The organism is Citrobacter sp. RHBSTW-01013 (genome assembly GCF_013781985.1).
Lineage (GTDB): Bacteria > Pseudomonadota > Gammaproteobacteria > Enterobacterales > Enterobacteriaceae > Citrobacter > Citrobacter braakii.
The window spans coordinates 748,456-1,209,828 of sequence record NZ_CP056185.1 but is presented as its reverse complement, the minus strand read 5'-3'; the positions used below and the strand labels follow the sequence as shown (position 1 = coordinate 1,209,828).

The window sequence follows — 461,373 nt, the reverse complement described above, 5'->3', positions numbered from 1 at the left end:
CGACAGGATTCCTCTGCCGGGGTTAACGCCGCCTGGCAAGGTGACAAGATGAATGTTCAGGGGGGCTACAGCGCAGGACGCAACTACCAGAATATGAATATGGGCATCAGCGGCGGGGCAATGCTGCACGCAGGCGGCGTGACGCTCATGCACTCTCCTGGCGATACCATGGTGTTGGTCGAGGCCAAAAATGCCGACGGTGTCCATATCCAGCAACAAAATGGCGTGGCAATTGACGGTAACGGCTATGCGGTCCTTACCGCCGCAGACGCATGGCATTACAACGTGGTGAGTCTGAATACCGCTGATATTGGTGCCGGGCTGGATATTCCGCAGGCACAGAAAAAAATTGTTCCAACAGAGAAAGCCATCGGCAAAGTGGTGTTTGAAACCTTCAGCGGCCGCAACTATCTGGTCAATGCCGTCATGCCCGGCAATATTGCCCCCCCGGTCGGCGCGAACGTACGAGATACCAAAGGTCGTAGCCACGGTCTGGTCGGTATGCATGGCGCACTGTATGCCAGCGGCGTGGAGGACAATTCTCGCCTGGAAGTGCGCTGGGGCTCCCATGCAAATGAACACTGCTTTATTCAAATGCCGGATAACCATAACCAGCCGGTGAAGAAAATCGGATATACACAAATTACCGCCCAGTGCGTCGGCTCGTAAGGTGCAATCAATGAATCCGTTAAAAATAGTTAAACTTGTGGTGCTGCTTTGTTTGCCGATATTCAGTAGTGCAAGCTATGCAGTTACCTGTAAAGCAAACAACCTCTCCGTACAGGTTGATCCCATTAAAATCAGCCACAGTACCACCGCCGGGGACACCGTTTGGGTGTCCAATCCACAAACCGTTAGCGTCACCTGCAGCGACACAGACTATATGCCCCACGGCGAAGCCGCCAAAATCTACATCGACCCTGATCATGAGTTTGCGCATTTTCTGCAGGGAACCAATATGAAACTGGTGGTGAGCATTGATGGTCGCCCCTACGATCAAAGTGCCCAGGCCGTCGCCACCCAATATCAGGCAACGTTGCCCCGAACACGTTCAGACAACTACTGCAGCAGTAATAGCCACAGCCATGCCAGTGACTGCCAGGCGCGCCCACAAACATTTTCTTTCACCTTTAACCTCAGTCTGGTCGCTACCGGAAAACTCCCGGATCCTTTGCCTGCGCTGGCCGGTCGCACCATCAACAAAGTTTTCGTCGTCGACGGTATTGGCAGCATTAACGCCTGCGGTTCGCATTGCTCCACCAGCAATCCGGCCAAAAACTTTGGCCCCGCGCTTAATGGCCTGAATAACATCAGTTATATCAACTGCGAACCGATCGTCTCTATCAGCTCTGACAAAGGAACGGATACCGTCGAGTTTGGCAGGATCAGCATTACCGAAGCAAAAGTGGGAAAAGATAACAGCCACAGTAAACAGTTTGCCGTTATTGCCGCAGAAGCCGCCGGGAAGCATGAATGTCGCGGCATCAACTACGCGGTAACGTTTACCGGCACCACGAGCAACAACGGCGCAGTTTTTACCGGTCAGGGTACGCCAGATATCGGCGTTACGCTCCAGGATGCTGCACAGCCCGGCTCCGGGGACATTATCAGCGGCAACCGTATCGATTTTGCCAGTAACGCGTTTACCAACCAGAGCGACAGCCGACGCAAAGAGTTCATGGCAACCCTGTTCTGGCTGAAGAATCCTCCCCAACCCGGCACATTTAGTATCCCTGTCAATGCGACGGTGACCTTTAAATAACAGACGCAGGACGATGCTGATCGTCCTGCGCGTCTCGCACCAGGCATAAAAACCGCAGTCGTACGCTTAACCCGCCTAATGCTTCACTCCGTGATAGCTGAGGGTGCGTGCGGTGCAGACGAGCAATGTCGTTGACCAGCGCCAGGCCTATCCCGGCGCCAGGGACATTACCGACGTTATCAAGGCGATGAAACGGTAGCAGCGCCTGGTGCACCATCTGCTCATCGATACCCGGCCCGCTATCTTCAACCACCAGCACCACCGCCTCTCCTTTTCGCAGCAGACGGGCGGTTACCACACCATGCGGCGGCGTGTATTTTAGTGCGTTATCCAGCAGATTCCCGCACAGTTCGCCAAGCAGGACTTCATCGCCCTCAATCCACACCGCATCCTGTTCCCCTTCATAGCCCAGATCGATCCCTTTACTGCGCGCCTGCGCCAGTCGCGTGAAACAACTGCTTTGCACCACCTCATACAAATTAACCGGCGAGAAGTGCCTTTCTCCTTGCTCTTTGCGCTTCACAGCCGACAACTGTAACAGCCTTTCCGTCAGTTGAATGGTGTTGTCCAGCGTGGAGCTCATGGCTTGCAGACTCTCATACCATTGCTGCGGCTGCTGGCTGGCGAGGGCCACCGCCGCCTGAGTTTTTAGCACCGCCAGCGGCGTTTTAAGCTGATGAGAAGCATCCGCGCTGAAGCGCTCCTGGCGAGAGATCAGGCCGCGAAGTCGGTCCAGATAACGGTTGAATGCCACAATCAACAGACGGGTTTCCGACCACGGCAGCAGCTCCGGCAGCGGCGTCAGCAGCCCAGGCTCGCGACGCACCATCAGCGATGACAGTTGGCGCATCGGGCGTAACACCCGACGCAGCAGCCAGCCGACCAGCACCAGCGTGAGCAGCACCAGCAGCCCTTGCGAAACCCACGAGGAAAACAGCAGCTGTCGCGCCAGGTAACGTCGCGATTGCAGCGTTTCGGCGACATAAATCTCGGCCATGCCGATAATACCGCCCTCGTTGACGGGCTGCAGCAGACGCGCCACGCGAATTGCCTCCCCGCGATATTCAGTGTGATAAAACCACGCCAGCGCCGGATAAAGCCGCGTACGCGATGTCGCAGGCGGCATCGCAGGTAAATCGTCATAACCTGAGATAACCTTCCCCGCCGGGTCGACCACCTTGTAATACAACCTGTCGTTCATATTCAGCTCAAAGCTGTCCAGCACCACCCACGGCACATTCACTTCCAGCTGTTTGTTGTGCACCACCAGTCGCTCGGAGACGGTTCTGGCAGACGAGAGCAGCGTCCGGTCATACGCCTGCGTCGCCGCCTGTAGCGCGCTGACATAGCTGTTAAATGCCGACAACCCCCACAACAACATGAGCGGCAAACCCAGAAACATCAGCAGTTGCAGGTACAACGATTGGGGTTTAACCCACTTCATCGCTACGCTCCAGCACATAGCCCAGCCCGCGTAGCGTGGCGATGCGCACATCGCTTCCCTGTAGCTTTTTACGCAGACGATGGATGTACAATTCAATGCTTTCGGGGCTGACCTCATCGTTTAGACTGAAGACCTGTTCAAACAACTGCTGACGCGAAACCGGTCGCAATCGACGGTACATCAGCACCGTCAGCAATGCCTGTTCGCGCGGCGTGAGCGCCAGCGGCTGCCCCTGCAACAGAAAATAGCCCTCATCGTGAAACGCCAGTTCTCCCAGTTGCTGTATGCCCTGCACCTGCCCCGCGCTGCGGCGTAGCAAAGCCCTCAGCCGGGCATCCAGCTCCTCGATTTCAAACGGTTTTGCCAGATAATCATCGGCCCCGACGTTCAATCCTTTCACCCGATCGGCCACCGCGCTGCGCGCCGTCAGCAGCAGCACAGGAAGCGTCTGCCCGCGTTTGCGCAGGCGCTGAACGACGTCAAGACCATCCAGTCCCGGCATATTGATGTCCAGCACCGCCAGCGCGTACGTTTCGCTATGTAAAAGATGGTCGGCCGCCAGGCCATCAAAAACGCAGTCGACGGCAAAACCGTTTTGCACCAGCGCTTTCTCCAGCCAGTGAGCTAACTCACGGTTATCTTCCGCTAATAAGAGACGCATATCACATCCTGTAAAGTTTCTGCCGCATTGAAAGGGAATTGAAAGGTTAATGTTTTAACAATCATGCAACCGAACTGCTACACATCGGCTCACATAATCACAAAAATCTTCTTCCGTACCCGAAAATCCGGTTTTCCGGCGTGAGGATAAACAATGAAAAAACAGTTACTTCGTACCCTTACTGCAAGCATTTTACTGATGAGTACCTCTGTTCTGGCGGAACAAGCGCCATCGCGCACAGAATGTATCGCCCCTGCTAAACCTGGCGGTGGTTTCGATCTCACCTGTAAGTTGATTCAAGTGAGCATGATGGAAACCGGTGCTATCGAAAAACCGATGCGCGTTACCTACATGCCCGGCGGCGTTGGCGCCGTGGCCTATAACGCGATCGTCGCGCAACGTCCGGCTGAAGCGGGTACCGTAGTGGCATTCTCCGGCGGCTCGCTGCTGAACCTGTCACAAGGGAAGTTTGGTCGCTACGGCGTTGATGATGTCCGCTGGCTGGCAAGCGTCGGCACTGACTACGGCATGATTGCCGTACGCCAGGACTCACCATGGAAAACGCTGAAAGATCTGCTGACGGCTATGGAGAAAGATCCTAACAGCGTGGTCATTGGCGCAGGCGCCTCTATCGGTAGTCAGGACTGGATGAAGTCGGCGCTGCTGGCGCAAAAAGCCAACGTCGATCCACACAAGATGCGCTATGTGGCCTTTGAGGGCGGCGGCGAACCGGTCACCGCGCTGATGGGGAATCACGTACAGGTGGTTTCCGGCGATCTCAGCGAGATGGTGCCTTATCTTAGCGGCGACAAAATCCGCGTGCTCGCCGTGTTCTCTGATCAACGTCTGCCAGGCCAGTTAGCTAACGTACCAACCGCCAAAGAGCAGGGTTACGACCTCGTGTGGCCCATCATTCGTGGCTTCTACGTTGGACCAAAAGTCAGCGACGCCGAGTATCAGTGGTGGGTTGATGCCTTTAACAAACTCCAGCAGACCGATGAGTTTAAAAAGCAGCGCGATCTGCGCGGCCTGTTTGAATTCAACATGAGCGGTAAGCAGCTCGACGAATACGTGAAAAAGCAGGTCACGGATTACCGTGAGCAGGCGAAAGCCTTCGGTCTGGCGAAATAAGCGCAGAGGCAAAGATGATGAGCGATCGTATTTTTGCAGGTATCTGGCTGTTGCTCTGCATAGCCGGGCTGTTCGTGGCCTGGCAAATCACCAGCGAATACAGCTATGAGCCGGTTGGGCCGCGTCCCTTTCCGCTTGGCATTATCAGCCTGATGCTGGTATGCGCCGTGGCGCTGCTGTTGCGCCATCCCGACACCATCAGTTGGCCCCGCCGTCACGTGCTGCAAAAGCTGCTGACGATGGTGATTGTTCTGTTGATGTACGCCTGGGGTTTCGAATGGCTCGGTTTTCCCATCTCCACCGCCATTCTCACCGTGGTGATTGGCATGCTGTTCGGCGCAACGATTCCGGCTGCGGGTATTTCCGGCGCGGTACTCGGCATTCTGCTGTGGTATGCCTTTGACCGACTGCTTGACGTCACCTTACCACTCGGCGCCTGGCTGGGTTAACGGAGAAACGATGGATACCTGGATTTATCTTTCTCAGGGTTTCGCGGTGGCCATGACGCCGGAAAACCTGGTCATCGCCCTGATTGGCTGTTTTGTCGGTACCATTGTCGGGCTGTTGCCTGGTCTTGGACCCATTAACGGCGTGGCGATCCTGCTGCCTCTGGCCTTCGCTTTGCATCTGCCTGCAGAATCTGCGCTGATCCTGCTGGCTACGGTCTACATAGGTTGCGAATACGGCGGACGTATCTCCTCCATCTTGCTGAATGTTCCCGGCGATGCGGCGGCGATTATGACCGCGCTGGATGGCTACCCGATGGCGCAGCAAGGCCGCGGCGGCGTTGCGCTCTCTATCTCGGCGGTCAGCTCTTTCATTGGTTCGCTTATCGCTATCGGCGGCATCATTCTGTTTGCCCCGGCGTTAGCCCAATGGTCGCTGGCCTTCGGTCCGGCGGAATACTTTGCCTTAATGGTTTTCGCCATTGCCTGCCTTGGCAGCATGATGGCGCAAAACCCGCTGAAATCATTTCTGGCAGCGCTTATCGGTCTCGGCCTTGCGACCGTCGGCGTAGACGCCAATACCGGGGTTTATCGCTTTACCTTTGACAGCGTTCATCTCTCCGACGGTGTGCAGTTTATCGTGGTAGTGATTGGGCTGTTCTCAGTCTCTGAAATACTGTTAATGCTGGAACATACCAGCAGTGGCCAGACGCTGGTGCGTAAAACGGGCCGCATGTTATTTAACGCCAAAGAAGGTGCGCAGTGCGTTGGCGCAACCCTGCGTTCATCGGTGATTGGCTTTTTCGTCGGCGTCCTGCCTGGCGCGGGCGCAACCATTGCCAGCGCTATCACCTACATGACCGAGAAAAAGCTCAGCGGCAATAGCGACAGCTTCGGCAAAGGGGATATACGCGGCGTGGCGGCCCCCGAAGCCGCCAACAACGCCTCGGCCTGTGGCTCCTTTATCCCGATGCTGACGCTCGGCGTACCGGGCTCCGGCACCACAGCGGTGATGATGGGCGCGCTGACGCTGTACAATATCACCCCGGGTCCGGCCATGTTCACCGAACAGCCGGATATCGTCTGGGGGCTGATTGCGGCGCTGCTGATTGCTAACGTGATGCTGCTGGTGATGAACATCCCGTTGATCGGCCTGTTTACCCGTATGCTGACCATCCCCTTGTGGTTTTTGGTACCGGCTATCGCGGCAGTCTCCGCGGTGGGCGTGTATGCCGTCCACAGCACCACTTTCGATCTGGTGCTGATGGTTGCCCTCGGCGTGCTGGGCTACATATTGCGCAAAATGCACTTCCCGATGTCGCCGTTGATTTTAGGCTTCGTTCTCGGGGAAATGCTGGAGCAGAACCTGCGTCGGGCGCTGTCTATCAGTAACGGTAATATGGATATTCTGTGGGCCAGCGGCGTGGCGAAAGTGCTGCTGGTGATGGCGGTACTGGTTATCGTCGTCCCACCAGTGCTACGCCTGATTCGTAAACGTAACAGCAAACCGCAGGTGGATATCAGTTAATAATATGCCGGATAGCGGCGCTGACGCGCCTTATCCGGCATTTTCATCTTAATTCCTGAACGGCACTGAGTACGTGCTCAACAAACCGCGTCAGCTTGGGCAGCGGACGCAAATCTTGTCGCCACAGTAGATGAATCGGCCGCGGCTGCGGCGTAAACTTTTCCAGTATCCGAATCAGTTTCCCGGTAGCCAATTCTTGCGCCAGCAGCACCTCCGGTTGTAATAACAGTCCGGCCCCCGCTACCGCCGCCATACGCAGGCCATGACCATCGTTACAGCGCAGGATCGCATCGCGCTTCCATCTGACTTCACCCGTCACGCCAGGCAGTATCCATTCGTTGCGAGCCGTCCACACGGTATGGGACAGGCACAGATGATCCACCAGATCCGCAGGCGTAAGGGGCGTGCCATGACGGGCAAGATAATCCTTTGATGCACAGATCGCCATACGGTAAGGACACAGGTATTTCGCCACCACATCAGTCTGATGGATATCGCCAATACGGATCGCCAGGTCGACGCCTTCATTCACCAGATCAACCATCCGGTTGGTCAGATCCAGCTCAATGCGCACCTCTGGCCAGGCCTGTAAAAACGCAGCGGCCAGCGGCGAGATAACGCAAGCGCCAAAAGAAGTAGGCGCGCTAATGCGCAGCGTCCCCGCAGGGGCCAGCCGCAGACGCTCTACCGAACGCTCAGCTATCGACACCTGCTCCAGCACGCGGCGGGCTTCTTCAAAATAGACACGCCCGGCATCGGTCAGGCTCTGGCGGCGAGTATTGCGCTCCAGCAGACGCGTGCCAAGCTGTGCTTCCAGTTGGGTGATATATTTTCCCACCATCACCGCAGACATCTCGAGTCTTGTTGCCGCGGAGGTAAAGCTTCCGCTCTCCACCACGGCGATAAACGTTTCCATGCCGCGCAGCTTATCCATATTACAAACCCCTGGTTAGTAATCATCTAACTTATAGCCAGTTTATCCGATTTCATTTTCATTAAAGAATAGCGGCTCACACTATTCTGGAGGTGGTTATGAAAATCGTCATTATTGGTGCCAGCGGTACAGTGGGGCGCGCAGTCACAGAAACGTTAAGCCGTAAACATGAGGTGATCCGCGTAGGTCGCACGCAGGGAGATTACCAGGTCGATATCACCTCGCAGGAGAGTGTCGAGGCATTGTTTGAAAAAGTCGGTCGGGTAGATGCGATCGTTTCCGCCACCGGCAACCTGTTCTTTGGCCCGCTGTCGACAATGACCGACGAGGACTTTAATCAGGGATTACAGGATAAGCTGTTAGGCCAAATACGTCTGGCATTAACCGGGCAACATTTCCTCAATGATGGCGGCTCGATTACGCTGATTAGCGGCATTATCGCCCATGAACCCATCGCACAAGGGGCGAATGCGGCAACGATCAATGCCGGGCTGGAAGGATTTGTGCGCGCTGCTGCCTGTGAGCTAGGTCGTGGCCAGCGCATTAACCTGATAAGCCCAACCGTACTCAGTGAATCCGCCGAAGCATACGATGGTTTCTTCCCAGGCTTTGAAAGCGTCCCCGCCGCTACCGTTGCCAATGCCTATCGCCGCAGCGTGGAAGGCATCCAAACCGGGCGCATTTATAAAGTCGGTTACTGACTTTGCTGCTGCCGTTGAGTTACCCTCAGCGGCAGAATAATTAACTCTTTGTTTTAAAATAACATTACCTATCCTCCCTTCTCATCCCCGCACTTAACCTCATTTTTTATAATGTTAAATAATTGTTGTTTTTGATCACAAATAATAAACAAAAAAGCCCATTCTGTGCGCGTTTTTCAAAAATGTAGATATTTTTAATTTATGGCTACGAAACGAGCTGCGCCATATCTCCCTGACAATCTACTGAGAGGAACGATTTGATGAACGCACTGACTGCCGTAAAACCGAACGCTGATGATCCAGCCCAGCACTACAGCGGTTTCACGTTGAAACCATCAGCCCAGTCCCCACGCCTGCTGGAGCTGACTTTTTCCGCTGAGACCACTGAGCAATTTCTGAAAGCCGTAGCGCAGTGGCCGGTGCAGGCACTGGAATACAAATCCTTCCTGCGCTTCAAAGTGGGCAAGATCCTCGACGACCTGTGCGGCAATCAGTTGCAGCCTTTGCTGCTGAAAACGTTGCTCGATCGTGCCGAAGGCGCACTGCTGATCAACGCTGTTGGCGTAGATGATGTGGCACAGGCTGAAGAGATGGTCAAGCTGGCGACGGCGGTAGCGCATCTTATCGGGCGCTCCAATTTTGATGCGATGAGCGGTCAATACTATGCCCGTTTTGTGGTGAAAAACGTTGATAACTCAGACAGCTATCTGCGCCAGCCGCACCGTGTAATGGAGCTGCATAACGACGGAACCTACCTCGAAGAAATCACCGACTATGTGCTGATGATGAAGATTGACGAGCAGAACATGACCGGCGGTAACTCGCTGCTGCTGCACCTCGACGACTGGGAACATCTGGATCAGTACTTTACCCACCCGCTGGCGCGTCGCGCCATGCGCTTTGCCGCACCGCCAAGCAAAAACGTCAGCCAGGAAGTGTTCCATCCGGTGTTTGACGTTGACCAGCAGGGCCGCCCGGTGATGCGCTACATCGACCAGTTCGTCCAGCCAAAAGATTATGAAGAAGGCGTCTGGCTGAGCGATTTGTCCGATGCGTTGGAAACCAGCAAGGCCATTATTTCCGTTCCGGTTTCAGTCGGTAAATTCCTGCTAATCAACAACCTGTTCTGGTTGCACGGTCGCGATCGCTTCACCTCGCATCCTGACCTGCGCCGCGAACTGATGCGCCAGCGTGGTTATTTCGCTTACGCGACAAACCACTACCAGACCCATCAGTAAGCGCGAAGGAAAAAAGCGGATGTATGATTTTGTGATTATTGGCGGCGGCATTATCGGCATGTCGACCGCCATGCAGCTAATTGATGTCTATCCGGACGCCAGAATCGCGCTGCTGGAAAAAGAGTCCGGCCCGGCCTGTCATCAGACGGGTCACAACAGCGGCGTAATTCATGCCGGGGTCTATTACACCCCCGGCAGCCTGAAGGCGCAGTTTTGCCTGGCCGGAAATCGCGCCACAAAAGCCTTTTGCGATCAAAACGGCATCCGCTACGACGTCTGCGGAAAAATGCTGGTTGCCACCTCCGAACTGGAAATGGAGCGCATGCGCGCGCTGTGGGATCGCACCGCCGCTAACGGCCTTGAGCGCGAATGGCTGAATGCGCAGGAGCTTCGCGAGCGTGAACCCAACATCACCGGGCTGGGCGGTATTTTTGTTCCGTCGAGCGGGATCGTCAGCTACCGCGAAGTCACCGCCGCGATGGCGAAGATATTTCAGGCCAAAGGCGGTGAGATTATCTACAACGCTGAGGTCAGCGCGCTAAAAGAGCACGCTGCGGGCGTTGTCGTACATACCCGTCAGGGTCAGGAATTTGAGGGAGCGACGCTGATTAGCTGCTCTGGCCTGATGGCGGACCGACTAGTGAAAATGCTCGGCGTTGAACCCGGCTTTATCATCTGTCCGTTCCGTGGCGAATATTTCCGTCTGGCGTCAGAACATAACCAGATAGTCAACCATCTGATCTACCCCATCCCCGACCCGGCGATGCCGTTTCTCGGCGTTCATCTGACCCGGATGATTGACGGCAGCGTCACCGTGGGCCCCAACGCGGTACTGGCATTTAAACGTGAAGGCTACCGTAAACGCGACTTCTCGCTCAGCGATACGCTGGAGATCCTCAGCTCTTCCGGCATTCGTCGCGTGCTGCAAAACAACCTGCGCTCAGGACTTGGCGAAATGAAGAATTCGCTGTGCAAAAGCGGTTATCTGCGGCTGGTACAAAAGTACTGCCCGAGTCTGACGCTCAAGGATCTGCAGCCCTGGCCTGCAGGCGTGCGGGCACAGGCTGTATCACCGGACGGCAAGCTAATCGACGATTTCCTGTTTGTCACCACGCCACGCTCAATTCACACCTGTAACGCGCCTTCTCCGGCAGCAACGTCGGCGCTCCCTATCGGCGCGCATATTGTCAGCAAAGTTCATGCGCTGCTGGAGAACCAGAGTAATCCCGGACGCACGCTGCGTGCGGCACGTAGCGTGGAAACATTACACGCCGCATTCACCCGTTAAAACGATTTAGACAGGACGCAATTATGCAACTTAACGATCCAACCTTATTTCGCCAGCAGGCACTGATCGACGGCAACTGGCGTGACGCCAACAGCGGCGAGACCATCGCGGTGACCAACCCCGCCAACGGTCAGCAATTAGGTAGCGTACCGAAAATGGGGGCGGATGAAACCCGCGAAGCGATTAACGCCGCTAACCGCGCTCTGCCCGCCTGGCGTGCGCTGACCGCCAAAGAGCGGGCCAACATCCTGCGCCGCTGGTTCAACCTGATGATTGAGCATCAGGACGATCTCGCCCGTCTGATGACCCTGGAACAGGGTAAACCGCTGGCAGAAGCCAAAGGTGAAATCACCTATGCTGCTTCCTTTATTGAGTGGTTTGCCGAAGAGGGCAAACGTATCTATGGCGATACGATCCCCGGCCACCAGGCCGACAAACGCCTAATCGTCATCAAACAGCCGATCGGCGTTACCGCCGCGATTACGCCGTGGAACTTCCCCGCGGCGATGATTACCCGCAAAGCCGGTCCGGCGCTGGCGGCTGGTTGCACAATGGTGCTTAAACCGGCCAGCCAGACCCCCTACTCCGCACTGGCGCTGGCAGAGCTTGCCAATCGCGCCGGGATCCCGGCAGGCGTTTTCAGTGTGGTGACCGGTTCAGCGAGCGCGGTCGGCAACGAGCTGACTGGCAACCCGCTGGTACGCAAGCTGTCATTTACCGGCTCAACCGAAATTGGCCGTCAGTTAATGCAGCAGTGCGCCAAAGACATCAAAAAAGTGTCGCTGGAGCTGGGCGGCAATGCGCCGTTTATCGTCTTTGACGATGCCGATCTTGATAAAGCCGTGGAAGGCGCACTGGCATCGAAGTTCCGTAACGCTGGCCAAACCTGTGTCTGCGCCAACCGCCTGTACGTGCAGGACGGCGTGTATGACCGTTTTGCCGAAAAACTCCAGCAGGCAGTGAGCAAACTGCACCTCGGCGATGGTCTGCAACCTGACGTCACCACCGGGCCGCTGATCGACGAGAAAGCGGTAGCCAAAGTGCAGGAACACATCGCCGATGCTCTGGATAAAGGCGCGCGCATTATCGCGGGTGGCAAACCTCACGCACTCGGCGGCAACTTCTTCCAGCCCACCATTTTGGTGGATGTGCCTGACAACGCGAAGGTCGCCAAAGAAGAGACGTTCGGCCCGCTGGCTCCGCTGTTCCGGTTTAAGGACGAGGCTGACGTCATCGCTCAGGCTAATGACACTGAGTTTGGTCTGGCCGCCTATTTCTACGCCCGTGATTTGAGCCGCGTCTTTCGCGTTGGCGAAGCGCTGGAATACGGCATTGTCGGGATTAACACCGGCATTATCTCCAACGAAGTCGCCCCGTTTGGGGGAATCAAAGCCTCCGGTCTTGGCCGTGAAGGATCGAAATACGGCATCGAAGACTACTTAGAAATCAAATATATGTGCATCGGCCTTTAATAAAATAAATACTGGAGAACACCTGATGAGCACCAACAAAGAACTTATGCAACGTCGCAGCAACGCCGTTCCCCGTGGCGTAGGACAAATCCACCCTATTTTTGCCGAGCGTGCAGAAAACTGTCGAGTCTGGGACGTTGAAGGCCGTGAATTCCTCGATTTTGCTGGCGGTATTGCGGTGCTGAACACCGGCCACCTGCACCCGCAGATCGTCTCTGCGGTAGAAGCACAGTTGAAAAAGCTGTCCCATACCTGTTTCCAGGTGCTGGCCTATGAGCCGTACCTGGAGCTGTGCGAAATCATGAATAAGAAAGTGCCGGGCGATTTCGCCAAAAAAACCCTGCTGGTGACAACCGGCTCGGAAGCGGTGGAAAACGCGGTGAAAATCGCCCGCGCCGCCACCAAACGAACCGGCACTATCGCCTTCAGCGGCGCTTACCACGGTCGTACCCACTACACCCTGTCGCTGACCGGGAAAGTAAACCCGTACTCTGCAGGAATGGGGTTGATGCCGGGCCACGTGTACCGTGCGCTTTATCCTTGCCCGCTGCACGGCATCAGTGAAGACGATGCTATCGCCAGCATTCACCGTATCTTCAAAAATGATGCCGCTCCGGAAGACGTTGCCGCCATCGTGATTGAGCCCGTCCAGGGCGAAGGTGGTTTTTACGCCGCCTCTCCTGCTTTTATGCAACGTCTGCGCGCCATTTGTGACGAGCACGGCATCATGCTGATTGCCGATGAAGTACAGAGCGGCGCGGGCCGTACCGGTACGCTGTTCGCTATGGAGCAGATGGGCGTTGCGCCCGATCTCACCACCTTCGCCAAATCTATCGCCGGTGGCTTCCCGCTGGCGGGAGTGACCGGGCGCGCCGAAGTCATGGACGCAATCCCACCGGGCGGTCTGGGCGGTACCTATGCCGGTAACCCGATTGCCTGTGCCGCCGCACTGGCGGTACTGAATATTTTCGAACAGGAAAATCTGCTGCAAAAAGCCAACGACCTGGGGCAAACCCTGCGCGAAGGCCTGCTGGCTATCGCGGAAACCCACCGCGAGATTGGCGATGTACGCGGGCTGGGAGCGATGATCGCAATCGAACTGTTTGAAGACGGCGATCACACGAAACCAGACGCCAAACTGACCGCGGAAATCGTCGCGCGTGCGCGCGATAAAGGGCTGATCCTGCTCTCCTGCGGACCTTACTACAACGTACTGCGCATTCTTGTCCCACTGACCATTGAAGATGCCCAAATCCGCCAGGGGCTGGACATTATCGCTCAGTGTTTTGCCGAAGCGAAGCAGGGTTAACAGCGCATTCGACCAATAAAAAACGCAATCCACAGGCCGGATAAAGCGGAGCCGCCATCCGGCAGACAGGGTCAATAACAATAAATACGCGTGCCCCGGCGCGGGAATGCCGGGGTGCTCTCCCAAGTGAAATACTTTCGAGAGGTTTAAAAGATGGGGCAAGTGTCACAATCACATGATTTAGGGGGCGGGCTGAAATCACGCCACGTCACCATGCTGTCTATTGCCGGGGTTATCGGCGCAAGTTTGTTTGTGGGTTCAAGCGTGGCGATTGCAGAAGCCGGTCCCGCAGTATTACTGGCCTATCTGTTCGCCGGATTGCTGGTGGTGATGATTATGCGCATGCTGGCCGAAATGGCCGTTGCCACCCCGGATACCGGTTCCTTTTCCACCTACGCCGATAAGGCCATCGGCCCGTGGGCGGGTTATACCATCGGCTGGCTGTACTGGTGGTTCTGGGTGTTGGTTATCCCGCTGGAAGCGAATATCGCCGCCATCATTCTGCACTCCTGGGTTCCAGGCATTCCTATCTGGCTGTTTTCTCTGGTTATCACGTTGGCATTAACCGGCAGTAATTTGCTGAGCGTCAAAAATTACGGTGAGTTCGAGTTCTGGCTGGCGCTGTGCAAAGTGATTGCCATTCTGGCGTTTATCACTCTCGGCGCGGTGGCGATTAGCGGTTTCTATCCCTATGCCGAGGTCAGCGGAGTTTCGCGCCTGTGGGATCAGGGCGGCTTCATGCCCAACGGCTTTGGCGCGGTGATCAGCGCGATGCTAATCACCATGTTCTCCTTTATGGGCGCAGAGATTGTTACCATCGCCGCCGCCGAGTCCGACACCCCGGATAAGCACATCGTCCGCGCCACCAACTCGGTTATCTGGCGTATCTCCATCTTCTATCTGTGCTCTATTTTCGTGGTCGTCGCGCTGATTCCGTGGAACATGCCGGGACTGAAAGAGGTGGGCTCTTACCGCTCGGTGCTGGAGTTACTGCATATCCCACACGCGAAGCTGATCATGGACTGTGTCATATTGCTGTCAGTAACCAGTTGTCTGAACTCCGCGCTGTATACGTCGTCGCGTATGCTTTACTCCCTGAGCCGTCGTGGCGATGCTCCCGCCTTTATGGGTAAAACGAACCGGAGTAAAACGCCTTATGTGGCGGTGTTGCTGTCTACGGGTGCCGCGTTCCTCACCGTGGTGGTCAACTATTACGCCCCGGCCAAGGTGTTCAAATTCCTGATCGACAGCTCCGGCGCCATCGCCCTGCTGGTTTATCTGGTGATTGCAATTTCCCAACTGCGGATGCGCAAAATCCTGCTGGCGCGAGGCGGTGAAATTAAACTGAAAATGTGGCTCTATCCGTGGCTTACCTGGCTGGTAATCGCCTTTATTATCTTTGTGCTGGTGGTGATGCTCTTTCGCCCGGCTCAACAACTGGAAGTTATCTCTACCGGGTTGTTAGCCATAGGAATTATTTGCACCGTGCCTATTATGTCACGCTGGAAAAAACTGCTATCGTGGCAAAAAGCACCGTTGCAAAATACGCATTAAACCTTTTCCCGGCGCAGGCCGGGAAAACCGTTCAGGAGTAAGACCATGACCGCCATTCCCCAACCGACGGCCATTGATGGATACCGCTGGCTGAAAAACGACATCATCCGCGGTGTGTATCAGCCTGATGAAAAACTGCGTATGAGCCTGCTGACCTCACGCTATGAGCTTGGCGTGGGACCGTTACGCGAAGCGCTTTCGCAGTTGGTTGCCGAGCGGCTGGTCACGGTGGTCAATCAGAAAGGGTATCGTGTCGCCCCAATGTCCGAACAGGAGTTGCTCGATATTTTCGATGCCCGCGCCAATATGGAAGCCATGCTGGTCGCGCTGGCCATTGAACGCGGCGGCGACGCCTGGGAAGCTGAAATTCTGGCGCGGGCGCATATGCTCGGCAAGCTTGAAGCCGTTGACGCCAGTGAACAGATGCTCGACGAGTGGGATCAGCGCCATCAGGCTTTTCACTCGGCAATTGTCGCTGGCTGCGGTTCACAGTATCTGCTGCAAATGCGCGAACGGCTATTCGATTTGGCGGCGCGCTACCGGTTTATCTGGCTGCGAAAAACGGTGCTGTCGGTGGAGATGTTGGAAGATAAACACGATCAGCACCAAACCCTGACCGAAGCAATTCTGGCACGCGATGCCGCAGGTGCCAGCGAATTAATGCGCCAGCACCTGCTGACGCCCATTCCGATTATTCAACAAGCGATGTCCGGCAAATTGCTGACGCAATAAGCCTGAACATTCTTATTGTTCTGGAATACGCAAAACCTGCCCTGGATAAATTTTATCCGGGCTTTTCAGCATCGGTTTATTCGCTTCAAATATCTGGTTATACAGGTTGGCGTTACCGTATACCTGTTTGGCAATAGCGCTCAGGGTATCTCCTGATTTTACGGTATAAAACTGGCTTTCACTCGCCGGTGCAGAAGTTTTTACCTGATCGTCGACGCTGGCAATACCAGAGATATTTCCAATCGCAATCAGGATTTTTTCTTTCGCTTCCTGACTTAATCCATCGCCAGAAACGGTGGCTTTACCTTCGTTAATTTGGACGTTCACTTTATCCGCATCCGGGATGCCCGTTTTGTTCAGGTGTTCCTGTACCTTTTTTGCCAGATCGGCAGTGTCATGGTTGCCAGTAACCGCATCCCACAGTTTTTCACCCGCATCTTTTACAAAATTAAAGAGTCCCATATCCACCTCGGTAGTTAACAATCAACACCAGGAAGTGTAGCAGAGGAGAAAGGAGCGCAAAGAAAACGGCGCCAGAGCGCCGTAGTAGAAAGGTAATTAGTTACGCGTTTGTATCCAGAAGGCGTGGATCAGACCCGGGATGTAGCCCAGCAGCGTCAGAACAATATTGAGGATAAATGCCCAGCCGAACCCCTTCCCCAGCAGCACGCCAAGCGGGGGCAGAATAATAGTAAAAACGATTCTCCAGAAACCCATACACACTCCATACAAGCAAAAAGTTACTCATTGTTTAAAAAGAGATTTTATCTCTAAGCATAGTCAGTGTACCTAACTCTGCCAGCCTTCCCCTGCTGTTTTACCCTCCTTTACGCTCTTTACGCTGGCGTACGTTGACCGCTTATTTTAGAATAAGCTTAATTTAGAACATACTTAAATACATATGACTGAACTTGAACAACTCCAGGCCAGCGCTGAGCAGGCTGCCGCCCTGCTAAAAGCGATGAGTAACCCGAAAAGGTTGCTGATTTTGTGCATGCTCTGCGGCTCACCCGGTACCAGCGCGGGCGAATTAGCCCGTGTTACCGGCCTGAGTCCTTCCGCCACTTCGCAGCATCTGGCGCGTATGCGTGAAGAGGGCCTGATAGACAGCCAACGCGATGCCCAGCGCATCCTGTACTCCATCAAAAATGCGGCCGTGAATTCACTGATCGCCACATTAAAAACACTGTATTGCCCATAAGGAGCCATCATGACCATTGGGACGATTTCCCCACGCGAGGCGCAGACGCTGGTCGCACAAGGCGCAAAACTGATTGATATCCGCGATGCTGACGAGTATCTGTACGAGCATATTCCGGAGGCGCATCTGGCGCCATTACCTACGCTAGAGCAGGGATCGCTGCCTGCGAATTTACGCGCCGGGCAGGTGATTTTTCACTGCCAGTCAGGCAAACGTACACAAAACGCGGCGACAAAACTGAACGCTATTGCCGCGCCTGCGCAGGTCTGGTTGTTGGAAGGTGGCATTGACGGCTGGAAAGCCGCAGGTTTTCCGGTGGCAAAAGATCGTTCACAACCGTTACCGCTGATGCGCCAGGTGCAGATAGCCGCAGGCAGCCTTGCCTTACTCGGCGTCATTCTGGGCTACACCGTTAGCAGCGCCTTCTTCCTGCTGAGCGGTTTCGTGGGTGCCGGGCTAATACTCGCTGGCGTGACCGGCTTTTGCGGCATGGCGCGATTGCTGGATATCATGCCCTGGAACCGACGTACTCATTAAGCGGTAATCATTGAAACTGCGCTGTACCCGCTGATTGACGTGATCTATGGTGAGTTCTGCGATAAATAAAGGAGAGCAATATGTTTAAACCTGGCGATCTGGTTCAACCACGCATGGGTGGACCTAAACTGAAAGTTGTCGAAGTCAATGGCGATCACATTGTGGCGGTACACGCCAGTAATGAAAGCGGCGAAAAATTCACGCTGAAAGCAGCTGACGTGACGCGATATACCGAAGAGGGTGATTTTGGCGTTTGCTGAAAATAAGCGGTGAGGTCGCCCTCACCGCATTAATAATCAGATCAAAAAGTCATCAAGAGATTTACCGGCAGCCAGTGCCTGGGCAATTGGCTTCGGTGTGCGACCCTGTCCGGTCCATGTTTTTGTTTCACCATTGAGATCGGTAAAACGATATTTCGCCGGGCGCGGCTGACGTTTTTTAACTGAACCTGCCATCGCAGGCGTCATGCTCAGCAGCTCTTGCGGATTGATCCCGTCTGCCTGCATCAGCGCCAGCAAAGTATTAATTTTTTCCTGCTGTTCTGCACGTTGGCGCTGTAGTTGTTCTTCTTCATCGCGGCGTTCTTTGGTCACTACCCTGAATTTTTCCAGCATATCTTCCAGCACATCAACGGAAAATTCACGAGCCATTGCACGCAGCGAGCGGATATTATTTAAGTTTTTTAACATTGAACTCATATTAACAAAACCTCTTTAACGTAAAACATAAAAACGGTATTACCCTAAATATTGTATGCAACTGCTTATTATATTTCCAGTCTAATTTATTCGCATATTACTAATCAAAAAAGCTAATTCGTGTATTTATTGCATCCATTTTGATATCGCCTATGCGATATATTCTATTCCTCTGCTAGTCGCTATAAATATACCTGCAAGGAGTCTCAGGGTATCACCCGAGAAACAGGCCACAACATCGCGCGGAGCCGGTGCGTATACATATTGCACATTAGTCAACATTGAGAAAAGGAGCGCAAAAAATTCAGAAAAACAAATTTCCATAACCCATTGATCTAAAATGCCTTTAATTAAATCAGCAACGAAAATACCAAAACGAACAAAAAACAAACCATTGCAGAGCATTTTATCGACAAAAAGGTAATAAATAAAAATTTTAAGCTAGTTGCTAGTTATTATCCAGGCAGATATCCTATTCAAACGCGAAAGCAGCAAGACAAATCACTAGAAAGAAGATATTCAAAACCTTTTTTTCCCTTTTTACAAGGAGCATTAACATGTTCTCTCCGCAGTCACGCTTGCGTCATGCAGTAGCAGACACGTTCGCGATGGTTGTTTATTGTTCTGTCGTGAACATGTTGATCGAAATATTCCTTTCTGGAATGAGCTTCGAACAGTCTCTGTACTCCAGACTGGTGGCTATCCCCGTCAACATACTGATCGCGTGGCCATACGGCATGTATCGCGATTTGTTTATGCGCGCGGCGCGTAAAGCCACGCAGGCAGGATGGGGGAAAAATCTGGCGGATGTGCTGGCTTATGTCACCTTCCAGTCACCAGTGTATGTGATTATTCTTTTGACGGTTGGCGCCGACTGGCACCAGATTACGGCTGCAGTAAGTTCGAACATCGTGGTATCAATGCTGATGGGCGCGGTCTATGGCTACTTTCTTGATTATTGCCGCCGCCTGTTTAAGGTCAGCAGCTATCACCAGGCTAAAGCCTGACAGATCTCTTCGCGACTGGCCCTGCCAGTCGCATTATTAGTTTGAACTAACGTCGCCAAACAACCCACTCAGATAACGCTCAAGCGCAATTCGCGAACTGAAGCCGTGCGGAATACCATAATGTTCGTGAGTCTCTCCGGCTAAATATAGCGGGAATTGCTGGTAGTGATCGCAGGTTTTAATATCCGTCGCAGGTTCCGCCAGCGAAGAGCTGCGCTCTTTTAGCGTGGGATGGATAACTAATGCGGTACGTCCCATACGTGCTTCACGGTTAACGTACACATAATTTTCGCCACGACGATAGCCATACGTTTTTTGCGTCACTACATCGACGGTAAAGCCCACTTTTTCAAGTACGCGCGCCACCTCATCAGGTCGTAAATACATATATTTTCCTCGTTATCTTTTTTACTGCGGGCTTACCTTACCTGATTCAGCATTAGCAACGCTTTCAGAAAAGTCCATAAACGAGTGGCGATGGTGGGACGAATATCTTAAGAACCGCGCAGAATTATGTCAGCGACATCCGCAGTTGATACGCCGCCTGCTGCGCCATTTCCACCGAGCTGATGTTAGTAAACGACAACAATATTCCCCCCTTTCCTGCTGAAGTTATTCGCCAGCGGCTTAACGCCTGAACCGCCAGCCCGGCCTGATTCGCTTTGCGCACTAGCGCAACATCATCTCCGTCGACAGTTATCACCAGCTGAATCCCTCCTTCCTGAGGAATGACGTTAAATCCTTGTTCGCTCAGCGCGTTTTCCATCCATTGACGTCGCAGGGCATAATTCTGGCGCATACGTTTTAAGTGCCGCCAGAAGTGGCCATCTTGCATAAAATCCGCCAGCGTTTGCTGCCATAAAACCGGAACGCTACAGGCCGTTAGCGCCGCCTGCTGACGAAAATGTTCGACCTGAGTCAGGGGTACCACCAGCCATGCCGTGCGCAAAGCCGGAAACATCGATTTGCTGAACGTTCCGGCATAAATCACCCGCTGGGGCGCATCCAGACTTTTTAGCGGCGGCAACGGTTTACCGTGGTAGCGAAATTCACTGTCGTAATCATCTTCAATGATCCACGCCTGCGCCCGAGTCGCCCATTCAAGCAGTTGGTGGCGACGGTCTAATGACAGGGCGACGCCCAGCGGACTTTGGTGTGCGGGTGTGAGCAGCACAAAACGCGCCTGCGGGTAGTCACGGATCCCAGCACAGACATCCAGACCATCGGCATCAACCGACACCGGCATCAGCTCAATGCGCTCCTGAGCCACCACGGGGTGAATCAACGGAAAGCCAGGATCTTCGACCCACATCCCCTCACCGGGTTGAGACAGAGCGCGCAGGATTAACGTCATTGATGCCGCGTAACCTGAAGTAATAAAAATCTGCTCCGGCTGGCACTCAATACTGCGTGAGACGCGCAGGTAATCGACAATCGCCTGACGTAAAACCCGTTCGCCGCAAACATCGCCCACGGCCAGGTCAAAACGCGTTTGGGTGCGTAAACGCCGCCCCATCACCCGCGCCCAGACGTCCCGCGGGAAGAGATCGAGTGCGGGTAATCCCATCTGAAAAGGCTGCGGCCTGGGGTTTTCTCCGGCGAAGATGGCGGGAGACACAGGTGCGTTTTCCGGTCGCAGTTGCTCACTGACAAATGTTCCTGCCTGCCCGCGTCGCGCGAGCCAGCCCTGCGCCACCAGATCTGCATAGGCATTTTCCACCGTCGAACGTGATACCCCCAGCTCCTGGGCCCAGGTCCGACTGGAGGGTAATCTTGTGCCTGGCTTTAGTTCACCTTTCTCAATGGCGTTTTTTAACTGACGGGCGATTTGCTGATAGCGTGGCATTTATGGTCTGCTTTTTTGGCAACAATATGGCTCTCTATAGCAGTCCATTATAGTGCTACATTGCGGGTCATCCAAACGAGGAGAAATACCATGACAATGTTACGCCAGCCCTATTATGAACTCAGTCCTGAAATCTATAACGCTTTGGTTCAGGCCAGCAAAGCGCTGGAAAACTGCGCGCTGGAACCTACGCTGACGGAACTGATTTACCTGCGAGTCTCGCAAATCAACGGCTGCGCCTTTTGCCTGGAAATGCACAGTAAGGCGCTGCGCAAATCCGGTGTTGCGCAGGCCAAACTGGACGCGCTGGCAGGCTGGCGGGTGAGTCATCACTTCAGCGAGCAGGAGCGTGCGGCACTGGCGTGGGCCGAATCCGTGACCCATATAGCCAACACCCATGCCGAAGATGACGTTTATCTGCCGCTACTCGACCATTTTAGCGCGAAAGAGATTAGCGATCTGACGTTTGCTATTAGCCTGATGAACTGCTTTAACCGTCTGGCGGTAGGGATGCGCATGTGATTCTGCGCTGCCGGATGGCGACATAAACGCCATCCGGCAACCTGCCATAGTTTCTATCACTTCCTCCGTCACGCTCATCACCCATGCCCTCATCAATCTAAAATTACCATATCTTGTATGGTTGAATCTTTTTAAAACTACATCTAGTATCTCCTCTATCAAGACACACGCAACCTGACGCCCTCTATCGCGTCATTCTTTTACTTTTAGATGGAAATACGAATCATGCGCATTGTTATTTACACTCGTAACAACTGTGTTCAGTGCCACGCCACTAAGCGGGCGATGGAAAGCCGCGGGTTTGACTTTGAGATGGTAAACGTCGATTTACACCCCGATATGGCTGATCGCCTGCGCGATCAAGGCTTTCGTCAGTTACCGGTCGTGGTCGCAGGGGAAACCAGTTGGTCAGGATTTCGCCCGGACATGATCAACCGTCTGCGCCCGGCTCCTCAAGTGGTCAGCGCATGAGTCAGCTCGTCTACTTTTCCAGCAGCTCCGAAAATACGCACCGCTTCATGCAGCGTCTGGGGCTGCCTGCCATCCGCATTCCGCTTAACGAACGCGAGCGGATCCGGGTAGACGAACCTTACATTTTAATCGTGCCCTCCTACGGTGGCGGCGGTACAGCTGGCGCGGTCCCGAGACAGGTGATCCGCTTTTTAAACGATACGCACAACCGGGCGTTAATCCGTGGAGTGATCGCCTCCGGCAATCGCAATTTCGGGGACGCCTACGGTCGCGCGGGTGATGTCATCTCACAAAAATGCGGCGTGCCGTGGCTCTATCGCTTTGAGCTGATGGGCACCCAAAGCGATATCGACAACGTGCAAAAAGGAGTGAGCGAATTTTGGCAACGACAACCGCAGAACGTGTAATACAGCAGACGCTGGATTATCACGCCCTGAACGCCATGCTGAATCTGTACGATAAGGCCGGGCGCATTCAGTTCGACAAAGACCATCAGGCGGTGGAGGCGTTCTTTACCGCCCACGTCCGCCCCAACTCGGTGGCGTTTGCCAGCCAGCAGGCGCGTCTGGACACGTTGGTGGATGAAGGCTATTACGATGCCAGCGTGTTAGCCCGCTACGATCGCGCGTTTGTGCTGAAGCTATTCGCCCACGCCCACGCCAGCGGATTCCGTTTCCAGACGTTCCTCGGCGCATGGAAGTTCTACACCAGCTATACGCTGAAAACGTTCGACGGGAAGCGCTATCTCGAAGACTTTGAGGATCGCGTAACGATGGTGGCGCTCACGCTGGCGCAGGGCGATGAAGCGCTCGCTCTGCAACTGACCGATGAAATGCTCTCCGGGCGTTTTCAACCCGCCACGCCAACCTTTTTAAACTGCGGTAAACAGCAACGCGGCGAGCTGGTTTCCTGCTTCCTGTTACGCATTGAAGACAACATGGAGTCAATTGGACGGGCGGTCAACTCGGCGCTGCAACTCTCCAAACGCGGCGGCGGCGTGGCATTTTTGCTCTCTAACCTGCGTGAGGCAGGTGCCCCCATTAAGCGCATTGAGAACCAGTCCTCTGGGGTGATCCCGGTAATGAAAATGCTGGAGGATGCGTTTTCTTATGCGAATCAATTAGGGGCGCGTCAGGGTGCAGGCGCGGTGTATCTGCACGCGCATCATCCGGATATTTTGCGTTTTCTCGATACCAAACGTGAAAACGCCGACGAGAAAATCCGTATCAAAACGCTCTCGCTTGGTGTGGTGATCCCGGATGTCACCTTCCAGTTAGCCAAAGAAAATGCCCAAATGGCGCTGTTTTCACCGTATGACGTGGAACGCATTTACGGCAAACCATTCGGTGATATCGCCGTAACTGAACGGTATGACGAACTGGTTGCCGACAAACAAGTGCGCAAAAAATACATTAACGCCCGCGATTTCTTCCAGCGGCTGGCCGAGATCCAGTTCGAGTCCGGCTACCCTTACATCATGTTTGAAGACACGGTGAATCGCGCTAATCCAATTGCCGGTCGTATCAATATGAGCAACCTGTGCTCAGAGATTTTGCAGGTTAACAGCGCTTCCACCTACGATGAAAACCTCAATTACGCGCAAACAGGGCACGATATCTCCTGCAACCTCGGCTCGTTGAATATTGCTCATACCATGGATTCGCCAGACTTTGGGCGCACCGTGGAAACGGCGGTTCGCGGTTTAACGGCCGTTTCGGACATGAGCCATATCCGCAGCGTACCCTCAATTGAGGCCGGGAACAGCGCATCGCACGCTATCGGTCTTGGGCAGATGAACCTGCACGGGTATCTGGCACGGGAAGGTATCGCCTACGGCTCACCTGAAGGGCTGGATTTCACCAATCTCTATTTCTACACCATCACCTGGCATGCGCTGAATACGTCGATGAAGCTCGCCCGCGAGCGCGGCAAAACTTTTGCCGGATTCAGACAGTCCCGCTACGCCAGCGGTGAGTATTTTAACCAGTATCTACAGGGCGACTGGCAGCCAAAAACCGACAAGGTTCGCACACTGTTTGCCGCCAGCGGCATTACGCTGCCAACGCGCGAAATGTGGTCGCAGCTGCGTGAAGATGTCATGCGCTACGGCATTTATAACCAGAATTTACAAGCGGTTCCGCCAACGGGTTCTATCTCCTACATCAACCATGCGACATCAAGCATTCACCCGATCGTGTCAAAAGTGGAGATTCGCAAAGAGGGCAAAACCGGGCGCGTTTACTACCCTGCCCCGTTTATGACCAATGAGAATCTGGCCTTGTATCAGGATGCCTACGAGATTGGTCCACAAAAAATCATTGATACCTACGCTGAAGCAACGCGGCATGTCGATCAGGGGCTTTCACTGACGCTCTTTTTCCCCGATACCGCCACCACTCGCGATATCAACAAAGCGCAAATTTACGCCTGGCGTAAAGGCATCAAATCGCTGTATTACATCCGACTACGCCAGTTGGCGCTGGAAGGAACCGAAATCGAAGGTTGCGTGTCATGCGCGCTGTAAGGAGGACAACATGACATTATCCCGCGTGAGTGCCATCAACTGGAACAAGATTGAGGATGATAAAGATCTCGAGGTTTGGAATCGCCTGACCAGTAACTTCTGGCTACCGGAAAAGGTCCCGCTCTCCAACGATATCCCGGCCTGGCAAACGTTGAACGCCGACGAACAGCAGCTGACTATCCGCGTTTTTACCGGGCTGACGCTGCTCGACACCATTCAGAACATAGCCGGTGCGCCAGCATTGATGGCCGATTCGTTAACGCCGCATGAAGAGGCGGTGCTATCGAATATCAGCTTTATGGAAGCGGTGCACGCCCGTTCGTACAGCTCAATTTTCTCCACTCTTTGCCAGACCAAAGACGTGGATGCGGCTTACGCGTGGAGTGAAGAAAATACCCCACTCCAGCGCAAGGCGCAGATCATTTTGACACATTACGCCAGCGACGAACCGTTGAAGAAAAAAATTGCCAGCGTGTTTCTGGAATCCTTCCTGTTCTATTCCGGCTTCTGGTTGCCAATGTATTTCTCCAGCCGCGGAAAACTGACCAATACCGCCGATCTCATTCGTCTGATCATTCGTGATGAAGCCGTTCACGGGTATTACATTGGTTATAAATATCAAAAAGGTCTGGAGCACATTTCTGAATCCGCACGCGAGGAGTTAAAGAATTTTGCCCTCGACCTGCTGATGGAATTGTATGATAACGAAGCGCGTTATACGGAAGAATTGTATGCAGAAACCGGCTGGGTGGATGACGTCAAAGCCTTCCTTTGCTACAACGCCAATAAGGCATTAATGAATTTGGGGTATGAGGCATTATTCCCGCCAGAAATGGCGGAGGTTAACCCAGCAATCCTTGCTGCGCTGTCGCCCAACGCTGACGAAAACCACGATTTCTTCTCGGGTTCCGGCTCATCATATGTGATGGGAAAAGCTGTCGAAACCGAAGACGACGACTGGAATTTCTAGCACTCATTTCCGCGGAAAATACCGTACATTTTTCGCGGAAATATTCTAACAGGATCACACTTTTGTCGTGCAAATATAATTGTGTGATCTACACTCAATATCAGTCGCATTATTCGCCTGCATTTCAGCAATTCAGGCGACTTTTCATTGCCATTTACAAAAAATATTACCCCATTCACATTCGCGCTCAGCCCTTATATCACGGGAAGTCCCGCCACATGGCCTTCGGCAATATTCGTGCCACAAACAAATTCAGGGTTGTCTCAGATTCTCAGTATGTTAGGGTAGAAAAAGGTCACTATTTCCATCAGGTAATATATCGATATAAACAAATAACAGGAATCATTCTATTGCATGGCAATTAAATTAGAAGTTAAAAATCTCTATAAGATATTTGGAGAGCATCCGCAGAGAGCTTTCAAATATATTGAAAAAGGACTTTCAAAAGAGCAGATTCTGGATAAAACAGGGCTATCGCTTGGCGTTAAGAACGCCAGTCTGGCCATTGAAGAAGGCGAGATATTTGTCATCATGGGATTATCCGGTTCGGGTAAATCCACAATGGTACGCCTTCTCAATCGCCTGATTGAACCCACCCGCGGGCAAGTATTGATTGACGGCGTAGACATCGCCCGGATATCCGATGCTGAGCTTCGCGAGGTGCGCAGAAAAAAGATTGCGATGGTTTTCCAGTCCTTTGCCCTGATGCCGCACATGACGGTCCTGGACAATACGGCATTCGGCATGGAATTAGCCGGTGTTGGCGCGGATGAACGTCGTGAAAAAGCGTTAGATGCGCTGCGTCAGGTTGGTCTGGAGAATTATGCTCACGGATACCCGGATGAACTTTCCGGAGGGATGCGCCAGCGTGTGGGCCTCGCCCGTGCATTAGCCATTAACCCTGACATCTTATTAATGGATGAGGCCTTTTCTGCCCTCGATCCGTTAATTCGTACCGAGATGCAGGATGAACTGGTAAAACTACAGGCGAAACATCAACGTACCGTGGTCTTTATTTCCCACGATCTCGACGAAGCTATGCGTATTGGCGACAGAATTGCCATTATGCAAAACGGTGAAGTGGTCCAGGTCGGCACGCCAGATGAAATCCTGAATAATCCGGCCAATGATTATGTACGCACCTTCTTCCGCGGCGTTGATATTAGCCAGGTCTTTAGTGCCAAGGATATTTCACGTCGTAGCCCTGAAGGTTTAATTCGTAAAACGCCCGGGGTCGGTCCACGTTCAGCGCTGCAATTATTGCAGGACAAAGATCGCGAATATGGTTACGTGATCGAGCGCGGCAATAAATTCGTCGGCGTTGTCTCTATCGACTCTTTAAAAACAGCATTAAGTCAGGCGCAAGGTATTGAAGCGGCATTGATCGATGAGCCGCTAGCCGTGGATGCACAAACTCCTCTCAGCGAGTTGCTTTCTCATGTCGGCCAGGCCCCGTGCGCGGTGCCGGTTGTTGATGAGGAACAGCAGTATGTGGGCATCATTTCAAAACGCATGCTGTTACAGGCTTTAGATCGTGAGGGGGCAAACAATGGCTGATCAAACCAATCCGTGGGATACCACACCAGCGACCGACAGTGCCGCACAAACCGCCGATGCCTGGAGTACGCCATCAGGCGCGCCAGCTGACGGCGGTAGCGCAGACTGGCTGACCAGCGCACCCGCGCCGGCGCCAGAGCATTTCAATATTATGGATCCGTTCCATAAAACGCTGATCCCGCTGGATAGCTGGGTCACAGAAGGGATCGACTGGGTCGTTACCCATTTCCGTCCGGTCTTCCAGGGCATTCGAGTCCCGGTGGATTATATTCTCAACGGCTTCCAGCAGCTTCTGTTGGGTATGCCTGCCCCGGTGGCGATTATCCTGTTCGCTCTGATTGCCTGGCAGATTTCCGGCGTTGGAATGGGCGTTGCTACGCTGATTTCATTGATTGCAATCGGGGCCATCGGCGCGTGGTCGCAGGCCATGATCACCCTGGCGCTGGTACTAACCGCGCTGCTGTTCTGCGTGGTGATCGGTCTACCGATGGGGATCTGGTTGGCGCGCAGTCCACGGGCGGCAAAAATTGTTCGTCCGCTGCTGGACGCCATGCAAACCACACCGGCGTTCGTCTATCTGGTGCCGATCGTCATGCTGTTTGGTATCGGCAACGTCCCGGGCGTGGTGGTAACGATTATCTTCGCCCTGCCGCCAATCGTGCGTCTGACCATTCTGGGGATTAACCAGGTGCCAGCCGACTTGATTGAAGCCTCGCGCTCATTTGGCGCCAGCCCGCGTCAGATGCTGTTTAAAGTCCAGCTCCCGCTGGCGATGCCTACCATTATGGCCGGGGTCAACCAGACGCTGATGCTGGCGCTCTCAATGGTCGTCATCGCGTCGATGATCGCCGTCGGCGGACTGGGTCAGATGGTTCTGCGCGGAATCGGTCGTCTGGATATGGGGCTTGCCACCGTCGGCGGGGTTGGGATCGTGATCCTCGCCATCATTCTCGACCGCCTGACGCAGGCTGTCGGTCGCGACGCCCGTAGCCGTGGCAACCGTCGCTGGTACACCACCGGCCCCGTTGGGCTTATCACTCGCCCATTCACGAAGTAATTCACCCGTTGCCCGGTGGCGTATTGCTTACCGGGCCTATACGTCCCTCCAATATTTAAGGAACAACGATGCGACAGAACGTCATTATTGCCACAGCGTTTGCCACCCTTGTCTCCACCAGCACTTTCGCTGCCGATCTGCCAGGCAAAGGCATCACTGTACAGCCAATCCAGAGCACTATCTCTGAAGAATCCTTCCAGACGCAACTGGTCGCCCGTGCGCTGGAGAAACTGGGTTATACCGTTAACAAAACAAGTGAAGTTGACTACAACGTCGGCTATACCTCCATTGCCTCTGGCGATGCAACTTTTACCGCTGTGAACTGGCAGCCGCTGCATGATGATATGTATGCCGCAGCGGGCGGAGACAAAAAGTTCTATCGCGAGGGGGTATTCGTTACGGGTGCCGCGCAAGGTTATCTGATCGATAAAAAAACCGCTGAGCAGTATAAAATCACCAACATTGCCCAGTTAAAAGATCCGAAGATCGCCAAAATCTTTGACACCAACGGCGACGGAAAAGCAGACATGATGGGCTGCTCGCCGGGCTGGGGCTGCGAAGCGGTGATCAACCACCAGAACAAAGCCTTCGATCTGGAAAAAACCGTCGAGGTCAGCCACGGTAACTATGCGGCGATGATGGCTGACACTATTACCCGCTTTAAAGAAGGCAAACCCATTCTTTACTACACCTGGACACCGTACTGGGTGAGCGACGTAATGAAACCGGGTAAAGATGTGGTCTGGCTGCAAGTACCGTTCTCTTCCCTGCCAGGCGAGCAGAAAGACATTGATACCAAGCTGCCAAACGGCGCCAACTACGGCTTCCCGGTGAACACTATGCATATCGTCGCCAACAAAGCCTGGGCGGAGAAAAACCCGGCTGCGGCGAAACTGTTTGCCGTCATGAAGCTGCCGCTGGCGGATATCAACGCGCAGAACGCGATGATGCACGACGGGAAAGCATCTGAAGCCGACGTGCAGGGTCACGTTGACGGCTGGATCAAAGCCCACCAGCAACAGTTTGATGGCTGGGTGAAAGAAGCGCTGGCTGCGCAGAAATAACCCCCCTCGTAGGTCTGATAAGCGTAGCGCCATCACACCAATGCCGGATGGTGGCGCGCTGCGCCTTATCCGGCCTACACGCCCTCCTCCCAACCGCACAATCCATCACCCAACAAATCAGCAACATTTAATCACTTACGTTATGATTGTTTTCTGCAACCCATTTTTCAGTTGAAAACCATGACGAAAACCACTCAGGGACTTAGCCCTTCGCTGATCCTGTTAATGTCTATCGCCACCGGCCTCGCCGTCGCCAGTAACTATTACGCGCAGCCGCTGCTCGACACCATCGCACGTAACTTTTCGCTATCGGCCAGTACCGCTGGCTTTATCGTCACCGCGGCCCAACTCGGCTATGCCGCCGGCCTGCTGTTTTTAGTACCGCTTGGCGATATGTTTGAACGCCGGATGCTGATCGTCTCCATGACGCTGTTAGCGGCAGGCGGCATGCTTATTACCGCCAGTAGCCAGTCGCTGGGCATGCTGATCCTCGGCACCGCCCTGACCGGGTTGTTCTCGGTAGTGGCACAGATTCTGGTTCCGCTGGCGGCGACGCTTGCCACGCCGGATAAGCGCGGTAAAGTTGTCGGCACCATTATGAGCGGCCTGCTGCTGGGTATCCTGCTGGCGCGCACCGTGGCGGGATTACTGGCCAATCTTGGCGGCTGGCGCACCGTATTTTGGGTCGCATCGATATTAATGGCGCTGATGGCGATTGCGCTGTGGCGCGGTCTGCCGAAGATGAAATCAGATACTCATCTCAACTATCCGCAACTGTTAGGCTCCGTATTCAGCCTGTTTATCCATGATAAATTGCTGCGTACCCGCGCGATGCTGGGCTGCCTGACCTTTGCCAATTTCAGTATTCTCTGGACCTCTATGGCGTTTTTGCTCGCCTCGCCGCCGTTTAACTACTCCGAAGGAACGATCGGGCTGTTTGGCCTGGCAGGGGCCGCAGGGGCGTTAGGCGCGCGTCCGGCAGGTGGTTTTGCCGATAAGGGAAAATCACATCTCACCACGACCACAGGTCTGTTATTACTGCTGCTCTCCTGGTGGGCTATCTGGTTAGGGCATAGTTCCGTACCAATGCTGATTATCGGTATCCTGGTCCTGGACCTCACCGTTCAGGGTGTGCATATCACCAACCAGACGGTTATCTATCGCATTCATCCGGACGCGCGTAATCGCCTGACCGCCGGATACATGACCAGCTATTTTATTGGCGGGGCGGCAGGTTCGCTGATTTCGGCCTCCGCCTGGCAGCATGCCGGTTGGGCTGGCGTTTGTCTGGCCGGTACGACCGTTGCCCTACTCAACCTGTTGGTCTGGTGGCGAGGATATCACCGTCAGGAAGCCGTAAATTAAGCATATAGCGTATGTTTACCGCTGATTGGGCTCCGCAGGGTGTTAAGGAGCCCATCAGTCTGCTAAGGTTATAACTCATTGAACCAATTTATATTAATTTCGGTAATGAAACCTATAACCCTATGGAAAGCCCGATATCCCAGTCTGAACCCAGTTCTGCGACGCTAACTGAAGGATTCAAAGACAGCCTGCCAATAGTCATCAGCTATATTCCGGTCGCTTTTGCATTTGGTCTCAATGCCACTCGCCTTGGCTTTACTCCGGTTGAAAGCGTGTTTTTCTCCTGCATTATCTATGCGGGAGCCAGCCAGTTTGTCATCACCACAATGCTCGCCGCAGGCAGTTCTTTGTGGGTCGCCGCACTGACCGTCATGGCCATGGATGTACGCCATGTTTTGTACGGACCTTCCCTGCGTAGCCGAATCGCCCAGCGACTGAGTAAACCCAAAAGCGCGCTGTGGGCCTTTGGCCTCACCGATGAAGTCTTTGCCGCCGCCACCGCGAAGCTGGTACGGGATAACCGGCGCTGGAGTGAAAACTGGATGATCGGCATTGCGCTATGCTCCTGGGCCTCCTGGGTGTTTGGCACGGTGATCGGCGCGTTTTCCGGCAGTGGTTTACTCAAGGATTACCCGGCAGTTGAAGCGGCGTTGGGCTTCATGCTCCCGGCGCTGTTCATGAGCTTCCTGCTCGCCTCTTTCCAGCGTCAACAAGCACTCTGCGTGACTGCAGCACTGACCGGCGCGCTGGCTGGCGTCATGCTGTTTTCCATTCCTGCCGCTATCCTTGCAGGCATTGTCTGCGGATGCCTGACGGCTCTTATCCAGTCATTTTGGCAGGGAGGTCCCGATGAGCTATGAGGTCCTGCTGCTTGGCCTGTTGGTCGGCTGCGTTAACTACTGTTTTCGTTATTTGCCGCTCCGTCTTGGAGTGGGGAATGTTCGCCCGACGAAGCGCGGCGCGACGGGCATATTACTCGACACCATTGGCATTGCATCAATTTGCGCCCTGTTGGTGGTGTCTACCGCGCCAGAAGTGATGCACGATTCTCGTCGGTTCGTGCCTACGCTGGTGGGGTTTGTCATACTGGGCGCAAGCTTCTATAAGACCCGCAGCATCATCATTCCAACCTTACTGAGTGCTCTGGGCTATGGATTAGCCTGGAAAATGCTGATTGTCTTATAGATAAAAACAATCATTTTAAATAAATAATACATTTACTTTATTTGTCACTGTCGTTACTATATCGGCTGAAATTAATGAGGTTATACCCAAATGGATAGTTCGTTTACGCCCATTGAACAAATGCTAAAATTTCGCGCCAGCCGCTACGAAGAGTTCCCTTATCAGGAAGTGCTTCTGACTCGTCTATGCATGCACATGCAGGGCAAGCTGCTGGAAAACCGCAATAAGATGCTGAAAGCTCAAGGGATTAACGAGACATTGTTTATGGCGTTGATTACGCTGGAGTCTCAGGAAAACCACAGTATTCAGCCTTCTGAACTGAGTTGCGCGCTTGGCTCGTCACGCACTAACGCAACCCGTATTGCGGATGAGTTAGAAAAACGTGGCTGGATCGAACGTCGCGAAAGCGATAACGATCGCCGCTGTCTGCATCTGCAATTGACCGAGAAAGGCCACGCATTTTTGCAAGAGGTGTTACCGCCTCAGCATAACTGCCTGCATCAGCTTTGGTCATCTCTCAGCACCACCGAAAAAGATCAGCTTGAGCAAATTACCCGTAAACTTCTGACCCGTCTTGACCAGATGGAACAGGATGGCGCGGTATTAGAAGCGTTGCGCTAACGCGCCGACTCGCTCAGAAATCCAGATTTATAAATGAAAAAACCGACAGGCCAGCACGCATACTGCTGGCCTGTCTGATAAACAGGTCGGCTCAGCCGATGTGAAAAAAAAAGAAGATCGTGGAGAACAACATGAGCGTAAATGCGGAGACTCAAACCCCGCAGCAACCGGTCAAGAAGAATGGCAAACGTAAAAGTATGCTGCTCCTTCTGACCTTGCTCTTTATTATCATTGCCGTGGCATATGGGATTTATTGGTTTTTAGTACTGCGTCATGTCGAAGAGACAGACGATGCGTACGTGGCAGGGAACCAGGTTCAAATCATGGCGCAGGTATCAGGCAGCGTGACGAAAGTCTGGGCTGATAACACTGACTTTGTAAAACAAGGCGATGTGCTGGTCACCCTCGACCAGACAGACGCAAAGCAGGCATTTGAAAAAGCCAAAACTGCGCTGGCTTCCAGCGTGCGTCAGACGCACCAGTTGATGATCAATAGCAAGCAGTTACAGGCAAGCATTGAAGTGCAGAGAACCGCGCTGGCGCAGGCACAAAGCGACTTTAATCGCCGTGTCCCGCTGGGCAACGCCAACCTGATTGGCCGCGAAGAGCTGCAACATGCGCGTGATGCCGTCGCCAGCGCTCAGGCTCAGCTTGATGTGGCTATCCAACAATATAATGCCAACCAGGCGATGATTCTCGGCAGTAAGCTGGAAGACCAGCCCGCCGTGCAACAGGCTGCCACTGAAGTGCGCAATGCCTGGCTGGCGCTGGAACGAACCAGAATCGTCAGCCCAATGACTGGCTATGTTTCCCGTCGTTCCGTGCAGCCGGGGGCGCAAATTAGCCCGACCACGCCGCTGATGGCGGTCGTTCCAGCCACTAACCTGTGGGTGGATGCCAACTTCAAAGAAACACAGCTCGCGCACATGCGTATCGGTCAACCTGCGACCGTTATCAGCGATATTTACGGCGATGACGTGAAATATACCGGTAAGGTTGTCGGGCTGGATATGGGTACGGGCAGCGCCTTTTCCCTGCTGCCAGCACAAAACGCAACGGGTAACTGGATCAAAGTCGTCCAGCGTCTGCCGGTGCGTATTGAACTAGATGCACAGCAGCTGGCGCAGCATCCGCTGCGTATCGGTTTATCTACGCTGGTTACGGTAGATACCTCAAATCGTGACGGACAAATTCTGGCAAGCCAGGTTCGCACCACGCCGGTATCAGAAAGTAATGCACGGGAAATCAACCTTGCTCCGGTCAATAAGATGATCGAAGAGATCGTGCAGGCCAACGCGGGCTAATTCAAAGGTGCGTGTGATGCAACAGCAAAAACCGCTGGAAGGCGCGCAGCTCGTCATTATGACGATCGCGCTGTCCCTGGCGACATTCATGCAGGTGCTGGACTCCACCATTGCTAACGTGGCGATCCCCACTATCGCCGGGAACCTCGGCTCTTCACTGAGCCAGGGAACCTGGGTGATCACCTCATTCGGGGTGGCGAACGCTATCTCGATTCCGATCACCGGCTGGCTGGCAAAGCGCTTTGGCGAAGTAAGGCTATTCATGTGGTCAACTATCGCCTTCGTCATTGCGTCATGGGCATGCGGGATGTCCACCAGCCTGAACATGCTGATTTTCTTCCGCGTAATCCAGGGGATTGTCGCCGGACCATTAATTCCGCTGTCACAAAGCTTGTTGCTGAATAACTATCCTCCCGCCAAACGTTCTATCGCTCTGGCGCTATGGTCGATGACGGTGATTGTTGCCCCGATATGCGGCCCTATTCTTGGGGGCTATATCAGCGACAACTATCACTGGGGCTGGATATTTTTCATCAACGTGCCAATCGGTGCTGCGGTGGTATTGATGACTCTGCAAACCCTGCGCGGTCGGGAAACCAAAACCGAGCAGCGGCGCATCGATGCCATTGGTCTGGCCCTGCTGGTCATTGGTATCGGCAGCTTGCAGATTATGCTCGACCGCGGCAAAGAGCTGGACTGGTTCGCCTCTCAGGAGATTATCATCCTGACGGTGGTCGCCGTGGTCGCCATCAGCTTCCTGATCGTCTGGGAGCTTACCGACGAGCACCCCATTGTCGACCTCTCGCTGTTTAAGTCGCGCAACTTTACCATCGGCTGTCTGTGTATCAGTCTGGCCTATATGCTCTACTTCGGCGCAATCGTCCTGCTGCCGCAGCTGTTGCAGGAGGTATACGGCTATACGGCAACCTGGGCCGGTCTGGCGTCAGCGCCGGTTGGGGTGATTCCGGTGATCTTATCGCCAATTATCGGCCGCTTCGCGCACAAGCTTGATATGCGTCGGTTAGTTACGTTCAGTTTTATTATGTACGCCGTCTGTTTCTACTGGCGTGCGTGGACGTTCGAACCGGGTATGGACTTTGGCGCATCGGCCTGGCCACAGTTTATTCAGGGTTTCGCGGTAGCCTGCTTCTTTATGCCGCTGACGACTATCACGCTGTCCGGCTTACCGCCTGAGCGTCTGGCCGCGGCATCAAGTTTGTCGAACTTTACGCGAACGCTGGCCGGCTCTATTGGCACATCAATTACGACGACGATGTGGACTAACCGCGAGTCACTTCACCATGCGCAGTTAACGGAATCCGTTAATCCTTACAATCCAAATGCGCAGGCAATGTACGATAAGCTGCAGGATTTAGGGATGACGCATCAGCAAGCGTCAGGCTGGATAGCCCAGCAGATCACCAATCAGGGGCTGATTATTTCCGCCAACGAAATCTTCTGGATGTCGGCGGGGATCTTCCTGGTCTTGCTTGGCCTGGTGTGGTTTGCCAAGCCACCCTTCGGTGCGGGCGGCGGCGGCGGTGGCGCGCACTAAATATCTGATAAAAGGGATCTGCGGATCCCTTTTTTATTGCCCCGTAAACCACCTCCCAGGGATATGGTTGAGGGGAGGCAATAAAAAACCCCGGTTATAAGCCGGGGTTAATTTAAATACTGGAACAACTAATCAGTATGACTAAATATGCAGTTCCTGCAGTTTCTCTTTCGGCAGCGCCAGCTCTTCATTGCTGTTAACGCGTACATCATGCTCCAGAATATGACGTGCGATATCCTGTGCTTCGCTAAGAGAGTGCATCTGATACGTGCCACACTGGTAAACGTTCAGCTCCGGGATCTGGTTTTGATCCTGCACTTTCAGCACGTCCGCCATCGCCGCTTTCCACGCGTCGGCAACACGCTGCTCGTCTGGCGTACCAATCAGGCTCATGTAAAAGCCAGTGCGGCATCCCATCGGAGAGATATCGATAATCTCCACGCCGTTGCCGTTGAGATGGTTACGCATAAAACCTGCAAACAGATGTTCCAGCGTGTGGATACCTTTCTCAGGCATCACTTCTTTGTTCGGAATGCAGAAACGCAGATCAAACACGGTGATTGCGTCGCCATGCGGGGTGTTCATCGTTTTTGCAACCCGGACCGCGGGAGCTTCCATCCGGGTGTGATCGACAGTAAAACTATCTAACAACGGCATTTAGCCACCTCCGATAAATTTTTTGAAAATAATCTGAACTCTTTGTTCCGGGGCGAGTCTGAGTATATGAAAGACGCGCATTTGTTATCATCATCCCTGTTTTCAGAGATGAAATTTTGGCCACTCCCGAGTGGCCTTTTTCTTTTGTATCAAGCGTGCTTTTCCAGCCACACGCTAAACGGCTCAGTATCAGCCGCTTCGATCTCCTGCTGACGACGCTTTGAAGCCTCGGTTTCAGCAATAAATTCCGCTTCCTGCAATATTTCTAACGGCTCTTCACGCAGCAGATTTCGGTAAGCCTCACCCAGCGCTTTACCCGTGCCGCCAATGCCTTCATCAATCATAGACCGTAGGATGCGGGCAGAGAAAGTCAGTTCTGGGTTGTCAAAACAGGCAACCAGTTCATCACAGACCTTTTGATACTCCTCTCCGCCATCGATGCTGTCCAGCGTTTGTGCCACGCGTTTCAGATCACGGAACAGATCTTTCCCTACCTTAGGCAGCGGGAACTGGGCTGTTTCACAGCCAATACCTAACGTCAGCCCAGGCTTACGACCTTCGAGAATCACCCGATTCCAGTTTTTACGCGTACACAGCAATTCATCGCTGCTCATTTCCGGGGCATCGGCCAGCGCACACCAGACCATAAACAGATCGAGGAAGCGCACCTGCTGCTCGTCCACGCCGATCGGTGAGAACGGGTTGATATCCAGTGAGCGAACTTCAATGTACTCAATACCGCCACGCAAAAGCGCGTCAGAAGGCGTTTCGCCACGACGAGTGACGCGTTTCGGGCGAATAGGCGCATACAGCTCATTTTCAATCTGCAGAACGTTGCTGTTGATTTGCAGACGCTTACCGTCCTTCTCCAGACCGATCGCCGCGTACTCCTCGGAAGGGGTTTTAATCGCGCGCTTTAATCCTGCCACATACTCATGCAAATCGTTAAACGTAATTCCGAGATTGCTTTGCGACTTATTGGTATAGCCCAAATCACTCAGACGCAGCGACGTCGCATACGGCAGGTAATACATCCCACAGTCGGTTTTTTCAAACGGCAGGGTTGTCGGTTTTCCTTGCAGGAAAGAGGAACAAATGGCCGGAGAGGCGCCAAACAGATACGGGATCACCCAACCAAAACGGTAGTAGTTGCGGATCAGACGGAAGTAACCCGCGGAGATCTTCTCTTTAGCATCTTCGCCGTCCGTTACGCCACATTTCGCCTGCCAGAAAGCCATCGGCAATGAGAAATTGTAGTGTACGCCGGAGATAGTCTGCATCAGCGCGCCGTAACGGTTTTTGAGGCCTTCACGGTACAGCGTTTTCAGACGACCAGTATTCGACGTACCGTACTGCGCCAGTTCGATATCCTGGCCTTCGGCAATATAGCAAGGCATGCTCAACGGCCACATACGCTCGTCGCCCAGATTTCTGGCGGTATACCGATGCAGGTCGCGCATGAACGTGAGCATTTTCTCAATGTCGTCGCCTGGAGGCGTAATAAACTCCAGCAGTGCTTCGGCAAAGTCAGTGGTTATCCATTTATGCGTTAGCGCTGAGCCTAACACCTCAGGATGGCCTGTCGTTGCTAATGACCCATCTGCATTAACGCGCAGCGTTTCGCGCTCCAGCCCACGTTGAATCCCCTTTAACGCCTGAGGATGGTTTTCCAGCCAGGCCAGCGCCTGTGATACGTCCGGGATCAAATTGACCTCCCGCCTGTCAAAATCGTTTTAATTAGCATAATGGTATTGGTTACCCTGAAGGCTATCTCACAACACAATTAGTGCCACCACATAATGCCTTGCGTCGTAACCGCTGCGACAACTACATAGCGCAGCGCCTTGCCAAGGCATAAGAAAAAAAGTACTGGACCCCACGAGATGCGCATCCATCCAGCTAACAGGCACAGTAAATCACCCACAACCGGCATCCAGCTTAATAATAGTGTGACAGCGCCATAGCGCCGCAGCCAGCCAGTGGCTTTTTCTTGCCAGCGCGATGTTTTACGCAATGGAAAGAAACGCCCAAGGATAACGTTAGTTAACCCTCCAAGGCTATTACCCATTGTTGCTGTTAAGACTAAGACCCAGGGATGACTTACCCCAGAGACCAGCAAAGCAACTAAAACAACTTCAGAATTGCCGGGTAATAGCGTAGCGCTGAGAAAACTGCTGGCAAACAGTGACAGGAGCGATAGTCCATCACTCACAATAACCGGACATCCACCGCGTCCATTCCTGCGGCACGCGCCGCCTGCAGTCCAAAATCGGCATCTTCAAACACGACACAGCGTGCCGGAGCAACACCCATACGTTCGGCACAGAGCAAAAACGTATCAGGAGCAGGTTTATGGTGTTGTACGTGATCGGCTGCGACTACAGCATCAAAATAGCGACGCAGTCCAAGGTGTGCGAGAAGAGCTTCCGCAATCGCGCTTTCACTCCCCGTACCTACCGACATAGGACGACGACCATGCCAGGCTTTCACGACGTCAACCAATGGCAAAGGCTGGACGCTATCCAGCAGCATACTTCTCACCTTGTCGGTTTTTTCACGCGCCAATGCATGAGGGTCAAGATCGGCATGATTCAATTCAATTACCGACTGGGCAATACGCCACGTTGGGGAGCCATTGAGGGCGACCATGGCTTGTTCATCAAAATGTAATCCATAATGCCCCAATACCTCATGCCACGCCTTACGGTGCGTTGGCTCGGTATCCAGGATGGTGCCATCCATATCAAAAATCAAACCCGCATAACGTTCGTACATCGTCTTCTCACAAGCCGAATGACCAGACGTTATTTTATCGTAATTGATTGATTTTGTCGCTGACAGCGAATTAAGGGGTGTTCCGGGAGTATGTGGAAATGATTCAAAGGAGAGAAGATGGTGCATCCGGGAGGATTACTCGGCTGCGCCTCGCCCTGCGGGTCGTTGCTGAAGCAACGTTATCCTCCCTGGTGCTCGCGATTATCTCGCAGACCATGAAACAACAGTATTGCTGTTATCTCGGAGAAGATGGTGCATCCGGGAGGATTCGAACCTCCGACCGCTCGGTTCGTAGCCGAGTACTCTATCCAGCTGAGCTACGGATGCATCAGGGAAACTTGCTTTACTGCAGACTTGATATCGCTGCTAAAGCGCTATCAAGTAAGATGGTGCATCCGGGAGGATTACTCGGCTGCGCCTCGCCCTGCGGGCCGTTGCTGAAGCAACGTTATCCTCCCTGGTGCTCGCGATTATCTCGCAGACCATGAAACAACAGTTTTACTGTTATCTCGGAGAAGATGGTGCATCCGGGAGGATTCGAACCTCCGACCGCTCGGTTCGTAGCCGAGTACTCTATCCAGCTGAGCTACGGATGCATCGGGAAACTTGCTTTGCTGCCGATATTGATATCGTAATGAGCGATATCAAGTAAGAGATGGTGCATCCGGGAGGATTACTCGGCTGCGCCTCGCCCTGTGGGCCGTTGCTGAAGCAACGTTATCCTCCCTGGTGCTCGCGATTATCTCGCAGACCATGAAACAACAGTTTTGCTGTTATCTCGGAGAAGATGGTGCATCCGGGAGGATTCGAACCTCCGACCGCTCGGTTCGTAGCCGAGTACTCTATCCAGCTGAGCTACGGATGCATCAGGGAAACTTACTTACTGCAGATTTGATATCGCTGCTAAAGTGATATCGATTTTCTGTAACAACGCTAATGCGCTATTGCAGAGAAGATGGTGCATCCGGGAGGATTCGAACCTCCGACCGCTCGGTTCGTAGCCGAGTACTCTATCCAGCTGAGCTACGGATGCAAATGGCGGTGAGGCGGGGATTCGAACCCCGGATGCAGCTTTTGACCGCATACTCCCTTAGCAGGGGAGCGCCTTCAGCCTCTCGGCCACCTCACCAACACGCCTCTTGCGAGTGCTTCGAAGAACTTGTTTCTGCTCATCGTCGCTGCGTGGCGCACATATTACTTTCTGGGACTTATAAGTCAAACAATTTTTCCAGCGCTTTTATCGTTTGCACATTTCACGCGCAATTAGTCTGCAAAAACGGCAAAAAGAGTGTTTTATCAACAGATAAATTGGCAATTTCCTGAGGCAATGAACAAACGGAAAAATCGCAGGGAAAGGCAATACGCAGATGAGAATCGAAAAAATGAGGAAGACGAAGAAGAAAAGAGAAGAAAAGGGATAATTCAATCAGGTTGCGCCTCACCAGAAAGGTGAGACGCGAAAACCTTAGTAACTGGACTGCTGGGATTTTTCAGCCTGGATACGCTGGTAGATCTCTTCACGATGGACAGAAACTTCTTTCGGGGCGTTTACGCCAATGCGCACCTGGTTGCCCTTCACCCCTAAAACTGTCACGGTGACCTCATCACCTATCATGAGGGTCTCACCAACTCGACGAGTCAGAATCAGCATTCTTTGCTCCTTGAAAGATTAAAAGAGTCGGGTCTCTCTGTATCCCGGCATTATCCATCATATAACGCCAAAAAGTAAGCGATGACAAACACCTAAGTGTAAGCAGTCACGGCATCACATTCTGTTAAACCTAAGTTTAGCCGATATACACAACTTCAACCTGACTTTATCGTTGTCGATAGCGTTGATACAAACGCTGCGGATTGAAGTCCGCAGCGTCGACTTACGCTTATAATTATTACAGTTTTGCGCTGACCCAGCCTTTCACACTGGCTAACGCTGCTGGCAGAGCCGCAGCATCCGTACCACCGGCTTGCGCCATGTCCGGACGACCACCACCCTTACCGCCTACCTGCTGAGCGACCATTCCAACCAGTTCCCCTGCTTTCACGCGATCTGTCACGTCCTTAGACACACCCGCAATCAGAGAAACCTTACCTTCCACTACCGTTGCCAGAACGATAACGGTAGACCCCAGTTGATTTTTCAGATCATCAACCATGGTACGCAACATTTTCGGCTCAACGTCCGCGAGTTCGCTGACCAGCAGCTTCACGCCATTGATATCAACCGCTTTGCTGGAGAGATTTGCACTCTCCTGCGCCGCAGCCTGTTCCTTCAATTGCTGCAATTCTTTTTCGAGTTGACGCGTACGCTCCAGCACGGAACGAACTTTGTCACCAATATTCTGGCTATCGCCTTTCAGCAGCTGCGCAATATCGCTTAAGCGATCGCTCTCAGCATGCACGGTTTGGATAGCGCCTTCACCGGTCACAGCTTCAATACGACGAACGCCCGCCGCAGTGCCTGACTCAGACACAATACGGAACAGACCAATATCCCCCGTACGGCTGGCATGAGTACCACCACACAGTTCGGTAGAGAAATCACCCATGCTCAGAACACGCACGTGGTCGTCATATTTCTCGCCAAACAGCGCCATTGCGCCTTTGGCTTTCGCCGCTTCGAGATCCATGATGTTCGTTTCAATCGGCAGATTGCGACGAATTTGCGCATTCACCAGATCTTCAACGGCACGGATTTCAGCAGGCTTCATAGCTTCAGTATGAGAGAAGTCGAAGCGCAGCACTTTATCGTTAACCAACGAGCCTTTCTGTGCCACATGCGTGCCCAGTACCTGGCGCAGCGCCGCGTGCATCAGGTGCGTTGCGGAGTGGTTCAAGCGAATGCGCGCACGACGAGCTTCATCAACATCAGCCTGTACTGCATCACCAATTTTCAGAGAACCCGCAGACAGCTTACCGATGTGACCAATGGCCTGGCCATATTTCTGCGTGTCGCTCACGGCAAACGCGAAGCCTGCGCCTTTCAGTTCCCCCTTGTCGCCAACCTGACCACCAGATTCCGCATAGAACGGAGTCTGATCCAGTACGACAACTGCGTCCTGACCTGCGTTAATTGCGTCTACCGCTTTACCATCAACAAACAGCGCGGTCACTTTGCCGTTCAGTTCCAGGTGTTCGTAGCCTTTAAATTCAGAGGCGCCATCAACACGAATCATCGCATTGTAGTCTGCGCCGAAGCCGCTGGCTTCACGCGCGCGACGGCGCTGTTCTTCCATTGCGGCTTCAAAGCCCGCTTCGTCAACCTTAATGTTGCGCTCGCGGCAAACGTCCGCCGTCAGGTCAACCGGGAAACCGTAGGTGTCATACAGACGGAATGCGGTTTCGCCATCCAGTGTATCACCGGACAGTTTTGCCAGTTCTTCATCCAGCAGCGCCAGACCACGCTCCAGTGTACGCGCAAACTGCTCTTCTTCGGTTTTCAGAACCTGCTCAACCATAGCCTGCTGACGCTTCAGTTCTTCACCTGCGGAGCCCATGACGTCCACCAGCGGACCAACCAGCTTGTAGAAGAAGGTATCCTTCGCGCCCAGCATGTTGCCATGACGTACCGCGCGACGAATGATACGACGCAGCACATAACCACGGTTTTCATTCGACGGGACAACGCCATCGGCAATCAGGAATGCACAGGAGCGGATATGGTCAGCGATAACGCGCAGCGACTTGTTGCTCAGATCGGTCGCGCCAGTGACTTTCGCCACGGACTCAATCAGTGAACGGAACAGGTCGATTTCATAGTTGGAATTAACGTGTTGCAGCACGGCCGCAATACGCTCAAGGCCCATACCGGTATCCACGGACGGCTTCGGCAGCGGTTCCATAGTACCGTCAGCCTGACGGTTGAACTGCATGAAGACGATGTTCCAGATCTCAATGTAGCGATCGCCATCTTCTTCTGCGCTTCCCGGAGGGCCACCCCAAATATGGTCGCCGTGGTCGTAGAAAATTTCGGTGCACGGACCGCAAGGGCCGGTATCACCCATCTGCCAGAAGTTGTCGGAAGCATAAGCCGCGCCTTTGTTATCACCGATACGGATGATACGTTCGCGCGGAATGCCGACTTCTTTTTCCCAGATTTCATAGGCTTCATCGTCAGTTTCATAGACGGTGACCCACAGACGCTCTTTTGGCAGGGCAAACCAGTTTTCACCGGTCAGCAGTTCCCATGCGTATTGAATAGCATCATGTTTGAAATAATCGCCGAAGCTGAAGTTGCCCAGCATTTCGAAGAAAGTATGGTGACGTGCAGTGTAACCGACGTTTTCCAGGTCGTTGTGCTTACCGCCCGCACGCACGCAACGCTGCGAGGTGGTTGCGCGGGAATAATTACGCTTGTCGAGGCCAAGGAACACATCCTTGAACTGGTTCATCCCGGCGTTGGTAAACAACAAAGTAGGGTCATTGTTCGGTACCAGGGAGCTGCTGGCAACTACCTGATGTCCTTTACTATGGAAAAAATCGAGAAACGCCTGACGGATCTCAGCGGTGCTCTTGCTCATAATTATCCTGAAGAAATCAAGCTAACGAAATGTCATTACCAGCATCGGCACGTAAACTGCGCCTCTGGCAATCGAAAAGTGGGAATAAGATAAGTTTTCTTTACTGGGAAGTAAAATCCCGTATGCGCTCAATCGTCAAAATTTCGCCATATTGCCTGAATATCTTCCATCAGATAGCCACGGTAGAGCAAAAAGCGCTGGACCTTTACCTTATCTGAAAAATCTACAGGTAAAGGTTCTCCGTATTTACGAATGGCCTGTGCGCGCGCAAGCCCTGCCCAGTCAATTTCGCACTCGCGCATGGCTCGTTCAACGGCTTCACGCGAAATCCCTTTTTGGTTTAATTCCTGACGCACACGCGCGGGTCCATAACCTTTACGGCTACGGCTGGAGATAAACTGCTGAACGAAGCGGTCATCATCCAGATAACGACTTTCAATACACCAGGCAATGACCTTGTCGTAATCCTCCGGCGTTGCATCAATGTCTTCCGGTCCATTTTTTCCCATCACCGGAGCGGCCAGCTTACGCCGCAGTTCCTGCTCGCTGTGATCGCGCATCGCCAGTATACGTACAGCGCGGTCAAGAAGTCGGGAATAAGCGGAGCGGCGGGAAGTTGCTTCTGTCATAGTGAGCCTTCAGAAATGGAAAAGGGCTGCATGGTATGCAGCCCTTCTATGTGCGATAACGTCAGATTATCAGAAATCTTCGTTCGTTTCTTTTACATCTTCACCGCTGTCATCAACAGAGAAGTCTGGTTTTGAATCCGGATTATTGAGCAGTAACTCGCGTACTTTCTTCTCAATTTCCTTCGCAGTTGCCGGGTTTTCCTTCAGCCAGTTAGTGGCATTCGCTTTACCCTGACCAATTTTCTCACCGTTGTAGCTGTACCATGCACCGGCTTTTTCAATCAGCTTCTCTTTCACGCCCAAATCGACCAGTTCGCCGTAGAAGTTGATACCTTCACCGTAAAGAATCTGGAATTCAGCCTGTTTGAACGGCGCTGCAATTTTGTTTTTCACGACCTTAACACGGGTTTCGCTACCAACCACGTTGTCGCCTTCTTTCACCGCGCCAATACGACGGATATCCAGGCGAACAGAAGCATAGAATTTCAGGGCGTTACCACCGGTGGTGGTTTCCGGGTTACCGAACATAACACCAATCTTCATACGGATCTGGTTGATGAAAATCAGTAGCGTGTTGGACTGCTTCAGGTTACCGGCCAGCTTACGCATGGCCTGGCTCATCATACGTGCCGCAAGGCCCATGTGAGAGTCACCAATCTCGCCTTCGATTTCTGCCTTCGGCGTCAATGCGGCAACGGAGTCGACAACGATAACGTCAACCGCACCGGAGCGCGCCAGCGCATCACAGATTTCCAGCGCTTGTTCACCGGTATCAGGCTGAGAGCACAGCAGGTTGTCGATATCAACGCCAAGCTTGCGCGCATAGACGGGATCCAGTGCGTGTTCCGCATCGATGAACGCACAGGTTTTACCTTCGCGCTGTGCGGCAGCAATAACCTGCAGGGTCAGCGTCGTTTTACCGGAAGATTCAGGCCCGTAGATTTCAACGATACGGCCCATTGGCAAACCGCCCGCGCCCAATGCGATATCCAGAGAAAGCGAACCAGTGGAGATGGTTTCCACATCCATGGAACGGTCTTCACCCAGGCGCATGATGGAGCCTTTACCGAATTGCTTTTCGATCTGACCCAGCGCTGCCGCCAACGCTTTCTGTTTGTTTTCGTCGATAGCCATTAATTACTCCTGTCATGCCGCTTTCGGGTTAAACCGCGAAACGTGATAGATAATGTTCTGTTGGGGCAATTATACTGTATGCTCATACAGTATCAAGTATTTTGTAGAAATTGTTGCCACAGGGTTTGTAACGCGTAGGCGGTCGCCTGTCGACGTACCGCATCGCGATCGCCGCTGAAGCATTCCCGGCGGGTAATCCCCTCGCCGCTCGCGCTGGCAAAAGCGAACCATACCGTCCCCACGGGCTTTTCTTCACTGCCGCCATCTGGCCCCGCAATACCGCTAATCGAAACAGCGAAATGCGCGTGGGCCGCTTTTAGCGCGCCAATCGCCATCTCCACCACCACAGGTTCGCTCACCGCCCCATGCTGGACCAGCGTCTCTTCGCGCACGCCAATCATCTGCGCTTTGGCTTCATTGCTGTAGGTCACAAACCCGCGCTCAAACCAGGCGGAGCTGCCGGCAATATCCGTAATTGCTTTGGCTACCCAGCCGCCAGTGCAGGATTCTGCCGTCGTCACGGTTGCCCCGCGCGCTTTCAACGCCAGGCCAACCTGCTCGCTTAACTGCATCAGTTCACTGTCGGTCATTTCAGCCTCTGTCAGTTAAAAAAATATGCCGGACAAGATAGCACTTTCCTAACCAAGATGGGGATGAGGAGACAATTTTACGAGGGGCATTCAGAAAATAGATAAACCGCATTCAAAAGAGTACCGGATAACGCACCAGGATAGCCTATTCGGTCTACAAGGGATTGCCCCTGTAGACCGATAACAAATGATTACTGCACGCGCGCCAGCGCGACCGCCTGACCCAATTGCCACACGGCCATGGCATAGTGGGTACTGTGGTTATAGCGGGTGATGGTGTAGAAGTTCGGCAGTCCATACCAATACTGATAACCGGTACCGATATCCAGTCGCAGCAGGCTGGCCTGCTGATGATTACCCAGAGACTGCTGCGGCGTCAGGCCCGCGGCGGCAAGTTGAGAAATGCTGTACTGGGTTTTAAAGCCGTTCGCCAGCCCAGGCGCCTGGCCATTCGCCGGAACCGCGACCGTATCGCCTTTCACCCAACCGTGGCCTTTGAAATAGTTCGCCACGCTACCGATAGCATCAACCGGATCCCACAGGTTAATGTGACCATCGCCATTGAAATCAACGGCATATTGCTTATAGGAAGATGGCATAAATTGGCCGTAGCCCATCGCCCCTGCGAAAGAACCTTTCAAATCGAGCGGATCGTCGCTTTCATCTCGCGCCATTAGCAGGAAGGTTTCCAGTTCACCAGAGAAATATTCCGCACGACGAGGATAGTTAAACGACAACGTCGCCAGCGCATCCAGAATCCGCGTTTTACCCATCACCCGGCCCCAGCGAGTCTCTACGCCAATAATGCCAACGATAATTTCCGGCGGTACGCCGTAGACCTGCCATGCACGGTTCAGCGCATCTTCATATTGGTTCCAGAAGGCCACACCGTTTTGTACATTATCCGGAGTGATGAACTGTTTACGATACCGCAGCCATGCACCGTTAGGTCCGGCTGGCGGTTGAGTCGTCGGCGCCTGACGGTCCATCAAACGCAATACTGAGTCCAGACGCTTGGCCTGCGACAGGATCTCCTGCAGCTGCTGGCGGTCAAAGCCGTGCTTGTTCACCATTTTCTCGATGAACTGCTGCGCGTTTGGATTATTGGCAAAATCGCCGCCCGTTTGCATGACATTGTGCTGTGGCTCAAGCAGGAAGCCGCCGGATGGCGTACCCGTAGTCGTTTGAGTCTCTGAAGGTTTAGGTTTGCTGCTACAAGCAGCAAGCAATACAAAAAGGGGCAGTAACGCTACATAACGACGCTTGAACATGAGACATCCATTAAACAAATTCAGCCTGGGAGAAGTATGGTAAAGCATCCTCCGCCACACAAGGAAGCAGTAGTCGCTCTCCTTCACAGAATTTCTCCCCTCTTGCACTCCTGACCGGCACATTTGCGCGTTCTCACGCACAATCTTTCAAATTAAAATATTTATCTTTCATTTTGCGATCAAAATAACACTTTTAAATCTTTCGATCTGATTAAAATTAGTTACCGTTTGGCAAGATAACTAAAACCCCTACAGGAGAGAATAATGATCGACACCATCACACTCGGTGCTGAGTGGTTTATCGGATTGTTCCAGAAAGGCGGAGAGGTGTTTACCGGCATGGTGACCGGTATTCTGCCTCTGCTGATCAGTCTGCTGGTCATCATGAATGCGCTGATTAACTTTATCGGTCAGCAACGTATTGAACGTTTTGCCCAGCGCTGCGCCGGAAACCCGCTGTCCCGCTATCTACTGCTGCCGTGTATCGGCACATTTGTGTTTTGTAATCCTATGACACTGAGCCTGGGCCGCTTTATGCCGGAAAAGTTCAAGCCCAGCTACTACGCAGCCGCCTCTTACAGCTGCCATTCAATGAACGGCTTATTTCCCCACATCAACCCCGGTGAGCTGTTCGTCTATCTGGGGATCGCCAGCGGACTGACCACGCTGGGTCTTCCGCTCGGCCCGCTGGCGGTGAGCTATTTGCTGGTCGGCCTGGTGACCAACTTCTTCCGCGGCTGGGTGACCGATTTCACCACCACCATCTTTGAGAAAAAAATGGGCATTCAACTTGAGCAGAAAGTACATCTGGCGGGAGCAGCATCATGACGCGTATTCGTATTGAAAAAGGCACCGGCGGCTGGGGCGGCCCGCTTGAACTGGATGCCGAGCCAGGCAAGAAAATTGTCTATATCACCGCCGGGACTCGCCCCGCAATTGTCGACAGGATAGCCAGCCTGACAGGTTGGCAGGCCGTTGATGGCTTCAAAGAAGGCGAGCCGCCAGAGAACGAAATTGGCGTGGCGATCATCGACTGCGGCGGCACGCTGCGCTGCGGGATCTATCCAAAACGCCGTATACCAACAGTGAATATTCACGCGACGGGTAAATCAGGTCCGCTGGCCCAATATATTATCGAAGATATCTATGTCTCTGGCGTGAAAGAAGAAAACATTACCGTCGTCGGTGAAGCATCCGCTGCGCCAACGCCTGCAAACAGCACGATGGGTCGCGAGTACGACACCAGCAAGAAAATTACCGAACAAAGCGACGGTCTGCTGGCAAAAGTCGGCATGGGAATGGGTTCAGCCGTTGCGGTTCTGTTTCAGGCTGGGCGAGACACTATCGATACCGTCCTGAAAACCATTCTGCCGTTTATGGCGTTCGTCTCGGCGCTGATCGGCATCATTATGGCGTCTGGCCTGGGGGACTGGATTGCCCATGGACTCGCACCGCTGGCCAGCCATCCGCTGGGGCTGGTAACCCTGGCGCTGATCTGCTCTTTCCCGCTGCTGTCCCCTTTCCTCGGCCCTGGTGCGGTCATCGCCCAGGTTATCGGCGTCCTGATCGGCGTACAGATTGGTTTGGGGAACATTCCTCCGCATCTGGCGCTACCTGCCTTGTTCGCCATTAACGCTCAGGCGGCATGCGACTTTATTCCAGTCGGATTGTCGCTAGCCGAAGCGCGCCAGGACACGGTCCGCGTCGGTGTGCCATCCGTGCTGGTGAGTCGTTTTCTGACCGGCGCACCGACCGTTCTCATCGCCTGGTTTGTTTCCGGCTTTATTTACCAATAAGAGGCTCTCAAAAATGACCGTGATTTATGAAACCACCATCACCCGCATCGGCCAGAGCGCCCCGGATGCACTCTGCGACCAGATGCTAATTACCTTTCGTGAAGGCGCGCCTGCGGATATCGAAGAATTTTGCTTCATCCATTGCCATGGGGAGCTGAACGGCTCTTTGCAGGCTGGGATCCAATTTGAGCTAGGCCAGCATCACTACCCGGTCACAGCCGTTGGCAGCGTGGCGGAACAAAATTTACGTGAACTGGGGCATATCACTCTGCGTTTTGACGGACTGAGTGAAGCGGAATTTCCCGGCACCGTACACGTTGCGGGCCCCGTACCAGACGGTATCGCACCGGGCTGTATTTTGAAGTTTATTGCTTAAGATTGAAGGAGATAAAGATGAATCAGGTTGCCGTTGTCATTGGTGGAGGCCAGACCCTGGGGGCATTCCTTTGCCGTGGGCTTGCGACAGAAGGGTACCGCGTCGCGGTGGTGGATATCCAAAGCGATAAAGCCGCCAAAGTCGCGCAGGAAATTAACGCCGAGTTTGGCGAAGGCACCGCCTACGGTTTTGGCGCTGATGCCACCAGCGAACAAAGTGTGCTGGCGCTGTCGCGCGGAGTGGATGAAATATTCGGCCGCGTCGATCTGCTGGTTTACAGCGCGGGTATCGCAAAAGCCGCGTTTATCAGCGACTTTCAGCTTGGGGATTTCGATCGCTCGTTGCAGGTGAATCTGGTCGGCTACTTTCTCTGCGCACGGGAATTTTCACGCCTGATGATCCGTGATGGCGTCCAGGGACGCATTATCCAGATCAACTCCAAATCAGGGAAAGTGGGCAGTAAACACAACTCAGGCTATAGCGCGGCAAAATTTGGCGGCGTAGGTTTAACCCAGTCGCTGGCGCTGGATCTGGCAGAGTACGGGATCACCGTGCATTCACTGATGCTCGGCAATCTGCTGAAATCACCGATGTTTCAGTCATTATTACCGCAATATGCGACCAAGCTTGGCCTTAAGCCAGACGAAGTCGAGCAGTACTACATTGATAAGGTTCCGCTTAAGCGCGGCTGCGATTATCAGGACGTGCTGAACATGCTGCTGTTTTACGCCAGCCCGAAAGCCTCTTACTGCACCGGTCAGTCCATTAACGTGACCGGTGGTCAGGTGATGTTCTAAGAAACATGATTGCCCGGTGGCGCTGCGCTTACCGGGCCTACACACACCGGGTCGGATAAGGCACAGCCGCCATCCGGCAAAATCAAAGGAGCACATTATGGTTTCCGCACTGATTACCGTCGCCGCTATCGCCTGGTGCCTGCAACTGGCGCTCGGTGGCTGGCAAATATCCCGCTTTAACCGGGCGTTTGATCAACTCTGCCAGCGGGGTCGGGTTGGCGTAGGTCGTTCCGGTGGACGGTTTAAACCCCGCGTGGTGGTCGCCATCGCGCTGGATGAGCAGCAGCGGGTTACCGATTCGTTATTTATGAAAGGTCTTACTGTATTCGCCAGGCCCGGTAAAATTGCCACGATAATGGGCAAACATCTTGATGATTTACAGCCTGATGTGATCTTTCCCCATGATCCGTTAGCGCAGAATGCACTATCATTGGCGCTTAAACTGAAACATGGGTAATTTCGTTGTGAATGCTAATAGCTTGCGAAATTATCATTTTGCAACCTATCAAGTCAGGGTAATCACGCCTATGAAACCTCGTCAGCGACAGGCAGCCATACTGGAGCACCTGCAAAAGCAGGGGAAATGCTCGGTTGAAGAACTGGCCCACTACTTTGACACAACCGGCACGACCATTCGCAAAGACCTGGTCATTCTGGAGAATGCCGGAACCGTCATTCGTACCTATGGCGGCGTGGTATTAAATAAAGACGAATCCGACCCGCCAATCGATCACAAAACGCTAATCAATACGCATAAAAAAGAGCAGATTGCCGAAGCCGCTGTCCGTTTTATTCACGATGGCGACTCGATTATTCTGGATGCGGGCAGCACCGTATTGCAGATGGTGCCGATGCTCACCCGCTTTAGCAACATCACCGTCATGACCAACAGTCTGCACATTGTTAACGCCCTTTCAGAGCTGGACAACGAGCAAACTATCCTGATGCCCGGCGGGACCTTTCGCAAAAAATCTGCGTCATTTCACGGTCAGCTGGCAGAAAACGCCTTTGAGCAGTTCAGCTTTGATAAACTCTTCATGGGCACCGACGGCATTGACCTCAATGCCGGCGTGACCACCTTTAATGAGGTGTTTAGCGTCAGTAAAGCGATGTGCAATGCCGCTCGCGAAGTGATTCTGATGGCTGACTCGTCAAAATTTGGGCGTAAAAGCCCCAATGTTGTGTGCAGTCTGGAAAGCGTCGACAAGCTGATTACCGATGCGGGTATCGACCCTGCGTTTCGTCAGGCGCTGGAAGCAAAAGGGATTGAAGTGATCATAACCGGAGAAACCAATGAGTGATGCACTACTGAACGCGGGCCGTCAGACGTTAATGCTGGAGCTACAGGAAGCCAGCCGACTGCCTGAACGACTGGGCGATGATTTTGTCCGCGCCGCCAATACTATCATCCACTGCGAAGGCAAAGTGATTGTCTCCGGGATTGGCAAATCAGGCCATATTGGCAAAAAAATAGCCGCGACCCTCGCCAGTACCGGCACGCCCGCCTTTTTTGTGCATCCGGCTGAAGCGCTGCACGGCGACTTAGGGATGATTGAAAGCCGTGATGTCATGCTGTTTATTTCCTACTCCGGCGGCGCAAAAGAACTGGATCTCATCATTCCGCGCCTGGAAGACAAGTCCGTCGCTCTGCTGGCAATGACCGGAAAACCGACCTCACCGCTGGGTCTGGCAGCCAAAGCCGTGCTGGATATTTCCGTTGAGCGCGAAGCCTGTCCGATGCGCCTGGCACCGACTTCCAGTACCGTGAACACTCTGATGATGGGCGACGCGTTGGCAATCGCCGTGATGCAGGCGCGCGGCTTTAACGAAGAAGATTTTGCCCGCTCGCATCCGGCGGGTGCGCTGGGCGCTCGTCTGCTAAATAAAGTGCATCATCTGATGCGCCGTGACGATGCCATTCCGCAGGTGACGCTCACCACCAGCGTCATGGACGCGATGCTGGAACTAAGCCGTACGGGTCTTGGCCTGGTAGCAGTCTGCGACGACGAGTCGCTGGTGAAAGGCGTCTTTACCGACGGCGACCTGCGCCGCTGGCTGGTTGGCGGCGGAGCGCTCACCACTCAGGTTAGCGAAGCAATGACCCATAATGGCATTACGCTGCAGGCCCAGAGCCGCGCCATTGACGCCAAAGAGATCCTGATGAAGCGCAAAATCACTGCCGCACCGGTGGTAGATGAAAACGGTAAACTCACCGGTGCTATCAACCTGCAGGATTTCTATCAGGCAGGTATTATCTAATCCTTCAGCCCCAGACGTTTCGCCAGCCGGTGCAGGTTGGCGACATCTGTTTCCAGCGCCCGCGCACTTGCCGCCCAACTGTGATTATTTTGCGCCAACGCCCGGCGGATCATCTCCCGCTGGAATGACTCCGTTGCCTCACGCAGGTTGCGATGCTGCGGGATCTCCGCAACAACCTCCGCCTGCAGAGCCGGGGTTTCATCCTGCAGGGCAAAATGCTGCGCTTCAAGCACCACTTCATCCCCTGCCCTGGTGGCCCTTGCCAGAACAACCGCCCGGTGAATGGCATGTTCCAGCTCACGCACGTTCCCGGGCCAGCCATAATTCAACAGATGGCTACGCGCGCCGGGACTTAACACCACGCGGGAAAGTCCCAGCCGCAGCCGACATTGTTCGCAAAAATAACCGGCCAGCAGTACCACATCTTCGCCGCGTTCACGAAGGGGCGGTACGGAAAGGGGAAAGACGCTCAGACGGTGGAACAAATCCGCACGGAAATTCCCGGCCAGCACCTCTTCCCGTAAATCACGGTTCGTTGCCGCCAGCACCCGAACATCCACACGCAGGCTGCGATCGTCACCCACACGCTGAATATCGCCGTACTGCAACACACGTAGCAACTTAGCCTGTAACGCCAGCGAGAGCTCTCCAATCTCATCGAGAAACAGCGTCCCATTGTCAGCCATTTCAAACTTACCGCTACGATTGCTGATAGCCCCGGTAAAGGCGCCTTTTACGTGACCAAACAGCTCACTTTCCGCTACGGTTTCCGGCAACGCCGCGCAGTTCAGATACACCAGCGGATTCACCGCGCGCGGCGAACCTTCATGGATAGCCTTAGCTACCAGCTCCTTCCCGGTCCCCGTTTCGCCGCTTATCAGTACGTTGAGATCGGATCCCGCCACAATCTCAATCTCTTTTTTCAACTGCAGCATATTGGGCGACAGGCCAATCATTTGGGTTTCAGTCACCTGCTCGAAGGCTGTCGACGAGCCCGGCAACATATTCTGGCTTTCCAGTTGTTCAATCAGCAGCGCATTGCTCAGCGCTCCCGCCGCCAGCGCTGCAATCAGCCTAAGCTCTTCATCGCTGAAAACATCGAATTGATCGGGCTCCATGCCATCCAGCGTTAACGCGCCAATCAGATTTTGACCGGCGAACAGCGGTAAGCCAATGCAGGCGTGTACCTTCAGGCTCTCCTGGCCCGGAATCAGCCCATCGTAAGGGTCTGGCAAATCGCTGTCGGCAGGGAAACGAACCACGTCCCCGGCGCGGGCAATCGCCTCCAGACGAGGATGCCCTTCCAGGGTAAAGCGCCTGCCGAGAACGTCCTGCGCCAGCCCATCGATCGCCAGCGGAATAAACTGTCGCGACTCATAGCGCAGCAAAGCCGACGCGTCGCACTCCAACACCTGACGCAAGGTGGTTATCAGGCGTTGAAAACGGTCCTGATGTCCAATACCGCTTTGTAATTCAATGGCGATACCCGCCAGCACGTCTACGGAAAAACTCATGACGACCTCATTGTCATTTTGACAATTCATATTGTCATATTGACAATAAAATGAATAGTCATTTTGACTACCACCTTATAGGCATTAAAAAACAAACCCTTTAAAATCAACAAATAAAAAGTTGGCACGCAACCTGCAATAAACAAAACATCTTTTTTAGAAAAACGCTGAATTAATTACTGAGGTTGCTATGTCTATTCTGGTTAAAAATAACATTCATTGGGTTGGCCAACGTGACTGGGAAGTTCGTGATTTCCACGGGACTGAATATAAAACGCTGCGCGGTAGCAGCTACAACAGTTATCTCATCCGTGAAGAAAAAAATGTCCTGATCGATACAGTAGACCACAAGTTTAGCCGTGAATTCGTGCAGAACCTGCGCAGTGAAATTGACCTGGCAGATATCGACTACATCATCATTAACCACGCGGAAGAGGACCATGCCGGTGCGCTGACTGAGCTGATGTCCTGCATCCCTGACACGCCAATTTACTGCACAGCCAACGCTATTGACTCTATCAACGGGCACCACCACCACCCGGAGTGGAACTTCAACGTGGTGAAAACCGGCGACTCGCTGGACATTGGCAACGGTAAGCAGCTGATCTTCGTTGAAACACCGATGCTGCACTGGCCTGACAGCATGATGACCTACATGACCGGCGATGCGGTGCTGTTCAGTAACGACGCCTTCGGCCAGCACTACTGTGATGAACGTCTGTTTAACGACGAAGTTGACCAGACCGAACTGTTCGAACAGTGCCAGCGTTACTACGCCAACATCCTGACGCCGTTCAGCCGTCTGGTTACACCGAAAATCACTGAGATTCTCGGCTTCAACCTGCCGGTGGATATGATTGCCACTTCCCACGGCGTGGTATGGCGCGACAACCCGACACAAATCGTTGAAATGTATCTGAAATGGGCGGCTGACTATCAGGAAGACCGTATCACCATTTTCTACGACACCATGTCCAACAACACCCGCATGATGGCGGACGCCATTGCCCAGGGCATCAACGAAGTTGACCCGAACGTGGCGGTGAAAATCTTTAACGTCGCCCGTAGCGACAAAAACGAAGTCCTGACTAACGTCTTCCGCTCTAAAGGCGTGCTGGTTGGTACTTCAACGATGAACAACGTAATGATGCCAAAAATCGCCGGTCTGGTAGAAGAGATGACCGGCCTGCGTTTTCGTAACAAACGCGCCAGCGCCTTTGGTTCACACGGCTGGAGCGGCGGCGCGGTAGACCGTTTGTCCACACGCTTGCAGGATGCCGGTTTCGAGATGTCGCTGAGTCTGAAAGCGAAATGGCGTCCGGATCTGGACGCGCTGGAACTGTGTCGCCAGCATGGCCGTGAAATCGCACGTCAGTGGGCGCTTGCTCCGCTGCCGGAAACAATCGTCAAAACGGCAACCAAAGAGGAAGAGTGCGCCTGTGCCGCGGCGGCTGCCGCTGATCTTGGTCCAAGCATGCAGTGCAGCGTATGCCAGTGGATTTACGACCCGGCAAAAGGTGAACCGCTGCAGGATGTCGCGCCGGGAACACCGTGGAGCGACGTGCCGGATAACTTCCTGTGCCCGGAATGTTCATTAGGTAAAGACGTCTTCGACGTACTGGCAACGGAGGTAAAATGAGCCGCGGAATTGTCATTATTGGTTCGGGCTTCGCCGCCCGCCAGTTAGTCAAAAATATCCGTAAGCAGGATGCAAATGTCCCGCTGACCCTGATTGCTGCGGACAGTATGGATGAGTACAACAAGCCCGATCTCAGCCATGTTATCAGTCAGTCGCAACGTGCAGACGACCTCACCCGCCAGTCGGCGGGGGAGTTTGCCGAACAGTTTAATTTGCGCCTCTTTCCGCACACCTGGGTAACCGACATCGATGCCGATGCTCACGTAGTGAAAAGCCAGGAGCAACAGTGGCCATACGACAAACTGGTGCTGGCGACGGGAGCGTCGGCGTTCGTACCGCCGATTACCGGACGTGAGTTAATGCTCACATTGAACAGCCAACAAGAGTATCGCGCCTGTGAAACACAACTGCGTGACGCCCAACGGGTGCTGATTGTTGGCGGCGGCTTGATTGGCAGCGAACTGGCGATGGATTTTTGTCGTGCTGGTAAAGCGGTGACGCTTATCGACAACGCCGCCAGCATTCTGGCTTCGCTGATGCCGCCAGAAGTAAGCAGTCGCTTACAGCATCGTCTGACCGATATGGGCGTACACCTGCTGCTGAAATCGCAGCTTCAGGGGCTGGAGAAAACGGAGTCGGCGATTCGCGCCACGCTCGATCGTAGCCGCAGCGTAGAAGTCGATGCGGTGATCGCCGCAACGGGCCTGCGCCCTGAAACCGCGCTGGCGCGTCGCGCCGGATTGAACATCAATCGCGGCGTCTGCGTCGACAGCTACCTGCAAACCAGCCACCCGGACATTTATGCTCTCGGCGACTGTGCAGAAATTAACGGTCAGGTACTCCCGTTCCTGCAACCGATTCAGCTGAGCGCCATGTATCTGGCGAAAAACCTGCTCGGCGGCAATGCGCCATTGAAGTTGCCTGCCATGCTGGTAAAAGTCAAAACGCCGGAATTACCCTTGCATCTGGCTGGGGAAACCCAGCGCCGCGATCTGAACTGGCATATTGCCGCCGAAGCGCAAGGGATGGTGGCCAGAGGGATGAACGATGCAGGCCAGCTATGTGCCTTTGTCGTCAGCGAAGACCGCATGAAAGAGGCCTTTGCGCTGCTGAAAACGCTGCCCGTGTAAGTACAGAATACCGTTGCTTGATTTATTAACCTCACGCACATGGATGTGCGTTGCCACTTGTCGGTATGCCCCGACCTGTAGTTCTTGCCCCGCCAGTCCCGGGGCTTTTTTTATTTTTGCGCCAACGCCCGCGCCGCGGCAATCACGCCCTGCCCCAACGACAACCCGCCGTCGCCCGCCGGTAAACGCTGCGGGAACAGTAAGGTAAAATCATGCAGATAAAACGCCAGCCGGGCTGACAATAAGCGGTTATGCATCACACCTCCGCTGAATACCAGCGTCTTAATCCCCCGCTCTTCGGCCTGCAAACGCATCAGGGTAGCAAACCCACGCGCCAGCGCGTCGTGAAACGCCCACGCTCTTTCGGCAGGCTTGGCCTGCCAGGTCAGCCATTGCTGCCAAAAAACCGCTAAGTCCAGCTGATTGCCATCAAGCGGCACCGTGACAGGGTGCTCAACGCCAGCACATTGCGATGCCATCGCCTCCAGCGCGCAGGCCGCCTCACCTTCGTAACTCAGCGATTCCGGCGCACATTGAAGCGCGGCGGCAACGGCATCAAACAGCCGTCCGCACGATGACGCCAGCGGTGTGTTAATCCCCCGCTCAATGGCGCGCGCCAGCACGTTCCAGTTTTGATGTTGCAGCACCGATGTTTCCGGGTAGCGCTGCCAGTCAGGAACAAAGCGCAGGCACTGCGCGAGCAAATTGCGCCACGGCTGTTTTGCCGCCAGATCGCCCCCCGCCAGCGCTACCGCCGGTAAGCCGCCAAGGTGCTCGCATTCACGATAGTTGACCCGCAAACACTCTCCCCCCCACAGCGCGCCGTTTTCCCCCATGCCGATACCGTCTAACGTCAGAGCAATCACGTCACCACCATCGAGCGACCAGCCGTGCTCGGCCAGACACGCAGCGGCATGCGCATGGTGATGCAGCACCGTTTCGGTTGGCAGATTCATTTCGCTGGCCCACTGGCTGGAAACATAACCAGGGTGTGCATCATGCACGATACGCTGCGGCGTAAAGTCATAAATGTTCTGGATAAGGTGCAGCGCATCACGCCACTGCTGCTGAATGCCGTCATCGCTGAGATCGCCCAAATGCTGGCTGATAACCGCCTGTTCACCACGCACCAGGCAGAAGGTATTTTTCAGATCTGCGCCCAGGCAAAGCATCGGCGGCACGTCGTGAAATCCTGGCGGCAGCGCCACCGCATCCGGCACGTAACCCCGTGAACGACGCAGCATCTCCCCACTGTCGCGCACCACAGAGTCATCCATTCGCTGCACAATTTCGCGGTTATGCAGCAGGAAACCATCGGCAATTTCGTGTAAATCTTCCAGCGCCTGCGCGTTGGTAATAGCGGGCGGTCTGCCGCTGAGATTGCCGGAGGTCATTACCAACGGACAATTCATCTCTTGTAAGAGCAAATGCTGCAACGGATTCGCTGGCAGCATGACGCCCACTTCCGTTAACCCTGGCGCAATGCCCTCGCTCAATGCTGCGACATAGCGTTTCTGCACCAACACGATCGGCGCGGCAGGGGTTGTCAGCAAACGACGAGCGGGTTCAGGCAGTCCGTCATTACCGGGCAGCATCACTGCCAGAGGTTTTGCCGGACGGTGTTTGCGCAGCCTGAGCAGCGCTACGGCGTCATCATTTCGTGCATCGCACACCAGATGAAACCCACCAATCCCTTTAACGGCCACAATACCGCCCGCTTTTAGGCGCGATACTGCCGCCTGCAACGCCTCTTCTTTCTCCGCCCGCTCACCCGCGCTAAACCATTCGAGGTGGGGACCGCATGCCGGACAGGCAACGGGCTGGGCATGGAAGCGACGGTCGTACGGATCACGATACTCTTTATCGCATTGCGCACAGAGTGGGAATGACGCCATCACGGTAAACGGGCGATCGTAGGGCATGGCGCGGATAATCGTAAACCGCGGGCCACAGTGGGTGCAGTTGATAAAGGGATAACGATAGCGGCGTTCACCGGGGGTGTTCATTTCAACCAGACATTCTGGACAGGTCGCGGCATCCGGAACGATTTGCGTATTCATCGTTCCGCCAGCACTTTGCCGAATCGAGAAATCGGCAGGCGGCTGCGTCCAGGCGAACGGTTCGCTCTCAACGCTGTCAATGCGCGCCAGCGGCGGGCAGTGTTGATGCAATTGCGCAATAAACTCTGCCGGATCTTCCTGTATACGCACAACCACACCGTCACCGTCGTTACACACATCGCCATGTAGCTGTAACCGCTGCGCCAGTTGCCAGACGTAGGGGCGAAATCCGACGCCCTGTACCTTACCGCGAATACGCAGCTGTACGCCGGAGTGGTTGTTTATTGTCATGATGAATTCCCGCGGTATTGTATCCCTGAAATGTCCGTTTGCCGGATGGCGGCTTCGCCTTATCCGGCACGTATTTTACGCGGATTTTCAGATATCAGAACAGCAAAGATGCCGTGGAATCCAGCGCCGCGCGACGGCGTTTTTCAGCGCTCAGTTGCTCAAGCTTATTGCGATCCACATAAATCAGCGCGTGAGTCGGGCAGACTTCCATACAGGCAGGGCCGGCCTCACGATGGTGGCACAGGTCGCACTTATTGGCTTCGGCTTTTTCTGCCCGGACGTTCAGACCTGCCCCGCTGTTACGAACAACCGGACGCACGACCACTTCCATTGCGCCATAAGGGCAAGCCACAACGCAGGTTTTACACCCAATGCAGCGCTCCTGCATCACGTGGACAAAGCCTTTATCACGGCTGATTGCACCGTTCGGGCAGACGTTAGCGCACGGCGCGTCTTCACACTGGCGGCACAGCGTCGCCGTGGAGACATTAACGCCTTTGATGACGTGAATGCGGGGTAAAAAGGTTTCAGGGGTCAGCGATGCGCAGTCCTGGTTATCCTGATGGGATACCACGCAGGCCACTTCACAGGTACGGCAACCAATGCATTTATTGGCGTCTGCAATGATGAAACGGTTCATCAATTTCTCCAGCAATGACAGATTATCTGCCGAAGCATTCATAAATCGTGCCAGAATTTAATTAACTGTTATTAAAGGTTTTTTATTTTGATGAATGCAGAGAAGCCGTGTCATCGTCACTAGTGACGATGACAAATGACAGCCGTCAGCGCAAAACGAGCGGCGCAACAGAGTCGCGTTGAATGAGTTCACCGGTGAAGGTTTTTGGCGGCGTAAACGCCCCGTCATCCAGCATAAAGATCAGGCGGCCTATCGTTTCCTGGATCATTTCCGTTACCGGGATTTTGACGCTGGAAAGCGCCGGAATAGTGTATGGCGCGATGGCGATATCGTCGAAGCCAATCACCGACACCTGAGCAGGGACGCTCATGCCATGCGCGTGCAACTGCTTCATCGCACCGATCGCCATATCATCATTGCTGGCCACCAGCGCGGTAAAATTGACCTGACGCGAAAGCAAAGTATCGACTCCCGCTGCGCCGCAGGCTGGCGTCCATTTCCCTTTAACAATCAAATCATTATTAAGCGGAATGCCATGATGTGCCAGCGCGTCTTTATAGCCTGAAAGTCGCTCCACGCCGGTAGGCGAATCCATTGAGCCGGTAATAAAACCAATCTCTTTGTGGCCGGCGGCAATGAGCTGAGTAACGGCGTTAAAGCTGGTTTGCTTTTGATCGCACCACACGCAGTGGCTGGTATTTTTCCGCAGCCGCCGATTAAGCACCATAATCGGCTGGGCGTGGGCGTCGATGATATCGTCTATCTCATCCACGCTAAGAAAACGCGGATAGATCATAATCGCGTCACAGCGCAGGTCGAGCAGGTACTGGATCGCCTGACGCTCTTCCTCTGCGCTGTGCTTACCGTCAGCCAGCAACAACTGGCGTCCCTTATCTTCCGCCATCCGCGCGGTATGAAACAGCAGTTCGCTGAAATAGACGCCGTGATAAAGGGTGTTAGTTACCACCAGACCCAGCGTCTGCGTAGTTTTCGCTGCCAGACTGCGTGCCAGCAAGTTAGGGCGGTAACCACTCTCTTCAATGGCCTGAAACACGCGGTCTTTGGTTTCCTGGCTGACATAACCATTCCCGGAAAGCACCCGGGAAACCGTCGCTTTTGACACCCCGGCACGCTTCGCCACCTCCAGCATCGTGGTCATATTACTCATCCCTTTTCTCTCAATGTGACGCAGTGTACTGCACCGTTTCGCCGCTGTCCTTGCTGCTCAATTGCAAACGCTGACATCTGGTGATCGGAGTCACAATTATAAAAAACGATCAAAATTAAACCTTGCCCATTACGTGTAATTTAAACATGATTTTGTGGAACCGGTTTCCTATCTGCGTTTCATCAACCCAGAAAAGCGACCAACGTGAACGGATAGAACATAACGTACTCTACTGATAAAACAGGATTAAATCCGATGTCCAAAAATTATGCAGCGCTGGCGCGCTCGGTTGTGACGGCTCTGGGAGGCGTGGACAACATCACAGCAGTGACCCACTGTATGACCCGTTTGCGTTTCGTTATCAAAGATGACTCGCAGGTCGACAGCACGACGCTGAAGGCGCTCCCTGGCGTGCTCGGCGTGGTGCGCAGCGATAACCAGTGCCAGGTGATCATCGGCAACACCGTTTCGCAGGCGTATCGCGAGGTAGTCAGCCTGTTGCCTGCCAATATGCAACCTGCAGAGCCGCAAACCAAACCTCGGCTGACGCTGAAGCGGATTGGCGCTGGGATCCTCGACGCGCTGATCGGCACAATGTCCCCGTTGATCCCGGCTATTATCGGCGGATCAATGCTCAAGCTGCTGGCAATGATCCTCGAAATGACCGGCGTGCTGGTGAAAGGATCGTCCACGCTCACTATTCTGACCGTAATCGGCGACGGTGCCTTCTTCTTCCTGCCACTGATGGTCGCCGCCTCAGCAGCCATAAAATTCAAAACCAACATGTCGCTGGCAATCGCCATCGCTGGCGTACTGGTGCATCCCAGCTTCATCGAACTGATGGCGAAGGCCGCGCAGGGTGAGCACGTTGAGTTTGCCCTGATCCCGGTGACGGCGGTGAAATACACCTACACGGTGATCCCGGCGCTGGTCATGACCTGGTGTCTGTCCTACATCGAACGCTGGGTCGATCGCATCACTCCGGCGGTAACCAAAAACTTCCTTAAACCGATGCTAATCGTGCTGATCGCCGCCCCACTCGCCATCGTCATCATTGGCCCGATCGGTATCTGGATCGGTAGTGCAATTTCAGCGCTGGTTTATACCATTCACGGCTATCTCGGCTGGCTGTCGGTGGCCATTATGGGCGCATTGTGGCCGCTGCTGGTGATGACCGGTATGCACCGCGTCTTCACGCCAACCATTATTCAGACCATTGCCGAAACCGGAAAAGAAGGCATGGTGATGCCGTCAGAAATTGGCGCCAATTTGTCGCTGGGCGGTTCATCGCTGGCAGTGGCATGGAAAACCAAAAACCCGGAACTGCGTCAGACGGCGTTAGCGGCAGCCGCCTCGGCCATCATGGCAGGCATTTCCGAACCCGCGCTGTATGGCGTGGCGATCCGCCTGAAACGCCCACTGATTGCGAGTCTTATCAGCGGCTTTATCTGCGGTGCCGTTGCCGGAATGGCCGGACTGGCGAGCCACTCCATGGCGGCTCCAGGCTTGTTCACCAGCGTACAGTTTTTCGATCCAGCCAATCCGATGACCATCGTTTGGGTGTTTGGCGTGATGGCGCTGGCGGTCGTGCTTTCCTTTGTATTAACACTGCTCCTCGGCTTTGAAGACATTCCTGTCGAAGATGCAGCCGCGCAGGCCAGAAAAAACCAGGCCGCGCAACCAGGCAATATCAATAGAGCCAGCATTTGACTGGTATGAACTGAGGTTAACTATGTCTGTTTTTCCGCAAGGATTTTTATGGGGCGGCGCACTGGCCGCCAACCAGTCAGAAGGGGCATACCGGGAAGGCGGCAAAGGGCTGACCACCGTCGATATGATCCCCCACGGCACAAACCGCATGGCCGTCAAACTGGGTCAGGAAAAACGCTTTACGCTGCGGGATGACGAATTTTATCCCAGCCATCAGGCAATCGACTTTTATCATCGCTATAAAGAAGATATCGCGCTGATGGCGGAAATGGGGTTTACGGTTTTTCGTACTTCCATTGCCTGGAGCCGTCTCTACCCCAACGGCGACGAGCTGACGCCTAATGAAGAGGGTATCGCGTTTTACCGGGCCGTGTTTGCCGAGTGTAAAAAATACGGTATTGAGCCGTTAGTTACGCTGTGTCACTTCGATGTGCCGATGCATCTGGTCAGCGAGTATGGCTCCTGGCGTAACCGCAAAATGGTAGAGTTCTTTACCCGCTATGCCCGTACCTGCTTCGAGGCCTTTGACGGTCTGGTGAAGTACTGGCTAACGTTCAACGAAATCAACATTATGCTGCACAGCCCTTTTTCTGGCGCCGGACTGGTGTTTGAAGAAGGTGAAAATCAGGATCAGGTGAAATATCAGTCCGCCCACCACGAACTGATTGCCAGCGCCCTGGCAACTAAAATTGCCCATGAAATTAATCCGCAAAACCAGGTCGGCTGTATGCTGGCGGGCGGTAATTTTTATCCTTATTCCTGTAAACCGGAAGATGTGTGGACCGCGCTGGAAAAAGACCGCGAAAACCTGTTCTTTATTGATGTGCAGGCGCGCGGGGCTTACCCCGCTTACTCTGCCCGTGTGTTTCGCGAAAAAGGCGTGGTGATAGAAAAAGCGGCGGGAGATGACGATATCCTGAAAAACACCGTCGATTTCGTCTCGTTTAGCTATTACGCATCGCGCTGCGCCTCCGCTGAAATGAATACTGGCAATACCAGCGCCGCTAACGTGGTGAAGTCGCTGCGTAATCCGTACATTGCCGCCAGCGAATGGGGCTGGGGTATCGATCCGCTCGGCCTGCGCATCACCATGAATATGATGTATGACCGCTACCAGAAGCCGTTGTTTCTGGTGGAAAACGGGCTGGGGGCGAAAGATGAGATCGATGCTAACGGCGAAATCAATGACGACTATCGCATTAGCTATTTACGCGAGCACATTCGCGCTATGGCAGATGCTATTGAGGATGGCGTGCCGCTGTTGGGCTACACCACCTGGGGCTGTATCGATCTGGTTTCAGCCTCAACCGGTGAGATGAGCAAACGCTACGGTTTTGTGTATGTGGACCGCGATGACGCGGGCAACGGCACGTTAGCGCGTAAACGCAAAAAATCGTTCTGGTGGTATAAGAAAGTGATTGCGAGCAACGGGACCGATCTGGAATAACAATGTTGCCGGATGACGGATGACGCCGCCATCCGGCAACACGTATTATTCAGAATATATATACCCGCTGTCTGTTATCATTTTTATTGCACAACTTTAGGATTTTGCAGCAGCGGCAAAGGCGCTTCGCCCAACGCGTGGACCTGACCAATAATTGTCGCGCTCCGGCCAATCTGTAATGACTCAACATTCGTACTATTATGGGAGCCAAACTGGAACTGAATCACGTTGTTCGTTTTATTATTTTCGTCTTTCAGGCTGACAAGATAAGAATAAGCATTGGAAATACCATTAACCTTACGAATATCAATGACCACGCCCCGCAGCTTCACCCATTCACCAAGATAGTCCTTATTGGCTTTAACAGGATTTAAGGTATAGGGCGCGACAAAATCAGCGACGGACAAGGTTGGCATTGACGCAGTTGATGACTCCCCCGGTTGAAATAATCGGTCTCCCGCAGAGAAGAACGCGTCAGCCGCCGTCTCGCACCCGCTAAGAAGAGAGGAAATAATAATTAAATTTACCAAACGTATACCTGAACGCATAAATAACTCCTGTATATTAATTTCCCATATATTCAAATTCTAAATAATTCGAGTATATAACCTCCCTGAACAACGCCGAAATATAATATAACTCCCGTATTAGTAAAAGAAGAGAATATTCCCCCCCAGCTATTATCAACTTCTCATCCTTTCATTATTTGCATTCTATTTTCTGGATCTGCCTTCCAGTTTCGGGTTTGCCCTCCCGCCTTTTTACTGGCATTTTATTCAGTAGTTTTCCATCTCTTTATTTGTAACAAGGGAGTGTTTATGTCTGGTAAAAATGGTAATGCCGAAGCGGTTATCAACAAGCCATTACGTCATTTTAAAGTCAGCTATGTCAGAGTACGGCATGAAGATCGCAAGACTGGTTTTACACGACGTATAAGCCGCCATGCTTCACTCACGATGAACGGAGACTGGCTGGAACAGGCGGGGTTCCCAACGGGCACGTCGGTAAAAGTATCGGTTACGCAGGGGAAATTAATTATTGAACAAGCAGGTGAATAGTCTGTTTCGAGGGTGTCGACGTTATTCGGATGGTGGTAATGCGACACACCATCCGGTATTCAGTGCCCTCTGGCTCAGGCTTCCGGTGCCTCTAATTCAGCGAACCCACCGTGTCCTTCCCACCCGGCTAATCGCTGATAAACGGTATCTACCGCATCTTTAATCGGCTGTGTCATCGGGTAGTAAAAACCGACAATATCCGGCTGAATGCCAAGGAAAATCACCTCGCCAACGTCGTCTTTCAGCTGATCGACCAGGTAGTTCAGCGGCATGTTGTGGGTGGTCATCATGAACATCTCGGCAATATCATCAGGATCGATAATGCGGATTTCACCAGGATTTAGCCCCATATCGGTGGCATCCACAATCAACAGACGCTGCGGGCGCAACTCGCGGATGGCGACGATGTCGTTTTCCGGCGCGCTTCCGCCGTCGATGACAACCCATTGACCTTGAGGATTTGCAGCACACATTTCGGCCAACAGCGGCCCCGCGCCGTCATCGCCCATCATGCTGTTACCCACACATAATAAAACGTCAGTCACGATGTCTCCTCACCATCAGATAGATGGCGCTTTCCTGGTGGATATCGTGAAGCATGCTAAGCATCAGCTTGCTCCACTCCTGCTGCTGCGGGGTCTGCACGGCACGCGCATCATCGAACGCGCGCGCCAGCATCTGCACATGGTTGAAATCGATGACGATCTCGCCGTACTTCGGCACGCCTTCCATTTTCCGGCGGGCTTCACTGCCTTCGGCAAGCGTGGCAATCCACGCCAGATATTCATCCCACGGACAGGTTAACGCCGCTTCCAGGCAATCGATGATCCCAAGGTGGTGACCAATCGCCAGGCTGTAATAGACAACCTGCTGCGCCTCAGCGGGCGTTGCATCGTTCTCATCAATAAACTTACGGCTCAGTTGACTGAACACCACCGTTTCACTCATCGGATACGCGCCTCTTCGACAACATGATTAAGATGCGTGACGATCTCGGTCAGACGCGGATCGTTTTCCGCTTCCAGCCAGCGCGCCACCTGATGCTCGCCCTGCCCTAACTGCGTCATATAGTCATCAGCAATCTGGCGACCGTAACGGTAGCCCGCCAGACGGCGTGCTTCACGATCCACCTTCACGCGCAGCGGTTGAACCATGTCCGGATGCAGAATTTCAGCCGGTTGTTCGTCCAGTTCACCTGGCGCACGCGCGTGAATTTTTTGTTCCAGCAGACCCAGCGCCATTGCAAAACCGTACAGCGTAGCCGCAGGCGTTGGCGGACAGCCAGGAATATACACATCCACCGGTACGATTTTATCCGTGCCGCCCCATACGCAGTATAAGTCGTGGAAGATACCGCCGCTGTTACCGCAGGCACCGTAAGAGATACAAATTTTCGGATCTGGCGCAGACTGCCAGGCGCGCAGCGCCGGAGAGCGCATGGCACGCGTTACCGCGCCGGTAAACAGCAGGATATCCGCATGGCGCGGTGATGGTACAACTTTGATACCAAAACGTTCGGCATCAAACAGCGGAGAAAGCGTAGCGAAGATTTCGATTTCACAGCCGTTGCAGCCGCCGCAGTCCACACGGTAAACGTACGCTGAACGCTTGATGCTTTTAAGCAGCGACGCTTTCATGCTGGCAATGGATTCATCCACCGTCATCGGTACCGGAATACCGTTGGCGTCACGTGGGCCTAATAAATTGCTCATCAGCTGGCCTCTTTCATATGGCGAGTCAGTTCAATACGGTCAGACGGCACCAGGCATTTCTGGCGCTTACAATCCGGGCAGGTCTCAAAGCTTTCACGGTGGTTTTCCGCACGGCTGTCACCGTTGTGCTTAAGCAGCGCAATGGCGTAATCGATCTCTTTTTGTACCGCAAACGGGCGGTTACATACGCGACAATTACACAGCGCAAAGCGGGACTGCTGCAGGAAATCCTCTTTCTTCCACACCGCCAGTTCATACTCCTGCGACAGCTTAATTGCCGCAGTCGGGCAGACTTCTTCGCAGCGGGCGCAGAAGATGCAACGGCCGAGGTTGAACTGCCACGCCAGCTCATGGGTGACCAGATCGGTTTCTACCGTCAGCGCGTTCGACGGGCACGCATTCACACAGGCCGCACAGCCAATGCACTGCTGCGGATTGTGTTCCGGTTTGCCACGGAAGTTTTTATCGACCGCAATCGGCTCCAGCGGATACGACGACGTCGGCGCCCCGGTTTTGATGACTTTTTTGATAAAGGTAAACATGGCGATTCCTTATTTCAGCGGCGAGTTTTTACGCTCGATGCTGTAGCGCTCAAGTTCTTTGTACGGCACGACTTTGCTCTTCTTCTTACGCACATCGACCACGGTCATACGGTCGGTACAGGAGTAGCAAGGATCGAGGCTACCGATAATCAGCGGGGCATCGGAAACGGTGTTGCCACGCAGCATGTAGCGCAGCGTCGGCCAGTTGGCGTAAGTCGCCGCGCGACAGCGCCAGCGATACAGTTTCTGGTTGTCGCCAGTCATGCTCCAGTGGATGTCATCCCCGCGCGGCGCTTCAGCAAAGCCCAGCGCAAAGCGGTGTGGAATATAGGTAAAGCCTTCCACAGCCAGCGGGCCGCCTGGCAGGTTGTCCAGACCAAAGTCGATCATATTCAGTGCGGTGTAGACTTCATTGATACGGACTTTCAGACGAGAAATAACGTCGCAACCCTGCTCACTGTGAACTTCCATCGGCAGCAGACCATAGCCCACAAACGGGTGATCGGCGCGGGTGTCACGCGCATGGCCGCTGGCGCGTACCATCGGGCCGACGTTACTGAAGTCACGGGCAATCTCCGGATCCAGACGGCCAATACCTACGGTACGCTGTTCCATGTTCGGCGTGCTGAGCAGCATATCGACCAGTTCCTGCACGTCACGACGCATCTGCTGCGCCAGTTGACGGGTCTGGATCATATCCTCTTTCAGCAGATCACGACGAATACCGCCGATCAGGTTCAGACCGTAAGTTTTACGTGCCCCGGTGAGGATCTCCGCCATCTTCATGGAGGTTTCACGCACGCGGAAGAACTGCATAAAGCCGGAGTCAAAACCGGTAAAGTGACAGGCCAGGCCGAGGTTCAGCAGGTGCGAGTGCAGGCGTTCAACTTCCAGCAGAATGGCGCGGATCATCTGCGCACGTTCCGGCACGACGATGCCCATCGCGTTCTCGACGGAGGTGGTATAGGCGGTGCTGTGCGCAAAGCCGCAAATGCCGCACACGCGGTCGGACAAGAAGGTCACTTCGTTGTAACCCATGCGGGTTTCCGCCAGCTTCTCCATGCCGCGGTGGACATAGAACAGACGGTAGTCGGCGTCGATGATGTTCTCGCCGTCAACAAACAGACGGAAGTGACCGGGTTCATCAGAGGTGACGTGCAGTGGGCCAATCGGCACTACATTATTTTTCTTGTCTCCCAGTTCGTTGATGAACTCGTAGGTTTCAGCATCGGTAGTCGGCGCGGGGCGCTGGCGATAATCCATGCTGTCTTTACGCAGCGGGTAGAGTTCGTCCGGCCAGTCATCCGGCAGTACCAGACGACGCTCATCGGGCAAACCAACCGGGATCAAACCGTACATATCGCGCACTTCGCGCTCGCCCCAGACCGCAGCAGGCACGCGCGGCGTGACGGACGGGAACTCCAGCTTATTGGCATCGACTTCAACGCGCACGGTAATCCAGCACTTGGTTCCCTGCTCCATCGACAGCACGTAGTAAACGGCATAATGACCGCACAGCTGACGTTCGTCGTTACCAAACAGCACGGACAACCAGCCGCCCTGTTTGTAGTACAGGAACTCCACCACTTCCGGCAGGTAGTTCACCTTGACGGTGATCGTCAGCTGATCTTTGGTCTGCCAGGCTTCATCCAGCACGACGCCCGGGAAGGCCTGGTGCAGCGCCGCGAGATATTGTTGACCTAATTTTTCTTCAGACATGCTCAAACTCTCTTAAATCACGCCACCAGCAAGGAGACGAACGCTAAAAACGCAAACCCAAAACCGGCCCAGGTCACGCGTGAAGTGGCGCAAAAACGCAGACGCGCCATGCTGTTTTCGAACAGGGCGATGACCAGCACGCCGAGAACCAGTTTGACGACGGCAATCACCAGCGCCAGCAGCAGCCCACCCAAGGTGAAGGTTTCCATCTGTCCCCACGGCAGGAACACGCCAACGAACATTTGCAGAACGACCAGTTGCTTAAGGCTAATGCCCCATTTCAGCACCGCAAAACCGCTGCCGCTGTATTCGGTCAATGGACCTTCCTGCAGCTCCTGCTCTGCCTCTGCCAGATCGAACGGCAGTTTGCCCATTTCGATAAAGGTGGCGAAAGCACAGGCGCACAGCGCCAGAATCAACGGAATGCTGCGTGCAGCTGGCCAGTGATAAATGGTATCGGCGATATTGCTGATATGCGTTGAGCCAGCAACCTGCGCCGCAACCCACAGACCCAGCAGCAGGATAGGTTCAACCAGCACGCCGAGCATCGCTTCGCGGCTGGCGCCAATAGCGGTAAACGGGCTACCGGTATCCAGGCCCGCGATAGAGAAGAAGAAGCGGGCGATGGCGAACAGGTAAATTAAGGTGATCAGATCGCCCAGTTGCGGCAGCGGTGAGCCAACGGTCACTACCGGCAACGCGGTGGCGATAGTCAGCATCACCCCCACCATCACAAACGGCGTCAGGCGGAAAACCCAACTGGAGTCCGCAGGCGCAATGCTCTGACGGCCCAGCAGTTTGATAATGTCGCGGTATTCCTGCAAAACGCCCGGACCGCGGCGATTGTGCAAACGCGCACGTGCCACGCGGGTAATACCGGACAGCAGCGGCGCAACGGCAAACAGCACCAGCGCCTGAATTAACGGATATAAAACACTCATTCTCAGGCTCCTCGTGAAACCACAATCACCACCAGTACCGCCAGCTCAATCAGCGCCAGGCGACGGAACAGCACCGGTGCAGCCGCATTCTGCCAGCCCGGAACCAGTGATACCGGATTCAGCCATTTGCGCAGTTTGAGTACCGGCGCAAAGGCTTCTTTCACCGGCATGGCAAAACCGTGTGCGGTAATGACCATTGACTGCTCGTGATCGTAACCACACACCCATGCCGCACCGCGTGAACGCGACGGCAGACGGTTGCCTTTGAAAATCGCCATGATGATGAACGGCAGCAGCGGACATGCGATCAGCAGCAGCGTGATCATTGGCTGAGAAACGGTGGTGTTCGCGGTTTCCAGCGGCAGCGGAACGGCAGCGGAGATCATCGGCAGCAGCCACGGCGCAGCAACGCCCCCAATCACGCAGCAGATAGCCAACGCGACTACGCTAACGCCCATCAGGATTGGCGCGCAGCAGGCATTTTCAGCTTCCTTCGTGCGCGGTGCGCCAAGGAACGTAACGCCATAGACTTTCGCCATACACATCACCGCCAGCGCGCCGGTAATCGCCAGTCCCACCGCCAGCAACGGTCCTAAAAGACGACCGACAAACGCGCCGCTGTTGCCAAGCTTAAAGAAGGACTGGTAGATAACCCACTCACCGGCAAAACCGTTCAGCGGCGGCAGTGCGGCCATCGCCATCAGGCCAACCAGCATCGCCAGAGAGATAACCGGCATACGTTTACCGATACCGCCCAGTTTTTCGATATCACGATGACCGGTACGGAACCAGATGCTGCCTGCGCCCAGGAACAGAACGCTTTTGAACAGGCTGTGGTTTACCAGGTGGTACAGACCGCCGGTCAAACCCAGCGCAATCAGTGCAGGTTGATTCAGGGAAATTCCGGTTACGCCAGCGCCCAGACCCAGCAGAATAATGCCGGTGTTTTCCAGCGTGTGATATGCCAGCAGACGCTGAATGTTGTGTTCCATCAGCGCATACAGACCGCCGACAAACGCGGTGATCATTCCCAGCACCAGCAGCGTGATGCCCCACCACAGCGGCGCATTACCGCCCAGCAGCGACAGGGAGAGAATACCCAGCAGACCCACTTTCATGACGACGGTAGAGAACAGCGCCGCAGCCGGTGCGCTGGCGTTGGCGTGTGCCTGTGGTACCCATCCGTGCAGCGGAATAATCCCGGCCAGCAGGCCAAAACCCGCCACGCCCAGCAGCCAGATATCAGACCCGAGCGGCAGCTCCTGTGCGCGCAGGTCAAGCAGGCGCAGCTCCAGGGTGCCGTAGCGTTGCCACACCAGGTAGCAGGCAATAGCCAGCAGCAGCGTGCCGACACGGCCCAGCGCAAACCACAGTTTGCCCTCTTTGCTGCAGCCGGTGAGGAACACGGCACACAGCGCCATGATTTCCGCCATCACCACCAGCGTTCCGAGGTTGCTGGCAACCACCGCACATACCGCCGCGGCCATCAGCAGATTCACCAGCAGCCCGTTGGCTTTTACCTGCGGATGACGATGCCAGTCAATGTTGTACAGGCTGACAAACAGGCCGCACAGGCCCAGCGTAATCAGCCAGATAGCGTTCAACGGGGTAATTTGCACACTGTGACCAATAAACGGCATCACACCGCTTAAAGCCAGCGCATTAGTCAGTACGGTGAAACCCGCAGCCGCCGTACACAGGCTGCCAACCGCACCGCCAACCCCGGCAATCCAGCCGCTCAGCGGTTTGTGAAATGAAAACAGAAATGCCAGAACCGCAGCCGCCGTAAACCAGGCTACGCCGCTGTTAATCAGTGAAATTGCGCTCATTTTGCATCCCCACTCTGAGCCTGCTGAAACAAGGTGAGATCGCCGAAGTCGGTATTGAAAGTCAGCTCACGCTTACGTTTGCTGGCGCGGGCAATATCCACGTTACTCACCAGGTGCAGGGCTTTGGTCGGGCACATGCGTACGCAGGCCGGACCAAGCTCGTCAAAACTGCACAGATCGCATTTCACCGCGATGGCACGAATACCCGGAACCCAGTCCAGCAACGTGCTCACGCGGGCAGGCGCTGGCGGAGCCGGAGGCGCTTTTGGCGTATTGGCGTTTGCCGGGATATGCAGCGGACGGCTACCGGAAAACTCAATCGCGCCAAACGGACAGGCGATCCCGCACAGTTTGCAGCTTACACACAGGCTTTCATTCAGCTGCACGGCACCATCAACGCGATTAATCGCATTAACCGGACAAACGGTGGCGCAAGGCGCATCTTCGCAATGGTGGCAAAGCTGCGGGGCGGATTCTTTTTCATTTAACATCACTTTCAGGCGCGGCATTGACTGCAGGCCATGCTGGCGATGTGTCTCTGAGCAGGCGGCTTCACAGGTGTGGCAGCCGATGCAAAGAGTGGAGTCAGCAATTACAAAACGATTCACCAGGCATTCCTCAGGTGATAGTCATTTTTGACGAAAACATGTCTGGAAAATGTCATTTCGACATTTTTCGACATGCCCATTCCCTAAACGTCGTGACGCAGTATGAAAGCGCATCATGACAAAAGTGGGCACACCCAAGGCTTAAGCCGGGCTATGTCCCTCAATCAGCTGGCTTAAATTCACCGGCATATTGTTTTCAACCGCGGTATAGAGGCTGTCGTAGACGGTGGCGATTTTTTCGAGATAGTGCTCCAGCACCTGCTCGCGATCGCGGTTGCTGATACGCTCATCAACCTTACCGTCGATGGTCAACTCAGCCTGTGCAATCAGTTGCTTATCATCACCGTCTTTCGTTTCAACGTAGTACTCGATGGTGTGGCTGTTAAAGCCGTCCGCCAGCGTGACGTAGATAGTGAAGTGTTCAAAAAGGACGAAGCAGAGATCCTTGTCCGGTGCGCAGCTCATTGCATGATGCAAACGCGCTTTTGACAGGGTGATCCCCTGAACCAGCGAGTTGCAGTAAATACGCCACTGGTCCTGTAGGCGACGATGCCGTTCAGCGATGTAATCGGCTTTTTCGCTTATTTCCCAAATAGTCATGTCAGGTTACCCGTTTAGCAGAGATGAACAGCTTTAAGCACATTTCATGCCAAAATTAAAAGCTTTAATTTTCATATAGATAAAAAATCAAAGAGCGGTGACGACATGTCATTTCGTCATCGTCGTCATTGTCACGATCGAAAAAATTCAAGCTGGCATGTTTATTGCTTTTAATACGGCAACTTCATAGGAGGCGGTATGCACGAAATAACCCTATGCCAACGGGCACTGGAATTGATTGAACAACAGGCCACGCAATACGGTGCACAGCGAGTAACTGGGGTCTGGCTCAAAATTGGCGCATTTTCTTGCGTAGAAACCAGCGCTCTCGCCTTTTGTTTTGATCTGGTATGCCGCGGGACCCTTGCAGAAGGTTGTAAACTCCACCTCGAAGAACAAGAAGCCGAATGTTGGTGCGAATCTTGTCAGCAATACGTCACCTTACTGACGCAACGCGTGCGCAGATGTCCGCAATGCAACAGCGATATGCTGAGAATTGTGGCCGATGACGGCTTACAGATTCGACGTATTGAAATAGATGAAACTCCAGCGTCGGATGCCGACGCCTAAGCGTCATCATCCGGCAACTGAAGTATCGCAAGTAATAAATCAGGAGTGAGCGATGTGTACGACATGTGGTTGCGCTGAAGGCAACCTTTATATAGAGGGTGATGAGCATAATCCCCACTCGGCGTTTCGCAGCGCGCCATTTGCCCCAGCGGCTCGTCCGGCGCTGAATATTACCGGGGTGAAGACCTCCAGTTTCACACCGAGCCAGACTGAAGAAGGCGATTTGCATTACGGTCACGGTGAAGCAGGCACCCACGCACCAGGCATGAGTCAGCGCCGGATGCTGGAAGTGGAAATTGACGTGCTGGATAAAAACAACCGTCTGGCCGAGCGCAACCGCGCACGCTTTGCTGCCCGTCAACATCTGGTATTAAACCTTGTCTCAAGCCCAGGCTCCGGTAAAACCACGCTGCTGACCGAAACGCTGATGAAGCTCAAAGACAGCGTGCCTTGCGCCGTCATTGAAGGCGACCAGCAGACGGTTAACGATGCCGCCCGTATTCGCGCCACAGGTACGCCCGCCATCCAGGTCAACACCGGTAAAGGTTGCCACCTTGACGCACAAATGATTGCTGACGCCGCGCCACGTTTGCCGCTTGAAGACAACGGCATCCTGTTCATTGAAAACGTCGGGAACCTGGTTTGCCCGGCTAGCTTCGATCTCGGCGAACGCCATAAAGTGGCGGTGCTTTCCGTCACCGAAGGCGAAGACAAGCCGCTGAAATACCCGCATATGTTTGCCGCCGCGTCGCTGATGCTGCTCAACAAAGTAGACCTACTGCCGTACCTCAATTTTGACGTAGAAAAGTGCATCGCCAGCGCCCGGGAAGTGAACCCGGAAATTGAGATTATCCTGATTTCCGCCACCAGTGGCGAAGGCATGGACCAATGGCTCTCCTGGCTGGAGACGCAGCGATGTGCATAGGTGTTCCGGGTCAAATCCGCACCATTGATGGCAACCAGGCCAAAGTCGACGTTTGCGGTATTCAGCGCGACGTCGACCTGACGCTGGTCGGAAGCTGCGATGAACACGGTCAACCCCGTCTGGGCCAGTGGGTACTGGTCCACGTCGGCTTTGCCATGAGCATCATTAATGAAGCTGAAGCGCGCGACACGCTCGACGCGCTGCAAAACATGTTTGACGTTGAGCCGGATGTCGGCGCGTTGTTGTATGGCGAGGAAAAATAATGCGTTTTGTTGACGAATACCGCGCACCAGAACAGGTGATGCAGTTGATAGAGCACCTGTGTGAACGTGCCGCACACCTCCCCTACACTGCTGAACGTCCGCTGCGCATCATGGAAGTGTGTGGTGGTCATACCCACGCTATCTTCAAGTTCGGTCTCGACCAATTGTTGCCTGACAACGTCGAGTTTATTCATGGCCCGGGCTGCCCGGTTTGCGTTCTGCCGATGGGCAGAATCGACAGCTGTGTGGAAATCGCCAGCCATCCGGAAGTGATTTTTTGCACCTTTGGCGATGCGATGCGCGTTCCGGGTAAACAAGGTTCTTTGCTACAAGCCAAAGCGCGCGGCGCGGATATCCGCATCGTCTATTCACCGATGGATGCGCTGAAGCTGGCGCAGGAAAACCCAACGCGTAAGGTTGTGTTCTTTGGCCTGGGTTTTGAAACCACAATGCCAACCACCGCCATCACCCTTCAGCAGGCAAAACAGCGTGACGTGCAGAACTTTTACTTTTTCTGCCAGCACATCACGCTTATCCCTACGCTGCGCAGCCTGCTGGAACAGCCGGACAACGGCATCGACGCCTTCTTAGCGCCGGGCCATGTCAGCATGGTGATTGGCACCGATGCCTATAATTTCATTGCTTCAGATTTCCATCGTCCGTTGGTGGTCGCCGGTTTCGAACCGCTCGATCTGCTGCAGGGCGTGGTGATGTTGATTGAACAGAAGATTGCCGCGCATAGCCAGGTCGAAAACCAGTATCGCCGCGTGGTGCCGGACGTCGGTAACCTGTTAGCGCAACAGGCCATCGCCGAAGTGTTCTGCGTCAATGGCGATAGCGAATGGCGCGGTCTGGGCGTCATTGAATCCTCTGGCGTTCACCTGACGCCAGACTATCAGCGCTTTGATGCCGAAGCGCATTTCCAGCCAGCGCCGCAGCAGGTGTATGACGATCCGCGCGCGCGTTGCGGCGAGGTATTGACCGGCAGATGCAAACCGCATCAGTGCCCGCTATTTGGCAAAACCTGTAACCCGGAGACCGCGTTTGGTGCCCTGATGGTCTCCTCAGAAGGCGCATGTGCCGCCTGGTATCAGTATCGTCAGCAGGAGTGTGAAGCATGAACAGCGTACAACTCGCCCACGGTAGCGGCGGTCAGGCTATGCAGCAGTTGATCAACAGTCTGTTTATGGAGGCTTTTGCTAATCCGTGGCTGGCGGAACAAGAAGATCAGGCCCGTCTGGACCTGGCGCAACTGGTTGCAGAAGGCGATCGTCTGGCGTTTTCAACCGACAGCTATGTTATCGATCCGTTGTTCTTCCCGGGTGGCAATATCGGCAAGCTGGCCATCTGCGGTACGGCTAACGACGTGGCGGTCAGCGGCGCGATCCCTCGCTACCTCTCCTGCGGTTTTATCCTCGAAGAGGGTTTGCCGATGGAGACGTTGAAAACCGTCGTCAACAGTATGGCGGCGACCGCGCGTGAAGCAGGCATCGCCATCGTGACCGGCGATACCAAAGTCGTGCAGCGCGGCGCTGCAGACAAGCTGTTCATCAACACGGCCGGAATGGGGGCGATCCCCGCCAACATTCACTGGGGCGCACAGACCCTCGGCCCAGGCGATGTGCTGCTGGTCAGCGGTACGCTTGGCGATCACGGCGCAACTATCCTTAACCTGCGCGAACAGCTGGGTCTTGATGGCGAACTGGTCAGCGACTGCGCGGTATTGACACCTCTTATCCAGACGCTGCGTGATATTCCCGGCGTGAAGGCGCTGCGTGACGCGACCCGTGGCGGCGTAAATGCGGTAACGCATGAATTTGCCGCCTCATGCGGGTTTGGTATTGAGCTGTCTGAAGCGGCCCTGCCCGTGAAGCCCGCGGTGCGTGGCGTTTGCGAACTGCTGGGTCTGGATGCGCTTAACTTTGCTAACGAAGGCAAGCTGGTGATTGCCGTTGAGCGTCAGGCTGCTGAAACGGTGCTTGCCGCGCTGCACGCACATCCGTTAGGACGCGATGCCGCAATGATTGGTGAAGTGGTAGAACGAAAAGGTGTGCGTCTTGCCGGACTCTACGGCGTGAAACGCACTCTCGATTTACCACACGCCGAACCATTACCTCGTATATGCTAACAGCCGGTTGGCAGCAAGCTGTAGGCCGGGTAAGACGCATTTGCGTCGACATCCGGCCTTAACGCTGCATTATCACCTGATGGCGTTTTGCCGATCGGGTCTACGGTTCGTGTAGCTGGACCAGTCCGGCAATAATTTACGACTTATACCTATAATTCATTTACCGTTTTCGCACCGTTCTGCGGTGCTTTTCCTGGAAAAGCAATATGTCGTATACACCGATGAGTGACCTCGGACAGCAAGGCCTGTTCGATATTACTCGTACATTATTACAGCAGCCCGACCTGCCGTCTCTCAGCGAGGCGCTTTCGCAACTGGTCAAGCGTTCAGCGCTGGCCGACTGCGCGGCTATTGTCTTATGGCAGGCACAAACGCAGCGTGCGCGTTATTTTGCGACGCGTGAAAATGGTAACCCCATCGATTATGAAGACGAAACGGTGCTGGCGCATGGCCCGGTACGCCGTATTTTGTCTCGCCCCGATGCGCTGCACTGCAACTATCACGAGTTTAGCGAAACCTGGCCACAGCTGGCCTCTGGCGGGCTGTATTCTAAATTTGGTCACTACTGCCTGCTACCGCTGGCAGCAGATGGGCGAATCTTTGGCGGTTGCGAATTTATCCGTAACGAAGACCAACCGTGGAGTGAAAAAGAGTACAACCGGCTGCAGACCTTCACTCAAATAGTCGGCGTCGTTGCTGAACAAATTCAAAGCCGGGTCAGCAACAATGTCGATTACGATCTCCTGTGCCGTGAGCGTGATAACTTTCGCATCCTGGTCGCCATCACCAATGCTGTGCTCTCCCGCCTGGATATTGATGAGCTGGTCAGCGAAGTCGCCAAAGAGATCCATCACTACTTCGACATTGATGCCATCAGCATCGTGTTACGCAGCGATCGCAAAAACAAGCTCAGCATTTATTCCACTCACTATCTGGATGAACATCATCCGGCACACGAACAAAGTGAAGTGGACGAAGCCGGTACGCTCTCTGAACGGGTCTTCAAAAGTAAAGAGATGCTGCTGATTAACCTGAGCGAACGCGATACCCTGGCCCCTTACGAAAGAATGTTGTTCGAAACCTGGGGCAACCAGCTACAGACTCTGTGCCTGCTGCCGCTGATGTCCGGCAATAATATGCTCGGCGTACTTAAGCTGGCGCAATGTGAAGAGAAAGTATTCACCACCGCCAATCTCAAACTGCTGCGCCAAATCGCAGAACGCGTGGCGATCGCCGTGGATAACGCCCTCGCCTACCAGGAGATCCACCGCCTGAAGGAGCGGCTGGTCGATGAAAACCTGGCGCTGACTGAACAACTCAACAACGTGGAAAGTGAGTTCGGAGAAATCATTGGCCGCAGCGAAGCGATGTACAGCGTACTCAAACAGGTCGAAATGGTGGCGCAAAGCGACAGCACTGTCCTGATTCTTGGTGAAACCGGGACGGGTAAGGAGCTGATTGCACGAGCAATTCACAACCTGAGCGGACGTAACGCCCGTCGGATGGTGAAAATGAACTGCGCGGCAATGCCTGCCGGATTGCTGGAAAGCGATCTGTTTGGCCATGAGCGTGGCGCATTTACCGGGGCCAGCACGCAGCGGATTGGACGCTTTGAACTGGCGGACAAAAGTTCGTTATTTCTCGATGAAGTTGGCGACATGCCGCTGGAGCTTCAGCCCAAGTTGCTGCGCGTTCTGCAGGAGCAGGAGTTTGAACGTCTGGGCAGCAATAAACTGATCCAGACCGACGTTCGCTTGATCGCTGCCACTAACCGCGATCTGAAACAGATGGTCGCCGATCGCGAGTTTCGTAACGATCTCTACTATCGACTGAACGTCTTCCCGATCCATCTGCCACCGCTGCGCGAGCGCCCGGAAGATATTCCGCTGCTGGTGAAAGCCTTCACCTTCAAAATTGCCCGCCGGATGGGGCGCAATATCGACAGCATTCCCGCCGAAGCACTGCGTACGCTGAGCAGCATGGAATGGCCGGGTAACGTGCGCGAACTGGAAAACGTCGTAGAACGCGCGGTTCTGCTCACCCGGGGCAACGTGCTGCAACTGTCCCTGCCGGATGTAATCGCTATGGCGCCGTCTACGCCGCCGGTGGCCACCGAAGTTGCGCAGGATGGCGAAGATGAATACCAGTTGATAATGCGCGTTCTGAAAGAAACCAATGGCGTTGTCGCCGGTCCTAAAGGCGCGGCACAAAGACTGGGGTTGAAACGCACAACGTTACTCTCGCGCATGAAGCGCCTGGGCATTGATAAGGACGCACTGGTTTAACGGATTATTGCCCGATAGCGCTACGCTTATCGGGCCTACGCCACTGGTGCGTTTGTCTTTGTCGGCCGGATAAAGCGCAGCCGCCATCCGGCATCGAATTGCTAAATCACTTCTTCCGCTGGTATTTCTCGGGTAATTCCGGCACCGGACGTTTGTCATCAATCAGATGACGCACGGTCAGGATCGGATGACGCCAGAGCATTCTGGGTCCAGCCCAACGCATAATTTGCTTCATCTCTTCGCGTTTAGCGGGCTGGTAACAGTGCACCGGACACTGTTTGCAGGCCGGTTTTTCCTCACCAAATACGCACTTATCCAGGCGCTTTTGCGCATAGGCAAACAACGCATCGTAATGCCCCGGTTCATCTGAAGCCTGCGGACACTGGCTCTCATACAGCGAGATCATTCTCTGGATCGTCATTTTCTCACGTGCAATACGTTTGCCGGACATGATGCCTCCACAATTAAGTTGCATAAATAATACACCTTAACTAAGCGCAGGACTATTCCCTGCCGGTGATACATTCCTTAGCACCCTACGCAAATAAGAATTATTTTCATTTGTTTATGCCATGTGCTATATAACATAGCAAAGGCTATATTCGATGATAAATTAACCACTTTGTTGTGAGGGATACTATGCCGCATCTGCCCCATCTGAAGTCATTTCTCCTTGCCAGCGTGTTAACGGCGCTTACGCTGTCACCTGCCTGGGCGAAAGAAAAGTTCAAAGTGATAACCACCTTTACGGTGATTGCCGATATGGCAAGCAATGTGGCAGGTGACGCGGCGGACGTCAGTTCCATCACCAAACCCGGGGCAGAAATTCACGAATATCAACCCACACCGGGAGATATTAAACGGGCGCAAGGCGCACAGCTTATTCTCTCCAACGGCCTTAATCTCGAACTATGGTTTGCCCGCTTCTACCAAAATTTGTCCGGCGTACCGGAGGTCATGGTCTCAAATGGCGTGCAGCCAATGGGTATCAGCGAAGGGCCATACAACGGCAAACCGAATCCGCATGCCTGGATGTCAGCGGAGAACGCGCTTATCTACGTGGATAATATTCGCGATGCGCTGATGAAATACGATCCCGACCATGCCGCAACCTACCAGAAAAATGCGGAGAATTATAAAGCGAAAATCCAGCAGACTCTGGCGCCACTGCATGCAGAACTGGCGAAGCTCCCTGCTGATAAACGCTGGCTGGTCACCAGCGAAGGCGCATTCTCTTACCTCGCGCGTGATAACGGCCTGAAAGAGCTGTATCTATGGCCGATCAATGCCGATCAGCAAGGCACGCCCAAGCAGGTACGCAAAGTGATCGATGCGATCAGAAAACATCAAATCCCTACCGTATTTAGCGAAAGCACCGTGTCCGACAAACCTGCGCGTCAGGTCGCCCGCGAGTCTGGCGCGTATTACGGCGGCGTGCTGTATGTCGATTCGCTCAGCGCTGCCGATGGTCCGGTACCGACCTATCTGGATTTACTGCGCGTGACGACAGAAACCATCGTCAGCGGCATCAACGACGGGTTAAGGAGCCAAAAATGAGTCAATCTGCGATTACCGTGAATCAGGTTACGGTGACGTATCGCAACGGCCACACCGCGCTGCGGGATGCCACTTTTCAGGTTCCGGGCGGCTCAATTGCCGCTCTGGTCGGCGTAAACGGTTCGGGAAAATCAACGCTTTTTAAAGCGCTGATGGGTTTTGTCCGGTTGGCGAAAGGGGAAATATCTATTCTGCAACAACCGGTTAATAAGGCGCTCAAACAGAATCTTATCGCCTATGTCCCCCAGTCAGAAGAGGTGGACTGGTCGTTTCCGGTACTGGTGGAAGATGTAGTGATGATGGGCCGCTTTGGCCATATGGGTTGGCTGCGTCGACCAAAACAGATCGACCACGACTGCGTGGATGCGGCGCTGGCGCGGGTAGATATGCTGGACTATCGCCATCGCCAGATAGGTGAACTGTCCGGCGGGCAGAAAAAACGCGTTTTTCTGGCAAGAGCCATCGCACAGGACGGGCAGGTTATTTTACTGGATGAACCCTTCACCGGCGTGGATGTGAAAACCGAGGCCCGGATCATCGATCTGCTGCGTGAACTGCGTGATGAAGGCCGGACCATGCTGGTCTCTACCCATAATCTGGGATCCGTCACCGAATTTTGCGATTACACGGTGATGATTAAGGGCACGGTGCTGGCAAGTGGGCCAACCGAAACCACCTTTACCCACGAGAATCTCGAGCTGGCATTCAGCGGCGTTCTGCGTCACGTCGCGCTGAGCGGCGGTGAACAACACGTGATTACCGATGATGAACGTCCGTTTATTTCGCGACGCGCGGCAAGCGAGGGGGAGCAATCATGAACTGGCTGACGGAGCCGTTTGGCTACCAGTACATGCTCAACGCCATGTGGGTTTCGGCGATGGTCGGCGGCCTGTGCGCATTTCTCTCCTGCTATCTGATGCTCAAAGGCTGGTCGCTGATTGGCGATGCGCTGTCGCACTCGATCGTTCCAGGCGTGGCCGGAGCCTATATGTTAGGGCTTCCCTTTGCGCTGGGCGCATTTCTTTCCGGTGGACTGGCGGCGGGCAGCATGCTGTTTCTCAATCAGCGTTCACGCCTGAAGGAAGATGCCATTATCGGGCTGATTTTTTCGTCCTTTTTCGGTATCGGGCTGTTTATGGTGTCGCTTAATCCGATGTCGGTGAACATCCAGACCATTATTCTGGGTAACATCCTGGCGATTGCGCCGGAAGATATTCTGCAACTGGCGATCATCGGCGTGGTTTCGCTGACCATTTTGTTTTTGAAGTGGAAAGATCTGATGGTGGTCTTTTTTGATGAAAATCACGCGCGGTCTATCGGTCTTAATCCGGGTCGGCTGAAACTATTGTTTTTTACGTTGCTCTCCGTTTCCACGATCGCCGCACTGCAAACCGTCGGCGCCTTTCTGGTGATTTGCCTGGTGGTTACGCCCGGTGCGACGGCCTGGCTGCTGACCGATCGTTTTCCTCGCCTACTCACCATCGCCGTGGCGCTCGGCAGCCTGACCAGCTTTTTCGGCGCCTGGCTAAGCTACTGGCTGGACGGTGCAACCGGCGGAATTATCGTCGTTCTGCAAACGCTGCTGTTCCTGCTGGCATTTGTCTTCGCACCAAAACACGGTCTGCTGGCAAATCGCCGCCGCGCCCGTCTGGTGAACAAGGAGCAAGTATGATCTTAACAACGCTGCTGGAACCTTTTCAGTTTAGCTTTATGGTTAATGCGCTGGTCATCTCTACCATCGTCGCCGTGCCCTGCGCGCTGCTGTCGGTATTTTTAGTACTCAAAGGCTGGGCGCTTATGGGCGATGCCATGAGTCATGCGGTTTTCCCAGGGATTGTCCTGGCGTGGATTGCGGGCATCCCGCTGGCAATTGGCGCGTTTATCGCCGGTCTGTTCTGCGCGGTGGCGACCGGATACCTCGACGATAACAGCCGCATTAAGCGCGACACCATCATGGGTATTGTTTTCTCCGGGATGTTTGGTGCGGGTCTGGTGCTGTACGTCTCTATCCAGTCGGAAGTCCATCTCGATCATATTCTGTTCGGCGACATGCTGGGCGTATCGTTAAGCGATATCATGCAAACCGCGGTTATTACTCTGGGGATCGCGCTTGTCATCGGACTTAAATGGAAAGATTTGCTGCTGCATGCGTTCGACCCACATCAGGCAAAGGCCAGTGGGCTTAACACCGCACTGCTGCATTACGGCCTGTTGTGCATGATCGCCCTGACGATTGTCGCCACGCTAAAATCGGTAGGGATTATTTTGTCAATTTCATTACTGATTGCACCTGGCGCCATCGCGATTTTAATGACGCGGAAATTTTCCCACGCCTTATGGCTGGCGGTGGCGATGTCGGTCATTACCTCATTTATGGGCGTGTACCTGTCATTTTTCATCGACAGCGCGCCGGCTCCCACCATCGTCGTACTATTTTCCCTGCTGTTTGTGATTACCTTTATTTATGCAACCCTGCGCGATCGGCGTTTAGAGAATCAGCTTCAGCTACAGGATCCGTAAATTATTGGTCAGCTAATGTTCTTGATATTAATATAGCCTCCGCCAGGAGGTTATATTATCGGCAGATTACAGCATCGTGATAATACGTTTAAATAAACGGATTATAGATTACTCTAACGTGAACAACGGTTGTGGCTTGCCAATGTGGTATCCCTGTAACCACCCGACATTCATGTGTTCCAGGTGCATCTGGATTTCGGCACTTTCAACAAACTCGGCGACAACCTGCATACCTTTCATTGCCGCAACCCGGCAGAAAGATTCGATGATATAGCGACTAACCTCACATTTTATAATCCCACGAACGAAAGACCCATCAATCTTCAAAATATCTGCTTCAATGTTCATCAGGCGTTCATAGCTTGCAAACCCGGCACCGAAGTCATCAATCGCGATCCGACATCCCAATTGACGTAGTAAGCGTAGTGTATCTGCCGTGTGTTCTTTATCTGACAGGGTATCAGCCTCGGTTATCTCAAAAATAATCCGTTGCGGTATCACCACATATTCCTGCAACAACGCAGTTATCTTTGCAACGATACCTGAACGACATAGCGTCACTGGCGCCAGGTTAATGGAAAAACAACTCAGCGGATGGTAGCGCATGTACTTCAGGGTGTTCTCAATAACCCAAAGATCGATATCGGGTGCTAACCCTGTGTCGCGTGCAACCGACAGAAAATGGTCAGGGGAAAGAAATTCCCCGTGCTCATTGAGCATGCGGATCAGTATCTCATGATAGGATTCATCACCACGAGTACTGACGATAGGCTGGGCCAGCAGGACAAAGGTATTGTGATCCAACGCGTTTTGCAGTGCAGCGCGAACATCCGTTGTATCGGTAGTAGGGTTGCCAAACAGTCGGCTATGCTGTGCCTCAAGGTTTTCCGGCCTGCCGTTGGTCATTGGCGATATGACTTTTGTTATTATTGGAGGGAACATCATATTCATATCAAATTAATAAATAAATACTAATTTATAGATAAAAATGGACATTCCGCGTAGCTGGCATCAGCGGTGAAGAAAAAGACAAAAACCAACATACTGATAATCAACAAAAATCACAAACCCAGTTTTTGCATTATCATTCCAGCTGAGTGCAAAAAAACACGTCAGATGCTTTTAATGTTAACTTTAACATACAAAAAAAGAGAGTTTCCCTCGCTTCATAATTATTTTTCCGTCACTCACTAACTCCTGCAATACTTTGTGGATAGCACTGCGTGAGATATGATTTCGAGCGAGAATGAATGTATACACAGATGTGTTTTCACGCATCTCAGGCTCCATCGACCAAATATACTTCAGGTGTTCAATAATCAATTCACGGATAGTGCGATGCGATTGCAATTTTTCTCGCTGAAAATAGCGTTGCAGATGTAGCGTTAAAATATCAAATGCATGTTTCCAAAGATTCTTTGCAGTGAACAAAAGTTCGGCATTGGTTGCACTCATCGCCCACATTTCACAATCGGTATCACAACGTAAATAGTGTCCGGCAACTTCCGTACGCATTTGCGGCAAGCCGAGGATGGCCGGTGCAGATATACTTACCATCACTAAATCATTTTCCACACGATGAACAGAGACGGCCCCTTTCTCCAGAAACAAGATATTTCCATCACTCTTCAGATCAATACGCTGGCGTTTTTTGCGTAAGGACAGCCAGGCATTATCTGACTTTTTCATTTCATCACCAACAAGCACTACAGCATTTTCAATATCTTTCTGGAACATGGGACTCTCTACCGCAAATTATGGCTTTGTCAAAACGAGGGTGGAATTTTACTCAACACGAAAAATAAATGTCAGCTCACCAACAAGCTGACATTTATTCCCATCTACATCTACCACCGGCATTCCCTGGTGCCGTTGACGCGTTCAGACTCATTCTGTTTTCGCGTGGTGGCGCCAGGCAGTATATGACGCTGTCCATAAAGAATTAATGGCAATCATCTTTGTCGTTGTTATTTCATCTTTCTGTTCTTTGCAATGTAGCCAAAAAGATACAATGCATTGATTTATATATAGTTTATTTTCATTAAAAAGTTATCATTGTTGTTATATTATGATACTAAATTGAAACACTTCGCGGTTCTCGCTGCAGGGTCGGGTCCATACTGGTGGTCTTTATGGGCTAAGTGGTATCATGACTCGCCAACCGCCTGGCGCACCAGCAAGAGTAGAAACATCATGTCTGAGACTGGCAATGTCAGTTATCTGATTGAAAAAATAATAATATTTACGCCAGCTACACAATCTCTGGCGCGGATAGATCAACCCAATCAGCGGATAAAACTCAAACACTCGGCGTCATTATGTCTTTTATTACTTATTCAACATCGCGGGCAAGTGGTTTCCCAAAACGAACTACTGGAATTCGGCTGGGGTAAAAATCACCGCCAGGTGAGCTTCAACGCCTTTTATCAAAGCATTCTCTCTTTGCGCAAAAGTTTGCTGCAGCTGGAACTGGAGCAACCGCTTATCACCACGATCCCCCGCAAAGGGCTGATCATCCAGGAAGAGTTCAATATTCAGGTGATTGAAACTCCGGAGGAGAGCGTATCTTTTACAGCAGAACCCTTAGTGCCGGATGCCGCCATAGAAGAACTGTCAGATGACACAGCGCGCCAACCTTTGATAACCACTGCTGAAATGGTAATACTTGCTATTACCCTGATAATTTGTGTGCTTATAATGTATCCGTGGCAAACCAGTGATAACTATTTCTCCGGCTATATCACCGCAGACAAAGCCCCCACTGACTGTCAGTATTATTTTAATAATGATGCCAGTAATTTCTCCCGACATACGGCATTTATCAACAAAAATCCTGGGTTGTGTCAGAGCCATAAATTTATCTATATCACCACCTACCCTGAATCCAAAAAATTATCCGTGCTTGTATGTCGCTCACCGATGAAAAACAGGCAGGAAAACGCCTGTCAGTCAGTTTATTACCCACGGTATGATAGCTAATGAATTTTTATTCCCGAACGCCCCGCATCCAGACTGGTATTATCCTGCTGCTTTGTTTTGCTGCGCTAATTGTTACCGCCGTCTACCGGTACAGTAAAAACAATGGTCAGTTACATAATCTGACCTGTCGGTCTGCCATCGAGATTGTACGCAATACAAGCTCATTCCGAGGGATCATTGATATCAAAACCGGCGGCAGCAAAGGTATTGTGAATATTGATGGCATTATCAAAGATGCCGAAAATAATGAGCAGACCGTGCAACGCATGGTACTTTTTACACAATCCAGCTACGGCTCAAGCCCGGTTTGGATTTCGCAGAAAATCCAAATCTCCAATCGCGAAACAGCACCCGCCAGTCTCATTCAGGAACTCCTCCCCGACTTCTTCCTGAGCAACACCAGCGTATCCAACGTCGATTTTTTTGCGCTGAATAGAGAGACGTATTTGATTACCAAAGAGGGGATCCCCTATCTGTACTGCCAGAACTATGCGTTGCCGGAAAATGAATAATCAATAAGCGAAGATTAAAAAAAAGCAAAAACGATTTGAAAGAGTCACTTGATACGGACTTCATGAACCACACGGCAATGATGTCTTGGTGTGTTAATGCTGATTAATAAAGATTATTTTCTCTCATAATATAAAAAACCTATTCTAACCTACACTACCATAACTCACTGATTATGCGAACATTGTTACCCTGCTCGTCCAGCGTTATAACTTTCTGGTTTTCCAATAATCTCTTCCCCCCATCAATGCAGGATGTCAGCGACGAAGGACGGGCTGACCTGTGAAAAAAACGTATATGCTCGACACCTGTATCTGAGCGTTCATCCTGCACGGGCAGCTGTAATTCGTACTGAAGCGCCTGGAGCAGGCGGTGTTGGCCAGCGATCGGACGTGGTCTCGGCTATCAACTGGGCCGAACGACACGGCGATTGCCGGCATGCTATCGCCGCCGGCGTGTGCTGGTGACCATTAATGTGAGGGAGTTTGAGCGGGTGCCGGGGCTCACGCTGGAAGACTGGGCAAAATAAGCCGTAGTCTCCTGGAGTATCCTCTGAGCATACCCGGTATGGTTTTTGAGCATGTCGGGTATGCTGTCTTTATCGCTACCTGTCCTTATTCACGCAAAGCGCAAACGGCGACTGCAGATTTTCAATCAACCAGCCATTTAACAACGGATTGATCCTGATCTGACGGACTGTACCTTCCGGAACATAAAAGAAGCTGTGTTTGAATATTTCATCACTGGCGGTGTCCTGTGATTTTTTGGCATAGTGCATATTGCTCACTGAAATTTCGCCTGGCCTGTTCACCTCGTAACCGAAATGAATCGTCCTGGAAACCGTTTCGGGGTCACCTTCAGAATTGATATATCCGGACAACACAACCTGACCAGAGAATTGTTTATCAAGACGAAAGATGAGGTTCAGTGTGGCAGTAAAATCAGGGTTAAGATGGTTATAACGAATGATCGTGCTGCAGTCGATGTCCATGCCATTCTGTCGCTTAAGCATGTACATATAAAACCCGATGGACGATGCCATGACCAGTAGCAGACTGACAGCTGCACAGAGGCGACTTATCTTAATTGCTTTCATAGCCATTCCAGTAGTTATTAAGGCAGGATATATACTGCTTGTCTTTCGTTGTACATCTGCTGATAAATACCCGGCCTTTACTGCCATAAATATAAGCGTCTGACGCCTGATAAAGAAATACAGCCCCGTCCAGGCAGTCAATATTATTCTGCCGGGCCAGGGTGACAAATACGTCCTTCTTTTTCTCAAGGAATGAAATGGAGTTTTTCTGAATGGTGTACACCGGGCAATTCTGATAGTTAAACAGAAAATGGGTCTGAATATCTTTCAGGGCCGATGTGGTTGTTGCCGGGATCTGACTGCCCGCAATAAAAATGGCGGCACTGGCGGCAAATATAGCTAACAACAGAATGTTAAAGATTATTCTGTGTTTTGCCGAAAATGCAGAATACCGCCGTTTTATTCCGGCTCCGGTACAGTCCGTCGTTGTAACCGACTCATGCACCGGGAATGTATCTGTCATCACCACGACCTCTATATCCTGATTAAACATAAATCCGATTCGTGGCACAGTGGTAATACATTCTGCCTGAATCCCGGTGCTGACAAAGTGCTTCCTGATTTCGGAAATATATTTATTAAGGGTGTGGTTTGACGAACGCAGGCCGTGTAAATCCCAGACATTATCCAGCAGCTCATCCCGGTTAATCACCTGCCCCTGTCTTTCCAGCAGATAGGCTAAAAGTCTGTTCATGGTTGCTGTCAGAATAATGACAGAATCTTCATCCGAGACCGGCCAGATTGTGCCATCATCTGAACGATACCTGGCCAGAGAACTGATTAAATAATCCACATGAACACTCCAATATCCTGAACGTAAGGCGATAAAAAACGCCTGTTCCACCTCATTATCACTACGTCTGACTTTTGCAAAGCATACCATACGCAGCCAGGATATCTTAATTACCAGGTTAATTGATTGTAAATCACTTATATTTTAGCATTTTAATCCGCAAAATAACTTAACGCCGATACATGAACTTATTTGCCACTCTTCTCAGTTAAGATTGTTCGCAGAATGAGCAGGTTCTTATCATCTAATAGTCATCAGCATTACTGCCATTCACCATCCGGGATATGAAGAGTTCCCAGGTTAACGGATCCACCATGGTTCAGGAGCAACTCCATGATAAGCACCAACATGCTCAGGAAGGCAGAACGTTTCTTCAGTAAGGCCGGAACACGGATAAGAGAGTCGATCCTGTCAGCAGAACTGGCTGGAGCTGAGTTTGTGCCTTATGTGCAACCGGTTTACAGGGCTTACAAGGTTGCAGGCGGAGAAGTGTTATTGAGGATCCGAAAAGATGGAGTCCTTCACTCTCCGGAGAAATACATCTCTGCAATGGAGTCATGCGAGGTGATTAATGATGTGACATGCTCTTTGCTGTCTGATGTTAAAACTTTTTTCAACGGCTATGAAGGAGCCCTTCCCGATGACTTCTATCTTTCCTTCAATATCTGTGCGAGACAACTGAATTCCCCGGACGTTATTGAAGCAGTGACCGATTTTAATAAAACATTTGAAGGACGCATTGCTGTATTACTTGAAATTGTCGAACGTGGCACGATGCATCTCGATGACTTTGCGCTTGACGCAATGCAACAACTTACCGATGCAGGTGTGCGATTTGCGATTGATGACTTCGGAAACGGAAGTTCGTGTCTTAAATATATTGAGCATTCGGGTTTTTCAACCATCAAGATTGATAAATGCCTTACAGTGGCCAGCAACGGTTCATTAATTTATTCCGCGGTAATTGATTCAATCGTAACCCTCTCTGAACGATTGCAAATCCAGCTTGTGGCAGAGGGAGTGGAAAATAAAGAACAATTATCTCTTTTGAAAGATAAAGGTGTGAATGTTTTTCAGGGTTATCTTTTTTCAAAACCCGTCAGCATGCACGAGTTCTGCAAACATATTTAACACCCTTACCCCTGTAAACAGACCGGACATGACTGACTGAGTGGAAAATAAAAATCACGCCCTCAGCTGCAGGGTAATTTAAATACATTTACAGTCGCAAAACATTTAATCCGGAACTGCTTATGGGCCTGAGTTAAAAACGGCTCACAGCCCGTCACGGAAAATATTACAGATATAAACCAGTGCAATTGACTGACCCCTTATCGACTGCACATGAACACTAGGGATATATAAGATATGTCAGCTAACTTTGCAACACCTCCTGAATTTCCGACCTGTGCCGGACCGGAAGGTATTCTGTTTGACTTTAATTACGGCGCGCGTGTTTACCTTCCGGAAGGGAAATGGCATGTCATTTTAATGGATGATGATTCCGGCAATATCCTTTTCAGCTGTGATTCTGACGGCGGGTGGGTCGCCAGTACCAAAAAATATTACATCCGTTTCCGCATTCAGGTATTCCACCAGGGAGAAGCGCATCCGGTCCTGGATGAAACACTGGACATGAAGGACAAGCCGATCGTCATCTTTTTCCCGACCGGAACCCTGGGCGATATACTTGGCTGGTTCCCTTACGCCGAGCGATTTCGTCAACTGCACCGGTGCCAGCTTGAATGCGTCATGGGGCAGGAAATCATTGACCTGCTCAGCGCACAATATCCGGAGATAACCTTCTCCACAAAAGAATCCCACCGGACAATCAATCCCTACGCGTCCTGGTACGTCGGTCTTTTCTTCAAGGATGACACCCTTCATCAGCCCATTGATTTCAGGAAAGTCGGCTTTCACCGCAATGCCGGTTACATCCTCGGGGTTGACCCGCGGGAGTGCCCGCCTCGCCTGAAGCTTGATGCAGAGCGAAAAATTGCGGAGCCCTACGTCTGCATCGCCGCGCAGTCAACCAACCAGGCTAAATACTGGAACAACGGTCACGGCTGGGCAGAGGTGGTAGCCCACCTTAAATCACTGGGATACCGGGTGCTGTGCATTGACCGCCAGGCCCATCACGGTCAGGGCTTCGTCTGGAACCACATCCCCTATGGTGCCGAAGACTTCACGGGCGACATTCCGCTTCAGGAGCGGGTGGACCTGTTAAGGCATGCGAGCTTCTTTATCGGTCTGAGCAGCGGGCTGTCATGGCTTGCCTGGGCGGCCGGCATTCCGGTGGTGTTAATCAGCGGATTCAGTCTACCCAACAGCGAATTTCACACTCCCTGGCGGGTGTTCAGCAGTCATGGCTGTAACGGCTGCTGGGATGACACATCGGTTGATTTTGACCACCAGGATTTTTTGTGGTGCCCGCATCACAGGGATACCCCAAGACAGTATGAGTGCACGCGACTGATAACCGGACGACAGGTTACAGGGATGGTGGACCGTCTGCATGCAGGATTAGTTGATAATTAAGGAGCGTTACTATGAACAAGATATATACCACCGTCTGGTGCGAGTCGCGCCAGCAGTGGGTGGTCACCTCTGAGCTTGCGACCGGGTCCAGTCGCCCGAAGCTGGCGCCGAAGAAAAGCGCGCTGGCGCTACTGCTGGGGGCAATGCTGCTGCTATCAGCGCCGGTTATGGCTGTGGATTATGTGGGCACGACGGTAGACGGGAATTCGGGTAATCAGAATCTTTATTCAGGAGATACGGCCACCGATACCACCATCAACAGTGGTGGAATACAGTTCGTCTCCAGCGGAGGCACAGCCAGCGAAACCATCATCAACAGTAGCGGTCGGCAGAACGTCTCCAGTGACGGTACGGCTACTGGCACTACCATTAATAGCTTTGGCGTACAATATGTCTACAACGGAGGCACAGCCACTAATACCATCATCAACAACGATGGCTGGCAGTATGTCTCCAGTGGCGGCACTGCAACTTACACCCACATCAACATCGGGGGTGAACAGTACATCGACGATGGCACAGCTACCGATACCACGGTAAAAGGTGGCGTACAGTACGTCTCCAGCGGCGGCACTGCCACAGCCACCACTATTAGCAGCGCTGGCTGGCAGTACGTTTTCAATGGGGGCTCGGCCACCGATACCACCATCAACAGCGGCACCCAGACCGTCTACAATGGCGGCACAGCCAATGGCACCACCATCAATAACGGTGGCCTCCAGCACATCTCCAGCGGGGGAACAGCCACTGACACCAGCATCAACAACGGTGGTAAGCAGCACGTCTCCAGTGGTGGTACAGCCACCGACACCACCATTAACAGAGGCAGCCAGTACGTCTCCGGCGGTACAGCCACCGACACCACCATTAACGGTGGCTTCCAGTACATCAGCGTCGGTGGTACAGCCACTAACACCACCATTGACGGTGGCGGCCAGTACATCAGCGTCGGTGGTACAGCCACTAACACCACCCTCATCGGTGGCAGGCAATTCGTTGATGGTGGCAGAGCCACTGAGACTACCATCAACAAACTTGGCAGGCAGTATGTATCAAGCGGTGGTTCGGCCACTGGGACTACCATTAACGACGGTGGCCAACAGGTCGTCTCCAATGGCGGCACAGCAACTGACACCACTATTAATTTCTTTGGCGAGCAGATCGTCTACAGGGATGGTACAGCCACAGCCACCACCATCAAAAACGGTGGCGGGCAGTACATCTACAGTGGGGGCACAGCCGCTTACACCAGTATCAGCGGTGGCGGGCAGCACATCTACAGTGGGGGCACAGCCGCTTACACCAGTATCAGCGGTGGCGGGCAGCACATCTCCAGTGGGGGCACAGCCGCTTACACCAGTATCAGCGGTGGCGGGCAGCACATCTACAGTGGGGGCACTGTCACTGACACCACCATCAACAGTGGTGGCCGGCAAAACGTCTCCAGTGGCGGCACAGCCGCTTACACCAGTATCAGCGGTGGCGAGCAGCACATCTACAGCGGAGGCACTGCCACAAACACCACTATCAACAATGGCTCACAGGTAGTCTACAGTGGCGGTACAGCCACTGACACCACCATCAATAGCGGTCAGTCGTGGCTACAGACGGGGGCACTGGCTGACGGCGAAACCAAAGTGAACGCCGGTGGTGAGCTGCTGATGGACGCTGGCTCTGTCGCAACGGACGTGCGCATCACGGGGGGCACCCTCTCTGTCGCCGACCTTACCAATACCACCGCCAGTTATACCCCGGCTCAGGTCGATAAGCTCACCATGAACGGCGGTAACGTCAACTTCCTGCGCAACAGCAAAGGTGAATTCGCGAAACTGACTATTACGGAACTGAACGGAACCGGAAACTTCCTTTTCAATACCTCGCTGGCCGACCGCAAAGCCAACTTTGTCACCATCGAGCAGGGTTCAGGCCAGTTTGGCATTGCCGTTAATGACTCCGGTAAGGAGATATCAGACCACACTGACCTCACAGTGAACCTCATCCATGAGAAGGGGGGTGACATTGATTTTGAGATGGTCACGGCTAACGGGCGAAGCACCAACATGGTTGACGGGGGGACCTACATGTACACCCTGTTCAGCGAGCAGAATAAGGACGGTCTCAACGGCGGTAACGTCTGGTACCTGGGCGCGATGACGGAAGAGCCTGGCGGTGGTGAAAACCCTGGCGGTGAGAACCCGGGCGGCGGTGAGAATCCTGGCGGTGGTGAGAACCCGGGCGGCGGCGAGAACCCTGGCGGTGGTGAGAACCCTGGCGGTGGTGAGAACCCTGGCGGTGGTGAAAACCCTGGCGGCGGTGAGAACCCTGGCGGTGGCGAAAATCCTGGCGGTGGTGAGAACCCTGGCGGTGGCGAAAATCCTGGCGGTGGTGAGAACCCTGGCGGTGGTGAGAACCCTGGCGGTGGTGAAAACCCTGGCGGCGGTGAGAACCCTGGCGGTGGCGAAAATCCTGGCGGTGGTGAGAACCCTGGCGGTGGCGAAAATCCTGGCGGTGGTGAGAACCCTGGCGGTGGTGAAAACCCTGGCGGCGGTGAGAACCCGGACGGCGGTGACAACGGCAACACCGGCGGTAGCGGAAGCGGCGGCAAGAAGCCGATGACCACCCCGGCAACGGACGCCATCCTGGCCATGTCGAATGCCGGCCTGAATGTCATCCACTCCGAGCTGGAAGGCCTGCGCATGTACCGGGCGAATCTGGATAAAACCGGACCGGAAAGTAACGTCTGGGGTCACTACCTTGGCAGCAAAAACCATACGGATACCAGCAACGGCGCGGCGTATCAGCTTAATCAGAACGGCATTGAAATCGGTGCCGACACGCGGACGGATTTTGCGCGCGGCAGCCTCGTTACGGGGGCATTCATGTCTTACAGCGACAACGCTGTTAAACACGCCCGCGGCGGTAAAAGCAAAATCGACAGCTACGGTATCGGCCTGTATGCAACATGGTTTGATGCCAGCGGCTTCTACGCTGACGGTGTGGTGAAGGGCAATCGCCTGAATAACAAACTCAGCGCGGTAATGACCAATGGTGGCAAAACCAGCGGTGACTGGAATCAATATGCCTTTAGCACAGCCGTTGAAGGTGGTTACCAGTTCGATCTCAAAGATGACGTAAGCATTACGCCTTTTGCTCGCCTGGCATTAGTTCAGATGACAAGTGAGGACGTGAAGCTGAGCAACGGCATGAAGGGCAATACTGGAACTCCACGTTCTGTTACGGGTGAAGCCGGTGCGAAGATTGCCGGTAAATTCAGTATTGGTTCGAATGAATTCAAGCCTTACCTGTCCGCTGCGGTAGTTCAGGAGTTTGCTGACTCAAACGAAGTCACCATCAATGCGCGCAACCGCTTTGACAACAACGTCAAAGGCACGTCGGGCAAGTACGGTCTGGGCGCATCGGTCAGTGTCGGCAAGGACGTAACGCTGTACGGCGAGGCGAATTATCGTCAGGGCAGCCATACGGAGACGCCGGTTCAGGGTGTGGCCGGTATCCGTATTGGATTCTGATGTTATCTCAGGGGTCTTAGGGCCCCTTTTCATTCTTATCCTTCATGTACTGGTAATGTCTATGCCTCACATAATTTTGACAAAAGATGTTTATTTAAAGAAAGCGTTGTCTGTCATCCTTGAACAGGTGTCTCCCGCCAGGAAGCTCTGCATTGTTGATATTGAATCTTACAGAAGCTTGGGCGCGATTTTCAGACTACTGAAAAGAAAGAAACTGACTGATAAGCACGGGTTAATCTTCATCGGTGGCAAAGATGTCAGTTCAAGGGTTCTTGAGCCGCTTGTGACGATATACAGAAAATCGTGCTTTAAGGACTTTCGAAAACAACTCAATGACGGCAGGACGCATTCACCTCAATATGCGTTAAATCATATTGCATGCTGCAGGGATCTCAGCTTGCTTTCAGGTCAGGAAAAAAAGACACTTTTTGCCCTGCGTGATACTGACGACACCTTGGCGATTGCCAGGAAAATTCATCTGTCGCCAAAAACTGTTTATACCTATACCAGCAAGATCAGGCAAAAGTTTAACCTCAGTTCGATACTGCAGGTCAGACAATTTATTTTCTCAGAGTTTGGGTAATGACTCCAACTTATTGATAGTGTTTTATGTTCAGATAATGCCCGATGACTTTGTCATGCAGCTCCACCGATTTTGAGAACGACAGTGACTTCCTGCCCAGCCTTGCCAGATGCTGCCTCAGATTCAGGTTATGCCGCTCAATGCGCTGCGTATATCGCTTGCTGATAACGTGCAGTTCTCCCTTCAGGCGTGATTCATAAAGCGGCCAGCCATCCGTCATCCATACCACGACCTCAAAGGCCGACAGCAGGCCAAGAAGACGCTCCAGCGTGGCCAACGTGCGTTCACCGAATACGTGCGCCACAACCGTCCTCCGTATCCTGTCATACGCGTAAAACAACCAGCGCTGGCGGGATTTAGCGCCGACGTAACCCCACTGTTCGTCCATTTCCGCGCAAACAATGACGTCACTGCCCGGTTGTATACGTGAGTTTACCGACTGCGGCCTGAGTTTTTTAAGTGTCGTAAAATCGTGTTGAGGCCAATGCCCATAATTCGTGCACTGGCGCGGCATCCGACGCCATTCATGGCCATATCAATGATTTTCTGGTGTGTACCGGGCTGAGAGGCGGTGTAAGTGAACTGTAGCTGCCATGTTTTACGGCAGTGAGAGCAGAGATAGCGCTGATGTCCGGCAGTACTTTTACCGTTACGCACTACGCCTTCAGTAGCTGAGCAGGAGGGACAACTGATAGAAACAGAAGCCACTGGAGCACCTCAAAAACACCATCATACACTAAATCAGTAAGTTGGCAGCATCACCAGAGTTTGTCCTTGATGCTGAAACCGGAGAAGGGCTTTTCCCCTGAACCTCCGAGATTTTTAATATCAACAGACCATTAAAGAATGCAGGCAGAAAGTGATGGCCTCAAGGGGTATTTGATAATAGACAGGATGAAATGACAACCACCAACTGGTCTTTTCGAACGTTGTTACTTATAGCAGGTGGAAGCACAGGAACGGGCACATTTAACCGCATTGTTGATGCCACGATCACTTGCCCGTGATCAGTATTTGAGGGTGGTCTGTTTTAGCTGACATTAGCTAAAATCCCGACCGGAAAGACGGAGAGATAATAATCAACAGGAGTGTACAGGATAAACTGGCACGTTCTCTTGCCGCTGAAACAACTGATGCTATCCCATTTATTCCGTACATGTTGCAGGATCTCTGGGCACCTGGTATCAATCCTGAAATTGTCCTGGCACTACTTTTAAGGAATTTCAAGAACGATAGCTTCAGATAACACAGAATCTTGAAACAGTAAAAATCATCGGCGAGCGCTACTCACCGTAGCATCTGGCTCGTGTAGACCGGTAAAACTCAGGCGGGTCCGCAGCGAATTGCAGACCCGATATACGGCATCCCTTCCCTCTCTGACCGCCGGTAATAAATGTCACCGACAGTTGTATATTGATGCAACGATGATTTTATAGCTCGGGCGACTTTTCAGGCGCAGAGTTAGCGGTGAAATTTGACGGTGTGCCAAGCTGATATTCTGCAATGCGGCACAATCATCCGGTCAGACAGGTATTGATCATGTTCATAATCCGATTGATTGCCCTGCCCGGGAGTCCACTTTAGCCCAAGGTCGACACAGTAATTGTATCTAACACGTTTATTTTATTAAGTTTTTGATAACAATTAGTTAATTAATTTATTCATTCGCCTATTCCGCTGTTCTGCAAAAACGTCATTTGCAGCTTTTGTCCATCATCTAACCAGTAATTACTTTCTTAACGCTAGCCTCTTCATCCCCTCGCTCATGATATAAATTTATAAAAAACATTAAAAATAGCGTTTTAATCTTAAAAAAATAATTTAATCGATATTTACATTTACCAAATATGCAAACAATGGTCTTATATTCCAACCTTACAGCGTGACGCGAAATGTTGTTCTGCAACCGAATGCGCCACTCCAGAGAAGGTGAAATGAATCATCAACATCTGTTCAGATGCCAGGGATGATGTAGCGCGAACCAGGGAGCAGGGAAAAAGTTTCACGCTACTGACAAAAGTAAATTTGATTATGAAAATGGGATATACACAAATGTTTAACAAAACATTCATCGTAGCGGCATTGATGGTTTCCAGCTCTGCATTTGCAGCTGAATCAACCGGCGTAGCGGGTGGCACTATTACCTTTAACGGTTCAGTGTCCGATACCACCTGTAACGTGGTGACCAATAACGGTTCAGACTTCACGGTAAACCTTTCCCCTATTGCTGTGGGTGATATGGGCACCACCGCCGGTGTTGTTAAAACCAACGCCAAAGACTTCACCATGAATCTGAAAAACTGCTCTGCGGCATCGGACGAAGCTAAAACGCTTAAAATCACTTTCAGCAGCAGCAACCTGTCGGATGACGCTAAATACCTGAAAAACTACAGCGACAATGGCGCCGAGGGTGTGGGTATTGCGCTAACCAAAGACGGTAACACTGCCGTACCGTTTGATACCGCTTTCGATACTGGTCTGAGTTCCGCTGACGCTGCCACCGAAGATGGCGTCACACTGACCATGTATGCCAACTACTACAACTACGGTGGCGCGGCCGTAACAACCGGTAAAGTAGTTACTGACGCAACTTATTCCTTCAGCTACGACTAACTCATTCAGCCGGGGTCTCCCCGGCTCTCCTCTACGACATTATGAAAACTCTGATATTTTTTCTTGCGGCTACGTTCATTTCCATGAATGCCAGCGCAAGCGTTGTGATCAACGAAACGCGTGTTATTTATCCGGCCAGCGCCAAATTTGTGTCGGTGCAACTGGTAAACGACAGCGAACAAACCCATCTGGTGCAGTCCTGGATTGACGAGGGCGATGCTTCCGCCGCGCCGGAGAAAGTCAAAGTGCCGTTTTCTCTGCTGCCTCCGGTCGTAAAAATGAGCGGACACGCCGGACAGGCTCTGAAAATCTCGGCAATGAACACCCATTCGCTGCCAAAAGACCGCGAAAGTGTGTTCTGGCTTAACGTTCTGGACGTCCCTCCCGTCCCTGAAGGGAGTGGAGATAGCTACCTACAAGTGGCCATTCGCAATCGTATAAAACTGTTCTATCGTCCGGATCAACTGAGCGATCTCGACAGCAGCGTGGCGGAGAAAATTACCGTTTCGACTTCTGGCGGTCACACTTGCCTGAAGAATAATTCGCCATATTACATGACCATCCCTCAGGTCGTGACCTGGCAGGGGGGCGAGCTAAAGCAAAGCCGAAAAGATAATTTACTGGCTGAGACTGCGTTTATACCGCCGTTTGGCTGCGCGCTGGTATCCAGCAAAATTCAGTCCGGTGGGCAATATCGCCTTACCTGGCTTGATGATTATGGCGCAAAGAGATTCAGCACTATCCACTGATATCCCAGATAAATGACTCCAGGTTCAATTCTGATGAAAAACAGTTCTCTGTTTCGTATAAGTTTGCTAGTTCACTCTGTCAGCCTCGCGATATTTTCATACGGCGCGTTGGCGGAGGATTTTAATAGCAGCCTGCTGGTAGGTAATTCAGCAGATATGGACTGGAGTAATTCTCGGCTGGTTATGACGCCGGGGGCTTATGATTTGGATGTTTATGTGAATAACGTCTGGCGCGGGAAATTTAATATTTCCGTCGCTAATGACGATAAAGGTACTCTGCTTATTAATAAAGACGACGCATCTCTACTGGATATTCAGGGGCTGGATGATATTGTAAATAAAAGCACCGCTGAAAAGCTCGACGTTAATACCCTGCTACACGGAGGGAAAAGCGCCCTGATACCCGGCACACTGCGTCTGGATTTAGAAGTACCTCAGGCTTTCGTAAAAGAATATAGCCGTAACTGGGTGTCACCGCAAAAATGGGATCAGGGAATTAATGGCCTGTATACCAATTACAATTTCAACTATTACAATTTTCACGGCCTGCAGAATGGCTATAGTGACAGCGATAATCTGTATTTATCGCTGAACAGCGGACTAAACATGTATGGCTGGCATTTTCTCGATAGCTCATCGTGGATGCGCTACAGCGCAATGAACAAAGGTAGCTGGATAAATACCACGCGTTTTGTTGAAAAACCAATTGCGGCAATCGATTCGGTACTGCGCATTGGTCGAAGCTATACGACGTCTGATTATTTTGACACGGTCCGTTTTCGTGGGGTGACACTGAATAAAAGTCGTCAGATGTTACCGGACAGCGAAAACGTTTATATGCCAGTGATCGAAGGTGTTGCAACCAGTTCAGCGGTGGTCAGTATCTCCCAGGATGGTCATATCATTCACCAGATCAATGTCCCACCAGGCCCCTTTGCCATCCGCGATCTGATGCCTACCGGCTCACGCAGCGATTTATCCGTCGAGGTAAAAAACACCGGCGGCAACATTGAGCGCTTCATTGTGCCATTCTCCTCGATCCCGGATATGCAGCGCCCCGGCAGCAGCGACTATCAGATTAACGTCGGGGCGGTGGACATGCGCAACGTCGACGATAGCAGCCATTTTACCCAGGTGAGCTATTCACGTGGGGTGAATAACTACCTCACCGCGTCAGCGGGCGGGATCTGGAGCCAGAATTATCAGTCTCTGCTTCTGGGAGGAGCGGTTTCCATCCCCTACGCTGGGTCACTCTCGGCTTCCGTGGAGGAGTCGCAGTATCGTCTGCCTGGCGATAGCCGTCGCCACGGAGAAAAATACGCGCTGTCCTGGAGTAAATACTTCCCGACCCGCACCAATATTTCGCTGGCTTCGTATTATTACCGTACTCAGGATTACGCTTCTTTTAGCGATTATATCCTGACCAAATCCAATATTAAGGATTATGGCGGAACGGGCACCTCAACGATCAACAGCAAACAAGCCTTTAGCGCCAATATTAATCAGCCGCTGGGGGAACAATTTGGAAGACTGTCGCTTTCAGCCTACTGGCGCGATTACTGGCGCGGTCAGAAAAGTAGCCGTCAGTACAACCTGACCTGGAGCAATGCCAGTCACGGCGTCAACTACTCGGTTTCGCTGCGCCGCTCGGAGGTTACGCAGTCCTATTACGACTATGAAACCAATTATGAAGGCGACCTGGTGAGCGCGTTGCGTTCACGCGGTAAGACGGAAAACAACCTCTATTTTTCTGTCACGATACCGATGTCGATATTCGGCAGCGGCGGCAGCCTGTCTTCTCATGCCAGCGTGCAGAACGGCAAATATTCCTCTTCTGACGTCAGCATGAGCGGGAATATGCATGATGTTGACTACAGCCTGATGCTGAGCCACGACAGTGACAACGATTCGCGGGCAGCCGATCTCTACACCAGCTGGAAAAATGACTATACCAGCATGAACAGCGGCGCGACGCTGGCCCGTGAATATCGCCAGCTAAGCCTGGGTGCCAGCGGCAATCTGCTGGCATGGAAGGGTGGGCTGCTGGCGTCTCCTCATAACGGACGTAATTTTGTCATTATTGAAGCGCCAGGAGTGGTGAACGCGGTCGTTAACGGCGATACCTCCGCACACACCAACAGCAAAGGTATCGCCCTCATCACCAGCGCGACACCGTACCGACAGAATAATTTCCATCTGGAGCAGGATGGAACCCAAAAAAGCGACGTCGACCTTGAAGGTAATTTACTCAATGTGGCGCCGTACGAAGGCAGTATCAGCTGGCTGAAGTACAAAACTGACACGCGCAGACTCTTCACTTTTGATGTGCAAACCGCTGAAGGGGGTCAGTTGCCGTTTGGCGCGGTTGTCAGCGGTGCCGGGAATGAAGAAGTCGGCTATGTCGCACAGGGGAGTCAGATTTTTATTAAGTCAGAGACGCTTCCCGCCAGCCTGAAAGTGAATATCAGCAAAGGCAAGACTAAAAAATTCTGCACTATTTCCCAGCCTGCAGAGCATGCTGAAAATATTTGTCGCTAACTCAGTTTACTCAGCTAACAGAATCAATCATGAAAAAATTATTTTATTTTATGGTTACGGCCATAATACTGACCGCAATCCCAATATTATCTGCACAAGCACAGTCGCAGGCTCAGTCTCGCGGTGTAACAGGCGATACCTGCCGTAATTCCGGCATACTTTTTACCAGCGTCGCAGAATCGGATAAGTCGCTAAATCTTTCATCGGCTTTCGTGAATTCAAACGTCGTTGAATATTCCTATACTACCAGTTGGTCGGGTAGTATGACCTGTACTTACGGGAATATTGGGATCGGTGGTCTGGCGCAAGACCATTTATATTATTTTACCGGTTTCAACGGTTCCCCTGTTTATTTGAATTTCAACAGTGCGGATGGTGAAAGTAGCTACTGGATAAAATTAACGTCCACCATTAGTGGCGATACCAAAGTGACTGTCAGCGGTATCGTGGGCATTCACTCTCTGTCATATCAGACACAATATACGCTGCGGGCGGAGTTAATGTCGGCTCCGCCTGTGGGCATGGAAAGCTATACCAAAACCACAACCAGCGGCGCACTGTCGGTCATACCTGCGGTGATGAGCGGTACCGGAAGCGGCTCCAGCTCCCCATTCCTTTCCAGCAAAACATATGCTTATCGCGCCTGGTCCAATATGATGTCTGAAACCGCACGCAAAAGCTGGAATACCGATTATTTTATTGCTTATGAGAAGCTGACGATTCAGTTTGAGCCAAAAGAAACAACCTGCAATATGACGCGGGACATGAGCGTGAAATTACCCCCTGCTCCGTTTAGCGTCCTGAAAAAAAATGGAAAGGCAGCTGGTGCCGATTTCACGATCCCGCTGAAGTGCGGCAACCTGGCCGGAATTAAAACGTCTACCCGCAATGTTAAGGCCTGGTTATCCAGCAATGATTTAGTCAGTTCTGATACCAGCTACCAGATAATGGTCAACGATGAAACCACGGCGGGAGGGGTAGGTATTGCCATTCGTAGCCGGATGTTTATGGGTGACTATGATGAGGTGCAAATATCCAGTAGCAATAATATGGAACATGCCTCACAAATATTAGATATCGCTAAAGATGATGATATAAGCAATACGCAATACATTTATCTTCATGCTTATTACAAAGTTTATAACGCATCAGCATTATCAACCGGTAGCGTGGTGGCGACTGCGCAGATAATGTTTGGCTACGATTAACCCCCTATTTTACTGTGACCCAGACGGGCTACAGTAAGTTTTTAATTTAATTCTCTTAAAGGATTTTATGAAAATATCTGTTCAAACCGTGCTTGATCTTCTGCACAGCATTATGCACCCGCTTTCTCCTGAACTGGTGCATCATTTGCAACGCACGGGTCTCATTTGCTGGTATCTCGGGAATCGAGCCGGTTTTGACAGTGCAGCCATCAATAACGCCTGGCTTGCGGGTATGTTGCACAATATCGGGGCGCTGAGCAAAGTGCATCCCTTCAGTGGCGCCCATGGTAAAGCCTTTATTGAAGAGCATGGACGACTTGGCGCCTCAATGATGTCCGGCGTACGTTTTTTACAACCAGTGACCGCAATTCTTGAAACGCGCCACGCGGATGCCTTGGGTTACACGCAGAATACAATGCTAAATACCTGGCATCTGGTGCATCTGGCCGATGAGTTTGAGCTGTGGCTGCGCGGGATTGAAGGTGACTATGTGGCCCAACGGCATAATATTGTTTCCGGTTTTCTGGCCAGTAGCCCACTATGGCCATCGTGCCTGGTCGAGGCGCTACAGGATGCCAGCCATGAGGATGGTTTCTGGTTTCGCCTGAGTTCGCCCTCATTACAACCCGTGCTGCGCGTTATCAGCCCGCTCAATGATGTGGTGCTGGATCACCATGATTTTCTGGAGGTCTGCCTGCTGATTTCGAATATCGTCGATAAATACAGCAGCTTTACGCAGACTCACAGTACCAGCGTGGCTCACGTGGCGGCGAAGCTTGCGGAGCTGTACGGCTGCGATCGCTACACCCAGGATAAAATCCGCATCGCGGGGTACCTGCACGATATTGGCAAGCTGGGTATTCCACTGGAAATCCTCGAGAAGCAGGGAAAGCTGGAGCCGGACGAGTACGCGCAAATGAAGCGCCACAGCTATAAGACGCTGGAGATGCTACATCCCATTGAAGAGCTGGGTGAAATCGTACACTGGGCGGCAAGACATCATGAACGCCTCGACGGCAGCGGCTATCCTTTTCGTCTGGGTGCGGCTGCGCTGGATATCCCTTCGCGTATTATTGCTGTGGCTGATGTTTTCACCGCGATGACCGAGAACCGCCCCTATCGTCAGGGGATGTCCAGCGAAAAAGCATTGATTATTCTGGAGGAAGAGGCGTCAAATTTTCGTCTGGATCGGGACATTGTCGATCTGCTAAGCCATAATATTGCAGTGCTCAGACCTTTGGTTGCGATGTACTAAGCCAGGCATAACCCGAAATCGCAGCCGCGCAGAATGCATATTGTATAAATTTACCGAAAGAAAACGCGAATGAAATATTTGATAGCCAATAGAGTCATTTACGATAGCGAGAGCGGGGAACTTGTGGTCAAGGAACCCGGAAACGAGCAAAGTAAAAGGCTAACAAATACCGCTAACCGTATTCTTTCGTTACTGATTGCGTCGCCAGGCCGGGTACTTGAACGCGATTATCTTCTGGATAAAGTCTGGGAGGAAGCGGGCCATCCGGGTTCCAGTTCATCGCTGAGCCAGTACATTAGTATCCTCAGAAAAACATTAACATCCTTAATATTCATTGAGGAAATTATTGTAGCCGTACCCAAGGTGGGCTTTTACTTCTCACCGGAAATCGCCGTTGAACTGCAGAATGATGAAGAAATGGTGAGTACCACACCTCTTCCGGTATCCCTGCGTAAGGCGGCAACGAAGGATAAAAAAAACCTCTGGCTGATTGCGGCTATCGCGTTTTTGCTGCTGGCCAACCTTTGGATACTCAGCCAGAAACAGGGTTCACCGCGTTTTGCAGCCGAATACCGTATTGGTGAAATCGGGAACTGCAAATTTACTGCCTATGAAGATTTATCGGAGGAAGTTGACCCTCAGGTCATGAATATTATCCGTCAGCTACAGCCTGAACTTGAGCTAAAGTGCGCCCGGAAACCCGCGCAGATTATGGTTTATTTTCAACCCAGTGTTCTTTACGGTAGTCATGGTCGGTTTTTCTACTCTTATTGTCCAACAGATAAGGCAACAGCAAAAATTGTCTATTGTGAGAACTATTATGCTTTTAACTGGAAATTAAAATGAAGCTGATGACAACCTTAGTGCTGGCAGTGGTCGCGTTGATTTGTCTGTTAACATGGCAACTAAGCCTGCGATCGGGTGTTTATTTTGACAAACGCTGCTTTGCGAATATCACCTATGTTGACGCTTCGGATCACGCTCTCTTATTCAAAGGAAATATCACGTTTGAATTTAACAAGAACGAAACGGGCGTATTTAATCTTTCCGGCAACATTGACTATCAGGGGCGTCAATATCGATTGTCGCGTTATATAACATTTACCTATCATAACGTCAGTGGCAACCAGTATCGTATGAATACGACGACAAAAGATATCATGGCTCACGATAATGTGCCGGAAGACATTACCCTGCTGACAACAAAAATATTTGGGATGGAAGGGGAATACGTTATTTCCTTAGACAAAAAAGACAATAACTATATTACGATTGCAAATACCTTATCACCCTTAATGAACTGTGTGATTCAATAACAGGGATAGTGTTATACATTCACTATGAAAAGAAATAATTGTGTCAATTGTGAAGAGTGCGGTTTTGCAGAACTGTGCTCTGCCTATCTGTTCAGGCAGAAAGATCCATTGTTTATCCGCAATCTGGAGACAAAAAAGAAGATTGCCAGAGGTGAATATATTTATCGTCGGGGAGAGAAAATAGACGCGCTATATGCCCTACGTAGCGGGGCCGCTAAGGTTTACGATACGCGCGGGCAGCTGATGGGGATCGTTTTGCCAGGACAGGTGATGGGCGTGGAGGAGCTGCACATCGGGTACAGTCAGCAGGATATTCAAGCCGCAACGGAAATAGAAGTTTGCGTACTGAGAAGCGATCATTTCTACGAAATGAGCCAGCTGATGCCAGGGTTTACAGATTTTATTGTCAGGATCCTGTCACGTTCGGCGCAGGAAAAACAGCAATTTATTTCAGTATTGACCAAAAGTGATACCTTGCAGAAGGTTCAATATTTCCTGCAACTGTTGTCTCGCACTTATAAAGAGTATGGCTTTGAGCATCTCAACCTTGAGTTACCGATCAGTAAGAAAGAACTGGCCCAGGTTCTGGGCATTTCGATATCCACCTTGTCGCGTGCCCTGGATAGCCTGAAGGATCAGGGGATTATTTCCATGCTAAATAAAAAAGAGATAACGCTAATGGTGTCAGACAAAAAATAGCGTCTGAATGATGATCTTCTTGTAATTTCTTAGTTTCATCTCAAAAAATCAGTAAATCATTTATTGTCCAGTGTATCCCTTTGAGGAAAGCACCGGACTCATTTTTCTTAAAAACAAAGAGTTAAGGTTTTTCCCAATGTCGTTTGTCGTATTCTCTGATGATATTTTTTTTACCCGGTCTGCGGGAGGGCTGATGCCAATAGATAGCCTGCGCGAAGAGAACTTATGTATTATTGATATTGAATCTTTCTTCAGCTTGCATGATATTAAACATCGTGTTTGCAATGAACTGACCGACGGCTATTCTATCATTTTTGTAAAAGGCCGTGGAATGTTATCAAAGGTGCTTTCATCACTGGAGGGTATCTCCAGAACCGCCTCTGTAACGGAGTTTATCCGGTATATTAATGAAGGCCGAAGATATACTGTCTATCATATACTCACCATAATTGATTCTTTGCGGGAGCTACGTAACCTTACCCATACCGAGATTTCCGTAGCCTGTGCCTTACGCCGACAAATAAATATTACTGCCACATCCCAACTTCTGCACTGCTCAACGAAAGCAGTGTATCAGCGGGTATCAGCCTTGGCTCAGAAAATGAACCTCAGATACGGTACCCATATCCAGTATTTCTTGTACCGCGAATATACCATTGAGGAACTCCAGCAGATAAATTGCATGAAACATCGTCCTGATACCGGTGTATTCCAGAATAATGGATCGACCCCACATCTGTAAGCAGATTCGATCCTCACGACGAGGCCTGTCTAATGGCCTCCGGACTGAGGTATCGCCCCGGTTGTCGTACAGGTTGAATCACTACGGATTTAACAGACACCTCAGAGTCATTTATGGACTTATCTTTGTCGCCTGGCTTCATCATTTCTACCGCTTTAAACGAAAGTAGCTTTCCCTCTTGTTTTCCTGCCATAAAGACTCCGTTATCATGCACCTTATGCAATCATGAACATCAAGGTAGGTTACTCTGTATATGCCCATATTTTACCCAGGTATAGGTTGGCAAGGCACACTTTAACCCACCTTTAAATGTAGGATTTCATGATATTCGATGAGACAACGTGAAACTTAATGATAACCAAAAAATCACTAACTCATTAAAAATTAAGAAAATGGACATCATAAACCAATGAGTACAATAGAAAACTTAGACTCCCACACCCCCATGATGCAGCAGTATCTCAAGCTGAAGGCTCAGCACCCAGAAATACTGCTGTTTTACCGCATGGGCGACTTTTACGAACTGTTTTATGACGATGCGAAACGCGCGTCTCAGCTGCTTGATATCTCCCTGACCAAACGCGGCGCATCTGCGGGCGAGCCAATACCGATGGCAGGCATTCCTCATCATGCGGTAGAAAACTACCTCGCCAAGCTGGTCAATCAGGGTGAGTCCGTTGCTATTTGTGAACAGATTGGCGATCCGGCGACCAGCAAAGGCCCGGTTGAGCGCAAAGTGGTACGTATTGTCACGCCAGGCACCATCAGTGATGAAGCGTTGTTGCAGGAACGCCAGGACAACCTGCTGGCCGCCATCTGGCAAGACAGTAAAGGGTACGGCTACGCTACGCTGGATATCAGCTCCGGGCGTTTTCGTGTCAGTGAACCCGCTGACCGCGAAACCATGGCCGCGGAATTGCAGCGCACCAACCCCGCTGAATTGCTGTATGCCGAGGATTTTGCCGAAACCTCGCTGATAGAGGGGCGTCGCGGCCTGCGTCGTCGTCCGCTGTGGGAATTTGAAATTGATACCGCCCGTCAGCAGTTAAATCTGCAGTTCGGCACGCGGGATCTGATTGGCTTTGGCGTGGAAAACGCCCCACGCGGATTATGCGCTGCCGGCTGTCTGCTGCAATACGTAAAAGATACCCAACGCACCTCGCTGCCGCATATTCGTTCCATCACCATGGAGCGTCAGCAGGACAGCATCATCATGGACGCCGCCACACGCCGCAATCTGGAAATCACCCAGAACCTGGCGGGCGGGGTGGAAAACACGCTGGCTTCAGTACTCGACTGCACCGTGACACCGATGGGTAGCCGTATGCTCAAGCGCTGGCTGCATATGCCGGTCCGCGACACCAACATCCTCACCGAGCGCCAACAGACTATCGGCGCGCTGCAGGATACCACCAGCGAATTACAACCCGTGCTGCGCCAGGTAGGCGATCTGGAACGTATTCTGGCGCGTCTGGCCCTGCGTACTGCGCGCCCGCGCGATCTGGCCCGTATGCGTCATGCCTTCCAGCAATTACCCGAACTGCGCGCGCAACTGGAAAACGTAGATAGCGCCCCCGTGCAGATGCTGCGCGAGAAAATGGGTGAGTTTACTGAGCTGCGTGAACTGTTGGAGCGTGCCGTCGTGGAAGCTCCGCCGGTGCTCGTCCGTGACGGCGGCGTCATTGCCCCTGGCTACAATGAAGAGCTTGATGAGTGGCGAGCGCTGGCTGATGGCGCCACGGACTACCTCGACAGACTGGAAATCCGCGAACGCGAACGCACCGGTCTGGACACGCTGAAAGTAGGATTTAACGCCGTGCACGGCTACTACATTCAGATCAGCCGTGGGCAAAGTCATCTGGCGCCAATTAACTACGTACGCCGCCAGACATTGAAAAACGCCGAACGCTACATTATTCCGGAACTGAAAGAGTACGAAGACAAAGTTCTGACCTCAAAAGGCAAAGCGCTGGCGCTGGAAAAACAGCTGTATGACGAGCTGTTCGACATGCTGCTGCCACACCTGGCTGATTTGCAACAGAGCGCCAGCGCGCTGGCGGAGTTGGACGTGCTGGTCAACCTCGCGGAGCGTGCTTATACCCTGAATTACACCTGTCCGATCTTCACCGATAAACCCGGCATTCGTATTACCGAGGGACGTCATCCGGTGGTTGAACAGGTGCTGACCGAGCCGTTTATCGCCAACCCGCTTAACCTCTCGCCTCAGCGACGGATGTTGATCATCACCGGCCCAAACATGGGGGGTAAAAGTACCTATATGCGCCAGACTGCGTTGATTGCGCTACTGGCCTATATCGGCAGCTACGTTCCGGCACAGAAAGTCGAGATCGGGCCTATCGATCGTATCTTTACCCGCGTGGGCGCGGCGGATGATCTGGCATCGGGTCGTTCCACCTTCATGGTAGAAATGACCGAAACCGCCAACATTCTGCATAACGCCACCGAGAACAGTCTGGTGCTGATGGATGAGATTGGACGCGGTACCTCCACCTACGACGGCCTGTCGCTGGCATGGGCATGCGCAGAAAATCTGGCGAATAAAATCAAAGCATTAACTTTATTTGCGACCCACTACTTCGAACTGACGCAGTTACCGGAGAAGATGGAGGGCGTCGCTAATGTGCATCTGGATGCGTTAGAGCACGGCGATACCATCGCCTTCATGCACAGCGTGCAGGATGGCGCGGCGAGCAAGAGCTATGGTCTGGCAGTCGCTGCCCTGGCTGGCGTACCGAAAGAGGTGATCAAACGCGCGCGGCAAAAACTGCGCGAACTGGAAAGCATCGCGCCAAATGTTGCCGCAACCCAGGTCGACGGCACGCAGATGTCGCTGCTGTCAGTACCGGAAGAAACGTCACCCGCCGTTGATGCGCTGGAAAATCTCGACCCGGATTCGCTAACGCCTCGCCAGGCGCTGGAGTGGATCTACCGGTTGAAAAGTCTGGTGTAGTAAAAAGAACCCGATAGCGGTAGCCCTAAAGAATAAATATCCTCCGGCATAGCCGGAGGTTTTTCGGATGCGCCTATAAGGCTCTGTTACCAGCCGCGCCCTAACAGGCGCATACGATCTGACATTTGCATCAGACTTCGTTACTTACGGCCCGTAAACGGGCTACCCGGATAAGCGATCGATAACTGCTCACCCATTTTATCTTCTGCAAGCTGGTGCTTTATGTATTCCTGTATCTTCACCGTGTTCTTACCCACCGTATCTACGTAGTATCCCCGGCACCAGAACTCTCTATTCCTGTACTTGAATTTCATATCCCCAAACTGTTCATACAGCATCAGACTGCTTTTCCCTTTCAGATACCCCATAAAGCCGGATACGCTCATTTTGGGTGGGATTTCCACAAGCATATGGATATGATCCGCACAGCATTCCGCTTCCAGGATCCGCACGTTTTTCCACTCACACAGCTTTCTTAAGATGCTGCCTATCGCCCTGCGTTTCTCACCGTAGAATGCTTGTCTTCGGTATTTGGGCGCAAAAACTATGTGATATTTACAGTTCCATCGGGTGTGCGCTAAGCTCTTTTCGTCCCCCATTGGGACCCCCTTTTGATTTCTTGTTAAACATTTGCAGTTGCCAGACCGCAATGTGTTTTAACAAATCAAAAGGGGTTTTAATAACTGGCCCAAAGCTGAAAGCTTTCCGGAACCCCCAGCCTAGCTGGGGGTTTTCTGTGCACAAAAAGGCCAGTCCCAATGAGACTGGCCTTTCTTGATAGAACTTGTGCTTACTCGCGGAAAAGCGCTTCGATATTCAGTCCCTGAGTCTGCAGAATTTCACGCAGACGACGCAGACCTTCAACCTGAATCTGGCGAACACGTTCACGAGTGAGACCAATTTCACGGCCCACATCTTCCAGTGTCGCAGCTTCGTACCCCAGCAGACCAAAACGACGTGCCAGCACTTCACGCTGCTTGGCGTTCAGTTCGAACAGCCATTTGACGATGCTCTGTTTCATATCATCGTCTTGCGTGGTGTCTTCCGGACCGTTTTCCTTTTCATCGGCCAGAATATCCAGCAACGCTTTTTCGGAATCGCCACCCAGCGGGGTGTCTACCGAGGTAATACGCTCGTTGAGTCGGAGCATACGGCTGACGTCATCAACCGGTTTATCCAGTTGTTCAGCAATCTCTTCTGCACTCGGTTCGTGGTCCAGTTTATGCGACAACTCACGCGCGGTACGCAGATAGACGTTCAGCTCTTTTACAATGTGAATCGGCAGTCGGATCGTACGGGTTTGGTTCATAATCGCCCGTTCGATCGTCTGGCGGATCCACCAGGTTGCGTATGTTGAGAAGCGGAACCCACGTTCCGGGTCAAACTTCTCGACGGCACGGATAAGCCCTAAATTGCCCTCTTCAATCAGGTCCAGCAAAGCCAGACCACGATTGCCATAACGACGAGCAATTTTCACCACCAGACGCAGGTTACTTTCAATCATGCGACGGCGAGATGCGACATCTCCACGCAGTGCGCGACGCGCAAAATAAACTTCTTCTTCGGCTGTTAACAGTGGTGAATAACCAATCTCACCAAGGTAAAGCTGAGTCGCGTCCAACACACGCTGTGTGGCCCCCTGCGATAACAGCTCTTCTTCAGCCAGGTCGTTATCACTGGGTTCCTCTTCACTCAAGGCTTTTTCATCAAAAGCCTCTACTCCGTTCTCATCAAATTCCGCATCTTCATTTAAATCATGAACTTTCAGCGTATTCTGACTCATAAAGGTGGCTCCTACCCGTGATCCCTAACGGAACTAGCACGTGAAAGCCTGGTTCCGCCTAATTATCGCTGCGGTAAATAGCGCAGCGGGTTTACGGATTTCCCCTTGTAACGAATTTCAAAATGCAAGCGTGTTGAACTGGTTCCGGTGCTACCCATGGTAGCTATTTTCTGCCCCGCCTTGATTTCTTGTTGTTCCCGGACCAGCATTGTATCGTTATGGGCGTAGGCGCTCAGGTAATCATCGTTATGTTTGATGATAATAAGATTACCGTAACCACGCAGCGCATTACCGGCATAGACGACGCGTCCATCTGCGGTCGCGACAATAGCCTGTCCTTTGCTGCCTGCAATGTCGATCCCTTTATTGCCACCTTCGGTAGCCGCAAAGTTTTCGATCACTTTGCCGTCAGTCGGCCAGCGCCAGGTAGAGATTGGCGAGCTAGTCGACGTTGAGCTTGCAGTTGATTCGGTTGTGCTAACTGCTGGAGCCGTTACAGGCGCTGTGACCACAGTCCCAGCAGGCTTGTTGTTCGGCAACATTTTGTTAGCACTTTGTTCACCTGAATCCTCAGAATACGTAATTGTTGGTTTCGAAGCAACAGCAACGGTGGAATTTTGTGCAGGGTTGGTCACAACTCCTTGCTGTGCTGCATCCGCCTGGGTGATGGCATTGCCACCGGTAATCGGTGCGCCAGACGCGTTGCCCACTTGCAGAGTTTGACCGACATTCAGGCCATACGGGGCCGGAACGTTATTGCGTTGTGCGAGGTCACGGAAATCGTTCCCGGTGATCCAGGCAATATAGAAAAGGGTATCGCCTTTCTTAACAGTATAGGTACTGCCGCCCGTGTAGCTACCTTTCGGAATATTCCCATACTTACGATTGTATACAATACGACCGTTTTCCATCTGCACAGGCTGTTGAACAACAGGCTGGATTTGCGTTGGCTGTGTAGTTGGTTGCTGCACCGACTGGATCTGTGGCGTCTGCTGTACTGTCGACGTCGAGCCCATTTTGGGTGGAGGCGTAATCAGCATGCCAGAACTGGTGTTCGTTGATGCACTACCGTTAACCGAGCTGACCGGCGCTGGTGGATTCGAGGTGTTTGAACAACCTGCCAACCATAGTGAAACCAGTGACAATGCCGCAATGCGGCGAACGGTAAATTTGTGGCTTCCCGCGCTCATTTATCCCCCAGGAAAATTGGTTAAAACCAGTGACGTAATCACCGTGCAAGGCACCGTCACAATACGCTTACTCTTTCGAGAATAACCAGGAAAACTCCAGGTATTCAGCAGCGCTATCTACGCAAGCTCCCCTTTCACTAAGGGAACGAAACGTACGGCCTCCACGGTATCGATAATAAATTCGCCTCCCCGACGACGCACCCGCTTCAGAAACTGGTGCTCATCGCCCACGGGTAAGACGAGAATGCCGCCCTCATCCAGTTGCATCATCAATGCGGTTGGGATCTCGGGCGGCGCTGCCGTTACAATGATAGCGTCAAACGGAGCTCGCGCCTGCCAGCCTTGCCATCCATCACCATGACGGGTCGAAACATTATGTAAATCAAGCTGCTTCAGGCGGCGACGCGCCTGCCATTGCAAACCTTTAATGCGCTCAACGGAGCACACATGATGCACCAGGTGCGCCAGAATCGCCGTCTGGTAGCCAGAGCCAGTGCCAATTTCCAGCACCCGAGACTGCGGCGTTAGCTCAAGCAGTTCGGTCATTCGCGCAACCATATAAGGCTGCGAAATCGTCTGCCCCTGACCAATCGGCAGGGCAATATTGTCCCAGGCCTTATGTTCAAACGCCTCATCAATGAATTTTTCACGCGGCACGGCGGCGAGCGCATCGAGGACAAGCTCATCTCTGATGCCCTGCGCACGTAATTGTTCAAGAAGAGTGTGTACGCGTCTGCTTACCATTGCGTGTCGACTCCCACGCTGTCTAACCAGTCAGAAACCACTTCATGCGCGCCGTATGCGGTTAAATCGACGTGCAGCGGCGTGATAGAAACATAGCCTTCATCGACGGCGGCAAAATCCGTATCCGGCCCGGCGTCGCACTTTTCACCCGGTGGCCCGATCCAGTACAGCGTATTACCGCGTGGGTCCTGCTGTGGAATAACCTGATCCGCCGGATGGCGACTGCCGCAGCGCGTGACGCGAATACCTTTAATCTGATCCAGCGGTAAATCCGGCACGTTGATATTCAAAATGCGACCGGTGCGCAGCGGTTCACGACTCAGCGCCCGTAAGATACGACAGGTTACTGCGGCAGCAGTATCGTAGTGTTTATGGCCATCAAGTGAAACAGCCAGCGCCGGGAACCCCAGATGACGACCTTCCATTGCCGCCGCAACGGTACCGGAATAGATAACATCATCACCCAGATTAGGACCCGCATTAATACCAGAAACGACAATGTCCGGACGCGGACGCATTAATGCGTTCACGCCCAGATAAACGCAGTCGGTGGGCGTACCCATTTGTACGGCGATATCGCCGTTATCATAGGTAAAGGTGCGAAGTGAGGATTCCAGCGTCAGCGAGTTAGACGCGCCACTGCGGTTACGATCCGGGGCAACCACCTGTACGTCAGCAAACTCACGCAGCGCTTTCGCCAGCGTTTGTATACCGGGTGCGTGGACCCCATCATCGTTACTCAGCAATATACGCATAATCACCCATTGTGTTAATAAGTTCCCTTACAACACTGGTGGCGAAGCTACCTGCCGGTAGCCAGAAGCGTAACTCGACGGTTACGTCATCCCACCAGTTCCAGCTTAATTGTTGTGGATACAGCAACATAGCGCGACGCGACGCGTCGACTTTCTCGCGCAATAACAGAGACTGCAGCGCGGTTTCATCAGCAACAGCGGCTTTTTCAAACGCCAGTGCGTCGCGCTGAGTTCCCCACTCACCGCTGCCCGGTAATGCCGCTGTGATCATCAATTCTTTCTCATCGACGCGACGCTGTAATTCAGTGTGTTCTTCCTGTGTGGCGACAAACCAGCTTCCGCGTCCGGATAATTGTAGCGCATCGCCGTCAACAACTTGATTAAAGTCTGTTTTTTTCAAGCGTTCACTGACTATCTGATTAAACAACGCGCTACGGGCCGCCGACAACCAAAAACTGCGTTTATTGCGATCGCGCACCGGCGCATCGCTTTGCGCCCAGCGCAGCGCCCCTTGCAGGTTGCTACCGCCGATACCAAAACGCTGAGCGCCAAAATAGTTCGGTACGCCGCGTTCGCTAATCGCCTGCAAACGCGCTTCAACGTCATTTCGCTCGCTCACTTCACGCAACACCAGCGTAAATTCGTTGCCTTTCAGCGCCCCTAAACGCAGCTTACGCTTGTGGCGCGCGTACTCCAGAACTTTACAGCCTTCGAGCTCAAATTTGCTTAGATCAGGCATTGCATTGCCCGGTACACGCGCGCACAGCCACTGTTCCGTGACCGCATGCTTATCTTTCTGCCCGGCAAAGCTCACTTCACGCGCGTGAATTTTCAGGAATTTCGCCAGCGCGTCAGCCACAAAACGGGTGTTACAACCGTTTTTCAGGATGCGCACCAAAACATGCTCGCCTTCGCCATCCGGTTCGAAGCCTAAATCTTCGACGACAACAAAGTCTTCCGGATTCGCTTTCAGGACGCCATGGCCCAGTGGTTTGCCATGGAGATACGTCAGATCGTCAAACACAGTCATTTCGGTGCCTTAATGAGTAACGCCACCGCTTCACAGGCAATCCCTTCCCCACGCCCGGTAAAACCGAGTTTTTCCGTGGTGGTCGCTTTCACGTTAACATCATCCATATGGCAGCCGAGATCTTCGGCAATAAACACGCGCATTTGCGGAATGTGCGGCAGCATCTTTGGCGCCTGAGCAATAATGGTCACATCCACATTACCAAGCGTATAGCCTTTGGCCTGAATACGCCGCCAGGCTTCTCGCAATAATTCACGACTATCGGCACCTTTAAAGGTCGGGTCGGTGTCAGGGAAGAGTTTACCGATATCCCCCAGCGCAGCCGCGCCCAGCAGAGCATCAGTTAGCGCGTGTAACGCCACATCGCCATCAGAATGCGCCAGCAATCCTTTTTCATACGGGATGCGCACACCACCAATGATAATTGGGCCTTCTCCGCCAAAAGCGTGTACGTCGAAACCGTGTCCAATTCGCATTATGTCTTCTCCTGGTGGGTAGTCCGGGTCAGATAAAATTCGGCCAACGCCAAATCCTCTGGACGCGTTACTTTAATATTATCAGCCCGTCCTTCAACGAGCTGAGGATGTAAGCCGCAATATTCCAGCGCCGAGGCCTCATCCGTAATGGTTGCGCCTTCGAGGAGCGCACGGGTCAGGCAGTCGTGCAACAGCTCGCGAGGGAAAAACTGCGGCGTCAACGCGTGCCATAAATCGGTGCGATCGACCGTATGGGCAATGTCTGTTCGGCCCGGCTCCGCGCGCTTCATCGTGTCGCGTACTGGTGCCGCCAGGATCCCGCCGGTGCGGCTGGTCTCACTGATTGCCAGCAAACGGGCTAAATCATCCTGGTGCAGACACGGACGCGCGGCGTCATGCACCAGTACCCAACTGGCCTCACCTGCGGCTTGCAAACCAGCAAGGACAGAATCGGCACGCTCGTTGCCGCCATCCACTACGGTAATTTGCGGATGCGCGGCGAGTGGAAGTTGGGCAAAGCGGCTGTCGCCTTGGCTGATAGCGATAACGACTCGCGTCACCCGGGGATGAGCCAGCAGCGCATCAACCGAGTGTTCAAGAATGGTTTTATTGCCAATAGAGAGGTACTGCTTAGGACACTCTGTTTGCATTCGGCGGCCAAACCCGGCAGCCGGCACCACGGCGCAAACGTCCAATAAAGTGGCTGCCATGTTAAATCCCTGGACGGTTTATCGATTATTTTGCCCTGCAGTCTGAGCGCGTTTAGACGCGTCAGGCACCAGACGATAAAAGGTTTCGCCCGGCTTAGTCATGCTGAGCTCGTTGCGCGCGCGCTCCTCAATAGCCTCTTGTCCGCCATTGAGATCGTCAATTTCGGCAAAGAGCTGATCGTTACGTGCTTTAAGTTTCGCGTTCGTAGCTTGCTGCGCAGCAACATCATCGTTGACGCGACTATAGTCATGTATGCCGTTCTTACCGAACCACAGCGAATACTGCAGCCAGACCAATAAAGCCAGCAACAGCAGCGTTAGTTTACCCATCCTGCCCCCTGAAAAACGGCATTAACATCCCATAACTTCCGCAGACAACTTTACATCAACGGTCGGGAATGCCGCGACAACGCGGGCAAATGTACCACATTTGCCCGTTGTTACGTATACCCCGTGTAAGGAGAACATAATCTCATTGTTGGTTACGGTTTGAATTATGACCAGAGAGTGAACTACATCAGCGATTGTTTAAAAAAGGCGTTTGCCTAACCCAACAACCACAGAAATAGCGCGCCAAACATCGCCCCAACCACCAGTAGGGTGCAGGTAATGCTCAGCAGCAACAGCCCCTTCAATAGGGAGTGCAGCGCAATACCCGCGACAATCGCCACGGGCAGCAATGCGAGGAAAAAGGGCCAGGTATAAATGAAGAAAAAGAGTGTGTTAGGGCCATAAATCAGAAACGGAATCCCCAGCGCCAACAGCCACGCGATAAAACCGACCACAGCACCCGGTAGTGACCAGGTGGTTTCATCGTCGGCGGCGAAGGTATCTGACTCTGTAATAGTAATGTTATGGCTGTTACGCATATCTAATCCTGTGACCGTGACTGACCGGGCATACAAGCTCGGGTGTCTCAGGATCTGATAATATCTTCCTGCCTCAGCAGGTCTAATAATTGGGGTACCAAATTTGTTACCAATTGTTCACCATCAAGGTGAATCTCTGGCGATTCAGGCGCTTCGTATACCGAATCAATTCCGGTGAAATTGCGCAACTCACCCGCCCGCGCTTTTTTATACAGCCCTTTTGGATCGCGTAATTCGCACGTTGCCAGCGGCGTGTCGACAAAAACCTCAATAAAACGCCCTTCACCAACGCGTGCACGGACCATTTTGCGTTCGGCGCGATGTGGAGAGATAAAGGCGGTCAACACCACAAGACCCGCATCCACCATCAGGTTAGCCACCTCGCCAACCCGACGAATATTCTCCTTACGATCGGCATCGCTAAACCCAAGATCGCTGCACAGGCCGTGGCGCACGTTATCGCCATCCAACAAATAGGTACTCACTCCCAGCTTGTGCAACGCCTCTTCCAGCGCCCCCGCTACCGTGGATTTACCGGAACCAGACAGCCCGGTAAACCACAGCACAACACCACGATGACCGTGGCGTTGTTCCCGCTGTTGCGGTGTAACAGGATGGGCATGCCAGACGACGTTTTCGTCATGCAGCGCCATTATTTTCCTCCCAGCAGATCGCGCGCGCCCCAGTGCGGGAAATGGCGACGCACTAACGCATTAAGCTCCAGCTCAAACGCGCTGAACTGAGAAGCCGCGGCGTGATCCTGGACGATTGGCTCACGTACCAGCCCCGCGCCAACGGTAACGTTGGTCAGGCGGTCAATGATAATCAGCCCGCCCGTAACCGGATTCTGCTGATAGGTATCCAGCACCAGCGGCTCATCAAAGGTCAGATTAACCAGACCTATGCCATTTAGCGGCAACGCTTCAACATCACGTTGGGTCAGGTTATTAATATCAATCTGGTACTGCACGTTATCAACGCGTGCGCGGGTCTTCTTACCGGCGACTTTGATGTCGTAGCTCTGCCCAGGCGACAACGGTTGTTCCGCCATCCACACCACATCAACGGCAGCGCTTTGTACCGCAGGTAACGCTTCACCGGCATCAAGTAGCAGGTCGCCCCGGCTGATATCGATCTCGTCTTTCAATACCAGGGTGATCGCTTCACCCGCATGCGCTTGCTGTAAATCGCCATCAAAGGTTACGATTCGCGCCACGCTCGACTCAACGCCGGATGGCAGCACTTTGACACGTTGCCCTACCTTCACACTACCGGAGGCCAGCGTCCCGGCATAACCACGAAAATCCAGATTCGGTCGGTTCACATATTGCACCGGGAAGCGCATCGGCTGAGTATCAACTATGCGTTGAATCTCAACGGTTTCCAGCACTTCCAGTAGCGTCGGACCGCTGTACCACGACATGCTGGCGCTTTGTGAAGCCACGTTGTCGCCTTCCAGCGCAGAGAGCGGCACAAACCGGATATCCAGGTTGCCCGGCAACTGTTCAGCAAAAGTAAGATAGTCTTCGCGAATGCGGTTAAATGTCTCTTCGCTAAAGTTCACCAGATCCATTTTGTTGATCGCCACCACCAGGTGTTTGATCCCAAGTAGTGTGGAGATAAAGCTGTGACGACGGGTCTGATCCAGCACGCCTTTACGCGCATCGATCAGCAGGATCGCCAGGTCGCAGGTCGACGCACCGGTCGCCATGTTGCGAGTGTACTGCTCATGGCCGGGAGTATCCGCAATAATAAATTTACGCTTCTCGGTAGAGAAATAACGGTAAGCCACGTCGATGGTGATGCCCTGCTCGCGCTCGGCTTGCAAGCCGTCAACCAATAACGCCAAATCGAGCTTTTCGCCCTGAGTACCGTGACGTTTACTGTCGTTGTGCAGCGATGAAAGCTGGTCTTCATAAATCTGACGCGTGTCGTGCAGCAGGCGACCAATCAGGGTGCTTTTCCCGTCATCCACGCTACCGCAGGTTAAAAAACGCAGCAGGCTTTTGTGTTGCTGGGCGACCATCCAGGCTTCAACGCCGCCTTCATTAGCAATTTGTTGTGCAAGTGTCGTGTTCATGGCGGCTCCTTAGAAATACCCCTGACGTTTCTTCAGCTCCATGGAGCCCGCCTGGTCGCGGTCAATCACGCGGCCCTGACGTTCACTGGTGGTTGAGACCAGCATCTCTTCGATGATTTCCGGCAGCGTCTGCGCATTCGACTCCACCGCGCCTGTCAACGGCCAGCAGCCGAGCGTACGGAAACGCACCATGCGTTTTTTAATCACTTCACCCGGTTGCAGATCGATTCTGTCGTCATCAATCATCATCAGCATGCCGTCGCGTTCCAGCACCGGACGCTCCGCCGCCAGGTACAGCGGCACGATGTCGATATTTTCCAGCCAGATGTACTGCCAGATATCCTGTTCAGTCCAGTTGGAGAGCGGGAATACGCGAATGCTTTCGCCTTTGTTAATCTGTCCGTTGTAGTTATGCCACAGTTCCGGACGCTGATTTTTAGGGTCCCAGCGATGAAAACGATCGCGGAAAGAATAAATGCGCTCCTTGGCACGCGATTTCTCTTCGTCACGACGAGCGCCACCGAACGCGGCGTCGAAACCGTATTTGTTCAACGCCTGCTTCAACCCTTCGGTTTTCATAATATCGGTATGCTTGGCGCTACCGTGAACAAACGGGTTGATGCCCATCGCCACCCCTTCCGGGTTTTTATGCACCAGCAGTTCACAACCGTAGGCTTTCGCCGTGCGGTCACGAAACTCGTACATCTCGCTGAATTTCCAGCCGGTATCAACGTGCAGCAGAGGGAACGGCAACGTGCCAGGATAAAACGCTTTGCGCGCCAGATGCAGCATTACGCTGGAATCTTTGCCGATGGAATACATCATCACCGGATTCGAAAACTCGGCGGCCACCTCACGAATAATATGGATGCTTTCCGCTTCCAGTTGCCGCAGGTGGGTAAGTCGTTTTTGATCCATAACCGTTCCTATGTAATGCCGTTATTTTGCTAACGATGCTCAGATAACCTGACTATAGGGAGGGCAAGAGGGCGAATGAAATTACGAATTGGAATGAGTAGTTCCTCAAAGGAATAACGATCCGGAAAAGCAAATATCAAAAAGTGCTTAAGCTACCGAATTTAGGGCATTTAGGAGCAAATGAAATTGTTTTACCTCGATCACGGTTTCATACTAGCGGCTAAAAATTTCTGCTTGGTATTTAAGGACTCATTATGTTTTCCGCAACGCGCCCCCTTCTTGCAATCCTGGCGCTCGGCGCGTGCTTTATCCTTCCCGCACAGGCAACATCTTCCAAACCTGGAGATATCGCAAATACCCAGGCTCGATATATCGCAACGTTTTTCCCAGGCCGCGTAACGGGCTCTCCGGCAGAAATGTTGTCTGCTGATTATATTCGCCAGCAATTTCAGCAGATGGGCTACAGCAGTGATATTCGAACGTTTAATAGCCGTTATGTTTATACCGCCAAAAATAACCGTAAAAACTGGCATAACGTCACGGGAAGTACCGTTATTGCTGCACATGAGGGTAAAGCGCCACAGCAGATTATTATCATGGCGCACCTCGACACCTACGCCGCACAGAGCGACGCTGATTCCGATGCCAATCTGGGTGGATTGACCCTGCAAGGTATTGATGACAACGCCGCAGGACTTGGTGTGATGCTGGAACTGGCGGAAAAACTCAAAGACGTGCCGACGCAGTACGGCATTCGATTCATCGCCACCAGCGGCGAGGAAGAAGGCAAACTGGGCGCGGAGAACATCCTGAAGCGAATGAGCGCCGCCGAGAAGAAAAATACGCTGCTGGTTATCAACCTCGATAACCTGATCGTCGGCGATAAGCTCTATTTCAATAGCGGTAAGAAAACCCCGGAAGCTGTGCGAAAATTGACGCGCGACCGGGCGCTGGCCATCGCGCACAGCCGCGGTATCGTAGCCAGCACCAATCCGGGACTGAACAAAAACTATCCGAAAGGTACTGGATGTTGTAACGATGCAGAGGTCTTCGACGATGCGGGCATTGCCGTGCTCTCCGTTGAAGCAACCAACTGGAGTCTGGGCAAGAAAGATGGCTATCAACAGCGCGCCAAAAGCGCCTCGTTCCCGGCAGGCAACAGCTGGCACGATGTGCGACTGGATAACCAGCAGCATATCGATAAAGCCTTACCGGGCAGGATAGAGCACCGTAGCCGCGACGTGGTACGCATTATGCTCCCGCTGGTGAAAGAACTGGCAAAGGCGGGAAAATCCTCGTAACCCATCCAGCCCCATAATATTTCTGCTTTCAAAGTAGATTATCCCCGCTGACGCGGGGAACACGGTTCGTTTTTGATGTGTACTTCAGGATGTTCCGGTTTATCTCCGCTGGCGCGGGGAAAACGACATGGTTTCGGACACCATCAGAACCTCCGGCGGTTTATCCCCGCTGTCGCGGGGAACACAAAACATCCATCACATCACGCGGGACTTCCAGCGGTTTATCCCCGCTGGCGCGGGGAACACTATTCAGTCCACCGCATCGACATAGAGACCGCCGGTTTATCCCCGCTGGCGCGGGGAACACTTTACTATCGAGTTTTGAACAGTCGAGGTGATCGGTTTATCCCCGCTGGCGCGGGGAACACCATTTCGGCCGCAACGATTTGCCGCATCAACTCGGTTTATCCCCGCTGGCGCGGGGAACACAAATTCAGCGGCATCAAGGGTGTGTTTGCGTTCGGTTTATCCCCGCTGGCGCGGGGAACACTACTATCAACAGCAACATACTGACAATGAATTCGGTTTATCCCCGCTGGCGCGGGGAACACGCGCTGGCTGAATTTAAAATTATTGGCCATTCCGGTTTATCCCCGCTGGCGCGGGGAACACTGACGGCGTTCGGTGGGCTAAGATAAGTACCGCGGTTTATCCCCGCTGGCGCGGGGAACACAATCCGGCCCAGCCAGTACCCGCCGCCGTTCTCGGTTTATCCCCGCTGGCGCGGGGAACACCTGCATATAACCACCTGCGGCCATATCTACATCGGTTTATCCCCGCTGGCGCGGGGAACACCAGCCCGGCATGCTCCAGAATTGCACGCTCAACGGTTTATCCCCGCTGGCGCGGGGAACACGAGACTAATCCGCTAAACGCGTTTATTAAGAGCGGTTTATCCCCGCTGGCGCGGGGAACACACTAACGGTCCCGGAAGTTTGCTTTATCGCCCCGGTTTATCCCCGCTGGCGCGGGGAACACCTGCTGCTGATATTTTTTGCCCGAGCCGTTTACGGTTTATCCCCGCTGGCGCGGGGAACACACAAGGCCCAACTCGATTGGAGAACCCTCACCCGGTTTATCCCCGCTGGCGCGGGGAACACCCGAGAAGTGCGCGCGCGCCGCGCCCTCTGCACGGTTTATCCCCGCTGGCACGGGGAACACCACGGGCATGTACCAGTTGTAAAGGCTGATGACGGTTTATCCCCGCTGGCGCGGGGAACACCATAAGGGGCGATAACAGAATGGCAAAAGCAACGGTTTATCCCCGCTGGCGCGGGGAACACTCACGAGATCGTGCCACCAGCACACGTTGGTACGGTTTATCCCCGCTGGCGCGGGGAACACGCGTACTGGAAGATTTAAACCCGGCGCCAGGTCGGTTTATCCCCGCTGGCGCGGGGAACACGCCACCGACAGTGCGGAGAATTATCGGGCCAGCGGTTTATCCCCGCTGGCGCGGGGAACACTCCGCCTGCGCCGCCTGTTCCGGTTGCGGCCACGGTTTATCCCCGCTGGCGCGGGGAACACTTGTGAATCTGACGGAGTTCAGAGCGCAACAGCGGTTTATCCCCGCTGGCGCGGGGAACACGCGGCCCCGCTGTTACCGAAAATGATCGCCAACGGTTTATCCCCGCTGGCGCGGGGAACACGTTCTCCAGCGTTTCGGCATAGTCATTCAGTACGGTTTATCCCCGCTGGCGCGGGGAACACCCGCGTGATGGTCATATCTATGTGGTTGATACCGGTTTATCCCCGCTGGCGCGGGGAACACCTGAACTGGTGTTGTACGCCAGTGGGTTCCCGCGGTTTATCCCCGCTGGCGCGGGGAACACAAGAATTGCTCGTTGAGGTTTATCTTGGCGGGCGGTTTATCCCCGCTGGCGCGGGGAACACGATTTGCCGTAGCGGGTGAATTCCCCCAGCGCCGGTTTATCCCCGCTGGCGCGGGGAACACGTTTGATGTGTCAATCAGCGGCTTATCAAATCCGGTTTATCCCCGCTGGCGCGGGGAACACTGGGTATCAGCCAAATTGCCGAAGACGTGCCTCGGTTTATCCCCGCTGGCGCGGGGAACACTTACTGCCGGGGAAATGCTGGAGATAAACACGCGGTTTATCCCCGCTGGCGCGGGGAACACATGATGGTATGACGCACAAACTGAATAGATTGCGGTTTATCCCCGCTGGCGCGGGGAACACTCGCCGGTACTCATCGCGGATCCGGATGAAGTCGGTTTATCCCCGCTGGCGCGGGGAACACGACATCTCCATGCTCATTAACCTGGTAGATTCCGGTTTATCCCCGCTGGCGCGGGGAACACCTTGAGCGTGGTATTCAAGGGTATAGTGATCAGCGGTTTATCCCCGCTGGCGCGGGGAACACCGGATCCAGTCCTGTAAATAGTTAAACGTCTTCGGTTTATCCCCGCTGGCGCGGGGAACACACGTTTCGTAGCGCTGACGTAACGCAGGGCTACGGTTTATCCCCGCTGGCGCGGGGAACACCTGATTCACTGTCTCCCGCACCGGTGTCCCCGCGGTTTATCCCCGCTGGCGCGGGGAACACTCGATATCTACGGCGCTTATCACTCTCTCCACCGGTTTATCCCCGCTGGCGCGGGGAACACGCACCGCCTGAGCACGGAAGAAGGCGGCATTGCGGTTTATCCCCGCTGGCGCGGGGAACACCCACCCGTCGCCGGGTGAAACTCAAATTTAGACGGTTTATCCCCGCTGGCGCGGGGAACACGTGATCAACATCTGTTGCTGGTACTGCACGACCGGTTTATCCCCGCTGGCGCGGGGAACACAAGAAGCGGCCGAACGTAGGGCCGCTGGTGGCCGGTTTATCCCCGCTGGCGCGGGGAACACTCTATGTAGCTCGCTAATCGTAATGCGATCTACGGTTTATCCCCGCTGGCGCGGGGAACACTGGGTGAGCGTATAGATCGTGAGTTAGCCGCGCGGTTTATCCCCGCTGGCGCGGGGAACACTGTAATCATGAGAAATGGCAGCGGAGAAAGCCCGGTTTATCCCCGCTGGCGCGGGGAACACGGTTGCGCCTCATTCTCCCCGGTGATTTTGGCCGGTTTATCCCCGCTGGCGCGGGGAACACTCACGGCGTTTTGCGTGGGGTTAAAATTGTGGCGGTTTATCCCCGCTGGCGCGGGGAACACCCAATAACGGAAATATCAATGGTCGAGATCTCCGGTTTATCCCCGCTGGCGCGGGGAACACACGCGCCAACGGAACGGGAAGCCCGCAAGATGCGGTTTATCCCCGCTGGCGCGGGGAACACCGGCGTGTTCGCAAGATCAGCGATGCTAAAGGCGGTTTATCCCCGCTGGCGCGGGGAACACGTGTTGCAAGCGAAGCCGGCGAACGGCAAAAACGGTTTATCCCCGCTGGCGCGGGGAACACGCGCGCCGAAAATCGGCGACCCGGTAACGGTGCGGTTTATCCCCGCTGGCGCGGGGAACACTTTGCATATGGTTATCAGGCTAAATTTCCGCTCGGTTTATCCCCGCTGGCGCGGGGAACACAGGCGCTGATGACCTGGGCAGTAACCAGCATGCGGTTTATCCCCGCTGGCGCGGGGAACACGAAACCATCACCACCCGAGGTGTAATAGCGAGCGGTTTATCCCCGCTGGCGCGGGGAACACGCTATGCCTACATCGACACCACGCTGGCTGACCGGTTTATCCCCGCTGGCGCGGGGAACACTTGATCTGGCAGTTAGGTTGATACTCAAAGCCCGGTTTATCCCCGCTGGCGCGGGGAACACCGGAATTGGCGAGTTTTCAGCATTTCAATCAACGGTTTATCCCCGCTGGCGCGGGGAACACTCTTTACCTGTGGTACGGTAGATATACTCCCGCGGTTTATCCCCGCTGGCGCGGGGAACACACGCCGATAACGACATCCTGCTGGTGACGACCCGGTTTATCCCCGCTGGCGCGGGGAACACCAGCCGATGTGGCACAGCAATTCCTATGTGCGCGGTTTATCCCCGCTGGCGCGGGGAACACGAGAATTCCATCATTTTGTCGTTGCGCGAGAACGGTTTATCCCCGCTGGCGCGGGGAACACTGCAATTTTATCGGCGGGTGTGCCTATAAAATCGGTTTATCCCCGCTGGCGCGGGGAACACAATTGCGACCATACCAGCTCTCAAGGATTCGTCGGTTTATCCCCGCTGGCGCGGGGAACACTCTAAAACTATATCACTGATCTAAAAGGGATTATAGCCGTAGAAAAATTTCACCAAATTTTCCACATTATTAAAGAAATATAACCCATTGATTTTACGAAGGATGGAATGACACTAACCTTAATCCATCCAGTTCCACCGCCATGCGCCTGTTTTCACCCCATGTTTGAAAATCAAAACCAGACTCATTATTCACCGCCCAAGCCATAACAACATTCCCTTCGTCTGCCAGGGTAGTGACCTGATGCCAGATCATTTCTCGCACCTTACGTGAGGTATCGCCAACGTAAACACCTGCGCGAACTTCTAATAACCAGACAGCCAGACGACCGCGCAAACGAGCAGGAACATTTTCGGTGACAACAACAAGCATACTCATGCGCTACCCCCTGTGCCCTGCATCGCCCAATGAAACAGGCTCAGGGATCGCCGGAGGTTGGGCATCTGCAAAAGGTTTAGGGATTTCAATTTCCCCGGCAGCCAGTACTTCTTCAATCAATGGGATGATCCGCGCCAGCGTTTTCTGGCTGCGGAATATATCCCGACAGGCCAGACGAACCTCTTTATCTGGACTGACTGGCGCACGGGCGGCAATCTCGAAAGCAACCGGAACAACACCATCAAATTTGACGATATCAGCAATGTCATACACAAAAGAGAGCGGCTTACCGGAATGAACAAAACCAATAGCAGGTGCATAACCCGCGGCTAATACAGCGGCTTCGGTAATACCATAAAGGCAGGATGTGGCAGCACTAATACACTGATTAACCGTGTCGCCCTTTTTCCAGTCTTTAGGATCGTAACGTCGACCATGCCACTTCACACCGTAGCGCTCTGCCAGCAGAGCATAGCTCTGGCGTACCCGCGCGCCTTCGATGCCGCGGAGTTGTTCAACGGAGCGACGGCTGGGAGCAGGCTCACCAAAACGCAATTCGAACATTTTACGCACCACTTTCAGCCGGAGTTCTTCATCCAGCGCCAGCTTTGCCTGATACAACAGTCTGTCTGAACGCGCGCCTCCCGGCTGTCCGCAGGCGTACAATCGTACACCTGCTTCACCAACCCATACCAGTAAGGTGCCCGTGGTTGCCGCCAGTCGCACCGCGGCATGAGAAACGCGCGTGCCTGGCTCCAGCATAATGCAGGCTATCGATCCCACCGGAATATGCGTTCGTATTCCCGTTTTGTCGATCAGCACGAACGCTCCGTCGATCACATCAATCTGCCCGTATTGCAGAAAGATCATTGAGGTACGATCTTTCATTGGGATGGGGCTCAGCGGTAGCCAATTCATTGTTCCCCTCGCCGAATCAACATCAGACCGCAGCCCAGCGCTTTGCTTTTACCAAACCCATTCCTGAGAGCGTGAGAGAAACGCGTCACATCGTCTACCCGTAACAGTCCCGCAAAATCAACGCTGCCAAAACTGATAGGACGTTCCCCGGTTAGTCGACTGAAACGTTGTTGCTGGTAACTCACCACGTAATCCTGCTTATCAGGAAGCATGAAACCATGCTGTTCCCCCTGACGGCGTAGCCAGTTATTCGCCGCGATGATTTGCAGTGGCCAGTGTTGTTCAGCAGGTATCCCTTTCTGCTTTGCCTGGTATTTGGCATCCATCATCACGTCGCTACGCTTACCGGATCGGGTGATAACGGGATTCGCGCGTAGCGAAAAATACAGAAACATGCCTTTTGTCAGATGTGGCTGAAACGGTTTGCTCTCTACGGCAAAAATATTATGCCCATCCAGAGGTGGAACATCCGACTGCACATAAAAACGCTCGCCCCGTACTGCAGACTCATGGCGAAACAGAAAACGGCGTTCATCCTGATGAGAAAAAAGCTGCCAGAGCCATTGATGACTGGCATAGGGGCTGGCGCTCTGCCACTTCTGCATCATTTCAAGCGTTAGCTTGCCGAGGTCCAGCGTTACGCGTGACAGAAACATTATTTTTCCTCCCTGAGCTGGCCTGCAAACTGAGTACGCGTAGTAAACTGCCAGCGTACTTTACTGAGTGGCTGATCGCTTCTCTGAACGGAAATAGCAGGCACAACGCCCTGCGGCTCGCCTTCCCAATAGCAAAGATCGGACGCGGTAGTGATTGCCGCCAGTTCCGGGCAAATCAACGCCTGCTCTGCCTGGTAAAAAACGTGGGCCAACGTTCCGTCCAGTATCAGCGGCGCCAGCGGCAGGGCTGGAGGACAAGATTTTCGCCCCAGATACAGAGGAAATACAGGCTCCTCCAGTGCAACTGCCAGTTTTTCCAGAACTATCGGTGCCCCTTCAGTTTCCTGAACAGCAATATGGAACAGCGCATCGCACCTATATTCGCGGGTGGTGATCATCGTGTTGAGATCTTCCGGCGCCAGAACCAGCTCATCACGCCGGGTGAAATAAATGCGCTTTCTGTTCTCTTTTGGTACTTCGACAGTGTGATAGTCACGCAGCCATTGCTCGCGGGAAGAAAACGGTCGTATGGCAAAATGGTAGTGTCGGTTAAACTCATCCAGATGAGCAGCCTCACGCCGGATACCGCAGGCGGCAGCAAGCAATCCCAATAATGCTGAACGACTGGGCACAGCGTTGCTGTACCTCACCTCGCCCACGGCGGCTTCGCCCCAGGACATCAACGGCGCGTAAAGTTGAAAAACAAGATAGCGGGACATCGCAACTCCTTACTGGCTGACAAACTCCAGCAGTTCCTGAAGCGAACCTTCGCCCGATTCCACATTCATCTCGTAGTGGCGCTCCCCCTCACGTGACCCGTAAGCGCGTTCAAACTTCTGCCGCTGCTCTTTCAGGCGTTGAATGGCCTGTGTCTGCTGATCTTCTCCACGAACAGGATTAAAGAAAGCGACTGAAAGCGCACGAGGCTGCTGGCGTCCCATTTCCACCAGTGCGTAAGATGCGTAAGCACGCGAGGCAAAGCTGTTCTGATTTCCGGTTGGCGAGACAGTGAGCGCCGTTTCGGCCAGCGCCTTAAGGGTTCGCGCGACCAGGGCTTCATCACCATTGAGGTTTTCCAGTAACAGGTCGCGACTGATGCAAATATAAGAATAGAATAACGCAGAGGCGAAGCCCTTCTCACCCATATGCGCCGACCCGGCGTCATCCTCTTTACGGTTCAGATCGTCCACTGCCGTAAAGAAATCCTCTTCAACCGTAACGGCGCTGACGCCAAGAGCATGAGCCACCTGGCAAGCGGCTTCAACGTTAAACGCCGGGCTGGATGCCAGCATGCGACCAAACAGCGCGATATCAACGCCGCTGGCAGTTTCACGTAACAGCTTCAGCTCGCTCTCTTCCGGTTCACGTTTATCCGCAATCAGCGTTTCAACCAGTTTGTTTATATGCCGGTATTCATCCGGACTGATATGCACCAGTTGTTCGATATTCAGGTTCTCTTCCGCCTTCGCATTTTTATCGGCTTTTAATTTGCCGAACTGGCTGGCTATTTTTCCAGCGGCGGAAAGCGCCATCTTTTCTGCAACTCCACCAGCCAGCAGATGTTTATAAATCTCACTGCCCAGACGGCGAGTACGGGTGCCAATATGTCCACTGAGCGCGCTTTCAAAAACTTCCGAGGTACGCCATGCGCGCTTGAGACTTTGTGAGGAGACCCGAAGGCGTTCTACTCCGCCCATAATGGCGGTTTTCGGACGTCCGGTATCATCACGGTTCAGGTTAGCGGGGGCGTAAGCCGTCAGAATATGCAATTGAATAAATGTCGTCATGAGTGAAATCCTTTTTATTTGTTCCTGGGTGATTTTTCGCCAGCCTGCAGATATTCACTGGCCCAGCGTACGGAGAGGCGCTTAAAAGGGTTACTTTCAGCCGCCAGATGTGCTTCTTTCGCCTGCCATTCACGCATCCATAAGAAAACCCCGTCAGCCAGCGACACAAGGTTAACGCCCTGGTCACCGCGCAGTTTTACCGCACGAATCAGTTGACTGGAGAGTTCCGCCGGGGTTCTGACCGCCAACAGACGATCGAAACGCTGACGTGAAAGGCAGGGGCCGCTTTTAATCTCTTCACCAAGCTGACGGGCGAAAGAGCCGGTGGCGTTGTCGTGATGGGCATGGGCCGCAATACCTGTAAAAATGGCTAGTGCCAGTCTGTCGCTGGCCTGCTTTTCAACTCCCGTCAGCGCACGGTTCAGATGATGAAAAGCCTGGCTGGTGAGCGCCCCATACGGTAAAACCGCATGACGCAGCTCTGCTCGCCAGGCTCGACCATTGCCTGTAAAAGCAGCATCGACGCTATTGCGTTCCTGCAAACTCCGAAACCAACGGCGAATAATGCCGGGCGCACCGTCGATGATAATCAGCTCTTTTCCTGTGTTAGTTTCAAACATTCGCCTGCTCCTTATGTTCCATAGCGAGCTCCTTCAGTGTTTTCAGGCTGTTGAGTTTATTGATATTCTTGATGAGGCTGAGCCGGGCAGACAAAATTCGTTGCAAATCAGCCGTATTATCGGGGTTAGTAAAAGCGCTCTGGTCGAATATTTGTAACAACCCGCGTTGCAGGCTCTCTCCCCACGCCCGCAGCGCGGCGCGCGCCTGAGGCTGAAGAGAAGAAGGATGTTGGCTTAACGTCTGCCATAGCTGACGAAATCCTGGCTCGGTCTGCTGCCAGAAGGCGATATCCACTATACTGAAATCCCCCTTCGCCTCTTTAGGACTCCCGAACCAGGCCTGTTTAAGCGCCTGAACGAGGAGAGGTCGAACGGAGATCGCCAGTTCGAGTGCAATTGAAAGCAGGTCTTTAAAGCTTTCCGCTTCATCGGCAGATAGCGCGATCAGAGGTAAACGATGCTCATACCAACAACGCGCCTTGGCGTTATCCATATCAAAACCGAAACACCATAATCCGGTAGCTCCCGGCTCTGGATTCCCGAGCACAACGCGTGCAGGGATCGTGCAATTCAATTTATCTTCCGTCGTCATCGCCAGCCCCAGCCAGTCTTTATTGACCAGACCACCGGGTTGTCCCTTGAGCGCCAGCATCGGTGACACCGCGTCTTTCAGCGCTTTTCGATACGGAGAAAGCGGGTGAATCCAGCCGTCATACTGCACGCCGTAGTTTTTGCTGCGGATCTGGCTGAGCAACACAGGATGATGCTCACCGCACAAATCACACTCGCCGCTTTGCGTATGGCTGAAATCAATCTCCAGCCGTCGCGGCATGCCCCAATAGGCCTGGAGCGGATGTGCATTTTCGGGCGTCACCCTATTTTTTGCTGTTTCACTACTGCGGGTTTCGGCCAGCCACGGGAAAATCAGAGGCAGTTGTTCATCCCGCCATTGCTGCTGCCCTGGCATAACATTCAGCCAAAGTTTGCGCCACAGCGGCTCATTTGGCTGAACTGGCATTAACAGTGTCGTCAGCGGTCCGCCGCCACGCATGCTGGTACGAAACCCGGCGCCGCCCGCTGGGGAGTTGGTCTGAACGGTATAAAGCGCCATCACCGCACAGTGCGGGCAAAAATGCCGATAAATGCGACGTTTTACGAAGTGATCTTTATTTAACTTAACGGCGTTGCCGCCGGGAGCATCAATAAGCAGCCCGGCGATTGCGCTGTTTTCAACATCCAGCCCGGAAAAATCCTGCAAAAAAGCGGGTTTCTGCGGGCCAAACTGCATGGCAACCGCCACGCGTTCCAGCGCTTTTTGCCAGCGGTCCGGATCGATACCATCTTCCCAGATATCCTCCCACTGTTCTTCATCCTCCGGCGCGAATACCGTTTGTAGCAGGCCAATCAATAACTGATATGCCGCCCCCTGAAAATCTGCGCGCGGCCACGCCAGTTCGATAATGTCATTATCAGCCAGCTCGCCTGGCGAAATTTTTCGCCGCTGCCCCTGCCTGTCGATAACCGGTAGCCAGGGCTCCGTGATAAGTGAAAACATGATTCCTCCTGAAATAAATTACTGCAAATGCTGGCTCGATAACCCCCACGCCTTGCTATAAACTGCCGACGCATCCCCCTCTGTAAGCAACAGCACCTGTGCCTTCGGGTTGTGAATTTCGTGGCGAAAATGTTCGAGTTCTTCCCCCTGCAAACACGGCGCGTTAGCAGCAATTTTCTGCCAGAGCGTTTCCCGCAACGAGAGGCGACTTTGTTGCCAGGAAAACGGTTCCAGCCGGGCATAGGGTTGCAGCGATCCTCCCTCTGCCCGCCAGGCAAGAAACAAATCGACGGTGGGCTCGCTTAATCGGGTGGAAAGTTCCACGTCGTCACTCCATCCCGCCATGCTTGCGGTACGGTGATAGCCTGTTTCCCAATCCAGAATGTTTTGCTTTGCGGCAGCCTTCACACTGAGATCTTTGCCGTAAACGTTATCCTCCTGAGCTTGCAGGCCAACGGGCGCGGCTATCCATGCTTCGTATACGCTTTCCACCAGTTCGCGCGCATCTTCCGGCATGCGAATCTCCCCTTTGTCGCGCAATATTGCCTGTGTCCGCCACAGGCAAGCGTGGTCTTCGTAGACATAGCCTGTACCTTTGAGATGTTCACCCAGCCAGCCACTTTCCGCTTCCGGTTGCCACTCCGGCGCCAGAATGTGCAACGCTGGAGACAGACGACCATCTGGCATCTGCCCGGTTAGCGCCCCGTGTCGATCGCGAATATGGCGCTGTAAACGTCCTGCGCGCTGAATCAATAAATCGACCGGGGCCAGGTCGCTAATCATGACGTCGATATCCAGATCCAAACTCTGTTCCACCACCTGTGTTGCGATCAGCACTTTGCCGCGCCGCAACGTTGGTGTGCTTGATTTTCCGAACCATTCCAGCGCCCGATTTTCTATTGCCATACGATCGATAAATGCAAAACGACTGTGGAACAACAGCAGGTTTTCTGGTGGTACAAGCCCGCTATCCAGCAACTGGCGATAGACGGTAATCGCGTCGTCCACCGTGTTACGGATCCAGCAGATGCATTGCCCGCTTTCAACGGTGCGGAGGATCAGTTCGCGGGCGCTGCCCGGATCGTTGAGCCACTGCACCGCAACGTGACGAGCCACTTCAGGACGCGTGGGAATATAGCGTTCAGATACCCCCTGCGAACTGAGATGCGAAAGCCAGGGATAGCCTGCATTTTGATCGGCAATAACGGGAGCACCGTTAATACCGCGCTGGAAAGCATTCAGTAACGTATGACGTAAAGACGAGGGCAGCGTGGCGCTCAGGATGATGACGCTACCGCCCTGAGCCGCATGAAAGGTCAGTAGCCCTTCCAGCAGACGCACCATATAGCTGTCATAAGCATGCACTTCGTCCAAAAGCAGGATCTTGCGATACAGCCCGAGCAAACGTAGAGACTGATGACGAAATGGCATGGCGGCCATTAATGCCTGATCGAGAGTTCCGACCCCCACCTCAGCCAGCAGCGATTTCTTGCGTGAATCAGCAAACCAGATATTGCAGGCACTGCTGGCAGCCTGTTCATCCTGTATATAGGCAGATTGTCCGGCATTCCGCGATGACCACAGGGAATGCGTGAAGGCCTCCGACATGTCGCTTGAGCCATGCGCCAGCACCAGCGACGGGCGTTGCTCTGCTACAAATAACGCGCGATAAGCCGTTGCCAGCCGTTGAAACATGGCGTTTGAGGTTGCCATAGTCGGCAGTCCAACGTACAGGCTGTCACCTTTCCCCTGAGCCATTAACCGCTGGGTGAGGATCAGCGCCGCTTCCGTTTTGCCTGCACCGGTCACATCCTCCAGTACAAAAAGTTGTGGGCCTTCGGCTGAAATCGCTATGTCCATAGCGCTTTGCTGAAGCGGCGTTAAGTGCTGAATAAACGGGAACAGATCGGCCGGATTACGGTGGGTATCTACCGAAGAAAGCTGAGGAAGTTGCGCCAGCGCGTGCGTGGCCTGTGCTAAGGCCCTCTGCCAGTACGCGCTATCTGGCATAACGGTACTGACCAGTGGAAAATCATGTTGGTTCGATCCCATCCAGTCCGCAAGCGTTGTCAGTCCAGCCAGCAGCCAGCTTTGTTGACAGAGTTTTTTACGCCAGATTTTGTCGCAAAACCGGTCGGGGAAATCAGTGACATTGAGGAGAGAAGAGAGCGCCGCCATCCATTCTTCGGCAGCCACTTTGTCTTCGGGGGTAAAAGCAACGCTTCCTTTGACATCCTTTAATGGCGGAAGACCATGATGACCGGTGACGACGTTGAGCCAGATATCCAGCGTTCTTTCACTTTCGCGTGTTAACGCAGGTAACGCATTGGGCCATGCTTTTCTCAACCCCTGCCAGAACCAGTATCCCAGCGAGTCGTGTCGTTCAGGATAGCCAATCCCGCTGATACCGGGCACCAAATCCGGGTAAGACGTCTTATTGAGCTGCTGAAAACCCCGCGCGAATTTCCCTATATCGTGGAGCCCCAGTATCCAGGCAAACCAGCGCGCAGCCTCTTCCCGGGAGAAACCTAATTCGGCAAAGATATCTGCCGCATGAAAGCGATTGCGCATCACCATTTGCCAACCGCAGGCCGCCACATCCAGACAGTGATAGGGCAGCAGATGGTATGCATCCCCCTGGTCGTGAATATTTTCCTTTTTACTGGTTTTTCCCCAGTAAGCAAAATAAGGTGCGTAATTAGCCATTTATTAATAACAAGTCCGAATCCAAATATATTAAGAGAATTACAGACTAAGAAATAATATCGGTGATCAGAATCACACCTTAACGCGCAAAATAAAGTATTTATGCAAGATAATAATAAATATGAATAAGATGAATTATATAAATAAGCACCAGAAATATTTCCCTCTATTTTCCGGTGCTGATGAGACGATCACCCTTCGTGCAATCCGCACTCGCGCTTCAATCCGAAGAACCGCGTCTCTTCTTCCGCCATACCCGGCTCCCATTTGCGGGTGGTATGGGTATCACCAACTGACAGATAGCCCTGATCCCACAGTGGATGGTATTTCAGGCCGTGCTTTTGCAGGTACTGGTAAACGGTACGGTTGTCCCAGTCGATGATCGGCAGCACTTTAAACACGCCGCGCTGGATAGCCAGCACCGGCAAATGCGCCCGGCTGCCCGACTGCTCGCGGCGCAGACCGGCAAACCAGGTTTGCGCATTGAGTTCTTTAAGCGCGCGGTTCATCGGCTCGACTTTGTTGATCTCATTGTATTTCTCAATGCCTTCAACGCCCTGCTCCCACAGTTTGCCGTAGCGCGCTTCCTGCCAGGCCGCGCTCTCCTTCGCCCGGTAGACTTGCAGATTAAGCTTGAGCTTGTCTGTTAACTCATCAATAAACTGGTAGGTTTCCGGGAACAAATAGCCCGTATCGGTGAGGATCACCGGGATATCCGGGTGAATCTGATTCACCAGGTGCAGGCTTACTGCCGCCTGGATACCAAAGCTTGATGACAGTACATATTCACCAGGCAGGTTTTCCAGCGCCCACGCCACGCGCCCTTCGGCGTCCAGCTTTTCGAGCTGTGCGTTGGTTTCCGCCAGCGCCAGAATGCGGTCGACTTTTGGCAGGTCATTAAGGGCGTTTAGATCGAGTACGGTCATAATTACCTCTCGTGGTTATTCCCAGAAATCCCGGGCGGGATCGAGCACCGGGCGAATGATGCCCGCACGCACCGTAAAATCACCGAAGCCTTCACCCGCTTCGCGCTCTTTCGCCCAGCGCCCAACCAGTTCGTCAACGGAGTCGAGAATTTCCGATTCCGTAATATTTTCGCGATACATACGCGGAATGCGCGTGCCCATGCGGTTACCGCCAAGGTGTACGTTGTAGCGCCCCGGGGCTTTACCCACCAGGCCCAGTTCCGCCAGCATCGCGCGGCCGCAGCCGTTCGGGCAGCCTGTAACGCGCATCACGATATGCTCGTCAGGAATGCCGTGTTTTTCGAGAATAGCTTCCACTTTATCAGTGAACGATGGCAGGAAACGTTCGGCCTCCGCCATCGCCAGCGGACAGGTCGGGAACGACACGCAGGCCATCGAGTTTTCACGCTGCGGCTTCACCGCATTCATCAATCCGTGATCGCGCGCCAGCTTCTCGATCTTCGCTTTTTGGCTTTCCGGCACACCAGCAATGATCAGGTTCTGGTTGGCGGTGATGCGGAAATCCCCTTTGTGGATCTTCGCGATCTCCAGCAGGCCGGTTTTCAGCGGACGGCCCGGATAATCCAGGATACGGCCGTTTTCAATAAACAGCGTCAGGTGCCAGTTATTGTCGATCCCTTTCACCCAACCAATACGATCGCCGCGACCGGTGAACTCGTACGGGCGGATCGGCTCAAATTTAATACCCGCACGACGCTCCACTTCCTTTTTGAACGTGTCGATACCAACGCGTTCAAGCGTGTATTTAGTTTTGGCGTTTTTACGATCGGTACGATTACCCCAGTCGCGCTGCGTTGTCACCACAGCTTCTGCTACCGCCAGGGTGTGCTCCAGCGGCAGATAGCCGAACTCGCTCGCGGTGCGGGCGTAGGTTTTCTTATTGCCGTGCTCAATCGACAAACCACCGCCGACCAACAGGTTAAAGCCCACCAGCTTGCCGTTTTCGGCAATCGCCACGAAGTTCATATCGTTGGCGTGCAGATCGATGTCGTTCTGCGGTGGGATTACGACCGTGGTTTTAAACTTACGCGGCAGATAGGTTTGACCGAGGATCGGCTCTTCGTCGGTGGTCGCTACCTTCTCCTGATCCAGCCAAATTTCTGCATAGGCGCGAGTACGCGGCAGCAGATGTTCGGAGATCTTCTTCGCCCATTCATAGGCTTGGGCGTGCAGCTCAGACTCGTACGGGTTAGAAGTACACAGAACGTTACGGTTCATGTCGTTGGCGGTCGCCAGCGCGTCCAGCCCGACCGAATGCAGCATCTGGTGTACCGGCTTAACGTTCTTCTTCAGAATGCCGTGAAACTGGAAGGTCTGACGGTTGGTCAGACGAATGCTGCCGTAAATCGTGTTGTCATGGGCGAACGTGTCGATCGCCTGCCACTGTTTGGTGGTGATCACCCCACCCGGCAGACGGCAGCGCAGCAGCATCGCATGACGCGGCTCCAGCTTTTGCTCGGCTCGTTCGGCGCGGATATCGCGGTCATCCTGTTGGTACATTCCGTGAAAACGGATCAGCAGGAAGTTGTCGCCTTTGAAGCCGCCGGTCAGGCCGTCGTTTAAATCTTCGGCAATCGTACCGCGCAGATAGTTGCTTTCCAGCTTCATACGCTCAGCGTCGGACAGCTTGCCTTCGACCACCAATGGTCCTGGGTATTTTTCGCTCATTAGTAGACATCTCGCTGATAACGGCGCTCAATGCGCAGCTCACTTAAAAATTCATCCGCCGCTTCGATATCCATAGAACCGAATTCGGCAATCACTTCCAACAAAGCCTGCTCAACGTCTTTCGCCATGCGATTGGCGTCGCCGCAGACATAAATGTGGGCACCGTCGTTTATCCAGCGCCACAGTTCCGCACCTTGTTGGCGCAGTTTATCTTGTACGTAGACTTTTTCTTTTTGATCGCGCGACCAGGCGAGATCGATGCGGCTCAGTACGCCCTCTTTGACGTAACGCTGCCATTCCACCTGGTACAGGAAATCTTCGGTAAAGTGTGGGTTGCCAAAAAACAGCCAGTTTTTGCCTTCGGCTCCGTCAGCCGCACGCTGCTGCATGAATGCACGGAACGGCGCAATCCCCGTGCCCGGTCCAATCATAATCACCGGTGTCTGCGGGTTAGCCGGCAGGCGGAAGTTATCGTTGTGTTCGATGAACACGCGCACTTCGCCCTCTTCTTCCACGCGATCGGCGAGGAAACTGGACGCACCACCAGCACGGGCCCGACCTTCAATGTCATAACGCACCACGCCCACGGTGACGTGCACTTCGCTTTCCACTTCCGCCTGGGAAGAGGCAATAGAATACAAACGCGGCGTCAGCGGGCGCAGAAGATCAACCAACGTTTGGGCGTCCAGTTGCGCCGGAGAGAAGCGCACCATATCGACGATTGGCGTGGTTGCGGCGTAATGCTGCAATTGCGCTTTGTCGCCCACCAGCGGCAGCAGAGAGTCGCTACGGGTTAAAGTGGCATAGCTCTCGACGATATTGCCGGTGTTAACCGTCAGCTCGAAATGCCACTGCAGCGCTTCGATGAGCGACAGGGTTTTGCCGTCAACCGTGACCGGCTCATCTCCTTTCAGCCACAGCAATTCAACCAGCTCTTTGACCAGCTCAGGATCGTTCTGATACCAGACTCCTAAGGCATCGCCCGGCTGGTAGCGCAGGCCGGAATCGCCGAGATCGATTTCAATATGGCGCACATCTTTTTCCGAGTCGCGACCAGTGATTTTCTGATTCACCGCAAGCGACGCCGTCAGCGGCGCTTCTTTGGTGTACGGGCTGGTGTGTACTTCGTTTACCGCACCGCTCGCAGCAACTTGCACAGACGATGCCGCAGGCGCACGCGCTTTCAGGACATCAACCAGACGGACACGCCATTCGGCTGCTGCGCCCTGGTATTCGACGTCGGCATCTACGCGGTCAAGCAAACGTTCTCCGCCCAGCTCGGCCAGTTTTGCATCGAAGTCTTTTCCTGACTGACAGAAAAACTCGTAAGAAGTGTCACCAAGACCAAACACGGCAAAAGCGGTGTTATCGAGCTTCGGCGCTTTTTTCGAGAACAGGAATTTATGCAACGCTACGGCTTCTTCCGCCGGTTCACCTTCCCCTTGCGTCGACGCCACTACGATCAGCAATTTCTCATTGGCGATTTGTTTGAATTTATAGTCGCCAGCATTGATGAGAGTGACGTTGAGCTTTGCAGCGATCAGATCATCGCGCAGAGCTTCCGCCACACGACGCGCATTACCGGTTTGCGAGGCGGAGATAAGCGTAATGCCAGGCATTTCAGCAGCAGGCGCAGGAGTCGTCGCATTGCTGCCTGGCTGCTGATTCAGCACGCCCCAAAAATAGCCAGAAACCCACGCAAGCTGTGCGGGAGTGAAATCGGTCGTGGCCGCCTGAAGGCGTGCCAGTTGCTCCGGTTTTAGCGGTAGCAGAGCGGAAGGTGGGGCCTGTGTCGTCATGCGTTGTCATGTTCCAGTAAGCAAAGCGGATTTCAGCAATAAAACCCAAACTGAAGATAAGGTTAACGGCGGGGATAGTAACAATTAAAGAAGGGATAGAAATAACAAATAACCAAATGAACTAACCTGTTTTAGTTATAGTTATTAACAGCAAAACAGATTGGATAACCATATGATATATCAATAATTATTAAATATTACCATCATGAATAGGTCGTTCTGATACTCAGCGCCCTTTTAACTAATGATAAAATTCGCTCTTTACGGTACCCTACGGCGGTTTTTCGCATTCTTGAGAGTAAAAAATGTCCACCACCTTGTTTAAAGATTTCACCTTCGAAGCCGCTCACCGCCTGCCGCATGTACCGGAAGGGCATAAGTGTGGCCGCCTGCATGGTCACTCATTTATGGTGCGTCTTGAAATTACCGGTGAAGTCGATCCGCATACCGGTTGGATCATGGATTTTTCTGAGTTAAAAGCCGCGTTTAAGCCAACTTACAACAGACTCGATCACTACTATCTGAACGATATTCCTGGCTTAGAAAACCCAACCAGTGAAGTACTGGCCAAATGGATTTGGGATCAGGTTAAACCGGTTGTCCCTCTGCTGAGTGCCGTAATGGTGAAAGAGACCTGCACAGCAGGCTGCGTGTATCGCGGGGAATGATTGTATCGTCTGTGGCGACGGTCAATTTTCCTTAACTAACACTCTGTTAGGGTTATGTGCTCTGGATATCTGGAGCACAACATGTCTGACGATTTCGATATTATTATTATCGGTGCAGGGATAGCGGGCACCGCTTGTGCTTTACGCTGCGTGCCCGCTATGTGGTACTGGCGGAAGGGGCAACAACCTGCTGGCCGAGCGTTATGGATTCCTGCCTCGTCCCTCGACAACCGCAATGGCATTAAAGAGACTTTGGCGCTGGATAAAGGGATTTTCCGCGATTTAACCCAGCACACCGATGTGATCCTGAAAAAGTCGTATGAAGTACTGCACGGCGGCCTGAATAACGTCAATTCGATTCAGAGCTGGTCTAACGCATAAGGTTATCCGGCCTGCATGTAGCACTCAATGCAGGCCGATAAACCCATTATCATCAGGCAATATTCAGATATTTATGGGTCTGCATCGACAGACGCCAGTTACGCGCAATACAGGTATCAATACACAAACGCGTGGCATCTTCTTTCTGGCTGATTGGCTGTAAGGCGATGATACGCGGTTTGTCGTCGCTCAACGTAGCCAGCAGTTCATCCAGCGCTTCAATATCGCGAACGCGACCAACCGGATGTTTGATTTCATTCGCACGCTCCAGCGCCTGCGACAGCACATCATAACCGCCGCGCATATTCACCTTCGGCGATACGGTCACCCAGGTATTCGGCGTACAGCGCACTTCGTGGGTACCGCTAGTTTCAATCTGGCAGCTAAAGCCGTTCTTTTCCAGCAGGTCTGTTAGCGGCATCAGGTCGTGAATGCAGGGCTCGCCACCGGTTATCACCACGTGACGGGCGGTATAGCCCTGACGCACAATGACCGCCAGCAGATCCTCGCTGCTCGCCGCGCCCCATTTATCGCTCTCTTTGGTCTTAGCCAGGATGCTGTACAGGGAAACTTCCCGATCCTCAAGCTTATCCCAGGTGTGTTTGGTATCGCACCAGGCACAGCCAACCGGGCATCCCTGTAAACGAATAAAAATGGCGGGGACGCCGGTAAAGTAACCCTCACCTTGCAGGGTCTGGAACATCTCGTTAATCGGGTACTGCATAGCGCTCTCAATATGGGGATAAACGATAATTATCGCAGATCCCCGCCAAAGTATCATGCCCCATCGATGCTTTACGCGGCGATCGCCGCGGCAAAGCGTGCCGTAATCTGCTGCGGACGCGTGATAGCCCCTCCAACCACCACGGTATGGGCACCTAATGCCAGGCAACGTGCAGCACGTTCCGGGGTATCGACGTTTCCTTCCGCCACGACCGGTATGCTGACCGCAGCCAACACCTCACGTAAAAAACTGCAGTCGTTTTCCGCCAGCACATGCCCGACAGTGTCAGCGGTATAGCCGTAGAGCGTAGTGCCCACGCAGTCAAACCCCAGACGCTCGGCGGTCACCGCCTCGTCTACAGTGGCGATATCCGCCATCAGCAGTACGGACGGGTAGCGAGCGTGGACCTGTGCGACCAGTTCTTCCAGCGTTTGCCCACCAGGGCGCGGGCGCGCTGTCGCGTCCAGAGCAATAATTTCCGGCTCAACGGTCATCAACTCATCCACTTCCTGCAAGGTGGCCGTGATAAACACATCACTACCCGGATAATCGCGCTTGATAATCCCAATCACCGGCAGTGAGACGATCTCTTTGATAGCGCGAATATCCACCACGCTGTTCGCACGGATACCTACCGCACCGCCCTGTGCTGCCGCCAACGCCATACGCGACATAATAAATGGACTGTGCAGAGGCTCATTTTCCAGCGCCTGACAGGAGACGATTAATTTACCTTTCAGGCAATCCAGTACAGTTTTCATTACGATAAGATCTCTTCGACTTCGTTTTTAATGATGGTGACATGCGGGCCATAAATCACCTGAACACCTTTACCGCGAATAATAACGCCACGTGCTCCGGTCGCTTTCAGCGCCGCTTCATCTACCTTGCTGCTCTCTTTCACCGTCACGCGTAAGCGTGTGGCGCAACAGTCCACCTCTTCCAGATTCTCTTTGCCTCCCAGCCCAGAGATGACTGCCGCTGCGCGTTCACTTTGAGGCAGACCGGATTCAATTGGGGTTACGTTTTCACGCCCAGGTGTCAGCCAGCCAAAGCGGTTAATCAAATAGCGGAAGGTAAAGTAGTAAAGGAAGAACCACGGTATCCCCACCATGGGAACGTACATCCAGTTGGTTTTAGCTTCCCCTTGTAAGACGCCGAAGAGGAGGAAATCGATAAGCCCACCCGAAAAAGTTTGCCCAATAGTGATATGTAAAATATGAGACATCATAAACGCCAGGCCATCGAAGAAGGCGTGAATGACATATAACACGGGAGCCACAAAGAGGAAGGAGAACTCGATAGGCTCAGTGATCCCCGTCAGGAAAGAGGTCAGGGCTGCCGACAACAGCAGGCCGGCGACAAGCTTTCTGTTCTCCGGCTTGGCAGTGTGGTACATCGCCAGGCATGCGCCAAGCAGGCCAAACATCATGGTAATGAATCGCCCGGACATAAAGCGCGAGGTGCCCGCATAGAACTGCTGCGTATTCGGATCGGCAAGTTGGGCAAAGAAAATCCGCTGCGTACCTTCAACCAACTGGCCGTTGACGATTTCGCTACCGCCAAGCGCCGTCGTCCAGAACGGCAAATAAAAGATATGGTGTAAACCCAGTGGGCCAAGCATACGCAGGATGAAGCCGTACAACAGTGTCCCCAGATAACCCGTCGCATCCACCAGACCACCCAGCCCAAAAATGAGTTTCTGGAAATGCGGCCAAACCACTGTCATGACAGCCCCCACAACAATCGCGGCAAGGGAGCTAATAATCGGTACAAAGCGCGAACCGCTGAAGAAACCAAGGAACTGAGGTAGTGAGACTTTATTGAAACGGCTATGCAGCGCGCAGGTGACAAGACCAATAACCACCCCACCAAACACGCCCGTTTCCAGCGTCTGAATACCCAGCGTCATCCCCTGGCCAACGGCACCCGGGTTCTCGTGCGCCAGTGTCCCGTTGAGGGTCAATAAGGCATTGATAGTGGCATTCATCACCAAAAATGCCAGCAATGCCGCCAGCCCGGCGGTACCTTTATCCGTTTTCGCCAGTCCTACAGCGACACCCACTGCGAACAACACCGAAAGATTGGCAAACACAATAGAACCGGCGCTGGTCATGATTGTGAAGATTGCCTGCAACCAGTCGACATCCAAAAACGGATAAGCCGTCAATGTGTTTGGATTCGACAGTGCGCCGCCAATCCCTAACAACAGTCCCGCGGCGGGCAATACCGCAATCGGCAGCATGAAGGATTTGCCGAAGCGCTGCGCTTTTTCAAACCATGCACCCGATGAGGCGCCGCTAAACATTTGCATCATTTTTTCATCTCCCCGACTAGTGATGAAAATTTTTACCATAATTATTTTTATAAATGAAAATTATCATCAAAAACCAGGAAGCCGATCATACTTTTTTAAAATGACTGGCATCTCTCCCCTGCTTTCCGCCACACTATCAGCAGAGAAACGCATTAAGGATTTTGCATGTCAGAAAATGAAAACCTGCTGCTGAGATTGCGCCAGAGCGTTGACGGATATAGCCGAACACAACAGAAGCTGGGAGAGTTTGTGCTAAGCGATCCGGCAAAAGTTGTCTACCTGACGATTACCGAACTGGCGCGTGAAAGCGACACCAGCGAAGCTAGCGTCACACGGCTGTGCCGTACGCTGGGGTGTAAGGGCTATAACGAGTTCAAAATGGCGCTGGCACTCGATCTCCAGCAAGAACAGCCGGTAGAGCACAGCGGGGATGAAATTGACAATGTGGTCAATGAATCCGTGCAAGCACTGCAGGACACCGCAAAATTACTCGACAGAGCATTACTTGAAGCAGCCGCTCTTGCGCTGCATCAGGCGCAGTCGGTACAGATTTATGGCGTAGCGGCCAGCGCCATTCTGGGGGAGTATTTACATTACAAACTCCTGCGCTTGGGCAAACCCGCACAATTGTTCAGCGATATGCATCGCGCAGCCATGAACGCCACAACGCTAAGCAAAGACACGATCGTGGTGGCGATTTCCAGCTCAGGCTCCACGCGCGATCTGCTGCATGTCGTTAAACTGGCGCGTAAGCAAGGCGCGCGCGTACTGGCGTTAAGTAATACGCCGCGCAGTCCGTTGGCTTCGCTGAGTGATATTCAACTGGTCGCAGCCAAACCAGAAGGTCCGTTGAGTGCTGGTGCGCTAAACGCCAAGGTGGGAGTGATGCTGTTGGTAGAACTGCTCACCACGTCACTGATTGCGCTGGATGAAAAGTACAGTGATGTGAGCCAGAAAACCGCCAGTGCGACCTTACCGCTACTGCTTTAGCGGCATAAAAAAACCCGCCGCAGCGGGTTTTTACGTTAAGAGTTAAAGAACAGGATTACGCCTGACCTTTGATCTCTTTACGACCGTTGTACGGCGCTTGTTCACCCAGAGCTTCTTCGATACGAATCAGCTGGTTGTACTTAGCAACGCGGTCAGAACGGCTCATAGAACCGGTTTTGATCTGGCCTGCAGCGGTACCAACAGCCAGGTCAGCGATGGTAGCGTCTTCAGTTTCGCCAGAACGGTGAGAGATGACAGCGGTGTAGCCAGCGTCTTTCGCCATTTTGATCGCAGCCAGAGTTTCGGTCAGAGAACCGATCTGGTTGAATTTGATCAGGATGGAGTTAACGATGCCTTTTTCGATGCCTTCTTTCAGGATCTTGGTGTTGGTTACGAACAGATCGTCACCAACCAGCTGGATTTTGTCGCCCAGAACTTTAGTCTGGTATGCGAAACCGTCCCAGTCAGACTCGTCCAGACCATCTTCGATGGACACGATCGGGTACTGTTTGGTCAGTTCTTCCAGGAAGTGAGTGAATTCTTCGGAGGTGAATGCTTTGTTGCCTTCGCCAGCCAGAACGTATTTACCGTCTTTGTAGAATTCAGAAGCTGCACAGTCCATCGCCAGGGTGATGTCTTTGCCCAGCTCGTAGCCAGCTGCTTTAACCGCTTCAGCGATTACAGCCAGAGCTTCAGCGTTGGAACCCAGGTTCGGCGCGTAGCCGCCTTCGTCACCCACTGCAGTGTTCATACCTTTAGCTTTCAGAACTTTAGCCAGGTTATGGAACACTTCAGAACCCATACGTACGGCTTCTTTCAGGGTTTTAGCGCCAACCGGCTGAATCATGAACTCCTGGATGTCAACGTTGTTGTCAGCGTGCTCACCACCGTTGATGATGTTCATCATCGGAACCGGCATGGAGTATTTGCCCGGAGTACCGTTCAGTTCAGCGATGTGTGCATACAGCGGCAGGCCTTTAGCAGCAGCTGCTGCTTTGGCGTTCGCCAGGGACACAGCCAGGATGGCGTTTGCACCGAAGTTGGATTTGTTTTCAGTACCGTCCAGATCGATCATGATCTTGTCGATGCCAGCCTGATCTTTAGCATCTTTACCCAGCAGAGCCTGAGCAATTGGGCCGTTAACAGCTGCAACAGCTTTCAGTACGCCTTTACCCATGAAACGGGATTTGTCGCCGTCGCGCAGTTCCAGTGCTTCGCGGGAACCAGTAGAAGCACCTGACGGAGCTGCTGCCATACCAACGAAACCACCTTCCAGGTGTACTTCGGCTTCAACAGTCGGGTTACCACGGGAGTCGATGATTTCACGACCGATGATTTTAACGATTTTGGACATTAGATTTTCCTCAGTACAAGTTAAACTAAAACTCCAGACAAACAATGCACCCGGATGGGTGCATTGCCGTTCTAACTTTTTTACTTCTTACTTCGCCTGACGCTTCTGATGTTCACTGGCGGCTTTCACAAAGCCGGCAAACAGCGGGTGCCCATCACGTGGCGTGGAAGTAAATTCCGGGTGGAACTGACAGGCCACGAACCACGGATGATTCGGTACCTCAATGATCTCGACCAACTGATCATCACCGGAACGGCCTGCAATACGCAGACCCGCAGCTTCAATCTGTTTCAACAGCATATTGTTGACTTCGTAACGGTGGCGATGGCGTTCAACAATTGTCGGCGCGCCGTACAGCTGACGAACCAGGCTATCGTCGCTCAACTGACACTGCTGGGCGCCAAGGCGCATTGTGCCGCCCAGATCGCTCTTCTCGGTACGGACTTCAACGTTGCCGTCTTCATCGCGCCATTCGGTAATCAGGGCCACCACCGGGTACTTACAGTCTGGCACAAATTCCGTGGAGTTGGCGTTATCCATACCCACTACGTTACGTGCAAACTCAATCAACGCAACCTGCATACCCAGGCAAATACCCAGATAAGGAACATTGTTTTCACGCGCAAAGCGCGCTGTCGCGATCTTACCTTCAACACCACGGTAGCCGAAGCCGCCAGGGATCAGGATTGCATCAAGACCTTTCAGGATCTCAACGCCGCGCGTTTCGACATCTTGCGAATCAATCAGCTTAATGTTGACGGTGACACGATTCTTCAGACCACCGTGCTTCAATGCTTCGATAACTGACTTATAGGCATCCGGCAGTTCAATATACTTGCCAACCATACCGATAGTCACTTCGCCTGCCGGATTCGCTTCTTCGTAGATAACCTGTTCCCATTCTGACAGATTAGCTTCCGGACAGTTCAAGCTGAATCGTTTACAAATATAATCGTCAAGGCCCTGGGATTTCAACAGGCCTGGAATTTTATAGATGGAATCGACATCTTTCATTGAAATAACGGCTTTTTCTGGCACGTTACAGAACAATGCAATTTTTGCACGTTCGTTGGCCGGAACCGCGCGATCGGAACGACAGATCAGAATGTCAGGCTGGATACCGATAGACAGCAACTCTTTTACCGAGTGCTGAGTCGGTTTAGTTTTGACTTCACCGGCAGCGGCCAGGTAAGGAACCAGAGTCAGGTGCATAAACAGCGCGTGTTCACGACCGATATCTACCGCTAATTGGCGAATCGCTTCCAGGAATGGCAGGGATTCGATATCACCGACCGTACCGCCGATTTCAACCAGAACGACGTCATGACCTTCGCCACCGGCAAGGACACGCTCTTTAATCGCGTTGGTGATGTGCGGGATAACCTGTACGGTTGCACCCAGATAGTCGCCACGGCGCTCTTTGCGCAGGACATCGGAGTAAATTCGACCGGTAGTGAAGTTATTGCGGCGAGTCATTTTGGTACGAATGAAACGCTCATAGTGACCCAGGTCCAGGTCGGTTTCAGCGCCGTCTTCAGTAACGAACACTTCCCCGTGTTGGATTGGACTCATAGTACCTGGATCGACGTTGATATACGGATCCAGTTTCATCATGGTCACGTTGAGGCCACGAGCCTCAAGAATGGCTGCCAGGGAGGCTGCGGCAATGCCTTTACCCAGAGAGGATACGACCCCGCCGGTCACAAAAATATAGTTCGTTGTCATGCTGGACCTGAGAAGTTAGGGTGAAACGATGGAATTACCAAGACGGGAAAGTAGTATACCCGAACATGACGAGCGCCACAAACTTTCATTATTCCTCCTCTTCACCAGGCTCACATAAACATCGGGAGTGAGAAAATAGCCCCTTTGGGGTAAATGTTTTTGACGTAAATCAAGCGCTTGTTATTTAAAAAATCACACAAATCGCCCTTGACCGACGAAATCCCTTAGAGATCAATTTCCTGCCGTTTTACCTGTTGCCAGACTTCTTCCATAGTTTCCAGATCAACACCAGTCATTTCCAGACCCCGGGCCGCTACAATTCGCTCAACCTCACGAAAACGGCGCTCAAATTTCTCGTTCGCTTTTTGCAATGCGGTCTCTGCTTTAGTGCCCAAATGCCGAGCCATATTGACCGTCGCAAACAGCAGGTCGCCCATTTCCTCCTCCAGTTTAGCCTGGTCGACAACAGCCTGCTTCGCCTCAAACATGACTTCATCGATCTCTTCGTAAACCTTGTCGACAACCGGTCCCAATGTTTTCCAGTCGAAGCCAACATTAGAGCAGCGTTTCTGGATTTTTTGGGCGCGCATTAACGCCGGTAAACTACGGGGAATATCGTCGAGTGCGGAATGCTGCGCCTTCTGGGCGCGTTCTTCGCTTTTGATTTGCTCCCAGCGGGTCAACACCTCTGTGCTGTTACTGGCAGAAACATCTGCAAAAACATGTGGGTGGCGACGCTCAAGCTTATCGCTGATGGCGGCGCAAATATCATTGAAATCGAAACGTCCTTCTTCCTGCGCCATCTGGGCGTAAAACACCACCTGGAACAGCAAGTCACCCAGCTCTCCACGCAGGTCGTCGAAGTCTTCCCGCGCAATTGCGTCCAGCACTTCATAGGTTTCTTCGAGGGTGTAAGGGGCAATAGTGGCGAATGTCTGCTCTTTATCCCAGGGACAACCGTTTTCCGGGTCGCGCAGGCGCTGCATAATACCGAGCAGTCGGTCGATTTGGTTCATTGGAATATCCTGAAATTTCAATACGCGAGGCCAGATAAGACGACAGCCGATATCCGGCAACATGGCAATGCCTGATGGCAACGCTAACGCGCCTCACCAGGCATGCAAACTTATCTGGCCTATTAAATAATTAATTACCGTGCAGACGACGTGCGTCGATCACATCCGGCACCTGGTTCAGCTTGCCAAGCACGCGCCCGAGCACCTGCAGGTTATAGATTTCGATGGTCATATCGATGGTAGCCAGCTGCTGTTTGGTATCACTCCGGCTGGCAACCCCCAGCACGTTCACCTTCTCGTTGGCAAGAATCGTGGTGATATCACGTAATAAGCCGCTGCGATCGTTAGCCTGGACGCGAACCACCAGCGAATATCCTGCCGAGTAGCTTTCGCCCCAAACCGCATCAACAATACGTTCCGGCGCATGGGAGCGCAGCTCGGTCAGCTGTTCGCAATCCGCCCGGTGCACGGAAATACCGCGGCCCTGAGTGATAAACCCGACAATTTCATCGCCTGGAATCGGCTGGCAACAGCGCGCGATGTGGTGCATCAGGTTACCCACCCCTTCCACCACCACGCGACCATCGTCTTTACGGCGACTCTGCGGCGCCTGCGTTTTCTGCTGAAGCTGTTTCAGCGCGGCGGCATCCTGTTCGGCTGCGCTTGGCTTATTAAACTGCGCCTGCAGGAAGTTCACCATCTGGTTGAGGCGAATGTCCCCCCCACCAATCGCCGCCAGCAGCTCATCCAGCTCATTGAAGCTGTAGCGCGGCAGCAGGTGCTTTTCCGCTTCTTTCAGGCTAATGCCTAAATGCGCCAGCTCATCGTCGAGGATCTGGCGGCCAGCAAGGATGTTTTTGTCGCGGTCCTGTTTACGGAACCAGGCGTGGATCTTCGAACGCCCCCGACTGGTGGTGACATAGCCGAGGTTAGGGTTCAACCAGTCGCGGCTTGGGTTGGGCTGTTTCTGGGTGATAATTTCAATTTGATCGCCCATCTGCAGCTGGTAGGTAAACGGTACGATGCGCCCGCCAATTTTCGCGCCAATGCAACGGTGCCCCACATCACTGTGAATATGATAAGCAAAATCGAGCGGTGTGGAGCCCGCAGGTAAGTCCACAACGTCGCCTTTTGGCGTAAAGACGTACACTCGGTCATCAAAGACCTGGCTACGGACTTCATCCAGCATTTCGCCAGAGTCCGCCATCTCTTCCTGCCAGGCGATCAGCTTACGCAGCCATGCAATACGATCTTCATGACCAGAACGCGCTACGCCTGAAGCGGTGCCCTCTTTGTACTTCCAGTGTGCCGCAACGCCCAGTTCGGCATCTTCGTGCATCTGTTTCGTACGGATCTGAATTTCAATGGTTTTCCCGCCCGGTCCCAGCACAACCGTATGAATTGACTGATAGCCGTTGGGTTTCGGGTTAGCGACATAGTCATCGAACTCATCCGGCAGATGGCGATAGTGAGTATGCACTATCCCGAGCGCGGCATAGCAGTCCTGTAAACGCTCCGCCACGATACGCACCGCGCGCACGTCGAAAAGTTCATCGAAGGCCAGCTGCTTTTTCTGCATTTTGCGCCAGATGCTGTAGATATGTTTCGGACGTCCGTACACTTCGGCTTTGACGCCTTCCGTTTTCATCTCTGAGCGCAAATGACCGACGAACTCATCAATGTAATGCTCGCGATCGATGCGACGTTCGTGCAGCAACTTGGCAATACGTTTGTATTCAGCCGGGTGCAGGTAACGGAAGCAGTAATCTTCCAGTTCCCATTTTAATTGCCCGATACCCAAACGGTTGGCCAGCGGCGCATAGATATTGGTGCACTCTTTTGCCGCCAGAACGCGTTCATCTTCCGGTGCGTCCTTCACTTCACGCAGATGTGCAATCCGCTCCGCCAGCTTGATGACCACACAGCGGAAATCATCCACCATAGCCAGCAGCATGCGGCGAACGTTATCGACCTGTTCGGATGAGACTGAATCGGTATGAGTGGCCTTAAGCTGGCGTATTGCCGCCATATCCCGCACGCCGTGGATAAGATGAACAATGGATTTGCCCACGCTCTCGCGCAGGATGTCTTCACTGACCACGTTGGCATCTGCCAGAGGGAACAGCATTGCTGCGCGCAGCGTGTCGATATCCATGCTCAACATGGAGAGTATTTCTACCATCTCTACGCCACGCCACAGCAGCAGATCCGCATCCGGATGCCCCTGTGTCTGCTGCTGGCAGTACGCCCAGGTTTCGGCTAAGCGTTCACACGACTGCTGGCTGGAGATCCCCAGACTCGCGATCCATTTCTTTGGATCAAACTCACCAGCTTTATTTATATGTGCACTTCTTACCGCAACCATTGTCCTCTCCTTAAGGGGCCTGGCCTGTCGAAGTCGACAAGCCATACCCATTGTCTTTCACGCTGCATTACCACCCGAAATCCAATGGGTACAAAATTTATTACATACGCTCAAACAGGACCATTGATTCCAGGTGTCCAGTGTGCGGGAACATATCGAGCATCGCCAGTCGCCGTATGGCATATCCCGCGTTGAGCAAAGCGTCGCTGTCACGAGCCAGCGTTGCCGGGTTACAGGATACATAAACAACGCGTATAGGTTCTAATTTTATAATATGTTGCATCACACCTGCAGCCCCCGCACGCGCAGGATCGAGCAATACTTTGTCGAATCCGTTTTTCGCCCACGGCTGCCGGGTAACATCTTCCTCAAGGTTTTCATGAAAGAATGTCACATTGTGTAATCCGTTATTCAGCGCGTTTTCCCGGCCTTTTTCCACCAGCGCCGGTACCCCTTCCACCCCCACCACGTTTGCAGCCCGGGTTGCCAACGGCAGGGTAAAATTACCCATTCCACAGAACAGATCGAGAACGCGATCTTCAGGTTGCACATCCAGCCATTCGAGCGCACGGGCCACCATTTGTTGGTTTACCCCTTCATTGACCTGAATAAAATCACGCGGGCTGAAGGTTAACCGTAGTCCATTTGAGTCATACCAGGGCGACTCTTCTGATATTGATTCCAGTATCTCGCTTTGCGGGGCCAGAAACAAAGACAGCCCCTGAGAATGCGAAAAGCATTCCAGTTTTTCTTTATCCTGAACACTTAATGGCGCCGTGTGGCGCAAAATCATCAGGGTTCCGCTCCCCGCCTGCACCAGCTCGACATGGCCAAGATGGCGTAACCCTTGCAGACTTTCCAGACACGCCCGGATGTGGGGCAAGAGCGCTTCAAGCTGGGGCACCAAAATAGGGCATTGTTTGACATCGATAATGTCGCTGGATGCGGATTTGCGAAACCCCATCTGCAATTTTTGTTCTTTTGGCCGATAGTTCAGGCTCAACCTGGCGCGACGACGATAGCCCCACGGGGTATCAGCTATAACATCCGACACTTCACATTTCATTAAACGCGACAACGCCGCGCTTTTGCTACGCTGCTGCAACGAGATGCTGGCATGCTGCTGCTGGCAGCCGCCGCACACGCCAAAATGCGGGCAACGTGGCACTTCACGCTGCGGACTGTCGTTTAAACGTCGTTTTACTTGCGCACGGGCGAACTGTTTTTTATCTTCGGTAATCACCACCTCGGCGCTTTCCTGAGGTAGCAATTCCGGTATAAACAACGCCTTTCCGTTATGGCGAGCAACGCCCTGGCCGAAAGGATCAAGGTCATTGACGGTAACGGTTATGATCTGACGCGTCGTCACGCGTCGTTTTGCAGAGTAGAATTGCGCCATCGACGAGATATTTCTCTATTTAACAGTGTGACCCTAATTGTCCCATAACGGAACTCCATGACCAACTACAGCCTGCGCGCACGCATGATGATTCTGATCCTGGCCCCGACCGTCCTGATTGGTTTGCTGCTCAGTATCTTTTTTGTTGTGCATCGCTATAACGACTTGCAGCGTCAACTGGAAGATGCTGGCGCCAGCATCATTGAGCCACTCGCGGTCTCCAGCGAATATGGCATGAATCTGCAAAACAGAGAATCCATCGGCCAACTTATCAGCGTGCTGCATCGTCGCCATTCCGATATCGTGCGGGCAATTTCTGTCTATGACGAGAATAACCGGCTGTTTGTCACATCCAATTTTCATCTCGATCCGTCTGAAATGCAGCTGGCAACCGGTTCACCATTTCCCCGAAAGCTGAGCGTCACCCGGCTCGGGGATATTATGATCCTGCGAACGCCAATTATATCGGAAAGCTATTCGCCGGATGAATCTGCCGTCAGCGACGCCAAAAATACGGAAAATATGCTGGGGTATGTGGCGCTTGAGCTGGACCTCAAGTCAGTACGATTGCAGCAGTATAAAGAGATCTTTATCTCCAGCGTAATGATGCTGTTTTGTATCGGTATTGCGTTAATTTTTGGCTGGCGTCTGATGCGCGACGTGACTGGCCCGATTCGCAATATGGTAAATACCGTTGACCGAATACGTAGAGGACAGCTCGACAGCCGCGTCGAAGGTTTCATGTTGGGCGAGCTGGATATGCTCAAAAATGGCATCAACTCGATGGCGATGTCACTTGCGGCCTACCATGAAGAGATGCAGCACAACATCGACCAGGCCACCTCTGACCTGCGCGAAACGTTGGAGCAGATGGAAATCCAGAACGTCGAACTGGATCTGGCGAAGAAACGCGCCCAGGAAGCGGCGCGTATTAAGTCTGAGTTTCTGGCTAACATGTCGCATGAGCTGCGTACGCCGCTGAATGGCGTGATTGGCTTCACCCGCCTGACGCTTAAAACCGAGCTCAACACGACGCAGCGCGATCACCTGAATACGATTGAACGCTCGGCCAACAATCTGTTGGCCATCATCAATGATGTGCTCGACTTCTCCAAACTTGAGGCGGGCAAACTGATTCTGGAAAGCATCCCATTCCCGCTGCGTAGCACGCTGGATGACGTCGTCACGCTGTTAGCGCACTCATCCCATGATAAAGGGCTTGAGCTGACGCTAAATATTAAGAATGACGTGCCGGACAACGTCATCGGGGACCCGCTGCGCTTACAGCAGGTAATCACTAATCTGGTTGGCAATGCCATCAAATTTACCGAAGGCGGCAATATCGACATTCTGGTCGAGAAACGCGCCCTCAGTAACACGAAAGTGCAAATTGAAGTGCAAATCCGCGATACCGGAATTGGCATCCCTGAGCGCGATCAGTCACGCCTGTTCCAGGCCTTCCGCCAGGCCGATGCCAGTATTTCCCGCCGCCACGGCGGGACCGGACTGGGCCTGGTCATTACGCAAAAGCTGGTCAATGAAATGGGCGGGGATATCTCCTTCCACAGCCAGCCGAACCGGGGCTCCACGTTCTGGTTCCATATCAGCCTCGATCTCAACCCTAACGTTCTCGTGGATCGCTCAACCACGCACTGTCTGGCCGGAAAGCGGCTGGCCTACGTTGAACCTAACGCCACAGCCGCGCAATGCACGTTAGATATCTTGAGTGAAACGCCGCTGGAGGTGATTTACAGCCCTTCATTCTCTGGGCTGCCGAAGGATCACTACGATATTCTGCTGCTTGGCATACCGGTCACTTTACGCGAACCGCTCACCATGCAGCATGAGCGGCTGGCAAGCGCAGCGGCGATGACCGACTTTTTGTTACTGGCTCTGCCTTGCCATGCGCAGATCAACGCTGAGAAATTAAAGCAGGGCGGCGCGGCGGCGTGCCTGTTGAAACCTCTAACCTCAACCCGCTTACTGCCAGCGTTGACAGAGTATTGTCAACTGAACCACAGCGCGGCTCCGCTGCTGTTAGACGAGAGCAAAATTGCGATGACCGTCATGGCGGTGGACGACAACCCGGCGAACCTCAAGCTGATTGGCGCACTGCTGGAAGATAAAGTGCAGCACGTCGTGCTCTGCGACAGCGGACATCAGGCAGTGGATCGCGCCAAACAGATGCAGTTTGATCTCATCCTGATGGATATTCAGATGCCAGACATGGACGGTATTCGCGCCTGCGAACTGATCCACCAGCTTCCTCATCAACAACAGACGCCGGTCATTGCGGTCACCGCGCATGCCATGGCCGGGCAAAAAGAGAAGCTGCTCAGCGCCGGGATGAACGATTACCTGGCGAAGCCTATCGAAGAAGATAAGCTGCATAATCTGCTGTTACGCTACAAACCCGGCGCGAGCTCATCGCTGAGGGCGCTCGCTGTTGAACCGGTCGTCAATCCGAATACCACACTCGACTGGCAACTGGCGTTAAGGCAAGCCGCCGGTAAAAACGATCTGGCGCGGGATATGCTGCAAATGCTGCTCGATTTTCTGCCCGAAGTGCGTAACAAAATTGAAGAACAGCTGGTAGGTGAAAACCCTGAAGGACTGGTGGATATGATCCATAAACTGCATGGCAGTTGCGGTTATAGCGGCGTTCCCCGCATGAAAAACCTGTGTCAGCTGATTGAGCAGCAATTACGTAGCGGGAGCAAAGAAGAAGAGCTGGAGCCTGAGTTTTTAGAGCTTCTGGATGAAATGGATAACGTTGCGCGCGAAGCGAAGAAGTTGTTAGGGTAAAGATCTGATTGCCGGATGACGACGCTCACGCGTCTTATCCGGCTTTCATGCCACATCATTCAACGTAATTGCTGACCCGCTTTCAGGGTCGCGGCCACGTTTCGCGCCGTCATTCGCACGTTCTCACTCGCGTTCTTCAGCGCCTCATCCAGTGTGCAAACGGTATAGATAACGCTAAAAACCGCATCCAGCCCATGCTCATGTACAACACCGACATCAGCCGTCAGGCTGCCAGCAATGCCGATAACCGGTTTGTTGTAACGCTTTGCCACCTTCGCCACGCCAACCGGAACCTTACCGTGAATGGTCTGGCTGTCGATACGTCCTTCACCCGTGACCACTAAATCCGCATCCGCAACGCAGTCGTCGAGGTGTAACGCATCCGTCACGACCTCAATACCGCAGCGTAACTGCGCACCGCAAAACGCATACAGTGCCGCCCCCATACCACCAGCCGCGCCCCCCCCCGCCAGTTCCAGTACGTTGACGTCCAGATCGCGGGCAATGAGTTGCGCATAATGCGTGAGCGCCCGATCAAGACGAAGAATCATCTCCGGCGTCGCCCCCTTTTGCGGACCGAAGACCGCAGAGGCCCCCTCTTCACCGGTCAACGGATTAGTCACATCGCAGGCCACTTCAATACGGCACGCGGCAAGACGCGGGTCTAGCTGAGAAATATCAATCCGGGCGAGTGATTCAAGGCCAGTCCCGCCATGAGCAATATCGTTATTTTGCGCATCCAGTAATTTTGCTCCCAGCGCTTGCACCATCCCGGCACCGCCATCATTGGTGGCGCTGCCGCCAATGCCGATAATAATATGTTCAACGCCAGCGTCCAGCGCATGACGGATTAGCTCCCCGGTTCCCCAGGAGGTCGTTTTCAGCGGATCGCGTAAACCTGCGGGAACCTGCTCCAGTCCGCTGGCGGCCGCCATTTCGATAAACGCCGAACGCTCATCCCCGGATAAACCATAAAATGCCTGAATCGTTTTACCCAGAGGGCCGGTAACATCAACATGCACAAGGTGGCCTTGCGTTGCGGCAACCATCGCTTCGACCGTTCCCTCACCGCCATCCGCGACCGGGATCTTCACGTAATTCGCCTCAGGCCAGATCTCACGAAATCCCAGCTCAATAGCCGTTGCCACTTCAAGCGCACTCAAACTTTCCTTATAGGAATCCGGTGCGATTACTATTTTCATAAAGCATCCTTACGCATGTTGACTGTGTTAAGCATACACCAGGAGAAAAACCGCCCCTTTATGGGAGCGGTCCCAGTTCGCTTAGCGTACCATGCACGGACGCTTATTATCAAACGTCCAGTTCGGGATCAGATACTGCATTCCCATGGCATCATCGCGCGCTCCCAGTCCATGTTGCTGATACAGCTCATGAGCTTTCATAACCTGATCCATATCCAGCTCCACGCCCAGACCCGGCTTCACCGGTACCTGCACCATGCCGCCTTTGATTTCAAACGGCTCTTTGGTCAGGCGTTGATTGCCTTCCTGCCAGATCCAGTGGGTATCGATAGCGGTAATTTTGCCCGGCGCCGCCGCCGCTACATGAGTAAACATCGCCAGCGAAATATCAAAGTGGTTGTTAGAGTGCGAGCCCCAGGTCAGCCCAAACTCATGACACATCTGCGCAACGCGGACAGAACCCTGCATAGTCCAGAAGTGCGGATCCGCCAGCGGGATATCCACGGACTGCAACGACAGCGTATGTCCCATCTGACGCCAGTCGGTGGCAATCATGTTGGTGGCGGTCGGCAGGCCGGTAGCACGACGGAATTCCGCCATGACTTCACGGCCTGAGAACCCCTGCTCGGCGCCGCACGGATCTTCCGCATAAGCCAGCGATCCTTTCAGGTACTTACCAATTTTAATCGCTTCATTCAGCGACCACGCACCATTGGGATCGAGCGTGACGCGTGCCTGTGGAAAGCGTTTCGCCAGCGCCACAATAGATTCCGCTTCTTCTTCCCCGGCCAACACCCCGCCTTTCAGTTTGAAATCGTTGAAACCATATTTCTCATATGCGGCTTCCGCCAGGCGCACCACTGCATCCGGGGTCATCGCCTCTTCATGACGCAGGCGATACCAGTCGCATTTCTCATCCGGCTGGCTCTGATACGGCAGCGGCGTCGCGTTACGGTCACCGACGAAGAACAGATAACCCAGCATTTCAACTTCGCTACGCTGTTGACCGTCGCCCAGCAGAGATGCGACGTTAACGCCCAGATGCTGACCCAGCAGATCCAACATGGCCGCTTCGATCCCGGTAACCACATGAATAGTGGTACGTAAATCGAAGGTCTGCAAACCACGGCCACCGGCATCACGATCGGCAAAGGTATTGCGGACCGCATTCAGTACGTTTTTGTATTCACCTAACGTTTTGCCCACCACCAGCGGAATGGCATCTTCCAGGGTCTGACGAATTTTTTCGCCGCCGGGAATCTCACCCACGCCGGTATGACCGGAGTTATCTTTGATAATCACAATATTACGCGTGAAGAACGGAGCATGTGCGCCGCTCAGATTCATCAGCATGCTGTCATGGCCCGCAACCGGGATCACCTGCATCGCGGTTACGACTGGGGTAGTAAATTGCGCGCTCATAATTAAGTCCTTATTCAAAATTAGTGGCGGCCGAAAACGGGACGTTTACGGTCAAAAGTCCATCCAGGGATCAGATACTGCATCGGGCCTGCGTCATTACGCGCGCCGCCGGGCAGCGCCTTATAGGCTTCATGCGCTTTCTGTACCTGATCCCAGTCCAGTTCCACGCCCAGGCCGGGCGCGTCGGGTACCGCAATTTTTCCGTGTTTAATCTCCAGCGGATTTTTGGTCAGGCGGCAATCGCCCTCCTGCCAGATCCAGTGGGTGTCGATCGCCGTTGGGTTGCCCGGTGCAGCGGCACCGACGTGGGTGAACATCGCCAGGGAAATATCAAAATGATTGTTAGAGTGGCAGCCCCAGGTCAGTCCCCAGTCATCGCATAGCTGTGCCACGCGTACCGCGCCGGAAAGGGTCCAGAAGTGAGGATCGGCCAGTGGAATATCTACCGAGTTGAGCATCACCGCATGGCCCATCTCACGCCAGTTGGTGGCTATCATATTCGTTGCTACCGGTAGACCGGTTGCACGGCGGAACTCGGCCATCACTTCGCGGCCAGAAAAACCCTGTTCTGCGCCGCACGGATCTTCGGCGTAAGTCAGAACATCGTTCAGCCCTTTACACAAGGAGATAGCTTCATCCAGTAGCCAGGCACCGTTAGGATCGACCGTAATACGCGCATCCGGGAAACATTGTTTCAACGCGCGAGCGGTGTCGATTTCCTGCTCGCCAGGCAGCACACCGCCTTTGAGTTTGAAATCTTTAAAGCCGTAGCGATCCTGCGAAGCCTGAGCCAGACGTACCACCGCCTCACTGTTCATCGCCTGCTGGTGACGCAGGTGATACCACTCATGGTTACCCGGCGTGCTGTCCAGATACGGCAGATCGGTTTTGCTGCGATCTCCCACGTAGAACAGATAGCCGAGCACGGTGACTGCATCGCGCTGCTTGCCTGGCCCTAACAGTTCGCAGACCGGCACGTTCAGCGCCTTGCCCAGCAGGTCGAGCAGTGCGGCTTCCAGCGCGGCCACCGCATTAACCCGCAGTTCAAAGGTCCAGGCACCTTTACCAAAGGTGTCAAAATCAGCGGCCTGGTTGCCTTTATGCACCTGCTGAACCACTTTATTCAGGCGCGCGACTTCCTGGCCCAACACTTGTGGAATTGCGTCCACCAGCGTCTGATAAATCACTTCGCCGCCCGGTGCTTCACCGACGCCGGTATTTCCGGCGTTATCGGTGAGCACGACGATATTGCGGGTAAAGTATGCGTTATGCGCCCCGCCAATATTGAGCAGCATGCTGTCATGACCGGCCACCGGGATGACCTTCATATCGGTAATAATGGGACTCGATTGTGTTGTCATCATCATTGCCCTGCGACAGGTTTCAGTTCGATACGTTTAATATCACCCACCAGCACCAGATAGCTCACTACAGCAATCAGCGCATGCACCCCGACGTAAATCAACGCACCGTTAAACGAGCCAGTGGTACCTACGATGTAGCCGATAGCAATTGGCGTAACGATACCGGAGATGTTGCCAAACATATTGAACAGACCGCCGCTCAAACCGCTGATCTCTTTTGGCGCAGTATCGGCCATCACCGCCCATCCCAACGCACCGATACCTTTGCCGAAGAAGGCCAGCGCCATAAAGCCGATGATCATCCACTCCACGTTGACGTAGTTACAGAACACCATCACCATCGACAACAGCATACCCAGTACGATTGGCGTTTTACGGGCGATATTCAGCGAACCGGTACGGCGCATCAGCCAGTCGGAAATAATGCCGCCGAGCACACCGCCTGCGAATCCGCAAATGGCCGGGACCGAGGCAACAAAACCGGCTTTCAAAATCGACATACCGCGTGCCTGTACCAGATAAACCGGGAACCAGGTGATAAAGAAGTAGGTCAGCGCGTTTATGCAGTATTGGCCGATATAAATACCGATCATCATCCGTGAGCCCAGCAGTTGCTTGATCTGCCCCCACTTCACGCTGAACGGCACTTTGGCTTTGGCTGCCGCCTGATCCATATTGATCAGCGCTCCGCCTTCGGCAATGTAGTCCAGCTCTTTTTGGTTTACGCCCGGATGCTGGTTCGGTTCATGAATCACCTTCAGCCAGATAAAGCTGATAACAATCCCGAGACCTCCCATAAAGAAGAACACATGCGACCAGCCCACTTCGTGGGTCAACCAGCCCATGATTGGCGCGAAGATCACGGTGGCAAAGTACTGCGCCGAGTTAAAAATAGCGACCGCCGTGCCCCTTTCCTGCGCCGGGAACCACGCCGCCACAATACGACTGTTGCCAGGGAAGGATGGCGCTTCGGCTAACCCCACGAGGAAGCGCAGGGTAAACAGCGCAACGATAATGCCGAAGCCGCTGAAGATATCGACGAAGCCCTGCAGCAGGGTAAACATGGACCAGATAAAAATGGACCAGAAGTAAACACGTTTTGAACCGAAGCGGTCGAGCAGCCAGCCGCCGGGGATCTGACCGATAACATAGGCCCATGAAAAAGCGGAGAATACATACCCCATCCCTACCGCATCCAGACCAATATCTTTGGCCATCTCCGAGCCGGCGATGGATAAGGTGGCGCGATCGCCGTAGTTGAAGGATGTGACGATAAACAGCATCACCACTATCCAGTAGCGAGCGTTAGTGCGTTTTTCCGCGCTGCTCGCCGCCTGACTTAATGAACTCATTATTGCACTCCTGAATCTTGGCTTTCGCCAGTTCACTCTGTACAGCACCTGTAGGGTGATCAGAATGAGAGGTTAGTGTGTGGCAGTTTTGGTACAGCTCAGGGCCGTTTTATTCTGACTCGCTGCCTTTTCGGGAACTGACGGGAAAAGTATATGAAGGAGTGCCTCTTACCCTCACCGTGCAAAAACACAACATTGCGGGAGGTGAATGAGGTTGTTTATGGCATAAGCCTAAGGGAATGGAAGATGCTTCACGAAATTGGCGTTTGGTGGGCGTTTTGTTGCCGTGTGGCGGCAACATCTAACCAGCGGTGCCCGTCTGGGTTTAAGGCGCTACTACTTATGACGACTAACAGTTTAGGAAGCTGATCTCTTAGATTGCGCACCAACTCCTAACGTGACTCAATTGTTTTTTAGTGGGGTTATTACCTGCCGCTAATTATGGTGAGATTGTTGATCAGGAATATGGGACATTGAAATAAAAATAAAAATAAAAATAAAAATAAAAAAGGGACTCTAGTTTATTGGAGTCCCTATTAACATTCGATTTTTCAGAAAAAATAATAAAGGATCACCAAAAAAGCCAGAACAATAAACTCAACAAACCAGAACGCCGCTTCAACTTTAAACCCGGTGGTTAATTCTTTGGGTAAGGAACGAATAAAATGATATGCTTCAATACTCATATCATTATTAAAAACCCTGTTATAGGGAAAAATCAGACTAGACATAATGAAATCTATTTTTGCAAAGTAGATACCGGGAGTACCAATTAAGCTTGCTGTTCTCGCCAAACTTGCAGTGATAGGAAGACGACCAAACTCCTCCTCGTATAATATTACTATTTTTTTATACTTCTCATCATTTATCACATAAGAAATAAGTATTAAAATCAAAGTTATAATAACCAGCATTATGCCAAGGCTCATATTAATGACATCTAGATTATCTGTTAAAAATCTTTTCATATATTAGAATGCCTGCTGCTTCATTAAATGAATCTGGGTCATACAGTTTAAGTTCTGGATTATCAATATCGTCATTCACTAATCCACCAAACCTATCACCTAGTTTCTCACCCATTTTTTCCAAAAATTTACCTCCTGCAATACTTGAAGCAATGCCACTTACCAAACATACACTTGCGCCAATACCTCCTGCTTCTGATGTAATCAATCCCAGAACCCATGTACACGCGGCTCTCCCCATAATTCCCCCGGCAGCTCCGCCAGCAAAACTTGCAGTTTGTTTGAAGCCGAATTTGCTGTACTCCGTTATCGCTGCTTTTCTACATTCGCTTTCACGTCCTTTTGCGCAAGCTTCATAAACGTTAGTTGTATAACTCGCAAAATCAAGACCAACACCTACATAGCCTGTTGTTCTCATTATTTTTATCAGTTTGGCTGACTTTTCTATGTAGCTTGCATATCCCTCAATATCCTTTACTCCTGTTTGATCCCACTTATGCATAATCGATTTGGTTGATAAACCTAATGCCTGCTTTATATCTTCATATTGTTTTAAATTTAGCCGTTCTTTTGAGAATTTATTCAAAATACCGTCTAATTTTTTAAATAGTCGTTCTCGTTGACCAAAAAACTCCTCTCCAGAAATACGACCAGAATTACTACTATATGTTTTCTTATAAAGCGCCTGTATTTCATTGAGTGTTTTATTTATTTCTTCATAATACCCCCCACCGGTATCTTTTATGTAACCTAAGATATCCCCGCTTTGTCCTAAAGCATCGCTGTATAATTGTGAAGAAAAAATATCTACGGAAGCTCTGTTTTCGTGTAACACACGGGCTTCTGGCAGTGTTAATGGCGCAAGCGCGTTATCAATTCGATCACGCGCTTTTTGCAATGTTTCAATCTGTTGCTGATCTTGCTTTTCAGGATCAACGACAAGCAGAATTGAACCCGGTTGTTTTTTTATATCTGGATTGAGCTTGTGATATAACTCACGTGTACCATCCGGAGGATTAATAAAAAACCTGGATTCGAAAGATGACGGTGTGGCATCATAGGGCAGTACACAAAATCCTGCATCTACAGGTTCGCGAGACGGTTTATCCTCTTCAACCGGACATGAATGCCTTGGTACTACGGTAAGAGGTTTTAGTGTGGGTTCAAGATAACCTGGTGCACCATACTCAATCTTTTGAGTGGGTCTGGGTTTTCTTTCCAGTCCCCTGTCGAGGGTTTCCTGATAAGCTCTCCTTACTCTCTCTGCGAAGATACTGTCGAATACATCAGGCATAAATGGTTCATAAACTAACTCCCCGTCCTGATCAAAATAAAAAGGATTTCTGTCCCAGGACCAATGCTCATCATAATCTATCGCTATTATCCAGCCCACGCTTAATTTGTGTTGTATCTCATCATAAATGCGATTACATCTACCAATAGGGGGCCTTTCATACGCACCAGAAGAATATCGGTTTACATTCCATTTTCTCTGTGGCAGGCCAAATATAGTTGAGCGCTGATTTTTATCATCATCAAGTTCATAATATATCCTTGCTAACCTAATACCTTCTTTAGGTGAAATTATTTTTTCAAAGTCTTCTAATCTGGCGCTTTGGCTAAAACCCCGTGAATTATACAAAGTAAACAAATTGCATCTCCTTAGCTTAATAATTTCCAATTATTATCATTCCATCTCATTTATTCACCTCATTAATTCATTCACAAAATCCAGATTTTGGGCCTGTTTTTATTAAAGCATGATAACCGGGTTATTTGTTTGTGCTTTTGATCTCATAAATAATAAAAAACCCGAATTTAATTTTTATAAATTCGGGTTACAAATAAAATTATGCGATTGTATTTATAATACAGATAAATTAAAGCAAATCTCCCTTAGTGATAATCAGATTGTTCTCTCCATGTCCATCATTTGTCACAGGCCCGTGCAAACAAAGTGCTGCCGGGCGAAAGGTTATTTAAGCAAGGTTCCCCAGTTTTCTACCCACGGATTGGATTCGCTTTCCGGTTCAGGATGCTCGCTGGCGTCAATCAGCAGCATTTCCCCAACACGGTGGGCGCTTTGTTCCTGCAACAGTGCATCGAACTGCTTGCCGCCATTGCAGAAATTAACATAGCTACTGTCACCCAGCGCAATTACCCCGTAATGCAGATTTGGCTGGAAACCGAGATTATCTTTGATCCCCTGAAACAGCGGCACGATGCTATCCGGCAGATCGCCCTGCCCGGTCGTTGAGGTCACCACCAGCACATATTTTTCCTGATATGCCTGCCAGTCGCTGAGCTCGGGATCTTCGAACACCGTGGCTTTATGACCCTGCGCCGTCAAAATAGCTTCGGCCTCTTCGGCAACCAGCAACGCGTTTCCGTACATCGTGCCGACAAAAATTCCAATTTCCGCCATAACCGTAATCTCCTGGGACTTAAGAATCTATCTGCTCATCCTGACCTGACAGCCCGCTGAACTCAACCCTTTCATTCTCAGGGAGAAGTCCACGCCAGCCAAACTGTGATAGCGCCTGCATCCAGACATCATCCAGCCCGGCGCGAATAACCAGCGGTTCGCCGGTAAAAGGATGAGTCAGCGCAAGCTGGCTGGCATGAAGCATCAAACGCTGACAGCCAAAGTGCTCAGCGGCGCTGCGGTTTTGCCGCAAATCACCGTGCTTACTGTCGCCGATAATTGGATGGCGTAAGTGCGCCAGATGGCGTCTGAGCTGGTGTTTTCGACCGGTTTTAGGATCCAGTTCCACCAATCCGTAACGGGTCGTCGGATAACGCCCGGTCGCTACCGGCATCTCAACCGTCGCCAAACCGCGATAATGGGTGACGGCAGGCTGCGGGCCTTTATCATCACGGGCAAATTTATCGGCGATCTTATCCAGTTCTTCGACCAGCGGGTAATCCAGCACGGCATCATCCATCAGCCAGCCACGCACAATCGCATGATAGCGTTTCTGAATTTGATGATGTTCAAATTGCTGGGACAGCAACCGCCCGGCTTCGCTGGACAGTCCCATCAGCAGTACTCCGGAAGTCGGTCTGTCGAGTCGGTGGGCGGTAAAAACGTGCTGACCAATCTGGTCGCGTACCGTTTGCATCACCACCACTTTCTCATCCCGGTCGAGCCAACTGCGGTGAACCAACCAGCCCGAAGGTTTGTTAACTGCGACCAGCCATTCGTCCTGATACAGAATCTCCAGCATCAGGCGTTATCACTTGTAAACAGAGCATCCAATTCCTGCAATGCCGTCAGCAGAATTTCGCGTTGCGGGTGATCGGCTGCCAACGCCATTTCGTAATACGGTGCGACGGCAAAAGCCTGCGGAAGCGGCTGAGCGTTATCAATCAGCGTATGCATGCGGGGAATCAATACCCATTGCAGCCACTCAACCGGCTCCATGGTATCCATACAAAAAGGCTGCGTGCTGGTAAACAGATGCTCTGCAGGCTCATCCAACCGCCAGTGATTATGTTCACGCAGTAGCGCTTCAAGCGCGTGTAACTGCTGGCGCACACGGTCATGAGTCGTCATGAAATTAACCTCAATGATGAAAAATCTGGCGCGAAGAATAGCACTAGTGAAGGGAAATAAAAAAAGGGAGCACTGTAAAAACAGTGCTCCCGGTTCGTTTCGCAGCGTTCCAGCTACTTTTAGTGCTCCCTGCTCATCCGTGACAACTTTTCCTGTGGTCTTGCGACCTTGTTCATCCTGAACTTGTGCATCCTGCTCACATCACCCCGATGTGAAAACTTCATCCTGAAGTGTCCTGGCCATCCTGACCCGCCGAACATCCTGACCGGCTCTCATTCTCCATCCTGGAGGTGTCCCTTAACGCATCCAGCGCTTTCCGCTTTGCTTCATCCTGAAGCCTGTCCTTGTAACACCGTCCTGGTGTGTCCTGCCGAAGAGCCATCATCCTGATGTTCTCTTCGTTGTGCGACTCCTTGTCGACAGATATAGAATCGCCTGTTTCGCCTTGTCTTACAAGATGCTTACAGACACTCCCTTAAGATTATTTTCGTATGAAAGTTGACAATAAAACATTAACTTTATGAATAATAAGGAATAATTATTTTATCCGTTCATTAAGTCTTTACTTATTACCTGGCAATGTCCTACAGGGTTTGTAAGAGATCTCTCACAAGGTTCAGGGCAATCTGGATTACAGAACTGGCTTAAGCTGAGTGAGAAATTCCGCAAGTGAGTCCGCCAGCACCGTTCGTTTACGGGTTCCCAGCGTTTCTTTGCACACTTCACCGGAGAGATTGCACACCGAAATGACGTCAAGCTCATTGTCCTGGGTGGCAATAAAAAGCGTAGGCGACAGCTTGAGGCGCTTTTGCGTAACCAGGTGACCAATCAGGTTTTCCTGAACGCGCCTGAAGTCGTCTTCGCTCCAGGTTTGCAGCAGCGTTAGCTTTTCATCCGCAAACTGCGCGTGCATGTCCCCGGCAAACTGGGTGGTGTAAAAAGCGTGAACGGCTGGTTGTATCACGATATCAAAGGCGCGTTCAACCGCATTGAGGTTTTTTTCGCCGACAAAAGGCTGAGGTTGCCAGAATACCGCATCGTCTGTGGAAGAAATGATGCACGGAGAAGGTACGCCATACAGCTCTTCGCTGAGGGGCCAGCTGTTGTTTTTTTCGTACCATGCGTCGCAATAACGTGTCGTAAAGGCTGTCAACGCCTGCGCTGTCAATTCGTCCACTGATTTCTCTCTTCACAAAAGCCAGGATACACTTGTCGCATAGTGTATCTGGTTTATGACGGTGAAACATGTCCTCTTATGAAAATCATCAGGCGCTTGACGGCCTGACTCTCGGTAAATCAACAGATTACCGTGACAATTACGATGCCAGCCTGCTGCAGGGCGTTCCACGCAGCCTGAACCGCGACCCGCTGGATTTACAGGCCGATAATCTGCCTTTTCACGGTGCCGATATCTGGACGCTATATGAACTGTCTTGGCTGAATGCCAACGGTTTACCGCAGGTAGCGGTCGGTCATGTAGAACTGGATTACACCAGCGTAAATCTGATCGAATCGAAAAGCTTTAAGCTTTACCTGAACAGTTTTAACCAGACGCGTTTTGATTCCTGGGATGCGGTACGCCAGACGCTGGAAAACGATCTGCGCGCTTGTGCTCAGGGTGATGTCAGCGTAGCGCTGTACCGTCTTGACGAACTGGAAGGACAACCGATAGCCCACTTTAACGGCACCTGTATCGACAATCAGGATATCGTCATCGATAACTACCAGTTCAGCACAGAGTATCTGGAAAATGCCGTTGGCGGTGAAAAAGCGGTGGAAGAGACGCTGGTCAGCCATCTGCTGAAGTCTAACTGCTTGATCACCCACCAGCCGGACTGGGGCTCCATACAGATTCAGTATCGCGGACGAAAAATCGATCGCGAGAAGCTGCTGCGTTATCTGGTCTCCTTCCGTCACCATAATGAGTTTCACGAGCAGTGCGTGGAGCGCATTTTCAATGACATTCTGCGCTTCTGCCAACCGGAGAAACTGAGCGTTTACGCGCGCTACACGCGACGTGGCGGCCTGGACATTAACCCATGGCGCACCAACACCGATTTCACCCCAGCAACGGGGCGTCTGGTACGTCAGTAATCTTTTTTCTCAATTTTGCGTGCCGGATTCCGCGCGCAAGGTTGTGAAAGGTCATAAGCCAGGGCTATTGTAATCAACAGGGAATGACGTGTTGCGTCCCATAAGGAGTTTACTTGATTACACATATTAGCCCGCTTGGCTCAATGGACATGTTGTCGCAGCTGGAAGTCGATATGCTTAAACGCACGGCCAGCAGCGACCTGTATCAACTGTTTCGTAACTGTTCGCTTGCCGTTCTGAACTCCGGCAGTTTGACCGACAACAGCAAAGAGCTGCTGTCACGCTTTGAAAGTTTCGACATTAACGTGCTGCGCCGCGAACGGGGCGTGAAGCTGGAACTGATCAACCCGCCTGAAGATGCGTTTGTTGATGGACGCATTATTCGCGCACTGCAGGCCAACCTGTTTGCCGTGCTGCGCGACATTCTGTTCGTCAATGGCCAGATCCATAACGCCGGTCGCTTTCAGCATCTGGATCTTGAAAGCTCGGTGCATATTACCAACCTGGTATTCTCGATCCTGCGCAATGCCCGGGCGCTTCACGTGGGTGAAGCGCCGAACATGGTCGTCTGCTGGGGGGGTCACTCAATCAACGAAAACGAGTACCTGTACGCCCGTCGCGTTGGTACCCAGTTGGGCCTGCGCGAACTGAACATCTGTACCGGCTGTGGTCCGGGGGCGATGGAAGCGCCAATGAAAGGCGCTGCGGTCGGTCACGCCCAGCAACGATACAAAGACAGCCGCTTTATCGGTATGACCGAACCGTCAATCATTGCCGCTGAGCCGCCTAACCCGCTGGTTAACGAACTGATCATCATGCCGGACATTGAAAAACGTCTGGAAGCGTTCGTGCGTATCGCCCACGGTATAATCATCTTCCCAGGCGGCGTAGGGACAGCAGAAGAGCTGCTGTATCTGCTGGGGATCCTGATGAACCCGGCCAACAAAGATCAAGTTTTACCGCTGATCCTGACTGGACCAAAAGAGAGCGCCGATTACTTCCGCGTGCTGGACGAATTTATCGTGCACACGCTGGGGGAAGATGCGCGTCGCCACTATCGCATTATCATAGACGATGCAGCAGAAGTGGCTCGTCTGATGAAAAAAGCGATGCCGCTGGTGAAAGAGAACCGCCGTGACACCGGTGATGCCTACAGCTTTAACTGGTCGATTCGTATCGCGCCTGATTTGCAGATGCCGTTCGAGCCGTCCCATGAAAACATGGCTAACCTGAAGCTGTACCCGGATCAACCCGTGGAAGTACTGGCGGCAGACCTGCGCCGTGCGTTCTCGGGGATTGTAGCCGGTAACGTGAAGGAAGTCGGGATCCGCGCCATCGAAGAGTTTGGCCCGTACAAAATCCACGGTGACCGCGAAATGATGCGCCGCATGGACGATCTCCTGCAGGGCTTTGTTGCACAGCATCGTATGAAGTTACCAGGCTCCGCGTATATCCCTTGCTACGAGATTTGCGCCTAACCTCCAACAGCCGCCAGCAGACGCTATCGCGGTGACAGTTTTGTCCATATCAAAGCCGGGTTTGGCGCATCAGCCTCCCGGCTTTTTTTAGTGATACCAGTCACATAGCTCAGACGATCATATAAATACCGATGATGTTTCATTAAAAATAGCGCGCTACGCAAACGATTACCTTTAAAACCCAACCGTGATTTATCTTAGGAAATTATTATTAGTCGCCAAAATCCTCTAAAAACAACAGTTTTTACAGCGTAACGCTCGTATCTTCGCGCCTTCGCTTTCATGATATATGTCGTTAATGTTAGCCTTCGCGCCCGTAAATTCGCTTTGACTATTTTTTAACAGATTAATGGTCCAAATTTATCCACATAAAAGGTGGATTATTGCATTTGGGATCGCGATCACTGATACATTCATTACTAAAATGTATCTTTCCGCCCGCAAATTATTACGGCGAAAAATTATATAAAAAATCGCTCAACGAATTTCGATTTACAGTCGGGTATTTTCTCATTGGATTGATCCCAAACCCGACTTTTTAAGCTTCCTCCAGGAGAAATAGATGGAAAACACTCAAACCAGCACTATCGTTACGGGCCAGACCCGCAGCGCATGGCGCAAGACAGATACCATGTGGATGCTGGGCCTTTACGGCACGGCGATTGGCGCGGGTGTATTGTTCCTGCCGATTAACGCAGGCGTAGGCGGTATGATTCCGCTGATCATCATGGCGATCCTTGCTTTCCCAATGACCTTCTTTGCACACCGCGGCCTGACTCGCTTCGTGCTGTCCGGTAAAAATCCGGGTGAAGACATTACTGAAGTTGTAGAAGAACACTTTGGTGTAGGCGCAGGAAAACTGATTACCCTGCTCTACTTCTTCGCTATCTACCCAATTCTGTTGGTCTACAGCGTAGCAATCACCAACACCGTCGAAAGCTTCCTGACCCACCAGTTGGCAATTACGCCGCCGCCGCGCGCAATCCTGTCTCTGATCCTGATTGTCGGCATGATGACCATCGTGCGTTTCGGTGAGCAGATGATCGTGAAGGCAATGAGCATCCTGGTATTCCCGTTTGTTGCCGCCCTGATGCTGCTGGCGCTGTACCTGATCCCTCAGTGGAGCGGTGCCGTTCTGGAAACCCTGTCCTTTGACTCTGCAGCAACCACCGGCAACGGACTGCTGTTGACCCTGTGGCTGGCAATTCCGGTAATGGTGTTCTCCTTCAACCACTCACCAATCATCTCCTCCTTCGCCGTGGCGAAGCGTGAAGAATACGGTGATGAAGCTGAGAAGAAATGCTCTAAGATTCTGGCATTCGCTCACATCATGATGGTGCTGACCGTTATGTTCTTCGTCTTCAGCTGCGTATTTAGCCTGACCCCAGCGGATCTGGCTGCAGCGAAAGAGCAGAACATCTCTATCCTGTCTTACCTGGCAAACCACTTTAACGCGCCGATCATTGCCTGGATGGCACCGATCATCGCGATTATCGCTATCACCAAATCCTTCCTCGGCCACTACCTGGGCGCACGTGAAGGTTTCAACGGTATGGTGATTAAGTCTCTGCGCGGCAAAGGCAAAACCATCGAAATCAACAAACTGAACAAAATCACTGCGCTGTTCATGCTGGTAACCACCTGGATTGTGGCGACGCTGAACCCAAGTATCCTCGGTATGATTGAAACCCTGGGTGGCCCAATCATCGCGATGATTCTGTTCCTGATGCCGATGTATGCAATTCAGAAAGTACCGGCAATGCGTAAATACAGCGGCCATATCAGCAACGTCTTCGTTGTGATTATGGGCCTGATCGCTATCTCCGCTATTTTCTACTCTCTGTTCAGTTAATTCCCCTGCGCCGCTCCTCGGGGCGGCGCACCTCGATACACAATGGACGCCTCATGATTAGCGTATTCGATATTTTCAAAATCGGCATTGGCCCTTCCAGCTCCCACACTGTTGGCCCGATGAAAGCAGGCAAACAATTCACGGATGACCTGATTGCACGCGGAATTCTCACTGACGTAACCCGCGTAGTGGTTGATGTCTATGGCTCTTTGTCTCTGACGGGGAAAGGTCACCATACCGACATCGCGATTATTATGGGCCTGGCGGGTAATCTGCCGGATACCGTAGACATTGATGCCATCCCGGCCTTTATCCAGGATGTGAATACTCATGGACGTTTGCTGCTGGCGGACGGTCAACATGAGGTCGAGTTCCCGGTCGACAAGTGCATGAATTTCCATGCGGACAATCTGTCCCTGCACGAAAACGGGATGCGTATTACCGCACTGGCGGGCGAAAAAGCCATTTACAGCCAGACTTACTATTCCATTGGCGGTGGGTTCATCGTTGATGAAGAACATTTTGGTTTACCGAACAACTCTCCGGTAAACGTGCCGTATCCGTATAAATCTGCGGCTGATTTGCAACGTCATTGCCAGGAAACCGGCCTGTCACTTTCCGGTCTGATGATGCAAAACGAACTGGCGCTGCACAGCAAAGAAGAGCTGGAACAACACTTCGCCAACGTCTGGGACGTCATGCGCAGCGGGATTGAGCGCGGCATCACCACCGAAGGTGTATTGCCGGGCAAACTGCGCGTTCCACGTCGCGCGGCGGCGCTGCGTCGTATGCTGGTCAGCAGCGACAAAACCACCACTGATCCGATGGCGGTTGTTGACTGGATCAACATGTTCGCGCTGGCCGTGAACGAAGAAAACGCTGCCGGTGGACGCGTGGTTACGGCGCCAACTAATGGCGCATGCGGGATTGTTCCTGCCGTGCTGGCGTACTACGACAAGTTTATCCGCGAAGTGAATGCTAACTCGCTGGCACGCTACATGCTGGTCGCGAGCGCCATTGGTTCACTGTACAAGATGAACGCCTCTATCTCTGGCGCCGAAGTGGGCTGTCAGGGTGAAGTCGGCGTTGCCTGCTCCATGGCTGCGGCCGGTCTGGCTGAACTGCTGGGCGGTAGCCCAATGCAGGTGTGCATCGCGGCGGAAATCGGTATGGAACATAACCTGGGTCTGACCTGCGATCCGGTTGCCGGCCAGGTGCAGGTACCGTGCATTGAGCGTAACGCTATTGCTTCGGTTAAAGCAGTGAACGCCGCACGTATGGCGCTGCGCCGTACCAGCGAACCGCGCGTGTGCCTTGATAAAGTCATCGAGACCATGTACGAAACCGGTAAAGACATGAACGCCAAATACCGTGAAACATCCCGCGGCGGTCTGGCGATGAAGATTGTCACCTGCGATTAAGTCCCACCACGTTTCAGGATCTGTAGGCCGGATGAGGCGCTCGCCGCCATCCGGCCTACAGATAACGCTATTTCGCAACACTCGCCTCCCCTCGCCGTGAATGTTACCCTACAAACTTATTTGTTAGGGAGAACACCGTGGCCGTCCACCTGCTCATTGTCGATGCACTGAACCTTATCCGCCGCATTCACGCCGTACAGGGCTCACCCTGCGTAGAGACGTGCCAGCACGCGCTCGATCAGTTGATTGTGCACAGTCAGCCTACGCACGCCGTGGCGGTATTCGATGATGAAGCGCGCAACAGCGGCTGGCGTCACCAACGGTTGCCTGACTACAAAGCCGGTCGCCCACCGATGCCTGATGAATTGCACCAGGAAATGCCCGCCTTACGCGCCGCTTTTGAACAGCGCGGCGTCTGCTGTTGGGTCTCCAGCGGGAATGAAGCCGATGATTTAGCCGCAACCCTGGCGGTTAAAGTGAGCCAGGCGGGACATCAGGCTACCATCGTCTCAACCGATAAAGGCTATTGTCAGTTGCTCTCCCCGACGCTGCGTATTCGTGACTACTTCCAGAAGCGCTGGCTGGATGCACCGTTTATTGAGAAAGAGTTTGGCGTGCTGCCGCAGCAGTTGCCTGATTACTGGGGACTGGCCGGGATCAGCAGCTCGAAAGTACCGGGGGTTGCAGGTATTGGTCCCAAAAGCGCCACGCAGCTGCTCGTACAGTTTCAACATCTGGAAGGCATTTACGCGCATCTTGATGAAGTACCGGACAAGTGGCGCAAGAAACTAGAGATGCACCAGGAGATGGCGTTTCTGTGTCGCGATATCGCACGGCTGCAAACGGACTTACATATCGACGGAAACCTGCAGCAATTACGGTTGGTGCGATAGGTCTGTTGCCGAATGGCGCTGTGCTTATCTGGCCTACACGTCGAACACCCCGGTAGGCCGGATAAGGCTTTCACGCCGTCACGCTGAAAAATTACCAGGCGGTGTGGTACAGCTCAACGATATCCCCAAGATTCGCTTCACGGGGATTTCCCCCGGTACAAACATCGTCAAATGCCGCCTGCGCCAGCGCAGGAATATCCTCTTTGCGTACGCCAACATCGCGTAAATGCAGCGGGATCCCTACATCGCGGTTAAGGGCGAAGACGGCATCTACTGCCGCTTTACGTGCCTCAGCCAGCGTCAGTCCTTCAACCTTAACCCCCATCACCCGGGCGATATCGCGGAATTTTTCCCCGGTGAATTCGGCGTTATAGCGCATCACGTGCGGCAGCAAAATGGCATTTGCTACGCCGTGCGGCGTGTTATAAAACGCGCCTAACGGGTGTGCCATTCCATGCACTAATCCCAGACCAACGTTGGAAAAACCCATCCCGGCCACGTACTGGCCCAGCGCCATCGCTTCCCCGGCCTGGGTATCGCCCGCAACGGAACCACGTAATGCCCCGGCTATCATTTCAATGGCTTTAATGTGCAGCGCATCGGTAAGCGCCCACGCCGCCCGCGTGATGTACCCCTCAATAGCATGGGTCAGGGCATCCACTCCGGTGGCGGCTTTTAGCGCCGCTGGCATGCCGTCCATCATGTCAGCATCGATGAACGCTACCTGTGGGATGTCATGGGGGTCGACACAAACAAACTTACGCCGATTTTCTTCGTCAGTGATTACGTAGTTAATGGTCACTTCCGCTGCCGTTCCCGCGGTGGTTGGGATAGCCATAACCGGCACGCTCGGGCTGTGCGTTGGCGATACCCCTTCAAGGCTGCGTACATCCGCAAACTCAGGGTTATTATTGATAATGCCAATCGCTTTACAGGTATCCTGAGGGGAGCCTCCGCCGATGGCGATCAGATAGTCTGCGCCGCTTTGCTGAAAGACACCCAATCCTTCCTGCACCACCGCAATGGTTGGGTTAGGAATAACGCCTGAATAGATTTCCCATGCCAGACCTGCAGCATCCATTCGGGAAGTCACCTTATCGACAACGCCGCACTGCACCAGATTTTTATCAGTCACAATCAACGCTTTGCGATAACCACGACGGATGACTTCATCGGTTAATGCACCAACAGCTCCCCGGCCAAACCATGCCGTTTCGTTCAGAATCATTCTGTTCGCCATCATATTTCTCCTTTTCGCTATGCGAAATTACTCTTCAATGCGTAATCCGTAAGATTTGAATTTCTCCAGCACAATGGCGATCTCCTCGTCATCCAGCACCGGCACCGGGTCAACAATCGCCACCGTTCTCAGATAAAGGCGGGCCAGAACTTCCACTTCATGCGCCAACCACAGTGCTTTTTCCAAATTCGCTTCACAAGCAATCAACCCATGGTGCTGTAAAAGCGTTGCCTTACGGTTTTTCAGGGCGACGCTCACATGCTCTGACAGCTCTCGTGTACCAAACGTCGCATAAGGCGCACACGGAATAGAGTTCCCCCCTGCCGCCGCAATCATGTAGTGAATTGCCGGGATAGGGCGATTAAGAATAGAAACGGCCGTGCAATGTACGGCATGGTTATGGACAACCGCATTGGCATCCGGACGCGTCTGATATGCCGCCAGGTGAAAACGCCATTCACTGGAGGGTAATTGTCCTTTATCATATTTCCCGTCGTTATCTACATACACGATCATATTTTCAGTAAGTCTTTCGTAAGGAATACCGCTGGGCGTGATCAGCATCCCATTTTCATAACGCGCACTCACATTTCCCGCCGTCCCCTGATTCAATCCAAGGCTGGTCATTTCAAGGCAGGTTTCAATGATTTCTCGCGACAAACGCATTCTTTCCATAATGATTCTCCGGGTACAGTTTCCCCTCGTCTTTATTGCGAAAAATGCAGCCGCAGAGTAAGACGGGTCAGGTTTCAGATACAGGCAGCCACTGAACGTATATATTCAGGTTCAGTAGGCCGATTTATTTATAGCGGCGTATTAAGGTTGTCTTACGCGCTTAATAAGTTTCATCTCAACTTTTACAGTTTCTTTAATTGGCTGGTCATCAATAGCACTCATCATCATATCGAACGCTTTTTCCGCCCAAACATTTTCATCCTGCTGCATTGACCAGACATTATTGGCGAGGAATCCCAGCATTGGGTGTTCATCGAATGTCCCAATGTTAATTTCAGGTGGAATTGTGCCAAAACGATTACGAATAGCATTAATGGCCCCCTCCAGTACGGGTAATGATGAGGCGATAAATGCCTGTGGACAGCCCTGTTCGCCGATCAACTCATCCATCAGTCGATAACCCCCCTCGGGCGTGTTGTCCGGCCCTTCGCGCACCCAATCGCTATGCAAAATACCATTATTGTTCAATGCATTAAGATAACCTTGCAAACGGTCGCCGATGCTGGGTAATCCGGTATCTCCCACCAAAAACCAGATCGGCGACTTTCCAGCGTCAAACAAACTTTGCGTCAATTTTTCGCCGCCCAAAATGTTATGGCTTTCTACCAGAGCGTTATCGGTATACTTAAAATCACGGTCAAGTAACACCATCGGTTTTCTGACCTGACGTAAATGGTGCTGCTGATTCTCTAATGTTGAGGGAACAATAAAAAGGCCATCGACATTGCGAGCTATTAACGCTTTGGTCAGTTTATTTTCGTAATCAACATCGTCATAGGTACAGCTAATCGTTAGCTGATAACCGGAACGACGACAGCGTTGCTCAAGTTTTTCTGCGAGTGTGGCAAAAAACACGTTGGAAATATTGGGCACAATCAATCCCAACGTATCCGTTTTATTCAATTTCAGGCTGCGTGCTGAATGGTTAATGACGTAACCATAGCGCTCGACATATTCATTAATACGCGTTTGGGTTTTGACACTGATTCGATATTGCTCTGCTTTCCCGTTCAGCACCAGTCGTACGGTCGTAACCGATAAATTCAGATCGCTGGCTATCTGTTCTACTGTTTTAGCCATTTATATGCCCCAGTTCACATCCAAAAACGTCAATCTACAATCATAAAAGTATTTTAAACTTTTGTCTTACTGCATAAGTTGGTTAATCGCCTGCTGCTGATCCCACATCATCAGATAAGCCTGATATTTGCGGTCATAGAAGTTCCGCCGTGCCGGGTTAGCCTTAATCACCTCGCCTGATCGAACCATCGCCTGGCATGCAGATGGAATATTTTCCCACGCGCCGCAGGCAACCGCGCCGGTGATGGCCGCACCTAACGTCACTGCATCCTCTTCCTGCATCAGATGAATATCGCATCCGGTGGCATCGGCATATTCTCGCAACCACAGTGGGTTATGCGTTGCGCCGCCGCACAGCGTCAGTCGGGAAATGGTGTGACCGTTTTCGCGCATCACTTCCATAATATGCCGCGTACCGCAGGCGATCGCCTGTAATGTCGCCAGGTACAGACGAGCAACCTGCATATCGCCTCGCTCAAGAGTCAAACCGCAAACACCCCCCCGGGCATCGGGTCGCGCGCGCGGTGAACGATTGCCGTGATGATCGGCCAACACATGCAAATAACGACCAGGCTCTGACTCCTGCGCCTCAAGTTCGGCAACCCATTCATTAACTAAAACGATGGGATGGCAACCCCGCGCCTCAGCCTTGTGAAATAGCGCCGCGCTGGCTCCTGACTCCTGAAGCGTCCAGTCGACTAACGCCCCAGCGGCACTTTGCCCCCCTTCTGTCAGCCAGTAGCCTGGAAGCATGGCTGACCAGTACGGCCCCCATACACCAGGTGTATGAATTTCCTGCTCGCTGCACAGCATATGGCAATTTGACGTTCCGCTGATCAACGCCAACGTCCCCTCAGGCTCAACACCGGCAAGCGCTACTCCGCCCGCATGGGCATCAATCATTCCGCTGGCGACGACCACTGCAGTCGTCAGCCCCAGCGCCTGGGCCGCATCGGCGCTAAGCGTTCCAACGGCAGCGCCTGGCGGCAGGATCCGCGACGGGATTTTGCCCAACAAATCCGTTAACTCAACAGCGTCAAGCAGGGAGTGGCTAAAGCGTTGTTCATGTGCCAGATAGTTCCATTTACAGGTCAGCGTGCACAGACCAGCAACATCACAGGCGGTAGCTTTAGAGACCAGAAAGTCCGCCAGATCGTAGAAGCGATACGCACTCTGCCAGGTGGCTGGAAAATGGTTTTTCAACCACAGTACTTTAGGAAGCTCCATTTCGACGCTGACTTCACCGCCAACGTAGCGCAGAGCCGGATCCTGCGTGGCGTTTATACGTTGCGTCTCCTGCGCCGCACGATGATCCATCCACATGATGATGTTATGGTCTGATGGTTCGCCTGGTGAAACTGCCAGGCCCCGCCCCTGCTCATCCAGTGCCACCAATGAACAGGTGGCATCAAATCCCAATGCGCGAATCTCCTCAATGCGAACCCCGGATGACGACACCGCCTCCTTCACTGCATGGCAAACCTGCTGCCAGATTTCTGCAGATGACTGCTCAACCCGCTCAGGACCGGGTCGAAACTGCGAGATGGCATATGTCGCAAAAGCCAGCCGTTTTCCACTGGCATCAAAGACACCAGCCCTGACGCTGGCGGAACCGACATCCACACCGAGGAAATATCCACTGCCCATAGTAACTCCCTGACGCTGGCGAATGATGGGGCGAACACATCGCCCCAACGGTGTTATTTTTTACCGAATGGGTGTAACAGCTTGTCAATTTCCGGGGTGTCAATGTTCTTCGCATTAACGAATTTAACCGGAATATCAATTTCTTTCGGTACAGACTGACCCGATACCGCTGCATTTAGTGTCTTGATACCCTGGTAGCCAATCTGATAAGCGTCCTGCACGACAAAGCCCTGAATGACCCCAGACTTCAGGAAAGCAATGATTGCCTCGGTGCTATCAAAACCAATCACTTTCACTTTACCTTTCAGGTTTTGACTATCAATGGCGTTTGCTACGCCCAGCGTTGAGCCTTCATTGGTGCCATAAATCCCTGCGATATCAGGGTTGGCCTGGATCATATCGATGGTTTTATCCATCGCTTTTTGCGGGTCGCCATCGCTGTACTGGACCGGTAGCACCTGGATTTCCGGGTATTTCTCCTTCATGCGGGCAATAAACCCTTCCGAACGCTCAATCGCTGAGGAGGTCCCCGCTACGTGCGCAATAATGCCCACTTTACCTTTGCTGCCCACTTCCGTTGCCAGTGCATCCGCCGCTTCAGCACCGGCTTTACGGTTATTCGTGGCGACAAAGCTCACTGGGATATCGGAATTCACGCCGGAGTCAAACGTCACAACTTTAATGCCGCGTGAATTTGCGGTCTCAACTAATGGCGCCAGCGCATTGGCATCTAACGCTGCCAGCAATAGCCCATTGGGTTTTTGCGCCATCGCGTTTTCAACTAGCTGAATCTGCTCGGCAATCTGAGTTTCATCCGCCGGGCCGACATAGCTGGTTTTATCACCCGACTCTTTTGCTGCCGCTTCCGTCCCCATTTTTACGGTTTGCCAGAATTCATGCTGGAAACCTTTACTGACCACCGGAAGGTTCATATCTTTAGCCAATACGCTGGATGTCATACAGGCCAGCAGGGATAACGCATAGACAAAATTCCTGGTTCTCATTGTTTTACTCCGTTCTGAGTGAGTCACCCTAAACGTCAGGGTTATGATGCCCCGTGACTTCCGGGAGCGTAAATCAACGAATTTTTTTGCGTAATGTATCGAGATAAACCGCAGCAATGACCACCACGCCCATGGCCACCATTTGCCAGAACTGGGAAACCCCCATCAGGTTCAGACCGTTTTTCAACACGCTCATAATGAATGCGCCGATGATAGTCCCGCCGATGGTGCCAATTCCCCCCATCAGGCTCGTACCGCCAATAACAACCGCCGCGATGGCTTCCAGTTCATAACCCACACCAACCGTTGGCTGACCAGAGTTCAGACGTGAGGCCAGAATAACGCCGGCGATCCCGGTCAGCAGACCACAAAAGGCGTAGACGAAAATTTTGACGCGTTGAACTTTAATACCGGAAAGATGTGCGGCCACCTCATTGCTACCCACAGCGTAAACATAGCGACCAATCACCGTTTTCTTCAGGATGTAGGCGGCGATTAGCGCCACCACCACCAGGTAAAAAACGGGATAAGGCAACACATCGAACAAACGTCCCTGGGCCAGCATTTTGAAGGTGGGGTAATCAGCGAAATAAATCGCACGACCATCTGTCATCACCATATTGATGCCTCTGACGGACATCATCAGGCCCAGCGTGGCGATAAAAGGTGGGATAGTCATTTTGGTGACCAGCAGACCATTGATATAGCCGCATAATCCACCGGCCAGCACCCCGGCCAGAATACATACGGGCAGAGGCAATCCCAGCGTGGCGCTGATGCCTACCGCAACACCCGAAAAGGCCACCACCGAGCCAAGAGAAAGGTCGATTCCTGACGTGATAATGACGAAGGTAACGCCAATCGCCATAATGCCAATCACTGAAGTTTGCAGAGCGATTGTCATGATGTTTTCAGTGTTAAAGAAAAATGGCGAACCAAAGCTAAAAAATATTACTAAAATAATCAGACTCAAAAGCGGCGCAAGGCGCATTAAAAGTTCTTTGTTAATTTTTATTTTCTTATTATTGCTGTCTGAAGAGGTTACAGAGATAGTCATAAATTAGTCCTCTAACGTCGCATATTGCATGATTTTTTCTTGTGTGGCGTCATCAGAAGCTAACTCCCCGGTAATACGTCCATTACGCATCACTAAAATGCGATCGCACATACCCAGCACTTCCGGTAATTCAGAGGAGATCATGATAATTGACTTCCCTTTTGCCACCAGTCGATTCATTAATTCATAAATCTCAAGTTTGGCACCCACATCAATACCGCGAGTGGGTTCATCAAAGATGAGAATATCGGTGTCTTTACACACCCATCTGGCAATAATAATTTTCTGCTGATTACCACCACTTAAATTCAGAGCAGCCTGTTCTAAATGTGGTGTTTTAATGCGTAGGGCTTTCACCTGTTCTTCGCTGGTTTTCTGACAACGTTTGCTGTCCACGTTGCCATAACGATCGGAATACTCAGGATAATTGCCCAACATAATATTGCGCTCAACGGACAGTCCTAATGCCAGCCCCTCTTTTTTCCTGTCCTCGGTTAAATAGCTGATACCCTGTTTGATAGCATCAGGAATATCTTTAATTACCGTCACGTTACCGTTCAGCTTGAGGGTTCCGCCATCAATGGGATCCGCACCAAAAATTGCCCGCGCCAGCTCAGTACGTCCTGCCCCCATCAGACCGGCGAAGCCCAAAATTTCGCCCTGATACAGAGTGAAATCAATATTGTTCAATACGCCATTGCGCGTCAGACCGCTTACTTCCAACACCGGTTTGCGTTGAGCCAAAGGTTCGCGGCGAGGATAGATATTGCCAAGATCGCGCCCAACCATCATGGCAATCAGATCGCTAATTTTAACCGCATCATAATCCACAGTGGCAATAAACTGACCATCCCGCATCACCGTCGCGCGATCGGCGATCAGCGCCAGTTCCTCTAACCTGTGCGAAATATAAACAATGCCCGTTCCCTGTTCTTTCAGCAAACGAGTTACCTGAAATAAGCTGTCAATTTCCGTTTCAGTCAGTGCTGCCGTCGGTTCATCCATAATAAGAATCTTGGCATTCACCGATATCGCTTTAGCAATCTCAACCATTTGTTGTTGCGCGACGGTCAGATCGGCCACCAGCGTTTCTGGAGAGATATTCAGGTTTAATTTTTGCAAAATATCGATAGCTGCCTGTCGCTGTTGTTTTTCATCCAGACGCCAGCGATTATTTTTGCAAAACTCCCTGCCAATAAATATATTTTCTTCCACCGTGAGTTCAGGGAAAAGGTTAAACTCCTGGTGAATGATGGTGATACCTGCGCTTTGTGCACTCAACGGGTTCGCAAAAGTAACAGGTTGGCCCTCAAAAATAATATCCCCTTCATCAGGCTGATAAACACCGGATAAAATCTTCATCAACGTAGACTTTCCTGCGCCATTCTCACCCAGCAGCGCATGAACCTCTCCTTTGCGTAAAGCAAAATCCACATTACTCAACGCTAATACGCCGGGAAAACGTTTCGTAATATGACTCATCTGTAAAAATGTTTCAGACATTGCTGCTTTCCTCAATATACAGAAACTGCAATCAGTGAATCAGGCGCAAAACGTTGCCAGGAAGCCATCGTCACCGTTAATGCGAATACTACCTATAAGTTCATATGCGTTTTATCAATTATGCTAACTCGAGTTAGCGAAGTGCCTTTTAAAGCTATTTTAGCTACTCAAAATAGCCAAATCATTTGGTTTAAAACTGTGACGCTGAACAGACAATTTATTACAACATATTAATTTAAAAAGGATTTATTGAAAATACCCGTCCAGGTTTATTTGACGCAGATCGAATTTTAACCACTTCTCGTGAAGCCTCTCACAGTTCCACAACAAAAAAGTTGTGCAAAAAACTCTCTAATACCTAAGCTAACTCGAGTTAGCAAAAATGGGTTATTCAGCCAACTGCGACAGTGGTGTTCAACATCCGCTTTTGCAGCACGGCATAAAGTGAGATGAGGAACCTCGAATGAACAAAAATAGCTTACCGAAAATTGGAATTCGTCCGGTGATTGATGGGCGCCGTATGGGTGTTCGTGAATCGCTCGAAGAGCAAACCATGAATATGGCTAAAGCCACTGCTGCGCTGATCACAGAGAAACTTCGTCACGCCAGTGGCGCACAAATTGAATGTGTGATTGCCGACACTTGCATTGCCGGGATGGCTGAATCTGCCGCCTGTGAAGAAAAATTCAGCAGCCTGAACGTAGGCGTGACAATTACTGTTACCCCATGCTGGTGCTACGGTAGCGAAACCATCGACATGGATCCGATGCGCCCGAAAGCTATCTGGGGCTTTAACGGAACAGAACGTCCCGGCGCAGTTTATCTGGCCGCAGCATTGGCTGCGCATAATCAAAAAGGACTTCCCGCCTTCTCTATTTACGGCCATGACGTACAGGATGCCGGCGATACCACGATCCCTGCCGATGTTGAAGAAAAATTGCTGCGCTTTGCCCGCGCGGGCCTGGCGGTTGCCAGTATGAAAGGCAAAAGCTACCTGTCCGTAGGCGGCGTTTCAATGGGCATTGCCGGCTCGATTGTCGATCATAACTTCTTTGAATCCTGGCTGGGAATGAAGGTTCAACCCGTTGATATGACCGAACTGCGTCGTCGCATCGACCAAAAAATCTATGACGAAGCTGAGCTGGAAATGGCGCTGGCGTGGGCGGATAAAAACTTCCGCTACGGTGAAGATCAGAACGCACAGCAATATAAGCGTAACGCAGAGCAGAGCCGTGCGGTGCTGAAAGAGAGCCTGCTGATGGCCATGTGCATTCGCGACATGATGCAGGGTAACCAAAAACTGGCAGACAAAGGTCGGGTTGAAGAGTCGCTGGGGTACAACGCGATTGCCGCAGGCTTCCAGGGCCAGCGTCACTGGACCGATCAATACCCGAATGGCGATACCGCCGAAGCACTGCTCAACAGCTCCTTTGACTGGAACGGCATTCGCGAACCGTTCGTTGTCGCCACCGAAAACGACAGCCTGAACGGCGTGGCGATGCTGTTTGGTCATCAACTCACCGGCACAGCGCAGGTCTTTGCCGATGTGCGCACCTACTGGTCGCCAGAGGCGGTTGAACGCGTCACAGGTAAACCGCTAACCGGCCTTGCTGAGCACGGTATTATTCACCTGATTAACTCCGGCTCGGCAGCGCTGGATGGCTCCTGCAAACAGCGCGACGGCGAAGGGAAACCGACCATGAAGCCGCACTGGGAAATCTCACAGAAAGAGGCGGATGATTGCCTGGCGGCTACCGAATGGTGTCCGGCTATTCACGAATACTTCCGCGGCGGCGGCTATTCTTCTCGCTTCCTGACCGAGGGCGGCGTGCCGTTCACCATGACCCGCATCAACATCATTAAAGGCCTGGGCCCGGTGCTGCAAATCGCGGAAGGCTGGAGCGTGGAATTGCCGAAAGAGATGCACGACCAGCTTGATGCGCGCACCAACTCCACCTGGCCAACCACCTGGTTCGCTCCGCGCTTAACCGGTAAAGGCCCGTTCAGCGATGTCTATTCCGTCATGGCTAACTGGGGCGCAAACCACGGCGTACTGACGATTGGTCACGTGGGCGCGGACTTTATTACGCTCGCCGCCATGCTGCGTATCCCGGTTTGTATGCACAACGTGGAAGACGAAAAAATTTACCGCCCTTCAGCCTGGGCAGCCCATGGTATGGATATGGAAGGCCAGGATTATCGCGCCTGCCAGAACTACGGCCCGCTGTATAAGCGTTAATGCGACTCTGGCCCGGTGGCGCAAGCTTACCGGGCCTGCGCAGTGAATTTTGTAGGCCGGGTAAGCGCTGCGCCATCCGGCTACGTTTGGGGAGCGAATATGAAACAAGACGTTATCCTGGTTCTCGACTGTGGCGCGACCAACGTGCGGGCTATCGCCGTTGACCGACAGGGAAAGATTGTCGCCCGCGCAGCAACCCCGAACGCCAGTGACATCGCAACAGAAAACAGTACCTGGCATCAATGGTCGCTGGAGGCCATTCTGCAACGCTTCGCCGACTGCTGTCAGCGCCTCTGCACGCAACTGGCCGCCTGCCATGTCCGCGGGATCGCCGTCACCACTTTTGGCGTAGACGGCGCGCTGGTTGATAAGAACGGCAAGCAGCTGTATCCGGTGATTAGCTGGAAATGCCCACGCACCGCAGCGGTGATGGAGAATATTCACCGCTACATATCACCGCAGCAATTGCAGGAAATTTCCGGCGTCGGCGCATTTAGCTTCAACACGCTGTATAAACTGGTGTGGCTGAAAGAAAACCATCCGCAATTTCTGGAGCAGGCGCACGCCTGGTTGTTTATCTCGTCGCTTATCAACCACCGTTTAACCGGCGAGTTCACTACAGATATCACCATGGCGGGCACCAGCCAGCTGCTGGACATCCGGCAGCGCAATTTTAGTCATGACATTTTGCAAGCTACGGGCATACCGCGCCGTCTGTTCCCGCGCCTGGTTGAAGCAGGCGAACAGATTGGGGCTTTGCAACCAGAGGCTGCCAGCCTGCTCGGGCTTACGGCGGGAATTCCGGTCATCTCTGCCGGACACGACACGCAGTTTGCGCTATTTGGCGCAGGAGCCCAGCCAGATGAACCGGTGCTCTCTTCCGGCACATGGGAAATTCTGATGGTGCGCAGTGCGCAGGTGGATACCTCCCAGCTCAGCCAATATGCGGGTTCCACTTGTGAGCTGGATAGCCAGGCTGGACTGAATAACCCCGGCATGCAGTGGCTGGCTTCCGGTGTACTTGAGTGGGTGCGTAAGCTGTTGTGGACTGCCGACACCCCCTGGCAGACGTTGATTGACGAAGCCAGGGTCATCCCGGCAGGCGCCGAAGGCGTGAAGATGCACTGCGACCTGCTGGCCTGTCAGAATGCGGGCTGGCAAGGGGTTACGCTCAATACCACCCGTGGGCACTTTTATCGCGCCGCGCTGGAAGGACTGACAGAACAGCTGCAGCGAAACCTCCATACGCTGGAAAAAATCGGTCATTTCCAGGCCACAGAACTGCTATTGGTTGGTGGGGGAAGCCGCAACGCGTTGTGGAATCAGATCAAAGCGAATGTTCTCGGGATACCTGTCAAAGTGCTGGATGACGCCGAAACCACCGTGGCAGGTGCCGCAATGTTTGCGTGGTCGGGCATTGGGGAATTTGCCTCACCGGAACAGGCACGCGGGCAGGTACGCTACCAGTACCGTTACTTCTATCCGCAAACCGAATCCGAACTAACAGGAGTTGAGTAACATGCTCAAAACAATATCTCCCTTAATTTCACCCGACCTGCTGAAGGTGCTGGCTGAGATGGGGCACGGCGATGAGATTATATTTTCCGATGCCCACTTCCCGGCCCACAGCATGGGACCGCAGGTTATCCGCGCCGACGGTCTGCTGGTCAGCGACCTGCTACAGGCGATTATTCCGCTCTTTGAACTGGACAGCTATGCCCCATCGCTGGTGATGATGGCGGCTGTTGAAGGCGATGCCCTCGATCCTGACGTCGAGGCCCGCTATCGTCAGGCGCTTTCACTGCAAACCCCCTGCCCGGACATCACGCGTATTGACCGCTATGCCTTCTATGAACGCGCGCAACAGGCGTTTGCGATCGTTATCACAGGAGAACGGGCAAAGTACGGGAATATTCTATTAAAAAAAGGAGTAACCCCGTAATCTCTGGTCTGAATGCCCGTCAGCTACGGGCATTCATCATAAGATGAGGATCAGAACATGAAAGCGGCGCGCCAGCAGGCGATCGTAGATCTGCTTACCAACCACAAAAATCTGACAACCGAAACCCTTGCTTTGCAACTTAAGGTCAGCAAAGAGACTATCCGCCGCGATCTCAGCGAGTTACAAGCCCAGGGAAAAGTGCTGCGCAATCACGGGCGGGCCAAAGTGATTCATCGGGAAAATCAGGACAGCGGCGACCCGTTTCATATGCGACTCAAAAGCCACTATGCCCACAAAGCGAATATTGCCCGCGAAGCGCTGGCATGGATCGAAGAAGGTATGGTGATAGCCCTGGACGCCAGCTCAACGTGCTGGTACCTGGCGCGACAGTTACCGGACATCAACATTCACGTCTTTACCAACAGCCAGCCCATTTGTCAGGAATTGGCTAAACGCGAACACCTTCAGCTCATCAGCTCCGGCGGTCGCCTTGAGCGTAAATACGGTTGCTATGTTAACCCCTCGCTCATCTCGCAGCTCAAACCACTCGAGATCGATCTGTTTATTTTTTCCTGCGTAGGGATCGACAGCGACGGCGCACTCTGGGACTCTAACGCGACCAATGCCGACTTCAAGTCCATTCTGCTTAAGCGCGCAGCGCAGTCATTATTGCTGATCGATAAAAGTAAATTTAATCGTTCGGGAGAGGCCCGGATTGGGCATCTGGATGATGTGACGCATATTATTTCAGATACGCCGCTAATTGAAACAATACAGGCCGGATGAGACATTTACGCCTTCATCCGGCCTGCAATTTTACCTTATCGCTCGTCGCGACGACCACCAACAGCAGCCCACAGGCGACGGACGTGCACAGTGACTTCTTCACGGTCATGATACAGCTGACGCGCCTGAATCTGGGCATTTACGCCATGCTCGTCAAGCTGTGCCTGAATATAAGCCAGGTTTTGCGACACCTCTTCGTAGCGTTTTTTCATCGGCAGCTTGAGGTTGAAAATAGTCTCACGACACCAGCCGTTGACCAGCCATTGCGCCATCAGGGCGGCAACCTTCGCGGGCTTTTCCACCATGTCGCAAACCATCCACGAAATGTTATTGCGATTTGGCCGGTACTTAAATCCGTCTTCGCGCAGCCAGGTAACTTGTCCGGTATCCATCAGACTTTGCGCCATCGGACCATTATCCACGGAGTAAACCCACATGTTGCGTTTAACCAGTTGATAGGTCCAACCGCCCGGGCATGCCCCTAAATCCACCGCATACATTCCGTTAGCCAGACGTTCATCCCACTCATCGGCAGGAATAAACACGTGCAGCGCTTCTTCCAGCTTCAGTGTTGAACGGCTCGGCGCATCGGCCGGGAACTTCAGACGCGGAATGCCCATGTAGAACGGGGAGTTATTGTCAGGCCAGGAATAGCCGGTATAGCAACAGCCTGGTGCGATAAAGAACACATGAATCACCGGACGTTTTGGCGTTTCATACTTTGCCAGCACGCCCGCTTCCCGCAGCGCCGCGCGCAGTGGTACGGTAAATTTACGGCAAAATTTAACCAACTCTTTGCTTTCATTGGTATCAGCAACTTCAACGCGCAGATCGCCGCCTTTCTCCACCACGCCCTGCAACATGCCGACAATCGGCGTAATGCGGTCTTCCGGCGGTAAATATTGCAGCAGTTCGCCCACCACAAACATTTGACGGGCAAAAATCAGCGAGCTAAACGGCAACTCTTTCACTAACTTTTCGGCATCGTCCTGCTGATAGCATTCGAAGATGACGTAACCCGCATTGTCTTTCACGCGGGCAAAACCGAAGATTTCCCGGCGTCCTGCTTTATCCGTAATTTCTGCGGCGCACTCTTTTTCAAAACCTGGGCGACACAACAATACAACCTTATTCATGGCTAACGCCCTTACGTTTCAATCGAATAGCGCCCACTAACATCAGCGCCCAGCCCACAAGGAAGCTGAAACCGCCGACGGGGGTAACAAACGCCCACAGGCGTAAATGCGAGAGCGCGAGGCAATACAGGCTGCCGCTAAACAGCACCGTTCCTAATGCCAAAAACACGCTACTCCAGTAAAACCAAATGCTAATGCGCCGCTGCATGGCGACGGCCAGGCCAAATATAGCCAGCGTATGGAACGCCTGATACTCGAGGCCAGTCTGGATCCACCCCATCTCAACGACACCGAGGGTTTTACTCAGAACATGTGCCCCAAAGGCGCCCAACGCCACAAAGATAAAGCCACTTACGGCGGCAAAAATCAGCATAAAACGGCTGGTCATGTGAATACCCTACGTAAATTATTGTTCATAACGAAAGCGGAATTTTTCTTGTTCCGTGGCCGCTTTCGCCAGAATCCACTGACGGAAGGCGGCTATTTTACCCAGTTCTGCCTGACTGTCATGACAAACCAGATAAAATGCGTTTTTGCTGACCAGAACATCATTAAACGGACAGACCAGACGTCCGGCTTCTATTTCGGATTGCGCCATGACGTTATTAGCCAACGCAATTCCCTGTCCATGGATAGCAGCCTGGAGCACCATGGCGCTATGGCTGAAGATGGGTCCCTGCTGTACGTTGATATGATTCAGGCCAAGCTGGCGCGTATAGGCTTGCCAGTCACGGCGTGACGCATCGTGCAATAATGTGTGTTTCGCCAGATCTTCGGGCGTCTTTAGCGGTTTATCACCGGTGAGTAATAGCGGCGAGCAGACCGGCAATAAATATTCTGCGTACAATTTTTCAACGCGCAGACCCGGCCAATTGCCACGTCCGTAGAAAATCGCCACATCAACATCGTCAGCCAGTTTGTCTTCCTGACGGTCCACCGCCTGGATCCTGACATCGATTCCCGGATAAGCTGAGTTAAAGCTAGAGAGTCTGGGAACCATCCATTGGATTGCAAAACTGGGCAATAAACTCACGGTGAGCGCACCTTTTGCACTGCGTGCCTGAAGTTTACGCGTCGCGTCGGTTAATTGCGAAAAAATCTCTTTGATGTCGAGAAAGTAGCTTTGGCCTTCTTCCGTTAACAGCAAAGATCGATTGCGTCGACGAAACAGCTTCAGCCCCAGGAAATCCTCAAGTGACTTGATTTGATGACTTACTGCGGCCTGCGTCACAAAAAGCTCTTCTGCTGCGCGAGTAAAGCTCAAATGACGCGCTGCAGCATCAAAAACACGCAACGCATTTAGGGGTGGTAATCGTTTTGACATGACTTTTAGGCTTTGATGTTAAATGAATTTAACAATTAACCAACAGGTTGTAACCTATTAGTTTTTTTTATCTGAGCCATTATAAATTGTCCGTTGAGGTTCTACCAGCAAATACCTATAGTGGCGGCACTTCCTGAAGCCGGAACGAAAAGTTTTATCGGAATGCGTGTTCTGGTGGGCTTTTGGCTTACGGTTGTGATGTTGTGTTGTTGTGTTTGCAATTGGTCTGCGATTCAGACCATGGTAGCAAAGCTACCCTTTTTCACTTCCTGTACATTTACCCTGTCTGTCCATAGTGATTAATGTAGCACCGCCAAATTGCGGTGCTTTTTTTTGTCCGACTCTTTGTCGATGGACGACCGGTTAGTTATCCAGTTCTACCATCTCTTTCACATCGGTACGGTTAATCTGCTGTTTGTTGCCGTTAGCGTCTTTATACGAAATCATCCCCGTTTCATTGTCGGTCTGTGGCTTACCATCAGATACGATTGATCGACCATCATTGGTGTGCATCACGTAATTCGAACCAGAACAGGCGCTCAGGGCAAAAGTCAGCATACAAGCAGAGATAATTGCGGCAGTCTTTTTCATCTTTTTCTCCTTAAAGCGATTTATGCTATTAAAAACACACTCCGTAACAGGCTAAATTGCTCGCCTAACGGTATATAGCATAAGACACTGCGTGGACTTTGCCAGGATATCCAGAGTATTCCGATGGTTAGCCCCCCCCTTGTATCAGCGCCCTTTTTGCGCCACGATCGGTTTACTGAACTGAGGAATACCATGAACGCTTTTAACCCCGCGCAGTTTCGCGCGCAATTTCCCGCACTCAACGATGCTGGCGTCTATCTCGACAGCGCTGCTACCGCACTGAAGCCGCAGGCAGTGATTGAGGCCTCCCATCAGTTTTATAGCCTGAGCGCCGGGAACGTCCACCGCAGCCAGTTTGCCGAAGCACAGCGCCTGACCGCACGCTATGAAGCCGCGCGGGAAAAAGTCGCAAGCCTGATTAATGCGCCGGATGACAAAACAATCGTCTGGACCCGCGGTACGACGGAAGCGATCAACATGGTTGCCCAAAGCTATGCGCGACCGCGGTTACAACCGGGTGATGAGATTATCGTTAGCGCAGCAGAACATCATGCCAACCTCGTGCCCTGGCTGATGGTGGCGGAGCAAACGGGGGCGAAGGTCGTCAGACTACCGCTTAACGACCATTTATTGCCAGACGTTGAAAGCCTCGCGCAACTCATCACTCCACGCAGTCGCATTCTGGCGCTTGGGCAGATGTCGAACGTTACCGGCGGTTGCCCGGATTTGGCCCGCGCCATTACGCTCGCCCATGCGGCTGGCATGGTGGTGATGGTGGATGGTGCACAGGGGATTGTCCATTTCCCCGCCGACGTACAGCAATTAGACATTGATTTCTATGCGTTCTCGGGCCACAAGCTGTATGGCCCCACCGGCATTGGCGTGCTGTACGGTAAACCGGAACTGCTGGATGCCATGTCTCCCTGGCTCGGTGGCGGTAAAATGATTAGCGAAGTCAGTTTTGACGGTTTCACCACCCAGGCTGCTCCATGGAAGCTGGAGGCCGGTACGCCTAACGTTGCTGGCGTTATCGGGCTAAGCGCGGCGCTCGAATGGCTGGCGGACGTTGACGTGGTGCAGGCCGAAAACTGGAGCCGGGGTCTGGCGACGCTGGCAGAAGATGCACTGGCGAAACGCCCCGGCTTTCGCTCCTTCCGCTGCCAGGACTCCAGTCTGTTAGCCTTTGATTTCGCAGGCGTTCATCACAGCGACATGGTGACGTTGCTGGCCGAATATGGCATTGCACTGCGTGCAGGACAACACTGTGCGCAACCGCTGCTGGCAGAACTGGGCGTATCCGGGACGCTACGCGCCTCATTTGCACCTTATAATACGCAAAGTGATGTAGATGCGTTGGTCGCAGCCGTTGACCGCGCGCTGGAAATATTGGTGGATTAATGACAAGCCCTCTGTTCGCCGGACACCCGTTTGGCACAACCGTAACGGAAGAGACGTTACGCAATACCTTTACCCCGCTCACCCAGTGGGAAGATAAATATCGCCAGCTGATTCTGCTGGGTAAGCAGTTGCCAGCGCTTCCGGATTCGCTAAAGGCACAGGCCAAAGAGATCGCGGGCTGCGAAAACCGCGTTTGGCTGGGGCATACCCTTCATGAGAATGGTACTTTGCATTTCTTCGGCGACAGCGAAGGTCGCATTGTACGCGGGCTGCTGGCGGTATTACTCACGGCGGTCGAAGGTAAAACTGCAGCCGAGTTACTGGCGCATTCGCCTATGGCATTATTTGACGAGCTAGGTTTACGCGCGCAGCTCAGCGCCTCGCGTACCCAGGGGCTGCATGCTCTGAACGAGGCGATTCTTGAGGCTGCCCGACAGGTTTGATGGTTGCCGGATGGCGACGCGAACGCGCCTTATCCGGCACAACACATTCAACTCTGGCGCGCCGCTTTCGCCATCATCTTCTTCAGCGCATGTGAGACGGCAACAAAGCCAAAGGTGGCGGTCACCATAGTGGCCGCGCCAAAACCGGATGCGCAATCCATGCGCTTCGGCCCTTCCGCCGTCGCCTTCATCGCACATACCGAGCCATCTGCCTGCGGGTAAACCAGCGCTTCGGTCGAGAACACACAGTCCACGCCCAGCTTGCCTTTGCTGTTTTTCACCACGCCAAAATCGCTTTTCAGCCGCTCGCGTAGCTTGGCTGCCAGCGGATCCTGGATAGTTTTTGCCAAATCAACGACCTGTATCTGCGTCGGGTCGATCTGCCCTCCCGCACCACCAGTGGTCACCAGCGGAATTTTGTTACGCCGACACCAGGCGATCAGTGCCGCTTTTGGGCGCACGCTATCAATCGCATCAATGACATACGAATAACCCGCACTCATATACTCAGCAACATTATCCGGTGTGACAAAATCATCGACCACGTTCACCCGGCACTCCGGGTTAATCTGGCGGATACGTTCAGCCATCACTTCAGCTTTTGCCAGGCCGACGTTATCGCGCAGAGCATGGATCTGGCGGTTAGTATTGGTGACGCACACATCATCCATATCGATGAGCGTGATGGCGCCAATACCGGTACGCGCCAGCGCTTCCGCCGCCCACGACCCTACCCCGCCAATCCCGACCACGCAAACGTGCGATTGGGCAAACAACTGCAGCGCATTTTCGCCATACAGACGCGCCGTACCGCCAAAACGCTGGCGCCAGGCATCACTGATAACCACAGACATAACACCTCAAATTCATTAATATCGAGCGCCATCCGGCTATTAACCGCTGAACACGTTACCCGTACCCGGCGCTGTTTTCAGTACCCACACGCGACCGTAGTGATTATACCACCCCGCACGGTGTCCGGCGTCAGCACCAATGCCCTGATAGATATCGAAGTGTTGCCCTTTAATAGCGCCACCCACATCTAACGCCACCATCAGGCGCAGTTCGTACTGGCCGGTAAACTTGCCGTTATTGTCCAGTAACGGGACTTCCGCCAGCAATGTTGTGCCCGCCGGAATGATACTGCGGTCAGAAGCCACAGACGCGCGGCCAATCAACGGTACCGCGCTGGCCCCTTTGACCGGTGCAAAAGATTGCGGTTTAAAGAAGACAAACGATGGGTTCTGCTCCAACAGCTCACGCACTTCGGCTTCGCTGTGCGTTTCACCCCAATGGCGAATAGCCTGCATCGACATATCTTCTTTTTTCACTTCGCCACGGTCGATAAGCACTTTACCGATGCTGCGATAGGCGTGGCCGTTTTTCCCGGAATAGCTAAAGAAGTTAAGCGGACTGCCATCGCCAAAATCGATGTAACCACTGCCCTGCACATCCATAATGAAGTTATCCATCAGGGAGTTGCTGTACGCCAGAATGTAGTTGTCGCTCAGCGCACCCGCGTAAATCTCGGCACGGCTTGGTAAGCGCCCACGTTTTGGCGGCATGCGATAGATAGGATACTGAAACTCGCCCTGGCGCGTATGGCGCGCCTGAATAACCGGCGTGTAGTAACCGGTAAACTGGACGTTACCGTAGTTGTCCGCCCCTTCCATTTGCCAGGCATCAATACCAAACTGGCGCATACTGCGCGTATCACCGCCCGCACGTAACCACTGCTGGATAGCGTTGTAAACGTTGCTCTGGTTGCCGTACAAACGTGGCGAAGCGCTGCGAATTTGATTAACCTGCTCGGCGAAATCACCGGCATTGATTGGTGCGCCAACCGCATCAGGCTGGTTCACCAGTGAGAAAGGCTGGGTAAATTTCCCGTCTTTATACTGCTGCCCACGATCGGTGGGTTTTGAGGAACACGCGGCGAGCATCGCGACGACTGCTCCCGCCAGAAGATATTTTGCCCAACGTCCTTTCATTGTTCTCGTCTTATGTTGCCTGAATGCGAGACGAAGATAACAAACCCCCGAACCTAATGAAATGCGTATACATACCCGAACGCAAATTTTGAGCAAAAAACAATCCAGAATGCGTTGTTTTTGTTCATTTTCACCTTAAAAACGTGATCAAGGTGAAAAAAGGGTTGCATGAAAATGCGAGCAGAGTATAGTGCGCATCCACGGACGCGGGGTGGAGCAGCTTGGTAGCTCGTCGGGCTCATAACCCGAAGGTCGTCAGTTCAAATCTGGCCCCCGCAACCAATTAAAATTTGATGAAATAAAAGCAGTACGGTGACGCGGGGTGGAGCAGCCTGGTAGCTCGTCGGGCTCATAACCCGAAGGTCGTCGGTTCAAATCCGGCCCCCGCAACCAATCAAATTTGATAAAATATAAAGCAGTACGGTGACGCGGGGTGGAGCAGCCTGGTAGCTCGTCGGGCTCATAACCCGAAGGTCGTCGGTTCAAATCCGGCCCCCGCAACCAACATTATAAACACCCTAAAGGGTGTTTTTTTGTATCTGCGGTCCATAAAAAAAGCGCTTTTCAGCGCTTTTTTGTTATCCCCTTCTCGCCAGCGTCGCGCCATCGGCAAAGTAGGCTTTGATCCCCGCCAGAATCGACTCTGCAACTTCCTGCTGGAAGGTCGCAGTTTTGAGCTTGCGCTCTTCCTCAACGTTACTGATAAATGCGGTTTCCACCAGAATAGACGGAATATCCGGCGCTTTTAGTACCGCAAACCCGGCTTGTTCAACCTGGTTCTTATGCAGATTGTTAACTTTACCGAGCTTATTCAATACCGCTTTACCAAACTTCAGGCTGTCGGCGATGGTCAGCGATTGCACCATATCAAACATGGTATGGTCGACGTAGCGATCGCCGCTCTTGCTGACGCCGCCAATCAAATCCGAGGCGTTCTGAGTTTGCGCCAGATATTTCGCGGCGGTGCTGGTCGCCCCTTTGGTCGAGAGCGCAAACACCGACGAACCTCTGGGCTGTCGACTGGTAAATGCATCGGCGTGAATAGAGACAAACAGGTCTGCACGCTGCTTCTGCGCTTTCGCCACGCGGACTTTAAGCGGAATGAAGATATCTTCATTTCGCGTCATAAAGACCTTCATGTTGCCCTCTTTCTCTATGAGGGCTCGCAGGCGTCGGGCAATCTGCAGCACCACATCTTTTTCACGCGTCTTGTATTTCCCCACCGCACCGGAGTCCTCTCCGCCATGTCCTGGGTCGAGCATAATGACAATGGGACGATCGCGCCCCGCTTTACCCGGCTGCGGGCCACTTTGCGCAGGCGGCACCTGTTTGTCCAGATCGCCCTTGTTGTATTCTTCCAGCAACGCCAGCAGCGGATCCTGAACATCCTGGGCATTCGCGGGATAGAGATCCATCACCAGACGTTCTTTAAAGCCGGCCACCGGAGCCAGCGCAAAAAGTTGCGGCTTCACATTCTGTTTCAGCTCGAACACCATCCGCACGGTCTGTGGGTCAAACTGCCCGACGCGCGCCGATTTAATATACGGATCGTCAGGACGGATCTGCGCACCCATGCCCTTGAGCACCGAGTTCAAATTAACGCCTTCAATATCCACAACCACACGCTCAGGATTACTCAGGGCAAACTGTTTGTATTTCAGCAGACGGTTAGATTCTACCGTGACGCGGGTGTAGCTGGACGCTGGCCAGACACGTACGGCAACGACCTGACTCATGGCAGCCAGACCAACCTGGCTGACGCTCAAAAGCCACATAGCACCCGCACCTTTCAGTAAACGGCGGCGACTGATTGCTGAATTGGATCCCGACATGCTTCTCCCGAGCAAAAAGAAATCTTTATTGAGGTAATACGTAAAACGTCTGAATTGACCGGAAACTTTAGCGAATGACGCATAATCTGTCATCTATAAAAGGGTAAACATTCTTTTTATATTCACGGCATTACTGAGAAAAATCTTCGGCATGGGTAAAAATTACGCTTGCGCACAGCGCCAAAACAGAATAAAAATACACAAATTACGAATAATCATGCAATGAGGGTGTGCCGTGGTGAAGGAGCGTAGAACCGAACTGGTACAGGGATTCCGCCATTCTGTTCCCTATATCAATACCCATCGGGGAAAGACGTTTGTCATTATGCTGGGCGGCGAAGCCATCGAGCATGAAAACTTTTCCAGTATCGTCAATGACATTGGCCTTCTTCATAGCCTCGGCATCCGCCTTGTCGTGGTCTATGGCGCACGACCGCAGATTGATGCCAATCTTGCGGCACATCATCATGAACCGGTGTACCACAAGAATACGCGCGTTACCGACGCTAAAACCCTGGAGCTGGTCAAACAGGCGGCAGGGTTACTTCAGCTTGATATTACCGCCCGCCTGTCAATGAGCCTGAATAATACGCCATTGCAGGGGGCGCACATCAATGTGGTCAGCGGTAATTTTATTATCTCCCAGCCGCTGGGCGTTGATGACGGCGTGGATTACTGCCATAGCGGACGTATTCGTCGTATTGATGAAGATGCCATTCACCGGCAGTTAGACAGTGGCGCGATTGTGCTGATGGGCCCGGTCGCCGTTTCCGTCACCGGTGAGAGCTTTAACCTGACTTCAGAAGAGGTCGCCACGCAGTTGGCTATCAAACTGAAGGCAGAGAAAATGATCGGCTTTTGCTCCTCTCAGGGCGTCACCAACGATGATGGCGATATTATTTCCGAGCTGTTTCCTAACGAAGCCCAGGCGCGCGTTGAGCTGCAGGAAGAGAAAGGCGATTACAGCTCCGGCACAGTGCGCTTCCTGCGCGGGGCAGTGAAAGCCTGTCGCAGTGGGGTACGGCGCTGCCATCTGATCAGCTATCAGGAAGATGGCGCATTGCTGCAGGAACTGTTCTCCCGTGACGGGATCGGTACGCAGATCGTAATGGAAAGCGCCGAGCAGATCCGCCGCGCTACCATTAACGATATCGGCGGGATTCTGGAGCTGATCCGCCCGCTGGAGCAACAAGGCATTCTGGTACGTCGCTCCCGCGAACAACTGGAAATGGAGATCGACAAATTCACAATTATTCAGCGCGATAACCTGACCATCGCCTGCGCCGCTCTGTACCCTTTCCCGGAGGAGAGAATTGGCGAAATGGCGTGCGTGGCGGTGCATCCGGACTACCGTAGCTCATCGCGCGGGGAAGTATTGCTGGAGCGGATCGCCGCGCAGGCCCGGCAAATGGGACTGAGCAAACTGTTCGTGCTGACCACGCGCAGCATCCACTGGTTCCAGGAACGTGGTTTCACGCCGGTGGATATCGACCTGCTGCCGGAAAGCAAGAAAGAGATGTACAACTATCAGCGGCGGTCAAAGGTGCTGATGGCGGATTTGGGGTAGTGGTCGTTGCCGGATGCGGTATAAATGCCTTATCCGGCAACGAATTTTATTGATTAAACAACGCCGACAATCCGCTGCGACGTTCGGTGCGGGTGGCAATGGCGTTACTTAATATCCGCTCATCGGCATACAGTGACAGACGCCGGCGCGCGCGGGTGACGGCGGTATAGACCAGCTCGCGGGTAACCACGGGTGAATGCTGGCTGGGTAAAATCAACGCCGCATGGTCAAACTCAGATCCCTGCGATTTGTGCACGGTCATCGCCCAGGTGGTTTCATGTTCAGGTAAGCGACTGGGCTGGACTGATTTGATAGAACCGTCCGGCAGCGCAAACCACACCCTCAGGCCCTGTCCACGATCGAGGGCAATGCCGATATCACCGTTAAATAATCCCAGCGAACTGTCATTGCGCGCGATCATCACCGGCCTTCCCTCATACCAGCGGCTATGCGTCGAACGATGAATTTTACGTTTTTGCGCCATCACCTGCTCAAGGCGTTCATTCAAACCACCCACGCCAAACGGGCCTTCACGCAGGGCACACAACAGCTGATACTCATTGAAAGCCTGAATGACGGCATCCGGCTCAGCGCCCTCGCGCAGTAAATCCAGATAGTGCCCATAACCCGCCAGCGCCTCATCCAACATCGCGGCGTAATCTTCGCTGCTATGTAGCGTGCGTTTTTCGATGTCGCTAAACCCCTGCTGGAAGACCGTTTTGAGCGCGGCTTTGTCACCACGATTAATCGCAGCAGCCAACTGACCGATTCCGGAATCGCTACCGAAACGGTAACTCTTTTGCAGCAGACACAAACTGTCGCGCAAAGCGGCGGCCTGAGTTCCCAGACCTGCCGGAATAGCGCTTCCGGTCAGACGACTGAGCTGGCGGGCGCGTTCCGGGGTAAACCCGTCACCGACGAAAGCACAGATATCCCCCAGCACCGCCCCCGCTTCGACGGAAGCGAGCTGGTCACGATCGCCAAGAAAAATCACCCGCCCGTGCGGCGGCAGCGCATCGATAAGGCGCGACATCATCGGCAAATCAATCATCGAGGCTTCATCCACCACCAGCACATCCAGATGCAGCGGGTTTCCCGCATGATGGCGCAGGCGCTGACTGCCTGGCTGAGCGCCTAATAATCGATGCAACGTACTGGCGTCATCGGGAATGCGTTTCTTTTGCTCTTCGGTTAACGGCAGTTCTCGTAGCGCTGCGCCCAGCGAGGCAGTCAGGCGCGCTGCCGCCTTTCCAGTAGGAGCCGCCAGGCGAATACGGCAGCGTTCTCCCTCCGCCATCTGAATCAACGCCGCCAGAAGCCTCGCCACTGTTGTCGTTTTTCCGGTCCCCGGCCCGCCGGAGATCACCGATATACGACGGGTCAACGCCACCGCAGCGGCCACTTTTTGCCAGTTAACACCTTCCGCTGGTGGAAACAACGCCGCCAGCGTGTGGGTAAGCCGTTGTTCATCCACCTCAATGGCGTGGTTAACTTCACTGAAAAAGCGAGCCACCGCCCGTTCGTTATGCCACATCCGGTTCAGATACAAGCGATCGCCGTGCAGCACCAGCGGCGTGGGTTGCTCACCACGGCTTACCGCCCCGGAGGCCAGCAGACATTCCGTCCAGTCTTCTGGCTCCCCTACTTCAGCGAGCCAGGCGCTTAAAAGGGGATGGGCATCCTCGCTCAGGGATAACCGCGAAAGTGGTAAGCAGACGTGCCCTTCTCCTGCTTCACGACTGAGCAACGCCGCCGCCAGCGCAACGGCAGGGTTATCATTTCCGGCAACCGCCAGCGCAAACTGGGCATCCAGAGGCCGGAGCTGTTTTTGCTCCACAGCTTCCAGTAATCGTTTCTGGATTGTCATGACATCTCCTCCAGTGGCGCACCGACAAACATCTCGTCCATCAAGGCGATTAACTCCCCGTCTGGTCGGGTCGCGTAAATTCCCTGTTGCGGATTTTCACTGTCAATGCCACGCAAGAAGAGATAAATAACGCCGCCAAAATGGCGTTCATAATCGTAATCAGCAATGCGATGGCGCAAGTAGCGATGCAGCGCCAGGGTATAAAGTTGATACTGCAGGTCGTAGCGATGCGCCTGCATGGCAGAGGCCATCGCCTGCTGCGTATACGCTGAGCTGTCTTCCCCAAGCCAGTTCGATTTGTAATCGAGAAGGTAATAACGCCCCTGGTGGCGGAAAACCAGGTCAATAAATCCTTTCAGCATGCCGCGTACCTGCATAAATTCCAACGCAGGGCACCCCGCGGAGAGAGGATCGTATTGGCGAATTAACGCATCAAGTTGGCTGGCCATCAGCGGCTGCGAAATCGGCAGGTAAAACTCCATCTCCACCTGTTTTTCACGCGCGGAAAGATGGCTCAAACTCACGCCCGTCTCGTTGAGAGGCGCCTGCAAAATGGCATCCAGCCATTCGGTCAAAACCGGCGTCCAGTGCGCGTCATAACCGCCCAATGCCAGTTTTTCCTCGACCCAACTCGGATCTACCGGTTGAGTAAAGTCGAGATCTTCAAACAGGCTATGCAAGAATGTACCTGGCGAAGCGCCGCGCGGGAACTGATGCGGAGTAAGCCCTGACTCTTCAATAACCTCACCAACGCCTGCGGCATCAATATCCAGTCGCGGGATCAGATCCTGCGCGATTCCATGCCCACGCTGCTGCAGACCGGAATAACTGGTCACGCGCCAGCTATCGCCGGGCGTACGCTGCAGTATTTTCGCACTCAGTTCGCAGCTAACAGCCTGCGCAACTTGCCAGCGTTCACCGTCAGGCTGCGCAGGCGTCTGGCAGGCAATATCGTCGCTACACAGCGCTTCAATCGCACTACGCAGACCCGCGGCATCCATCGGCTCACCTTTTTGCAACAGGCGACCAAGGGCGCTGTGATGTACATCGGTATCCCCTTTTTTATCGCCCCGACGTCGCACCAACGGCGCAACGCCAAGGCTGCAGTGCCATACCGAACGGGTTAGCGCGACATAGAGCAAACGCAGGTCTTCCGCCAGACGTTCCGCTTCAGCCAGCTCAACGCTCTCCTCGGCATCGCTGAGATCCAGCACGGCTTCAAAAGAGCTGCGATCGTGGTAGAAAGCCTGATCCTGGACGCGGAAATTCGTGATAAACGGCAGCCAGACCAGCGGATACTCCAGCCCTTTAGATTTATGGATAGTGACGATTTTGACCAGATGCTTGTCGCTTTCCAGCCTGAGCTGCTGGCTGGACGCGTTGCTGTCGGGTTCAAGAATATGCTGGGACAGCCAGCGCACCAGCGCATGCTCGCTTTCCAGCTGCGAGCCCGCTTCCTGCAACAGTTCGCTGATATGTAAAATATCGGTCAGGCGGCGTTCGCCCCCCGCCGTCGCCAGCAGGTTTTCCGCAATCTGGCGGGTTGTCATCAGCGCGCGCAGCATCGGCATCACGCCGCGTTTATGCCAGATCTGACGATAGCCATCAAACTCTTCGACCACCGCATCCCAGGCATTTTCGTCGTTATTTAAGGCTTCAAGATCCTGCGCATTCAGCCCCATCATTGAGGTCGCCAGCGCGCTACGCAGCGTGTTCTCACGCTCCGGCGTCATCACCGCCTGCAGCACCCACAGCAACTCCCGCGCTTCCAGCGTTTCAAATACGCTGTCACGGTTGGAAAGGTAGACGGAGGGAATTGCCAGCTGCGTCAGCGCATCACGGACCAGTGCCGCCTCCTGGCGGCTACGAACCAGTACGCTGATATCCGACGCGCGTACCGGACTGGATGTTTTACCACTGACCAGTTGCGCAGCGCCAGACTGCCCTGCCTTAAGCCAGTCGCGAATTTGCGTGGCGCACACCTGGGCCATGTAGTTCTGATAATCGCCTACGCCGCAGCTTTCCCCTTCCATCAGCCACATGCTCATGGCTGGCTGTGTCTCACCGTATAAAACAAACCGAAACGACTGGTTTTTTTCTGCAAATTTTACCGGGCTAAAGGGGATTTCGCGGAACATAAAGGCGTCATCCATCTGGCTGAAAAGCGTATTTACGCTATTGACCATGCCGGGGGCCGAACGCCAGTTGGTATCGAGCGTATAGTGTGCGCTGACCTCGCTGCGCGCCTTCATATAGGTGAAGATATCCGCGCCGCGGAACGCGTAAATCGCCTGTTTTGGGTCGCCAATCAGCAGCAGTGCGGTATCCGGCTGATGCTGCCAGATCCGACGAAAAATACGGTACTGCTGCGGATCGGTATCCTGAAATTCATCGATCATCGCGACCGGAAAACGGGTACGGATAGCCGTCGCCAGCGCATCACCGCTTTCACTGCGCAACGCTGCATCCAGACGGCTGAGCATATCGTCAAAGCCTAGCTCACCGCGGCGTCGTTTCTCCTCGGCAACCGCTGAACGGATCTCCGCCAGCGCCCGGGTGATCACCAGATCGCGGAGAGTTAACGGTTCGCTAAGCAGTTCATCAATAGCGACAAACAGCGGGTGCTGAGGAGTTATTCCGCCCGCTTTAGTGCGCTCTTCCAGAAAACGCTGAGAGAATTTCTCCAGCGCGTCAGGAAGCTGATAACTTTGGGTTTCTTCTTGCGCCCATGCGCTGATCTTTTCGATCCACTTACCCTGGTTACCACGGTTAAATTTACGCCGGTCGATCCCGGAGGCTTCCAGCAGGCCATCCAGCTCATCAACAGAATCACGCCATTGCTGCTTGATCTGGTTAATGCGCGTGAGAATTTGTTCGTGCCGGGAAGCCAGCGTTTCGTCATCAGACGGCGGAGCCTTGATGACCGGCGCTTCCCCCTGCAGATAGCGATCGATGTCTCTCAGCAGAGCCTGCGGTCCTTTCCACGTTTCAAAAATCACCTGCGCAATGTCGCGGGGTAGTGGATAGCAGTGTCGACGCCAGAAGTCCGCACAGGCCTGATAGCGCAGCAGCGATTCATCTTCTATCAGTTGCTGTTCGAACAGCATGCCTGATTCAAAGGCGTTGAGACTGAGCATACGCTGACAAAAGCCGTGGATGGTAAACACCGCCGCTTCATCCATCTGTCTTTCAGCCAATAGCAGCCACTGAGCGGCCTGTTTTTTATCGGCGATTTCATCTAACAAACGGGCATATAGCGGGTTGTCGGTTGTTTCACGCATGCAGGCAATTCGCAGTTCATGAATGTTGCTACGAATTCGACCACGCAACTCTTCGGTGGCCGCCTCGGTGAAGGTGACCACGAGCAGTTCTTCAACGGTCAGAGGACGAGGAAAGGCGGCAGAGCCGCCCAGTCCAAGCAGTAAACGTAAATACAGGGCGGCGATGGTAAAGGTTTTACCGGTGCCCGCAGAGGCTTCAATCAGGCGCTCACCCGTCAGGGGCAAGCGCAGTGGATCAAGGGACTCAGCGGCATCATTCATTCTTATCACTCATCAGGGGTAAGGTTTGCTGCAACGCGCTGACTGTCTGCCACACTTTCCAGCCTTCCGGGTGCACATATTCTGCTTTCCCGTTCTGACTGCCGGAAACCTGTGACAGTATCGCCATGCCTTGCGGCTCAACCACCGCCTGATGGAAGAAGTCGGCAAGTTTTTGCGGCGTCAGCAGTTTAATCTGAGCCACTATTTTATCACGTGAATCGAAGCGCATATTGCCGCGATCAAAATCTTTGCTTAACTGTGAGGCTTCTTCCCCCAGCGTTTGCGGCGCCTGCAGCATTTGCGCAATAATCGCCTGCTGAATTTGCGCAAACTCTTCAGGTTTCATCGCCCGCAGCTTCGCTTCCGCCGTCGGGAAGAACGCTTTATAACGCTCCCAAAGATAAGACGGCTGCTTATCATTGCTTTGCAGCAGGAACCCCATTCCCCACTGACGGCCAATACTCATCGGGAAAGCAAATACAGCGTAGCCTAACTGCTCTTCAGTACGCAGTTGATTGTAGAACCACGGCTGAACAATCTGCCCTAACATGGCGCTGTAGGCTGAACTGGCGTATTCATCGTATCCGGTTGGCACAAATACCGCCGCCAGCGCGGAGTCCGTGCTACTGCCTGCTTTTTCAAAGATGACGGACTGCTTCTTGTCCACAACCACATCTTTATTGCGACACCACTGTGCCCCGTTAGCGCCAAGCTGTTGTTGGATATCCCGCGCCATGGTCGTCGCCTGAGCGGCGCTCATATTACCAATTACCAGGAATTCAGGCCGCGCACCGGTTTTTAAGGCGTCGCGGTACGCCATCACCTCTTTCAGGGTGATAGAAGGCAGTAGTTTACGACGCTCATCGCGTGAGAAGTACGGCACCTGAGAAAGCATCTGCACTGGCATAATTGCCTGATCGTAGGCTTTACCCTTCTCTGCAGAATCCATCATCTGGGCATACCAGGATTTCGCCTGTTCCAGCTGTTCATCCGTTGAGGTGTAGCTGAAATAGCCGCTCAGCAGCGCCTGAAAAAGCTGCGGCAGACGTTGGGTGTAGCCGTTGGCGTTAAGCATTAACCCATTGTTAGCGTTGGTAGAGAAACCAATTCCACCTACCGACGCCTGGTTGCTTAACTGATCGAGCGCAATCCCCGCCAGGTAATCGTTAAGTGCGAATAATACCTGGTTGCGGGCGCTGTCCATGGCCTTCGGGTTACGCAGGATCACGCTGACGTCAGCCTTCGGCTCACTGGCAAAATACTGGCTCGGCGCATACACCACGCGTAGATCCGGCTCATCAACGATCAGTTCCGGGTGAGCGTATTTTTTATCCGTTTTAATCAGCGTGAAATCATCCGGAATGTAGGGGTTCAACTCCGGTAACGACAGCGCAATGCCCTGCGCTTTTTTCTGCCAGTCGGCAAAGGTTTTGTCGCTGATTTTATCCACCTGGTAAGGCGCATCGACAAAATAAGCGGTTTTATTATGCGGTTCTTTCGCACTGATATACCAGATACGCGCATTCTGTGGCGTCATCATTGCCAGGCGTTGCTCAACGGCTTTCACATCGTACTGGTCGGCAATATTCACCGCATCCAGCGTATGTTCGACAGGAACGCGGATCATGGTATCAGCCAGCCATTCCACGTAGTCCATATCACGGGTGATGGAGGGATAACGGAAATCGAGATCCAGTACGTGCGCCAGTTCGTCAAAATAGCGTTTATCGACGCCTTTATCGCGTAACAGATTGAGATAACTGAATATTGCCGCAACAACTTCATCGCGGTTCGCCAGCCCTTTGTCGGTTAACGTCGCGGAAATGGCTAACACGCCGCTGTTCCCATTGACCACCGGATCGGAATCCGCACGAATACCTTCAACCAGTCCCTGCTTTTGCAGCCAGTCAGACAACGTGCCAGGGCTACGATTACCAATCAGATAGGTCACCAGCTCATCGGTTTTACTGCGGAACTGCGCGCTGTTGTTATCGATACGAAACTCGACGCGCAGTACTTTACGCGGCATTGCCGGAACATAGTGGATGATGACGCCCTTTTGCGCGTCGGTGACTACCGGTACGGTAATTTCAGGCTTTGCGATATTTCTGTTCGGTACGCGTCCAAAGGTGTCAGCAGCTATCCGCGCCAGCTCTGGCAGCGGTTTATTGCTATAAATCACCGCCTTCATCAGGTTCGCGGAGTAGTACTTTTCATGAAATTTTTGTAATGCCTGCACCACCGGGTTTCCCGGTTTATCGCTTAATGTCTCGAGATTTCCGCCGGAGAAACGCGAGCCAGGGTGCGCCGGGTTGATGGTCTCAGCACTCACCTGCGCCATACGCATCCCGTCTCGGGTACGCGCCAGCGTCAGCTCGGAGTTAACCGCGTTACGCTCACGATCGGCATATTTTTTATCCAGCAACGGATCGGCAATAGCGTCCGCCAGGCGATCCACCGCCCCCACCAACGCGTCGTTTTCGACTTCAAGATAGAAGGCCGTACGGTAAGGCGCGGTGCTGGCATTGTGGCTGCCGCCGTGCATTTTCAGGAATTCAGCCAGACTGTCCGGCTGTGGGTATTTTTTCGAGCCCATCAGACACATGTGTTCGAGATAATGCGCCAGCCCCTGATGCTCGTCCGGATCTTCCAGCGAGCCCACGGGAACCACCAGTGCAGAAAGGGATTTCACGGCCTGAGGATCGGATACCAGCAACACGACCATGCCGTTATCAAGGCGCACGGCCTGATACTGGCGGGTGTCTTTATCGCTTTTACGGATGGTTTCAGCTAAAGGCTGCCAACCGGTATCTGCCTGACTTACGGGAACCCAAAGGGCGACGAACAACAGTAATGCGCTGAACCAGGTGCTGCGGGGCATTCACAAACCTCATCATTAACGTATTCACCTGTTCACAGCAAAGCACGCATAAATACGTGGTCTGAACAGGGCAAGACTATGTGCTGAACGAGCCAGCATCCTCTCTTTGTAAGAATCAGTCCGTGACAGAATGCGCATCATAGTGGAAGCCATCGAACTGCGCAATTTTTATACAATCATCATGACTGATTAAAGCGAAAAATCGGTAACAGGTAACGCTGAGACTGTAAAACAATGGTCTCCAGCGTAGCCGCATCCAGTTGACGCCAAAGACGCTGATACCAGATATCATCACCTTCACCCCGTACCATCATGTTGCCTTCATAGGCCTGCAGAAACTTACTGCGCGCTTTTTGTAACGTTGCATCGTCATCTAACATGGCATCATTTGCGGCGTCATAACAGGTTTTTATCCAGGCGCCGCCGCTTTCGGGCAATACCAGTAATGGTGACGACATGCCTTCCCGATAACCGTCAATGAGCTGCGACAGGTACAGCAGCGCCTGCTCTGCATCCAGTGGCGGAAAACGCCATTCCCCGTCTTTACGCAGGAACAACCGGCTCTCTCCCGTACCGCCACTGGCACAATAGACAAGATGTTCCAGCCAAAGTTGCACCCCCTGCGCAATGCTTATTAAAGATGGGCGCCAGCGCAACAAACCGTCCTCTTGCACCTGTGGCAGCCAACCGGTGATTTGCACGCCGTTACAGTTAAGATCGATTTCCATACTCTGACAGGGCTGACGACAGGCGATAATGCGTTCAGCCAGCGACTGCATCTCCTGACGCTGCGTATCCCACAGAATTTCGCCAAATGGCCCATAGGGAAGCGTGCCCGCCGCACGAAAACGGCGAAACAGTTGTTCAGCATCCTTCTCTTCAACCAGCGTGTTAAGCAATTGCTGATTAAGCTGATAGCGGGTTAATCCTTCAAGAGTGAACGGTTCCGTTTCCGGGATCTCACTTTCTTCAGAGCGGAAGTTGACCCTCAGCCGCATCTGGAAAAAAGCCCTTACCGGATGAGCCCAAAATCGCTGCAGCGTTTCCAGCGTCAGCGTTTCAGGCATCTCAAAGGGAAGCGTCTGGACAAAATCCGTGTGCGCTTTTCCTGACAGGCTCGCCGCAGGCAGCCATTCCCGGGCATAGCTTTGCTGTTCGCCCGGCAGATAGTTTTGTGCATCAAAGGGCATACGGGTATGCAAACGAGTAATGTGTGCTTTTACCCGGGCCTCGCTTTGATCGCAGGTCAACGATTCATCGCCCGGCAGATAATGGCTTTGCCCGATGTAGTCCATCAGTTCCTGCACCAGTACCGACGGGAAGCGCTCGCTGTTGTCCTGAATGGAGCGGCCAATGTAGCTGATGTAGAGCGTTTGCTGTGCTGAAATCAATGCTTCAAGAAACAGGTAGCGGTCATCATCGCGACGGCTGCGATCGCCCCTCATCGGTTTTTGACTCATCAAATCAAAGCCCAACGGCGCAAGCTGACGCGGATAAACGCCATCGTTCATACCCAGCAGGCACACCACCTTGAAAGGAATAGAGCGCATCGGCATCAGCGTACAAATGTTAACTGGCCCCGCCAGGAAGCGCTGGCTGATGCGTTCCTGGTCAAGGCGCTGGGCCAGCTCATCACGTAACAGAGAGAGCGGTATAGCATCGCCGTACTCGGCCCCTAAACCTTCAGTGATAATAGCCTGCCACTGCTGTTCGATCAGCGTCATCGCCGCTTCGGTGTCCGCGTCCGGCAGGAAGAAATCATTAAGCATTTCCCGACAAACGGGCAGCCACTCTTCCAACGGACGTTCCTGAGCTAACCCTCTACGCCAGAGATTAAGCTGCATCAGCAACGAAGCCAGATGCCCTACCAGTTCGGCAATCAAACCGCTGGACTCATCGTAAGGCAACACCGATTGCCACTCGCCCTGCGCGCTTTCCATCGCGTAGCCGAGCAGCATACGCGTTAAACCAAATTGCCAGGTATGCTGACCTGTTGGCGGAAGTTCCAGTTCACGCACGTTATCGTCGTCAATTCCCCAACGAATCCCGGATTCATTGACCCATAAGCGAAGATAGCGCAGCCCTTCTTCATCGATATTGAAACGCGCCGCCAGCACGGGTACATCCAGTAATGCCAGCACATCCTCTGAGACAAAACGGCTATCCGGCAGCGACAGCAGGCTAATAAAGGCCTGTAAGACGGGATGAGACTGGCGCGCCCGACGGTCGGAAATCGCATAAGGTAAGTAACGCTCAGCTGGCGCACTGCCAAAGACCGACTGAATAAATGGGCTGTAGCTGTCGATATCCGCCACCATCACAATAATATCGCGCGGCGTCAGCGTGGGATCCGCTTCCAGCATTGCCAGCAGGCGGTCATGAAGAATTTCTACCTCGCGCTGTGGGCTATGACAAACATGGAAAGTCACGCTGGTGTCGTTCAGCTCAAGCCGTCGTTTATTATCGCTACGCGAATACTCTTCCAGCGTAACACCCGCCACGGCATGACTTTCAAGTTCCAGAATATCCGATTGAATATTATGCAAAAGATTGTCAGGCGTAATATCGACAAACGCATCCAGTTCCTGACTATTTTCCAGTTCTGAAAGCAAATAAATGTAATCGCGCCCCAGTTTGCCCCACGAGGCCAGCATCGGGTTGCCCACATCCTGTTCACCATCGCTGTTAAACAATCCTTCGGCTTTCTGACTATCGCGAAACAGCGGCAGATGGCGTTCTTCAAAGCTGTGCCGACGCTGACGCGCCATCAGCTTCGCCAGCCAGGCGGGATCTTTTATATCTCCCCAGTAGTAGCGACAAGGGTTGGTAAACAGCAGATGAATATCAATGTGCTTGCCCAGCGCCTGCAATGCCTGCAAATAAACCGGCGGCAGCGCTGAAATGCCGCAAATAAAGACGCGAGAAGGCAGTCCCTGCGGGCACTCGGACGCACTTTCCAGAGTCTGAATAAATCGTTGGTATAAATTGGCGCGATGCCAGCGCGGCTGGCCCAATTCCTCGGTGTGTTCCACCAGCGCTTTCCACAACGGCGCCTGCCAGGCCTGAGATTCGCCGAGTCCCTCAACCAGTCGCCCGGCTTCCCACTGGGTCAACCACTCAGGGCGATAGACTAAATACTGGTCAAAGAGGTCAGCCGCGCGCGAGGAAAGCTGAAACAGTTTACGTTTATCGGTGTCGTCCGTCAGATAGTGGCGCAGCAATGCGAAGTCATCGCCATCCAGCAATTGCGGCAACAGCGTCATCAACTTCCAGCTCATGCTCTGTTTGCTGAACGCGCTCTCTTTCGGGATATCCGGCAGCACGCGCACAAACATATCCCAGATAAAACTCGCGGGCAGCGGAAAATCGATGTTGGCGGCAATACTAAACTTCTGTGCAAGGGTCATTTGTAGCCACTGCGCCATACCGGTACTTTGAACCAGGATCATCTCAGGTTCAAAGGGGTCGTCCAGCCGCTCGCGCTCAACGATAAATTCCATTAACGCTTCCAGCACATCCAGACGATTGGAGTGGTAGACCCTTAACATAGCGACTCCTGACTACTGACGATTCGGGCAATGCAGACGCGTCATCTGACCCTGCCTGCCCAAGGGTGAAGAAATTTTAACGTTGATGCTGACACATCCCGCGCTCGTTGTCTGCATTCGGTTAACCTGCCAGTTCAAAGGCGATGAAAACTGATACAGCTGGGTTTGCTGCCAGGCGTGACGCCAGAGTTGCTGATACTGGTTTCTGATGATAAAGCTGTTCATCAGCGCCCGCTGGTATCCTGACAGCGCGGTCACAATCATGATCATCAGCACCATTGCCAGCATCACTTCCGGCAGGCTAAAGCCACGCTGTCTGTTCAGGGGATCTGACATAGTGCCTGCTCCTTTAGTGGACAAAAATCGCTCCAGCCATGCGCCGAATATTCGATATTGTCATCAATAATCGCCCCCTGCCGCCATAACGATACCCCTTCATAATGGACTATAAGCAGCACGAAATTATTAGTAAGCAGTCGCAGACAAACAGCGGCATCCTGCGTGGTATAACGCCGACACTGTGCGGCGAGTTGTAAGCGCCAGGGCTGCATACGCCCCCATTCCATCGCGGATTGCACCACCGCCTGGCGCTGCAGAGCCTGACTTTGCGTGACCACTCGCGAAGCAAAACGGGACTCCTGCCTGCTAACGCCTTGCAGCAGAAGGCTACCGAGCACCAATAGCAACAAGACCATCGCTAAAGATGAAACGCCCCGCTCACGGTTCACAGGTTGAATCCTGTCACGCTGTAGACTGCTTCAATAACCTTTTGTGGTTCGGCATTGTTCACTCCGCGCAAACGCAGCGTAAGGAGCGGGGAATATCCGCTGATATTCAGACGTTCGACCTGAAATGCCTCAATCTGTATCGTGGCTGGATCGGTCATTTTCTCCCACCCTTTTCCATTGCAGTCCGTTACTCCCCGCAGGGTCTCCAGTACCTTGTCCTGTAAACGAAATCCAATCGTATCGGCCTCTTTCGCGGGACTGCTCTCCCAAATGCCGTTGCTATTGGCATCCCAGCGCGCAATGACACAGTCGCCCTTAGCCGATATCTCCAGCCCTTCTCCGACACAGTTTCCGCGGCAGTACCCTGCCCGCTGAAGATGCTTCGCCACGGTGTATACCCGCTGCCATATTTCATCTTCAAGCGCTAACTGTCGCGTGTTGCGCAGGATCTCTCGCTGCAGCGCGGGTAAAAATCGCGCTGAGCTAAGCAATAAAACGCTGCTAATCGCCATAGCAATCAGCACCTCCAGGAGTGAAAAGCCCCGTTCATTTACGGACATAACCTGGCCTCATCTTTCTCGCAAAGCCTGATTCGCCCCCAGCCTGACACCACCACGCGCCATTCCCCTGTCGTATTTTTCAGGCGAATATGTCCAGCCCATGCCGTATTGCGCAGACCAAAAAAGGCCAGTGAAGGCGTTATCTCTGCCATTTCGACATCGTCCCAGGGCGGTGTAAAAACCAAGGGCGAAACGGGTAGACACGTGGTTTGCACAGCAGCAGAGCTGACAAAACACCAGGATGTGCCATCCCGAATCACGCTGATGACGTGATCGCGGTTACGCCAGTTAGCATCTTCACGCAGTTGCAGCAGGTAATCTCGCACCTGAATGGCGGTTTGCCATAGCCGCTGTTGCTGCTGCCAGCGCTGCCAACCATACAGCCCCGAGGCGCCAAGCGCCGCGACGATCAGCATCGCAATCAGGGTTTCGAGAAGCGTGTAGCCGTGTTGTTTTTTCATGTTGCCAGTATGGCGTGAGGAAAATGAATAACGAGCGGGAAATTCGGTTTCTACGGCGAGCTACGAGGAATATTTGTCGCGTTGCAGGTCGTTGCAATATTTCAGGAACCCACGCCGAAGAACGAGATTTGAGACAAAAAAAACCGACGCGCACGGGCGTCGGTTGTGACAGCATGAAGCCGATTAGATAGCCACTGGCGCTTTAATACCAGGATGCGGATCGTAGCCTTCAATTTCGAAATCTTCGAAGCGATAGTCAAAGATAGATTCAGGCTTACGTTTGATGACCAGCTTCGGCAGCGCGCGCGGTTCGCGGCTAAGCTGCAGATGCGTTTGATCCATATGGTTGCTGTACAGGTGCGTGTCGCCGCCGGTCCAGACAAAATCACCCACTTCCAGATCGCACTGCTGCGCCATCATGTGTACCAGCAAGGCGTAGCTGGCAATGTTAAACGGCAAACCGAGGAACACATCGCACGAACGCTGATACAACTGGCAGGAGAGCTTGCCATCCGCCACGTAAAACTGGAAGAACGCGTGGCACGGCGCCAGCGCCATTTTATCCAGCTCACCGACGTTCCATGCAGAAACGATAATTCGGCGAGAGTCCGGGTCATTTTTGAGCTGGTTTAACACCGTGGTGATCTGGTCAATATGGCGACCGTCTGGCGTAGGCCACGCACGCCACTGTTTGCCATAAACCGGGCCCAGATTACCGTTTTCATCCGCCCATTCGTCCCAGATTGAGACGTTGTTTTCATGCAGGTAGGCAACGTTGGTGTCGCCCTGCAAAAACCACAGCAGTTCATGAATGATCGAGCGTAAATGGCAGCGTTTAGTCGTAACCAGCGGGAACCCTTCCTGCAGATTAAAACGCATCTGATGACCAAAAATGGAAAGCGTTCCGGTTCCGGTACGGTCGTTTTTCTGTGTGCCTTCATCCAGCACTTTTTGCATCAGTTCTAAATACTGTTTCATGGTTCCTCAGGAAACGTGTTGCTGTGGGCTGCGGCGGTACGCCCAAACCATCATAATAATGCCTGCGACAATCATCGGGATTGAGAGGATTTGCCCCATGCTGATGTACTGTACCCAGGTGCCGGTAAACTGCGCATCCGGCTGGCGGAAGAATTCAACGATAATACGAAACGCGCCATAACCAATCAGGAACAGACCGGATACCGAACCCATCGGGCGCGGTTTACGAATGTACAGATTAAGAATGATAAACAGCACAACGCCTTCCAGGGCCATCTCATAAAGCTGTGAGGCGTGGCGCGGCAGCGAGCCGTAGGTATCAAAAATTGACTGCCATTGCGGGTTAGTTTGCAGCAGTAAAATATCTTCGGTACGGGAGCCCGGGAACAGCATGGTGTACTTGAAGTTCGGATCAACGCGTCCCCACAGCTCACCGTTGATAAAGTTGCCCAGACGCCCTGCGCCCAGACCAAACGGAATCAGCGGGGCAATGAAATCAGAAACCTGGAAGAACGAACGCTTGGTGCGTTTGGCGAAGATAATCATCACCAGGATCACACCAATAAGCCCACCGTGGAAGGACATCCCGCCGTCCCAAACGCGGAACAGATACAGCGGGTTATCGAGGAATAACGGGAAGTTATAGAACAGTACGTAACCAATACGCCCTCCAAGGAAAACCCCGAGGAAGCCCGCATACAGTAGATTTTCTACTTCATTTTTGGTCCAGCCACTGCCCGGACGATTAGCACGGCGCGTCGCCAGCCACATCGCAAAAATAAACCCCACCAAATACATTAAGCCGTACCAGTGAAGCGCGACGGGTCCGATTGAGAAAATGACCGGATCGAAATCCGGAAAATGCAGATAGCTACTGGTCATCTGTCACCACAAGTTCTTGTTATTTCGCTGAAGTCAGACAGCAATTGATAAGCGCGCCTGCATAATGCAGGCGCTCCAAAGGTGCGAATGATAGCACATGGGGATCGCAGCGGATGCCGATTACAGTTAAAAGATATGTATACCTACTGTTACCAGCCCCCGATTCACAATCCCCCGCGAATCAGTCCCCCCATGCCACGGCGTTCCATAAAAGCCGCCACCTGATGGCGTACTTCTGTCGCCATCTGCGCTTCCAGGCTGCGTTGCGCCAGCGTTTGCGCCTCATCAAAATCGATATGGCGCAGCAGATATTTAACGCGAGCCACGGAACGACCGTTCATCGACAAATGGCGAAAACCCAGGCCGATCAGAATGGCCACGCACATCGGGTCGCCCGCCATTTCACCGCACAATCGCAAATCGATACCGCTTCTTTCGGCTTCCTGCGCAATCATCGCCAGCACACGTAACATACCCGGATGCAGGCTGTCATAAATGCTGGCCACCCGCGTATTGTTACGATCGACAGCCAGAATGTACTGGGTGAGATCGTTGGTTCCGACCGAGATAAAGTCTATCCGGTTTATCAGATGCGGCAGCATAAACACCATCGACGGAACTTCCAGCATGATGCCAATGCGCGGTTTTGGGATCGCGTAGCCGATCATCTCTTCCACTTCGCGTCCGGCGCGTTCAATCAAACGTCGCGCTTCGTCCACTTCATCAATGCTGGTGACCATCGGCAGCAAAATACTCAGGTTGCCGGTTGCCGCGTTGGCACGCAGCATGGCCCGAACCTGGATCAAAAAGATCTCCGGCTGATCGAGCGTTATGCGGATCCCACGCCAGCCAAGGCACGGGTTCTCTTCACTGATCGGCATGTAGGGCAGTTGTTTATCGGCGCCGACATCCAGCGTACGCAGGGTCACCGGCTTGTCGTTAAACATTTGCAGCATGCCCTGATACTGCGCAACCTGTTCTTCTTCCGAAGGAAAACCGCTTTGCAGCATGAACGGGATTTCGGTGCGATACAGGCCAATGCCATCGATCCGGCTCCCCAGCTTCTCTTCATGCTCCGGGCTGAGGCCCGCATTGAGCATCACCTTCACACGCTCGCCACTTTTCAACTGTGCTGGCTGGTTGACGTCATCTTCCGCCAGGCGGCTCAGCTCAATTTCTTCACTGATAAGACGCTGGTATTCCTGGATCAATACCGGTTCTGGATCGACCAGCAGTTCACCGCGATAACCGTCCACTACCAGCGTACGGCGATGTAACACCGATGGCTGGATATCGGCCCCCATGACGGTAGGGATACCCAGCGCACGAACCATAATAGCCGCATGAGAGTTGGCCGCGCCGTCCCGGACAACCACACCGACTAAGCGGTCCTGAGGAAGTTCCGCCAGCGTGGTGGCGGAAAGCTCATCCGCCACCAGCACAAAGCGCTCCGGCCAGGTATTCGGCCCCTGGATCGAGTCGTCAAGATGGAACAGTAGACGCTGGCCCAGCGCGCGTAAATCTCCGGCCCGCTCTTTGAGGTAGTTATCACTCAGCGCGGCAAACTGTTCGGCAAACTTTTCAATGATCGTTTTAACGGCCCACTCGGCCACCGAACCGTTATCCACTTCCGCAAATAGCTCACGGCGCAGACGAGTATCGGAAAGCAAGTGTGAGTAGAGATCAAAAATCGCCGCCGTTTCTTTTTGCGCCCCGGCGGTAAAGCGTTTGCTGTAGCGCCGGAATTCATTCGCCGCCTCTTCCAGCGCACCGGTGAGTCGCTCGCGCTCAAGCGCCGGATCCAGCGTTGAAGCCTGATAGACCTGCTCCATCAGCGGCAGCGTCGCATCCTGCCAGCCTTCGGCTATTGCCACGCCAGGGGCGGCGGGCAATGCGCGGATGCGCGTTTGCCGGTATTGGCCGAACAGTGCGTTTAGCTGCGACTGCGAAAGAATAGCCGCCATTTGCGTGGCGAGCGTGACGAGGAAAGACTCTTCACTTTCATCGTACTGGCGCAATTCGCGCTGCTGGACCACCAGCACACCTAACAGCTGACGGCGCTGAATAATCGGTACGCCTAAGAACGCACGAAAGCGCTCTTCTTTTACCGAAGGGATGTATTTAAAGCTGGGATGTTTTTGCGCATCGGCGAGGTTGATAGGTTCCGCCAGCCTGCCAACCAGGCCAACGATACCTTCATCAAACGCGAGTGCGACAGTACGACCACGCGGTTTCTTCAGTCCCCGGGTCGCCATGAGGTAATAACAACGTCGATCGTGATCGGCCAAATAAACCGAACAGACCTCTGTATCCATCGCAAGACAGATGTCGGTAACCAGAATATTCAGCGCTTCATTCAGACGCGGAGCACTGGCCACCTTTTCGACTATTTCGCGCAGGCGGGTGAGCATAATTTGCGTAGCTTAACCTCTTTTACGTCTGTACGCAGGTGCGCTTTGCGGCTTAGGAGTGCTCTCCTGAAGCGCCATGACAACACTTGCGAATTCTTTCATCACCCTGCGATAGACATCGCGTTTAAATGACACCACCTGTCGAACCGGATACCAGTAACTCACCCAGCGCCAGCCGTCGAACTCAGGTGTACTGCTGGTTTGCATATTGATTTCAGCATCGCTGCTAACCAATTGCAGAAGAAACCATTTTTGTTTCTGGCCGATACAAACCGGCTTCGTGTCCCAACGCACCAAACGTTTCGGTAACTTGTAACGCAACCAGTTACGAGTAGAAGCAAGGATCCGTACATCTTTACGACTGAGACCCACTTCTTCAAAGAGTTCCCGGTACATCGCCTGCTCTGCTGTCTCTCCTGCATTTATCCCACCTTGCGGGAATTGCCAGGAGTGCTGACCAAATCGCCGGGCCCACATGACCTGCCCCTGGCGGTTACAAATTACTATCCCTACATTCGGGCGGTAGCCATCGTCATCAATCACCGGACTACCTCAATATAAACCTTATATACAAACGATTGTTTCACACTCCAGAGAGGCGGTAAACCACTCTGTTAAGGGCGCGATACTCTAATAACAATTGAATAACTCACAGCTAAGGGCGGAGTTATAAACAGAAGAAGGGCAAGCAAGGCGATTTTATTCACCTTTTCTGTGGATATAGTTGTGAAGAAGTACGGAATTACTATGGGAAAACCCAGAACAGTCCGAATAAGACATTCGTCACATATCAAAAATAGTCTTCTATATTCATAAAGTTAAGACCGTTCAGCGCAAATAAACCCATAGAAATGTGACGTATATCACGCACACGATCTTCAGGCTGATGAAAGATCGACCAGCGTTGGTTTTATCCACAGATTATGCCAATAAGTTAGGCACAATTTGTGTGAAAATTCGATTTTCGTCGCACGTCAAGGCTGTAAATTGAAACAGTAGTGGGGGTTTTTCACAGTTATCCCATCTTTCTGTGGATAACATGGTGTAAGATCCTGTTCATTGTCAGTGACCAGAATTGGAAAACCCGCTTCGCTGTTGCGCAACTCTGCGTATGTGAATCTAAAAACCAATATAAATCATAGAATTGAATAAAGCATGTGGAAAAAGATAAACTCTGTCCACACGGTATAAAATCTTTGCTCATTTTTTCACCTAAGGGTTAACCCGATGTCAGAACTCCATCCGCTGCTTTCTCCCCCTGAATCTGAAGCCCAGTTGTTGAGCCAGGCACAGCTGCTTTCGGGCTACGCGCTGGGAGAGTTGGCGGCAATGGCAGGACTCGTTACCCCCAAGGATCTCAAGCGCGATAAAGGCTGGATTGGCGTGTTACTGGAAATCTGGCTCGGCGCCAGTGCGGGCAGCAAACCGGAGCAGGATTTTGCGGCGCTGGGCGTGGAGCTGAAAACAATCCCAGTGGATAGCCTTGGCAGACCGCTGGAAACCACCTTTGTGTGCGTGGCACCGTTAACCGGCAATACCGGCGTTACCTGGGAAACCAGCCATGTGCGGCACAAACTTAAACGCGTTCTGTGGATCCCGGTAGAAGGCGAACGCAGCATCCCGCTGGCTGAGCGCCGCGTCGGTTCTCCCCTGCTGTGGAGCCCGAATGAAGAAGAAGACCGGCAATTGCGTCTGGACTGGGAAGAGTTGATGGACATGATAGTGTTAGGCCACGTCGAACGCATCACTGCCCGCCATGGGGAAGTGCTACAGCTGCGTCCTAAAGCCGCCAACGCCCGAGCGCTTACCGAGGCCATTGGCGCCCATGGCGAACCCATCCTGACCCTACCACGCGGTTTTTACTTGAAAAAGAACTTCACGAGCGCATTGCTTGAGCGACATTTCTTGTTCCAGGCGCAATAGGCACCGTCCGGTCTTTCACCCGCCGCGTTACGGGCCTATAATTACCGCTTCTTTTTTTTGGCAGGACTTTGTTCGATGTTATTTGCATGGATAACCGATCCTAACGCCTGGCTTGCGCTCGGTACGCTGACGCTGCTGGAGATCGTTCTTGGGATCGACAATATTATTTTCCTCTCTCTGGTTGTAGCCAAACTCCCGACAGCGCAACGCAATCATGCCCGACGTATTGGGCTTGCAGCGGCGATGATCATGCGTCTGGCACTGCTGGCCTCTATCGCCTGGGTAACGCGTCTGACAAACCCGCTATTCGAAGTGTTTGGCGAGGCAATATCAGCGCGCGACCTGATCCTTCTACTGGGGGGATTGTTCCTGATCTGGAAAGCCAGTAAGGAGATCCATGAATCCATTGAAGGTGAGGAAGAGGGACTGAAAACCCGCGTTTCCTCTTTTCTGGGCGCGATTGTGCAGATCATGTTGTTAGACATTATCTTCAGCCTGGATTCCGTGATTACTGCGGTAGGCTTGTCCGATCATCTGTTTATCATGATGGCGGCAGTGGTGATTGCCGTGGGTGTGATGATGTTTGCTGCACGCCCGATTGGCGATTTTGTCGATCGCCATCCTTCGGTAAAAATGCTGGCGCTCTCGTTCCTGATTCTGGTCGGTTTCACGCTAATTCTGGAAAGTTTCGACGTCCACGTTCCGAAAGGATATATCTATTTCGCCATGTTCTTCTCTATTGCGGTAGAGACCCTGAACCTGTGGCGTAATAAAAAAAATCCGCTCTGATGAAATCCATCGCTCCCCGCACGGGGAGCGAATGCGCGCCACACCTACCTCTTCTCACAGTTTAAGATTTTACTGCTTTCGCCATGCACAACTTCGCGTTATTACTAAACTATTGTCAGATGCAGGCCATGTGAGGATAAGCAGATGAAAAAATGGGCAGTTTTGATTTCCGCCGTAGGACTGGCTTTTGCCGTTTCCGGATGCAGCAGTGATTATGTAATGGCGACAAAAGATGGTCGAATGATCCTGACCGATGGAAAACCAGAAATTGACGATGATACCGGTCTGGTGAGCTATCACGACCAGCAAGGCAATGCGATGCAGATTAATCGCGATGATGTGTCTCAAATCATTGAACGCTGATGGTTGAGGTCAGCAGCGCGCTGGCCTTAACAATTTTACTTCCCTTTTTCTCTTCCCTCAGCCATTTTTATAATCCTTATGTCGTGATTATAAAAAGGAAACGGCTATGCAATATCACCGTATACCCCACAGCTCGCTTGAAGTCAGTACACTGGGGCTGGGCACAATGACGTTTGGTGAACAAAACAGCGAAGCCGACGCACATGCACAGCTCGATTATGCCGTAGAACAAGGCATAAATTTGATCGACGTTGCCGAGATGTATCCGGTACCGCCGCGTCCTGAAACCCAGGGTCTCACCGAAACCTACGTAGGTAACTGGCTCGCCAAACACGGTAGCCGTGAAAAGCTAATCGTTGCTTCTAAGGTCAGTGGACCTTCACGTAACAACGACAGCGGTATTCGACCGAATCAGGCGCTGGACCGTAAAAATATCCGTGAAGCGCTGCACGACAGCCTGAAAAGACTGCAAACCGATTACCTGGATCTGTATCAGGTTCACTGGCCGCAGCGCCCGACCAACTGCTTTGGTAAGTTAGGCTACAGCTGGACGGACTCTGCGCCAGTCGTTTCGCTGCTGGATACGTTGGACGCGCTGGCAGAGTTTCAGCGCGCGGGGAAAATTCGCTACATCGGCGTGTCCAATGAAACCGCGTTTGGCGTGATGCGCTACCTGCACCTGGCGGACAAACACGATCTGCCGCGCATCGCCACCATCCAGAACCCCTACAGCCTGCTGAATCGCAGCTTTGAGGTTGGACTGGCGGAAGTGAGCCAGTATGAAGGCGTTGAACTGCTGGCCTACTCTTGCCTTGGCTTCGGTACATTAACCGGTAAATACCTGAACGGCGCGAAGCCTGCCGGTGCACGCAATACGCTGTTTAGCCGTTTCACGCGTTACAGCGGCGAGCAAACGCAAAAAGCCGTTGCGGCCTATGTGGCTATCGCGAAACGCCATAATCTGGATCCTGCGCAAATGGCGTTGGCATTCGTGCGTCGTCAGCCGTTTGTCGCCAGCACCCTGCTGGGAGCCACGACGATGGAGCAGCTAAAAACCAACGTTGAAAGCCTGCATCTGGAGTTGAGCGAAGAAGTACTGGCAGAGATTGAAGCGGTGCATCAGGTGTATACCTATCCTGCACCGTGACGGTTAGTACCTGATGGCGCTACGCTTATCAGACCTACAAATTGCTGCTCTCTGTAGGCCTGATAAGGCGACGCTGCCATCCGGTACATTCATTGTTCACTCATCTCGTACCAGGCTGGCGGCGCTGCCAAATCCACAGCGCCGCAATCGCCAGCGCAAACAGCGCGCCGAATCCAATACCAATCGCTACCGCCGGGATCCCCACCAGCACTGCCAGTGAGTAAATCCCAAGCATCAGCAGCATCGCGCTGTTTTCGCCCAGGTTTTGCACCGCGATCGCATTACCCGCACCGACACTTTTCTTGCCCCGCTCCTGCAGCAACGCATTCAGCGGTACCACAAAGAAGCCACCTGACACGCCGATAAGCATCAGCAACGCGTAAGCCGGAAGCAGCGCATGCTGAAGTGAGAAAATCAGCACCACGACGCCAATCAGGATCCCCGCTGGCATACAGCGCGACACGGTTTCCAGCGTCACCAGCTTCGCTGCCGCCCCCGCACCTACGACAATCCCAATCGCTACCATGGCATTGAGGTAGGTCGGCGTAGCGTTATCGGTGATGCCGAGCGCCACCGGAACCCACAGCACCAGCAGAAAACGCAGCGTGACGCCCGCGCCCCAAAAAAGGCTGGTTCCGACCAACGAAAAACGTGTTTCACCGTTGCGCCACAGCGAAGAGGCGGCGCAGAAGAAACTGCGCGTCATTTTCCCCAGATGCCAGGATTGGCCAGGACGAGCCGCGGCCAGTTTCGGGATGTACAGGTTAGCCACCACGGCGCCAGCATAGGCCAGCGCACAGGCAGAAAGCGCGGCAATCACATGCCAGTCGGCCAGAACGCCGCCGGCGACAGAACCGAGCAAAATCGCGGCGATGGTGGAGGCTTCCATCAGACCGTTGGCTTTCACCAGTTTGTCACCGGTGGTCAGTTCACCGAGAATGCCATACTTGGCCGGTGAATACGCGGCCGCGCCAATCCCCACCAGCGTATACCCGAGAAACGGATTAATGCCGAAGCAAATACTCGCCGCGCCCAGCAGTTTCAGGGCGTTCGCGAACATCATCACTCTGCCTTTGGCAAAGCTATCCGCCACCTGTCCAACAAATGGCGCAAACAGGATGTAAGCGCCCACAAACACCATTTGCAGGATTGGCTGGCTCCAGTCCGGATAAAATTGTTCCTTCAGCAGCGCCAGCGTAGCGAACAGCAGTGCGTTATCGCCAAACGCCGACAGAAACTGCGCGGCGATGACGGACATCATCCCTTTGGACCAGATTGAAGTGTTAGTGTGCGCTGACTCAATCATGTTGTTTTTCCGGCTCATCGACCCAGCTTTTCAGCGTAACAAAATCCGGCTTACCGCTGCCGAGTAATGGGAGTTGCTTCAGGTGGCGAATATCACGCGGTACGGCAAGTTCAGGCACGCCATGCGCTCGCGCATACTGCTGTAGTTTTTCACGTGTGAGTTCGCTGTCGGTAGTGAACAGCACCAGCGCCTCACCTTTGCTGGCATCGCTCTTGATCGCCGTGGCGTGCATTTTGTCTGCAGATACCGCCAATGCCAGTTGCTCAACCATTTCCAGCGAGACCATCTCTCCGGCAATTTTAGCAAAACGCTTGGCGCGCCCCTGGATCTGTACAAAGCCGTTTTCATCAAAGCGGACGATGTCTCCGGTGTCATACCAGCCGCGCTCAATCTCACCCTGCGCATTTTCTGCCGTCGGCACTTCCAGCACGCCAGGTTTTTCGACGCGCAAATAGCCGCTCATAATATTCGGGCCTTTCAGTTGTAAACGCCCACCGTCCTCAATACCCGGAACAGCCAGCAGTCGGGCATCCATGCCAGGCAAGATGCGCCCTACCGTTCCTGATTTTGCCGCCATCGGTACATTGATCGATACAACCGGCGCACATTCCGTCACGCCATAGCCTTCAAGGACGCGCAGACCAAATTTCTCCTGCCATAGCTGTTTTGTGCTGTCTTGCAGTTTTTCCGCGCCTGCCACCACATAGCGCAGGCGGTGGAAATCGTACGGATGCGCGAAACGCGCATAGTTGCCGAGGAACGTTGAAGTACCAAACAACACGGTGCAGTTCCGGTCGTATACCAGCTCCGGCACAATGCGGTAATGAAGCGGGCTGGGATAAAGAAATACTTCTGCACCGGTCAGTAGCGGCGTGAATAATCCCACCGTCAGGCCAAAGGAGTGGAACAGCGGCAGCGCCGACATAAAGCGGTCATCGGCGGTGAAATCGGCAATTGTTTTAATCTGCTCAACGTTCGCCAGAATACTCTTGTGGCTGTGGACCACGCCTTTCGGATGGCCTTCCGAACCAGACGTAAAGAGGATCACCGCAGCCTCTTCCGGCTGCTGTTTCACCTGCGCCAGATGCGGTGCCAGCAGATGTGAGAAAATCCACAGCTTATCGCTCAACTTCACATCGGCTTTTAAATCTTCCAGATAAACCCAGCGTACCTGGGTGAGCTGTTCCGGTAGATGCCAGAGTTTGCCTTTATCGAGAAACTGTCGGGAAGTGAAGATCGTTTTGATTTCAGACGCAGTAATGGCGCTGGTTAACCCTTTCACGCCCGCCGTGTAGTTCATCATGGCCGGAATGCGTCGACGCGCAATGGCACCAAAAATGACCGCCGCGCTGATCCCCGCATTTGGCAGCATCAGGCCGATTTTTTCACCTTCGGCGCTGTATTTTTCCAGAATACGGGCCACAAAGAGCGTCTTAGTCAGCAGTTTGCGGTAGCTGTCCGGCGTAAAGTTAACATCTTCAATGCAGTTTTTGCCCGCGCCAAAACGGTATTTTGCCGCCAGCAGCGACTCGTATAGCGTTTCACGCGGGCGTACCGCCATGCGAGCTTCCATCATAATTTGATGTAGCATTTCACCGGCGATTTTGCGGCGATCGCGCGCTCGCGGGGCTTCCGGCATTGGCATTTGGGTCGGCGGTAGAATGTGCAGTTGGATACGCGGGAAGAATCGCTGTTTAACCAGACCTTTCAGGCGGCTGAAGTGGGAAAGCTCTGCTCCCTCAATGCGGACAGGAACGACCGTCGCTCCCGACTTCGCGGCGACAAACCCGGCACCGTCATATATTTTCATCAACGAACCGGTGGTCGAAATGCGTCCTTCGGGAAAAATCACCACCGGACGGCCCTGCTCGACCAGACGGACCAGATGCTTAATCGACATCGGTTTGGTTGGGTCTAACGGCACGAAGTCAATCAGCGGGGTTAGCCAGCGCATATACCATTGCTGGCTGATCGAGGTGTAAACGGCGAAGACGGGACGAATCGGTAAAAATAGCGCCAGTAGGATGCCGTCTATAAATGAGACATGGTTGGGAGTGATTAGAACGCGTTCTCCCTGTAGCGCGCTGACATTGCCCGTGACGCGAACGCGGAAAAGCACGCGAAACAGATTACGAAAAAAGCCAAATAGCATCTCAACTCCCTGTGCCATTAATTATAGAAACATTAATGGTGGGAGAGTATACGAGTTGGGGAATGGGCGCGACAGGTAAACAGGTAAATACAGTCCGAAAAAAAACCTGCGCATCCGCGCAGGTCGGTGCAAGAGACAGGTACGAAGTGCGTACCGAATAATCTCACCAATCAATACCTCTGGGATCTTGATTGATGTAGCCCCCTGAAACACCAGACAGTAGCTGTATCTCCAGATAAGAGATAGGCTTGAATATATGTCTAACACTAACGCCAATTTTGAGATGACCGGGATCCTGTTAGGGCAAGAAGTCCGTAAACGTAAAACTCCTCAGGAGAAGATCGCCATTATCCAGCAGACGATGGAGCCGGGCATGAATGTCTCCCATGTCGCCCGCCTGCATGGCATCCAGCCCAGCCTGCTGTTTAAGTGGAAGAAGCAATATCAGGAAGGCAGCCTCACCGCCGTTGCGGCCGGAGAAGAAGTTGTTCCAGCTTCTGAGCTTACTGCTGCTCTGAAGCAGGTCCGGGAGCTTCAGCGCCTGCTGGGCAAGAAGACGATGGAAGTTGAGATCCTGAAAGAAGCCGTGGAGTACGCTCAGTCGCGAAAATGGATAGCGCACGCGCCCTTGTTGCCAAAGGACGGGGAATAGCCCTGGTCAGCCGCACCATGGGCGTGTCGCGTGCGCAGCTGTCACTGCGAATTAACCGTTCTGCCGACTGGCAGGACAGGCGCTGTAACCGGCGTGATGACGAAGCAGACGCTGAAATACTGTCAGAGATCCTCGATATCATCAGCGATATGCCCAGTTACGGCTATCGCCGTGTGTGGGGCATCCTGCGTACGCAACGCCGTACAGAGGGACTGCCCCCCGTGAACGCCAAACGGCTTTACCGGCTTATGAGTGAGCATAATCTGCTGTTACTGCATGACAAACCAGAGCGGTCGAAGCGTGAACATAAGGGCAAAATCGCGGTGGCAGAAAGCGATATGCGCTGGTGTTCAGATGGCTTCGAGTTCGGCTGCGACAACGGTGAGAAGCTGCGGGTCACGTTCGCGCTGGACTGCTGCGACAGAGAAGCCATAGACTGGGCAGCGAGCACAGGAGGCTACGACAGTTCGACGGTGCAGGATGTGATGCTGAGGTCGGTGGAAAAGCGCTTCGGCGACGGGCTGCCGACCACACCGGTTCAATGGCTGACGGATAACGGTTCAGCATATACCGCGCATGAAACGCGGAGGTTCGCCAGAGAGCTGAATCTGGAGCCGTGTACAACAGCGGTGAGCAGCCCGCAGAGCAATGGCATGGCCGAACGATTCGTGAAGACGATGAAGGAAGACTATATCGCGTTCATGCCAAAACCAGATGTGAGAACAGCCCTGCGAAACCTTGCAGCAGCGTTCACACATTACAATGAAAACCACCCGCACAGCGCGCTGGGATATCACTCCCCGAGGGAATATCGGCGGCAGCGGACATCGTTAACTTAAGATACAAAAGCTGTCCGGAGATGGCGGGTCAAGATCATCTGGGATCTTGATTGTGGTCGTCAGCAGCCAGATACGCCAGTACGAAAACGCAAAGGAATGAACCCAAATGCAACGAGTTGTGTAAATTATCGGTTACTGTTACAGATAGGCTGAAGGCAAATAAATATCCTCCGGCATAGCCGGAGGTTTTTCGGATGCGCCTATAAGGCTCTGTTACCAGCCGCGCCCTAACAGGCGCATACGATCTGACATTTGCATCAGACTTCGTTACTTACGGCCCGTAAACGGGCTAACCGCATAAGGGATCGATAACTGCTCACCCATTTTATCTTCTGCAAGCTGGTGCTTTATGTATTCCTGTATCTTCACCGTGTTCTTACCCACCGTATCTACGTAGTATCCCCGGCACCAGAACTCTCTATTCCTGTACTTGAATTTCATATCCCCAAACTGTTCATACAGCATCAGACTGCTTTTCCCTTTCAGATACCCCATAAAGCCGGATACGCTCATTTTGGGTGGGATTTCCACAAGCATATGAATATGATCTACACAGCATTCCGCTTCCAGGATCCGCACGTTTTTCCACTCACACAGCTTTCTTAAGATGCTGCCTATCGCCCTGCGTTTCTCACCGTAGAATGCTTGTCTTCGGTATTTGGGCGCAAAAACTATGTGATATTTACAGTTCCATCGGGTGTGCGCTAAGCTCTTTTCGTCCCCCATTGGGACCCCCTTTTGATTTCTTGTTAAACATTTGCAGTTGCCAGACCGCAATGTGTTTTAACAAATCAAAAGGGGTTTTAATAACTGGCCCAAAGCTGAAAGCTTTCCGGAACCCCCAGCCTAGCTGGGGGTTTTCTGTGCACAAAAAAAACCTGCGCATCTGCGCAGGCTGGTGTAATTCTAGTGATCAACCCGAAAGTTGATTTCACCTATCAATACCTCTGGGATCCCAACTTTAGCAATCCGCTCAGTTCTCCCACCAGCGAACAATCGCAACAGCACATCGCAAAGTGTAAGCAAAAATTAGCATTTTCTATTTTCTGTCTTACTTCGCTCGCGCGCGCTCACATTTGCGAGGTCCTGACGGGCAATCTGCTTGAACAGCCAGCCATTTTCCGTAACACTGACGGAATGTAAGCGTTTACCCACAACAGGTACTATCATGGCGACCATAAAGGATGTAGCCCGACTAGCTGGTGTATCAGTCGCCACCGTTTCTCGAGTGATCAATGATTCCCCCAAAGCCAGCGAAGCATCGCGTCTGGCCGTAACGAGTGCAATGGAATCACTCAGCTACCACCCCAATGCGAATGCGCGTGCACTGGCGCAACAATCCACTGAAACCATCGGTCTGGTCGTTGGTGATGTGTCCGATCCATTCTTTGGGGCAATGGTTAAAGCTGTCGAGCAGGTGGCCTATAACACCGGGAATTTTTTGCTGATTGGCAACGGCTACCATAATGAACAGAAGGAACGTCAGGCGATTGAACAGCTCATTCGCCACCGCTGCGCGGCCCTTGTTGTCCATGCCAAAATCATCCCGGATGCGGATTTGGCTTCATTAATGAAGCAAATCCCCGGCATGGTATTGATTAACCGAATTCTGCCGGGATTCGAACAACGCTGCGTTGCCCTCGATGACCGTTTCGGCGCGTGGCTCGCTACCCGACACCTTATTCAACAGGGCCATACGCGCATTGGCTACCTGTGTTCCAATCACAGTATTTCTGATGCGGAAGATCGTCTGCAAGGCTATTACGACGCGCTGGCGGAGAGCAACATACCGGTAAGCGATCGACTGGTGACGTTCGGCGAACCGGATGAAAGCGGTGGTGAACAGGCCATGACTGAGTTACTTGGTCGTGGCAAAAACTTCACTGCGGTAGCCTGCTACAACGACTCAATGGCGGCTGGCGCCATGGGCGTATTGAATGATAACGGCATTGATGTGCCGGGAGAAATCTCGCTGATTGGCTTTGATGATGTGCTGATTTCCCGCTATGTGCGCCCACGTCTGACCACGGTACGCTATCCCATCGTGACGATGGCAACCCAGGCCGCCGAACTGGCGCTCGCGTTGGCGGAGAAGCGACCCGCACCTGAAATTACCCACGTCTTTAACCCAACTCTGGTGCGTCGCCATTCCGTTTCGGCGCTGACAGAGCCGGGGAACTCATCGTCAAACGATTAACCAGGATTGCGTCATGACTACGATGTTGGACGTTTCACGACACGCAGGCGTCTCAAAAGCGACCGTTTCGCGCGTACTAAATGGAACGGGTCAGGTAAAAGAGAGCACGCGCCAGAAAGTGTTCAAGGCCATGCAGGCACTCGATTATCGGCCCAACTTTTTAGCGCGCTCTTTGGCGAATCGCACCAGCAACAGCATTGGCCTGGTGGTTTCCACATTTGATGGATTCTACTTTGGCCGCCTGCTGCAACAGGCCTCGCGCCAGACGGAGTCTCACGGCAAGCAGTTGATCGTCACCGATGGTCACGACACGCCGGAGCGTGAGCAGGAAGCCGTGCAAATGCTGGCCGACAGGCAGTGCGACGCCATTATTCTCTATACCCGCTATATGAGTGAAAAGGCGATTATGTCGCTGATGAACAGCATTGCGATGCCCTTGCTGGTCATCAACCGTGATGTCAGTCAGGCCCGCGATCGCGCGATTTTCTTTGAGCAGGAAGACGCGGCGTATCAGGCGGTCAATTATCTGATCTCGCAGGGGCACAGCGATATTGCTTGTATCACCGTGCCAGGCCATACGCCTACCGGTAAATCCCGCCTGATGGGGTATCGTAAGGCTCTGGAAAAAAACGGTATTCCCTGGGATCCTGATAAGGTTAAATACGGCGACTCCACGATGACGCGAGGCTATGAAGCCTGTCGAGAACTGCTGGAGGAAGGGGTGAAATTCAGCGCCCTTTTCGCCTGTAACGATGACATGGCATTAGGTGCATCAAAAGCGTTACATCAGGCCGGACTGAGGATCCCGACGGACGTCTCGCTGTTTGGTTTTGATGATGCGCCCAGCGCCAAATGGCTGGAACCGGGGTTATCTACCGTTTATCTGCCGATTGATACCATGATAACCACGGCAATCGACCAGGCTATACGTCTGGCCAACGGTGAGAGCGTGGAGCCGATCCCTCCGTTTACCGGCAAACTGGTATTACGTGACTCAGTAACGCTCGGACCGTACTTTAAGTAATATGAAAAAGAGCCGGATGGCGACGCAAGCACCTTATCCGGCCAGCTTTACTCAGATTAATTCCAGCGCTAACAGCTCATCAATGGTCTGGCGACGACGAATCAGTCGCGCCACGCCGTTATCAAACAAGACCTCCGGCAGCAGCGGGCGGCTATTGTAGTTTGACGACATTGACGCTCCGTACGCCCCGGTATCATGCAAAACCAGATAATCACCCGGCGCCACCGCAGGCAACAGACGGGTTTCCACATTTCCGCCTTCCTGCTGGGTAAACACGTCGCCTGATTCGCACAGCGGTCCGGCCACCACGGTCTCTCGTTGAGGAGTTTGTTGCAGAGAACGACCATCTCCCGCCAGCGCGGAGATATGGTGATAGCTACCGTACATGGCCGGGCGCATCAGATCGTTGAAGCCCGCATCGATCAGCACAAAGTGACGGCTGCCCATCTCTTTTACGCTGCGCACCTGCGCCACTAACACACCAGCTTCCGCGACCAGGAAACGCCCTGGTTCGATCTCCAGTTTGACGGCATGACCCAGATGACGCGCAATACTATCGCGCGCGGCGTTCCACAATCCAAAATAGTGATCGGTGTCGATCGCCTCTTCACCTTCGCGATACGGGATTGATAAACCGCCGCCTGCGGAGATCGCTTCCAGATCCTGACCAAATTCCACCACCTGACGCACCATCGCGCCGCACACCTGCTCCAGATGCGCGTAGTCCACGCCAGAGCCGATATGCATATGAATACCTACCAGCTTCAGCTTATAGCGCTGAATTACCTCCAGCGCCGCCGGAAGATCGCTGTACCAGATGCCGTGCTTGCTGTTCTCTCCCCCGGTATTGGTTTTCTGACTGTGTCCATGCCCAAAGCCAGGGTTTACGCGGAGCCACACGCGATGGCCCGGCGAGAGCTGGCCCAGTTGTTCCAGCATATCGACCGACCCGGCATTTACCGGAATGCTCAATTCATGCACCCGGGCGAGCGTCGCTTCATCAATCATATCGGCGGTAAAGACAATCTCATCTTTGCCCGGTACAAAACCTGCCGCCAGCGCGCGTTCAATTTCGCCAAGCGAGACGGAATCGACCTTCACGCCCTGCTCGCGCATCAGGCGCAAAATATGAATATTCGAACATGCCTTCTGGGCAAAACGCACCACGTCAAACTGACTCAGTTTGGCAATCTGCGCGCGAATAATCTGCGCATCATAGACCCACACCGGGCAGCCGAATTCGGCAGGCAGGCGCAACAGGTTGTCGGCGGTCAGGTCAGTGTCTGTGTTGTTGAGTGGGCGTGGCATGGCGTGCTCCGGTATTGGCTTTTTTATGATTACGCCACAGCTCAAAAAGAATAAAAAATATCGTTTTATCTTTAGTCTATGCAAAAATGATATGGATTAGCTCATTCGAGGATTGCTTATGCCCGCGGTTAACCTGCGTCACATTGAAATTTTTCACGCCATCATGACCGCTGGTAATCTGACGGAAGCCGCGCGCATGCTACATACCTCGCAGCCCACCGTCAGCCGGGAACTGGCCCGATTCGAAAAAGTCCTGGGATTAACGCTGTTTGAACGCACGCGTGGCCGACTGCATCCAACCGTGCAAGGCTTACGTCTGTTTGAAGAGGTACAACGTTCGTGGTACGGCCTGGACAGAATTGTGAGCGCCGCCGAAAGCCTGCGCGAATTTCGTCAAGGTGAATTGTCGATTGTTTGCCTGCCGGTATTTTCACAGTCCTTTTTACCGCCGCTGCTGCAGCCATTTCTTGCGCGCTATCCGCAGGTCAACATTCAGATAGTGCCGCAGGAGTCACCACTGTTGGAAGAGTGGCTGTCGGCGCAGCGCCACGATCTGGGGTTAACGGAAACGCTGCATACGCCTGCCGGAACGAAACGCACCGAATTGCTGGCGCTGGATGAAGTGTGTGTACTGCCGCAGGGGCATCCGCTGACCGAGAAAGCGGTATTAACGCCGCAGGATTTTCAGGGAGAGAACTACATCAGCCTGTCGCGGACCGACAGTTATCGTCAGCTACTGGACACCCTGTTTAACGAACATCAGGTGAAGCGCCGCATGGTGATTGAAACCCACAGCGCCGCTTCAATTTGTGCAATGGTGCGGGCGGGCGTGGGGATCTCGGTGGTAAACCCACTGACCGCGCTGGATTATGCCAGCAGCGGAGTGGTTATCCGCCGCTTCAGTATTTCGGTACCCTTTACGGTCAGCCTGATCCACCCACTTCATCGCCCTGCCTCGGCGCTGGTCGATGCTTTTACGGCGCATCTGCAAGCCCAACTCCCGAGGCTTATCGATCCACTGGAGGCTATTTTGTATCCACAGACGAAAGCATAAACGCCACCGCATCTTGCGCATGGATTGCCGCGGTGTCGAAAACCGGTAATGGACTTAGCTCGGCTGGAACCAGCAGACCAATCTCGGTACAGCCAAAGATAACCCCTTGAGCGCCCTGTTTAGCCAACTGATCAATTACGCTCAGGTAGTAGTCGCGGGAAGCGTTGCTGAACTCACCGAGGCACAGCTCGTCGAAAATAATCTGGTTTATTTTCTGACGATCATCAGCCTCAGGAATAAGCGTGCTAATACCAAATTCAGTCTGTAGACGTCCGCGGTAAAAATCCTGCTCCATGGTGTAGCGCGTACCCAGTAGCGCCACGTTGCTCATCTGCTGTTTTTGTATGGCCCGACCCGTCGCATCGGCAATATGCAGGAACGGCACGTCACAGGCGGTTTCAATCGCCTCAGCAACTTTGTGCATGGTGTTGGTACACAGCACAATCCCTTCCGCTCCGGCTTGCTGAAGCCCTGCGGCGGCCTGCGCGAGGATCTCCCCAGCTCGCTGCCAGTCACCGCCAGACTGACAGGCTTCGATCTCGTGAAAATCTACGCTGTGCAACAGAATCTGTGCCGAGTGCAGGCCACCCAGACGCTGTTTTACCTCTTCATTAATGAGTCGATAATAAGGAATGGTGGATTCCCAGCTCATACCGCCCAACAGACCGATCGTTTTCATCATTTCCCCTGATTTGTTGTTATCTCTCCAGTGAACCAAAGATGTGATCAACTTTCCACATCTGTTGGCGTGCATTTCTTTTTTTAATTTTCTGATATAGGTTTAATGAAACATTGCTTTAATTACTGGAAGGCCAGATGTTTATTTTTCATAAAGAGACCACCCTTGAAAATCTGGGCAATGGCGTTACCCGACGCATTCTTGCTCACGACGGTAAAATGATGGCGGTTGAGGTGAACTTCGAGCAAGGCGCGATTGGCCCGATGCACAATCATCCGCATGAGCAGCTGACTTACGTTTTGTCTGGGGAGTTTGAATTTACCATCGGCGAAGAAAAGCATGTCGTTAGGGCAGGCGATACCCTATATAAACAGCCCAACATTATGCATGGCTGCGTCTGTTTAAAACCGGGAACGCTACTGGATACCTTTACGCCCATGCGCGAAGATTTTCTGCCTGCGTAATTTTATCTGTTCGTAATCTGCCTGGCGGCATAATGTTGTTCCAGAGGGAATGAATATGTCGCCTCCGGTGTATTGCTACATTCACCTTATGTTTAACCGACAAAACCTGCCAAAGGGCAGGGTTTGTCGGTTCTGGAAAGCGGATTAACGCGCCAGCCAACCGCCGTCTACCGCAACGGTATAGCCGTTGATATAGTCAGATGCGCTGGATGCCAGGAACACAATCGGCCCCATCAAGTCACTCGGCAGACCCCAACGCCCCGCCGGGATACGATCGAGAATTTCTGCGCTACGCTGCTCATCAGCGCGCAGCTGTTGAGTGTTGTTTGTCGCCATGTAACCCGGCGCAATTGCGTTGACGTTGATGTTATGTTTAGCCCACTCATTCGCCATCAGGCGGGTGACGCCCATTACGCCGCTTTTAGACGCGGTGTAAGACGGCACGCGGATCCCGCCCTGGAAGGAAAGCATAGAGGCGATGTTGATAATTTTTCCGCCGTTACCCTGAGCGATAAAGTGCTTCGCCGCGGCCTGAGACATAAAGAACACGCTCTTAATGTTCAGGTTCATCACGTCGTCCCAGTCTTTTTCGCTGAAGTCGATCGCATCGTCACGACGGATAAGACCTGCGTTGTTGACCAGAATATCGATATGACCGAATTCTGCCACTGCGCGCTCCAGCAGCGCCGGAATGCCGTCAATTTGACGCAGGTCGGCGGTCAGACTTAAAAAACGGCGCCCCAGCGCGGTCACGCGTTCGATAGTTTCCGTCGGTTCAACGATGTTGATCCCCACGATATCGCAGCCCGCTTCAGCCAAACCCAACGCCATACCCTGACCCAGGCCAGTGTCACAACCGGTCACAACGGCGACCTTACCTTCAAGAGAGAATGCATTCAAAATCATTGTAAATCCTTAATTTTTTATAATGCCCGCCGCAGCAGGCACGGCTATCGCCCGCAACTAGCGCAGATCTTTGACCGCTACATGGTCCATATCATCAAAGACCTGGTTTTCGCCTACCATGCCCCAAATGAACGTATAAGCTTTTGTGCCAACGCCGGAGTGAATTGACCAGCTCGGCGAAATCACCGCCTGCTCGTTGTGCATCACAATATGACGCGTTTCCTGAGGCTGCCCCATCATGTGGAAGACGCAGGTATCTTCTTCCATATTGAAATAGAAATAGACTTCCATACGACGTTCATGGGTATGACACGGCATGGTGTTCCACAGGTTACCCGGCGCCAGTTCGGTCAGACCCATGCTCAACTGGCAGGTTTCCAGCACATCCGGCACAAAATATTTGTTGATGGTACGACGGTTACTGGTGAGGTCATCGCCCAGCGTCACTGGCGCAACGTCTGCTGGCGTGACTTTTTTGGTGGGATAAGTCGTGTGGGCCGGCGCGCAGTTGTAGTAAAACTTCGCTGGTTTCGCCGTATCAATGCTGGCGAATACCACTTCTTTGGCCCCTTTCCCGACGTACAGCGCGTCACGATGACCAATTTCATAGCACTGGCCGTCAACGGTAATCGTGCCCGGGCCACCGATGTTAATCACACCCAGCTCACGACGCTCGAGAAAGTAGGTTACGCCCAGCTGTTTGCCGACTTCGCCACCCACAGAGACGGTTTTGGCCACTGGCATAATGCCGCCAACAATGATGCGGTCAATGTGGCTGTAGACCATGGTGTATTCATCTGCGACAAACACTTCTTCGACCAAAAACTCATTACGCAGCTCCTGAGTGTCCAGGGTTTTCGCATGCGCACTATGGATGCTTTGTCTTACGTCCACATTTACCTCCAGTGATAAATTGACCGTGAATGCTTAAACGAATAGCAAAACGCTGTTCCGTTTTATCTTATGCGCTCATGATATCCCTCCCGGAATGGGTTTTCAATTGCAAATAAAACAACGTTTCACTTTTTCTGCATCTTATTATCAAAAGTGTAATTGCGATCACGCTAGCGCATATAAATCGCGGGAATGGTTTCAATAAAATCATTTAAAACAATTAGATAGATAAAAACAAACACGAGTAGTTCATGAGGGGTAGGAATAACACATTGAAAATACAGCCAGTCTCACATGCCGTTCACACACCTTTTCTAACAAAGTGCGCTGTTAATCACATGAAATGAAACGCCGTTTTGATACGTTAGCAGAGTTTAGAGTGTATGTTTCTGTAACTGGCCTTGCCCTCCTGTTGGAGGGCTTTTTTATAGATGCAGGGGATATACAGCGGGAAAGGCGTTTAAGCAGAGAAAACTTCGGGGGGTTAATCTCGCTCGATAGCGAGCGCCACGCCCTGACCACCGCCGATACATAACGTTGCCAGGCCCTTGTGCGCCCGACGCTTCACCATTTCATGCACCAGTGAAACCAGAATACGGCAGCCAGATGCGCCAATCGGATGACCAAGCGCAATGGCTCCGCCGTTCACATTCACTCGCCGTTCATCCCACTCCAGCATTTTTCCAACGGACAATGCCTGTGCGGCAAAGGCTTCGTTGGCCTCGATAAGATCAACATCAGCCAGTTGCCAGCCCACACGCTCAAGGCAACGGCGCGTCGCGTACACCGGCGCAATTCCCATGAGCGCGGGATCGACCCCGACGCTGGCAAAGGCACGAATGCGGGCCAGCACCGGCAAATCCAGCTCCTGGGCCTTAGCCTCGCTCATCATCATCACCGCAGCGGCGCCATCATTGATGGATGACGCGTTGCCCGCGGTTACTGAACCGAGCCTGTCAAAGGTCGGATCCAGACGCGCCAGCCCTTCTGCGCTGGCATCGGTGCGCGGCTGTTCGTCGGTATCCACCACGAACGATTGCCCATTACGCTGCGTTACCACCGGCACGATTTCATCTTTAAAGCGCCCGGCGTCAATTGCCATCCGCGCCTTGTGCTGCGAATGCAGTGCGTAGGCATCCTGCAGTTCACGGCTGATGCCATATTCCCGCGCCAGATTTTCCGCGGTAACGCCCATATGGTAATCGTTGAAAGCGTCCCACAGGCCGTCATGCACCAGGCTGTCGACCAGTTGACTGTTGCCCAACTGTGCGCCGGTACGGCTATCAGTAAGGACATGCGGCGCACGGCTCATATTCTCTTGTCCGCCCGCAATCACAATGTCGGCTTCGCCGCACTGGATAGCCTGGGTCGCCAGATGCAGCGCTTTCAGACCCGAGCCGCAGACATCGTTAATGGTGATGGCGGAGACGGTATTGGGTAGCCCACCATTGATGGCGGACTGACGCGCCGGGTTTTGCCCGGCACCAGCGGTAAGCACCTGTCCGAGGATCACTTCATCCACAGCGTGAACGTCCACGCCCGTGCGCTCCAGTAACGCCCTGACTACCATGCTACCTAATTCAACGGCAGAGTGGCGCGCCAGCGTCCCCTGGAAGCAGCCGATTGGTGTCCGTAACGCCCCGACTATCACAACCTCTTTCATCACCACCTCAGCGCAAAATAACACCGCAATAGTAGATGATTGTTAAAAAGAGTTATCAAGGTTGTTTAAAAACGGTGATTTTTATCACAAAGGAAATTCGTATCATTTATTGGTCATCTGAACGCCACTCTGCTGTAAATGGTCGCGCAGCCAACTTCCCGCCACGCCAGGCGGTGATTTCTTATTCCACAGCAGATCGATTGAGATAGCCTTTGGCCAGCCGGGCAGCATCAATTGAACCAGCGGTTTTTCTGCCGCAAACTCCTCCACCAGCGCACAAGGGAGCGCGCACCAGCCGAATCCCTGCACCGCCATACTCAGCAGCAACAAATAGTTAGGCGCCGACCAGACGGGGCCGCGCGCCACGTTGGTGCCGCTCTCCAGATAGGTATTCAGCCGCAGCTCTCGCCAGGTATGTAGCTGTTCCCACTGCATTTTTTCTTGAGTCGCCAGTGGATGTGATGCCGCAACGTATAATCCCATCCAGGTTTGCATCGGCAGACGCGTGACGCCCATGTCGGTCGGGTAATCCTCCCGCGCTTCGATCAACCCAACCTGAGCACGTCCTTTTTGCAGCAGATCGATAACGTCTTCATCTTCGCCAATCAGACATTCAAACTCGGTATGGGGAAACTTGTGGTCAAACTGCACCATCAATTCTTCCAGCACATCCGGGTGCAGCGTGTCAGACAAAACGAAGGTCAGACGCGCTTCCGTTTCACCCGACAGCGAAATTGCTGCCTCATCAAGACGTTCGCTGGCCGTCAAAATTGCCTGCACATAGCCCAGCACCCGCTTACCTTCTTCGGTTAGCGTCGGCTGACGTGATGAGCGGTCAAACAGCGCAAAACCGAGATCGGCTTCCAGATGCGCAATGGCCGTGCTGATGGTGGACTGACTTTTACGCAGCCGCCGGGCCGCAGCAGAAAATGAGCCGCAGGAAACGGTCTCCACAAATGCCGTTAACGCTTCAGGGGAGTAACGCATGAACTATCTACTTTATCGATGGATACTATCTTTTAGATATCACATAAAACGATAAAATTGCCACCATTCCGTTATCCGGGCATCAAAGAAGGTTTTAGATTATGCAGCACGATACAGTCCAACGCCGCTCGTTACTGGAGCGAATTTTTCATGCCGTCTGCTTTGAAGGCATTGCCACCGCGATCCTCGCACCAACCACCGCATGGTTGATGCAGCGCTCGGTGCTGGAAATGGGCGGACTGACCATCCTTCTCGCCACCACGGCGATGATCTGGAATATCATTTATAACGCCCTGTTTGACCGACTGTGGCCGTCGCACCTGGTAAAACGTACGGCTAAAGTGCGGGCATTCCACGCCTTAGGCTTCGAGAGCGGTTTTATTGTCATCGGGGTGAGCATCGTGGCGTATGTGCTGAACGTCAGCCTGCTCCAGGCATTCACACTGGAAATAGGTTTCTTCCTGTTCTTCCTGCCATACACTATGTTCTATAACTGGGCTTATGACACTTTACGCGAGCGCGTGATGAAGCGTCGCCAGCAGCGCGTTACTGCCTGATAATTCAAACAATAGCCGGAATCTTCTCGGTTCCGGCTTTTGATCCATTCACTCGCCCGCTTGTTGACACCTCCCCCAGCCCCTGCCATTTGTGGTAAATTGCGCTTCTTTTTGTTTATTTTATAGTTGATACGTTCAAATAATGTCGAAATTTTGGTCAAAAGAAGAGACTCTCTGGAGCTTCGCACTATATGGGACTGCCGTCGGCGCAGGAACCCTCTTCCTCCCCATACAGCTGGGTTCTGCAGGCGCAGTGGTACTGTTTATCACCGCACTCGTCGCCTGGCCTTTAACCTACTGGCCGCACAAGGCGCTGTGCCAGTTTATCCTGTCCTCAAAAACCTCGGCAGGTGAAGGGATCACTGGTGCAGTTACGCACTACTACGGCAAAAAGATAGGCAGCCTGATCACGACCCTCTATTTTATTGCCTTCTTTGTGGTGGTACTGATCTACGCCGTGGCGATAACCAATTCACTCACTGAACAACTGGCAAAACATATCGCCATCGATCTGCGTGTTCGCATGCTGGTCAGTCTTGGCGTGGTGCTGGTGCTGAACCTGATTTTTCTGATGGGCCGACAAGCAACCATTCGGGTAATGGGTTTTCTGGTGTTCCCGCTCATCGCGTACTTTTTGTTCCTTTCGCTCTACCTGACCGGAAGCTGGCAGCCAACGCTACTCACCGGCCAGATGTCTTTCGATCAGCACACGCTTCATCAGGTTTGGATATCTATTCCCGTGATGGTTTTCGCTTTTAGCCATACGCCAATTATCTCGACGTTCGCCATCGACCGACGTGAGAAATATGGCGAGCAGGCCATGGGTAAATGCAAAAAAATCATGAAGGTAGCCTACGTCATCATCTGCCTGAGCGTGCTGTTTTTCGTCTTCAGCTGTTTGCTTTCGATTCCGACAAACTATATCGAGGACGCGAAGAATGAAGGCGTGACCATTCTGTCAGCGCTATCGATGATGCCAAACGCACCAGCATGGCTGTCGATTTCTGGGATCATTGTCGCCGTCGTGGCGATGTCAAAATCGTTCCTCGGCACCTACTTTGGCGTGATTGAAGGGGCAACCGAGGTGGTAAAAACATCGTTGCATCAGGTGGGAGTGAAGAAAAGCCGGGCCTTTAACCGCGCCCTGTCCATTATGCTGGTTTCGACCATTACGTTTATCATTTGCTGCATTAACCCTAATGCAATTTCAATGATTTACGCGATTAGCGGGCCGCTGATTGCCATGATTCTGTTTATCATGCCGACATTATCTACCTATCTGATCCCGGCGCTAAAGCCGTACCGTTCAGTGGGTAATCTGATCACCCTGATTGTCGGTCTGCTGTGCGTATCTGTGATGTTTTTTGGCTAGAACGTGTTTTTAACGGCTCATTCATCAGTATGTGGATGAGCCGTTAAACTGACTTATTTGATGTACGAATCGAGTACTTTCAAAACCACATCCAAATCTTCTTCGCGCTTAATTTCATCGCCCTGATGCACAATGTGCTCGGTCAGATGACCTTTAATCACCTCGCGCATTAACCCGTTTACCGCACCGCGGATCGCCGCTATTTGCTGCAATACCGCCGCGCATTCATGCGGTTCATCCAGCATGGTTTTCAACGCCGCTACCTGCCCCTGAATCTTACTGGCTCGGGCTTTCAGCTTTTGTTTGTCGCGGATCGTATGTGACATAGCAATACCTTTTCAACGTCTGGCTGGAGCGACAATACCATCGTCATTCTACTGGGGGGTAGTATTTAATACTGGGGGGGAGTAGAATCTGGCAAAATTAAACAACTAAGAATCATTCTCATGGGTGAGTTTTCTACGCTTCTTCAGCAAGGCAACGCCTGGTTTTTCATTCCCAGCGCGATTCTATTAGGAGTGTTACACGGTCTGGAACCGGGGCATTCCAAGACGATGATGGCGGCCTTTATTATTGCCATTAAGGGGACCATCAAACAGGCGGTGATGCTGGGGCTGGCGGCAACGTTGTCGCATACCGCAGTGGTATGGCTGATTGCGCTCGGTGGGATGTATATCAGCAAAGCGTTTACTGCCCAGGCCGTTGAGCCCTGGCTGCAGTTTGTCTCGGCGATTATTATTCTCGGGACCGCATTCTGGATGTTCTGGCGAACCTGGCAGGGAGAACAGAACTGGCTGACCCAGACGCATCATGACCACGATCATGATGACCATCACCACCATCATAACCACGGTGAAGCTCACCACCATCATCACGAACATGACCACGACCACGATCATAACCATGCTGCGTTAGCAGGGCTGAGCGAAGATTCAAAAGCGTATCAGGACGCCCACGAGCGGGCACATGCTACCGATATTCAGCGCCGCTTTGCAGGCAAAGAGGTCACCAACGGCCAAATATTATTGTTTGGTCTGACCGGCGGGTTGATCCCCTGCCCTGCCGCCATTACGGTACTGCTGATTTGCATCCAGCTCAAAGCCTTCACGCTGGGTGCCACCATGGTGCTGTGCTTCAGCCTCGGGCTGGCGCTAACGCTGGTAACGGTTGGCGTGGGAGCGGCAATCAGCGTGCAGCAGGCGGCCAAACGCTGGAACGGATTTAACACACTGGCACGCAAAGCCCCCTATTTTTCCAGCGCGCTCATCGCGATGGTCGGCTTATATATGGGGATTCACGGCTATATGGGGATCGTCGGATAACGAGCAGAGAGCGCAGCTGCGATTGCCGCTGCGCATCAAACTAGGCTAGCTTGCGACGTTCCCCCACACCAGTTGGCCTTTATGGAAGGTCGCGGTGCGTGGGGAGATTCGCGCGACCGCTTCCGCTGAGCAGGAGGCATCCACCAGTACAAAGCTGGCTTCATCCTGCGCCTTCGGCCAGACGCGCTCACCTTTATCGTTAAGCGGCAGCACATCGCCGGTGGCGAGGAACAGCGCTCGCGACAGGTTGAGTTCATTGGGACGAATATACAGCTGCGCGTACAGATTCGCCTTCTCCAGCATGTCTCCAAGCCCGTACGGCGACCAATGGTCAATCACACTGTCGGTCCCGGTAATCACTTCCACGCCTTTGTCACGCAACTGCTTGAGCGGCATATGCAAGGTTCCGATCGGCACCGTCGAGGCAATGGTAATCTGCTGCGCCGCCATGCGGCTCGCCAGCGCATCCACCTGCTGTTCGTTCAGCGTTGCCAGCGCAAATGCGTGACTGATGGTCAGTTTGCCCTTCAACTGCGGCGTTTTCTCCACCGTTTCCACCATGTAATTCACCGCCGCAACGCCCGCCGGGCTGGTTTCATGCAGATGGATATCCACGCCTTTATCGTAATCCAGCGCAATCTGGAACATGGTGTCGAGGGATTTTTCCATCGCCCCGTCCACGCTGGTTGGGTCCAGACCGCCGACGTAATGCGCCCCCGCCTGCATTGCTTCACGCATCAACGGTTCAGACTTCGATAACAGCAGGCCATGCTGCGGAAACGCCACGATTTCACAGGCAAAACCCGGCTGGCGACGCGCCAGCACCGCCTGCAGATTTTCCAGGTTTTTCAGCCCGGAAACCGGTTCGATATTGCAGTGGCTGCGGGCGATCGAGGTGCCTTTTGATTGCAGCAGATCGATGAGCTTTTCCGCGCGCTCCTGCGTGTAAGGCTGGAGTTCAGGCAGCAGCTTTTGCTCAAGGCGGATCATATCCTGAATGGTGGTGCCAGCCGGGCGATTCAGCGAACGCCAGGGACCGCCGTAAAAGGTTTTATCCAGATGGATGTGCATGTCGCGCATGGCGGGCAGCATCAGCTTTCCACCCGCATCGTAGTGCGGCAGCGTCGCATCCGGATGCTGCTTATTCTCACGCAGTGCAACAATTTTCCCGTCCTGAATTTCAACGGTTTGCAGCGCGGTACGGGTATGCAACACCACCGAGTTTTCGTAATCAAAACCCGCTTCCAGCAGGACGTTATCCAGGTAATAGTGCTTATCGTTAATCGTCATTGTGCTCTTCGCCCCGCAGGTGTTCCCGACAGGATTAGCAGCATACGCGACCGGAGCCACTGCGCCAAACAGCGCGGCAGCGGTCACCATTTTTCCGCTCTGACTTAAAAAGTCACGGCGGCTGTTACTTTCCTTCATTCACATTTCCTCTCAGGATTGGACAATATGGGTGCCCGTTTCGCCGCGTAGTGCGGCCGGCAGGCATTCCGGCGTGGTGATGATCACTCGCTTACCGCCACGCGCCAGGAACGCCAGACTGGCAACGATTTTGGGTAACATGCTCCCCGGCGGGAAATGTCCCTCCTGCATGTAACGGGTCATCGTTGCGACATCCACCTTATCCAGCACCTGCTGGTTGGGTTTGCCAAAATGAATACAGACCTGTTCGACGCCGGTGGTGATCACCAGAATGTCAGCGCGGATCTCCTGCGCCAGCAGAGCCGTGGAGAGATCTTTATCAATCACCGCATCCACGCTCTGATAATCCCCCTGATCGCTACGCACCACCGGGATCCCACCGCCCCCCGCGCCAATCACCACAAAACCTTGCTGGGTCAGCGTTTTGATCGCCTCCGCCTCGACAATACGCTTCGGTTCCGGAGAGGCGACGACCCGGCGGTAGCCGCGTCCCGAATCTTCAACAAAGCGCCAGCCCGGATTGGCCCGCTGCAGTTCATCGCGCTGCGCTTCGCTAAAGAACGCGCCGATAGGCTTGGTCGGGTTAGCGAAGCCCGGATCGTTTTTGTCGACCTCCACCTGCGTGACCACCGTAACCGCCTTCTGCTCACCGCGCCGCGCCAGGCGGTTGTTCAGCGCCTGTTGGATCAGATAGCCGATCCCGCCCTGCGTATCGGCGACGCAGTTTGCCAGCGGGGTGAGCGGCAACCCTTCACGCTCATGCGCGATTTCCGCACGCCGCAGATCCAGCCCCACCTGCGGCCCGTTTCCGTGCGTCAGCACAATGTTGTAGTCCGATGCCAACATCTCCAGCACCGTGTCCGCCACCGCTTTCACCGCTTCAGCCTGGTGCTCAATCGACTGGCTGGCGTTATCTTTGATAATGCTGTTGCCGCCAATGGCAACGACCACAAGTTCTTTCATAGTGTTATCTTCCGCTTACAGGCGATTCAGGTCGTTTTCGTCGGTTCCTGCTCAGGCGCAGTCACCGCTTCACGGCTATCAAGAACATGCTTGAGGACAAACATGCCGCTCATCATCAGGTAGGCCACAACAAACATCATCGAACTGCCTTCTGCAAAGCCAACCGCCGGAGAGTGGATCACACCAAACAGCGATAACAGCGCGCCAAAAGCTGCGGCAATCGCCCCACGCAGCGGCTTATTCATAATGGCGAAGATAGCGACGCAGCCCCACAGCATACTGGCCAGCGGCGCGCCGCTTCCCAGATGCACCAGCCCATCGTAATAGACACCTTTGCTGTGCAGCAGGTCGCTACCCAGTTTCCCCGCGGATGTTCCGGCGGCGCCCATCACGCTGTTGACGATGGTCAACGCCCAGTTAGCGATCCACGGGAACAAGCAGATAAAGATAACGGGAACCTCGACTTTGGGCGTCTCTCGCACCACCTGGTTGGCGGTCACCACGCCGATAAACACCAGAATCGGCACTATCGCAGTCATCGGAATAATCGCGAGCATAAACGCCCCCAGCCCAAACAGCGGTACCAGGAACATGGTGATGCCTGAAGCGAGGGTATAGCCGATGCTGGCCCCCATCGCTTTCCAGCCCGCATGCCCAACATATACGGTCACCGGGAATGGGTTGCCCAGCATGCAGCCGAGCATGGAGGCAAAACCGTTCGCCATCATGACTTTACGGGTGTTGTACTCATCACCCGCCGCATGCGCACTTTCAATGTTCTCAAGGTCAAAAATGTAGTTCGCCAGACCCAGAGGAACCGCAGAAGCCAGGTACGGCAGCGCGTGCGGCAAACCCTGCAGGAAGCTGTCGACATGGATTTCCGGCGGGTTGAAGCCAAAGGAAGACATCGAAGATTTAATGGCTTCCGGGCTTTGCAAACCGGAGATCCACGCCAACGCTGTACCGGCAATCAGCAGCAGCAAACCGGTGGGGATGCGGGCAAAAATCGGCTTCTTACCGAACCAGTTAATGAAGATCAACAACAAGACGATGAAAGAGACGGTCGGCGCTTCAAATGCCTGCAGCATCGGGTTCATCGCCAGCAGCAACAGTCCCAGACCGGACAGACAAGAAAGTAATACCGTACGCGGGATCATCTTGCGGATGGTCTCGCCCAGGAAGGAGCCGCCGACCAGGATCAACGCTTCTACAAAGCACCACACCAGGGCTATCTGGATAGCAAAGTTGGCATCTTTGGTTTGCTGATATACCGGCATTAGCACCAGGAAGGTCACGGTAAAAATTGACGGTGCGCTCGGCCCGGACGGTAGCGCCGTCACGTCTTTACGCCCGGTGTGCTTTGCCATCTGCAGGCCAAACCAGGCGTAGCAGACGCTGGCCACCAGCACCGCCAGACCAAAGGCAGGCGCAATGCGACCATAGACAATTTCGGTAGGGATCCCGACGACAAAAATGAGCAGCCCCATCATTGTCAGCAGGTTAGTCAGGTTGTTGGTCATCAGCCCAAAGTAAGCAGCCCAGTCACCACGTTTCCATTCTAGTTTTATGCTGTTCATGGAATATCCTTAACAGGTTAAGCATCGTTTGCGATCCCGGGGATCGCCCAGCCCTGCAGGTAAGCAACGTTTTTCGCTTCGCTACTGTGGGGCCAACAGCGTTAGCCCCGATTGTTGTTATTGGCAGTAGCGGTCGCGCCAGTTGAGGATCGCCTTTTCAAAACAGGCGAACGGCGGATGGACTATTCCGGCGCCGATCATGCCGATCCCCGCATCTTTGTGCGCAATTGCGGTGTTAATCACCGGCAGAATGCCGGTGCTACCCACGCGCGTAATGTCGATAGCGGTCGGTACGCCCATAAAACCAAGTAACGGAATGGTAACGTTGGGGTTTTCGCCGAGAGTGATTTCACGCATCTGGCGAGAGAAATCGACCGCCTCTTCAACCGTACCGCCCACCAGCGCCACGATGGCCGGTGCCGTGGCCATGGCAAAACCGCCGATGCCGTAGGTTTCGGTAATTGCGCTATCACCGATATCACGTCCGGAATCTTCGGGCTTATAGCCCGCAAACATCGGGCCAATCACCTGCTGCGCCGGGCCGGTAAACCACTGACCCGGTAAGCCGCTGATGCGCAGACCGAATTCAACGCCGTTACGCGCCATCGTCGTGACTACGGTGCTGTATTCGATCCCGTGTGCGGCGTCCATTGCGGCTTTACACATCGCCATCCAGGTCGGTCCGGAGAAGTAATCGCTGCTGAGGACGAACTCGAATACCTCACGCTGCTGCTCAACCGGATAGCCGGTCTGAATAATCCACGGCGTCAGTGCCTGTATCAGTAGCGCCGTCCCGGCGTTGTTGCGGTTATGGCACTCATCGCCCATGTGCAGCGCCTGCGCCAGCATCAGGCGCAGATCGATTTCGCCCGCCAGCTTCATGGCGTCGCGCAGCATCGGTCCCATCACATCGCGCATCCAGTTCAGGCGATCGATAACGCTCTGATCGTTCGCGCCCATGCGCAGGATCTTCGCCATCTGCTCGCTCATATTGGTGTATGCGCGGTTGCCGTAGGTTTTGTTCTCGACGATGTGCATAAACATCGACGCCGACGTTACACCCGCCATCGAACCGACACAGTCATGCTCGTGGCACGGTGAGAAGATGATTTCACCCGAGGCGGCCAGGTCGGCGGCTTCATCCAGATCTTTCGCCAGCCCTTCAAACACCAAAGCCCCGGTGACCGCGCCCTTCATTGCGCCGCACATTTTTTCCCAGCAGATTGGCGGTCCGGCGTGCAGGATGGTGTTGCGGGTCATGCCCGGCACGACGTTGATCGCCTGGTCATAGCCAATCAGCACCGGATGCGACTGGATAATGCGTTCCAGCGCCTGCTGGTTAGCGGCAGCGATTTTGTCAGCCAGCGGCGAATCGGCAATTTCGTCCAGTGCGGCCACGACCTGCATGTTGCCCTGGCCCGGCGGTGTCCAGTCGAGCTGGGTCACGGGAACATTCTGCTTTTTCAGGTCATCGCTGAACATCGCGATGCCGACGTTAATCACGTTCAGCGGCTGGTTAAACAGTGTCTGGCTCATCAGGCTTCCTCCCCTTTACAGATAAATTCACGCGCCAGCAATCCGGTATTGGTGCTACTGCTCGCCCAGATCACACCTGCATCGGTCAGCATCTGGCACTGTTTTTCCAGCGACGGCGTATCGAGATCGGTTCCCAGCACGTAGCCGAGGATCTCAAGCGGACGCCCCTCTGCGGCGGCGATCGCTTTGGCTTCGACGATCGCCTCGATCATCACGCCAACCGGATCTTCATGTGATCCATATCCAAGAACAAAGTCCATAACGATCACGCCGACTTCAGGATCGCGTGCTTCCTGCAACAGACGACTAATGCGGTTGGTTGGATCGATCATCGGGTGCGGTTTACCGTTGGTAAAATCGTCATCTCCGAAATCAAGGAAGGTATGTCCCACGCTGCGGTTGAGATCTGTCAGGCGAAAAGCCGGATCCGGATGAATGTTGCTGTAAACTTCTGCATGTTTTTCCATGGCAGCAAACATCGCCTCATCGCACAGCGTGCCGCCACAGAACAAGCCGCGAATGTACTTTTGCTGCGGGGTCAGGCGGGCGCGGACCTCTTCAATCAGCGGCCAGTTGAGCGGATGCAGATCCAGACTCTCTTTTTTCACGCCAGTCAGCAGTACCGCTTTCAGCGCCGCCTCTTTAGTGCCGCGTGCAAACAGCAGACCGTTTTCATCCGCAGGCGCGGCTTCACGTCCGAGGAAACACACCACGACGGGCTTATGGCAGGCGCGCGCACGTTCCAGCACCTTGCGCGCTACTGTTGGCGCAGGAGGTTTGGAGATAAGCGCGATGATCTCGGTTTGCGGATCGGCCTCCAGCATACCAATCGCGTCAAGCATCATCAGGCCGCCAATCTTTTCGCTCAGATCGCGTCCACCGGTGCCAATCAGTTGGGAAATCCCGCCGCCAAACTCGTGAATGCGTACGCTCAGCTCCTGGCTACCGGTACCGGAGGCGCCAACAATTCCGATGTTGCCGCGACGCACCGCATTGCCAAAACACAGCGCCGCGCCGTTAATAATGGCGGTTCCGCAATCGGGCCCCATCATCAGCAGCCCTTTTTCATGCGCCAGCTGCTTGAGCGCCAGTTCGTCTTCAAGAGAGACGTTGTCAGAGAACAGCATCACGTTGAGGTTATTTTGCAGCGCCTGACGCGCTTCACGCGCGGCAAACAGACCATTGACCGAGATCACCGCCAGGTTGCTGTCAGGAACATGCTTCTTCGCACTGGCAAGCGTGGCATAGCGCGCTTCATGCTGCCCCCCCTGCTCTTTATGCGTAAACAAATCTTCAATCGCCACCAGCGTCTGATCGTTCGCCGCCTCGCTGGCGCCTTTAATGACAATCATCAGGTCGCCACTTTTCGCCTCTTCAAGTTCAGGCGTGAGCAGACCGAGATTCTTCAGTACGCCCTTATTCATTTCTGTCGCCATAGCCACGAACGCCTGCTCAACGCCATCGAGCTTATTTGCGCGTGTGGAGATAGACATCAGTGAGACAGAATCAAAATACGTGTTCTTTTTAACAACTATCCTGATCGACATAATTCCCTCCGGACCTGTGGCTCAGGGCGCAGGCATCCGCCATGCCATACAGCATGTCGCAGCCAGAACTTGAGCCGATATTTTTAATGTCAGTAATATATTGCGTAGAAACGGGTTGTTGCTCAGTAATAATATGGTTCAGCAGCCGTCCAACGCTTTCCCGATAACGTTGATGAAAGGCTTCCTCTAAATAGCTGCGCCTAATACCGCTACACTTTTGCCTGACCATGTTTTCCTCCGGGGAATGGGCTGGCGGTTTCCATAAAATGGCGGACCTTTTTCAGTAACTGCCACATTGAGCGGCACTGATGATTACGGGTTATCGTGTCATGAAGTGCCTGCCATAGCCGTTCCACATGATTCACCCACGGCGAGTAAACCGGCTGGTAAATTACCCTGAACTTGGGATTTGCTTTCAACCAGCGCTGTGTTTCGCGGCTTTTATGGATAATGTAGTTATCAACGATCAGCGTGATTGTTTTCGCCCGCCGGTAAGTGGCTTTCAGGTGCTTCAGCAGAGCGATAAACAGCGCTGAACTTTTGCTGTTGCCGCCCACGTAGCTGACTTTACCCGTGCCACTGTGCAGTGCGCCGGCCAGATAGTATTTTTCGTTCTGCCCCGGCGTCACTACCCGTTTCTGCTGTCCGCGCAACTGCCAGTCCGCACCGATTTTAGGATTAAGGTGGATATCCACTTCATCTTCATAAAATACCGGATGCTCTGCGCTGCATTCATCCAGCGCTTTGTGGATTACCGCCATCTTTTCATCTTTATGTGGGTCACGGATACGCAGAGTTGGCGCGGCCCTGCGCCATACAAGCCCCGCAGATGGCAACCAGCGGCGAACGGTTCCTGCATGTAACTGGCAACCGGTTATCTCATTGATTTTTATTGCCAGTAATTCGGTGCTCCAGCGTGAACGTTGATAACCAAAATCGCCGGGAGAATGCTTTATCAGCTCACGTAACAGGGTGCAGATATGTTCAAAAGGCCAGCGTCGGGAGCGCCCTGCGGGTAAGGATTTCAGGCCTTCAATACCTGAGTGCGTAAACCAGTTAATCCAGCGACCAACGGATGAACGAGCACAACAGAGAGTTCTGGCAACATCGCTGACCCGTTCACCCCGATGAAGCATCAGCATGGCCGTGAGTCTGCGGGCATGATTTTTATCGCGCGTTTTATGAATAGCTTTCTGCATCAGGCGTCGTTCGCCACGGGGTATTGGTGCTATGATCGGCATCGCTCAGTCCGGTTGGTGGTTTTGGTTGGTTTGGCGATTGATCAGATCGCACAATCCGGGCTGAGTTCCCTTTCAGTGATCTACTATTCCGCGCATCTATTTAGCGTTATTTTGCTGAGTAGCGTGGTATTATTTCCGGCACATTGTAAGGCTGCTAAAAAGTCATCACGATATTTCCCCAGCGGATGTCCAGGAATAAATAAAATAGTGCTTAAGCCCACTAAATAATCATCAGATGAAGGCGTCAGACCAATCCCCAGACCAATTAAATGGCTGACCGCTGTAGAGATATTTTCTCCTGTATGCAACGCCGCCAGTAATGTTTGTCGGCGACTCAGTAATTGACGGGTGATTTCCAGATAAAACGGGTTATCACCCTGGTACAGAAATAATGTGTCAGCGCTTCTTAGCTGTTGGCGGATAACCTCTTCCCAGCGCAGCCAGCGGATTGCAGCAAGGCTTATTGCATCAAGCCTCCACCGTGGTATGCGCCACGGCAGACAACCGGAAGTTTCTATCCATTTATCGTTGCCAACGGCTATCCCCGATTCGGTAAAACTGACTCTCTCACCGGGGTGAAACAGCTCTTCACAATGCGTCAGCGCCAGCCGACAGCTGTTAGGCGCGTTATCACAACCTTCACTCAGTAACGTCAGCAACCGCTGCTGTTCAGGTATCAACAGGTTTACCGCACGGGAAAAAACCTGTTCAACCCGTCCCGTTCCCCGGAAAGCGAGAAACGCGCCGTCTGCGGTTAGCGCCCGTACGCATCGCCGTGATGGCGTGGCGATAGTGGCGCTCCTCTGTCAGGCTCCGGCCGCAATCAGCAGCTCGGCAATTTCGTGGTATCCTTTCTCCCGCGCCAGCTCCAGCGGGGTTTTACCGTATTTATCCGTCATGTGCGGGTTTGCGCCATGCTCGAGCAGCAGCTTGACGATTTCCTGCTGTTTCGCACCGCCGTCATTAAGCACGATGGCTTCCAGTAACGGCGTCCAGCCGACAAAGTTGGTATGATTAACATTGATATCGGTACGCAGCAGCAGTTCGCGCACGATCTCTACATGACCTTTTTCGCTGGCAGGCGTAATACCGACACCGCCAAAACGGCTCAGGCAATTGAGATCGGGATTGGCCGGTAATACGGTACGCAGCAGCGTTAAATCGTTAGTCAGACAGCTAATCAGAAATGGATTAAAACAGGTTTGATCCTGTTTATTAATATCGGCACCGGCGGCAATCAATAAAGAAACACAGTCATAATGTTTATTCAGGCTGGCAATAATTATGGCAGTGCGCCCCTGGCGGTTAGTGGCATTAATATCCACATTTTTTGCCAGGCAGGATTTTAATCCATCGGCATCACCCTGCTCTGCCGCCAGCAGAAATTCAGTAATGAGTTCTTTCTCTGACATAATCGCTCTCCTGCAGTTTTTTAGACTTTTTAAATATCCGATAAGCTGAGAATAGCAACAGAGTGCAGAGAATAATATCCGCTTAAATTTCATTCATCGTAAGCGTGTCGATTATTGAATCAAATTTAACAATGAGAACAAAACGTGCTGTAGTGCAATCTTTTCCTTATGACAGAGCCGCTTTTAGCCATTAATCAGTTGTCAGGAAAATCAGGCGTGATGCTACACGGATAGCGGCCTGCAATTAATATACAGAAGTGTGATTGCCTTCAAATCAATTGTAAAACTAGTGTTAAATTCTGTTCAAAACTGATTGCTCTGCATAAGGATTACAAATACATTCAACAATCATCGCGTCGCAGATGCGCGTTTGTCGCCGGAGGGGAGGAAGATGAATTCAATTTTTACCGAGGAAAACCTGCTGGCATTTACGATGGCAGCCCGCTACAGCAGCTTCAGCAAGGCGGCTGAGGAACTTGGCTTAACCACATCAGCAATTAGTTACACCATTAAGCGCATGGAGGTGGGGCTCGACGTGGTGCTGTTTACCCGCAGTACCCGCAGCATTGAGCTGACCGAGTCCGGACGCTATCTGTTTCGCAAGGCGACCGACCTGCTCAACGATTTCCACGCCATCAAGCGCAGTATAGATACCATTGCTCAGGGCATTGAAGCCCGGGTACGCATCTGTATTAATCAACTGTTGTATACCCCTCAACATACGGCACGACTGCTGCAGGTACTCAAGAAACAGTTTCCAACCTGCCAGATAACCGTCACCACCGAGGTATATAACGGCGTCTGGGATTCAATCATTAACAACCTCGCCAACATCGCTATCGGCGCGCCGGATACGTTACTGGACGGCGGGGGGATTGATTACACCGAGATCGGCGCGATCCGTTGGTCGTTTGCGATTGCCCCGGATCATCCGCTGGCTTTTATGCCTGAACCGATTTCTGAGAGCCAGCTGCGCCTGTACCCGAACATCATGGTGGAAGACACCGCGCACACCATCAACAAGAAGGTCGGCTGGCTGTTACACGGACAGGAGTCGATTCTGGTTCCTGATTTTAATACCAAATGCCAGTGCCAGATCCTGGGTGAGGGCATCGGTTTTCTGCCGGACTATATGGTGCGCGAGGCGATGGAAAAGTCGTTGCTGGTCACGCGGCAGATCCACAACCCGCGTCAGGATTCACGGATGCTGCTGGCGACCCAGCATTCGGCCACCGGTCGTGTAACCCAGTGGATTAAAAAAGAGTTTGGCCCACAAGGGGTATTGACGGGAATTTATCAGGATTTGCTGCATCGGCAGTGATGCGCCGGACGGCGGTCATGCCTTCCGGCGTACGTAAGATTATCAGGCGCGAATATCGTCGTACTCGCGGGTTTTATCAAACTCATGTTTGGCAAACGGGCACAGCGGAATAACTTTGCGGTTTTCGGCGCGCATTTTCTCCACCACCTTCGCCACCAGCAGTTTACCGACTCCCTGGCCTTTCAGGCTGGGGTCGACATCGGTATGTTCAATGATGCTCAGATGCTCACCCGTCGGCACGAAGACAATCTCGGCAACCTGATTGCCTTCGGCATCGTTAACATAAAATTTGTTGTGGCCTACAAGAATTTCCATGGTCCCCTCACTCATTTCTGGCGATATTTCAGCGCACCGCTCGGACAGGTATCAATCACTTTAATGACCGTCGCGACATCCACTTCATCCGGAATGATCCACGGTTTACGCTTCAGGTTAAAAAGCGCTGCGCTTCCCCGCACGCAGTTGCCCGAATGTTGACATATCGCCGTATTGAAGTAGACGTCAATCTTCTCACCGGTATAGGCCCGGTAACCGGCATCCAGTAGTTCCTTATCCACGACATTGCCTCGCATTTTTTTATTGTCTGGGTCTAATCATAGACCTGTGCGAGGCTGAAGGAAGCAACTGAAAGTAGAAATATCACTCAGGCCTTTTCTGCAACAACGGCTGCGGCTCTGGCGGCAAATACTCCAGCATCGCAGGCGTCGGCGGCGGTAGACGGTTATCGGCGATATCCCTGTCCACATCGATATGACTGATTTCACCACTTTCATGATGGTGAACCGTCAGCACCCGCGCTTTGTTCAGCTCTGTCACCAGTTCCCGGGTAATACGTAAACTTTCCGCCAGCTCATGATCTTCCAGTCCGGGCCTGCGACTGCGACGTTCCACCCGAAAACGAAACTGGTTGTACTTCGCCCAACCAATCAGCACCAGTCCGTTGACCAGCGCGACAAGGATGTAAAACGTGACCGTATCCAGCGTGGTGAAAAAGGGTCGCACGCCTATATAAGGTGAGTGCGCCAGAGCGGTGATCAGCCCTTTATAGATCAAATATAAAAAGCCAACCCAGGCAAAAAGCGTTAACAGCACGTCAATGATGCGCGGCAGCAAACGCTGCTCCGTAAAGATCAGCGGCTGGCTCATGATTCGATCCTCCCAATTCCACGATCGGGACTCACCCAACGCGCCCTGCCGCGTTTGCGTTTGAGCATTACTTTCGGGAAAGCGACCAGCGTGGTGAACAGGCTTAGCATCCAGTACACCACCGGGAACCAGATAATCCAGAACAACGACGCGCCAATGCCTTTTTCATAGCGCCGCTCAATCATCAGACTCACCGCAAACTGCAGCAAGCACACCACGCCGAGGATTAGCCCAGTAAAGGCCGGCGGGAACAGATGTTGTACATACAGCGAGTCCGGCATCGGGATCATCAGCCCTAACAGGAACAGCACGATACTGATCGCATAGGCAAACGCCCAGGTGGTAGAAAAACAGAACTCAAAAAACAGCGGCCACATACGGCGATATTCCCATGACCACAGGCGGCGCATATTCACGATAAACACCTCCGCACCGCCTTGCGCCCAGCGCAGTCGTTGTTTCCATAACCCTCTTAACGTTTCAGGCATCAGGATCCAGCACAGTGCGCGCGGCTCAAAGAATATCGACCAGTGGCGCAATTGCAGCTTCCAACTGATATCGATGTCTTCGGTGATCATGTCCGGGCTCCAGTAACCGACCTCGGCCAGCGCGCGACGACGAAACGCAGCAACCACGCCGGAAACGGTAAAGATCTGCCCATAAACTCGCTGAGTGCGCTTAATCAAGCCGATAATGGAAGAAAACTCCCCGACCTGCACCCGACCGATTAAGGTGGAGCGGGTTCGAATACGTGGGTTCCCGGTCACCGCACCGACGCGCGGGAACTGGATCAGCGGCGCCACAATATAGGCAACGGCATCACGGTCCAGTAACGCATCGCCATCAATACACACCAGGTAATCACTGCGCGCCGCTGCTGCCCCGGTCTTAAGCGCCAGCGCTTTGCCCTGGTTTTCAGCCAGATGAATCACCCGCAGACTGGGGTATTCCACAGCCAGTTGTTCCAGCACGTCGTGGGTGTCATCCGTTGAACCATCGTTGATGGCAATCACTTCAATATTTTTATATCGCTGCGCCAGCGCGGCCTCAATGGTTTCGCGCGCATTGATCCCTTCGTTAAAACAGGGGATCAGAATGGAAACCAGCGGATTCCCCTCCAGCGTCGGTGGCGGTGTGTCATCTCCCCATTTCCAGTGACGCTCACGGTAGAACCAGAAATAGACCCCGCCGCTTATCCACAAAGCAGACATAAACAAGGGCCAGAAGAAGACGAAGTTCAACATCACTTCACCTGTAAAGATGACCGCCACGCCAAACGGCAGGCTGAACATCAGGCAAAGTATCAGGAAAGCAATTATGCGATCGGTCATTTTTGCGGGTACCAGTATGAGGAGAACGTCGAGCGAATCTCTGACATCTCAGGTTTGTCGCTGATGAAATCATCCGGGTAATAGCCGTAGTTTCCTGCACCGCTTAATTTCAGCTGGCGCATCCATTCGGCTATTTGTTTTCCACTGATTTCAGCCTCGTCCCCGGATTTACGCCAGTCTCGTGCCTGTAGTTCAAACACGGTTTTGTCCAGCGCGCCGGGCGTTTGTGCAACGGCATTCACTAATCTGTCGAGCCAGGCGTTGGCATCATTAGCCGGGATCTGCTCCATGAAAGGCATCGCCATCGGTGCCGTCCAGTCATAAGTATTGAGGAAATCATTCAGGTTCTGCGCAAACCAGGCTTCACTCTCCGGCTCCAGTACCGGCATCGCGTAAATATTGCGCGCCGTTTGCACCTGCGGACCGCGAATATTACGCACCGCCTGGGTCAGTTGTTTGGTGAAGTCGATCAGCACCTTACTTTTCAGTCGCGTCCAGCGCTCGAACGCCTGTGGATTGCTACGGATTTGCTCAATGCTTCCGGGAAGCCCTGCGGCGCGGTAGGCAGCCAACGCCTCCGGTGACGCGTCTTCAAAGTCCGTCAGGAAAGCATCGTCATGGAACAAAATCCCTTTGAAGCTGGCGTGTTTGGCCAGGTCTTCATAGATTTCAGTGATGCGCTGACGCGCTTCGCTGCTCCAGGGGGACAGACGGACATAGTTCTCGCGGTTGATCGCTGTACGTCCCGTTTTCGGATCCCAGGCGGTTACGCGTGGGATGGAAGCGTCGAGATCGAAAGCCAGAACCGGCATCCAGGCATACACCGTCACCCCTGCCCGCGTTTGTAACTGCCAGGAGATATAGTTAAAGAGGTCGGCACGCATCGGCAGCCAGCGGTTAGGGAAATAGAGCTCGCGAATATTTCCGTCGCCCTGCGGATCGGCGTAGGCCTGCAGGAAGACATGAGAAATACGCATGTCATAAACGCGCTGGATAAGCTTGTCGATGTTTCGCTTCTGCTGAGCCGGGTCCTTGTCATACACGTAATCCAGATCGACATGCATCACGCGCATCGTCTGCGGTTCACGTACCTGAGCGACCTGGCTGGCAAAGCGCTTAAGAGAGGGGTTATCAGAGATTAGCACGCGCGGGATGTCATCAAGAAACTCGGCATTCGCCAACCCTTCGTTGAGCGTGAAGGCCATCTTATAGCCATGCTCTTTAGCCAGGTTTAACGTTGTGCCATTGGCTGCCCCGTAAGGCCAGACCCACGCGCGCGGTGATTTCCCGGTCACCGATTTGATCTTGTTGGTGATGAGAGAGATATCCGCGTTTATACGGCGCGTGTACTGTTCATCCGTTTCGTAAGTGCCGGTTTTCTTATCATACAGGCGGTTCGCCACTGCCGGTTCTTTACTTCCCTGCGGGTTGGCTTGTGCACCGAAATGCGAATTCCAGGTGTGCGCACCGACTTCCACCAACGGTGATTTGCCCATCTCTTCGACCATTTTCCAGGTGGCGAATTTATCTCGCGCCGTCATTAAGCCGCCAAAATCGACTTTTTTGTTGGCGGGAGCATCAACCCAACTCCCCACCGGCGCCCAGAGCGCAGGCCAGTTGTAGGCTTTCAGCAGCGGCCAGACGCGGGTATAAAAACTGCTATATCCGTCATCAAAGGTGAGTAATACCGCTTTTTCCGGCAACACGATTTTACCGTCATGGGCGTCCAGGATTTGCTGTACGCTGATCGGGTTATAGCCATTATCACGCAGCCAGGCCATTTGGTCGCTCAACGCGCTGGTGCGCACAGAAAGATAGCGCTGGTCGGCGGCACCATCCTCGACATCGTGGTAGCCGAGCACCAGGAAGCTATTTTTCGGCCACGGATGATCCGCCGTCAGCGGCGTTCTCTCTGCGGGAGGAACGTAGCGAGGCGTTGTATTGTGCGCGCTACTGCACGCGGTAATCATCAACCAGCCAGCGATTAATGCGCTAAGCCACAGGCATCTTTTCAGCATGAACAATCCTTAAAACCTGACATTTAAATCGAAAGCGAGGGAGATATTCCGCTCACGTTTACCGTCGTAGGGGCGTTTATCCCAAATCAGCATCACCCCGCCATCTACGACGTTGTTCCATTTGAGCCGTTGTCCGTATCCCACCTGAACGATGGCACCAGCGTCCTGGCCTTGCTGCCAATAGCCACCTACACCAGCCAGACCTTGCTGCGTCCACACGGTGTCATAATGGCGGTAAAGAACCTGCTCCGCGCTCAGACCAGGTACCACGGAAAAATCACTCTTCGGGTTGTAATACGGCACATTCTCTTTGGTGTTGGTGCTCCCGCCGATGCCCGGGGTAAAGTCCAGGGTGAAGCGCGGCGTTGTCCACATGCGCTCTTTTCCGCTGAGTCCGTATTCGATGCGATCGTTACCATCTGAGAAATGTGATGCGGCAAACGACAGTTGATATTCACGTCGTTCGTTTTGATACCAGCGAACAAACATATCGCCGCCGTTGGCATACACGCCGCTACGCAGCGCGCGCAGTGGCGTATTACGCGACAAGCGCTCGGCCGAACCACCTACGCGCCAGTTATCATTGAAGTCATGCCAGCCGGAAAGACGACCGCCAATTTTCTGACCATCGCCATAATTTCGGCCAGAGACTTCCATTTCTGCCCAGTAGTCGCGGGAAGTCCATTCCGCCCCCGCAGCCAGATCGCGGCTGATGCCTTTACCTTCCTCAAATTCGCCAGTAGCAAAGTTGAATCCAGTAAACAATCGCCAGTTGTCGTTAATTGGCGGACTGTAAATGGCAGTATTGATGTTGAAGTCATTCTTACCGCTGACCGGGCTATCGGACGAGATCCCTTGTGTGCCGCTAATGCGCACTTCCGACATTTTGTGGACATCACGAATACGCGCGAGGCGCAGCGTCGCTTCATCATCCGGGCTACGGGCGATGACGTCATCCGTCAGTTCATCGGCCTGCCTCCATTCCTGGAGATCCAACGCAACATAAGCCTGCTGACGCTCCAGTTCCAGGTTACTTGGCTCAATCACTTCCGCCAGCTTCAGCTCTTTCTCCGCCACATGCGGCAAGCCACGCGCTTCAAGAACGGAGGCATAAGATATGCGCAGCCCCTGGTTACCTGAACCTGTTCGCGCCAGATGCTCAGCGAGCTTTTCAGCCTCAGGTAGCTCATTGGCAGCGATATAATATTGCGTCAGCATCGACTGTCCGAGCAGCCAGTTATCGTTAGGCTGCGGCGTTGGCGAACCATAGATGCGTCGCAGGTACGGACTCTCTTTGATTAGGTTTTCGGCCTGTTTTTTAGCGGCATCAAAGTTTTCATTATCGATATGCGCGTAGAACAGATCCTGTTGATCCTCAGGACCAAGCGGCGTAACGGGAATCGGTCCATTCGGGTAGTAGATGCTCATCAGCATCGCTTCGGTTTTTTCTGGCTGGCGTTCGCTTAACCATGCCGATGCTACCCAGCGTTTCGCGTAGTTTGGCACTTCGCCGCTCGCAGAAAGCGATTCGTATTCCTTAATCACTTCAGACGTTCGCTTACGAACCAGCAAAGCGCCCATGCGGTCTATTCTCGCCCGACGGACATCATTCTGCGCGGATGGCTCATCCTTCCAGGCAGCCAGCAACTGGTCATAACGAGCCAGCGCTTTATCCGCCACGATAAACCGCTCTTCTTCATTACGTGCGGACGTATAGGAGGAACGTACCATTTCGGCGGCCGCATCAAGCTCAAGGCGGCGCTTCACAGGATCTGCCGTAGGCACTACCTCCGCTATATTTAAGGCGGGCCCGGAAACACGGTTTGCTGACAGAGCAGACAGCAGCGTAGATTTTGCATTTTTGTTGCCAGGATCAACGTCATCCGCCTGGCTGGCAACCAACAGCGCGTCCCAGTTTTTTCCCTGAGAATGATATACGTAGGCAAGTAGCGCATCGGAGTCAGCCCCCGGATGTGCCTGTGCCCATTTATTCGCTTCAGTAAGGGCTTGCTGATTGTAGCGAGCATCTGCCAACGTCATTATCCAGCCGGTGCGTACGTCAACGTTGTCAGGCTCTTCCTGTAAAACGCTTTCCCATACCGCTAATGAATCATTCCAGTTTTTCTGGTTACGGTACGCACGTGCAGCGGCGACTTTGCCGCGTGCAGGCACATCCATCTGCCCACGATAGCGCTGCCAGATTTCAATAGTGGCTTTATCGTTGTTATCAACCCAACTGGAAACTTGCAGCCAGTCGGCAACCTGATTTGGCGTTAGCGCGCTTTGCTTTCCCTGATTCTCTAAATAGCTGCGCGGAATAGTAGATCACTGAAAGGGAACTCAGCCCGGATTGTGCGATCTGATCAATCGCCAAACCAACCAAAACCACCAACCGGACTGAGCGATGCCGATCATAGCACCAATACCCCGTGGCGAACGACGCCTGATGCAGAAAGCTATTCATAAAACGCGCGATAAAAATCATGCCCGCAGACTCACGGCCATGCTGATGCTTCATCGGGGTGAACGGGTCAGCGATGTTGCCAGAACTCTCTGTTGTGCCCGTTCATCCGTTGGTCGCTGGATTAACTGGTTTACGCACTCAGGTATTGAAGGCCTGAAATCCTTACCCGCAGGGCGCTCCCGACGCTGGCCTTTTGAACATATCTGCACCCTGTTACGTGAGCTGATAAAGCATTCTCCCGGCGATTTTGGTTATCAACGTTCACGCTGGAGCACCGAATTACTGGCAATAAAAATCAATGAGATAACCGGTTGCCAGTTACATGCAGGAACCGTTCGCCGCTGGTTGCCATCTGCGGGGCTTGTATGGCGCAGGGCCGCGCCAACTCTGCGTATCCGTGACCCACATAAAGATGAAAAGATGGCGGTAATCCACAAAGCGCTGGATGAATGCAGCGCAGAGCATCCGGTATTTTATGAAGATGAAGTGGATATCCACCTTAATCCTAAAATCGGTGCGGACTGGCAGTTGCGCGGACAGCAGAAACGGGTAGTGACGCCGGGGCAGAACGAAAAATACTATCTGGCCGGCGCACTGCACAGTGGCACGGGTAAAGTCAGCTACGTGGGCGGCAACAGCAAAAGTTCAGCGCTGTTTATCGCTCTGCTGAAGCACCTGAAAGCCACTTACCGGCGGGCGAAAACAATCACGCTGATCGTTGATAACTACATTATCCATAAAAGCCGCGAAACACAGCGCTGGTTGAAAGCAAATCCCAAGTTCAGGGTAATTTACCAGCCGGTTTACTCGCCGTGGGTGAATCATGTGGAACGGCTATGGCAGGCACTTCATGACACGATAACCCGTAATCATCAGTGCCGCTCAATGTGGCAGTTACTGAAAAAGGTCCGCCATTTTATGGAAACCGCCAGCCCATTCCCCGGAGGAAAACATGGTCAGGCAAAAGTGTAGCGGTATTAGGCGCAGCTATTTAGATAACGCAATAACGGTGCACTATTACCACCCCGCGCTTCAATAACCAAAGCGTCATAATCTGATGTCGCTGCAGAGATTTGCATAGGGAAAAGAACGCTTGCCGTAAATAAACAGCTTAAAGACTTAAAACGTTTAATGAAGTTGGCATGTCGACGCATACTTAACATATCTGCCCTTATAACTTACATCAGAGTAAAAATAAGCGTTTTCAATATATTACAGTCGGTTGCTAACGATACCCGACCATGTAAGATGCACTGCCGCTTATTTTGCAATAGGGTTATGAAGCAATTAATTCTTTCGTCTTATTGACTACCCGCGCCTCGCCCTCTAATCGTGGGAAAGCAGGCGTAAACTCGAAAATTTTATCACTCAGCGTAGTTCGTGGCTATGCGATACGAAAACTCTTAGACAAAAAAGTATTTTAGACTAAATAATCCTAATACTCTTGGGATTGAATTCTGGATTTAGATTAAGTTTGCATGACGAAACCTTGTGACGATGATAACTATTGCTGGTTGGCATAGCTACACCGCGCAACTGTTTGCATGGTAACTATTGTGTGCGGATAGAGAAAGTTCTGATAATAATGCCCCTGATAACAACAAAGATAACAATGTAAATAATATAACCTAATTTTAAGTTTCGAACAGGGTCGATAAAATGAAATTAAAGGTACAGTCATAAGCAGAACTAAGTACAGTAAAAAAAACAGTAAAAACTCAATAAAATCAAATGACTTCTTGACCTATCCTTGAAATCTACCAAAATTGGTATTTTGGTATCCGCCATAATACGTGCGCGAAGAATTGTGCATTGCTCAACTCGCTAAAGTATTTACCAACCTTGCGTATTATTGACAGTATCAACCACACCCCCTTTACCCTTACAATTTGAAAGCTTATTTACATTGAAAATAATTTATATACCCTAAATAATTCGAGTTACATGAAGGCGGCAAGTGAGTAAATCCCCAGGAGCATAGCGAACTATGTGACTGAAGTGAGCTAGCGTAGCCAACGCACATGCAGCTTAAAGAATGACGGGTATAGACGCATAATTTTTTGCACTTACCTTCCTTCCAGCCTTTGAGGTAATTTGGACACAGATGCCAATGGGAGCTGGTCAATGAAAATCGTTAACGCTGAAAAAACACACATCCCCGCTATACGCGATATCTACGCCCATCATGTTATTCACGGTACCGGCAGCTTTGAAACTGACCCGCCGGATACCCGCGAGATGCAGGATCGTCTGGAAAAAATCCGCAGTCTGGGACTGCCGTGGGTTGTCGCATTACAAGAAGATAAGGTCATCGGGTATTGCTATCTCACCCGCTACCGCGAGCGTTATGCCTATCGCTATACCCTCGAAGATTCGATTTATATTGACCCGACGGCACAGCGTCAGGGGGTGGGAAAAGCGTTGCTACGCCATGTAATTGAGTGGGCTGAAACGCAGGGTTATCGGCAGTTGATCGCTATCGTCGGCGACAGCAATAATCAGGGATCGCTGAAAGTCCATCAGCAGGCCGGATTTACGAAAATAGGCACGCTGACGAACATTGGATTCAAGCATGGGCTCTGGCTTGATACGGTATTAATGCAACGCAGCCTGGGTACAGGTAACAGTACGCTACCAGCGGATTTCGATGCCGCTATTTAACATTGCTAAGGGATGACTTCAGGATACTGTCTTCTGGTAACCCTCAGACAAACAGAACCACAATCAGGTATAACGTAGTTATTGAATAATTCTCCATTTTTCAGCTCGTTAGAACGAAAAAAGCACCCGAACGTTAATGAACGGATGCTTTCTAAATCGAATAACTCAGTTTTACTTAGCGGGCGGCCCCGCCTGGTGCGCCAAAGGCATCGCGGGGCAAACATCTTTTCAGCCCGAAGATGATTCATCCCTGCGCGTGATATTTCGCCAAATCCCCCCCGACAGTCTCAGGTTTTCCGGCCCGCTATTCAGGATTTGGGTTACACATTTCAGGTAATTGTCTTTCCAGCGCTCAATAAAAGAAGACTGGCTTTCGAACCTCTGCGGATCGACCATTTTCTCCAAAACAAAATGGATGCGCCCGTCTCGCCACACCGGAACACCAAATACGGTGGGTAAGTGCATTTTCCAGGCAAGTCGAGAGCAAAAGGTGGAGTAGGTAATCTGCTGGCCGAAAAAGTCGATAGTCGGCGCGCTCAAATTCAGCGCGCCGTCGATCGCCACAACAAGCGACTGCCCACTATGTAAGGTCTGTATGCAGGCTCTGACCACGTCCGCTTCGCTTTTGTCACTAACCGAAATCAACCGCTCACCGTAGCCCCCTTTGAGCACGCCAGGCGTGGAAGCCACCCATTTGCTGTTCATTTCCAGCAAGGAGAGGATCATCGGCCCGGCATACATTGCGCCCATATGAGCCGATACAACAATGCAACCACGCTTATCGAGCTGCAGCCGTTGGAAAAACTGCTCGACATGCGATATATCGGCCAACCGATACATCGGTTCGTCGGCCTGCTCTCCACGGCATTCAAGCCAGTCGAGGAGATAATTATCGGCAAGATACCCCCACTTCGCCCGGCGTTCCCATTCATCGCGCTCGATACCGGACTGTCTGCCGGCAACTTCCCATGCCCAGTCAAGGCGCTCAGGCGGTAGATTAACGGCAGATATTTGCCCATCAAGCGCCAGCAGCCCCTCTTCGAATGACTGAGGCAGATGGCTTGCTCTGGCCTGAATATAGTGCTCAAAGATGCTTTCCGCTTCGCTTGTTTTCCCCGCCTGTAACAACGCCGCCGCGGCATAACGGTTCCATTTACTGGTCACCCCTTTTTCCCTTGCCAGTTGTACAAACTCATCGCTGGCAGCAGCGTATTGCCCAACCTGGCGCAGTGCTCGGGCATACATGGCTCTGACATAAGGAAGATCAGGATGAGTCGCGAGCGACTGCTGCAGTAACGGAATGGCTTTCTCATTCTGACCCGTTCTGATTAAGGCATCGGCATACAGGGTCACGATCCGTAAATTATCAGGGTTAAATTGCAGGGCATGACGCCAATGCTCAGCGGCCTGAAGCTTCGCTTCCCGGCTGCGGTCAGATTGATAGTGGGCAAGCCCCAGGCTACGACGCAGCGCTGCACCATCCAACCCACGGGCTAATGCGGACTCCCCAGTCTGAATGGCTTCCTGATATTTACCGACAGCGCACAGCGTATCAACCGCCAGCCCCGCCGACTCCTGCTTTTCTAACGCGAAGAATGGGAGCAATGCGCGGGCCAGGTCATGATCTTCTGGTAGGCGGCTTTTATTTAAGAAACGGAGGCAGGTCTCAATCATATCTCCCCGCGGGGGAACTTCCTGCGCCTGTGTTCTGGCCAACGAGATTGCCTGTAACTCTTTATCCACAAGCGTCAGGCTGCGCAGATGGAGGGCAAAAATTTTGCTATTGCCCGAAAAAGCGAGCCATGCCCGCTCGGCTAAGTCAGCAACAGTCGCATATTGTTTACTCTTAAGCAGCACGCTTGCGACCAGCAGGACATCCTCCGGCTGGCACACATTCACCGCCAGCAGTTTGTTAACCACCTGTAGTACAGCGTCCCGATGATGTGATGCCAGCGGCGAAATAACCCAGCGTCGCAATAAATCACGGCTATTCTTTGCTGTCAGCACACGGTCGGACAACAAAGTCAGCGCGGCATCTGTTTCATCTTTACGCAAACACGCGATAGCGAAGAGAATAATGTTTTGCTCATTTCCAGCACTATCTCGCACTTTTTCGGGATGCTGCCCGAAATAGTGACATAGCCCCTCCCAATCCTCTTGTTTGAGCAGGGTGGTTGGCGATTTTTTTTTACATGTAGAGTGCAAGCTCATCGTATTTCCTTACTCCGCCTTATTCACGCATCCGCCTGATAGTTATCAGGAGAGAAGTCACCAGGTACGCGATGCCCAGCAACACGAAGAACAGTAACCACTTTGTTCCATCAGCATAGCGAGTGGTGTCAGACACCACCATCGGTTGAGAAATGATCAGCAAATACCGTCTCTCACGTAACGCTTGAAGCTTCCCTTGCTGTAAGGTCTGTAAGGCAGATTCCCAGCGTGTTTTGGCGATCTCACTCTGCAGGCGAAGATCTTCAAACAGGGACAGGCTTTCTGAAGAGCCTTGCGACCCTAACTTATTTGACAGGCGGTTACGTTGTTCGCCGATCTGCTTTTCCAGGACCTTGATTTTGGCCGACAGGCGAGGAATAAGGGGGTTCTGATCCAAACCATTAGCCATTAATTGCGCGTATTCCGCTTTCGCCTCCGCCAACTGCGTTTCAAAGCCAGCAATTAATTGATAAATCGCGGTCACGGTTTCCTGCGGTTCAATATCTTTTTGTATATGCTGTATTTTTAGCAATTCAAGCCGAGCTGCCCCCAGATTTTCCTGGGCCGATTTAACATCGTTTTCCAGCCATAAAATCCGTTCCTGCTGCATCCGCGCTGAAACGGTATTAACGTGCTGTTCAGCAAAAGCCAGAATGCGCTGGGCAAAAAACTCAGCCTGTTTCGCACTCCGCGCCTTGACGTTTAAACGCAGCATGCCCTGTTGAATATCGACAGCAACCGAGACTTTCGATAAATAGTAACGATAAGGATCATCATTAATACCCAGCGGCGCGTGGTAGCGGGAAAATAATGCGATATCGTCTTGCGCGAAATAAGATAAAAAACCAAGATCTTTTTCCATCCGCTCCATCATTTCTTTCGAAAGTATAAACTCGCGAACCTGAAAGCCCTCCGACATCTCATTGCCTACACCAAAGAAAGATGTTCCAGAAAAATTATCCTGGCTGGCATCAGTTTGCACAATAAAGGTGGCATCCGCGCTATAAAAACGCGAAGTTAATAGCCATGACATAAGCATAATAACCAACAGCGGCAAAGCAATATAAAGAAAGAGCCGACGTAGCGATTGCTTGGCTTGCTGAACACGTCGCTCTTTAATAACCAATGACGCTCTACGGACGGAATCAGCATCCGTCGCGGACCAACCGGCGTCTGGGCGATGTTGACTTTTCGCATCGGCCGTTTTTTCTGTCTGGCGAAGGGCGCGTTCATCCTCTTTTTGTTTCAGTCGCAAGGCTCGGCTTTCTTCTGCTACCTTCGCCCTTTCCTCTTTCCATTTTTTAATACGTTCTGAATTTTCCACTCTCTATCCGTATATTTTCTATTTATATATCAAAGGAATAATTATCAGTTTGAATCATCGCCTGATTTGATTGATATTGTTCAAAAAGCGCAGATGCCTGTGCTAAATCTTCACACATCGTAATTTTCCCATGCAGCAGTACGCCAAACGCATGACAGTGTTCTTTAATAAGCCGAGGGTTGCGCGTTAGCACAATCAACCCTTTCTGTTGCAACTCATAAGCTAGCGCCGCCTGCATACGCAACTGTGAGGTATTATCCCCGGTGTACAGCTTGTCATCGGCAATATAAAGGCGACAGGGAAGCAGTAAATTAATGGCAAATGCCAGATGCGCTTTCATCGTGACAGAATATTCACTCACCCTGTCGGTATAGCGCTGTTCAAGCTGGGTCAATTGATAGCAGAAATGTGAAAACTCATCGCCATCCAGGCCATAAAGACTGGCCATCATGCGCGCATTCTCTTCGCCGGTTAACCCCGGCAGAACAAAAGCATTTGCCCCCAGTGGGAGCGCATCACCCCGTAGCCCAATAAAATCCCCTTCATCAGGAGCATCTATACCGCACAGCAATCGGGTTAGCGTCGTTTTGCCTGAACCAGGGGCCGCCAGAATACCGATATGCTCATGGTAATCCATGACAAAATCTGTTTTATCAAGGACCACCCGCGGGCCCTTATCAGACTCAAAATAGCGTGTACAACCTAATAAACCGAACACGAACGCGTCTCTCCTGAAGCTAAAGTCAGTGATTTTCAGTGTCACAAATCAGGTGAAAAATGATGCCCGCGAGGAATAACGTTGCGGAAAATGCCAGAGGGTAAAGAGGCTCAAGGTACAAGGAGTTATACCCCTCAAACATTCCTTCTCTGACTATCTCATTAGCATGAAGTAGAGGGTTCCAGCTGAATATGCTTAATAATGAATAGGGCAATTCATTCGCCGTATAAAAGACAGCTGAAATCAAAAACATCGGTCTTAGCACCACAGGAACGGCTTTGTAGACCAGCGGAAACCGTTCAGACAGTGCGTCACAAAAGTAACCAAACGATAACCCCAGAAGCCATGCGATAACCATCCCTTCAAAAATCAGGATCGGTTTCTGGGCTTCCCAGCGGGAGAAGATAAGAAAGTTAATTAATGAAACAATAATATAAATGATAACCGCATTAACAAATTCGACTGCGGCAAGAGCAAAAATCACATGTCTTTTCTTAACCTGCGAGACAACCGCCAACGATGTGGAGAATGAACGGGTACGCATGGTTGCGGTAATGGTATAACGAAATAACAGATACGGTAATATACCTGCAATAACAAAGCTGATATCGTCAGTGAATATTGGCACGGTGCGATTTAAATATTGAAAAGAAATAACTGTAATGGTTATCCATACCAATGGTACGGCCAGCACCATCATATAGTTTAGCAAATTACCGTTATAGCGTGTTTTGATATCGCGTGACATTAACAAAATGATTAACTCACAGACGGTAATGAGTTTCATAAAATAATAAGTATTATTTTTCAAAATATTCATATGGCGACGTTAGAAAGAATTAGAGCCGCGGATCAAAAAGCTATCGAATGCGGCTTTCACCTTAGCGAAATCAGTCAAAGAGGCGTTCGAGATATAGATAACATCGCCGTCTTCCACCCGCATGGCCTGTGCTAAAAACACCGAGTCAGGTTGGCTCATATCGACATGATAGATATTCAGCTTACGCATCTGCTGTTTCGCCTGTTCCGCTTCGTCATGCTTGTACAGAAAAACCGCCTGCGGATCGGCAAGATTGTCGTTTAATCCTTTCGCCAGCGCCAAAGCATCCACTACGCTGGAATGACGCTGAACCAGAGCATGTTTCCCCTGAACACCCGCCGCGCCGAGCACATTAACATACTCGGTCACTTGACGCAGAGTGATACGGTCATCCGGCTGTAAGACAATATCCAACCCGGGATACTGATAAATATCTGACAGTCGCGCATTGAAATAATGCTGCTGGCGCGTCACGTGAACTTCCATCATCTCTGCGCTGGTATTTTCTACTGCCGCCGCCGTTGCCAAAAAATGACTAAGACGATTCATACTCTGTTCGAGAGGGTAACGACCTGTTTTCCCGCTGCCCTCGACCGTCACCATGGCTCCGGTGCGGGCGGTAAGCGTCACCAGCACCTGAGGATTCAGGACAACGCGCGAAAGTCGCTTTCTGATCTCTTCAGCCAGTTGTGTCACATCCAGCCCGGTAACCGGGATTATCCCGGCATAAGGCACCTGAACGATATTACCGTCAGTCACAAGAATATTTTCAAAATCCGCCCGGTCGCCGCTCGCGTTATTGGATAAGTACCCCGCCCCGCCCGAGGATAAAATAGTGATATGCAGCACATCGCCTTTAGCCAAAGATGTCCAGTGCCAGTTATTTTCGGCAAAGACCGGATCGACAATAGTTTTCGGCACAGTATCGGCATCACTCAGTTTTAATGTCGGTGTGACTTCAACCAGATGATAATGAGGATCGTCCTGATTAATCAGGCTGGATTTAAATACCGCCCTGGGAATAGTGCATCCCGAAAGCAGAAAAAACGTCGTTAATAATATAATAATTTTTTTCATAACTTATTTTATAAATGAAATAGCTGAAAAAATGCTGCCCATTAATTAACGAGGCTGAGAGGCAATGGTTTGTACAAACGTTCCCACCATATGTTCCACGGTGAAGCGTTCTTGTAAAAATGACTGCGTCTGTTGGCAAATACCGGTTCTGCTGCGCCATAAATTGACCAACTGTTCTGCATAGCGGCAAGCCTGGTCAAGATTGACCGTCTGCGCATCATCAAGAATGAAACCCGAAACACCCTCAATAAAGCATTCTGCCGATCCACCTGCAGGGGTTGAAATCACCGGCACCCCGACCATTTGTGCTTCAATGAGCACATTGGGTAGCCCTTCATAACGCGAAAACAAAATGAATACGTCCATTTTTTGCAGCCAATACCCCACGTCACGCGAGACGCCAACGAATAGTATTCTCTCCAGAATCCCCAACTGTTCGGCGCGTTTCTGCGCTTCAGCGCGCAAATCACCATCGCCTACCAGCACAAAGCGTGTGGCGGGGTGGTGCTGTAAATAGCGTGCTGCAAAATCAATCCATGCAAAAGGGTTCTTATCGCCTACAAAGCGGAAAACGCCACCAATAGTTGTGTCCGCATCCTGGGTTTTTTGCGTAAACTGCTGCCAGATTTTATGTGGCACCTCAGAAGAGGGGTCGGTAGATGGCGGTAAGACGCCGTTATATACAACCTGGAAGTGCTTCGCCTCCAACTTTAGCCAGTCGGCATAATGGCGGGTCACACAATGGTTGTTACTCATAAAATCAACGCCAGGCACGGCCGCCAGCGCCTGGTAAAGAGGCTCATATTCCGGCTTGAACAGACGCTTTCTCACCACCGGTGGTAAGCCACGTAATCCCAGTTGAATTCTGGGCACGCCAGCAATCAGCGCTGCAAGCGCAATCATCAGACAAGCGCCATCCTGCCAAACGGAGAGATAATCCAGCTTGCGCTCGCATAAGTGGGGGACCAGATGCTTGATACCGTAGTTACACACCGGCGGCAGATGAGAGAGCAATAAGCGCAACTCCGGAGATTCTATTGTCGCATCGTCAAAGAAGTTTCCGGTAATCTTCGCGATTTCAAGCACCTCGACCTGTTCTTCCAGCACTTCTTTCAGGAAAAAGTCTTGCCTGAGTTCCGGTGCCAGGGAGCGAATAATGAGCTCTACCGGCTCTTCTACTTTCAGGCCGCCAATTTTCCCCTGTTGCCGATATTTTCTGGCGATCTCAATAGCCAGCCTGGAAATCTGACGCTCTGCACCGCCGCTACCTAGCGAGCCTGTACAGAGCGCAAGGCGACCAAAAGATCCGACGGGAAGCTGCCGCGGCTGACGATTTCGATAGAACAAGATGGCATGTTTCATTGCAATAATACGGGTGTTGGTCCCCACAGGGATCGCTTCCCCTTCAAGGCGTTCAAGCAAATCGCAGATCTTATTTATTTTGCCTAAATAATTGTTATATTTTTTCTGCACGCCAGTGCTAACCTTTTTAAGAATTTGCTGCGCATCTTTGGCTAGCCCCGTATTATATAAACGCCGCGCATACTCATAACGTGCTTCATCATTGTTTTGTGTAATTAGCGTTTCGTAGAGCGCGTATGCACGCGCCGTTTCATTGAAATCATGAAGAAATTCTGCTTTTTTTAGCATCGCTAATGAAGTTAAAGCCTCAGCCGGTAATTCACTGTCAATTAACGCAATAGCTTGCGCAAGCTTCCTCTCTTGTTTCAATGTTAAAAGCGTTTTCCCTAAATAGCTGCGCCTAATACCGCTACACTTTTGCCTGACCATGTTTTCCTCCGGGGAATGGGCTGGCGGTTTCCATAAAATGGCGGACCTTTTTCAGTAACTGCCACATTGAGCGGCACTGATGATTACGGGTTATCGTGTCATGAAGTGCCTGCCATAGCCGTTCCACATGATTCACCCACGGCGAGTAAACCGGCTGGTAAATTACCCTGAACTTGGGATTTGCTTTCAACCAGCGCTGTGTTTCGCGGCTTTTATGGATAATGTAGTTATCAACGATCAGCGTGATTGTTTTCGCCCGCCGGTAAGTGGCTTTCAGGTGCTTCAGCAGAGCGATAAACAGCGCTGAACTTTTGCTGTTGCCGCCCACGTAGCTGACTTTACCCGTGCCACTGTGCAGTGCGCCGGCCAGATAGTATTTTTCGTTCTGCCCCGGCGTCACTACCCGTTTCTGCTGTCCGCGCAACTGCCAGTCCGCACCGATTTTAGGATTAAGGTGGATATCCACTTCATCTTCATAAAATACCGGATGCTCTGCGCTGCATTCATCCAGCGCTTTGTGGATTACCGCCATCTTTTCATCTTTATGTGGGTCACGGATACGCAGAGTTGGCGCGGCCCTGCGCCATACAAGCCCCGCAGATGGCAACCAGCGGCGAACGGTTCCTGCATGTAACTGGCAACCGGTTATCTCATTGATTTTTATTGCCAGTAATTCGGTGCTCCAGCGTGAACGTTGATAACCAAAATCGCCGGGAGAATGCTTTATCAGCTCACGTAACAGGGTGCAGATATGTTCAAAAGGCCAGCGTCGGGAGCGCCCTGCGGGTAAGGATTTCAGGCCTTCAATACCTGAGTGCGTAAACCAGTTAATCCAGCGACCAACGGATGAACGGGCACAACAGAGAGTTCTGGCAACATCGCTGACCCGTTCACCCCGATGAAGCATCAGCATGGCCGTGAGTCTGCGGGCATGATTTTTATCGCGCGTTTTATGAATAGCTTTCTGCATCAGGCGTCGTTCGCCACGGGGTATTGGTGCTATGATCGGCATCGCTCAGTCCGGTTGGTGGTTTTGGTTGGTTTGGCGATTGATCAGATCGCACAATCCGGGCTGAGTTCCCTTTCAGTGATCTACTATTCCGCGCAGCTATTTAGCGCAGCTAACTTTTCTTCCTCCGTAATCATTACGACTTCCCTGATGTATTTTTTTGTAATGCGGTTATGCAGGTCGAGATCTGCCTTGTCACCGGATCCGTTGGCCCATTCACTTTCTCCAGTCGCTGCCAATACTGCAAAGCCTGGGTGTAGTCGCGTAAATGCATTGCATTTAATGCGGCATATTTCAAGGCATAGGCATTTTCGCTATCAAAAACGAGTAATTTTTTCGCATAATCCAGATGTTCATAAGACGCGATAGTGCTGCCGCCATCCTTCAGTGACTCATTAAATAATCTGATAATTTGCTTATATTCACGCATCAGGCGAGAAACATCAGGATCAATTCGTTTCAGGCTAATCAATACAGACAATGCTTCATCCAGACGCCCTTCAGTTTTCTTCTGGCGTACATATTTAAGGGCTCTGGTTGCAACATTGCGACACTCTTTCTCAAACAGCTCGTTCATCGAGGCATTCTGAAATGATGGAGAAATGCTCATGACGTTAGCAATCAAATCAATGAGGAACGGAATGTCGTTAATATGACGTATGCTGCGTAACATAATCGACTGCAGGCTGGTAATGTTCGAGTTACGAATCAGGGTCATGTGGGCCAACGTGCACGCATCCTTCCAGGCACCAAGATTCACCAGCGTTCTTGCACAATATACTGTGCTAACAGGATCGAACTCCAGAAGTGGCCACACAATTTTCGCCCCTACCAGGATATTTTCATAATCCTCACGCTCATACATTTCTCTTAATTTCTCGCGCCATGCCGTTTTAACTTCATTATTAAAGCGAGAAATACGTGCATGGGGATAAACCATAAATGCAGAGAAGGTGTAGACCAGCGAAGTACTCAGTGAGACAAAATCATCAACCGAATGTAGCGACAGCGCGGTATTGTTCCATGCCACAAAAACGTCGTGGAGTTTATCTTTATACGAGGTGCTAAGCGCCTGATGATAGCTCATATTCTTGATGCAGAAAGCTGCGTGGATGACGAGGCCGGTATCATGAATCGTCGACAATACCGTCAGCGCAAATTCTGACTCATGGCGGAGTAACTGCTCAAGCGCATGCTTGAAAATCAATTCATCACTGAATTTGATTGCCAAAGATAACGCTGTTTCCATAAACGCATCATTTAGGCGCTGCGATTGAATACCGGCATGGAAAGCTTCGGAGAATGCGTTGCCATCATTGAAATATTGCGTGCTGCTCAGGAAATTAACCCATCCGCTTTGGGTTTCAGGATTCAATAACAGTACACTTTTCCAGTATTGATATGACTTATCAAACAGCTGTAAAGCATCGGCTGAGCCAGCGGCAACGGTAAGGACTTCTTCATCTTCAATTTCATTGGAAAGCATCATCTCGGCCGTCGATAAGGCTTCCCGCCAACGCGCTAATCCATGCAGAGACCTCAGCCGACAACGTAATGTGCTGTCCGTCGTACCGATAATTTTCTCAACATCACTAATATCCTGATAAGCCTGTTCATAATAACCTAAACGGCTGAAGATTACGGACCGAAGTTGGATCAGAACGGGCTCTTGCTGCTGATTTCTTAATGCGGCAAAAAGTTGCTGTGATGCAGCAATAATGTCGCCATCGGCAAGCAGCTTAGTGATCGATAATGTAATCTCACGTATTTGGTCCTGTTTCTCTTGCCGCCTCTCATCAAGATGATGCTTAGTATTGTTGATCACTCCCTTAAAAATAGCCGCAACGATCGCATCACCAAACATGTCGGTATAATGAGTAAGATCGTCGCCATTTTTTTCCAGGGCTCGTTTCTGCCCCCACTTTTCCATCAAATTTGTCGGGTTAACGCAGGGAATATCCATCCTGGCGGCGATGGTCTCGACATTTTTAATCAACCGACTGCGGGACTGAATGACGGTTCCAGCACGAGTCACAGCATCAACATGGGTCATAAACATAACGCGATCGCGACCAAGAAGCTGAATGATTTCCATCATATCCTGTTCGATAGCATGCTCATCCATCTGCTCAACATTAATATTGCTTAATAAGGCACGATCGTCTTCCGACATTCCGGCAAAACAGGGATCGTCTTTGAGATAGGCCAGCAGTTTGTGTTGATTCCCTTGCGTGGCCAGCGACCAGTACACACGCGCTCGCTCTGTTTGGCTAAAGAACTCATAAAAATGACGAGTTATATAATTTTGTTGTAAGCACAACCCATAGGCCATAATCTTCTTCTGACTTGAAATCTCAACGATATAGAAATCAGAACGACTATGAACGTCGGTTTTTGAATAATTTACAGCAGTTCTAAAAATAAAAGGCCGGACCTTTTCAGGAATATCTATCAATCCCAAAATAAAACGGACCTGCTGTAATGCCTCGCTGCTCGTATGCGTAAATCCATATATTTTCTTAAAATTAGCCTTAAAATTAAAATAAGGCTGAGCTCTTTTTACCGGACTCGCGATACGGCAACTACCAATGGCGGTAAGCGTAAACATCTCTGACGATTTCATTAAATTCATCCACGTGAAAAGAAAGTGAGTAGTTATACTCAGGAATACAAAGCAGTCTGTTTATCGATATACCATTTTAGAGTCTGCTTAAGTCCTTCTTTGATATCAAACTCAGGCTCATATGAAAGAAATGTTTTTATTCTGGTAATATCTGCCTGACTATGCTTAACGTCACCGTCACGAAAATCTTTATAAATTGGTTCAGCACTAATTTGTTCGTCCCGCCATAAATTCAACCCATCGCGGATGAGATAATAAAGCTCATTTAGCGAAGTTCTGTCTCCAACAGCCACATTATAGACTTTATTTTTTGAGGCTAAATCATTAGTCGTTGCTGATAATAAATTTGCCTGAATCACATTTTCTATATAGCAAAAATCGCGGCTTGTTGAACCATCGCCATTGATATAAATTGGTTCATCTTTAAGAAGCGATAGTATCCAGCGAGGAATGACTGCAGAGTATGCTCCGTTAGGGTTTTGGCGGCGGCCAAATACATTAAAGTAGCGTAGGCCAATAGTGTTAAAATCATAGCTGCGAGCAAACACCTCGGCGTACAATTCATTGACGTATTTTGTAACCGCATACGGGCTTAATGGCCGGCCGATCCGTTCCTCAATTTTAGGTAAATCGGGATGGTCACCATAAGTACTACTGCTTGCGGCATAGGTGAAACCAGATACATGTGCATCTCTCGCCGCCGTCAACATATTTAAAAAACCATCAATGTTAGCGCTATTTGTCGTGATAGGATCCTGCAAGGAACGTGGTACGCTTCCCAGAGCGGCCTGATGTAAAACGTAATCGACATTCTCACAAACAGCCTGACAATCGGCAAACGACCGGATATCCCCATGAACAAAGGTAAACCGCGACCATTGTTCTTCACTGACAGCGGCACGCACATCCTCTAAATTATGTTGATAGCCAGTTGAAAAGTTATCCAACCCAATTACTGTTTGATTTAAATAGAGTAGTTCTTCTAATAATCCAGAGCCGATAAAACCTGCTACGCCAGTAATAAGCCAACGTTTTGGTTCAAGAACGAGTTGTATTTTTAATTCATCATAGGCTGTCATGATTATAATCTCACATCTGACTGCTCAGGCGAAAGGATATACTTCAAATCATAAAGCACATGTTTATCTTTTCCAAAGCCACGAATATCAGTACTCCCCATCTTCTTAAACTGCTCATGGCCAACGGCAACAATAATGGCATCATAAGAAGCCGCCTTGATTTCCGATACAGGTATAATCCCGTATTCCTCTTCGACTTCCTCAGCATCCACCCAAGGGTCAAAAATATCAACATTACAGCTGTAATTGCCCAACTCTTTTACAACATCGATAATGCGGGTATTCCTGATATCCGGGCAGTTTTCTTTAAAGGTGAACCCCAGAATCAGAACGTTAGAACCCTCAACATTAATCCCTTTTTTGATCATGGCTTTGATCAACTGTCCCGAAACATAGTTACCCATATTATCGTTCAGTCGACGACCCGCGAGGATAATTTCCGGATAGTAACCGATGCCCTGAGATTTATGAGTCAGATAATAGGGATCGACGCCAATGCAGTGACCACCAACCAGTCCAGGACGGAATGGCAGGAAGTTCCATTTACTTCCCGCTGCTCGCAGTACGGCTTCAGTGTCAATCTCTAATCGGTTAAAGATAATCGCCAATTCATTTACCAGCGCGATATTGAGATCGCGTTGGGTATTTTCAATCACCTTTGCCGCTTCCGCGATCTTAATGCTTTCCGTTTTGTACGTTCCTGCCGTGATGATCTGTCGATAGATCTCATCAACCAGACAGGCCGTTTCTGCAGTTGAACCTGAGGTAATTTTCTTGATAGTTGTCAGACGATATTTTTTATCGCCGGGATTGATGCGCTCTGGGCTATATCCGACAAAGAAGTCTTTGTTAAATGTCATCGCTGACATACGCTCAAGGATCGGCACACATTCTTCTTCAGTACACCCTGGATATACCGTAGATTCATACACCACGATATCCCCCGGCCTCAGTACTTTGCCAACAGTTTCACTTGCCATAATCAAAGGGGTGAGATCTGGTTGCTTATAATCGTTGATCGGCGTCGGGACGGTAATGATGTAAAAATTGCATTCTCTGATTTCATCAATTGATGAGGTAAACGTCAGATGGCGAGCATCACGTAGCTCTTCTTCTGTGGTTTCGAGATTGACATCGATCCCTTCTTTTAGCTCGAGTATACGTTTATGATTAACATCAAAACCAACCACCTGACGAATTTTCCCAAATTCAGCAGCCAATGGTAAGCCAACATACCCGAGTCCAATAATGGCAATTTTTACATCATCTTTGCTGATCATTACTGATAAGTCCCTTATTTAATAATTATTAACTTTACATAAATCCCAGATGTTTTCTGGAACGCTACCGCCCCTGACGTTCTTAGCCAGCGTATCTATTCTTATCGAAATCACGACAGTTTCTAGCCTAAGCAAGGCTAGAAATTTTATATTCCCTAATTTTAGTTAAATGGAGGTCGTATGCAGTATCCGTTCTAAAACAACAATTAAAGATCGGATCTTTAATTGTAATTCTTAATGAGAAAACGCATAGCATTTTATTCTGGCAATAGAAGATATCGAGGGTCTCGCACGCCGAATTTAAGGGCGATCTCTTTTCTCCAACGATACAATGTTGACGGCGAGTTCATAAATCTATCCTGAAGCTCCTCCATACCGCTTTCGGTTAAGAAGTACTTCATCTTCATGATATCTTTGTTGCTAATCTTAAAGTTACATTCCCTTCGCCCTGCCGTTATCTTGTCACCATTTCGTCGATATAGGCTTATTTTCTTAATCATCTCCGACACAGATGTTGAGGTATCGAAAACAGCAATAACATTTTTGATATTATCCAACCAAAAAAGAGCCAAAGGCATCAACCGTGAGCTGGAAATGATGATTATGATTTTATTGATATTTTTATTCCGTGAGAAAAAAACCAAGGTGCTACGTAAGCTATATTGATTAAGATTCACGAATAAATAATTTCTTTCGTTTGTAATCAGTGACATTTCATCAATAACACTAGCGGCACCACCCCCAAAGTAAATATCATTAGGTGGCCAGAAATGTTGATACTTCATGAAGCCTCCATAACCTCAAAAAACTCTATTTCATCCATGGAAAGGTAAGTGTCTACTTTTAAGCACACCGACCCTCTAAAAAATACCTAACAATCGAGTAATTGATTTTATTAATATTGCTAAATACATGAGATGAACTTTTACACAACAAGGATGTGATATCAACCCCTCGCCATTCATAGCTAAAAGCTATCAATCACTCATTCTTAGATTTGAATTACTAATGGATATCGGCATTTTAATACGATTATTGGTTGTATTATTAGCACTACCTGTGAAACCGCACTTTCATCTTTTATTCAAAATGAGAAAATTCTCAAAACACAAGGAAACATTTTCTTACAAATTACCAGCATACATACTGGGGTTAAAGGTAGCCTGACTGAATTGTCACCCATGTCTCTACCTTTAAATTCTTAGCTATACCGTGTGAGATTTTAATCAGTACAACTGAAGTCTATCTAACTATATTTGCTATATTTTTCAACAACAATGACATAATATACACAAGGCTAACGAGCCCCCCGGCATAGCAAGCATTCAAAATGGTACAAAGTACTAAACTGACTCGTATATTTTTGTGTATCTACATAATTTCGTGACCGGATAATGAGAACAAAACTAGTCACCTTAAGAAATTATCAGCAGTAATTAAACTCCTGAAGATATTTTTAACAAAATAGATGTCACCATGTTTATCCAGGTAAAATCATACCAAGTCTAAACCATTTAAAACCTGTTACTGCCGATTAGAGAAAATTGACCTGCAAAAAAACCACATTACTTATTTATGAAGAATGACCAATCTTATATCGTGTTAAATAAAGATAACTTTGGAATTATAATCTAACAATTAACTACGTGACCTGTATTAACGTTGATATATTTTCAGACAGACAATCAAACATACTTCTTAAATTTTCTTAAATAAATTCAATTGATTGATAGTTGATTTTTTGTACCACGGGGGGGAAATGCGATATTTAAGACACCAGTATCGCGAATTGAAAGGATTAACCAACATATACAAGGCTCTACTATCCGAGAGCGTCAAAGATTTCTCTTTGGCCCCTGTGGATAGTTAGTTTCATATGAGGTATCTCCTGCCAGGGGAGCCTATCGTCTCCCACAATCGCTTTAGCCTGCATAGTCGTGCATTGAGTCTGTCTGACCGTTAAACAAAGAAACACATTGAGATTACGAAGGATAATTGAATCAGGAGAGTCAGTGAGAAGTAAGTCGTGGAGCGGGCGAAGGGAATCGAACCCTCGTATAGAGCTTGGGAAGCTCTCGTTCTACCATTGAACTACGCCCGCATTGGAGTGCGTAAGGGATTATAAACCTTACGCTCTTCTTGGCAAGGGACTAACTGACTGACTGGCGATTAATTCACCGTCAGCATTTTGGCTTACTGCCCTTTGGTGGCAAATAACGCAGCGGATCGATAGCCGTCGCCCGATAGCGGATCTGGAAATGCAGCCGCACCGTGGTCGCATCCGAGCTGCCCATCGTCGCGATCTTCTGCCCGGCTTTCACGTTTTGACCGTTGTTCACCAACATGGTGTCATTATGCGCATACGCAGTGATGTAGTCCTCACTGTGCTTAATCATAATGAGATTACCGTAACCCCGCAGCTGATTACCGACATAAACCACCTTTCCGGCTCCGGCGGCATAAATCGGCGTACCGCGCGCAGCTGAGATATCAATGCCTTTATTGCCGCCGTCCGCGGTTGAATAAGGCAGAATCACTTTACCGCTGGCAGGCCACTGCCAGCAACGCTGTCCGACCGGTGGCCAGGAGGACTGCGGTACGGACGAAGATGGTCTGACCGCCGCCGTTTTGGTTGAGGATTTCGCAGTTGTTTTGCCAGAGCCTGAACTGGTTTTCGCGCCGCCGCTGACCTTCAGCTTTTGCCCCACTTCAATGGTATAGGGCGGTGAAATATTATTCAGGCGTGCAAGCTCTTTTACGCTGGTCCCGGTGGCGCGCGAAATACGGTATAGCGTATCTCCCCGCTTCACGGTATACACGGAGCCGGAATAACTTCCTGTATCAGACGACTTGCTCCCGGAACAGCCTGCTAACAGCAGACCGACACACAGCAGTATCGCGATACTCAGGCCATTTTTCTTCAGGCGTCCTGCACTCAAAACAATACCTCGCAACATTTTCAGACGCTTTATCATAGCAGCCAGAAACCGGATGCCAAATCATATCGCGCAACGAAGCGTCGACTCTGGCATTTCACACCCTCTGTTAATCATTCTGACTTAATACAGCATATAATGTGAATGCTTAAGATTGATGGTGGACGCTATGCGACAGGAACATGTCATTTTATTGAATGAGCAGGGCCAGCCCTGTGGAACACTGGAAAAGTATGCGGCGCATACCGCCACAACCCCCCAGCACTCTGCTTTCTCATGCTGGATATTTAACGAGCAGGGTCAACTGCTGGTCACCCGCCGTTCGCTGCACAAAAAAGCCTGGCCAGGCGTCTGGACCAACTCTGTCTGCGGTCACCCGCAGTTGGGTGAAACCACCGAAGCCGCTATTATCCGCCGGGCTAGCTTCGAGCTGGGTGCAGACATCGACTCGCTCAGCCCCGTGTATGCTGATTTTCGTTATTGCGCCACGGATCCGAGTGGAATAGTGGAAAACGAAGTATGCCCGGTTTATGCCGCAAATATCGTCAGTGAGCTACAGCTAAACCCAGATGAAGTGATGGATTCCCAGTGGAGCAATCTTGAGGATGTTTTAAGCGGGATTGACGCGACGCCGTGGGCTTTTAGCCCGTGGATGGTAATGCAGGTTTCAGATGTTAAGGCGCGAGAGTTACTGCGCAAGTTTGCCAACGGGAATTGATTGCCTGACGGGGCTACGCCCATCAAGCCTACATAACGCATCGTAGGCCTGATAAGGCATCAGCCGCCATCCGGCATTTCACATCTTACTTAACCGGGCGCATTGCCGGGAACAGGATTACGTCGCGGATAGTATGGCTGTTTGTGAACAGCATAACCATACGGTCGATACCAATGCCCAGGCCCGCAGTCGGCGGCAGACCGTGTTCCAGAGCGGTAACATAGTCTTCGTCGTAGAACATCGCTTCGTCGTCACCTGCATCTTTGGCGTTAACCTGATCCTGGAAACGCTGCGCCTGATCTTCTGCATCGTTCAGCTCGCTGAAGCCGTTACCGATTTCACGTCCGCCAATGAAGAATTCGAAGCGATCGGTGATTTCCGGATTTTCATCATTACGACGCGCCAGCGGAGAAACTTCTGCCGGGTACTCGGTAATGAAGGTCGGTTGAATCAGGTGCGCTTCTGCAACTTCTTCAAAGATTTCGGTCACGATACGACCCAGACCCCAGCTCTTCTCAACTTTGATGCCGATAGATTCCGCAATCGCTTTTGCAGAATCGAAGTTATCCAGATCGGCCATGTTGGTTTCCGGACGGTATTTCTGAATCGCTTCGCGCATCGTCAGTTTTTCGAACGGCTTACCAAAGTCAAAGACTTCTTCGCCGTAAGGCACTTCAGTCGTTCCCAGAACATTCTGCGCCAGCGTACGGAACAGCGATTCGGTCAGTTCGATCAGATCTTTGTAGTCCGCATAAGCCATGTAGAGTTCCATCATGGTGAACTCTGGATTATGGCGAACAGAGATGCCTTCGTTACGGAAGTTACGGTTAATTTCGAATACGCGTTCGAAACCGCCAACCACCAGGCGCTTGAGGTACAGTTCCGGTGCGATACGCAGGTACATGTCCAGATCCAGCGCGTTATGATGGGTGATAAACGGACGCGCTGCCGCCCCGCCAGGGATCACCTGCATCATCGGGGTTTCTACTTCCATAAAGCCACGACCAACCATGAACTGACGGATACCAGCCATAATCTGTGAACGCACTTTAAAGGTATTGCGGGATTCATCGTTAGAGATGAGGTCCAGGTAGCGTTGACGATAGCGCGCTTCCTGATCCTGCAGACCGTGGAATTTATCCGGCAATGGGCGCAACGCTTTCGTCAGCAGACGCAGCTCGGTGCAGTGGATAGACAGCTCACCGGTCTTGGTCTTGAACAACTTACCTTTCGCGCCGAGGATATCGCCCAGATCCCATTTTTTGAACTGCTCGTTGTAGACGCCTTCCGGCAGATCGTCGCGAGCAACGTACAGCTGAATGCGGCCGCCAACATCCTGCAGCGTAACGAATGATGCTTTACCCATAATACGGCGGGTCATCATACGGCCAGCAACGGAAACCTCAATGTTCAGCGCTTCCAGCTCTTCGTTTTCTTTTGCATCGAAGTCAGCATGCAGTTGGTCTGAGGTATGATCGCGACGGAAATCGTTCGGGAAGGGGATCCCCTGCTCGCGCAGGCTCGCCAGCTTCTCACGGCGCGTTTTCAGTTCATTGTTAAGGTCGGCTACCGCGTCAGCGCCCTGTACGTGTTGTTCAGACATGTTGGTTCCTCATAACCCTGCTTTCAAACTTGCTTCGATAAATTGATCCAGGCTGCCATCCAGCACCGCCTGCGTGTTGCGGGTTTCAACCCCGGTACGCAGATCTTTGATGCGGGAGTCATCAAGGACATAAGAACGAATCTGGCTACCCCAGCCGATATCTGATTTAGTATCTTCCATCGCCTGTTTCTCGGCATTCTTCTTCTGCATTTCCAGTTCATAAAGCTTCGCTTTCATCTGCTTCATGGCCTGGTCTTTGTTCTTGTGCTGGGAACGGTCGTTCTGACACTGCGTCACAATCCCGGTCGGGATGTGGGTGATACGCACCGCAGATTCGGTACGGTTAACGTGCTGACCGCCCGCACCAGAAGCGCGGTAAACGTCAATACGCAGGTCCGCCGGGTTGATATCGATATCAATATCATCGTCAACTTCCGGGTAGACAAACGCTGAACTGAACGACGTATGGCGACGACCGCCGGAGTCGAACGGGCTTTTACGCACCAGGCGATGTACACCGGTTTCGGTACGCAACCAACCGTAAGCATATTCGCCAGCAATTCTGATGGTCACGGATTTAATACCCGCCACTTCACCTTCAGATTCTTCAATAATTTCAGTCTTAAAGCCGCGCGCTTCAGCCCAACGCAGGTACATACGCATCAGCATGCTTGCCCAGTCCTGTGCTTCCGTACCGCCTGAGCCAGCCTGAATATCGAGATAGCAATCTGCGCTATCATATTCACCGGAGAACATACGACGGAATTCCAGCTGGGCCAGCTTATCTTCCAGCGTATCAAGTTCTGCTACGGCTTCGTTAAAGGTTTCTTCGTCGTCGGCTTCTACAGCCAGTTCCAGCAGGCCGGAGACATCTTCCAGGCCCTGGCTCATCTGATCAAGCGTATCAACGATGGCCTCAAGGGAGGAACGCTCTTTACCCAGCGCCTGCGCGCGTTCGGGTTCGTTCCATACGTCCGGCTGTTCCAGCTCGGCGTTTACTTCTTCCAGACGCTCTTTCTTGGCATCATAGTCAAAGATACCCCCTAAGAACGTTAGAGCGCTCCGTGAGGTCCTGAATGCGGTTATTTACCGGATTAATTTCAAACATTGTCTGATTTCTTTTATTGGACTAGTCAAAATGCGGTTATAAGAGCGGGATTGTAACTAATCCACACCCTTTTTTATAGCGAATATACACATCATCCTTCAAGCTGCCTCTTTGTTGGCTGCGCGATTTCGCCCCAGTCACGTACTGCTCGTACGCTTATGGAGACTCATCCACTTGCCGCCTCGATGCAGCTTGAATGATTTTGTGTAAAGTGACGCTAAAGTGGCCAGATATTATCGATTATAATCTGCAGGCTGCGGTTGCCGCGAAACTCATTAATATCCAGTTTGTAGGCAAGCTGAACTTCGCGAACACCGTTATCCGGCCAGCAGGTGGTATCAACGTTAAACGCAATACCGTCCAGCAACGGTCCACCACCGACGGGCTCCACCATCACCTTCAGATGACGCTCACCGACCAGACGCTGCTGGAGCAGACGGAAATGCCCGTCAAACAGTGGTTCCGGGAACATTTGTCCCCACGGTCCGGCATCACGCAGCATTTGCGCGACCTCCATGGTCATCTCCGCCGCGCTCAGAGCACCGTCTGACACCACTTCGCCCTGCAGTAAGGCGGGGTCCAGCCACTCGGTTACCAGTTCGCCGAAACGCTGCTGGAAACGCTCAAACTGCGCCTCTTCCAGCGACAAACCCGCCGCCATAGCGTGACCGCCAAACTTGAGGATCATACCTGGATGAAGAGTGTCCAGGCGCTCCAGCGCATCGCGCATGTGCAGCCCCTGAATCGAGCGCCCGGAGCCTTTCAGCGTACCGTCACCGGCCGGGGCAAACGCAATTACCGGACGGTGAAAGCGCTCTTTAATACGCGATGCCAGAATCCCCACCACTCCTTGATGCCACTCGGGATGATACATCGCCAGACCGCCCGGTAGCGTATCGCTACTGCGCTCCAGCTTTTCACACAGAGTCAGCGCTTCCGCCTGCATACCCTGCTCGATCTCTTTGCGCGTCTGGTTGAGTGCGTCCAGCTCATTGGCCAGCACACGTGCTTCACCAATGTTGTCGCACAGCAACAGCGCCACACCAACGGACATATCGTCCAGACGCCCCGCTGCATTCAGCCGTGGCCCGAGGGCAAAACCTAAATCACTGGCAGCCAATTTGAGTGGGTCGCGATTGGAAATCTCCAGCAGCGCTTTTATACCAGGGCGGCACTTTCCGGCACGAATACGGCTTAAGCCTTGCCACGTCAGAATGCGGTTATTGGCATCCAGCGGGACCACGTCGGCCACCGTGCCAAGCGCAACCAGATCGAGCAAATCTGCCAGGTTCGGCGGCGCAATTCCTCGTTCATCAAACCAGCCTTTGTCACGCAGGAAGGTGCGCAGCGCCAGCATCAGATAGAAGGCCACGCCAACGCCAGCCAGCGATTTAGACGGGAATTCACAATCGTGCAGGTTAGGATTGATGATCGCTTCAGCGCCCGGCAGCGTGTCCCCTGGCAGATGGTGATCGGTCACAACGACCGGGATCCCCAGCGTTCTGGCATGTTCAACACCCGCGTGGGACGAGATGCCGTTGTCGACGGTGACAATCAGTTGAGCGCCACGGGCATGGGCCTGATCAACGACTTCCGGGCTTAAGCCATAACCGTCTTCAAAACGATTAGGCACCAGGTAGTCCACGTTACTGCAGCCCAACGCGCGCATCGCCAGAATGCTGAGCGCGGTGCTGGTCGCGCCATCGGCGTCAAAATCGCCGACCACGATGATTCGGGTTCCTTCGCGAAAAGCGTTATAGAGGATTTCAACCGCTTTTTCGACACCGTTCAAATGCTGCCATGGCAGCATGCCTTTCACACTACGCTCAAGCTCCTGCGCGCTGCGCACACCGCGGCTGGCGTATAAACGGCGCAGCAATGGCGGCAAGTCGGCAGGTAGCTCGGCGGTCTCGTCGGCTTCACGCCGACGAAGTTGTATCTGTTGTTTCACGCGAATTATTTACCGCTGGTTTGTTTTGCATGTGCGTCGAGGAATTCTTTCATCTCTTTCGGGCCCTGATAGCCAGGCACTACATAGCCATTGCTCAGCACAATCGCCGGCGTACCGCTGACGCCAAACTGTACGCCCAGCGCGTAGTGGTTAGCGATGTCCACATTACAGGTCGCAGGCTTCACATCTTTGCCAGCCATGGCGTCGTCAAAGGCTTTGTTTTTGTCCTTCGCACACCAGATAGATTTCATATCCTGCTCGGCCTGGCTTTCCAGTCCCTGACGAGGGAAGGCCAGATAGCGTACGGTAATCCCTAACGCATTGTAGTCTTTCATCTCTTCATGCAGCTTGTGGCAGTAGCCACAGGTGATGTCGGTGAAAACGGTAATGACGTGTTTTTCCTGCGGCGCTTTGTAGACGATCATCTCGTTTTCCAGCGCGTTCAAATGCTTCATCAGCAGTTTGTTGGTGACGTTTACCGGGCTTGCACCGCTCACGTCATACATCGGTCCCTGAATAATATGTTTACCGTCTTCGGTAACGTACAACACGCCGCTATTGGTCAGTACAGTTTTCATGCCCGCAACCGGAGCAGACTGAATCTCGGTACTCTGAACACCCAGCTTCGCTAATGACTGGCGAATCGCCGCATCGTCTGCATGTACCATGCCGGAAAACGCCGTCGCCAGCAGGGTGAACATCATAAAACGTTTTTTCATAACCTATCCTTTCCTGTCAGCACTCACGCTCGCGGGTGATGCTGTTGATGTAGTTGCCGCAAGCGCTCCGTTGCGACATGAGTATAAATCTGCGTTGTCGAGAGGTCGCTATGCCCCAGTAGCATCTGCACCACGCGCAGATCAGCGCCATGGTTGAGCAGATGCGTGGCAAACGCGTGCCGCAGGACGTGCGGGGACAGCTTTTCGCTGTCGATTCCAGCCAACACAGCATAGTGTTTGATACGATGCCAGAAGGTTTGACGAGTCATCTGTTGCGCCCGCTGGCTGGGAAACAGCACATCTATTGATACACCGTTGAGCAACCACGGACGCCCATGCTCCAGGTACGTTTCCAGCCAGTACACCGCCTCCTCACCTAACGGGACAAGGCGCTCTTTATTACCTTTACCGATCACCCGAACCACGCCCTGACGCAGGCTGACGTCACTCATCGTCAGCCCCACCAGTTCAGACACGCGCAGGCCTGTGGCATACAATACTTCCAGCATGGCTTTGTCGCGAAGTTCCAGCGGTTGTTCTATCAGCGGTGCCTGCAGAAGTCGTTCGACCTGTGCTTCGCTGAGATCTTTGGGCAGACGCTGCGGAAGTTTAGGTGATGCAAGCGAGGCGCTGGGGTCATCTTCGCGATATTTTTCACGGTACAGATGCTGAAAAAAACGCCGCATTGCACTGAGCAAGCGTGCGGAACTGGTGGCTTTATATCCCCCATCCATCCGCTCAGCCAGCAATGCTTGCAGGTCATCACTCTGCGCGGTCGCAAGCGAGGCGCCGCGGTGATGTAGCCATTCAACAAGCATGGTCAGATCGCGACGATACGCACTTAACGTGTTTTCCGCCAGATTTCGTTCCAGCCACAGGGCATCAAGAAACTGCTCGATGCGCGCCAGATCCTGTTCCACTCGCGCCCCTTATTTCACTCTCATTTTTGATGCATTATGCCTCATTGTGCCGAGAATGCGGCGATTCTGTTACACTACCCGCAACGCTACAGCAGAATTGAGATGTTTACGTCATGAACATGGGTCTTTTTTACGGTTCCAGCACCTGCTATACGGAAATGGCAGCAGAAAAAATCCGCGATATCCTGGGTCCCGAACTGGTGACACTGCACAACCTCAAAGATGATTCCCCGACCTTAATGGAGCAGTATGACGTGCTCATTTTAGGCATCCCGACCTGGGATTTCGGTGAAATCCAAGAGGACTGGGAAGCGGTCTGGGAGCAACTGGACGACCTCAACCTGGAAGGCAAAATTGTTGCGCTTTACGGTATGGGCGATCAGTTGGGATACGGTGAATGGTTCCTGGATGCGCTGGGTATGCTGCACGATAAACTGGTCACCAAAGGCGTAAAATTTGTTGGTTACTGGCCAACCGAAGGGTATGAATTTACCAGCGATAAGCCCGTCATTGCTGATGGACAGCTGTTTGTTGGCCTGGCGCTGGATGAAACAAACCAGTACGATCTCAGCGATGAACGCATTCAGGCCTGGTGCGAGCAAATCCTTAGTGAAATGGCCGAACACTGGTCCTGATAACCATTTTGCCGGATGTAGGCGTAAACGCCATATCCGGCCTACATGCCGATGCCGCACCGAACCGTAGACCTTAACGCTGCACGCCATCAGGCATTCATCAGCATTATCCCTGCTTCGCCTGTTGCAGTATTAACCGCCGCAAATCCCGCCACTCCGCGTCATCCATACTGTCTGCCGCCAGCCACAAATGCTGACGTTTTCCGGCATCGGAACGTAAACGCAGCATCATGCCTGTTTTGACCATCCAGGGTGCGCTAGCAATAGTCCACTCTTGCCCTTGCCAGCGCAGACGACCGTCCATCAACAGCCGAATCTCGCCCTGACAGGCATTGATTCGGCGCTGGCTACGGACGCTATCGAACACCACCAGAGAGAGCAGAACCAGCCATAATGGGGTGTAGCTCAATGGCCAGGGCATCAATAAAATAAATACCGCGACCAGCCCATGAATGAGCAACGAAAGCCATTGCGCGCGCCATGAAACGCGTAAATCAGATTGCCACTGGACCACGTTCCCGATTCCGTGTCTGGATAAGTCGCACCATCTGCTCTAGCTGAGCATCAGCCGGTTTCCCATGATTCATCAACCAGTTAAATAAGTCTGGATCATCACATTCTAGCAGACGGATAAAGATACGTTTTTCTTCATCACTTAAGCTGTCATATTCATGTTCGAAAAACGGCATGATCGAGATGTCCAGCTCACGCATACCGCGACGGCATGCCCAATGAATACGTGCTTTGTTGTTAATATCCATGTTCTTCTTCCTGTCTCGCGAAAACGAAGTATCCCGCTATTGTAACGTGTTTTTCCCTCATATTTACGGGAATATCAGCAAACGGAAGCGTGCTCGCTAAATAAAACCACATTAAGTCAAAGGATTCAGCATTTTTGGATGTCTCCTCGCAAAGCTTAATATATGGCACAAATAGCCTGTTTAAACCGCTTGCAATGGGCCATAGCTCTTTTACCATTAGTCATTATCACTGCGTTAAGCAAATCAGGACATTAATTATGGCTTTTATATCTTTTCCTCCTCGCCAGCCTTTCGCGTCAACGCGCTTGCCTCTGACGCTAATGACGCTCGATGAATGGGCGCTCGCCACCATCACCGGTGTCGACAGTGAGAAGTATATTCAGGGTCAGGTCACAGCGGATGTCAGCCAGATGACCGAGCATCAGCACGTGTTGGCAGCACATTGTGACGCCAAAGGTAAAATGTGGAGCCCCCTGCGTCTGTTCCGCCAGGGTGACGGTTTTGCATGGCTTGAGCGCCGTAATCTGCGCGATGCGCAGCTCACCGAACTGAAAAAATATGCGGTCTTCTCGAAAGTGGCGATTGCCCCGGACGACGAGCGCGTACTGCTGGGCGTCGCGGGATTCCAGGCGCGCGCAGCGCTGGCCAATCTCTTTAGCGAATTACCAAACAGCGATAAGCAGGTCATTACTGAAGGTTCTTCCACCATATTGTGGTTCGAACATCCCGCTGAGCGTTTCCTGCTGATCGTTGATATTGCAACGGCGGAAACCCTGGTAGAGAAGCTGCGCGGTGAAGCGGAGTTAAATAACAGCCAACAGTGGCTGGCGCTGGATATCGAAGCAGGTATTCCGGTGATTGATACTGCCAACAGCGCGCAGTTTATTCCGCAAGCCACCAATCTGCAGGCTCTGGGCGGAATCAGCTTTAAAAAAGGCTGCTATACCGGTCAGGAAATGGTTGCTCGCGCAAAATTTCGCGGAGCCAACAAACGTGCCATGTGGACGCTGGCAGGTGCGGCCAGTCGGGTACCGGAAGCAGGTGAAGACCTGGAGCTGAAAATGGGTGAGAACTGGCGTCGTACCGGCACCGTACTCGCCGCAGTGCAACTGGCGGATGGACAGGTACTGGTGCAGGTTGTGATGAATAACGACATGGAAGCCGACAGCGTGTTCCGCGTTCGTGACGACGCGAAAACGCTGCATATCGTACCGCTGCCTTATTCGCTGGAAGAGTAAATCGCCGGGTGGTGACTTTATCTTACCGGGTCACGAGTTTTAAAGACCCGGTAAGCACAGCACCGCTGGGTAATAATAATTACGCCTGCCCCACGTACAGGTAGATCGCCAGGAAATGGCAAACGCTGCCACCCAGCACAAAGCCGTGCCAGATCGCGTGGTTGTATGGAATGCGCTTACAGACGTAGAAAATAACGCCCAGCGAATACACCACACCACCAACTGCCAGCAACGTCACACCACCCACCGCCAGCTTAACCGCCAGTTGATACACCACAATCAGCGATAGCCAGCCCATCGCCAGGTAGGTTACCAGCGACAGAACCTTAAACCGGTGCGCAATGGTCAATTTGAATAAAATACCGAGCAGCGCCAGGCTCCAGATAACAATCATCAGTCCACGTGCCAGCGGCGAATCCAGCCCCACCAGCAGAAATGGCGTGTAGGTCCCGGCAATCAGCAGATAAATCGCGCAGTGGTCGAACTTTTTCAGCAAGACTTTCGCTCTTTGATGGGGGATCGCGTGATATAAAGTTGAGGCGAGGAACAGCAGGATCATGCTGCCGCCATACAGGCTATAGCTGGTTATCGCCATGGCGCTGGCGTTGGTATCCACTGCCTGAACCAGCAACAATACCAGTCCGACAATCCCAAACACCAGCCCGATACCGTGACTGATGCTATTGGCTATTTCCTCTGCCAGCGAATATCCCTGCGCAATTAATGGCTTCTGAACCATATTTTACTCCCGAGAAACGAACACTATCGTGATTGCTCCTCTAGCGTAACTGAGAATGGTTCCAGTGAACACCTGTTAGCTAAAATATTTGCCAACTAAATAATAATCCATAAAAATCATGATATTATATTTTAATACTCAGCTAACAGGCGTACCGTTAAAATCAAAGGCATTTAAAATCAATCACATAAAATTGTGTTTGATCCGGGTAAATCTCGGCAATCACGTGTTTAAGTTCTTCTAGCGTCATGTTTTCCTGGTGAGCATGTTTCTCCGTCAGCGTATCCAGCGTGACGGTTGAGGTGCCAACAACCTCAATCGTGCAGAAGTACCCCTCATCTTCGAAGCGCCCAACCCGTAGAATGTCACCGGCTTTGAAGTGTGATTCGGACTCGTCACGAATCGTAATGGTTTTGCGTCCGGCCAGAATGTCATTCTGGAAACGCTGAAAAAAAGTGATGTCATTTGGCTGCATGTTATTATTCCCTGTAGATGAAGTCTGATGAGTGAGTTTTGCCATTGTGAGTATGTTCTCCCACGCTGCCATCGCCAGTCTCAACAATCTTGAGATGCTGGTCTACAACTATGTCATCAAAAACCGTGACAAAGTCATGTACATGACCATTCGCGAACTGGCGGATGCCGTGGGCGTTTCCACCACCACCGTACTGCGCTTTTGCCGCAAGCTTAAGTGTGAAGGTTACTCAGAATTTCGCGTACGCTTCAAATTATATTTAGAGCAGAATGAACCGCAACAGGCTAATTTCGGTGCCAGCGAAATTATCAGCTTCTTTAAAGGCGTCAATAACGACGAGTTCGACAAACTACTCGATCAGGCTGTTGATATTATATTATCTTCCGAGCGTATTATATTCGTCGGGGCGGGAACATCCGGAGCCCTGGCAAAATATGGCGCACGTTTTTTCTCAAACGTCGGAAAATTCAGTAACCACATCGATGACCCTTATTTCCCGGTAACTAATGATATGGCCAGAAACGCGCTGGCGATCGTGCTTTCCGTTTCTGGAGAAACCGAAGAGATCCTACGCTTTGCCAGCCAGTTCAGTCTGCATAACTGTAAGGTTCTGTCGGTCACCAGCCATGAACATTCGCGCCTCGCGAAACTTGCCGACTTTAATCTCTCCTGGCACGTTCCACAGACACGCATTGCCGGGGTATACGATATAACCACGCAGATCCCCGTTATTTATATTCTGGAATCACTCGGTCGCAAGCTGGCGAAAAGAATAGCGTAAAAAAACAATATGTTTTTTTGATGTAACAAATCACATTAACGCTATTTTGTTATATCGTGACATTTATCTTTCCTTTGTTAGACTCAAAATCAGATTGTATTAATTTGAGACTGAGCGCAGATGAAAAAACTTACCTTACCAAACGATTTTTTATGGGGCGGCGCGGTTGCGGCGCATCAGGTTGAAGGCGGCTGGAATAAAGGTGGCAAAGGGCCCAGCATTTGCGACGTACTGACCGGGGGGGCACACGGCGTTCCGCGAGAAATCACTCAGGACGTCGTGCCAGGTAAGTACTACCCCAACCACGAAGCCGTCGATTTTTACGGTCATTACAAAGAAGACATTAAGCTGTTTGCCGAGATGGGCTTCAAATGCTTCCGTACGTCAATTGCCTGGACCCGTATCTTCCCCAAAGGGGACGAAACCCAGCCAAACGAAGAAGGGCTAAAATTCTACGACGACATGTTTGATGAACTGCTGAAGTACAATATCGAACCGGTTATCACCCTTTCCCACTTCGAAATGCCGCTACACCTGGTTCAACAGTACGGTAGCTGGACCAATCGTAAAGTCGTCGATTTCTTTGTCCGTTTTGCTGAAGTGGTCTTTGAGCGCTACAAGCACAAGGTCAAATACTGGATGACCTTCAACGAAATCAACAACCAGCGTAACTGGCGTGCACCGCTGTTTGGCTATTGCTGCTCCGGCGTGGTGTATACCGAGCATGAAAACCCGGAAGAGACTATGTACCAGGTGCTGCACCACCAGTTCGTGGCCAGCGCTCTGGCGGTGAAAGCCGCACGTCGCATCAACCCTGAAATGAAAGTCGGCTGCATGCTGGCAATGGTCCCGCTATACCCGTACTCCTGTAAGCCTGAAGATGTGATGTTCGCGCAGGAATCGATGCGTGAACGCTATGTATTCACCGACGTTCAACTGCGCGGCTACTATCCATCTTATGTACTGAACGAGTGGGAGCGCCGCGAATTCAATATTCGAATGGAAGCTGGCGATGAACAAATCCTGCGTGAAGGTACCTGCGACTATCTCGGATTTAGCTACTACATGACCAACGCGGTAAAAGCGGAAGGTGGTAGCGGCGATGCAATTTCCGGTTTTGAGGGCAGCGTGCCGAACCCGCACGTCAAAGCATCCGACTGGGGCTGGCAGATTGATCCGGTCGGCCTGCGTTACGCCTTATGCGAACTGTACGAGCGTTATCAGAAGCCGTTGTTTATCGTTGAAAATGGATTTGGCGCTTACGACAAAGTGGAAGAAGACGGCAGCATCCACGACGACTACCGCATCGACTATCTGCGCGCCCACGTCGAAGAGATGATGAAAGCGGTAACGTATGACGGCGTAGATCTGATGGGCTACACGCCGTGGGGCTGCATCGACTGCGTCTCGTTCACCACCGGCCAGTACAGCAAACGCTACGGTTTTATCTATGTGAACAAACACGACGACGGCACCGGCGATATGTCGCGTTCGCGTAAGAAAAGTTTTGAGTGGTATAAAGCGGTGATTGCCAGCAACGGCGAGAATCTGTAATTTTTTGCCGGATGGCGCTGCGCTTATCGGGTTTACGGGAACTGAACTTGTAGACCAGAGCAGACATTTACGCCGCCATCCGGCAAGCAACGCATTACTTCCCGCCGGCCAGCTCCAAAAAACTGCCCGTGACGTAAGACGCCTTCTCACTCAGCAGCCAGGTAATCGCCTGCGCGACCTCTTCCGGCTGTCCGCCGCGCTGCATAGGCAACATGGATTTCACGCGATCCACCCTTCCCGGCTCACCGCCTGACGCATGCATTTCCGTGTAGATAAGACCGGGTCGCACGCAGTTCACGCGTATCCCCTGCGCCGCAACCTCCAGCGCGAGGCCGGTGGTGAGCGTGTCCACCGCACCTTTTGAGGCTGCATAATCAACATATTCGAACGGGGCACCAAGCCGTGACGCCGCCGAAGAGACATTCACAATCGCCCCGCCCTGACCGCCGTGCTTAAACGACATGCGCTTTACCGCTTCCCGACAACACAGAAAATAGCCGGTAACATTAGTCGCCAGGACGCGATTAATACGCTCAGCGGTTAGACTTTCCACCGTGCTCTGTTCAAACAAAATCCCGGCATTGTTCACCAGCGCAGTCAGCGGCTCACCCTCGCGGTCAATGGACTCAAACATCGCCCCGACCTGGCTTTCATCGCTGATATCTGCCCGCAGAGCAAACGCCTTTCCTCCCGCAGCGGCGATATTGTTCACCACCTCCGTTGCCGCACGAATATTGTGATGAAAGTTAACGGCGACCGTGTAACCCTCTAGCGCTAACTGCAGCGCGGTTGCCCGGCCAATACCGCGACTGCCCCCCGTAACCAGTGCTATAGCCATCACTATTCTCCCCAAAAATAAAGGCGCCGAAGCGCCTTTAAAAGATAGCTGAATCAGTCGATTACTGATAATCGCTCAGCGGCACGCAGGAGCAGAACAGGTTACGGTCACCGTAAACGTCATCAAGGCGTTTCACGGTCGGCCAGTATTTGTTCGCTACGCCCGCCGGGAAGACGGCGATTTCGCGGCTGTAACCGTGATTCCACTCCGCGACCAGCTCATTTTGCGTGTGCGGGGAGTTAACCAGCGGGTTATCTGTAAGCGACCATTCACCGGCTTTCACGCGATCGATCTCTGCGCGGATTGCCAGCATCGCATTGATAAAGCGATCCAGTTCCACTTTGCTTTCCGATTCAGTCGGTTCCACCATCAGCGTACCCGCTACCGGGAACGACATGGTCGGCGCATGGAAACCGTAATCGATCAGGCGCTTGGCAATATCCAGTTCGCTGATGCCGGTCTCTTCTTTCAGTGGGCGAATGTCGAGAATACATTCATGTGCCACGCGACCATCGCGACCGGTATACAGCACCGGATAGGCATCTTTCAGACGGCTGGCAATGTAGTTAGCGTTCAGGATCGCCACCTGGCTTGCCTGCTTCAGACCTTCTGCGCCCATCATACGGATGTACATCCAGCTGATCGGCAGAATGGATGCGCTACCGAACGGTGCCGCAGAAACCGCGCCCTGACGGGTGAGCATCCCTTCAATCTGTACTACGCTATGACCCGGCACGAACGGCGCCAGATGCGATTTAACACCGATTGGTCCCATACCAGGGCCACCGCCGCCGTGCGGAATGCAGAATGTTTTATGCAGGTTAAGGTGAGAGACATCGGCACCGATAAAGCCCGGTGTGGTGATCCCAACCTGAGCATTCATGTTCGCGCCATCAAGATAAACCTGGCCGCCAAACTGGTGCACAACGTCGCACACTTCACGGATCGTTTCTTCATACACGCCATGAGTAGAGGGATAGGTCACCATGATGCAGGAGAGGTTTTCACCCGCCTGCGCCGCTTTTTCACGCAGATCGCCAAGATCGATGTTGCCGTTCTTATCACAGGCGACAACCACTACCTGCATACCCGCCATCTGTGCGGAGGCCGGGTTGGTACCGTGGGCAGAGGCCGGGATCAGACAGATATCGCGATGGCCTTCGTTACGGCTTTCGTGATAATGGCGAATCGCCAGCAGACCCGCATACTCGCCCTGCGCGCCGGAGTTCGGCTGCATGCAGACTGCGTCATAACCGGTCAGTTTTACCAGCCATTCGGAAAGCTGGCCGATCATCTGGTGATAACCTTCTGCCTGCTCTGGCGGGCAGAACGGATGCAGTTCAGCGAATTCCGGCCAAGTGATAGGGATCATCTCGGCGGCAGCGTTCAGCTTCATGGTGCAAGATCCCAGCGGGATCATTGCCTGGTTCAGGGCCAGATCTTTGCGCTCCAGCGAGTGCATGTAACGCATCATCTCGGTTTCGCTGTGATAGCGATTAAACACCGGATGGCTGAGGATCGCATCATCACGCAGCATGCTGTCCTGAATGGAACGGCTGTCGAGCGCCACGTCTTTGTCCAGCGTTTCGATGTTCAGACCGTGGCTGTCTCCCAGCAGAACATTGAACAACTGCACCACGTTTTCACGGGTGGTGGTTTCATCAAGCGTAATACCTACCGCGTTATGGATATCGCTACGCAGGTTGATTTCTGCCGCTTCAGCACGCGCCAGTACCGCAGCCTTATCGGCCACTTCAACACACAAAGTGTCAAAGTAGTGTGCATGACGCAGCTTCAATCCTTTTTGTTGCAGACCGGTTGCCAGAATATCGGTCAGACGATGGATGCGATTAGCGATGCGTTTCAGGCCAACCGGGCCATGATAAACGGCATACAGGCTGGCGATGTTGGCCAGCAGAACCTGCGAGGTACAAATGTTGGAGTTCGCTTTCTCGCGGCGGATATGCTGTTCGCGAGTCTGCATCGCCATGCGCAGGGCGGTATTACCCGCTGCATCTTTGGAGACGCCGATAATACGGCCTGGCATGGAGCGTTTGAATTCGTCTTTAGCGGCAAAGAATGCCGCGTGCGGGCCGCCGTAGCCCATCGGTACGCCGAAGCGTTGCGCAGAGCCGAAAACGATATCCGCGCCCTGTTTGCCCGGTGCAGTCAGCAGTACCAGCGCCATAAAGTCGGCAGCGACGCTGACCACTATTTTACGGGATTTCAGCTCAGCCATCAGGGCGCTGTAGTCGTGCACTTCACCGGTGGTGCCAACCTGCTGCAACAACACGCCGAACACATCCTGATGATCCAATGCTTTTGCCGCGTCATCAACAATGACGTCAAAACCAAAAGTTTGCGCACGAGTACGCACTACGTCCAGCGTTTGCGGATGAACATCAGCCGCCACAAAGAAACGGTTGGCGTTTTTCAGTTTGCTGACGCGTTTGGCCATCGCCATGGCTTCAGCTGCAGCAGTAGCTTCATCCAGCAGAGAAGCGGAAGCCATGTCCAGGCCGGTCAGGTCCAGCGTCACCTGCTGGAAGTTCAGCAGTGCTTCCAGACGGCCCTGGGAGACTTCCGGTTGATACGGGGTGTAGGCGGTGTACCAACCCGGGTTTTCCAGCATGTTACGCAGGATAACCGGTGGCAGCTGCACGGCGGTGTAGCCCATGCCAATGTAGGACGTGAAGCGCTTGTTACGCCCGGCGATGGCTTTTAATTCAGCCAGCGCAGCGTATTCGGTCGCCGCCTCGCCCACCTGTGGCGGGGTTGCGAGCTGAATGTCTTTCGGCACAATCTGGCCGATCAGCGCGTTTAACGACTCGGCGCCAACCGCATTCAGCATCTCTTGCTGCTGCGCGGCGTCCGGTCCGATGTGGCGTTCAATGAAAGCGCCGCTATTTTCAAGCTGGCTTAACGTCTGTGTCATGGGCGATGGTTCCTGAAACGTGCAGTGAATCGTAGGTGTCTCTACTTACCTGAATACGCAAAAAATTCGCGTTGCAGGAAGGCGGCGACGCAGCACATCCCCAGGAGCTTACATCAGTAAGTAACTGAGGTGTGCAAGAAAGCCAACACACCTGCAACGTGAAGAATGAAGCGTATTTATTCGTCTTCTAACAAAGCTTCATATGCAGTCGCATCCAGCAGCGATTCAATTTCGCTTTCATCGCTGGCTTTGATTTTGAAGATCCAGCCCCCTGCATACGGCTCGCTGTTGACCAGTTCCGGGGAGTCGCTGAGCGCGTCGTTAACCGCAACAATCTCACCGCCTACTGGCGCATAAATATCGGATGCCGCTTTTACGGATTCCGCAACGGCGCAGTCATCGCCCGCGCTGACGGTTGCGCCAACTTCGGGCAGGTCAACGAAAACCATGTCACCTAACAGCTCCTGAGCATGTTCGGTGATCCCAACGGTGTAAGAGCCGTCAGCTTCTTTGCGCAGCCATTCGTGTTCTTTGCTGTATTTCAGTTCTGCAGGTACGTTGCTCATCAATCAATCTCCAAAAAAGGATGAATTACGCGACGGCTTTGCCGTTACGCACAAAAACAGGTTTAGTCACTTTTACCGGCATTTCGCGGTTACGGATCTGTACGATCGCATTCTCACCAATACCCGCAGGGACACGCGCCAGCGCGATGCTGTAACCCAGGGTTGGGGAGAATGTCCCGCTGGTGATAATGCCTTCCTGCTGATTGCCGGAAGCATCGGTGAAACGCACCGGCAGTTCATTACGCAGTACGCCTTTCTCGGTCATCACCAGTCCAACCAACTGTTCGTGGCCTTTTTCACGCTGCATTTCCAGCGCTTCCCGACCGATAAAGTCGCGGTCAGTCGGTTCCCACGCGATGGTCCAGCCCATGTTGGCCGCCAGCGGAGAAATGGCTTCGTCCATCTCCTGACCGTACAGGTTCATGCCGGCCTCCAGACGCAGCGTGTCGCGCGCGCCAAGACCGCAAGGTTTGACACCTGCTTGTACCAGCGCACGCCAGAAGTCTGCCGCCTTTTCACTCGGCATGGCAATTTCATAGCCTGCTTCGCCGGTATAACCGGTGGTTGCGATAAACAAATCACCCGCCTGAACGCCGAAGAACGGCTTCATGCCTTCTACCGCCTGACGCTGCTCGTCAGTAAACAATGTGGCTGCTTTTTCCTGCGCGTTTGGACCCTGCACCGCAATCAGCGACAGATCGTCTCGAACGGTGATGTCGATGGCGTAAGGTTCAGCGTGTTGGGTAATCCAGGAGAGGTCTTTTTCGCGGGTGGCGGAGTTTACAACGAGGCGGAAGAAATCTTCAGTGAAGTAGTAGACAATCAGGTCATCTATCACGCCGCCCGAAGCGTTGAGCATACCGGAGTAGAGGGCTTTACCCGTCTTCGTTAGCTTCGCGACGTCGTTTGCCAGCAGATAACGCAAGAACTCCCGGGTGCGGCTACCGCGCAGGTCGACGATGGTCATATGTGACACATCAAACATTCCGGCATCGGTGCGAACAGCATGGTGTTCATCAAGCTGAGAACCGTAATGCAGTGGCATCATCCAGCCATGGAAATCTACCATGCGCGCGCCACATAGCGTGTGTTGTTCGTACAAAGGAGTCTGTTGAGCCATCTTTTCCTCGTTGAATAAGCGGGGCTACCAACTCTTTCGCGGTGAAATTTTCGCCACGAAACCCAGCACCGCAGCCGCTCCAGGGGCCACGACGCAAACGTTCTCTTTGTCCTGAACTTACCACCGAAACAGACGCTAAACCATAAGGCAAAATTAACCATCACATTAGCTTATGGCTAAAAACAGCAAAATCACCGGCAGAACAAAACCCCATCCATACGGCAAATAATCAGAATAAAAAATAAATACAAGCTGGAATTAACAGCACCAACCAACATTAAATGTGGAAAAATTGTCAAAAATGGCGTTATGAAAAAAACGTAATATTAAAAAAACTAATGCGAAAAAAGGCGTGGAATTAGATTATTTCAAATGAGAGAAGCACCCCGGCGCGCAGGCCGGGAGTGGAAAGTGTGACGGGTCTCAAACTCTTAAGATTGTCCTTACGGACGCTAGCGTAACCACTCAGGAAGATCGTTCAGTCCCATCGCCTGGCGGATGAGCTGTGGTTTTACGCCTGGCAGGGTATCGGCCAGTTTCAGACCAATATCACGCAGCAGTTTTTTCGCCGGATTCTCGCCTGCAAACAGTTCACGAAAGCCCTGCATACCGGCCAGCATCATCGCTGCGCTGTGCTTACGGCTGCGCTCGTAGCGGCGCAAATAGAGATACTGACCAATATCTTTGCCCTGACGCTGGAGCCGCTTCAGCTCATCGATCAGCTCCGCCGCATCCATAAATCCAAGGTTAACCCCCTGTCCCGCCAGCGGGTGGATGGTATGCGCCGCATCCCCCACCAGCGCCAGACGATGAGCAGCGAACTGACGGGCATAGCGTCCCGTCAGCGGAAACGCCTGACGCTCGCTTTCAAGGCTGCACAGCCCCAGGCGATTATCAAAAGCGATATTCAGCGCCTGATTAAACTCGTCAACGCTTGCCTGCTGCATGCGTTCTGCTTCCTGCGGCGAAAGCGACCAGACGATAGAGCACAGGTGCGGGTCACTGAGCGGCAGGAACGCCAGGATCCCCTCACCGTAAAACGCCTGCCGCGCAACCGCGCCGTGAGCTTCCTGCGTACGGATAGTCGCCACCAGCGCATGATGACGGTAATCCCAGAAAGTGAGCGGAATATCCGCTTTGTTGCGCAGCCAGGAGTTAGCGCCATCGGCGCCGACCACCAGGCGAGCTGTCAGCATTGCGCCATCTTTCAGGGACAGAAATGCCTCATTCTCACCCCAGGCTACCTGCTGTAACTCAGCGGGCGCCATCAGCGTAATATCCGCTGAACGCTGTGCTTTTTGCCAGAGTGCGTAATGGATCTCTGAGTTTTCAACGATGTGGCCTAAATGGCTGTAGCCCATGCTCTGGTCATCAAACGCAATACGCCCAAAGCTGTCTTTGTCCCAGACTTCCATGCCGTGGTAGCAACAAGCGCGACGGGCAACAATGTCGGACCAGACGCCCAGTCGGCTAAGCAGTTTTTCACTGGCGGCATTAATGGCCGATACGCGAAGCTGGGGAGGTGCATCCGCCGCCAAAGGCTGCGGAACATGTTGTTCTAACACCGCAACGCGCAACCCGCTGCCCTGCAAGCCGCAGGCAACCGCCAGTCCCACCATGCCGCCACCAACAATTGCTACATCAACACTTTGCACTGTTTGCTCCTGAAAATAGGACAATCAAAAACCGTAGGCCGGATAAGGCAAAGCCGCCATCCGGCATTACTTCCGCGACATTGCCTGATGGCGCTGCGCTAATCAGGCCTGCTTTTTTAATTCGGCCTACAGGATATATCTATCGCGCAACCCAACCGAGTGTCCGCTCCGCCAGCGCATCGCGTGCAGGCGTGAATAATTCCATCGCCATCAGCCCGACATTCCGCCCAACGACCAGCGGGGCCCAGCGATTGGCAAACAAATACACCAAATTGTTGGTCACACCAATCGTCGTTTCGCGATCGCGTTCGCGGCGCTGCTGATAGCGTGCCAGCACCGCATAATCACCGATATCTTCCGCGCAGTTTTGCGCCTGCGTCAACGTCTCAGCCAGGCTCATCACGTCGCGCAGACCAAGGTTGAAACCTTGTCCTGCAATGGGATGCAGCGTCTGTGCTGCGTTCCCCACCAGCACAGTACGATGGGTAATGGCTTTTTGCGCCGAGGTTAATGAAAGCGGATAGGCGTTGCGTTTACCGGCCTGGGTAATACGCCCCAACCGCCAGCCAAACGCAGTTTGCAGTTCGCGGCAAAATTGTTCGTCGGACCAGGCCATAATCTCATCCCGCCGCTCCAGCGGATGGCACCATACCAGCGAGCAGCGACCATCAGACATCGGTAGCATTGCCAGAGGACCATATTGCGTAAAACGTTCAAACGCTCGCCCGTCATGCGCAACGGAGGTCGTGACGTTGGCAATCACCGCCAGTTGTTCATAGGGTTGTTGCTGCCAGTCAACGCCGCAGGCGGTAGCCAGTGCGGAGCGCGTGCCATCGGCGGCCACCAACAGGCGACCATTAATCATCTCACCATTTTCCAGCGTAACCTCAACGCGTTCCTGCGTGCGTGACACGCTGGCTACACGGTCGGGGCAGTGCAGCGTGATGCCCGGCGCTTTACGCAGCAGCGCAAACAAACGCAGCCCGACATCGTGCAGTTCTACCACCTGGCCCAGCGCCGGAATACGGTATTCCTGCGCATCCAGCGTCACAAATCCGGCATGGCCGCGATCGCTGACGTGAACCGTTTTGATCGCCGTTGCGCAATCGGCAATCGCCTGCCATACGCCAATTCGCGCCAGCTGTTGGCAGGTCCCTGCCGCCAGCGCGATCGCCCGGGCGTCAAACCCTGGATGGCGGTCAGTTTCAGGTTCGCTCGCTTCTATCAGGTGAACAGGCAGAGTCCCGTGGCTGAGCTGAGAAATGGCCAGCGCCAGCGTCGCACCGACCATACCGCCACCAACGATAATCACGCTCATTGCAGTCGCGCCGCAGCCATTAAGGCTTCAATGTCATCCGCTTTCTTCACCACGCTGGCGGTCAGGTTCTCATTGCCGTCCTCGGTGATGAGGATGTCATCTTCAATACGAATGCCGATACCACGATAAGCAGGCGGCACATCGGCGTCCGGTGCGATATACAGCCCCGGTTCGACGGTGAGCACCATTCCTGGCTCGAGAATACGTGAGCGGTCCTGACCATAAACGCCAACGTCGTGCACATCCAGTCCCAGCCAATGGCTAAGACCATGCATAAAGAATGGGCGATGCGCATTTTCGGTAATCAGTTGGTCGATCTCGCCGTGCAAAATGCCAAGCTTCACCAGACCCGTAATCATGATGCGCACCACTTCGCCGGTGACTTCCTGGATGGACGTCCCCGGGCGATACAGGCGCAGGCTGGTCTCTAATGACTCCAGTACGATGTCGTAGATTTCACGCTGAGCAGGGGAAAATTTGCCGTTTACCGGGAAGGTACGCGTAATGTCGCCCGCATAACCTTTGTATTCACACCCGGCGTCAATCAACACCAGATCGCCATCGCGCATTGCACTTTCATTTTCAGTGTAATGGAGAATACAGCCGTTTTCGCCGCTGCCGACAATCGTGTTATAGGATGGGTAACGCGCGCCATGGCGAGTAAACTCGTGGTGAATCTCCCCTTCCAACTGGTATTCAAACATTCCCGGACGGCATTTTTCCATCGCGCGGATATGCGCCAGCGCACTGATCTCTCCGGCACGGCGCATGACCGCAATTTCTTCTGCTGATTTGAACAGGCGCATTTCATGCACCATTGGACGCCAGTCGATGATCGCGGCGGGTGCGTGCAGATTTTGTCTGGAGCCTTTACGCAGTTTATCCAACGCCGTGCACACTATCTCATCTGCCCAGGCATATTCGCCCTGCGCGTGGTACACCGCGTCCAGGCCATTGAGCAACAGGTGCAGCTGTTGGTTGATTTCACTGAAGGCCAGCGCCCGGTCAACGCCGAGTTTTGCCGGTGCGGCATCCTGGCCCAGACGGCGGCCAAACCAGATCTCCGCCGTCAGATCGCGAACCCGATTAAACAAAACGCTGTGGTTATGAGTGTCATCACTTTTAATCAGCACCAGCACGGCTTCCGGTTCGTTAAAACCGGTGAAGTACCAGAAATCACTGCTTTGGCGGTACGGGTATTCACTGTCCGCGCTGCGCGTCGCTTCAGGCGCGGCAAAAATCAGCGCGGCGCTGCCGGGCTGCATTTGTGCCAGTAAAGCCTGGCGACGACGCTGGAATTCTTGCTGAGATATCTCGCTCATCACACTCTCCTTTGCGTTTCGTTCTTAGTGCAGAGTCGGTTTACGGACTTCCGGCGCGGTCGGCTGCTGACGCGTAAACGTGTCATGACACAGCAAGGCGGCTACGCGCACGTATTCGATAATCTCTTCGAGCGACATTTCCAGCTCTTCCTGATCTTCGTCTTCGTCATATCCCAACTGAGCGATATTGCGCAGGTCGTCAATCGCTTCACCGGTTTCACCGGTCACTTTGTCGAGCTTTGGCTGCGTAACGCCAAGGCCCAGCAAAAAGTGGTTTACCCACCCCGCCAGCGCATCGGCACGATCAAACACGCTAACGTCGTCGCCTTCAGGCAGATAAAGCTGAAAAAGGAAACCGTCGTCCTCGAGGGCATCGCTGGTGGCAGAGTGCATTTTCATCAGTGCCTGAGCCAGCTCGTGACCGAAGGCCAAACCTTCGTTCGTCAGGTCGTGCAGCAGCGGCTGCCATGAGCTGTCGTTGTTGCCGCCGCAAATCATCCCGCTGATCAAGCCGTGCATTTCGGCCGGGGTTAATCCAGCCCCTTGTTGGTTCAAAAACTGGCTAACGTCGTTGTAGCCAGGCATTTCGTTCTGTATAGACATAAGCATTCGTCATCAAAGGGAGGAATATTCATGGTATGCTACCACTTTGGGCCCTGGTGGACCAGAAAAGGGCTTGTATCTTGATACCAGGGTAGCTATAGTGTCGCCCCTTCGCGGACCCAAGGTCTGGAGACGAAGGCAGCGCAGTCAATCAGCAGGAAGGTGGCATGTCTGCACAACCCGTCGATATCCAAATATTTGGCCGTTCACTGCGAGTGAATTGCCCGCCTGAACAAAGGGATGCGTTGAATCAGGCTGCGGACGATCTCAATCAGCGATTGCAAGATCTGAAAGTTCGCACTAGAGTCACAAATACTGAGCAGTTGGTTTTCATCGCCGCGTTGAACATCAGCTATGAATTAACTCAGGAAAAAGCGAAGACGCGTGAGTACGCGGCGAGCATGGAACAACGTATTCGGATGCTACAACAGACCATCGAACAGGCGTTGCTTGATCAGGGTCGCATAACCGAAAAAACGGGCCAAAACTTTGAATAACACTTTTCGGTTTACTGTGGTAGAGTGACCGTGAAGACAAAATTTCTCTGAGATGTTTGCAAGCGGGCCAGTCCCCTGAGCCGATATTTCATACCACAAGAATGTGGCGCTCCATGGTTGGTGAGCATGCTCGGCCCGTCCGAGAAGCCTTAAAACTGTGACGACGCATTCACCTTGAACCAAGGGTTCAAGGGTTACAGCCTGCGGCGGCATCTCGGAGATTCCCTTCTACCTGGCAACAGCCATGACACTACTTTCTGAACTCCCTTTATCCCGGCAAGAAATTCGTCAACTGATTCGACAGCGTCGTCGCGCGCTGACCTCTGAACAGCAACGACAATACGGTCAGCAAGCCGCGACCCGAATGCTCAGTTTTCCCCCTGTTGTACTCGCGCATACTGTGGCGGTATTTCTCTCGTTCGATGGCGAACTCGATACCCAGCCGCTGATAGATCAGCTGTGGCGAGCGGGCAAGCGCGTTTACCTTCCGGTTCTTCATCCCTTCAGTCCCGGTAATTTACTGTTCCTGCACTATCATCCGTGCAGCGACCTGGTGACCAATCGCTTAAAGATCCAGGAACCACGGCTTGATGTACGCGACGTATTGCCGCTGTCAAAGCTGGACGTACTGATTACGCCGTTAGTGGCATTTGATGAGGACGGGCAACGCCTGGGCATGGGCGGTGGATTTTACGACCGCACGCTACAAAACTGGCAGCAGCATAAGATCCAACCCGTGGGCTACGCGCATGACTGCCAGTTGGTAGAAAAATTGCCGGTTGAAGAGTGGGATATCCCGCTGCCAGCGGTGGTGACGCCGTCCAAAATCTGGGAGTGGTAGCCGTTTTTTGCCGATTGACAGCGCCGTTTTTTTGACCTAAATTCCTCGGTGAAGGGTGAGGGAGGCGAACCTCCCTCCTGCGTACTCTCTGTTAATATGCTGGCCAAGCGATGATTAACAGGATCAGCAGCATGATGACGTATCTCATCATCGTCCCTTTCCTTTTTAGAGCCCCTGCTTCGGTAGGGGCTTTCCCGTTTCAGCCCTATGCTGCGCCCCTATCGTAAATTCCTTTTATTGCTGTACAACACGCAATGCTGCCTTTAGTTGCCAACTGCGGCAAAGCACGAAAACAGAATGTATGCGTTACAGAAAGAGATTTTGAGGCAGGGAAATCAGAGGAAAGATGGGCAGGTCAACCGCCTGCCCATGTAGAGGAAATCAGTACAGCAGACGAGCACGAATGGTTCCCGGAAGGGCTTTCATCGCCAGCAGCGCTTTCTCCGCCACATCTTCATCCGCTTCAATATCGATAACCACATAACCTACCTGCGCTGAAGTTTGCAGATACTGCGCGGCAATGTTGACGCCCTGCTCGGCAAAAATCTGGTTCAGTGCCGTCAGTACGCCCGGACGGTTTTCGTGAATGTGCATCAAACGACGACCACCGTGCAGCGGCAACGAAACTTCCGGGAAGTTTACCGCAGACAGCGTAGACCCGTTGTCGGAATACTTGGTCAGTTTCCCAGCTACTTCCAGACCGATGTTTTCCTGCGCTTCCAGCGTTGAACCACCAATGTGCGGCGTCAGGATCACGTTATCGAAATCACACAGCGGCGAAGTGAAAGGATCGCTGTTAGTTGCCGGTTCGGTTGGGAATACGTCGATTGCAGCCCCCGCCAGATGTTTAGTCGCTAACGCGTCGCACAACGCAGGAATATCAACAACCGTACCGCGAGCGGCGTTAATCAGCAGCGCTCCCGGTTTCATCAGCGAAATCTCACGCGCGCCCATCAGGTTTTTGGTGGAGGCATTTTCCGGCACGTGCAGACTCACCACGTCGCTCATATTGAGCAGGTCGGAAAGATGCTGTACCTGCGTGGCATTGCCAAGCGGGAGTTTATTTTCAATATCATAGAAAAAGACATGCATCCCGAGCGATTCCGCCAGAATGCCCAACTGAGTACCAATGTGGCCGTAGCCGATGATCCCCAGTTTTTTCCCACGCGCTTCAAAAGAGCCGGTAGCCAGTTTATTCCACACGCCGCGGTGCGCTTTGGCGTTCGCTTCGGGTACGCCACGTAGCAGTAGCAGCAGTTCGCCAATCACCAGCTCAGCAACGGAACGCGTGTTAGAGAATGGTGCGTTAAACACAGGGATCCCGCGCTTTGCCGCTGCACTTAGATCAACCTGGTTGGTGCCAATGCAGAAGCAGCCAATCGCGACCAGTTTCTCTGCGGCGTCAATCACATCTTCAGTCAGATGGGTACGGGATCGCAGGCCAATGAAGTGGGCATCACGGATGGACTCTTTCAGTTGTTCAGTGTCCAGAGCACCTTTGTGAAACTCGATGTTGGTATAACCTGCTGCACGAAGGCTTTCGAGTGCTTTTTGGTGCACGCCTTCAACCAGCAGAAATTTAATCTTATCTTTCTCCAGTGATACCTTTGCCATTTCCCCGACCCTGTCTTTTTTGTTCAAACTGATGTGTTGTGTGTGGGATTTTCATCCGTCTCTTCAACATATCAAAAAATAATATTGCGGCAATATGAACGTTTGCGTCGCCGTGCTGAAGAAATGTCATTCAACGGGAAATGTCAGAGGAAAATACTGGCGATAACTTTTTCTTTGGAGAGATCGGCAGGACAATATTATAAACGTGACACAAGTCACCAAATTTGCCCTGCCAAAATTTTTTTAACGGGAGAAGACGCTCCCGTCAGATCATTTTACGATAGTTTTCACGCCGTCAGGCGTACCGATCAGCGCGACATCCGCGCCACGGTTGGCAAACAGGCCGACGGTTACCACACCTGGAATCGCATTGATGGCATTTTCCAGCGCGATGGCGTCGAGGATCTCCAGACCGTGCACATCGAGGATGACGTTGCCGTTGTCCGTCACGACGCCCTGACGGTATTCAGGACGACCGCCCAGCTTCACCAACTGGCGAGCCACAGCGCTGCGCGCCATTGGGATCACTTCGACCGGCAGCGGGAAGTTACCGAGAATATCGACTTCTTTAGACGCATCCGCGATGCAGATAAATTTCTTCGCCACGGAAGCAATGATTTTTTCACGGGTCAACGCTGCGCCGCCGCCCTTGATCATCTGCATGTGACCGTTGATTTCATCCGCGCCGTCAACGTATACGCCGAGGCTATCCACTTCGTTAAGATCGAACACGTGGATGCCAAGGCTTTTGAGTTTTTCAGTCGATGCGTCCGAACTGGATACTGCACCTTCAATCTGACCTTTCATTGTGCCCAGCGCATCAATAAAGTGTGCGGCTGTTGAACCTGTACCTACGCCCACAATGGTGCCGGGCTGTACATACTGAAGTGCCGCCCATCCTACTGCTTTTTTCAGTTCATCCTGCGTCATGATCGTTTCGCCTGTGGTGTGAATATGGTGGGAAAATTCACGCGCATTATAGAACATTGTGCAGAAAAATGTCCCCACACCCGCTCGCAAGCGGCGGATTTCGTCTTTACCCAATCAAAAATTGTGTCATAGTGCAGAACAAGCAAAAATTTCAGGAGTGCGTCAAAGCAATGAAACGTCCGGACTACAGAACACTACAAGCACTGGATGCGGTTATTCGTGAACGAGGATTTGAGCGCGCGGCGCAAAAGCTGTGCATCACGCAATCCGCGGTTTCACAGCGCATAAAACAGCTTGAGAATATGTTCGGACAACCGCTGCTGGTGCGCACCGTACCGCCGCGCCCAACGGAACAGGGACAGAAACTACTGGCGCTTCTGCGCCAGGTTGAACTGCTGGAAGACGAGTGGCTGGGCGATGAACAAACCGGCTCGACGCCGCTTCTGCTTTCGCTGGCGGTGAACGCCGACAGTCTGGCGACCTGGTTACTTCCGGCGCTGGCCCCGGTACTGGCTAATTCACCGATTCGACTGAACCTGCAGGTTGAAGATGAAACCCGAACCCAGGAACGTCTGCGTCGTGGTGAAGTAGTCGGTGCGGTGAGTATTCAACATCAGGCGCTGCCAAGCTGTCTGGTGGATAAACTGGGCGCGCTGGACTACCTGTTTGTTGGCTCTAAACCTTTCGCCGAGCGTTATTTCCCAAACGGCGTCACCCGTTCCGCCCTGCTGAAAGCCCCGGCGGTCGCGTTTGACCATCTTGATGATATGCACCAGGCGTTCTTGCAACAAAACTTCGACCTGCCGCCGGGCAGCGTACCGTGCCATATCGTTAACTCGTCTGAAGCCTTCGTCCAGCTAGCCCGTCAGGGAACAACCTGCTGCATGATCCCACACTTACAGATTGAGAAAGAGCTGGAAAGCGGTGAGCTTATCGACTTAACGCCAGGCCTGTTCCAGCGTCGGATGCTGTACTGGCACCGCTTTGCACCAGAAAGCCGCATGATGCGCAACGTCACCGACGCGCTGCTGGCCTATGGCCACAACGTACTGCGTCAGGATTAATTCCTCGAACAGAGGCCGGATAGCGGCGTAACGCCTTATCCGGCCTGCAAGCCTTTCCCCTCTTTTCATGCTATTCCCGCCACGTCTTTGAAATACATCACAAAATAAAACACGCCACGCGGCAAAAAAAGACGTCCTGTTGGCTATTTTTTGCTGGCGACAAGCCAAATGAAAAAGCACACCGTATTCGCAAAGATTCAACTTATTGCGTAATACGGAGCAAAAAATGGCTAATGTGCAGGAGTGGCAAACACTCGCCAATAAAGAACTCAGTCGACGGGAAAAAACCGTTGAGTCGCTGGAAAGACAAACGGCGGAAGGGATTGCCATCAAGCCGCTGTACACCGAAGCGGATCTCGATAATCTGGAAGTGACGGGCACCCTGCCCGGTCTGCCGCCTTACGTGCGTGGCCCGCGCGCCACTATGTATACCGCGCAGCCGTGGACGATTCGCCAATACGCCGGTTTCTCTACCGCCAAAGAGTCCAACGCCTTTTACCGCCGTAACCTCGCCGCTGGGCAAAAAGGGCTTTCCGTCGCCTTTGACCTTGCCACTCATCGTGGCTATGACTCAGACAACCCGCGCGTAGCGGGCGACGTCGGCAAAGCCGGCGTGGCGATCGATACCGTCGAAGATATGAAGGTGCTGTTCGACCAGATCCCGCTGGATAAGATGTCGGTATCGATGACCATGAACGGCGCGGTGCTGCCGGTACTGGCGTTTTATATCGTCGCGGCGCAGGAGCAAGGCGTGACGCCGGAACAGCTCACCGGGACCATTCAGAACGATATTCTGAAAGAGTACCTGTGCCGCAACACCTACATTTATCCGCCAAAACCCTCCATGCGCATTATCGCCGACATCATCGCCTGGTGCTCAGGCAACATGCCGCGCTTTAATACCATCAGCATCAGCGGCTATCACATGGGTGAAGCCGGGGCAAACTGCGTACAGCAGGTGGCGTTTACGCTGGCAGACGGTATTGAATACATCAAGGCCGCGCTTTCCGCCGGACTGAAAATTGATGACTTCGCCCCGCGCCTGTCATTCTTCTTCGGCATCGGCATGGATCTGTTTATGAACGTCGCCATGCTGCGCGCTGCACGGTATCTGTGGAGCGAAGCGGTCAGCAGTTTTGGCGCGACCAACCCGAAATCTCTCGCTCTGCGTACCCACTGCCAGACCTCAGGCTGGAGCCTGACCGAGCAGGACCCGTACAACAACGTGGTACGAACCACCATTGAGGCGCTCGGCGCTACGCTTGGCGGCACTCAGTCTCTGCATACCAACGCTTTTGATGAAGCGCTCGGTCTGCCCACCGATTTCTCAGCCCGTATTGCGCGTAATACGCAGATCATCATTCAGGAAGAATCAGAGATCTGCCGCACCGTCGATCCGCTGGCCGGATCGTATTACGTCGAATCACTCACCGATCAAATCGTGAAGCAGGCGCGCACGATCATCAAGCAGATTGATGAGGCAGGCGGCATGGCGAAGGCGATTGAAGCCGGGCTTCCTAAACGGATGATCGAAGAAGCGTCCGCGCGCGAACAGTCGCTGATCGACCAGGGTAAGCGCGTTATCGTCGGGGTGAACAAATACAAGCTGGATAAAGAAGACGACACGTCGGTGCTGGAGATCGACAACGTGAAGGTGCGCAACGAGCAGATTGCCTCACTGCAGCATATCCGCGCCACCCGCGACAATGATGCGGTTAAAACCGCGCTATCCGCGCTGACCCACGCCGCACAGCAGAATGAAAATCTGCTGGCAGCCGCCGTCAACGCCGCCCGCGTTCGCGCCACGCTCGGCGAAATATCCGATGCGCTCGAGGCCGCCTTTGACCGTTATCTGGTTCCCAGCCAGTGTGTTACTGGGGTGATTGCGCAAAGCTATCACCAGTCCGACAAATCCGCCGATGAGTTCGATGCCATTGTTGCGCAAACTGAACAGTTCCTCGCAGAAAATGGCCGCCGCCCGCGTATTCTGATCGCCAAGATGGGTCAGGACGGCCACGATCGCGGCGCAAAAGTGATCGCCAGCGCCTACTCCGATCTCGGCTTTGATGTCGATCTCAGCCCGATGTTCTCCACACCGGAGGAAATTGCCCGTCTGGCGGTAGAAAACGATGTGCATGTCATTGGCGCATCATCGCTGGCGGCGGGTCATAAGACATTGATCCCGGAGCTGGTCACCGCGCTCAAAGGCTGGGGACGCGAAGACATTTGCGTCGTCGCCGGCGGGGTTATTCCGCCACAGGATTACGCTTTCCTGCACGAGCATGGCGTGGCAGCCATTTATGGCCCAGGCACGCCAATGCTCGACAGCGTCCGCGATGTGTTAACCCGTATCAGTCAGCATCATGATTAACGCCGCCACGCTTGAGGATACCGTCCGCCGCTTGCGACTCGGTGAACGGGCTACGCTCGCCCAGGCGATGACGCTGGTCGAAAGCAATCACCCGCGCCACCAGCCGCTGAGTACGCAATTGCTGGACGCGATTATGCCGTTCACCGGTAACGCCCTGCGTCTGGGGCTCACCGGCACGCCGGGCGCGGGTAAAAGCACCTTTCTGGAAGCATTCGGCATGCTGTTAATTCGCCGCGGGTTACGGGTAGCGGTGATCGCCGTCGATCCCAGCAGCCCGGTCAGCGGCGGCAGCATTCTGGGTGATAAAACCCGCATGACGGAACTGGCTCGCGCAGAATCTGCGTTTATACGTCCGGTTCCTTCCAGCGGTCATTTAGGCGGCGCCAGCCAGCGCGCCCGCGAATTAATGCTGCTGTGCGAGGCGGCTGGCTTCAACGTGGTGATTGTGGAAACCGTCGGCGTTGGGCAGTCAGAAACCGAAGTCGCAGGCATGGTGGATTGCTTTCTCTCACTGCAAATCGCCGGCGGTGGCGACGATTTGCAGGGCATCAAAAAAGGCCTGATGGAGATGGCGGATCTGGTCGTCATCAACAAGGACGACGGTGATAACCGTACCAGCGTTGCCATCGCCCGCCATATGTACGAATCCGCCCTGCATATTCTGCGCCGCAAATATGACGAGTGGCAGCCGCAGGTTCTGACCTGTAGCGCCCTGGAAAAACGCGGCATTGAGGAGGTTTGGCAGGCGATAACCGACTTTAAAACGTGCCTTACCGCCAGCGGTCGACTGGAAAAAGTCCGCCAGCAGCAGGCGGTGGAATGGCTACACAAGCAGGCTGAAGAAGAAGCCCTGCATCTGCTGTTTGCCCGGGCTGATTTCGACCGGTATTTCCAGCAGACACTGCTGGCCGTCAAAAACAATGATCTTTCGCCGCGCACCGGCCTGCGGCACATCAGCGAATTTATCCAGCATCATTACTTTTAATAAAGAGAACATTATGTCTTATCAATACGTCAACGTGGTCATCATCCAGAAAGTCGCGGTCATTGAGTTCAATTACGCCCGCAAGCTCAATGCCCTAAGCAAAGTGTTTATTGACGATCTGATGCAGGCGCTGAACGACCTCAATCGTCCGGACATTCGCTGCATCATTCTGCGCGCCCCGAGCGGGGCCAAAGTGTTCTCTGCCGGGCATGATATTCATGAACTCCCCACCGGACGTCGCGATCCGCTCTCTTATGACGATCCGCTGCGTCAGATAACTCGTATGATCCAAAAATATCCGAAGCCGGTGATCTCCATGGTTGAAGGCAGCGTCTGGGGCGGCGCGTTTGAGATGATCATGAGTTCCGATCTGATCATCGCAGCCAGTACGTCTACCTTCTCCATGACCCCGGTCAACCTCGGCGTGCCCTATAACCTGGTGGGCATCCACAACCTGACCCGTGACGCTGGTTTTCACATCGTTAAGGAGCTGATTTTTACCGCCTCGCCCATCACCGCTCAACGCGCCATGGCGGTCGGGATCCTCAACCATGTCGTTCCAACCGAGGAACTGGAAGATTTCACCCTGCAAATGGCGCATCACATCTCGGAAAAAGCGCCGCTGGCAATCGCCGTCATCAAAGAAGAACTGCGCGTGTTGGGCGAAGCACACACCATGAACTCTGACGAATTCGAGCGCATTCAGGGCATGCGCCGCGCGGTGTATGACAGCGAGGATTATCAGGAAGGGATGAACGCGTTTATGGAAAAACGTAAACCTAATTTTGTTGGCCATTAATCACGTCCGACGAAGGAGACGGCCATGAAACGGATGAGCGCCGAACAGGCGGCAGAAATTATCCAGCACGATGATATGGTGGCGTTCAGCGGCTTTACCCCCGCGGGTTCGCCAAAAGCGTTACCCACCGCAATTGCCCAACGCGCCTGCGAACGGCATCAGGACGGGCAGCCTTTTCAGATCCGCCTGCTGACCGGGGCGTCAATTGGCGCCGCCGCTGATGATGCATTATCCGCGGCGGATGCCGTTTCCTGGCGTGCGCCTTATCAAACCTCATCTGGCCTGCGCGAGAAAATTAACCAAGGCCAGGTGAGGTTTGTCGATCTCCATTTGAGCGAAGTCGCGCAGATGGTTAATTACGGCTTTTTTGGCGATATCGATGTTGCCGTCATTGAAGCCTCCGCCATTGCGCCGGATGGCCGGATTTGGCTTTCCAGCGGTATTGGCAATGCGCCTACCTGGCTGCTGCGGGCGAAAAAGGTGATTATCGAGCTGAATCATTACCATAATCCACGCGTGGCTGAGTTTGCCGACATCGTAATACCCGGCGCACCGCCGCGGCGTAACAGCGTACCCATATTTCATACCATGGATCGCGTGGGCAGTCAGTGCGTGCAGATAGACCCCAGGAAAGTGGTAGCGGTGGTGGATACCGAGCTGCCCGATGCCGGGAATGCGTCGGATAAAACCAATCCGGTCAGCCAACAAATTGCCGATAACGTCGTCACTTTCCTACTGGCAGAAATGGCGCACAAACGCATTCCAGCAGAGTTTCTGCCCTTACAAAGCGGCGTGGGCAATATCAACAACGCGGTAATGGCGCGACTGGGGGAGAATCCGGATATTCCGCCCTTTATGATGTATTCAGAGGTGTTACAGGAATCGGTGGTGCATCTGCTGGAAACGGGCAAGATCACCGGTGCCAGCGCCTCCAGCCTGACCATCTCAGCCCCGTCGCTACAGAAGATTTACGACAATATGGACTTCTTCGCCAGCCGAATTGTGCTGCGCCCGCAGGAGATCTCCAATAACCCGGAAATCATCCGTCGGCTGGGGGTCATTGCACTCAACGTTGGGCTGGAGTTTGATATCTACGGCCATGCCAATTCCACGCACGTTGCGGGCGTGAACCTGATGAACGGGATCGGCGGCAGCGGGGATTTCGAGCGCAACGCCTACCTGTCTATCTTTATGGCGCCGTCGATTGCCAAAGGCGGGAAAATCTCAACCATCGTGCCGATGTGCAGCCATGTCGACCACAGCGAACATAGCGTTAAAGTGATCGTGACCGAACAAGGGATTGCCGATCTGCGTGGGTTATCTCCGATGCAGCGGGCGCACACGATTATCGATAACTGTGCGCATCCCCTTTACCGGGACTACCTGCACCGCTATCTGGAAAAAGCGCCCGGCGGGCATATCCATCACGATCTCAGCCATGCGTTCGATCTGCATCGCAACCTTCTCGAGACAGGATCGATGCTCGGTTAACTTGCCGTACCGTCACGATCTTCAGCAATATGCTGGAGCATGGTGCCGGTATAGCGATGATTTTTCAGCGAATAGAGAAACTCCTGCATATACATGGGGCTGCCGGGCGCGTCGAAATACTTTAGCGTCGACGGATTCACCAGCCGCCAGGCAAAATGAGGAATCACCGTCAAAAACTGCCCGCGCTCCACCGCGCTAATCTTGGCCATAAAGCTGTACGGACGGTAGATAATCGTCGGATTGATCCCGCAGGGCCGCATATAAGCATCCAGCATTGCCTCAAAGTTGGCGCGATTCTGGAAGCGCATTTGCAGCCAGGGTAGCTCGCGCAGCAGATCCTGCGGCTGTTTCTCTTCGTAGCGCCGGGAAACGAGAAACCCCAGACGTAGCGGAGGCAGTTCGCTGATCGCCAGATTTTCCAACTCTTGTACGCGGGGAGAAACGTGCTGTGGCGAGATAATGAAATCCAGTTTGCGGTCGAACAGATTATCAATCACCCCATTCTCACTGAATTCAACGGCCTGGGCCGTCACGCCGTCATATTTATCGCCAAGGCTAATCAACTGGTCAAAAATAATCGTTGGATAAGTATTATCGATACCGATGACGATTTCCCGCGAGCGACAAGAGGCGTTATGAATTTCGTTATCAATGGCAGAGAGGCGCTGATAGACGGGAAACAGCTTCTGATAGAGCTCCTGTCCGGCTTTATTCAGGCTGATGTTGTTATCTTTACGGGTAAACAGCGTATAGCCGATTTGATCTTCCAGTGCAGCAATGCTTTTACCGAAAGGCGATGCGGTCATATGTATTTTTTCTGCCGCTCTGGCGATGTTATTGGTTTGCGCCAGCAGAATGAAATTACGCATCTTTTTCGAGATAAAAATATCCATAGCGTCCCCTTAAAAATCGCTATGGCCTATCCTCATTACCACGAAAAAAAAGACTGAATGTGAGGTCTCATTTTTACAGTTGCTCACAGAAAAAACCGGCTGGAATGTTTTGTCGGCCTGATGAGACGCGTAAGCATCGCCATCAGGCTAAAATCTTGCCGGATGGCGACTTACGCCTTATCAAGACTACTTATTGGTTACTGTAGGCTCAATCTGGAAGACAACATCAACCTGATCGTCAAACTGAATAACCGGCTGTTCGTAGGTTTCCTGAGCGGAGGTTGCAGGCGCTGCATCTGCTTTCATCATCCGTACCATCGGGCTCGGTTGATAATTGGAAACGTGGTAACGCACACTGTAAACGGGACCCAATTTGCTATTAAAGCCCGCGGCCAGCTGTTCAGCCTGATGAACAGCATCATCAATCGCCGCTTTACGCGCTTTGTCTTTGTAAGCATCCGGCTGGGCAACGCCCAGCGATACCGAACGAATCTCATTCAGACCGGCCTTCAGCGCGCCATCAAGCAGAGCGTTGAGTTTGTCCAACTGACGCAGCGTGACTTCAACGGTGCGCACTGCACGATAACCTTTGAGGATGCTTTTGCCGTTCTGGTAGTCGTAGTCCGGCTGCGTACGCAAGTTTGCAGCGCTAATGTCTTTCTTCGCTATCTGGTTCTGTTCAAGGAAGGACAGATATTGCGCCACGCGCTCATCGGCCTGCTTCTTCGCGGAAGCCGCATCCTTTGCAGCAACGTTCACTTCAATCGCCAGGGTGGCGATGTCTGGTGTTGCATCTACGCTTGCCGTTCCGGAAGTCACGATGTGCGGTCCATTTGGCAACTCATTTGCCTGTACCGATAGTGCGCTGAATCCGACTAATGCCGCCAGGGCCATTATTTTGAACTTCACGGTCGTTCCTCCATGTTTCATTAATTACCCCAAAACTCAGGGCACATGCAGGCAAGCTTAGCCGATCTCGCTGCGTTGTCCATCAGACAACACTTAGTTGAACAGCGCATGAACGTGCGCAACACCTTCTTTTGCCAGTTGAAAAGCGATAAACCACATCACTAATCCTACCAGCGTATTGATGATGCGCTGTGCTTTCGCAGTTCGCAGACGCGGAGCCAGCCAGGCCGCCAGCAATGCCAGACCGAAGAACCACAGGAACGAAGCGCTGACGGTTCCCAGTGCAAACCAGCGTTTAGGCTCAACGTCCAGTTGTCCCCCCAGACTCCCGAGCACCACAAAAGTATCCAGGTAAACATGTGGGTTGAGCCATGTCACCGCCAGCATAGTGGCGATGATTTTCCAGCGCCCCTGCTTCATCACCTCGGCGCTGGCCAGTTCCAGATTACTGCTCATTGCCGTTTTTAGCGCACCGAATCCGTACCAGAGTAAAAATGCGACCCCGCCCCAAGTGACCAGCGCCATCAGCCATGGCGACTGCATCAGCAAGGCGCTACCGCCGAAGATCCCCGCGCAAATCAGCACTAAATCACTGATAGCGCAGAGTAAAGCAATCATGATGTGATACTGACGACGGATCCCTTGGTTCATCACGAAGGCATTTTGTGGACCAAGCGGAAGTATCATGGCTGCACCAAGCGCAAGCCCTTGAAAATAGTAGGATAACATGTAAAACATCTCACATAATTGTCTTGTGGGCAGACTATACTGCGCGGGATTCATTAGAGGAAATGGATAATATTAATCAGTAATTAGCATTATTAATAATACCGTGCACACTCCCCTCCATATTCAGTCTCTGACAATAGCGATTGTGCGTTACCCGGGGTATGCTGAAAGATAAATCTGTCTATACCAAAGGAATGGGTATGAAGCATAACGCGAACATTTTTCTCTTCTGTGCCTCGCTGATAGTTACCAGTTTGTGGCCCACTGTCGCCAGCGCAGACAGAACGCTGCGCTATACCGATCACGAGCCATATGGCAACATGCGTACCCGGCTCATAAAAGAGACTTTTTTTCGTGCGATCGAACAAGAGTCGCTTGGACGTTTGAAAATCGACGCTCACTGGAACGGCGAGCTGTCCACCAGCTATGACGCCTTAAAAACGATCGGCCAGGGCAGCGTGGCGGATATGGGGATCGTGGTCCCTGAGTACACGCCCGAACAACTGCCGCGACACCAGATTTTTAAGAGCTTCCCCCTCGGACCGGGCCGTGGTGAAGCGCAGGTTAACGCCTTTCAGCGGATTTTCCGCGAGTATCGCCAGTTTGGTCGCGAGCTGGAAAACAACAATCTGGTGAATCTTCAGTTTTTCCTCGGCTATCCGGTTGGATTTTTTACTACCAAGCCGAACGTCGATTTGGCACAGCTGAATGCAAGCCAATGGCGGACCGCCAGCTTTTGGCATCAATCATTTTTACGCAACGCGGGCGGCGTGCCGGTCAGCATGCCATGGAATGAAAAAATTACCGATGCGCTTCAGACCGGACAGCTTGACGGCCTGATGGTTAACCTCGACAGCGGAGATGATATCCATGCCCAGCGGGCGGCCCCCTATATTCAGCTCTCCCCTTCGCTCTGGCTCGGACACGTTTATCTTCTGGTGATGAATAAAGACGTCTGGGATAGCCTGGACGTGAAAGATCGCGCAGCCATCAATCGGGCCGCCGCCATGACGCAAAAGCGTATTGGCGCAGTGCAGGACGCAAGCCTGACCGCAATGGCGAAAAAGATGGCAAAAGAGGGTGCACACGTTCATTACCTGACCAACAGCGAGCTGAATGCGTGGCAAGCCGCTACCGGGTATCAGCACGTTCAGGCCGAATGGATTGCCCAACAGGAAAGTAAAGGAATAAACGATGTTGGCGAGCTGATGCAGGGTGTCAGCGCAATTCTTAACAAGACGAGATAAATCAACGCCCGCCTCTCTCTGGCGGGCGTTTTTAGCTGAAGTTACTCGGTCGCGTTCTCTTTCACGCGTTTAAAGTTCACATCCATCTGCGGGTACGGGAAGCTGATACCGTTGGCGTCAAACTCGCGCTTAATACGCTCCAGTACATCCCAGTAGACGCTTTGCAGATCGCTGCTGTTGCTCCAAACACGTACGACGAAATTAATCGAGGAAGCGCCCAGCTCATTCAGGCGTACCGTCATTTCACGGTCTTTTAGGATGCGATCTTCAGACTGGATGATATCAGTGAGGATTTTTTTCACCTGATCGATATCGGAGTCGTAGGCCACGCCGATAATAAATTCGTTACGACGGACCGGCTCGCGAGAGAAGTTAATGATGTTCCCGGCAATGATTTTACCGTTTGGGATCACCACAATCTTACCGTCTACGGTACGCATAGTTGTGGAGAAAATCTGCACGTTAAGCACGGTTCCCGCAACGCCGCCAAGGTCTACATATTCACCCGCGCGGAACGGACGGAACATCACCAGCAGCACGCCTGCGGCGAGGTTGGACAGCGACCCTTGCAGTGCCAGACCGACAGCTAAACCTGCGGCACCGAGAACGGCGATCACGGAGGCAGTTTGCACCCCAACGCGACCCAGCGCGGCAATCAGCGTGAAAGCGATAATACCGTAGCGCACCAGTGCAGAAAGAAAGTCGGCAACGGTGGCATCAATTTTACGCGCCAGCATCAGGCGATTAACGGTGTTTGATACGATACGCGCCACGATCATACCGATAATGACAATCGCGAGAGCCGCAACGATGTTGACGGCATAGCTCAACAGTAGTTCCTGATTGCGGACCAGCCAGGTGCCCGCACCGTTTATGCTGTCGACAACATTCAAATCTTCCATTCAATAGTCCTTTTTTGCTTACCCAAACGGGAGAAATAAAGCCGCCCTAACGGGACTGGCAACCTGACAAGGGTAAACAATAAACTCAGATTTTGCCAAACAGATCACAGAATTCTCTGTCAGCAGCACATTGAAATGGCAATAAAAAAGGCCCGCATTTGCGGGCCTCATGTCACGTTGGACGGCGTAAATTACAGAACGTCAACCGCGTTCAGTTCTTTGAAAGCCTGTTCCAGACGGGTGATCATAGTTGCCTGACCAGCACGCAGCCATACGCGCGGATCGTAGTATTTCTTGTTCGGCTGATCTTCGCCTTTCGGGTTGCCCAACTGACCCTGCAGGTAAGCTTCGTTTGCTTTGTAGTAGTTCAGAACGCCTTCCCAGGTAGCCCATTGGGTATCGGTATCGATGTTCATTTTCACTACGCCGTAGCTTACGGAGTCTTTGATTTCCTGAGCAGTAGAACCGGAACCACCGTGGAAGACGAAGTTCAGGCTGTTATGCGGCAGGTTATGTTTCTTAGAAACATAGTCCTGAGAGTCGCGCAGGATGGTCGGGGTCAGAACTACGTTACCCGGCTTGTAAACGCCGTGTACGTTACCGAAGGACGCTGCGATGGTGAAACGCGGGCTGATTTTGCTCAGCTCGGTGTATGCGTAGTCAACGTCTTCCGGTTGGGTGTACAGTGCAGAAGCGTCCATGTGGCTGTTGTCCACGCCGTCTTCTTCACCACCGGTGCAACCCAGTTCGATTTCCAGAGTCATGCCCATTTTGGACATGCGCGCCAGGTATTTGGAGCAGATTTCGATGTTCTCTTCCAGAGACTCTTCAGACAAGTCGATCATGTGAGAAGAGAACAGCGGTTTGCCAGTTGCTGCGAAGTGTTTTTCACCCGCGTCCAGCAGACCGTCGATCCACGGCAGCAGTTTCTTCGCGCAGTGGTCAGTGTGCAGGATAACCGGAACACCATAGTGTTCAGCCATCTGGTGAACGTGATGCGCACCAGAGATAGCACCCAGGATTGCAGCGCCCTGAGGAACGTCAGACTTCACGCCTTTACCCGCGATGAAAGAAGCACCACCGTTGGAGAACTGGACGATGACCGGCGCTTTAACTTTTGCAGCGGTTTCCAGAACGGCGTTGATGGAGTCGGTACCAACGCAGTTAACAGCTGGCAGAGCAAAGTTGTTTTCTTTAGCTACCTGGAAAACTTTCTGTACGTCATCACCAGTGATTACGCCTGGTTTTACGAAATCAAAAATTTTAGACATGTTGCGAGTCCTGTATCTTCGGCCTTGGAAAGGGGGCGCGCTCGACAGCGCGCTAATAATTGGGCAGGTTTCCCTGCCCATCAATGTCTTACTTTTTAGCACGCTCTTCGAGCATGGCTACTGCTGGCAGTACTTTGCCTTCCACGAATTCGAGGAATGCGCCGCCGCCAGTAGAGATGTAGGAGATTTTGTCAGCAATGCCGAACAGGTCGATTGCTGCCAGGGTGTCACCGCCGCCTGCGATAGAGAATGCTTCGCTGTCTGCGATAGCATTAGCAACGATTTCAGTACCTTTGCGGAAGTTCGGGAATTCGAACACGCCAACCGGGCCGTTCCACAGAATGGTTTTCGCATTCTTCAGGATGTCAGCCAGCTGCTGTGCAGAAGCGTCGCCGATATCCAGGATCTGCTCGTCTTCTTTTACATCGCTAACGGATTTAAGCGTAGCCGGTGCAGTTTCAGAGAATTCAGTCGCTACGCGAACGTCAGTCGGGACCGGAATATCGCAAGTCGTCAGCAGACGCTTAGCTTCATCAACCAGGTCAGCTTCGTAAAGGGATTTGCCGACGTTGTGGCCTTGAGCAGCAACGAAGGTGTTCGCGATACCACCACCAACGATCAGCTGGTCAGCGATTTTTGACAGAGAGTCCAGAACGGTCAGTTTGGTAGAAACTTTAGAACCGCCAACGATAGCCACCATCGGACGAGCAGGTTCTTTCAGCGCTTTACCCAACGCATCCAGCTCAGCAGCCAGCAGCGGACCAGCGCAAGCTACGTCGGCGAATTTACCGATACCGTGGGTAGAAGCCTGCGCACGGTGAGCGGTACCGAAAGCGTCCATTACGAATACGTCGCACAGCGCAGCGTATTTTTTGGACAGTGCTTCGTCGTCTTTCTTCTCGCCTTTGTTGAAGCGAACGTTTTCCAGAACAACCAGTTCACCGGCAGCGACTTCAACGCCGTCCAGGTAATCTTTTACCAGGCGAACCGGAGCAGACAGTTTGTCTTTCAGGTAGTTAACAACCGGCAGCAGAGAGAATTCTTCGTTGTACTCGCCTTCGGTAGGACGACCCAGGTGGGAAGTTACCATCACTTTAGCACCCTGTTTCAGGGCCAGTTCGATGGTCGGCAGGGAAGCACGGATACGCGCATCGCTGGTTACTTTCCCTTCTTTAACTGGTACGTTCAGGTCCGCACGGATAAAAACGCGTTTACCAGCCAGATCCAGATCGGTCATCTTAATTACAGACATGGTGAATCCTCTCGTTGATTCATAAAGTTTTGTCGACGCTCAAGCGTCGAGCCTGAAACCAATAGCAGCCATCGCTAACGTTGTGTCGAGCATACGGTTAGCAAAGCCCCATTCATTATCACACCAGACCAGCGTTTTGATCAGGTGAGCGCCACTCACGCGCGTTTGCGTACCATCAACGATGGCGCTGTGCGGGTCGTGGTTAAAATCTACAGAGACCAACGGTAATTCCGTATAGTCAACTATACCATGAAATGCACCTTGTGCTGCTTTTTGCAGCAACTGGTTGACTTCACTGGCTTTTACTGGTTTTTTCACCGTCACGCTTAAGTCGATCGCCGTCACATTTATGGTCGGTACACGCACCGCAATCGCTTCAAAACGATCGTTAAACTGCGGGAAAATTCGCGTGATGCCCGCCGCCAGTTTGGTATCAACCGGAATAATAGACTGGCTGGCCGCTCGCGTGCGACGCAGGTCAGGATGATAGGCATCAATAACCTGCTGATCGTGCATCGCGGAGTGGATCGTGGTGACGGTACCAGACTCAATGCCGTAAGCATCATCCAGCAATTTAATGACGGGTATTATGCAATTCGTGGTGCAGGAGGCGTTGGAAACGATCCGGTGTTCAGCGCGCAGCTGATCCTGATTAACGCCATACACAACGGTTGCGTCGATGTCGTGACTACCAGGATGTGAAAAGAGCACTTTTTTTGCACCTGCGGCAATATGCGCCTCGCCGTGTTCGCGGTTGCCGAAGACCCCCGTACAATCCAGCACAACGTCGACACTCAGTTCGCGCCAGGGAAGCGCATCGAGCGTTCGCTCATGCAGAATGCGGATCGCGTCATCGCCAACGATGAGCTGGTCACGTTCCTGACGAACATCCCAGGCAAAACGTCCATGGCTGGTGTCATATTTCAACAAATGCGCCATGCCTGCAGCATCCGCCAGTTCGTTGATTGCCACCACGGTGATTTCCGCCCGACGCCCGGATTCATACAAAGCACGAACCACGTTGCGTCCGATGCGACCGAAACCATTAATCGCTACGCGTACGGTCATAGGTCTCCTGCAAGGATTTCTCAGAAACGATGTGGCAGACAGAGTAATGCAGCAAATCGCTCAGGGAAACCTTACCTGTCGCAAACTGCGACTAATTGGTTAATTGTCGAACATTTAATCGACTGAAACGCTTCAGCTAGAATAAGCGAAACGCGGAATAAAAGGAATGATTGTCCAGCCAAAGAAAACAGTTATCTGACGTACATCACATTTTTCCCGCTGAGACCGGGGGAAATTATTCCAGTAAACCGTAATAATCATTACGGCTTAACAGGAATAATTGGCCTTCACGCAATCCGATATTCACCAGATTCCAGCATCTCCAGCGTCAGGTCACCAGGCAGACTCGCTTCCAGTACCCGACGAACATTCGGTCCGTCGGTACGCTCATAAAACGCCTCAGCGTCAGCTTGTGATAGTCCGCCCGCCAGTTTACGGCCTACCAGTCGTGTACGGAGCGCGTTGGCAGGAGCACGAATAAACAGCGAGTAATCACAAAACTCAGCTAACGCCCGCCACCTTTCATCATCGCGTAATAACCAGTTACCTTCCACAATCACAATCGGCGCGGTCACTGTTATGGCCGCTTCTACCGGATCGTGTTTTTGCCGGTCGTACTGTGGCCAGGTGCCCTCCCCTTCCCTTATCAGACGTAGATTCTGTGCAAGCTTATCCACATCAAAGGTTTCCGGCGCACCTTTGTATGCTCGCAGGTTATGAGCATCCAGCCAGGTGTTGTAGTGATGGAAGCCATCCATCGGCAGCGTCTGGATCTCCGGCAGGTCAGGATCCTGACGGGAGAGATATTCCCAGAAGGTGGTCAGCGTCGATTTACCCGTACCAGGCGGTGCGCTGAGAAAAACGATCGTTCGTCGCTGCGGGTGAGTGGCATGTATTTTTGCCAGCTGTTGTAATAACGGTTTGTGGACGTTCTCTATCTCATCATCACGGTAATGTGCTTCAACCTGTAGCCCATTCACCGTTAGTTTGATTTTCACGGCGTTAATTCCTTTAAAATCGCCGTCACTGCCAGCGTCATTGCCGTCTTGACCATTGCGCTAAAGCGCACTTCGGACCATGCAGCAAAGTCGGCAAATTTCATCGACTCCAGCGCACCGTAGAGCGTTGCGTTGCGGGTGATACTGTTCACGTTGCTGACAAAATCCCAGGTAATGTCATCGGCAAAACCGGGGATATTATCCTGCTCATTCAGATACTGATAAAACTGAGAGAAATGGGTGATGTCGGCATAAAGCCATTTATCCATTTTTCCCAACGCATAAATCAGACGTAACGCAACGTCGATATCGTCAAGCGGTCCACTCTGGGCGAGTAACGGCTTCACTGCATATTCCACGATCTCTTCATCGTTATTAACGAACAGCGACGGTAGAAAGCGCTTAATGCCCTGGAGCAAAATGTTATGTGCCGTCGTCATAAACGAGAGTAAATTATTTTGAGCATCCAGTTGCTCAAGCACATCGTCTTCTGTCAGCGTCGTCATTCGTTTCTCGATAAATCACCATGAATGCAGAGAGTCTATTATATTACACGTTCGATCCGCGCCGCCGATCAGTAAAGTTTGCGTGCGCACACCATTCGCAACCTGTTGGATCCCTTTCACAAGATCTCCGCCCGTGACCCCTGTCGCGCTAAAGAGGATCTTATTTCCCCCTACCAGTTCGTCCAACGCGTAGATCCGGTTGATCTCAACGCCCATTTCCGCGCAGCGCTGATGTTCCTGTGCCGCAATCAGACGATTATCTGCGTTATTTCCTTTCGCTTCACAAAAATCAATCAGTTCAGCCTGCATATCGCCCCCCAGCGCTTTAACCGCACAGGCTGAAATAACCCCTTCAGGCGCGCCGCCAATGGTATACATCAGATCATAAGGATTCTCCTGCATACAGGCCAGCACGCTGGCGGCCACGTCACCATCGGGCAGAGCAAAGACCTTGACGCCAAGCCGTGTCGCCTCGGCAATCGCTGGTTGAAGGCGCGGTTTATCCAGCGTCACCATCCGCAGTCGCTCCAGCGGTTTACCCAATGCCTCTGCCACATTACGCAAATTATCTGCCAACGGCAGCGCCAGATTAATCGCCCCTTTCGCAAACCGATTAACAACCAGTTTTTTCATGTACATATCAGGGGCGTGTAACAAACTACCGCGAGGGGCAAACGCCATGACGGCCAGCGCATTGCTTTGCCCCATAGCCACCATTCGGGTTCCTTCGATAGGATCAACGGCGATATCTACCTCAGGTCCGCTGCCGGTTCCCACTTCCTCACCAATCCACAGCATCGGGGCTTGATCAATCTCCCCTTCGCCAATAACGATGCGTCCGCGAATGGCAATACTGTTCAATGCTTCCCGCATTGCCGTCACAGCCAGACCATCAATCTTGTTTTTATCGCCGCACCCGGTTTGCGGCCAGGCTGCCAGTGCAGCCTGCTCCGTGATACGAAATAGCGGCCATGCCAGCGACATCATATCGCCGCCTCCCCGATATCAACGCCAAAGTGTGCCAAAAGGTATTTTTCTGCCTTTTCATTCCAGATACCGTGCGTCTCCTCCACCAGTAGCGCCAGTTCTTTGAATAATGGGTCAGTTTTCCCTTTCTCGGCAAAATCAGCAATGGCGGTTAGTGGCATGGTAACGCCGTTATATATCAGCTTCTTACCGCCGGGGATCGCCGGTAAATTCAATACAGTTTCCGGAACTGCATCAAGGCCGCCAATGTGCGTCACCATAAACGACGGTTGCAGTTGGCCAGTTGCACTGAGCGCAATAGCCTCTTTCATATCATCCGTTGAACCACCGGATGTCCCGACAACGTGAGTGCTGTTGTAGTGCACGTTATAAAAATTAAACGGCACTTTGAAGTTACTGTCCGTAGGACCGGCAAAAAAATTCAGGCAACCATCTTCCGCGAGTAAATCATCAGCCATCTCAACAACTGCAGGCACTGCCGCATACACAAAGACATCATCAAAACCTGCGTCATGAGTTAACGCTCGCAGCATCGCTGTCGGAGAATCCATGCCAGTAGTATTCACATAGATGAGCTCAATCCCCTTTTCTGCCGCCAGCTCAACGGGCAACAGTTTTTTAGCCTGCGCCAGTCGTGCTTCGCCAATGTCGACCACCACCACGCGTGACGGCTGAATATTTCCGTTAATGGCATAATCTATTGCACCAATACCCATCGGCCCGGCGCAGGCCAGAAGCGCAATGTTCCCCCCTGGCTTAATCCCCATGCGATGCTCATAAACGTAAGGCGTGGTATGAAAATTCGCGTTATACGCGCCAATAATGCAGCACATCGGTTCTGCCAATGAGGCGGCGGCAAAATAAGAGCCGTGGTAAGGCAAAACGCATCCCAGGTTAATCGCCACTTCCGGGATAATCATATATGTCGCATTGCCGCCAAAATATTCGTAGCTGTATCCCGCTGAATATCCACTTGGCAATCCCATCGCGGGTTGCAACACAAAACGCTGACCTTTCTTATATTTATCCGTCAGGTTTTTCCCCACCTCAACAATGATACCTGCACATTCATGTCCGGTAATAACCGGATGATTTTCCAGATCGTCCGGTACGCGTTTATGATCGCTCCCCAATGCTGCTGCTTTCCAGGTGGACAAACAAACGCTATCGGATATTACGCTTACTAACAATTCATTATCTGTAATTGCAGGCAGTTCAAATTCGCGGATACGAATATCCTGCTTGCCATATATGGCAGCAACTTTCGTTTTCATATTCACTCCAAAAATAGAAGAAGGCTAAATAGCTGCGCCTAATACCGCTACACTTTTGCCTGACCATGTTTTCCTCCGGGGAATGGGCTGGCGGTTTCCATAAAATGGCGGACCTTTTTCAGTAACTGCCACATTGAGCGGCACTGATGATTACGGGTTATCGTGTCATGAAGTGCCTGCCATAGCCGTTCCACATGATTCACCCACGGCGAGTAAACCGGCTGGTAAATTACCCTGAACTTGGGATTTGCTTTCAACCAGCGCTGTGTTTCGCGGCTTTTATGGATAATGTAGTTATCAACGATCAGCGTGATTGTTTTCGCCCGCCGGTAAGTGGCTTTCAGGTGCTTCAGCAGAGCGATAAACAGCGCTGAACTTTTGCTGTTGCCGCCCACGTAGCTGACTTTACCCGTGCCACTGTGCAGTGCGCCGGCCAGATAGTATTTTTCGTTCTGCCCCGGCGTCACTACCCGTTTCTGCTGTCCGCGCAACTGCCAGTCCGCACCGATTTTAGGATTAAGGTGGATATCCACTTCATCTTCATAAAATACCGGATGCTCTGCGCTGCATTCATCCAGCGCTTTGTGGATTACCGCCATCTTTTCATCTTTATGTGGGTCACGGATACGCAGAGTTGGCGCGGCCCTGCGCCATACAAGCCCCGCAGATGGCAACCAGCGGCGAACGGTTCCTGCATGTAACTGGCAACCGGTTATCTCATTGATTTTTATTGCCAGTAATTCGGTGCTCCAGCGTGAACGTTGATAACCAAAATCGCCGGGAGAATGCTTTATCAGCTCACGTAACAGGGTGCAGATATGTTCAAAAGGCCAGCGTCGGGAGCGCCCTGCGGGTAAGGATTTCAGGCCTTCAATACCTGAGTGCGTAAACCAGTTAATCCAGCGACCAACGGATGAACGAGCACAACAGAGAGTTCTGGCAACATCGCTGACCCGTTCACCCCGATGAAGCATCAGCATGGCCGTGAGTCTGCGGGCATGATTTTTATCGCGCGTTTTATGAATAGCTTTCTGCATCAGGCGTCGTTCGCCACGGGGTATTGGTGCTATGATCGGCATCGCTCAGTCCGGTTGGTGGTTTTGGTTGGTTTGGCGATTGATCAGATCGCACAATCCGGGCTGAGTTCCCTTTCAGTGATCTACTATTCCGCGCATCTATTTAGTTCGCAGTAATGCGTTTAAATAAATCATCCAACAATGGGTCACCAATATAGTTCTTAATCAGCACTAATGGCTTTTCACTTACACGTTTAACACGACCTTCAAGACTGGCATGGGTGACAATAATATCGGCATCTTGCGGAACGTTTTCGATAGCATAATGCGTCACAGTAATATTCAATCCCGCTTTCTCCAGACGCTTACGAAACGTGGTTGCCCCCATAGCACTGGAACCCATTCCTGCATCACAGACAAAAGCGACACGTTTAATGTTTTTATAAGAGAATTTCCCTTCCTGCTTCATCGCTTTGACGGCTCTGGCTGATTCAGCAAAGTCATCTTCACTTTCTGTTTCAACGTTCTTTTCCATTTTCAGGATGACAGAGGTAATAACAAAAGTAACAACGGTTCCCGCGGTGACTCCTGCAATGGTCGCGAGGAAAGAACCTTTCGGCGTTAATGCCAGATAGGCGAATATGGATCCTGGGCTTGGCCCCGCAACTAACCCACCGTCCAGCAGGTGGAATACCCACGTCCCGGTCATTCCCCCGGCAATCATCGCGATCAGGGTCAGAGGCTTCATCAGCACATACGGGAAATACAGCTCATGAATACCACCGAGGAAGTGGATAATCATGGCGCCTGGCGCAGACTTTTTACTCATCCCTTTGCCAAAGATAGCAAAGCCGAGTAACAAACCTAATCCCGGCCCTGGGTTGGATGCCACCATGAAGAAAATCGATTTTCCCGTTTCAGAAGCTTGCTGCATACCCAGCGGATAATACACCCCCTGATCGATGGCATTGTTCAGAAAGAGTATTTTTGCCGGCTCATTGATTACGGATAGCAACGGCAGATAGCCCGCATGAACCAACGCTTCAATACACTCCTTCACAAAATTATTGGCAATGAGAACCGCCGGGCCGATAACTTCAAATCCCAGCAAGCATAAGAGCATTCCCGCAATACCAAGAGAGAAATTATTGATAACCATCTCGAAGCCTGCAGGAATGCGTTTTTCCAGCAGACGGTCGATATGCTTAATCACCCAACCGCCAAGCGGCCCCATTACCATCGCGCCAAGGAACATCGGGATATCCGCGCCCACAATAACGCCAATAGAACCAATGCCCCCCATTACCGCACCGCGTTTCCCGCCAACCAGATGTCCCCCTGTGGAGCCAATCATGACGGGCAGTAAATAGGTAATCATCGGACCGACAATTTTGGCGAAATGCTCATTCGGCATCCAACCAGTAGGAATAAATAATGCGGTAATAAAACCCCAGGCAATAAATGCGCCGATGTTGGGAATGACCATTGCAGTCAAAAACCCACCAAAAGCCTGGACTTTGGCACGAGCAGACTTGTTTTCCATAATAATGTCCTGAAAGGAAACCGTTAATTATGCTTGAGCGATAATATCCGCCAATTGTTTTTCTGATTTAGCCGCTAACAAAGCGGTTAGTGCTTCCTCTTCACATAATAATTCGCTTAAGGCCTGAATAGCGCCAATGTGTGAATCAGCATTAGCCGCCGACAATCCGATTAATAATCTAATGCCTTCATCGTCTTCGGCAAATTTCACTTCCTGTTTGAGAAGCGTTAATGACATACCGGTTTTTAACGCGCCACACTCCGGTCGAGCGTGCGGCATGGCGACGCCTGGCGCTAAAATATAATAAGGACCATTGTTAATCGTTGAGTCTTTAATGGCCTGAATATAATCTGAATTGACATAATGATTGGCAAGTAAGGATGACATAGAAAAGTCAATTGCCTCCTGCCAGTTCTTTGCTGAATTTTTTATTGAGATAGATGATTCGGGAAAGTAATCAATCAGCCGCATACATTTTCCTTATTTTATTTTTAGGGTACGAGTTAGCGTTAAAAATAAAATACGCGCACGGCGAAATGAAATCAATCGAGGAGAAAACTACATACAGCGCAGAATGTTTTTTGGTGATGCCTTTAAAAACAATAAACTGAGAAAAGAAATATAAAAATCAACAGCAATAATGTGATTCAAGTTGCAAATATAAAACATCACTAAATATCATATTTGTGATGCAAATCTACATTTTCGGATTGCGCACGACCAAATAAATTTACTTACTTTAAAAAAACGGGCCGCATAAGCGACCCGTTTTCACCTGTAATCAAAATTACAGCAGTTCTTTTGCTTTCGCGACAACGTTGTCTACAGTGAAGCCAAACTCTTCAAACAGCAGCTCAGCCGGTGCAGACTCACCAAAGGTAGTCATACCAACGATAGCGCCGTTCAGGCCCACGTATTTGAACCAGTAGTCTGCGATACCCGCTTCCACTGCAACACGTGCGGAAACAGCTTTCGGCAGTACGGACTCGCGATAAGCGGCATCCTGTTTGTCGAACGCGTCGGTAGACGGCATGGAAACCACGCGCGCTTTAACGCCTTCAGCGGTCAGTTTGTCCCAGGCAGCCACAGCCAGCTCAACTTCAGAACCGGTCGCGATGAAGATCAGTTCCGGCTGACCGGCGCAATCTTTCAGCACGTAACCACCGCGCGCGATGTTCGCCAGCTGCTCTTCGGTACGTTCCTGCTGTGCCAGGTTCTGGCGGGAGAGGATCAGCGCAGTCGGACCGTCCTGACGCTCTACACCGTATTTCCATGCAACGGCAGATTCAACCTGGTCACACGGACGCCAGGTGCTCATGTTCGGGGTCACACGCAGCGAAGCTACCTGCTCTACCGGCTGGTGAGTCGGGCCATCTTCGCCCAGACCGATGGAGTCGTGGGTATAGACCATCACCTGACGCTGTTTCATCAGCGCAGCCATACGCACCGCGTTACGGGCATATTCCACAAACATCAGGAAGGTGGAGGTGTACGGCAGGAAGCCACCGTGCAGGGAGATACCGTTAGCGATAGCGGTCATACCGAATTCACGTACACCGTAATGGATGTAGTTACCGGCAGTATCTTCGTTGATAGCTTTAGAACCAGACCACAGAGTCAGGTTACTTGGTGCCAGGTCAGCGGAGCCGCCGAGGAATTCAGGCAGCAGAGGACCAAAAGCTTCAATCGCGTTCTGAGACGCTTTACGGCTGGCGATTTTCGCCGGGTTAGCCTGCAGCTTAGCGATGAACTCGTTCGCTTTTGCGTCGAAGTCAGACGGCATTTCACCTTTCATACGACGGGTGAATTCAGCAGCTTCCTGCGGGAAGGCTTTCGCATAAGCAGCGAACTTCTCGTTCCATGCAGCTTCTTTTGCCTGGCCTGCTTCTTTCGCATCCCACTGCGCGTAGATTTCAGACGGAATTTCAAACGGCGCGTATTTCCAGCCCAGCTGTTCGCGGGTCAGTGCGATTTCTGCATCACCCAGCGGTGCGCCGTGAGAGTCGTGGGTACCAGCTTTATTCGGGGAACCGAAACCGATGATGGTTTTGCACATCAGCAGGGACGGTTTGTCGGTCACAGCGCGAGCTTCTTCAACTGCGCGCTTAATCGCGTCAGCATCGTGACCATCAACGCCACGAACCACGTGCCAGCCGTAAGCTTCGAAACGCTTAGCGGTGTCATCGGTGAACCAGCCTTCAACGTGGCCATCGATAGAGATGCCGTTGTCATCGTAGAACGCTACCAGTTTACCCAGCTTCAGCGTACCGGCCAGGGAACATACCTCGTGAGAGATACCTTCCATCATGCAGCCGTCGCCCATGAAAGCATAGGTGAAGTGGTCAACGATGTCGTGACCAGGACGGTTAAACTGCGCCGCCAGCGTTTTTTCGGCGATAGCCATACCCACAGCATTCGCAATGCCCTGACCCAGAGGACCGGTAGTGGTTTCAACACCCGCGGTGTAACCCACTTCCGGGTGACCCGGCGTTTTGGAATGCAGCTGACGGAAGTTCTGCAGCTCGGACATCGGCAGATCGTAGCCGGTGAGGTGCAGCAGGCTGTAAATCAGCATGGAGCCGTGACCGTTGGACAGCACGAAGCGGTCACGGTCAGCCCAGGACGGGTTAGTCGGGTTGTGGTTCAGGAAATCACGCCACAGGACTTCGGCAATGTCAGCCATACCCATCGGGGCACCCGGGTGACCGGATTTGGCTTTCTGTACTGCGTCCATGCTCAGCGCACGAATAGCATTGGCAAGCTCTTTACGTGAGGACATTTTGACTCCAGATCGGATAATGAAGGCTGAGCCCTTAACGACTTGACGACAGCGCGTTTTGGGCTACGCCGGAAAAAAGTGCCAACAATGTAACCCAAGCCGCGTGTCATGTACATGGAGCATCCTTTTACCGCTTCAGAAATCTCTGGATCATACGCGCAAGTTGCGCAATCTTCTCGCCCGCTGAATGTTCTTTTCTTTATACTAAGGCCGAGCGTCGGTTTACCTGCAAACGACGCATTATTTAGAAAAATCCTGACTTTGTGCGGAAGAGAAAAAATGAAAATTCGCGCTTTACTGCTTGCTACGAGCATGGCGGCGGCATTGACCGGCTGCCAGAACATGGACTCAAACGGACTGCTTTCTTCTGGCGCAGAGGCTTTTCAGGCCTATAGTCTGAGCGATACTCAGGTAAAAGCGCTGAGCGATCAGGCCTGTAAAGATATGGACAGCAAGGCTACTATCGCCCCTGCAAGCAGCGAGTACGCAACGCGTCTTGGCAAAATCGCCGCCGCGCTTGGCGACAACATTAACGGCCAGCCGGTGAACTACAAAGTCTATATGGCGAAAGATGTGAATGCCTTTGCCATGGCGAACGGTTGTATCCGCGTGTACAGCGGCCTGATGGATATGATGACCGATAACGAAGTCGAAGCGGTGATCGGCCACGAAATGGGCCACGTCGCGCTGGGTCACGTGAAAAAAGGCATGCAGGTCGCGCTGGGCACTAACGCCGTACGTGCAGCAGCGGCTTCCGCTGGCGGCATTGTCGGCAGCCTGTCGCAGTCGCAATTGGGCGATCTTGGCGAGAAACTGGTGAACTCGCAGTTCTCCCAGCGTCAGGAATCCGAAGCGGATGATTACTCGTATGATTTGTTGCGCAAACGTGGGATCAATCCGGCAGGCCTGGCCACCAGCTTTGAGAAACTGGCTAAACTGGAAGCAGGACGCCAAAGCTCAATGTTTGACGATCACCCGGCATCTGCAGAACGTGCGCAACACATTCGCGATCGCATGAGCGCAGACGGGATAAAATAATCCTCGAACAGTGCTGGATGGCGGCGTGAACGCCTTATCCGGCCTACAAATTCAGCAATAATGTAGGCCGGACTAGCGTCAGCGACATCCGGCAAAATAGTCCGAAACCCGTTATTCGCCTTTCTTCGCCGCCTGGATATACAGCATTTCCAGTGCCAGCGTAGCCGCCGCCAGCGCGGTGATCTCTGACTGATCGTAGGCCGGAGCCACTTCCACCACATCCATCCCGACGATATTCAGATCTTTCAGACCACGTACCAGCTTGATCGCGCGATCGGAAGTCAGACCGCCGATCACGGGCGTACCGGTTCCTGGAGCAAACGCCGGATCGAGGCAGTCGATATCAAAGGTCAGATACACCGGCATATCACCAACAATCTGCTTAACCTGGGCGATGATGTCATCTACGCCGCGATCGTTCACCTGGCAAGCATCCAGCACGGTAAAGCCGTTATCTTTGTCGAACTCGGTACGAATACCGATCTGCACAGAGTGATTCGGATCGATCAGACCTTCGTTCGGCGCAGTGTAGAACATGGTACCGTGGTCGAATTCACAGCCGTTAGCGTAGGTGTCGGTGTGGGCATCAAAGTGTACCAGCGCCATTTTACCAAAGTGTTTAGCGTGCGCGCGCAGGAGCGGCAGCGTGACGAAGTGGTCACCGCCGAAAGAGAGCATGCGCTTACCGGCAGAAAGCAACTGCTCAGCATGCGCCTGCAGTTTTTCACTCATTTCACGGGCATCACCGAACGCATAAACCAGATCGCCGCAGTCCACCACGTTCAGGCGCTCGCGCATATCGAAGTCCCACGGGAAGCGATTGTGTTCCCACGCCAGGTTAGTGGAAACCTGACGGATCGCAGCCGGACCATGACGACCGCCCGCGCGGCCAGACGTTGCCATATCAAACGGTACGCCGGTGATCACCCAGTCGGCGTCGCTGTCGTACGGCATGAAGTTCATCGGCAGACGCAAAAAACCAAAGGCGTTAGAAACCAGGGAGTTGTCGTATTGATGACCTAAGGTGCTCATGTACTGACCTCTTTTAAAATCGGTGAAAAAAAATCCCCTCCGCGTCGTTAAGCCCGACGAGGAAGGGATTGATTTACGTGACTACTTGTATAGGCGAATTATCGCCGTTAATTTGCTCAGGTTCAAGCGAACCCCAACAGCATTACTCGTCTTCGAGATAGGTATATCCGTACAGACCTGCCTCAAACTCTTCGAGGAACTGCTGCTGCAACTCGGTATCCAGATCGGTGTTTTTCACCTGGTCACGGAACTGAGTTAGCAGGGTGTTCGGATCCAACTGCACGTATTGCAGCATATCCGCCACGGTATCCCCTTCGTCAGACAGCTCAACTTCCACGCTGCCGTCAGGGAAGACGAACACGTCAACCGCTTCGGTATCACCGAACAGGTTGTGCATGTTACCAAGGATCTCCTGGTACGCACCCACCATAAAGAAGCCCAGCATCGGCGGGTTCTCCGGGTCGTATTCCGGCATCGGCATGGTGGTCGCAATGCCGTCACCATCAACATAGTGGTCGATAGCGCCATCAGAGTCACAGGTGATATCCAGCAGCACCGCACGGCGCTCAGGAGCCTTGTTCAGCCCTTCCAGCGGCATCACCGGGAACAGCTGATCGATCCCCCACGCATCCGGCATCGACTGGAACAGCGAGAAGTTGACGTAAATCTTATCCGCCATACGCTCCTGCAACTCGTCGATAATCGGACGGTGCGCGCGGTTGCTCGGGTCGAGTTGTTTTTGCACATCGTGACACATGTTCAGATAGAGCTGTTCTGCCCACGCGCGTTCCTGCAGGCTAAAGGTGCCTGAAGAGTACCCAACGTGAATATCGTGCAGATCCATCTGGCTGTCGTGCAGCCATTCACGCAGCGAACGACGGGTTCCCGGCTCATGCATCTCTTGCCAGGTTTCCCACATGCTTTGCAGGGCACGCGGCGCATCGTCAGCCGGAGGCGTTGCTTCGGTATGCTCGCTACGCTCAACGCCGATAATGTTAGACACCAGCACGGTATGATGCGCGGTAACAGCGCGACCGGATTCGGTAATTACCGTCGGGTGCGGCAGACCGTGCTCTTCACAGGCGTCGCCAATGGCCCAGATGATGTTGTTCGCGTATTCGTTCAGGCCGTAGTTTACGGAGCAGTCAGACTGCGAACGGGTACCTTCGTAGTCCACGCCCAGGCCACCGCCCACGTCGAAGCACTGGATATTTACGCCAAGCTTGTGCAGCTCAACGTAGAAACGCGCCGACTCACGTACGCCGGTGGCAATATCACGAATGTTCGCCATCTGTGAGCCGAGGTGGAAGTGCAGCAACTGAATACTGTCCAGACGACCGCGCTCGCGCAGCATTTCTACCAGTTGCAGCACCTGGTTTGCCGCCAGGCCGAATTTCGATTTCTCTCCGCCGGAGGACTGCCATTTGCCGGACCCTTGCGACGCCAGACGCGCACGCACGCCCAGACGCGGAACAACATTCAGTCGTTCAGCTTCATCCAGCACGATAGCGATTTCAGACATCTTCTCGATGACCAGATAGATCTTATGGCCCATCTTCTCGCCAATTAGCGCCAGGCGTATGTATTCGCGGTCTTTATAGCCGTTACACACGATCACGCTGCGGGTCATTCCGGCATGAGCCAGAACGGCCATCAGTTCAGCTTTAGAACCGGCTTCCAGCCCCAGCGGTTCGCCAGAGTGGATCAGCGATTCAATCACGCGACGGTGCTGGTTAACCTTGATCGGGTAAACGAGGAAATAGTCACCGTTGTAGCCGTAAGACTCACGGGCGCGCTTAAACGCGGCGTTAATCGAACGCAGACGGTGTTGCAGGATCTGCGGGAAGCAGAACAATGCAGGCAAACGCTGGCCCTGCGCTTCACGGGCTTTCACCAACTCAGCAAGGTCAACGCGCGCTTCTGGTACGTCGGGATCCGGGCACACGCTGATGTGGCCCAGTTCATTGACGTCATAGTAGTTATTACCCCACCAGGCAATATTGTAAGTACGCAGCATCTTGCTGGCTTCCTGGGAACTCATTGCAACCTCCTGCATGGAGCGTAGTACACCGTGTTCGCCTGCTGACGAAGGCGAACCCAAAGAAATGTCGTCAGACATAGCGAACCTCAAATTTTATTAACAAGTGTAAAACAGTTGACTACTATCGCAATCCGAAGACGCGATAACAACCCAAATACAGGCAGAATTTCCAGCAGATAGTGCTGACGCTCCGACTGTGCGACCGGTTTCTTTTTCATATCAATGTAAACACGTAACCGAACTTAATGCTGACGGTTCGGCGAAACCACGAGAAAACTCTTGTTTACCAAGAGCGCCCTTGTTCAGTTCTTAGTGACCGTTGCCGGCCCTGGAGTCCTGAGAAGCGCCGAGATGGGTATAACATCGGCAGGTATGCAAGATGCAGATTGCGGGGGACATATGTACACCAGAACGGTGCGATAGATTCAGCAGAATACAACGGTTCATTATCTCGTATCACCTCCACGGTTGCTCCTGACGGAACGAACCCACAAGCCAAAGCTAAAGTTTTAACCCGGCTGGAAGTGGCAACACGATGAAAACGTCGTGTGCTTTTTTGTCTATCCTCAATAAATCGAGTTGCGGGAAGGCGGCAACGCAGTGAATCCCCGGGCGCTTACAGGAGTAAGTGACTGGGCCGAGTATTGCCAACGCACATGCAACTTGAAGTATGACGGATATGAGCCGCGCGCCGCGTTTTATACCGACAACAGTACGAAAAAGCAAAAGATAAATACGCGCATTGCCAGCACCGTCAGGAAAAATTTCCAGTTACATTTTCAATACAATGCGAGCTCAATCAAAAAAAGCTGGAAATCAGGCGCAGAACCGACTTAAAATAGCCGTCCAGATGTTAATCCATCTATACCGATTAACACTCAGACTGCCAGTGTCCGTCATCTGCAGACTCATGGTAGAATCTTCTACACATGGCTATTCCACTCGACAGTTTGAGCTAACTACATTCTCCTTAGGTGAAATTAAATATGGCAAAACACCTTTTTACGTCCGAGTCCGTATCAGAAGGGCATCCTGACAAAATCGCTGACCAAATCTCTGATGCCGTGCTGGATGCAATCCTGGAGCAGGATCCGAAAGCACGCGTTGCCTGCGAAACCTACGTCAAAACCGGCATGGTTTTAGTTGGCGGTGAGATCACCACCAGCGCATGGGTTGATATCGAAGAGATCACCCGTAACACGGTTCGCGAAATTGGCTATGTGCATTCCGACATGGGCTTTGATGCCAACTCTTGTGCGGTACTGAGCGCGATTGGTAAACAGTCTCCGGACATCAACCAGGGTGTTGACCGCGCGGATCCGCTGGAACAGGGCGCAGGCGACCAGGGTCTGATGTTTGGTTATGCAACCAACGAAACCGACGTGCTGATGCCAGCCCCGATTACCTATGCTCACCGTCTGGTGCAGCGTCAGGCTGAAGTGCGTAAAAACGGCACCTTATCCTGGCTGCGCCCGGATGCAAAAAGCCAGGTAACCTTCCAGTATGACGACGGTAAAATCGTCGGTATTGATGCGGTTGTTCTGTCGACTCAGCACTCTGAAGATATCGATCAGAAATCGCTGCAAGAAGCCGTTATGGAAGAGATCATCAAGCCGGTACTGCCGACTGAATGGCTGACAGCTTCAACCAAGTTCTTCATCAACCCAACCGGTCGTTTCGTTATCGGTGGTCCAATGGGTGACTGCGGTCTGACGGGTCGTAAAATCATCGTTGATACCTACGGCGGCATGGCCCGTCACGGCGGCGGCGCATTCTCTGGTAAGGATCCGTCTAAAGTTGACCGTTCCGCAGCTTATGCAGCCCGCTACGTAGCGAAAAACATCGTTGCCGCTGGCCTGGCTGACCGTTGTGAGATTCAGGTTTCCTACGCAATCGGCGTGGCTGAACCGACCTCTATCATGGTGGAAACGTTCGGTACTGAAAAAGTGCCTTCAGAACAGCTGACCCTGCTGGTGCGTGAGTTCTTCGACCTGCGCCCGTATGGCCTGATTCAGATGCTGGATCTGCTGCACCCGATTTACAAAGAAACCGCCGCTTACGGTCACTTTGGTCGCGAACATTTCCCATGGGAAAAAACCGACAAAGCCGCCCTGCTGCGTGAAGCTGCCGGTCTGAAGTAATTCCCCGACGGCTCAATGCTTATGAAGACCAGCCTCGTGCTGGTCTTTTTTTATGTCATTTGCTCTCCCATCCCCCATCGCTATAACCACGCTAATTTCATTTGCTTCAATAACAAATGAAAGCGATTACATAGCACGATATTTCTATCCACCTTGAATTCACATCTCTTCGTTACCAGCATTGCATCACTGTTACATCATATTTCAGCATTGTCTTAAAATCAGCCAATCAACTTTATTCTATAATAATAAATAATGTTAACTTTCAACTCATTAAACAATAACCCACATGAATGCCAGTGTAACCGATTACACTAATGTGATGTGATTCGCATTTTTTTACCCCGTACTCACCTACCCTTAACATCAACAAAACTAAATAGCTGCGCCTAATACCGCTACACTTTTGCCTGACCATGTTTTCCTCCGGGGAATGGGCTGGCGGTTTCCATAAAATGGCGGACCTTTTTCAGTAACTGCCACATTGAGCGGCACTGATGATTACGGGTTATCGTGTCATGAAGTGCCTGCCATAGCCGTTCCACATGATTCACCCACGGCGAGTAAACCGGCTGGTAAATTACCCTGAACTTGGGATTTGCTTTCAACCAGCGCTGTGTTTCGCGGCTTTTATGGATAATGTAGTTATCAACGATCAGCGTGATTGTTTTCGCCCGCCGGTAAGTGGCTTTCAGGTGCTTCAGCAGAGCGATAAACAGCGCTGAACTTTTGCTGTTGCCGCCCACGTAGCTGACTTTACCCGTGCCACTGTGCAGTGCGCCGGCCAGATAGTATTTTTCGTTCTGCCCCGGCGTCACTACCCGTTTCTGCTGTCCGCGCAACTGCCAGTCCGCACCGATTTTAGGATTAAGGTGGATATCCACTTCATCTTCATAAAATACCGGATGCTCTGCGCTGCATTCATCCAGCGCTTTGTGGATTACCGCCATCTTTTCATCTTTATGTGGGTCACGGATACGCAGAGTTGGCGCGGCCCTGCGCCATACAAGCCCCGCAGATGGCAACCAGCGGCGAACGGTTCCTGCATGTAACTGGCAACCGGTTATCTCATTGATTTTTATTGCCAGTAATTCGGTGCTCCAGCGTGAACGTTGATAACCAAAATCGCCGGGAGAATGCTTTATCAGCTCACGTAACAGGGTGCAGATATGTTCAAAAGGCCAGCGTCGGGAGCGCCCTGCGGGTAAGGATTTCAGGCCTTCAATACCTGAGTGCGTAAACCAGTTAATCCAGCGACCAACGGATGAACGGGCACAACAGAGAGTTCTGGCAACATCGCTGACCCGTTCACCCCGATGAAGCATCAGCATGGCCGTGAGTCTGCGGGCATGATTTTTATCGCGCGTTTTATGAATAGCTTTCTGCATCAGGCGTCGTTCGCCACGGGGTATTGGTGCTATGATCGGCATCGCTCAGTCCGGTTGGTGGTTTTGGTTGGTTTGGCGATTGATCAGATCGCACAATCCGGGCTGAGTTCCCTTTCAGTGATCTACTATTCCGCGCAGCTATTTAGCTACCCAACGGAGGGCATCATGCCTGACAATAAAAAAACGGGGCATTCCAACAAAGCCATGACATTTTTTGTCTGCTTCCTGGCAGCCCTGGCTGGATTACTTTTTGGCCTGGATATCGGTGTTATTGCCGGTGCTTTACCATTCATCACCGACGAGTTCCAAATTACCCCACACACTCAGGAATGGGTGGTGAGTTCCATGATGTTTGGTGCGGCAGTGGGCGCCGTCGGCAGTGGTTGGCTCTCCTTCAAGTTGGGACGTAAAAAAAGCCTGATGATCGGCGCAATCCTGTTTGTTGCCGGTTCGCTGTTCTCCGCCGCAGCGCCAAACGTTGAAGTGCTGCTGGTTTCCCGCGTGCTGCTCGGCCTGGCAGTCGGCGTTGCGTCTTATACCGCACCGTTGTACTTGTCCGAAATCGCCCCGGAAAAAATTCGCGGCAGCATGATTTCTATGTATCAGTTAATGATCACCATCGGTATTTTAGGTGCGTATCTTTCCGATACGGCGTTTAGCTACAGCGGCGCATGGCGCTGGATGCTGGGCGTGATCATCATCCCTGCCCTGTTACTGCTGGTTGGCGTCATCTTCCTGCCGGACAGCCCGCGTTGGTTTGCGGCTAAACGTCGTTTTGTCGATGCCGAACGCGTTCTGTTGCGTCTGCGTGACACCAGCGCTGAAGCCAAACGCGAGCTGGATGAAATTCGTGAAAGCCTGCAAGTGAAGCAGAGCGGCTGGGCGCTGTTTAAAGAAAACAGCAACTTCCGCCGCGCGGTTTTCCTTGGCGTCCTGCTACAGGTGATGCAGCAGTTCACCGGGATGAACGTCATTATGTATTACGCGCCAAAAATCTTTGAGCTGGCGGGTTACACCAACACCACCGAACAGATGTGGGGGACCGTTATTGTCGGTCTGACCAACGTGCTGGCAACCTTTATCGCCATTGGCCTGGTTGACCGCTGGGGCCGTAAACCTACGCTGATCCTCGGCTTTATCGTCATGGCCGTCGGTATGGGCGTGCTGGGTACAATGATGCACGTGGGTATTCACTCGCCAGCCGCACAATACTTCGCTGTGCTGATGCTGCTAATGTTTATCGTTGGCTTTGCGATGAGCGCCGGTCCGCTGATTTGGGTACTGTGCTCTGAAATCCAGCCGCTGAAAGGTCGCGATTTCGGCATCACCTGCTCTACCGCAACTAACTGGATTGCCAACATGATTGTCGGCGCAACCTTCCTGACGATGCTGAACTCGCTGGGCAGCGCCAACACCTTCTGGGTCTACGGTGGCCTGAACGTACTGTTCATCTTCCTGACCCTGTGGCTGATCCCTGAAACTAAAAACGTCTCTCTGGAACACATTGAACGTAACCTGATGAAAGGTCGTAAACTGCGCGAAATTGGCGCACACGACTAATCACGTTAGGCTTCCTCCCAAGCGGGAGGGAGCCTTCCTCTTGCAGTCCCTTCCCTGTCGCACTATCCTCTGGCGTTATGAAAACCTCCCGTCTCCCGATCGCCATCCAGCAAGCCGCTATGCGCAGCCTGCGGGAAAAACTCGCTCAGGCCAATCTCAAGCTCGAACGCCAATACCCGGAACCAAAGCTGGTTTACCAACAGCGCGGAACCGCCGCGGGTACCGCGTGGCTACAAACCTACGAAATTCGTCTTAATCCAGTTTTGCTGATGGAGAATGTTGACGCGTTCGTTAACGAAGTGGTGCCCCATGAACTGGCGCATCTACTGGTGTGGAAACACTTTGGCCGCGTACCGCCGCACGGGAAAGAGTGGAAATGGATGATGGAGAGCGTGCTGGGCGTACCGGCCCGGCGCACGCATCAGTTTGAGCTGCAATCCGTGCAGCGTAAGACCTTTACATACCGCTGTAAGTGTCAGGAGCACCAACTGACCGTCCGCCGACATAACCGCGTTGTACGCGGCGAAGCCACCTACCGCTGCGTTCACTGCGGTCAACCGCTGGTTGCAGAATAATCTTCAGAATTATCAGGAACTTTTCTGATCTAACTGATTGCATACAGGAATGACTTTCGCTACGTTGCGGGCTCGTTTTGACACGGAGTTCGTGATGTACCGTAATCTTTCTTTTGCTGCGGCCCTGTTAGCCGCTGCGTTTTCAGGCTCGGTTTTAGCCGAAGGCATCAACAGTTTTTCTCAGGCAAAAGCAGCGGGCGTTAAAGTTAACGCCGATGCGCCAGGCGATTTCTATTGCGGATGTAAAATTAATTGGCAAGGAAAAAAAGGGGTCGTTGACCTCGAATCCTGCGGCTATAAAGTGCGAAAAAATGAAAACCGCGCCAGTCGAATTGAATGGGAACACGTTGTCCCCGCCTGGCAATTTGGTCATCAGCGCCAGTGCTGGCAGGACGGAGGGCGTAAAAACTGCGCTAAAGATCCGGTCTATCGCAAAATGGAAAGCGATATGCATAACCTGCAGCCCGCGGTGGGTGAGGTCAATGGCGATCGCGCAAACTTTATGTACAGCCAGTGGAACGGTGGTGAAGGCCAATATGGACAATGCTCCATGAAGGTTGACTTCAAAGAGAAAGTTGCCGAGCCGCCAGCCCGCGCCCGTGGCGCCATCGCGCGTACCTATTTTTACATGCGCGACCAATACAACCTGACGCTCTCCCGCCAGCAAACTCAGCTTTTTAATGCCTGGAATAAGCAGTATCCGGTCACTGATTGGGAGTGTGAGCGCGACGAACGCATTGCGAAGGTACAGGGGAACCATAACCCCTATGTGCAACGCGCTTGCCAGGCGCAAAAGAGCTAACCTACACTAGCAGCAATATTTTTTAACCATGCCCTGGCCTTTTGCAGCCCAGGGCCATGACGCGGATGTTTAACTATGCGCATTCCTCGCATTTATCACCCTGAGCCACTCACTTCCGGCAGCCAAATTTCACTGTGTGAAGATGCAGCCAACCATATCGGCCGCGTACTGCGTATGGGGCCAGGTCAGGCGCTACAGCTGTTTGATGGCAGCAATCAGGTATTCGACGCCGAAATCACCCACGCCAGTAAGAAAAGCGTGGACGTGAAGGTGCTTAACGCTGAACTCGACGATCGAGAATCGCCGCTGCACATCCACCTGGGCCAGGTGATGTCGCGGGGTGAAAAAATGGAATTTACTATCCAAAAATCGATTGAACTGGGTGTAAGCCTCATTACGCCACTTTTTTCTGAGCGCTGCGGCGTTAAACTGGACAGCGAACGCCTGAACAAGAAGCTCCAGCAGTGGCAGAAAATCGCCATTGCCGCCTGCGAACAGTGCGGTCGTAATCGGGTGCCTGAAATTCGCCCGGCGATGGATCTGGAAGCGTGGTGCGCCGAACAGGATGAAGGTCTGAAACTGAACCTGCATCCCCGCGCCAGCGCCAGCATCAATACGCTGCCGCTCCCGGTGGAACGCATCCGCTTGCTGATTGGCCCCGAAGGTGGGCTGTCGGCAGATGAAATTGCCATGACCGCACGGTATCAGTTTACTGATATTCTGTTAGGACCTCGCGTTCTGCGTACTGAGACAACTGCGCTCACCGCCATCACCGCGCTACAGGTGCGTTTTGGCGATCTGGGCTAACGGAGAAGAACAATGATCAAGCTCGGCATCGTGATGGATCCCATCGCAAGCATCAACATCAAGAAAGATTCCAGCTTCGCTATGCTGCTGGAAGCGCAACGTCGCGGTTACGAAATTCATTATATGGAAATGGCCGATCTCTATCTGATCAACGGTGAAGCCCGCGCCCGTACGCGTACCCTGAGCGTAGAGCAGAACTACGACAAATGGTATGAGTTCAAAAGCGAGCAGGATCTCCCACTGGCAGATCTGGACGTCATTCTGATGCGTAAGGATCCGCCTTTTGATACCGAGTTCATCTATGCAACCTATATTCTGGAACGTGCAGAGGAGAAAGGGACGCTAATCGTCAACAAACCGCAGAGCCTGCGCGATTGTAACGAGAAGCTGTTCACTGCATGGTTTGCCGACCTGACACCGGAAACGCTGGTCACGCGTAACAAAGCGCAGCTGAAAGCCTTCTGGCAAAAACACAGCGACATCATTCTCAAACCGCTGGACGGCATGGGCGGCGCATCTATTTTCCGCGTCAAGGAAGGCGATCCGAACCTTGGCGTCATTGCCGAAACACTGACCGAGCACGGTACCCGTTATTGCATGGCGCAGAACTATCTGCCGGCAATTAATGACGGTGATAAACGCGTGCTGGTGGTCGATGGCGAACCCGTTCCGTACTGCCTGGCGCGTATTCCACAAGGCGGCGAAACCCGTGGCAACCTGGCAGCCGGCGGTCGTGGCGAGCCGCGTCCATTAACCGACAGCGACTGGGAAATTGCACGTCGCATTGGGCCAACGCTGAAAGCAAAAGGTTTGATTTTTGTCGGTCTGGATATCATTGGCGACCGTCTGACGGAAATTAACGTCACCAGCCCAACCTGTATTCGTGAAATTGAAGCGGAGTTCCCGGTTTCGATTACCGGTATGCTGATGGACGCCATCGAGGCACGTTTGCAGAAATAAATAAGTTGCCGGATGGCGATGCCTTCGCGTCTTATCCGGCCTACATTCGCACCCCGTAGGCCGGATAAGGCGAAGCCGCCATCCGGCAAAGCTATCTTCAGAGGGTGACATCTTCGCGCTTTGCCCACATACTGGGCTCTGTTGCTTTTTTGAACCAGGAAACAGAACCTCTGACAATGAATTTACAGCATCACTTTCTAATTGCCATGCCTGCTCTCCAGGATCCGATTTTCCGCCGTTCCGTGGTGTATATCTGTGAACACAATGAGAACGGAGCAATGGGGATTATCGTCAATAAGCCTCTGGAAAACTTACAAATTGAAGGGATTCTGGAAAAGCTGAAGATTACTCCAGAAGCACGCGATCCTGCCATTCGTCTGGACAAACCGGTGATGCTCGGCGGCCCGCTGGCGGAAGACCGTGGATTTATTCTACACACCCCGCCGTCACGCTTTGCCTCCAGTATTCGCATTTCAGATAACACTATCATCACGACCTCCCGCGATGTACTTGAAACCCTGGGTACGCAGGAGCAGCCATCCGAAGTGCTGGTTGCGCTGGGCTATTCATCATGGGAAAAAGGTCAACTGGAACAAGAGCTACTGGATAACGCCTGGCTCACTGCTCCCGCAGACCTCAACATCTTATTTAAAACGCCGATTGCCGACCGCTGGCGCGATGCGGCGAAGCTTATCGGGATTGATATTCAGACCATGCCTGGCGTGGCGGGACACGCCTGATGAGCGGAACATTACTCTCTTTTGATTTTGGTACGAAAAGTATCGGCGTCGCGGTTGGTCAACGCATTACCGGTACGGCGAGACCCTTGCCCGCCATCAAAGCACAGGACGGTACGCCAGACTGGAGTTTGATTGAACGCCTGCTAAAAGAGTGGCAGCCGGACGAAATCATTGTCGGCCTGCCGCTCAACATGGATGGCACTGAACAACCCCTTACTGCGCGCGCACGCAAATTCGCTAACCGCATTCACGGTCGCTTTGGCGTAACCGTAACGCTGCACGATGAACGTTTGAGCACCGTCGAAGCCCGCTCAGGCCTGTTTGAGCAAGGCGGATACCGGGCGTTGAATAAAGGCAAAGTAGATTCCGCTTCTGCCGTTATTATCCTTGAAAGCTATTTCGAGCAGGGCTACTAAAGTCGCCCCTGCGCCTGGCGCTGCTGCTGACTTTGTGCAAACGTCTGCATCCCTGTCTGCTACCCGGTTTGAATCACACCGGGTAGCTGATGCGTTTTCCCTTCGCGGATCAAATTGCCCACGGCGGGAGTGTTGACGAGCAGTTCGAATAGCGCCACGCGTCCTCCCTGCTTATCTTCCTCCAACTTTTGCGAAAGTACCGCCCGCAGGCTGTCTGCCAGTTGGTTACGCACCGGATCTTTCTCCTGAGCGGGAAAGGTGTCCACCAGCCGCGCGATGGCCTGCGCCGCCCCTCGCGTATGTAAGGTTGCCAACACCAGATGCCCGGTCTCCGCTGCCGTTAAGGCCAAACGAATAGTTTCCACGTCGCGCAGCTCGCCCAGCAATATGACGTCGGGATCTTCGCGTAACGCGCCGCGCAAACCGGCAGCAAAAGAAGCGCAGTGTACGCCCACCTCCCGCTGCTGAATAAGACAACGCTGGCTGGTGTAGCGATATTCAATCGGATCTTCCAGAGTCAGAATATGCCCCGCAATATGTTGATTAAGGTACTCCACCATCGCCGCCAGGGTGGTTGATTTACCGCTGCCGGTGGCTCCAGTGACCAGAACTAATCCATTTTCACCGTGCAGCAGTTCAGGTATGGCCTCCGGGGTCTGAAGATCGTCTAAACGAGGACATTCAAGCGGTAGCAATCTTAGCGCCAGCGAGGTGCCCTGCTGATGAGCAAATGCGCTGGCGCGTAGACGCCGGGAGTCAGCCAACGTAAGGGCAAAATCAATCTGCCCCTGTTCCCGCCACTGTACCTGTTGTTGCTCACTGAGCCAGCACATCAGCAGATTCTCCACGTCAGGGGGAGTAAATGGTGCTATTTCGACTTTTCCACGTATGCGCCAGCGCGCAGGCCATGCATTGCACAGGTGTAGATCCGACACGTTATGCTTTACACTAAGGGCCACTATTTCTTCCATATTCATATGAACATCCTCGGAAAATGAACGATATCGCGCATAACCTGGCACATGTCCGGGACAAAATCTCAGCCGCCGCGACGCGTTGCGGGCGGTCTTCAGAAGAAGTTATGTTGCTTGCAGTTAGCAAAACCAAACCTGCGAGCGCCATCGAAGAAGCCATCGTCGCTGGATTATTTTCAATTGGTGAAAACAACGACTAATAGCGAGTAGTCACGCTCTTGATTTTCCATACACCTTTTTCTTCTACCATGCAGTCAATAACTTTTTGAGATGACTCACCTGTTCCAAATGTCAAATAGACATTGGTACAAATAGGATCAGCTATAATTAGATCAATACTAATATGCTTACTCCAGTCTTCATCTGCAAAATCCTGAACTTTTAGAAAATAATCCTCTTCAAGCTCATTGCTTCTATAAGCTTGCTTTAATTTATTCAATGTATCAATAATAACATAAGGCTCTAATGCCGTCGGATCATCTGCAACTGGGATGATATTATGAGAAATCTGCTTGATATACCAGGCATTGAATTTTAATGCCTGAGTATCAGCAGGTATTATTCCTGCCATAGCAAACGATGAGAATAGAAAAGCAAATAATATCAATCGTTTCATCAGTTATGCCTATAGAGTTTATACGAGGGCTGATTTTTACGATAACCAGGTCCGGGATACGCCTCCATGTTCGATTGCTGCTGTTACTGCCCTGGCACAATAACCTGTAGCGTGCGCATGAGCATTATTCCTAACAAAATTTATAGCGGCTTCTTTATTCCACATTTGCAAAATTTCATTTATAAACGAAGAGTATGAAATATCACAAAGCGAACCATCACCTTGAACATTAAATGCTTCCGACTCTATTTATTGAAATCACAAATACGCCCGTAAAATTTATTTCCGATGTGTATCACTGCTTAATAACAAATGAGGTTATAATATTTACCTTACCAATTATTTAATTTTTTTGCTTTATTAGAAATAAATATCATCCCAGATTTTATAATCTCTAGAATATTTACGCTGGCGCAAACTGGAGCTGAATAAAACGAATTGAAAATTCTGTCAGTTAAATCTGTTTACGTCCTCCTACAGACTCACATTTTTATACTCAGCCTATCTGCAGCCTTACCATGCGTAGTAAATGGTGCTATTTCGACTTTTCCACCTATGCGCCAGCGCGCAGGCCATGCATTGCACAGGTGTAGATCCGACACGTTATGCTTTACACTAAGGGCCACTATTTCTTCCATATTCATATGAACATCCTCGGAAAATGAACGATATCGCGCATAACCTGGCACATGTCCGGGACAAAATCTCAGCCGCCGCGACGCGTTGCGGGCGGTCTTCAGAAGAAGTTATGTTGCTTGCAGTCAGCAAAACCAAACCTGCGAGCGCCATCGAAGAAGCCATGACCGCAGGGCAGCGTGCCTTCGGTGAAAACTATGTTCAGGAAGGGGTGGATAAGATCCGCTACTTTCAGGAAAACGGCGTTAACGATCTGCAGTGGCACTTTATCGGCCCGCTGCAGTCGAACAAAAGTCGTCTGGTCGCTGAACATTTTGACTGGTGCCATACGATTGATCGTCTGCGTATCGCTGCCCGTCTGAGCGAACAGCGCCCGGCGGAGCTGCCGCCGCTCAATGTGTTGATTCAGATTAATATCAGCGATGAGAACAGTAAGTCAGGTATTCCGCTTGCAGAGCTTGATGCACTGGCCGCTGAAGTCGCCGCGTTGCCACGCATTACCCTGCGTGGTCTGATGGCGATTCCGGCGCCAGAGTCAGATTATGTAAGGCAGTTTGAAGTTGCACAGCAAATGGCGGTAGCATTTGCCGGGTTGAAAACACGTTACCCAAGTATCGACACGCTCTCACTGGGGATGTCTGATGATATGGATGCCGCCATTGCGGCGGGTAGCACGATGGTGCGCATCGGCACTGCCATTTTTGGTGCTCGTGATTACACTAAAAAATAAGGAAAACTAAGGAACACCATGAATACGTTGACCTTCCTGCTCTCAACGGTAATTGAGCTGTATACCATGGCGCTGCTGCTGCGCGTGTGGATGCAATGGTCTCGCTGCGATTTCTACAACCCGTTCTCGCAGTTTATTGTGAAAATCACTCAGCCCATTATCGGGCCGTTACGCCGTATCATTCCGCCGATGGGGCCAATTGACAGCGCATCGGCATTAGTTGCGCTCGTTCTGAGCTTTATCAAGGCCATCGTGCTGTTTAAGGTGGTTACGTTCCAGCCGATCATCTGGATCGCCGCCGTGCTGATTGTCCTGAAGACCATCGGACTGCTGATTTTCTGGGTTCTGCTGGTAATGGCGATTATGAGCTGGGTCAGCCAGGGCCGCAGCCCTGTGGAGTACGTGCTGATTCAACTGGCGGATCCGCTGCTGCGTCCTATTCGTCGCTTACTTCCAGGCATGGGCGGGATCGATTTCTCGCCAATGATCCTGGTTCTGCTGCTGTATGTCATTAACATGGGCATCGCAGAAGTGTTACAGGCGACAGGTAACATGCTGCTGCCGGGGCTGTGGATGGCGCTATGAGTGCCGTTACCCCCTGCGATGACGGTCTGGTTTTACGGCTCTACATTCAGCCTAAAGCCAGCCGTGACAGTATTGTAGGTTTACATGGCGACGAGCTAAAAGTCGCCATTACCGCCCCACCGGTTGATGGGCAAGCCAATAGCCATCTGGTGAAGTTTCTCGGCAAACAGTTCCGTGTGGCAAAAAGCCAGGTCGTCATTGAGAAGGGCGAGCTTGGTCGTCACAAACAGGTTAAAATCATTCATCCGCAACAGATCCCGCCCGAAATTGCGGCACTAACTGATTAGGTATCCCATGCAAAAAGTTGTCCTCGCGACCGGCAACGCCGGTAAAGTGCGTGAACTCGCCTCTCTTCTGAGTGATTTCGGTCTTGATGTTGTTGCTCAAACGGATCTGGGTGTTGATTCTGCAGAAGAGACCGGGCTGACGTTTATTGAGAACGCCATTCTGAAGGCACGTCATGCCGCGCAAATTACCGGTTTACCCGCCATTGCTGATGACTCCGGTCTGGCGGTAAATGCCCTTGGCGGCGCGCCGGGCATCTATTCAGCCCGCTATTCCGGCGAAGATGCAACCGATCAGCAGAACCTGGAAAAACTGCTCCACACCCTGCAGGATGTTCCTGATGACAAGCGCCAGGCACAATTCCACTGCGTGCTGGTGTATATGCGCCATGCAGACGATCCAACACCTGTGGTTTGCCACGGACGCTGGCCGGGCGTTATTGCCCGTGAACCTGCCGGAAACGGTGGTTTTGGCTACGACCCAATCTTCTTTGTGCCCTCTGAAGGGAAAACCGCCGCCGAACTGACCCGCGAAGAAAAGAGCGCGATTTCTCACCGCGGACAAGCGCTGAAGCTGCTGCTGGATGCCCTGCGTAATGGTTAAGCTTCCGCCGTTAAGTCTTTACATACACATCCCGTGGTGCGTGCAGAAATGCCCGTACTGCGACTTCAACTCGCATGCGCTTAAAGGCGAAGTCCCTCATGACGACTATGTGCAGCATCTGCTGAGCGATCTGGATTCTGAGGTGGCCCACGCCCAGGGCCGCGAGGTAAAGACGATTTTTATCGGTGGTGGTACGCCGAGCCTGCTTTCTGGCCCGGCAATGCAAACGCTGCTCGACGGCGTGCGCGCACGGCTGAATCTCGCCGCAGATGCAGAAATCACGATGGAGGCGAATCCCGGTACTGTGGAAGCCGATCGCTTTGTGGATTATCAACGTGCTGGCGTAAACCGTATCTCCATTGGTGTACAGAGCTTTAGCTCCGCCAAACTCGAACGTCTGGGACGTATTCACGGACCGGAAGAAGCCAAACGTGCAGCGCACCTGGCGAGCGGTCTGGGACTACGCAGCTTTAACCTCGACCTGATGCACGGTTTACCGGATCAGACGCTGGAAGAGGCGCTGAGCGATTTACAGCAGGCCATCGCGCTCAACCCGCCGCATCTTTCCTGGTATCAGTTGACCATCGAGCCGAATACGCTGTTCGGGTCCCGACCACCGGTATTACCGGACGACGACGCGCTGTGGGATATTTTTGAGCAAGGCCACCAGTTGCTGACCGCCGCGGGGTATCAGCAGTACGAAACCTCAGCCTACGCCAGACCGGGTTATCAGTGTCAGCACAACCTAAATTACTGGCGTTTTGGCGACTATCTAGGCATTGGCTGCGGCGCGCACGGCAAAGTCACTTTCCCTGACGGTCGCATCCTGCGCACGACCAAAACGCGACATCCGCGCGGATACATGCAAGGACGTTATCTGGAAAGCCAGCGAGATGTCGCCGAGACCGATAAGCCGTTTGAGTTCTTTATGAACCGTTTCCGGCTGCTGGAAGCCGCGCCTCGCGCGGAGTTCACGCAATATACCGGGCTTACCGAAGACGTTATTCGTCGACAGATCGATGAGGCCATTGCCCAGGGCTATCTGAGTGAATGCGATGAATACTGGCAGATTACCCAACACGGTAAGCTATTTTTGAATTCTCTGCTGGAGCTGTTTCTGGCGGAGTGATCTCTGTGCGCCTGTCGGCGCATTTTCTTCTACAAATTCCTCTAAATATTGTACTCGGAAAAACCGAGTACAATGCACGTCATTTATTGACAATAACCATATTAATTATTTTATTCATTTTAAATAGCCTCTTCACCAACATAAATATATTGAACACAGCGCACAAAATAAGATCAAACTGCTGCCATGCAAAAGGTATGTGATCTATATAGTGGATAGATGTCCGACAACTATATTAATTTATCATACAGAAAAAGGTGAACCATCATCAGATGTCAACCAATTACTGTACCTTAAAGCACGGAGCTTACTTATGAAAATCAAAACCTTTTCCCGCTCGCTAGTCTGTGCGTCCTTGTTGGCGCTACTTAGCACTGGCGCATATGCTGCTGAAAAAGTGACTCTCAAACTGGCACACAACCTTGAACGTAGCCATGTGGTTCACCAGGCTTTCGAAGAAATGGCCAAAGAGGTAAAACAACTCTCCGACGGTAAAATGATTGTACGTATATATCCCAGTAGCCAAATGGGTAATGCCCGAGAAACGATGGAGTTGTTACAAAATGGCGCGTTGGATATGACAAAAGGTTCTGCCAGTGATTTAGAGTCATTTGATAATATTTATGCCATTTATAATTTACCTTTCTTATTTAAAGATCAAAACCATTTCAATAACGTTGTATTTGGTGAGGTAGGTAAAGACATTATGGAATCCACAAAAGAAAAGGGATTCTTTGCGTTATCTGCTTACGTTGCCGGCACGCGTAGTTTTTATGCCAAAAAACCTATTACCAAACCAGAGGATCTGAAAGGTCTGAAAGTCCGCGTTCAACCCAGCCCCACAACCATTAAAATGGTTGAACTGATGGGCGGATCGCCGACCCCCATTTCCTTCGGTGAGGTTTATACCGCTATGCAACAAGGTGTAGTGGATGGCGCAGAGAATAACGTTCCATCGTGGGTGCAAACACGTCATATCGAAATAGCTAAAGTCTTCTCCGAAGATGAGCACGCCTCTATTCCAGATTTTCTCGTTATCTCAACCAAAACATGGAATAAGCTGACCCCGGAGCAACAACAGATCCTTCGTCAAGCGGCTAAAAATTCCGAGGCTTATCAACAAAAGTTGTGGGATAAAATCGATGCTGATACCCGCGCTCAAGCAAAAGCTATGGGTGGCGAGATTATCAAAGTTGATAAAGCCCCTTTCCGCGCCGCTGTTCAACCGCTGTTTGATGACTTCAAAAAAGACCCAAAACATGCAGCTCTGCTGGCGAAGTTTGAAGACGCAGTACAATAACCCTTTGGGCCATTGATTGGCCCTGTTTCACCAGGAAACTCCACCATGATATTTAACCGCCTTAAGCTTGCGGTAGACCGCGTCATTGCCGCATTTTCGGTCATCGTAATGATTGCGCTGGTAGTGTGCGTAGTCTGGCAAGTTTTTAGCCGCTACGTGCTCAATCAGCCCAGCACCTTAACTGACGAACTGGCACGCTTCTTAATGATCTGGGTCGGATTATTAGGTGCAGCCTATACCGTAGGCGCCCAGCGCCACCTGTCTATCGATCTACTGTTCATGTCGATTAATAAACGTAAACAGGCGTTATTGAGCTTATTCATTAATCTGCTGATTTTTGGCTTTGCAGGTTCAGTCATCGTTACCGGCGGTATCAAGCTGATTAATAAAACGCTGGCAACGGTGCAAGTTTCTGCGGCCATGCAAATTCCAATGGGTTACGTGTATATCATCCTGCCGCTAAGCGGCGCAGTCATGATGTTCTATGCCCTGTGGTTTATTCACAAAAATATTCAGCAACTGAAACAATCTTCGCAGGGAGTAATTTGATGGAAGGCTATATCGCACTAACCCTGTTTGGCTGCTTCTTTGTCCTGGTGTTCATTGGCGTACCTATTTCGTTCTCTATCGGTATCGCCACTGTAGCCTCAATGCTGCTGATGTTTCCTTGGGATGTTGCCGTTATCACTGTCTCTCAACGTCTGGCAAACGGATTAGATAATTTTGCCCTATTGGCGATCCCGTTTTTCATTTTCGCAGGTACGCTGATGAACAGCGGTGGGATCGCCATCCGGCTAATTAACCTGGCGCAGGTGATGGTTGGGCGAGTTCCCGGCTCACTTGGTCATGTCAACGTGCTGGCAAACATGATGTTTGGTTCGATATCCGGCTCTGCCGTTGCCGCTGCTGCAGCCGTTGGCGGTACGCTTAATCCTATTCAGACAAAGCAAGGATACGACCCAACCTTCTCGACAGCCGTTAACGTTTCCTCCTGCATTACCGGGCTGTTAATTCCACCATCAAATGTGTTAATTGTGTTTTCTCTTACTGCTGGCGGTGTTTCAGTTGCTTCGTTGTTTATGGCGGGTTATTTACCAGGGATCCTGATGGGGCTTTCGATCATGGTGGTATGCGCCATTATCGCCAAACGCCGTGGTTATCCCCTGTCGGAAAGACCAACCTGCGCACAGGCAGTAAAAGCACTTCTGGATGCGCTACCGAGTCTGTTACTGGTCATCATTGTGATGGGGGGTATTTTAGGTGGGATCTTTACCGCAACAGAAGCCTCAGCGATTGCGGTCGTCTACACCTTCATTCTCTCGGTGCTGATTTACCGGGAAGTAAAATGGCGTGATTTACCAAAGCTGATCCTGGAATCAGTCGTGATGACCTCTATCGTACTGTTACTGATCGGCTTCTCTGTCGGCATGTCCTGGGCGATGACCAATGCCGATATTCCCTACATGATCAGTGACACATTAATGGGTATTTCCGATAATCCACTGATCATCCTACTGTTAATCAATATTGTACTACTGGTTGTTGGGATCTTTATGGATATGACACCAGCAGTCCTGATCTTTACCCCCATTTTCTTGCCAATCGCTCAAGAGTTAGGTATGGATCCGGTACATTTCGGCATCATGATGGTCGCCAACCTGTGCATTGGTCTGCTGACACCGCCGGTAGGAAGTGCATTGTTTGTAGGCTGTTCGATTTCTGGCGTGAAGATCCAGCAATTGATCAAACCCCTGCTGCCGTTTTACGCCGCATTGCTGGTCGCACTCATGATGATCGTATACATTCCACAGATCTCTCTGTTTATTCCACAGATGCTGGGGTTGATGTAAATACGAAGAGTAACTGCCTCTGGAGAATGCCCCAACGCTACGGTAGGGGCATTTTTTATGCCATTAATACTGATTAAACATTTCCTGGATCTGCTTAGGATCCTTGGTTTGGGTCAGAGCCAGTTGCAGCAGAACACGCGCTTTTTGCGGGTTCAGAGAGCCTGAAGCCACAAATCCGTATTTCGCATCATCAACTTCAGCATCCTGGGTGGTGGCGCCCGTTGGTACACGGGATGAACGCACCACAACGGTACCTTTATGCGCGGCAGTGGCCAGCGTATCGAAAATGGTTTTATACAGGTTACCGTTACCTACACCCGCACTGACGATCCCGGCGTAACCCGCGTCTACCAATGCTTTGGCTGGCAGATCGGAGGCGTTAGCATAGTTGTAAACAATCCCAACTTTCGGCAGCTCGGTCAGCTTAGATACATCGAACGGCGTGGATGTGGTGTGCTTACGCGCAGGCGTACGCTGGTAGTCGATTTTACCGTTATGGATATAACCCAGCGGACCATAGTTAACGGATTTGAAAGTAGCGACATCCGTGGTGTTGGTTTTGGTCACGTCGCGACCATCCATAACGGTGTCGTTCATGACCACCAGCACACCACGGTTGGCAGAGGCTTTGTCTGCGGCGGTTACCACGGCGTTATACAGGTTGAACGGGCCATCAGCGCTCATACCCGTAGACGGACGCATTGCGCCGACCAGCACCACCGGCTTGTTGCACTTGACGGTGAGATCGAGGAAATAGGCGGTTTCTTCCATGGTATCCGTACCATGTGTTACCACGAAGCCGTCAGTTTTATCACACTCGGTATTAATCTTTTTCGCCAGCGTTAGCCAGACTTCGTCATTCATATCCTGGGAGCCGATGTTTACCACCTGCTCGCCTTTCACAACGGCGATATCTTTCAACTGAGGTACGGCATCAACCAAATTTTCTACGCCGACTTTGCCTGCCGTGTAGTTAGATTTTGTTGCGGAGTCACCACCGCCGGCAATCGTCCCGCCGGTAGCTAAAATAGTGATGTTTGGCAATGCAAGCGCCGCGCCGCTGAAACCCATAACCAGTGCGGCAAGTGCCGTTCTCTTGAAAAACTCCATGTTATTTCTCCAGTTACTTGAATTTGCAGCATTATGTCTATCTTACAGATGAATAATGTGACGCCATCCAATTAACCAGATTTATATCTCCATCAAATTGTTATTCTTAGAGATGGATATCAAAAAAACAGAAAAATACAAAATAAAACGGCACAGAATGTTTCTGTGCCGTTAAAAAGAGGTGAAGATTATTTCAGATTGCTAACCAGCGTCTTACGATCGTTTTCCAGCGTCACGACGCGGGCGCAGACATCTTTGCCAAACTGCTGGAAGTCTTGTTCCTGATTCTTCCATTCGTTCTGAATTGAGGTTTGCAAACCTCCGAGGCTTCCGAGCACGCCCTGCAGCGGATTACCACCGCCTTTGAGCACGGCTTTCGCCCCCATCTCGTTGATGCTGTCCTGCAAAATACCGCCCATCGCCTGATTGACCAGCTGTTGTCCATCCGCGCGGACCTGATCAATCGCCTTATAATGGAAGGTCAGGCCGTCAGTGCGATGCTCAATAATGCGGTTCATCTGCTCTTTCAATTGCGCATCCAGCTTAGTTAAGCGGCCACGCATGTTGCTGCTTTCGCCGACCTCTTTGGCGATGATTTTATCCAGCGCCACGCGACCTTTCTCCACGCGCGCTCTGGCACCTTCATCAATCCACGGCAGGCTGCTACGCAACGCCGCCTGATAATCTTTGGCCTGTTCACGCTGCGCGGCGTTCAGGTTGTACTGTTTACCGTTAAAGGTGACATCACCGGCCTGGGTTATGACAAGGTTGCCGTTCTCACCCTTCACCTGTACCGTTTGTGGACTCAAAATCACATCGTCACGCGGGGTGACGCTGCACTGATAATCAGCATGTGCGGCCATCGCCGTGAACGTTAGGACTGCCGCCAGCAGCGTTTTGCGCATCATATCTTTCCCTCAATACAAATTGGGCCGGCATTTGCCGACCCTTTGCTACTTAGTCCCACCAAATATCGAAAAGTTCGCTGGTGCGCACTTCTTCGAGTTTGCGCTCTTCCAGCCACTTACGCACGATAGCCTGATGTTCTTCGGTGCATTTGCCGATTTCCTGCAGACAGATCAGACCTTCCCAGGCCAGATAGCCGCTGCCGTCAAAGGCCAGCTTGTTCGGTTCGATAACTTCATTGATAAAATCATCAACGATTTGATCGACCTGCTCTCCAGATGTACCTTCCGGGAAACGCCATGCAACCGAAAATCCTACTTCCTGGAATTCGTCGATGTGCATTTTTTTACGCAGACGACGGCTACGGTTCTTTGCCATTATTTCACCCTCTCGAACATTAAGTCCCATACGCCGTGGCCAAGACGATGACCACGTTGTTCAAATTTGGTTACCGGGCGCGATTCCGGGCGCGGTACGTAATCGTTACTCTCTGACTGGTTTTTATACCCGTCAATCGATGACATCACTTCAAGCATGTGCTCCGCATAGGCTTCCCAGTCGGTTGCCATGTGGAACACGCCGCCCAGCTTCAGCTTGCTTAAGATATGCTCAGCAAACGGTACCTGAACGATACGGCGTTTATTATGACGTGCTTTATGCCACGGGTCAGGGAAAAACAGCTGAACCATAGATAAAGAATTGTCAGGAATCATTTTATGCAGGACTTCGACGGCATCATGGCACATGACACGCAGGTTCTCGACGCCCTCTTCATGAGCTGAAGCCAGACACGCGCCAACGCCCGGTGAGTGAACCTCAATGCCGAGGAAATTTTGCTCCGGACGCGCTTTCGCCATCGCCACCAGCGAAGCCCCCATACCAAAACCAATTTCAAGCGTGACTGGCGCATCGCGACCAAACAGCGCAGCGAAATCCACAGGTTCTTCGCTGAACTCAACGCCCATCACCGGCCAGTAGTTTTCCAGCGCGTGTTCCTGCCCTTTCGTCAGTCGCCCCTGGCGACGAACAAAACTACGAATCCGGCGCAGCGGGCGGCCGTTTTCATCAAATTCCGGTGAAATGACGTCGTTCTTCATAAAAGTTTAGTCTGCTGTGTTTGAGTTCTGAAAACGGGCATTATCCAAAGTTAGTTGCCGGATGCAAGTAAAGGAAGAAAGTGAGCAGCGGAAAGTTCCGGTTTACACCCCGTTGCCGCTGTGCTGCAATCTTGCCCCCGGCAATAATGAAACGGTAATCATGCAAGCGTCTCAATTCTCGGCTCAGGTTTTGAGCTGGTACGACAAATACGGGCGGAAAACGCTGCCCTGGCAAATTGATAAGACGCCTTACAAAGTATGGCTCTCTGAGGTGATGCTGCAACAAACTCAGGTTGCGACCGTTATCCCCTACTTTGAGCGCTTTATGGCGCGCTTCCCAACGGTAACGGATTTAGCCCATGCGCCGCTGGATGAAGTCCTGCATTTATGGACCGGGCTGGGCTATTACGCTCGAGCGCGTAATCTGCATAAAGCCGCGCAACAGGTTGTGACGCAGCACGGCGGCTCATTCCCGCAAACCTTTGATGAAGTGGCCGCCCTGCCAGGCGTCGGACGTTCAACTGCAGGCGCGATCCTTTCTCTCTCCCTGGGTCAGCATTTTCCGATTCTTGACGGTAACGTCAAACGTGTGCTGGCTCGCTGTTATGCTGTAAGCGGCTGGCCGGGTAAAAAAGAGGTCGAAAAGAAACTGTGGGAGTTGAGCGAGCAGGTTACGCCAGCCCATGGGGTTGAGCGGTTTAATCAAGCGATGATGGATTTAGGCGCCATGGTCTGTACGCGCTCAAAACCCAAATGTTCCCTGTGTCCATTGGAAAATGGCTGTGTGGCGAGCGCCAATGCAAGCTGGGCGCTGTACCCGGGTAAAAAGCCCAAACAGACATTACCAGAACGGACGGGCTATTTTTTACTGATGCAGCATGAAAACGAGGTGTTGCTCACGCAGCGACCACCCAGCGGCTTATGGGGTGGCTTATACTGTTTTCCGCAGTTTGATGATGAGGATGGGCTACGCGACTGGCTGGCGCAACGGCAAATTAACGCAGATAATCTGACCCAACTGAATGCGTTTCGCCATACCTTTAGCCATTTCCACTTAGATATTGTGCCTATGTGGCTTCCCGTGTCCTCATTCACCTCATGCATGGATGAAGGCAACGCGCTCTGGTATAACTTAGCGCGACCGCCGTCGGTCGGACTGGCGGCCCCCGTGGAGCGTTTGTTACAGCAATTACGTGCCGGCACACAGGTTTAACGTACCGGTCGATAAAGAGGATTTTTTATGAGCAGAACGATTTTTTGCACTTTCCTGCAACGCGAAGCAGAAGGACAGGATTTTCAGCTGTACCCGGGCGATCTGGGAAAACGCATCTATAACGAGATTTCTAAAGAAGCATGGGCGCAATGGCAGCATAAACAAACCATGCTGATTAACGAGAAGAAACTCAATATGATGAACGTTGAACACCGTAAGTTACTGGAACAGGAGATGATTAACTTCCTGTTTGAAGGTAAGGATGTGCATATTGAAGGCTATACGCCTGAAGAAAAAAAATAAGCATCGCTTGCTGGCAATCTCGTAGGCCGGATAGGGTGCTTGCACCGCCATCCGGCAAAACGATACAACAACAAACACAACACGCACTCCCGGAATGATGAAAAAATTTCTCGCGCTTGCCGTTATCGCGCCGTTGCTCATCTCCTGTTCCAGTTCGACCAAAAAAGGCGATTCCTATAACGAAGCCTGGGTCAAGGATACCAACGGTTTTGATATTCTGATGGGGCAATTTGCCCATAACATTGAGAATCTGTGGGGATTTAAGGAAGTGCTGATTGCGGGTCCGAAGGACTACGTAAAGTATACCGATCAGTATCAAACCCGCAGCCATATCAATTTTGATGACGGTACGATAACCGTCGAGACCATTGCCGGGACAGATCCCGCCGGACATCTGCGTCTAGCGATTATCAAGACGTTGCTGATGGGCGATGATCCGGGTTCTATCGACCTCTATTCCGATGTCGACGACATTAAGATTTCCAAAGAGCCGTTCCTGTACGGGCAGGTAGTCGATAATACCGGCCAGCCTATTCGTTGGGAGGGACGTGCAACCAACTTTGCCAACTACCTGCTACAAACGCGACTGAAAAAGCGCAGCAATGGCTTGCGAATCATCTATAGCGTGACGATCAATCTGGTCCCGAACCACCTTGATAAGCGCGCGCATAAATACGTCGGCATGGTACGTCAGGCTTCACGTAAGTATGGCGTCGACGAGTCGCTGATTCTGGCCATCATGCAAACCGAATCCTCGTTTAACCCGTATGCGGTCAGCCATGCCGATGCGCTGGGACTCATGCAGGTGGTACAACACAGCGCCGGAAAAGATGTGTTCCGTTCCCAGGGGCGCTCAGGCACGCCAAGCCGTAGCTTCTTGTTTGACCCGGCCAGCAACATTGATACCGGTACTGCCTATCTGGCAATGCTGAATAATGTCTATTTGGGCGGCATTGATAATCCGACCTCGCGTCGCTATGCGGTGATCACCGCGTATAACGGCGGCGCGGGCAGCGTGCTGCGCGTGTTCTCGAACGATAAAATACAGGCCGCAAACATCATTAACAGTATGTCCCCTGGGGACGTTTATCAAACGCTGACCACCCGACACCCATCTGCTGAATCACGCCGATATCTTTACAAGGTCAATTCCGCACAAAAATCATATCGTCGCCGCTAATGTATCCCTCTCTTGCCCCCTAAAACGGGGGCCTGAAGAGGGAAAAACGTTAACTCCATCACTCTTTTGCTTTGCAATCCGAAATTGTTTGCAAATATTTGTCACAGGTAACAAAAAAAGAGTGCCTCTCGTTGATAGAATCACATCATATAGCCACGGCAAATGTGCCTTTTAAAACATTCATCCGCATTACGGTGTGAGGAAATTAACATGAATCTTAAGCTGCAGCTGAAAGTTCTCTCGTTTCTGCAGTTCTGCTTATGGGGTAGTTGGCTCACTACCCTCGGCTCCTATATGTTTGTCACCCTTAAATTTGATGGTGCATCCATTGGCGCGGTGTACAGCTCGCTGGGGATCGCCGCCGTGTTTATGCCTACGCTGTTAGGGATCGTGGCTGACAAATGGATCAGTGCGAAATGGGTGTACACCATTTGTCACCTGGTCGGCGCAGCAACGCTGTTCGCCGCAGCCGAAGTCACCACGCCAGGTGCCATGTTCTTTGTGATCTTGCTTAACTCACTGGCCTATATGCCAACGTTGGGGTTAATCAACACCATCTCTTACTATCGCCTGCAATCAGCCGGGATGGATATTGTTACAGACTTCCCGCCAATCCGTATCTGGGGCACCATCGGCTTTATTCTGGCGATGTGGGCGGTAAGCTTCTCCGGCTTTGAACTGAGCCATATGCAGCTGTATATCGGCGCGACGCTGTCCGTCGTATTGGCGCTGTTCACCCTGACGCTGCCGCATATCCCGGTCGCCAATCAGCAGAAAAACCAGAGCTGGTCTTCCATGCTGGGCCTGGATGCCTTCGCGCTATTTAAAAACAAGCGTATGGCGATTTTCTTCATCTTCTCTATGATGCTGGGCGCAGAGCTGCAAATTACCAATATGTTCGGTAATACCTTCCTGCACAGCTTCGATAACAATCCGCTGTTCTCCGGCAGCTTCATCGTTGAACACGCGTCAGTGATGATGTCGATTTCGCAGATCTCCGAGACGCTGTTTATCCTGACCATCCCGTTCTTCTTAAGCCGTTACGGTATTAAGAACGTGATGCTTATCAGTATCGTGGCGTGGATGCTGCGCTTTGGCCTGTTTGCCTACGGCGATCCAACACCGTTTGGTACCGTGCTGCTGGTTCTGTCGATGATTGTTTACGGCTGCGCCTTCGACTTCTTCAACATCTCTGGCTCCGTGTTTGTAGAGAAAGAAGTTCGCCCTGAAATCCGCGCCAGCGCACAAGGCATGTTCCTGATGATGACCAACGGCTTCGGTTGTATTCTGGGCGGTCTGGTGAGCGGTAAAGTAGTTGAACACTATACGCTGAACGGTATTACCGATTGGCAGACCGTGTGGCTGATCTTCGCAGGTTACTCGCTGGTTCTGGCTTTTGCCTTCGTTGCGCTGTTTAAATACAAACACGTACGCGCTCCGGCAGGCGCCCAGACTATCGCGCACTAATCTTTATTGATTAAATAGGGTCACCTGATGGTGGCCCTATTTGGTCAGATGACGCTTACTTCAGAACATATCCATACAGACGTTTAATGCCGTCTGCATCCGTTTCACTGTAAACCCCTTGCAGCTCCGGCGAGAAGCCCGGTAGCAGGTTTATGCCCTCTTCCAATGCCAGGAAGTAACGTTGCACCGCCCCGCCCCATACTTCGCCCGGTACCACGCACAGTACGCCCGGAGGATAAGGCAGCGCGCCTTCTGCCGCAATGCGACCAGCGGCATCACAAATACGCACCAGTTCAACATCACCGCGGATAAAGGCGCTGTTAGCATCCTGCGGGTTCATCGCCACGGCAGGTAAACTCTCCTGACGGAACATCGCTTTTTGCAGATCTTTCACATCAAAGCTGACGTACAGTGAGTGCATCTCCTGACACAGTTCACGCAGCGTGTAATCCCGGTAACGTACCGGATACTTGTTGAAGATGGTGGGCAGCACGTTTGCCAGCGGCGTATCGTCTTCAATATGCTGCTCAAACTGCGCCAGCATCGCGACCAGTTGCGCCAGTTTCTCAGCGCTTTCTGCTGGGGTCAGCAGGAACAGAATCGAGTTAAGGTCGCATTTCTCCGGCACGATACCGTTTTCACGCAGATAATGCGCCAAAATCGTCGCCGGAATACCAAACTCAGTATATTGCCCGGTTTGCGCATCAATGCCCGGAGTGGTTAACAGCAGTTTGCAGGGATCGACAAAATACTGGTCGCGCGCATATCCAGAAAAACCATGCCATTTAGCACCAGGTTCAAAACTAAAGAAGCGACGCTCGCTGGCAATCACCTGTGTCGGATAGCTTTCCCACGGTTTGCCATCTACTACCGGAGGAATAAACGGTTGAAGCAGCTTACAGCGGGTAATAATCGCTTTGCGGGCCTCGATACCCAGCGTCACACATTCCGCCCATAGCCGACGGCCGCTCTCGCCTTCATGGATTTTGGCGTTAACGTCCAGCGCCGCAAACAGCGGGTAAAACGGGCTGGTGGAAGCATGCAGCATAAACGCATTGTTCAGACGCTTATGCGGGCAGAAGCGCGCCTGGCCGCGAATATGGTTATCCTTTTTATGGATCTGCGAGGTTTGCGAGAATCCGGCCTGCTGTTTGTGTACCGACTGAGTGACAAAAATCCCCGGATCGTTAGCATTGAGCTCCAGCTGCAGCGGCGACCCATCGACCATCATCGGGATAAATTGCTCGTAACCGACCCATGCGGAATCAAACAGGATGTAATCGCACAGGTGACCGATCTTGTCGATCACCTGCCGGGCGTTGTAGATCGTACCGTCATAGGTACCCAACTGAATGATCGCCAGACGGAACGGGCGCGGTTGATCAGCCTTTTGCGGCGCAACTTCTCGAAGTTGCTGGCGCAGATACTCCTCATCAAAGCAGTGCTCATCAATGCCGCCAATAAAGCCAAACGGATTACGCGCCGCTTCCAGATAAACCGGCGTAGCACCCGCCTGGATCAGCGCCCCGTGGTGGTTCGATTTATGATTGTTGCGGTCAAATAGCACCAGATCGCCGCGCGTCAGCAGCGCATTGGTGACCACTTTATTGGCCGCAGAGGTCCCATTCAGCACAAAGTAGGTTTTATCCGCGTGGAAAACTTTCGCAGCAAATTTCTGCGCATGTTTCGCTGATCCTTCATGAATCAACAGATCGCCAAGCTTAACGTCAGCATTGCACATATCCGCGCGAAACAGATTCTCACCAAAGAACTCATAGAAATGTCGGCCCGCAGGATGCTTCTTAAAAAACTCACCGTGTTGGTGTCCCGGGCAGGCAAACGTGCTGTTCCCCATTTCGACATACTGGGTAAGCGTGTCATAGAACGGCGGCAGCAGCTCTTCCTCATACTGACAGGCAGCAGATTCCAGCTCCAGCCAGTCCTGAGCCTGACCGCGAATTACCGCATTAACGCCCGCAGGCACATCAACATCAGATTCTGCGAACAGAAACACAGGTAGATGAAAACCGGTGCGTTTCAGCAAAGCCAGGATCCCACTGCGGCTGTCCGCAACGGTAATGACGACTGCCGCAACGTCAGTAAAATCGGTACTGTCCAGCGACACCACCTGACGATGGCTGGACAGACGAGAAACCAGTTCACTACTGGCGGCAATTTTCATTGATTTCATAAGCGCAATAACCCGTTTCGGGAAAATCAAAAGTCCCGGACAACGCCGCATGGCTTTGCCCACGAAATGACAGGTCAAACTGGTTACCAGCCCCGACCGCCAGACATCAGTAAAAGCAGATAGCCTCTGATTTTACTGTTATCCTGCAGTGAGCGTGCGCTGCCCTCACCGCATGGTGGGAGCGTAAAGATAAGTCGCGGGAAGGGGCAAACGTCGCGCAAAAAGGCGATGTTGAAGGCGATGTAGGGGGAGTAATATCATCCCAGGCAGCCCCATTCAGACAGGAGAAATTTCGCGCAATCATGGCACCTTTCAATTACAGGCGCAAGATAAAATCTTGCGCGAAAACCTTACAGATCAGCAAGCATTTCGTCTGAAAGTTGCGGCATAATAATGCAATCTGAAACATAATTTCACCCAGCTAATTGCCTTTAGTATCAAGACGATGATGGGTATGCAGGAGCAAATGTGGTAATCGGACCCTTTATTAATGCCAGCGCTATTTTATTTGGTGGCATTCTCGGCGCGCTGCTCAGCCAGCATATACCAGAACGCATTCGGGTCTCCATGACCTCTATTTTCGGGCTGGCCTCGTTAGGGATTGGTATCTTGCTGGTTATCAAATGCGCCAATCTACCGGTGATGGTTTTGGCAACGCTCGTCGGCGCATTAATTGGCGAGTTTTGTCATCTCGAAAAAGGGATCAATGCTGCGGTAGCCAAAGCGCAGCAGCTTTTCACCCGCTCGGACGCCAACGTTACGCACGAATCCTTTATTCAAAGCTATGTGGCTATCATCGTGCTGTTTTGCGCCAGCGGTACCGGGATCTTCGGTGCGATACATGAAGGGATGACAGGCGACCCGAATATTTTAATCGCCAAGTCATTTTTGGATTTCTTCACGGCCATCATTTTTGCCTGTTCGCTGGGAATCGCGGTATCCGCCATTTGCATGCCGATGCTGGCAATCCAGCTAACGCTTGCCACCTGTGCAGCACTGATTTTACCCCTGACGACGCCAGCTATGATGGCCGATTTCAGCGCCGTAGGCGGTCTATTGCTGCTGGCAACCGGTTTGCGTATTTGCGGCATTAAGATGTTTGCGGTTGTGAATATGCTTCCTGCCCTGCTGCTGGCAATGCCGCTTTCCGCCGCCTGGACGGCATTTTTTGGCTGAGAATGCGTGCATTAGCAGCAATGTGGTGATAGATTGTGCAGTCTGCATTGATTTGAAGAAATTTCGTTGACGAAGCGAAGCGAATCGGGTTTAATGCGCCTCGTTGCCCGGATAGCTCAGTCGGTAGAGCAGGGGATTGAAAATCCCCGTGTCCTTGGTTCGATTCCGAGTCCGGGCACCACTATTTAGAAAAACCAGCCTTAGGGCTGGTTTTTTGCTTTCTGGGACCGGGGATTTTTGGTTGCTCTCAGCTCAGACATTACCATCCTGCGTTTCGTATCCCGTCTGAACATTCCCGTTAGTAGATCCCTGCCCCTCCGGTTACTGACTCCTCATCTGTTAGCCCCCAAACTTTCAATGATCATTATTCCCAGCATGTATACATTTCTGGTGAATTCATCAAGGTAAGCTGTATCTGGTCTTTGCCCGGTCAGACGAAGGTAAGCATTATCACTTCTCCTCTGCGCAGGGATTTAGCGCAACAGACTCATATCGATCTTTTCGTGAATGGCAAGGATCATCTCTCGTACAGCAGCAAAAATACTGTCTTCACCACGCTCAGGGAGTTTTGCCCATACACTTCCGTCATTTCCCCAATCACGAGGAATACGGTTTTTCCCTTGAAGATCGAAATCCCTGCTCCAACATGACCAGGTTGTGTAGGGTCCCCTAATGCGCAATTGAGGGAAATTCTCTGTAATTGAAGCTACTATTTTAGCAGCCCTCTCTTCTATATGAATAATCTCTGATATGCCAAAGAATAAACTGTTATAATTTGAATGTTCAAACTTCCAGTATAAAGAGTAATTACCATCCGCACTTAATGGACTATAAAAATCCGTACTATTTTCCAATAGGACTTCAATAGAACGATAATCGATGAAACTTGCATTTAAATCATAGACAAACTCTTTGAGTAAATCGCTGCGAACTTTATTCATCTGGTTAAAAATCATAAATGCCGATTCAATAGAATGACCATCCTTGCGGATGATTTCTGACAACTCACGACTATTATCCATTATAAACTCACCATTAATCGACTGGTTGATATATTTAATCAATGATTCAACAAATATTCTGACTGCACCAGCCCGAACATGTAATAAACACGTATTTAGCCATTCGACGACGTCATACCATGATATTGTAAGGATATGTTGCCTTATTGTTTCCTGAGTATTGTCGGGAAGAGACCATTCACTCGGCTCGTGGTTACATAAATAAATTAACTTCCAGGGCCTTTCACGTTTGTTCAGCCATAGCGCATAATCCCGTAACTGGTTTTCCTGATCTGCTGCCCATGGTTTATTTTCGATAGCAATAACACCTTCTGAAGAGGTCAGTAACAGGTCTATCTTTCTTCCATTTTCGATAGTGACTTCATAATCAACCCTGACTTTATCTCCGGTAGCTACAGGGCTATCGTGTCCACTCTTTTCTATGAGGGAAAGAAATCCCTTTAGAAACAGTGCTGACTGCCCATGAGTTCCATCAGGAGAAAGCAAAAATCGTAGATAGCGTGAAAGAGCCAGTTCATCATTCTTCAGCCAGTCCATAAGGCTGAAATCAGGTGCCAGCTCGGCCTGATAGCGTAATTTAGCCAGAGCCGTCACTTCATTCCATCGTACAACACTTTCCAGAAGCGTCGCTGCATTCTGCAGCTGTATCTCATTCATTGTCTTACTCGTTACAAAATGGTGTTCTGTACCTTAATGTCGCGCTCGGTGAAATCAAGGGAAATCGAGAACAGTCCTGATTAGCATCAACACAAGACAACCGTAGTGGTAATCCTCGAAAAGGACATCCCTATTTTCTTAATAACAAGGTAGAATTCTGGTAGGTTTTATTTGATCATTTTGTGATGTATTCCGATGTAATGCTCGATATGAAAGTTTTTTGTAAGGCTATCCAGTCAAACCGCGCTTCTCAAAGGCAGTTCATAAGCAGTTTTAAAGGGATTGAAAATCCCATGTCCTTGGTTCGATCCCGAGTCAGGGCACCACTTATTCAGAGCTTGTTCGTTAAGAGATAAAATCCTTAACGGGTAAGACAGCAGTCCCCATACGGCATGATGATGGTACTCGTGTTACCACATCAGTTGAAAACGGGACTTAAATCCAGAGAATGCGCATACCATTTTCTGGATTTTTTTATGTCCGCACTTTACCCGTTCAAAAGCCAGTATCTAGCCCTTTCCCTCGTTCTGATCGCTAACGCTGCAACTATTTTCCGGTTCCTCAAATTCACGACAAATTAATGTGATGCTTTCCATGGGAATTGGCTCTTCTGTTAGACCACACCAGGGATGCCCATTTATCGACTGATGAAACCGGCAAAAACGGCACTCACCAAACATTCTGGCCCCCTGATTTTTCTGCATACTCCGAAGATGGGCCAGAAAAACTGTTTTCAGCTGTTCCTCAGAAAAAGCTAATGAATCCCACGGGTCCTGCAGTGTCTCCTGCATGATGCTATGCCTCACTTCACTCGCTTTGGATGTCAGAACCAGATGGACAACCCGTTTATCCTTGCCGTCATTTTCTCTTCTAATCCAACCTTCACGCTCTAGTTTATTCAGGGACTGCGATACCGTGCCTTTAGTCAGCCCGAGGTATTCCGTGGTTGCAGCGGGCGTATTGGAATAACCATTGCATCGCATTAAATAGAAAAGAATCTGAACCCATGTTGTGGGGAGTCCTTTCAGTTGCGGATGGCGATAAAAGCTGCCCATTTGCAGGCTCACCAGGCGTTCAAGAATATCAAAGAGTGTCACAGTTACCTGCCTCTGCTTGCCGGGATACGTGCTGGATAAACAAACGTCCAGACTTTCTAACGATAGGGATTTACTGTCATCAATAGTATCGATTCAAAACCATATTGACAATATTTTCAGTGTGTGTGTAATATCAAATGGTATCGATTCGATACCATTTGATATTACACAAGGAAAGTCATCATGAGTAAAACAGCCGTTTTCTTTCATGCAGGTTGCCCGGTATGCATAGATGCAGAACACCAAATCGCACTGGCACTCGATCCCGCTCAATACACGGTAGAAATCGTTCATCTCGGAAATGATAAAACCCGACTGAATGAGGCCATCGAAGCTGGTGTGCAATCTGTTCCAGCCCTGGTACTGGATGGCGGTATCCCGCTTCACATCAACTTTGGTGCGTTTATTAAAGATCTGCTTTAAGGATAAAAATGAAACGTATTGCGATTGTATTAGCAATGGCTGTAGCCACCTCTGCCGGTGCACATGGCAATGAGCCTCATCAGGGCGGTATTAAAACCAGCACCGACAAGGCTGTATTGGCTGAGTTTGATATTGTGCACACTAAAGTCACTACCGAAGGGAATGTTGCCACCTTCCATATGGCAGTTTCCGGCAAGGCAGGTAAAAGTAAGCCTGCAGTAACAGGTAAGCTGGCGGGAACGGAAATTTTCTCTTATGTCTGGCCGACAACGATCGATCCGTATGAAGTGGGATTTGAACATAAGGCCGGTATCCTGGCGCTGGCGGTAACATCCCATCCTGATCTGGATGATACGCCGCTGTATGATGAAAATGGCGATGGTAACCGCAACAATGATGGCGATCTGTGGCATACCCACTGGGTGGTGCTGAAGCCTAACGAGGTCTGCGGGCCTGGCGCACTGGCCGTAGTTGATATTCCTGAGGGACAAAAACCCCGGCTGCCAAAAACCTGGCCTGGCTTGCCGGTATTGTTGGACAGTCCGGGCTGGAATCCTACGCTGACAGGTGAAACTGTAGAAGTGAAAGTTCCGTTCGATAATATTGGGGTGGTCACTGCCAGCCAGTTTGATGGTGTAACTGCCGGGCTACGAGTTAATGCCTCCGTTCATGCGCCGCTACTTTGCGTCGAGGATGTATTTAAAGTGGCCTCTGGCAAGCTGACGCTGCCGGGGAAAGTAAACCAGTAACGGAAATTAACCCGCACCACAGTGCGGGTTCTGGAGTTAACATGAATATCATTCGTCATCCGCGAGCACCAGCATTGACAATTGAACGCTGGTTTAATACGTCACAGCCGATAACCCTGGAATCATTACGCGGCAAGGTCGTGGTAATGGAATCATTTCAGATGCTGTGTCCTGGCTGTGTTTCCCATGGACTGCCGCAGGTTTCACGTGTGTATGCCACTTTTCCACAGGATAAGGTGGCCGTTATTGGCCTACATACGGTTTTTGAACATCATGAAGTAATGACCGCACAGGCACTAGAAACCTTTCTATCAGAATACCGCATCCCTTTTCCCGTCGGGGTGGATATGCCGTCTCCTGACAGTGATGTCCCCCAGACCATGCTGTCCTACGCTATGCGCGGTACACCTACGTTGACGTTAATTGATCAGCAGGGATACCTACGCCAGCAATATTTTGGTCAGGTAGACGACCTCGCGCTGGGAGCAGAAATCGGGGCGTTATTAAATGAGTCGTTGTCTGTTTCCGAGGACGCGTCTATGGCATCAGGGTGCAGTGATGGGCAGTGTGCACTATAGAGGTCCCGATAGAGATCCTGGCGTTAACCTTTTAGGGCACTCAGTGATAATTCCTGATAAATATTATTAATTTTTCATGATTTTATAGCGGAGATCATCAACCAATTTTATATAACCAACTGAATCAGTTGATGATCTTTGGCTGGCTTATTTCCAGTGCTACCGCCCTCGAATGGCATTTTGTTTCAGCAGCGTATAACGATTAAGAAGCTGGTTAAGCCGTATATCGAGCTGCTGATACAAAGCGGGTGACACACTCCCCTGTTTTTTTAATTCCTCATCGATTTGACGCAACAATTCTTCTGTCGGCGGCGTTTGGTCAAGCTGGCGGCGGATAGTGAAAATGGCTGATTTCAACTCCGACCCCGTCAGATATTTACCCTTGCGTTCATCAAGCGCATTTAGCTGGGCGGTTAACGCTTCCAGCCCCTGCTGGGCATGATGCCAGTTTTGCAGAGCACTTTCCGGCAACGCTTCCGTAGTTAACTGTTTCTGTAATCTGCTCGCGATTACTGTCGTCTGCGATTCTTCCGGCCACAGAGTGACTAACTGCTGCGCTAATGATGCAGCGTATTCCCGCGACCACAAAGGTGACAAGCGATGTAAAACGTCCAATTGCCCTTGCGTTGCAGCAATTATATCTTGCTTCTTCCCCTTCAAATCTGAGGACTGCTTCAACGTGGACAATTGTTCAGGTGTCAGCACCTGCGGCAATGGCTTAACCAGTTCATATCCGTCAGCTCGCATAGGGTTGATACCAAGAAAAGCGCCTGTACTCACCACTGCTGTAACCATGACACCGATAGCAAACCCCAGCCACATGCGTCGGGTTCCATGATCGATTTTGGTCGCTAAAACCGCTGTGCTCGATTGCCCGGACGACGCTGGCTCATTAACCACAAAGACCAGTTGTGGCAAAGACGTCGCAACGTTATTTGTTGCACCTGGAGCCGGTATCATCACTACGGCCGATCCCGAATCGGGATCGGACTTCTCCAGACGCAAAGCTGCATTGTGCATCCAGGTCACGACAGCCTCCAGTTTACTAAGCGCTTTCAACTCAAGACGTTGCAGCACTTCGCAGGCATGTTTTAAACTCTGTTCAACCCGATACACCATGGATAAATCAGTATATGACAGCGTTAGCGTACGCAATTCTTGCTGTAAACGGGCTGAGAGCCATGCCAACATCTCAACGCGGGCATGGGTTTGCTGTGGCCATATTGCATTCCAGTGGTGCGTCAGTAAGACCTCCAGAAGTTCCGCGCATTCGGCAAGTCCCACCAGTCCCGCATTACGTATTCTGGCGACGGTGTACCAGGACAGTGTTTGCAGTTCGACGCCGTTATGACGAAACAATGCGAGGCTTAACTGTTCAACTTTTTGCCAGTCAACGTCCGGGCGCGCGGGGTGAGTCAGCTTGCTGATTTCATCGCGTAACAACCCGAACTCCGTGAAAGCACGCGGGTCACCACCGGTGCTGATGCGATACTTATCCATGTCAGTACACTCCAGTCTCAAGCCAACCCTGCCTCTTAAGGTGACGGATAAGAACCCGCCCCTCAGGGGTAAAATCAGTACCATAGCGAACAATGCCAAGGTCTTGCAGTTCAGCATCAATGGAATAACGCAAATGCCCCGGAGTTTCCTGCTCCTGCATCGTTACCTGAATACCTTTTAGCCGCGGTTCATACTTCAACAAAACCAGAGAAAGCGTGCTGATAAGCTGATGTGCCGTACCTGGCATTCCCTGGAGGATTTTGGTCATATCCGGCAGACCGTAATCGGGTAAATGTTTGAGGCTACCGGCACGAGTATTCAAAATGCGCTGCATATTATCCAGGACGGATAAGATGACCTGCGTGTTTTCACTGACCGAGTGCAAAGGGAAACCACCGGAAAAATTACCCAGTAAGATGTCATAAAGAGACGGCTGCTTGACCATTACTCATCCTCCTGCGCCAGGAGTGCCAGAGTCCGGGTATTTAATTCAAGCACACGCGCCTTATCAGGATCGAGATCTTCACGGCTTAATACCACGCGCCATGAATCTTCAGACTGTTCGGGAGAAATAAACATCCCCGCCACGGCAACATATTGCGCTTCCTTTTCGAGTGGAATATCGACAGTTACACTTTCACCAGGACGTATCAAAACATCTTTCTGAGCCAGTAAATCTGTTTTCACCACCGTGCTATCTTGCTCAAATAAAGACTGATAATTAGCCGAATCAAACGCTTTACGATCTTTGAGTTGGTAAATACGCACAACCGTAGAAAGCGCTATGCCCTGCGCATTTTTATTAGCGCCTTCTCTGGCGGAAAGATCCAAATGCAGCGTTTTAATTTCCTTATAAAAAATAGACTTCGTTAATGACACCGTGCCTTCAGATACTTTTTGTGTCAGACCACATCCAGTGACCACACTAGTCATTCCGGTTATTACGGCAAAATTAATAGCGATAATCGCCAGTCTCATCGGCTTCCCTCCGCTGATCATGTTGACTAAGGCTCTGCCAAAGCCCAAGTCTAATTGTTATAACTTGATTCTTAGCTTCCGGGTTATCCAGACGCAAAACGGCCGTGCGGCCAAGCTGTACTGCCCGTTCACATTTGTTACTGGTAAGTTGAGCGTCCGGAAGCGCCGAGCGAGGAATGCGTAATTGCAGCCTTGCATTGACTCTGGCGCCTAAATACACGTGCATCAGCGCGAGAAAATCATGATAAAGCTGGCCGCCCGGTAACCAGTCGCGAACCTCATCGGGAACATCCGTTGTAAGAGTAATAAGCACCTGGCTGTTAATATCTACAGCGCTATGTCCCATCACCGGGCGAGAATGGAGGCTAACGGGTTGCCGCGTACTCATTTTTAACGGCTTATCCTGCAGGATTAAGCGCTTATCATGAGGAGTCACGGTGATATTTGTTGTTGGCGATAATAAAGATACCAGCGCGGATATACCTTCCGCCGTACGCGTTGGCATTCTCATGATTCCCAACAGCGCCAAAAAACGCGATAACGGAGCCTCGGTTTGCGTGGCGCATCCCCGAATTCCCAACCCGGTCAACCCCAGTAAATATTGTGATGTTTCATCTGTAGCGCCTGGGCGGAAGGTCGCCGGATAGCTGTATTTACGCCAGATTCGATAAAACTGCGTAATTAAGCGATGGTTAAAAATATCCAGAAACTCAGCAGCAACGTCCGAACCTTCCTGACGCTGGGCAATATCATCCTGATAGGTTGTCGGCAGCGGCGATTCCACGCCATACAATCCCATAAAAGTGACACGAACCGTTGGTGGAAGTATGGGTTGTAGCGGATCATATTCTGCATTTTTTAGCTCCCCCGCCGGGAACCCCATCCCGGGATGAGGACGAAAACGAATGGTATCGAAGCGCGGACTTTGTTGGCTTCCAGGACTTGGCGCTTGTGGATTCCACTGTTCCAACAACTGGCAGAAACGATAAAAATTAGTACGGGGTAGGTTTTCACCAAGGCTATTTAGCAGCCGGGTAGTCGCTGATTGTGATTCTCTTTCCATCGCAAGCTTTTCCCTGCCGGCTGTATGATTAAAGTAAGCTGATTAAATAAGTGAATATCCGCATACAACGCAAAAAAGCGGTTAAGCATTTCACCAAACAGATGAATATCGCCCTCACCGGTAAATCCGTTCTCATCAAGCGTTATTTCGATATCCACACCACGGAGTAAAAATCCTTTTTCAAAGCGCTGTATTTCATGTTGCTGAACATCCATGATCGCATCCAGACGACGATAATTAAGCTCATCGTCCTGCCAGTTATAGAGAGACAACGTTCCTTTGAGCACTTCTGCGCTGGCCATCATATTCAGAAAGCTGGATCCCAGGTGGCTCAACACTCGCCAGTGAAAACGATCCTCTGCGGGAGGATAAGCAGGTAGTGTCGGCTTACACAGATTGCGCACGGCAATCGGCGTCTGGAGGATCTGCTCGCAGCGATTGAGCAATGAACTCTGCAAAGCTCGCCTGGGTAGTTGACCGTTTGTTCCGGTCACTTTTAATGACAAGGTTTCCTGCTCAGCAAGACGATCCCGCTCCCAGGCATCTCCTCCAAGGATCAACCATGTATCATATAATCCGGATACGCCGCGTCTGACGCGAGTATGGTAATAACGCTCTGGCGCGTTACGGCGCATCATGCCTCCCTTATGGCGAAAACTGGTGAAAGGAGCATAGACGGCGTTATGCGTTCGCTGTGAACCAGAAACCGCATCGACTGCATAAATTTCCGTATGTCCATCCTGCAACCTGCGCGGACGCAGCAAATATTCGCTTTCTAGTCCATTAACCACCAGTGGATCAGCCTCCATAGTGAAGAGATTAATCACCGGAACGCAATGAAGACGAATATTTTCACTCCCCAAAGGAAGCTCAGAATTCCACTGTTGAGTCAGTACCACCTCTATTTCAAAGCAATCTATACCAGCAGGAAACATTATCTTTTCCAGACCGTTAAGATGGACAAACATAAATTTTTCGCGGAACGTAAAATACTCAAGCAATAATTGCCAGCCGCCAAACGCCGTATCGCCTTTTGGCCATAAACTGTCTTCACTGGCAAATCCGCCAGGTGAAAAGTAACCATCCAGTCGAATACGCTCTACGCTTTTGGGGAGCCTCAGATAAAGAGAGGCCAGACGCTTTGTCAAAGCAAGGTGCAGCGCATGGGTCACCGGCGCATCACCACTCAGGTAAAAACTGAGGCGCGTCAGATCAGTTTGCGACCAGTCCATCTGTGGATTGCACTTTATTCGCATACGAATGACCGAGCGTCCGTCAGGTTCCGCATCGATATTCACCGCCGTGACAGACAGCGGATTGAGCGTGACGGGCTGTGTAGTACGATACTGACATACCGTTTTTTTAGGACCGACGGGCTGTGACAATACGCCAAACCTCGCATTAATCCTCTCGCTCATTTTCAGCACATCAATCTCAGGTAAAAGCTCGACAATACTTAAGGAAGGAATGGTACGTAAATAATGAGGCCACAGCAGACTCATCAAACCTTCGGTAAATTCAGGAAGATGATCGTCAATTTTGGCCCGCAATCGCCCCATCGAAAATGCAAAACCTTCAAATAATCGCTCCACATAGGGATCGGGAATACCAGCTTTATCCAGATCCAGCATGGCTGCACGATCCGGATGCGCCTGCGCAAACTCTTTTGCCGCTTCCCTTAAATAACGCATTTCCGCGTCATAATAACGCAGAGTTAAGTCTTCCATTTTACAGTTCGCTTATTTTGTTTTAGCCACACAAGACGGCAGCTCTGGCAGGATCAATGGCTACCAGTCCGGACAACAGTAAGTCCATCTCTGGCATCAGACGCGCTTTGTCACTTTCACTGCGATTGGCTTTTAAACGCAGAAGTTTCAGCCGTCGCGCTTTTACTTCAAACAGCAGTTCAGGCTCCCATTGTTTGAGGGTGAGAGAGTGTGCTGTCGCATTCAACTCGCCAAGCAAATGCAGCGCGAGATCGTTGCGCCCACATTGTTCCGTCAGGCGAGCCATCAACAGTTGGCGTAACCAGCGTTGTCGACGTGAAATCACGCCGGGGCGAGCCTGAAGCCAGGCGAGCGCGGCTTCAACGCCTTCGCTATCCGCCAGCGCCAAGGCCTCGCTTTCAAGTAGCAGGATATCGTCGTCCGCCCCTGCGGTAGCCGCAGTGACTTTTTCCGTCTGCCAGTCACTTTCCTGCAGCACCTCACGGGCGATCCACTCACGCGTGACGTCATCGGCAAAGGGCATTCCGTCGTTAAATGCCAGCGTTTCCAGACCCGGCATCCGATGCAGCAACATTTTCAGATCGCTGATGATAATCCCGGCATTTTTATCCCATGGCGACCCAGCCCTCATTAATGCCTGATGAAGGTACCACTGCACATCAAGCCAAAAATGATTCACTCCCTCAACAAATAAGCTGTCAGTTAACTCAATCAATTCAGTCCAGCTTTGCTGCAAATAAAGACGTTTAAGCTGCGCACGGTAATCACTCTTGGGCGGTTCCAGACGTGTACGTCCGGCGCCATCTGGCGGAGGAAGCTGGCTGACCGTATCGAGCCGCACGCTTTTCATCAAATGATGCGCCGCCAGCCAGCCATCTGGCTGATCGGCCAGGTATTTGGCCAACACCCGTGCCTGCTCCAGTAACTCCCGGCCCGAGGCAATACTTTTGAGGACGGGAGTATCTGCGCTGTACCGAGCGGTTTGGGTGCTGATATTTTGTGGTACCAATGCCTGAGCACCGCCTGATTGGGCCAGACGGTTCTCCAGCGCGCTATACAGCGCTCCAAGCCCTGGGCGAATGCTCTCCTCTCGCTGATTAAATTGCTGGTCCAGCAACATCAGCGCACCGGCGATCCGTTGCGCGTCAGGTCGTGAAACTTCCGGGAATCGCGCCAGACTATCCAGCATCCGCCCGCCTGCTAACCATTCGAGGGCGGCTTTATGACTATTCGCTTTTAAGGGATGGAGAGTATCGCCATATTGCTGCATCAGGCCAGCCAGCAAAATCAGACCATCCGCCAGGCCGGACTCACCATCCTGGTGCAAACGCGCCCATGTGTAATAAGTGACAACACGGACATCCTTACAAGTGTTGATCAGGAGTTTTTCCGCAAGCTCAATGATGAGATCCGTTTGTGCGCCAGAAAGTTTATTCACCTCTTCCCGCATGCGCTGAAAATCATCGTCATAGCCCGGATCGTCACCCCCCGGGTTGGCTGCTGAAATTGGCAATAACCAGTTTTGCCATAGCGCAGTCTGCGTTTGTGCCTGTTCCATCAGTTGCTGTTGTTCATCTGTCGAATCCGCACTGGCGGCCAGTAGACGATTCAGAGCGCTCATTCTTCTTCCTCTGAGGAAAGCTTGCTGCTAACAATAAAAATTGCTTCGGGTAGTTCAAAATCGCGGAGTTTGAGTAATGCAAGGGGACCTTCACCCGCTTCCGTGCGCAGGGTATAGTTCAGCGGCAATCCATCTTGCGCAGTCCAGCGCAGGTTAAAACCGCTGCTCACGCCAGCATTATCAGTTATCTCCGCTTTCTCAAGCAGTCTTATCCAGCCCCAGGTACCGGGGTTATCTGAGTAGATTCGGGTTCCCGTACTCGTGCTCACCCAGCTTAGGGTTGCTCCTGACGCTTGCGTATCGGCAGGCCAGACAACGTTTTTCCACGTTGGCATCTGATTAACGTAGGTGAGTTTCTGGCCATCCAGCACGAGGTCTGTCTGCATCACATCTCGTGCCGTTCCAGGACGCAGTTCAAAACGAATCCCGGCTTCTCCACGAATAAAAGCGACATCCGCAATTTGACTGAGCTGGTCCATCGCCTCGAGGAACGCAGGATTAAATACCAGTCCCTGAGCATTCACCGTGTCGGCAACCCAGTGACTTCCCTGTTTATGCAGCACACCGCTTAAATGACTTTCGAGAAAATGCTGAATTCGGCCATTATCGCTTCGCAGATATTGCGCCAGCAGCGGCAGGGAAGCCTCGCTGCCGACATCACGGAACGGATAACGTCCACCGAATGCGCTGTTCCAGTCATTCACAATCAGCGCCTTCCATTGCGCATTCAGACCCGCCGCGGTTGGCTGCAACACCTGCTGCCATGACTGCTCCAGCGGCTGAACAAACATTGTTTGACCAAATCCACTCCATGCTTGCCCCAGACTGGCAGCCACCAGATTTCCATAGTCACGCGTGGTAGTGAGATCAACGGTTTTGCCCTGAAATACCGTCTGCGCCAGGGCCTGACTCATTCCCTGCGGATCGGCAGCGTTAGTAATCTGCTGGAGTTTCAGCCTGACCTGCGTTACCCGGGTCAGGTAGGTTTGCAGACTCAGAAGGCTGATATCCTGCCCAGCCGATTGCTCATCCATCAATGCCAGGATTGGCGAGAAGGTACTCGCCATAGGACCTTCTTCCCGTGCATGCTGGTCAATGGTCTGATTCTCTTTGGTGTTAAACAGATCCTTTGCCGACTTCACCAGTGAGTCCGACAATGCTTCCCCGGTTAACCCTGTACGTCCCTGAACGGCGAGCGTATTCATTAACGCAACCAGAGGAGACTGACGGATATCTGCAATCAACGTGAGTTGATCGATGGCATCACTCAGCGTTTGGGTGCGCTTCCAGCGAATACTGTTGAGAAAATCCAGCCAGTTGTCGGCAAAATCTATGAAGAAACGCTCGCTAAGACGCGCCTTTAACGCCTGTGGAGAGAGAGGGTCGCTTGCAGAGTGCGTTTCATCCCCCAGCACCCGATCCATCTCTTCCCGGCGGTTGCTTACGATTTTTTCTATGGCGGGCAAAACCTCCTCTTCCCAGGCTTGGCGGGTATACACGCCAGCAACCGAACTCCGGGTATAAAATACCTGGTCTGCCCGAGTATCGCCGGTCATGTCCTCCAGACGAAGATCGGTGTAATGCGGAGTCACCTGTTCAATGATTTTCTGATACAGGGCGGCTTCGCCATTGCGGATCCCCATCTGACGAATTAACAGCGTTCGCACCTGGCTAATAAGATTTTTATCGGCCGCTATTTTCCATTCAGGATGCGCCTGAAGGTTTTCTCCCCAGAATTGCCAGAGCCCCGGCCCAACGCCTTGCCATGATGCGCGCGAAATGCCTGCGCGCTCTGGCCAGTCTTGCATCAGCGCCTGACTAAAAAATGACGCCTCCATCTGTTCGGGCCGGGAGAGCATCAGATACATTTTCAACTGGTTGTAGGCGATCTTTGCCCGAGCTGCAAACTGCGGGCTATCCGGTGCCAGTCTCGTTAACGCCGTCAATTCCTGAGTGAGATGTTGTGCGGCTTCATCACGCAGTAGTGGAATAGCAATACGCGTATAACGCGGCCATAGGGCATCCAGCAGAGCATCATTTTGGCTCAAGCCAAAGCGGTAATACCACGGCACGCCATTCTGCTGACGCCAGCGAAGCATGCCCGGCGTTTGCTGAAGAGCGGATAGCGCCGTAAGACGCTCGGCGAGCGGTTTATCCGGACCGCCAGCCAGTCTCGCCTGGTCCAGGCTTTCGGTGATCATATTGCGATTAGCCAGGAAAGAAACCGCCATTCCCGCGCCCCATAGCAGCATCAAACCGGCTGTACCGACTGCCAGCACTCGAATTCCTGAACGGCCTGTGCGCTGTGCCTTTAGCTCCGCAGGTAACGCAGGGAGTGAATCAAGCAACGCGCGCCAACGCTCATCACGCGTCCAGGCATGCGCAACGCGCGATGGGGTACTTTCCGCATACTGGCTCAAGATTACCGCCGCCAGCGGCAGGGGCCGATGCGGGCTGAAAAAAGTGGACAACAAGTCGCTGATGGCCTCTGCATTAGGCATCAGCAAATTAGCCATTTTCAGTAAGAAGTTATCGCGGAGATTTCGCGTAACCTGCTGCGTGCCCTGCTCTGCCATCTGCATTGCCAACGAGGTCAACTGCGAACGACATAAAGCCGTGGTGCATTTTGAAGGGAGCATACACGTCGCAGAGTGTAAGGTTACGTTATCCGGTACAAATTGAGCGCCATGCAGCGACCAGAGGTATAACGGCACTCGCCAGCGAAGCGTGGTAAAAACAGCCAGAAGATGGCGGGCGGCCTCATCCATTTGCTGTGAAGTTAAGGGCACAACAGGGGCTGATTGAAGCAAGGCATCATGTTGCTGAAAAGTGTGGGTTACCCATACAACCCCATCCAGCGGGCGCCGATGCAGTTTGCGTATCGTATCAAACAGCGAGACATCTGGCGTTGCAGTGAGCTTACCTCCCCAGATTAACACCACGCCATCCCCTTCAACCCAGCGCTGGGAGGTGAGTTCAGGTACCAGTTGATCAACCTGAGGGGCATCCCCCATCACCAGCAGGATACGCGTTTTGGCGCGCCAGCGGCGACCGTAGTTATCTTTAAGTGTAGAGTAGAAGTTAATGAATATATTGCTGTCCAATGTGGCTACAGTATTATTTTCTACATTTGACTCATAAGCTGACTTCCATGGTAAAAGAAAATAAGCAATGGCTTTATATTTTAATAATGGTACATACGCTCCTAACACTGATTTCAACGCATTCACCTGCCATATTTTAAAAATATAACACAGTGCTAATAAAATCGATGTGATAACTATGATCCTGGTTGTTGGGGTTGTCACCCCGAAATACCCTCCGTAGTAATAAAGTACTACATAGCATATCAAACCAACAACAACCAAAATAAATAACAAACCACATAATCGCAACAAGCTAAATAGCTGCGCCTAATACCGCTACACTTTTGCCTGACCATGTTTTCCTCCGGGGAATGGGCTGGCGGTTTCCATAAAATGGCGGACCTTTTTCAGTAACTGCCACATTGAGCGGCACTGATGATTACGGGTTATCGTGTCATGAAGTGCCTGCCATAGCCGTTCCACATGATTCACCCACGGCGAGTAAACCGGCTGGTAAATTACCCTGAACTTGGGATTTGCTTTCAACCAGCGCTGTGTTTCGCGGCTTTTATGGATAATGTAGTTATCAACGATCAGCGTGATTGTTTTCGCCCGCCGGTAAGTGGCTTTCAGGTGCTTCAGCAGAGCGATAAACAGCGCTGAACTTTTGCTGTTGCCGCCCACGTAGCTGACTTTACCCGTGCCACTGTGCAGTGCGCCGGCCAGATAGTATTTTTCGTTCTGCCCCGGCGTCACTACCCGTTTCTGCTGTCCGCGCAACTGCCAGTCCGCACCGATTTTAGGATTAAGGTGGATATCCACTTCATCTTCATAAAATACCGGATGCTCTGCGCTGCATTCATCCAGCGCTTTGTGGATTACCGCCATCTTTTCATCTTTATGTGGGTCACGGATACGCAGAGTTGGCGCGGCCCTGCGCCATACAAGCCCCGCAGATGGCAACCAGCGGCGAACGGTTCCTGCATGTAACTGGCAACCGGTTATCTCATTGATTTTTATTGCCAGTAATTCGGTGCTCCAGCGTGAACGTTGATAACCAAAATCGCCGGGAGAATGCTTTATCAGCTCACGTAACAGGGTGCAGATATGTTCAAAAGGCCAGCGTCGGGAGCGCCCTGCGGGTAAGGATTTCAGGCCTTCAATACCTGAGTGCGTAAACCAGTTAATCCAGCGACCAACGGATGAACGGGCACAACAGAGAGTTCTGGCAACATCGCTGACCCGTTCACCCCGATGAAGCATCAGCATGGCCGTGAGTCTGCGGGCATGATTTTTATCGCGCGTTTTATGAATAGCTTTCTGCATCAGGCGTCGTTCGCCACGGGGTATTGGTGCTATGATCGGCATCGCTCAGTCCGGTTGGTGGTTTTGGTTGGTTTGGCGATTGATCAGATCGCACAATCCGGGCTGAGTTCCCTTTCAGTGATCTACTATTCCGCGCAGCTATTTAGACTTTTGCATATATCTATTCCCGACTTCTAATTTTTTTAACCCTCGACAATATAATATTTCCATCCGACTCTGAGAATATCAGATCAACAGCATCTATATCTTTTATATTTAATAAAGAAAACATTAACATCACCCAGATATCAAATTCTCCATGAATACCAATATATAACTCAGCATAATACTGCTCAAGATTTTTATTGTGTTCGTTAAGAACAACAGCTGCCTTAGCTACATCTTTTTTATTGCTATTTTTTCCTATCAAAAAATTATCAACCATCCCGACACTGGCCTGATAAAAAATAAAATTGTTAAGATCTTTGATCAGATTATCTTCATTTGTAGAAATAGATCTATATAGTCTTGCCTTCTCGGCAATATTATTCTGTTTAATTAAAATCGCTGGAGCAAAAAGAAAAGCACACATACCATCCCCCGTACCAGGATGTTTATTATTAATATCCGTTGACTTTTCCCCTACAATAATTAATCTAAATTTATCCTCCGTAACACTTAGCCATTCATCAATATTTAATACATAGTCGTGTAAGATAAATTCACTGCTATTAATTGTAGCATCAGAGAGGCCAAGTTGTTTCCAGGCCAATAAAAAAGACTGCCATGTTGAAACCCCCGATACCTGACCAACAATAAAATTAATAATTAAACCATTTTCAGAAGTAACATCCATTAATCTAGCTCTTATGGGAGCTAATAACTCATGAAATAAAGCAGTATAGCCAATCGATTCTGGGAAATTTAACGCCCTGGCCCCAATTGCATTGAACTCATTTTCTTCAAGTAAATTTAGCATCTGAGAATCTTTGGGAAAGAGATAACTATAATCTACAACACTTAAATAATCAGAAGCCCATTCAGACCACTTACAATCAATATTAGAAGCTTCCGTTAATATCATTTCATTTTTTTCAAGAGACAATCCTCGCTGAAATAATCGAAGACCTAAGTATATAATGAATGCTAAAAAAATAATTAAAGATATTACAAAAGCATAATAAAAAGACTCATTATTATGAGTAATGTAATATAATAAACTGAATAGCAGAACAACAGTTATTAACAATGAGAAAAAAATACCACTATCGCGGCCCCACCTAATAGAAGGTACAGGTTGTATTATCTTTTTATCTGGAATATTCCAACTCATTTTAACTTACCAGACCCCCGTACAGGGAAGTGTTGAAATAACATAACAACCACATTGGCAGATACATTTATGCACGGCTACTGGTTTTCCATCTGAGATCCACTCTGGAGAACCCTGGATTATCTTATTTACGCCATGAAATGGAATTGGGCATATAACAGTATCACCAAGCAGTGCAACACCTAAACCATCGATAATTATCGTTGACGAAACAGAAATCACTTTACCACCACTACTTAATGGATCATTGAGCCTGACCAAACCTTGAAACATAAACCCTCACTATAAAAAATATAACTAGCGACATATAAACTTTCGAAAAAGATAAAAGCACACCTTCCTACACATTTATACAATTAGATAAAGATCAGATAATATTAATATCTTTCCCGTCAAAAACATTAGCTTTAAAATTCAAAACTTAAATAATTGTCAACTAATAGTAAAAAAACCACCATCCTGATTTAAGTAATCGAACAGACCGCCCTTGCTTCTTAAATTCTTTTATATTTTTCTTGTCGAGTTTCCGAAGATCAATATTCGTCACATTATCCCAGCCAGCAACAGTCAATATCTCCTCCGTCAACTGTTCTTTCGGAAAGGGGTGGCGTCGCCAGATTGCCCATATTGCAGGAAGGATATACAGAAAGGTTCCCATGGTCAGGAACATCGTTACCCCACTCACCATTTTTTCACTAACAATCCAGCCATCCTGATAAATAAACACTATCAACATCAGAATAATTAACAAAATAACGACCGAAATGGGGACTTTCATCCCGTCAATTCGTGCCCGTCGTACTCCCTGGTAACACCACGGTGGCATAGTCAGCGAGCGCGCATGCGGCCGGACAAGGGCATAGACCAGGTACTCCTCTCCCACCGGCGCGGCAATCAGTTCCACTTCCTCACCTTCCCGACAATAGGGCGCTCCCAGCCACCCCGAAAACTGCCGACCGTTGATTTCGCCAGTAACGTACCACGCAGCAGCTGGAACCCTGTCTTCATTGCTCGCCACCATGCCCTGCGCCGTTGCCGCTGAGCCCATCGAGGCCAGCACCATCGCGGCAGACGCCATGTTCTCATCCTGCCTGCTGAAATACTCCCACGTCTGCGGATAGGCTTTGGTGTCAAAATAGTGCGTCAGGCAGCGCTGGTGATAGTTTTTCACCACTCCCCTGACCTTTATCAGCGGGGCTGGCGGGGGCAGTATCGGGTCCGGTGGCATATCAGCCAGCGCTTTTGCCAGTTGCTTTTCTTCACGATACAGTTCCGCCAGCCGTTTTTTATGCTTCTTCTTGCCTTCCGATTCATAGTACGCAATGGTTTGTCTTAATTTTATCCATTCCCTGCGCTCCCGGAGATAGTTTTCTTTCACATACCCTTTACCCTTCTCCAGCCCCCGGATATAGGCCCGGGGCATATCGGCGAACAGTTCATCATCTTCTGTCATAATATTTCGTTGCTCCAAAATTAAACCACAGCAGGGACTTCCGGCTCATCATAGATAATAAATGGCCAGTAAATTATTGGTTTTCCACGTTGTTGTTTTTTACCTGAAGATAATTGACGTGTGCTTTCTTGCAGTGAATTTCGGGCCTCATCAATAAACATATTTATTTTTTCCGGCGCATAACTATCGATATCAATCGAATTATCATCACCAAACAAACTATTCTCAATCCACGACTGTAACGCATCACGTGAATAATATTCAGTCAAAATATATTCAGCCACCATCAATAACAGGGCAACCTCCCACGAAGCCAACAACCCTACCCATTCGACACCTAATTTTGTTAATTGTGGTGCTGCGGCTTTTCCCAGCCATACGGCCAATCCCCCTCTAGCGGTATCCCAACCAAAGCGTTCAATCAACACCGACATCAATTTCCCTTCCGCTTTGGCAATAATGGCAACATCACTAAGAGTCTTAACTAAATATAAGCCGGTAAATGCCCATTTTTTACTGGAATTCGGTAAGCTAACTTTATTCAACAATGTGGAAAAATCTAATCCCAGCGAAAGGCCGGCACTTATCAGCGAGCATCCTGCGCCAGACATTTTCATGTAGTGGAGACTATTTTTCTCTTTAAGAATGACCTCCATTGCAGGTGTTGCAATATCAATAATCCCGCTTGCCGTTGCCGATATTGCGCTGACTACCTTGGCATAGTCAGAGGGTTTATTGTTAAAGTTATCGAGTTGGTTATACAGTTCGACCACATTGAAAAATAAAACAAAAATTCTAATACTGGTCACCGCATAACCAGAAGATCCTGCAGGCTGGCGAAGATAATCTGCATACGCTTTTTCAAGTGCGGCATATTTATTACTCGCCACCCGGAGACGATCAGCCCGAATGGCTCTTTGCGTGCTGTAAAAAACAGTGCCAGTAATGTAAGCCCTACGCTCCGTTGCCCAGCCAAAATATTTACTGAACAACATTTTTGTTTCTAACTCTGACTTTCCAGAAGATAGCGAAAAAAGAGTTCGAACTATAAGGTCATTCATGGTATTGAGCACAGGTCCAATCCGTGATACGGAAAAAAACCTGGTCCCCACGGTAACCATGTGCTGATCTATTTTATACAGCACTCTTTTCGAGAATACGGCATTGCTATCCAGAGGTTTTGAAATTTCACTCGTTGCTTTTTCAAAACCTTTAAATATTTTATTAAGTTTAGCGCCATTCTTCTCAAAAAAGTAGAGCACATCATTTTCAGAAACCGGAGATATGCTACACTGTTGCAAGCTAGCCAATAATGGCTCTGCATCTGCCATTATTTCTGGATTATTATAAAAATGTGTTCTCCAGACGAGATTAGTTTTACTTGCCGTGGTATATGCGTCGATCCAGTCATCCAGCAATTTTACACCTGATGGCGACTCATTAAGCCCAGCCATCGCGAATGCAGCAATTTCACGATAGTTTGCATTATCAACAGGGTCATTAGAGAAAAAATCCTGTAACATTGTTATAAATAAAGAAGTCTGTAACCATTCACAACGATAGATAATCAGTTTAGCGAGTTGCTCATCAATTTTTTGTGTAAGATCAGCACAACATTTATTAAAAGAATCCCATTTGCTCTGATTGATCATTCGAGCATATTTAGACCAATCATTAGCGACCTGGTGTTTTTTATAAACTTCGTTTTGTTTTCCCTTTATCTGTTTTTCGAACTCTTCGCGAGTTAGTATATCCTTCGGATCTGTTCCTTTAGATTTCTCATTCTGGACATACATGTAATAAGAATAATCCATTGCAGGAGGAGAGATATATGTTTCCTGGGGTAATACAGAAAGCTGGGCTTCAACATTCTGTTCCGAGCTTTTGTTAACAATCTCCTTAACACCGTTTATCAGATTCTGGGTACAGAACTCCAGAGCGCGTTCATCACCGAATATCTTCGCCATCGCCAGGACATCGTTCGTCCATCCCGTCAGCTCATGCGTTATCCCTGTTGCATCATGCAGCGCCATCAGCAACGGTGTGACCGGGGAACCGTCTGGCTTCACACCCCGTTCCTTCATCTGCCGGATTGTGTTTCCGACCACTCCACTCTTCCACGGGTACAATGTCTCCTGCGGCCCCGGCTCTTTGACTATTGCATAGCGTTCATTCACACACTGGCTGACGCGTATTTTATTATGGGTGCCATAAGGTAACCGCATTCCCGGGCTCAGCATGCTGCCCTGCGCCGGAATGTAATCCAGAACACTGACAAGATTCGCTGTGGTTGCCTCCGTTATTTGCTGTGAAGCCTGTGGCGCCCTCCAGTTCGATGAACTCACGCACTGCATTCTGCTCTGCCGTTGCACGCCATCGCTCGCGTAACGCTCCAGCGTATTTTCCGTCCACGGACACTGCGTGAATGCTATCCAGATGTCATTCTCCAGAACTTCATAGGGCAGCGTCAGAAAATCCTTTCCGCCATTACTGTAGGTTCCCTGCCGACAGTCAGGCTCTGATTTCTCCAGGACATTTTTCGCCGAAAGCTGTTTCCACAAACTGCCGTCATCACATACCGACCACGCCTCCCAGTCCGTCAGATACGGATAGTAGATATAGATATATCCTCTGCGCATTGCGCGCAGCGCATAGTGGTAATTTTCGTTTTCCACCGGGTAAGCCGATACTCCTGGTGTTGCCCACTCCGGTAACGGTTCTTTAATATATTCAGGAATCACCGCATAGCGTACGGGTAGTAATGCCGGTCCCTGTGACATACAGTCACATTTATGATTTTTCATCTCACCCAGCCCGATATATTGCGCAGAATTTCCTGCGTTCGCGACAGTTCATTTTTTTGCTGCAGATAGTTATGAAGCGGATATTTTTTATTGCTGCCTTCCAGACTTCTTCGCAACCCGTCCGAGAATTTCAGTTCTTTTTTCATAATTTATCCAGACCGTTAAGAACCATTCAGCATCCTTATTAATAATAAAAAATGCCTGCTCTTATTCCTGAATGATCAAAGGGCGTACCTTTGCGCAGAGGGTTTGGCGGGATCTCTGTTCGCTTCCACTCTTTTTTTCGCCGTTTATGTAGAGTTTCCAGGTTAATATCCGCCACGTTTTCCCAGCCCAGCAGGGTGAATATCTCCTCTGACAGCGTTTCTTCCGGTAACGGTTTGTGTTTGTAAATTGACCAGGCCGCGGGAAGCAGACACAACCCCAATGACATAAGACAAAACACAGCCAACATCATGTAAAATTCCGGGTCAGAAAATGCCTCCCATCCATTATGAATATGTATAACTGCAGGAGTTACTATTGCCAGGCTCAGATAGCAAACCCGCAACGGGATACGCACTGCCGCCCGGCGCGCCTGATTCTTTCCCCGGTAACACCCCGGCGTCATGCACAGGGACTGCTCCTCCGGCCTGTGGATGGCATACACCAGATACTCCTCGCCGACCGGTGCCGCCAGCAGTTCCACCTCCTCCCCTTCATAGCACCAGTGACATCCCAGCCAGCCCGAAAATCGCCTGCCATTAATGCGTCCGGTCAGATACCAGGCCCCGCACAGCGGCCTGTCATAGTCCTGCAGCAGGGCCGAAGCTGTCCCTCCCGAGCCGCTGGCCGCCCAGACCACCGCCGACGCCGCCATCTTCTTTTTATACCGGGTGTAGTAGGCGTTTCCTTCAGGATAGGACAGAACGTCGAAATGCTGCACCACCCGCCGCTGCGTCAGTTTTTCTATGACGCCCCGAACTTTAATCAGCGGTGCCGGAGGCGGCAGCACCGGGTCCGGCGGGGCGTTTTTCAGCGCCTCCAGCAGCTCTTTCTCTTTCAGGCGAAAATGTGCCAGCCATTTTCCTTTTTCATTTTTGGCCTCGATATTGCGCAGAATTTCCTGCGTTCGCGCCAGCTCACTTTTTTGCTGCAGATAGTTATGAAGCGGATATTTTTTATTGCTGCCTTCCAGACTTCTTCGCAACCCGTCCGAGAATTTCAGTTCTTTTTTCATAATTTATCCAGACCGTTAAGAACCATTCAGCATCCTTATTAATAATAAAAAATGCCTGCTCTTATTCCTGAATGATCAAAGGGCGTACCTTTGCGCAGAGGGTTTGGCGGGATCTCTGTTCGCCTCCACTCTTTTTTTCGCCGTTTATGTAGAGTGTCCAGGTTAATATCCGCCACGTTTTCCCAGCCCAGCAGGGTGAATATCTCCTCTGACAGCGTTTCTTCCGGTAACGGCTTATGTTTGTAAATTGACCAGGCCGCGGGAAGCAGGCACATCACCAGCAGAAAAACTATTGTGCCTGCTATAAATATATAGAACATAGGATCGTAAAATGATGCCATACCATCGCTACACAGCAATGTTATGAGGACAACGGCCAGGCACAGATAGCAAACCCGCAACGGGATACGCACTGCCGCCCGGCGCGCCTGATTCTTTCCCCGGTAACACCCCGGCGTCATGCACAGGGACTGCTCCTCCGGCCTGTGGATGGCATACACCAGATACTCCTCACCGACCGGCGCTGCCAGCAGTTCCACCTCCTCGCCTTCATAGCACCAGTGATACCCCAGCCAGCCCGAAAAACGTCTGCCGTTAATGCGCCCGGTCAGATACCAGGCCCCGCACAGCGGCCTGTCATAGTCCTGCAGCAGGGCCGAAGCTGTCCCTCCCGAGCCGCTGGCCGCCCAGACCACCGCCGACGCCGCCATCTTCTTTTTATACCGGGTGTAGTAGGCGTTTCCTTCAGGATAGGACAGAACGTCGAAATGCTGCACCACCCGCCGCTGCGTCAGTTTTTCTATGACGCCCCGAACTTTAATCAGCGGTGCCGGAGGCGGCAGCACCGGGTCCGGCGGGGCGTTTTTCAGCGCCTCCAGCAGCTCTTTCTCTTTCAGGCGAAAATGTGCCAGCCATTTTCCTTTTTCATTTTTGGCCTCGATATTGCGCAGAATTTCCTGCGTTCGCGCCAGCTCACTTTTTTGCTGCAGATAGTTATGAAGCGGATATTTTTTATTGCTGCCTTCCAGACCTCTTCGCAACCCGTCCGAGAATTTCAGTTCTTTTTTCATAATTTATTCTTACAATATGTAATATGACCATGCCGATATTTATTCAATGAATTTATTTGAAAATATAATTCAATTCTGTTTACTGGTAGATTCTATTTTACGTACGCATTCCATCAACGATTTTCCACATTTCACTATAAGTTCTGTTTTTTTTTCTTCAGAGTAGCTATCAATATCTTTCGAAAATTTTTTGCCAAACAGCGTGTTCTGCAGCCAGACTTGAATTTCATCTTCAAAAAAATACTCTTTCAGGGCATAATCCACTACCACCAGTAACAAAGCGAACTGCCAGGACGAGAAGACACCAATCCACTCAATACCTAGCGCATAAACCGTAGGTGCAACTGCGCGTCCCAGCCACATATCCGTACTGCCGACAGCCGTACTCCAGCCAAATTTTGACATTAAAGCAGGCATAACTTTGCCGCTGAGTGCAATAATGGTCGTTACGTCATTAAGGATTTTTCCCAAATATAACACTCTGTATGCCCATCGTTTACTTATTGATTTTTCATCTTTTAACTGGTAAGCATCTGAAAAATCAGCCCCCAACGATGCAATGGCATTAAGCATTGCACAACTGGCCCCTACCCATTTCAGTTTCGGAAACGATTTATCATCTTTTTTTATGACATCCATCATCTTACTGACAATATCAACCGCACCTCCCGTGGTGGCGAATCCTGCAGCGACCAGTTTGGCAGAACTGGAAAAGTCATCACGTTTAAAATGATCGGCCTGGTTATATAGCTCCGCCATATTAAAAAAGAGCACCAGGAAATTGATACTTGTCGCACGATAAGCATTTTTTTTCGCTCCCTTGATACTGAATTCCGCAGTCGCCTTTTCCAGATCGGAGAACCGCACCTGAGCGACTTTTAAGCGCCCTGACACTCTGTTTTTCTGAGGATTAACAAAGAGAATTTCGTTTACATAGTAACTACGCTCAGTCGCCCAGCCAAAATATTTACTAGAGAAAGATTTTATTTCAGCTATTGTTTTACCTGCTGAAAGAGAACAGAGCGTTTTAACGACAAGATCGTTTATGGTGTCCAATTTTGGTCCCACACCCGAAACCGAGAATAATCGTGAACCCAGCGTTGCCATATGTTGGTCAACTTGATACAACACTCGCTTTGACCAGACTGGATCATTTCCAAGTGGCTCATCCAGCGCAGCTGTTGCTTTACTAAATCCTTCGAATAATTTAACCAGGTCGCCGGATTTTGACTCAAAAAATGCTAATAAACTTTGTTCTGTGACCTGCTGACTCACTCCTTTGCGTACTCTGGCAAGCAAGGGTTCGGCAACAGTCATTAACTCAGGTGCATTATAAAAATGTGTACGCCAGACAAGGTTATTTTCATCAGCAGTTGAGTAATCTTTTATCCAGTCATCGAGTAAACTCACACCAGATTTCGCCGCACCTAACCCAGACATCGCAAAAGCCGCAATTTCACGAAAGTGCAAATTATCCTGTGAAAGATCAGAATAAAAGTCCTGCAGTGTACGAATAAAACATGGAGATTTAAGCCATTGACAGCGGAAAGCAATTATCACTTCGAGTTGTTTATCTATTTTTTGTGTCAGGACCTCACTACAATTAATAAACGAATCCAGGCTCTCTTGCTTTATCTTTCTTTTATATCTGCGCAGGTTATTTGCCACCCGCGACCTTTTCAGATTCTGCTCCTGTCTTTTCTTCGCCTGACGCTCAAATTCTTCCCGGCTTAAAACATCCGTATTGCCTTTCCGTCCCTCGTTCCAGACATACATTCCATATGCGTAATCAATATCGCGAGATGTTGAAAGTGAACCACCCAATGCCGCGAGCTGCTCTTCCACATTCTGCTCAGCACTCTTTTTTATAATCTCCTTAACACCGTTTATCAGATTCTGGGTACAGAACTCCAGAGCGCGTTCATCACCGAATATCTTCGCCATCGCCAGGACATCGTTTGTCCATCCCGTCAGCTCATGCGTTATCCCTGTTGCATCATGCAGCGCCATCAGCAACGGTGTGACCGGGGAACCGTCTGGCTTCACACCCCGTTCCTTCATCTGCCGGATTGTGTTTCCGACCACTCCACTCTTCCACGGGTACAATGTCTCCTGCGGCCCCGGCTCTTTGACTATTGCATAGCGTTCATTCACACACTGGCTGACGCGTATTTTATTATGGGTGCCATAAGGTAACCGCATTCCCGGGCTCAGCATGCTGCCCTGCGCCGGAATGTAATCCAGAACACTGACAAGATTCGCTGTGGTTGCCTCCGTTATTTGCTGTGAAGCCTGTGGCGCCCTCCAGTTCGATGAACTCACGCACTGCATTCTGCTCTGCCGTTGCACGCCATCGCTCGCGTAACGCTCCAGCGTATTTTCCGTCCACGGACACTGCGTGAATGCTATCCAGATGTCATTCTCCAGAACTTCATAGGGCAGCGTCAGAAAATCCTTTCCGCCATTACTGTAGGTTCCCTGCCGACAGTCAGGCTCTGCTTTCTCCAGGACATTTTTCGCCGAAAGCTGTTTCCACAAACTGCCGTCATCACATACCGACCACGCCTCCCAGTCCGTCAGATACGGATAGTAGATATAGATATATCCTCTGCGCATTGCGCGCAGCGCATAGTGGTAATTTTCGTTTTCCACCGGGTAAGCCGATACTCCTGATGTTGCCCACTCCGGTAACGGTTCTTTAATATATTCAGGAATCACCGCATAGCGTACGGGTAGTAATGCCGGTCCCTGTGACATACAGTCACATTTATGATTTTTCATCCCTGTTCTCCTGCATATTCTAACTGTAAACTTCTTAATTAATGCTCTTCACGAATTTCATTCCATTGCTGTTCTGTGACATGGGACGTGATTTGAATAAAATTTCCTCTTTCACTTCGTTTATTTATTTCAAGCAGTTTTTTAATAACGCTATGGTTATAAAATTCCGGAGCTACATTAATTGAACACTCACCCCATTTAATAAGATCTTCTATATCAAAGAAAGCACACAACTCGGCTTTTTTAAGTGAATTTCTTAATACCTTAAACACCTCTACTTCCGAAAATCGTTCACTACTCAAATGCGCTAAGCGATAATTACAAATAATCTTATTCTTTATCCCTACAAAATTTATATCACGCCAATTGTCAGCACTCAGCGATAAAGTATATGAAAGTCGCACTTGATTATTAGATTTATTTATTTTATTGATAAACTGTCCATCGCCATCAATAAAACTCCACACTTCAACTGGTCCTAACAAACGTCGTTGTTGCCAATCATCCAGGATGGAGAAAAGAGAGATTATAATTGCGGGGTCATAATACCGAAGCAATACATCTTTGCCATCACACTGTTGGATAGCGACTTTTCCCAGATAAGCAGCGAGATTTATAATATTTTCTGCACAAGTAAGCCAACCACAAATCATCCTGCCCTTACCCAGCAGTATCTCATTAGGTTCTATCTCTTTCAGAGCCTGCATAATACTTTCATGTAGTATATTACAATCAGCAGGTAAAGATAGATCCAGTGAAACCAAACAGGGTTCAAATTCAGCTGATAGATAACGAGTAGCAACAGGTACCCTTACAACATCCCTACTTTTTATTTTATCATAGAATGACGAATCTTTATTCCTCAGTCTTATAATTGCAGTATCAATCATTAATATGCAATTTCTATTTAACGTTATAAAATGATTAAATATTTGTTCACCAATGTCATCCCCTCGTTTTTGCATTGCCGGTAAGGAGTAATCATAAGTTATTAAAGATTCCTTCATTTGCCCTCCATTAACCCAGCGTCACGGTAGGGCTTTGCGTACCACCAGCAGCATCAATGGCGGTGGCGCAAGGATCCGGTAACTCTATGCTAGCATTCAATGTTGCAGGAGCCATTTTCTGAATTCCAATACTCTTTACGCGAACATTGCCTGGCGCCCCTACTTCTATTTCACCATCTTTAAGCCTGATATATGCACCGCCACAACTGAGTACTAACTCTGTCGCTGCGGTAATAATCACCTGCTCATCTTTGCTGGCTATACTCAACGTTTTCTTTGCCATGAGATCCATTGCATCTCCCTGAGCCTGAATCTCCACTTTTCCTTTGCTGGCAAAAATTTTAATCCCCATCCACTGAGCGAAAAGACTTATTGTTTCTTTCACACCAAGGCGGAATTTTTTAGCGACACTGACATCCGCGTCCGCTCCAGAGGTTACAATGATATTCTCACCTGATGAGAGTTGGATACTGGCGGGAGTCACCTGAGCGATACCGGCAGGAGCAGAAAAAAGTAAAGCCTGTTTCTTGAGGTCTGTCATAGACTCCATCAACAATGCTTTTTGCCTCTCGATATCAGCCAGTTCTGCTTTCGCTTTTTCTGCCGCAGAATGAATACCTTTCGCATCCTGAAGCGCAGCTTGTAAGTTCGCTACTGCTTCATGCATATCTAACTGCAAACCTCCAGCTAATTCCTGACGATCGGCGCTGATAAAAATCCCCTTCCCTGCCCGAATAGCTCCCCACTGGTCTGTACGTAGTTCAAAGCCCTCTCCCCGCATCGCGCGCTGCGCATCCACGTTATGCCCCAGGTTCAGCTGCGTCTTCCCGCCGTACTCAGTGCTGAGCTTGATGTGCTCCTCGCCCCGTTTGTCCTCCATGCGCAGTTTGTTATTGGCGGGCGTGCGGATGACGTTGCGGGTGTGGTTTGCCTCCGTCACGTGGTCAGGATGTCGGGAGTCATGCAGCGCATGGGCGATATAAGGCCGGTCCGGATCCCCTTCATGGAACGCCACCGCCACTTCTGTGCCCTGTATCAGCGGGAAGTGAATACCGTAGGTGTCGCCGCCATAGGGTTTGGCAAGGCGCAGCAGCATGCTCTCGTAACCCTGCTGTTTGCTGTCCTGGTCGGCATCAAATTTCACACGATACAATCCCTCCGCCGTCTGATGCGCGTAGATATCTCCGCTCTTCGGGCTGCTGACCCGCGCCGTCAGCGTACCGCTGACCTTTGGTCTTGCCTTCAGCGCCGGACGCCAGCACTGCGTCTCACTGTACGGTACCGCCGCCAGCGTCACCTTCAGCGCATCCTTCCTGCTGCCGCTGAACCCGGTCCGGATGACCACCACCGGCTGCTGCAGCACGCCCGGCAACGTCGATGGCACGCTGCTGTCCGTTATCGTCAGCACCTGTCCCGGACGTAACCCTGCATCCGTGCTGGCACCCGTTATCAGCGTCTGCTCCGCCAGAAAACGCTCGTGGTCCAGTCGTGCCCAGAAGTTCCCGGTTTCCGGTGCCGAGCCGGATGCGTCACCCGTCTCAAGATGGCGTGGTTTGTAGTGATACACCTCGCCATAACGCATTTCCTCGCCTTCGCCACCGGTGATATCCGCCCTCGCCGACTGCAGCACCTTCTGCGCTTCGCGATGGTTATAGTCTTTTGTGGTCACTCCCGCCGGTGCCACCTGCTGCAGGATTTTCAGTCCCCAGACGGAGTCCGCCCCGCTGTCGCTCATTCCTGACGGGCTGTTCAGCGCCAGCCGTTTATCAAATTCATACGCGCTCTGCTGGTCTGCAAAATGCACCACTTCCGTCCGGGTGTCCGGCTGCAGCGTGAAGAAGTAAAATATCCCCACTTCCGCCAGCAGACGCTCAATAAACGCCAGATCGCTCTCCTGATACTGATTTATCTGCTCACGTTTCGGATAACTCTGCGTCAGCGTGAATTCATACTCCCAGCCATGCAGGGCGTGCTCCTGCAGGATTTCACTCACCACTTCCGGAACTGATTTATTGATAAAAAAGCGGTGTGTGCGGAACTGTTTATCAAGCAGGGAAAGATAAGGCGTTAACGTAATATGATATCTTGATTCATCGGCAGAACCAGATAACCGCTGAAAATCAGTTATCACACCATGAACTATTTTTTGCGTCGTCATAGATGCCAGCTTGCTAGCATCCATCGTCAATGTTGCCATCTGACGCAAGAGCTGATTTGCCTGAATATCCTTATCCGCACTGGTAAATAAAATATCATAGTAATAATTCCGACTCAGTCCTTCAGAGCCACTGAAATCCTCTACATCCAGAGCAGAAGAGCAAGAAGAAATAGATAAAAAATATCGATTAAGCGTGGTTATCACTGCTTGCTGAGACTTATCCATAAGATTAACTCCTTTCAACACTCAATATTTCTCGATGTTAAAAATCACTTATCCATCGCAGAATAAGGTCTGGCTATTTCCATATCGGTAAGATGGATGTTAAAAATGCGACCATTAGAGAATTCAACCCCGCTAACAATACTTCGCGGCCTGTCACTTGAATAAGGAATCCCTAACGTATACGTAACTACAAACTGCCCACTATCTGGAAAAATATAAACATCTGGTGTTATGCACCATTTATTTTCAAGAAGAATTAGTGGTGGGTTTAGCATAAATTTTTCGTTACCAAAATCAGCACCTCTACGTGTAACCGTAATGATACTTGGTTGGTATTTCTCAGAGTCCTTCACCCAGAAGCAGATATTATTTCCAATCACGCTAACCACGGCTTCCTCATCAGTAAATGCTCTGTCACCATATCCAGGGCAACCAGAAAGAATTACCAGGCAGCAACTCAGCACACTGAAAGTAAAAAATGCTCTATTTTTTATCACCAAGGGAATCCTCGAAGGGTGTTTTTATAAGCGTCTCGGATCACGCTTTTATGAACATCCCCATCTAAAGTCACAATATGCTTCAAACGCATATTTAACCAAGCGTAGTACCCTGCATTTTGCAATATAAAATTGTCTGCAATGATTTGGGCCTGCTGTTCCATGGGATATTCACTTAGAAGCCGTCCATCCAATTTATACCGATAACTGACTAACCAACTCACCAATCCTCTACAGATAACATTCATGCCTTTTTCTCGTTGCCAGACATGACTCATTTCATGGATAAATAAGTGTTGATAATGGGGTAACGTCTGAGAAAAATCTTCACGATACTGTTCACGAAAGTAAATCTCACCGTCAGGAGCCATTGCCGTATTCGAATCCTGTAGATTAAAAGGCAAATAACTGTCCCTATGGATCCACACTTTATGATACTGGATAGTTGAAAAAAATACGGTCTTTGCTAGGGAGGGTGCGAATAAGTACCCTCCGCAACGAAAATGAAACTTTTAGTCAATTAAATTCAATCACTTACATAGGCGTTTTTTTGCGTTTGGTGACTTATTCGCACCTTCCCTAGTTCAATCTCCCCAGGTGTAAGCGTTCTGAGTCCCCCTTCCTTAATATTTTTAGTCACTCTCAAACTCCATCATGATGCCCTTGGAGTCATCCCAGCTAAGGTGCAACGAGTATGCTTTTTGCTGCTGGGAAAGATACGTTAACAACTGCTGGCTGAGCACTGGCAAGATTTGTTGATTCAGCAGGCTATCAATATTCCTCGCCCCCGTATCCGGTAGCAGACAAGCGGCAGTCAGGGCATCAAAAAGGTTCTCGGATATCGTCGTAGTGATGCCGTAGTGACGCAGTAATCGCTGTCTAACTTGATCCAGTTTCATTTGTACAATCGTACGTAACGCAGGTTCACTGAGCGGATGGTAGATAATAGTCTGGAAGCGGGCCAGTAGCGCCGGCTGGAAATGATCGCGCAAGAGGGGGCGCAGCAGCTCGTGCAGATCGGACTCCGTGGTTTCCGGCTGTTCTTCCAGCATCTGCATCACAGCGTCGCCGCCAAGATTGGAAGTCATCAGAATAACGGTGTTGCGAAAATCAATTTCTCGGCCTTCACCATCTCGCATGAAACCGCGGTCAAATACCTGGTAAAACAGGTTTATGACGTCGCGATGCGCTTTTTCTACTTCATCCAGCAATACCACGCTATAGGGGCGTTTTCGCACGGCTTCAGTCAGGATCCCTCCCTGACCATAACCCACATACCCCGGAGGTGAGCCCTTGAGTTGGCTCACGGTGTGCGACTCCTGATACTCAGACAGATTAATCGTGATCAGCGACTTTTCACCGCCAAAGAGAATGTCAGCCAGGGCCAGCGCCGTCTCCGTTTTCCCGGTTCCGCTTGGTCCAGTTAGCAGAAAAACACCCTGTGGGCCGTTTTCCGGAGTAAGTCCTGTTTTTGATGCCCGCAACCGCTGTGCGATAGTATTTAGCGCGTAATCCTGCCCGACAACGCGGTTTCCCATCTGGGTTTCAAGCGTCAGCAAGTCTGTCTGGGAGTCCTTCATTAGTGAAGACAAAGGTACACCGGTCCAGTCGGCGATCACCGTAGCAACTGTGCGCGCGTCTACATCCGGAAACAGTAAAGGATGGCCCTGCTGAAGCACACTAAGCTGTTGCTGCAATTCAATCGTTTCCGCCTGACGAGAAATATCACGGCGGCTGGTCAGCAGTTGCTCAGTGAGCGCTATTTCCAGGCCATACTTGGTTTCCAGTTCATCAAGCTCGACAAGCAGGCGATTTTCATGCTGTTCAATGCTGGCCAGCCTTTCATCATACTGACCATTTCCTACTGCGATGTCTGCAAGCAACGCCTGTTTTTCAATTTCAAGCGCGGTGATCTCCGACTTCAAGCGCGTAAGGGGTTCAGGAACGGTATCAAGGCACATCCGTACTCTTGCGCCTGCGGTATCCAGCAGGTCGACGGCTTTGTCGGGTAATTGCCGCCCGGTAAGATAGCGGCGAGAGAGCAGAACAGCAGCTTTAACCGCTTCGTCGGTGATGTGAACGCCATGGTGTTCTGCATAGCGTGATTTCAGACCACGCAGCATTAAACAGGCAGTGTCATCATCCGGTTCATCCACTTTAACCATCTGAAAACGCCGCTCCAGCGCAGCATCTCGCTCAAAATACTGTTTATATTCGCTCCATGTGGTCGCTGCGATGGTTCGCAATTCACCTCTAGCCAGAGCGGGTTTTAGCAGGTTGGCTGCATCAGCTCCCCCCGCCTGATTACCGGCCCCAATGATGGTGTGTGCTTCATCGATAAAGAGCAGAACAGGAGTTGGCGATTGCTGAACGGCATCAATGATATTTTTTAAACGCTGCTCAAACTCACCTTTCACTCCAGCACCTGCCTGCAACAGCCCAAGATCCAGCGTTCGTAAGGTTACTGTTTTCAGGCTATCCGGCACGTTACCTTCAGCAATACGCAGCGCCAGCCCCTCCACCAGAGCGGTCTTGCCGACGCCGGGTTCCCCAACCAGAATTGGATTGTTTTTTCGACGACGAGATAGCACATCCACCATTTGCCGAATTTCATTATCACGACCAAATACCGGATCGATATCACCGGCACGCGCTTTCGCGGTCACGTCTAATGTAAATTTATCGAGCACACCTTGTAATGCGGGCGACAAAGTCGACTGGGCCAGATTTCGCCCCGGTTCATCATCAGAGGTAAACTGCGCCAGAGCGGCCTCTTGCTGTCTTTCAGGACGTTCATCCGACTGAACATTTAATAGCGGCAGGAGCCGTTCCAGTTGAGTATGTCCTGCGCTCAGAAGAGGCCACAGGCCGTCACACTTCAGTAGCGAAGGCTTTCCCACCAGCGCCATCAGCAGATGCACACCACGTATCTGCGAATTTTCATCCGTTGCTGCACACAGCCACGCTTGTTGCATTAAAGAGAGGAGTACATCAGACAACTGCGGGCGGCTTTTTACGGAACGAGGCTGAACATCCAGATGCGCCAGCAGCGACTGCCAGAGATTGTCGATATCCCATTCATAACGACGTGCAATGACAGTAATATCGCCCTCCCCCTGTTCCAATAGCTTCAGTAACCAGTGTTCGGGAGTGATTTCTGCATGCGCACGCGTTTGGCATAACGATGCCGCCGCTTCAAGCGCCTGAGCACAATAGGGGTTGAGACGTCGTAATAACACTGCTGACTGGTGTTCCATTTGCTTCCTGACTCCCTGTATTCAGGCACGCTACCGCCCGTGGCCGTAACCCAATGCCCATAAGGTAATAGTGACGTTGATACTCTCTGCTAAATCCCCGCGCCGGATACTCAGCAGAGGGCATAAAAAAAACGGATGAGGAAATCCTCATCCGTTAGTGCGTTACGCGGTGGTACGCTCGTTCCAGGCGTCAGAATGGATAATGTTGCCATCCTTATACGTCCAGACGATCTTCTCGTAGCGCAGTTCAATCTGTTCCAGGTGGTTATGCTTCTCTTTAGCCGGATCTTTGATGTCGTACATCACAGGATTTACTTTCACCACTTTCACGTTGTGCAGAGTGGTGTTGAAGTATTCCACTTCCTGACCAGCATCATTGATGCGATACCATTTGAACTCTGCCTGACGCAGGGTCTGACCAGTGGTTACAGCCTTGTACAGATAAGGGCTGGAAGCATCGATTTCCTTAGTGAAAAGAAACGGGGTATGGATGCGCGTCCCGGTCAACTTACCGGTGTTGTTATCGGTAGGGATGTACAGGTTATGTTCCTGAGCCACTACTTCGATACTGCCCACACGGTCTTTCACATCAACAGAGCCCTTAATATCCGCACCGCCGTCGTCTTTCAGCCAAAGGTAGACTGGAATTGCCATAACTCTTTCTCCATTTTTACTTCGTTAATGCGTCACCGCCTTGCGGTGACGGTTCCTTCATGCCCGACACCCGACAGGCATCAGCCTGCGGTACCAGACTGATCTCTACACGGCGGTTGGCAGCCCTCCCCTCCGGCGTATCGTTGGTTTTGTAGGGACGTAATTCGCCGTAACCCTGAACAGCAAAACAGCTCTCCGCGACGTCACCGGTATCACGCATCCAGTCGCGAACAGATTCCGCGCGTTTGAGAGAGAGCTGCTGATTAGATTTATCGTCACCCACATCATCGGTATGCCCGGCGATGACTATCAGCCAACCGGGCTTGGCTTTGATATTGACCAAAGCTCGAATGAGTATTTTTGTTGAACCCGCTTTTAACGCCCATTCGCCCGTATCAAACAGCGACATACTGTCCAGTCGAACGGTATGCGGGGAGATCACTTTCGGTTTTTCAGTTGGCAGCCAGTCGCTGATGGCGGCCTGCAAAGGCGGGATCAATCTCATCCCCTGATACAATCCCATTGAAAGAGAAAGGGGCTCACCACGCTGATACCAGCGATCAAGCCGCTGTGCATCACGACGAAGCTGTTCCTGGGCCTGAATCTTTGGCTCGGCAGGATTGCCAGTAAGATGGCGGTATAACATCAGATGATCGTTTGTGATCCTGATGAGATGTTGGTTATTGATAAAGCTGCACGTCATCGCCAGCCCGACAAAAATGCCGCATAGCAGACCGCTTACGCCCAGCGTTCGTTGAAATGCTGTCAGTGCCCGGCGGCGGGATAAAAAAGGCAACGCTAAATCAGGAAAAGGCAGCATTACGGGCGCTGCTGATGCCGCAGGAGAAAGCGTTGTTTGAGCAGTGATATGCCGTTGCCACAGATTATTTTCGTAAACCGCTAATGAGGTGAAACACACAACCCGTAAAGCAGAGAAAAGAGGCGGAGCATGGCGCTCGGTATCGCCTTGCACCTTCTTCAGCCAGCCCAGTAAATTATCTAACCACACTGCATGTGTTAGATGAGAATGGCGAGCCGGGCGCTCTTCGGAAGAGAAAGGTGCAAAGTCGTCTAATCCCGTAGCTGACTGCACCTCTGCATCCTGAGGGGTTCGAATAAACCAACGTACAGTCTCATTACATTGAGGAGAATTCAGCCAACAGCACAACCAAAACGGCGGTATACCTGATAACCAACGCCGGCTCTGGGTTACCACACGCCGCCAACTGAGTAGCATATGCTTAAGCGCATCTTCATCTTTATGCCGTTCCGGGGTCAATGCCAGCATCACGGACACGCGCATTAGAAGGCCCGGGCGCTGCACAGCTATCTGACGAACCAGAGCAATAAAATGTTCCGGGGACTGGACAGATAAATACCAGCCCTGCGAACTCTCGCAAGAATCGCTACGTCCGGCAAACAATGGCTCATTGTCGCCACACACCAGCACGACAGGCCCACTGAAACTCTCCGGAGGGAGCGCAACTTCACGGGCAGAATGCTCAGGCTTCAACCGACCATACTGACGCCAGCCATAAACGATCCCTGGAATGGAAAGCAATAAAACAATGACGGTAAGGCCGCCCCGGATACCCGCACTTACTGGGCTGAATCCCCAGACCAACAGCAAAGCCAGTACGGCCGCCAGCACATAGTTAACGATCCCTCGCAACTGGGCCATGTCTTAACCCTGCCCAATCAGCTGAGCAATCTGCCCTTGTAAGACATGAGAAAATGTTAGCCACAAAGCCCCCAACGCCAGCACGCCAACAATCCATGCCAGCCACCAGCGGCGCTTACCGCCAGAGAAGCCGGACGCCCGCATGATTACTGTTGAATCGTGTTTTAACTTAAAAGGCATTGCCTGAGTTGACAGCGCTTCAAGAACATCTTCACGACGTTCATCACCCTGCTCACGATAGCGACCCACAAAACCAAGCGTGATTGCGCGATAAAAGCAGGTTAATACGGCGGTATCAGGAACGGGCTCGCGCAGTACGGTACGGATGCGCTCCCAGAGCTCTTCCCCGGCATTGGTGGTATTGAAATAGCGTGCCTGTAAGGGTGTCGCAAGCCAGGTGATATAACCGCTATCCTGCCGGTTACGGTTCAACACGCTTTCATCCAGTAACGCACATTGGGTGTAGAGCATATGTTCAACGCTGTGCTCGCTGTACCCCAGATCACGCAATGCATTACGCGCAGAATCAACCCATTGGCAGGCCCGGCGATAGAAAGCAGCTCCATCGTCGACTTCCAACCCGCCACGTAGCTGGCTTACAGCAAGCCATGTTGGCCAGAACACCTGATCAATATCCTTATTCATTTATTTCAATCCCTTAATACGGCGAATAACTCGAGTTGAATCTCTCCCAGCGTTCCCGGCACATAGAAGGCGCAATTACCAGCGTCCAGCATGGCCTGAGCTGCTGGATGATTAATCTCAAGAGCAAAGTATTGATTTTCCAGTCGTAACGGGATGGCTGCGGGGACATGCGTCAGCGGTTTTAACGGAATTCCGCTAAGTGCTACATTGACTACATCAGACACGTCTGCCCGGCTCCCTGCTTTACAGAGCTGTGGAAATTGCGTCAGTAGGACATGCGCAGGGAGATCTGAACGAACGGACAGGTAAAAATCAGCGCCTTCACGCAGTCGAGCATCCGACAGTGCGCCATTCCAGAACTGTCTCTCCTGCGTCAGCTCAATAGCGACAACACGAGATGGCAGGCTGGCTTCCAGCAGTTCCACCAGCAATGCAAACAGTGGAGGGAATACTTGCTGCGGATTTGCGTGCTGGTATGGGGGCACAACGCTGACATCATTTTCTAATGAAAAGGTCAGCAGGCTGCCCGCTAACCGCGCCAGTTCACGCCACAAAAGTTCGGGGTGACGGCCTGGGTTTTGCAGCATTTCTCTCAGTACAGGCTCCGAGCTATTAAGCGCATTCAGCAGCCAAAACAACGAAACATCTGCTACCGCAAAATCCGCCATTCGTTCGTTACTTTCACGACGCAAGGCCATCAGACGGCGACAACGGGCCTGGATGCGATGCACCAAATCACTGAGAGAATTGATTAATAAGGGGCTGGCTGAGAGTGAAAGCGATGGCGGTAAAAAATCGCGTCCCAGCTCCCATTGCCCCTGAGCATTACGAGTCAGGCAAGCTACCGGACAGGTCAGATAAGCGCTGTTATCATCGTGGGCATACCGGAGGGTGATAGCATGCCGCAGCACTGCCATATCAGTCCGTTCCTGACCAGAGAGATCCTGCACTGGCAGCCATTCCTGCTGCCAGCGACACGGACGGCTAACGCCGTTGCCTGACGAAAGATTGCCGCCATTAGCCGAAAGCAGCGGCAACGCCAGGACGATATCAACGCTGCTGTAACCAGTAAGATGCGATAAATCACACGCCGGAGGCAGGTTATCTGAAATACCTGTATCCACTAACGTACCGTCAGGAAAACGCACAACCAGATTAACGGGATTCAAACGGGAAACCGTTAGCGCACTTTCATCAAACTCCGCGCTGATGACGCCCCACGGTGATGAAAGTGACATATGAGCCACAACGTCGGCTACATAGGCATCCCAACGTGTCTGTTGCTGAAACTGCTGGGGAGCCAGAAAGGCCCCCTCGCTCCATAACGGGCGATAGATCTTCATCGCACCTCCTGTGCATTGTGTCGTTAAGATTTCGACTTAGGCATTTGTGAAACTAACGACAAACTGACGTCCATACCTTCAACCTGAAAATGCGGAATGGCATACAGGCGCACGCGGAAGAAGCCTGGGTTATCCTCAATATCCTCCACCACAACACGCCCGTCACGAAGCGGGTGTGAAGCCTGCAAGTCATCGCCAGGATCGGTCATTTCGGTTACCAGACTGCGCAGCCAGTTGTTCAGTTCAAGTTCAAGCAGACGGCGATCTTTGGTCGTACCTATATTTTCTCGCTGCAGGATTTTCAGGTAGTGAGCGATACGGGAAAGCAGGAAGATATACGGTAGACGTGAGTTAATCCGGCTGTTAGCCGTCGCTTCCGCTGTATCAAACAGCGCAGGTTTTTGAGCCGAGTTAGCAGAAAAGAAGCAGGCGTAATCACGATTCTTATAATAAGAAAGCGGAATAAAGCCGAGGTTGGCGAATTCAAACTCCCGGGTTTCCGGAATCATCACCTCAGACGGGATCTTCACCTGATTACCTGTCCCCAGATCGTACAGATGGATAGGCAAGTCTTTAACCGCACCACCCGCCTGTGGTCCACGGATCTGGACGCACCAGCCATTCTTGATAAAACTTTTCACCATGTTCACAGCGAAAGAGAAAGAGGCGCTGGTCCACAGATATTTTTCATGATCCGGGCCCTTAACTTCTTCAACATAGTTAAAACTGCGTACCGGCACGGTATCAGGACCATACGGCAGGCGACCCAGAACACGCGGCATAGTTAATCCGATATAGCGTGAATCGTCGCTATCACGGAATGCTTTCCACTTGATGTATTCAGCTCGTTCGAAATAATCATTGATATCTTTTATGGCTGCGACTTCTTCCATATTTTCCTTCAGGAAGAATTTCGGCCCAACGGAACCAATGAACGGCATATGACAGGCAGCCGACACGCCAGAAATATTGCGCAGCAGTGCAATATCCTGCGGGCTGTTATCAAATTCGTATGCTGAAATCATTGCCGCAATGGGTTCGCCGCCAGGCTGATCATATTCTTCAATATAAACATGGCGATACAACCCGCTTTGGATAAGTTCCGGCGCGTCGTCAAAATCATCACGCAGCGCATCCTTGCTGATATCCATCATTTCTACACGGACATTTTGGCGAAAATCGATACCGGTGATCATCGAGTGCACACCACGCCAGAGCGATTCTTGTTTTTGAAATTCAGCATGGTGCATAACTTCATTAACCTGGTCGCTAATCTGCTTGTCCAGACGAGCAATCTGCTCATCGAGCAGCGTTTTATCCAGGCGTTCTACTGGCTGCGCAGCATCCGCCAGACAAGAGACCAGAACCTGAATAGCGGCGGTCACGCGTTCAGCCGGAGCGGCATCAGAAAGCGCTTCATCGCTCTGCCATGCATCTACATTTTTTAATGTAGAAACCGGGGAAAGATTAATTTTGTCAAAGAGGGATTGATAAACGCTGCGTTCACTGGTCGTGGTGGTCGCGACTGAAGAGGTATGTTCCTGAACAGACATCAACATATTCCTTTTATGATCCTTTACTATTCCTGCCAATTAAGCGGAGGAAACCCTGTATAACGTTAAATCTCTTCTGGCATCATGGTTGCCAGTTCATCACGCAGTTCCTGACTCAGGGCTGGATTTTTGAGGATGATTTCCAGCTCGCGACGAAAAGCAGCGTTATCGAGTAAGTTAGATTTCAGGTCGCGCAGTAAGTTACGCATAGCCAACAGAACGCGTAATTGTGGGATATTTCGTGCGACCTGTTCAGGTTCAAAATCGCGGATATTTTTAAAGGTAAGGTTAATATCGTCAGTTCTGTCATCACCAGCTAACGTATTTTTAACACTCATATTTACCACTGGTGCGAACTTAGGGAAGGTGCGAATAAGCAGGTCATTTCTTCCCAAGCTGACTCGCTGATTAAAATTTCGCGGATCTGGGCCGATTTTTTTCCCGCAAACACATCGAATCAGCCTATTTAGGCTATTTTTTCCACCATTTCTGGCGTTATTTCCGGTTTTTACTGAGATCTCTCCCACTGACGTATCATTTGGTCCACCCGAAACAGGTTGGCCAGGGTGAATAACATCGCCAGTTGGTTATCGTTTTTCAGCAGCCCCTTGTATCTGGCTTTCACGAAGCCGAACTGCCGCTTGATGATGCGAAACGGGTGCTCCACCCTGGCACGGATGCTGGCTTTCATGTATTCGATGTTGATGGCCGTTTTGTTCTTGCGCGGATGCTGCTTCAAGGTTTTTACCCTGCCGGGACGCTCGGCGATCAGCCAGTCCACATCCACCTCGGCCAGCTCCTCGCGCTGTGGCGCTCCTTGGTAGCCGGCATCGGCTGAGACAAATTGCTCCTCTCCATGAAGCAGATTACCCAGCTGATTGAGGTCATGCTCGTTGGCCGCGGTGGTGACCAGGCTGTGGGTCAGGCCACTCTTGGCATCGACACCAATGTGGGCCTTCATGCCAAAGTGCCACTGATTGCCTTTCTTGGTCTGATGCATCTCCGGATCGCGTTGCTGCTCTTTGTTCTTGGTAGAGCTGGGTGCCTCAATGATGGTGGCATCCACCAAAGTGCCTTGGGTCATCATGACGCCTGCTTCGGCCAGCCAGCGATTGATGGTCTTGAACAATTGACGGGCCAGTTGATGCTGCTCGAGCAGGTGGCGGAAATTCATGATGGTGGTGCGATCCGGCAGGGCGCTATCCAGGGATAATCGGGCAAACAGGCGCATGGAGGCGATTTCGTACAGGGCATCTTCCATGGCACCGTCGCTCAGGTTGTACCAATGCTGCATGCAGTGAATACGCAGCATGGTCTCCAGCGGATAGGGCCGTCGGCCATTGCCCGCCTTGGGATAAAACGGCTCGATGACAGCGGTCATATTCTGCCATGGCAGAATCTGCTCCATGCGGGAGAGGAAAATCTCTTTTCGGGTCTGACGGCGCTTAGTGCTGAATTCACTATCGGCGAAGGTGAGTTGATGGCTCATGATGTCCCTCTGGGATGCGCTCCGGATGAATATGATGATCTCATATCAGGAACTTGTTCGCACCTTCCTTAGCTAACACATCATTGAAATTATTTTTATTAATATCAACCTTTTCGCGCTCGGATAATGGTCGTTGTTCTCTACCATTACTGAAATCACCTACAGCCAAAAGTTTTAACGGCAATTCAACCTTTTTCTGAACGCCTCCGGTATGTAAATCTAACTTAATATTAACGCGTGCCGTCGGCACTTCATTCTGAAAACTGTCACCCATACGTCCCTCTCAGACCGGCGGTTCCTGCCGATATTTTACATTTCCTAACGGAGCATTTTCCAATCGCTCAACGTGTTTCTTACATCGTCATTTCTGCGGGCAGTCAACAACAACTGTTAATGACAATTAACGATTATAATTAGTATGCTAACGTAATCCGACATATTACCTGAGATAAAATATGATCAATATCACTAATACACCAAATAATACATTAGTATTATTCATCTAAAAACAAAATCAAGAAAGTATATTATCTAATACAAACGGAGGAAATTAATTAACGTTGAAAACATTCATAAAAAGAATGTTTTTGAGCTATAAAATATTAATTAAAGTAATAATTACCATTATATCTATATTCCATGTAACTTATTTGAATATATAATCAGCGTCAATTTAACTATAAACAGAAAAAAGCCGGAGATATACTCCGGCTTTTCGCATTTCAATCAAGAACACGCAAAAAGATTACTCTTCCTTCACCACAATCAGCGGTTCGATATCGCTCTCTTTTTTAATCACCAGCGACTCATCGCCGCGCAGGCAGGTCCCCCCATAGTTACCGCCTACGGTGAAGGTACAAACCTGAATATATTTACCGGCAATTTTTGGCAGACACCAAAGCTGCTGATAAATGTTCTTCTGCTCGGCAAACTTTCCGCTGGTTTTATCCAGTAACTCTTCCTGATGGCTCACCAGATCGATGTTGCTGCCACAACGTCCTGCAATAGGTTTCACTGCATAACCGGTTTGCGCCAGCTCTTCATTAACAGTGAAATCAGTATCAAGCAGATAGCGGTGGTGTGGGAACAGTTGCCACAGGATCGGCAGAATCGCTTTATTACCAGGGATCACCGTCCACAGAGGTTCAAAGACCAGCACTTCCGGGCGCAGCAACACGTCGATTAAACGCACTTCCTGATTCGTATGCCCGGTACGAATTGGTACCGCGGCGTACTCCGTTTCACTGACCTCTCGCACCTGCTCAATCGCGGTTTCCCACGCCCAGGTTTTCCAGACGCAGTTCACCAGACGACCGTCCCCGTCAATCAGCTGACCGGCGTCATCCCAACGTAGCTCATCGAGGCCACGCAGAATTTTACTGTCAAACCCGGCCTGACGTAGCGCCTGCTGCATAAACTGAGCGTGGTAGTTTTCCTCTATATCTTTATCCTGCATGATGTGGACAAAAGGACGCGCGCGGCTGTGCTTCCAGGCCCCCGCCAGTTCGTTGATCAATCCTTCAGCTGGGTTGTGTCCCTGTCCTGTATAGCCCTGCTCGGCCCATCTTTCGAGGATCAAACCAGCTTCGGTATGGCACGATGCGGAATCGGCGTTGTACTCATACACCTTCAGTCCGCGTTCATCCATACAGAAATCCATACGTCCCGTAATCATATGATGCCGACGACGCTGCCAGGAAAGGCGCAGACGCGGCCAGAGGATTTTCGGGATATCGAACAGCGCCAGCAGGTTGTCATCTTTCAGCACTTTGTCGGTCGCGTGCAGATACATCAGGTGCAGCTCGTTGGTGGCTTTGATCAGTTCCTGCTCTGCACTCTCGGTAATGGTGAAGTACTGATGCGGATCCTGATTAATAACGTGGCCGTTCGCCAGCACGTAGGCTTTCTGCAGCGGATCCTGTTCATCAAGCCATTTACCGTCAAACTGCCCGTTATCTTCCAGTCGCGCGCCGCCAATTTTCAGCGAGTCGTTGGCGATCTCCGGCTGCGGCAGGCTGTCACGGGTATCATCGGTCTGGATCATCCAGCCAAGGATGGTGGTGTCGTCAAAGGTATCACGTAGGGTGTAACAACCGTTTTCAACCACCATCTCCAGTTCGCGGGTCCACTGCTGTCCGGGAGGCAACGGCGTATGGAGCACGTTCTGTTCGGCAATACGGATTTTGTTTTCCAGCAACTGGGTGACGACCGCCACATGGCCGGTATCGTTAAACTCACCGCCTTTTTGCCAGACAAGCAGAGCACCGGCTACCGGCGCGCGTGGTGAACCATTCGGAAATGCCTGTAACGGCAGGATATTGTCATTCACTACTTCGCGTAGAAAGCGTAAGGAAAAGATCTCCCAGGCCATGCCTACATCGGTGAAGACCACGCCATAATTAAGGAAGAGAAAGCGGCGTGCGAACTCTACGCACTGCCATTTGTGGCCCATGTATTCGTCGTCGATATAGCTGCGAAATGCCGCATCATCGTCGTAGTCCCGTGGGTCGAGGGAGCTGTAATCTGAAGAGTAGATTGCTACGCCGCCTGGGGCGTAGCCCAATAATGTCCCGAATGGGGCATCCTGACTGGTCGTTCCTTTGCTCATGCACCTTACCTCAAAACAATACAGCCTGAGCAGGTTGGCGTGAATTTTTCGCTCTGATTGCCTGCTCTGCGACACTAACCGGACAGAGGTCGACATCATCATACACCTCAACGCAGCGGCTGGCGCTCAGAGGCGAAAAATTCGCAGCAGGAACTACGCTTTTGTCACGGTGACCGGTACGCTTTTATACGCCGGAGTCAAACTTTGTGTGTCCACCGCATCCAGCGAAAGCAGGACATTCGCTTCTGGCAGATAAGCGCCTATTGAGCCCACCGCCATGTTGTAAATCACCACCGTCAAGCCGCACATAATGCGATCCGCACAGGGCTGGCCGCTGTCGTCCAGCGCCTGAACGTTGACCACATCTCCCTGGTTCAGACCGCGAGTCGCCGCTTCTTCAGCGCTTAAAAACACCACATCCCGACGACCGGTAATGCCACGGTAGCGATCGTTCATACCATAAATAGTGGTGTTGTATTGATCGTGGCTGCGCAGCGTCGCCAGAACCAGTGCATCGGCAGGCTGATTTTCTCGCTCTACCGCCCGCTGATGGCTGACGATAAAGTTGGCTTTACCATTCGCCGTTCGCCATTCACGGCGCGAAGCGGGCGTATCCATACGAAATCCGCCCGGCTCGGCAATACGGGCATTGTAATCGTGGAACGCCGGGATCACGGCTTCAATGGCGTCACGGATCAGCGCGTAGTCCCCGGTTAACGCTTCCCAGTTGATCGGCGAAAGCGGCAGAGTGGCGTGTGCCATGCCCGCCACAATCGCGGGTTCCGATTTTAACCAGCGGGAAGCTGGCTTCAGCGCGCCGCAGGAAGCATGGACCATCGACATCGAGTCTTCGACGGTCACCGACTGGCTCCCCGTCGCCTGAATGTCGCGCTCCGTTCGACCTAATGCAGGCAGCAGGTAATTATGCTTTGCCAGCAGCAAATGCGATCTGTTCAGCTTGGTCGCAACATGGACCTGCAGATCCAAATTTTTCATCGCCGCAAAGGTACGCTGCGGCTGCGGCATCGCCACCGCCAGATTGCCACCCATGCAAATGAGCGCTTTTGCCTCTCCCCGTTCGATGGCCCGAATACTCTCCACGCTGGAGCGGCCATGTGTACGCGGCACACGGATAGAAAAATGCGTCTCAAGGCGTTGCAGGAAGTCTTCGGATGCCGCTTCGTTGATCCCCACGGAACGGTCGCCCTGCACGTTAGAATGACCGCGCAACGGACAGATCCCCGCCCCAGGCTTACCCATATTGCCTTTCAGCAGCAGCAGGTTTACCAGTTGCTGGACGTTCTCAGTACCGTTTTTATGCTGGGTGATGCCCAGACCATAACAAATAATAGTGGCACGAGATTTACTGTAGCTGTGCGCCAGGTCTTCCATCTGACTGCGCGTCAGGCCCGAGTCCTGTTCCAGCTCCGCCCAGTTATGCTGACGTAAGTCCTCATACAGCGCTGCATATCCAGCGGTATGCTCATCGATAAACGCATGATCGAGCGTCGGTTGCTGATCCAGTAAGATCCGCGCTTCATCCATTTCGATCAGCGCCTTCATGATGCCTTTGAGCAGCGAGGCGTCACCGCCCATTTTTACCTGGTAGTAGTCGTTGCTTAGCTGCGTCGACTGACCGGTGAACATCTCTTTCGGGCTTTGCGGGAAACTAAAGCGCTCAAGCCCCCTTTCGTTCAGCGGATTGATAGAGATAATTTTAGCCCCGCGTTTGGCAACGTCGCGTAAGGTGGTCAGCATACGTGGATGATTTGTGCCAGGGTTATGCCCGATACAAATCACCAGATCGCAATGGTCAAAATCGTCAAGTTCAACGGTCCCTTTTCCAAGGCCAATGGCCGGCGTAAGCCCTGCGCTGGTCGGTCCGTGGCACATGTTTGAGCAATCAGGAAAGTTGCTGCTGCCATATTCGCGGGCAAAAAGCTGATACAGGAACGCCGCTTCATTTGACGTTCTGCCGGAGGTGTAAAACTCAACCTGCTGGGGTGAATCATAGCTGCGCAGACGCTCGCCTATCTCCTGGAAGGCGATATCCCAATCCACCGCCTGCCAGGTATCTGATGCTGCATCGTATTTCATCGGATGCGTCAAACGACCGATATTTTCCAGCTCATAATCGCTGTAGTGCCAGAGTGTGGAAACCGGGTGACGGCTGAAAAATTCCGGTGACGCTTTTTTACTGGTTGTCTCCCAGGAGACCGCCTTAACGCCATTTTCGCACAGCTCCATTGGCGCACGGTGCCCTGGGTCCGGCCACGCACAGCCCGGACAGTCGAACCCTTTCACCTGGTTCATTTTGAACATCGCGATAATGTCGCGGGCGACAGCCTTTTGCGAAAACACCGAAGCAGTGACGGCTTTTACCGCGCCCCACCCACCCGCCGGGCCCTGATAACCGCTTACTCCTGGAACACCATTTTTCATTATTACTGCTTATTCACCGCCAATTTTTAATGGTGAATACGGTAGCAATTTCCGTCCAACATTGATTTCCTCTTCATGGAGTACGGAGCGGGTACAATGAACGGGTTAGATTTATCTTCCCCTTTCAGCACAAAGCGACATAAAGTCCCAATCTGTTAAATTGAGTTCTACCTAACTGCTACACTGCATCAACACAACCACTCAGAAGGCAGGTCAATATGTCAGACAATACCTATCAGCCCGCGAAAGTCTGGACGTGGGAAAAATCGAACGGGGGCGCATTCGCCAATATCAACCGCCCGGTTTCCGGAGCCACCCACGAGAAAACGCTGCCGGTTGGCAAACATCCGCTGCAGCTCTATTCGCTGGGTACGCCAAACGGGCAGAAAGTGACGATTATGCTGGAGGAGTTGCTGGCGCAGGGGGTGAAAGGCGCGGAATACGATGCCTGGATTATCCGCATTGGCGATGGCGATCAGTTTTCCAGCGGCTTTGTTGAGGTGAATCCGAACTCGAAGATCCCGGCGCTACGCGATCACTCGCAAAACCCACCGGTTCGCGTATTCGAATCTGGCGCAATCCTGCTCTATCTAGCTGAAAAATATTGTTATTTCCTGCCGCAGGATTTGGCAAAACGCACCGAAACGCTGAACTGGTTGTTCTGGTTACAAGGCGCAGCGCCGTTCCTCGGCGGAGGCTTTGGCCACTTCTATAACTATGCTCCGGTAAAAATTGAGTACGCTATCAATCGCTTCACCATGGAAGCCAAGCGCTTACTCGACGTGCTGGATAAACAATTGGCGCAACATCAGTTTGTGGCCGGAGATGAATACACCATTGCCGATATGGCGGTCTGGCCATGGTTTGGCAATGTGGTTCTGGGCAACGTCTACGACGCAGCAGAGTTCCTTGACGCAGGAAGCTACGCGCACGTACAACGCTGGGCAAAAGAGATTGCAGCGCGTCCGGCGGTTAAGCGTGGTCGTATTGTAAACCGCACTAACGGACCGCTGAACGAGCAGCTTCATGAACGCCATGACGCCAGCGACTTCGATACCCATACCGAAGATAAGCGCCAGAACTAAAATAAATTGCCGGATGGCAACCGCTATCCGGCAATTTCATTCAGGATTTGTCACGCGCTGGTGACGTCGTACTCCATGCGGCGAAGTGCGTCTAACGTGGCTTTAGCTTCATCTTCATCAATGATGCTCATGGCGAACCCTACGTGCACCAGCACCCATTGCCCGACCAGCTCAGCTGTATCACCTTCACAAATCAGGGCAATATTGACATCACGTTTGATGCCGCACACTTCAACCTGCGCAAGCTGGTGAATATCTTCACCAACGGCCAGAACCTGACCAGGGACTCCAATACACATATCTGACTCCGCCCCATAGCAACCTATGGGTTATTCGACTTCAATACTTTTCACTTTCAGTGAATCGCCAGCATCAACCCGCAGACGATCGCCCTGACATTGTGGACACTGCGCATCATGCTGGGTGATTTCCACAACCTGACTGCAATCCCAGCACCATGCCTGGGCTGGCTTGTAATCAATATGCAGCTCACAACCCTGAGCCAGCGTCCCCTGACAGACGATGTCGAAACTGAAACGAACGGCGCTCTCTTCAACGCAGGAGAGCGCCCCGATTTCCAGCCAAACACCGGTTACACGTTTGACACCGTGCTGCTCTGCCTGCTGTTGAACAATCTCAACCGCGCTCTGACAAAGGGACAGCTCATGCATTTTCGCAGTTCCGACGACCCAGCAGCAACGCGCGGCGATTAAGCTGCGGCGCATTCGGATCGCTAACCGGCAGCGATAACAGCATTCGCGCGCAATCGTCAGTCAGACGCATGCCTTCTTGCGCCGACATACTGTGCGAAAGCGGCGACATCAGTGAGCAGGAAAGGTATTGCGATACACCCTCCAGTTCACCAACGGTAAAGGTCATCTCGCCATACGGCAGACGCAGTCCGATTTTTTCGCTGACTTTACGCACCGGCCAGATCTGGTCCGGTCCGGGGAAAATCAGTGCGCTGAGCATCCAGGGCGTGATAACACACCCCGTCCACTGTCCTTCAAACAGCGTAAATTCAGAGACATATACCGGCATGTTCGGATGCAGGAAAGAGAGATCGTGCATTGAACGCCGGGCAACCTCTTCAAACGCTGCCTGAATTTGCATCTTCGGGGCCGTCTGAAAACCGACAAACTCCTCAGACATGAGCCGCCTCCCGCGGGATCGCCTCAACACCTGATTCGCGAAGCGCGGCAAGAACCTGCTCAAGCGCAGGTTCAATCATCGCTTCAACCGTTGGCGTTAGTCCGATATGCGGCTCCAGCGATTCCGGAATAACACCGACTAACGTCAGCTTTTTCGGAAACTCGCCGGTGAAACGCAGGGCCGACAATACGTCGGCCAGACCAAGCTGGTGCGGTGAGATTTTGTTGGTAAACAGCGCCGGGATCTCTTCATCCCGCAGGACCATCATCGTTCCTGGCGTGTTTTTCTTCGACACAATGGCGTCAGCAATGATCAGATGATCTCTGTTCGCCATATCACCGAGAAGCTCCATCCCAGCCGTACCACCGTCCAGAACATCAACAAAGTCTGGCAGGACGTACCGTTGTTCTAATGCTTCAACGATACGTACCCCGATGGCTTCGTCGGTCAGCAAAATATTGCCGACCCCTAAGACTAATATCCGCATTACAGAACCTTAACTGAGACCACTTCGTTCCCATCAACGTCCACCACATGCACCGCACATGACATACAAGGGTCGAAGGAGTGAATGGTACGAACCACTTCCAGCGGTTTGTTTGGATCGGCAATCGGCGTACCTACCAGCGAGCGCTCATACGGTCCCACTTCATCATTAAAGTTACGTGGGCCAGAGTTCCAGGTTGACGGTACTACCGCCTGGTAGTTGCTGATAATGCCATCTTTGATCACCATCCAATGAGACAACATACCGCGCGGCGCTTCGAGGAAACCGACACCTTTAAATTCACCCGTTGCCGGGATATCCGGTTTCACGAAGGTGGTGTGGTCGCCTTTGCCGATGTTCACAATCAGCGCGTTGTACTGATCCTGCAGAACATTCTGCAGTTCACAGCAGTGAACGGTACGGCCAATAATACGGCCCAACGTAGAGTGCAGCTGTGACACTTCGATAGTTTTACCGGTCAGCTTGGTGTAAATCGCGATGATTTCATTCAGCTTGGCATGGGTAGACTCGCGTTTGGCCGCCAGTTTACACAGCATGTTGGCCAACGGACCCACTTCAACCGTTTTACCGTAGAAGGTCGGTGCTTTAACCCAGGAATACTTGCCGTCATCTGACCAACCGGTGTAATCAGGAACCGTTGTGCCTTCCCACGGAGCCTGCGGCGCTTCGTCTTTGTACCACGCGTGTTTCGCACTCTCCTGAATCCCTTTGATCAGGTACTCATCGGAGTGAGAGGTGATCGGACGATAGGTCGACAGATCTTCATTGGTGATGTAACCACCCGGGAACAGGAAGCTGCCGTTTTTACCGTCAGTCGGGAATTCCGGTGCGCTCAGATAGTTAACCGCACCTTGACCACGTTCCAGCCACTCAGGGTAGAACGCAGCAATAACTGCGGTATCAACCTTGTAAACCTGCTCAACGAAGTCGCTCAGCTTATCGATAAAGGACTTGATATACATCAGGCGCTCAAGGTTCAGCACGCCAAGGCCGTCGAGGTTAATTGGGTTAGCAACCCCGCCTACCGCCAGGTTCTGAATGTGCGGCGTTTTACCGCCCAACAGCGCCACAACACGGTTAGCATCACGCTGGCATTCCAGCGCCTGCAGGTAGTGAGCGACCGCAATCAGGTTCACTTCTGGCGGCAGCTGCATTGCCGGGTGACCCCAGCAACCGTTGGCAAAAATGCCTAACTGACCGCTGGCAACAAGGTCTTTGATCTTGTTCTGAACCTTAGTGAACTCTTCTGCGCTGTTCAGGTGCCAGGAGGACACGCCGTTCAGCATGGCAGACGCTTTCGCTGGATCTGCTTTCAGTGCAGAGGTGATATCCACCCAGTCCAGCGCAGAGAGCTGATAGAAGTGAACAATGTGGTCATGCGTGGTGTGCGCGGCCAGAATGATGTTACGGATATACTGTGCGTTCACCGGAACATCAATATTCAGCGCGCTTTCTGCTGCACGAACGGAAGAGATAGCGTGAGTGGTAGTACAAACGCCACAGATACGCTGCACAATCATCCAGGCATCGCGTGGATCGCGGTTTTTCACGATCTCTTCCATGCCGCGCCACATGGTACCGGAAGCCCATGCTTTAGATACCACGCCATTTTCGATTTCGCAGTCGATGCGTAAATGACCCTCAATACGGGTTACCGGATCAATAGTAATTCTCTGGCTCATGCTTTGCTCGCCTCATGACGATTTTGATCGTTTTGTTTTAAAGGAGGAAGTATCGGCAGTAGACGAATGAGTACGATGTATGCACAAATCTCAATAGCCACAAAACCAATAGAAATCAACAGTTCTTCCCAGGTCGGGAAGTAGTGGTAGCCACCACCAGGATTGAACGCCACCAGCGAATAGGACAGACGCCATGTCGCACAACCCAGCAATGCGCTCAGCGCAGACAGATACAGCATGCGCGAGTCGTTACGCAACTTAGTGACGCGCAGCACCACCAGCGGGAAGACCATCAGCACGACTTCAATCCAGAACATCAGGGAGTAAAGATCGCCTGAGAACGCATAGGACAGCTTGTCGCGATAAATCAGTTCGCCAAAGCGCAGAACCACGAAAATCGCCAACAGTACGCTGATGGTATTCGTCAGCTTGATGAACAAACTTTTCTCGTCCGGACCATTACCTTTCAGCCCGGCTTGTACCAACGAGCCTTCGAAGATGACGATCGAGAAGCCCATAATAAAAGCGGTTAATACGGAGAAAAGCGGCAACATTTCATAAGCTTGCCATAGCGGATGCACCTTATAGCCCGCAGAAATCATCAATGAACCCATTGAAGACTGGTGCATAGTTGGCAGCAGCGCGCCAAGGGCAATGATAAAGAACATCACTTTATTCAAACGTTTGAGAGAGACTTTCCACCCCAGACGTTCAAACAGAGCCGGAGCAAATTCCAGCGCCATGATGCCGATATAGATGGTCATACAGACCGCCGTTTCGAACAGTACCGAGTTCACGTTGAAGTGGCCCGGAATGTAGAAATACGGCAGGTTCCAGTAACGACCGACGTCAATGGTGATCGACAGACCACCCAGCGAGTAGCCAAACAGGCTCGCCAGCAGCGCCGGACGTACCAGTGGATGGTATTGTCCTCTGTTGAAAACATACACCGCCCACGCCAGAGCCCAGCCACCGCACGCGAAGCCGGTACCAATCAGCAGGTCAAACGCGATCCATACACCCCATGGGAAACCGCCGTTCAGATCGGAGACTGAGCCCAATCCGAAGACCAGACGTTTCACGATCAGGAGCATACACAGGACGATAAGCGGCCCAAAAATAATGACCGGTTTGCTGATTATTTTTCCGCCCAGCGGTTTAGGATCATGACTCATGATCGTCTCCTCCATCGTGATGGTCGTTTTTCGTGTTACGACGAACCAGCACGGTTAAGCCCGCCAGCGCAGCCAGGGGTAATATCATGCCCTTGTACAAGGAATGTTGAACATGTTCGGAACGCGCACCGGTTGAAAGATCATCCAGTTTCGGCAGATCCAAATCCTCGTAAGGAACGCCCGTCAGTACCATAACCTGTGTACCACCACCCTCTTTCTCGCCGTACAGATGGGGGTAATACTTCGGTACCGTATGCAGATAGGTATCGCCTGCTTTCACCGTCTGACGCGGATAGTGGTATTCGCTGCCAGGCTTCAGCGCGAGACGTTTTTTCGCCTCAGCCATCAGCTCTTCACGCGTACCAAAAATCACCGCACCAGCAGGGCACACTTCAACACAACCCGGTAAACCGCCTTTGTCCAGACGCTCAACACCTTTCTGGTTACACAGTTCACATTTGTGAAGCGCACCAAACGGGTTGTTGTAGTCATACTTAGGCACATTGTACGGGCAGGCGACCATGCAGTAACGACAGCCCGTGCAGACATCTTTGTCATAGTGGACGATGCCAGTTTTCGGATCTTTCTTCAGCGCGGAGACCGGGCAAACGGAGACGCAGTTCGGATCGACACAGTGCATGCACTGCTTCTTAATGTATGCGTAGCCGTTTTCTTCCTGGTCTTTGTTGACGCCTGTTCCGCTACGCCACACCTGGATGATGTTATTGGTATACGGTGACAGTTTGTCGTTGTTCGACCAGGTCTGCTCGCCTTCCGGGTTACGCGCCGGGAAGTTGATATCCTGACACTTGGTGACACAGGCCTGGCAGCCTACGCACAGCGTCGAGTCATAGAGCATCCCAAGAGAACCAGGGATCGGCGGACGGTTTTCTGCAGCCGCATGGCTGATGGACGGCGCAGCGCCCAACAGCAATGCCCCGCTGGAGGCTGCTTTAATAAAGTTACGTCTGTTCACGGTTATTCTCCCCGTGAGTCAGCGTTATCTTTCTTCTGCTGACGCCCCAGTTCACGAACCGCCATCACGCTGACACCGGCAACCAGTCCTACTACGCCACCAAGCAGCCCAATCGCCCCGGCAGAAATATTGCCGCCTTCTTTCATATTGACGTCAGGTTTCTCGGAACGCGGTGTTTGGTTTTCCACATGAGCAAGCTGGTGAATACCTTTATGGAAACCGACACCTTCTTCGTTACAGCCGTAGCAAGGGTGACCGATAGCCACCGGCCACACGCCGCCAACATCGCAGAATTGCAGCGTTGAGCAGTTGCCGTAGGTTTCTGGTCCTTTACAGCCCAGATGGTAGAGGCACCAGCCTTCACGGTGACCTTCATCGCCAAACTCTTTAGCAAAACGACCTGCATCGAAGTGCGGGCGACGTTCGCAGTGTTCGTGAATCAAACGACCATAGGCAAATGTCGGACGGTTTTTGGTATCCAGCTTCGGCGGCTTACCGTAAGTGATGATATGCGCGACCGTTGCAAGGAAGTTGTGCGGGTTCGGAGGACAGCCGGGGATGTTGATGATGGTTTTGCCTGGCAGAACTTCCTGCAAGCCGACGGCCCCCGTTGGGTTAACGCCAGCAGCAGCAACACCACCCCACGCGGCACAAGAGCCGATGGCAATGATAGCGGCAGCGCCTTCTGCGGCCCGGCGGATGTGATCTACGATCGGCTCACCGGCAACCATGCAGTAAATACCATTGTCTATCAGTGGGATAGAACCATCTACAACCAAAACATATTGCCCTTTGTACTTCTCCAGAGCGTTATGTTTATTCTCTTCGACCTGGTGGCCGAAGGCGGCAGAGAGTACCTCATGGTATTCCAGAGAGATTGTCTCCAGAACGAGGTTTTCCACTGTAGGGTGTGTCGCGCGAAGTAGCGATTCAGTACAACCCGTACACTCCTGCGCACCAATCCAGATAACCGGTGGACGCTGAGGACGAGAAACTGATTCGGCCATTTCTGCGGCGGCTTTGCTACTGAGCCCCATGGTAGCGGCCAGTGCTGCACAAAGCTTCATGAAATCACGGCGATTGATGCCGTTCGAATTGATGAGAGAGTTATCTCCAGTCATTTTATAGTTATTCCGTTGCGAAGACCTGGCTTTTATTTTGCACCTTTCGCATGTTGCATATTGCGATCGGCGCGCCATTTACCACACTTTTTATATGGTTATGTGCATTATAATACTTCGGCGGAGCAACAAAACGAAGGTGTAGGTCAATAGTGTAATTAATTAAAGCAAGATAATACCCCTTTCGGATCAAGCTTCGAGACGATAGCCAGCCATGAAAAAACGAATTGTTGTACTGGACTGGTTCTCTTTAAAGAAATCCATAACCATCTCTTTATCCAGCCCATAGCGACGCGTGAGGATCCCCGCTTCCCACGCGCTGAGCTGTCGATCGCCCGTTTTTTCAAACATTCGATGAGAAAACCCCAGCACAAAACCGCGTTTATAATCAGCACAAAAATTGGCCGCCGTGCGTGCGCTATCCGCACTTGACGCGTTTAATCCGGCCATCAAGCCTTTTCCAAAATGGTTGTCCATGCATAACCTCCAATCGCTATATAATAAATTATATAGCGATTTTTTAAGCAAAGACCAGAGGTATCACGTACTTTTTTATGCCCGCTTAGAAGGACACCCATTCATCCTTTTTAGCGGCCGCAGACGTTTTGCTGTCTGCTGAAGGGGAAGCGGTGCTGGCGGCGGCGTACTGCACATCGTTTGCTGAAAGGCGGAACTGTTGTACCGAGCGTTGCAGCTCTTCCGTTTGCCGTTCAAGCGCCACAGCCGCGGCGGAAACTTGCTCTACCAGCGCGGCGTTCTGTTGCGTTACGCTGTCCATCTGCGTGATCGCCACGCTCACCTGCGAGATGCCCTTATTCTGTTCTTCTGAGGCAGAAGCAATTTGCTTCATGATAACGGTCACTTCGGTGGCTCCGCGCAGAATCGCCTCCATGGTTAATCCCGTCTCTTTAACCAGTCGAGCGCCCTGATCGACGCGACGCGACGATTCGCCAATCAGCGTCTCAATCTCTTTCGCCGCCCCGGCGCTACGGCTGGCGAGGTTACGCACCTCACCGGCAACAACGGCAAAACCACGCCCCTGCTCACCTGCTCTGGCAGCTTCAACTGCCGCGTTCAGCGCCAGAATATTGGTCTGGAAGGCAATGCTATTAATAACAGACGTAATTTCCGCGATCTGTTTAGAGCTGGCGGCAATGCCGTCCATCGTCTCAACCACTTCTGAAACCAGGCTGCTCCCTTTACCTGCCGTCTCTGTCGCCGTATCGGCAAGCTGGCTGGCTTCACGCGCGTTTTCGGCGTTCAGTTTTACCGTTGCGGTCAGTTGCTCCATGCTGGCAGCGGTCTCTTCCAGCGCCGCAGCCTGCTCCTCAGTACGCGATGAGAGATCGTTATTGCCGGTGGAAATTTCCGTAGCCCCTCGCCAGATGTTGTCACTACCTGAGCGAATTGTACTGACGGCTTCGCGCAGGCTGTCCTGCATCGCGCACAATAACGGCACCAGTTGGCCCACGCAGTTACGGCCAAAATCTTCGATTGGATGGCTGAGATCGCCCTGAGCAATCTGCTGGAACTGCTGGCGGATACGTCCCAGGGGTTTCACCATCATGGCGACGAGGTAACGATCTGTGAAGAACAGGAGAGCAATACCGAGGATCACGGCGGTAATAATTAGCGTCCGGATGATAGACGTTTTGCCATCGACCATGACGCGCGTGGAATCAAGCCGCTCACCTGCCGTGGCGTTAAAACGTTCGGCACTGGCGCCAAATTCACGGCTCAGCGCTGGCGTAACGGTGCTGGCATGCTCCGCAAAGGCCGTAAGCGTGCCCTGCTGCGCCAGTTGCATTTGCGGAATCACCCCGTTATCCAGCAGCGCCTGCCACTTCGTCAGTACCGCCGCGGCAACATCCGGATCCATAGGCCCCGGAGACAACGTTTTCATCTCCTGGAGTTTTTTGCTCATATTCTCCAGGGACTGCTGCGCTGGTGCAAAATCAGGCGTTCCGCCGCTCATTTTGACATCCATGGCGCGACTTAAGCGCGTTACGAAGCGAAAATACTGATCGTTCCCCTGACTGAGTACCGTCATCTGATGGACAAGATGACGGTCAATATCATTGCCTTCAGATATTTTTGATAAAGAATGAAGACTGAATAAACCCACGCCCGACCAGAGCAGGCAAAAAAGTCCCAGTATTGCCAACATGACAATACGAATAGTGAAGTTTTTCAGCAAACGCATAATAATTTCCTTGCCGTTGATGAGGAATTCGCCATCAGGCGATACTTATCCTTGTTATCGGCAGGCAACAGAGAAGATATAATGCATTCTTTATTTTTTTACTTTCTTAAGTACATCCAATATTATTTACACTATATCAACATGAATGCTAATGAAATTAGCTAGCATTATTATTCAGATAATTAACCTGAAGCATTAAATAATCCCTTGTTTTCTATCGTAAATATTTGTTAAACCATGCAAGAGTACGCTCCCAGGCCAAATCAGCGGCAGCATTATCATAACGCGGAGTCGAGTCATTATGAAAACCATGATTAACGCCGGGATAGATATATGCCTCATAGACTTTCTTATTGGCTTTGAGCGCCGCTTCATAGGCAGGCCATCCCTCATTAATTCGGGTATCTAATTGCGCATAGTGCAGTAATAAAGGCGCTTTTATTTTAGGGACATCTGATGCAGGAACCTGACGCCCATAAAAAGGCACTGCGCAGGCCAGTTCAGGAAAAGCAACGGCTGCGGCATTCGATACGCCGCCACCGTAGCAAAATCCGGTGATACCCACCTTTCCCGTCGCGCCTGAATAACGCTGCATAAATTCAATGGCGGCAAAAAAGTCGTTCATCAGCTTTACCGGGTCAACCTGCTGCTGCAACTCCCGACCTTTATCATCATTGCCAGGATAGCCCCCTACTGAACTTAATCCATCAGGCGCGAGTGCAATATAGCCCGCCTTCGCCACCCGCCGTGCCACATCCTCAATATACGGATTCAGCCCACGATTCTCATGCACCACCACTACCGCCGGAACTTTCCCCGTCGCTTTCGCAGGTTTAACCAGATACCCACGCACATCACCATGCCCTTCAGGTGAAGGATAAGTCATGTATTCCGCCAGGATATCAGGATCGGTGAACTCCACCTGCGTTGCGAGGGCATAATTGGGTTTCAACACATTGAATAATGCCAGCGCCGTCATACCACCGACTGCATATTTCGCAGCAAGATTGAGAAACTCGCGTTTCGTTATTTTGCCATGAGCGTAATAGTCATAGTAGTCGAGCAATTCTTGCGGAAAGTCTTTGGCAGTTAGACGCGACATGGCAGCACTCCGGATCGATGTTTTTTTAAGCAAAGCACAGTGGTCTGTTTTTGCCCAGTTTTTCATTCCAGTGTGACCTGGTGAACGGGATATTCACCATGAACCCGCTAGAATAGAAACGTTGTTTCGAAATTCACCTGCACTAAGGAGATCTCATGGACTGGTTTGCCAATCCTGAACGTTACGAGCAGATGCTCTATCGCTACTGCGGGCGCAGCGGTTTACGTTTACCCGCGCTATCACTGGGTTTGTGGCACAGTTTTGGGCACGTTCAGGCGCTGGATTCACAGCGCGCTCTGCTGCGTAAAGCATTTGATTTAGGCATCACGCATTTTGATTTAGCCAATAACTACGGGCCGCCTCCGGGCAGCGCAGAAGAGAATTTTGGCCGATTATTGCGCGAGGATTTTGCACACTATCGTGATGAACTGATCATCTCCACCAAGGCAGGCTATGACATGTGGCCAGGGCCATACGGTTCTGGCGGTTCGCGCAAATACCTGCTCGCCAGCCTCGACCAGAGCCTTAAACGTATGGGCCTCGACTATGTCGATATCTTCTACTCGCACCGTGTTGACGAAAATACGCCAATGGAAGAGACCGCCTCAGCGCTGGCCCATGCGGTGCAAAGCGGTAAAGCGCTGTATGTCGGCATCTCATCCTATTCCCCGGAGCGTACGCAGAAAATGGCCGAGCTGATGCGGGAATGGAAAATTCCGCTGCTGATCCACCAGCCTTCTTACAACCTGCTTAACCGTTGGGTAGACAGCAGCGGTCTGCTGGATACGCTGGAATCCAATGGCATGGGCTGCATCGCATTTACGCCGCTGGCCCAGGGGCTGCTGACGGGGAAATACCTCAACGGCATTCCGGAAGGTTCACGCATGCAGCGTGAAGGGAAAAAAGTTCGTGGGCTGACGGAAAATATGCTGACGGAAGAAAACCTTAACAGCCTGCGTTTGCTCAATGAGATGGCGCAACAGCGCGGACAGTCGATGGCGCAAATGGCCTTAAGCTGGCTGCTGAAAGACAACCGGGTGACGTCGGTATTAATTGGCGCCAGCCGACCGGAGCAACTGGAGGAGAACGTTCAGTCATTGGCTAACCTGACGTTCAGCGCCGAAGAACTGGCGCAGATCGATAAGCATGTCGCGGATGGTAAGCTGAACCTGTGGCAGGCCTCATCTGACAAATAGCCGTTTGTAACTCTGTGCCGGGAAGCGGCGTTAGCCTCCCCGGCACGTAACAGGGCCAGCCAATCCCTTCACACCTCTTCCGCTTTGATCTCTGGACGTTGAAATTCCGGCCACACCAGCGCGACAAGCGCAGGATAAGCCTCCAGACTGAACTCCCTGAAGCACTGGCGTAAGTTAAGCACATCCAGATCGGCATGCGGGACTTTCTCACCGCTCAGACAGCGCTTTTTTATATTGTCGTAATATTTATACACCGCAGAGTTGAGATCGCTACAACGCCGCTGTGCATCAAATAGCCCTGGCGTCTCATTTAGCTCCACCATTGTCATCCGCTTGATCGTTGAGTGGATAAAATCGATATATTCGTGATTAACGCGCCAATACCATACTGGGGTAATCGAATTCATCAGTACCGAAAAATGATCTTCCCCCTCTTCTTTACTCAGCATTTCCGGCTGGTTTTCAGAGTGCCCATTTTCTGCATATCGGTTTTTATTTGCACTGCGCATCAACAAAAGTACCGCGCAGGTAAGCATTAGCAGGGTAATAACAGAATAAAATATACTGTTCATATACTGGCTCCATTTTTTTTGATTTTAAAATTACGCCATGCTATTGTCAACGCAGCCTGGTTTATTTAGAACAACATATCATTGGCATCAAAGGATATTTCAACATGCTTCCCGAGCATCTTGTTCCCTCGCGTTTTCACTTATCCAGCTCATCTACTAATACCAGTCCCACAGATAATAGTGAAAATTTGACTCAGGGAAAGAGAACATTAAGCGATTACGAACCCGATATTTTGATTAGCTCTACAGCTAACGGCCAGGCGCGCAATATGTTATTTGAAGAGTGCGATCGCCATTTAAAAGAGCGCCTGTTTCGTGCCGCGAAAATTGAGTCCTTCACTCGCCTGCTCAATTCACTACAAGCGGAAGGCGACATTAACGCTCAAGAATTAAGTAAAATTTTATCGACAAAAACAGCCAGCGTAAATGAACAGGGCAATAAAATTTGGCTTAATTTAATTACGCGTGAGACCAGCGATCCTATTTTTTATTCTCTGGAAGAGAAATAAAATGAAAGATGTTGAGGATAATAATGTTTATTTGGCTTTAGATGACCATAAAAGCGATGAGTTTGTCTTAAAGCAAAATTTGGCCGTATTGATTGCCAATAAAAATGCGACGTTGGAAAGCGTTGCCCAGGAGATGGTTTCTATTCCCGCCGCGCTGGTGCGGATGAAATGGCAAAATCGTCGCGAAATTTATGCGCTACAGGCTAAAGAAGAGATCTATGGTGCCGCGATTGAAGCCATTATGGAGCAGCAACCAGAACTACGGGACAAAATCATGGCCCGGCTGGAGAGCACATACCAGCATATACTCAAGCGAGAAACAGCCACCTTACGCCTGACGCGTAAACTGTCTGAAGGGAACTACGAACCCACCAGGATAACGGCAGTAGCACTGGATGAGGACAGATAAGGGCGTGTGGGGAGAGCTGAATCAGGAGAGGAAGGCCGGGTAAGGCAACAACCATTACCCGGCAATCAGGATTACTTCGCTTTCACGGTCTCTTCACCGACCAGACCAATCTTCAGGAAACCCGCCTGATGCAGCGTATCCATAACTTTCATCATGGTTTCATAATCGACGGTTTTATCCGCACGGAAGAAAATCGTGGTGTCTTTCTTCCCATCGGTCAGCGTATTTAATTCGCTAATCATGGTGTCATCCGTCACCTGATTGTTGCCAATAAACATACTCTTATCGGCTTTAACAGACAGGTAAACCGGTTTTTCCGGACGCGGCTGCGGCGTGCTGGTGGAAGCCGGGAGATTCACCTTCACATCCACCGTTGCCAACGGTGCGGCCACCATAAAGATGATCAATAAAACCAACATAACATCGATAAACGGCGTCACGTTGATTTCATGCATTTCACCGTTATCGTCCAGGTTTTCATTAAAGCTCATTGCCATGGAACATTATCCTACACGTAATTTCTGCGCTGCACGTACCGGATGGGCAGAAGCGCTAGCGTTCAGGTCCAGATCGCGACTTTGCAGCAACAGCACCTGTGCCGCGACATCGCCCAGCATCGCTTTATAGCTGCCAATCTGACGTGCGAAAATGTTGTAGATAACGACCGCAGGAATTGCCGCGACCAGACCGATCGCCGTCGCTAACAGTGCTTCTGCGATACCCGGCGCAACAACGGCCAGGTTGGTCGTTTGGGTTTGTGCAATCCCGATGAAGCTATTCATGATGCCCCATACGGTACCGAACAGACCCACAAATGGAGAGATAGCCCCGATGGTGGCCAGGTAGCCGTTACCACGTCCCATATGACGACCTACCGCCGCCACACGACGCTCCAGACGAAAGCCGGTACGCTCTTTAATACCTTCGTTGTCGTCGCTGCCTTCTGACAATTCCAGTTCGTTCTGCGCTTCGTAAATCAACTGTGCGCCCAGGCTTTTGCCATCAAATCCTGCAGCAATCTCATTTGCCTGGTCTAAAGAGCGGGCGTCCGCCAGCAGTTGCTGTTCACGCTTAAGGCGGCGTTTCTGAGTAAAGAACTCAAGGCTCTTACTAAAGAAGATAGCCCAGGTGACCACTGATGCCAAAATCAGCCCAATCATCACGCACTTAACCACGATATCGGCGTGCTGATACATACCCCAGACGGAAAGATCCGTCTGCATCAAATTATTACCCACTCTGTATCTCCAGGACGCAAATCACAAAATCTGAGCGTAATGATATCAAAACGACGTCGAATTGATAGTCGTTCTCATTACTATTTACATATTGCCGCACCTTTGGTTTCTTTTCCTTGCGCTTACGCAGTAAAAAAGTCACCAGAAGCATTTTGAGATTATTTTCTACTGTATGACCGTTCTGCAGGATGCGTCATCTTTGATTCATGGTAGTTTAGACATCCAGACGTATAAAAACAGGTAAGACGACATGGCAGATAAGCAACTTGAAACCAAACTCGTTCACGCAGGACGCAGTAAAAAGTACACGCTGGGCGCGGTAAATAGCGTGATCCAGCGCGCTTCTTCGCTAGTGTTTGACACCGTAGAGGCCAAAAAGCAGGCTACGCACAACCGTGCTAACGGTGCGCTTTTCTATGGACGTCGCGGAACCCTGACGCATTTTTCCCTGCAGGAGGCAATGTGTGAACTGGAAGGCGGCGCGGGTTGTGCGTTATTCCCCTGCGGCGCGGCGGCCGTTGCCAACACCATCCTCGCCTTTGTGGAACAAGGGGATCATGTGCTGATGACCAACACCGCCTATGAACCCAGCCAGGATTTCTGCACCAAAATTCTCGGCAAACTCGGCGTGTCCACCGGATGGTTCGATCCGCTGGTTGGTGCCGATATAGTGAAGCACATACAGCCGAACACTAAAGTCGTATTTCTGGAATCTCCCGGCTCTGTCACCATGGAAGTACATGATGTTCCTGCTATTGTTGCCGCCGTCAGAAGCGTCGCGCCGGATGCGATCATCATAATTGATAACACTTGGGCTGCCGGGGTGCTGTTCAAAGCACTGGATTTTGGCATCGACATTTCTATTCAGGCTGGTACCAAATATCTGATTGGCCATTCCGACGCCATGGTCGGCACTGCGGTAGCTAATGCCCGTTGCTGGGATCAACTGCGCGAAAATGCCTATCTGATGGGGCAAATGCTGGACGCCGATACCGCCTATATGACCAGCCGCGGACTGCGTACGCTAAGCGTTCGCCTGCGCCAACATCATGAAAGCAGCTTAAAGGTCGCCGAGTGGCTGGCCAGCCATCCGCAGGTCGCCCGCGTGAACCACCCCGCGCTACCCGGCAGTAAAGGCCACGAATTCTGGAAGCGTGATTTCACCGGCAGCAGCGGACTGTTCTCATTTGTATTGAATAAGAAACTAAATCATGAAGAGCTGGCCGCGTATCTCGACCACTTCAGCCTGTTCAGCATGGCCTACTCCTGGGGCGGTTTTGAGTCGCTGATTCTCGCTAATCAGCCGGAACACATTGCGGCAATCCGTCCGCAAGGCGAGGTGGACTTCAGTGGAACGCTCATCCGTTTGCATATCGGTTTAGAGAATGTTGACGATCTGATTGCCGATTTGGCCGCAGGATTTGCCCGAATCGAGTAAAATTGCCATAGATGGACATATATGCAGACACTTCTGGTGGAAAAGTCTGCAATTGTTGCGTCCGGGATCAAGGCATCCCGGACAATTCAGGAGTACAATCCACACATAAACGCTGTTCCACAGGAAAGTCCATGGTAGTCATTCAAGATATTGTCTCCGCGCTTTGGCAACACGATTTTGCCGCGTTGGCGGATCCGCACGTTGTGAGCGTGGTGTACTTCGTAATGTTCGCCACACTGTTTTTAGAAAATGGCCTGCTGCCTGCCTCCTTTTTACCCGGAGACAGCCTGTTATTGCTGGCAGGGGCGCTGATCGCTCAGGACGTGATGAGTTTTATACCTACCATAGCTATTCTGACTGCCGCAGCCAGTCTGGGCTGCTGGCTGAGCTACATTCAGGGACGCTGGCTGGGCAACACGCGGACGGTAAAAGGCTGGCTGGCGCAATTACCTGATAAATATCATCAGCGCGCTACCTGCATGTTTGACCAACACGGGCTGATGGCACTGCTGGCTGGGCGTTTCCTGGCATTCGTTCGTACCTTGCTGCCAACAATGGCGGGAATTTCGGGCCTGCCAAACCGTCGGTTCCAGTTTTTTAACTGGCTGAGCGGTCTGCTGTGGGTCACCGTCGTCACCGGCTTTGGCTATGCGCTGAGCATGATCCCGTTCGTCAAACGCCATGAAGATCAGGTGATGACCTTTTTAATGATCCTGCCGATTGCCCTGTTAACCGCGGGTCTGTTGGGAACCCTGTTTGTCGTGATTAAAAAAAAATACTGTAGCGCCTGAGTATTAACCGTAGGCCGGGGTTCCCCCGGCATTTTCGCCTGATGACGTTTCGCTTATCAGGCCAGCGCTGAGCAAGTTTAACTCCCCTGCATCATTCGAATTCTGGCCGCATCCTCCCCCGGCGTTACGCCAAAGAAACGTTTGAATTCCCGACTGAATTGCGATGCGCTCTCATAGCCGACGCGCATGGCAGCCGCACTGGCCTTCATCCCATCGTGGATCATCATCATCCGTGCTTTATGCAGACGATAGCTCTTCAGATATTGCAGCGGCGACGTGCTGGTCACCGCTTTAAAATTATGATGAAACGCCGACACGCTCATGTTCGCTTCTGCCGCCAGCTGTTCGACATTGAGATTTTCGGTGTATTTGGTTTCAATGCGCTTCAGCACCCGGCTTATCAAACTGAAATGCGTCTGGCGACTGACCAGCGCCAGTAATGCGCCGCCGCGCGGCCCGGTCAGCACATGGTAGAGGATCTCGCGAATAATCTGTTTCCCCAGAATACGCGCATCCAGCGGTCGCTCCATCACATCCAGCAGGCGCTCAGCGGCGCACAGTATTTCGTCAGAAAGCGTCGCGGAGTTGATCCCGCTGGCCGCCATGGCGGGCTGGAACAGCTCATCTTCCCCAATGTCCATCAACAGCTCCTGCAATTGCAGAATATCGACATTCAGGTAGATACCGGCCAGGGGAACCTCCGGCGTTGCATACGTTTCACATTCAAAGGGTAGCGGTACGGTTAGCAACAGGTATTCGTTGGCGTCATAACGAAATACACGTTCATTGATATAACCAATTTTATGTCCCGAAAAGAGAAATATGATTCCTGGCTGATACATTACCGGTGTACGCGCTGCCGGCTCAGTGCCGTGCAGCAGGCGGACATCTGGCAGCAGTTCGCTGAGTTTATTTTCATTGTTTTTCAGCTGCTTAATTTTTTCTGTCAGCAGAAGGCAGATCTCATCACGGTTCATAGAGCACCATTTCATCATCGGTTTGCAACCCTGACATAATGCGCAGATTTATCCGTTTTCTCCAGCAGTCTGTAGAAATGGGCAAGACATCGGCAGAAATGAGCATTGAGAGCAGCGCGGCTGACGACCACAATGTTCATCATCCGGCAGACACTCTCCTGCCCTCTTTTTTACCCACATAAGGGAACGAGCAATGAACAACTTTAATCTCCATACCCCAACCCGCATTCTGTTTGGTAAAGGTGCGATTGCTGAGCTGCGCGATCAAATCCCTCAGGATGCTCGCGTATTGGTTACCTATGGCGGCGGTAGCGTGAAAAAAACCGGTGTCCTGGCACAGGTTCAGGATGCGCTGAAAGGCCTGGACGTGCTGGAGTTTGGCGGTATTGAGCCGAACCCGTCTTATGAAACGCTGATGAACGCGGTAAAAATCGTGCGTGATGAGAAAGTGACGTTCCTGCTGGCGGTAGGCGGCGGTTCGGTGCTGGATGGCACCAAATTCATCGCGGCTGCGGCACAATACGCTGACGGCATCGATCCATGGCGCATTCTGGAAACCCACGGCAACGACGTAACAAGCGCTATCCCGATGGGCTCCGTATTAACCCTGCCAGCGACCGGCTCTGAATCTAACTCCGGCGCGGTCATTTCGCGTAAAACCACCGGCGATAAGCTGGCCTTTATGACCCCATTTGTGCAGCCGGTATTCGCCGTACTGGATCCGGTTTACACCTATACCCTGCCGCCGCGTCAGGTTGCGAACGGCGTCGTAGATGCCTTCGTACATACCGTTGAGCAGTATGTGACTTATCCGGTAGACGGGAAAATTCAGGATCGCTTTGCTGAAGGTATTCTGCTTACGCTGGTAGAAGAAGGCCCGAAAGCATTGCAGGAGCCGGAAAATTACAACGTGCGTGCGAACGTTATGTGGGCGGCAACCCAGGCGCTGAACGGTCTGATTGGCGCAGGCGTACCACAAGACTGGGCAACGCATATGCTGGGCCACGAACTGACCGCAATGCACGGTCTGGATCATGCTCAAACATTGGCTATCGTTCTGCCAGCGCTGTGGAATGAAAAACGCGATACCAAACGTGCCAAACTGCTGCAATACGCAGAGCGTATCTGGAATATCACTGAAGGTTCCGATGACCAACGCATCGACGCCGCTATTGCCGCAACCCGCGCTTTCTTCGAACAAATGGGCGTACCGACTCGTCTGTCTGACTACGGCCTGGACGGTAGCTCCATCCCAGCGCTACTGGAAAAACTGCAAGCGCACGGCGGTACGAAACTGGGCGAACATCAGGACATTACGCTCGAGGTCAGCCGTCGGATTTACGAAGCTGCCCGCTAAGGTTTTTTCACCTCCGCCTTTCATTTTTGGGTATTTATATTCTAAATATTTCGAGTTGCATAAAGGCGGCAAAGGAGAGAATCCCCAGGAGCTTACATAAGTCAGTGACTGGGGGTGAAACGACAAACCTGCCGGGAGCAGATTTGAACGCTGCTTGCAGCGGCCTTGAAAGGACGAGGCCCATGGATGGGTCGAGTAATAAAGCCAACGCATATGCAGCTTGAAGTATGACGAGGATAGGCCAGACTTAAGTCACACCTAACTTACCGGGGCTTGCCTCGGTAAACTCAATTCAGGGGAGGAATTATGACCGGTCCAACCATTATTAAACTACAGGATGGTAACGTCATGCCGCAGCTGGGCCTGGGGGTCTGGAAGGCAAGTAACGAAGAGGTCATCACTGCCATTCATAAAGCGCTGGAAGTGGGGTATCGCTCAATTGATACCGCTGCGGCGTACAAAAACGAAGAAGGTGTCGGCAAAGCAATACGCGATGCGGGCGTACCGCGGGAAGAGTTATTCATCACCACCAAGCTATGGAATGATGACCAGAAACGCCCTCGGGAAGCCTTGCTCGAAAGCATGGAGAAACTCCAGCTCGATTACCTCGATCTTTATCTGATGCACTGGCCAGTGCCGGCGATCGACCACTACGTTGAAGCGTGGGAAAGCATGATCGATCTGCAAAAAGAAGGGCTGATTAAGAGCATCGGCGTGTGTAACTTTCAGATCAATCATCTCCAGCGACTGATGGATGAAACCGGCGTACCACCGGTGATTAACCAGATAGAACTTCATCCGCTTATGCAACAGCGCCAACTGCATGCCTGGAACGCAACGCATAAAATCCAGACCGAATCCTGGAGCCCGCTGGCGCAGGGCGGCAAAGACGTCTTTGATCAAAAGATCATCCGCGATCTCGCAGAGAAATATGGCAAATCACCGGCGCAGATTGTCATCCGCTGGCATCTGGATAGCGGCCTGGTGGTTATTCCGAAATCAGTCACCCCTGCGCGTATCGCAGAAAACTTTAACGTCTGGGACTTCCGCCTGGATAAAGATGAATTAGGCGAAATCGCAAAGCTCGATCAGGGCAAACGTCTGGGACCAGACCCGGACCAGTTCGGCGGTTAACCCCTTCTCTCCTGCCCGACCTCTCGTCGGGCCTTTACTGATTTGAATTTCGACGTAGACCACGTGCACAGCTAATTGAGTCCCATGCGATCTGCCCCACTGGAAGCCGATTGAATCGCAGCAGAACCAATTTTTCGAGCAGTATGAAGGATATCTGTCGTCACACGATCATGAACGGGCGGATGATGCAAAACTGGCCGCATTAGCGGCCAGAATTCGTGAGGCATAATTACTGAACACTTCCGCCAGATGGCACCTTATCCGGCCGACGGTCTTTCAGGCCCGGTAAACATTTCACTCCCGGGCAAGACAGATTAGCGCCCTGCTACTTTCCCACGTTTTTTGTTCGCGGCAGGCGTCTGGCGCTGATGCGCCACAGGCGTGTGCTTGGTCAACGCCGGACGGGTATGACGGTTCTGGCGACGCGCTTCGCGCATCTCTTCCAGCGTAGGCGCCGGAACCAGACATTCGCGACGACCACCGATCAGATGCTTTTTACCCATATCTTCCAGCGCCTGGCGGATTAACGGCCAGTTGGCTGGATCATGGTAACGCAGCAGCGCTTTATGCAGACGACGCTGTTTATCACCTTTCGGCACCACCACGTCTTCACTCTTGTAACCAATTTTACCCAGCGGGTTTTTCCCGGTGTAATACATGGTTGTGGAGTTCGCCAATGGTGATGGATAGAAGTTCTGCACCTGATCCAGACGGAAACGACGTTGCTTCAGCCACAGCGCCAGATTCACCATATCCTCGTCACGCGTCCCAGGATGCGCAGAAATAAAGTACGGGATCAGGTACTGCTCTTTACCGGCCTGTTTAGAGTAAGTGTCAAACAATTCCTTAAAGCGATCGTAGCTGCCCATCCCCGGCTTCATCATCTTCGACAGCGGGCCTTCTTCAGTATGCTCTGGCGCAATCTTCAGATAGCCGCCCACGTGGTGGGTCGCCAGCTCTTTGATATAGCGCGGATCTTCAACCGCGATGTCATAGCGCACACCTGAAGCGATAAGGATCTTTTTAATGCCTTTCAAATCACGCGCACGGCGATAGAGGTTAATCGTCGGCTCGTGGTTGGTATCCATATGCGGACAGATATCCGGGTAGACGCATGACAAACGACGGCAGGTTTGCTCCGCACGCGGTGACTTACAGCGCAGCATATACATGTTCGCCGTTGGGCCGCCGAGATCGGAAATCACGCCGGTAAAGCCCGGAACGGTGTCGCGAATAGCTTCGATTTCATTGATGATCGAGTCTTCAGAGCGGCTCTGGATAATGCGGCCTTCGTGCTCGGTGATCGAACAGAACGAGCAGCCGCCAAAACAGCCACGCATAATGTTGATCGAGAAACGGATCATCTCGTAGGCCGGAATGCGGCTGTCGCCATACGCCGGATGCGGCACGCGCTTGTACGGCAGCGCAAAGACGCTGTCCATTTCTTCGGTAGAGAGCGGAATGGCTGGCGGGTTGATCCAGATGTAGCGATCGCCATGCTTTTGCATCAGCGCACGCGCACAGCCTGGGTTGGTTTCGTGGTGCAGGATACGCGACGCATGTGCATACAGCACTTTATCGCCCTTCACTTTTTCGAAGGACGGCAGCAGCACGTAGGTTTTTTCCCACGGTTTCGGGCGCGGCGGCTGTACGGTTACCGCTTTCGCTTCCTGCTTTTTCGGTGCGACAGGTTTGTTGTCGGCACACGGCAAATCCTCGCCGTACGGATGCGGGATCGGGTCAATTTTGCCCGGCGTGTCGAGACGCGTGGAATCCACCCCACTCCAGCCCGGCAGCGCTTCTTTAACCATAATCGCGGTGTTACGCACGTCGCGGATCTGATCGATAGTTTCACCCATCGCCAGACGATGCGCCACTTCCACCAGCGGACGTTCGCCGTTACCGAACATCAGCATGTCGGCTTTTGAATCCACCAGCACGGAGCGACGAACGGTATCAGACCAGTAGTCGTAGTGCGCGGTACGGCGCAGGCTGGCCTCAATACCGCCGAGAATAACCGGCACATCTTTCCATGCTTCCTTACAGCGCTGGGTATAGACCAGCGTCGCGCGGTCCGGGCGTTTGCCCGCCACGTTGTCTGGCGTATAAGCATCGTCATGGCGCAGTCGGCGATCGGCGGTATAACGGTTGATCATCGAATCCATGTTGCCTGCGGTTACACCAAAGAACAGGTTCGGTTTACCCAAACGCATAAAATCGTCTTTGTTGTTCCACTCCGGCTGGGCGATAATCCCAACACGAAAGCCCTGCGCTTCCAGCATACGGCCGCAAATTGCCATGCCAAAGCTGGGATGATCGACGTATGCATCGCCGGTAACCAGAATGATGTCGCAGCTATCCCAGCCAAGTTGGTCCATTTCGTCGCGTGACATCGGCAAAAATGGTGCCGGGCCAAAACAGGCAGCCCAGTACTGCGGCCAGGAGAAAAGGTCTCTGTCCGGCTGGATCAGGGATATTGCGCTCATAGTGCTTCCAAAAATGGTAAAAAAATAATCAAAGGCCGGGGATTATACGCTGTATGTCGGCAAGAAATGAAGTGGAGTCTGAGTCAGACAAGTAGAAAGTGATTTAAATTGTTAAATTTTACGACGCCCATTTTTATCATTCATAATTAACACCATGCCGGCCAGCTGAGATAACTCTTTTTCGGCGGGGGATTTTTCATTGCGACTCAACGATTCACTGCATATTTCCCAGTTACGGGTAGTTGTTCACCTGTGCGGATTTCTGGTTCTTCTCTACAGCTTCTCCATGCTGCCGCCGATGGCCATTGCTCTGTTAAATAAAGAGCGGAGCTTTTTCGCCTTTTTCAGCACATTTATGACGTTCTTTACCCTCGGCGGTGGAGCGTGGCTGGCAACCAAACATGCAGGAATTCAACTACGAACCCGGGATGGCTTCGTCATTATCGTCCTGTTCTGGCTGCTGTTTTCGTTTATCAGCGCCATGCCGATGTGGATGGACGATGGCTTAAATCTCTCCTTTGCCGATGCCCTGTTCGAAGGGGTTTCCGGGATAACCACCACTGGCGCTACGGTGATTGACGACATCAGCGCCTTGCCGAAATCGTATCTGTACTATCGGGCTCAGCTCAATTTTATTGGCGGCCTGGGGGTTATTGTCCTTGCCGTGGCGGTATTACCCCTGCTGGGTATTGGTGGTATGAAGCTGTATCAGTCTGAAATGCCAGGTCCCTTTAAAGAAGAACGCCTCACGCCAAGGCTTGCTGATACCGCACGTACGCTGTGGCTGACCTACGTCATTCTCGGCCTTATTTGTACTCTGGCCTACTGGGTTGCCGGGATGTCGTTTTTCGATGCCTTATGCCACGGGCTGTCGACGGTCTCTCTCGGCGGATTTTCCACCCGTAGTGAGAGCATCGGTTTTTATAACAGCCACGCTATTGAGTTAGTCGCCGGACTGTTTTCACTGCTGTCTGCGTTTAACTTCACCCTCTGGTACGTAGCTATTGTGAAACGTACCTTTAAGCCCTTTCGTCGTAATGCCGAGCTGCGTTTCTTTCTGCTTATTGCGCTGGTTGTCACCTTGATCGCCACCTGGCAGGTCTGGCGGGCGGGTATGTACGGGATAACGGACAGCCTGGTGCATGCCTTTTTTCTGGCCAGTTCGATGCTGACAGATAATGGCCTGTCGACGGCGGATTATGCGCAGTGGCCTTCGCACACGATATTCATGCTGCTCAGCGCCAGTTTCTTCGGCGGTTGTGTCGGCTCGACCTGCGGGGGGATTAAGGTGCTGCGTTTTTTGATTATGTTCAAGCAATGCCGTCAGGAGTTACACCAGCTCGCGCATCCTCGCGCCCTGCTGAATATCAAAGTGGGCAATAACGTAGTAAGCGACCGAGTAGTGCGTTCGGTATGGAGCTTTTTCTTTCTCTACGTTTTATTTACCAGCTTTTTTATCTGGGCGCTCAATCTGATGGGCTACGATCTCTTCTCCTCATTCGCCACCGTTGCCGCCAGCATCAATAACATGGGGCTGGGATTTGGCATCACCGCAACGACGTTTGGCACCTTAAACGAGGAGGCAAAATTTCTGATGTGCGCGGCCATGATCATGGGGCGTCTGGAGATTTACCCCATTCTGATCCTGTTCTCGCGCATGTTCTGGCGGGCGTAACGGAAACTCCGGCGCATTACGGCGCCGGGTTCACCAACATCTGTCCGATCGAGCCACGATCCGCCATTTCCAGCGTCTGACTGTTAAAATAGAACGGGAAATGAGCCCAGGAAGGTTGTCCGTAGTAGACCAGTAATTCAACCTGGCCGTCGACCCAGACGGTATCTTTCCAGCCCCGGTCTTCCGGGAACGGCATTGCGCCATTCACATTACGGATCAGGAACGAGACGCCTTCGATATGGAAAGACTGAGGCATATCCGCTCGTACCGTCCAGCGCTCCCAGGAGCCCTGCTGAGCGGTAATATCCATGCGGTTGACGTCCCACAGCTGACCGTTGATGCCGGGATCGTCATCCAGACTGATATCACGGCTGCGAATCGGTGAACCACTGAGGATTTCCGTTGGCAGCAGGCGCATTGGCAGACTGTCGGTCACCAGCGGCAGGAGACCGGTCGGGCGCAGCGTCAATACCAGCGTGGAGATGAGAATACTGGAAGGCTCAAAGAATCCGCGGATCCTGTCGACAATGCTGGCCGCCTCACCACAGGTGATAGAGACCTCATTTCCGTTAGTCATATCCACCAGGATCTCACGGCGCTCGCCAGGCGCCAGCGAGAGCTGCTTCACCGAAACGGGCGCAGGTAAAAAGCCCTGATCGCTGGAAATCACATGCAGCGCGCGGCCATCGCTCATTTGCAACTGGTAACGACGCGAGTTTGAAGCGTTCAGCAAACGCAAACGCACCCAGCCGCGAGAGACTTCGACATACGGGCTTTGCGCCCCGTTGACCAGCAGCGTATCACCGACAAAACCACCGCTGCCGGGTTCGCTGTATTCCGGCGTACCAAAGTTGTCCAGACGCTTGTCCTGGATAATGATCGGAAAATCATCCACGCCGTAGTGGTTGGGAATAGACAGTGATTTACTCACTTCATCTTCAATCAGCCACATTCCGGCAAGACCGTTATAAACCTGCTGGGCAGTACGATTTGGCGTATTGGCGTGATACCACAGCGTAGCGGCATTCTGACGAATCGGCAGCACTGGTGCCCAGTCTGCATTAGGGGACATCATGCGCGCCGGGCCGCCCATCAGCGGACCTGGCACCTGTAATCCAGCGACAGTCATCGAGACATTTTCAGTCAGACGGTTGCTGTAGATAAGTTTGACGTCATCCCCTTTCCAGACGCGGATCGTCGGTCCCAGGTAGCGACCGTTAATCCCCCAGACAGGTGCGCGCGTGCCTTGCGTGAAGGACCAGTGGGCGCGTTGCAGCGTCATAAATAACGGCTGCCCCCGACGGGACTCCAGCAGCGGAGGTACGGGTAACGGTTGTTGCTGACCGGCAGCATTAGCCTTCAGCGGAACAGCACCTGCACACAGTGCGATCCCCGATGCCTGAATGAACTGACGCCGACTGAATGACATATAAACTCCATGAAAAACTGGCGATTAACACGCAGGAAATCTTTTCCTGTAACAAACCCGAATTGCGCGGATTAAACCTTACCGGCGGCTTCCCGCTCAGCAACTTCTTTATCGAGTTCTGCGATTTTTTGTTCCATCAGCGTACGGCAATGCGCTGCCAGTTCACGAACCTGATCTTTCCCAAAATGGCTAATATCTACCGGTGGCAACATCTCTACAATCGCCAGACCATTATTGAGTCGGTTGAGTTTTATCTTGTTCGAGGTAGTTGAAACGCACACCGGAATAACCGGGACACCCGCCGCAATCGCCGCATGAAACGCGCCGGTTTTAAACGGCAGCAGACCGCGACCACGGCTGCGCGTTCCTTCCGGGAACATCCAGATAGAAATACGACGTTTTTTGAAATGATTCACCACCGCCGCAATGGTGCTGTGCGCTTTGGTACGGTTGTTTCTGTCAATCAGCAGGTTGCCGGTTAACCAGTACAGCAGCCCGAAGAATGGGATCCACAACAGGCTTTTTTTGCCTACTGTCACCGTCGGCGGCTGAACGATATTCGCAGCGGTAACCATGTCATAGTTGTTCTGATGATTACAAATATAGATAGCATTACCATAGTTCTGCGCGTCTGCCGGCATGCGGCACTCAACCTTCAGGCCATAAAGGGGAGCCAGGCGGCCAAACATATGACCGAACGTTGCGACGTGTTTTGGATTTCGTGGGCTGAACAAACAGTATATGCAACCGAAAATACAGACCAGAACGCAGTAAATAACAGTAATGATTAAACGAAAAATATATAGCATAACAACCTCTGAGGCCTAAGAGCCTGGCATTTTACGTCACCTGATTCATCACGCAGTATCAGGTTAGGGCTTTGTTAAGGGCGGCTCTCTGGAAAAGCGTATTGTTAATCGCAACGCACGAATAAACAACGGTTTCACGGGAATTTTTAACCTTGGCTCTCCCCGGGCTAAAACAGGGAGAGCCGGACGGTAGCGTTATTCTTCGCTGTCGCCGTGACTGGCGCGTCGAGGCGAGTCAATGTCAATGCGATCGATACGCTGCAGACCACGCATTAGCGTACCGCGACGGCCACGCTCGCCGGTCACTTTCTGCAACTCTTCAGGACGCAGTTTAATTTTGCGCTTACCGACGTGGATAGTCAGCGTGCTTTGTGTCGGCAGCACGTAGAGCTGCGCCAGGCCATCTTCGCCTTTCGCCGCTTCCGCTGAAGGGATATTGATAATCTTGTTCCCTTTGCCTTTTGACAATTGCGGCAAATCGCTTACCGGGAACATCAACATGCGACCGGCCTGGGTGATTGCCAGCAGCATATCGGTTTCATCTTCAATCACAACCGGCGGCATAACGCGCGAATTTTCTGGCAGCGTAATCAATGCCTTACCAGCACGGTTACGAGCTACCAGGTCGTTAAAGGTGCAGACAAAACCGTAACCCGCATCGGATGCCATCAGCAGTTTCTGATCGTCGCCTTCCATCAGCATGTGCTCAACCGTCGCGCCCGGCGGCAGCGTGAGCTTCCCGGTCAGCGGTTCACCCTGTCCACGCGCCGACGGCAGCGTAATCGGGTCGATGGCGTAGCTGCGTCCGGTCGAGTCCACGAACACCACCGGCTGGTTGCTCTTACCCTTCACCGCAGACTTAAAGCTGTCGCCCGCTTTATAGCTTAATCCCGGCGCATCAATGTCGTGGCCTTTCGCGCTACGCACCCAACCACTCTGGGACAGCACAATGGTCACTGGCTCTGACGGCAGCATGTCGTGCTCGCTCATCGCCTTCGCTTCTTCACGTTCCTGCAGCGGAGAGCGGCGTTCGTCGCCATAGGCCTCGGCATCAGCCTGCAGCTCTTTCTTCAGCAGGTTGCTCATTTTACGCTCGGAAGCCAGAATGCCTTGCAGCTGATCGCGCTCTTTCGCCAGCTCATCCTGCTCGCCGCGGATTTTCATCTCTTCGAGTTTGGCAAGGTGGCGCAATTTCAGCTCAAGAATGGCTTCAGCCTGGGTTTCAGAAATGCCAAACCGCGACATCAGCTCGGGCTTAGGTTCATCCTCATGACGAATAATTTCGATCACTTCGTCAATGTTGAGGAACGCCACCAGCAAACCTTCAAGGATATGCAGACGTTTAAGCACTTTTTCCAGACGATAGTTCAGGCGACGACGTACGGTATCGCGGCGAAACGCCAGCCATTCGGTGAGGATCTCCAGCAGATTTTTCACCGCTGGACGACCATCAAGACCGATCATATTCAGATTGATGCGGTAGCTTTTTTCCAGATCGGTGGTGGCAAACAGGTGGTTCATCACCTGCTCCATATCCACACGATTGGAGCGCGGGACAATCACCAGACGGGTCGGGTTTTCGTGATCCGATTCGTCGCGCAGGTCGTCTACCATCGGCAGCTTTTTATTGCGCATTTGAGCGGCGATCTGCTCCAGCACTTTTGCCCCGGAAACCTGATGCGGCAGTGCGGAAATCACCACCGCGCCGTCTTCTTTCGTCCATACCGCACGCATACGTACGGAGCCACGTCCGTTTTCGTAAATCTTACGAATCTCTGCCCGCGAGGTAATGATCTCCGCTTCGGTCGGGTAATCCGGCCCCTGCACGATGTCCAGCAACTGATCCAACGTCGTTTTCGGTTGCTCAATCAGGGTAATCGCCGCTTTCGCCACTTCACGCAGGTTATGCGGCGGAATGTCCGTCGCCATACCAACGGCAATACCGGTCGTGCCGTTCAACAGAATATTTGGCAGACGCGCAGGCAGCATCTTCGGCTCCTGCATGGTGCCGTCGAAGTTTGGCACCCAGTCCGACGTTCCCTGGCCGAGTTCACCCAGCAGAACTTCCGCATATTTAGACAGGCGGGATTCGGTATAACGCATCGCCGCGAAGGATTTCGGATCGTCCGGCGCCCCCCAGTTCCCCTGCCCGTCAACCAGCGGATAGCGGTAAGAGAACGGCTGCGCCATCAGCACCATCGCTTCATAACAAGCGCTGTCGCCGTGTGGGTGGTATTTACCCAGTACGTCACCGACGGTACGGGCGGATTTTTTAAATTTGGCGCTGGCATTCAGCCCTAGTTCGGACATCGCGTACACGATGCGACGCTGAACGGGTTTCAAACCATCGCCAATAAACGGCAACGCCCTGTCCATGATGACGTACATGGAGTAGTTCAGATAGGCGGTTTCCGTGAATTCATGCAGCGCCAGGCGCTCTGCCATATCGCTCATTAATCGTGGTTCCTCAACTTTGTACCCCTCTATTGAAGGGCAATATTGCCGCAGATACTACCCTATCTGGCGTGTTGAGTCACAAAGAAAAGGGCCACGAGTGCGGCCCTGATGGGGATTATTTGGCAACTTTGGTAATCTGTTTCACGTCGATTTCAACGGAGTTCCAGTCTTTATCCACTTCACCCTGGATTTCAACCACATCCTGCGGTGTGACGGTTACGCCGTTCCAGCGCTTGTGGTCGATATCCACATTCACCGTGCCGGTCGCATCTTTAAACACATACAGGTCGTCGGAAATACGCTCAACGATGTTCCCGCGCAGGGTAACCCAAGTGTCATCACGCAGTGATTTGGCGCTTTCTACCGTCGCGCTGCTACCATTCGGGCCGACAAATCCGCCATTTTGGCTTTGCGTGGTGGTTGTCGGTCCAGAGAAACCGCCCTGCTGCGCTGCCAGAACAGGTGCGGAACACAGTGCCATTACGGCAACCATTGCAGCTAATTTTTTCATCGTCATGTCTCCCTTTCATTTTGGTTTACGACTATTAAATAAGTTAATCCTTAACAAGTTCTTAAGGCAAAAAAAGATACTTTTTTTGCTGTACAGAGGCTGTAGTCACAAGGTTTACTGACGCTAATGAGAGCGGCTGCAGGGAAGAACATATGCGTATTTTACTGATCGAAGATGACACATTGATCGGCGACGGCCTGAAAACAGGTCTGAGTAAAATGGGTTTCAGCATCGACTGGTTTACCGAGGGTCGCCAGGGGAAAGAAGCGCTCTACAGCGCCCCTTATGATGCGGTGATCCTCGACCTGACGCTGCCAGGCATCGACGGACGGGACATCTTGCGCGAATGGCGAGCCAACGGGAAGCAGGAGCCAGTGCTGATTCTGACCGCTCGCGACGCGCTGGCGGAACGCGTTGAGGGTCTGCGTCTCGGCGCGGATGACTATCTGTGCAAACCCTTTGCGCTGATCGAAGTTGCCGCCAGACTGGAGGCGCTGGTGCGCCGTGCCAGCGGCCAGGCGAGCAACATATTGCGCCATGGTCAGGTGACGCTCGATCCCGGCGCGCTGGTTGCCACGGCGGCAGATGAGCCTTTGTCTCTCAAACCCAAAGAGTTCGCTCTACTGGAGCTGCTGATGCGCAATAAGGGTCGCGTCCTGCCCCGCAAACTGATTGAAGAAAAACTGTATACCTGGGACGAAACCGTCTCCAGCAATGCGATTGAGGTACACGTCCATCACTTACGCCGTAAGCTCGGCAGCGACTTTATCCGTACCGTGCATGGCATTGGCTACACCCTGGGTGACGCATGAAACTCACACAACGCCTCAGCCTGCGCGTCAGGCTAACGCTTATTTTTCTGATTCTGGCATCAGCGACCTGGGCCGTTTCGAGCTTTGTAGCCTGGAAGCAGACCACCGATAATGTCGATGAGCTGTTTGATACCCAACTGATGTTGTTCGCCAAGCGGCTCAGCACGCTGGATATCAGCGACGTCACCACCTCAAGCAATATGGCTCGCACGCCGAAGAAGCTCAAACACGGCCATATTGATGACGACGCGCTGACGTTTGCCATCTTCACCATCGACGGCAAAATGGTATTGCACGATGGCGACAACGGCCAGGATATTCCCTACAGCTACACCCGCGAAGGCTTTACCGATGGCCAACTCAAGGGGGACAACGACGCATGGCGTTTTCTGTGGCTGAATTCCGCTGACGGCAAATACCGCATTGTGGTAGGCCAGGAGTGGGAGTATCGAGAGGATATGGCGCTGTCGATCGTCACCGCCCAGTTAACACCGTGGTTGATTGCGCTGCCGCTGATGTTGCTAATCCTGGTGGTCATGATTAGCCGTGAACTCAGGCCGCTAAAAAAACTGGCGCAGGCTCTGCGCTGGCGCTCACCGGAATCGGAGGAGCCGCTCGATCCGAAAGGTGTGCCAAGCGAAGTACGCCCGTTAGTTGAATCGCTCAATCAGTTGTTTACCCGCACCCATTCCATGATGGTCCGCGAACGGCGTTTCACTTCTGATGCTGCCCACGAGCTGCGCAGCCCGTTGACCGCGCTGAAAGTACAAACGGAAGTGGTGCAACTGTCAGACGACGACACGCAAACGCGGGAAAAAGCGCTGGTACAGTTGCATGCGGGAATTGAACGCGCCACCCGGCTGGTCGATCAGTTACTGACGCTTTCACGCCTCGACTCCCTCGACAATCTTCAGGATGTGGCGGAAATCTCGCTGGAGGAGCTTTTGCAATCCGCGGTGATGGATATCTACCATTCGGCCCAGCAGGCGCATATCGACGTGCGTTTGCAGATTAACGCGCACAACATCATGCGCACTGGACAGCCGCTGTTGCTGAGCCTGATGGTACGAAATCTGCTGGATAATGCGATCCGCTACAGCCCGCGGGGTAGCATTGTGGAAGTGACGCTCAACGCCCGTAATTTTAGCGTCAAGGATAATGGTCCTGGCGTTGCGCCAGAGGTCCTGACGCACATCGGGGAACGCTTTTATCGTCCACCGGGACAAAGCGTGACCGGCAGCGGTCTCGGCCTATCGATTGTCCGCCGTATCGCAATATTGCATGGAATGTCAGCCTCGTTTGGCAACGCTCCGCAAGGTGGCTTTGAAGCGAAGGTCAGTTGGTAATTGCGTTATTATTGCTCAAATAGCAAAAGACTTTGCACATTTTGCTAATTTCACCGCGTCGCTGGTAGGGGTAAAATCGTCTTCAAACGTATTTCCCTGAGGACACAAAATGAGCAACATTCTGATTATCAATGGTGCGAAAAAATTCGCCCACTCCAACGGTCAGTTAAACGACACCCTGACCGAGGTCGCGGATGGCCTTCTGCGCGACCTCGGGCATGATGTTAAAATCGTGCGCGCCGACAGCGACTATGACATTTCTGATGAAGTACAGAACTTCGTCTGGGCCGATGTGGTTATCTGGCAAATGCCTGGCTGGTGGATGGGTGCGCCGTGGACCGTGAAAAAATACATTGATGACGTGTTTACCGAAGGTCACGGTACGCTGTACGCCAGCGATGGTCGCACGCGTTCAGATGCGTCTAAAAAATACGGCTCCGGTGGGCTGATTCAGGGCAAAAAATACATGCTGTCACTGACCTGGAACGCACCGATGGAAGCTTTTACTGAAAAAGATCAGTTCTTCCATGGCGTTGGCGTTGATGGCGTTTATCTCCCGTTCCATAAAGCAAACCAGTTCCTGGGAATGGAAGCGCTGCCGACCTTTATCACCAATGACGTGATTAAAATGCCGGACGTCCCGCGTTATATCGCAGAATATCGCAAGCATCTGAACGAAATTTTTGGTTAACTGGTAACCTGGAATTAGAAGGAGTTAACCATGCTTACCGTTATTGCAGAAATCCGTACACGTCCAGGTCAACATCACCGCCAAGCGGTACTGGATCAATTCGCTAAAATCGTTCCAACCGTACTGAAAGAAGAAGGTTGCCACGGCTACGCGCCGATGGTCGATCATGCTGCTGGCGTCAGTTTTCAGACCACAGCCCCGGACTCAATCGTGATGGTTGAACAGTGGGAAAGCATTGCGCATCTTGAAGCGCATTTGCAGACACCGCATATGAAAGCCTATAGCGAAGCCGTGAAAGGCGACGTGCTGGACATGAGTATTCGTATTCTGGAGTCTGGCATTTAAGATTGTCGATTTGCCGGATAACGCCATAAACAGACGTATCCGGCTTATATTGCAATCCTCAGGCCTGGTAAGCCCAGCGCCATCCGGCATTCACGGTCAATTACCCTTCGAGATCCGCCAGGTCGCCTTTCTCCTGCAACCAGTTACGGCGATCTTCAGAACGCTTCTTGGCCAGCAGCATATCCATCATTGCGTTGGTACGCTGATCGTCTTCGTCCTCGATGATGAGCTGCACCAGGCGGCGGGTGTTCGGATCCAGCGTGGTTTCGCGCAGCTGCATCGGGTTCATTTCACCCAGACCTTTAAAGCGCTGCACATTCGGCTTGCCTTTCTTGCGTTTTAACTGCTCCAGCACGCCCGCTTTCTCTTCTTCCGTCAGCGCGTAATACACCTCTTTACCGAGGTCGATACGGTATAACGGCGGCAGCGCCACATAGACGTGACCGTGTTTCACCAGCGTACGGAAGTGTTTCACAAACAGCGCGCACAGCAGCGTGGCGATATGCAAACCATCGGAGTCCGCATCCGCCAGAATACAGATCTTACCGTAGCGCAGCTGGCTCAGATCATCACTGTCCGGATCGATGCCGATCGCCACCGAAATATCGTGAACTTCCTGCGAAGCCAACACTTCATCGGAAGAGACTTCCCAGGTGTTGAGGATCTTACCTTTCAGCGGCATGATCGCCTGATATTCACGATCGCGCGCCTGTTTAGCCGATCCGCCCGCCGAGTCACCTTCGACGAGAAACAGTTCGGTGCGATTAAGATCCTGTGCGGTACAGTCCGCCAGTTTCCCCGGCAACGCCGGACCGCTGGTCAACTTTTTACGCACCACTTTTTTCGCCGCACGCAGACGACGCTGGGCGCTGGAAATCGCCATCTCAGCTAGCAGTTCGGCTGATTGCACGTTCTGGTTCAGCCACAGGCTGAAAGCATCTTTCACCACGCCAGAGACGAATGCCGCGCACTGCCGCGAAGAGAGGCGCTCTTTGGTTTGTCCGGCAAACTGCGGATCCTGCATTTTTACTGACAGCACGTAAGCACAGCGATCCCAGATATCTTCCGCCGACAGCTTCACGCCGCGCGGCAGAATATTGCGATATTCACAGAACTCGCGCATTGCATCCAGCAGACCCTGGCGCAGGCCGTTAACGTGCGTACCGCCCTGCATGGTTGGGATCAGGTTCACATAGCTTTCAGTCAGCAGCTCGCCGCCTTCCGGCAGCCAGAGCAGCGCCCAGTCCACGGTTTCTGTTTCACCGCTGAAATTACCGATAAACGGTTTTTCCGGCAGCGTCGGCAGGCCATTCACCGCTTCGCTCAGATAGTCATTCAGGCCATCCTGGTAGCACCAGCGCTGTTCACTGTTATTGACCTCGTCCTTAAAGGTGATCTCAACACCAGGGCACAGCACCGCTTTGGCTTTCAGTACGTGCGTTAAGCGCGAAACGGAAAAACGCGGGCTGTCAAAGAAGCTTTCATCCGGCCAGAAGTGCACGCTGGTTCCGGTATTGCGTTTACCGCAGGTACCGACAACCTGTAAATCTTGCACCTTATCGCCGTTCTCAAACGCGATGTTGTACACCTGCCCGTCGCGGCGCACATTCACTTCCACACGCTTCGACAGGGCGTTGACCACGGAGATCCCCACCCCATGTAAACCACCAGAGAACTGATAGTTTTTGTTGGAGAACTTACCGCCTGCGTGCAGACGACAGAGGATCAGCTCTACCGCCGGAACGCCCTCTTCAGGGTGAATGTCTACCGGCATGCCGCGGCCATCATCAATAACTTCCAGAGACTGGTCGGCATGTAAAATCACGTCCACGCGTTTTGCGTGGCCCGCCAGTGCTTCATCCACACTGTTATCAATCACTTCCTGTCCAAGATGGTTCGGACGGGTTGTATCGGTGTACATCCCCGGGCGACGGCGTACCGGCTCAAGCCCAGTGAGTACCTCAATGGCATCAGCGTTATAAGTTTGCGTCATGGTTTAAATAAGCAATTCGAATTGATCGTCAGAAACTGTGCAGTCCAAGGAAATCGACAATCGGGTTGAAATAATCTTCGAAGCCCGTGAATGCGTGGTTTCCGCCCTCAATAACTGTCTGGCGGCAGGAGGCGTAATACGCCACCGCCTGGCGGTAGTCCAACACTTCATCGCCCGTTTGTTGAAGCAGCCAGATCAAATCCGGCGCTTCCAGCGGGTCAATCTGCATGACTTTAAGATCGTAAATATGGCGTGACTCTAGCACATATTGCTGCCCCGTGTAGGGGTTCTCGTTTTGACCGAGATAGTCGACCAGCAGTTCATAAGGTCGGACAGCAGGGTTCACCACCACCGCGGGCAGCATAAAACATTGCGACAGCCAGGTGGCGTAATAGCCTCCTAGCGAGGAACCGACAATTCCCAGCGACTCTCCGCCATGTTCGAGAATGATCGATTCCAGCATCTCTGCGGCCTGGGCCGGATACGGTGGCAACTGGGGTACGATCATCTCAACGTGCGGATGATGCTCCGCCAGCCAGTTTTTCAGCAAACATGCCTTCGCCGAACGAGGAGAACTATTAAATCCGTGAAGATAAAGAAGCGTAGACATCAGTAGCCTTCTGAAGCGGTATCAGGGTGGAACCGATTACCCTGCAGACGGCGTACCTGCGTCTGCAACGTCCCGTCAGCAAAAAGCTCCAGCGTCCGCCAGCCTGGGCTGATGGTATCTAGCGTGAAGTTGGAACAGTGTGGCTTAAACTGCACACAGGTCGACGGCGTCGCCAGCAGGCGGCGTCCGTTCCAGTCCAAATCCAGTTCCTGATGAATATGCCCACACAACAAATACTTGGCACGAGGATAATTCACCAGCACGTTATCCAGCTCTGCGGCATTACGCAGGCTATGCTGATCGAGCCAGCTACAACCTGCTGGCAGAGGATGATGATGCAGAAGCAGCAAAGTATTGCGCTCAGGCGCATCGGCAAGTTTACGTTCCAGCCATTCGAGCTGAAATTCGCTTAATTCACCGTGGGGAACGCCGAACACCTGGCTGTCCAGCAACAGGATTTGCCACTGTTCACCAATAAAGACGCGTTTAGCGGGTGAGATCCCCGCGTCCTGTAGCGCGCTGTACATTGCCGGCTGAAAATCGTGATTGCCCGGTAGCCAAACGCAGGGCGCACGAAAGCTTGCGATGCCCTCAGCAAAATGCTGATAGGCCGCAGAGGATTGGTCCTGCGCCAAATCACCAGTCGCGACGATCAGATCGTATTCAGGCGACTCTGCATGTATTGCATCCAGTACGGATTGATAGCTGTCCCAGGTGTTTACACCCAGCAGCGTTTCATGCTTTTCGGCAAACAGGTGAGTGTCTGTAATTTGTAAGATCCTGACTCTGGCCTCACCAGCCAAAGGAAGGGTTAACAGGCTTTCCAAATGGTGTCCTTAGGTTTCACGACGCTAATAAACCGGAATCGCCATCGCTCCATGTGCTAAACAGTACCGTAACCAGTCGGCCAGAAACTGATTAATTTGATGCTTTTCGTCGCGTTGATGCAACTTTTTATTTGGATAATCATACCGCGCTTTGAAGCGAAAGATCTGCTGACTCGAACACACTTCGGCCACCCTCGCGTCATGATACAGGCGGACTGTCAATGACGGCAGGCTCCAGTAAGTGACCGCGGGTGCCGTTTGTTCGATCGCGACAAGCGTAGTGTATCGGGTCGATTCAACGATCGTTAACCGATATTGTGCGTTTGCTACCTGATAGCTCACTGTTTCACCGGCTGCATCATTACGTGGCAGCAGGCGGCGCAATTGCGAATAGTTGGTTTCGCACAGGCGCATCATTTCAGGGAAGTCAGGTGTGTAACGCTTCATTTTTTCCACTCAGTTTTTAACTCTTGATAGTGCAGCTGTAACCATTGCAAGGCGATGACAGAAGCCGCGTTGTCGATTTTCCCCTCTTCAACCCATTGATAAGCCTCCTCCCGGCTCACCACATGAACACGAATATCTTCGTTTTCATCAGCCAGACCGTGGATCCCGCTCGCGGTCGTGGCGTCCACTTCGCCAACTAAAATAGACAGGCGCTCACTGGTGCCGCCAGGGCTTGCCAGATAGCTCAGAACGGGCTTCGTACGTTTAACTTCCAGCCCGGCCTCTTCCATCGCTTCACGACGAGCCACATCCTCAACGGTTTCGCCCTCTTCAATCATTCCGGCCACCATTTCCAGGAGCCACGGGCTTTCGCTGGTATCAAACGCTGCGATACGGATCTGCTCGACCAAAACAACTTCGTCCCGCTCAGGGTCAAAGGGTAGCAAGACTGCCGCGTGTCCGCGCTCAAAAATTTCGCGCTTTACCTCACCGCTCATACCGCCGTTAAACAGGCGATGGCGGAACCGATAAAGATCCAGTGAAAAAAAACCGCGGTATAGCGTTTCTCGTGCAATAATTTCTACATCATTTTTAGTGAAAGTCATTGGCAAGTTGTCTGGTTTACGCATTGTGCTGTCCTGAAACCAATAGTGATTAAAATGTGAATTTCAAGGTCGTTTGACTGATGTTTGAACGCCCTTGTGTTAAATTGATGCAAATTAACGCCGTATGGCACGTAACGCCAACTTTTTGAAGTGGCGGATTCTGCTAGAATCAGCAAATATTTTTACAATTTGATCAGCGCTAAATACTGCTTCACAACAAGGAATGCAAATGAAGAAATTGCTCCCCATCCTTATCGGCCTGAGCCTGTCGGGGTTCACTACTTTGAGCCAGGCTGAAAACCTGATGCAGGTTTATCAGCAAGCACGCCTGAGCAACCCGGAATTGCGTAAATCCGCCGCCGATCGCGATGCTGCATTCGAAAAAATTAACGAAGCGCGTAGCCCATTACTGCCGCAACTAGGTTTAGGTGCCGATTACACCTACAGCAATGGCTACCGTGATGCAAATGGCGTCAACTCCAACGCAACCAGCGCGTCATTACAATTGACTCAGACGCTGTTCGACATGTCTAAATGGCGTGCCCTGACGCTGCAAGAAAAAGCAGCAGGCATCCAGGACGTAACGTATCAGACCGATCAGCAAACGCTGATCCTGAATACCGCTACCGCTTATTTTAACGTACTGAACGCGATTGACGTGCTGTCTTACACTCAGGCACAGAAAGATGCGGTCTATCGTCAGTTAGATCAGACCACACAGCGTTTTAACGTTGGCCTGGTCGCCATCACTGACGTACAGAACGCCCGTTCACAATACGACACCGTGCTGGCGAACGAAGTGACCGCGCGTAACAATCTGGACAACGCGGTAGAACAGCTGCGCCAGGTGACCGGTAACTACTACCCCGAACTGGCTTCGCTGAACGTTGATGGCTTTAAAACCAACAAACCGCAGGCGGTGAACGCGCTGCTGAAAGAAGCAGAAAACCGCAACCTCTCATTATTGCAGGCGCGTTTGAGCCAGGATCTGGCGCGTGAACAGATTCGTCTGGCGCAGGATGGTCACTTACCAACGCTGGGTTTGACCGCCTCTACCGGCGTTTCTGACACCTCCTACAGCGGGTCGAAAACCAACACCTCCCAGTACGACGACAGCAACATGGGCCAGAACAAAATTGGTCTGAACTTCTCGCTGCCGCTGTACCAGGGTGGGATGGTTAACTCGCAGGTGAAACAAGCGCAGTACAACTTTGTTGGCGCGAGCGAACAACTGGAAAGCGCGCACCGCAGCGTGGTGCAAACCGTGCGTTCTTCGTTCAACAACATTAATGCTTCTATCAGTAGCATTAACGCGTACAAACAAGCGGTTGTCTCTGCCCAAAGCTCTTTAGATGCGATGGAAGCAGGCTATTCCGTAGGTACCCGTACCATCGTGGATGTGTTGGATGCCACCACCACGCTGTACAACGCCAAGCAGCAACTGGCGAATGCGCGTTATACCTATCTTATTAACCAGCTTAACGTCAAATCTGCGCTCGGTACGCTGAACGAGCAGGATCTGGTGGCGCTGAATAATACGCTGGGTAAACCGATCCCGACTTCTCCGGATAACGTAGCGCCGCAAAATCCGCAGCAAGATGCCGCTGTGAATGACTTTAACAGCAACGGCAATATGCCTGCTGCTCAACCAACGGCTGCACGTTCAACCAGCAGCAACGGTAACAACCCGTTCCGTAACTGATGCTGATGACGGGGCTTCGGCCCCGTCTGAACGTAAGGCAACGTAAAGATCCGCCCCTTCTTCCGCATTCTCGCCTCTTCCCGCTTCAATTTCGACCAGTCATCCTCTATTCTGAGCAGAGTTACCACTGGGTCCTGGAAGACATAAATGAAACGGACAAAATCTATACATCACGCCTCGTTCCGCAAAAGCTGGAGCGCGCGCCACCTGACTCCTGTCGCTCTGGCAGTTACCGCTGTTTTTATGCTCGCGGGCTGTGAAAAGAGTGACGAAACGGTTTCGCTTTATCAGAACGCGGACGACTGCTCTGCAGCTAATCCGGGTAAAAGCGCCGAATGTACCACCGCGTTTAACAATGCGCTGAAAGAAGCTGAACGCACCGCGCCAAAATACGCCACTCGCGAAGACTGTATCGCTGAATTCGGCGAAGGCCAGTGCCAACAGGCACCTGCACAAGCGGGCATGACGCCGACCGGTGAAGGCCAGGCTCAGGCGCAGAATCAAAGCAGCGGCAGCTTCTGGATGCCGCTAATGGCAGGCTATATGATGGGCCGCATGATGGGTGGCGGTATGGGCGCTCAGCAGCCGCTGTTCAGCTCGAAAAATCCGGCCAGCCCGGCATACGGCAAATATACGGATGCCGGCGGCAAAAATTACGGCGCCGCAACGCCGGGTCGCACCATGACCGTACCGAAAACCGCCATGGCGCCGAAACCGGCTACCACCTCTACCGTAACCCGCGGTGGATTTGGCGAATCTGTGGCTAAACAGAGCACCATGCAGCGTAGCGCAAGCGGTACTACCACACGTTCAATGGGCGGCTGATCGTCATGGAAAGAGTCAGTATTGTTGAGCGCCCGGACTGGCGCGATAAAGCCACCGAATACGGTTTCAACTTTCACACTATGTACGGCGAGCCGTACTGGTGTGAGGATGCGTATTATAAGCTCACGCTTGCTCAGGTCGAAAAGCTGGAAGAGGTCACCGCAGAGCTGCATCAAATGTGCCTCAAAGTGGTGGAAAGGGTCATCGCCAGCGATGAGCTGATGACCAAGTTTCGCATTCCGAAGCATACCTGGGGCTTTGTCCGCCAGTCCTGGCTGACACAGCAACCGTCGCTCTATTCGCGTCTCGATCTGGCGTGGGACGGCACGGGCGAGCCTAAGCTGTTAGAAAACAACGCCGATACGCCAACCTCTCTGTACGAAGCTGCGTTTTTCCAGTGGATCTGGCTGGAAGACCAACTCAATGCAGGCAACCTGCCGGAAGGCAGCGATCAGTTCAACAGTCTGCAGGAAAAGCTGATCGAGCGTTTCGCCGAGCTGCGTGAGCAGTATGGTTTTCAGTTGCTACATCTGACCTGTTGTCGCGATACGGTGGAAGACCGCGGAACGATCCAGTATCTGCAGGATTGCGCTGCCGAAGCTGAAATCGCCACTGAATTCCTCTATGTCGAAGATATTGGTCTTGGTGAAAAAGGTCAGTTCACGGATATGCAGGATCAGGTCATTGCTAACCTGTTCAAGCTCTATCCGTGGGAATTCATGCTGCGTGAAATGTTCTCCACCAAGCTGGAAGACGCTGGCGTTCGCTGGCTGGAACCAGCCTGGAAGAGCATCATCTCCAACAAAGCGTTATTACCGCTGTTGTGGGAAATGTTCCCGGATCATCCGAATCTGCTGCCTGCGTATTTCGCCGAAGATGACTATCCTCAGATGGATAAATTTGTCGTAAAGCCGATCTTCTCACGTGAAGGCGCGAACGTTTCCATTATCGAAAACGGTAAAACGATCGAAGCAGTGGAAGGGCCGTACGGCGAAGAAGGTATGATCGTGCAGCAGTTCCATCAGCTACCGAAGTTTGGCGACAGCTATATGTTGATCGGCAGCTGGCTAATCAACGATCAACCAGCTGGCATCGGCATTCGCGAAGACCGCGCGTTGATCACGCAGGATCTCTCGCGTTTCTATCCGCATATTTTTGTCGAATGACTGAGAGTGCCGGGTGGTAGCTGCGTCTTACCCGGCCTACAGCACGAACTGTAGGCTCGATAAGCGCAGCGCCATCGGACATTTATCATCCGACCTGCACCGACAACATACTCAAACTTCCCATCTCAATCCCGTCAACAGGAATAGTCACTGCCTCTTTGCCGTCCCAGGCACCTAATACATACAGCAGCGGCAGATAGTGATCCGGTGTCGGGTTCGATAACGATCCCCCTTCATGATCGAGATAGTTCACCAGCGGGTGCTGTTCAACCGGTCCCTGCCATGTCAGGTTTGCTTTAACATATTCGTTGAATGAGGTCGCCCACGGATATGGCGTGTTCTCACCGTGCCAACGCGCAGTGCGCAGGTTATGCACCACGTTGCCGCTGGCTACCAGCATAATGCCCTCATCACGCAGTGCCGCCAGCTTGCGGCCAATTTCAAAATGCCAGGCCGCAGGTTTGGTACTGTCAATGCTCAGCTGCACCATCGGAATATCCGCATGCGGGTACATCTTGATCAGCACGCCCCATGAACCGTGGTCAAAACCCCACGCCTCTTTGTCTAAGGTAACGGGCACCGAGGCCAGCAAGTCAACCAGATGCTGCGCCAGTTCCGGTGATCCAGGAGCCGGGTAATGGGTGTCATACAGCGCCTGCGGAAAACCGCCAAAATCGTGGATTGTTTTAGGCGCTTCCATCGCCGTCACGCCCGTGCCACGAGTGAACCAATGCGCCGAGACCACCACAATGGCTTTCGGGCGCGGCAACGTTTCCCCCAGTTGCTGCCAGGCGCGGGTATAAACGTTATCTTCCAGAACATTCATCGGGCTACCGTGGCCCAAAAACAATGCTGGCATACGAGTTGAAGACATGATGATATCCTTACTGAGGGAGTCATTTTGATACCACCACAATACGCTTATTCGGCTGATGAAGAACTCAGATAACCATGATGAAGATCATCAGTTATTTTGACGATCCAACCCGGACAGCAGATTGATAAGGAGTTTTATTTGTCGATGTCAGTACCTTTACTTCTGACTTTACTGGCAGGCGCCGCCACGTTTATCGGCGCATTTCTCGGCGTGTTAGGGCAAAAACCCTCCAACCGCGTGCTCGCCTTTTCTTTAGGCTTCGCCGCAGGGATTATGTTACTGATCTCACTGATGGAGATGCTCCCAGCCGCACTGGCTGCTGAAGGCATGTCGCCGGTATTGGGCTACGGAATGTTTATCGTTGGCTTACTGGGATACTTTGGCCTGGACCGCCTATTGCCGCACGCGCACCCTCAGGATCTGGTACAGAAAACCACGCGGCCACTGCCCGGCTCCATTAAACGTACCGCGATTTTATTAACGCTCGGCATTAGCCTGCACAACTTCCCGGAAGGGATAGCGACGTTTGTTACCGCCAGCAGCAACCTCGAGCTGGGCTTTGGTATTGCCCTTGCCGTCGCATTACACAATATTCCTGAAGGATTAGCCGTTGCGGGTCCAGTCTATGCAGCCACGGGCTCCAAACGTACGGCGATATTCTGGGCCGGGATCTCGGGCATGGCGGAAATCCTGGGCGGCGTACTGGCGTGGTTAATTCTGGGGAGCCTGATCTCACCGGTGGTGATGGCGGCAATAATGGCAGCAGTCGCAGGAATTATGGTGGCGCTGTCCGTCGATGAGCTAATGCCGTTGGCAAAAGAGATCGATCCGAATAATAATCCCAGCTATGGGGTACTTTGTGGAATGTCGGTGATGGGATTAAGTCTTGTCATCCTCCAGTCCATGGGGATCGGCTAATTCAGAGGGCGGATGCCACCCTGCTAATTTACAGCATCCGCTCATCCATAGCAGAACGTGAAGGACTATTCCTGTTCCTTAACCGCGCTGTTATCTTCGCCAGAACGACGAAAGAGTTTGTTTCGCGCCTCGAGTAATGCATCCCGGTCTTGCCGAAATGCCCGACAATAACGCTTCATATGGCAATAATAACCAACTGCAACGAGTGCAATTAATACAATCCAGTACCAGGCGATAAACATTCTTTTACCCTTAAAATTTAACATCATTAAACATTTAACGTTAAAATTTTACACAACCTTATTCTGACATACTCCTATAGTGGCATATTCCAGAAACAAATATATGATTTCGATCATATAAACCAGCAGCTATGCAAATAGTTAACACCGTTATAAAAAATAAAACAATGTCGACAAGATCACACTGCGCAATAATAAATATTGCCCTTAAAATAACGCACTCATACCATCCCAAAAATAATAAAAATTAGCACCTGCAAAATAATACATTTCATCAACATTAATATATTCACCATAAAAGTAGCATCGGCAATACCATTTTTTATTATATTCACATCGTAAAAACATAATATATTCAGCACTGTTATATTTAAAGATAATATAAGGAGATATATCCATGTTTACACAGTACCGAAAAACACTTCTAGCCGGAACGCTTGCACTGACGTTTGGCTTTGCCGCAGGGAATTCATTTGCCGCAGGTTTCCAACCAGCCCAGCCCGCAGGAAAATTGGGTGCGATAGTCGTTGACCCATACGGAAACGCCCCTCTTACCGCACTGGTTGAATTAGATAGTCACGTTATTTCGGATGTTAAAGTCACCGTTCATGGTAAAGGTGAAAAAGGAGTCCCAATTACCTATACCGTCGGCAAAGAATCCCTCGCCACCTACGATGGGGTTCCTATTTTTGGCCTTTATCAAAAGTTCGCTAATAAGGTCACCGTTGAATATAAAGAAAATGGCAAGGCCATCAAGGAAGATTACGTGGTGCAAACATCTGCCATCGTTAATCACTACATGGATAACCGTTCTATTTCCGATTTACAGCAAACAAACGTTATTAAGGTCGCACCTGGCTTTGAAGACCGTCTCTATCTGGTGAATACCCACACCTTTACCGCGCAGGGCGCAGAATTCCACTGGCATGGTGAAAAAGATAAAAATGCCGGTATCCTGGATGCTGGTCCGGCCGGTGGCGCATTACCCTTTGATATCGCACCCTTTACCTTTGTCGTTGATACGGAAGGCGAATATCGTTGGTGGCTGGATCAGGACACTTTCTATGACGGCCATGACATGGATATCAATAAGCGCGGTTACCTGATGGGCATACGGGAGACACCGCGCGGCACCTTCACCGCCGTACAGGGCCAGCACTGGTATGAATTCGATATGATGGGCCAGATTCTGGCCGACCATAAGCTGCCGCGCGGATTCCTCGACGCATCGCATGAGTCCGTCGAAACGGTGAACGGCACCGTACTGCTTCGCGTGGGTAAACGGGACTATCGCAAGGAAGATGGCATTCACGTACAAACTATCCGCGACCAGATTATTGAAGTCGACAAATCCGGTCGTGTTGTTGACGTGTGGGATCTGACAAAAATTCTCGATCCGATGCGTGATGCACTGCTGGGTGCGTTGGATGCGGGCGCGGTATGCGTCAACGTGGACCTCGCTCATGCCGGCCAGCAGGCAAAACTGGAGCCAGATACCCCCTACGGTGATGCCCTCGGCGTGGGTGCGGGTCGTAACTGGGCGCACGTTAACTCCATCGCCTTTGACGCCAAAGACGACGCCATCATTATCTCTTCCCGCCATCAGGGGGTTGTCAAAATCGGTCGCGATAAACAGGTTAAGTGGATCCTTGCACCGTCTAAAGGCTGGAATAAGGCGCTGGCAAGCAAGCTGTTAAAACCGGTTGATGATAAAGGCAACGCACTGAAATGTGATGAAAATGGCAAGTGCGAGAATACCGATTTCGATTTTACCTACACTCAACACACCGCATGGCTCTCCAGCAAAGGAACGCTTACCATTTTTGACAACGGCGATGGCCGCGGACTCGAACAACCGGCTTTACCAACGATGAAATACTCCCGTTTCGTCGAATATAAAATTGACGAGAAAAAAGGGACCGTCCAGCAAATTTGGGAGTACGGAAAAGAGCGCGGTTATGATTTTTATAGCCCTATCACCTCGGTTATCGAATATCAAAAGGATCGCGACACCATGTTTGGCTTTGGTGGTTCGATTAATTTATTTGACGTTGGACAGCCAACCATCGGCAAAATCAACGAAATTGACTACAAAACAAAAGAAGTCAAAGTCGAAATTAATGTCCTGTCCGATAAGCCAAATCAAACTCACTACCGTGCATTGCTGGTTCATCCACGCCAAATGTTTAAATAATTACATTAGATTAAGGATTAATTATGTCATCTAAATGGATCACTTCATTATTTAAAAGCGTGGTATTAACCGCCGCGCTTGCCTCACCGTTTGCAGCATCAGCGTTTACTGAAGGCACTGATTATATGGTTCTGGAAAAACCAATTCCCAATGCTGATAAGACGTTGATCAAAGTATTCAGTTACGCCTGCCCATTTTGCTACAAATATGATAAAGCCGTGACAGGGTCCGTGTCAGACAAAGTCGCCGATGTCGTTACTTTCACTCCGTTTCATCTGGAAACGAAAGGGGAATACGGTAAGCAGGCCAGTGAAATCTTTGCCGTAATGATTGCCAGGGACATGGCTGCAGGTATTTCATTGTTTGACGCCAAATCACAGTTTAAAAAAGCCAAGTTCGCTTATTACGCCGCCTACCACGATAAGAAAGAGCGCTGGTCAGAGGGTAAAGATCCCGCCTCATTCATCAAAACAGGGTTAGATGCAGCGGGCATGAGCCAGGCTGATTTTGACGCGGCATTGAAGGATCCTGCCGTCCAGCAAACGCTGGAGAAATGGAAAGCAGCATATGATGTCGCCAAAATTCAGGGCGTTCCGGCTTACGTCGTCAATGGTAAATACCTGATCTACACCAAAAATATCAAATCTATTGATTCCATGGCTGAGCTTGTCAGAGAGCTCGCGAAAAAATAAACAGGGACCCGGCTATGGCTTTCATAAAAGGATCGTGGCGAGACTTATGTAATACACCGGTTGATACCCTGGTGAGATGGCAGGAACAGCGCTTTCTGTGGCTGTTGATGGCTTGCGCAATGGGTGGATTGATTATTCTGGCGCACTCGTTCTTCCAAATCTATCTCTACATGGCCCCCTGCGAGCAATGTGTCTACATTCGTTTTGCCATGCTGGTGATGGTTTTTGGCGGATTGATTGCGGCAATCAACCCCAAAAATGTTGTTCTGAAGCTCATCGGTTGTATCGCGGCATTTTACGGCAGCATCCTGGGCATTAAGTTCTCCATCAAACTTAACGGCATTCATTATGCTGTACATAACCCGGACCCGGATTCGCTGTTTGGCGTACAGGGATGTTCCACCGATCCGACATTCCCTTTCAATTTGCCTCTGGCCAACTGGGCACCGGAGTGGTTTAAACCCACAGGAGATTGCGGCTATGACGCTCCCATCGTTCCCGACGGCGTGGCGCTCAGCAGTACGCAAAAGTGGTTTGTCGATCTGTACCAGCAGTCAGAAGGCTGGTATCTGATCCCGCCTTGGCATTTTATGAACATGGCGCAGGCCTGTTTGTTGGCCTTTAGTTTGTGCTTACTGTTGCTCGTCATTATGAGCGGCGCATGGGCATTAAAGCGGGTGAGAACCAAATAATCGGAGCAAGAAACAAAAAAACCGAAGCCTGGAAGATGGCTTCGGTTTTTTATGCTTACCGCGACTAACGTGGTAATTTGCGATTAGCTGGCTTTGCGCTCATGCGCCTGACGGTAAGCCACCAGGTCTTCAATAGTAACTACCGCCATATTATGCTTGCCGGCAAATTCGATACATTCTGGCGCACGCGCCATGGTGCCATCGTCATTGGTCAGTTCGCACAGCACGCCTGCCGGTTTAAACCCTGCCAGCGTCATCAGGTCGATGGTTGCTTCAGTGTGACCACCGCGGGTCAACACGCCACCTGCCTGAGCACGCAGCGGGAAAACGTGCCCCGGACGGTTAAGATCGGAAGGTTTAGCGCCATCCTGAATTGCCGCACGCACCGTAGTAACACGGTCCGCAGCGGAAACGCCGGTGGTCACGCCTTCTGCGGCTTCAATGGTCACAGTAAAACCGGTACCGTAAGCGCTGGTGTTATTTTCCACCATCATTGGCAGATCGAGCTGTTTGCGTCGGTCTTCAGTGATGCACAGGCATACAATACCGCTGCCGTGACGAATGGTCAGAGCCATCTGTTCAACGGTCATGGTTTCTGCCGGGAAAATCATATCGCCTTCGTTTTCACGATCTTCGTCGTCAAGCACCATCACACCGCGTCCTTCACGCAGCGCAGACAGCGCAAGTTCAACACGTTCGAAAGGCGTACCAAAAGAGGAAAGTAGCGTCTGATTCATGGTAAAAAAACCTCACTAAAATTATGGTTACCAGAATCAGGGCAGTCTTAGGAGTACCGTCTAAGCGGCAAAAAAATAACGTGAGCGGGTCCATGCCCGACTGGATCGTTACTCTCTCCCATCCGGACTCTAACCGTCGGCCCCGGAATTACACCGGATCTGCTGACCTTTGAGTTTGCACCCAAAGCGCTCGCGGGCTTTCAACCTGAGTTGATTTACCGCCGGTGGGGAATTTCGCCCCGCCCTGAGAATAAGCGGGTTAACTATAACGCTATTGATTACCTTCATCAACGCCTTTGCTCGTCTTAGCTTCACACAATTCTGGTTTATGCCTGTGCCAGTTCGCACTACAATAGGCAACAACACGTACCAGTTCAGGGAAACCACAATGATTGACCCGAAAAAAATTGAGCAGATTGCTCGTCAGGTTCACGAGTCGATGCCGAAAGGGATCCGCGAGTTTGGCGAAGACGTCGAGAAGAAAATTCGTCAAACGCTGCAGTCACAGCTGACCCGTCTGGATCTGGTAAGCCGTGAAGAGTTTGATGTACAGACTCAGGTTTTGCTGCGTACCCGTGAAAAGCTGGCGCTGCTTGAGCAACGTCTGACTGAGCTGGAATCGCGTGAAAAAACGGCAGAAGTTAAACCTGCTCCCGCGATCCCGTCAGTCGATCCGCAAGAGTAAAAACGACAACGGGCCGCAAGGCCCGTTTTTTCTGTTAGTGTTCCAGTTCTAGCTTCCTGGCCTCCGTCGCCTGCTGGCAGTACAGCGCATAGCGTTTGCAAAACCAGCTACGATGTTCTTCATCCATATTCCCAGTTATCGCCTGGATATCTACGGGATGGCCCTCAGCTTGCATCCTGGCAAAACTACGGGCCAGGAAATCGAAATTGTTCATTGAATACATATTGCTGTTCATGAGCATACCCTCCAGTTATTGAATATCTGTTAAGGCCATATGCTTTTTCTAATTTCAGTATTTCCCTGGATGCGAAGTTATTCTGTACATATTGTGCGCAAACGCACTGCGCTGGTTCACAGTTTCCCACGAAATCTAAGAGGGGTCGGATTTAAGGTCAGCGTGACGCACGCTTATTGTGACGTCATGTAAAAGTAAATCGGGGGGAGAAACCCCTTCTCCCCTTATTCCTTTACTTTAGGTTGAAGAAAACAGCAGCATCAATAGCAAGAAACGTATCGCATCCAAAAGTTCGACACGTTTCCAGCATTTGTTATTTATCGCTGTCTTTTTGGATCTTCTTGATGATATTGGTCGTTGAGCAGCCATCTTCAAAGTTCAGCACCAGCACTTCACCGCCGTTCGCCCACACTTCTTTGCTGCCCGCAATATCTTCCGGCTTATAGTCGCCGCCTTTTACCAGCAGATCCGGCAGGATGCCGGCAATCAGACGCTGTGGTGTGTCTTCTTCAAAAGAGACCACCCAGTCGACGGCTTCCAGCGCGCCCAGCACGATCATGCGCTGTTCCAGCGGGTTGACCGGACGCGTTTCGCCTTTCAGACGTTTGGTCGAAGCATCGCTGTTTACCGCAACGATCAGACGATCGCCCAGCTTGCGCGCATTCGCCAGATAGGAAACGTGGCCAGCATGTAGGATGTCGAACACGCCGTTGGTCATCACCACTTTCTCACCGCGCTTGCGGGCGCTGGCTACGGCCTGTTTCAGCTCAGACTCGCTCATCACGCCAAAGCCAGTGTCGGCCCGACCGCGCACGGCGTTTTCCAGTTCAATCGGGGAAACGGTTGAAGTCCCCAGTTTACCGACGACAACACCCGCTGCGGCATTAGCAAAATAGCACGCCTCTTCCAGAGTGTTCCCCGCCGCCAGCGTCGCTGCCAGCACGCCGATCACCGTATCGCCCGCCCCCGTCACGTCATACACTTCCTGCGCCTGCGTCGGCATATGCAGTGGCGATTTGCCCGGTTGCAGCAGCGTCATACCCTGTTCGGAACGCGTGATCAGCAGCGCGGAAAGGTCGAAATCTGCAATCACTTTCATGCCGCGCTCAACCAGTTCATCTTCGCTTTTGCACTTACCGGCCACCGCTTCAAATTCAGACAAATTCGGCGTCAGCAGCGTTGCGCCACGATAGCGTTCAAAATCGGTCCCTTTCGGATCGATAAGCACCGGCACCCCAGCCTTACGCGCCAGAGCAATCATCTGCTGCACGCTTGCCAGCGCGCCTTTGGCGTAATCGGAGAGCACCAAAGCGCCAATGGAGCCCAGAGCCTGGTTAATACGCTCATGCAGTGGCTGCGGATCCACGCCTTCAAAACCTTCTTCGAAATCCAGGCGAATCAGTTGCTGGTTGCGGGAAAGCACGCGCAGTTTGGTGATCGTCGGATGAGTTGGCACAGAAACGAAGTCACATTTTACGTTCACATCCGCCAGCGTTTTGCTCAGCGCACGCGCCGCGTCGTCAATCCCAGTCAGGCCGACCAGACGCGAATTCGCTCCCAGAGAGGCAATGTTCATCGCCACGTTTGCTGCGCCACCGGGACGTTCTTCAATGGTATCAACCTTCACCACCGGAACCGGCGCTTCAGGTGAAATACGGCTGGTAGGACCGTACCAGTAGCGATCTAGCATCACATCACCGACAACCATGACTCCTGCACGTTCAAACTCTGGCAGCGTTACTTTCATTCCTGTCTCCTGAGAGATTCTCTGAGGGTCTTAAAATTTGCGCGCGATAATAGCACACTTCACTCGGCAACCAGCCACTTCTGCCAGCTGTCACGCACCAGCGTACGTTCAGCGTCGAAATGCTCCGGCGCCACATGGCCCGGAAGTTCCTGCAATGCAAGATGGTGAAGTTCATCGCGCAGCGTCGTATAAGCACGGGTAAGCGCCAGCGCTTCCTGCTCATCCATAATGTCGTTTTGCGCCAGTAACTCCAGAATGCGCACGTTATCCGACCAGCGCGTCAGCTTCGGTTTTTCATGCGCATAGCGCAGCACCAGGTATTGCGTAATAAACTCAATGTCGGTGATGCCGCCTTCATCCGCTTTGATATCAAAACGATCGCGATGCTTATTGCCCAAATGGGCACGCATTTTCTCACGCATTTCGCGCACATCGGTCTGCAAGGTTTTCGCGTCGCGGACGAGGGTCATGATATCGCGACGAATCGCATCAAACTGAGAGGTCAACCGTGGGTCGCCGTACACCACTCGAGCGCGCACCAGCGCCTGATGCTCCCACGTCCAGGCTTCGTTGCGCTGGTAATCAGCGAAAGCCTCGGTTGATGTCACCAGCATTCCCGCCGCGCCGGACGGACGCAACCGCGCATCCACTTCATACAAAATACCGGATGAGGTGCGGGTGCTGAAAAGGTGCATAATGCGCTGCGACAGACGCAGATAGAACTGTCGCCCGTCAATCTCACGCTCACCATCCGTCATCACGTCCATAGGACAGTCATGCAGGAAGATCAGATCAAGATCCGAACTGTAGCCCAGCTCCCAGCCGCCCAGTTTGCCATACCCGACGACGGCAAAACCGCGCCCCTCGCGCCCGTCAAGATGAGTGGGTTGCCCGTAGCGAGCGACCATCTGCATCCACGCCTGCTGGACTACCGCATCAATAATAGCTTCCGCCAGCCAGGTTAAGTGGTCGCTCACCTTCATCACCGGCAGCGTACCAGCGATATCTGCCGCGGCAATGCGCAGCAACTGCGTTTGCTTAAACTGACGCAGCGCTTCCAACTGCTGCTCTTCGTCATCTTCCGGCACGCGCAGCAAATACTGACGCAGTTCATCACGGTAGGCATCCGTCGCAGTGGGTTGATACAAGGTGTTCGGATCCAGCAGTTCATCGAGCAACAGCGGATACCGCGCCAGCTGGCTGGCGATCATCGGCGAAGCGGCACATAACGAAATCAGATGCTTAAGCGCTCCGGGGAATTCGCTCAGCAGCTCCAGATAGGTCGTACGGGTCACAATGCTTACCAGCAGCGGTGTGATGCGCGACAGTGGGACTGAGGCGTCGTCACGCGAACAGACATCGCTCAGCAGATGCGGCATTAAGTGATCCAGCACCTGGCGTCCGCGTGGGCCAATGGTGCGTTTATCCAGCTCTTTGCGAAAATCAGCAATCAGAGACAGCACGCGCCGGCGATCGTCATCCGCCAGATGCGTCAGCACCGGCGTGGTGTCATCTTCCTGTAATGCGTCCTGCCACAGTTCACGCCACTGTTCTGAGAGCGACTCTTCCTGGGTTTCTGCTTCGTCATCGCCAATCAACTCGTTAAACACCCGGCGCACGTTGTCCATATGACTGGCCAGCACATCGGTTAGCTGCTGCCAGTCATCGACGTTCATCCCCCACGCCAGCCGCGCGCGGTTCAGTTCATCGCCTGGCAACGTCTGGGTCTGCTCATCATTGATACTTTGCAGCAGGTTCTCCAGACGACGTAAATAGAGATAGGCTGCGCGCAGTTGTTCCGCGTCGGTGTCTGACAGCAGGTGCAACGCATTGATGGCGCTGAGCGTGGGTAACAGCGAGCGGGATTGCAATGACGGCTCGCGCCCACCGCGAATAAGCTGGAATACCTGCACGATAAATTCGATTTCACGAATACCGCCCGCGCCCAACTTAATGTTGTCTTTCAGACCACGGCGGCGCACTTCGCGGGCAATCATTCCTTTCATGTTACGCAGAGACTGGATCACGCTGAAATCAATATAGCGGCGGAAGACAAAAGGCCGCAGCATAGCGCGAAGCTCACTGACGTAAGTACCGTCGCAATCGCCCATAATGCGGGCTTTGACCATCGCATAGCGTTCCCAGTCGCGCCCTTGTTCCTGGTAATAATCCTCCAGCGCGGAGAAGCTCAGCACCAGCGGGCCGCTGTCGCCAAACGGGCGTAAACGCATATCCACCCGATAGACAAATCCATCCATTGTGGGCTGATCCAGCACTTTGATAAGCCGCTGGCCCATACGGGTAAAGAACTGGGCGTTATCCAGCTCGCGACGTCCGCCCTGCGTACTGCCGTGCTCCGGCCAGGCAAAAATCAGATCGATATCAGAGGAAAAATTCAGTTCGCCGCCGCCCAGTTTCCCCATGCCTAAAATCAGCAGCGGTTGCGCAACACCTTGTGGATTACAGGGCGTACCCCATTCACGACAGCAGGCGGCGTATAACCAGTCACGCGCGGCGACGATCAACGTTTCAGCCAAATGGCTTAGCTGCTGCAAGATACTCTCTTCCGTCACCAGCGACAGCGTCTGCGCCCAGGCGATACGCACCATGATGCGACGGCGAAACAGGCGCAGCTCACGCATCAGCGTGTTTTCATCGCTAACGTCGACCAATGCTTGCTGTAACCAATCAGCATAGTGTTGCCATTCATCCGCCTCGGGTGGCGTGCTTTCCAGTTCGACCAGCCATTCAGGATGGGCAATAATGCTGTCGCGAAAAAAATCACTGAATGTAAGCACTGACTTCGCCTGAATGCTAAGCGAGGATTCAGATATTGCTGCTGGCAGCCGCTCAACAACGGTCGGCCAGTACTGCTGTAACGGTGAAGAGAGCTGCTTCATTTATGGATTATCCTTTGAATAGTACCGGGCAGCGGCATGTTGCCTTATCCAGCCTGCATGACGCTTCCACCCATCGCGTAGGCCTGATAAGCGCTGCGCCATCAGGCATCCCGGCCTCACCCTGATTATCGTTTTCCGCTGTGCAGCCAGAACGGTTCCAAAGCAATCGCCTCGTTGCGGAAGTGTTCAATTTCAATGTATTGGTTGGCCGCAATGGCGTGACGTAAACCCTGCCAGGTGGCGATCCATTCCGATGCGACCTTTTCGTCGTAGTATCCCGCCAGCATCAGCATGCTATCAATATTGCGCGTCAGGCGCGGAAGTTGATCGGCGTACTGATCGCCCAGCGGCTGAGCAAAAGCTGTTTTCAGTTCAGCAGCATGGCGCGAGAGATGGGTATCTGAGAAACGCTTAAAGGAGTCGGCTATTTTACCCTGCGCCTTCGCATCAAGGAACGGCTGCCACCCTTTGGTCACCAGCCATTCGGTCAGCGCCAGCTTGGCCATCGCCGTTTGCGTGCTGTAAACCGCGGAAACGGCAGAAACGTCAGACGCAATGATCGCTTCCGACTGGGTTAGCAAATCACGTAAGTGAGCACTCGCTTTTCGTGGCACATTACCGCCAAACAGCATCAGAATGTGACGCACCAGGCCCATCGCAGCCAGCACCTCGGCTTTCGCCCCTTTGACGCCACGCACCCACAGCTCTTCATGGTACTGCCACTGTGATAATGCCAGCTCCAGCGCCGCTTCCAGCCCTTGCTCAATACTCGCTTTTGCCGGAACCTTCAAAATGCGCGTCGGTTTGAGTTCACGCGGCGCATTCCCCTGAGCCAGATGATAGCCGCGCGCCGCTTTACTCAGGCTGCCCTGGCGTAAACCGGTTTGCGATACCAGCTGGTTTGCCAGCTTCAATACCGCACGGGTATCGCCGCTTAACAACTCCAGTTCAAGCTCACAGATAGGTTCAGCCAACTCGCCCGCTTTCACTTCCCCGAGATCGAGGGCCATTTCAATGCGGCTACCGTCGATATCAAGGTGCCATTTCTCACGGTAAAAATCGGTGCTGAAGAGCGGCTGTACCTGAGAGGCAAGTTCAGCGGGCAGTTTGCCATCAGGCCAGACTTCCGTTGGGAACAGGGAGAGATCCAACTCTGGCGCGTTCAGCGCAACGTTAAACTCCGGCCGCTGATGCAGGCCGCCCGTCACTCGTCCGGCAATTTTCATGGTCATTTCGTAATGACCGTTCTCACCGCGAATACGCAGCCCCATATCGTGACCACGCAGCCACGCATCCGGCGTTTCGTAGTAGATATTCAGCAACTGGCTGGGCGCATGATGCTCTCCCCCCAGCGTATTCAGACGTTCACGTAGCGCATCTACAGCGTCACTATTGACGATAAATTTTAATTCGATTTCCTGGGCCATGGTCTTGTACTTATGGGTTATGTCACAGTTGAGAAAACTGACTGCGAACTAAGCTCGTTCTTTATGGTCAGTAGATAGTATTTTGCGCCAAATTGCCATGCAACGAGCAATTTGACGGGCGTAAAAGTTTCGAGTGGTGGCAAAAAGGACACAGATGATTCCGATTGATGTCGAATGCTTTGCGTAGAGACACTGATGCCACTACTATCGTTCCACTTTCTATGACAATAACGACAGCCTGATGCCAAAATTACGCCTGATTGGATTAACTTTACTCGCACTTAGCGCCACTGCAGTCTCTCATGCCGAAGAAAAGCGCTATGTTTCTGACGAACTGAACACCTGGGTCCGCAGCGGTCCGGGAGATAATTATCGCCTCGTGGGTACGGTTAACGCCGGCGAGGAAGTCACGCTATTACAGACCGATGCCAACACTAACTACGCCCAGGTGAAAGACAGCACCGGACGTACCGCCTGGATCCCACTGAAAGAGCTGAACAGTACGCCGAGCCTGCGTACCCGCGTTCCCGATCTGGAAAATCAGGTTAAGACCTTGACCGATAAGCTCAATAATATCGACACCACGTGGAATCAGCGCACCGCCGATATGCAGCAAAAAGTGTCGCAAAGCGACAGCGTAATCGACGGGCTGAAACAAGAAAACCAGAAGCTGAGGAACGAGCTTATCGTGGCGCAAAAGAAGGTCAGCGCAGCCAACCTTCAGCTTGATGACAAACAGCGCACCATCATCATGCAGTGGTTTATGTACGGCGGCGGCGTGCTGGGTCTGGGTTTGTTGCTCGGCCTGGTTCTGCCACACATGATCCCCAGCCGTAAACGCAAAGATCGCTGGATGAACTGAATCGCCTTCTCCGCCACACTGACATATGATTAAGGGATCATAATTTCAAAAGGAAAGTGGTGTGAAGATTTATCTGGTCGGTGGTGCTGTTCGGGATGCGTTATTAGGGCTACCGATTAAAGATAAAGATTGGGTTGTTGTCGGCGCCACGCCGCAAGAGATGCTCGACGCGGGCTACCAGCAGGTAGGCCGCGATTTTCCCGTGTTTCTGCATCCGCAAACCCGGGAAGAGTATGCGCTGGCGCGTACCGAACGCAAATCAGGCTCGGGGTATACCGGATTCACCTGCTACGCCGCGCCGGATGTGACGCTGGAGGCCGATCTTCAGCGTCGCGATCTGACCATCAACGCAATGGCCCGCGATGACGACGGCGAGATTATCGATCCGTATAACGGACGCGACGATCTGGAAAACCGTCTGCTACGCCATGTGTCCTCCGCCTTTAGCGAAGATCCATTGCGCGTGCTGCGCGTGGCGCGCTTTGCTGCCCGCTATGCGCACCTCGGTTTTCGTATCGCTGAAGAAACCATGACGCTGATGCGCGATATGAACGCCGCAGGGGAACTGGAGCACCTGACGCCAGAGCGAGTGTGGAAAGAAACAGAAGGTGCTTTAACCACCCGTAACCCACAGGTATTTTTTCAGGTCCTGCGCGACTGCGGCGCACTGCACGTCCTGTTTCCGGAAGTAGATGCCCTGTTTGGCGTTCCCGCGCCCGCGCAATGGCACCCGGAAATTGATACCGGTATTCACACGCTGATGACGCTGTCGATGGCGGCCATGTTAAGTCCGGAGGTCGACGTGCGTTTCGCCACGCTGTGCCACGATCTTGGCAAAGCATTGACGCCAAAAGCACTGTGGCCACGCCACCACGGTCACGGTCCGGCTGGCGTGAAGCTGGTCGAGCAACTGTGCCAACGCCTGCGCGTGCCGAATGACATCCGTGATTTAGCCAAACTGGTAGCCGAGTTTC

408 protein-coding genes, 10 tRNA genes, 1 other RNA gene, 12 pseudogenes, 1 CRISPR repeat array and 1 riboswitch (2 of these 433 cut by a window edge) are annotated in these 461,373 nt (G+C 52.1%); of the genes and pseudogenes, 170 read left to right on the top strand and 261 right to left on the bottom strand.

Annotation, left to right across the window (positions count from 1 at the left end):
- Together HV350_RS05865 and HV350_RS05860 are read left to right on the top strand one after the other, a co-directional pair.
- Positions 1-669, top strand: the 3' end of a protein-coding gene (locus tag HV350_RS05865; RefSeq protein ID WP_181629992.1) for a fimbria/pilus outer membrane usher protein. 1,884 nt of this gene lie to the left of the window's left edge; 669 of the gene's 2,553 nt are visible here — the last part of the coding sequence; its start codon lies beyond the left edge, outside the window; its stop codon occupies positions 667-669.
- Between the two features lie 10 nt (positions 670-679).
- A complete protein-coding gene (locus tag HV350_RS05860) occupies positions 680-1,762 on the top strand; it encodes a fimbrial protein (protein WP_181629991.1) in 1,083 nt (360 codons plus the stop codon).
- On the opposite strand, the gene HV350_RS05855 is transcribed toward HV350_RS05860, so the two are convergent.
- Positions 1,755-3,206: a sensor histidine kinase gene (locus HV350_RS05855; protein ID WP_181547071.1), complete on the bottom strand. Its 1,452-nt coding sequence runs from the start codon at positions 3,204-3,206 to the stop codon at positions 1,755-1,757. The two genes, HV350_RS05860 and HV350_RS05855, sit on opposite strands and share 8 nt — an antisense overlap.
- A complete protein-coding gene (gene tctD / locus HV350_RS05850) occupies positions 3,193-3,867 on the bottom strand; it encodes a transcriptional regulator TctD (protein ID WP_016157281.1) in 675 nt (224 codons plus the stop codon). The genes HV350_RS05855 and tctD overlap by 14 nt, the downstream gene beginning before the upstream one ends.
- 153 nt (positions 3,868-4,020) lie before the next feature.
- Here tctD and HV350_RS05845 point away from each other — a divergent pair, with 153 nt between their 5' ends.
- From HV350_RS05845 to HV350_RS05835, 3 genes are read left to right on the top strand one after another with little or no spacing between them, the layout of a single operon-like run.
- The gene (locus HV350_RS05845; RefSeq protein ID WP_016154127.1) at positions 4,021-4,998 is read left to right on the top strand and encodes a tripartite tricarboxylate transporter substrate binding protein; all 978 of its coding nucleotides are present in this window, start codon (positions 4,021-4,023) and stop codon (positions 4,996-4,998) included.
- Positions 4,999-5,012: 14 nt separating this feature from the next.
- Positions 5,013-5,447, top strand: a complete 435-nt coding sequence (locus tag HV350_RS05840) for a tripartite tricarboxylate transporter TctB family protein (RefSeq protein WP_016154128.1) — start codon at positions 5,013-5,015, stop codon at positions 5,445-5,447.
- Between the two features lie 10 nt (positions 5,448-5,457).
- Positions 5,458-6,972, top strand: a complete 1,515-nt coding sequence (locus HV350_RS05835) for a tripartite tricarboxylate transporter permease (RefSeq protein ID WP_016154129.1) — start codon at positions 5,458-5,460, stop codon at positions 6,970-6,972.
- A gap of 43 nt (positions 6,973-7,015) precedes the next feature.
- Here HV350_RS05835 and HV350_RS05830 read toward each other — a convergent pair whose 3' ends face one another.
- Positions 7,016-7,906 carry a LysR family transcriptional regulator gene (locus HV350_RS05830; RefSeq protein ID WP_016157283.1) on the bottom strand — a complete coding sequence of 297 codons (891 nt, stop codon included), beginning with the start codon at positions 7,904-7,906 and terminating at the stop codon, positions 7,016-7,018.
- A 98-nt stretch (positions 7,907-8,004) separates the two neighbouring features.
- Here HV350_RS05830 and HV350_RS05825 point away from each other — a divergent pair, with 98 nt between their 5' ends.
- The 7 genes from HV350_RS05825 to csiR all read left to right on the top strand — a co-directional run bounded on the left by HV350_RS05825 (position 8,005) and on the right by csiR (position 16,200).
- Positions 8,005-8,607 carry a short chain dehydrogenase gene (locus HV350_RS05825; RefSeq protein WP_047414795.1) on the top strand — a complete coding sequence of 201 codons (603 nt, stop codon included), beginning with the start codon at positions 8,005-8,007 and terminating at the stop codon, positions 8,605-8,607.
- Between the two features lie 260 nt (positions 8,608-8,867).
- On the top strand, positions 8,868-9,845 hold the full coding sequence (glaH, locus tag HV350_RS05820; RefSeq protein WP_016154132.1) for a glutarate dioxygenase GlaH: 978 nt from the start codon (positions 8,868-8,870) through the stop codon (positions 9,843-9,845).
- Between the two features lie 19 nt (positions 9,846-9,864).
- Positions 9,865-11,133, top strand: a complete 1,269-nt coding sequence (gene lhgO / locus HV350_RS05815) for an L-2-hydroxyglutarate oxidase (RefSeq protein ID WP_049270955.1) — start codon at positions 9,865-9,867, stop codon at positions 11,131-11,133.
- A 23-nt stretch (positions 11,134-11,156) separates the two neighbouring features.
- The gene (gene gabD, locus HV350_RS05810; RefSeq protein WP_016154134.1) at positions 11,157-12,605 is read left to right on the top strand and encodes an NADP-dependent succinate-semialdehyde dehydrogenase; all 1,449 of its coding nucleotides are present in this window, start codon (positions 11,157-11,159) and stop codon (positions 12,603-12,605) included.
- A gap of 25 nt (positions 12,606-12,630) precedes the next feature.
- A complete protein-coding gene (gene gabT, locus HV350_RS05805; protein ID WP_046274853.1) occupies positions 12,631-13,914 on the top strand; it encodes a 4-aminobutyrate--2-oxoglutarate transaminase in 1,284 nt (427 codons plus the stop codon).
- A gap of 153 nt (positions 13,915-14,067) precedes the next feature.
- The gene (gabP, locus tag HV350_RS05800) at positions 14,068-15,468 is read left to right on the top strand and encodes a GABA permease (RefSeq protein WP_016154136.1); all 1,401 of its coding nucleotides are present in this window, start codon (positions 14,068-14,070) and stop codon (positions 15,466-15,468) included.
- A 45-nt stretch (positions 15,469-15,513) separates the two neighbouring features.
- Positions 15,514-16,200 (top strand): DNA-binding transcriptional regulator CsiR, encoded by a 687-nt coding sequence (csiR, locus tag HV350_RS05795; protein ID WP_181629989.1) that lies wholly within the window; start codon positions 15,514-15,516, stop codon positions 16,198-16,200.
- Positions 16,201-16,212: 12 nt separating this feature from the next.
- Here the strand turns inward: csiR and lysM are convergent, their stop codons facing one another.
- Entirely contained in the window at positions 16,213-16,662 is a 450-nt protein-coding gene (gene lysM / locus HV350_RS05790) for a peptidoglycan-binding protein LysM (protein WP_016154138.1), read from the bottom strand.
- A gap of 96 nt (positions 16,663-16,758) precedes the next feature.
- Positions 16,759-16,917 carry a YqaE/Pmp3 family membrane protein gene (locus tag HV350_RS05785; RefSeq protein WP_003037242.1) on the bottom strand — a complete coding sequence of 53 codons (159 nt, stop codon included), beginning with the start codon at positions 16,915-16,917 and terminating at the stop codon, positions 16,759-16,761.
- Positions 16,918-17,101: 184 nt separating this feature from the next.
- Here HV350_RS05785 and HV350_RS05780 point away from each other — a divergent pair, with 184 nt between their 5' ends.
- The 3 genes from HV350_RS05780 (at position 17,102) to HV350_RS05770 (ending at position 18,198) form a co-directional block, all read left to right on the top strand.
- Positions 17,102-17,401, top strand: coding sequence for a metalloregulator ArsR/SmtB family transcription factor (locus HV350_RS05780; RefSeq protein WP_016154139.1), 300 nt, complete (start codon positions 17,102-17,104; stop codon positions 17,399-17,401).
- Positions 17,402-17,410: 9 nt separating this feature from the next.
- Positions 17,411-17,938 carry a rhodanese family protein gene (locus HV350_RS05775; protein ID WP_016154140.1) on the top strand — a complete coding sequence of 176 codons (528 nt, stop codon included), beginning with the start codon at positions 17,411-17,413 and terminating at the stop codon, positions 17,936-17,938.
- Positions 17,939-18,018: 80 nt separating this feature from the next.
- Positions 18,019-18,198, top strand: a complete 180-nt coding sequence (locus HV350_RS05770) for a hypothetical protein (RefSeq protein WP_016154141.1) — start codon at positions 18,019-18,021, stop codon at positions 18,196-18,198.
- Between the two features lie 36 nt (positions 18,199-18,234).
- Here HV350_RS05770 and stpA read toward each other — a convergent pair whose 3' ends face one another.
- Positions 18,235-18,636, bottom strand: coding sequence for a DNA-binding protein StpA (gene stpA / locus HV350_RS05765; RefSeq protein ID WP_181629988.1), 402 nt, complete (start codon positions 18,634-18,636; stop codon positions 18,235-18,237).
- A 557-nt stretch (positions 18,637-19,193) separates the two neighbouring features.
- Here stpA and alaE point away from each other — a divergent pair.
- A complete protein-coding gene (gene alaE / locus HV350_RS05760) occupies positions 19,194-19,643 on the top strand; it encodes an L-alanine exporter AlaE (RefSeq protein ID WP_016154144.1) in 450 nt (149 codons plus the stop codon).
- A gap of 36 nt (positions 19,644-19,679) precedes the next feature.
- Here alaE and HV350_RS05755 read toward each other — a convergent pair whose 3' ends face one another.
- Complete coding sequence (locus tag HV350_RS05755) at positions 19,680-20,030, bottom strand: DUF2002 family protein (RefSeq protein WP_016154145.1); 351 nt, start codon at positions 20,028-20,030, stop codon at positions 19,680-19,682.
- A 124-nt stretch (positions 20,031-20,154) separates the two neighbouring features.
- Positions 20,155-21,489 carry a PLP-dependent aminotransferase family protein gene (locus HV350_RS05750; protein ID WP_019077524.1) on the bottom strand — a complete coding sequence of 445 codons (1,335 nt, stop codon included), beginning with the start codon at positions 21,487-21,489 and terminating at the stop codon, positions 20,155-20,157.
- A gap of 90 nt (positions 21,490-21,579) precedes the next feature.
- Between HV350_RS05750 and HV350_RS05745 the strand changes: the two genes are divergently transcribed.
- The 14 genes from HV350_RS05745 (at position 21,580) to emrB (ending at position 35,684) form a co-directional block, all read left to right on the top strand.
- A complete protein-coding gene (locus HV350_RS05745; protein WP_094168699.1) occupies positions 21,580-22,011 on the top strand; it encodes a carboxymuconolactone decarboxylase family protein in 432 nt (143 codons plus the stop codon).
- Positions 22,012-22,236: 225 nt separating this feature from the next.
- Positions 22,237-22,482 (top strand): glutaredoxin-like protein NrdH, encoded by a 246-nt coding sequence (gene nrdH, locus HV350_RS05740; RefSeq protein ID WP_181629986.1) that lies wholly within the window; start codon positions 22,237-22,239, stop codon positions 22,480-22,482.
- Entirely contained in the window at positions 22,479-22,889 is a 411-nt protein-coding gene (gene nrdI / locus HV350_RS05735; RefSeq protein ID WP_016157298.1) for a class Ib ribonucleoside-diphosphate reductase assembly flavoprotein NrdI, read from the top strand. Before nrdH ends, nrdI begins: the two co-directional genes overlap by 4 nt.
- Positions 22,862-25,006 carry a class 1b ribonucleoside-diphosphate reductase subunit alpha gene (nrdE, locus tag HV350_RS05730; RefSeq protein WP_181629984.1) on the top strand — a complete coding sequence of 715 codons (2,145 nt, stop codon included), beginning with the start codon at positions 22,862-22,864 and terminating at the stop codon, positions 25,004-25,006. Before nrdI ends, nrdE begins: the two co-directional genes overlap by 28 nt.
- A gap of 10 nt (positions 25,007-25,016) precedes the next feature.
- On the top strand, positions 25,017-25,976 hold the full coding sequence (gene nrdF, locus HV350_RS05725; protein ID WP_181629982.1) for a class 1b ribonucleoside-diphosphate reductase subunit beta: 960 nt from the start codon (positions 25,017-25,019) through the stop codon (positions 25,974-25,976).
- 354 nt (positions 25,977-26,330) lie between these two features.
- Positions 26,331-27,533 (top strand): glycine betaine/L-proline ABC transporter ATP-binding protein ProV, encoded by a 1,203-nt coding sequence (proV, locus tag HV350_RS05720; protein ID WP_016157301.1) that lies wholly within the window; start codon positions 26,331-26,333, stop codon positions 27,531-27,533.
- A complete protein-coding gene (gene proW / locus HV350_RS05715) occupies positions 27,526-28,590 on the top strand; it encodes a glycine betaine/L-proline ABC transporter permease ProW (protein ID WP_181629980.1) in 1,065 nt (354 codons plus the stop codon). The genes proV and proW overlap by 8 nt, the downstream gene beginning before the upstream one ends.
- A 68-nt stretch (positions 28,591-28,658) precedes the next feature.
- Positions 28,659-29,654 carry a glycine betaine/L-proline ABC transporter substrate-binding protein ProX gene (gene proX, locus HV350_RS05710; RefSeq protein WP_016154154.1) on the top strand — a complete coding sequence of 332 codons (996 nt, stop codon included), beginning with the start codon at positions 28,659-28,661 and terminating at the stop codon, positions 29,652-29,654.
- Between the two features lie 180 nt (positions 29,655-29,834).
- Positions 29,835-31,019, top strand: a complete 1,185-nt coding sequence (locus HV350_RS05705; RefSeq protein ID WP_181629979.1) for an MFS transporter — start codon at positions 29,835-29,837, stop codon at positions 31,017-31,019.
- A 122-nt stretch (positions 31,020-31,141) separates the two neighbouring features.
- The gene (locus HV350_RS05700) at positions 31,142-31,879 is read left to right on the top strand and encodes an AzlC family ABC transporter permease (RefSeq protein WP_047358816.1); all 738 of its coding nucleotides are present in this window, start codon (positions 31,142-31,144) and stop codon (positions 31,877-31,879) included.
- The gene (ygaH, locus tag HV350_RS05695; protein ID WP_016154157.1) at positions 31,869-32,204 is read left to right on the top strand and encodes an L-valine transporter subunit YgaH; all 336 of its coding nucleotides are present in this window, start codon (positions 31,869-31,871) and stop codon (positions 32,202-32,204) included. The genes HV350_RS05700 and ygaH overlap by 11 nt, the downstream gene beginning before the upstream one ends.
- A 90-nt stretch (positions 32,205-32,294) precedes the next feature.
- On the top strand, positions 32,295-32,825 hold the full coding sequence (gene emrR, locus HV350_RS05690; protein WP_003037300.1) for a multidrug efflux transporter EmrAB transcriptional repressor EmrR: 531 nt from the start codon (positions 32,295-32,297) through the stop codon (positions 32,823-32,825).
- Positions 32,826-32,956: 131 nt separating this feature from the next.
- On the top strand, positions 32,957-34,129 hold the full coding sequence (gene emrA / locus HV350_RS05685) for a multidrug efflux MFS transporter periplasmic adaptor subunit EmrA (RefSeq protein WP_016154158.1): 1,173 nt from the start codon (positions 32,957-32,959) through the stop codon (positions 34,127-34,129).
- A gap of 16 nt (positions 34,130-34,145) precedes the next feature.
- A complete protein-coding gene (emrB, locus tag HV350_RS05680) occupies positions 34,146-35,684 on the top strand; it encodes a multidrug efflux MFS transporter permease subunit EmrB (protein ID WP_016154159.1) in 1,539 nt (512 codons plus the stop codon).
- 141 nt (positions 35,685-35,825) lie between these two features.
- Here emrB and luxS read toward each other — a convergent pair whose 3' ends face one another.
- The 15 genes from luxS to mltB form a co-directional block, all read right to left on the bottom strand.
- Positions 35,826-36,341: an S-ribosylhomocysteine lyase gene (gene luxS / locus HV350_RS05675; protein ID WP_016154160.1), complete on the bottom strand. Its 516-nt coding sequence runs from the start codon at positions 36,339-36,341 to the stop codon at positions 35,826-35,828.
- 149 nt (positions 36,342-36,490) lie between these two features.
- Positions 36,491-38,047: a glutamate--cysteine ligase gene (gene gshA / locus HV350_RS05670; RefSeq protein ID WP_016154161.1), complete on the bottom strand. Its 1,557-nt coding sequence runs from the start codon at positions 38,045-38,047 to the stop codon at positions 36,491-36,493.
- 77 nt (positions 38,048-38,124) lie between these two features.
- Positions 38,125-38,553 (bottom strand): YqaA family protein, encoded by a 429-nt coding sequence (locus HV350_RS05665; RefSeq protein ID WP_003825961.1) that lies wholly within the window; start codon positions 38,551-38,553, stop codon positions 38,125-38,127.
- Entirely contained in the window at positions 38,550-39,116 is a 567-nt protein-coding gene (gene yqaB / locus HV350_RS05660) for a fructose-1-phosphate/6-phosphogluconate phosphatase (RefSeq protein ID WP_080859122.1), read from the bottom strand. The genes HV350_RS05665 and yqaB overlap by 4 nt, the downstream gene beginning before the upstream one ends.
- Positions 39,117-39,366: 250 nt before the next feature.
- Positions 39,367-39,443, bottom strand: a tRNA-Arg gene (locus HV350_RS05655).
- Positions 39,444-39,635: 192 nt separating this feature from the next.
- Positions 39,636-39,712, bottom strand: a tRNA-Arg gene (locus tag HV350_RS05650).
- 192 nt (positions 39,713-39,904) lie between these two features.
- Positions 39,905-39,981 (bottom strand) — tRNA-Arg (locus HV350_RS05645).
- Between the two features lie 91 nt (positions 39,982-40,072).
- Positions 40,073-40,149, bottom strand: a tRNA-Arg gene (locus HV350_RS05640).
- A 3-nt stretch (positions 40,150-40,152) separates the two neighbouring features.
- Positions 40,153-40,245 (bottom strand) — tRNA-Ser (locus tag HV350_RS05635).
- A 336-nt stretch (positions 40,246-40,581) separates the two neighbouring features.
- Complete coding sequence (csrA, locus tag HV350_RS05630) at positions 40,582-40,767, bottom strand: carbon storage regulator CsrA (RefSeq protein ID WP_000906486.1); 186 nt, start codon at positions 40,765-40,767, stop codon at positions 40,582-40,584.
- A gap of 238 nt (positions 40,768-41,005) precedes the next feature.
- A complete protein-coding gene (gene alaS, locus HV350_RS05625; RefSeq protein WP_016157306.1) occupies positions 41,006-43,633 on the bottom strand; it encodes an alanine--tRNA ligase in 2,628 nt (875 codons plus the stop codon).
- Between the two features lie 128 nt (positions 43,634-43,761).
- Positions 43,762-44,262 (bottom strand): recombination regulator RecX, encoded by a 501-nt coding sequence (recX, locus tag HV350_RS05620; protein WP_016157307.1) that lies wholly within the window; start codon positions 44,260-44,262, stop codon positions 43,762-43,764.
- Between the two features lie 69 nt (positions 44,263-44,331).
- Positions 44,332-45,396 carry a recombinase RecA gene (gene recA / locus HV350_RS05615; protein WP_016154166.1) on the bottom strand — a complete coding sequence of 355 codons (1,065 nt, stop codon included), beginning with the start codon at positions 45,394-45,396 and terminating at the stop codon, positions 44,332-44,334.
- Between the two features lie 92 nt (positions 45,397-45,488).
- Positions 45,489-45,986, bottom strand: a complete 498-nt coding sequence (pncC, locus tag HV350_RS05610) for a nicotinamide-nucleotide amidase (RefSeq protein ID WP_080859124.1) — start codon at positions 45,984-45,986, stop codon at positions 45,489-45,491.
- A 191-nt stretch (positions 45,987-46,177) separates the two neighbouring features.
- Positions 46,178-47,257, bottom strand: coding sequence for a lytic murein transglycosylase B (mltB, locus tag HV350_RS05605; protein WP_032947148.1), 1,080 nt, complete (start codon positions 47,255-47,257; stop codon positions 46,178-46,180).
- 264 nt (positions 47,258-47,521) lie between these two features.
- On the opposite strand from mltB, the gene srlA reads away from it, so the two are divergent.
- The 7 genes from srlA (at position 47,522) to gutQ (ending at position 52,485) form a co-directional block, all read left to right on the top strand.
- Positions 47,522-48,085, top strand: a complete 564-nt coding sequence (gene srlA, locus HV350_RS05600) for a PTS glucitol/sorbitol transporter subunit IIC (RefSeq protein WP_016154169.1) — start codon at positions 47,522-47,524, stop codon at positions 48,083-48,085.
- A complete protein-coding gene (locus HV350_RS05595; RefSeq protein WP_047357858.1) occupies positions 48,082-49,053 on the top strand; it encodes a PTS glucitol/sorbitol transporter subunit IIB in 972 nt (323 codons plus the stop codon). Before srlA ends, HV350_RS05595 begins: the two co-directional genes overlap by 4 nt.
- A 13-nt stretch (positions 49,054-49,066) precedes the next feature.
- The gene (gene srlB / locus HV350_RS05590) at positions 49,067-49,429 is read left to right on the top strand and encodes a PTS glucitol/sorbitol transporter subunit IIA (protein WP_016157310.1); all 363 of its coding nucleotides are present in this window, start codon (positions 49,067-49,069) and stop codon (positions 49,427-49,429) included.
- Positions 49,430-49,446: 17 nt separating this feature from the next.
- The gene (srlD, locus tag HV350_RS05585) at positions 49,447-50,226 is read left to right on the top strand and encodes a sorbitol-6-phosphate dehydrogenase (protein ID WP_181629977.1); all 780 of its coding nucleotides are present in this window, start codon (positions 49,447-49,449) and stop codon (positions 50,224-50,226) included.
- Positions 50,227-50,323: 97 nt separating this feature from the next.
- Positions 50,324-50,683: a transcriptional regulator GutM gene (gene gutM / locus HV350_RS05580; RefSeq protein ID WP_016154172.1), complete on the top strand. Its 360-nt coding sequence runs from the start codon at positions 50,324-50,326 to the stop codon at positions 50,681-50,683.
- Positions 50,684-50,753: 70 nt separating this feature from the next.
- Positions 50,754-51,527, top strand: a complete 774-nt coding sequence (locus HV350_RS05575) for a DNA-binding transcriptional repressor (RefSeq protein ID WP_003037350.1) — start codon at positions 50,754-50,756, stop codon at positions 51,525-51,527.
- Positions 51,520-52,485: an arabinose-5-phosphate isomerase GutQ gene (gene gutQ / locus HV350_RS05570; RefSeq protein WP_016157311.1), complete on the top strand. Its 966-nt coding sequence runs from the start codon at positions 51,520-51,522 to the stop codon at positions 52,483-52,485. The genes HV350_RS05575 and gutQ overlap by 8 nt, the downstream gene beginning before the upstream one ends.
- On the opposite strand, the gene norR is transcribed toward gutQ, so the two are convergent.
- Positions 52,482-53,999 (bottom strand): nitric oxide reductase transcriptional regulator NorR, encoded by a 1,518-nt coding sequence (gene norR, locus HV350_RS05565; protein WP_181629975.1) that lies wholly within the window; start codon positions 53,997-53,999, stop codon positions 52,482-52,484. The two genes, gutQ and norR, sit on opposite strands and share 4 nt — an antisense overlap.
- 190 nt (positions 54,000-54,189) lie before the next feature.
- Between norR and norV the strand changes: the two genes are divergently transcribed.
- The gene (gene norV / locus HV350_RS05560) at positions 54,190-55,638 is read left to right on the top strand and encodes an anaerobic nitric oxide reductase flavorubredoxin (RefSeq protein ID WP_181629973.1); all 1,449 of its coding nucleotides are present in this window, start codon (positions 54,190-54,192) and stop codon (positions 55,636-55,638) included.
- Positions 55,635-56,768 carry an NADH:flavorubredoxin reductase NorW gene (gene norW, locus HV350_RS05555; protein WP_181629972.1) on the top strand — a complete coding sequence of 378 codons (1,134 nt, stop codon included), beginning with the start codon at positions 55,635-55,637 and terminating at the stop codon, positions 56,766-56,768. The genes norV and norW overlap by 4 nt, the downstream gene beginning before the upstream one ends.
- Before the next feature lie 110 nt (positions 56,769-56,878).
- Here the strand turns inward: norW and hypF are convergent, their stop codons facing one another.
- The 3 genes from hypF to HV350_RS05540 all read right to left on the bottom strand — a co-directional run bounded on the left by hypF (position 56,879) and on the right by HV350_RS05540 (position 60,918).
- Positions 56,879-59,119 (bottom strand): carbamoyltransferase HypF, encoded by a 2,241-nt coding sequence (hypF, locus tag HV350_RS05550; protein ID WP_181629970.1) that lies wholly within the window; start codon positions 59,117-59,119, stop codon positions 56,879-56,881.
- Positions 59,120-59,213: 94 nt separating this feature from the next.
- Positions 59,214-59,759 carry an electron transport protein HydN gene (hydN, locus tag HV350_RS05545; RefSeq protein WP_003037366.1) on the bottom strand — a complete coding sequence of 182 codons (546 nt, stop codon included), beginning with the start codon at positions 59,757-59,759 and terminating at the stop codon, positions 59,214-59,216.
- Between the two features lie 145 nt (positions 59,760-59,904).
- Entirely contained in the window at positions 59,905-60,918 is a 1,014-nt protein-coding gene (locus tag HV350_RS05540; protein ID WP_181629968.1) for a LacI family DNA-binding transcriptional regulator, read from the bottom strand.
- Between the two features lie 264 nt (positions 60,919-61,182).
- Between HV350_RS05540 and ascF the strand changes: the two genes are divergently transcribed.
- Together ascF and HV350_RS05530 are read left to right on the top strand one after the other, a co-directional pair.
- Positions 61,183-62,637 (top strand): PTS cellobiose/arbutin/salicin transporter subunit IIBC, encoded by a 1,455-nt coding sequence (ascF, locus tag HV350_RS05535; protein WP_181629966.1) that lies wholly within the window; start codon positions 61,183-61,185, stop codon positions 62,635-62,637.
- A gap of 22 nt (positions 62,638-62,659) precedes the next feature.
- Positions 62,660-64,084: a 6-phospho-beta-glucosidase gene (locus tag HV350_RS05530; protein ID WP_016154180.1), complete on the top strand. Its 1,425-nt coding sequence runs from the start codon at positions 62,660-62,662 to the stop codon at positions 64,082-64,084.
- An 83-nt stretch (positions 64,085-64,167) separates the two neighbouring features.
- On the opposite strand, the gene HV350_RS05525 is transcribed toward HV350_RS05530, so the two are convergent.
- Positions 64,168-64,632: an OB-fold putative lipoprotein gene (locus tag HV350_RS05525; protein WP_053389525.1), complete on the bottom strand. Its 465-nt coding sequence runs from the start codon at positions 64,630-64,632 to the stop codon at positions 64,168-64,170.
- Positions 64,633-64,902: 270 nt separating this feature from the next.
- Here HV350_RS05525 and HV350_RS05520 point away from each other — a divergent pair, with 270 nt between their 5' ends.
- Complete coding sequence (locus HV350_RS05520) at positions 64,903-65,142, top strand: SymE family type I addiction module toxin (RefSeq protein WP_016154182.1); 240 nt, start codon at positions 64,903-64,905, stop codon at positions 65,140-65,142.
- Between the two features lie 74 nt (positions 65,143-65,216).
- On the opposite strand, the gene hycI is transcribed toward HV350_RS05520, so the two are convergent.
- The 9 genes from hycI to hycA all read right to left on the bottom strand — a co-directional run bounded on the left by hycI (position 65,217) and on the right by hycA (position 73,093).
- On the bottom strand, positions 65,217-65,687 hold the full coding sequence (gene hycI, locus HV350_RS05515) for a hydrogenase maturation peptidase HycI (RefSeq protein WP_016154183.1): 471 nt from the start codon (positions 65,685-65,687) through the stop codon (positions 65,217-65,219).
- Positions 65,680-66,090 (bottom strand): formate hydrogenlyase maturation HycH family protein, encoded by a 411-nt coding sequence (locus tag HV350_RS05510; RefSeq protein ID WP_003037385.1) that lies wholly within the window; start codon positions 66,088-66,090, stop codon positions 65,680-65,682. Before HV350_RS05510 ends, hycI begins: the two co-directional genes overlap by 8 nt.
- On the bottom strand, positions 66,087-66,854 hold the full coding sequence (gene hycG / locus HV350_RS05505) for a formate hydrogenlyase subunit HycG (RefSeq protein ID WP_003037388.1): 768 nt from the start codon (positions 66,852-66,854) through the stop codon (positions 66,087-66,089). Before hycG ends, HV350_RS05510 begins: the two co-directional genes overlap by 4 nt.
- On the bottom strand, positions 66,854-67,396 hold the full coding sequence (hycF, locus tag HV350_RS05500) for a formate hydrogenlyase subunit HycF (protein WP_016154185.1): 543 nt from the start codon (positions 67,394-67,396) through the stop codon (positions 66,854-66,856). Before hycF ends, hycG begins: the two co-directional genes overlap by 1 nt.
- A gap of 9 nt (positions 67,397-67,405) precedes the next feature.
- Positions 67,406-69,115: a formate hydrogenlyase subunit HycE gene (hycE, locus tag HV350_RS05495; protein WP_016154186.1), complete on the bottom strand. Its 1,710-nt coding sequence runs from the start codon at positions 69,113-69,115 to the stop codon at positions 67,406-67,408.
- A 17-nt stretch (positions 69,116-69,132) separates the two neighbouring features.
- Positions 69,133-70,056: a respiratory chain complex I subunit 1 family protein gene (locus HV350_RS05490; RefSeq protein ID WP_016157320.1), complete on the bottom strand. Its 924-nt coding sequence runs from the start codon at positions 70,054-70,056 to the stop codon at positions 69,133-69,135.
- 2 nt (positions 70,057-70,058) lie between these two features.
- Positions 70,059-71,885, bottom strand: coding sequence for a formate hydrogenlyase subunit 3 (hycC, locus tag HV350_RS05485; protein ID WP_181629964.1), 1,827 nt, complete (start codon positions 71,883-71,885; stop codon positions 70,059-70,061).
- Positions 71,882-72,493, bottom strand: coding sequence for a formate hydrogenlyase subunit HycB (gene hycB, locus HV350_RS05480; RefSeq protein WP_016154189.1), 612 nt, complete (start codon positions 72,491-72,493; stop codon positions 71,882-71,884). Before hycB ends, hycC begins: the two co-directional genes overlap by 4 nt.
- Positions 72,494-72,634: 141 nt before the next feature.
- Positions 72,635-73,093, bottom strand: a complete 459-nt coding sequence (gene hycA / locus HV350_RS05475; RefSeq protein WP_016154190.1) for a formate hydrogenlyase regulator HycA — start codon at positions 73,091-73,093, stop codon at positions 72,635-72,637.
- Positions 73,094-73,291: 198 nt separating this feature from the next.
- Here hycA and hypA (HV350_RS05470) point away from each other — a divergent pair, with 198 nt between their 5' ends.
- The 6 genes from hypA (HV350_RS05470) (at position 73,292) to flhA (ending at position 79,264) form a co-directional block, all read left to right on the top strand.
- Positions 73,292-73,663, top strand: a complete 372-nt coding sequence (gene hypA / locus HV350_RS05470) for a hydrogenase maturation nickel metallochaperone HypA (RefSeq protein ID WP_019077546.1) — start codon at positions 73,292-73,294, stop codon at positions 73,661-73,663.
- Between the two features lie 52 nt (positions 73,664-73,715).
- Positions 73,716-74,588 (top strand): hydrogenase nickel incorporation protein HypB, encoded by an 873-nt coding sequence (gene hypB, locus HV350_RS05465; protein WP_016154192.1) that lies wholly within the window; start codon positions 73,716-73,718, stop codon positions 74,586-74,588.
- Positions 74,579-74,851 carry a hydrogenase 3 maturation protein HypC gene (gene hypC, locus HV350_RS05460; RefSeq protein WP_003037411.1) on the top strand — a complete coding sequence of 91 codons (273 nt, stop codon included), beginning with the start codon at positions 74,579-74,581 and terminating at the stop codon, positions 74,849-74,851. Before hypB ends, hypC begins: the two co-directional genes overlap by 10 nt.
- The gene (hypD, locus tag HV350_RS05455; protein ID WP_181629963.1) at positions 74,851-75,972 is read left to right on the top strand and encodes a hydrogenase formation protein HypD; all 1,122 of its coding nucleotides are present in this window, start codon (positions 74,851-74,853) and stop codon (positions 75,970-75,972) included. Before hypC ends, hypD begins: the two co-directional genes overlap by 1 nt.
- Entirely contained in the window at positions 75,969-76,979 is a 1,011-nt protein-coding gene (gene hypE, locus HV350_RS05450) for a hydrogenase maturation carbamoyl dehydratase HypE (RefSeq protein ID WP_181629961.1), read from the top strand. The genes hypD and hypE overlap by 4 nt, the downstream gene beginning before the upstream one ends.
- Positions 76,980-77,185: 206 nt before the next feature.
- Positions 77,186-79,264, top strand: a complete 2,079-nt coding sequence (gene flhA / locus HV350_RS05445; RefSeq protein ID WP_181629959.1) for a formate hydrogenlyase transcriptional activator FlhA — start codon at positions 77,186-77,188, stop codon at positions 79,262-79,264.
- 106 nt (positions 79,265-79,370) lie between these two features.
- Here the strand turns inward: flhA and HV350_RS05440 are convergent, their stop codons facing one another.
- Positions 79,371-79,715: a nitrous oxide-stimulated promoter family protein gene (locus HV350_RS05440; RefSeq protein WP_003825888.1), complete on the bottom strand. Its 345-nt coding sequence runs from the start codon at positions 79,713-79,715 to the stop codon at positions 79,371-79,373.
- A 188-nt stretch (positions 79,716-79,903) separates the two neighbouring features.
- Between HV350_RS05440 and HV350_RS05435 the strand changes: the two genes are divergently transcribed.
- From HV350_RS05435 to sitD, 4 genes are read left to right on the top strand one after another with little or no spacing between them, the layout of a single operon-like run.
- On the top strand, positions 79,904-80,821 hold the full coding sequence (locus tag HV350_RS05435) for a metal ABC transporter substrate-binding protein (protein WP_019077550.1): 918 nt from the start codon (positions 79,904-79,906) through the stop codon (positions 80,819-80,821).
- On the top strand, positions 80,818-81,639 hold the full coding sequence (gene sitB, locus HV350_RS05430) for an iron/manganese ABC transporter ATP-binding protein SitB (RefSeq protein ID WP_016154198.1): 822 nt from the start codon (positions 80,818-80,820) through the stop codon (positions 81,637-81,639). Before HV350_RS05435 ends, sitB begins: the two co-directional genes overlap by 4 nt.
- A complete protein-coding gene (sitC, locus tag HV350_RS05425) occupies positions 81,636-82,493 on the top strand; it encodes an iron/manganese ABC transporter permease subunit SitC (RefSeq protein ID WP_016154199.1) in 858 nt (285 codons plus the stop codon). Before sitB ends, sitC begins: the two co-directional genes overlap by 4 nt.
- Positions 82,490-83,341: an iron/manganese ABC transporter permease subunit SitD gene (gene sitD, locus HV350_RS05420; protein WP_019077552.1), complete on the top strand. Its 852-nt coding sequence runs from the start codon at positions 82,490-82,492 to the stop codon at positions 83,339-83,341. Before sitC ends, sitD begins: the two co-directional genes overlap by 4 nt.
- Positions 83,342-83,449: 108 nt before the next feature.
- Here sitD and HV350_RS05415 read toward each other — a convergent pair whose 3' ends face one another.
- Together HV350_RS05415 and HV350_RS05410 are read right to left on the bottom strand one after the other, a co-directional pair.
- The gene (locus HV350_RS05415; RefSeq protein WP_019077553.1) at positions 83,450-84,247 is read right to left on the bottom strand and encodes an EAL domain-containing protein; all 798 of its coding nucleotides are present in this window, start codon (positions 84,245-84,247) and stop codon (positions 83,450-83,452) included.
- A gap of 228 nt (positions 84,248-84,475) precedes the next feature.
- Entirely contained in the window at positions 84,476-85,078 is a 603-nt protein-coding gene (locus HV350_RS05410) for a helix-turn-helix domain-containing protein (protein WP_181629958.1), read from the bottom strand.
- Between the two features lie 456 nt (positions 85,079-85,534).
- Here HV350_RS05410 and HV350_RS05405 point away from each other — a divergent pair, with 456 nt between their 5' ends.
- Positions 85,535-86,320 carry a winged helix-turn-helix domain-containing protein gene (locus HV350_RS05405; RefSeq protein ID WP_181629955.1) on the top strand — a complete coding sequence of 262 codons (786 nt, stop codon included), beginning with the start codon at positions 85,535-85,537 and terminating at the stop codon, positions 86,318-86,320.
- Positions 86,320-86,832, top strand: a complete 513-nt coding sequence (locus HV350_RS05400) for a hypothetical protein (protein WP_131346665.1) — start codon at positions 86,320-86,322, stop codon at positions 86,830-86,832. Before HV350_RS05405 ends, HV350_RS05400 begins: the two co-directional genes overlap by 1 nt.
- A gap of 602 nt (positions 86,833-87,434) precedes the next feature.
- Here HV350_RS05400 and HV350_RS05395 read toward each other — a convergent pair.
- Positions 87,435-87,926: a hypothetical protein gene (locus tag HV350_RS05395; protein ID WP_181629953.1), complete on the bottom strand. Its 492-nt coding sequence runs from the start codon at positions 87,924-87,926 to the stop codon at positions 87,435-87,437.
- Positions 87,913-88,770 carry a winged helix-turn-helix domain-containing protein gene (locus tag HV350_RS05390; RefSeq protein ID WP_225622936.1) on the bottom strand — a complete coding sequence of 286 codons (858 nt, stop codon included), beginning with the start codon at positions 88,768-88,770 and terminating at the stop codon, positions 87,913-87,915. The genes HV350_RS05395 and HV350_RS05390 overlap by 14 nt, the downstream gene beginning before the upstream one ends.
- A gap of 282 nt (positions 88,771-89,052) precedes the next feature.
- Here HV350_RS05390 and HV350_RS05385 point away from each other — a divergent pair, with 282 nt between their 5' ends.
- The 4 genes from HV350_RS05385 to HV350_RS05370 all read left to right on the top strand — a co-directional run bounded on the left by HV350_RS05385 (position 89,053) and on the right by HV350_RS05370 (position 95,367).
- A complete protein-coding gene (locus HV350_RS05385; RefSeq protein ID WP_131351317.1) occupies positions 89,053-89,850 on the top strand; it encodes an EAL domain-containing protein in 798 nt (265 codons plus the stop codon).
- 237 nt (positions 89,851-90,087) lie between these two features.
- Positions 90,088-91,257, top strand: a complete 1,170-nt coding sequence (locus HV350_RS05380) for an autotransporter strand-loop-strand O-heptosyltransferase (RefSeq protein ID WP_181629952.1) — start codon at positions 90,088-90,090, stop codon at positions 91,255-91,257.
- An 11-nt stretch (positions 91,258-91,268) separates the two neighbouring features.
- Positions 91,269-94,784, top strand: coding sequence for an autotransporter outer membrane beta-barrel domain-containing protein (locus tag HV350_RS05375; RefSeq protein WP_181629951.1), 3,516 nt, complete (start codon positions 91,269-91,271; stop codon positions 94,782-94,784).
- A gap of 61 nt (positions 94,785-94,845) precedes the next feature.
- Positions 94,846-95,367 carry a LuxR C-terminal-related transcriptional regulator gene (locus HV350_RS05370; RefSeq protein WP_181629949.1) on the top strand — a complete coding sequence of 174 codons (522 nt, stop codon included), beginning with the start codon at positions 94,846-94,848 and terminating at the stop codon, positions 95,365-95,367.
- A 10-nt stretch (positions 95,368-95,377) separates the two neighbouring features.
- On the opposite strand, the gene HV350_RS05365 is transcribed toward HV350_RS05370, so the two are convergent.
- A protein-coding gene (locus HV350_RS05365; protein ID WP_249417763.1) for an IS1 family transposase occupies positions 95,378-96,075 on the bottom strand; the annotation gives its coding sequence in 2 pieces (ribosomal slippage) (positions 95,378-95,826 and positions 95,826-96,075; 699 coding nt in all).
- 1,344 nt (positions 96,076-97,419) lie between these two features.
- Here HV350_RS05365 and HV350_RS05360 point away from each other — a divergent pair.
- The 10 genes from HV350_RS05360 to mutS all read left to right on the top strand — a co-directional run bounded on the left by HV350_RS05360 (position 97,420) and on the right by mutS (position 109,458).
- On the top strand, positions 97,420-97,980 hold the full coding sequence (locus HV350_RS05360) for a fimbrial protein (RefSeq protein ID WP_047357877.1): 561 nt from the start codon (positions 97,420-97,422) through the stop codon (positions 97,978-97,980).
- Between the two features lie 41 nt (positions 97,981-98,021).
- Complete coding sequence (locus HV350_RS05355) at positions 98,022-98,729, top strand: fimbria/pilus periplasmic chaperone (protein WP_049040384.1); 708 nt, start codon at positions 98,022-98,024, stop codon at positions 98,727-98,729.
- A gap of 33 nt (positions 98,730-98,762) precedes the next feature.
- Positions 98,763-101,267, top strand: coding sequence for a fimbria/pilus outer membrane usher protein (locus tag HV350_RS05350; protein ID WP_103928523.1), 2,505 nt, complete (start codon positions 98,763-98,765; stop codon positions 101,265-101,267).
- Between the two features lie 29 nt (positions 101,268-101,296).
- Positions 101,297-102,475, top strand: coding sequence for a fimbrial protein (locus HV350_RS05345; RefSeq protein ID WP_049282623.1), 1,179 nt, complete (start codon positions 101,297-101,299; stop codon positions 102,473-102,475).
- 67 nt (positions 102,476-102,542) lie between these two features.
- Positions 102,543-103,730, top strand: a complete 1,188-nt coding sequence (locus HV350_RS05340; RefSeq protein WP_181629948.1) for an HD domain-containing phosphohydrolase — start codon at positions 102,543-102,545, stop codon at positions 103,728-103,730.
- 69 nt (positions 103,731-103,799) lie between these two features.
- Positions 103,800-104,576 (top strand): winged helix-turn-helix domain-containing protein, encoded by a 777-nt coding sequence (locus tag HV350_RS05335; RefSeq protein ID WP_131379959.1) that lies wholly within the window; start codon positions 103,800-103,802, stop codon positions 104,574-104,576.
- On the top strand, positions 104,573-105,046 hold the full coding sequence (locus tag HV350_RS05330; RefSeq protein ID WP_047414279.1) for a hypothetical protein: 474 nt from the start codon (positions 104,573-104,575) through the stop codon (positions 105,044-105,046). Before HV350_RS05335 ends, HV350_RS05330 begins: the two co-directional genes overlap by 4 nt.
- 108 nt (positions 105,047-105,154) lie before the next feature.
- Positions 105,155-105,745, top strand: a complete 591-nt coding sequence (locus HV350_RS05325) for a Crp/Fnr family transcriptional regulator (RefSeq protein ID WP_225622994.1) — start codon at positions 105,155-105,157, stop codon at positions 105,743-105,745.
- A 136-nt stretch (positions 105,746-105,881) separates the two neighbouring features.
- Complete coding sequence (locus HV350_RS05320; RefSeq protein WP_181629946.1) at positions 105,882-106,487, top strand: hypothetical protein; 606 nt, start codon at positions 105,882-105,884, stop codon at positions 106,485-106,487.
- 409 nt (positions 106,488-106,896) lie between these two features.
- Complete coding sequence (mutS, locus tag HV350_RS05315) at positions 106,897-109,458, top strand: DNA mismatch repair protein MutS (protein ID WP_181629944.1); 2,562 nt, start codon at positions 106,897-106,899, stop codon at positions 109,456-109,458.
- 140 nt (positions 109,459-109,598) lie between these two features.
- Here mutS and tnpA (HV350_RS05310) read toward each other — a convergent pair whose 3' ends face one another.
- The 3 genes from tnpA (HV350_RS05310) to nlpD form a co-directional block, all read right to left on the bottom strand.
- Entirely contained in the window at positions 109,599-110,057 is a 459-nt protein-coding gene (tnpA, locus tag HV350_RS05310; RefSeq protein WP_131381019.1) for an IS200/IS605 family transposase, read from the bottom strand.
- 191 nt (positions 110,058-110,248) lie between these two features.
- The gene (rpoS, locus tag HV350_RS05305; protein WP_000081498.1) at positions 110,249-111,241 is read right to left on the bottom strand and encodes an RNA polymerase sigma factor RpoS; all 993 of its coding nucleotides are present in this window, start codon (positions 111,239-111,241) and stop codon (positions 110,249-110,251) included.
- A gap of 62 nt (positions 111,242-111,303) precedes the next feature.
- A complete protein-coding gene (gene nlpD / locus HV350_RS05300) occupies positions 111,304-112,386 on the bottom strand; it encodes a murein hydrolase activator NlpD (protein WP_249418029.1) in 1,083 nt (360 codons plus the stop codon).
- Here nlpD and HV350_RS26600 point away from each other — a divergent pair.
- Positions 112,289-112,516 carry a hypothetical protein gene (locus HV350_RS26600; protein WP_225622947.1) on the top strand — a complete coding sequence of 76 codons (228 nt, stop codon included), beginning with the start codon at positions 112,289-112,291 and terminating at the stop codon, positions 112,514-112,516. The genes nlpD and HV350_RS26600 overlap by 98 nt on opposite strands.
- A 32-nt stretch (positions 112,517-112,548) precedes the next feature.
- On the opposite strand, the gene HV350_RS05295 is transcribed toward HV350_RS26600, so the two are convergent.
- The 10 genes from HV350_RS05295 to cysD form a co-directional block, all read right to left on the bottom strand.
- Positions 112,549-113,175: a protein-L-isoaspartate(D-aspartate) O-methyltransferase gene (locus HV350_RS05295; protein WP_003034172.1), complete on the bottom strand. Its 627-nt coding sequence runs from the start codon at positions 113,173-113,175 to the stop codon at positions 112,549-112,551.
- Positions 113,169-113,930: a 5'/3'-nucleotidase SurE gene (surE, locus tag HV350_RS05290; protein ID WP_016154207.1), complete on the bottom strand. Its 762-nt coding sequence runs from the start codon at positions 113,928-113,930 to the stop codon at positions 113,169-113,171. Before surE ends, HV350_RS05295 begins: the two co-directional genes overlap by 7 nt.
- Positions 113,911-114,960 carry a tRNA pseudouridine(13) synthase TruD gene (gene truD, locus HV350_RS05285; protein WP_016154208.1) on the bottom strand — a complete coding sequence of 350 codons (1,050 nt, stop codon included), beginning with the start codon at positions 114,958-114,960 and terminating at the stop codon, positions 113,911-113,913. The genes surE and truD overlap by 20 nt, the downstream gene beginning before the upstream one ends.
- Positions 114,957-115,436 (bottom strand): 2-C-methyl-D-erythritol 2,4-cyclodiphosphate synthase, encoded by a 480-nt coding sequence (gene ispF, locus HV350_RS05280; RefSeq protein ID WP_016154209.1) that lies wholly within the window; start codon positions 115,434-115,436, stop codon positions 114,957-114,959. Before ispF ends, truD begins: the two co-directional genes overlap by 4 nt.
- Entirely contained in the window at positions 115,436-116,146 is a 711-nt protein-coding gene (ispD, locus tag HV350_RS05275) for a 2-C-methyl-D-erythritol 4-phosphate cytidylyltransferase (RefSeq protein WP_181629942.1), read from the bottom strand. Before ispD ends, ispF begins: the two co-directional genes overlap by 1 nt.
- Before the next feature lie 18 nt (positions 116,147-116,164).
- Positions 116,165-116,476 (bottom strand): cell division protein FtsB, encoded by a 312-nt coding sequence (gene ftsB, locus HV350_RS05270; RefSeq protein WP_003034163.1) that lies wholly within the window; start codon positions 116,474-116,476, stop codon positions 116,165-116,167.
- A 215-nt stretch (positions 116,477-116,691) separates the two neighbouring features.
- Positions 116,692-117,015 (bottom strand): DUF3561 family protein, encoded by a 324-nt coding sequence (locus HV350_RS05265; RefSeq protein WP_016154211.1) that lies wholly within the window; start codon positions 117,013-117,015, stop codon positions 116,692-116,694.
- 47 nt (positions 117,016-117,062) lie between these two features.
- The gene (gene cysC / locus HV350_RS05260) at positions 117,063-117,668 is read right to left on the bottom strand and encodes an adenylyl-sulfate kinase (protein WP_137352524.1); all 606 of its coding nucleotides are present in this window, start codon (positions 117,666-117,668) and stop codon (positions 117,063-117,065) included.
- Positions 117,668-119,095 carry a sulfate adenylyltransferase subunit CysN gene (gene cysN / locus HV350_RS05255; protein WP_115190298.1) on the bottom strand — a complete coding sequence of 476 codons (1,428 nt, stop codon included), beginning with the start codon at positions 119,093-119,095 and terminating at the stop codon, positions 117,668-117,670. Before cysN ends, cysC begins: the two co-directional genes overlap by 1 nt.
- A gap of 9 nt (positions 119,096-119,104) precedes the next feature.
- Complete coding sequence (cysD, locus tag HV350_RS05250; protein WP_003034152.1) at positions 119,105-120,013, bottom strand: sulfate adenylyltransferase subunit CysD; 909 nt, start codon at positions 120,011-120,013, stop codon at positions 119,105-119,107.
- A 254-nt stretch (positions 120,014-120,267) separates the two neighbouring features.
- Here cysD and HV350_RS05245 point away from each other — a divergent pair, with 254 nt between their 5' ends.
- Positions 120,268-121,314, top strand: a complete 1,047-nt coding sequence (locus tag HV350_RS05245) for an aminopeptidase (RefSeq protein WP_019077559.1) — start codon at positions 120,268-120,270, stop codon at positions 121,312-121,314.
- A gap of 34 nt (positions 121,315-121,348) precedes the next feature.
- A CRISPR array of direct repeats spans positions 121,349-125,526; the repeat unit is 29 nt; unit sequence CGGTTTATCCCCGCTGGCGCGGGGAACAC.
- Positions 125,527-125,619: 93 nt separating this feature from the next.
- Here HV350_RS05245 and cas2e read toward each other — a convergent pair.
- The 11 genes from cas2e to cysJ all read right to left on the bottom strand — a co-directional run bounded on the left by cas2e (position 125,620) and on the right by cysJ (position 138,599).
- The gene (cas2e, locus tag HV350_RS05240) at positions 125,620-125,904 is read right to left on the bottom strand and encodes a type I-E CRISPR-associated endoribonuclease Cas2e (protein WP_046274804.1); all 285 of its coding nucleotides are present in this window, start codon (positions 125,902-125,904) and stop codon (positions 125,620-125,622) included.
- A gap of 3 nt (positions 125,905-125,907) precedes the next feature.
- Positions 125,908-126,822, bottom strand: coding sequence for a type I-E CRISPR-associated endonuclease Cas1e (cas1e, locus tag HV350_RS05235; RefSeq protein ID WP_181547544.1), 915 nt, complete (start codon positions 126,820-126,822; stop codon positions 125,908-125,910).
- A complete protein-coding gene (gene cas6e / locus HV350_RS05230) occupies positions 126,819-127,478 on the bottom strand; it encodes a type I-E CRISPR-associated protein Cas6/Cse3/CasE (protein ID WP_181629941.1) in 660 nt (219 codons plus the stop codon). Before cas6e ends, cas1e begins: the two co-directional genes overlap by 4 nt.
- Positions 127,478-128,197: a type I-E CRISPR-associated protein Cas5/CasD gene (gene cas5e, locus HV350_RS05225; protein ID WP_181629939.1), complete on the bottom strand. Its 720-nt coding sequence runs from the start codon at positions 128,195-128,197 to the stop codon at positions 127,478-127,480. Before cas5e ends, cas6e begins: the two co-directional genes overlap by 1 nt.
- Positions 128,198-128,206: 9 nt before the next feature.
- Entirely contained in the window at positions 128,207-129,265 is a 1,059-nt protein-coding gene (gene cas7e, locus HV350_RS05220) for a type I-E CRISPR-associated protein Cas7/Cse4/CasC (RefSeq protein ID WP_181629938.1), read from the bottom strand.
- A gap of 14 nt (positions 129,266-129,279) precedes the next feature.
- The gene (gene casB, locus HV350_RS05215; RefSeq protein WP_104651262.1) at positions 129,280-129,885 is read right to left on the bottom strand and encodes a type I-E CRISPR-associated protein Cse2/CasB; all 606 of its coding nucleotides are present in this window, start codon (positions 129,883-129,885) and stop codon (positions 129,280-129,282) included.
- Positions 129,878-131,440, bottom strand: coding sequence for a type I-E CRISPR-associated protein Cse1/CasA (gene casA, locus HV350_RS05210; protein ID WP_181629936.1), 1,563 nt, complete (start codon positions 131,438-131,440; stop codon positions 129,878-129,880). The genes casB and casA overlap by 8 nt, the downstream gene beginning before the upstream one ends.
- Positions 131,441-131,458: 18 nt before the next feature.
- Positions 131,459-134,146, bottom strand: a complete 2,688-nt coding sequence (gene cas3, locus HV350_RS05205) for a CRISPR-associated helicase Cas3' (protein ID WP_181629934.1) — start codon at positions 134,144-134,146, stop codon at positions 131,459-131,461.
- Between the two features lie 191 nt (positions 134,147-134,337).
- Complete coding sequence (gene cysH, locus HV350_RS05200; RefSeq protein ID WP_181629932.1) at positions 134,338-135,072, bottom strand: phosphoadenosine phosphosulfate reductase; 735 nt, start codon at positions 135,070-135,072, stop codon at positions 134,338-134,340.
- Between the two features lie 15 nt (positions 135,073-135,087).
- The gene (cysI, locus tag HV350_RS05195; protein ID WP_046274900.1) at positions 135,088-136,800 is read right to left on the bottom strand and encodes an assimilatory sulfite reductase (NADPH) hemoprotein subunit; all 1,713 of its coding nucleotides are present in this window, start codon (positions 136,798-136,800) and stop codon (positions 135,088-135,090) included.
- The gene (gene cysJ, locus HV350_RS05190; RefSeq protein WP_181629930.1) at positions 136,800-138,599 is read right to left on the bottom strand and encodes an NADPH-dependent assimilatory sulfite reductase flavoprotein subunit; all 1,800 of its coding nucleotides are present in this window, start codon (positions 138,597-138,599) and stop codon (positions 136,800-136,802) included. Before cysJ ends, cysI begins: the two co-directional genes overlap by 1 nt.
- A 305-nt stretch (positions 138,600-138,904) precedes the next feature.
- On the opposite strand from cysJ, the gene queD reads away from it, so the two are divergent.
- From queD to HV350_RS26595, 3 genes and pseudogenes are all read left to right on the top strand, one after another.
- Positions 138,905-139,267: a 6-carboxytetrahydropterin synthase QueD gene (gene queD / locus HV350_RS05185; protein ID WP_016154218.1), complete on the top strand. Its 363-nt coding sequence runs from the start codon at positions 138,905-138,907 to the stop codon at positions 139,265-139,267.
- Between the two features lie 81 nt (positions 139,268-139,348).
- A pseudogene (locus HV350_RS05180) lies at positions 139,349-139,417 on the top strand (carbohydrate kinase); the annotation flags it as partial.
- A 105-nt stretch (positions 139,418-139,522) separates the two neighbouring features.
- Positions 139,523-139,648, top strand: a pseudogene (locus HV350_RS26595) (hypothetical protein); the annotation flags it as partial.
- A gap of 52 nt (positions 139,649-139,700) precedes the next feature.
- On the opposite strand, the gene queE reads toward HV350_RS26595, so the two are convergent.
- The 3 genes from queE to HV350_RS05165 all read right to left on the bottom strand — a co-directional run bounded on the left by queE (position 139,701) and on the right by HV350_RS05165 (position 142,689).
- Positions 139,701-140,372, bottom strand: a complete 672-nt coding sequence (gene queE, locus HV350_RS05175) for a 7-carboxy-7-deazaguanine synthase QueE (protein ID WP_016154229.1) — start codon at positions 140,370-140,372, stop codon at positions 139,701-139,703.
- Between the two features lie 71 nt (positions 140,373-140,443).
- Positions 140,444-141,133 (bottom strand): N-acetylmannosamine-6-phosphate 2-epimerase, encoded by a 690-nt coding sequence (locus tag HV350_RS05170; protein WP_101700177.1) that lies wholly within the window; start codon positions 141,131-141,133, stop codon positions 140,444-140,446.
- Complete coding sequence (locus HV350_RS05165; RefSeq protein ID WP_169329867.1) at positions 141,133-142,689, bottom strand: maltose/glucose-specific PTS transporter subunit IIC; 1,557 nt, start codon at positions 142,687-142,689, stop codon at positions 141,133-141,135. Before HV350_RS05165 ends, HV350_RS05170 begins: the two co-directional genes overlap by 1 nt.
- A gap of 165 nt (positions 142,690-142,854) precedes the next feature.
- Here HV350_RS05165 and HV350_RS05160 point away from each other — a divergent pair, with 165 nt between their 5' ends.
- The gene (locus HV350_RS05160) at positions 142,855-143,679 is read left to right on the top strand and encodes a MurR/RpiR family transcriptional regulator (protein ID WP_103928539.1); all 825 of its coding nucleotides are present in this window, start codon (positions 142,855-142,857) and stop codon (positions 143,677-143,679) included.
- 55 nt (positions 143,680-143,734) lie between these two features.
- On the opposite strand, the gene eno is transcribed toward HV350_RS05160, so the two are convergent.
- The 5 genes from eno to rlmD form a co-directional block, all read right to left on the bottom strand.
- Positions 143,735-145,033, bottom strand: coding sequence for a phosphopyruvate hydratase (eno, locus tag HV350_RS05155; protein WP_003034129.1), 1,299 nt, complete (start codon positions 145,031-145,033; stop codon positions 143,735-143,737).
- 87 nt (positions 145,034-145,120) lie between these two features.
- A complete protein-coding gene (gene pyrG / locus HV350_RS05150; RefSeq protein WP_016154233.1) occupies positions 145,121-146,758 on the bottom strand; it encodes a CTP synthase (glutamine hydrolyzing) in 1,638 nt (545 codons plus the stop codon).
- Positions 146,759-146,982: 224 nt separating this feature from the next.
- Positions 146,983-147,774 (bottom strand): nucleoside triphosphate pyrophosphohydrolase, encoded by a 792-nt coding sequence (gene mazG, locus HV350_RS05145; protein ID WP_016154234.1) that lies wholly within the window; start codon positions 147,772-147,774, stop codon positions 146,983-146,985.
- 130 nt (positions 147,775-147,904) lie between these two features.
- Positions 147,905-150,139, bottom strand: a complete 2,235-nt coding sequence (gene relA / locus HV350_RS05140; RefSeq protein WP_016154235.1) for a GTP diphosphokinase — start codon at positions 150,137-150,139, stop codon at positions 147,905-147,907.
- Between the two features lie 100 nt (positions 150,140-150,239).
- Positions 150,240-151,538: a 23S rRNA (uracil(1939)-C(5))-methyltransferase RlmD gene (gene rlmD, locus HV350_RS05135; RefSeq protein WP_016157350.1), complete on the bottom strand. Its 1,299-nt coding sequence runs from the start codon at positions 151,536-151,538 to the stop codon at positions 150,240-150,242.
- Positions 151,539-151,595: 57 nt separating this feature from the next.
- Between rlmD and barA the strand changes: the two genes are divergently transcribed.
- The gene (barA, locus tag HV350_RS05130) at positions 151,596-154,343 is read left to right on the top strand and encodes a two-component sensor histidine kinase BarA (RefSeq protein ID WP_047357900.1); all 2,748 of its coding nucleotides are present in this window, start codon (positions 151,596-151,598) and stop codon (positions 154,341-154,343) included.
- A gap of 59 nt (positions 154,344-154,402) precedes the next feature.
- On the opposite strand, the gene HV350_RS05125 is transcribed toward barA, so the two are convergent.
- From HV350_RS05125 to syd, 10 genes are all read right to left on the bottom strand, one after another.
- Positions 154,403-155,545 (bottom strand): glycerate kinase, encoded by a 1,143-nt coding sequence (locus HV350_RS05125; RefSeq protein ID WP_016154238.1) that lies wholly within the window; start codon positions 155,543-155,545, stop codon positions 154,403-154,405.
- 81 nt (positions 155,546-155,626) lie between these two features.
- Positions 155,627-156,967: a glucarate dehydratase gene (gudD, locus tag HV350_RS05120; RefSeq protein WP_181629928.1), complete on the bottom strand. Its 1,341-nt coding sequence runs from the start codon at positions 156,965-156,967 to the stop codon at positions 155,627-155,629.
- Positions 156,968-156,987: 20 nt separating this feature from the next.
- Positions 156,988-158,328, bottom strand: coding sequence for an enolase C-terminal domain-like protein (locus HV350_RS05115; RefSeq protein ID WP_029139643.1), 1,341 nt, complete (start codon positions 158,326-158,328; stop codon positions 156,988-156,990).
- 2 nt (positions 158,329-158,330) lie between these two features.
- Positions 158,331-159,683: a galactarate/glucarate/glycerate transporter GudP gene (gene gudP / locus HV350_RS05110; protein WP_016154241.1), complete on the bottom strand. Its 1,353-nt coding sequence runs from the start codon at positions 159,681-159,683 to the stop codon at positions 158,331-158,333.
- 551 nt (positions 159,684-160,234) lie between these two features.
- Positions 160,235-160,651, bottom strand: coding sequence for a hypothetical protein (locus tag HV350_RS05105; RefSeq protein WP_137352542.1), 417 nt, complete (start codon positions 160,649-160,651; stop codon positions 160,235-160,237).
- A complete protein-coding gene (locus HV350_RS26590) occupies positions 160,629-162,302 on the bottom strand; it encodes a hypothetical protein (RefSeq protein WP_225622943.1) in 1,674 nt (557 codons plus the stop codon). The genes HV350_RS05105 and HV350_RS26590 overlap by 23 nt, the downstream gene beginning before the upstream one ends.
- A 324-nt stretch (positions 162,303-162,626) precedes the next feature.
- Positions 162,627-163,076, bottom strand: a complete 450-nt coding sequence (locus HV350_RS05095; protein ID WP_047499385.1) for a flavodoxin — start codon at positions 163,074-163,076, stop codon at positions 162,627-162,629.
- Positions 163,077-163,095: 19 nt separating this feature from the next.
- Entirely contained in the window at positions 163,096-163,878 is a 783-nt protein-coding gene (gene truC / locus HV350_RS05090; RefSeq protein WP_003825671.1) for a tRNA pseudouridine(65) synthase TruC, read from the bottom strand.
- Entirely contained in the window at positions 163,878-164,207 is a 330-nt protein-coding gene (locus HV350_RS05085; RefSeq protein ID WP_016154244.1) for a YqcC family protein, read from the bottom strand. The genes truC and HV350_RS05085 overlap by 1 nt, the downstream gene beginning before the upstream one ends.
- A 631-nt stretch (positions 164,208-164,838) precedes the next feature.
- Complete coding sequence (gene syd, locus HV350_RS05080) at positions 164,839-165,384, bottom strand: SecY-interacting protein (protein ID WP_016157357.1); 546 nt, start codon at positions 165,382-165,384, stop codon at positions 164,839-164,841.
- Between the two features lie 68 nt (positions 165,385-165,452).
- Between syd and queF the strand changes: the two genes are divergently transcribed.
- The 5 genes from queF (at position 165,453) to xni (ending at position 171,945) form a co-directional block, all read left to right on the top strand.
- Positions 165,453-166,301, top strand: coding sequence for an NADPH-dependent 7-cyano-7-deazaguanine reductase QueF (gene queF / locus HV350_RS05075; RefSeq protein ID WP_016154246.1), 849 nt, complete (start codon positions 165,453-165,455; stop codon positions 166,299-166,301).
- A 113-nt stretch (positions 166,302-166,414) separates the two neighbouring features.
- Positions 166,415-167,779 (top strand): nucleotide 5'-monophosphate nucleosidase PpnN, encoded by a 1,365-nt coding sequence (gene ppnN, locus HV350_RS05070; RefSeq protein WP_003840366.1) that lies wholly within the window; start codon positions 166,415-166,417, stop codon positions 167,777-167,779.
- Positions 167,780-168,341: 562 nt separating this feature from the next.
- Positions 168,342-169,631, top strand: a complete 1,290-nt coding sequence (locus tag HV350_RS05065) for an HAAAP family serine/threonine permease (RefSeq protein WP_016154247.1) — start codon at positions 168,342-168,344, stop codon at positions 169,629-169,631.
- Positions 169,632-169,684: 53 nt separating this feature from the next.
- The gene (locus HV350_RS05060) at positions 169,685-171,052 is read left to right on the top strand and encodes an L-serine ammonia-lyase (RefSeq protein ID WP_016154248.1); all 1,368 of its coding nucleotides are present in this window, start codon (positions 169,685-169,687) and stop codon (positions 171,050-171,052) included.
- 137 nt (positions 171,053-171,189) lie between these two features.
- Positions 171,190-171,945 (top strand): flap endonuclease Xni, encoded by a 756-nt coding sequence (gene xni / locus HV350_RS05055; RefSeq protein ID WP_016154249.1) that lies wholly within the window; start codon positions 171,190-171,192, stop codon positions 171,943-171,945.
- A 91-nt stretch (positions 171,946-172,036) separates the two neighbouring features.
- Here the strand turns inward: xni and fucO are convergent, their stop codons facing one another.
- The 7 genes from fucO to HV350_RS05020 all read right to left on the bottom strand — a co-directional run bounded on the left by fucO (position 172,037) and on the right by HV350_RS05020 (position 180,211).
- Entirely contained in the window at positions 172,037-173,185 is a 1,149-nt protein-coding gene (gene fucO / locus HV350_RS05050) for a lactaldehyde reductase (RefSeq protein WP_181630632.1), read from the bottom strand.
- Between the two features lie 27 nt (positions 173,186-173,212).
- Positions 173,213-173,860 (bottom strand): L-fuculose-phosphate aldolase, encoded by a 648-nt coding sequence (gene fucA / locus HV350_RS05045; protein WP_181629926.1) that lies wholly within the window; start codon positions 173,858-173,860, stop codon positions 173,213-173,215.
- Positions 173,861-174,001: 141 nt separating this feature from the next.
- Positions 174,002-175,000, bottom strand: a complete 999-nt coding sequence (locus tag HV350_RS05040; RefSeq protein WP_016154251.1) for a LacI family DNA-binding transcriptional regulator — start codon at positions 174,998-175,000, stop codon at positions 174,002-174,004.
- Between the two features lie 66 nt (positions 175,001-175,066).
- A complete protein-coding gene (locus tag HV350_RS05035) occupies positions 175,067-176,647 on the bottom strand; it encodes an FGGY-family carbohydrate kinase (RefSeq protein ID WP_181629924.1) in 1,581 nt (526 codons plus the stop codon).
- Between the two features lie 53 nt (positions 176,648-176,700).
- Complete coding sequence (locus HV350_RS05030) at positions 176,701-177,651, bottom strand: ABC transporter substrate-binding protein (protein WP_155574336.1); 951 nt, start codon at positions 177,649-177,651, stop codon at positions 176,701-176,703.
- Positions 177,652-177,724: 73 nt separating this feature from the next.
- Complete coding sequence (locus HV350_RS05025; protein WP_003034055.1) at positions 177,725-178,708, bottom strand: ABC transporter permease; 984 nt, start codon at positions 178,706-178,708, stop codon at positions 177,725-177,727.
- Positions 178,709-178,711: 3 nt separating this feature from the next.
- Positions 178,712-180,211: a sugar ABC transporter ATP-binding protein gene (locus HV350_RS05020; protein ID WP_046276142.1), complete on the bottom strand. Its 1,500-nt coding sequence runs from the start codon at positions 180,209-180,211 to the stop codon at positions 178,712-178,714.
- Between the two features lie 463 nt (positions 180,212-180,674).
- On the opposite strand from HV350_RS05020, the gene fucI reads away from it, so the two are divergent.
- The 4 genes from fucI to fucR all read left to right on the top strand — a co-directional run bounded on the left by fucI (position 180,675) and on the right by fucR (position 185,178).
- A complete protein-coding gene (gene fucI / locus HV350_RS05015) occupies positions 180,675-182,450 on the top strand; it encodes an L-fucose isomerase (RefSeq protein WP_075847504.1) in 1,776 nt (591 codons plus the stop codon).
- A 99-nt stretch (positions 182,451-182,549) separates the two neighbouring features.
- On the top strand, positions 182,550-183,968 hold the full coding sequence (gene fucK, locus HV350_RS05010) for an L-fuculokinase (protein WP_181629923.1): 1,419 nt from the start codon (positions 182,550-182,552) through the stop codon (positions 183,966-183,968).
- A gap of 1 nt (position 183,969) precedes the next feature.
- Positions 183,970-184,392: an L-fucose mutarotase gene (gene fucU, locus HV350_RS05005; RefSeq protein ID WP_103766718.1), complete on the top strand. Its 423-nt coding sequence runs from the start codon at positions 183,970-183,972 to the stop codon at positions 184,390-184,392.
- A gap of 57 nt (positions 184,393-184,449) precedes the next feature.
- Positions 184,450-185,178 carry an L-fucose operon activator gene (gene fucR, locus HV350_RS05000; RefSeq protein ID WP_137352548.1) on the top strand — a complete coding sequence of 243 codons (729 nt, stop codon included), beginning with the start codon at positions 184,450-184,452 and terminating at the stop codon, positions 185,176-185,178.
- Between the two features lie 35 nt (positions 185,179-185,213).
- On the opposite strand, the gene rlmM is transcribed toward fucR, so the two are convergent.
- The 4 genes from rlmM to HV350_RS04980 form a co-directional block, all read right to left on the bottom strand.
- Positions 185,214-186,314, bottom strand: coding sequence for a 23S rRNA (cytidine(2498)-2'-O)-methyltransferase RlmM (gene rlmM / locus HV350_RS04995; RefSeq protein ID WP_181629921.1), 1,101 nt, complete (start codon positions 186,312-186,314; stop codon positions 185,214-185,216).
- Positions 186,307-186,702 (bottom strand): DUF423 domain-containing protein, encoded by a 396-nt coding sequence (locus HV350_RS04990; RefSeq protein ID WP_003034037.1) that lies wholly within the window; start codon positions 186,700-186,702, stop codon positions 186,307-186,309. Before HV350_RS04990 ends, rlmM begins: the two co-directional genes overlap by 8 nt.
- 18 nt (positions 186,703-186,720) lie before the next feature.
- Entirely contained in the window at positions 186,721-187,638 is a 918-nt protein-coding gene (gene gcvA / locus HV350_RS04985; RefSeq protein WP_016154260.1) for a glycine cleavage system transcriptional regulator GcvA, read from the bottom strand.
- A gap of 363 nt (positions 187,639-188,001) precedes the next feature.
- Positions 188,002-188,229 (bottom strand): YgdI/YgdR family lipoprotein, encoded by a 228-nt coding sequence (locus HV350_RS04980; protein ID WP_016154261.1) that lies wholly within the window; start codon positions 188,227-188,229, stop codon positions 188,002-188,004.
- 192 nt (positions 188,230-188,421) lie between these two features.
- Between HV350_RS04980 and csdA the strand changes: the two genes are divergently transcribed.
- Positions 188,422-189,627, top strand: a complete 1,206-nt coding sequence (gene csdA, locus HV350_RS04975; RefSeq protein WP_181629919.1) for a cysteine desulfurase CsdA — start codon at positions 188,422-188,424, stop codon at positions 189,625-189,627.
- Positions 189,627-190,070 (top strand): cysteine desulfurase sulfur acceptor subunit CsdE, encoded by a 444-nt coding sequence (csdE, locus tag HV350_RS04970; protein WP_016154263.1) that lies wholly within the window; start codon positions 189,627-189,629, stop codon positions 190,068-190,070. Before csdA ends, csdE begins: the two co-directional genes overlap by 1 nt.
- Positions 190,071-190,117: 47 nt before the next feature.
- On the opposite strand, the gene tcdA is transcribed toward csdE, so the two are convergent.
- Together tcdA and mltA are read right to left on the bottom strand one after the other, a co-directional pair.
- Positions 190,118-190,924: a tRNA cyclic N6-threonylcarbamoyladenosine(37) synthase TcdA gene (tcdA, locus tag HV350_RS04965; RefSeq protein WP_019077596.1), complete on the bottom strand. Its 807-nt coding sequence runs from the start codon at positions 190,922-190,924 to the stop codon at positions 190,118-190,120.
- A 39-nt stretch (positions 190,925-190,963) separates the two neighbouring features.
- Positions 190,964-192,061, bottom strand: coding sequence for a murein transglycosylase A (gene mltA, locus HV350_RS04960; protein ID WP_019077597.1), 1,098 nt, complete (start codon positions 192,059-192,061; stop codon positions 190,964-190,966).
- A gap of 205 nt (positions 192,062-192,266) precedes the next feature.
- On the opposite strand from mltA, the gene HV350_RS04955 reads away from it, so the two are divergent.
- From HV350_RS04955 to HV350_RS04945, 3 genes are all read left to right on the top strand, one after another.
- A tRNA-Met gene (locus HV350_RS04955) sits at positions 192,267-192,343 on the top strand.
- Between the two features lie 34 nt (positions 192,344-192,377).
- Positions 192,378-192,454, top strand: a tRNA-Met gene (locus HV350_RS04950).
- A gap of 34 nt (positions 192,455-192,488) precedes the next feature.
- A tRNA-Met gene (locus HV350_RS04945) sits at positions 192,489-192,565 on the top strand.
- Between the two features lie 74 nt (positions 192,566-192,639).
- On the opposite strand, the gene amiC is transcribed toward HV350_RS04945, so the two are convergent.
- On the bottom strand, positions 192,640-193,893 hold the full coding sequence (gene amiC / locus HV350_RS04940; protein ID WP_016154266.1) for an N-acetylmuramoyl-L-alanine amidase AmiC: 1,254 nt from the start codon (positions 193,891-193,893) through the stop codon (positions 192,640-192,642).
- A 235-nt stretch (positions 193,894-194,128) separates the two neighbouring features.
- Here amiC and argA point away from each other — a divergent pair, with 235 nt between their 5' ends.
- Positions 194,129-195,460 (top strand): amino-acid N-acetyltransferase, encoded by a 1,332-nt coding sequence (gene argA, locus HV350_RS04935; protein ID WP_008785703.1) that lies wholly within the window; start codon positions 194,129-194,131, stop codon positions 195,458-195,460.
- Positions 195,461-195,506: 46 nt separating this feature from the next.
- Here argA and recD read toward each other — a convergent pair whose 3' ends face one another.
- From recD to rppH, 12 genes are all read right to left on the bottom strand, one after another.
- Positions 195,507-197,327, bottom strand: coding sequence for an exodeoxyribonuclease V subunit alpha (recD, locus tag HV350_RS04930; RefSeq protein ID WP_149381204.1), 1,821 nt, complete (start codon positions 197,325-197,327; stop codon positions 195,507-195,509).
- Positions 197,324-200,869 carry an exodeoxyribonuclease V subunit beta gene (gene recB, locus HV350_RS04925; RefSeq protein ID WP_181629917.1) on the bottom strand — a complete coding sequence of 1,182 codons (3,546 nt, stop codon included), beginning with the start codon at positions 200,867-200,869 and terminating at the stop codon, positions 197,324-197,326. The genes recD and recB overlap by 4 nt, the downstream gene beginning before the upstream one ends.
- On the bottom strand, positions 200,862-203,750 hold the full coding sequence (gene ptrA / locus HV350_RS04920; RefSeq protein WP_181629916.1) for a pitrilysin: 2,889 nt from the start codon (positions 203,748-203,750) through the stop codon (positions 200,862-200,864). The genes recB and ptrA overlap by 8 nt, the downstream gene beginning before the upstream one ends.
- Positions 203,751-203,929: 179 nt before the next feature.
- A complete protein-coding gene (gene recC / locus HV350_RS04915; RefSeq protein WP_181629914.1) occupies positions 203,930-207,298 on the bottom strand; it encodes an exodeoxyribonuclease V subunit gamma in 3,369 nt (1,122 codons plus the stop codon).
- Positions 207,299-207,310: 12 nt separating this feature from the next.
- On the bottom strand, positions 207,311-207,634 hold the full coding sequence (locus HV350_RS04910) for a prepilin-type N-terminal cleavage/methylation domain-containing protein (protein WP_047359086.1): 324 nt from the start codon (positions 207,632-207,634) through the stop codon (positions 207,311-207,313).
- Positions 207,619-208,026, bottom strand: coding sequence for a DUF2509 family protein (locus HV350_RS04905; RefSeq protein ID WP_047499364.1), 408 nt, complete (start codon positions 208,024-208,026; stop codon positions 207,619-207,621). The genes HV350_RS04910 and HV350_RS04905 overlap by 16 nt, the downstream gene beginning before the upstream one ends.
- The gene (locus HV350_RS04900) at positions 208,023-208,586 is read right to left on the bottom strand and encodes a prepilin peptidase-dependent protein (protein ID WP_016154273.1); all 564 of its coding nucleotides are present in this window, start codon (positions 208,584-208,586) and stop codon (positions 208,023-208,025) included. Before HV350_RS04900 ends, HV350_RS04905 begins: the two co-directional genes overlap by 4 nt.
- The gene (locus HV350_RS04895) at positions 208,577-209,047 is read right to left on the bottom strand and encodes a prepilin peptidase-dependent protein (RefSeq protein WP_181629912.1); all 471 of its coding nucleotides are present in this window, start codon (positions 209,045-209,047) and stop codon (positions 208,577-208,579) included. Before HV350_RS04895 ends, HV350_RS04900 begins: the two co-directional genes overlap by 10 nt.
- A gap of 183 nt (positions 209,048-209,230) precedes the next feature.
- Entirely contained in the window at positions 209,231-210,025 is a 795-nt protein-coding gene (gene thyA / locus HV350_RS04890) for a thymidylate synthase (RefSeq protein ID WP_003033990.1), read from the bottom strand.
- Between the two features lie 6 nt (positions 210,026-210,031).
- Positions 210,032-210,907 carry a prolipoprotein diacylglyceryl transferase gene (lgt, locus tag HV350_RS04885; protein WP_016157378.1) on the bottom strand — a complete coding sequence of 292 codons (876 nt, stop codon included), beginning with the start codon at positions 210,905-210,907 and terminating at the stop codon, positions 210,032-210,034.
- A gap of 164 nt (positions 210,908-211,071) precedes the next feature.
- The gene (gene ptsP, locus HV350_RS04880; protein ID WP_016154275.1) at positions 211,072-213,318 is read right to left on the bottom strand and encodes a phosphoenolpyruvate--protein phosphotransferase; all 2,247 of its coding nucleotides are present in this window, start codon (positions 213,316-213,318) and stop codon (positions 211,072-211,074) included.
- Positions 213,319-213,330: 12 nt separating this feature from the next.
- The gene (gene rppH, locus HV350_RS04875) at positions 213,331-213,861 is read right to left on the bottom strand and encodes an RNA pyrophosphohydrolase (RefSeq protein WP_003825602.1); all 531 of its coding nucleotides are present in this window, start codon (positions 213,859-213,861) and stop codon (positions 213,331-213,333) included.
- Positions 213,862-214,545: 684 nt separating this feature from the next.
- On the opposite strand from rppH, the gene mutH reads away from it, so the two are divergent.
- From mutH to HV350_RS04855, 4 genes are all read left to right on the top strand, one after another.
- Entirely contained in the window at positions 214,546-215,241 is a 696-nt protein-coding gene (gene mutH, locus HV350_RS04870) for a DNA mismatch repair endonuclease MutH (protein WP_181547504.1), read from the top strand.
- 75 nt (positions 215,242-215,316) lie between these two features.
- Entirely contained in the window at positions 215,317-216,030 is a 714-nt protein-coding gene (locus tag HV350_RS04865; RefSeq protein ID WP_016154277.1) for a TerC family protein, read from the top strand.
- A gap of 144 nt (positions 216,031-216,174) precedes the next feature.
- A complete protein-coding gene (gene ygdR / locus HV350_RS04860) occupies positions 216,175-216,393 on the top strand; it encodes a lipoprotein YgdR (protein ID WP_000758660.1) in 219 nt (72 codons plus the stop codon).
- A 106-nt stretch (positions 216,394-216,499) separates the two neighbouring features.
- Entirely contained in the window at positions 216,500-217,540 is a 1,041-nt protein-coding gene (locus tag HV350_RS04855; RefSeq protein WP_181629910.1) for an NADP(H)-dependent aldo-keto reductase, read from the top strand.
- 100 nt (positions 217,541-217,640) lie between these two features.
- On the opposite strand, the gene lplT is transcribed toward HV350_RS04855, so the two are convergent.
- Both lplT and aas read right to left on the bottom strand, forming a co-directional pair.
- Positions 217,641-218,846 (bottom strand): lysophospholipid transporter LplT, encoded by a 1,206-nt coding sequence (lplT, locus tag HV350_RS04850; protein WP_016154279.1) that lies wholly within the window; start codon positions 218,844-218,846, stop codon positions 217,641-217,643.
- On the bottom strand, positions 218,839-220,998 hold the full coding sequence (aas, locus tag HV350_RS04845) for a bifunctional acyl-ACP--phospholipid O-acyltransferase/long-chain-fatty-acid--ACP ligase (RefSeq protein WP_049269337.1): 2,160 nt from the start codon (positions 220,996-220,998) through the stop codon (positions 218,839-218,841). Before aas ends, lplT begins: the two co-directional genes overlap by 8 nt.
- Before the next feature lie 283 nt (positions 220,999-221,281).
- On the opposite strand from aas, the gene HV350_RS04840 reads away from it, so the two are divergent.
- A protein-coding gene (locus HV350_RS04840; RefSeq protein WP_109455549.1) for an IS3 family transposase occupies positions 221,282-222,489 on the top strand; the annotation gives its coding sequence in 2 pieces (ribosomal slippage) (positions 221,282-221,603 and positions 221,603-222,489; 1,209 coding nt in all).
- 267 nt (positions 222,490-222,756) lie between these two features.
- Here the strand turns inward: HV350_RS04840 and tnpA (HV350_RS04835) are convergent.
- Positions 222,757-223,215: an IS200/IS605 family transposase gene (gene tnpA / locus HV350_RS04835; RefSeq protein ID WP_181628790.1), complete on the bottom strand. Its 459-nt coding sequence runs from the start codon at positions 223,213-223,215 to the stop codon at positions 222,757-222,759.
- A gap of 442 nt (positions 223,216-223,657) precedes the next feature.
- Between tnpA (HV350_RS04835) and galR the strand changes: the two genes are divergently transcribed.
- Complete coding sequence (gene galR / locus HV350_RS04830) at positions 223,658-224,686, top strand: HTH-type transcriptional regulator GalR (RefSeq protein ID WP_016157382.1); 1,029 nt, start codon at positions 223,658-223,660, stop codon at positions 224,684-224,686.
- A 13-nt stretch (positions 224,687-224,699) separates the two neighbouring features.
- Complete coding sequence (locus tag HV350_RS04825; protein WP_008785715.1) at positions 224,700-225,710, top strand: LacI family DNA-binding transcriptional regulator; 1,011 nt, start codon at positions 224,700-224,702, stop codon at positions 225,708-225,710.
- 51 nt (positions 225,711-225,761) lie between these two features.
- Here the strand turns inward: HV350_RS04825 and lysA are convergent, their stop codons facing one another.
- Positions 225,762-227,018 (bottom strand): diaminopimelate decarboxylase, encoded by a 1,257-nt coding sequence (gene lysA / locus HV350_RS04820; protein ID WP_016157384.1) that lies wholly within the window; start codon positions 227,016-227,018, stop codon positions 225,762-225,764.
- A 118-nt stretch (positions 227,019-227,136) separates the two neighbouring features.
- On the opposite strand from lysA, the gene HV350_RS04815 reads away from it, so the two are divergent.
- Complete coding sequence (locus HV350_RS04815; RefSeq protein WP_016154283.1) at positions 227,137-228,072, top strand: LysR family transcriptional regulator; 936 nt, start codon at positions 227,137-227,139, stop codon at positions 228,070-228,072.
- On the opposite strand, the gene HV350_RS04810 is transcribed toward HV350_RS04815, so the two are convergent.
- Positions 228,044-228,751 (bottom strand): aspartate/glutamate racemase, encoded by a 708-nt coding sequence (locus tag HV350_RS04810; RefSeq protein WP_181630631.1) that lies wholly within the window; start codon positions 228,749-228,751, stop codon positions 228,044-228,046. The two genes, HV350_RS04815 and HV350_RS04810, sit on opposite strands and share 29 nt — an antisense overlap.
- A gap of 137 nt (positions 228,752-228,888) precedes the next feature.
- Here HV350_RS04810 and HV350_RS04805 point away from each other — a divergent pair, with 137 nt between their 5' ends.
- Positions 228,889-229,215 carry a cupin domain-containing protein gene (locus tag HV350_RS04805; RefSeq protein WP_019077609.1) on the top strand — a complete coding sequence of 109 codons (327 nt, stop codon included), beginning with the start codon at positions 228,889-228,891 and terminating at the stop codon, positions 229,213-229,215.
- 144 nt (positions 229,216-229,359) lie between these two features.
- On the opposite strand, the gene kduD is transcribed toward HV350_RS04805, so the two are convergent.
- The 4 genes from kduD to HV350_RS04785 form a co-directional block, all read right to left on the bottom strand.
- Positions 229,360-230,121: a 2-dehydro-3-deoxy-D-gluconate 5-dehydrogenase KduD gene (gene kduD / locus HV350_RS04800; RefSeq protein WP_016154286.1), complete on the bottom strand. Its 762-nt coding sequence runs from the start codon at positions 230,119-230,121 to the stop codon at positions 229,360-229,362.
- Between the two features lie 57 nt (positions 230,122-230,178).
- Complete coding sequence (gene kduI, locus HV350_RS04795; RefSeq protein WP_016154287.1) at positions 230,179-231,015, bottom strand: 5-dehydro-4-deoxy-D-glucuronate isomerase; 837 nt, start codon at positions 231,013-231,015, stop codon at positions 230,179-230,181.
- A gap of 484 nt (positions 231,016-231,499) precedes the next feature.
- On the bottom strand, positions 231,500-232,678 hold the full coding sequence (locus tag HV350_RS04790) for an acetyl-CoA C-acetyltransferase (RefSeq protein WP_049282192.1): 1,179 nt from the start codon (positions 232,676-232,678) through the stop codon (positions 231,500-231,502).
- 102 nt (positions 232,679-232,780) lie between these two features.
- Positions 232,781-233,665, bottom strand: coding sequence for a LysR family transcriptional regulator (locus HV350_RS04785; protein ID WP_047357807.1), 885 nt, complete (start codon positions 233,663-233,665; stop codon positions 232,781-232,783).
- Between the two features lie 101 nt (positions 233,666-233,766).
- Here HV350_RS04785 and HV350_RS04780 point away from each other — a divergent pair, with 101 nt between their 5' ends.
- Both HV350_RS04780 and HV350_RS04775 read left to right on the top strand, forming a co-directional pair.
- Positions 233,767-234,222, top strand: a complete 456-nt coding sequence (locus tag HV350_RS04780; protein WP_016154290.1) for a multidrug/biocide efflux PACE transporter — start codon at positions 233,767-233,769, stop codon at positions 234,220-234,222.
- A 142-nt stretch (positions 234,223-234,364) separates the two neighbouring features.
- Positions 234,365-235,594, top strand: a complete 1,230-nt coding sequence (locus HV350_RS04775; RefSeq protein ID WP_029139645.1) for an amino acid permease — start codon at positions 234,365-234,367, stop codon at positions 235,592-235,594.
- A 53-nt stretch (positions 235,595-235,647) separates the two neighbouring features.
- Here HV350_RS04775 and rcnR read toward each other — a convergent pair whose 3' ends face one another.
- A complete protein-coding gene (gene rcnR / locus HV350_RS04770) occupies positions 235,648-235,920 on the bottom strand; it encodes a Ni(II)/Co(II)-binding transcriptional repressor RcnR (protein WP_016154292.1) in 273 nt (90 codons plus the stop codon).
- A 120-nt stretch (positions 235,921-236,040) separates the two neighbouring features.
- On the opposite strand from rcnR, the gene HV350_RS04765 reads away from it, so the two are divergent.
- Positions 236,041-236,916, top strand: a complete 876-nt coding sequence (locus HV350_RS04765; protein WP_181629908.1) for a nickel/cobalt efflux protein RcnA — start codon at positions 236,041-236,043, stop codon at positions 236,914-236,916.
- Between the two features lie 45 nt (positions 236,917-236,961).
- Here the strand turns inward: HV350_RS04765 and HV350_RS04760 are convergent, their stop codons facing one another.
- The 9 genes and pseudogenes from HV350_RS04760 to HV350_RS04720 form a co-directional block, all read right to left on the bottom strand.
- Positions 236,962-238,344 (bottom strand): amidohydrolase family protein, encoded by a 1,383-nt coding sequence (locus HV350_RS04760; RefSeq protein ID WP_181629906.1) that lies wholly within the window; start codon positions 238,342-238,344, stop codon positions 236,962-236,964.
- Between the two features lie 12 nt (positions 238,345-238,356).
- Entirely contained in the window at positions 238,357-239,307 is a 951-nt protein-coding gene (locus tag HV350_RS04755) for a carbamate kinase family protein (protein ID WP_181629904.1), read from the bottom strand.
- A 26-nt stretch (positions 239,308-239,333) separates the two neighbouring features.
- Entirely contained in the window at positions 239,334-240,884 is a 1,551-nt protein-coding gene (locus HV350_RS04750) for a hypothetical protein (protein WP_016154296.1), read from the bottom strand.
- Between the two features lie 117 nt (positions 240,885-241,001).
- Positions 241,002-242,420 (bottom strand): DUF1116 domain-containing protein, encoded by a 1,419-nt coding sequence (locus HV350_RS04745; RefSeq protein ID WP_016154297.1) that lies wholly within the window; start codon positions 242,418-242,420, stop codon positions 241,002-241,004.
- Positions 242,420-243,967 carry an acyl-CoA synthetase FdrA gene (gene fdrA / locus HV350_RS04740; protein ID WP_016157393.1) on the bottom strand — a complete coding sequence of 516 codons (1,548 nt, stop codon included), beginning with the start codon at positions 243,965-243,967 and terminating at the stop codon, positions 242,420-242,422. The genes HV350_RS04745 and fdrA overlap by 1 nt, the downstream gene beginning before the upstream one ends.
- A pseudogene (locus HV350_RS04735) lies at positions 243,945-244,157 on the bottom strand (DUF2877 domain-containing protein); the annotation flags it as partial. The gene fdrA and the pseudogene HV350_RS04735, both read right to left, overlap by 23 nt.
- 19 nt (positions 244,158-244,176) lie before the next feature.
- Entirely contained in the window at positions 244,177-245,208 is a 1,032-nt protein-coding gene (locus HV350_RS04730; RefSeq protein WP_046092923.1) for an IS630-like element ISEc33 family transposase, read from the bottom strand.
- 101 nt (positions 245,209-245,309) lie between these two features.
- Positions 245,310-245,888, bottom strand: a pseudogene (locus HV350_RS04725) (DUF2877 domain-containing protein); the annotation flags it as partial.
- 126 nt (positions 245,889-246,014) lie between these two features.
- Entirely contained in the window at positions 246,015-246,620 is a 606-nt protein-coding gene (locus HV350_RS04720) for an ankyrin repeat domain-containing protein (protein ID WP_181629902.1), read from the bottom strand.
- Positions 246,621-247,011: 391 nt separating this feature from the next.
- Between HV350_RS04720 and HV350_RS04715 the strand changes: the two genes are divergently transcribed.
- On the top strand, positions 247,012-247,941 hold the full coding sequence (locus HV350_RS04715) for a LysR substrate-binding domain-containing protein (RefSeq protein ID WP_181629900.1): 930 nt from the start codon (positions 247,012-247,014) through the stop codon (positions 247,939-247,941).
- Between the two features lie 42 nt (positions 247,942-247,983).
- Here the strand turns inward: HV350_RS04715 and HV350_RS04710 are convergent, their stop codons facing one another.
- The 6 genes and pseudogenes from HV350_RS04710 to pgaA form a co-directional block, all read right to left on the bottom strand.
- Positions 247,984-248,256 carry a GNAT family N-acetyltransferase gene (locus HV350_RS04710; RefSeq protein WP_016154302.1) on the bottom strand — a complete coding sequence of 91 codons (273 nt, stop codon included), beginning with the start codon at positions 248,254-248,256 and terminating at the stop codon, positions 247,984-247,986.
- An 11-nt stretch (positions 248,257-248,267) separates the two neighbouring features.
- The gene (gene yjdI, locus HV350_RS04705) at positions 248,268-248,498 is read right to left on the bottom strand and encodes a 4Fe-4S mono-cluster protein YjdI (protein WP_016154303.1); all 231 of its coding nucleotides are present in this window, start codon (positions 248,496-248,498) and stop codon (positions 248,268-248,270) included.
- Positions 248,499-248,580: 82 nt separating this feature from the next.
- Positions 248,581-249,087, bottom strand: coding sequence for a poly-beta-1,6-N-acetyl-D-glucosamine biosynthesis protein PgaD (gene pgaD, locus HV350_RS04700; RefSeq protein ID WP_016154304.1), 507 nt, complete (start codon positions 249,085-249,087; stop codon positions 248,581-248,583).
- On the bottom strand, positions 249,084-250,418 hold the full coding sequence (gene pgaC / locus HV350_RS04695) for a poly-beta-1,6-N-acetyl-D-glucosamine synthase (RefSeq protein WP_016154305.1): 1,335 nt from the start codon (positions 250,416-250,418) through the stop codon (positions 249,084-249,086). Before pgaC ends, pgaD begins: the two co-directional genes overlap by 4 nt.
- On the bottom strand, positions 250,415-252,436 hold the full coding sequence (gene pgaB, locus HV350_RS04690; RefSeq protein WP_103766705.1) for a poly-beta-1,6-N-acetyl-D-glucosamine N-deacetylase PgaB: 2,022 nt from the start codon (positions 252,434-252,436) through the stop codon (positions 250,415-250,417). Before pgaB ends, pgaC begins: the two co-directional genes overlap by 4 nt.
- A gap of 9 nt (positions 252,437-252,445) precedes the next feature.
- Positions 252,446-254,743, bottom strand: a pseudogene (pgaA, locus tag HV350_RS04685) (poly-beta-1,6 N-acetyl-D-glucosamine export porin PgaA); the annotation flags it as partial.
- A gap of 97 nt (positions 254,744-254,840) precedes the next feature.
- On the opposite strand from pgaA, the gene HV350_RS04680 reads away from it, so the two are divergent.
- Together HV350_RS04680 and HV350_RS04675 are read left to right on the top strand one after the other, a co-directional pair.
- Entirely contained in the window at positions 254,841-255,872 is a 1,032-nt protein-coding gene (locus HV350_RS04680) for an IS630-like element ISEc33 family transposase (RefSeq protein WP_046092923.1), read from the top strand.
- Between the two features lie 1,152 nt (positions 255,873-257,024).
- Positions 257,025-257,561, top strand: coding sequence for a GNAT family N-acetyltransferase (locus HV350_RS04675; protein ID WP_049282180.1), 537 nt, complete (start codon positions 257,025-257,027; stop codon positions 257,559-257,561).
- Between the two features lie 228 nt (positions 257,562-257,789).
- Here the strand turns inward: HV350_RS04675 and vexE are convergent, their stop codons facing one another.
- The 13 genes from vexE to actS all read right to left on the bottom strand — a co-directional run bounded on the left by vexE (position 257,790) and on the right by actS (position 274,432).
- Positions 257,790-259,772: a Vi polysaccharide transport protein VexE gene (vexE, locus tag HV350_RS04670; RefSeq protein ID WP_181629899.1), complete on the bottom strand. Its 1,983-nt coding sequence runs from the start codon at positions 259,770-259,772 to the stop codon at positions 257,790-257,792.
- Positions 259,773-259,791: 19 nt separating this feature from the next.
- Complete coding sequence (vexD, locus tag HV350_RS04665) at positions 259,792-261,096, bottom strand: Vi polysaccharide ABC transporter inner membrane protein VexD (protein ID WP_181629897.1); 1,305 nt, start codon at positions 261,094-261,096, stop codon at positions 259,792-259,794.
- 22 nt (positions 261,097-261,118) lie between these two features.
- Positions 261,119-261,814, bottom strand: a complete 696-nt coding sequence (gene vexC / locus HV350_RS04660; RefSeq protein ID WP_141875612.1) for a Vi polysaccharide ABC transporter ATP-binding protein VexC — start codon at positions 261,812-261,814, stop codon at positions 261,119-261,121.
- Positions 261,815-261,839: 25 nt separating this feature from the next.
- Positions 261,840-262,634: a Vi polysaccharide ABC transporter inner membrane protein VexB gene (gene vexB, locus HV350_RS04655; RefSeq protein WP_047499331.1), complete on the bottom strand. Its 795-nt coding sequence runs from the start codon at positions 262,632-262,634 to the stop codon at positions 261,840-261,842.
- 9 nt (positions 262,635-262,643) lie between these two features.
- Positions 262,644-263,711 (bottom strand): Vi polysaccharide ABC transporter protein VexA, encoded by a 1,068-nt coding sequence (gene vexA, locus HV350_RS04650; protein ID WP_047414406.1) that lies wholly within the window; start codon positions 263,709-263,711, stop codon positions 262,644-262,646.
- A gap of 45 nt (positions 263,712-263,756) precedes the next feature.
- Entirely contained in the window at positions 263,757-265,502 is a 1,746-nt protein-coding gene (gene tviE, locus HV350_RS04645) for a Vi polysaccharide biosynthesis glycosyltransferase TviE (RefSeq protein ID WP_181629895.1), read from the bottom strand.
- Positions 265,483-266,514, bottom strand: a complete 1,032-nt coding sequence (locus HV350_RS04640) for an IS630-like element ISEc33 family transposase (RefSeq protein WP_046092923.1) — start codon at positions 266,512-266,514, stop codon at positions 265,483-265,485. Before HV350_RS04640 ends, tviE begins: the two co-directional genes overlap by 20 nt.
- 133 nt (positions 266,515-266,647) lie before the next feature.
- Positions 266,648-269,143 carry a Vi polysaccharide biosynthesis protein TviD gene (gene tviD / locus HV350_RS04635; protein WP_152607523.1) on the bottom strand — a complete coding sequence of 832 codons (2,496 nt, stop codon included), beginning with the start codon at positions 269,141-269,143 and terminating at the stop codon, positions 266,648-266,650.
- A gap of 29 nt (positions 269,144-269,172) precedes the next feature.
- Positions 269,173-270,213, bottom strand: a complete 1,041-nt coding sequence (tviC, locus tag HV350_RS04630; protein ID WP_141875615.1) for a Vi polysaccharide biosynthesis UDP-N-acetylglucosaminuronic acid C-4 epimerase TviC — start codon at positions 270,211-270,213, stop codon at positions 269,173-269,175.
- 2 nt (positions 270,214-270,215) lie between these two features.
- Positions 270,216-271,493, bottom strand: coding sequence for a Vi polysaccharide biosynthesis UDP-N-acetylglucosamine C-6 dehydrogenase TviB (gene tviB / locus HV350_RS04625; protein WP_016157409.1), 1,278 nt, complete (start codon positions 271,491-271,493; stop codon positions 270,216-270,218).
- A gap of 257 nt (positions 271,494-271,750) precedes the next feature.
- Entirely contained in the window at positions 271,751-272,278 is a 528-nt protein-coding gene (locus HV350_RS04620; RefSeq protein ID WP_047499323.1) for a Vi polysaccharide biosynthesis protein TviA, read from the bottom strand.
- Between the two features lie 1,242 nt (positions 272,279-273,520).
- Positions 273,521-273,594 (bottom strand) — tRNA-Gly (locus tag HV350_RS04615).
- Positions 273,595-273,673: 79 nt separating this feature from the next.
- A complete protein-coding gene (gene actS / locus HV350_RS04610) occupies positions 273,674-274,432 on the bottom strand; it encodes an amidase activator ActS (protein WP_181629893.1) in 759 nt (252 codons plus the stop codon).
- 166 nt (positions 274,433-274,598) lie between these two features.
- Between actS and idi the strand changes: the two genes are divergently transcribed.
- Positions 274,599-275,147, top strand: coding sequence for an isopentenyl-diphosphate Delta-isomerase (gene idi / locus HV350_RS04605; RefSeq protein ID WP_181629891.1), 549 nt, complete (start codon positions 274,599-274,601; stop codon positions 275,145-275,147).
- An 85-nt stretch (positions 275,148-275,232) separates the two neighbouring features.
- Here the strand turns inward: idi and lysS are convergent, their stop codons facing one another.
- The 5 genes from lysS to xerD form a co-directional block, all read right to left on the bottom strand.
- Positions 275,233-276,750: a lysine--tRNA ligase gene (gene lysS, locus HV350_RS04600; RefSeq protein ID WP_005123357.1), complete on the bottom strand. Its 1,518-nt coding sequence runs from the start codon at positions 276,748-276,750 to the stop codon at positions 275,233-275,235.
- 9 nt (positions 276,751-276,759) lie between these two features.
- Positions 276,760-277,858 (bottom strand): peptide chain release factor 2 gene (gene prfB / locus HV350_RS04595; RefSeq protein ID WP_100250065.1). Its coding sequence is split into 2 segments (ribosomal slippage): positions 276,760-277,782 and positions 277,784-277,858, totalling 1,098 coding nucleotides; the frame shifts between segments, so codons are not numbered across the junction.
- A gap of 217 nt (positions 277,859-278,075) precedes the next feature.
- Positions 278,076-279,809 (bottom strand): single-stranded-DNA-specific exonuclease RecJ, encoded by a 1,734-nt coding sequence (gene recJ, locus HV350_RS04590; RefSeq protein WP_016157413.1) that lies wholly within the window; start codon positions 279,807-279,809, stop codon positions 278,076-278,078.
- 5 nt (positions 279,810-279,814) lie between these two features.
- Complete coding sequence (gene dsbC / locus HV350_RS04585) at positions 279,815-280,528, bottom strand: bifunctional protein-disulfide isomerase/oxidoreductase DsbC (RefSeq protein WP_181629889.1); 714 nt, start codon at positions 280,526-280,528, stop codon at positions 279,815-279,817.
- A gap of 23 nt (positions 280,529-280,551) precedes the next feature.
- Entirely contained in the window at positions 280,552-281,448 is an 897-nt protein-coding gene (gene xerD / locus HV350_RS04580; protein WP_016154346.1) for a site-specific tyrosine recombinase XerD, read from the bottom strand.
- Positions 281,449-281,561: 113 nt separating this feature from the next.
- Between xerD and fldB the strand changes: the two genes are divergently transcribed.
- Entirely contained in the window at positions 281,562-282,083 is a 522-nt protein-coding gene (gene fldB / locus HV350_RS04575; RefSeq protein ID WP_181629887.1) for a flavodoxin FldB, read from the top strand.
- Between the two features lie 106 nt (positions 282,084-282,189).
- Here fldB and HV350_RS04570 read toward each other — a convergent pair whose 3' ends face one another.
- Together HV350_RS04570 and sdhE are read right to left on the bottom strand one after the other, a co-directional pair.
- Positions 282,190-282,597: a protein YgfX gene (locus HV350_RS04570; RefSeq protein ID WP_016154348.1), complete on the bottom strand. Its 408-nt coding sequence runs from the start codon at positions 282,595-282,597 to the stop codon at positions 282,190-282,192.
- Positions 282,578-282,844, bottom strand: coding sequence for an FAD assembly factor SdhE (gene sdhE, locus HV350_RS04565; RefSeq protein ID WP_016154349.1), 267 nt, complete (start codon positions 282,842-282,844; stop codon positions 282,578-282,580). Before sdhE ends, HV350_RS04570 begins: the two co-directional genes overlap by 20 nt.
- A 257-nt stretch (positions 282,845-283,101) precedes the next feature.
- Between sdhE and ygfZ the strand changes: the two genes are divergently transcribed.
- Positions 283,102-284,082, top strand: a complete 981-nt coding sequence (ygfZ, locus tag HV350_RS04560; RefSeq protein ID WP_103928567.1) for a tRNA-modifying protein YgfZ — start codon at positions 283,102-283,104, stop codon at positions 284,080-284,082.
- A gap of 79 nt (positions 284,083-284,161) precedes the next feature.
- On the opposite strand, the gene HV350_RS04555 is transcribed toward ygfZ, so the two are convergent.
- Both HV350_RS04555 and yqfB read right to left on the bottom strand, forming a co-directional pair.
- The gene (locus HV350_RS04555; protein WP_181629885.1) at positions 284,162-284,821 is read right to left on the bottom strand and encodes a hemolysin III family protein; all 660 of its coding nucleotides are present in this window, start codon (positions 284,819-284,821) and stop codon (positions 284,162-284,164) included.
- A 163-nt stretch (positions 284,822-284,984) separates the two neighbouring features.
- Positions 284,985-285,296 carry a N(4)-acetylcytidine aminohydrolase gene (gene yqfB, locus HV350_RS04550; RefSeq protein WP_181629884.1) on the bottom strand — a complete coding sequence of 104 codons (312 nt, stop codon included), beginning with the start codon at positions 285,294-285,296 and terminating at the stop codon, positions 284,985-284,987.
- Positions 285,297-285,348: 52 nt separating this feature from the next.
- Between yqfB and HV350_RS04545 the strand changes: the two genes are divergently transcribed.
- Together HV350_RS04545 and bglA are read left to right on the top strand one after the other, a co-directional pair.
- Positions 285,349-286,077, top strand: coding sequence for a MurR/RpiR family transcriptional regulator (locus HV350_RS04545; protein ID WP_003838265.1), 729 nt, complete (start codon positions 285,349-285,351; stop codon positions 286,075-286,077).
- Between the two features lie 120 nt (positions 286,078-286,197).
- On the top strand, positions 286,198-287,631 hold the full coding sequence (gene bglA / locus HV350_RS04540; protein WP_016154353.1) for a 6-phospho-beta-glucosidase BglA: 1,434 nt from the start codon (positions 286,198-286,200) through the stop codon (positions 287,629-287,631).
- Between the two features lie 94 nt (positions 287,632-287,725).
- Here bglA and HV350_RS04535 read toward each other — a convergent pair whose 3' ends face one another.
- From HV350_RS04535 to HV350_RS04500, 8 genes are all read right to left on the bottom strand, one after another.
- Positions 287,726-288,469, bottom strand: a complete 744-nt coding sequence (locus HV350_RS04535; protein ID WP_016154354.1) for an SDR family oxidoreductase — start codon at positions 288,467-288,469, stop codon at positions 287,726-287,728.
- A 61-nt stretch (positions 288,470-288,530) separates the two neighbouring features.
- Positions 288,531-291,404 carry an aminomethyl-transferring glycine dehydrogenase gene (gcvP, locus tag HV350_RS04530; RefSeq protein ID WP_181629883.1) on the bottom strand — a complete coding sequence of 958 codons (2,874 nt, stop codon included), beginning with the start codon at positions 291,402-291,404 and terminating at the stop codon, positions 288,531-288,533.
- Between the two features lie 176 nt (positions 291,405-291,580).
- Positions 291,581-291,970 carry a glycine cleavage system protein GcvH gene (gene gcvH, locus HV350_RS04525; protein ID WP_003026965.1) on the bottom strand — a complete coding sequence of 130 codons (390 nt, stop codon included), beginning with the start codon at positions 291,968-291,970 and terminating at the stop codon, positions 291,581-291,583.
- A gap of 25 nt (positions 291,971-291,995) precedes the next feature.
- Complete coding sequence (gene gcvT / locus HV350_RS04520) at positions 291,996-293,090, bottom strand: glycine cleavage system aminomethyltransferase GcvT (protein ID WP_016154356.1); 1,095 nt, start codon at positions 293,088-293,090, stop codon at positions 291,996-291,998.
- Positions 293,091-293,542: 452 nt separating this feature from the next.
- On the bottom strand, positions 293,543-294,745 hold the full coding sequence (ubiI, locus tag HV350_RS04515) for an FAD-dependent 2-octaprenylphenol hydroxylase (protein ID WP_181629881.1): 1,203 nt from the start codon (positions 294,743-294,745) through the stop codon (positions 293,543-293,545).
- A 139-nt stretch (positions 294,746-294,884) separates the two neighbouring features.
- Entirely contained in the window at positions 294,885-296,063 is a 1,179-nt protein-coding gene (gene ubiH, locus HV350_RS04510; protein ID WP_016154358.1) for a 2-octaprenyl-6-methoxyphenyl hydroxylase, read from the bottom strand.
- Positions 296,060-297,385 carry a Xaa-Pro aminopeptidase gene (gene pepP / locus HV350_RS04505; RefSeq protein WP_181629880.1) on the bottom strand — a complete coding sequence of 442 codons (1,326 nt, stop codon included), beginning with the start codon at positions 297,383-297,385 and terminating at the stop codon, positions 296,060-296,062. The genes ubiH and pepP overlap by 4 nt, the downstream gene beginning before the upstream one ends.
- A 24-nt stretch (positions 297,386-297,409) precedes the next feature.
- Positions 297,410-297,988 (bottom strand): YecA family protein, encoded by a 579-nt coding sequence (locus tag HV350_RS04500; protein WP_016157420.1) that lies wholly within the window; start codon positions 297,986-297,988, stop codon positions 297,410-297,412.
- A gap of 167 nt (positions 297,989-298,155) precedes the next feature.
- Between HV350_RS04500 and zapA the strand changes: the two genes are divergently transcribed.
- From zapA to HV350_RS04485, 3 genes are all read left to right on the top strand, one after another.
- Complete coding sequence (gene zapA, locus HV350_RS04495; protein WP_003026980.1) at positions 298,156-298,485, top strand: cell division protein ZapA; 330 nt, start codon at positions 298,156-298,158, stop codon at positions 298,483-298,485.
- 41 nt (positions 298,486-298,526) lie between these two features.
- Positions 298,527-298,710, top strand: a non-coding RNA gene (gene ssrS / locus HV350_RS04490) — 6S RNA.
- A 19-nt stretch (positions 298,711-298,729) separates the two neighbouring features.
- The gene (locus tag HV350_RS04485) at positions 298,730-299,326 is read left to right on the top strand and encodes a 5-formyltetrahydrofolate cyclo-ligase (protein WP_181629878.1); all 597 of its coding nucleotides are present in this window, start codon (positions 298,730-298,732) and stop codon (positions 299,324-299,326) included.
- 381 nt (positions 299,327-299,707) lie between these two features.
- On the opposite strand, the gene serA is transcribed toward HV350_RS04485, so the two are convergent.
- A complete protein-coding gene (gene serA, locus HV350_RS04480) occupies positions 299,708-300,940 on the bottom strand; it encodes a phosphoglycerate dehydrogenase (protein ID WP_016154363.1) in 1,233 nt (410 codons plus the stop codon).
- A gap of 270 nt (positions 300,941-301,210) precedes the next feature.
- Complete coding sequence (rpiA, locus tag HV350_RS04475; protein ID WP_016154364.1) at positions 301,211-301,870, bottom strand: ribose-5-phosphate isomerase RpiA; 660 nt, start codon at positions 301,868-301,870, stop codon at positions 301,211-301,213.
- A gap of 170 nt (positions 301,871-302,040) precedes the next feature.
- Between rpiA and argP the strand changes: the two genes are divergently transcribed.
- From argP to HV350_RS04450, 5 genes are all read left to right on the top strand, one after another.
- Positions 302,041-302,934 (top strand): DNA-binding transcriptional regulator ArgP, encoded by an 894-nt coding sequence (gene argP, locus HV350_RS04470; protein WP_003825477.1) that lies wholly within the window; start codon positions 302,041-302,043, stop codon positions 302,932-302,934.
- Between the two features lie 226 nt (positions 302,935-303,160).
- Positions 303,161-305,305, top strand: a complete 2,145-nt coding sequence (gene scpA / locus HV350_RS04465) for a methylmalonyl-CoA mutase (protein WP_181629876.1) — start codon at positions 303,161-303,163, stop codon at positions 305,303-305,305.
- Complete coding sequence (meaB, locus tag HV350_RS04460) at positions 305,298-306,290, top strand: methylmalonyl Co-A mutase-associated GTPase MeaB (RefSeq protein ID WP_181629874.1); 993 nt, start codon at positions 305,298-305,300, stop codon at positions 306,288-306,290. Before scpA ends, meaB begins: the two co-directional genes overlap by 8 nt.
- Positions 306,291-306,303: 13 nt before the next feature.
- Complete coding sequence (gene scpB, locus HV350_RS04455; protein ID WP_016154367.1) at positions 306,304-307,089, top strand: methylmalonyl-CoA decarboxylase; 786 nt, start codon at positions 306,304-306,306, stop codon at positions 307,087-307,089.
- 24 nt (positions 307,090-307,113) lie between these two features.
- A complete protein-coding gene (locus HV350_RS04450) occupies positions 307,114-308,580 on the top strand; it encodes an acetyl-CoA hydrolase/transferase family protein (protein ID WP_046274940.1) in 1,467 nt (488 codons plus the stop codon).
- Here HV350_RS04450 and HV350_RS04445 read toward each other — a convergent pair.
- From HV350_RS04445 to argO, 3 genes are all read right to left on the bottom strand, one after another.
- Positions 308,577-309,473 (bottom strand): LysR family transcriptional regulator, encoded by an 897-nt coding sequence (locus tag HV350_RS04445; protein WP_046274941.1) that lies wholly within the window; start codon positions 309,471-309,473, stop codon positions 308,577-308,579. The two genes, HV350_RS04450 and HV350_RS04445, sit on opposite strands and share 4 nt — an antisense overlap.
- Positions 309,474-309,659: 186 nt before the next feature.
- Entirely contained in the window at positions 309,660-310,382 is a 723-nt protein-coding gene (locus HV350_RS04440) for an oxidative stress defense protein (protein ID WP_029139653.1), read from the bottom strand.
- Between the two features lie 93 nt (positions 310,383-310,475).
- Positions 310,476-311,111 carry an arginine exporter ArgO gene (gene argO, locus HV350_RS04435; protein WP_003027005.1) on the bottom strand — a complete coding sequence of 212 codons (636 nt, stop codon included), beginning with the start codon at positions 311,109-311,111 and terminating at the stop codon, positions 310,476-310,478.
- A 200-nt stretch (positions 311,112-311,311) separates the two neighbouring features.
- On the opposite strand from argO, the gene dctP reads away from it, so the two are divergent.
- Positions 311,312-312,358, top strand: coding sequence for a TRAP transporter substrate-binding protein DctP (dctP, locus tag HV350_RS04430; RefSeq protein ID WP_046274956.1), 1,047 nt, complete (start codon positions 311,312-311,314; stop codon positions 312,356-312,358).
- A 41-nt stretch (positions 312,359-312,399) separates the two neighbouring features.
- On the opposite strand, the gene HV350_RS04425 is transcribed toward dctP, so the two are convergent.
- From HV350_RS04425 to tkt, 12 genes are all read right to left on the bottom strand, one after another.
- Positions 312,400-313,260, bottom strand: a complete 861-nt coding sequence (locus HV350_RS04425) for a small-conductance mechanosensitive channel MscS (RefSeq protein WP_019077645.1) — start codon at positions 313,258-313,260, stop codon at positions 312,400-312,402.
- A 191-nt stretch (positions 313,261-313,451) separates the two neighbouring features.
- Positions 313,452-314,531 (bottom strand): class II fructose-bisphosphate aldolase, encoded by a 1,080-nt coding sequence (gene fbaA / locus HV350_RS04420; RefSeq protein ID WP_003027029.1) that lies wholly within the window; start codon positions 314,529-314,531, stop codon positions 313,452-313,454.
- 88 nt (positions 314,532-314,619) lie between these two features.
- The gene (gene pgk, locus HV350_RS04415; protein ID WP_003027032.1) at positions 314,620-315,783 is read right to left on the bottom strand and encodes a phosphoglycerate kinase; all 1,164 of its coding nucleotides are present in this window, start codon (positions 315,781-315,783) and stop codon (positions 314,620-314,622) included.
- A gap of 39 nt (positions 315,784-315,822) precedes the next feature.
- Positions 315,823-316,851 carry an erythrose-4-phosphate dehydrogenase gene (epd, locus tag HV350_RS04410; protein WP_016154379.1) on the bottom strand — a complete coding sequence of 343 codons (1,029 nt, stop codon included), beginning with the start codon at positions 316,849-316,851 and terminating at the stop codon, positions 315,823-315,825.
- A 287-nt stretch (positions 316,852-317,138) separates the two neighbouring features.
- Positions 317,139-317,849, bottom strand: coding sequence for a nucleoside/nucleotide kinase family protein (locus tag HV350_RS04405; protein ID WP_181629872.1), 711 nt, complete (start codon positions 317,847-317,849; stop codon positions 317,139-317,141).
- Entirely contained in the window at positions 317,846-318,355 is a 510-nt protein-coding gene (locus HV350_RS04400; protein ID WP_016154381.1) for an MltR family transcriptional regulator, read from the bottom strand. The genes HV350_RS04405 and HV350_RS04400 overlap by 4 nt, the downstream gene beginning before the upstream one ends.
- A gap of 15 nt (positions 318,356-318,370) precedes the next feature.
- Positions 318,371-319,342 (bottom strand): class II fructose-bisphosphatase, encoded by a 972-nt coding sequence (gene glpX, locus HV350_RS04395; RefSeq protein ID WP_131346837.1) that lies wholly within the window; start codon positions 319,340-319,342, stop codon positions 318,371-318,373.
- A complete protein-coding gene (locus tag HV350_RS04390; protein WP_181629870.1) occupies positions 319,339-320,616 on the bottom strand; it encodes a zinc-binding dehydrogenase in 1,278 nt (425 codons plus the stop codon). Before HV350_RS04390 ends, glpX begins: the two co-directional genes overlap by 4 nt.
- Positions 320,617-320,663: 47 nt before the next feature.
- Positions 320,664-321,695: an IS630-like element ISEc33 family transposase gene (locus HV350_RS04385; RefSeq protein ID WP_046092923.1), complete on the bottom strand. Its 1,032-nt coding sequence runs from the start codon at positions 321,693-321,695 to the stop codon at positions 320,664-320,666.
- A 100-nt stretch (positions 321,696-321,795) separates the two neighbouring features.
- Positions 321,796-323,175: a PTS mannitol transporter subunit IICB gene (locus HV350_RS04380; RefSeq protein ID WP_016157435.1), complete on the bottom strand. Its 1,380-nt coding sequence runs from the start codon at positions 323,173-323,175 to the stop codon at positions 321,796-321,798.
- Between the two features lie 27 nt (positions 323,176-323,202).
- Positions 323,203-323,646, bottom strand: coding sequence for a PTS mannitol transporter subunit IIA (cmtB, locus tag HV350_RS04375; RefSeq protein WP_016157436.1), 444 nt, complete (start codon positions 323,644-323,646; stop codon positions 323,203-323,205).
- 316 nt (positions 323,647-323,962) lie between these two features.
- A complete protein-coding gene (gene tkt / locus HV350_RS04370) occupies positions 323,963-325,954 on the bottom strand; it encodes a transketolase (protein WP_016154386.1) in 1,992 nt (663 codons plus the stop codon).
- Positions 325,955-326,233: 279 nt separating this feature from the next.
- Here tkt and HV350_RS04365 point away from each other — a divergent pair, with 279 nt between their 5' ends.
- Positions 326,234-326,992, top strand: a complete 759-nt coding sequence (locus HV350_RS04365; RefSeq protein WP_016154387.1) for a M48 family metallopeptidase — start codon at positions 326,234-326,236, stop codon at positions 326,990-326,992.
- A gap of 111 nt (positions 326,993-327,103) precedes the next feature.
- On the opposite strand, the gene speB is transcribed toward HV350_RS04365, so the two are convergent.
- From speB to HV350_RS26810, 4 genes are all read right to left on the bottom strand, one after another.
- Positions 327,104-328,024, bottom strand: coding sequence for an agmatinase (speB, locus tag HV350_RS04360; RefSeq protein ID WP_181629869.1), 921 nt, complete (start codon positions 328,022-328,024; stop codon positions 327,104-327,106).
- 142 nt (positions 328,025-328,166) lie between these two features.
- Positions 328,167-330,143 (bottom strand): biosynthetic arginine decarboxylase, encoded by a 1,977-nt coding sequence (gene speA / locus HV350_RS04355; RefSeq protein ID WP_016154389.1) that lies wholly within the window; start codon positions 330,141-330,143, stop codon positions 328,167-328,169.
- 8 nt (positions 330,144-330,151) lie between these two features.
- Entirely contained in the window at positions 330,152-330,283 is a 132-nt protein-coding gene (gene yqgB / locus HV350_RS04350; RefSeq protein ID WP_049041971.1) for an acid stress response protein YqgB, read from the bottom strand.
- A 91-nt stretch (positions 330,284-330,374) separates the two neighbouring features.
- The gene (locus HV350_RS26810; protein WP_269149342.1) at positions 330,375-330,512 is read right to left on the bottom strand and encodes a hypothetical protein; all 138 of its coding nucleotides are present in this window, start codon (positions 330,510-330,512) and stop codon (positions 330,375-330,377) included.
- A gap of 539 nt (positions 330,513-331,051) precedes the next feature.
- On the opposite strand from HV350_RS26810, the gene metK reads away from it, so the two are divergent.
- Positions 331,052-332,206, top strand: a complete 1,155-nt coding sequence (metK, locus tag HV350_RS04335; RefSeq protein WP_003027071.1) for a methionine adenosyltransferase — start codon at positions 331,052-331,054, stop codon at positions 332,204-332,206.
- A gap of 398 nt (positions 332,207-332,604) precedes the next feature.
- Here the strand turns inward: metK and HV350_RS04330 are convergent, their stop codons facing one another.
- Positions 332,605-333,636 (bottom strand): IS630-like element ISEc33 family transposase, encoded by a 1,032-nt coding sequence (locus tag HV350_RS04330; protein WP_046092923.1) that lies wholly within the window; start codon positions 333,634-333,636, stop codon positions 332,605-332,607.
- A gap of 123 nt (positions 333,637-333,759) precedes the next feature.
- On the opposite strand from HV350_RS04330, the gene galP reads away from it, so the two are divergent.
- The 7 genes from galP (at position 333,760) to ruvX (ending at position 339,454) form a co-directional block, all read left to right on the top strand.
- Positions 333,760-335,154: a galactose/proton symporter gene (galP, locus tag HV350_RS04325; protein WP_016154390.1), complete on the top strand. Its 1,395-nt coding sequence runs from the start codon at positions 333,760-333,762 to the stop codon at positions 335,152-335,154.
- A gap of 77 nt (positions 335,155-335,231) precedes the next feature.
- Positions 335,232-335,729 (top strand): SprT family zinc-dependent metalloprotease, encoded by a 498-nt coding sequence (locus HV350_RS04320; RefSeq protein WP_103928579.1) that lies wholly within the window; start codon positions 335,232-335,234, stop codon positions 335,727-335,729.
- Between the two features lie 94 nt (positions 335,730-335,823).
- Positions 335,824-336,531 (top strand): deoxyribonuclease I, encoded by a 708-nt coding sequence (gene endA / locus HV350_RS04315; RefSeq protein WP_101700211.1) that lies wholly within the window; start codon positions 335,824-335,826, stop codon positions 336,529-336,531.
- Between the two features lie 75 nt (positions 336,532-336,606).
- The gene (rsmE, locus tag HV350_RS04310; RefSeq protein WP_016154393.1) at positions 336,607-337,338 is read left to right on the top strand and encodes a 16S rRNA (uracil(1498)-N(3))-methyltransferase; all 732 of its coding nucleotides are present in this window, start codon (positions 336,607-336,609) and stop codon (positions 337,336-337,338) included.
- Between the two features lie 12 nt (positions 337,339-337,350).
- The gene (gene gshB / locus HV350_RS04305; protein WP_181629865.1) at positions 337,351-338,298 is read left to right on the top strand and encodes a glutathione synthase; all 948 of its coding nucleotides are present in this window, start codon (positions 337,351-337,353) and stop codon (positions 338,296-338,298) included.
- Between the two features lie 176 nt (positions 338,299-338,474).
- Positions 338,475-339,038: a YqgE/AlgH family protein gene (locus HV350_RS04300; RefSeq protein ID WP_016154395.1), complete on the top strand. Its 564-nt coding sequence runs from the start codon at positions 338,475-338,477 to the stop codon at positions 339,036-339,038.
- A complete protein-coding gene (gene ruvX / locus HV350_RS04295; protein ID WP_003825428.1) occupies positions 339,038-339,454 on the top strand; it encodes a Holliday junction resolvase RuvX in 417 nt (138 codons plus the stop codon). The genes HV350_RS04300 and ruvX overlap by 1 nt, the downstream gene beginning before the upstream one ends.
- On the opposite strand, the pseudogene HV350_RS04290 reads toward ruvX, so the two are convergent.
- Positions 339,451-340,431: pseudogene (locus tag HV350_RS04290) on the bottom strand (type IV pilus twitching motility protein PilT). The gene ruvX and the pseudogene HV350_RS04290 overlap by 4 nt on opposite strands.
- A gap of 17 nt (positions 340,432-340,448) precedes the next feature.
- On the opposite strand from HV350_RS04290, the pseudogene HV350_RS04285 reads away from it, so the two are divergent.
- Positions 340,449-340,619, top strand: a pseudogene (locus tag HV350_RS04285) (YggS family pyridoxal phosphate enzyme); the annotation flags it as partial.
- Between the two features lie 5 nt (positions 340,620-340,624).
- Here the strand turns inward: HV350_RS04285 and HV350_RS04280 are convergent.
- Positions 340,625-341,044: a DUF3828 domain-containing protein gene (locus HV350_RS04280; protein WP_181629863.1), complete on the bottom strand. Its 420-nt coding sequence runs from the start codon at positions 341,042-341,044 to the stop codon at positions 340,625-340,627.
- A 524-nt stretch (positions 341,045-341,568) separates the two neighbouring features.
- A pseudogene (locus HV350_RS04275) lies at positions 341,569-341,733 on the bottom strand (type IV pili twitching motility protein PilT); the annotation flags it as partial.
- On the opposite strand from HV350_RS04275, the gene HV350_RS04270 reads away from it, so the two are divergent.
- The 8 genes from HV350_RS04270 (at position 341,706) to HV350_RS04235 (ending at position 348,162) form a co-directional block, all read left to right on the top strand.
- Positions 341,706-342,410, top strand: a complete 705-nt coding sequence (locus HV350_RS04270; protein WP_094168639.1) for a YggS family pyridoxal phosphate-dependent enzyme — start codon at positions 341,706-341,708, stop codon at positions 342,408-342,410. The pseudogene HV350_RS04275 and the gene HV350_RS04270 sit on opposite strands and share 28 nt — an antisense overlap.
- Positions 342,411-342,428: 18 nt before the next feature.
- Positions 342,429-342,995 (top strand): YggT family protein, encoded by a 567-nt coding sequence (locus HV350_RS04265; RefSeq protein WP_016154401.1) that lies wholly within the window; start codon positions 342,429-342,431, stop codon positions 342,993-342,995.
- Positions 342,992-343,282 (top strand): DUF167 family protein YggU, encoded by a 291-nt coding sequence (yggU, locus tag HV350_RS04260; RefSeq protein WP_005123286.1) that lies wholly within the window; start codon positions 342,992-342,994, stop codon positions 343,280-343,282. The genes HV350_RS04265 and yggU overlap by 4 nt, the downstream gene beginning before the upstream one ends.
- Before the next feature lie 7 nt (positions 343,283-343,289).
- Positions 343,290-343,883: an XTP/dITP diphosphatase gene (locus tag HV350_RS04255; RefSeq protein WP_016154402.1), complete on the top strand. Its 594-nt coding sequence runs from the start codon at positions 343,290-343,292 to the stop codon at positions 343,881-343,883.
- Positions 343,876-345,012, top strand: a complete 1,137-nt coding sequence (gene hemW, locus HV350_RS04250; protein ID WP_169329840.1) for a radical SAM family heme chaperone HemW — start codon at positions 343,876-343,878, stop codon at positions 345,010-345,012. The genes HV350_RS04255 and hemW overlap by 8 nt, the downstream gene beginning before the upstream one ends.
- Positions 345,013-345,325: 313 nt before the next feature.
- Entirely contained in the window at positions 345,326-346,312 is a 987-nt protein-coding gene (locus tag HV350_RS04245) for a TRAP transporter substrate-binding protein (RefSeq protein WP_137351892.1), read from the top strand.
- A gap of 45 nt (positions 346,313-346,357) precedes the next feature.
- Positions 346,358-346,861 (top strand): TRAP transporter small permease, encoded by a 504-nt coding sequence (locus HV350_RS04240; protein WP_047499278.1) that lies wholly within the window; start codon positions 346,358-346,360, stop codon positions 346,859-346,861.
- Positions 346,861-348,162, top strand: a complete 1,302-nt coding sequence (locus tag HV350_RS04235) for a TRAP transporter large permease subunit (RefSeq protein ID WP_016157446.1) — start codon at positions 346,861-346,863, stop codon at positions 348,160-348,162. The genes HV350_RS04240 and HV350_RS04235 overlap by 1 nt, the downstream gene beginning before the upstream one ends.
- Before the next feature lie 63 nt (positions 348,163-348,225).
- Here the strand turns inward: HV350_RS04235 and ansB are convergent, their stop codons facing one another.
- From ansB to trmB, 4 genes are all read right to left on the bottom strand, one after another.
- Positions 348,226-349,272: an L-asparaginase 2 gene (ansB, locus tag HV350_RS04230; RefSeq protein ID WP_016154404.1), complete on the bottom strand. Its 1,047-nt coding sequence runs from the start codon at positions 349,270-349,272 to the stop codon at positions 348,226-348,228.
- Between the two features lie 188 nt (positions 349,273-349,460).
- Complete coding sequence (locus HV350_RS04225; protein WP_016154405.1) at positions 349,461-350,180, bottom strand: DUF2884 domain-containing protein; 720 nt, start codon at positions 350,178-350,180, stop codon at positions 349,461-349,463.
- A 49-nt stretch (positions 350,181-350,229) separates the two neighbouring features.
- Positions 350,230-350,556, bottom strand: coding sequence for a YggL family protein (locus HV350_RS04220; RefSeq protein WP_019077661.1), 327 nt, complete (start codon positions 350,554-350,556; stop codon positions 350,230-350,232).
- Positions 350,556-351,275: a tRNA (guanosine(46)-N7)-methyltransferase TrmB gene (trmB, locus tag HV350_RS04215; RefSeq protein ID WP_016154407.1), complete on the bottom strand. Its 720-nt coding sequence runs from the start codon at positions 351,273-351,275 to the stop codon at positions 350,556-350,558. Before trmB ends, HV350_RS04220 begins: the two co-directional genes overlap by 1 nt.
- A 160-nt stretch (positions 351,276-351,435) precedes the next feature.
- Between trmB and mutY the strand changes: the two genes are divergently transcribed.
- From mutY to HV350_RS04195, 4 genes are all read left to right on the top strand, one after another.
- Entirely contained in the window at positions 351,436-352,488 is a 1,053-nt protein-coding gene (gene mutY / locus HV350_RS04210; protein WP_181629861.1) for an A/G-specific adenine glycosylase, read from the top strand.
- A 27-nt stretch (positions 352,489-352,515) separates the two neighbouring features.
- Positions 352,516-352,791 carry an oxidative damage protection protein gene (locus HV350_RS04205; protein ID WP_016154409.1) on the top strand — a complete coding sequence of 92 codons (276 nt, stop codon included), beginning with the start codon at positions 352,516-352,518 and terminating at the stop codon, positions 352,789-352,791.
- A gap of 94 nt (positions 352,792-352,885) precedes the next feature.
- Complete coding sequence (mltC, locus tag HV350_RS04200) at positions 352,886-353,971, top strand: membrane-bound lytic murein transglycosylase MltC (protein WP_016154410.1); 1,086 nt, start codon at positions 352,886-352,888, stop codon at positions 353,969-353,971.
- Positions 353,972-354,181: 210 nt separating this feature from the next.
- A complete protein-coding gene (locus tag HV350_RS04195; protein WP_181629859.1) occupies positions 354,182-355,438 on the top strand; it encodes a nucleoside permease in 1,257 nt (418 codons plus the stop codon).
- A 55-nt stretch (positions 355,439-355,493) separates the two neighbouring features.
- On the opposite strand, the gene HV350_RS04190 is transcribed toward HV350_RS04195, so the two are convergent.
- Complete coding sequence (locus HV350_RS04190) at positions 355,494-357,629, bottom strand: ornithine decarboxylase (protein ID WP_181629857.1); 2,136 nt, start codon at positions 357,627-357,629, stop codon at positions 355,494-355,496.
- A gap of 468 nt (positions 357,630-358,097) precedes the next feature.
- On the opposite strand from HV350_RS04190, the gene HV350_RS04185 reads away from it, so the two are divergent.
- Both HV350_RS04185 and HV350_RS04180 read left to right on the top strand, forming a co-directional pair.
- Positions 358,098-358,805: a DUF554 domain-containing protein gene (locus tag HV350_RS04185; RefSeq protein ID WP_016157451.1), complete on the top strand. Its 708-nt coding sequence runs from the start codon at positions 358,098-358,100 to the stop codon at positions 358,803-358,805.
- A 105-nt stretch (positions 358,806-358,910) separates the two neighbouring features.
- Positions 358,911-358,986: transfer RNA gene (locus HV350_RS04180), tRNA-Phe, on the top strand.
- A 292-nt stretch (positions 358,987-359,278) separates the two neighbouring features.
- On the opposite strand, the gene HV350_RS04175 is transcribed toward HV350_RS04180, so the two are convergent.
- Positions 359,279-360,484, bottom strand: a complete 1,206-nt coding sequence (locus HV350_RS04175) for a PD-(D/E)XK nuclease family protein (RefSeq protein WP_181629855.1) — start codon at positions 360,482-360,484, stop codon at positions 359,279-359,281.
- Between the two features lie 509 nt (positions 360,485-360,993).
- The gene (locus HV350_RS04170) at positions 360,994-361,581 is read right to left on the bottom strand and encodes a MarR family winged helix-turn-helix transcriptional regulator (RefSeq protein ID WP_181629854.1); all 588 of its coding nucleotides are present in this window, start codon (positions 361,579-361,581) and stop codon (positions 360,994-360,996) included.
- A 183-nt stretch (positions 361,582-361,764) separates the two neighbouring features.
- On the opposite strand from HV350_RS04170, the gene HV350_RS04165 reads away from it, so the two are divergent.
- Genes HV350_RS04165 through HV350_RS04155 form a run of 3 tightly spaced genes read left to right on the top strand, consistent with a single transcriptional unit; the run spans position 361,765 to position 363,331 of the window.
- Positions 361,765-362,004, top strand: a complete 240-nt coding sequence (locus HV350_RS04165) for a thioredoxin family protein (RefSeq protein ID WP_181629853.1) — start codon at positions 361,765-361,767, stop codon at positions 362,002-362,004.
- An 8-nt stretch (positions 362,005-362,012) separates the two neighbouring features.
- The gene (locus HV350_RS04160; protein WP_046276181.1) at positions 362,013-362,753 is read left to right on the top strand and encodes a hypothetical protein; all 741 of its coding nucleotides are present in this window, start codon (positions 362,013-362,015) and stop codon (positions 362,751-362,753) included.
- A 41-nt stretch (positions 362,754-362,794) separates the two neighbouring features.
- Complete coding sequence (locus tag HV350_RS04155; protein WP_181629851.1) at positions 362,795-363,331, top strand: redoxin domain-containing protein; 537 nt, start codon at positions 362,795-362,797, stop codon at positions 363,329-363,331.
- A 159-nt stretch (positions 363,332-363,490) separates the two neighbouring features.
- Here the strand turns inward: HV350_RS04155 and HV350_RS04150 are convergent, their stop codons facing one another.
- From HV350_RS04150 to HV350_RS04000, 31 genes and pseudogenes are all read right to left on the bottom strand, one after another.
- Positions 363,491-364,831, bottom strand: a complete 1,341-nt coding sequence (locus HV350_RS04150) for a VasL domain-containing protein (RefSeq protein ID WP_181629850.1) — start codon at positions 364,829-364,831, stop codon at positions 363,491-363,493.
- Between the two features lies 1 nt (position 364,832).
- Positions 364,833-365,276 carry a type VI secretion system baseplate subunit TssE gene (gene tssE, locus HV350_RS04145; protein ID WP_049268755.1) on the bottom strand — a complete coding sequence of 148 codons (444 nt, stop codon included), beginning with the start codon at positions 365,274-365,276 and terminating at the stop codon, positions 364,833-364,835.
- Positions 365,276-365,809: a type VI secretion system lipoprotein TssJ gene (gene tssJ / locus HV350_RS04140; RefSeq protein WP_181629849.1), complete on the bottom strand. Its 534-nt coding sequence runs from the start codon at positions 365,807-365,809 to the stop codon at positions 365,276-365,278. The genes tssE and tssJ overlap by 1 nt, the downstream gene beginning before the upstream one ends.
- Positions 365,784-366,872, bottom strand: a complete 1,089-nt coding sequence (gene tssG, locus HV350_RS04135) for a type VI secretion system baseplate subunit TssG (RefSeq protein WP_181629847.1) — start codon at positions 366,870-366,872, stop codon at positions 365,784-365,786. Before tssG ends, tssJ begins: the two co-directional genes overlap by 26 nt.
- Positions 366,833-368,599: a type VI secretion system baseplate subunit TssF gene (gene tssF / locus HV350_RS04130; protein ID WP_181629845.1), complete on the bottom strand. Its 1,767-nt coding sequence runs from the start codon at positions 368,597-368,599 to the stop codon at positions 366,833-366,835. Before tssF ends, tssG begins: the two co-directional genes overlap by 40 nt.
- Positions 368,600-368,621: 22 nt before the next feature.
- Positions 368,622-370,220 (bottom strand): type VI secretion system protein TssA, encoded by a 1,599-nt coding sequence (tssA, locus tag HV350_RS04125; RefSeq protein WP_047414987.1) that lies wholly within the window; start codon positions 370,218-370,220, stop codon positions 368,622-368,624.
- Complete coding sequence (locus HV350_RS04120; RefSeq protein WP_225622977.1) at positions 370,217-373,324, bottom strand: ImcF-related family protein; 3,108 nt, start codon at positions 373,322-373,324, stop codon at positions 370,217-370,219. Before HV350_RS04120 ends, tssA begins: the two co-directional genes overlap by 4 nt.
- A gap of 318 nt (positions 373,325-373,642) precedes the next feature.
- Complete coding sequence (locus HV350_RS04115) at positions 373,643-374,674, bottom strand: IS630-like element ISEc33 family transposase (protein ID WP_046092923.1); 1,032 nt, start codon at positions 374,672-374,674, stop codon at positions 373,643-373,645.
- Positions 374,675-374,792: 118 nt separating this feature from the next.
- Positions 374,793-375,944 carry a hypothetical protein gene (locus HV350_RS04110; RefSeq protein ID WP_181629843.1) on the bottom strand — a complete coding sequence of 384 codons (1,152 nt, stop codon included), beginning with the start codon at positions 375,942-375,944 and terminating at the stop codon, positions 374,793-374,795.
- 6 nt (positions 375,945-375,950) lie between these two features.
- Positions 375,951-376,217, bottom strand: coding sequence for a PAAR domain-containing protein (locus tag HV350_RS04105; protein WP_072034040.1), 267 nt, complete (start codon positions 376,215-376,217; stop codon positions 375,951-375,953).
- 163 nt (positions 376,218-376,380) lie between these two features.
- Complete coding sequence (locus HV350_RS04100; RefSeq protein ID WP_047414993.1) at positions 376,381-377,397, bottom strand: putative type VI secretion system effector; 1,017 nt, start codon at positions 377,395-377,397, stop codon at positions 376,381-376,383.
- Between the two features lie 20 nt (positions 377,398-377,417).
- A complete protein-coding gene (locus HV350_RS04095) occupies positions 377,418-380,177 on the bottom strand; it encodes a T6SS effector BTH_I2691 family protein (RefSeq protein WP_249418027.1) in 2,760 nt (919 codons plus the stop codon).
- Positions 380,178-380,197: 20 nt separating this feature from the next.
- On the bottom strand, positions 380,198-380,347 hold the full coding sequence (locus HV350_RS04090; protein WP_160312189.1) for a hypothetical protein: 150 nt from the start codon (positions 380,345-380,347) through the stop codon (positions 380,198-380,200).
- A 38-nt stretch (positions 380,348-380,385) separates the two neighbouring features.
- The gene (locus tag HV350_RS04085; protein WP_181629840.1) at positions 380,386-381,420 is read right to left on the bottom strand and encodes a putative type VI secretion system effector; all 1,035 of its coding nucleotides are present in this window, start codon (positions 381,418-381,420) and stop codon (positions 380,386-380,388) included.
- Between the two features lie 38 nt (positions 381,421-381,458).
- Positions 381,459-382,490 carry a putative type VI secretion system effector gene (locus HV350_RS04080; protein WP_181629838.1) on the bottom strand — a complete coding sequence of 344 codons (1,032 nt, stop codon included), beginning with the start codon at positions 382,488-382,490 and terminating at the stop codon, positions 381,459-381,461.
- A gap of 69 nt (positions 382,491-382,559) precedes the next feature.
- Complete coding sequence (locus HV350_RS04075; RefSeq protein WP_181629835.1) at positions 382,560-385,271, bottom strand: T6SS effector BTH_I2691 family protein; 2,712 nt, start codon at positions 385,269-385,271, stop codon at positions 382,560-382,562.
- A gap of 38 nt (positions 385,272-385,309) precedes the next feature.
- Positions 385,310-386,278: a DUF4123 domain-containing protein gene (locus tag HV350_RS04070; RefSeq protein WP_181629834.1), complete on the bottom strand. Its 969-nt coding sequence runs from the start codon at positions 386,276-386,278 to the stop codon at positions 385,310-385,312.
- Between the two features lie 10 nt (positions 386,279-386,288).
- Positions 386,289-388,661: a type VI secretion system Vgr family protein gene (gene vgrG, locus HV350_RS04065; RefSeq protein WP_181629832.1), complete on the bottom strand. Its 2,373-nt coding sequence runs from the start codon at positions 388,659-388,661 to the stop codon at positions 386,289-386,291.
- A gap of 44 nt (positions 388,662-388,705) precedes the next feature.
- Positions 388,706-389,158, bottom strand: a complete 453-nt coding sequence (locus HV350_RS04060) for a putative T6SS immunity periplasmic lipoprotein (RefSeq protein WP_181629830.1) — start codon at positions 389,156-389,158, stop codon at positions 388,706-388,708.
- Positions 389,155-389,631, bottom strand: a pseudogene (locus HV350_RS04055) (type IV secretion protein Rhs); the annotation flags it as partial. The pseudogene HV350_RS04055 and the gene HV350_RS04060, both read right to left, overlap by 4 nt.
- 159 nt (positions 389,632-389,790) lie before the next feature.
- Positions 389,791-392,415 (bottom strand): type VI secretion system ATPase TssH, encoded by a 2,625-nt coding sequence (gene tssH / locus HV350_RS04050; protein WP_181629826.1) that lies wholly within the window; start codon positions 392,413-392,415, stop codon positions 389,791-389,793.
- 162 nt (positions 392,416-392,577) lie between these two features.
- Positions 392,578-393,069 (bottom strand): type VI secretion system tube protein TssD, encoded by a 492-nt coding sequence (gene tssD, locus HV350_RS04045; protein ID WP_003024437.1) that lies wholly within the window; start codon positions 393,067-393,069, stop codon positions 392,578-392,580.
- Positions 393,070-393,085: 16 nt separating this feature from the next.
- A complete protein-coding gene (locus HV350_RS04040; protein WP_181629825.1) occupies positions 393,086-394,750 on the bottom strand; it encodes an OmpA family protein in 1,665 nt (554 codons plus the stop codon).
- Positions 394,751-394,753: 3 nt separating this feature from the next.
- The gene (gene tssL / locus HV350_RS04035) at positions 394,754-395,395 is read right to left on the bottom strand and encodes a type VI secretion system protein TssL, short form (RefSeq protein WP_181629823.1); all 642 of its coding nucleotides are present in this window, start codon (positions 395,393-395,395) and stop codon (positions 394,754-394,756) included.
- A gap of 5 nt (positions 395,396-395,400) precedes the next feature.
- Positions 395,401-396,738 carry a type VI secretion system baseplate subunit TssK gene (gene tssK, locus HV350_RS04030; protein WP_047499236.1) on the bottom strand — a complete coding sequence of 446 codons (1,338 nt, stop codon included), beginning with the start codon at positions 396,736-396,738 and terminating at the stop codon, positions 395,401-395,403.
- 23 nt (positions 396,739-396,761) lie between these two features.
- Positions 396,762-398,291 carry a type VI secretion system contractile sheath large subunit gene (gene tssC / locus HV350_RS04025; protein ID WP_016157464.1) on the bottom strand — a complete coding sequence of 510 codons (1,530 nt, stop codon included), beginning with the start codon at positions 398,289-398,291 and terminating at the stop codon, positions 396,762-396,764.
- Between the two features lie 65 nt (positions 398,292-398,356).
- Positions 398,357-398,650, bottom strand: a pseudogene (locus HV350_RS04020) (type VI secretion system contractile sheath small subunit); the annotation flags it as partial.
- Positions 398,651-398,799: 149 nt separating this feature from the next.
- On the bottom strand, positions 398,800-399,780 hold the full coding sequence (locus HV350_RS04015) for an IS5-like element ISKpn26 family transposase (RefSeq protein WP_000019450.1): 981 nt from the start codon (positions 399,778-399,780) through the stop codon (positions 398,800-398,802).
- 67 nt (positions 399,781-399,847) lie between these two features.
- Positions 399,848-400,054 (bottom strand): annotated as a pseudogene (locus tag HV350_RS04010) (type VI secretion system contractile sheath small subunit); the annotation flags it as partial.
- A 471-nt stretch (positions 400,055-400,525) separates the two neighbouring features.
- Positions 400,526-402,388: a bifunctional glutathionylspermidine amidase/synthase gene (gene gss / locus HV350_RS04005; RefSeq protein WP_181629821.1), complete on the bottom strand. Its 1,863-nt coding sequence runs from the start codon at positions 402,386-402,388 to the stop codon at positions 400,526-400,528.
- A 153-nt stretch (positions 402,389-402,541) separates the two neighbouring features.
- Positions 402,542-404,830 carry an FdhF/YdeP family oxidoreductase gene (locus tag HV350_RS04000; RefSeq protein WP_181629820.1) on the bottom strand — a complete coding sequence of 763 codons (2,289 nt, stop codon included), beginning with the start codon at positions 404,828-404,830 and terminating at the stop codon, positions 402,542-402,544.
- A gap of 218 nt (positions 404,831-405,048) precedes the next feature.
- Between HV350_RS04000 and yghU the strand changes: the two genes are divergently transcribed.
- Positions 405,049-405,915 (top strand): glutathione-dependent disulfide-bond oxidoreductase, encoded by an 867-nt coding sequence (gene yghU, locus HV350_RS03995; RefSeq protein WP_181629818.1) that lies wholly within the window; start codon positions 405,049-405,051, stop codon positions 405,913-405,915.
- 50 nt (positions 405,916-405,965) lie between these two features.
- Here yghU and hybG read toward each other — a convergent pair whose 3' ends face one another.
- The 11 genes from hybG to yghX form a co-directional block, all read right to left on the bottom strand.
- The gene (gene hybG / locus HV350_RS03990) at positions 405,966-406,214 is read right to left on the bottom strand and encodes a hydrogenase maturation factor HybG (protein ID WP_003024459.1); all 249 of its coding nucleotides are present in this window, start codon (positions 406,212-406,214) and stop codon (positions 405,966-405,968) included.
- Positions 406,215-406,244: 30 nt separating this feature from the next.
- Positions 406,245-406,586: a hydrogenase maturation nickel metallochaperone HypA gene (gene hypA, locus HV350_RS03985; RefSeq protein ID WP_016157467.1), complete on the bottom strand. Its 342-nt coding sequence runs from the start codon at positions 406,584-406,586 to the stop codon at positions 406,245-406,247.
- Positions 406,579-407,067, bottom strand: coding sequence for a hydrogenase-2 assembly chaperone (gene hybE / locus HV350_RS03980; RefSeq protein ID WP_016154490.1), 489 nt, complete (start codon positions 407,065-407,067; stop codon positions 406,579-406,581). Before hybE ends, hypA (HV350_RS03985) begins: the two co-directional genes overlap by 8 nt.
- Positions 407,060-407,554, bottom strand: coding sequence for a HyaD/HybD family hydrogenase maturation endopeptidase (locus HV350_RS03975; protein ID WP_016157468.1), 495 nt, complete (start codon positions 407,552-407,554; stop codon positions 407,060-407,062). Before HV350_RS03975 ends, hybE begins: the two co-directional genes overlap by 8 nt.
- Entirely contained in the window at positions 407,554-409,257 is a 1,704-nt protein-coding gene (hybC, locus tag HV350_RS03970) for a hydrogenase 2 large subunit (protein ID WP_003024476.1), read from the bottom strand. The genes HV350_RS03975 and hybC overlap by 1 nt, the downstream gene beginning before the upstream one ends.
- Positions 409,254-410,432 (bottom strand): Ni/Fe-hydrogenase cytochrome b subunit, encoded by a 1,179-nt coding sequence (hybB, locus tag HV350_RS03965; RefSeq protein WP_016154492.1) that lies wholly within the window; start codon positions 410,430-410,432, stop codon positions 409,254-409,256. Before hybB ends, hybC begins: the two co-directional genes overlap by 4 nt.
- Complete coding sequence (gene hybA, locus HV350_RS03960) at positions 410,422-411,408, bottom strand: hydrogenase 2 operon protein HybA (RefSeq protein ID WP_003828357.1); 987 nt, start codon at positions 411,406-411,408, stop codon at positions 410,422-410,424. Before hybA ends, hybB begins: the two co-directional genes overlap by 11 nt.
- 2 nt (positions 411,409-411,410) lie before the next feature.
- Positions 411,411-412,529 (bottom strand): hydrogenase 2 small subunit, encoded by a 1,119-nt coding sequence (hybO, locus tag HV350_RS03955; RefSeq protein ID WP_181629816.1) that lies wholly within the window; start codon positions 412,527-412,529, stop codon positions 411,411-411,413.
- Between the two features lie 189 nt (positions 412,530-412,718).
- On the bottom strand, positions 412,719-413,006 hold the full coding sequence (locus HV350_RS03950; RefSeq protein WP_016154494.1) for a DUF2623 family protein: 288 nt from the start codon (positions 413,004-413,006) through the stop codon (positions 412,719-412,721).
- A gap of 85 nt (positions 413,007-413,091) precedes the next feature.
- The gene (locus tag HV350_RS03945; protein ID WP_049268744.1) at positions 413,092-414,732 is read right to left on the bottom strand and encodes a methyl-accepting chemotaxis protein; all 1,641 of its coding nucleotides are present in this window, start codon (positions 414,730-414,732) and stop codon (positions 413,092-413,094) included.
- A 214-nt stretch (positions 414,733-414,946) separates the two neighbouring features.
- The gene (gene yghX / locus HV350_RS03940; RefSeq protein WP_049268743.1) at positions 414,947-415,834 is read right to left on the bottom strand and encodes a YghX family hydrolase; all 888 of its coding nucleotides are present in this window, start codon (positions 415,832-415,834) and stop codon (positions 414,947-414,949) included.
- Positions 415,835-415,989: 155 nt separating this feature from the next.
- On the opposite strand from yghX, the gene HV350_RS03935 reads away from it, so the two are divergent.
- Positions 415,990-417,030 (top strand): aldo/keto reductase, encoded by a 1,041-nt coding sequence (locus HV350_RS03935; protein ID WP_053388758.1) that lies wholly within the window; start codon positions 415,990-415,992, stop codon positions 417,028-417,030.
- A gap of 68 nt (positions 417,031-417,098) precedes the next feature.
- Here the strand turns inward: HV350_RS03935 and HV350_RS03930 are convergent, their stop codons facing one another.
- Positions 417,099-417,602 (bottom strand): RNA helicase, encoded by a 504-nt coding sequence (locus tag HV350_RS03930; protein ID WP_181629814.1) that lies wholly within the window; start codon positions 417,600-417,602, stop codon positions 417,099-417,101.
- 104 nt (positions 417,603-417,706) lie between these two features.
- Here HV350_RS03930 and HV350_RS03925 point away from each other — a divergent pair, with 104 nt between their 5' ends.
- Both HV350_RS03925 and HV350_RS03920 read left to right on the top strand, forming a co-directional pair.
- Positions 417,707-418,111 (top strand): hypothetical protein, encoded by a 405-nt coding sequence (locus HV350_RS03925; protein ID WP_046276175.1) that lies wholly within the window; start codon positions 417,707-417,709, stop codon positions 418,109-418,111.
- A gap of 1 nt (position 418,112) precedes the next feature.
- Entirely contained in the window at positions 418,113-418,520 is a 408-nt protein-coding gene (locus HV350_RS03920; protein WP_016154500.1) for a hypothetical protein, read from the top strand.
- 71 nt (positions 418,521-418,591) lie between these two features.
- Here HV350_RS03920 and exbD read toward each other — a convergent pair whose 3' ends face one another.
- A complete protein-coding gene (exbD, locus tag HV350_RS03915; RefSeq protein ID WP_016154501.1) occupies positions 418,592-419,017 on the bottom strand; it encodes a TonB system transport protein ExbD in 426 nt (141 codons plus the stop codon).
- 6 nt (positions 419,018-419,023) lie between these two features.
- Positions 419,024-419,758, bottom strand: a complete 735-nt coding sequence (exbB, locus tag HV350_RS03910) for a tol-pal system-associated acyl-CoA thioesterase (RefSeq protein ID WP_016154502.1) — start codon at positions 419,756-419,758, stop codon at positions 419,024-419,026.
- Positions 419,759-420,008: 250 nt separating this feature from the next.
- Here exbB and metC point away from each other — a divergent pair, with 250 nt between their 5' ends.
- The gene (gene metC / locus HV350_RS03905; protein WP_016157474.1) at positions 420,009-421,196 is read left to right on the top strand and encodes a cystathionine beta-lyase; all 1,188 of its coding nucleotides are present in this window, start codon (positions 420,009-420,011) and stop codon (positions 421,194-421,196) included.
- 131 nt (positions 421,197-421,327) lie between these two features.
- Positions 421,328-421,987: a DedA family general envelope maintenance protein YghB gene (gene yghB / locus HV350_RS03900; RefSeq protein WP_016154504.1), complete on the top strand. Its 660-nt coding sequence runs from the start codon at positions 421,328-421,330 to the stop codon at positions 421,985-421,987.
- 77 nt (positions 421,988-422,064) lie between these two features.
- On the opposite strand, the gene HV350_RS03895 is transcribed toward yghB, so the two are convergent.
- Positions 422,065-422,964 carry an AraC family transcriptional regulator gene (locus HV350_RS03895; protein ID WP_139081516.1) on the bottom strand — a complete coding sequence of 300 codons (900 nt, stop codon included), beginning with the start codon at positions 422,962-422,964 and terminating at the stop codon, positions 422,065-422,067.
- A gap of 193 nt (positions 422,965-423,157) precedes the next feature.
- Between HV350_RS03895 and yqhD the strand changes: the two genes are divergently transcribed.
- From yqhD to HV350_RS03880, 3 genes and pseudogenes are all read left to right on the top strand, one after another.
- Complete coding sequence (yqhD, locus tag HV350_RS03890; RefSeq protein WP_003838168.1) at positions 423,158-424,321, top strand: alcohol dehydrogenase; 1,164 nt, start codon at positions 423,158-423,160, stop codon at positions 424,319-424,321.
- Positions 424,322-424,627: 306 nt separating this feature from the next.
- Complete coding sequence (dkgA, locus tag HV350_RS03885) at positions 424,628-425,455, top strand: 2,5-didehydrogluconate reductase DkgA (RefSeq protein WP_016154506.1); 828 nt, start codon at positions 424,628-424,630, stop codon at positions 425,453-425,455.
- A gap of 48 nt (positions 425,456-425,503) precedes the next feature.
- Positions 425,504-425,684: pseudogene (locus HV350_RS03880) on the top strand (hypothetical protein); the annotation flags it as partial.
- A gap of 85 nt (positions 425,685-425,769) precedes the next feature.
- Here HV350_RS03880 and HV350_RS03875 read toward each other — a convergent pair.
- Complete coding sequence (locus tag HV350_RS03875) at positions 425,770-427,941, bottom strand: YgiQ family radical SAM protein (RefSeq protein ID WP_003024532.1); 2,172 nt, start codon at positions 427,939-427,941, stop codon at positions 425,770-425,772.
- Between the two features lie 199 nt (positions 427,942-428,140).
- Here HV350_RS03875 and HV350_RS03870 point away from each other — a divergent pair, with 199 nt between their 5' ends.
- The gene (locus HV350_RS03870) at positions 428,141-429,616 is read left to right on the top strand and encodes a TrkH family potassium uptake protein (protein ID WP_181629813.1); all 1,476 of its coding nucleotides are present in this window, start codon (positions 428,141-428,143) and stop codon (positions 429,614-429,616) included.
- Between the two features lie 16 nt (positions 429,617-429,632).
- Here the strand turns inward: HV350_RS03870 and ftsP are convergent, their stop codons facing one another.
- The 4 genes from ftsP to HV350_RS03850 form a co-directional block, all read right to left on the bottom strand.
- A complete protein-coding gene (gene ftsP / locus HV350_RS03865) occupies positions 429,633-431,045 on the bottom strand; it encodes a cell division protein FtsP (RefSeq protein WP_016154508.1) in 1,413 nt (470 codons plus the stop codon).
- A 71-nt stretch (positions 431,046-431,116) separates the two neighbouring features.
- Positions 431,117-431,854: a 1-acylglycerol-3-phosphate O-acyltransferase gene (plsC, locus tag HV350_RS03860; protein ID WP_016154509.1), complete on the bottom strand. Its 738-nt coding sequence runs from the start codon at positions 431,852-431,854 to the stop codon at positions 431,117-431,119.
- Positions 431,855-432,049: 195 nt separating this feature from the next.
- Complete coding sequence (gene parC, locus HV350_RS03855; protein WP_181629810.1) at positions 432,050-434,308, bottom strand: DNA topoisomerase IV subunit A; 2,259 nt, start codon at positions 434,306-434,308, stop codon at positions 432,050-432,052.
- 118 nt (positions 434,309-434,426) lie between these two features.
- Positions 434,427-434,822 (bottom strand): YgiW/YdeI family stress tolerance OB fold protein, encoded by a 396-nt coding sequence (locus tag HV350_RS03850; RefSeq protein ID WP_016154511.1) that lies wholly within the window; start codon positions 434,820-434,822, stop codon positions 434,427-434,429.
- A gap of 152 nt (positions 434,823-434,974) precedes the next feature.
- Between HV350_RS03850 and qseB the strand changes: the two genes are divergently transcribed.
- The 4 genes from qseB to HV350_RS03830 all read left to right on the top strand — a co-directional run bounded on the left by qseB (position 434,975) and on the right by HV350_RS03830 (position 438,016).
- Positions 434,975-435,634 (top strand): quorum sensing response regulator transcription factor QseB, encoded by a 660-nt coding sequence (qseB, locus tag HV350_RS03845; RefSeq protein WP_047499228.1) that lies wholly within the window; start codon positions 434,975-434,977, stop codon positions 435,632-435,634.
- A complete protein-coding gene (qseC, locus tag HV350_RS03840) occupies positions 435,631-436,980 on the top strand; it encodes a quorum sensing histidine kinase QseC (protein WP_181629808.1) in 1,350 nt (449 codons plus the stop codon). Before qseB ends, qseC begins: the two co-directional genes overlap by 4 nt.
- A 109-nt stretch (positions 436,981-437,089) precedes the next feature.
- Positions 437,090-437,671 (top strand): NAD(P)H-dependent oxidoreductase, encoded by a 582-nt coding sequence (locus tag HV350_RS03835; RefSeq protein WP_047358646.1) that lies wholly within the window; start codon positions 437,090-437,092, stop codon positions 437,669-437,671.
- Between the two features lie 30 nt (positions 437,672-437,701).
- Positions 437,702-438,016, top strand: coding sequence for a putative quinol monooxygenase (locus HV350_RS03830; RefSeq protein ID WP_016154515.1), 315 nt, complete (start codon positions 437,702-437,704; stop codon positions 438,014-438,016).
- Between the two features lie 100 nt (positions 438,017-438,116).
- Here HV350_RS03830 and parE read toward each other — a convergent pair whose 3' ends face one another.
- The 5 genes from parE to nudF are packed head-to-tail and all read right to left on the bottom strand — an operon-like array spanning position 438,117 to position 442,522.
- Entirely contained in the window at positions 438,117-440,009 is a 1,893-nt protein-coding gene (gene parE, locus HV350_RS03825; protein WP_046276169.1) for a DNA topoisomerase IV subunit B, read from the bottom strand.
- Between the two features lie 28 nt (positions 440,010-440,037).
- Positions 440,038-440,619: an esterase YqiA gene (gene yqiA / locus HV350_RS03820; protein ID WP_003024575.1), complete on the bottom strand. Its 582-nt coding sequence runs from the start codon at positions 440,617-440,619 to the stop codon at positions 440,038-440,040.
- Positions 440,619-441,446, bottom strand: coding sequence for a 3',5'-cyclic-AMP phosphodiesterase (cpdA, locus tag HV350_RS03815; protein ID WP_149382360.1), 828 nt, complete (start codon positions 441,444-441,446; stop codon positions 440,619-440,621). Before cpdA ends, yqiA begins: the two co-directional genes overlap by 1 nt.
- 24 nt (positions 441,447-441,470) lie before the next feature.
- Positions 441,471-441,893: a DUF1249 family protein gene (locus tag HV350_RS03810; protein WP_003024582.1), complete on the bottom strand. Its 423-nt coding sequence runs from the start codon at positions 441,891-441,893 to the stop codon at positions 441,471-441,473.
- Positions 441,890-442,522, bottom strand: a complete 633-nt coding sequence (gene nudF, locus HV350_RS03805; protein ID WP_137351815.1) for an ADP-ribose diphosphatase — start codon at positions 442,520-442,522, stop codon at positions 441,890-441,892. The genes HV350_RS03810 and nudF overlap by 4 nt, the downstream gene beginning before the upstream one ends.
- A 199-nt stretch (positions 442,523-442,721) precedes the next feature.
- Between nudF and tolC the strand changes: the two genes are divergently transcribed.
- The 3 genes from tolC (at position 442,722) to HV350_RS03790 (ending at position 446,191) form a co-directional block, all read left to right on the top strand.
- Entirely contained in the window at positions 442,722-444,200 is a 1,479-nt protein-coding gene (gene tolC, locus HV350_RS03800; protein WP_137367411.1) for an outer membrane channel protein TolC, read from the top strand.
- 147 nt (positions 444,201-444,347) lie between these two features.
- Positions 444,348-445,025 carry a DUF1190 family protein gene (locus tag HV350_RS03795; protein ID WP_181629806.1) on the top strand — a complete coding sequence of 226 codons (678 nt, stop codon included), beginning with the start codon at positions 444,348-444,350 and terminating at the stop codon, positions 445,023-445,025.
- 5 nt (positions 445,026-445,030) lie between these two features.
- Positions 445,031-446,191 carry a glutathionylspermidine synthase family protein gene (locus HV350_RS03790; RefSeq protein ID WP_019077698.1) on the top strand — a complete coding sequence of 387 codons (1,161 nt, stop codon included), beginning with the start codon at positions 445,031-445,033 and terminating at the stop codon, positions 446,189-446,191.
- Between the two features lie 85 nt (positions 446,192-446,276).
- On the opposite strand, the gene ygiD is transcribed toward HV350_RS03790, so the two are convergent.
- Positions 446,277-447,065, bottom strand: a complete 789-nt coding sequence (gene ygiD / locus HV350_RS03785) for a 4,5-DOPA dioxygenase extradiol (RefSeq protein ID WP_181629805.1) — start codon at positions 447,063-447,065, stop codon at positions 446,277-446,279.
- Positions 447,066-447,212: 147 nt separating this feature from the next.
- On the opposite strand from ygiD, the gene zupT reads away from it, so the two are divergent.
- Positions 447,213-447,986: a zinc transporter ZupT gene (gene zupT / locus HV350_RS03780; protein WP_016157488.1), complete on the top strand. Its 774-nt coding sequence runs from the start codon at positions 447,213-447,215 to the stop codon at positions 447,984-447,986.
- 65 nt (positions 447,987-448,051) lie between these two features.
- On the opposite strand, the gene HV350_RS03775 is transcribed toward zupT, so the two are convergent.
- Entirely contained in the window at positions 448,052-448,228 is a 177-nt protein-coding gene (locus HV350_RS03775) for a hypothetical protein (protein ID WP_016154525.1), read from the bottom strand.
- A gap of 397 nt (positions 448,229-448,625) precedes the next feature.
- Between HV350_RS03775 and HV350_RS03770 the strand changes: the two genes are divergently transcribed.
- The 3 genes from HV350_RS03770 to dsbI are packed head-to-tail and all read left to right on the top strand — an operon-like array spanning position 448,626 to position 451,806.
- Entirely contained in the window at positions 448,626-450,422 is a 1,797-nt protein-coding gene (locus tag HV350_RS03770; protein WP_016157489.1) for an aryl-sulfate sulfotransferase, read from the top strand.
- A gap of 23 nt (positions 450,423-450,445) precedes the next feature.
- Positions 450,446-451,114, top strand: coding sequence for a thiol:disulfide interchange protein DsbA/DsbL (locus tag HV350_RS03765; RefSeq protein ID WP_181629803.1), 669 nt, complete (start codon positions 450,446-450,448; stop codon positions 451,112-451,114).
- 14 nt (positions 451,115-451,128) lie between these two features.
- The gene (gene dsbI / locus HV350_RS03760) at positions 451,129-451,806 is read left to right on the top strand and encodes a protein-disulfide oxidoreductase DsbI (RefSeq protein ID WP_046276262.1); all 678 of its coding nucleotides are present in this window, start codon (positions 451,129-451,131) and stop codon (positions 451,804-451,806) included.
- A gap of 83 nt (positions 451,807-451,889) precedes the next feature.
- Here the strand turns inward: dsbI and ribB are convergent, their stop codons facing one another.
- Positions 451,890-452,543 (bottom strand): 3,4-dihydroxy-2-butanone-4-phosphate synthase, encoded by a 654-nt coding sequence (gene ribB, locus HV350_RS03755; RefSeq protein WP_016154529.1) that lies wholly within the window; start codon positions 452,541-452,543, stop codon positions 451,890-451,892.
- A gap of 106 nt (positions 452,544-452,649) precedes the next feature.
- Positions 452,650-452,799, bottom strand: a riboswitch (FMN riboswitch).
- A 132-nt stretch (positions 452,800-452,931) separates the two neighbouring features.
- Between ribB and ubiK the strand changes: the two genes are divergently transcribed.
- The gene (gene ubiK, locus HV350_RS03750) at positions 452,932-453,228 is read left to right on the top strand and encodes a ubiquinone biosynthesis accessory factor UbiK (protein WP_003024618.1); all 297 of its coding nucleotides are present in this window, start codon (positions 452,932-452,934) and stop codon (positions 453,226-453,228) included.
- A 34-nt stretch (positions 453,229-453,262) separates the two neighbouring features.
- Here the strand turns inward: ubiK and glgS are convergent, their stop codons facing one another.
- The 4 genes from glgS to HV350_RS03730 all read right to left on the bottom strand — a co-directional run bounded on the left by glgS (position 453,263) and on the right by HV350_RS03730 (position 459,537).
- The gene (gene glgS / locus HV350_RS03745; RefSeq protein WP_019077704.1) at positions 453,263-453,469 is read right to left on the bottom strand and encodes a cell surface composition regulator GlgS; all 207 of its coding nucleotides are present in this window, start codon (positions 453,467-453,469) and stop codon (positions 453,263-453,265) included.
- 307 nt (positions 453,470-453,776) lie between these two features.
- Positions 453,777-455,210, bottom strand: a complete 1,434-nt coding sequence (hldE, locus tag HV350_RS03740; RefSeq protein ID WP_016154530.1) for a bifunctional D-glycero-beta-D-manno-heptose-7-phosphate kinase/D-glycero-beta-D-manno-heptose 1-phosphate adenylyltransferase HldE — start codon at positions 455,208-455,210, stop codon at positions 453,777-453,779.
- A 59-nt stretch (positions 455,211-455,269) separates the two neighbouring features.
- Complete coding sequence (gene glnE / locus HV350_RS03735) at positions 455,270-458,110, bottom strand: bifunctional [glutamate--ammonia ligase]-adenylyl-L-tyrosine phosphorylase/[glutamate--ammonia-ligase] adenylyltransferase (RefSeq protein WP_181629802.1); 2,841 nt, start codon at positions 458,108-458,110, stop codon at positions 455,270-455,272.
- A 125-nt stretch (positions 458,111-458,235) separates the two neighbouring features.
- Positions 458,236-459,537 carry an inorganic triphosphatase gene (locus HV350_RS03730; RefSeq protein WP_046276260.1) on the bottom strand — a complete coding sequence of 434 codons (1,302 nt, stop codon included), beginning with the start codon at positions 459,535-459,537 and terminating at the stop codon, positions 458,236-458,238.
- A 241-nt stretch (positions 459,538-459,778) separates the two neighbouring features.
- On the opposite strand from HV350_RS03730, the gene HV350_RS03725 reads away from it, so the two are divergent.
- Both HV350_RS03725 and HV350_RS03720 read left to right on the top strand, forming a co-directional pair.
- Positions 459,779-460,399, top strand: a complete 621-nt coding sequence (locus tag HV350_RS03725; RefSeq protein WP_016154533.1) for a TIGR04211 family SH3 domain-containing protein — start codon at positions 459,779-459,781, stop codon at positions 460,397-460,399.
- A gap of 61 nt (positions 460,400-460,460) precedes the next feature.
- A protein-coding gene (locus HV350_RS03720; protein ID WP_181629800.1) for a multifunctional CCA addition/repair protein crosses the window boundary here: on the top strand, positions 460,461-461,373 show its 5' portion. 323 nt of this gene lie beyond the right edge of the window; 913 of the gene's 1,236 nt are visible here — the first part of the coding sequence; it begins with the start codon at positions 460,461-460,463; the stop codon falls past the right edge of the window.

Bases quoted from the DNA above. Each gene is read 5' to 3' on its own strand.
- HV350_RS04330 (WP_046092923.1), bottom strand. From the start codon at position 333,636: ATGCCGATCATAGCACCAATACCCCGTGGCGAACGACGCCTGATGCAG.
- HV350_RS05530 (WP_016154180.1), top strand. From the start codon at position 62,660: ATGTCTGTTTTTCCGCAAGGATTTTTATGGGGCGGCGCACTGGCCGCC.
- gss (WP_181629821.1), bottom strand. From the start codon at position 402,388: ATGAGCAAAGGAACGACCAGTCAGGATGCCCCATTCGGGACATTATTG.
- surE (WP_016154207.1), bottom strand. From the start codon at position 113,930: ATGCGTATATTGCTGAGTAACGATGATGGGGTCCACGCACCCGGTATA.
- HV350_RS04205 (WP_016154409.1), top strand. From the start codon at position 352,516: ATGAGCAGAACGATTTTTTGCACTTTCCTGCAACGCGAAGCAGAAGGA.
- cas6e (WP_181629941.1), bottom strand. From the start codon at position 127,478: ATGTTTCTGTCACGCGTAACGCTGGACCTCGGCAAGCTAACGCTTGAA.
- HV350_RS03725 (WP_016154533.1), top strand. From the start codon at position 459,779: ATGCCAAAATTACGCCTGATTGGATTAACTTTACTCGCACTTAGCGCC.
- speB (WP_181629869.1), bottom strand. From the start codon at position 328,024: ATGAGCACCTTAGGTCATCAATACGACAACTCCCTGGTTTCTAACGCC.
- lplT (WP_016154279.1), bottom strand. From the start codon at position 218,846: ATGATTGAGTCAGCGCACACTAACACTTCAATCTGGTCCAAAGGGATG.
- mltC (WP_016154410.1), top strand. From the start codon at position 352,886: ATGATGAAAAAATTTCTCGCGCTTGCCGTTATCGCGCCGTTGCTCATC.
- hypA (WP_016157467.1), bottom strand. From the start codon at position 406,586: ATGCATGAGCTGTCCCTTTGTCAGAGCGCGGTTGAGATTGTTCAACAG.
- glaH (WP_016154132.1), top strand. From the start codon at position 8,868: ATGAACGCACTGACTGCCGTAAAACCGAACGCTGATGATCCAGCCCAG.
- HV350_RS04080 (WP_181629838.1), bottom strand. From the start codon at position 382,490: ATGAAAAAAGAACTGAAATTCTCGGACGGGTTGCGAAGAGGTCTGGAA.
- HV350_RS05435 (WP_019077550.1), top strand. From the start codon at position 79,904: ATGCCGCATCTGCCCCATCTGAAGTCATTTCTCCTTGCCAGCGTGTTA.
- tssJ (WP_181629849.1), bottom strand. From the start codon at position 365,809: ATGAGACTGGCGATTATCGCTATTAATTTTGCCGTAATAACCGGAATG.
- recA (WP_016154166.1), bottom strand. From the start codon at position 45,396: ATGGCTATCGACGAAAACAAACAGAAAGCGTTGGCGGCAGCGCTGGGT.
- hypC (WP_003037411.1), top strand. From the start codon at position 74,579: ATGTGCATAGGTGTTCCGGGTCAAATCCGCACCATTGATGGCAACCAG.
- recX (WP_016157307.1), bottom strand. From the start codon at position 44,262: ATGACAGAAGCAACTTCCCGCCGCTCCGCTTATTCCCGACTTCTTGAC.
- HV350_RS04015 (WP_000019450.1), bottom strand. From the start codon at position 399,780: ATGAGCCATCAACTCACCTTCGCCGATAGTGAATTCAGCACTAAGCGC.
- tnpA (WP_131381019.1), bottom strand. From the start codon at position 110,057: ATGGGGGACGAAAAGAGCTTAGCGCACACCCGATGGAACTGTAAATAT.
- HV350_RS04195 (WP_181629859.1), top strand. From the start codon at position 354,182: ATGAATCTTAAGCTGCAGCTGAAAGTTCTCTCGTTTCTGCAGTTCTGC.
- ftsP (WP_016154508.1), bottom strand. From the start codon at position 431,045: ATGTCATTCAGTCGGCGTCAGTTCATTCAGGCATCGGGGATCGCACTG.
- rsmE (WP_016154393.1), top strand. From the start codon at position 336,607: ATGCGCATTCCTCGCATTTATCACCCTGAGCCACTCACTTCCGGCAGC.
- sitB (WP_016154198.1), top strand. From the start codon at position 80,818: ATGAGTCAATCTGCGATTACCGTGAATCAGGTTACGGTGACGTATCGC.
- vexE (WP_181629899.1), bottom strand. From the start codon at position 259,772: ATGAGCTTGCACTCTACATGTAAAAAAAAATCGCCAACCACCCTGCTC.
- relA (WP_016154235.1), bottom strand. From the start codon at position 150,139: ATGGTTGCGGTAAGAAGTGCACATATAAATAAAGCTGGTGAGTTTGAT.
- mltB (WP_032947148.1), bottom strand. From the start codon at position 47,257: ATGTTCAAGCGTCGTTATGTAGCGTTACTGCCCCTTTTTGTATTGCTT.
- HV350_RS04620 (WP_047499323.1), bottom strand. From the start codon at position 272,278: ATGAAGTATCAACATTTCTGGCCACCTAATGATATTTACTTTGGGGGT.
- ygiD (WP_181629805.1), bottom strand. From the start codon at position 447,065: ATGTCTTCAACTCGTATGCCAGCATTGTTTTTGGGCCACGGTAGCCCG.
- HV350_RS04545 (WP_003838265.1), top strand. From the start codon at position 285,349: ATGTTCTCCCACGCTGCCATCGCCAGTCTCAACAATCTTGAGATGCTG.
- parC (WP_181629810.1), bottom strand. From the start codon at position 434,308: ATGAGCGATATGGCAGAGCGCCTGGCGCTGCATGAATTCACGGAAACC.
- nrdH (WP_181629986.1), top strand. From the start codon at position 22,237: ATGCGCATTGTTATTTACACTCGTAACAACTGTGTTCAGTGCCACGCC.
- HV350_RS03830 (WP_016154515.1), top strand. From the start codon at position 437,702: ATGCTTACCGTTATTGCAGAAATCCGTACACGTCCAGGTCAACATCAC.
- HV350_RS04680 (WP_046092923.1), top strand. From the start codon at position 254,841: ATGCCGATCATAGCACCAATACCCCGTGGCGAACGACGCCTGATGCAG.
- norW (WP_181629972.1), top strand. From the start codon at position 55,635: ATGAGCCGCGGAATTGTCATTATTGGTTCGGGCTTCGCCGCCCGCCAG.
- galP (WP_016154390.1), top strand. From the start codon at position 333,760: ATGCCTGACAATAAAAAAACGGGGCATTCCAACAAAGCCATGACATTT.
- hldE (WP_016154530.1), bottom strand. From the start codon at position 455,210: ATGAAAGTAACGCTGCCAGAGTTTGAACGTGCAGGAGTCATGGTTGTC.
- gcvP (WP_181629883.1), bottom strand. From the start codon at position 291,404: ATGACACAGACGTTAAGCCAGCTTGAAAATAGCGGCGCTTTCATTGAA.
- tviE (WP_181629895.1), bottom strand. From the start codon at position 265,502: ATGGTCAGGCAAAAGTGTAGCGGTATTAGGCGCAGCTATTTAGGGAAA.
- HV350_RS03775 (WP_016154525.1), bottom strand. From the start codon at position 448,228: ATGTTTATCGCCTGGTACTGGATTGTATTAATTGCACTCGTTGCAGTT.
- HV350_RS05825 (WP_047414795.1), top strand. From the start codon at position 8,005: ATGAAAATCGTCATTATTGGTGCCAGCGGTACAGTGGGGCGCGCAGTC.
- tctD (WP_016157281.1), bottom strand. From the start codon at position 3,867: ATGCGTCTCTTATTAGCGGAAGATAACCGTGAGTTAGCTCACTGGCTG.
- HV350_RS04095 (WP_249418027.1), bottom strand. From the start codon at position 380,177: ATGTCACAGGGACCGGCATTACTACCCGTACGCTATGCGGTGATTCCT.
- HV350_RS04775 (WP_029139645.1), top strand. From the start codon at position 234,365: ATGTCGAAATTTTGGTCAAAAGAAGAGACTCTCTGGAGCTTCGCACTA.
- truD (WP_016154208.1), bottom strand. From the start codon at position 114,960: ATGACTGTGTTTGACGATCTGACGTATCTCCATGGCAAACCACTGGGC.
- norV (WP_181629973.1), top strand. From the start codon at position 54,190: ATGTCTATTCTGGTTAAAAATAACATTCATTGGGTTGGCCAACGTGAC.
- HV350_RS05060 (WP_016154248.1), top strand. From the start codon at position 169,685: ATGATTAGCGTATTCGATATTTTCAAAATCGGCATTGGCCCTTCCAGC.
- mutS (WP_181629944.1), top strand. From the start codon at position 106,897: ATGAGTACAATAGAAAACTTAGACTCCCACACCCCCATGATGCAGCAG.
- HV350_RS04380 (WP_016157435.1), bottom strand. From the start codon at position 323,175: ATGGAAAACAAGTCTGCTCGTGCCAAAGTCCAGGCTTTTGGTGGGTTT.
- pncC (WP_080859124.1), bottom strand. From the start codon at position 45,986: ATGACCGACAGTGAACTGATGCAGTTAAGCGAGCAGGTTGGCCTGGCG.
- HV350_RS05490 (WP_016157320.1), bottom strand. From the start codon at position 70,056: ATGAGTGTTTTATATCCGTTAATTCAGGCGCTGGTGCTGTTTGCCGTT.
- yqiA (WP_003024575.1), bottom strand. From the start codon at position 440,619: ATGTCTACGCTTCTTTATCTTCACGGATTTAATAGTTCTCCTCGTTCG.
- mutY (WP_181629861.1), top strand. From the start codon at position 351,436: ATGCAAGCGTCTCAATTCTCGGCTCAGGTTTTGAGCTGGTACGACAAA.
- speA (WP_016154389.1), bottom strand. From the start codon at position 330,143: ATGTCTGACGACATTTCTTTGGGTTCGCCTTCGTCAGCAGGCGAACAC.
- tssA (WP_047414987.1), bottom strand. From the start codon at position 370,220: ATGAGCGCTCTGAATCGTCTACTGGCCGCCAGTGCGGATTCGACAGAT.
- lysM (WP_016154138.1), bottom strand. From the start codon at position 16,662: ATGGGACTCTTTAATTTTGTAAAAGATGCGGGTGAAAAACTGTGGGAT.
- glgS (WP_019077704.1), bottom strand. From the start codon at position 453,469: ATGCTCATGAACAGCAATATGTATTCAATGAACAATTTCGATTTCCTG.
- luxS (WP_016154160.1), bottom strand. From the start codon at position 36,341: ATGCCGTTGTTAGATAGTTTTACTGTCGATCACACCCGGATGGAAGCT.
- alaE (WP_016154144.1), top strand. From the start codon at position 19,194: ATGTTCTCTCCGCAGTCACGCTTGCGTCATGCAGTAGCAGACACGTTC.
- HV350_RS05540 (WP_181629968.1), bottom strand. From the start codon at position 60,918: ATGACCACGATGCTGGAGGTGGCGAAGCGTGCCGGGGTGTCAAAAGCG.
- cysI (WP_046274900.1), bottom strand. From the start codon at position 136,800: ATGAGCGAAAAATACCCAGGACCATTGGTGGTCGAAGGCAAGCTGTCC.
- HV350_RS04150 (WP_181629850.1), bottom strand. From the start codon at position 364,831: ATGGATAAGTATCGCATCAGCACCGGTGGTGACCCGCGTGCTTTCACG.
- gudP (WP_016154241.1), bottom strand. From the start codon at position 159,683: ATGAGTTCATTAAGTCAGGCGGCGAGCAGCGCGGAAAAACGCACTAAC.
- HV350_RS04265 (WP_016154401.1), top strand. From the start codon at position 342,429: ATGAATACGTTGACCTTCCTGCTCTCAACGGTAATTGAGCTGTATACC.
- HV350_RS05595 (WP_047357858.1), top strand. From the start codon at position 48,082: ATGACGCGTATTCGTATTGAAAAAGGCACCGGCGGCTGGGGCGGCCCG.
- cas5e (WP_181629939.1), bottom strand. From the start codon at position 128,197: ATGTCCCGCTATCTTGTTTTTCAACTTTACGCGCCGTTGATGTCCTGG.
- HV350_RS03930 (WP_181629814.1), bottom strand. From the start codon at position 417,602: ATGAACAGTATATTTTATTCTGTTATTACCCTGCTAATGCTTACCTGC.
- ygaH (WP_016154157.1), top strand. From the start codon at position 31,869: ATGAGCTATGAGGTCCTGCTGCTTGGCCTGTTGGTCGGCTGCGTTAAC.
- HV350_RS04240 (WP_047499278.1), top strand. From the start codon at position 346,358: ATGATATTTAACCGCCTTAAGCTTGCGGTAGACCGCGTCATTGCCGCA.
- lysS (WP_005123357.1), bottom strand. From the start codon at position 276,750: ATGTCTGAACAACACGTACAGGGCGCTGACGCGGTAGCCGACCTTAAC.
- fbaA (WP_003027029.1), bottom strand. From the start codon at position 314,531: ATGTCTAAAATTTTTGATTTCGTAAAACCAGGCGTAATCACTGGTGAT.
- csdA (WP_181629919.1), top strand. From the start codon at position 188,422: ATGAACGCTTTTAACCCCGCGCAGTTTCGCGCGCAATTTCCCGCACTC.
- HV350_RS05295 (WP_003034172.1), bottom strand. From the start codon at position 113,175: ATGGTAAGCAGACGCGTACACACTCTTCTTGAACAATTACGTGCGCAG.
- gcvT (WP_016154356.1), bottom strand. From the start codon at position 293,090: ATGGCTCAACAGACTCCTTTGTACGAACAACACACGCTATGTGGCGCG.
- proW (WP_181629980.1), top strand. From the start codon at position 27,526: ATGGCTGATCAAACCAATCCGTGGGATACCACACCAGCGACCGACAGT.
- hypE (WP_181629961.1), top strand. From the start codon at position 75,969: ATGAACAGCGTACAACTCGCCCACGGTAGCGGCGGTCAGGCTATGCAG.
- pepP (WP_181629880.1), bottom strand. From the start codon at position 297,385: ATGAGCGAGATATCTCAGCAAGAATTCCAGCGTCGTCGCCAGGCTTTA.
- emrR (WP_003037300.1), top strand. From the start codon at position 32,295: ATGGATAGTTCGTTTACGCCCATTGAACAAATGCTAAAATTTCGCGCC.
- metC (WP_016157474.1), top strand. From the start codon at position 420,009: ATGGCAGATAAGCAACTTGAAACCAAACTCGTTCACGCAGGACGCAGT.
- HV350_RS05360 (WP_047357877.1), top strand. From the start codon at position 97,420: ATGTTTAACAAAACATTCATCGTAGCGGCATTGATGGTTTCCAGCTCT.
- csdE (WP_016154263.1), top strand. From the start codon at position 189,627: ATGACAAGCCCTCTGTTCGCCGGACACCCGTTTGGCACAACCGTAACG.
- mltA (WP_019077597.1), bottom strand. From the start codon at position 192,061: ATGAAAGGACGTTGGGCAAAATATCTTCTGGCGGGAGCAGTCGTCGCG.
- HV350_RS05840 (WP_016154128.1), top strand. From the start codon at position 5,013: ATGATGAGCGATCGTATTTTTGCAGGTATCTGGCTGTTGCTCTGCATA.
- HV350_RS04165 (WP_181629853.1), top strand. From the start codon at position 361,765: ATGAGTAAAACAGCCGTTTTCTTTCATGCAGGTTGCCCGGTATGCATA.
- epd (WP_016154379.1), bottom strand. From the start codon at position 316,851: ATGACCGTACGCGTAGCGATTAATGGTTTCGGTCGCATCGGACGCAAC.
- gabD (WP_016154134.1), top strand. From the start codon at position 11,157: ATGCAACTTAACGATCCAACCTTATTTCGCCAGCAGGCACTGATCGAC.
- HV350_RS05330 (WP_047414279.1), top strand. From the start codon at position 104,573: ATGAAGCTGATGACAACCTTAGTGCTGGCAGTGGTCGCGTTGATTTGT.
- gabP (WP_016154136.1), top strand. From the start codon at position 14,068: ATGGGGCAAGTGTCACAATCACATGATTTAGGGGGCGGGCTGAAATCA.
- ubiH (WP_016154358.1), bottom strand. From the start codon at position 296,063: ATGAGCGTGATTATCGTTGGTGGCGGTATGGTCGGTGCGACGCTGGCG.
- hycA (WP_016154190.1), bottom strand. From the start codon at position 73,093: ATGACTATTTGGGAAATAAGCGAAAAAGCCGATTACATCGCTGAACGG.
- HV350_RS05125 (WP_016154238.1), bottom strand. From the start codon at position 155,545: ATGAAAATAGTAATCGCACCGGATTCCTATAAGGAAAGTTTGAGTGCG.
- HV350_RS05860 (WP_181629991.1), top strand. From the start codon at position 680: ATGAATCCGTTAAAAATAGTTAAACTTGTGGTGCTGCTTTGTTTGCCG.
- qseC (WP_181629808.1), top strand. From the start codon at position 435,631: ATGAAACTCACACAACGCCTCAGCCTGCGCGTCAGGCTAACGCTTATT.
- HV350_RS05855 (WP_181547071.1), bottom strand. From the start codon at position 3,206: ATGAAGTGGGTTAAACCCCAATCGTTGTACCTGCAACTGCTGATGTTT.
- hypA (WP_019077546.1), top strand. From the start codon at position 73,292: ATGCACGAAATAACCCTATGCCAACGGGCACTGGAATTGATTGAACAA.
- hybO (WP_181629816.1), bottom strand. From the start codon at position 412,529: ATGACTGGAGATAACTCTCTCATCAATTCGAACGGCATCAATCGCCGT.
- HV350_RS03945 (WP_049268744.1), bottom strand. From the start codon at position 414,732: ATGCGTTTGCTGAAAAACTTCACTATTCGTATTGTCATGTTGGCAATA.
- rpoS (WP_000081498.1), bottom strand. From the start codon at position 111,241: ATGAGTCAGAATACGCTGAAAGTTCATGATTTAAATGAAGATGCGGAA.
- mazG (WP_016154234.1), bottom strand. From the start codon at position 147,774: ATGAACCAAATCGACCGACTGCTCGGTATTATGCAGCGCCTGCGCGAC.
- HV350_RS05030 (WP_155574336.1), bottom strand. From the start codon at position 177,651: ATGAGAACCAGGAATTTTGTCTATGCGTTATCCCTGCTGGCCTGTATG.
- HV350_RS04855 (WP_181629910.1), top strand. From the start codon at position 216,500: ATGCAATATCACCGTATACCCCACAGCTCGCTTGAAGTCAGTACACTG.
- HV350_RS04000 (WP_181629820.1), bottom strand. From the start codon at position 404,830: ATGAAAAATGGTGTTCCAGGAGTAAGCGGTTATCAGGGCCCGGCGGGT.
- scpA (WP_181629876.1), top strand. From the start codon at position 303,161: ATGGCTAATGTGCAGGAGTGGCAAACACTCGCCAATAAAGAACTCAGT.
- tssD (WP_003024437.1), bottom strand. From the start codon at position 393,069: ATGGCAATTCCAGTCTACCTTTGGCTGAAAGACGACGGCGGTGCGGAT.
- yggU (WP_005123286.1), top strand. From the start codon at position 342,992: ATGAGTGCCGTTACCCCCTGCGATGACGGTCTGGTTTTACGGCTCTAC.
- ftsB (WP_003034163.1), bottom strand. From the start codon at position 116,476: ATGGGTAAACTAACGCTGCTGTTGCTGGCTTTATTGGTCTGGCTGCAG.
- HV350_RS05400 (WP_131346665.1), top strand. From the start codon at position 86,320: ATGAATTTTTATTCCCGAACGCCCCGCATCCAGACTGGTATTATCCTG.
- HV350_RS05035 (WP_181629924.1), bottom strand. From the start codon at position 176,647: ATGGGCAGTGGATATTTCCTCGGTGTGGATGTCGGTTCCGCCAGCGTC.
- hybB (WP_016154492.1), bottom strand. From the start codon at position 410,432: ATGAGTCATGATCCTAAACCGCTGGGCGGAAAAATAATCAGCAAACCG.
- HV350_RS04910 (WP_047359086.1), bottom strand. From the start codon at position 207,634: ATGTCAGATCCCCTGAACAGACAGCGTGGCTTTAGCCTGCCGGAAGTG.
- HV350_RS04815 (WP_016154283.1), top strand. From the start codon at position 227,137: ATGCCCGCGGTTAACCTGCGTCACATTGAAATTTTTCACGCCATCATG.
- hydN (WP_003037366.1), bottom strand. From the start codon at position 59,759: ATGAACCGTTTCATCATTGCAGACGCCAATAAATGCATTGGTTGCCGT.
- tviC (WP_141875615.1), bottom strand. From the start codon at position 270,213: ATGACAGCCTATGATGAATTAAAAATACAACTCGTTCTTGAACCAAAA.
- HV350_RS04785 (WP_047357807.1), bottom strand. From the start codon at position 233,665: ATGCGTTACTCCCCTGAAGCGTTAACGGCATTTGTGGAGACCGTTTCC.
- HV350_RS04980 (WP_016154261.1), bottom strand. From the start codon at position 188,229: ATGAAAAAGACTGCCGCAATTATCTCTGCTTGTATGCTGACTTTTGCC.
- yqfB (WP_181629884.1), bottom strand. From the start codon at position 285,296: ATGCAGCCAAATGACATCACTTTTTTTCAGCGTTTCCAGAATGACATT.
- queF (WP_016154246.1), top strand. From the start codon at position 165,453: ATGTCCTCTTATGAAAATCATCAGGCGCTTGACGGCCTGACTCTCGGT.
- cysJ (WP_181629930.1), bottom strand. From the start codon at position 138,599: ATGACGACACAGGCCCCACCTTCCGCTCTGCTACCGCTAAAACCGGAG.
- HV350_RS04780 (WP_016154290.1), top strand. From the start codon at position 233,767: ATGCAGCACGATACAGTCCAACGCCGCTCGTTACTGGAGCGAATTTTT.
- HV350_RS04450 (WP_046274940.1), top strand. From the start codon at position 307,114: ATGAAACGGATGAGCGCCGAACAGGCGGCAGAAATTATCCAGCACGAT.
- tssC (WP_016157464.1), bottom strand. From the start codon at position 398,291: ATGTCTGTTCAGGAACATACCTCTTCAGTCGCGACCACCACGACCAGT.
- yghB (WP_016154504.1), top strand. From the start codon at position 421,328: ATGGTAGTCATTCAAGATATTGTCTCCGCGCTTTGGCAACACGATTTT.
- eno (WP_003034129.1), bottom strand. From the start codon at position 145,033: ATGTCCAAAATCGTTAAAATCATCGGTCGTGAAATCATCGACTCCCGT.
- tolC (WP_137367411.1), top strand. From the start codon at position 442,722: ATGCAAATGAAGAAATTGCTCCCCATCCTTATCGGCCTGAGCCTGTCG.
- hycF (WP_016154185.1), bottom strand. From the start codon at position 67,396: ATGTTTACCTTTATCAAAAAAGTCATCAAAACCGGGGCGCCGACGTCG.
- lhgO (WP_049270955.1), top strand. From the start codon at position 9,865: ATGTATGATTTTGTGATTATTGGCGGCGGCATTATCGGCATGTCGACC.
- vgrG (WP_181629832.1), bottom strand. From the start codon at position 388,661: ATGGATAAGTCTCAGCAAGCAGTGATAACCACGCTTAATCGATATTTT.
- gudD (WP_181629928.1), bottom strand. From the start codon at position 156,967: ATGAGCGCGCAATTTACTACCCCAGTCGTAACCGCGATGCAGGTGATC.
- HV350_RS05785 (WP_003037242.1), bottom strand. From the start codon at position 16,917: ATGGGTTTCTGGAGAATCGTTTTTACTATTATTCTGCCCCCGCTTGGC.
- tssE (WP_049268755.1), bottom strand. From the start codon at position 365,276: ATGGTCAAGCAGCCGTCTCTTTATGACATCTTACTGGGTAATTTTTCC.
- HV350_RS04320 (WP_103928579.1), top strand. From the start codon at position 335,232: ATGAAAACCTCCCGTCTCCCGATCGCCATCCAGCAAGCCGCTATGCGC.
- galR (WP_016157382.1), top strand. From the start codon at position 223,658: ATGGCGACCATAAAGGATGTAGCCCGACTAGCTGGTGTATCAGTCGCC.
- HV350_RS04280 (WP_181629863.1), bottom strand. From the start codon at position 341,044: ATGAAACGATTGATATTATTTGCTTTTCTATTCTCATCGTTTGCTATG.
- ruvX (WP_003825428.1), top strand. From the start codon at position 339,038: ATGAGCGGAACATTACTCTCTTTTGATTTTGGTACGAAAAGTATCGGC.
- ptrA (WP_181629916.1), bottom strand. From the start codon at position 203,750: ATGCCCCGCAGCACCTGGTTCAGCGCATTACTGTTGTTCGTCGCCCTT.
- tssG (WP_181629847.1), bottom strand. From the start codon at position 366,872: ATGGAAAGAGAATCACAATCAGCGACTACCCGGCTGCTAAATAGCCTT.
- queE (WP_016154229.1), bottom strand. From the start codon at position 140,372: ATGCAGTACCCGATTAACGAGATGTTCCAGACCCTGCAAGGTGAGGGT.
- fucA (WP_181629926.1), bottom strand. From the start codon at position 173,860: ATGGAAAGAATGCGTTTGTCGCGAGAAATCATTGAAACCTGCCTTGAA.
- HV350_RS04390 (WP_181629870.1), bottom strand. From the start codon at position 320,616: ATGAAAACGAAAGTTGCTGCCATATATGGCAAGCAGGATATTCGTATC.
- bglA (WP_016154353.1), top strand. From the start codon at position 286,198: ATGAAAAAACTTACCTTACCAAACGATTTTTTATGGGGCGGCGCGGTT.
- gutM (WP_016154172.1), top strand. From the start codon at position 50,324: ATGGTTTCCGCACTGATTACCGTCGCCGCTATCGCCTGGTGCCTGCAA.
- cmtB (WP_016157436.1), bottom strand. From the start codon at position 323,646: ATGCGGCTGATTGATTACTTTCCCGAATCATCTATCTCAATAAAAAAT.
- HV350_RS04425 (WP_019077645.1), bottom strand. From the start codon at position 313,260: ATGGAAGATTTGAATGTTGTCGACAGCATAAACGGTGCGGGCACCTGG.
- lgt (WP_016157378.1), bottom strand. From the start codon at position 210,907: ATGACCAGTAGCTATCTGCATTTTCCGGATTTCGATCCGGTCATTTTC.
- HV350_RS04235 (WP_016157446.1), top strand. From the start codon at position 346,861: ATGGAAGGCTATATCGCACTAACCCTGTTTGGCTGCTTCTTTGTCCTG.
- HV350_RS05700 (WP_047358816.1), top strand. From the start codon at position 31,142: ATGGAAAGCCCGATATCCCAGTCTGAACCCAGTTCTGCGACGCTAACT.
- dsbI (WP_046276262.1), top strand. From the start codon at position 451,129: ATGGCTTTCATAAAAGGATCGTGGCGAGACTTATGTAATACACCGGTT.
- hypB (WP_016154192.1), top strand. From the start codon at position 73,716: ATGTGTACGACATGTGGTTGCGCTGAAGGCAACCTTTATATAGAGGGT.
- amiC (WP_016154266.1), bottom strand. From the start codon at position 193,893: ATGTCGGGATCCAATTCAGCAATCAGTCGCCGCCGTTTACTGAAAGGT.
- rlmM (WP_181629921.1), bottom strand. From the start codon at position 186,314: ATGAATAAGGTTGTATTGTTGTGTCGCCCAGGTTTTGAAAAAGAGTGC.
- ansB (WP_016154404.1), bottom strand. From the start codon at position 349,272: ATGGAGTTTTTCAAGAGAACGGCACTTGCCGCACTGGTTATGGGTTTC.
- exbD (WP_016154501.1), bottom strand. From the start codon at position 419,017: ATGGCAATGAGCTTTAATGAAAACCTGGACGATAACGGTGAAATGCAT.
- HV350_RS05375 (WP_181629951.1), top strand. From the start codon at position 91,269: ATGAACAAGATATATACCACCGTCTGGTGCGAGTCGCGCCAGCAGTGG.
- fucI (WP_075847504.1), top strand. From the start codon at position 180,675: ATGAACAAAAATAGCTTACCGAAAATTGGAATTCGTCCGGTGATTGAT.
- HV350_RS03770 (WP_016157489.1), top strand. From the start codon at position 448,626: ATGTTTACACAGTACCGAAAAACACTTCTAGCCGGAACGCTTGCACTG.
- hybE (WP_016154490.1), bottom strand. From the start codon at position 407,067: ATGTCTGAGGAGTTTGTCGGTTTTCAGACGGCCCCGAAGATGCAAATT.
- HV350_RS05750 (WP_019077524.1), bottom strand. From the start codon at position 21,489: ATGCCACGCTATCAGCAAATCGCCCGTCAGTTAAAAAACGCCATTGAG.
- HV350_RS04300 (WP_016154395.1), top strand. From the start codon at position 338,475: ATGAATTTACAGCATCACTTTCTAATTGCCATGCCTGCTCTCCAGGAT.
- HV350_RS04715 (WP_181629900.1), top strand. From the start codon at position 247,012: ATGAATTCAATTTTTACCGAGGAAAACCTGCTGGCATTTACGATGGCA.
- gabT (WP_046274853.1), top strand. From the start codon at position 12,631: ATGAGCACCAACAAAGAACTTATGCAACGTCGCAGCAACGCCGTTCCC.
- ubiK (WP_003024618.1), top strand. From the start codon at position 452,932: ATGATTGACCCGAAAAAAATTGAGCAGATTGCTCGTCAGGTTCACGAG.
- HV350_RS04220 (WP_019077661.1), bottom strand. From the start codon at position 350,556: ATGGCAAAGAACCGTAGCCGTCGTCTGCGTAAAAAAATGCACATCGAC.
- HV350_RS04790 (WP_049282192.1), bottom strand. From the start codon at position 232,678: ATGAAAGAGGTTGTGATAGTCGGGGCGTTACGGACACCAATCGGCTGC.
- HV350_RS03790 (WP_019077698.1), top strand. From the start codon at position 445,031: ATGGAAAGAGTCAGTATTGTTGAGCGCCCGGACTGGCGCGATAAAGCC.
- qseB (WP_047499228.1), top strand. From the start codon at position 434,975: ATGCGTATTTTACTGATCGAAGATGACACATTGATCGGCGACGGCCTG.
- HV350_RS04810 (WP_181630631.1), bottom strand. From the start codon at position 228,751: ATGAAAACGATCGGTCTGTTGGGCGGTATGAGCTGGGAATCCACCATT.
- argP (WP_003825477.1), top strand. From the start codon at position 302,041: ATGAAACGTCCGGACTACAGAACACTACAAGCACTGGATGCGGTTATT.
- sitD (WP_019077552.1), top strand. From the start codon at position 82,490: ATGATCTTAACAACGCTGCTGGAACCTTTTCAGTTTAGCTTTATGGTT.
- hycE (WP_016154186.1), bottom strand. From the start codon at position 69,115: ATGTCTGAAGAAAAATTAGGTCAACAATATCTCGCGGCGCTGCACCAG.
- HV350_RS05115 (WP_029139643.1), bottom strand. From the start codon at position 158,328: ATGACAACACAATCGAGTCCCATTATTACCGATATGAAGGTCATCCCG.
- HV350_RS04640 (WP_046092923.1), bottom strand. From the start codon at position 266,514: ATGCCGATCATAGCACCAATACCCCGTGGCGAACGACGCCTGATGCAG.
- ygdR (WP_000758660.1), top strand. From the start codon at position 216,175: ATGAAAAAATGGGCAGTTTTGATTTCCGCCGTAGGACTGGCTTTTGCC.
- HV350_RS03795 (WP_181629806.1), top strand. From the start codon at position 444,348: ATGAAACGGACAAAATCTATACATCACGCCTCGTTCCGCAAAAGCTGG.
- fucO (WP_181630632.1), bottom strand. From the start codon at position 173,185: ATGGCGAACAGAATGATTCTGAACGAAACGGCATGGTTTGGCCGGGGA.
- sdhE (WP_016154349.1), bottom strand. From the start codon at position 282,844: ATGGATATTAACAACAAAGCACGTATTCATTGGGCATGCCGTCGCGGT.
- truC (WP_003825671.1), bottom strand. From the start codon at position 163,878: ATGCTGGAGATTCTGTATCAGGACGAATGGCTGGTCGCAGTTAACAAA.
- HV350_RS04245 (WP_137351892.1), top strand. From the start codon at position 345,326: ATGAAAATCAAAACCTTTTCCCGCTCGCTAGTCTGTGCGTCCTTGTTG.
- HV350_RS04555 (WP_181629885.1), bottom strand. From the start codon at position 284,821: ATGGTTCAGAAGCCATTAATTGCGCAGGGATATTCGCTGGCAGAGGAA.
- pyrG (WP_016154233.1), bottom strand. From the start codon at position 146,758: ATGACAACGAACTATATTTTTGTGACCGGCGGGGTCGTATCCTCTCTG.
- cysN (WP_115190298.1), bottom strand. From the start codon at position 119,095: ATGAACACGACACTTGCACAACAAATTGCTAATGAAGGCGGCGTTGAA.
- HV350_RS05170 (WP_101700177.1), bottom strand. From the start codon at position 141,133: ATGAAAACTGTACTGGATTGCCTGAAAGGTAAATTAATCGTCTCCTGT.
- HV350_RS26810 (WP_269149342.1), bottom strand. From the start codon at position 330,512: ATGAACCGTTGTATTCTGCTGAATCTATCGCACCGTTCTGGTGTACAT.
- proV (WP_016157301.1), top strand. From the start codon at position 26,331: ATGGCAATTAAATTAGAAGTTAAAAATCTCTATAAGATATTTGGAGAG.
- HV350_RS05745 (WP_094168699.1), top strand. From the start codon at position 21,580: ATGACAATGTTACGCCAGCCCTATTATGAACTCAGTCCTGAAATCTAT.
- HV350_RS05830 (WP_016157283.1), bottom strand. From the start codon at position 7,906: ATGGATAAGCTGCGCGGCATGGAAACGTTTATCGCCGTGGTGGAGAGC.
- HV350_RS04500 (WP_016157420.1), bottom strand. From the start codon at position 297,988: ATGTCTATACAGAACGAAATGCCTGGCTACAACGACGTTAGCCAGTTT.
- HV350_RS05355 (WP_049040384.1), top strand. From the start codon at position 98,022: ATGAAAACTCTGATATTTTTTCTTGCGGCTACGTTCATTTCCATGAAT.
- HV350_RS04720 (WP_181629902.1), bottom strand. From the start codon at position 246,620: ATGTCAGAGAAAGAACTCATTACTGAATTTCTGCTGGCGGCAGAGCAG.
- HV350_RS05245 (WP_019077559.1), top strand. From the start codon at position 120,268: ATGTTTTCCGCAACGCGCCCCCTTCTTGCAATCCTGGCGCTCGGCGCG.
- HV350_RS04255 (WP_016154402.1), top strand. From the start codon at position 343,290: ATGCAAAAAGTTGTCCTCGCGACCGGCAACGCCGGTAAAGTGCGTGAA.
- hemW (WP_169329840.1), top strand. From the start codon at position 343,876: ATGGTTAAGCTTCCGCCGTTAAGTCTTTACATACACATCCCGTGGTGC.
- HV350_RS05040 (WP_016154251.1), bottom strand. From the start codon at position 175,000: ATGGCTAAAACAGTAGAACAGATAGCCAGCGATCTGAATTTATCGGTT.
- HV350_RS05160 (WP_103928539.1), top strand. From the start codon at position 142,855: ATGTCAGAAAATGAAAACCTGCTGCTGAGATTGCGCCAGAGCGTTGAC.
- recC (WP_181629914.1), bottom strand. From the start codon at position 207,298: ATGTTAAGGGTCTACCACTCCAATCGTCTGGATGTGCTGGAAGCGTTA.
- serA (WP_016154363.1), bottom strand. From the start codon at position 300,940: ATGGCAAAGGTATCACTGGAGAAAGATAAGATTAAATTTCTGCTGGTT.
- ascF (WP_181629966.1), top strand. From the start codon at position 61,183: ATGTCCAAAAATTATGCAGCGCTGGCGCGCTCGGTTGTGACGGCTCTG.
- HV350_RS03925 (WP_046276175.1), top strand. From the start codon at position 417,707: ATGCTTCCCGAGCATCTTGTTCCCTCGCGTTTTCACTTATCCAGCTCA.
- recD (WP_149381204.1), bottom strand. From the start codon at position 197,327: ATGACAATCCAGAAACGATTACTGGAAGCTGTGGAGCAAAAACAGCTC.
- HV350_RS05350 (WP_103928523.1), top strand. From the start codon at position 98,763: ATGAAAAACAGTTCTCTGTTTCGTATAAGTTTGCTAGTTCACTCTGTC.
- HV350_RS04175 (WP_181629855.1), bottom strand. From the start codon at position 360,484: ATGAATGAGATACAGCTGCAGAATGCAGCGACGCTTCTGGAAAGTGTT.
- HV350_RS05415 (WP_019077553.1), bottom strand. From the start codon at position 84,247: ATGACCAACGGCAGGCCGGAAAACCTTGAGGCACAGCATAGCCGACTG.
- dctP (WP_046274956.1), top strand. From the start codon at position 311,312: ATGAAGCATAACGCGAACATTTTTCTCTTCTGTGCCTCGCTGATAGTT.
- dsbC (WP_181629889.1), bottom strand. From the start codon at position 280,528: ATGAAAAAACGTTTTATGATGTTCACCCTGCTGGCGACGGCGTTTTCC.
- emrB (WP_016154159.1), top strand. From the start codon at position 34,146: ATGCAACAGCAAAAACCGCTGGAAGGCGCGCAGCTCGTCATTATGACG.
- HV350_RS05770 (WP_016154141.1), top strand. From the start codon at position 18,019: ATGTTTAAACCTGGCGATCTGGTTCAACCACGCATGGGTGGACCTAAA.
- fucK (WP_181629923.1), top strand. From the start codon at position 182,550: ATGAAACAAGACGTTATCCTGGTTCTCGACTGTGGCGCGACCAACGTG.
- HV350_RS04730 (WP_046092923.1), bottom strand. From the start codon at position 245,208: ATGCCGATCATAGCACCAATACCCCGTGGCGAACGACGCCTGATGCAG.
- tssK (WP_047499236.1), bottom strand. From the start codon at position 396,738: ATGAAGATCTATCGCCCGTTATGGAGCGAGGGGGCCTTTCTGGCTCCC.
- csiR (WP_181629989.1), top strand. From the start codon at position 15,514: ATGACCGCCATTCCCCAACCGACGGCCATTGATGGATACCGCTGGCTG.
- HV350_RS03875 (WP_003024532.1), bottom strand. From the start codon at position 427,941: ATGAGCGCAATATCCCTGATCCAGCCGGACAGAGACCTTTTCTCCTGG.
- HV350_RS05395 (WP_181629953.1), bottom strand. From the start codon at position 87,926: ATGAAAGCAATTAAGATAAGTCGCCTCTGTGCAGCTGTCAGTCTGCTA.
- HV350_RS04760 (WP_181629906.1), bottom strand. From the start codon at position 238,344: ATGAAGGAAAGTAACAGCCGCCGTGACTTTTTAAGTCAGAGCGGAAAA.
- tcdA (WP_019077596.1), bottom strand. From the start codon at position 190,924: ATGTCTGTGGTTATCAGTGATGCCTGGCGCCAGCGTTTTGGCGGTACG.
- nrdF (WP_181629982.1), top strand. From the start codon at position 25,017: ATGACATTATCCCGCGTGAGTGCCATCAACTGGAACAAGATTGAGGAT.
- HV350_RS05525 (WP_053389525.1), bottom strand. From the start codon at position 64,632: ATGCGTTCAGGTATACGTTTGGTAAATTTAATTATTATTTCCTCTCTT.
- HV350_RS05845 (WP_016154127.1), top strand. From the start codon at position 4,021: ATGAAAAAACAGTTACTTCGTACCCTTACTGCAAGCATTTTACTGATG.
- hycC (WP_181629964.1), bottom strand. From the start codon at position 71,885: ATGAGCGCAATTTCACTGATTAACAGCGGCGTAGCCTGGTTTACGGCG.
- HV350_RS04155 (WP_181629851.1), top strand. From the start codon at position 362,795: ATGAATATCATTCGTCATCCGCGAGCACCAGCATTGACAATTGAACGC.
- cysC (WP_137352524.1), bottom strand. From the start codon at position 117,668: ATGGCGCTGCATGACGAAAACGTCGTCTGGCATGCCCATCCTGTTACA.
- rlmD (WP_016157350.1), bottom strand. From the start codon at position 151,538: ATGGCGCAATTCTACTCTGCAAAACGACGCGTGACGACGCGTCAGATC.
- kduD (WP_016154286.1), bottom strand. From the start codon at position 230,121: ATGATTTTGAATGCATTCTCTCTTGAAGGTAAGGTCGCCGTTGTGACC.
- barA (WP_047357900.1), top strand. From the start codon at position 151,596: ATGACCAACTACAGCCTGCGCGCACGCATGATGATTCTGATCCTGGCC.
- tkt (WP_016154386.1), bottom strand. From the start codon at position 325,954: ATGTCCTCACGTAAAGAGCTTGCCAATGCTATTCGTGCGCTGAGCATG.
- HV350_RS04110 (WP_181629843.1), bottom strand. From the start codon at position 375,944: ATGAGTTGGAATATTCCAGATAAAAAGATAATACAACCTGTACCTTCT.
- gshB (WP_181629865.1), top strand. From the start codon at position 337,351: ATGATCAAGCTCGGCATCGTGATGGATCCCATCGCAAGCATCAACATC.
- ribB (WP_016154529.1), bottom strand. From the start codon at position 452,543: ATGAATCAGACGCTACTTTCCTCTTTTGGTACGCCTTTCGAACGTGTT.
- csrA (WP_000906486.1), bottom strand. From the start codon at position 40,767: ATGCTGATTCTGACTCGTCGAGTTGGTGAGACCCTCATGATAGGTGAT.
- HV350_RS05385 (WP_131351317.1), top strand. From the start codon at position 89,053: ATGATAAGCACCAACATGCTCAGGAAGGCAGAACGTTTCTTCAGTAAG.
- tssH (WP_181629826.1), bottom strand. From the start codon at position 392,415: ATGGAACACCAGTCAGCAGTGTTATTACGACGTCTCAACCCCTATTGT.
- yghX (WP_049268743.1), bottom strand. From the start codon at position 415,834: ATGTCGCGTCTAACTGCCAAAGACTTTCCGCAAGAATTGCTCGACTAC.
- glpX (WP_131346837.1), bottom strand. From the start codon at position 319,342: ATGATGTCGCTGGCATGGCCGCTATTTCGTATCACGGAGCAGGCTGCA.
- HV350_RS04765 (WP_181629908.1), top strand. From the start codon at position 236,041: ATGGGTGAGTTTTCTACGCTTCTTCAGCAAGGCAACGCCTGGTTTTTC.
- gcvA (WP_016154260.1), bottom strand. From the start codon at position 187,638: ATGTCAAAACGATTACCACCCCTAAATGCGTTGCGTGTTTTTGATGCT.
- gutQ (WP_016157311.1), top strand. From the start codon at position 51,520: ATGAGTGATGCACTACTGAACGCGGGCCGTCAGACGTTAATGCTGGAG.
- alaS (WP_016157306.1), bottom strand. From the start codon at position 43,633: ATGAGCAAGAGCACCGCTGAGATCCGTCAGGCGTTTCTCGATTTTTTC.
- HV350_RS03935 (WP_053388758.1), top strand. From the start codon at position 415,990: ATGGACTGGTTTGCCAATCCTGAACGTTACGAGCAGATGCTCTATCGC.
- HV350_RS05705 (WP_181629979.1), top strand. From the start codon at position 29,835: ATGACGAAAACCACTCAGGGACTTAGCCCTTCGCTGATCCTGTTAATG.
- HV350_RS04085 (WP_181629840.1), bottom strand. From the start codon at position 381,420: ATGAAAAAAGAACTGAAATTCTCGGACGGGTTGCGAAGAAGTCTGGAA.
- HV350_RS05780 (WP_016154139.1), top strand. From the start codon at position 17,102: ATGACTGAACTTGAACAACTCCAGGCCAGCGCTGAGCAGGCTGCCGCC.
- hypF (WP_181629970.1), bottom strand. From the start codon at position 59,119: ATGACAATAAACAACCACTCCGGCGTACAGCTGCGTATTCGCGGTAAG.
- casB (WP_104651262.1), bottom strand. From the start codon at position 129,885: ATGTTTGAAACTAACACAGGAAAAGAGCTGATTATCATCGACGGTGCG.
- tviB (WP_016157409.1), bottom strand. From the start codon at position 271,493: ATGATCAGCAAAGATGATGTAAAAATTGCCATTATTGGACTCGGGTAT.
- HV350_RS05065 (WP_016154247.1), top strand. From the start codon at position 168,342: ATGGAAAACACTCAAACCAGCACTATCGTTACGGGCCAGACCCGCAGC.
- emrA (WP_016154158.1), top strand. From the start codon at position 32,957: ATGAGCGTAAATGCGGAGACTCAAACCCCGCAGCAACCGGTCAAGAAG.
- cas3 (WP_181629934.1), bottom strand. From the start codon at position 134,146: ATGGCTAATTACGCACCTTATTTTGCTTACTGGGGAAAAACCAGTAAA.
- HV350_RS04070 (WP_181629834.1), bottom strand. From the start codon at position 386,278: ATGAAGGAATCTTTAATAACTTATGATTACTCCTTACCGGCAATGCAA.
- hypD (WP_181629963.1), top strand. From the start codon at position 74,851: ATGCGTTTTGTTGACGAATACCGCGCACCAGAACAGGTGATGCAGTTG.
- srlD (WP_181629977.1), top strand. From the start codon at position 49,447: ATGAATCAGGTTGCCGTTGTCATTGGTGGAGGCCAGACCCTGGGGGCA.
- HV350_RS05085 (WP_016154244.1), bottom strand. From the start codon at position 164,207: ATGACGACTCATGACCGTGTGCGCCAGCAGTTACACGCGCTTGAAGCG.
- stpA (WP_181629988.1), bottom strand. From the start codon at position 18,636: ATGAGTTCAATGTTAAAAAACTTAAATAATATCCGCTCGCTGCGTGCA.
- fucR (WP_137352548.1), top strand. From the start codon at position 184,450: ATGAAAGCGGCGCGCCAGCAGGCGATCGTAGATCTGCTTACCAACCAC.
- pgaB (WP_103766705.1), bottom strand. From the start codon at position 252,436: ATGCTGAAAAGATGCCTGTGGCTTAGCGCATTAATCGCTGGCTGGTTG.
- yqaB (WP_080859122.1), bottom strand. From the start codon at position 39,116: ATGTACGAACGTTATGCGGGTTTGATTTTTGATATGGATGGCACCATC.
- HV350_RS04675 (WP_049282180.1), top strand. From the start codon at position 257,025: ATGAAAATCGTTAACGCTGAAAAAACACACATCCCCGCTATACGCGAT.
- proX (WP_016154154.1), top strand. From the start codon at position 28,659: ATGCGACAGAACGTCATTATTGCCACAGCGTTTGCCACCCTTGTCTCC.
- glnE (WP_181629802.1), bottom strand. From the start codon at position 458,110: ATGAAGCAGCTCTCTTCACCGTTACAGCAGTACTGGCCGACCGTTGTT.
- HV350_RS05370 (WP_181629949.1), top strand. From the start codon at position 94,846: ATGCCTCACATAATTTTGACAAAAGATGTTTATTTAAAGAAAGCGTTG.
- argO (WP_003027005.1), bottom strand. From the start codon at position 311,111: ATGTTATCCTACTATTTTCAAGGGCTTGCGCTTGGTGCAGCCATGATA.
- HV350_RS04745 (WP_016154297.1), bottom strand. From the start codon at position 242,420: ATGAGCCAGACACTGTTTAACCAGCCGCTGAACGTGATTAACGTCGGC.
- HV350_RS04750 (WP_016154296.1), bottom strand. From the start codon at position 240,884: ATGAACAGCATAAAACTAGAATGGAAACGTGGTGACTGGGCTGCTTAC.
- thyA (WP_003033990.1), bottom strand. From the start codon at position 210,025: ATGAAACAGTATTTAGAACTGATGCAAAAAGTGCTGGATGAAGGCACA.
- HV350_RS05510 (WP_003037385.1), bottom strand. From the start codon at position 66,090: ATGAGTGAAACGGTGGTGTTCAGTCAACTGAGCCGTAAGTTTATTGAT.
- HV350_RS04805 (WP_019077609.1), top strand. From the start codon at position 228,889: ATGTTTATTTTTCATAAAGAGACCACCCTTGAAAATCTGGGCAATGGC.
- HV350_RS05095 (WP_047499385.1), bottom strand. From the start codon at position 163,076: ATGGCGGAAATTGGAATTTTTGTCGGCACGATGTACGGAAACGCGTTG.
- HV350_RS05755 (WP_016154145.1), bottom strand. From the start codon at position 20,030: ATGTATTTACGACCTGATGAGGTGGCGCGCGTACTTGAAAAAGTGGGC.
- sitC (WP_016154199.1), top strand. From the start codon at position 81,636: ATGAACTGGCTGACGGAGCCGTTTGGCTACCAGTACATGCTCAACGCC.
- dkgA (WP_016154506.1), top strand. From the start codon at position 424,628: ATGACCGGTCCAACCATTATTAAACTACAGGATGGTAACGTCATGCCG.
- fucU (WP_103766718.1), top strand. From the start codon at position 183,970: ATGCTCAAAACAATATCTCCCTTAATTTCACCCGACCTGCTGAAGGTG.
- HV350_RS04090 (WP_160312189.1), bottom strand. From the start codon at position 380,347: ATGAAAAAAGAACTGAAATTCTCGGACGGGTTGCGAAGAAGTCTGGAA.
- HV350_RS04225 (WP_016154405.1), bottom strand. From the start codon at position 350,180: ATGATGCGCAAAACGCTGCTGGCGGCAGTCCTAACGTTCACGGCGATG.
- HV350_RS04825 (WP_008785715.1), top strand. From the start codon at position 224,700: ATGACTACGATGTTGGACGTTTCACGACACGCAGGCGTCTCAAAAGCG.
- flhA (WP_181629959.1), top strand. From the start codon at position 77,186: ATGTCGTATACACCGATGAGTGACCTCGGACAGCAAGGCCTGTTCGAT.
- zupT (WP_016157488.1), top strand. From the start codon at position 447,213: ATGTCAGTACCTTTACTTCTGACTTTACTGGCAGGCGCCGCCACGTTT.
- cysH (WP_181629932.1), bottom strand. From the start codon at position 135,072: ATGACCGTACTCGATCTAAACGCCCTTAATGACCTGCCAAAAGTCGAC.
- ispD (WP_181629942.1), bottom strand. From the start codon at position 116,146: ATGGCAGCCACTTTATTGGACGTTTGCGCCGTGGTGCCGGCTGCCGGG.
- trmB (WP_016154407.1), bottom strand. From the start codon at position 351,275: ATGAAGAACGACGTCATTTCACCGGAATTTGATGAAAACGGCCGCCCG.
- HV350_RS04485 (WP_181629878.1), top strand. From the start codon at position 298,730: ATGACACTACTTTCTGAACTCCCTTTATCCCGGCAAGAAATTCGTCAA.
- HV350_RS03975 (WP_016157468.1), bottom strand. From the start codon at position 407,554: ATGCGGATATTAGTCTTAGGGGTCGGCAATATTTTGCTGACCGACGAA.
- HV350_RS05020 (WP_046276142.1), bottom strand. From the start codon at position 180,211: ATGTCTGAAACATTTTTACAGATGAGTCATATTACGAAACGTTTTCCC.
- HV350_RS04900 (WP_016154273.1), bottom strand. From the start codon at position 208,586: ATGTCCGTAAATGAACGGGGCTTTTCACTCCTGGAGGTGCTGATTGCT.
- fdrA (WP_016157393.1), bottom strand. From the start codon at position 243,967: ATGTCGATCAGGATAGTTGTTAAAAAGAACACGTATTTTGATTCTGTC.
- HV350_RS04105 (WP_072034040.1), bottom strand. From the start codon at position 376,217: ATGTTTCAAGGTTTGGTCAGGCTCAATGATCCATTAAGTAGTGGTGGT.
- recB (WP_181629917.1), bottom strand. From the start codon at position 200,869: ATGAATGATGCCGCTGAGTCCCTTGATCCACTGCGCTTGCCCCTGACG.
- tnpA (WP_181628790.1), bottom strand. From the start codon at position 223,215: ATGGGGGACGAAAAGAGCTTAGCGCACACCCGATGGAACTGTAAATAT.
- HV350_RS05320 (WP_181629946.1), top strand. From the start codon at position 105,882: ATGTCGTTTGTCGTATTCTCTGATGATATTTTTTTTACCCGGTCTGCG.
- casA (WP_181629936.1), bottom strand. From the start codon at position 131,440: ATGTTTTCACTTATCACGGAGCCCTGGCTACCGGTTATCGACAGGCAG.
- HV350_RS04365 (WP_016154387.1), top strand. From the start codon at position 326,234: ATGAAAATTCGCGCTTTACTGCTTGCTACGAGCATGGCGGCGGCATTG.
- srlB (WP_016157310.1), top strand. From the start codon at position 49,067: ATGACCGTGATTTATGAAACCACCATCACCCGCATCGGCCAGAGCGCC.
- HV350_RS04755 (WP_181629904.1), bottom strand. From the start codon at position 239,307: ATGAAAGAACTTGTGGTCGTTGCCATTGGCGGCAACAGCATTATCAAA.
- HV350_RS04160 (WP_046276181.1), top strand. From the start codon at position 362,013: ATGAAACGTATTGCGATTGTATTAGCAATGGCTGTAGCCACCTCTGCC.
- scpB (WP_016154367.1), top strand. From the start codon at position 306,304: ATGTCTTATCAATACGTCAACGTGGTCATCATCCAGAAAGTCGCGGTC.
- pgaD (WP_016154304.1), bottom strand. From the start codon at position 249,087: ATGAGCCAGCCGCTGATCTTTACGGAGCAGCGTTTGCTGCCGCGCATC.
- tssF (WP_181629845.1), bottom strand. From the start codon at position 368,599: ATGGAAGACTTAACTCTGCGTTATTATGACGCGGAAATGCGTTATTTA.
- HV350_RS04270 (WP_094168639.1), top strand. From the start codon at position 341,706: ATGAACGATATCGCGCATAACCTGGCACATGTCCGGGACAAAATCTCA.
- endA (WP_101700211.1), top strand. From the start codon at position 335,824: ATGTACCGTAATCTTTCTTTTGCTGCGGCCCTGTTAGCCGCTGCGTTT.
- HV350_RS04865 (WP_016154277.1), top strand. From the start codon at position 215,317: ATGTTATTTGCATGGATAACCGATCCTAACGCCTGGCTTGCGCTCGGT.
- gcvH (WP_003026965.1), bottom strand. From the start codon at position 291,970: ATGAGCAACGTACCTGCAGAACTGAAATACAGCAAAGAACACGAATGG.
- norR (WP_181629975.1), bottom strand. From the start codon at position 53,999: ATGAGTTTTTCCGTAGACGTGCTGGCGGGTATCGCCATTGAATTACAA.
- HV350_RS04040 (WP_181629825.1), bottom strand. From the start codon at position 394,750: ATGGCCCAGTTGCGAGGGATCGTTAACTATGTGCTGGCGGCCGTACTG.
- hybG (WP_003024459.1), bottom strand. From the start codon at position 406,214: ATGTGTATTGGAGTCCCTGGTCAGGTTCTGGCCGTTGGTGAAGATATT.
- ispF (WP_016154209.1), bottom strand. From the start codon at position 115,436: ATGCGAATTGGACACGGTTTCGACGTACACGCTTTTGGCGGAGAAGGC.
- nrdI (WP_016157298.1), top strand. From the start codon at position 22,479: ATGAGTCAGCTCGTCTACTTTTCCAGCAGCTCCGAAAATACGCACCGC.
- HV350_RS03920 (WP_016154500.1), top strand. From the start codon at position 418,113: ATGAAAGATGTTGAGGATAATAATGTTTATTTGGCTTTAGATGACCAT.
- HV350_RS04190 (WP_181629857.1), bottom strand. From the start codon at position 357,629: ATGAAATCAATGAAAATTGCCGCCAGTAGTGAACTGGTTTCTCGTCTG.
- HV350_RS05335 (WP_131379959.1), top strand. From the start codon at position 103,800: ATGAAATATTTGATAGCCAATAGAGTCATTTACGATAGCGAGAGCGGG.
- HV350_RS05165 (WP_169329867.1), bottom strand. From the start codon at position 142,689: ATGATGCAAATGTTTAGCGGCGCCTCATCGGGTGCATGGTTTGAAAAA.
- HV350_RS04075 (WP_181629835.1), bottom strand. From the start codon at position 385,271: ATGAAAAATCATAAATGTGACTGTATGTCACAGGGACCGGCATTACTA.
- HV350_RS05835 (WP_016154129.1), top strand. From the start codon at position 5,458: ATGGATACCTGGATTTATCTTTCTCAGGGTTTCGCGGTGGCCATGACG.
- HV350_RS05025 (WP_003034055.1), bottom strand. From the start codon at position 178,708: ATGACTATCTCTGTAACCTCTTCAGACAGCAATAATAAGAAAATAAAA.
- lysA (WP_016157384.1), bottom strand. From the start codon at position 227,018: ATGCCACGCCCACTCAACAACACAGACACTGACCTGACCGCCGACAAC.
- HV350_RS04400 (WP_016154381.1), bottom strand. From the start codon at position 318,355: ATGACGACGCTGACAGAAGACGATGTGCTTGAGCAACTGGATGCTCAA.
- yghU (WP_181629818.1), top strand. From the start codon at position 405,049: ATGTCAGACAATACCTATCAGCCCGCGAAAGTCTGGACGTGGGAAAAA.
- HV350_RS05410 (WP_181629958.1), bottom strand. From the start codon at position 85,078: ATGTTCCAGAAAGATATTGAAAATGCTGTAGTGCTTGTTGGTGATGAA.
- tviD (WP_152607523.1), bottom strand. From the start codon at position 269,143: ATGAATTTAATGAAATCGTCAGAGATGTTTACGCTTACCGCCATTGGT.
- HV350_RS05265 (WP_016154211.1), bottom strand. From the start codon at position 117,015: ATGCGTAACAGCCATAACATTACTATTACAGAGTCAGATACCTTCGCC.
- idi (WP_181629891.1), top strand. From the start codon at position 274,599: ATGCGACAGGAACATGTCATTTTATTGAATGAGCAGGGCCAGCCCTGT.
- pgk (WP_003027032.1), bottom strand. From the start codon at position 315,783: ATGTCTGTAATTAAGATGACCGATCTGGATCTGGCTGGTAAACGCGTT.
- vexB (WP_047499331.1), bottom strand. From the start codon at position 262,634: ATGAATATTTTGAAAAATAATACTTATTATTTTATGAAACTCATTACC.
- HV350_RS03895 (WP_139081516.1), bottom strand. From the start codon at position 422,964: ATGAACCGTGATGAGATCTGCCTTCTGCTGACAGAAAAAATTAAGCAG.
- HV350_RS03950 (WP_016154494.1), bottom strand. From the start codon at position 413,006: ATGGACAACCATTTTGGAAAAGGCTTGATGGCCGGATTAAACGCGTCA.
- HV350_RS05775 (WP_016154140.1), top strand. From the start codon at position 17,411: ATGACCATTGGGACGATTTCCCCACGCGAGGCGCAGACGCTGGTCGCA.
- HV350_RS04535 (WP_016154354.1), bottom strand. From the start codon at position 288,469: ATGGCTATAGCACTGGTTACGGGGGGCAGTCGCGGTATTGGCCGGGCA.
- HV350_RS04115 (WP_046092923.1), bottom strand. From the start codon at position 374,674: ATGCCGATCATAGCACCAATACCCCGTGGCGAACGACGCCTGATGCAG.
- HV350_RS04385 (WP_046092923.1), bottom strand. From the start codon at position 321,695: ATGCCGATCATAGCACCAATACCCCGTGGCGAACGACGCCTGATGCAG.
- metK (WP_003027071.1), top strand. From the start codon at position 331,052: ATGGCAAAACACCTTTTTACGTCCGAGTCCGTATCAGAAGGGCATCCT.
- ptsP (WP_016154275.1), bottom strand. From the start codon at position 213,318: ATGCTCACCCGCCTGCGCGAAATAGTCGAAAAGGTGGCCAGTGCTCCG.
- parE (WP_046276169.1), bottom strand. From the start codon at position 440,009: ATGACGCAAACTTATAACGCTGATGCCATTGAGGTACTCACTGGGCTT.
- HV350_RS03730 (WP_046276260.1), bottom strand. From the start codon at position 459,537: ATGGCCCAGGAAATCGAATTAAAATTTATCGTCAATAGTGACGCTGTA.
- HV350_RS05575 (WP_003037350.1), top strand. From the start codon at position 50,754: ATGAAACCTCGTCAGCGACAGGCAGCCATACTGGAGCACCTGCAAAAG.
- plsC (WP_016154509.1), bottom strand. From the start codon at position 431,854: ATGCTATATATTTTTCGTTTAATCATTACTGTTATTTACTGCGTTCTG.
- HV350_RS05440 (WP_003825888.1), bottom strand. From the start codon at position 79,715: ATGTCCGGCAAACGTATTGCACGTGAGAAAATGACGATCCAGAGAATG.
- srlA (WP_016154169.1), top strand. From the start codon at position 47,522: ATGATCGACACCATCACACTCGGTGCTGAGTGGTTTATCGGATTGTTC.
- HV350_RS04445 (WP_046274941.1), bottom strand. From the start codon at position 309,473: ATGGATATTTTTATCTCGAAAAAGATGCGTAATTTCATTCTGCTGGCG.
- queD (WP_016154218.1), top strand. From the start codon at position 138,905: ATGTCCACCACCTTGTTTAAAGATTTCACCTTCGAAGCCGCTCACCGC.
- mutH (WP_181547504.1), top strand. From the start codon at position 214,546: ATGTCAGAACTCCATCCGCTGCTTTCTCCCCCTGAATCTGAAGCCCAG.
- HV350_RS04895 (WP_181629912.1), bottom strand. From the start codon at position 209,047: ATGAAAAAACAACACGGCTACACGCTTCTCGAAACCCTGATTGCGATG.
- aas (WP_049269337.1), bottom strand. From the start codon at position 220,998: ATGCTATTTGGCTTTTTTCGTAATCTGTTTCGCGTGCTTTTCCGCGTT.
- yqgB (WP_049041971.1), bottom strand. From the start codon at position 330,283: ATGAAAAAGAAACCGGTCGCACAGTCGGAGCGTCAGCACTATCTGCTG.
- HV350_RS05380 (WP_181629952.1), top strand. From the start codon at position 90,088: ATGTCAGCTAACTTTGCAACACCTCCTGAATTTCCGACCTGTGCCGGA.
- cas7e (WP_181629938.1), bottom strand. From the start codon at position 129,265: ATGACGACATTTATTCAATTGCATATTCTGACGGCTTACGCCCCCGCT.
- vexA (WP_047414406.1), bottom strand. From the start codon at position 263,711: ATGAAAAAAATTATTATATTATTAACGACGTTTTTTCTGCTTTCGGGA.
- HV350_RS04990 (WP_003034037.1), bottom strand. From the start codon at position 186,702: ATGACCAGCCGTTTTATGCTGATTTTTGCCGCCGTAAGTGGCTTTATC.
- cas2e (WP_046274804.1), bottom strand. From the start codon at position 125,904: ATGAGTATGCTTGTTGTTGTCACCGAAAATGTTCCTGCTCGTTTGCGC.
- cysD (WP_003034152.1), bottom strand. From the start codon at position 120,013: ATGGATCAAAAACGACTTACCCACCTGCGGCAACTGGAAGCGGAAAGC.
- HV350_RS05405 (WP_181629955.1), top strand. From the start codon at position 85,535: ATGTCTGAGACTGGCAATGTCAGTTATCTGATTGAAAAAATAATAATA.
- ygfZ (WP_103928567.1), top strand. From the start codon at position 283,102: ATGGCTTTTATATCTTTTCCTCCTCGCCAGCCTTTCGCGTCAACGCGC.
- HV350_RS04710 (WP_016154302.1), bottom strand. From the start codon at position 248,256: ATGGAAATTCTTGTAGGCCACAACAAATTTTATGTTAACGATGCCGAA.
- HV350_RS03765 (WP_181629803.1), top strand. From the start codon at position 450,446: ATGTCATCTAAATGGATCACTTCATTATTTAAAAGCGTGGTATTAACC.
- rcnR (WP_016154292.1), bottom strand. From the start codon at position 235,920: ATGTCACATACGATCCGCGACAAACAAAAGCTGAAAGCCCGAGCCAGT.
- HV350_RS04100 (WP_047414993.1), bottom strand. From the start codon at position 377,397: ATGACAGAAGATGATGAACTGTTCGCCGATATGCCCCGGGCCTATATC.
- HV350_RS05105 (WP_137352542.1), bottom strand. From the start codon at position 160,651: ATGAAAAGATTTTTAACAGATAATCTAGATGTCATTAATATGAGCCTT.
- HV350_RS05345 (WP_049282623.1), top strand. From the start codon at position 101,297: ATGAAAAAATTATTTTATTTTATGGTTACGGCCATAATACTGACCGCA.
- yqhD (WP_003838168.1), top strand. From the start codon at position 423,158: ATGAACAACTTTAATCTCCATACCCCAACCCGCATTCTGTTTGGTAAA.
- nudF (WP_137351815.1), bottom strand. From the start codon at position 442,522: ATGCGTAAACCAGACAACTTGCCAATGACTTTCACTAAAAATGATGTA.
- HV350_RS05520 (WP_016154182.1), top strand. From the start codon at position 64,903: ATGTCTGGTAAAAATGGTAATGCCGAAGCGGTTATCAACAAGCCATTA.
- hybC (WP_003024476.1), bottom strand. From the start codon at position 409,257: ATGAGCCAGAGAATTACTATTGATCCGGTAACCCGTATTGAGGGTCAT.
- rpiA (WP_016154364.1), bottom strand. From the start codon at position 301,870: ATGACGCAGGATGAACTGAAAAAAGCAGTAGGATGGGCGGCACTTCAG.
- fldB (WP_181629887.1), top strand. From the start codon at position 281,562: ATGAACATGGGTCTTTTTTACGGTTCCAGCACCTGCTATACGGAAATG.
- zapA (WP_003026980.1), top strand. From the start codon at position 298,156: ATGTCTGCACAACCCGTCGATATCCAAATATTTGGCCGTTCACTGCGA.
- HV350_RS03835 (WP_047358646.1), top strand. From the start codon at position 437,090: ATGAGCAACATTCTGATTATCAATGGTGCGAAAAAATTCGCCCACTCC.
- meaB (WP_181629874.1), top strand. From the start codon at position 305,298: ATGATTAACGCCGCCACGCTTGAGGATACCGTCCGCCGCTTGCGACTC.
- hycG (WP_003037388.1), bottom strand. From the start codon at position 66,854: ATGAGCAATTTATTAGGCCCACGTGACGCCAACGGTATTCCGGTACCG.
- pgaC (WP_016154305.1), bottom strand. From the start codon at position 250,418: ATGACCGATCGCATAATTGCTTTCCTGATACTTTGCCTGATGTTCAGC.
- HV350_RS05340 (WP_181629948.1), top strand. From the start codon at position 102,543: ATGAAAATATCTGTTCAAACCGTGCTTGATCTTCTGCACAGCATTATG.
- cas1e (WP_181547544.1), bottom strand. From the start codon at position 126,822: ATGAATTGGCTACCGCTGAGCCCCATCCCAATGAAAGATCGTACCTCA.
- HV350_RS03810 (WP_003024582.1), bottom strand. From the start codon at position 441,893: ATGAAGCGTTACACACCTGACTTCCCTGAAATGATGCGCCTGTGCGAA.
- tssL (WP_181629823.1), bottom strand. From the start codon at position 395,395: ATGAATAAGGATATTGATCAGGTGTTCTGGCCAACATGGCTTGCTGTA.
- HV350_RS03850 (WP_016154511.1), bottom strand. From the start codon at position 434,822: ATGAAAAAATTAGCTGCAATGGTTGCCGTAATGGCACTGTGTTCCGCA.